The organism is Pseudomonas sp. CAN1 (assembly GCF_030462585.1).
GTDB lineage: Bacteria > Pseudomonadota > Gammaproteobacteria > Pseudomonadales > Pseudomonadaceae > Pseudomonas.
This window is the reverse complement of the sequence record NZ_JASMRU010000001.1, coordinates 113,471-562,174: the sequence shown is the minus strand read 5'-3', so window position 1 is coordinate 562,174 and position 448,704 is coordinate 113,471. Positions and strand designations below refer to the sequence as shown.

The 448,704-nt window shown below is 65.9% G+C and carries 424 protein-coding genes (2 of these 424 only partly in view); 188 read left to right on the top strand and 236 right to left on the bottom strand.

The window, feature by feature from the left end; all coding sequences use genetic code 11:
• Positions 1–1,915, bottom strand: the 5' portion of a protein-coding gene (locus tag QO207_RS02635) for an outer membrane assembly lipoprotein YfiO (protein ID WP_301479284.1). It extends 263 nt beyond the left edge of the window; the window shows 1,915 of its 2,178 coding nt (coding positions 1–1,915); its start codon is at positions 1,913–1,915; its stop codon lies off the left edge, out of view.
• Between the two features lie 376 nt (positions 1,916–2,291).
• Between QO207_RS02635 and nirK the strand changes: the two genes are divergently transcribed.
• The 6 genes from nirK (at position 2,292) to QO207_RS02605 (ending at position 6,745) form a co-directional block, all read left to right on the top strand.
• Positions 2,292–3,314, top strand: coding sequence for a copper-containing nitrite reductase (gene nirK / locus QO207_RS02630; protein WP_301479411.1), 1,023 nt, complete (start codon positions 2,292–2,294; stop codon positions 3,312–3,314).
• A 61-nt stretch (positions 3,315–3,375) separates the two neighbouring features.
• Positions 3,376–4,191, top strand: a complete 816-nt coding sequence (locus QO207_RS02625) for an SUMF1/EgtB/PvdO family nonheme iron enzyme (RefSeq protein ID WP_301479282.1) — start codon at positions 3,376–3,378, stop codon at positions 4,189–4,191.
• A gap of 65 nt (positions 4,192–4,256) precedes the next feature.
• On the top strand, positions 4,257–4,985 hold the full coding sequence (locus QO207_RS02620; protein ID WP_301479281.1) for a Crp/Fnr family transcriptional regulator: 729 nt from the start codon (positions 4,257–4,259) through the stop codon (positions 4,983–4,985).
• Between the two features lie 110 nt (positions 4,986–5,095).
• The gene (gene ytfE / locus QO207_RS02615; RefSeq protein WP_301479279.1) at positions 5,096–5,767 is read left to right on the top strand and encodes an iron-sulfur cluster repair protein YtfE; all 672 of its coding nucleotides are present in this window, start codon (positions 5,096–5,098) and stop codon (positions 5,765–5,767) included.
• Between the two features lie 108 nt (positions 5,768–5,875).
• Positions 5,876–6,559 (top strand): Crp/Fnr family transcriptional regulator, encoded by a 684-nt coding sequence (locus tag QO207_RS02610; RefSeq protein WP_301479277.1) that lies wholly within the window; start codon positions 5,876–5,878, stop codon positions 6,557–6,559.
• Positions 6,560–6,562: 3 nt separating this feature from the next.
• Entirely contained in the window at positions 6,563–6,745 is a 183-nt protein-coding gene (locus QO207_RS02605) for a protein DnrP (protein WP_301479275.1), read from the top strand.
• Positions 6,746–6,953: 208 nt separating this feature from the next.
• Here QO207_RS02605 and QO207_RS02600 read toward each other — a convergent pair whose 3' ends face one another.
• The 6 genes from QO207_RS02600 to QO207_RS02575 form a co-directional block, all read right to left on the bottom strand.
• Positions 6,954–8,801, bottom strand: a complete 1,848-nt coding sequence (locus QO207_RS02600) for a nitric oxide reductase activation protein NorD (RefSeq protein ID WP_301479272.1) — start codon at positions 8,799–8,801, stop codon at positions 6,954–6,956.
• Positions 8,802–9,061: 260 nt separating this feature from the next.
• Complete coding sequence (locus QO207_RS02595) at positions 9,062–10,486, bottom strand: cbb3-type cytochrome c oxidase subunit I (protein ID WP_301479271.1); 1,425 nt, start codon at positions 10,484–10,486, stop codon at positions 9,062–9,064.
• Between the two features lie 2 nt (positions 10,487–10,488).
• A complete protein-coding gene (locus QO207_RS02590; protein WP_169935397.1) occupies positions 10,489–10,929 on the bottom strand; it encodes a cytochrome c in 441 nt (146 codons plus the stop codon).
• Positions 10,930–11,042: 113 nt separating this feature from the next.
• A complete protein-coding gene (locus QO207_RS02585; RefSeq protein ID WP_301479269.1) occupies positions 11,043–11,291 on the bottom strand; it encodes a cytochrome C oxidase subunit IV family protein in 249 nt (82 codons plus the stop codon).
• A complete protein-coding gene (locus QO207_RS02580; RefSeq protein ID WP_301479267.1) occupies positions 11,288–11,881 on the bottom strand; it encodes a cytochrome c oxidase subunit 3 in 594 nt (197 codons plus the stop codon). The genes QO207_RS02585 and QO207_RS02580 overlap by 4 nt, the downstream gene beginning before the upstream one ends.
• A complete protein-coding gene (locus QO207_RS02575; RefSeq protein WP_301479265.1) occupies positions 11,865–12,662 on the bottom strand; it encodes a CbbQ/NirQ/NorQ/GpvN family protein in 798 nt (265 codons plus the stop codon). Before QO207_RS02575 ends, QO207_RS02580 begins: the two co-directional genes overlap by 17 nt.
• Before the next feature lie 199 nt (positions 12,663–12,861).
• Between QO207_RS02575 and QO207_RS02570 the strand changes: the two genes are divergently transcribed.
• Positions 12,862–13,170, top strand: a complete 309-nt coding sequence (locus QO207_RS02570; RefSeq protein WP_301479264.1) for a c-type cytochrome — start codon at positions 12,862–12,864, stop codon at positions 13,168–13,170.
• 24 nt (positions 13,171–13,194) lie between these two features.
• Here the strand turns inward: QO207_RS02570 and QO207_RS02565 are convergent, their stop codons facing one another.
• On the bottom strand, positions 13,195–16,038 hold the full coding sequence (locus QO207_RS02565; RefSeq protein WP_301479262.1) for an EAL domain-containing protein: 2,844 nt from the start codon (positions 16,036–16,038) through the stop codon (positions 13,195–13,197).
• A 176-nt stretch (positions 16,039–16,214) separates the two neighbouring features.
• On the opposite strand from QO207_RS02565, the gene uvrD reads away from it, so the two are divergent.
• Positions 16,215–18,395: a DNA helicase II gene (uvrD, locus tag QO207_RS02560; protein WP_301479261.1), complete on the top strand. Its 2,181-nt coding sequence runs from the start codon at positions 16,215–16,217 to the stop codon at positions 18,393–18,395.
• A gap of 115 nt (positions 18,396–18,510) precedes the next feature.
• Here uvrD and QO207_RS02555 read toward each other — a convergent pair whose 3' ends face one another.
• A complete protein-coding gene (locus QO207_RS02555) occupies positions 18,511–20,271 on the bottom strand; it encodes a cation:proton antiporter (RefSeq protein ID WP_301479259.1) in 1,761 nt (586 codons plus the stop codon).
• Between the two features lie 260 nt (positions 20,272–20,531).
• On the opposite strand from QO207_RS02555, the gene QO207_RS02550 reads away from it, so the two are divergent.
• From QO207_RS02550 to QO207_RS02540, 3 genes are all read left to right on the top strand, one after another.
• Complete coding sequence (locus QO207_RS02550) at positions 20,532–21,416, top strand: Tim44 domain-containing protein (protein ID WP_301479257.1); 885 nt, start codon at positions 20,532–20,534, stop codon at positions 21,414–21,416.
• Between the two features lie 191 nt (positions 21,417–21,607).
• Positions 21,608–22,009: an SMI1/KNR4 family protein gene (locus tag QO207_RS02545; protein ID WP_205338258.1), complete on the top strand. Its 402-nt coding sequence runs from the start codon at positions 21,608–21,610 to the stop codon at positions 22,007–22,009.
• A gap of 103 nt (positions 22,010–22,112) precedes the next feature.
• Entirely contained in the window at positions 22,113–22,325 is a 213-nt protein-coding gene (locus tag QO207_RS02540; protein WP_301479255.1) for a YgdI/YgdR family lipoprotein, read from the top strand.
• A 29-nt stretch (positions 22,326–22,354) separates the two neighbouring features.
• Here QO207_RS02540 and lepB read toward each other — a convergent pair whose 3' ends face one another.
• From lepB to QO207_RS02525, 3 genes are all read right to left on the bottom strand, one after another.
• Positions 22,355–22,918: a signal peptidase I gene (gene lepB / locus QO207_RS02535; RefSeq protein WP_301479254.1), complete on the bottom strand. Its 564-nt coding sequence runs from the start codon at positions 22,916–22,918 to the stop codon at positions 22,355–22,357.
• Positions 22,919–23,041: 123 nt separating this feature from the next.
• Positions 23,042–23,707, bottom strand: a complete 666-nt coding sequence (locus tag QO207_RS02530) for a GntR family transcriptional regulator (protein ID WP_301479252.1) — start codon at positions 23,705–23,707, stop codon at positions 23,042–23,044.
• Positions 23,708–23,780: 73 nt separating this feature from the next.
• Positions 23,781–24,569, bottom strand: coding sequence for an SDR family NAD(P)-dependent oxidoreductase (locus tag QO207_RS02525; RefSeq protein WP_301479250.1), 789 nt, complete (start codon positions 24,567–24,569; stop codon positions 23,781–23,783).
• Positions 24,570–24,696: 127 nt separating this feature from the next.
• Between QO207_RS02525 and QO207_RS02520 the strand changes: the two genes are divergently transcribed.
• The 6 genes from QO207_RS02520 (at position 24,697) to QO207_RS02495 (ending at position 31,874) form a co-directional block, all read left to right on the top strand.
• Positions 24,697–26,091, top strand: a complete 1,395-nt coding sequence (locus QO207_RS02520) for an aspartate aminotransferase family protein (protein ID WP_301479248.1) — start codon at positions 24,697–24,699, stop codon at positions 26,089–26,091.
• Positions 26,092–26,214: 123 nt separating this feature from the next.
• Entirely contained in the window at positions 26,215–27,582 is a 1,368-nt protein-coding gene (locus QO207_RS02515) for a glutamine synthetase family protein (RefSeq protein ID WP_301479246.1), read from the top strand.
• Positions 27,583–27,931: 349 nt separating this feature from the next.
• Positions 27,932–28,690, top strand: coding sequence for an SDR family NAD(P)-dependent oxidoreductase (locus QO207_RS02510; protein WP_301479244.1), 759 nt, complete (start codon positions 27,932–27,934; stop codon positions 28,688–28,690).
• Between the two features lie 202 nt (positions 28,691–28,892).
• Complete coding sequence (locus QO207_RS02505; protein WP_138213582.1) at positions 28,893–29,372, top strand: acyl-CoA thioesterase; 480 nt, start codon at positions 28,893–28,895, stop codon at positions 29,370–29,372.
• 209 nt (positions 29,373–29,581) lie between these two features.
• On the top strand, positions 29,582–31,285 hold the full coding sequence (gene ybaL, locus QO207_RS02500; protein ID WP_301479242.1) for a YbaL family putative K(+) efflux transporter: 1,704 nt from the start codon (positions 29,582–29,584) through the stop codon (positions 31,283–31,285).
• A 4-nt stretch (positions 31,286–31,289) separates the two neighbouring features.
• Positions 31,290–31,874 carry a YqaA family protein gene (locus QO207_RS02495; RefSeq protein ID WP_301479241.1) on the top strand — a complete coding sequence of 195 codons (585 nt, stop codon included), beginning with the start codon at positions 31,290–31,292 and terminating at the stop codon, positions 31,872–31,874.
• 406 nt (positions 31,875–32,280) lie between these two features.
• On the opposite strand, the gene pdxY is transcribed toward QO207_RS02495, so the two are convergent.
• On the bottom strand, positions 32,281–33,150 hold the full coding sequence (pdxY, locus tag QO207_RS02490) for a pyridoxal kinase PdxY (RefSeq protein ID WP_301479238.1): 870 nt from the start codon (positions 33,148–33,150) through the stop codon (positions 32,281–32,283).
• Positions 33,151–33,270: 120 nt separating this feature from the next.
• On the opposite strand from pdxY, the gene QO207_RS02485 reads away from it, so the two are divergent.
• Complete coding sequence (locus tag QO207_RS02485) at positions 33,271–33,762, top strand: DUF3301 domain-containing protein (RefSeq protein ID WP_301479236.1); 492 nt, start codon at positions 33,271–33,273, stop codon at positions 33,760–33,762.
• 6 nt (positions 33,763–33,768) lie between these two features.
• Here QO207_RS02485 and QO207_RS02480 read toward each other — a convergent pair whose 3' ends face one another.
• Positions 33,769–34,158: a hypothetical protein gene (locus QO207_RS02480; protein WP_301479235.1), complete on the bottom strand. Its 390-nt coding sequence runs from the start codon at positions 34,156–34,158 to the stop codon at positions 33,769–33,771.
• Positions 34,155–35,033 (bottom strand): alpha/beta fold hydrolase, encoded by an 879-nt coding sequence (locus QO207_RS02475; RefSeq protein WP_301479233.1) that lies wholly within the window; start codon positions 35,031–35,033, stop codon positions 34,155–34,157. Before QO207_RS02475 ends, QO207_RS02480 begins: the two co-directional genes overlap by 4 nt.
• Before the next feature lie 104 nt (positions 35,034–35,137).
• On the opposite strand from QO207_RS02475, the gene QO207_RS02470 reads away from it, so the two are divergent.
• Both QO207_RS02470 and QO207_RS02465 read left to right on the top strand, forming a co-directional pair.
• Positions 35,138–36,901 carry an ATP-binding protein gene (locus tag QO207_RS02470; RefSeq protein ID WP_301479231.1) on the top strand — a complete coding sequence of 588 codons (1,764 nt, stop codon included), beginning with the start codon at positions 35,138–35,140 and terminating at the stop codon, positions 36,899–36,901.
• Positions 36,898–38,232, top strand: a complete 1,335-nt coding sequence (locus tag QO207_RS02465; protein WP_301479227.1) for a sigma-54 dependent transcriptional regulator — start codon at positions 36,898–36,900, stop codon at positions 38,230–38,232. Before QO207_RS02470 ends, QO207_RS02465 begins: the two co-directional genes overlap by 4 nt.
• Here the strand turns inward: QO207_RS02465 and QO207_RS02460 are convergent.
• The 12 genes from QO207_RS02460 to QO207_RS02405 all read right to left on the bottom strand — a co-directional run bounded on the left by QO207_RS02460 (position 38,214) and on the right by QO207_RS02405 (position 52,345).
• Positions 38,214–39,218: a hypothetical protein gene (locus QO207_RS02460; protein ID WP_301479226.1), complete on the bottom strand. Its 1,005-nt coding sequence runs from the start codon at positions 39,216–39,218 to the stop codon at positions 38,214–38,216. The genes QO207_RS02465 and QO207_RS02460 overlap by 19 nt on opposite strands.
• 14 nt (positions 39,219–39,232) lie before the next feature.
• On the bottom strand, positions 39,233–40,228 hold the full coding sequence (locus QO207_RS02455) for a hypothetical protein (RefSeq protein ID WP_301479224.1): 996 nt from the start codon (positions 40,226–40,228) through the stop codon (positions 39,233–39,235).
• Positions 40,229–40,637: 409 nt separating this feature from the next.
• Positions 40,638–40,832 carry a hypothetical protein gene (locus tag QO207_RS02450; RefSeq protein WP_301479222.1) on the bottom strand — a complete coding sequence of 65 codons (195 nt, stop codon included), beginning with the start codon at positions 40,830–40,832 and terminating at the stop codon, positions 40,638–40,640.
• Between the two features lie 181 nt (positions 40,833–41,013).
• Positions 41,014–41,949, bottom strand: coding sequence for a LysR family transcriptional regulator (locus QO207_RS02445; RefSeq protein WP_301479220.1), 936 nt, complete (start codon positions 41,947–41,949; stop codon positions 41,014–41,016).
• Positions 41,950–42,361: 412 nt separating this feature from the next.
• Positions 42,362–43,066: an NAD(P)H-dependent oxidoreductase gene (locus QO207_RS02440; protein ID WP_301479218.1), complete on the bottom strand. Its 705-nt coding sequence runs from the start codon at positions 43,064–43,066 to the stop codon at positions 42,362–42,364.
• 74 nt (positions 43,067–43,140) lie between these two features.
• Positions 43,141–44,559 (bottom strand): aldehyde dehydrogenase family protein, encoded by a 1,419-nt coding sequence (locus tag QO207_RS02435; protein WP_301479216.1) that lies wholly within the window; start codon positions 44,557–44,559, stop codon positions 43,141–43,143.
• Positions 44,552–45,742 (bottom strand): pyridoxal phosphate-dependent aminotransferase, encoded by a 1,191-nt coding sequence (locus QO207_RS02430; RefSeq protein WP_301479215.1) that lies wholly within the window; start codon positions 45,740–45,742, stop codon positions 44,552–44,554. The genes QO207_RS02435 and QO207_RS02430 overlap by 8 nt, the downstream gene beginning before the upstream one ends.
• A gap of 55 nt (positions 45,743–45,797) precedes the next feature.
• Entirely contained in the window at positions 45,798–47,408 is a 1,611-nt protein-coding gene (locus tag QO207_RS02425; protein WP_301479213.1) for a 5-guanidino-2-oxopentanoate decarboxylase, read from the bottom strand.
• Between the two features lie 93 nt (positions 47,409–47,501).
• Positions 47,502–49,589 carry an acetate--CoA ligase family protein gene (locus QO207_RS02420; RefSeq protein ID WP_301479211.1) on the bottom strand — a complete coding sequence of 696 codons (2,088 nt, stop codon included), beginning with the start codon at positions 49,587–49,589 and terminating at the stop codon, positions 47,502–47,504.
• Positions 49,590–49,599: 10 nt separating this feature from the next.
• Complete coding sequence (locus tag QO207_RS02415) at positions 49,600–50,760, bottom strand: acyl-CoA dehydrogenase family protein (RefSeq protein WP_138213566.1); 1,161 nt, start codon at positions 50,758–50,760, stop codon at positions 49,600–49,602.
• Between the two features lie 17 nt (positions 50,761–50,777).
• Positions 50,778–51,566, bottom strand: a complete 789-nt coding sequence (locus QO207_RS02410) for an enoyl-CoA hydratase/isomerase family protein (RefSeq protein ID WP_301479210.1) — start codon at positions 51,564–51,566, stop codon at positions 50,778–50,780.
• Between the two features lie 239 nt (positions 51,567–51,805).
• Positions 51,806–52,345, bottom strand: coding sequence for a helix-turn-helix domain-containing protein (locus QO207_RS02405; RefSeq protein WP_301479208.1), 540 nt, complete (start codon positions 52,343–52,345; stop codon positions 51,806–51,808).
• A gap of 144 nt (positions 52,346–52,489) precedes the next feature.
• Between QO207_RS02405 and QO207_RS02400 the strand changes: the two genes are divergently transcribed.
• Positions 52,490–53,272, top strand: coding sequence for an aldolase (locus QO207_RS02400; protein WP_301479206.1), 783 nt, complete (start codon positions 52,490–52,492; stop codon positions 53,270–53,272).
• Between the two features lie 57 nt (positions 53,273–53,329).
• Positions 53,330–54,208: a dihydrodipicolinate synthase family protein gene (locus QO207_RS02395; RefSeq protein ID WP_301479204.1), complete on the top strand. Its 879-nt coding sequence runs from the start codon at positions 53,330–53,332 to the stop codon at positions 54,206–54,208.
• 46 nt (positions 54,209–54,254) lie between these two features.
• On the opposite strand, the gene QO207_RS02390 is transcribed toward QO207_RS02395, so the two are convergent.
• The 5 genes from QO207_RS02390 to QO207_RS02370 all read right to left on the bottom strand — a co-directional run bounded on the left by QO207_RS02390 (position 54,255) and on the right by QO207_RS02370 (position 60,619).
• The gene (locus QO207_RS02390; protein WP_301479202.1) at positions 54,255–55,679 is read right to left on the bottom strand and encodes an amino acid permease; all 1,425 of its coding nucleotides are present in this window, start codon (positions 55,677–55,679) and stop codon (positions 54,255–54,257) included.
• Positions 55,680–56,085: 406 nt separating this feature from the next.
• Complete coding sequence (locus QO207_RS02385) at positions 56,086–58,329, bottom strand: ATP-binding protein (protein ID WP_301479201.1); 2,244 nt, start codon at positions 58,327–58,329, stop codon at positions 56,086–56,088.
• Positions 58,326–59,111, bottom strand: coding sequence for an ABC transporter substrate-binding protein (locus QO207_RS02380; RefSeq protein WP_301479199.1), 786 nt, complete (start codon positions 59,109–59,111; stop codon positions 58,326–58,328). The genes QO207_RS02385 and QO207_RS02380 overlap by 4 nt, the downstream gene beginning before the upstream one ends.
• A 3-nt stretch (positions 59,112–59,114) precedes the next feature.
• Positions 59,115–59,861 carry a response regulator gene (locus tag QO207_RS02375; RefSeq protein ID WP_253442684.1) on the bottom strand — a complete coding sequence of 249 codons (747 nt, stop codon included), beginning with the start codon at positions 59,859–59,861 and terminating at the stop codon, positions 59,115–59,117.
• Between the two features lie 110 nt (positions 59,862–59,971).
• Positions 59,972–60,619: a TetR family transcriptional regulator C-terminal domain-containing protein gene (locus tag QO207_RS02370; protein WP_301479197.1), complete on the bottom strand. Its 648-nt coding sequence runs from the start codon at positions 60,617–60,619 to the stop codon at positions 59,972–59,974.
• A gap of 157 nt (positions 60,620–60,776) precedes the next feature.
• Between QO207_RS02370 and QO207_RS02365 the strand changes: the two genes are divergently transcribed.
• From QO207_RS02365 to QO207_RS02350, 4 genes are all read left to right on the top strand, one after another.
• Entirely contained in the window at positions 60,777–61,880 is a 1,104-nt protein-coding gene (locus QO207_RS02365) for a polyamine ABC transporter substrate-binding protein (protein ID WP_301479195.1), read from the top strand.
• 227 nt (positions 61,881–62,107) lie between these two features.
• Entirely contained in the window at positions 62,108–63,526 is a 1,419-nt protein-coding gene (locus QO207_RS02360; RefSeq protein ID WP_301479193.1) for an aminotransferase, read from the top strand.
• Positions 63,527–63,579: 53 nt separating this feature from the next.
• Positions 63,580–64,449 (top strand): helix-turn-helix transcriptional regulator, encoded by an 870-nt coding sequence (locus QO207_RS02355; RefSeq protein ID WP_301479191.1) that lies wholly within the window; start codon positions 63,580–63,582, stop codon positions 64,447–64,449.
• A 206-nt stretch (positions 64,450–64,655) separates the two neighbouring features.
• A complete protein-coding gene (locus QO207_RS02350; protein ID WP_301479189.1) occupies positions 64,656–65,666 on the top strand; it encodes an alpha/beta fold hydrolase in 1,011 nt (336 codons plus the stop codon).
• A gap of 448 nt (positions 65,667–66,114) precedes the next feature.
• Here the strand turns inward: QO207_RS02350 and choV are convergent, their stop codons facing one another.
• From choV to QO207_RS02330, 4 genes are all read right to left on the bottom strand, one after another.
• The gene (gene choV, locus QO207_RS02345; RefSeq protein ID WP_301479187.1) at positions 66,115–67,293 is read right to left on the bottom strand and encodes a choline ABC transporter ATP-binding protein; all 1,179 of its coding nucleotides are present in this window, start codon (positions 67,291–67,293) and stop codon (positions 66,115–66,117) included.
• 5 nt (positions 67,294–67,298) lie between these two features.
• Positions 67,299–68,138, bottom strand: a complete 840-nt coding sequence (choW, locus tag QO207_RS02340) for a choline ABC transporter permease subunit (RefSeq protein WP_301479185.1) — start codon at positions 68,136–68,138, stop codon at positions 67,299–67,301.
• A 54-nt stretch (positions 68,139–68,192) separates the two neighbouring features.
• Positions 68,193–69,134 (bottom strand): choline ABC transporter substrate-binding protein, encoded by a 942-nt coding sequence (locus tag QO207_RS02335; protein ID WP_301479182.1) that lies wholly within the window; start codon positions 69,132–69,134, stop codon positions 68,193–68,195.
• A 240-nt stretch (positions 69,135–69,374) separates the two neighbouring features.
• Positions 69,375–70,313, bottom strand: a complete 939-nt coding sequence (locus tag QO207_RS02330; RefSeq protein ID WP_301479180.1) for a choline ABC transporter substrate-binding protein — start codon at positions 70,311–70,313, stop codon at positions 69,375–69,377.
• Between the two features lie 334 nt (positions 70,314–70,647).
• Here QO207_RS02330 and QO207_RS02325 point away from each other — a divergent pair, with 334 nt between their 5' ends.
• From QO207_RS02325 to QO207_RS02310, 4 genes are all read left to right on the top strand, one after another.
• Positions 70,648–72,024: an L-serine ammonia-lyase gene (locus QO207_RS02325; RefSeq protein ID WP_301479178.1), complete on the top strand. Its 1,377-nt coding sequence runs from the start codon at positions 70,648–70,650 to the stop codon at positions 72,022–72,024.
• Between the two features lie 395 nt (positions 72,025–72,419).
• Positions 72,420–73,526: a GlxA family transcriptional regulator gene (locus tag QO207_RS02320; protein ID WP_301479176.1), complete on the top strand. Its 1,107-nt coding sequence runs from the start codon at positions 72,420–72,422 to the stop codon at positions 73,524–73,526.
• Between the two features lie 178 nt (positions 73,527–73,704).
• Positions 73,705–75,165 (top strand): hypothetical protein, encoded by a 1,461-nt coding sequence (locus QO207_RS02315; RefSeq protein ID WP_301479174.1) that lies wholly within the window; start codon positions 73,705–73,707, stop codon positions 75,163–75,165.
• Positions 75,166–75,365: 200 nt separating this feature from the next.
• Entirely contained in the window at positions 75,366–76,073 is a 708-nt protein-coding gene (locus QO207_RS02310; RefSeq protein ID WP_301479172.1) for a CatB-related O-acetyltransferase, read from the top strand.
• Here QO207_RS02310 and QO207_RS02305 read toward each other — a convergent pair.
• On the bottom strand, positions 76,000–76,404 hold the full coding sequence (locus QO207_RS02305) for a VOC family protein (RefSeq protein WP_301479170.1): 405 nt from the start codon (positions 76,402–76,404) through the stop codon (positions 76,000–76,002). The genes QO207_RS02310 and QO207_RS02305 overlap by 74 nt on opposite strands.
• 216 nt (positions 76,405–76,620) lie before the next feature.
• Between QO207_RS02305 and QO207_RS02300 the strand changes: the two genes are divergently transcribed.
• Positions 76,621–76,923 carry a type II toxin-antitoxin system RelE/ParE family toxin gene (locus QO207_RS02300; protein WP_301479168.1) on the top strand — a complete coding sequence of 101 codons (303 nt, stop codon included), beginning with the start codon at positions 76,621–76,623 and terminating at the stop codon, positions 76,921–76,923.
• Entirely contained in the window at positions 76,916–77,209 is a 294-nt protein-coding gene (locus tag QO207_RS02295; protein ID WP_301479166.1) for an addiction module antidote protein, read from the top strand. The genes QO207_RS02300 and QO207_RS02295 overlap by 8 nt, the downstream gene beginning before the upstream one ends.
• A gap of 47 nt (positions 77,210–77,256) precedes the next feature.
• On the opposite strand, the gene QO207_RS02290 is transcribed toward QO207_RS02295, so the two are convergent.
• From QO207_RS02290 to QO207_RS02265, 6 genes are all read right to left on the bottom strand, one after another.
• Positions 77,257–77,505: a hypothetical protein gene (locus QO207_RS02290; RefSeq protein WP_301479165.1), complete on the bottom strand. Its 249-nt coding sequence runs from the start codon at positions 77,503–77,505 to the stop codon at positions 77,257–77,259.
• A gap of 370 nt (positions 77,506–77,875) precedes the next feature.
• Positions 77,876–78,802 (bottom strand): alpha/beta hydrolase, encoded by a 927-nt coding sequence (locus QO207_RS02285; protein WP_301479163.1) that lies wholly within the window; start codon positions 78,800–78,802, stop codon positions 77,876–77,878.
• A 6-nt stretch (positions 78,803–78,808) separates the two neighbouring features.
• Complete coding sequence (locus tag QO207_RS02280) at positions 78,809–79,282, bottom strand: thioesterase family protein (RefSeq protein WP_301479162.1); 474 nt, start codon at positions 79,280–79,282, stop codon at positions 78,809–78,811.
• A gap of 82 nt (positions 79,283–79,364) precedes the next feature.
• Complete coding sequence (locus tag QO207_RS02275; RefSeq protein ID WP_301479160.1) at positions 79,365–80,330, bottom strand: L-carnitine dehydrogenase; 966 nt, start codon at positions 80,328–80,330, stop codon at positions 79,365–79,367.
• A gap of 189 nt (positions 80,331–80,519) precedes the next feature.
• Positions 80,520–81,404, bottom strand: coding sequence for a 3-keto-5-aminohexanoate cleavage protein (locus QO207_RS02270; RefSeq protein ID WP_301479158.1), 885 nt, complete (start codon positions 81,402–81,404; stop codon positions 80,520–80,522).
• 85 nt (positions 81,405–81,489) lie between these two features.
• Positions 81,490–82,428, bottom strand: coding sequence for a choline ABC transporter substrate-binding protein (locus QO207_RS02265; RefSeq protein WP_301479157.1), 939 nt, complete (start codon positions 82,426–82,428; stop codon positions 81,490–81,492).
• A gap of 220 nt (positions 82,429–82,648) precedes the next feature.
• Here QO207_RS02265 and QO207_RS02260 point away from each other — a divergent pair, with 220 nt between their 5' ends.
• Together QO207_RS02260 and QO207_RS02255 are read left to right on the top strand one after the other, a co-directional pair.
• A complete protein-coding gene (locus tag QO207_RS02260; protein ID WP_301479155.1) occupies positions 82,649–83,608 on the top strand; it encodes a GlxA family transcriptional regulator in 960 nt (319 codons plus the stop codon).
• A gap of 325 nt (positions 83,609–83,933) precedes the next feature.
• Positions 83,934–84,404, top strand: coding sequence for a nuclear transport factor 2 family protein (locus QO207_RS02255; protein WP_301479153.1), 471 nt, complete (start codon positions 83,934–83,936; stop codon positions 84,402–84,404).
• Positions 84,405–84,586: 182 nt separating this feature from the next.
• Here the strand turns inward: QO207_RS02255 and QO207_RS02250 are convergent, their stop codons facing one another.
• From QO207_RS02250 to QO207_RS02235, 4 genes are all read right to left on the bottom strand, one after another.
• A complete protein-coding gene (locus QO207_RS02250) occupies positions 84,587–86,215 on the bottom strand; it encodes a GMC family oxidoreductase (RefSeq protein ID WP_301479151.1) in 1,629 nt (542 codons plus the stop codon).
• 138 nt (positions 86,216–86,353) lie between these two features.
• Positions 86,354–87,187, bottom strand: coding sequence for an ABC transporter ATP-binding protein (locus QO207_RS02245; protein WP_301479149.1), 834 nt, complete (start codon positions 87,185–87,187; stop codon positions 86,354–86,356).
• On the bottom strand, positions 87,175–87,981 hold the full coding sequence (locus QO207_RS02240; protein ID WP_301479147.1) for an ABC transporter permease: 807 nt from the start codon (positions 87,979–87,981) through the stop codon (positions 87,175–87,177). Before QO207_RS02240 ends, QO207_RS02245 begins: the two co-directional genes overlap by 13 nt.
• 55 nt (positions 87,982–88,036) lie before the next feature.
• Positions 88,037–89,011: an ABC transporter substrate-binding protein gene (locus tag QO207_RS02235; RefSeq protein ID WP_301479146.1), complete on the bottom strand. Its 975-nt coding sequence runs from the start codon at positions 89,009–89,011 to the stop codon at positions 88,037–88,039.
• A 331-nt stretch (positions 89,012–89,342) separates the two neighbouring features.
• On the opposite strand from QO207_RS02235, the gene QO207_RS02230 reads away from it, so the two are divergent.
• From QO207_RS02230 to QO207_RS02210, 5 genes are all read left to right on the top strand, one after another.
• Positions 89,343–91,736: a carbohydrate-binding family V/XII gene (locus QO207_RS02230; RefSeq protein ID WP_301479144.1), complete on the top strand. Its 2,394-nt coding sequence runs from the start codon at positions 89,343–89,345 to the stop codon at positions 91,734–91,736.
• Between the two features lie 107 nt (positions 91,737–91,843).
• Positions 91,844–92,803 (top strand): AEC family transporter, encoded by a 960-nt coding sequence (locus QO207_RS02225; protein ID WP_301479410.1) that lies wholly within the window; start codon positions 91,844–91,846, stop codon positions 92,801–92,803.
• 122 nt (positions 92,804–92,925) lie between these two features.
• Positions 92,926–93,462, top strand: a complete 537-nt coding sequence (locus tag QO207_RS02220) for a hypothetical protein (RefSeq protein WP_301479143.1) — start codon at positions 92,926–92,928, stop codon at positions 93,460–93,462.
• Positions 93,463–93,876: 414 nt separating this feature from the next.
• A complete protein-coding gene (locus QO207_RS02215) occupies positions 93,877–95,181 on the top strand; it encodes a CitMHS family transporter (RefSeq protein ID WP_301479141.1) in 1,305 nt (434 codons plus the stop codon).
• A 17-nt stretch (positions 95,182–95,198) separates the two neighbouring features.
• Positions 95,199–95,957, top strand: coding sequence for a TerC family protein (locus QO207_RS02210; protein ID WP_301479140.1), 759 nt, complete (start codon positions 95,199–95,201; stop codon positions 95,955–95,957).
• A 67-nt stretch (positions 95,958–96,024) separates the two neighbouring features.
• On the opposite strand, the gene QO207_RS02205 is transcribed toward QO207_RS02210, so the two are convergent.
• Positions 96,025–96,498: an LEA type 2 family protein gene (locus tag QO207_RS02205; RefSeq protein WP_301479138.1), complete on the bottom strand. Its 474-nt coding sequence runs from the start codon at positions 96,496–96,498 to the stop codon at positions 96,025–96,027.
• A 17-nt stretch (positions 96,499–96,515) separates the two neighbouring features.
• A complete protein-coding gene (locus tag QO207_RS02200) occupies positions 96,516–97,823 on the bottom strand; it encodes a sorbosone dehydrogenase family protein (protein WP_301479136.1) in 1,308 nt (435 codons plus the stop codon).
• Positions 97,824–98,158: 335 nt separating this feature from the next.
• Here QO207_RS02200 and QO207_RS02195 point away from each other — a divergent pair, with 335 nt between their 5' ends.
• Positions 98,159–99,880 carry a Na/Pi cotransporter family protein gene (locus tag QO207_RS02195; protein ID WP_301479134.1) on the top strand — a complete coding sequence of 574 codons (1,722 nt, stop codon included), beginning with the start codon at positions 98,159–98,161 and terminating at the stop codon, positions 99,878–99,880.
• Between the two features lie 99 nt (positions 99,881–99,979).
• Entirely contained in the window at positions 99,980–101,014 is a 1,035-nt protein-coding gene (locus QO207_RS02190) for an AraC family transcriptional regulator (RefSeq protein ID WP_301479133.1), read from the top strand.
• A 75-nt stretch (positions 101,015–101,089) separates the two neighbouring features.
• On the opposite strand, the gene QO207_RS02185 is transcribed toward QO207_RS02190, so the two are convergent.
• Entirely contained in the window at positions 101,090–102,046 is a 957-nt protein-coding gene (locus QO207_RS02185) for an NAD-dependent epimerase/dehydratase family protein (protein WP_301479131.1), read from the bottom strand.
• Between the two features lie 208 nt (positions 102,047–102,254).
• Between QO207_RS02185 and QO207_RS02180 the strand changes: the two genes are divergently transcribed.
• Positions 102,255–103,628, top strand: a complete 1,374-nt coding sequence (locus QO207_RS02180) for a pitrilysin family protein (RefSeq protein WP_301479129.1) — start codon at positions 102,255–102,257, stop codon at positions 103,626–103,628.
• A 23-nt stretch (positions 103,629–103,651) separates the two neighbouring features.
• Here QO207_RS02180 and QO207_RS02175 read toward each other — a convergent pair whose 3' ends face one another.
• Together QO207_RS02175 and QO207_RS02170 are read right to left on the bottom strand one after the other, a co-directional pair.
• On the bottom strand, positions 103,652–104,203 hold the full coding sequence (locus tag QO207_RS02175) for a GNAT family N-acetyltransferase (RefSeq protein WP_301479128.1): 552 nt from the start codon (positions 104,201–104,203) through the stop codon (positions 103,652–103,654).
• A 127-nt stretch (positions 104,204–104,330) separates the two neighbouring features.
• Entirely contained in the window at positions 104,331–105,623 is a 1,293-nt protein-coding gene (locus QO207_RS02170; protein WP_301479126.1) for an MFS transporter, read from the bottom strand.
• A gap of 556 nt (positions 105,624–106,179) precedes the next feature.
• On the opposite strand from QO207_RS02170, the gene QO207_RS02165 reads away from it, so the two are divergent.
• A complete protein-coding gene (locus QO207_RS02165; RefSeq protein WP_301479124.1) occupies positions 106,180–106,719 on the top strand; it encodes a S1C family serine protease in 540 nt (179 codons plus the stop codon).
• Here QO207_RS02165 and QO207_RS02160 read toward each other — a convergent pair.
• Entirely contained in the window at positions 106,701–107,930 is a 1,230-nt protein-coding gene (locus tag QO207_RS02160; protein WP_301479122.1) for a nucleoside recognition domain-containing protein, read from the bottom strand. The two genes, QO207_RS02165 and QO207_RS02160, sit on opposite strands and share 19 nt — an antisense overlap.
• Before the next feature lie 108 nt (positions 107,931–108,038).
• Complete coding sequence (gene gltP / locus QO207_RS02155) at positions 108,039–109,388, bottom strand: glutamate/aspartate:proton symporter GltP (protein ID WP_301479120.1); 1,350 nt, start codon at positions 109,386–109,388, stop codon at positions 108,039–108,041.
• Positions 109,389–110,061: 673 nt separating this feature from the next.
• Between gltP and QO207_RS02150 the strand changes: the two genes are divergently transcribed.
• Complete coding sequence (locus QO207_RS02150; protein ID WP_301479119.1) at positions 110,062–110,721, top strand: DUF3313 domain-containing protein; 660 nt, start codon at positions 110,062–110,064, stop codon at positions 110,719–110,721.
• Between the two features lie 251 nt (positions 110,722–110,972).
• Here the strand turns inward: QO207_RS02150 and QO207_RS02145 are convergent, their stop codons facing one another.
• The 5 genes from QO207_RS02145 to QO207_RS02125 all read right to left on the bottom strand — a co-directional run bounded on the left by QO207_RS02145 (position 110,973) and on the right by QO207_RS02125 (position 113,751).
• Positions 110,973–111,443 (bottom strand): inhibitor of vertebrate lysozyme family protein, encoded by a 471-nt coding sequence (locus QO207_RS02145; protein WP_301479117.1) that lies wholly within the window; start codon positions 111,441–111,443, stop codon positions 110,973–110,975.
• A gap of 41 nt (positions 111,444–111,484) precedes the next feature.
• The gene (locus tag QO207_RS02140; RefSeq protein WP_017518828.1) at positions 111,485–111,646 is read right to left on the bottom strand and encodes a DUF1328 domain-containing protein; all 162 of its coding nucleotides are present in this window, start codon (positions 111,644–111,646) and stop codon (positions 111,485–111,487) included.
• A 147-nt stretch (positions 111,647–111,793) separates the two neighbouring features.
• On the bottom strand, positions 111,794–112,144 hold the full coding sequence (locus QO207_RS02135) for a hypothetical protein (RefSeq protein ID WP_301479114.1): 351 nt from the start codon (positions 112,142–112,144) through the stop codon (positions 111,794–111,796).
• A 279-nt stretch (positions 112,145–112,423) separates the two neighbouring features.
• Positions 112,424–112,858, bottom strand: a complete 435-nt coding sequence (locus QO207_RS02130; RefSeq protein ID WP_301479111.1) for a PA2169 family four-helix-bundle protein — start codon at positions 112,856–112,858, stop codon at positions 112,424–112,426.
• Positions 112,855–113,751, bottom strand: a complete 897-nt coding sequence (locus QO207_RS02125) for a BON domain-containing protein (protein WP_301479107.1) — start codon at positions 113,749–113,751, stop codon at positions 112,855–112,857. The genes QO207_RS02130 and QO207_RS02125 overlap by 4 nt, the downstream gene beginning before the upstream one ends.
• Before the next feature lie 227 nt (positions 113,752–113,978).
• Between QO207_RS02125 and algB the strand changes: the two genes are divergently transcribed.
• Together algB and QO207_RS02115 are read left to right on the top strand one after the other, a co-directional pair.
• Positions 113,979–115,325: a sigma-54-dependent response regulator transcription factor AlgB gene (algB, locus tag QO207_RS02120; protein WP_301479105.1), complete on the top strand. Its 1,347-nt coding sequence runs from the start codon at positions 113,979–113,981 to the stop codon at positions 115,323–115,325.
• Positions 115,322–117,115: an ATP-binding protein gene (locus QO207_RS02115; RefSeq protein ID WP_301479103.1), complete on the top strand. Its 1,794-nt coding sequence runs from the start codon at positions 115,322–115,324 to the stop codon at positions 117,113–117,115. Before algB ends, QO207_RS02115 begins: the two co-directional genes overlap by 4 nt.
• On the opposite strand, the gene QO207_RS02110 is transcribed toward QO207_RS02115, so the two are convergent.
• The 21 genes from QO207_RS02110 to rpmH form a co-directional block, all read right to left on the bottom strand.
• Positions 117,112–117,894, bottom strand: coding sequence for an N-acetylmuramoyl-L-alanine amidase (locus tag QO207_RS02110; protein ID WP_301479102.1), 783 nt, complete (start codon positions 117,892–117,894; stop codon positions 117,112–117,114). The two genes, QO207_RS02115 and QO207_RS02110, sit on opposite strands and share 4 nt — an antisense overlap.
• Before the next feature lie 19 nt (positions 117,895–117,913).
• Positions 117,914–118,501 (bottom strand): MarC family protein, encoded by a 588-nt coding sequence (locus tag QO207_RS02105; RefSeq protein ID WP_301479100.1) that lies wholly within the window; start codon positions 118,499–118,501, stop codon positions 117,914–117,916.
• A gap of 128 nt (positions 118,502–118,629) precedes the next feature.
• Entirely contained in the window at positions 118,630–119,997 is a 1,368-nt protein-coding gene (gene glmU / locus QO207_RS02100) for a bifunctional UDP-N-acetylglucosamine diphosphorylase/glucosamine-1-phosphate N-acetyltransferase GlmU (RefSeq protein WP_301479098.1), read from the bottom strand.
• A gap of 112 nt (positions 119,998–120,109) precedes the next feature.
• Positions 120,110–120,535: a F0F1 ATP synthase subunit epsilon gene (locus QO207_RS02095; RefSeq protein WP_045213789.1), complete on the bottom strand. Its 426-nt coding sequence runs from the start codon at positions 120,533–120,535 to the stop codon at positions 120,110–120,112.
• A 40-nt stretch (positions 120,536–120,575) separates the two neighbouring features.
• Positions 120,576–121,952, bottom strand: coding sequence for a F0F1 ATP synthase subunit beta (gene atpD, locus QO207_RS02090; RefSeq protein ID WP_045213787.1), 1,377 nt, complete (start codon positions 121,950–121,952; stop codon positions 120,576–120,578).
• Between the two features lie 30 nt (positions 121,953–121,982).
• On the bottom strand, positions 121,983–122,843 hold the full coding sequence (atpG, locus tag QO207_RS02085) for a F0F1 ATP synthase subunit gamma (RefSeq protein WP_301479097.1): 861 nt from the start codon (positions 122,841–122,843) through the stop codon (positions 121,983–121,985).
• A gap of 52 nt (positions 122,844–122,895) precedes the next feature.
• Positions 122,896–124,440, bottom strand: coding sequence for a F0F1 ATP synthase subunit alpha (atpA, locus tag QO207_RS02080; protein WP_184586046.1), 1,545 nt, complete (start codon positions 124,438–124,440; stop codon positions 122,896–122,898).
• Between the two features lie 18 nt (positions 124,441–124,458).
• Positions 124,459–124,995 carry a F0F1 ATP synthase subunit delta gene (locus tag QO207_RS02075; protein WP_017518841.1) on the bottom strand — a complete coding sequence of 179 codons (537 nt, stop codon included), beginning with the start codon at positions 124,993–124,995 and terminating at the stop codon, positions 124,459–124,461.
• A gap of 12 nt (positions 124,996–125,007) precedes the next feature.
• Complete coding sequence (locus QO207_RS02070) at positions 125,008–125,478, bottom strand: F0F1 ATP synthase subunit B (protein WP_253441636.1); 471 nt, start codon at positions 125,476–125,478, stop codon at positions 125,008–125,010.
• Between the two features lie 52 nt (positions 125,479–125,530).
• A complete protein-coding gene (atpE, locus tag QO207_RS02065) occupies positions 125,531–125,788 on the bottom strand; it encodes a F0F1 ATP synthase subunit C (RefSeq protein ID WP_043256731.1) in 258 nt (85 codons plus the stop codon).
• A gap of 109 nt (positions 125,789–125,897) precedes the next feature.
• Positions 125,898–126,767, bottom strand: a complete 870-nt coding sequence (gene atpB, locus QO207_RS02060; RefSeq protein ID WP_301479095.1) for a F0F1 ATP synthase subunit A — start codon at positions 126,765–126,767, stop codon at positions 125,898–125,900.
• A 16-nt stretch (positions 126,768–126,783) separates the two neighbouring features.
• A complete protein-coding gene (locus QO207_RS02055) occupies positions 126,784–127,191 on the bottom strand; it encodes a F0F1 ATP synthase subunit I (RefSeq protein ID WP_301479094.1) in 408 nt (135 codons plus the stop codon).
• A gap of 153 nt (positions 127,192–127,344) precedes the next feature.
• Complete coding sequence (locus QO207_RS02050; RefSeq protein WP_081518992.1) at positions 127,345–128,217, bottom strand: ParB/RepB/Spo0J family partition protein; 873 nt, start codon at positions 128,215–128,217, stop codon at positions 127,345–127,347.
• Between the two features lie 17 nt (positions 128,218–128,234).
• A complete protein-coding gene (locus tag QO207_RS02045) occupies positions 128,235–129,023 on the bottom strand; it encodes a ParA family protein (protein ID WP_301479092.1) in 789 nt (262 codons plus the stop codon).
• Positions 129,024–129,041: 18 nt separating this feature from the next.
• Entirely contained in the window at positions 129,042–129,692 is a 651-nt protein-coding gene (gene rsmG, locus QO207_RS02040) for a 16S rRNA (guanine(527)-N(7))-methyltransferase RsmG (protein WP_301479090.1), read from the bottom strand.
• Positions 129,692–131,584, bottom strand: coding sequence for a tRNA uridine-5-carboxymethylaminomethyl(34) synthesis enzyme MnmG (gene mnmG / locus QO207_RS02035; RefSeq protein WP_301479089.1), 1,893 nt, complete (start codon positions 131,582–131,584; stop codon positions 129,692–129,694). Before mnmG ends, rsmG begins: the two co-directional genes overlap by 1 nt.
• Before the next feature lie 548 nt (positions 131,585–132,132).
• A complete protein-coding gene (gene mnmE / locus QO207_RS02030; RefSeq protein WP_301479087.1) occupies positions 132,133–133,500 on the bottom strand; it encodes a tRNA uridine-5-carboxymethylaminomethyl(34) synthesis GTPase MnmE in 1,368 nt (455 codons plus the stop codon).
• A gap of 106 nt (positions 133,501–133,606) precedes the next feature.
• Positions 133,607–135,355: a membrane protein insertase YidC gene (gene yidC / locus QO207_RS02025; protein WP_301479085.1), complete on the bottom strand. Its 1,749-nt coding sequence runs from the start codon at positions 135,353–135,355 to the stop codon at positions 133,607–133,609.
• 2 nt (positions 135,356–135,357) lie between these two features.
• Complete coding sequence (gene yidD, locus QO207_RS02020; protein WP_015479779.1) at positions 135,358–135,606, bottom strand: membrane protein insertion efficiency factor YidD; 249 nt, start codon at positions 135,604–135,606, stop codon at positions 135,358–135,360.
• On the bottom strand, positions 135,599–136,006 hold the full coding sequence (rnpA, locus tag QO207_RS02015; RefSeq protein WP_081518987.1) for a ribonuclease P protein component: 408 nt from the start codon (positions 136,004–136,006) through the stop codon (positions 135,599–135,601). The genes yidD and rnpA overlap by 8 nt, the downstream gene beginning before the upstream one ends.
• 14 nt (positions 136,007–136,020) lie before the next feature.
• Entirely contained in the window at positions 136,021–136,155 is a 135-nt protein-coding gene (rpmH, locus tag QO207_RS02010) for a 50S ribosomal protein L34 (RefSeq protein ID WP_003100258.1), read from the bottom strand.
• 521 nt (positions 136,156–136,676) lie between these two features.
• Here rpmH and dnaA point away from each other — a divergent pair.
• Genes dnaA through gyrB form a run of 4 tightly spaced genes read left to right on the top strand, consistent with a single transcriptional unit; the run spans position 136,677 to position 142,866 of the window.
• Positions 136,677–138,197, top strand: a complete 1,521-nt coding sequence (gene dnaA, locus QO207_RS02005) for a chromosomal replication initiator protein DnaA (RefSeq protein WP_301479083.1) — start codon at positions 136,677–136,679, stop codon at positions 138,195–138,197.
• 29 nt (positions 138,198–138,226) lie between these two features.
• The gene (dnaN, locus tag QO207_RS02000; RefSeq protein ID WP_184586056.1) at positions 138,227–139,333 is read left to right on the top strand and encodes a DNA polymerase III subunit beta; all 1,107 of its coding nucleotides are present in this window, start codon (positions 138,227–138,229) and stop codon (positions 139,331–139,333) included.
• A 9-nt stretch (positions 139,334–139,342) separates the two neighbouring features.
• The gene (recF, locus tag QO207_RS01995; RefSeq protein ID WP_301479081.1) at positions 139,343–140,452 is read left to right on the top strand and encodes a DNA replication/repair protein RecF; all 1,110 of its coding nucleotides are present in this window, start codon (positions 139,343–139,345) and stop codon (positions 140,450–140,452) included.
• Positions 140,449–142,866, top strand: a complete 2,418-nt coding sequence (gyrB, locus tag QO207_RS01990) for a DNA topoisomerase (ATP-hydrolyzing) subunit B (protein WP_301479080.1) — start codon at positions 140,449–140,451, stop codon at positions 142,864–142,866. Before recF ends, gyrB begins: the two co-directional genes overlap by 4 nt.
• A 67-nt stretch (positions 142,867–142,933) precedes the next feature.
• Here the strand turns inward: gyrB and QO207_RS01985 are convergent, their stop codons facing one another.
• From QO207_RS01985 to glyQ, 4 genes are all read right to left on the bottom strand, one after another.
• Positions 142,934–143,707 carry a 1-acyl-sn-glycerol-3-phosphate acyltransferase gene (locus tag QO207_RS01985; protein ID WP_301479078.1) on the bottom strand — a complete coding sequence of 258 codons (774 nt, stop codon included), beginning with the start codon at positions 143,705–143,707 and terminating at the stop codon, positions 142,934–142,936.
• Between the two features lie 13 nt (positions 143,708–143,720).
• Positions 143,721–144,251: a D-glycero-beta-D-manno-heptose 1,7-bisphosphate 7-phosphatase gene (gmhB, locus tag QO207_RS01980; protein WP_301479076.1), complete on the bottom strand. Its 531-nt coding sequence runs from the start codon at positions 144,249–144,251 to the stop codon at positions 143,721–143,723.
• Between the two features lie 100 nt (positions 144,252–144,351).
• Positions 144,352–146,406, bottom strand: a complete 2,055-nt coding sequence (glyS, locus tag QO207_RS01975; protein WP_301479075.1) for a glycine--tRNA ligase subunit beta — start codon at positions 146,404–146,406, stop codon at positions 144,352–144,354.
• On the bottom strand, positions 146,406–147,353 hold the full coding sequence (glyQ, locus tag QO207_RS01970; RefSeq protein ID WP_015474809.1) for a glycine--tRNA ligase subunit alpha: 948 nt from the start codon (positions 147,351–147,353) through the stop codon (positions 146,406–146,408). The genes glyS and glyQ overlap by 1 nt, the downstream gene beginning before the upstream one ends.
• Before the next feature lie 193 nt (positions 147,354–147,546).
• On the opposite strand from glyQ, the gene QO207_RS01965 reads away from it, so the two are divergent.
• On the top strand, positions 147,547–148,101 hold the full coding sequence (locus QO207_RS01965) for a DNA-3-methyladenine glycosylase I (RefSeq protein WP_301479073.1): 555 nt from the start codon (positions 147,547–147,549) through the stop codon (positions 148,099–148,101).
• Here the strand turns inward: QO207_RS01965 and xrtQ are convergent.
• Positions 148,098–149,438, bottom strand: a complete 1,341-nt coding sequence (gene xrtQ / locus QO207_RS01960) for an exosortase Q (RefSeq protein ID WP_301479071.1) — start codon at positions 149,436–149,438, stop codon at positions 148,098–148,100. The genes QO207_RS01965 and xrtQ overlap by 4 nt on opposite strands.
• A complete protein-coding gene (locus QO207_RS01955; RefSeq protein ID WP_301479070.1) occupies positions 149,435–151,411 on the bottom strand; it encodes a VIT and VWA domain-containing protein in 1,977 nt (658 codons plus the stop codon). Before QO207_RS01955 ends, xrtQ begins: the two co-directional genes overlap by 4 nt.
• Positions 151,412–151,568: 157 nt before the next feature.
• On the opposite strand from QO207_RS01955, the gene QO207_RS01950 reads away from it, so the two are divergent.
• From QO207_RS01950 to QO207_RS01940, 3 genes are all read left to right on the top strand, one after another.
• The gene (locus tag QO207_RS01950; protein ID WP_301479068.1) at positions 151,569–152,456 is read left to right on the top strand and encodes a lysophospholipid acyltransferase; all 888 of its coding nucleotides are present in this window, start codon (positions 151,569–151,571) and stop codon (positions 152,454–152,456) included.
• Between the two features lie 192 nt (positions 152,457–152,648).
• Complete coding sequence (locus QO207_RS01945; RefSeq protein ID WP_301479067.1) at positions 152,649–153,962, top strand: Nramp family divalent metal transporter; 1,314 nt, start codon at positions 152,649–152,651, stop codon at positions 153,960–153,962.
• A 57-nt stretch (positions 153,963–154,019) separates the two neighbouring features.
• Positions 154,020–154,286: a PilZ domain-containing protein gene (locus tag QO207_RS01940; protein WP_301479066.1), complete on the top strand. Its 267-nt coding sequence runs from the start codon at positions 154,020–154,022 to the stop codon at positions 154,284–154,286.
• A 121-nt stretch (positions 154,287–154,407) separates the two neighbouring features.
• On the opposite strand, the gene ehuA is transcribed toward QO207_RS01940, so the two are convergent.
• The 4 genes from ehuA to ehuB form a co-directional block, all read right to left on the bottom strand.
• The gene (ehuA, locus tag QO207_RS01935; RefSeq protein WP_301479064.1) at positions 154,408–155,253 is read right to left on the bottom strand and encodes an ectoine/hydroxyectoine ABC transporter ATP-binding protein EhuA; all 846 of its coding nucleotides are present in this window, start codon (positions 155,251–155,253) and stop codon (positions 154,408–154,410) included.
• 23 nt (positions 155,254–155,276) lie between these two features.
• Positions 155,277–155,933: an ectoine/hydroxyectoine ABC transporter permease subunit EhuD gene (gene ehuD, locus QO207_RS01930; protein WP_301479062.1), complete on the bottom strand. Its 657-nt coding sequence runs from the start codon at positions 155,931–155,933 to the stop codon at positions 155,277–155,279.
• A complete protein-coding gene (gene ehuC, locus QO207_RS01925; protein ID WP_301479061.1) occupies positions 155,933–156,589 on the bottom strand; it encodes an ectoine/hydroxyectoine ABC transporter permease subunit EhuC in 657 nt (218 codons plus the stop codon). Before ehuC ends, ehuD begins: the two co-directional genes overlap by 1 nt.
• Positions 156,590–156,666: 77 nt before the next feature.
• Positions 156,667–157,521: an ectoine/hydroxyectoine ABC transporter substrate-binding protein EhuB gene (gene ehuB, locus QO207_RS01920; protein ID WP_301479059.1), complete on the bottom strand. Its 855-nt coding sequence runs from the start codon at positions 157,519–157,521 to the stop codon at positions 156,667–156,669.
• A gap of 401 nt (positions 157,522–157,922) precedes the next feature.
• Between ehuB and QO207_RS01915 the strand changes: the two genes are divergently transcribed.
• The 9 genes from QO207_RS01915 to QO207_RS01875 all read left to right on the top strand — a co-directional run bounded on the left by QO207_RS01915 (position 157,923) and on the right by QO207_RS01875 (position 168,368).
• Positions 157,923–159,317, top strand: coding sequence for a PLP-dependent aminotransferase family protein (locus QO207_RS01915; protein ID WP_301479058.1), 1,395 nt, complete (start codon positions 157,923–157,925; stop codon positions 159,315–159,317).
• A gap of 308 nt (positions 159,318–159,625) precedes the next feature.
• Complete coding sequence (gene eutB, locus QO207_RS01910) at positions 159,626–160,600, top strand: hydroxyectoine utilization dehydratase EutB (protein ID WP_301479057.1); 975 nt, start codon at positions 159,626–159,628, stop codon at positions 160,598–160,600.
• Positions 160,593–161,585, top strand: coding sequence for a cyclodeaminase (locus QO207_RS01905; protein ID WP_301479056.1), 993 nt, complete (start codon positions 160,593–160,595; stop codon positions 161,583–161,585). The genes eutB and QO207_RS01905 overlap by 8 nt, the downstream gene beginning before the upstream one ends.
• Before the next feature lie 210 nt (positions 161,586–161,795).
• A complete protein-coding gene (gene doeA, locus QO207_RS01900; protein WP_301479055.1) occupies positions 161,796–162,986 on the top strand; it encodes an ectoine hydrolase DoeA in 1,191 nt (396 codons plus the stop codon).
• Positions 162,987–162,990: 4 nt separating this feature from the next.
• Positions 162,991–164,007 carry a N(2)-acetyl-L-2,4-diaminobutanoate deacetylase DoeB gene (doeB, locus tag QO207_RS01895; protein ID WP_301479054.1) on the top strand — a complete coding sequence of 339 codons (1,017 nt, stop codon included), beginning with the start codon at positions 162,991–162,993 and terminating at the stop codon, positions 164,005–164,007.
• A gap of 18 nt (positions 164,008–164,025) precedes the next feature.
• Positions 164,026–164,514 (top strand): Lrp/AsnC family transcriptional regulator, encoded by a 489-nt coding sequence (locus QO207_RS01890; RefSeq protein WP_301479053.1) that lies wholly within the window; start codon positions 164,026–164,028, stop codon positions 164,512–164,514.
• 218 nt (positions 164,515–164,732) lie between these two features.
• Entirely contained in the window at positions 164,733–165,380 is a 648-nt protein-coding gene (locus QO207_RS01885; RefSeq protein WP_301479052.1) for a 7-cyano-7-deazaguanine/7-aminomethyl-7-deazaguanine transporter, read from the top strand.
• Between the two features lie 134 nt (positions 165,381–165,514).
• Positions 165,515–166,972: an NAD-dependent succinate-semialdehyde dehydrogenase gene (locus QO207_RS01880; RefSeq protein WP_301479051.1), complete on the top strand. Its 1,458-nt coding sequence runs from the start codon at positions 165,515–165,517 to the stop codon at positions 166,970–166,972.
• Positions 166,973–166,988: 16 nt separating this feature from the next.
• Positions 166,989–168,368: an aspartate aminotransferase family protein gene (locus QO207_RS01875; protein WP_301479050.1), complete on the top strand. Its 1,380-nt coding sequence runs from the start codon at positions 166,989–166,991 to the stop codon at positions 168,366–168,368.
• Positions 168,369–168,678: 310 nt separating this feature from the next.
• On the opposite strand, the gene QO207_RS01870 is transcribed toward QO207_RS01875, so the two are convergent.
• The 6 genes from QO207_RS01870 to def all read right to left on the bottom strand — a co-directional run bounded on the left by QO207_RS01870 (position 168,679) and on the right by def (position 174,874).
• A complete protein-coding gene (locus tag QO207_RS01870; RefSeq protein ID WP_301479049.1) occupies positions 168,679–168,996 on the bottom strand; it encodes a tetratricopeptide repeat protein in 318 nt (105 codons plus the stop codon).
• A 52-nt stretch (positions 168,997–169,048) separates the two neighbouring features.
• Positions 169,049–170,500 (bottom strand): TrkH family potassium uptake protein, encoded by a 1,452-nt coding sequence (locus tag QO207_RS01865; RefSeq protein WP_301479048.1) that lies wholly within the window; start codon positions 170,498–170,500, stop codon positions 169,049–169,051.
• A 128-nt stretch (positions 170,501–170,628) separates the two neighbouring features.
• Positions 170,629–172,002: a Trk system potassium transporter TrkA gene (gene trkA / locus QO207_RS01860; RefSeq protein WP_301479047.1), complete on the bottom strand. Its 1,374-nt coding sequence runs from the start codon at positions 172,000–172,002 to the stop codon at positions 170,629–170,631.
• A 45-nt stretch (positions 172,003–172,047) separates the two neighbouring features.
• Positions 172,048–173,358 (bottom strand): 16S rRNA (cytosine(967)-C(5))-methyltransferase RsmB, encoded by a 1,311-nt coding sequence (gene rsmB / locus QO207_RS01855; protein ID WP_301479046.1) that lies wholly within the window; start codon positions 173,356–173,358, stop codon positions 172,048–172,050.
• On the bottom strand, positions 173,355–174,314 hold the full coding sequence (gene fmt, locus QO207_RS01850) for a methionyl-tRNA formyltransferase (protein ID WP_301479045.1): 960 nt from the start codon (positions 174,312–174,314) through the stop codon (positions 173,355–173,357). The genes rsmB and fmt overlap by 4 nt, the downstream gene beginning before the upstream one ends.
• A 53-nt stretch (positions 174,315–174,367) precedes the next feature.
• Entirely contained in the window at positions 174,368–174,874 is a 507-nt protein-coding gene (def, locus tag QO207_RS01845; RefSeq protein ID WP_017518883.1) for a peptide deformylase, read from the bottom strand.
• 138 nt (positions 174,875–175,012) lie between these two features.
• On the opposite strand from def, the gene QO207_RS01840 reads away from it, so the two are divergent.
• From QO207_RS01840 to QO207_RS01830, 3 genes are all read left to right on the top strand, one after another.
• Entirely contained in the window at positions 175,013–176,038 is a 1,026-nt protein-coding gene (locus QO207_RS01840) for a LysM peptidoglycan-binding domain-containing protein (RefSeq protein ID WP_301479044.1), read from the top strand.
• A gap of 131 nt (positions 176,039–176,169) precedes the next feature.
• Positions 176,170–177,264 carry a DNA-processing protein DprA gene (gene dprA, locus QO207_RS01835; RefSeq protein WP_301479043.1) on the top strand — a complete coding sequence of 365 codons (1,095 nt, stop codon included), beginning with the start codon at positions 176,170–176,172 and terminating at the stop codon, positions 177,262–177,264.
• A gap of 42 nt (positions 177,265–177,306) precedes the next feature.
• Positions 177,307–177,864: an L-threonylcarbamoyladenylate synthase gene (locus QO207_RS01830; protein ID WP_301479042.1), complete on the top strand. Its 558-nt coding sequence runs from the start codon at positions 177,307–177,309 to the stop codon at positions 177,862–177,864.
• Between the two features lie 123 nt (positions 177,865–177,987).
• On the opposite strand, the gene QO207_RS01825 is transcribed toward QO207_RS01830, so the two are convergent.
• Complete coding sequence (locus QO207_RS01825) at positions 177,988–178,965, bottom strand: NADPH:quinone reductase (RefSeq protein WP_301479041.1); 978 nt, start codon at positions 178,963–178,965, stop codon at positions 177,988–177,990.
• Positions 178,966–179,147: 182 nt separating this feature from the next.
• Between QO207_RS01825 and hemF the strand changes: the two genes are divergently transcribed.
• Positions 179,148–180,062 carry an oxygen-dependent coproporphyrinogen oxidase gene (hemF, locus tag QO207_RS01820; protein ID WP_301479040.1) on the top strand — a complete coding sequence of 305 codons (915 nt, stop codon included), beginning with the start codon at positions 179,148–179,150 and terminating at the stop codon, positions 180,060–180,062.
• 164 nt (positions 180,063–180,226) lie between these two features.
• Positions 180,227–181,048, top strand: coding sequence for a shikimate dehydrogenase (gene aroE, locus QO207_RS01815; protein ID WP_301479039.1), 822 nt, complete (start codon positions 180,227–180,229; stop codon positions 181,046–181,048).
• A 227-nt stretch (positions 181,049–181,275) separates the two neighbouring features.
• Here the strand turns inward: aroE and QO207_RS01810 are convergent, their stop codons facing one another.
• The 3 genes from QO207_RS01810 to betC are packed head-to-tail and all read right to left on the bottom strand — an operon-like array spanning position 181,276 to position 185,314.
• On the bottom strand, positions 181,276–182,835 hold the full coding sequence (locus tag QO207_RS01810; protein ID WP_301479038.1) for a SulP family inorganic anion transporter: 1,560 nt from the start codon (positions 182,833–182,835) through the stop codon (positions 181,276–181,278).
• 7 nt (positions 182,836–182,842) lie between these two features.
• Positions 182,843–183,766, bottom strand: coding sequence for a choline ABC transporter substrate-binding protein (gene choX / locus QO207_RS01805; protein WP_301479037.1), 924 nt, complete (start codon positions 183,764–183,766; stop codon positions 182,843–182,845).
• A 30-nt stretch (positions 183,767–183,796) separates the two neighbouring features.
• The gene (betC, locus tag QO207_RS01800; protein ID WP_301479036.1) at positions 183,797–185,314 is read right to left on the bottom strand and encodes a choline-sulfatase; all 1,518 of its coding nucleotides are present in this window, start codon (positions 185,312–185,314) and stop codon (positions 183,797–183,799) included.
• Between the two features lie 141 nt (positions 185,315–185,455).
• On the opposite strand from betC, the gene QO207_RS01795 reads away from it, so the two are divergent.
• The 5 genes from QO207_RS01795 (at position 185,456) to QO207_RS01775 (ending at position 190,985) form a co-directional block, all read left to right on the top strand.
• Complete coding sequence (locus QO207_RS01795) at positions 185,456–186,352, top strand: LysR family transcriptional regulator (protein ID WP_301479035.1); 897 nt, start codon at positions 185,456–185,458, stop codon at positions 186,350–186,352.
• Positions 186,349–186,681, top strand: coding sequence for a DOPA 4,5-dioxygenase family protein (locus QO207_RS01790; RefSeq protein ID WP_301479034.1), 333 nt, complete (start codon positions 186,349–186,351; stop codon positions 186,679–186,681). Before QO207_RS01795 ends, QO207_RS01790 begins: the two co-directional genes overlap by 4 nt.
• Positions 186,682–186,784: 103 nt before the next feature.
• Positions 186,785–187,306: a sigma-70 family RNA polymerase sigma factor gene (locus tag QO207_RS01785; protein WP_301479033.1), complete on the top strand. Its 522-nt coding sequence runs from the start codon at positions 186,785–186,787 to the stop codon at positions 187,304–187,306.
• Positions 187,303–188,241: a FecR family protein gene (locus QO207_RS01780; protein WP_301479032.1), complete on the top strand. Its 939-nt coding sequence runs from the start codon at positions 187,303–187,305 to the stop codon at positions 188,239–188,241. Before QO207_RS01785 ends, QO207_RS01780 begins: the two co-directional genes overlap by 4 nt.
• Positions 188,242–188,600: 359 nt before the next feature.
• Complete coding sequence (locus QO207_RS01775) at positions 188,601–190,985, top strand: TonB-dependent receptor (RefSeq protein WP_301479031.1); 2,385 nt, start codon at positions 188,601–188,603, stop codon at positions 190,983–190,985.
• A 59-nt stretch (positions 190,986–191,044) separates the two neighbouring features.
• On the opposite strand, the gene QO207_RS01770 is transcribed toward QO207_RS01775, so the two are convergent.
• Positions 191,045–191,362, bottom strand: coding sequence for a putative quinol monooxygenase (locus tag QO207_RS01770; protein ID WP_301479030.1), 318 nt, complete (start codon positions 191,360–191,362; stop codon positions 191,045–191,047).
• A 322-nt stretch (positions 191,363–191,684) separates the two neighbouring features.
• Here QO207_RS01770 and QO207_RS01765 point away from each other — a divergent pair, with 322 nt between their 5' ends.
• Positions 191,685–192,626 (top strand): AraC family transcriptional regulator, encoded by a 942-nt coding sequence (locus tag QO207_RS01765; RefSeq protein ID WP_301479029.1) that lies wholly within the window; start codon positions 191,685–191,687, stop codon positions 192,624–192,626.
• A gap of 189 nt (positions 192,627–192,815) precedes the next feature.
• On the opposite strand, the gene QO207_RS01760 is transcribed toward QO207_RS01765, so the two are convergent.
• Positions 192,816–193,202 carry a VOC family protein gene (locus tag QO207_RS01760; protein WP_301479028.1) on the bottom strand — a complete coding sequence of 129 codons (387 nt, stop codon included), beginning with the start codon at positions 193,200–193,202 and terminating at the stop codon, positions 192,816–192,818.
• A 192-nt stretch (positions 193,203–193,394) separates the two neighbouring features.
• Between QO207_RS01760 and QO207_RS01755 the strand changes: the two genes are divergently transcribed.
• Positions 193,395–194,903 (top strand): YdgA family protein, encoded by a 1,509-nt coding sequence (locus tag QO207_RS01755; RefSeq protein ID WP_301479027.1) that lies wholly within the window; start codon positions 193,395–193,397, stop codon positions 194,901–194,903.
• Positions 194,904–195,335: 432 nt separating this feature from the next.
• Here QO207_RS01755 and trpA read toward each other — a convergent pair whose 3' ends face one another.
• Positions 195,336–196,142 carry a tryptophan synthase subunit alpha gene (trpA, locus tag QO207_RS01750; RefSeq protein WP_301479026.1) on the bottom strand — a complete coding sequence of 269 codons (807 nt, stop codon included), beginning with the start codon at positions 196,140–196,142 and terminating at the stop codon, positions 195,336–195,338.
• Entirely contained in the window at positions 196,139–197,347 is a 1,209-nt protein-coding gene (gene trpB, locus QO207_RS01745) for a tryptophan synthase subunit beta (protein WP_301479025.1), read from the bottom strand. The genes trpA and trpB overlap by 4 nt, the downstream gene beginning before the upstream one ends.
• A 157-nt stretch (positions 197,348–197,504) precedes the next feature.
• Here trpB and QO207_RS01740 point away from each other — a divergent pair, with 157 nt between their 5' ends.
• Positions 197,505–198,392 (top strand): LysR family transcriptional regulator, encoded by an 888-nt coding sequence (locus tag QO207_RS01740; RefSeq protein WP_301479024.1) that lies wholly within the window; start codon positions 197,505–197,507, stop codon positions 198,390–198,392.
• Position 198,393: 1 nt separating this feature from the next.
• Here QO207_RS01740 and QO207_RS01735 read toward each other — a convergent pair whose 3' ends face one another.
• From QO207_RS01735 to QO207_RS01725, 3 genes are all read right to left on the bottom strand, one after another.
• Positions 198,394–200,757: a TonB-dependent siderophore receptor gene (locus QO207_RS01735; protein WP_301479408.1), complete on the bottom strand. Its 2,364-nt coding sequence runs from the start codon at positions 200,755–200,757 to the stop codon at positions 198,394–198,396.
• A 136-nt stretch (positions 200,758–200,893) separates the two neighbouring features.
• On the bottom strand, positions 200,894–201,844 hold the full coding sequence (locus QO207_RS01730) for a FecR family protein (RefSeq protein ID WP_301479023.1): 951 nt from the start codon (positions 201,842–201,844) through the stop codon (positions 200,894–200,896).
• On the bottom strand, positions 201,841–202,356 hold the full coding sequence (locus QO207_RS01725; RefSeq protein WP_243778724.1) for a sigma-70 family RNA polymerase sigma factor: 516 nt from the start codon (positions 202,354–202,356) through the stop codon (positions 201,841–201,843). The genes QO207_RS01730 and QO207_RS01725 overlap by 4 nt, the downstream gene beginning before the upstream one ends.
• 158 nt (positions 202,357–202,514) lie before the next feature.
• On the opposite strand from QO207_RS01725, the gene QO207_RS01720 reads away from it, so the two are divergent.
• The 4 genes from QO207_RS01720 to QO207_RS01705 all read left to right on the top strand — a co-directional run bounded on the left by QO207_RS01720 (position 202,515) and on the right by QO207_RS01705 (position 204,069).
• Positions 202,515–202,730, top strand: a complete 216-nt coding sequence (locus QO207_RS01720) for a dodecin (RefSeq protein ID WP_301479022.1) — start codon at positions 202,515–202,517, stop codon at positions 202,728–202,730.
• A 133-nt stretch (positions 202,731–202,863) separates the two neighbouring features.
• On the top strand, positions 202,864–203,085 hold the full coding sequence (locus QO207_RS01715; protein ID WP_301479021.1) for a DUF1161 domain-containing protein: 222 nt from the start codon (positions 202,864–202,866) through the stop codon (positions 203,083–203,085).
• 233 nt (positions 203,086–203,318) lie between these two features.
• A complete protein-coding gene (locus tag QO207_RS01710) occupies positions 203,319–203,741 on the top strand; it encodes an OsmC family protein (RefSeq protein WP_301479020.1) in 423 nt (140 codons plus the stop codon).
• Positions 203,742–203,832: 91 nt separating this feature from the next.
• On the top strand, positions 203,833–204,069 hold the full coding sequence (locus QO207_RS01705; protein ID WP_301479406.1) for a DUF1161 domain-containing protein: 237 nt from the start codon (positions 203,833–203,835) through the stop codon (positions 204,067–204,069).
• Between the two features lie 281 nt (positions 204,070–204,350).
• On the opposite strand, the gene QO207_RS01700 is transcribed toward QO207_RS01705, so the two are convergent.
• A complete protein-coding gene (locus QO207_RS01700; protein WP_301479019.1) occupies positions 204,351–204,791 on the bottom strand; it encodes a hypothetical protein in 441 nt (146 codons plus the stop codon).
• A gap of 43 nt (positions 204,792–204,834) precedes the next feature.
• Positions 204,835–205,251: a hypothetical protein gene (locus QO207_RS01695; protein WP_301479018.1), complete on the bottom strand. Its 417-nt coding sequence runs from the start codon at positions 205,249–205,251 to the stop codon at positions 204,835–204,837.
• Positions 205,252–205,316: 65 nt separating this feature from the next.
• Here QO207_RS01695 and QO207_RS01690 point away from each other — a divergent pair, with 65 nt between their 5' ends.
• Positions 205,317–206,408: an aminopeptidase gene (locus QO207_RS01690; protein WP_301479017.1), complete on the top strand. Its 1,092-nt coding sequence runs from the start codon at positions 205,317–205,319 to the stop codon at positions 206,406–206,408.
• A 299-nt stretch (positions 206,409–206,707) separates the two neighbouring features.
• Here QO207_RS01690 and QO207_RS01685 read toward each other — a convergent pair whose 3' ends face one another.
• The 4 genes from QO207_RS01685 to QO207_RS01670 form a co-directional block, all read right to left on the bottom strand.
• On the bottom strand, positions 206,708–208,114 hold the full coding sequence (locus QO207_RS01685) for a DUF1254 domain-containing protein (RefSeq protein WP_301479016.1): 1,407 nt from the start codon (positions 208,112–208,114) through the stop codon (positions 206,708–206,710).
• Positions 208,115–208,117: 3 nt separating this feature from the next.
• A complete protein-coding gene (locus tag QO207_RS01680) occupies positions 208,118–209,461 on the bottom strand; it encodes a DUF1254 domain-containing protein (protein ID WP_301479015.1) in 1,344 nt (447 codons plus the stop codon).
• Positions 209,462–209,569: 108 nt separating this feature from the next.
• Positions 209,570–211,093, bottom strand: coding sequence for a 3-hydroxyacyl-CoA dehydrogenase (locus tag QO207_RS01675; protein WP_301479014.1), 1,524 nt, complete (start codon positions 211,091–211,093; stop codon positions 209,570–209,572).
• A 47-nt stretch (positions 211,094–211,140) separates the two neighbouring features.
• On the bottom strand, positions 211,141–212,772 hold the full coding sequence (locus QO207_RS01670) for an AMP-binding protein (protein WP_301479013.1): 1,632 nt from the start codon (positions 212,770–212,772) through the stop codon (positions 211,141–211,143).
• A gap of 211 nt (positions 212,773–212,983) precedes the next feature.
• On the opposite strand from QO207_RS01670, the gene QO207_RS01665 reads away from it, so the two are divergent.
• On the top strand, positions 212,984–213,769 hold the full coding sequence (locus QO207_RS01665) for an IclR family transcriptional regulator (protein WP_081518930.1): 786 nt from the start codon (positions 212,984–212,986) through the stop codon (positions 213,767–213,769).
• Between the two features lie 557 nt (positions 213,770–214,326).
• Here the strand turns inward: QO207_RS01665 and QO207_RS01660 are convergent.
• The 6 genes from QO207_RS01660 to QO207_RS01635 form a co-directional block, all read right to left on the bottom strand.
• Positions 214,327–215,457, bottom strand: a complete 1,131-nt coding sequence (locus tag QO207_RS01660) for an acyl-CoA dehydrogenase family protein (RefSeq protein ID WP_301479012.1) — start codon at positions 215,455–215,457, stop codon at positions 214,327–214,329.
• A 10-nt stretch (positions 215,458–215,467) separates the two neighbouring features.
• Positions 215,468–216,658 carry an acyl-CoA dehydrogenase family protein gene (locus QO207_RS01655; RefSeq protein ID WP_301479011.1) on the bottom strand — a complete coding sequence of 397 codons (1,191 nt, stop codon included), beginning with the start codon at positions 216,656–216,658 and terminating at the stop codon, positions 215,468–215,470.
• A gap of 9 nt (positions 216,659–216,667) precedes the next feature.
• On the bottom strand, positions 216,668–218,761 hold the full coding sequence (locus tag QO207_RS01650; protein WP_301479010.1) for a 3-hydroxyacyl-CoA dehydrogenase NAD-binding domain-containing protein: 2,094 nt from the start codon (positions 218,759–218,761) through the stop codon (positions 216,668–216,670).
• 472 nt (positions 218,762–219,233) lie between these two features.
• Positions 219,234–220,583: a DUF1329 domain-containing protein gene (locus QO207_RS01645; protein WP_301479009.1), complete on the bottom strand. Its 1,350-nt coding sequence runs from the start codon at positions 220,581–220,583 to the stop codon at positions 219,234–219,236.
• Between the two features lie 11 nt (positions 220,584–220,594).
• Positions 220,595–222,424 carry a DUF1302 domain-containing protein gene (locus QO207_RS01640; protein ID WP_301479008.1) on the bottom strand — a complete coding sequence of 610 codons (1,830 nt, stop codon included), beginning with the start codon at positions 222,422–222,424 and terminating at the stop codon, positions 220,595–220,597.
• 84 nt (positions 222,425–222,508) lie between these two features.
• Entirely contained in the window at positions 222,509–223,357 is an 849-nt protein-coding gene (locus QO207_RS01635; protein WP_301479007.1) for an AraC family transcriptional regulator, read from the bottom strand.
• Between the two features lie 96 nt (positions 223,358–223,453).
• Between QO207_RS01635 and QO207_RS01630 the strand changes: the two genes are divergently transcribed.
• The 3 genes from QO207_RS01630 to QO207_RS01620 all read left to right on the top strand — a co-directional run bounded on the left by QO207_RS01630 (position 223,454) and on the right by QO207_RS01620 (position 226,817).
• Positions 223,454–224,404 carry a LysR family transcriptional regulator gene (locus QO207_RS01630; protein ID WP_301479006.1) on the top strand — a complete coding sequence of 317 codons (951 nt, stop codon included), beginning with the start codon at positions 223,454–223,456 and terminating at the stop codon, positions 224,402–224,404.
• 368 nt (positions 224,405–224,772) lie between these two features.
• Positions 224,773–225,723, top strand: coding sequence for an alpha/beta fold hydrolase (locus tag QO207_RS01625; RefSeq protein ID WP_301479005.1), 951 nt, complete (start codon positions 224,773–224,775; stop codon positions 225,721–225,723).
• 65 nt (positions 225,724–225,788) lie between these two features.
• On the top strand, positions 225,789–226,817 hold the full coding sequence (locus tag QO207_RS01620; protein WP_301479004.1) for an AraC family transcriptional regulator: 1,029 nt from the start codon (positions 225,789–225,791) through the stop codon (positions 226,815–226,817).
• 1 nt (position 226,818) lies between these two features.
• Here QO207_RS01620 and QO207_RS01615 read toward each other — a convergent pair whose 3' ends face one another.
• Positions 226,819–227,274 (bottom strand): GNAT family N-acetyltransferase, encoded by a 456-nt coding sequence (locus QO207_RS01615; protein ID WP_301479003.1) that lies wholly within the window; start codon positions 227,272–227,274, stop codon positions 226,819–226,821.
• A gap of 43 nt (positions 227,275–227,317) precedes the next feature.
• Positions 227,318–228,235, bottom strand: a complete 918-nt coding sequence (locus QO207_RS01610; protein WP_301479002.1) for a LysR family transcriptional regulator — start codon at positions 228,233–228,235, stop codon at positions 227,318–227,320.
• A 97-nt stretch (positions 228,236–228,332) separates the two neighbouring features.
• On the opposite strand from QO207_RS01610, the gene QO207_RS01605 reads away from it, so the two are divergent.
• The gene (locus tag QO207_RS01605) at positions 228,333–228,620 is read left to right on the top strand and encodes a DUF2218 domain-containing protein (RefSeq protein ID WP_301479001.1); all 288 of its coding nucleotides are present in this window, start codon (positions 228,333–228,335) and stop codon (positions 228,618–228,620) included.
• A 242-nt stretch (positions 228,621–228,862) separates the two neighbouring features.
• Here the strand turns inward: QO207_RS01605 and QO207_RS01600 are convergent, their stop codons facing one another.
• Positions 228,863–229,144 (bottom strand): type II toxin-antitoxin system RelE/ParE family toxin, encoded by a 282-nt coding sequence (locus QO207_RS01600; protein WP_301479000.1) that lies wholly within the window; start codon positions 229,142–229,144, stop codon positions 228,863–228,865.
• Positions 229,141–229,368: a CopG family ribbon-helix-helix protein gene (locus QO207_RS01595; protein ID WP_259758375.1), complete on the bottom strand. Its 228-nt coding sequence runs from the start codon at positions 229,366–229,368 to the stop codon at positions 229,141–229,143. Before QO207_RS01595 ends, QO207_RS01600 begins: the two co-directional genes overlap by 4 nt.
• A 251-nt stretch (positions 229,369–229,619) precedes the next feature.
• Between QO207_RS01595 and QO207_RS01590 the strand changes: the two genes are divergently transcribed.
• From QO207_RS01590 to QO207_RS01580, 3 genes are all read left to right on the top strand, one after another.
• Complete coding sequence (locus QO207_RS01590; RefSeq protein WP_301478999.1) at positions 229,620–231,005, top strand: sodium:solute symporter; 1,386 nt, start codon at positions 229,620–229,622, stop codon at positions 231,003–231,005.
• Positions 231,006–231,030: 25 nt separating this feature from the next.
• Complete coding sequence (gene speB, locus QO207_RS01585; protein ID WP_301478998.1) at positions 231,031–231,987, top strand: agmatinase; 957 nt, start codon at positions 231,031–231,033, stop codon at positions 231,985–231,987.
• Positions 231,988–232,062: 75 nt separating this feature from the next.
• Positions 232,063–232,989, top strand: coding sequence for a LysR family transcriptional regulator (locus QO207_RS01580; protein ID WP_301478997.1), 927 nt, complete (start codon positions 232,063–232,065; stop codon positions 232,987–232,989).
• Between the two features lie 5 nt (positions 232,990–232,994).
• Here QO207_RS01580 and QO207_RS01575 read toward each other — a convergent pair whose 3' ends face one another.
• Positions 232,995–233,300, bottom strand: coding sequence for a hypothetical protein (locus QO207_RS01575; protein ID WP_301478996.1), 306 nt, complete (start codon positions 233,298–233,300; stop codon positions 232,995–232,997).
• Positions 233,301–233,329: 29 nt separating this feature from the next.
• On the opposite strand from QO207_RS01575, the gene QO207_RS01570 reads away from it, so the two are divergent.
• Positions 233,330–233,731, top strand: coding sequence for a GFA family protein (locus QO207_RS01570; protein ID WP_301478995.1), 402 nt, complete (start codon positions 233,330–233,332; stop codon positions 233,729–233,731).
• Between the two features lie 110 nt (positions 233,732–233,841).
• On the opposite strand, the gene QO207_RS01565 is transcribed toward QO207_RS01570, so the two are convergent.
• From QO207_RS01565 to QO207_RS01545, 5 genes are all read right to left on the bottom strand, one after another.
• Positions 233,842–235,788 (bottom strand): DUF4105 domain-containing protein, encoded by a 1,947-nt coding sequence (locus tag QO207_RS01565; RefSeq protein WP_301479404.1) that lies wholly within the window; start codon positions 235,786–235,788, stop codon positions 233,842–233,844.
• 8 nt (positions 235,789–235,796) lie between these two features.
• Positions 235,797–236,132 (bottom strand): DUF2388 domain-containing protein, encoded by a 336-nt coding sequence (locus tag QO207_RS01560; RefSeq protein ID WP_301478994.1) that lies wholly within the window; start codon positions 236,130–236,132, stop codon positions 235,797–235,799.
• Between the two features lie 38 nt (positions 236,133–236,170).
• Positions 236,171–236,464 carry a DUF2388 domain-containing protein gene (locus tag QO207_RS01555; protein WP_301478993.1) on the bottom strand — a complete coding sequence of 98 codons (294 nt, stop codon included), beginning with the start codon at positions 236,462–236,464 and terminating at the stop codon, positions 236,171–236,173.
• 119 nt (positions 236,465–236,583) lie between these two features.
• Positions 236,584–236,904: a DUF2388 domain-containing protein gene (locus QO207_RS01550; protein WP_301478992.1), complete on the bottom strand. Its 321-nt coding sequence runs from the start codon at positions 236,902–236,904 to the stop codon at positions 236,584–236,586.
• Positions 236,905–236,996: 92 nt separating this feature from the next.
• Positions 236,997–237,140 carry a DUF1127 domain-containing protein gene (locus QO207_RS01545; RefSeq protein ID WP_301479403.1) on the bottom strand — a complete coding sequence of 48 codons (144 nt, stop codon included), beginning with the start codon at positions 237,138–237,140 and terminating at the stop codon, positions 236,997–236,999.
• Positions 237,141–237,391: 251 nt separating this feature from the next.
• Here QO207_RS01545 and QO207_RS01540 point away from each other — a divergent pair, with 251 nt between their 5' ends.
• Genes QO207_RS01540 through QO207_RS01510 form a run of 7 tightly spaced genes read left to right on the top strand, consistent with a single transcriptional unit; the run spans position 237,392 to position 246,815 of the window.
• The gene (locus tag QO207_RS01540; protein WP_301478991.1) at positions 237,392–238,936 is read left to right on the top strand and encodes a glycosyltransferase; all 1,545 of its coding nucleotides are present in this window, start codon (positions 237,392–237,394) and stop codon (positions 238,934–238,936) included.
• Positions 238,933–240,471 (top strand): glycosyltransferase, encoded by a 1,539-nt coding sequence (locus tag QO207_RS01535; RefSeq protein WP_301478990.1) that lies wholly within the window; start codon positions 238,933–238,935, stop codon positions 240,469–240,471. Before QO207_RS01540 ends, QO207_RS01535 begins: the two co-directional genes overlap by 4 nt.
• Complete coding sequence (locus QO207_RS01530) at positions 240,468–241,355, top strand: class I SAM-dependent methyltransferase (RefSeq protein WP_301478989.1); 888 nt, start codon at positions 240,468–240,470, stop codon at positions 241,353–241,355. Before QO207_RS01535 ends, QO207_RS01530 begins: the two co-directional genes overlap by 4 nt.
• The gene (locus QO207_RS01525; RefSeq protein ID WP_301478988.1) at positions 241,355–242,521 is read left to right on the top strand and encodes an acyltransferase; all 1,167 of its coding nucleotides are present in this window, start codon (positions 241,355–241,357) and stop codon (positions 242,519–242,521) included. Before QO207_RS01530 ends, QO207_RS01525 begins: the two co-directional genes overlap by 1 nt.
• Entirely contained in the window at positions 242,521–243,339 is an 819-nt protein-coding gene (locus tag QO207_RS01520; RefSeq protein ID WP_301478987.1) for a bifunctional 2-polyprenyl-6-hydroxyphenol methylase/3-demethylubiquinol 3-O-methyltransferase UbiG, read from the top strand. The genes QO207_RS01525 and QO207_RS01520 overlap by 1 nt, the downstream gene beginning before the upstream one ends.
• Positions 243,340–243,366: 27 nt before the next feature.
• The gene (locus QO207_RS01515; RefSeq protein ID WP_301478986.1) at positions 243,367–244,806 is read left to right on the top strand and encodes a glycosyltransferase family 39 protein; all 1,440 of its coding nucleotides are present in this window, start codon (positions 243,367–243,369) and stop codon (positions 244,804–244,806) included.
• Between the two features lie 47 nt (positions 244,807–244,853).
• Positions 244,854–246,815 (top strand): hypothetical protein, encoded by a 1,962-nt coding sequence (locus QO207_RS01510; RefSeq protein ID WP_301478985.1) that lies wholly within the window; start codon positions 244,854–244,856, stop codon positions 246,813–246,815.
• Here QO207_RS01510 and QO207_RS01505 read toward each other — a convergent pair.
• The 5 genes from QO207_RS01505 to QO207_RS01485 are packed head-to-tail and all read right to left on the bottom strand — an operon-like array spanning position 246,812 to position 252,181.
• Entirely contained in the window at positions 246,812–247,858 is a 1,047-nt protein-coding gene (locus QO207_RS01505; protein ID WP_301478984.1) for an acyltransferase, read from the bottom strand. The genes QO207_RS01510 and QO207_RS01505 overlap by 4 nt on opposite strands.
• 34 nt (positions 247,859–247,892) lie before the next feature.
• Positions 247,893–249,737: a hypothetical protein gene (locus QO207_RS01500; protein ID WP_301478983.1), complete on the bottom strand. Its 1,845-nt coding sequence runs from the start codon at positions 249,735–249,737 to the stop codon at positions 247,893–247,895.
• Positions 249,734–250,471: an SDR family oxidoreductase gene (locus QO207_RS01495; protein WP_301478982.1), complete on the bottom strand. Its 738-nt coding sequence runs from the start codon at positions 250,469–250,471 to the stop codon at positions 249,734–249,736. Before QO207_RS01495 ends, QO207_RS01500 begins: the two co-directional genes overlap by 4 nt.
• A 7-nt stretch (positions 250,472–250,478) precedes the next feature.
• Positions 250,479–251,780: an FAD-binding oxidoreductase gene (locus QO207_RS01490; protein WP_301478981.1), complete on the bottom strand. Its 1,302-nt coding sequence runs from the start codon at positions 251,778–251,780 to the stop codon at positions 250,479–250,481.
• Entirely contained in the window at positions 251,780–252,181 is a 402-nt protein-coding gene (locus QO207_RS01485) for a GtrA family protein (RefSeq protein WP_301478980.1), read from the bottom strand. The genes QO207_RS01490 and QO207_RS01485 overlap by 1 nt, the downstream gene beginning before the upstream one ends.
• 288 nt (positions 252,182–252,469) lie before the next feature.
• On the opposite strand from QO207_RS01485, the gene QO207_RS01480 reads away from it, so the two are divergent.
• The 8 genes from QO207_RS01480 to QO207_RS01445 all read left to right on the top strand — a co-directional run bounded on the left by QO207_RS01480 (position 252,470) and on the right by QO207_RS01445 (position 261,731).
• Positions 252,470–253,375, top strand: coding sequence for a GDP-mannose 4,6-dehydratase (locus QO207_RS01480; RefSeq protein WP_301479401.1), 906 nt, complete (start codon positions 252,470–252,472; stop codon positions 253,373–253,375).
• A gap of 221 nt (positions 253,376–253,596) precedes the next feature.
• The gene (gmd, locus tag QO207_RS01475) at positions 253,597–254,568 is read left to right on the top strand and encodes a GDP-mannose 4,6-dehydratase (RefSeq protein ID WP_301478979.1); all 972 of its coding nucleotides are present in this window, start codon (positions 253,597–253,599) and stop codon (positions 254,566–254,568) included.
• Positions 254,569–254,571: 3 nt separating this feature from the next.
• Positions 254,572–256,008 carry a mannose-1-phosphate guanylyltransferase/mannose-6-phosphate isomerase gene (locus QO207_RS01470; RefSeq protein WP_301478978.1) on the top strand — a complete coding sequence of 479 codons (1,437 nt, stop codon included), beginning with the start codon at positions 254,572–254,574 and terminating at the stop codon, positions 256,006–256,008.
• Complete coding sequence (locus tag QO207_RS01465) at positions 256,009–256,806, top strand: ABC transporter permease (protein ID WP_301478977.1); 798 nt, start codon at positions 256,009–256,011, stop codon at positions 256,804–256,806.
• Positions 256,806–258,065 (top strand): ABC transporter ATP-binding protein, encoded by a 1,260-nt coding sequence (locus QO207_RS01460; protein ID WP_301478976.1) that lies wholly within the window; start codon positions 256,806–256,808, stop codon positions 258,063–258,065. Before QO207_RS01465 ends, QO207_RS01460 begins: the two co-directional genes overlap by 1 nt.
• Positions 258,062–259,438: a glycosyltransferase family 1 protein gene (locus QO207_RS01455; protein WP_301479399.1), complete on the top strand. Its 1,377-nt coding sequence runs from the start codon at positions 258,062–258,064 to the stop codon at positions 259,436–259,438. The genes QO207_RS01460 and QO207_RS01455 overlap by 4 nt, the downstream gene beginning before the upstream one ends.
• A 1-nt stretch (position 259,439) precedes the next feature.
• A complete protein-coding gene (locus tag QO207_RS01450) occupies positions 259,440–260,573 on the top strand; it encodes a glycosyltransferase family 1 protein (protein WP_301478975.1) in 1,134 nt (377 codons plus the stop codon).
• Positions 260,574–261,731 (top strand): glycosyltransferase family 4 protein, encoded by a 1,158-nt coding sequence (locus QO207_RS01445; RefSeq protein ID WP_301478974.1) that lies wholly within the window; start codon positions 260,574–260,576, stop codon positions 261,729–261,731.
• Positions 261,732–261,803: 72 nt separating this feature from the next.
• On the opposite strand, the gene QO207_RS01440 is transcribed toward QO207_RS01445, so the two are convergent.
• The 11 genes from QO207_RS01440 to QO207_RS01390 form a co-directional block, all read right to left on the bottom strand.
• The gene (locus tag QO207_RS01440; protein ID WP_015474893.1) at positions 261,804–262,010 is read right to left on the bottom strand and encodes a DUF1127 domain-containing protein; all 207 of its coding nucleotides are present in this window, start codon (positions 262,008–262,010) and stop codon (positions 261,804–261,806) included.
• Positions 262,011–262,015: 5 nt separating this feature from the next.
• Complete coding sequence (locus QO207_RS01435) at positions 262,016–262,336, bottom strand: hypothetical protein (protein ID WP_301478973.1); 321 nt, start codon at positions 262,334–262,336, stop codon at positions 262,016–262,018.
• Positions 262,337–262,368: 32 nt separating this feature from the next.
• On the bottom strand, positions 262,369–263,865 hold the full coding sequence (locus tag QO207_RS01430; RefSeq protein WP_301478972.1) for an acetyl-CoA hydrolase/transferase family protein: 1,497 nt from the start codon (positions 263,863–263,865) through the stop codon (positions 262,369–262,371).
• 186 nt (positions 263,866–264,051) lie between these two features.
• On the bottom strand, positions 264,052–265,488 hold the full coding sequence (locus QO207_RS01425; RefSeq protein ID WP_081518899.1) for an NAD(P)(+) transhydrogenase (Re/Si-specific) subunit beta: 1,437 nt from the start codon (positions 265,486–265,488) through the stop codon (positions 264,052–264,054).
• A gap of 1 nt (position 265,489) precedes the next feature.
• On the bottom strand, positions 265,490–265,804 hold the full coding sequence (locus QO207_RS01420) for an NAD(P) transhydrogenase subunit alpha (RefSeq protein ID WP_015474896.1): 315 nt from the start codon (positions 265,802–265,804) through the stop codon (positions 265,490–265,492).
• A gap of 62 nt (positions 265,805–265,866) precedes the next feature.
• A complete protein-coding gene (locus QO207_RS01415) occupies positions 265,867–266,985 on the bottom strand; it encodes a Re/Si-specific NAD(P)(+) transhydrogenase subunit alpha (RefSeq protein WP_301478971.1) in 1,119 nt (372 codons plus the stop codon).
• A 617-nt stretch (positions 266,986–267,602) separates the two neighbouring features.
• Positions 267,603–268,238: an SCO family protein gene (locus tag QO207_RS01410; RefSeq protein WP_301478970.1), complete on the bottom strand. Its 636-nt coding sequence runs from the start codon at positions 268,236–268,238 to the stop codon at positions 267,603–267,605.
• A 130-nt stretch (positions 268,239–268,368) separates the two neighbouring features.
• Complete coding sequence (cyoE, locus tag QO207_RS01405; RefSeq protein WP_301478969.1) at positions 268,369–269,271, bottom strand: heme o synthase; 903 nt, start codon at positions 269,269–269,271, stop codon at positions 268,369–268,371.
• Between the two features lie 101 nt (positions 269,272–269,372).
• Positions 269,373–270,446: a heme A synthase gene (locus tag QO207_RS01400; RefSeq protein WP_301478968.1), complete on the bottom strand. Its 1,074-nt coding sequence runs from the start codon at positions 270,444–270,446 to the stop codon at positions 269,373–269,375.
• A gap of 52 nt (positions 270,447–270,498) precedes the next feature.
• Entirely contained in the window at positions 270,499–271,062 is a 564-nt protein-coding gene (locus QO207_RS01395; protein ID WP_301478967.1) for a hypothetical protein, read from the bottom strand.
• Positions 271,040–271,738 (bottom strand): SURF1 family protein, encoded by a 699-nt coding sequence (locus tag QO207_RS01390; RefSeq protein ID WP_301479397.1) that lies wholly within the window; start codon positions 271,736–271,738, stop codon positions 271,040–271,042. Before QO207_RS01390 ends, QO207_RS01395 begins: the two co-directional genes overlap by 23 nt.
• A 125-nt stretch (positions 271,739–271,863) precedes the next feature.
• Between QO207_RS01390 and QO207_RS01385 the strand changes: the two genes are divergently transcribed.
• Positions 271,864–272,073, top strand: a complete 210-nt coding sequence (locus QO207_RS01385) for a twin transmembrane helix small protein (RefSeq protein WP_015474903.1) — start codon at positions 271,864–271,866, stop codon at positions 272,071–272,073.
• A 120-nt stretch (positions 272,074–272,193) separates the two neighbouring features.
• Here the strand turns inward: QO207_RS01385 and QO207_RS01380 are convergent, their stop codons facing one another.
• The 4 genes from QO207_RS01380 to coxB form a co-directional block, all read right to left on the bottom strand.
• Entirely contained in the window at positions 272,194–273,081 is an 888-nt protein-coding gene (locus QO207_RS01380) for a cytochrome c oxidase subunit 3 (protein ID WP_138213360.1), read from the bottom strand.
• A 22-nt stretch (positions 273,082–273,103) separates the two neighbouring features.
• Entirely contained in the window at positions 273,104–273,661 is a 558-nt protein-coding gene (locus tag QO207_RS01375; protein WP_301478966.1) for a cytochrome c oxidase assembly protein, read from the bottom strand.
• Between the two features lie 104 nt (positions 273,662–273,765).
• On the bottom strand, positions 273,766–275,361 hold the full coding sequence (ctaD, locus tag QO207_RS01370) for a cytochrome c oxidase subunit I (protein WP_301478965.1): 1,596 nt from the start codon (positions 275,359–275,361) through the stop codon (positions 273,766–273,768).
• A gap of 10 nt (positions 275,362–275,371) precedes the next feature.
• Positions 275,372–276,496 (bottom strand): cytochrome c oxidase subunit II, encoded by a 1,125-nt coding sequence (coxB, locus tag QO207_RS01365; RefSeq protein ID WP_138213357.1) that lies wholly within the window; start codon positions 276,494–276,496, stop codon positions 275,372–275,374.
• Positions 276,497–276,913: 417 nt separating this feature from the next.
• On the opposite strand from coxB, the gene QO207_RS01360 reads away from it, so the two are divergent.
• Positions 276,914–277,558, top strand: coding sequence for a hypothetical protein (locus QO207_RS01360; RefSeq protein WP_301478964.1), 645 nt, complete (start codon positions 276,914–276,916; stop codon positions 277,556–277,558).
• 3 nt (positions 277,559–277,561) lie between these two features.
• Here QO207_RS01360 and QO207_RS01355 read toward each other — a convergent pair whose 3' ends face one another.
• Both QO207_RS01355 and QO207_RS01350 read right to left on the bottom strand, forming a co-directional pair.
• The gene (locus QO207_RS01355) at positions 277,562–279,097 is read right to left on the bottom strand and encodes a SulP family inorganic anion transporter (protein WP_301478963.1); all 1,536 of its coding nucleotides are present in this window, start codon (positions 279,095–279,097) and stop codon (positions 277,562–277,564) included.
• Between the two features lie 227 nt (positions 279,098–279,324).
• On the bottom strand, positions 279,325–280,041 hold the full coding sequence (locus tag QO207_RS01350; protein WP_253441900.1) for a carbonic anhydrase: 717 nt from the start codon (positions 280,039–280,041) through the stop codon (positions 279,325–279,327).
• A gap of 402 nt (positions 280,042–280,443) precedes the next feature.
• On the opposite strand from QO207_RS01350, the gene QO207_RS01345 reads away from it, so the two are divergent.
• Entirely contained in the window at positions 280,444–281,451 is a 1,008-nt protein-coding gene (locus tag QO207_RS01345) for a hypothetical protein (protein WP_301478962.1), read from the top strand.
• Between the two features lies 1 nt (position 281,452).
• On the opposite strand, the gene QO207_RS01340 is transcribed toward QO207_RS01345, so the two are convergent.
• From QO207_RS01340 to prlC, 6 genes are all read right to left on the bottom strand, one after another.
• Entirely contained in the window at positions 281,453–282,511 is a 1,059-nt protein-coding gene (locus QO207_RS01340; protein WP_301478961.1) for a PA0069 family radical SAM protein, read from the bottom strand.
• A gap of 303 nt (positions 282,512–282,814) precedes the next feature.
• A complete protein-coding gene (locus QO207_RS01335) occupies positions 282,815–284,437 on the bottom strand; it encodes an inorganic phosphate transporter (protein WP_301478960.1) in 1,623 nt (540 codons plus the stop codon).
• 191 nt (positions 284,438–284,628) lie between these two features.
• Positions 284,629–284,913 (bottom strand): type II toxin-antitoxin system RelE/ParE family toxin, encoded by a 285-nt coding sequence (locus QO207_RS01330; RefSeq protein ID WP_301478959.1) that lies wholly within the window; start codon positions 284,911–284,913, stop codon positions 284,629–284,631.
• Positions 284,903–285,148 carry a type II toxin-antitoxin system Phd/YefM family antitoxin gene (locus tag QO207_RS01325; RefSeq protein ID WP_301478958.1) on the bottom strand — a complete coding sequence of 82 codons (246 nt, stop codon included), beginning with the start codon at positions 285,146–285,148 and terminating at the stop codon, positions 284,903–284,905. Before QO207_RS01325 ends, QO207_RS01330 begins: the two co-directional genes overlap by 11 nt.
• Before the next feature lie 119 nt (positions 285,149–285,267).
• The gene (locus QO207_RS01320) at positions 285,268–285,537 is read right to left on the bottom strand and encodes a YheV family putative zinc ribbon protein (RefSeq protein ID WP_088420490.1); all 270 of its coding nucleotides are present in this window, start codon (positions 285,535–285,537) and stop codon (positions 285,268–285,270) included.
• Positions 285,537–287,582 carry an oligopeptidase A gene (gene prlC, locus QO207_RS01315; RefSeq protein ID WP_301478957.1) on the bottom strand — a complete coding sequence of 682 codons (2,046 nt, stop codon included), beginning with the start codon at positions 287,580–287,582 and terminating at the stop codon, positions 285,537–285,539. The genes QO207_RS01320 and prlC overlap by 1 nt, the downstream gene beginning before the upstream one ends.
• 90 nt (positions 287,583–287,672) lie before the next feature.
• Between prlC and QO207_RS01310 the strand changes: the two genes are divergently transcribed.
• From QO207_RS01310 to QO207_RS01295, 4 genes are all read left to right on the top strand, one after another.
• Positions 287,673–288,215, top strand: a complete 543-nt coding sequence (locus QO207_RS01310; RefSeq protein ID WP_151188917.1) for a gamma carbonic anhydrase family protein — start codon at positions 287,673–287,675, stop codon at positions 288,213–288,215.
• A gap of 293 nt (positions 288,216–288,508) precedes the next feature.
• On the top strand, positions 288,509–289,669 hold the full coding sequence (locus tag QO207_RS01305) for a hypothetical protein (protein ID WP_301478956.1): 1,161 nt from the start codon (positions 288,509–288,511) through the stop codon (positions 289,667–289,669).
• A 70-nt stretch (positions 289,670–289,739) separates the two neighbouring features.
• Positions 289,740–290,213 carry a hypothetical protein gene (locus QO207_RS01300; protein ID WP_301478955.1) on the top strand — a complete coding sequence of 158 codons (474 nt, stop codon included), beginning with the start codon at positions 289,740–289,742 and terminating at the stop codon, positions 290,211–290,213.
• Between the two features lie 56 nt (positions 290,214–290,269).
• A complete protein-coding gene (locus QO207_RS01295; RefSeq protein WP_301478954.1) occupies positions 290,270–290,914 on the top strand; it encodes an HAD family hydrolase in 645 nt (214 codons plus the stop codon).
• A gap of 364 nt (positions 290,915–291,278) precedes the next feature.
• On the opposite strand, the gene argE is transcribed toward QO207_RS01295, so the two are convergent.
• The 6 genes from argE to QO207_RS01265 form a co-directional block, all read right to left on the bottom strand.
• Entirely contained in the window at positions 291,279–292,430 is a 1,152-nt protein-coding gene (argE, locus tag QO207_RS01290) for an acetylornithine deacetylase (protein WP_301478953.1), read from the bottom strand.
• A 103-nt stretch (positions 292,431–292,533) separates the two neighbouring features.
• Entirely contained in the window at positions 292,534–293,208 is a 675-nt protein-coding gene (locus tag QO207_RS01285; RefSeq protein WP_301478952.1) for a DUF1028 domain-containing protein, read from the bottom strand.
• Positions 293,209–293,400: 192 nt separating this feature from the next.
• On the bottom strand, positions 293,401–293,811 hold the full coding sequence (locus tag QO207_RS01280) for a RidA family protein (RefSeq protein ID WP_015474916.1): 411 nt from the start codon (positions 293,809–293,811) through the stop codon (positions 293,401–293,403).
• Between the two features lie 3 nt (positions 293,812–293,814).
• Complete coding sequence (locus tag QO207_RS01275; RefSeq protein ID WP_301478951.1) at positions 293,815–295,143, bottom strand: NAD(P)/FAD-dependent oxidoreductase; 1,329 nt, start codon at positions 295,141–295,143, stop codon at positions 293,815–293,817.
• 236 nt (positions 295,144–295,379) lie between these two features.
• Positions 295,380–296,069: an NYN domain-containing protein gene (locus QO207_RS01270; RefSeq protein ID WP_301478950.1), complete on the bottom strand. Its 690-nt coding sequence runs from the start codon at positions 296,067–296,069 to the stop codon at positions 295,380–295,382.
• Positions 296,070–296,231: 162 nt separating this feature from the next.
• Positions 296,232–297,152, bottom strand: coding sequence for a LysR family transcriptional regulator (locus tag QO207_RS01265; RefSeq protein ID WP_081518872.1), 921 nt, complete (start codon positions 297,150–297,152; stop codon positions 296,232–296,234).
• A gap of 137 nt (positions 297,153–297,289) precedes the next feature.
• Between QO207_RS01265 and QO207_RS01260 the strand changes: the two genes are divergently transcribed.
• From QO207_RS01260 to QO207_RS01250, 3 genes are all read left to right on the top strand, one after another.
• Positions 297,290–298,636: an aspartate aminotransferase family protein gene (locus tag QO207_RS01260; RefSeq protein ID WP_138213347.1), complete on the top strand. Its 1,347-nt coding sequence runs from the start codon at positions 297,290–297,292 to the stop codon at positions 298,634–298,636.
• A complete protein-coding gene (locus QO207_RS01255; RefSeq protein ID WP_301478949.1) occupies positions 298,637–298,948 on the top strand; it encodes a cupin domain-containing protein in 312 nt (103 codons plus the stop codon). It begins immediately after the preceding gene.
• Positions 298,949–299,124: 176 nt separating this feature from the next.
• Positions 299,125–300,621 carry a CoA-acylating methylmalonate-semialdehyde dehydrogenase gene (locus QO207_RS01250; RefSeq protein ID WP_081518870.1) on the top strand — a complete coding sequence of 499 codons (1,497 nt, stop codon included), beginning with the start codon at positions 299,125–299,127 and terminating at the stop codon, positions 300,619–300,621.
• Between the two features lie 127 nt (positions 300,622–300,748).
• Here QO207_RS01250 and QO207_RS01245 read toward each other — a convergent pair whose 3' ends face one another.
• The 5 genes from QO207_RS01245 to QO207_RS01225 form a co-directional block, all read right to left on the bottom strand.
• Positions 300,749–301,276 carry a transposase gene (locus QO207_RS01245; protein ID WP_301478948.1) on the bottom strand — a complete coding sequence of 176 codons (528 nt, stop codon included), beginning with the start codon at positions 301,274–301,276 and terminating at the stop codon, positions 300,749–300,751.
• Positions 301,277–301,799: 523 nt separating this feature from the next.
• Entirely contained in the window at positions 301,800–302,252 is a 453-nt protein-coding gene (locus tag QO207_RS01240; protein WP_301478947.1) for a BRO family protein, read from the bottom strand.
• 1,188 nt (positions 302,253–303,440) lie between these two features.
• Positions 303,441–303,866: a GNAT family N-acetyltransferase gene (locus QO207_RS01235; RefSeq protein ID WP_081518867.1), complete on the bottom strand. Its 426-nt coding sequence runs from the start codon at positions 303,864–303,866 to the stop codon at positions 303,441–303,443.
• Positions 303,867–304,018: 152 nt separating this feature from the next.
• Positions 304,019–304,333 (bottom strand): DUF2845 domain-containing protein, encoded by a 315-nt coding sequence (locus QO207_RS01230; protein ID WP_301478946.1) that lies wholly within the window; start codon positions 304,331–304,333, stop codon positions 304,019–304,021.
• A 74-nt stretch (positions 304,334–304,407) separates the two neighbouring features.
• Positions 304,408–305,214 carry an NYN domain-containing protein gene (locus QO207_RS01225; RefSeq protein WP_301478945.1) on the bottom strand — a complete coding sequence of 269 codons (807 nt, stop codon included), beginning with the start codon at positions 305,212–305,214 and terminating at the stop codon, positions 304,408–304,410.
• A gap of 203 nt (positions 305,215–305,417) precedes the next feature.
• On the opposite strand from QO207_RS01225, the gene QO207_RS01220 reads away from it, so the two are divergent.
• Positions 305,418–305,975: a hypothetical protein gene (locus QO207_RS01220; RefSeq protein WP_301478944.1), complete on the top strand. Its 558-nt coding sequence runs from the start codon at positions 305,418–305,420 to the stop codon at positions 305,973–305,975.
• Between the two features lie 59 nt (positions 305,976–306,034).
• Here QO207_RS01220 and siaD read toward each other — a convergent pair whose 3' ends face one another.
• The 18 genes from siaD to QO207_RS01130 form a co-directional block, all read right to left on the bottom strand.
• Positions 306,035–306,829, bottom strand: a complete 795-nt coding sequence (gene siaD, locus QO207_RS01215; protein WP_301478943.1) for a biofilm regulation diguanylate cyclase SiaD — start codon at positions 306,827–306,829, stop codon at positions 306,035–306,037.
• A gap of 5 nt (positions 306,830–306,834) precedes the next feature.
• Complete coding sequence (siaC, locus tag QO207_RS01210) at positions 306,835–307,215, bottom strand: biofilm regulation phosphoprotein SiaC (RefSeq protein WP_301478942.1); 381 nt, start codon at positions 307,213–307,215, stop codon at positions 306,835–306,837.
• 25 nt (positions 307,216–307,240) lie between these two features.
• Positions 307,241–307,783 (bottom strand): biofilm regulation protein kinase SiaB, encoded by a 543-nt coding sequence (siaB, locus tag QO207_RS01205; RefSeq protein WP_301478941.1) that lies wholly within the window; start codon positions 307,781–307,783, stop codon positions 307,241–307,243.
• A gap of 10 nt (positions 307,784–307,793) precedes the next feature.
• Positions 307,794–309,782, bottom strand: a complete 1,989-nt coding sequence (gene siaA, locus QO207_RS01200) for a biofilm regulation protein phosphatase SiaA (protein ID WP_301478940.1) — start codon at positions 309,780–309,782, stop codon at positions 307,794–307,796.
• A gap of 190 nt (positions 309,783–309,972) precedes the next feature.
• Positions 309,973–311,028 (bottom strand): chemotaxis response regulator protein-glutamate methylesterase, encoded by a 1,056-nt coding sequence (locus QO207_RS01195; RefSeq protein WP_301478939.1) that lies wholly within the window; start codon positions 311,026–311,028, stop codon positions 309,973–309,975.
• A 16-nt stretch (positions 311,029–311,044) separates the two neighbouring features.
• Positions 311,045–311,638 (bottom strand): chemoreceptor glutamine deamidase CheD, encoded by a 594-nt coding sequence (gene cheD, locus QO207_RS01190; protein WP_301478938.1) that lies wholly within the window; start codon positions 311,636–311,638, stop codon positions 311,045–311,047.
• The gene (locus QO207_RS01185; protein WP_301478937.1) at positions 311,638–312,480 is read right to left on the bottom strand and encodes a CheR family methyltransferase; all 843 of its coding nucleotides are present in this window, start codon (positions 312,478–312,480) and stop codon (positions 311,638–311,640) included. Before QO207_RS01185 ends, cheD begins: the two co-directional genes overlap by 1 nt.
• 368 nt (positions 312,481–312,848) lie before the next feature.
• The gene (locus QO207_RS01180; RefSeq protein WP_301478936.1) at positions 312,849–314,873 is read right to left on the bottom strand and encodes a methyl-accepting chemotaxis protein; all 2,025 of its coding nucleotides are present in this window, start codon (positions 314,871–314,873) and stop codon (positions 312,849–312,851) included.
• Positions 314,874–314,910: 37 nt separating this feature from the next.
• A complete protein-coding gene (locus QO207_RS01175) occupies positions 314,911–315,396 on the bottom strand; it encodes a chemotaxis protein CheW (RefSeq protein ID WP_301478935.1) in 486 nt (161 codons plus the stop codon).
• Positions 315,383–317,284, bottom strand: coding sequence for a chemotaxis protein CheA (locus QO207_RS01170; protein WP_301478934.1), 1,902 nt, complete (start codon positions 317,282–317,284; stop codon positions 315,383–315,385). Before QO207_RS01170 ends, QO207_RS01175 begins: the two co-directional genes overlap by 14 nt.
• A gap of 11 nt (positions 317,285–317,295) precedes the next feature.
• Positions 317,296–317,661, bottom strand: a complete 366-nt coding sequence (locus tag QO207_RS01165) for a response regulator (protein WP_301478933.1) — start codon at positions 317,659–317,661, stop codon at positions 317,296–317,298.
• A 170-nt stretch (positions 317,662–317,831) separates the two neighbouring features.
• Entirely contained in the window at positions 317,832–319,019 is a 1,188-nt protein-coding gene (locus tag QO207_RS01160; RefSeq protein WP_301478932.1) for a methyl-accepting chemotaxis protein, read from the bottom strand.
• Between the two features lie 605 nt (positions 319,020–319,624).
• Complete coding sequence (locus tag QO207_RS01155; protein ID WP_301478931.1) at positions 319,625–320,983, bottom strand: 8-oxoguanine deaminase; 1,359 nt, start codon at positions 320,981–320,983, stop codon at positions 319,625–319,627.
• 152 nt (positions 320,984–321,135) lie between these two features.
• Positions 321,136–321,819, bottom strand: a complete 684-nt coding sequence (locus QO207_RS01150) for an SDR family oxidoreductase (protein ID WP_301478930.1) — start codon at positions 321,817–321,819, stop codon at positions 321,136–321,138.
• A gap of 41 nt (positions 321,820–321,860) precedes the next feature.
• Complete coding sequence (fetB, locus tag QO207_RS01145) at positions 321,861–322,661, bottom strand: iron export ABC transporter permease subunit FetB (protein ID WP_301478929.1); 801 nt, start codon at positions 322,659–322,661, stop codon at positions 321,861–321,863.
• Positions 322,658–323,281, bottom strand: coding sequence for an ATP-binding cassette domain-containing protein (locus QO207_RS01140; protein WP_301478928.1), 624 nt, complete (start codon positions 323,279–323,281; stop codon positions 322,658–322,660). Before QO207_RS01140 ends, fetB begins: the two co-directional genes overlap by 4 nt.
• Before the next feature lie 159 nt (positions 323,282–323,440).
• Positions 323,441–324,748, bottom strand: a complete 1,308-nt coding sequence (locus QO207_RS01135) for an MFS transporter (RefSeq protein WP_301478927.1) — start codon at positions 324,746–324,748, stop codon at positions 323,441–323,443.
• A gap of 216 nt (positions 324,749–324,964) precedes the next feature.
• Positions 324,965–325,762 carry a helix-turn-helix transcriptional regulator gene (locus QO207_RS01130; RefSeq protein WP_301478926.1) on the bottom strand — a complete coding sequence of 266 codons (798 nt, stop codon included), beginning with the start codon at positions 325,760–325,762 and terminating at the stop codon, positions 324,965–324,967.
• A 507-nt stretch (positions 325,763–326,269) separates the two neighbouring features.
• On the opposite strand from QO207_RS01130, the gene QO207_RS01125 reads away from it, so the two are divergent.
• The 3 genes from QO207_RS01125 (at position 326,270) to QO207_RS01115 (ending at position 328,494) form a co-directional block, all read left to right on the top strand.
• On the top strand, positions 326,270–327,106 hold the full coding sequence (locus QO207_RS01125; RefSeq protein WP_301478925.1) for an outer membrane protein OmpK: 837 nt from the start codon (positions 326,270–326,272) through the stop codon (positions 327,104–327,106).
• 129 nt (positions 327,107–327,235) lie between these two features.
• Positions 327,236–327,907: a TetR/AcrR family transcriptional regulator gene (locus QO207_RS01120; RefSeq protein WP_301478924.1), complete on the top strand. Its 672-nt coding sequence runs from the start codon at positions 327,236–327,238 to the stop codon at positions 327,905–327,907.
• On the top strand, positions 327,904–328,494 hold the full coding sequence (locus QO207_RS01115) for a YigZ family protein (protein ID WP_301478923.1): 591 nt from the start codon (positions 327,904–327,906) through the stop codon (positions 328,492–328,494). The genes QO207_RS01120 and QO207_RS01115 overlap by 4 nt, the downstream gene beginning before the upstream one ends.
• A gap of 473 nt (positions 328,495–328,967) precedes the next feature.
• On the opposite strand, the gene QO207_RS01110 is transcribed toward QO207_RS01115, so the two are convergent.
• From QO207_RS01110 to xdhA, 4 genes are all read right to left on the bottom strand, one after another.
• Entirely contained in the window at positions 328,968–330,896 is a 1,929-nt protein-coding gene (locus QO207_RS01110; protein ID WP_301478922.1) for a methyl-accepting chemotaxis protein, read from the bottom strand.
• A gap of 106 nt (positions 330,897–331,002) precedes the next feature.
• A complete protein-coding gene (gene xdhC / locus QO207_RS01105) occupies positions 331,003–331,863 on the bottom strand; it encodes a xanthine dehydrogenase accessory protein XdhC (RefSeq protein WP_301478921.1) in 861 nt (286 codons plus the stop codon).
• Positions 331,860–334,199, bottom strand: coding sequence for a xanthine dehydrogenase molybdopterin binding subunit (gene xdhB, locus QO207_RS01100; RefSeq protein WP_301478920.1), 2,340 nt, complete (start codon positions 334,197–334,199; stop codon positions 331,860–331,862). Before xdhB ends, xdhC begins: the two co-directional genes overlap by 4 nt.
• Positions 334,192–335,616 carry a xanthine dehydrogenase small subunit gene (xdhA, locus tag QO207_RS01095; RefSeq protein WP_301478919.1) on the bottom strand — a complete coding sequence of 475 codons (1,425 nt, stop codon included), beginning with the start codon at positions 335,614–335,616 and terminating at the stop codon, positions 334,192–334,194. The genes xdhB and xdhA overlap by 8 nt, the downstream gene beginning before the upstream one ends.
• 220 nt (positions 335,617–335,836) lie before the next feature.
• Here xdhA and QO207_RS01090 point away from each other — a divergent pair, with 220 nt between their 5' ends.
• From QO207_RS01090 to ahpF, 5 genes are all read left to right on the top strand, one after another.
• The gene (locus QO207_RS01090) at positions 335,837–337,372 is read left to right on the top strand and encodes an ABC transporter ATP-binding protein (protein ID WP_301478918.1); all 1,536 of its coding nucleotides are present in this window, start codon (positions 335,837–335,839) and stop codon (positions 337,370–337,372) included.
• 9 nt (positions 337,373–337,381) lie between these two features.
• Positions 337,382–338,485, top strand: a complete 1,104-nt coding sequence (locus tag QO207_RS01085; protein WP_301478917.1) for an ABC transporter permease — start codon at positions 337,382–337,384, stop codon at positions 338,483–338,485.
• Between the two features lie 16 nt (positions 338,486–338,501).
• Positions 338,502–339,428 (top strand): ABC transporter permease, encoded by a 927-nt coding sequence (locus QO207_RS01080; RefSeq protein WP_301478916.1) that lies wholly within the window; start codon positions 338,502–338,504, stop codon positions 339,426–339,428.
• Positions 339,429–339,639: 211 nt separating this feature from the next.
• Positions 339,640–340,203, top strand: coding sequence for an alkyl hydroperoxide reductase subunit C (gene ahpC / locus QO207_RS01075; RefSeq protein ID WP_017517843.1), 564 nt, complete (start codon positions 339,640–339,642; stop codon positions 340,201–340,203).
• A gap of 195 nt (positions 340,204–340,398) precedes the next feature.
• The gene (ahpF, locus tag QO207_RS01070; RefSeq protein WP_301478915.1) at positions 340,399–341,964 is read left to right on the top strand and encodes an alkyl hydroperoxide reductase subunit F; all 1,566 of its coding nucleotides are present in this window, start codon (positions 340,399–340,401) and stop codon (positions 341,962–341,964) included.
• 162 nt (positions 341,965–342,126) lie between these two features.
• On the opposite strand, the gene cls is transcribed toward ahpF, so the two are convergent.
• The 15 genes from cls to zur all read right to left on the bottom strand — a co-directional run bounded on the left by cls (position 342,127) and on the right by zur (position 355,431).
• A complete protein-coding gene (cls, locus tag QO207_RS01065; protein WP_301478914.1) occupies positions 342,127–343,560 on the bottom strand; it encodes a cardiolipin synthase in 1,434 nt (477 codons plus the stop codon).
• Between the two features lie 42 nt (positions 343,561–343,602).
• Positions 343,603–345,000 carry an amidase gene (locus tag QO207_RS01060; RefSeq protein ID WP_301478913.1) on the bottom strand — a complete coding sequence of 466 codons (1,398 nt, stop codon included), beginning with the start codon at positions 344,998–345,000 and terminating at the stop codon, positions 343,603–343,605.
• Positions 345,001–345,096: 96 nt separating this feature from the next.
• Positions 345,097–345,678, bottom strand: coding sequence for an alpha/beta hydrolase (locus tag QO207_RS01055; protein ID WP_301478912.1), 582 nt, complete (start codon positions 345,676–345,678; stop codon positions 345,097–345,099).
• 118 nt (positions 345,679–345,796) lie between these two features.
• Entirely contained in the window at positions 345,797–346,450 is a 654-nt protein-coding gene (locus QO207_RS01050; protein ID WP_301478911.1) for a gamma-glutamylcyclotransferase, read from the bottom strand.
• A gap of 364 nt (positions 346,451–346,814) precedes the next feature.
• A complete protein-coding gene (locus QO207_RS01045) occupies positions 346,815–347,216 on the bottom strand; it encodes a biopolymer transporter ExbD (protein WP_024766994.1) in 402 nt (133 codons plus the stop codon).
• 1 nt (position 347,217) lies between these two features.
• Positions 347,218–347,934: a MotA/TolQ/ExbB proton channel family protein gene (locus tag QO207_RS01040; RefSeq protein ID WP_081518836.1), complete on the bottom strand. Its 717-nt coding sequence runs from the start codon at positions 347,932–347,934 to the stop codon at positions 347,218–347,220.
• Between the two features lie 49 nt (positions 347,935–347,983).
• Complete coding sequence (locus tag QO207_RS01035) at positions 347,984–348,799, bottom strand: energy transducer TonB (RefSeq protein ID WP_301478910.1); 816 nt, start codon at positions 348,797–348,799, stop codon at positions 347,984–347,986.
• A 290-nt stretch (positions 348,800–349,089) separates the two neighbouring features.
• Entirely contained in the window at positions 349,090–349,545 is a 456-nt protein-coding gene (locus QO207_RS01030) for a BRO family protein (protein WP_301478909.1), read from the bottom strand.
• A gap of 683 nt (positions 349,546–350,228) precedes the next feature.
• Complete coding sequence (locus tag QO207_RS01025; RefSeq protein ID WP_024766992.1) at positions 350,229–351,011, bottom strand: MetQ/NlpA family ABC transporter substrate-binding protein; 783 nt, start codon at positions 351,009–351,011, stop codon at positions 350,229–350,231.
• 41 nt (positions 351,012–351,052) lie between these two features.
• Positions 351,053–351,718, bottom strand: coding sequence for a methionine ABC transporter permease (locus tag QO207_RS01020; protein WP_024766991.1), 666 nt, complete (start codon positions 351,716–351,718; stop codon positions 351,053–351,055).
• A complete protein-coding gene (locus QO207_RS01015; protein ID WP_138213312.1) occupies positions 351,715–352,725 on the bottom strand; it encodes a methionine ABC transporter ATP-binding protein in 1,011 nt (336 codons plus the stop codon). The genes QO207_RS01020 and QO207_RS01015 overlap by 4 nt, the downstream gene beginning before the upstream one ends.
• A gap of 194 nt (positions 352,726–352,919) precedes the next feature.
• Positions 352,920–353,306, bottom strand: a complete 387-nt coding sequence (locus QO207_RS01010; protein ID WP_301478908.1) for a hypothetical protein — start codon at positions 353,304–353,306, stop codon at positions 352,920–352,922.
• Positions 353,307–353,343: 37 nt separating this feature from the next.
• Positions 353,344–354,132, bottom strand: coding sequence for a zinc ABC transporter permease subunit ZnuB (gene znuB / locus QO207_RS01005; protein WP_088415771.1), 789 nt, complete (start codon positions 354,130–354,132; stop codon positions 353,344–353,346).
• On the bottom strand, positions 354,125–354,925 hold the full coding sequence (gene znuC, locus QO207_RS01000) for a zinc ABC transporter ATP-binding protein ZnuC (RefSeq protein WP_301478907.1): 801 nt from the start codon (positions 354,923–354,925) through the stop codon (positions 354,125–354,127). The genes znuB and znuC overlap by 8 nt, the downstream gene beginning before the upstream one ends.
• Complete coding sequence (gene zur / locus QO207_RS00995; RefSeq protein WP_301478906.1) at positions 354,925–355,431, bottom strand: zinc uptake transcriptional repressor Zur; 507 nt, start codon at positions 355,429–355,431, stop codon at positions 354,925–354,927. The genes znuC and zur overlap by 1 nt, the downstream gene beginning before the upstream one ends.
• Positions 355,432–355,502: 71 nt before the next feature.
• Between zur and znuA the strand changes: the two genes are divergently transcribed.
• The 6 genes from znuA to QO207_RS00965 all read left to right on the top strand — a co-directional run bounded on the left by znuA (position 355,503) and on the right by QO207_RS00965 (position 361,938).
• Entirely contained in the window at positions 355,503–356,438 is a 936-nt protein-coding gene (znuA, locus tag QO207_RS00990) for a zinc ABC transporter substrate-binding protein ZnuA (RefSeq protein WP_301478905.1), read from the top strand.
• Positions 356,439–356,770: 332 nt separating this feature from the next.
• Positions 356,771–356,932, top strand: coding sequence for a hypothetical protein (locus QO207_RS00985; protein WP_301478904.1), 162 nt, complete (start codon positions 356,771–356,773; stop codon positions 356,930–356,932).
• A gap of 148 nt (positions 356,933–357,080) precedes the next feature.
• Entirely contained in the window at positions 357,081–359,228 is a 2,148-nt protein-coding gene (locus tag QO207_RS00980) for an adenosylcobalamin-dependent ribonucleoside-diphosphate reductase (protein ID WP_301478903.1), read from the top strand.
• A 17-nt stretch (positions 359,229–359,245) separates the two neighbouring features.
• Entirely contained in the window at positions 359,246–359,932 is a 687-nt protein-coding gene (locus tag QO207_RS00975; RefSeq protein WP_301478902.1) for an NrdJb, read from the top strand.
• 342 nt (positions 359,933–360,274) lie between these two features.
• A complete protein-coding gene (locus QO207_RS00970) occupies positions 360,275–361,597 on the top strand; it encodes a HipA domain-containing protein (protein WP_301478901.1) in 1,323 nt (440 codons plus the stop codon).
• Entirely contained in the window at positions 361,594–361,938 is a 345-nt protein-coding gene (locus tag QO207_RS00965; protein WP_301478900.1) for a helix-turn-helix transcriptional regulator, read from the top strand. The genes QO207_RS00970 and QO207_RS00965 overlap by 4 nt, the downstream gene beginning before the upstream one ends.
• Positions 361,939–361,973: 35 nt before the next feature.
• On the opposite strand, the gene QO207_RS00960 is transcribed toward QO207_RS00965, so the two are convergent.
• Positions 361,974–362,924: a homoserine kinase gene (locus QO207_RS00960; RefSeq protein WP_301478899.1), complete on the bottom strand. Its 951-nt coding sequence runs from the start codon at positions 362,922–362,924 to the stop codon at positions 361,974–361,976.
• 34 nt (positions 362,925–362,958) lie between these two features.
• Positions 362,959–363,246 carry a DUF2782 domain-containing protein gene (locus QO207_RS00955; RefSeq protein ID WP_301478898.1) on the bottom strand — a complete coding sequence of 96 codons (288 nt, stop codon included), beginning with the start codon at positions 363,244–363,246 and terminating at the stop codon, positions 362,959–362,961.
• Positions 363,247–363,320: 74 nt separating this feature from the next.
• Between QO207_RS00955 and polA the strand changes: the two genes are divergently transcribed.
• Positions 363,321–366,074 carry a DNA polymerase I gene (gene polA / locus QO207_RS00950; protein WP_301478897.1) on the top strand — a complete coding sequence of 918 codons (2,754 nt, stop codon included), beginning with the start codon at positions 363,321–363,323 and terminating at the stop codon, positions 366,072–366,074.
• Between the two features lie 277 nt (positions 366,075–366,351).
• Here polA and yihA read toward each other — a convergent pair whose 3' ends face one another.
• The gene (yihA, locus tag QO207_RS00945; RefSeq protein WP_301478896.1) at positions 366,352–367,014 is read right to left on the bottom strand and encodes a ribosome biogenesis GTP-binding protein YihA/YsxC; all 663 of its coding nucleotides are present in this window, start codon (positions 367,012–367,014) and stop codon (positions 366,352–366,354) included.
• 180 nt (positions 367,015–367,194) lie between these two features.
• Between yihA and QO207_RS00940 the strand changes: the two genes are divergently transcribed.
• The 8 genes from QO207_RS00940 to QO207_RS00905 all read left to right on the top strand — a co-directional run bounded on the left by QO207_RS00940 (position 367,195) and on the right by QO207_RS00905 (position 376,575).
• Positions 367,195–367,485 (top strand): cytochrome c5 family protein, encoded by a 291-nt coding sequence (locus QO207_RS00940; RefSeq protein ID WP_024766806.1) that lies wholly within the window; start codon positions 367,195–367,197, stop codon positions 367,483–367,485.
• A gap of 47 nt (positions 367,486–367,532) precedes the next feature.
• Positions 367,533–368,138: a cytochrome c gene (locus QO207_RS00935; RefSeq protein ID WP_301478895.1), complete on the top strand. Its 606-nt coding sequence runs from the start codon at positions 367,533–367,535 to the stop codon at positions 368,136–368,138.
• 175 nt (positions 368,139–368,313) lie between these two features.
• Positions 368,314–368,955: a thiol:disulfide interchange protein DsbA/DsbL gene (locus QO207_RS00930; protein ID WP_301478894.1), complete on the top strand. Its 642-nt coding sequence runs from the start codon at positions 368,314–368,316 to the stop codon at positions 368,953–368,955.
• Positions 368,956–368,967: 12 nt separating this feature from the next.
• A complete protein-coding gene (locus QO207_RS00925; protein WP_301478893.1) occupies positions 368,968–369,840 on the top strand; it encodes an endonuclease/exonuclease/phosphatase family protein in 873 nt (290 codons plus the stop codon).
• Positions 369,837–371,876: a GGDEF domain-containing protein gene (locus QO207_RS00920; RefSeq protein ID WP_301478892.1), complete on the top strand. Its 2,040-nt coding sequence runs from the start codon at positions 369,837–369,839 to the stop codon at positions 371,874–371,876. Before QO207_RS00925 ends, QO207_RS00920 begins: the two co-directional genes overlap by 4 nt.
• Positions 371,877–372,123: 247 nt before the next feature.
• On the top strand, positions 372,124–372,894 hold the full coding sequence (locus QO207_RS00915) for a DeoR/GlpR family DNA-binding transcription regulator (protein WP_301478891.1): 771 nt from the start codon (positions 372,124–372,126) through the stop codon (positions 372,892–372,894).
• Positions 372,895–372,909: 15 nt separating this feature from the next.
• A complete protein-coding gene (gene glmS / locus QO207_RS00910; protein ID WP_301478890.1) occupies positions 372,910–374,745 on the top strand; it encodes a glutamine--fructose-6-phosphate transaminase (isomerizing) in 1,836 nt (611 codons plus the stop codon).
• A 525-nt stretch (positions 374,746–375,270) separates the two neighbouring features.
• Positions 375,271–376,575 (top strand): MFS family transporter, encoded by a 1,305-nt coding sequence (locus QO207_RS00905; RefSeq protein ID WP_301478889.1) that lies wholly within the window; start codon positions 375,271–375,273, stop codon positions 376,573–376,575.
• 15 nt (positions 376,576–376,590) lie between these two features.
• On the opposite strand, the gene QO207_RS00900 is transcribed toward QO207_RS00905, so the two are convergent.
• The gene (locus QO207_RS00900; protein WP_301478888.1) at positions 376,591–378,063 is read right to left on the bottom strand and encodes an MDR family MFS transporter; all 1,473 of its coding nucleotides are present in this window, start codon (positions 378,061–378,063) and stop codon (positions 376,591–376,593) included.
• A gap of 353 nt (positions 378,064–378,416) precedes the next feature.
• Here QO207_RS00900 and cfaB point away from each other — a divergent pair, with 353 nt between their 5' ends.
• Complete coding sequence (gene cfaB / locus QO207_RS00895; protein ID WP_301478887.1) at positions 378,417–379,601, top strand: C17 cyclopropane fatty acid synthase CfaB; 1,185 nt, start codon at positions 378,417–378,419, stop codon at positions 379,599–379,601.
• Between the two features lie 131 nt (positions 379,602–379,732).
• Positions 379,733–380,209 (top strand): N-acetyltransferase, encoded by a 477-nt coding sequence (locus tag QO207_RS00890; protein WP_301478886.1) that lies wholly within the window; start codon positions 379,733–379,735, stop codon positions 380,207–380,209.
• 8 nt (positions 380,210–380,217) lie between these two features.
• Here the strand turns inward: QO207_RS00890 and folE2 are convergent, their stop codons facing one another.
• Both folE2 and QO207_RS00880 read right to left on the bottom strand, forming a co-directional pair.
• Positions 380,218–381,105, bottom strand: a complete 888-nt coding sequence (gene folE2, locus QO207_RS00885) for a GTP cyclohydrolase FolE2 (protein WP_301478885.1) — start codon at positions 381,103–381,105, stop codon at positions 380,218–380,220.
• Between the two features lie 69 nt (positions 381,106–381,174).
• Positions 381,175–381,585, bottom strand: a complete 411-nt coding sequence (locus QO207_RS00880) for a hypothetical protein (protein WP_301478884.1) — start codon at positions 381,583–381,585, stop codon at positions 381,175–381,177.
• 170 nt (positions 381,586–381,755) lie between these two features.
• Between QO207_RS00880 and dksA the strand changes: the two genes are divergently transcribed.
• The 3 genes from dksA to QO207_RS00865 are packed head-to-tail and all read left to right on the top strand — an operon-like array spanning position 381,756 to position 384,027.
• Positions 381,756–382,160, top strand: coding sequence for an RNA polymerase-binding protein DksA (gene dksA / locus QO207_RS00875; protein ID WP_301478883.1), 405 nt, complete (start codon positions 381,756–381,758; stop codon positions 382,158–382,160).
• Positions 382,161–382,192: 32 nt separating this feature from the next.
• A complete protein-coding gene (zigA, locus tag QO207_RS00870; RefSeq protein ID WP_301479395.1) occupies positions 382,193–383,395 on the top strand; it encodes a zinc metallochaperone GTPase ZigA in 1,203 nt (400 codons plus the stop codon).
• A complete protein-coding gene (locus QO207_RS00865; protein WP_301478882.1) occupies positions 383,395–384,027 on the top strand; it encodes a DUF1826 domain-containing protein in 633 nt (210 codons plus the stop codon). The genes zigA and QO207_RS00865 overlap by 1 nt, the downstream gene beginning before the upstream one ends.
• Before the next feature lie 149 nt (positions 384,028–384,176).
• Here the strand turns inward: QO207_RS00865 and QO207_RS00860 are convergent, their stop codons facing one another.
• Entirely contained in the window at positions 384,177–384,530 is a 354-nt protein-coding gene (locus QO207_RS00860; protein ID WP_301478881.1) for an NADH:ubiquinone oxidoreductase, read from the bottom strand.
• A gap of 76 nt (positions 384,531–384,606) precedes the next feature.
• On the opposite strand from QO207_RS00860, the gene QO207_RS00855 reads away from it, so the two are divergent.
• Complete coding sequence (locus QO207_RS00855; protein ID WP_301478880.1) at positions 384,607–385,569, top strand: GTP-binding protein; 963 nt, start codon at positions 384,607–384,609, stop codon at positions 385,567–385,569.
• Between the two features lie 85 nt (positions 385,570–385,654).
• Positions 385,655–386,680: an energy transducer TonB gene (locus QO207_RS00850; RefSeq protein ID WP_301478879.1), complete on the top strand. Its 1,026-nt coding sequence runs from the start codon at positions 385,655–385,657 to the stop codon at positions 386,678–386,680.
• Positions 386,681–386,825: 145 nt separating this feature from the next.
• Here QO207_RS00850 and QO207_RS00845 read toward each other — a convergent pair whose 3' ends face one another.
• Together QO207_RS00845 and QO207_RS00840 are read right to left on the bottom strand one after the other, a co-directional pair.
• On the bottom strand, positions 386,826–387,332 hold the full coding sequence (locus tag QO207_RS00845) for a nucleoside 2-deoxyribosyltransferase (RefSeq protein WP_301478878.1): 507 nt from the start codon (positions 387,330–387,332) through the stop codon (positions 386,826–386,828).
• Positions 387,333–387,334: 2 nt separating this feature from the next.
• Positions 387,335–388,417: a calcium:proton antiporter gene (locus QO207_RS00840; RefSeq protein WP_301478877.1), complete on the bottom strand. Its 1,083-nt coding sequence runs from the start codon at positions 388,415–388,417 to the stop codon at positions 387,335–387,337.
• 239 nt (positions 388,418–388,656) lie between these two features.
• Between QO207_RS00840 and QO207_RS00835 the strand changes: the two genes are divergently transcribed.
• Both QO207_RS00835 and QO207_RS00830 read left to right on the top strand, forming a co-directional pair.
• Positions 388,657–389,742, top strand: a complete 1,086-nt coding sequence (locus QO207_RS00835; RefSeq protein ID WP_301478876.1) for a BMP family ABC transporter substrate-binding protein — start codon at positions 388,657–388,659, stop codon at positions 389,740–389,742.
• A 100-nt stretch (positions 389,743–389,842) separates the two neighbouring features.
• Complete coding sequence (locus QO207_RS00830) at positions 389,843–390,805, top strand: 2-oxoglutarate and iron-dependent oxygenase domain-containing protein (RefSeq protein ID WP_301478875.1); 963 nt, start codon at positions 389,843–389,845, stop codon at positions 390,803–390,805.
• Between the two features lie 28 nt (positions 390,806–390,833).
• Here QO207_RS00830 and QO207_RS00825 read toward each other — a convergent pair whose 3' ends face one another.
• Complete coding sequence (locus QO207_RS00825; RefSeq protein ID WP_301478874.1) at positions 390,834–391,301, bottom strand: hypothetical protein; 468 nt, start codon at positions 391,299–391,301, stop codon at positions 390,834–390,836.
• 124 nt (positions 391,302–391,425) lie between these two features.
• Positions 391,426–391,929: a hypothetical protein gene (locus QO207_RS00820; protein ID WP_301478873.1), complete on the bottom strand. Its 504-nt coding sequence runs from the start codon at positions 391,927–391,929 to the stop codon at positions 391,426–391,428.
• A gap of 200 nt (positions 391,930–392,129) precedes the next feature.
• On the opposite strand from QO207_RS00820, the gene QO207_RS00815 reads away from it, so the two are divergent.
• Positions 392,130–393,080 carry an adenosine deaminase gene (locus QO207_RS00815; protein WP_301478872.1) on the top strand — a complete coding sequence of 317 codons (951 nt, stop codon included), beginning with the start codon at positions 392,130–392,132 and terminating at the stop codon, positions 393,078–393,080.
• Between the two features lie 138 nt (positions 393,081–393,218).
• Positions 393,219–393,899 carry an SDR family NAD(P)-dependent oxidoreductase gene (locus QO207_RS00810; RefSeq protein WP_301478871.1) on the top strand — a complete coding sequence of 227 codons (681 nt, stop codon included), beginning with the start codon at positions 393,219–393,221 and terminating at the stop codon, positions 393,897–393,899.
• A 345-nt stretch (positions 393,900–394,244) separates the two neighbouring features.
• Here QO207_RS00810 and QO207_RS00805 read toward each other — a convergent pair whose 3' ends face one another.
• Positions 394,245–395,126 (bottom strand): LysR substrate-binding domain-containing protein, encoded by an 882-nt coding sequence (locus QO207_RS00805; protein ID WP_301478870.1) that lies wholly within the window; start codon positions 395,124–395,126, stop codon positions 394,245–394,247.
• Between the two features lie 101 nt (positions 395,127–395,227).
• Between QO207_RS00805 and QO207_RS00800 the strand changes: the two genes are divergently transcribed.
• A complete protein-coding gene (locus tag QO207_RS00800) occupies positions 395,228–396,157 on the top strand; it encodes an AEC family transporter (RefSeq protein ID WP_301478869.1) in 930 nt (309 codons plus the stop codon).
• A 340-nt stretch (positions 396,158–396,497) separates the two neighbouring features.
• Here the strand turns inward: QO207_RS00800 and QO207_RS00795 are convergent, their stop codons facing one another.
• The 6 genes from QO207_RS00795 to QO207_RS00770 all read right to left on the bottom strand — a co-directional run bounded on the left by QO207_RS00795 (position 396,498) and on the right by QO207_RS00770 (position 403,776).
• Positions 396,498–398,027, bottom strand: coding sequence for an APC family permease (locus QO207_RS00795; protein ID WP_301478868.1), 1,530 nt, complete (start codon positions 398,025–398,027; stop codon positions 396,498–396,500).
• Positions 398,028–398,135: 108 nt separating this feature from the next.
• Positions 398,136–399,152: a DUF3445 domain-containing protein gene (locus tag QO207_RS00790; RefSeq protein WP_301478867.1), complete on the bottom strand. Its 1,017-nt coding sequence runs from the start codon at positions 399,150–399,152 to the stop codon at positions 398,136–398,138.
• Between the two features lie 14 nt (positions 399,153–399,166).
• Positions 399,167–400,135, bottom strand: coding sequence for a PDR/VanB family oxidoreductase (locus tag QO207_RS00785; protein WP_301478866.1), 969 nt, complete (start codon positions 400,133–400,135; stop codon positions 399,167–399,169).
• A complete protein-coding gene (locus QO207_RS00780; protein ID WP_301478865.1) occupies positions 400,132–400,731 on the bottom strand; it encodes a dimethylamine monooxygenase subunit DmmA family protein in 600 nt (199 codons plus the stop codon). Before QO207_RS00780 ends, QO207_RS00785 begins: the two co-directional genes overlap by 4 nt.
• Before the next feature lie 484 nt (positions 400,732–401,215).
• Positions 401,216–402,658: a sigma-54-dependent Fis family transcriptional regulator gene (locus tag QO207_RS00775; protein WP_301478864.1), complete on the bottom strand. Its 1,443-nt coding sequence runs from the start codon at positions 402,656–402,658 to the stop codon at positions 401,216–401,218.
• Complete coding sequence (locus tag QO207_RS00770; protein WP_301478863.1) at positions 402,655–403,776, bottom strand: PAS domain-containing protein; 1,122 nt, start codon at positions 403,774–403,776, stop codon at positions 402,655–402,657. The genes QO207_RS00775 and QO207_RS00770 overlap by 4 nt, the downstream gene beginning before the upstream one ends.
• A gap of 372 nt (positions 403,777–404,148) precedes the next feature.
• Between QO207_RS00770 and QO207_RS00765 the strand changes: the two genes are divergently transcribed.
• Complete coding sequence (locus tag QO207_RS00765; protein ID WP_301478862.1) at positions 404,149–404,511, top strand: PilZ domain-containing protein; 363 nt, start codon at positions 404,149–404,151, stop codon at positions 404,509–404,511.
• A 198-nt stretch (positions 404,512–404,709) separates the two neighbouring features.
• Here the strand turns inward: QO207_RS00765 and QO207_RS00760 are convergent, their stop codons facing one another.
• Genes QO207_RS00760 through QO207_RS00730 form a run of 7 tightly spaced genes read right to left on the bottom strand, consistent with a single transcriptional unit; the run spans position 404,710 to position 410,982 of the window.
• The gene (locus QO207_RS00760; RefSeq protein ID WP_301478861.1) at positions 404,710–406,806 is read right to left on the bottom strand and encodes a flagellar biosynthesis protein FlhA; all 2,097 of its coding nucleotides are present in this window, start codon (positions 406,804–406,806) and stop codon (positions 404,710–404,712) included.
• A gap of 2 nt (positions 406,807–406,808) precedes the next feature.
• Complete coding sequence (gene flhB, locus QO207_RS00755; RefSeq protein ID WP_301478860.1) at positions 406,809–407,942, bottom strand: flagellar biosynthesis protein FlhB; 1,134 nt, start codon at positions 407,940–407,942, stop codon at positions 406,809–406,811.
• Positions 407,935–408,735, bottom strand: coding sequence for a flagellar biosynthetic protein FliR (gene fliR / locus QO207_RS00750; protein ID WP_301478859.1), 801 nt, complete (start codon positions 408,733–408,735; stop codon positions 407,935–407,937). Before fliR ends, flhB begins: the two co-directional genes overlap by 8 nt.
• A gap of 4 nt (positions 408,736–408,739) precedes the next feature.
• The gene (locus tag QO207_RS00745; protein WP_045213351.1) at positions 408,740–409,012 is read right to left on the bottom strand and encodes a flagellar biosynthetic protein FliQ; all 273 of its coding nucleotides are present in this window, start codon (positions 409,010–409,012) and stop codon (positions 408,740–408,742) included.
• Between the two features lie 10 nt (positions 409,013–409,022).
• Positions 409,023–409,775, bottom strand: coding sequence for a flagellar type III secretion system pore protein FliP (gene fliP / locus QO207_RS00740; RefSeq protein ID WP_301478858.1), 753 nt, complete (start codon positions 409,773–409,775; stop codon positions 409,023–409,025).
• A complete protein-coding gene (locus QO207_RS00735) occupies positions 409,775–410,146 on the bottom strand; it encodes a FliM/FliN family flagellar motor switch protein (RefSeq protein ID WP_301478857.1) in 372 nt (123 codons plus the stop codon). Before QO207_RS00735 ends, fliP begins: the two co-directional genes overlap by 1 nt.
• On the bottom strand, positions 410,143–410,982 hold the full coding sequence (locus tag QO207_RS00730) for a flagellar motor switch protein FliM (protein ID WP_301478856.1): 840 nt from the start codon (positions 410,980–410,982) through the stop codon (positions 410,143–410,145). Before QO207_RS00730 ends, QO207_RS00735 begins: the two co-directional genes overlap by 4 nt.
• 452 nt (positions 410,983–411,434) lie before the next feature.
• Between QO207_RS00730 and QO207_RS00725 the strand changes: the two genes are divergently transcribed.
• From QO207_RS00725 to QO207_RS00645, 17 genes are all read left to right on the top strand, one after another.
• Positions 411,435–412,835, top strand: coding sequence for a sigma-54 dependent transcriptional regulator (locus QO207_RS00725; protein WP_301478855.1), 1,401 nt, complete (start codon positions 411,435–411,437; stop codon positions 412,833–412,835).
• 22 nt (positions 412,836–412,857) lie between these two features.
• The gene (locus QO207_RS00720; protein ID WP_301478854.1) at positions 412,858–413,193 is read left to right on the top strand and encodes a flagellar hook-basal body complex protein FliE; all 336 of its coding nucleotides are present in this window, start codon (positions 412,858–412,860) and stop codon (positions 413,191–413,193) included.
• 9 nt (positions 413,194–413,202) lie between these two features.
• Positions 413,203–414,891, top strand: a complete 1,689-nt coding sequence (gene fliF / locus QO207_RS00715; RefSeq protein ID WP_301478853.1) for a flagellar basal-body MS-ring/collar protein FliF — start codon at positions 413,203–413,205, stop codon at positions 414,889–414,891.
• The gene (locus QO207_RS00710) at positions 414,869–415,909 is read left to right on the top strand and encodes a FliG C-terminal domain-containing protein (RefSeq protein WP_301478852.1); all 1,041 of its coding nucleotides are present in this window, start codon (positions 414,869–414,871) and stop codon (positions 415,907–415,909) included. The genes fliF and QO207_RS00710 overlap by 23 nt, the downstream gene beginning before the upstream one ends.
• A 6-nt stretch (positions 415,910–415,915) precedes the next feature.
• Entirely contained in the window at positions 415,916–416,614 is a 699-nt protein-coding gene (fliH, locus tag QO207_RS00705; protein WP_301478851.1) for a flagellar assembly protein FliH, read from the top strand.
• A 1-nt stretch (position 416,615) separates the two neighbouring features.
• A complete protein-coding gene (fliI, locus tag QO207_RS00700; protein ID WP_301478850.1) occupies positions 416,616–417,947 on the top strand; it encodes a flagellar protein export ATPase FliI in 1,332 nt (443 codons plus the stop codon).
• The gene (locus tag QO207_RS00695) at positions 417,947–418,369 is read left to right on the top strand and encodes a flagellar FliJ family protein (protein ID WP_301478849.1); all 423 of its coding nucleotides are present in this window, start codon (positions 417,947–417,949) and stop codon (positions 418,367–418,369) included. The genes fliI and QO207_RS00695 overlap by 1 nt, the downstream gene beginning before the upstream one ends.
• 174 nt (positions 418,370–418,543) lie before the next feature.
• The gene (flgM, locus tag QO207_RS00690) at positions 418,544–418,828 is read left to right on the top strand and encodes a flagellar biosynthesis anti-sigma factor FlgM (protein ID WP_301478848.1); all 285 of its coding nucleotides are present in this window, start codon (positions 418,544–418,546) and stop codon (positions 418,826–418,828) included.
• Positions 418,825–419,265, top strand: coding sequence for a flagellar protein FlgN (gene flgN, locus QO207_RS00685; protein ID WP_301478847.1), 441 nt, complete (start codon positions 418,825–418,827; stop codon positions 419,263–419,265). The genes flgM and flgN overlap by 4 nt, the downstream gene beginning before the upstream one ends.
• A 343-nt stretch (positions 419,266–419,608) precedes the next feature.
• The gene (fliD, locus tag QO207_RS00680; protein WP_301478846.1) at positions 419,609–420,958 is read left to right on the top strand and encodes a flagellar filament capping protein FliD; all 1,350 of its coding nucleotides are present in this window, start codon (positions 419,609–419,611) and stop codon (positions 420,956–420,958) included.
• The gene (gene fliS / locus QO207_RS00675; protein ID WP_184586270.1) at positions 420,955–421,353 is read left to right on the top strand and encodes a flagellar export chaperone FliS; all 399 of its coding nucleotides are present in this window, start codon (positions 420,955–420,957) and stop codon (positions 421,351–421,353) included. The genes fliD and fliS overlap by 4 nt, the downstream gene beginning before the upstream one ends.
• Positions 421,337–421,654, top strand: coding sequence for a hypothetical protein (locus tag QO207_RS00670; protein WP_301478845.1), 318 nt, complete (start codon positions 421,337–421,339; stop codon positions 421,652–421,654). The genes fliS and QO207_RS00670 overlap by 17 nt, the downstream gene beginning before the upstream one ends.
• Positions 421,655–421,657: 3 nt before the next feature.
• The gene (locus QO207_RS00665) at positions 421,658–422,803 is read left to right on the top strand and encodes a flagellar hook-length control protein FliK (protein ID WP_301478844.1); all 1,146 of its coding nucleotides are present in this window, start codon (positions 421,658–421,660) and stop codon (positions 422,801–422,803) included.
• 44 nt (positions 422,804–422,847) lie between these two features.
• Positions 422,848–423,336 (top strand): flagellar basal body-associated FliL family protein, encoded by a 489-nt coding sequence (locus QO207_RS00660; RefSeq protein ID WP_301478843.1) that lies wholly within the window; start codon positions 422,848–422,850, stop codon positions 423,334–423,336.
• 6 nt (positions 423,337–423,342) lie between these two features.
• Positions 423,343–424,104 carry a FliA/WhiG family RNA polymerase sigma factor gene (locus QO207_RS00655; protein ID WP_301478842.1) on the top strand — a complete coding sequence of 254 codons (762 nt, stop codon included), beginning with the start codon at positions 423,343–423,345 and terminating at the stop codon, positions 424,102–424,104.
• A gap of 13 nt (positions 424,105–424,117) precedes the next feature.
• Positions 424,118–424,990, top strand: coding sequence for a flagellar motor stator protein MotA (gene motA, locus QO207_RS00650; RefSeq protein WP_138213252.1), 873 nt, complete (start codon positions 424,118–424,120; stop codon positions 424,988–424,990).
• Complete coding sequence (locus QO207_RS00645; RefSeq protein WP_301478841.1) at positions 424,987–425,991, top strand: OmpA family protein; 1,005 nt, start codon at positions 424,987–424,989, stop codon at positions 425,989–425,991. Before motA ends, QO207_RS00645 begins: the two co-directional genes overlap by 4 nt.
• Positions 425,992–425,996: 5 nt before the next feature.
• Here QO207_RS00645 and QO207_RS00640 read toward each other — a convergent pair whose 3' ends face one another.
• The 3 genes from QO207_RS00640 to lafA form a co-directional block, all read right to left on the bottom strand.
• Positions 425,997–426,485 carry a hypothetical protein gene (locus QO207_RS00640; RefSeq protein ID WP_301478840.1) on the bottom strand — a complete coding sequence of 163 codons (489 nt, stop codon included), beginning with the start codon at positions 426,483–426,485 and terminating at the stop codon, positions 425,997–425,999.
• Positions 426,473–427,309, bottom strand: coding sequence for a winged helix-turn-helix domain-containing protein (locus tag QO207_RS00635; protein WP_301478839.1), 837 nt, complete (start codon positions 427,307–427,309; stop codon positions 426,473–426,475). The genes QO207_RS00640 and QO207_RS00635 overlap by 13 nt, the downstream gene beginning before the upstream one ends.
• A 288-nt stretch (positions 427,310–427,597) precedes the next feature.
• Positions 427,598–428,479 carry a lateral flagellin LafA gene (gene lafA / locus QO207_RS00630; RefSeq protein ID WP_301478838.1) on the bottom strand — a complete coding sequence of 294 codons (882 nt, stop codon included), beginning with the start codon at positions 428,477–428,479 and terminating at the stop codon, positions 427,598–427,600.
• A 357-nt stretch (positions 428,480–428,836) separates the two neighbouring features.
• Here lafA and QO207_RS00625 point away from each other — a divergent pair, with 357 nt between their 5' ends.
• From QO207_RS00625 to QO207_RS00600, 6 genes are all read left to right on the top strand, one after another.
• Positions 428,837–429,457, top strand: coding sequence for a CDP-alcohol phosphatidyltransferase family protein (locus QO207_RS00625; protein WP_301478837.1), 621 nt, complete (start codon positions 428,837–428,839; stop codon positions 429,455–429,457).
• A 65-nt stretch (positions 429,458–429,522) separates the two neighbouring features.
• Positions 429,523–431,283: a bifunctional alpha/beta hydrolase/class I SAM-dependent methyltransferase gene (locus QO207_RS00620; RefSeq protein ID WP_301478836.1), complete on the top strand. Its 1,761-nt coding sequence runs from the start codon at positions 429,523–429,525 to the stop codon at positions 431,281–431,283.
• Entirely contained in the window at positions 431,280–432,629 is a 1,350-nt protein-coding gene (locus tag QO207_RS00615) for a phosphatase PAP2/dual specificity phosphatase family protein (RefSeq protein ID WP_301478835.1), read from the top strand. Before QO207_RS00620 ends, QO207_RS00615 begins: the two co-directional genes overlap by 4 nt.
• On the top strand, positions 432,619–433,065 hold the full coding sequence (locus tag QO207_RS00610) for a hypothetical protein (protein WP_301478834.1): 447 nt from the start codon (positions 432,619–432,621) through the stop codon (positions 433,063–433,065). The genes QO207_RS00615 and QO207_RS00610 overlap by 11 nt, the downstream gene beginning before the upstream one ends.
• A 13-nt stretch (positions 433,066–433,078) precedes the next feature.
• On the top strand, positions 433,079–433,708 hold the full coding sequence (locus QO207_RS00605; protein ID WP_301478833.1) for a 1-acyl-sn-glycerol-3-phosphate acyltransferase: 630 nt from the start codon (positions 433,079–433,081) through the stop codon (positions 433,706–433,708).
• Between the two features lie 7 nt (positions 433,709–433,715).
• Positions 433,716–434,645, top strand: coding sequence for a phosphatidate cytidylyltransferase (locus QO207_RS00600; RefSeq protein ID WP_301479393.1), 930 nt, complete (start codon positions 433,716–433,718; stop codon positions 434,643–434,645).
• A 182-nt stretch (positions 434,646–434,827) separates the two neighbouring features.
• Here QO207_RS00600 and flgA read toward each other — a convergent pair whose 3' ends face one another.
• Positions 434,828–435,391, bottom strand: a complete 564-nt coding sequence (flgA, locus tag QO207_RS00595; RefSeq protein WP_301478832.1) for a flagellar basal body P-ring formation chaperone FlgA — start codon at positions 435,389–435,391, stop codon at positions 434,828–434,830.
• A gap of 320 nt (positions 435,392–435,711) precedes the next feature.
• On the opposite strand from flgA, the gene flgB reads away from it, so the two are divergent.
• The 12 genes from flgB (at position 435,712) to QO207_RS00535 (ending at position 446,283) form a co-directional block, all read left to right on the top strand.
• Positions 435,712–436,077 carry a flagellar basal body rod protein FlgB gene (gene flgB / locus QO207_RS00590; protein WP_301478831.1) on the top strand — a complete coding sequence of 122 codons (366 nt, stop codon included), beginning with the start codon at positions 435,712–435,714 and terminating at the stop codon, positions 436,075–436,077.
• 4 nt (positions 436,078–436,081) lie between these two features.
• Positions 436,082–436,510, top strand: coding sequence for a flagellar basal body rod protein FlgC (flgC, locus tag QO207_RS00585; protein WP_301478830.1), 429 nt, complete (start codon positions 436,082–436,084; stop codon positions 436,508–436,510).
• Complete coding sequence (locus QO207_RS00580) at positions 436,510–437,178, top strand: flagellar hook capping FlgD N-terminal domain-containing protein (RefSeq protein ID WP_301478829.1); 669 nt, start codon at positions 436,510–436,512, stop codon at positions 437,176–437,178. The genes flgC and QO207_RS00580 overlap by 1 nt, the downstream gene beginning before the upstream one ends.
• 38 nt (positions 437,179–437,216) lie before the next feature.
• Positions 437,217–438,404: a flagellar hook protein FlgE gene (gene flgE, locus QO207_RS00575; protein WP_301478828.1), complete on the top strand. Its 1,188-nt coding sequence runs from the start codon at positions 437,217–437,219 to the stop codon at positions 438,402–438,404.
• 9 nt (positions 438,405–438,413) lie between these two features.
• Entirely contained in the window at positions 438,414–439,142 is a 729-nt protein-coding gene (locus QO207_RS00570) for a flagellar basal body rod protein FlgF (protein WP_301478827.1), read from the top strand.
• 27 nt (positions 439,143–439,169) lie between these two features.
• On the top strand, positions 439,170–439,955 hold the full coding sequence (flgG, locus tag QO207_RS00565) for a flagellar basal-body rod protein FlgG (RefSeq protein WP_259758564.1): 786 nt from the start codon (positions 439,170–439,172) through the stop codon (positions 439,953–439,955).
• Positions 439,956–439,957: 2 nt separating this feature from the next.
• Entirely contained in the window at positions 439,958–440,620 is a 663-nt protein-coding gene (gene flgH, locus QO207_RS00560; protein ID WP_301478826.1) for a flagellar basal body L-ring protein FlgH, read from the top strand.
• A 30-nt stretch (positions 440,621–440,650) separates the two neighbouring features.
• Positions 440,651–441,754 (top strand): flagellar basal body P-ring protein FlgI, encoded by a 1,104-nt coding sequence (locus QO207_RS00555; protein WP_301478825.1) that lies wholly within the window; start codon positions 440,651–440,653, stop codon positions 441,752–441,754.
• Positions 441,754–442,794, top strand: a complete 1,041-nt coding sequence (locus tag QO207_RS00550) for a lytic transglycosylase domain-containing protein (RefSeq protein ID WP_301478824.1) — start codon at positions 441,754–441,756, stop codon at positions 442,792–442,794. Before QO207_RS00555 ends, QO207_RS00550 begins: the two co-directional genes overlap by 1 nt.
• Positions 442,791–444,158, top strand: a complete 1,368-nt coding sequence (gene flgK, locus QO207_RS00545; protein WP_301478823.1) for a flagellar hook-associated protein FlgK — start codon at positions 442,791–442,793, stop codon at positions 444,156–444,158. The genes QO207_RS00550 and flgK overlap by 4 nt, the downstream gene beginning before the upstream one ends.
• A gap of 22 nt (positions 444,159–444,180) precedes the next feature.
• Complete coding sequence (flgL, locus tag QO207_RS00540) at positions 444,181–445,095, top strand: flagellar hook-associated protein FlgL (protein WP_301478822.1); 915 nt, start codon at positions 444,181–444,183, stop codon at positions 445,093–445,095.
• A 141-nt stretch (positions 445,096–445,236) separates the two neighbouring features.
• Positions 445,237–446,283, top strand: coding sequence for a hypothetical protein (locus QO207_RS00535; protein WP_301478821.1), 1,047 nt, complete (start codon positions 445,237–445,239; stop codon positions 446,281–446,283).
• Between the two features lie 260 nt (positions 446,284–446,543).
• Here QO207_RS00535 and mdtI read toward each other — a convergent pair whose 3' ends face one another.
• Together mdtI and QO207_RS00525 are read right to left on the bottom strand one after the other, a co-directional pair.
• Positions 446,544–446,873 (bottom strand): multidrug/spermidine efflux SMR transporter subunit MdtI, encoded by a 330-nt coding sequence (mdtI, locus tag QO207_RS00530; protein ID WP_301478820.1) that lies wholly within the window; start codon positions 446,871–446,873, stop codon positions 446,544–446,546.
• Positions 446,867–447,238 (bottom strand): SMR family transporter, encoded by a 372-nt coding sequence (locus QO207_RS00525; protein WP_301478819.1) that lies wholly within the window; start codon positions 447,236–447,238, stop codon positions 446,867–446,869. The genes mdtI and QO207_RS00525 overlap by 7 nt, the downstream gene beginning before the upstream one ends.
• 472 nt (positions 447,239–447,710) lie before the next feature.
• Here QO207_RS00525 and QO207_RS00520 point away from each other — a divergent pair, with 472 nt between their 5' ends.
• Positions 447,711–448,704, top strand: partial view of a SulP family inorganic anion transporter gene (locus QO207_RS00520; protein WP_301478818.1) — the 5' portion only. Its footprint extends 644 nt past the window's final position; 994 of the gene's 1,638 nt are visible here — the first part of the coding sequence; it begins with the start codon at positions 447,711–447,713; its stop codon lies off the right edge, out of view.

Sequence of the window (448,704 nt, the reverse complement as noted above, 5' to 3'; positions counted from 1 at the left end):
CGCGTTCGCTGGGCTGGGTGTCCAGCGGGAAGCCGTCGAGGTTGTTGCGCAGGATGAACTCGCCCAGGCAGTTCAGCGCCCTGGGCGGCTGCGGGCTCTGCTGCAGGTCGCGGGCGATGTCGACGATCGCCGGGCACTCGTAGCCGCTGTCGTTCTTGCCGCCCGGCCACTGGAACAGCGACAGCGGCAGGCTGCCGTAGAGGTAGCCGATGCTGGCGCCCAGCGGCTTGCCGCTGCCATCGGTGGGCAGCAGCGCGAGGTCATCGATATAGGCCTGGTACTGGCCGTGCAGCAGGTCCTTGTAGAGCAGCGCAAACAGCGCGGTGTCGCGTTCCTCCACCGAGATGCCGGTGGATTTCGCCTGCTGGCGCAGCAGGTCGGGGCCGGCGACGTGGCGCAGGAGGATTTCGCGGATGATCGGCGTGTGCACCGGCGAGCCTTCGGCGAACACCTTCACCAGGCGGTCGCTGCGCTCGTAGTTGAAGGCCAGCGCCAGCTCCAGTTGCTCGCGCTGCAGCGGCTGCTCGGCGAGCGGCAGCAGGCGCAGCCAGAGCTTCTCGGCAGCGATCCAGTCGTTGCCGGCTTCCAGGGCGAAGCCACGCAGGGTCTGCTGGCTGAAGGCGAGGTAGTCGAGTTTCGCCGGCAGCTCCTCGGGGAGGGCCTTGAGCGCCTCGTCGGGCTTCTCCTCGACGTACAGCTGGTAGGCCGCCAGCAGATAGTCGTGCAGGCCGGGGTACTTGGCGAAGAGATCCTTCTGCGCCGCCAGGCCGGCGGCGTCCAGCGCGCGCGGCTCGCTGGAATCGCGATGGCGCATCTGCATCAGGTCGAGCACCGCCAGCAGGCGCGCGTCGCTGACGTCGGCCGGGTGGGCGGTGACCAGCAGCTTGTTGTCGACTTCCTGCACTAGTTGGGCGAGATCGTCGGCATCCTCGCGGGCAAACAGCTGCGAATACTCGCCGGCCAGCCGCGATTCGTCGCTCATCAGCCAGTAGACCCGGCGCACCAGGCCCTGCGCCGAGGCGCTGTACTGGCCCTGTGGATAAGCCTTCAGGTAGTCGCCCAGGGCGGTTTCAGCCTGGGCGAGGATTTTCTTGTCGACCTTGCGCAGGTCCGGGTAGCCCATTTCGTCGAAGGCGTTCAGCTGCGCCTGGTTGAGCAAGGCGCGGGCGACCATGTAGCGCGAGGTTTCCTTCAGCCACGGCTGGTCGCTGTCCAGCAGCGCGCGGAAGGATTTCAGCGCCTCGCCGAAGCGCCCGCTGTAGAAGTCCGCCGCAGCTTTCAGGTAGCTGCGGTAGGCCTTGGCCGGAGCGCTCTGCAGGTCGCCGGGCAGCAGCACGCTGAGCTGGGTTTCGTCCCACTGGCAGGCGCCGAGCAGGGTCAGGCGCGCACGGGCGAGGCCCTGGCGGTCGCTGGCGGACAGGCTGTCGGCCAGCAGCAACTGGCTGAGAAAGTCCTGGGCGGTGGCCGCGTTGTTGCTGCGGCAGCGGCTGCCTTCGCCACTGGCGAAGCTGTCGGAAGAGGCCGGCAGGCTGTCCGCCGGCAGGCCGATGCGCGCCACCAGGTCGGCCAGCGGCGCGGTGCCAGCGGCGCTGGAGCTGTCGCTTGCGTCTCCCGGCGCCGAGCCTTCCAGCCAGCGCGCCAGCGGGAACGGCACCAGGCCATAGCCCAGTTGCTGTTCGTCGTCGGATAGGGCGCGGTTGGGGACGCTTGCCTGGCCGGCATCGGCCAGCAGCAGCTGCAGATTGACCCGGCTGTCATTGCCCGGACTCAGGAACGGCAGGCTGTTGCAGACGTCCAGCGAGTCGCGCTTGAGGTTCCAGCTGGGGTAGCAGGAATCGTCGCTGCTCGCGCGCGCTTCCTGCACGCCGAGGCAGCCAGTGATCAGGGCCAGCAGGGTGAGTCCGTGCAGACGCATGAAGGATCCTTGTCCGTTGGGCCCGAAAGGCGGGCACGAGGAATCAGCTCAGAGGGAAGAATCTTACATCGCCACGCCGGCACTTGCCCGCTTCCATGGGCACAAGACTGTAAACGCGACTTACCGCACAGCAGGCCCTGCGACACGTTGTCCAGCGCATCCCTTGTTTGTTGCGGCTCAAAGAAAATTCCTACCCGGAGCGTATTTCTGTGCTCAACGACAGTTCGTCGATCACGGAGATACACCCATGCACGATCAGGAAGAGATGTCCCTTTCCCGCCGCACGCTGCTGGCTGGCGCGGTGGTGCTAGGAGTCACCGGCAGCGTGCTCGGCAGCGGCCGGGCACTGGCCGACGCGGAGGCGGCGCCGAAGAACATGGGACCGGCGCCGGACCTGTCGAAATTCCAGCGGACCAAGGTCGAGCTGCTCACCCCGCCGCTGGTCCACGCCCACGAGCTGCGCGCCACCGGCAAGCCGAAGGTGGTCGAGTTCACCATGGTCATCGAGGAGAAGACCCTGGTGCTGGACGACGACGGCACCCAGGTGCATGCCATGACCTTCAACGGATCGGTGCCCGGCCCGCTGATGGTGGTGCACCAGGACGACTACCTGGAGCTCACGCTGGTCAACCCGGCCACCAACACCATGGCCCACAACATCGACTTCCACGCCTCCACCGGCGCCCTGGGCGGCGGCGCGCTGACCATCGTCAGCCCCGGCGAGCAGGTCAAGCTGCGCTTCCGTGCGACCCGCCCCGGCGTGTTCGTCTACCACTGCGCACCGGGCGGCGCGATGATCCCCTGGCACGTGGTGTCGGGCATGAACGGAGCGATCATGGTGCTGCCGCGTGACGGCCTGAAGGACCGCAACGGCCGCGCCCTGAAGTACGACAAGGTGGTCTACATCGGCGAGCAGGACTTCTACGTCCCGCGCGACAAGGACGGCAAGTTCAAGCGCTACAACTCGCCGATGGAAAGCTTCAACGACATGCAGGAAGTCATGAAGGGGCTGATCCCCAGCCACATCGTGTTCAACGGCAAGATGGGCGCCCTGACCGGCAAGAACGCGCTGAAATCCAAGGTCGGCGAGACCGTGCTGATCGTCCATTCCCAGGCCAACCGCGATACCCGCCCGCACCTGATCGGCGGCCACGGCGACCATGTCTGGGCCACCGGCAAGTTCAACAACCCGCCCGAGGAAGACCTGGAAACCTGGTTCATCCCCGGCGGCGCGGCCGGCGCGGCGCTCTACACCTTCCGCCAGCCGGGCCTGTACGCCTACCTCAACCACAACCTGATCGAGGGTGTGCTGCTGGGCGCCACCGCGCACTTCCAGGTCGAGGGGCAGTGGAACTCCGACCTGATGAGCCAGATCGAGCCGCCGACGCCGATCAAGTAAGGCCCGTGGCCGGCCCGCGCGGGCCGGCCCTTCCCTCCGGTGAGCCAAGGATGCTGCAACCATGCACAAGGCGACCCTGATCGGCGTACCCGCCGCGCTCCTGCTCGGCGCCGCCGTCCTGCTGCTCGATCCGCAACACGACCCCGAGCTCGCGCCGGAAACGGTGCAGCTGACCCAGCGCGCTTTCGCCTTCCGCCCCGCCGGCGACTACTGGCAGGACAAGCGCGCGATCGATGCGCCATCGGCGGTGGAAAACCTGCAACCGCGCTTCGAAGTGATGAAGTACCAGGTCAGCCAGGCCGAATACGCCCGCTGCGTGGCCGAGGGCGACTGCCTGTCGCTCGGCGAGCCCGGCACGCCCGCTGCCGACCTACCGCAGACCGGCGCCAGCCTGCTGGACGCACAGCTCTACGCCGACTGGCTGTCACGCCGCACCGGGCAGACCTGGCGCCTGCCCAGCGACCGCGAATGGGCGTTTTTCGCCGGCTCGCGCTGGGCCGACGACGCCCTGCGCATCGACGGTGACGACGGCAGCAACCCGGCCCGGCGCTGGCTGGCCCGCTACAGCTTCGAGGCGCAAACCCGCACGGTCGGCCCGGCGCAGCCGCAGGCGCGCGGCAGTCATGGCCTCAACGAATTCGGCATTGCCGACCTGGGCGGCAACGTCTGGGAATGGACGCAGAGCTGCCACCAGCGGATCAACCTCGACGCCAGCGGCGAGCCGCTCAGCCGCGTCGAGGCCTGTTCGATCCGCATCGCCGAGGGCAAGCACCGCGCGGCGATCAACGACTTCGTCCGTGATGCCCGCGGCGGCGGCTGTGCGGCCGGGCAACCGCCGGACAACCTGGGCTTCCGCCTGGTCAGGGAGATCCCTTGATTCCCCTCAAGTTTCGCCACGACGGTTAATGGTTATGCTGCGGCGAACCACCGGGGATCATTGCCGTGACCGCCCAGCTCTCCCTCAACCAAGCCTGGCTCGGCAGCCTGCCGCCATTCGCCGGCAGCAACCGTGACGAGCAGGCCGACATCCTCCGCCAGGCCAGCATCCTGCGCGTGCGCGGCGGTGGCGCCGTGTTCGAACAGGGCGCTCCGGCCTCCTGCTTCTACCTGCTGGTGCATGGCCGCCTGAAGGCGACCCAGCTGACCAGCGATGGCCAGCGCGTGCTGGTACGCGTGGTCAACCCCGGTGACCTGTTCGGCTTCGTCCGCGCCCTCGGCCGGCGCGACTACCCCGCCACCGCCACGGCAACCCAGGAAAGCCTGGTGCTGTCCTGGCCCACCACGCAATGGGAGCCGCTGCTGGCGCGCCATCCCGGCTTCGCCCTGAACACCGTGCAAGCCATCGGTGAGCGCCTGCAGGAAGCTCACGTGCGCTTCTGCGAGCTGGCCACCGAAGAGGTCGAGCGGCGCGTCGCCCATACCGTGCTGCGCCTGGTGCAGCAGTCCGGGCGACCGGAAGCCGACGGTATCCGTATCGATTTTCCAGTCACGCGCCAGGACATCGCCGAGATGACCGGCACCACCCTGCACACCGTCTCGCGCATCCTCAGTGCCTGGGAAGACCGCGGGCTGGTGGTCGGCGGCCGGCAGAAGCTGCTGGTGTGCAACCCGCAGCAACTGATGCGGGTGGCCGGCGGCGACGAGCGGGACGCGGCGGTCGAGCCCGCTTGACTGCAATCAAGGAGCCGGGCGCCCCTCCCTCCCTAGACTGACCGCCTCCTTATCAGGACTGACGGCCACCCTGACTGCGGCCGCCTTGCCCACTCCACCCGAGGCCCGCCATGACCAACACCCTCACCGAACGTACCCTGAGCGACCTGGCATTCAGCCTGCCGGGCAGCTCCGCGCTGTTCCACGACTACAAGCTCGACTTCTGCTGCGCCGGCCAGCGCAGCCTGGGCGAAGCCGCCAGCGAACAGGGCCTGGACGCCCAGCACATCGCCGAGGAACTGCAAGCGCTGCCGCCAGCCAATGACCAGACCGACTGGCGTCTGACCAGCAACGACCAGCTGATCGACCACATCCTCGAGCGCTACCACAAGGTTCACCGCGAGCAGCTGCCGGCGCTGATCCCGCTGGCCGAGCGCGTCGAGAAGACCCACGGCGCCCACCCGCAATGCCCGATCGGCCTGACCGCGCACCTGAAGACCATGCAGGAAGAGCTGGAATGGCACATGTGCAAGGAGGAGAGCGTGCTGTTCCCCTGGCTGCGCCAGGGCGTGCCGCTGACTCACGTGCAGGGCCCCATAGGCGTGATGCGCCATGAGCACGACGAACATTCGCAGTCCCTCGCCGTGCTGGCCGCCCTGACCGAAGACCTCACCGTGCCGGCGGACGGCTGCAACAGCTGGCGGCGGCTCTACAGCGGGCTGGAAGAGCTGCGCCGCGACCTGATGCAGCACATCCACCTGGAGAACAACCTGCTGTTCCTCGGCGCCAACCACCCGGCCTGAGCGCAGGTCCCGAAGCCAGGAGGGCGACCAGTGACAGCTTGTCTCACCACGCTGCCGGGCAGCGTCGCGCATACTGGCGGGATAGTCCCCGCCCAGGAGCGCTCCGCCATGCTCGCGCATCGCGTCCACCACCAGATTCTGTGCGGCCACCATCTGTTCAACGTGCTCAACGAAGAACAGCTGGAGCAGCTGCTTGCCACCAGCACGCTGCTCAACCTGGAGAAAGGCGACAAGCTGTTCCTCCAGGGCGAGCCGGCCCACGCCTTCTATTTCGTGATTTCCGGCGCGGTGAAGATCTACCGCCTGACCCCGGAGGGGCAGGAGAAGGTGCTGGAAGTCGTCGGCAGCCGGCAGACCTTCGCCGAAGCCATGATGCTGATGGACACCTCCGACTACGTGGCCTCGGCCCAGGCGCTGGAGCCCACCCAGGTCTACCGCTTCGCCAACCGCACCTACATGGAGCTGCTGCACAGCAACCCGCAGCTGCCCTTCTCCCTGCTCGCCACTCTCTGCGTGCGCCTGCATCGGCGGATCAACGAGATCGAGACACTGTCGCTGAAGAACTCCACCCACCGCGTGGTGCGCTACCTGCTCACCCAGCTCAACCGCCATGGCAGCGAGGACCAGCGCTTCGAGCTGCCGATGGCCAAGCAGCTGGTCGCCGGGCACCTGTCGATCCAGCCGGAAACCTTCTCCCGCGTGCTGCGCCGGCTGATCGACGAGAACATCATCGACCTCGACGGCCGCAGCGTGCAGGTGCTCGACGTGGCGCGCCTGGAACAATTCGAGTAGCCCATGCGCCAGTGCCTGTACTGCCAGCACGAGAGCCCCGAGGATGCGGCGGACTGCCCGCAGTGCGGGATGCCTCTGCCGCTGGATCAGGAACTGGCGAAGCAGCGCCGACTGCGGCGCTTCGCCTGGTACTGCGTGTGCCTCGCGGTGTTCTGCGGGGTGATGATGGTCTGGTTGCCGCGCTGATTCCGCACATCCCACCGATATCCCGTAGGGCGCATAACGCCCCAGGCGATATCCGCCACGGCAGATGAAGCGTTCCGCTTCATTCGCCCTACGTTCCTCACTCCCACTCAAATCCGCTTTTTTGCTTTTCGTAGGAGCGAGCTTGCTCGCGAACAGGCCCCGCTGCGGGGTTCGGTTCGCGAGCAAGCTCGCTCCTACAAAAGAGCTGCTACCCCTGGCGGCGGGTGAGCTGGCGATAGAGCTGCGGCAACTGCACCGGCAACTGCGCCGGATCGTTGATCAGCAGGTAACCCTGGCTGCCGAACAGATGCGGCAGGTAGTCCGCCGCCTCGCGGTCGATGGTGATGCAGAACGGCAGCAGCCCGGCGCGACGGGCTTCGAGTACGGCCTGGCGGGTGTCCTCGACGCCGTAGCGTCCCTCGTAAAGGTCCAGGTCATTGGGCTTGCCGTCGGTGAGGATCAGCAGCACGCGCTGGCGCTCCTTGCGCTCCAGCAGCAGCTGCGTGGCCCGGCGGATCGCCGCGCCCATGCGCGTGTAGTAGCCCGGCCGCAGCGCGCGGATACGCCCGCGCACCACATCGTTGTGGCGCTCATCGAAGGTCTTCAGCTGGGTCAGGCGCACCTGCTGGCGACGCAGCGAGGAGAAGCCGTACAACGCGAACCGATCGCCCACCGCCTGCAGCGCCTCGCCGAACAGCAGCAGGCTGTCGCTGATCAGGTCGATCACCCGGTGCTCGTTGTCGATGTGCGCGTCGGTGGACATCGACAGGTCCGCCAGCAGCAGGCACGCGAGGTCACGGCGGGTCTGCCGGCGTTCGAGGAACAACCCCGGCTCGCTGCACGCGCCGAGGCGCCGTTCGACGCTGAAATCCAGCCAGGCTTCCAGGTCCAGCTCCGCGCCCTGGGGTTGCCGGCGCAGCCACTGCGGTTGCTGGCGCAGGCTCTCGAACTGCCGGCGCAGGCGCCGTGCAATCGGCGCCAGGGCGTCGGGCAATGGTGCCGGCACGGCATCGCGGGGCAGCATCGGCTGCAGGCAGACGTGGTCGTCGAGCAGCTGCTGGCGGCGGTAATCCCATTCCGGCAGGCGAATGCCCTCGCCCAGCGGCACGTCGTCGTAGTCGGAAGCCGGCAGGTCGAGGTCGAGCTTCAGCCCGCCGCCCTTCTTCTGCCGCTGCCGCGACATGCTCAGATGGTCGAGGTCGTCGGCGACCTTCGCCGCATCGAGGTCCTCGCTGTCGTCGCCGGCGCGATCCAGTTCGATGTGCTCGGACCAGCTGAACAGGTTCTCCAGGCGGAACAGCAGCAGGCCGCCGCGGCCGGGGTCCTGCTCGACCCGCTCGGCACGCTTGCGTGCCAGGCCCTTGGCTTCGCTGTGGGCGGAACGGCCGTGCTCGTCGCCGTCGATCAGGTCGGTGTGCTGCGGCGCGGCCAGTCTTTGCGGCGGATACAGCCAGAGCGGCAGCGGCCAAGGCGCTTTCTCGCTGCGCGGCAGGCGCTCGACGCAGCCGGGATCGCGCAGCGCCCGTTGCAGCGCCAGCTCCAGCTCTGCCTCGGCGGGCGGCAGATCGTCGACATCGGGCCGCAGGCTGAGCAGCGCTTCCACCAGCCGGTGGTAGCGCGGGCGCAGCAATGGGTAGCGTTCCAGGACTGCGCAGGTCCACGCCTGGTTGTCCCGCGCCCAGTGGCGCATCGGCTGGCTCTGGGCAGCGAGCAGCGCCAGCCAGCGGTAGAGCTCGCGGTTCAGTTCGGCGTCGGGGTACACCGCCAGCTGCGCGGGCAGGCGCAGGGAATCGGCGTCGAACCAGGCCACCGGCAATTGCTGGCAGGTGCCGGCCACCTGCTGCAGCAGGCTGCGGCGCACCAGCAGTTCACGAGCGCTGGCCGCCTCCACGCCGACCCCGGCCTCGCCGCCAGTGCCGCGAAACAGCAGCAGCAGGCTGCGCCGCACTTCATCCAGGCTGACGGCTGCCTCCTCGAACTCCGGGCTGGCGCGGCGGGTGATGAAGCGGTGCCAGACGCGGCCGAAGCTTTCTTCGATTTCGAGGTGGATGGTCATGGCGCCTCCAAGGGAGAGAAGGTACAGGGAGGCACGGCACCAAGCGCCACGCCGAACCAGTCCCCTCTCCCTTCAGGGAGAGGGTCAGGGAGAGGGTGCTACCGGCCACTCCGGCGCTGGGTGCGGCCCTCTCCCCCCGCCCTCTCCCTGAAGGGAGAGGGAGCTAAAAGCGCTGCCGGTCATCTCGCACGCGCCCGGCAGGCCCCGTAAACGTCAAAAGGCCCGCCGCAAAGCGGACGGGCCCGGGTGGACGGTATCGATCAGCTCACCTGAGCCGCGCCGGAAGCCACGGCCACGCGGCCGCGCTGGCGGAAGCTCAGCAGGTAGCAGATCAGCCCGATGAAGAAGCCGACACCGGCGTACAGGCGCAGCCAGAAGAAGATCTTCAGCTGCTCGACCGTGGCCATGAATGGCATGGCGGCGCCATCGGCGGGCATGCGTTGCAGCCAGACCTGGACGATGCCGGCGGCGGTGAGCATCAGGGTGATCAGCAGCATGGAGATGGTCATCAGCCAGAAGCCCCAGATCTCCAGGCTCTGCGCACGGGCGTCAGGCGCTTCGCCGATGCCCCGCAGGCGCGGCATGGCGTAGCTGATCATGGTCATGACGATCATCGCGTAGGCGCCGTAGAAGGCCAGGTGACCGTGGGCCGCGGTGAGCTGCGAGCCGTGGGTGTAGTAGTTCACCGGAGCCAGGGTGTGCAGGAAGCCCCACACGCCGGCGCCGAGGAAGGCGGTCACGGTGGTGCCCAGGGCCCACAGCGCGGCGGCCTTGTTCGGGTGTTCGCGGCGACGACGGTTCACCATGTTGAAGGCGAACAGGACCATGGCGAAGAACGGCAGCGGCTCCAGCGCGGAGAAGATCGAGCCCAGCCACAGCCAGACCTGCGGTGCGCCGATCCAGAAGAAGTGGTGGCCGGTACCGATGATGCCGGTGATCAGGGCCATGGCGATGATCACGTAGAGCCATTTCTCCACCACTTCGCGGTCGACGCCGGTGATCTTGATCAGCACGAAGGCCAGCATCGCGCCCATGATCAGCTCCCACACGCCTTCCACCCACAGGTGCACGACCCACCACCAGTAGTACTTGTCGCGGGCGAGGTTTTCCGGGTTGTAGAAGGAGAACAGGAAGAACACCGCCAGGCCCACCAGGCCGGTCATCATCACCACGCTGACGGCGGTCTTGCGGCCTTTCAGCATGGTCATGCCGATGTTGAAGAGGAAGCCCAGCGCCACCACCACGATGCCCATCTTGGTGATCGTCGGCTGTTCGAGGAACTCCCGGCCCATGGTCGGCAGCAGCTCGTTGTGGGTCAGCTTGGCCAGGCCCGCATAAGGCACCAGCAGGTAGCCCAGGATGGTCAGCACGCCGGCGATGGCGAACACCCAGAACAGCACGATGGCCAATTTCGGGCTGTACAGCTCGCGGTCGGCCTCTTCGGGGATCAGGTAGTAGGCCGCGCCCATGAAGGCGAACAGCAGCCAGACGATCAGCAGGTTGGTGTGCACCATCCGCGCGACGTTGAAGGGGATCGCCGGGAACAGGAAGTCACCGACCACGTACTGCATGCCCATGATCAGCCCGAAGACGATCTGCCCGACGAAGAGCATCAGGGCGAATACGAAGTACGGCTTGGCCACCGACTGCGAGGCGAATTTCAGATAGGGATTGCCCGGGTTCATGCTCAACCCTCCTTGTTCGGCGGCCATTTGTTGGTGTCGATCTTCGATGTCCACAGCAGGAACGCCGCGAGGTCGGTGACCTCCTGGTCGCTCAGGTGGAACTGCGGCATCTGCCGGCGACCGGGCACGCCCAGCGGCTGCATCTTCATCCAGGCGGCGAGGAAGCTGCCGAAGGCCGCATCACCGCCACGGCGGATGGCGACGTTGCCCAGCTCCGGCGCGAAGTAGGCGCCTTCGCCGAGGATCGAGTGGCACCCCACGCAGTTGTTCTGCTCCCACACCAGCTTGCCGCGCACCACCGATTCGGTGAGCTCACTCTGGTTGGTGCGCTTGGGGAAGGTGGTTTCGGTGTGATAGGTCAGCGCGAGGAACACCAGGAAGAAGAAAACGCCTCCTCCCAGGTAGATGTTCCTCGCCATCCCTTTGGTAAATGTCTCTGACATGGGGCCCTCCTAGGTCACGGTCGGGGCCATTGTAGGAAGCCTCCTAGGACGTCTCGCTTGATGGCAATCAAGAAAGACCAATGCTTCCAGTCAGGTATTTTTCAGAAGGAAAATCAATGAGTTGCGTGAATGGCCAGGATCACGCAGGTGACCACCAGCGGCCAGCCGAGCAACAGCGCCTGCCACAGGCGCGGGCCGTGGCTCAGCTCCATGAAGCGCAGCGCGATGAGCCAGGCCTTGCCCAGGCCCAGCAGCAGGATCGCCGCCACCGGCAGCAGCAGGTCGGGCGCATGGTGGCCGAGCCAGACGGAGGCGACGGACATGGGCAACATCAGCAGCCAGGCGAGCAGCAGCGTCTTCATGAGCCGGGCGCCAGCACGTAGACCAGCGGGAACAGCACCACCCAGACCAGGTCGACCATGTGCCAGTAGAGCGCGCCGGACTCCAGCCCGCCCAGCTCGTCGCTGCGGTAGGCGCCGCGCAGGCAGCGCAGGGTCATCCAGCCGAGGATCACCAGCCCCAGCAACACGTGCAGGAAGTGGAAGCCGGTGATCAGCCAGAACAGGGTGAAGAAGGTGCTGTATTCCAGGTCCAGCCCGCGCGCGGCGAGGTGATGGTATTCGCCGGACTTGAGCACCACATGGGCCAAACCCAGCAGCACGGCAAGAGCCAGTAATGCAGCCGCGCGGCGCTGGCGGCCGTGGCGCACCTGCTCCACCGCCAGCGCCGCACAGAAGCCGGCGGTGAGCAGGGTCAGGGTCAACGCCAGGGCGGTGGACAGGTCCAGTTGCGCGCGCCCGGCGCGGAAGCCTTCGACATCCAGGTGCTGGGTCACGGCGAAGACGATGATGAGGATGGCGAAGACCGTCAGCTCGGCGAGGATGAACAACCACATCGCCAGGTCGCCCGGCAGTCGCCGGGCACTGAACGTCGCCTCAGGCGAAGTGGACATCGACCAGGTCCATCAGCGCGGTAACCGTGGCCGCGTCGTCCGACAGCGGCTCGGCGAGCCCGGCGCGGCAGGCATCGCGCGGCGCGACACCGGCCTGCAGCAGGCGCGCGGTGAGCACCAGCAGGCGCGTCGAGCAGACCTCTTCCAGCTCCTGCCGGCCCAGACGGCGCAGGGCCACGCCCAGTTGCGCCAGGCGCTGAGCCAGTTCGGGGGACACCCCAGCCTCGCGAGAGATGATGCCGGCTTCCACTTCCGGCGTCGGATAGTCGAAATGCAGGGCGACGAAGCGCTGGCGCGTACTGGGCTTCATGCCCTTCAGCAAGTTCTGATAGCCGGGGTTGTAGGACACCACCAGCATGAAGCCCGGCGGCGCCACCAGGGCTTCGCCGGTGCGCTCGATGAACAGTTCACGGCGGTCGTCCGCCAGCGGGTGCAGCACCACGACGGTGTCCTGCCGCGCCTCCACCACTTCGTCCAGGTAGCAGATGCCGCCTTCGCGCACCGCGCGGGTCAGCGGGCCGTCCTGCCACCAGGTGCCGTCGCTGCCGATCAGGTGGCGGCCGACCAGGTCCGCCGCCGACAGGTCGTCATGGCAGGCCACGGTGTACAGCGGCAGGTTCAGACGCTGCGCCATGTGCTGGACGAAACGGGTCTTGCCGCAACCGGTCGGGCCCTTGATCAGCACCGGCATGCCCTGGGCGGAGGCGTGGGTGAACAGCGCCACCTCGTTGCCGGTCGCCTGGTAGAAGAGCGGCTCGATGGGCTGGGCGGGGGCATTCATGGCGAGGAATTCTCTGTAGGAAGTTTCGGTAGGCAAGCTAATCAGCCAAGCCACCCGCCTCAAGCACGACGCGAGGAGTTCTTGATTGCCATCAAGCCAAGGCCATCAGGGCCGCTCCTAGAATCGCCACAGAAGCCGGGCGGGAAGCCGGCGCATACGAACGGCGCCTCGAAGCGCCAAGCCTGTGAGGAGAGCGGTGATGAACAAAGCCCTGGTTGCCCTGCTGCTGGGTGGCATGCTGGTCCAGACGACGGCGCTGGCCAGCAGCGGCGAAGAGCTGTTCAAGGCGAAGGCCTGCGTGGCCTGCCATGCGGTGGACAAGAAGCTGGTGGGCCCGGCGTTCCATGAGGTCGCCGCCAAGTACGGCGCCGACGGCACGGCGCACATCAGCCACAGCATCCTCACCGGCAGCAAGGACGTCTGGGGGCCGATCCCGATGCCGGCCAACCGCACCGTCAGCGAGGAGGAAGCCAAGACCCTCGCCGAGTGGATCGTCACCCTCAAGTAACGTCGTTCCGTGCGGCCGGCGCGCTCAGTGCCGGTCGCTTCTCTCCAGCAGCGCCAGGCACTTCTCCGCCGGTAGCGGCTGGCTGATCAGGTAGCCCTGAATCTCGTCGCAACCGTGGGCGCGCAGGAAGCGCAGCTGTTCGGCCTGCTCGACGCCCTCCGCCACCACCTTCAGTTCCAGGCTGTGCGCCATGGCGATGATCGCACGGGTGATGGCCGCGTCTTCGCCGCGTTCGGACAGGTCGCGGATGAAGGTCTGGTCGATCTTCACGTAGTCCACCGGGAAGCGCTTCAGGTAGCTGAGCGAGGAATAGCCGGTGCCGAAGTCGTCGATGGCCAGCTTCACGCCCATCTCGCGCAACTGGCGGAAGGTCGTGGAGACACTCTCGACGTTGTCCAGCAGCTGGCTTTCGGTCAGTTCCAGTTCCAGCAGGTGCGGCGGCAGGCCGGTGTCTTCCAGCACGGTACGCACCAGGTCGACCAGATTGCCGGTGCGCAGCTGGTGCACCGAGAGGTTCACCGAGACCCGCAATTCGCGCCCCTGCTTCTGCCACGCGCGGGCCTGCTGGCAGGCGCGGCGCAGGACGAACTCGCCGATGGCGCCGATCAGCCCGGTCTCCTCGGCGAGGCCGATGAAATCGCTGGGCGGCACCATGCCCATCTCCGGGTGATGCCAGCGCACCAGCGCTTCGGCGCTATCCAGGCGTTCGTTGGCGAGGTTCAGCTTGGGCTGGTAGTGCACGTCCAGCTGGCCTTCGTCGATGGCCTTGCGCAGTCGCGTTTCCAGCTGCAGGCGCTCCAGGGTGCAGGCCTGCAGGTTGTCGGTGAAGAACTGGAAGGTGTTGCCGCCCAGGTGCTTGGCGTGCTGCATGGCCATGTTCGCCTGGCTCATCAGCGCGGAGATTTCCCAGGCGTTTTCCGGCAGCAGGCTGATGCCCACCGAGGCGCTGACCACCAGTTCGTGGCCGCCCACGGTCATCGGCGTGCGCAGCTTGGCCAGCAGCCGGCTGGACAGCCGCGCCAGCGCGGCGAGGCTGGCGTAGGAATCGATCAGCACGGCGAACTCGTCGCCGGACAGCCGGGCGATGGTGTCGGCTTCGGGCACGGTCTGGGTCATGCGCCGCGACATCTGCCGCAGCAGCTGGTCGGCGACTTCGTGGCCGAGGCTGTCGTTGAGCAGCTTGAAGCGATCCAGGTCGATCAGCAGCAGCGCCGCCGTGCGGCCTTCCTGGCGCGCGCGCTGGCTGGCCTCGTGCAGGCGTTCCTTGAACAGCGTGCGGTTGGCCAGGCCGGTGAGTTCGTCGTAGTGCGACAGGTAGCGCAGGCGCTCCTCGGCATCGCGGCGGGCGGTGAGGTCGGCGAAGAAGCCGACCACATGGGCGACCTGCCCACGGCTGTCACGCACCACGTTGAGCTGCAGCCACTGCGGGTACAGCTCGCCGTTCTTGCGCGTCTCGATCAGCTCGCCCTGCCAGGTGCCCTGGCGCTCCAGCTCGGCACGGATCGACTGGTAGCGCCGCAGGCTTTCCGCCGAGCCCATCAGGCGCGCCACGTTGTGCCCGAGCAGCTCGTCGCGGCGGTAGCCGGTCAGTGAAGTGAAGGCCTCGTTGATGGCGATCAGGCGGTAATCCGGGTCAAGGATGATGATGCCTTCGCTGGCGGCCTCGAACACCGTGGCGGCCAGGCGCTGTTCCTCTTCGCGCAGCTTGCGGGTGGAGATATCGGCGCGGGTACCGACCATCCGCGTGACCTGCCCCTCGCCATCGCGCTCCATGACCCGGCCGCGGTCCTCGACCCAGACCCAGTGGCCATCGGCGTGGCGCACGCGGTATTCGATGCGGTAGCCGTCGGTACGGCCCTTCAGGTGTTCGACCAGCGCGCGGCGCAGCAGCGGCAGATCGTCGGGATGCAGGCGCGGGCGCAGGTCGTTGCGCACACTCTTCACCGCGTCCTGGGTGATCCCGAAGATTTCTTCCAGGTGCGAGTGGTGCACCTCGTCGGTCAACAGGTTCCAGTCCCACAGGCCCAGTTCACTGGCTTCCAGCGCCAGGGCCAGGCGCGCTTCGGTGTGGCTGAGCTGCGCGCTGCCCGCCTCCACCCGCTCCTGCAGCGCATCGCGGGCTCGGCAGAGTTCGCGTTCGGCGCGGCGGCGCTGCTCGACTTCATGCTCCAGGTCCTGGTTCAGCGCCTCGGTCTGCGCCTTGGCGCGCTCCAGGTGCGCCACCAGCGCCTGGGCCTGGAAGCGTCGCAGCAGGCCGGAATGCACCAGCCGGTGAATCTGCCAGGCGACCACCAGCAGCGCAGCCAGCAGGATTACCCCGAGCACACCCCAGCCTTGCTGCAGCGGATTCTCGCTGATCAATAAATAGGCAATGGACGGGAACAGGCAGGGCAAGGAGAAGGTAAGAAACGCCGGCAGGCTGACCGCGTAGGCAACGCTGGCCGACAGGATGGCCGCGGCGATCAGGCCGAAGACCAGGGATTGCTGGAGAAAGGCGTCCGGTGGCACCAGGGCGATGGCGGCAAAGGCCAGGGTCAGCCCCGAAGCGCCGGCGCCGAACAGGAAGGTGCGCTGCCAGTGCGGGCTGGCCTGGCGCTCGGTGGAAGCCGCGTTGAAGGCGGATACCTGGATCAGCCGCAGCACGGCCAGCAGCACCAGCCATACCAGCCAGCCGGCCAGCAGCCCCGGCTGCACGTAATCCCACAGCAGCCCGGCGCAGGCCAGGCCGTTGAGCAGCATGAGCAGGGTCGGCACCCGCGAGCCCTGATAGAGGAGGCGGGTGCGTTCGACGGCAATTTCGTGAGCGTACTGCTGGCGGATCTCGGCATGGCTCACCGGGATCGCCGAAGGCTCTACATAAGCGGTCATAGGCGTTTTTCTTGTAGGTTTCAGGCCTAGGCGTCGGCGGAGCATACCCGAGGAGGTAGCCCCACCCAAGCAGGATGATGGCAATTGGCTGCGTGCCCGCCCAACTTTCGTCGGGAAGACGCCGGACAGCGGGCGGGTTTGCCGGGGAAAACCGCCCGTCGGTAGAATGCCGTCCCATGAACGATGACCTCTCCTACCTGCTCAACTCCCTCAATGACCCGCAGCGCCAGGCCGTAGCCGCGCCGCTGGGGCGCCAGCGCGTACTCGCCGGTGCCGGGTCCGGCAAGACTCGCGTGCTGGTGCACCGCATCGCCTGGCTGATCCAGGTCGAGCGCGCTTCGCCGCACAGCATCCTGGCCGTGACCTTCACCAACAAGGCCGCCGCCGAGATGCGCGCGCGGATCGAGCAGCTGCTGGGGATCAACCCGGCCGGCATGTGGGTCGGCACCTTCCATGGCCTGGCGCACCGCCTGCTGCGCGCGCACTGGCAGGAAGCCGGGCTGCCGGAGAACTTCCAGATCCTCGACAGCGACGACCAGCTGCGCCTGGTCAAGCGCGTGGTGCGCGAGCTGGGCCTCGACGAGCAGCGCTGGCCGCCGCGCCAGGCGCAATGGTTCATCAACGGCCAGAAGGACGAGGGCAACCGCCCGCAGAACATCCAGGCCGGCGGCGACCTGTATCTGGCGACCATGGTCAGCGTCTACCAGGCCTACGAAGAGGCCTGCGCCCGTGCCGGCGTGGTCGACTTCGCCGAGCTGCTGCTGCGCTCGCTGGACCTCTGGCGCGACCGCCCGAGCCTGCTGGAGCACTACCAGCGGCGCTTCCGCCACATCCTGGTGGACGAGTTCCAGGACACCAACGCCGTGCAGTACGCCTGGCTGCGCTTCCTCGGCAAGGGCGGCGAGAGCCTGATGGTGGTGGGCGACGACGACCAGTCGATCTACGGCTGGCGCGGCGCGAAGATCGAGAACATCCAGCAGTTCGGCGATGACTTCGCCGGCACCGAGGACATCCGCCTGGAGCAGAACTACCGCTCCACCGGCACCATCCTCAAGGCCGCCAACGCGCTGATCGCCAACAACAGCGGGCGCCTGGGCAAGGAACTGTGGACCGACGGCGTCGACGGCGACCCGATCACCCTGTACTCGGGCTTCAACGAGCACGACGAGGCGCGCTACATCGTCGAGACCATCGAGGACGCCCTGCGCAAGGACGGCCTCAAGCGCAGCGAAATCGCCATCCTCTACCGCTCCAACGCCCAGTCCCGGGTGCTGGAAGAGGCGCTGCTGCGCGAGAAGATTCCCTACCGCATCTACGGCGGCCAGCGCTTCTTCGAGCGCGCCGAGATCAAGAACGCCCTGGCCTACCTGCGCCTGATCCGCCTGCGCGACGACGACGCTGCGCTGGAGCGGGTGATCAACGTGCCGCCGCGCGGCATCGGCGAGAAGACCGTCGAGGCGATCCGCAACGCCGCCCGCCACAACGGCACCTCGATGTGGCGCGCGATCAACGACGTGATCGCCGCCAAGGCCGTGGCCGGCCGCGCCGCCAGCGCGCTGAACGGGTTCCTGGAAACCGTCGACCTGCTGGCGGTGAAGGTCGAGGGCATGCCGCTGCACCAGATGACCCAGATCGTCATCGAGCAGTCCGGCCTGATCACCTACCACAAGGAAGAGAAGGGCGAGAAAGGCCAGGCCCGGGTGGAAAACCTGGAAGAACTGGTCAGCGCCGCCCGCGCTTTCGAGACTTCGGACGACGAGGACACACCGCCGCTGGTGGCCTTCCTCGACCACACCGCGCTGGAGTCCGGCGACACCCAGGCCGACGCCTTCGAGGACAGCGTGCAGCTGATGACGCTGCACAGCGCCAAGGGCCTGGAATTCCCGCTGGTGTTCGTCGCCGGTGTGGAAGAAGGCCTGTTCCCGCACAAGATGAGCCTGGAAGATCCCGGCCGTCTGGAGGAAGAACGCCGCCTGGCCTACGTGGGCATCACCCGCGCCATGCACCGCCTGGTCATGACCTACGCGGAAACCCGCCGGCTGTACGGCAGCGAGACCTACAACAAGGTCTCGCGCTTCGTCCGCGAAATCCCGCCGAGCCTGATCCAGGAAGTGCGCCTGTCCAACTCGGTGAGCCGGCCGCTGTCGGGCAACCAGCGCAGCGGCAACCTGTTCAGCGGCGCCAGCGTACCGGACACCCCGTTCAGCCTCGGCCAGTCCGTGCGCCACCCGCTGTTCGGCGACGGCGTGATCCTCAACTTCGAAGGCTCCGGCGCCCAGGCACGGGTGCAGGTGAACTTCGACAGCGAGGGCAGCAAGTGGCTGATGATGGGGTACGCGAAGCTGGAGGCGATCTGACCGCCCGGCACCGCCGCACGGATATGCGCAGGAGCGGACTCCGTCCGCGATAGCTCACAGCGAGCTCGGAACATCGCGGACGAAGTCCGCTCCTACGCCCGGCTCAGCAACGGGCTCAGTGATGCCCGCCGCCGTTCTGCTCCAGCGTCTCGATCAGCGCCACCTGCATCCGCGAGTGCACGCGGATGAACCAGCGCCAGAACACCGCGATCACCAGCGCGGCGATCAGCGCCACCACCACCAGCAGCTCGCCCGGCGGCAGGATGCTCGAACTGAGCGCCGCCAGCAGCAGCATCATGCCGCCCAGCGACAGCAGCGGGATCATCTCGGAAATCACCCGGCGCACACGGGCGGTGTGGCGTCCGGCGCTTTCCGCCTTCACGCCCATCTCCGCCAGCAGCATCGCCAGCGCCTTGAGCTTGCGGTAGGCGGCGATCAGGAACGGCAACGACAGCAGCAATGCGGCGCCCCAGATCAGCGCCTTGTGTAGTGCGTCGTGCTCGACGAATTGCGCCAGCCACTGCGACAGACGGTCGGCGAAGAACGCCAGGCTGAAGAAGATGCCGATCACCAGGGTCAGGTTGACCCCGACCTGCAGCAGGATGCGGCGGATCATCCCGGCGAGGATCGCCTTGTCGCCGCGCGGCTTGATGCTGCGCAACCACTCACCGTAAAGGCTGAACACCCGCACCATGGGCGACGGCAGGCTACGGCCGAGGTACAGCGCCAACGGGTCGGCCGAGCGGATCAGATAGGGCGTCAGCAGTGTGGTGATGGCCGACACGCCGACCACCACCGGGTAGAGGAAGTCGCTGGTGACGCCGAGGCTCATGCCCAGCGCGGCGATGATGAAGGAGAACTCGCCAATCTGCGAAAGGCCCATGCCCACGCGCATCGAGGTGCGCCCGTCGTTGCCGGCGATGAAAGCGCCGGCGCCGCAGGAGATCAACTTGCCCGCCACCACCACCAGGGTGATCACCAGGATCGGCGCGGCGTAGTCCACCAGCACCTTGGGATCGATGGTCAGGCCGATGGCGACGAAGAAGATCGCGCTGAACATGTCGCGCACCGGCTCCATCAGGCGCTCGATCTGGATCAGCTGGCGCGACTCGGCCATGATCGCGCCGATCAGGAAGGCGCCCAGGATCATGCTGTATTCCAGCTTCACCACCAGCAGGCAGAAGCCGAAGCACAGCCCCAGCACCGTCACCAGCAGCATCTCGTTGCTTTCGAATTTCGCCACGTAGGCCAGCAGGCGCGGCACCAGCAGGATGCCGACGACCAGCGCGACGACCATGAACAGGCTGAGCTTACCGACCGTCGAGAACACCTGATCAGCCTCCACCGAGCCACTCACGGCGATGCCGGAGAACAGCGCGATGATGCCGATGCCAAGGATGTCCTCGATGATCAGCACGCCGAAGATCAGCTGGGCGAAGCGCTCGTTCTTCATCTTCAGGTCGCCCAGGACCTTGATGATGATGGTGGTGGAGGACATCGCCAGGATCGCGCCGAGGAACAGCGAATCCATGGTGCTCCAGTCGAACAGCCGGCCGATCTCGAAGCCGGCCCAGATCATCAGGGTGATTTCCAGGAAGGCGGCGATGAACGCCGTGGCGCCGACCTGGAACAGCTTGCGCAGGGAGAACTCCAGCCCCAGGCAGAACATCAGGAAGATCACCCCCAGCTCGGCGAGGGTCTTGATCGTTTCCTCGTCGTGCACCAGGGCGAAGGGCGGGGTGTGCGGACCGATGATCACCCCGGCGATGATGTAGCCCAGCACCACCGGCTGCTTGAACTGATGACAGAGGATGGTGACGAAGCCGGCGATCAGCATGATCACCGCGAGGTCCTGGATGAAGTCGATGGCATGCATGGTCGGCGGTCCTCGCGGCGAGCTGGTCAGGGGGATCGCGCGGCTGACGGCCTCGCTCAGCGAAGCCTACCATCCGAGTCCTCCGACAGGCGGTTCTGAAAGAATCAGTAACAGACTGATTTGGAAAGGGATTCATCTGCCCCCATATCAGACGCCCGGCCCGTGACAGGGCAACAGCACGAAACAAAATCCGACTGGCCCTCTAGGGCATCGGTCGGCAACATGACGTGCGTCGTATACCAACCAAGAGAATGACAACCATGAAGCGCTTTCTCAGCCTTGCCATGGCCTTCTGTGTCGCCGTGACGCTCAGCCTCGACGTCAACGCCGCCAAGCGTTTCGGTGGTGGCAAGAGCATGGGCTCGGCGCCAAGCCACCAGACCCGCCAGGCGACACCCAACGCCGCCCCGAATTCCCCGACTGCCGCCGGCCCGGCCGCAACCGGTGCCGCCGCAGGCGCTGCCGGCGCCGCTGCCAAGAGCGGTGCTTCGCGCTGGCTCGGCCCGCTGGCCGGCCTCGCCGCCGGTGGCCTGCTCGCCTCCATGTTCATGGGCGACGGCTTCCAGGGCATGCAGTTCCTCGACATCCTGATCATCGCGCTGATTGCATTCATCGCCTTCCGCTTCATCGCTTCCCGTCGCCGCCAGCAGCAGGGCAACCAGCCCGCCATGGCCGGTGGACATGCGCCGATGCAGCGTGAAATGCCGGCCGCCACGCCGTCGATCTTCGGTGGTGCTTCCCGTCCGGTGATGGACAGCCGCCCGGTGATCAACGCGCCGAGCTGGTTCGACGAGACCCGTTTCGTCGCCGCTGCCCGCGAGCACTTCATGTCCCTGCAGCAGCACTGGGACTCCAACGAGATGGACAAGATCGCCGAGTTCGTCACCCCGCAGATGCTGCAGTTCCTCAAGCAGGAGCGCGCTGACCTGGGCGACGGCTACCAGTCCACCTACATCGACAACCTCGATGTGCAGCTCGAAGGCGTGGACGACCAGGCCGAGAAGACCATCGCCACCCTGACCTTCAGCGGCGTGTCGAAATCCTCGCGTTTCGACCAGGGCGAGCCCTTCAGCGAAAGCTGGCGCATGGAGCGCCCGCAGGGCGAGAACCAGCCCTGGCTGGTGGCTGGCATCCGCCAGAACTGATCCTGCGCGTGTTGAAAAAGCCCGGCGATTGCCGGGCTTTTTCGTTTCCGTCGTCCCTACCGGCAAGGCAGCGCAGTGTTCCCCGCGGGCCCGCCGCTCGTCCGGACGGCGCTCGCGCAGTGGTCTTGCGCGGATGGCCGGCTACTACTGTATAAAGCGCGCCAACCGTCGAATGTAGAGAGGCCCCGCCTGTGGAAGATGTGATCGAGAAGTTGCGTGAAGCGAACGAGCCGGTGCCGGTACCGCTGGAACTGCCGGACGAAGAACTGCTGGTGGAAATCGAAGAAGCCCTGCTGATCGGCATTCCGTCGGAATTCCGCGAGTTCCTCCTGCTGGTCAGCGACGTGGTCTATGGCCGCCTGGAACCGGTGACGGCGACCGATCCGCAATCCCATACCTACCTGCCGGAAGTCGCCGCCGTGGCCTGGGCCAGTGGCCTGCCGCGCGAGCTGATCCCGCTCTGCGCCGATGGTGACGACTACTACGCGGTGGCCGAGGACGGCGAGGTGATCCTCTGGGCCGATGGTGAACTCACCGAGGAAACCTGGGACTCGGTGTGGACCTGGGCACGCGACGTATGGCTCGATACTTGAAGGGGGGTGTCGGAATTTCCTGAAACTTCCATGGTCACACAGGCAACCCAGCGTACCTCCAGCCCTTGCTGCCCGGGCGGGTACGATGCCCCGTGGAGAAACTATGAAGTTGAAAGCCTTGATCACCTGCCTGTTGCTGCTCGGCCTCGCCGGATGCGCCGACAAGGCCGTGGTGACGCTGCAGGATGGCAGCGAAGTCCTGGTGAAGGATCACTCCGACTACGACAAATACAATGACTACTACGAATTCGAGCAGCTCAACGGCGAGACGATCCTGATCAAGAAGGACAATGTCCGCTTCATCAAGACGCCGTGAAAGAGCGCCAGCCGTGCCGCGCCTGAACGCTAGTGCAAGGGGCCGATGCGCCCCGTGTCGTTCGCATACCAGACGTACGCAGCGCGGCCGATCAGGTTCGCCCGCGGCACGTAGCCGAAGTAGCGACTGTCGAGGGAGTTGTCGCGGTTGTCACCGAGCATGAAGTACTGCCCCTCGGGGACGACCTGTTCCTGAACCCGGAGTGAGTCCTCGCGCCGGTTCTGTCGTGCATCCAGGTAAGGCTGGGTGATCTCCCGGTCATTCACGAACAGCTTCCCAGCGGAAATCCTCAAGCGATCTCCGGGGCGTCCGGCTATGCGCTTGATATAGATCTGCGCCGGGTCGCTCGGCGGGCGGAACACCACGACCTCGCCGTCGGCTGGCTCGCTGAAGGCATAGCTGGCAGCGCTGACCAGGATGTAGTCGCCCGGCTGCAGGCCCGGTGTCATCGACGACGAGCGGATGGAAAAGGTCGAGCCGCCGAGCAGGCGCAGGCGTGGGTCCTGGCTCGGCACGCCGAGGGGGTTGAGGATGTACAGGCCGACCAGCAGGCAGGCCAGCACGGCCATGGTCCGCCAGAAAGGGGATTTCACGCAGGTGATCTCGAAGCTGGGAAATGGCCGGAGAATTTCGCTCTGCCATCTCCTATTTGCCAGCAGACGCATCCGATAGGCAGATACGCCATTTCCGAAGCCGCCGACCGACTCGTACCAGAGTCAACGCGCGCCCAGGCGTGCTCCGCTTTCCAGCTCCAGCAGGTTGAGCAGGTACTGCCCGCAGTAGCCCAGGTCTTGTTCGATGGCTTTGCGCGCGCCCGCGCCGTCGCCCCGTTCCAGCGCCTGCAGAGCGTCTTCGTGGAAGTCGTTGAGACGCAGCGACAGGTCGGCCTCGGTGAACAACCGGTTGAAGAACGGCCCGACCTGCAGCCACAGCGCCTCGATCATGCGCAGCAGCGTGGGGTTGCCGCAGGCGCGGTAGAGCGTCAGGTGGAACAGACTGTTGGCTTCCAGGTAGCCATGGACGTCACGACCGTTCAGCGCACTTTCCATGCGCTCGGTGCAATCGCGCAGCAGCGCCAGGTCGGCGGGCTTGAGGTGCCGGGCCGCATCCTCCACCGCCAGTCCCTCCAGGGATTGCCGCACCTGCAGGATCTGCAGGTAGCGCTCGCGGGTCATCACCGGCACCCGCAGCGAGCGCTGCGGCTCGCCTTCCAGCGCACCCTCGGCTACCAGCCGTTGCAGGGCGGCGCGGACCGGCATCGGGCTGGTACCCCATTCATCGGCCAGGTCGCGGATCTTGAGCCGCTCGCCGGGCTGGAAGCGCCCGCTCAGCAGGGCCTGGCGCAGGTTCTGGTACAGCTGTTCCTGAAGGTTGTCGGCCATCGCGATTACTCCCGGCCGGCCGGCGGCGCCGGCAGTTGGGCGAAGGTCAGGCTGCAGTCGTGTTTCATCTTGCTTATCCCTTGTTCTCGATCAGACAGTTGCCGCCATCCACCACCAGCACTTCGCCGGTGATGTAGCTGGCTTCGGGCGAGGCCAGGAAGGCGATGGCGGCCGCCACCTCCTCTGGTCGCCCGGAGCGGCCGAGCGGCGTGCGCCGTCCGGCGTGGAGTTCTTCTTCGCTGCTGGAGCCGGTGGCGATCCAGCCCGGCGCCACGCTGTTCACCGTCACCCCGCGACGCGCCACTTCCAGTGCCAGCCCCATGCTCATGCCGAGCATCCCGGCCTTGGCCGCGCTGTAAGCGGATTCGCCCGGATTGCTGGCGCGCACGCCGGTGGTGGAGCTGACATTGACGATGCGCCCGTAGCCGCGCTCCAGCATCCCCGGCAACAGCGCGCGGGTGAGCAGGAAGGCACTGGTCAGGTTGCGCGCCAGCGACAGGTTCCAGGTCGTCAGGTCCATCGCGGCCAGTTCGGCGAAAGGCTCGGCGCTGCCCTGCATGGCCATGCCGGCGTTGTTCACCAGCACGTCTACCCTTCCCCATTGCGCCTGCGCCCATTCGGCCAGGGCGCGGACGTCGTCCTCGCAGGTCAGGTCGGCGGTCAGCGCACGGGCTTCGAAGCCTTCGGCACGCAGCTCCTCGGCCCGCTGCAGGATGCGCTCGCTGCTGGCGGTGAGCAGCAGTTTCACGCCATTGCGCGCCAGCCGGCGGGCGCTGGCGAAGCCGATACCGGACTCGCTGCCGGCACCGCTGACGAGGGCGACCTGGCCGGCCCAGTCGGACTCACTGGTGACATCGCTCATGGGTATCTTCCCAATCTGTGATCACAGAATTCGTTACAGGGCAGATTATCAGGCAGTCGATCCGCTGTATTGACATTTTTGTGATCACAAATGGAAGATGTGCGAAATAACAAACGAGGTGTGCAACATGACCGCCAGCGGAATCGCCCAACAGGCCGTGGATCTCTTCACCGCCCGCGAGCGCCAGCGCTTCCTGGAACAGAATCCCAAGTCCGTCGCCCTTGCCGAGCGCGCGCACAAGTCGCTGTACGCCGGCGTGCCGATGCACTGGATGGCCGACTGGTCCACGCCCTGCCCGCTGTTCGTCGAACGCGCCCAGGGCGCCCGCTTCCACGACGTTGATGGCCATGACTACGTGGACTTCTGCCTGGGCGACACCGGCAGCATGTTCGGCCACTCGCCGGCGCCGATTGCCCGCGCCCTCGCCGAACAGGGCGCCCGCGGCCTGACCACCATGCTTCCCGGTGAAGACGCCGTAGTCTGCGGCGAACTGCTCGCCGCGCGCTTCGGCCTGCCCTACTGGCAGGTGACCGCCACCGCCACCGACTCCAACCGCTACGTGCTGCGCTGGGCCCGTGCGGTGACCAAACGCAAGACCCTGCTGGTGTTCGACGGCTGCTACCACGGCACCGTAGACGACGTGATGGTGCGCTACCGCGACGGCGAGACCGTGCACCGCTCCGGCCTGGTCGGCCAGGCCTATGACCTGACCCAGCACAGCCGCTCGATTCCGTTCAACGACGTCGAAGCACTGGAAGCCGCGCTGGCCCAGGGCGACGTCTGCGCCCTGCTGTGCGAGCCGGCGATGACCAACATCGGCATGGTCCTGCCCGATCCGGACTTCATGCAGAAGTGCCGCGAGCTGACGCGTAAGTACGGCTCGCTGCTGATCATCGACGAAACCCACACCATCTCCACCAATATCGGTGGCTGCACCAAGCTGTGGAATCTCGACCCGGACTTCTTCGTGGTCGGCAAGCCGATCGCCGGCGGCGTGCCCTGCGGCATCTTCGGTTGCAGCGCGGAGATGGCCGAACGCATGGCCGCCTCGCGGCAGAGCGCCCAGGAAGACAGCCATGGCCACGGCCACAGCGGCATGGGCACCACGCTCTCGGCCAACGCCCTGGCCATGCACTGCATGCGCGCCAACCTGGAGCAGGTGATGACCCAGGCGGCCTACGACCATATGCTGCCGCTGGCCAAGCGACTTGCCGATGGCTTCCGCCGCCTGATCGCCAAGCACGACCTGCAGTGGTCGGTGACCGAGCTGGGCGCGCGCAGCGAGTTCCAGTTCTGCCCGGTATCCCCGCGCACCGGCGCCGAGGCCGAGGCGGCGTTCCACGACGAGCTGCAGATGGCCCTGCACCTGTACCTGATCAACCGCGGCATCCTGATCACGCCGTTCCACAACATGACCCTGTGCTGCCCGGACACCACCGCCGAAGACGTGGATCGCCTGATCGAGACCCTCGATGCCGGCATCACCGAGCTGCTGGCGATTCCCGGCGCTCGCACGGCCTGATCTCCAGGAATACGTAGGAGCGGACTCCGTCCGCGATGCTTTTCGCCGCCTGACGGCGGATCGCGGACAAAGTCCGCTCCTACGCAAAGACAATTCCGGCGCACCGCGCCACCGAGGACCACCATGCAATTCGCCGATCGACAGGAAGCCGAAGCCTTCCTCGCCGCCCACCCGGACGTGCGCAGCATCGAACTGTTCATCATCGATTCCAACGGCATCCCGCGCGGCAAGCTGCTGCACCGCGACGAGCTGCTGGCGATCTACGACAACGGCCGCCCGCTGCCCAGCTCGATCCTCGCGCTGACCGTGCAGGGCGAGGACGTCGAAGGCACCGGGCTGGTCTGGGAAGTGGCCGACGCCGACTGCTGGACCTACCCCCTGCCCGGCAGCCTTACCCTGCAACCCTGGCGCACCAGCCCCACCGGCCAGCTGCAGGTGAGCATGCACCCGACCCAGGGCCTGCCCGCCACCCCGGCCGACCCACGCCAGGCGCTGTCGCGCGTGGTCGACCGGCTGAAGGCCGACGGCCTGCACCCGGTGATGGCGGTGGAGCTGGAGTTCTACCTGCTGGACAAGCAGCGCGACGCCCACGGTCGCCCGCAGCCGGCCATGCAGATGAACGGCATCCGCCCGGAAGCGCCACAGGTCTATGGCGTCTATGAGCTGGAGCAGTTGCAGCCGTTCCTCGACGACCTCTATGCCGCCTGCGAAGTCCAGGGCCTGCCGGTGCGCACGGCGATCTCCGAGTATGCGCCGGGCCAGGTCGAGCTGACCCTGGAGCACCGCTTCGACGTGATGCAGGCCATCGACGAAGGCGTGCGCTACAAGCGCCTAGTGAAAGGCGTGGCGAACAAGCACGGGCTGCAGGCCTGCTTCATGGCCAAGCCGTTCGGCGACCGAGCCGGCTCCGGCATGCACCTGCACGTCAGCCTCGCCGACGAGCAGGGCAACAACCTCTACGCCAGCGAAGACATCCATGGCACGCCGCTGCTGCGCCACTCCGTCGGCGGCATGATGGCGCGCCTGCTGGACTCCCTGGCGATCTTCTGCCCCAACGCCAACTCCTTCCGCCGCTTCCAGGCCAACAGCTATGCGCCGCTGGCCAAGAGCTGGGGCGTGAACAACCGCACCGTGTCGTTCCGTGTGCCCGGCGGCCCGGCCAAGAGCCGGCACATCGAGCACCGCATCTGCGGCGCCGACGCCAACCCATATCTCGCGGCGGCGGCGATCCTTGCGGCTATCCACGAAGGCATCCGCGAACAGATCGACCCCGGCGCGCCCATCGTCGGCAACGGCTACGAACAGGCCACCGAGTTCCTCCCCACCGACTGGCTCACCGCGCTGCGCGCGCTGGAAGCATCCACCTGGGCCCGCGAGGCGCTGGGCGAGGAATTCCTCAAGGTGTTCCTGGCGATCAAGTGGGAGGAGTTCCGCCAGTTCATGGGCGAGGTCGGCGAGCAGGATTGGCGCTGGTATCTGCACCACGCGTGATTGGTAGCTCGGTGCCAGGGCTTCCCCCTCACCCAAGCCCTCTCCCTCAGGGAGAGGGGGCCGTCCGTGCCGGCTGATTGCGCAGTTTCATCCCGCACCATTCAGTTCCCTCTCCTTCCGGGAGAGGGTTAGGGTGAGGGGCCTTTGCTCTTTCCGTAGGCTCGATCAGTTCAACTCACCCGCTGACACACGACAGCCTTACGAAAAATTTACCCTGTCAGACTGAAGAATCTGGTCTTTTCTTGGTCTGTAATTGCACGGGGCGCATACGCGCCCCGTGTTCAAAGCGGCGCCGCCGGTACTGCCTGCCGGCCGCCGTCCTCTCTCAGGCAGGGAGAACCCGTAGACAATGAGCACTCCTGTCGTACTGATCACCGGCGCCGCCGGTGGCCTCGGAAAAGCCATCGCCAAACGTTTCGCCCAAAGCCACTGGCGCATCGCCGCCACCGACGTGGACAAGGCCGGCCTGCACGCGCTCAACGCCCAGGTTCCGCTGGACGCCACCGCCGTCGGCGACCTGCGTCGCGCCGACAACTGCCACAGCCTGGTCTCCGATATCCTCGCCCGCACCGGCCGCCTCGACGCCCTGGTGAACGCCGCCGGCGTCTGGCGCGAAGGCCCGGTGGAAGACTTCAACGAAGACGACTTCGACCTGGTGATGGGGGTGAACCTCAAGGCCGCCTTCTACATGTGCCAGGCGGCGACGCCGTACCTGAAGGAGAACCGCGGCTGCATCGTCAACATCTCCAGCGACTCCGGCCGCCAGGCCTATCGCGGCTCCGCGGCCTACTGCGCGAGCAAGGCGGCGCTGACCATGATGACCCGCACCCTGGCGCTGGAACTGGCCGAGTCCGGCGTACGCGCCAACGCCATCTCCCCCGCCGATATCGCCACGCCGATGCTCGACTACCAGGCCGAGCGCTACGGCCAGGGCAATCCGGCGGCCTACAAACTCGGACTGCTGAAAGACTATCCTCAGGGCAAGGTGGCCCGCTTCATCCGTCCCGAGGAAGTCGCCGAGCTGGTCTGGTACCTGTGCAAGCCGGAATCCGAAGCCATCACCGGCGCGGACCTGGCCATCGACTTCGGCCTCTCCGCCGGGCGCTGAGCCGGCAACTACACGAACGGGCGGCCAGGGGTCGCCCGTTTTCGTTTCTGGCGTTGATCGAACGACGGAAAGGCCATTGGTAAATGGCCCACTGGTGCCGGGCGCCAATCGGCGGTATAGAAAAAACTGTGTCGCCCGCCGCGCTTTGGTTGTCCAGAGTTAGGCCCTTTCCTTTTCCCAAGATGATTCCGAAGAGAATTCCATGGAACCTGGCAACCACCAGCTCAGCATGACCGTCCTGATGACCCCCGACATGGCCAACTTCTCCGGCAATGTCCACGGTGGCACCCTGCTCAAGTACCTCGACGAAGTCGCCTACGCCTGCGCCAGCCGCTACGCCGGCTACTACGTGGTGACCCTGTCGGTGGACCAGGTGATCTTCCGCCAGCCGATCCACGTCGGCGAACTGGTCACCTTCCTCGCCTCGGTGAACTACACCGGCCGCACCTCCATGGAGATCGGCGTGAAAGTGGTCACCGAGAACATCCGCGAGAAATCCGTGCGCCACACCAACAGCTGCTTCTTCACCATGGTGGCGCTGGACGACGACCGCAAGACGATCGAGGTTCCGCAACTGGTGCCGCAGACCAAGGACGAGAAACGCCGCTTCGCCCAGGCGCAACAACGTCGGCAGATTCGCCAGGAGCTGGAACAGCGCTACAAAGAGCTTCGCGACGAATAAGCGACGTTCACGACATTTCCTGAAAAGAAATCCTGCGTGTCGTGGAAATTTCCTAATGCGTCAACAGGTTACCCTTGCGTGAAAGCAAGGTAGGAATTGATTACTACGCCTAAACTTTTCATACGCGGGTTTGCCCCCGTGACCCACCGTCGAGCGACCCGGTGCTGATGCGCAGTCCGGTCGCTCCCTGAGTGCCCGGAGCCCAGACCATGCATCACACCCCACTACTGACCACCCTAGCCGTAGGCTTCGTACTGGCCTTCGTCCTCGGCGCCCTGGCCAACCGCCTGCGTATCTCGCCGCTGGTGGGCTACCTGCTCGCTGGCGTGCTCGCCGGCCCCTTCACTCCCGGTTATGTCGCCGACCAGGCGCTGTCCACGGAGATCGCCGAGCTCGGCGTGATCCTGCTGATGTTCGGCGTCGGCCTGCACTTCTCGCTGAAAGACCTGCTGTCAGTCAAAGCCATCGCTATCCCCGGCGCGGTGGTGCAGATCGGCGTTGCCACCCTGCTCGGCCTGGGCCTGGCCTGGATGATGGGCTGGAACTTCGGCGGCGGGCTGGTCTTCGGCCTCGCCCTGTCGGTGGCCAGTACTGTGGTACTGCTGCGCGCGCTGGAGCAGCGCCAGCTGATCGACACCAAGCGCGGGCGCATCGCCATCGGCTGGCTGATCGTCGAGGACCTCGCCATGGTCCTCACCCTGGTTCTGCTGCCAGCGCTGGCCGGCTCGCTGGGCGGCACCTCCGACGGTGGCGACGGCGGCCTGCTGATGCCGATCCTGCTGACCCTGGGCAAGGTCGCCGCGTTCGTCGCGGTGATGATCCTCGGCGGCCGCCGCTTCGTGCCCTGGGTACTGGAGCGCGTGGCCAAGACCGGCTCGCGCGAACTGTTCACCCTGGCCGTGCTGGCCATCGCCCTGGGCATCGCCTACGGCTCGGCGGTGATCTTCGGCGTGTCCTTCGCCCTCGGCGCGTTCTTCGCCGGGATGATCCTCAACGAGTCCGAGCTCAGCCACGAGGCCGCCGAGAATTCGCTGCCGCTGCGCGACGCCTTCGCCGTGCTGTTCTTCGTCTCAGTCGGCATGCTGTTCAACCCGGCGATCCTGATCCACGAGCCGCTGCCGGTGCTGGCGACCTTCCTGGTCATCGTCTTCGGCAAGTCGGTGGCGGCCTACGTCATCGTGCGCATGTTCGGCCACCCCAACAGCACCGCGCTGACCATCGCCGCGAGCCTGGCGCAGATCGGCGAGTTCTCCTTCATCCTGGTCGGCCTGGGCGTGACCCTGAACCTGCTGCCCGAAGCCGGCCGCGACCTGGTGCTGGCCGGCGCGATCCTGTCGATCCTGGTCAACCCGCTGCTGTTCATCGCCATCGACCGCCTGCAGGCGCGCCAGGAGCAGAAGGCCGAGAGCGACCCTGGCGTGGTCCAGGTGGAAGCCCAGGACCTGCCGCCGCCGGTGCTGGAGGAGAACCACGCGATCCTCATCGGCCACGGCCGCGTCGGCGCGCTGGTCAGCGAGCGCCTGCGCCAGGACAAGGTCCCGGTGGTGGTGATCGAGGACAAGCGCGAGAAAGCCGCCGAACTGCGTGAGCACGGTCTCTGCGTGGTGGTCGGCAACGCCGCCAACCCCGAGGTTCTGGCCCAGGCCAACATCACCTCGGCGCGCTGGCTGCTGATCGCCATCCCCAACGGCTTCGAGGCCGGCACTATTGCCAGCCACGCGCGGGCGATCAACCCGAGCCTGGACATCATCGCCCGCGCCCACTTCGACGCCGAGGTGGACTACCTGGAGCAGAACGGCGCCAGCCTGGTGATCATGGGCGAGCGCGAGATCGCCCGCGGCATGGTCGAGCGGGTCGAACGCGAGGGCGCCGCCCCGGCGGCCAGCGACGACCACCTGCCACAGTCGGCCTGACGCCATGCTGCGCCGGCTGTATGACTGGACCATGCGCCTGGCGGGCCATCCGCGGGCAGAGCTGGCGCTGGGCGGGGTGACCTTCGCCGAGAGTTCGTTCTTCCCCATCCCGCCGGACGCATTGCTGGTGCCCATGGTCCTGGCCAACCGCGCCAAGGCCTGGCGCTACGCGGCGATCTGCATCATCAGTTCGGTACTCGGCGGCATCGCCGGCTACTTCATCGGCCTGCTGCTGTTCGAGACGGTGGGGCAGGCGATCCTCGGCTTCTACGGCCTGCAGGAAAACTTCGCCGAAGTCGCCGAGCGCTACAACGAGCTCGGCTGGCTGATGGTACTGCTGGGCGGCGGCTTCACCCCGCTGCCGTACAAGCTGATCACCCTCACCAGCGGGGTGACCCAGCTGGACCTCTGGCTGTTCATCGGCCTGAGCATCGTGGCGCGCACCCTGCGCTTCGCCGCCACCTGCGCCCTGCTGTTCTGGGCCGGCCCGGCTCTGCGCGAAGCCATCGAGAAACGCCTCGGGCTGGCGTTCGGCGTGCTCACCGCGATGGTGGTGGGCGGGTTGCTGCTAGGCAAGTACATGCTTTAGGCGGCAGGCGGCAGGCGGCAGGCGGCAGGCGGCAGGCGGCAGGCGGCAGGCGGCAGGCGGCAGGCGGCAGGCGGCAGGCGGGATTGTGTGTAGGAGCGAGGGGGACGCCATCGTTATTGCTCGCGAACCGCCCAGCGCCAGAGCTGCCGGTTAATCTGTTCGCGAGCAAGCTCGCTCCTACAGGTCGGGCCTCGGCGCAAGCGCTTGCCCTCTCCCCAGCCCTCTCCCTGAAGGGAGAGGGAGCCGTCCGGCGTCCAGCAGCGCCACAGAGTCAACCGGCGAGCTTCTGGCTGTCCTGCAGCTCAGGACAGTCCCCTCTCCCTTCAGGGAGAGGGTTAGGGAGAGGGAGATCCCCGGTACCAGGTAACAGACAAAGACCGTCGTTCCGGCAAGGGAGGTCGGTGAATCACCCCAGTTTCACCGCCTCGAACTTCACCCGCGGATGGGCGATGCGGTCCTGGGCGCGCACCAGCTCCAGCTCGTAGCTGCCGCAGGCCTGGGTTTCCAGCAGCACTTCGTGGACGGCGGCGGCGCAGAATTCGAAGGCACTGCGCAGGTCATCGCCCAGCAACAGGCGGGCGAGGAACAGCCCGGAGGTGAGGTCGCCCACGCCCACCGGCTGACGCGGGAAGGCCAGCAGCGGGCGGCGCAGGTGCCAGGTTTCGTCGAGGGTCACCAGCAGCATCTCGAAGGCGTCCGCCGGCTTGCCCGGGTAGTTCAGGTGCTTCACCAGGATCGCCTTCGGGCCACGCACCAGCAGGCCACGGGCCATCGCCGCGCAGTCTTCCAGGGAGGTCGGCTGGCGGTCGCAGAAGCTGTCCAGTTCCAGCTGGTTCGGGCACAGGTAGTCGGCCACGGCGGCGGCTTCGTGGAGGAGGAACTCGCTGACTTCCGGAGCGACGATGCAGCCCTTCTCCGGGTGGCCCATCACCGGGTCGCACAGGTACACGGCGCGCGGGTTGACCTCGCGGATGCGGCGCACCACTTCGAGGATCGAGCGGCCCTGCGCCGCACTGCCCAGGTAGCCCGAGAGCACCGCGTCGCAGTTGCCCAGCTCGCCGATGGCGGCGATGCCGTCCACCAGCGCGGGAATCTGCTCCGGCGGCAGCACCTGGCCCGTCCAGTGGCCATACTGGGTATGGTTGGAGAACTGCACGGTGTTCAGCGGCCAGACGTTCACCCCGACGCGTCGCATGGGGAACTCGGCAGCGCTGTTGCCGGCGTGGCCGAAGACGACGTGGGACTGGATGGCGAGAACGTGGGGAGTGCGCGGCATAACGGTGTCCTGTTGCAGAATGGGCCAGTATGGGGCGCAATTCACACGCTGTGAACATCCGCCACTCGCCGCCCGGCAGTGGAGTGAGTAAGCTGGTGCGCCGATTCCGAGGAAGCCGAAGTGGACCTGGGCAATCTATTCATTTTCATGCTGGTCATTGCCGGCGCCGCCTGGTGGTGGCGTGCCCATGGCATCCGCGAACGCGCGCTGGCCCTGGCCAAGCAGCACTGCGCGCGAGAGGGCGTGGAGCTGCTGGATGACGCCATGGCCCTGCAGCGTTTCCGCTTCCAGCGCGACGGCCGCGGCAACCTGCGCCTGGCCCGCGAGTACGCCTTCGAGTTCACCGCCACCGGGCAGGAACGCTACGCCGGCAGCATCGCAATGTTCGGCCAGCACCTGGGCCGCGTCGAGCTGGCGCCGTTCCGCATGGAGCCCGAGCAGCGCGCACCGGTTTCCCCGGTCGCCACCTTCCATCCCGCCGCCGCCCCGGTGGACGAGGAAATCATCGACGCAGTGTTCGACGACACTCCGCCGCCACCACGCCCCCGTGGCGAAGTGGTGCGCCTGGACGAATGGCGCCGCGCGCACCAGGGCAAGAAGGTCGGCGACTGAGCGGCTTCAGCTCGTTTCGTCTTCAGTCAGCTCACGCAATTCGACGACTCGCACCAGCACCTGCTGGAGCGGCTCGTTCATCAGCGCACCCACCGTCCTGCTCAACAGTCGGCAACGCCAGCGATAGAGGAAGGATGCGCGGCGCTGCTGATTGCGCCGGCATTTCTCGAACAGCCAGTCGGGATCGAAGCCGGTCCACTCACCCGCGGTCGCCAGGGCGTTGGGGTAGACCACCGGGACCACTTCCAGGCGATAGATGGCTTCCAGCTCGTCCAGGGGAAAATCGCTGACCGCCAGGGTGCGAGCGATGTAGTTGATGTCCGTCTCGCTCGGCTCGGTATCCAGCCACAGCTCGGACAACGCCAGCCAGACGGACTCGCGGGCCGGGTCGTTCATTCGTGGCCCAGCAGGAAGCGCGACACGCGCTCGGCGCTGTCTTCGGGGAATTCCTGCATGAAGCAATGGCCACCGTCGACGCACTGGCCGCTTACCACCGTGTTCGCGGCACACCAGCGCGCCACCGACTTGGGCACGAAGGGGTAGGTGCGTTCGCCGAACAGCACCTGGGTCGGCGTCACCACCTTGTTCAGCGACGGCCACAGGCGCTTGGGGAAGGAGCTGAAGATCTCCGCCTCGCGGCTGGGCCGGCATTTCAGCTCGACGCCCACCTCGGTGCGTCTCATCGCGTTCTCCACGTAGGCCCAGAGCGCCGCGTCGGTCCAGCCCTTGAAGATGCCGCGGCCGTGCAGGCCGGCGTAGGCCGCCTCGCGGTCCGGCCACTGGCTGCGCCGCGCGCGCGCCTTCTGCACCATGGTGCGGCGCTTGTGCAGACCGAGCACTTCGGAGAGCGCCATCACGCCGATCATCGCGGGGGTGAACAGCACCGGGTCGAGCAGCACGGCGCGGCAGAACAGCTCGGGATGGCGACCGAGAATCAGGCTGGTGAGCACGCCACCGAAGCTGTGCCCGGCAGCATAGTGCGCCACGTCGCCGAACTGCTGACTGCCGGCCTGGAAGGCTTCCACCGCCATCTCGGCATTGCGGTTCCAGCCGTGGAAGCGCCCGCCATGATCACTGTCGCCGTGACCCTGCACGTCGCACAGCCAGAGGTCGAAATCCTGGGCCAGGACTTTCAGCATCGGCTCGTACGCGCGGCCGCAGAAACCGTTGCCATGCAGGAAGTGCAGCAACGGTTTGCCGCTGGGCTCGCTGCGCCAGCCGCGCAGGGTGAAACCGGCGGACCCTTCGTGGGTCCAGGACGACAACTGCATCGAAGCTCTCCATCGGGATGCCGGCAGTGTAGCGAGGCGGCAGGCCGCCGGACCAGCGCGCGGTCGTGCTATTGTCGCCGACCGTTGGTCGAACCCCGTCGAACATGTCGCCTACCCGCCCCCTTCGCCTGCTGCTGATCTGCCTGCTCCTGCTGGCCGGGCTGGTGCTGTCGGTGTTCTGGGCCGGCGAGAAGGCGCGACAGCGGGCACTGCTCGCCGAGGCCGAAGCCGCCCACGAGCAGCTGGGCCTCTACGCCAGTTCCCTGCACACCCTGATCGAGCGCTTCCGCAGCATTCCCGCCGTCCTCGCGCTGGACCCGGAACTGCGCGCCGCCATGCGCGGCCCGGTGACCGGCGAGCTGCAGCACCGGCTCAACCTCAAGCTGCAGCAGATCAACGGCGCGGCGCGCTCCTCGACCCTGGAGCTGCTGGACCACAGCGGCCTCGCCGTGGCCGCCAGCAACTGGAACCTGCCGGTCAGCTACGTCGGCCACAACTACGGCTTCCGCCCCTATTTCCGCCAGACCATCGCCCAGGGCGCCGGGCGCTTCTACGCGGTCGGCGTGACCAGCGGGATTCCCGGCTACTTCCTGTCCAACGCCCTGCGCGACGACGATGGCACCTTCCTCGGCGCCATCGTGGTCAAGCTGGAGTTCCCCGACCTGGAACGGCAGTGGAGCCAGACCCCGGACGTGGTGCTGGTGAGCGACAGCAAGGGCGTGGTGTTCCTCGCCAACCACCCACGCTGGCGCTACCGCGAGCTGATGCCGCTGGATGCCGTGGCCCGCGCCGAAATGGCCGACACCCGCCAGTACCACCGGCAGCCGCTCAGCGCGCTGCCGCACCGGACGCTGGAAACCCTCGGCGAGCATGCGCGCATGGTCCGCGTCGACGGCCAGGACATCAGCGGCGACTACCTCTGGCAATCGGTCGGCCTGCCGGAAGACGAGTGGACCCTGCACCTGCTGCGCAATCCCCACGGCGTGCAGTCCGACGTCACCAGCGCACGCCTCGCTGCTGCCGGCGTCTGGCTGGCACTGGTCTTCCTCGTGCTCTGGCTGCAGCAGCGCCGACGTCTGGCTCTGCTGCGCCAGCGCAACCAGGAGGAGCTGGAGCGCCTGGTCGAGCAGCGCACCGCCGCCCTGCGCACCGCCCAGGACGGCCTGGTGCAGGCCGCCAAGCTGGCCGCGCTGGGGCAGATGTCTGCCGCGCTGGCCCATGAGATCAACCAGCCGCTCACCGCCCAGCGCATGCAGCTGGCCAGCGTGCGCCTGCTGCTCGACGCCGGCCGCCAGGACGACGCCCGCGCCGCGCTGGTGCGCGTGGATGAACTGCTCGAACGCATGGCCGCGCTCACCGGCCACCTGAAGACCTTCGCCCGCAAGACCCCCGGCGGCCTGCGCGAACGCATCGAACTGGGCCACGTGATCGAACAGGCGCTGCAACTGCTGGCCGTGCGCACCCGCGCCGAAGGCGTCGCGATCCGCCAGGACCTCGACCTGCCGGCCTGGGTGCTGGGCGATGCGATCCGCCTGGAACAGGTGCTGGTCAACCTGGTCCGCAACGCCCTCGACGCCGTGGCGAGCAGCGACCAGCCGCAGATCAGCCTGACCCTGCGCCTCGACGGCGAGCACTGGTGCCTGGAAGTCGCCGACAACGGCGCCGGCATCGACGAAGCCCACCTGGCCAGCGTCTTCGACCCCTTCTTCACCACCAAGCCGGTGGGCGAAGGACTGGGCCTGGGGCTGGCGGTATCCTATGGCATCGTCCACGAACTCGGCGGGCGCCTCGGCGCTGCCAACCAGCCCGGCGGCGGTGCGCTGTTCCGCCTGAGCCTGCCGGCCGCCCGCGAAGAAGGAAGACCATGAGCGAGACCATCCTCTTCGTCGACGACGAAGCCGCCATCCGCGACGCCGTGCAGCAGTGGCTGCAACTCTCCGGCTTCGAGGTGCGCCTGTGCAGCAGCGCCGACGAGTGCCTGAAGAGTGTGTCCCGCGAGCTGCCCGGCGTGGTCATCAGCGATGTGCGCATGCCCGGCACCGATGGCCTGGCCCTGCTCGAACGCCTGCAGCAGATCGACCGCGACCTGCCGGTGATCATGGTCACCGGCCACGGCGACGTGCCCATGGCGGTGCAGGCGATGCGCCAGGGCGCTTACGACTTCATCGAGAAACCCTTCACTCCCGAACGCCTGCTCGACAGCCTGCGCCGCGCCCTGGAAAAGCGCCGGCTGGTGCAGGAGAACCGCCAGCTGCGCGAACAGGCGGCGCTCAAGGACCAGATCGAATCGCGCCTGCTCGGCGTCTCGCGCCCGATGGAAACCCTGCGTCGGCAGATCATGGCGCTGGCTGGCACCCCGGTGAACGTGCTGATCCGTGGCGACACCGGCAGCGGCAAGGAGCTGGTCGCACGCTGCCTGCACGACTTCGGCCCGCGCGCCGGCAAGCCCTTCGTCGCGCTGAACTGCGCGGCAATTCCCGAGCAGCTGTTCGAGACCGAACTGTTCGGCCACGAAAGCGGCGCCTTCACCGGCGCCCAGGGCAAGCGCATCGGCAAGCTGGAGCATTCCAACGGCGGCAGCCTGTTCCTCGACGAGATCGAGAGCATGCCGCTGGCCCAGCAGGTGAAGCTGCTGCGGGTGCTGCAGGAACAGCAGCTGGAACGCCTGGGCTCGAACCAGAGCATCAAGGTGGACCTGCGGGTGATTGCCGCGACCAAGCCCGACCTGCTGGAAGAAGCCCGCGCCGGGCGTTTCCGCGAGGACCTGGTGTACCGCCTGAACGTCGCCGAGCTGCGCCTGCCGCCGCTGCGCGAACGCCGCGAGGACATCCCGCTGCTGTTCGAGCACTACGCGCTGCTGGCCAGCGAAAAATTCGGTCGCGAGGCCGCGCCGCTCTCCGCCAGTGAGCTGGCGCGCCTGCTCGCCCACGACTGGCCGGGCAACGTGCGCGAGCTGGCCAACGCTGCCGAGCGCCACGTGCTTGGCCTCGACCGTGCCGAGTTACCGGAAGAGCCGGCCGGCAACGGCCTGTTCGAACGCATGGAAGCCTACGAGGCGCAGTGCATCCGCCAGGCGCTGGGCCAGTGCAAGGGCGACATCAAGGCAGTCATGGAACTGCTCGGCCTGCCGCGCCGCACCCTCAACGAGAAGATGCAGCGCCACGGACTGAGCCGCGGGGATTACCTGGGCGAGGACTGAGCCCGGCGCTTGCGCCCCGGCAGCCAGCGCGCGCCAGTGAACGTCCAGCTGGCCAGCAGAAGCAACGCCACAAGGATCGCCAGCAGGGGCAACACAGGCAGGCCGCTGGCCGCCTGCAGACGCCCGAGCGGCTCCTGCAGCAGCACGTAGCCCACCAGCTCCACCAACACCACGCTGAAGCTCCAACCCAGGCTGATGGTCAATGCGGCCAGCACGACACGCCCGGCGGCATAGCGTGGAACCTGTGGTGGCAACTGCCGCAGCACACCGACCAGCACCAGCGCGAAGGGCACCGCCCAGGCCGCAATCTCCAGGGCCAGGCCCCAGGCACCGACCTTGCTGGCAAGAAACAGCCGCGCCAGCCCCGAGAGCAGCTTGCCGGTGATCGCGGCAAAGCCCAGCGCCACGCCAAAGGCGACGTGCAGGCGAGCAATCGGCAGCAACGCTTTTGACGGCTGCCGCACACAGCGTGAGCGAGTCAGCAGCAACACCAGCCACAGCGGAAGCAGGCATATCCCAGCCTGCACCGCGGCGCTGGTGAGGAACGCCAGGGGCGAAACCAGCCCCATCAGATTGGCGACATCCGCCAGCCACAACGCGAATTCCCGCCCCGAGTCCCGCAGCAAGCCGGCCAGCCATTCGACGGCAGCACCCGACAACAGCAGGAACACCACGACGATCAGCGCGAAGGGGCGGAATTCCCGTATGGCATGACGTTCGCGCTGGGCCTGCATGAACAGCACCGCCACTGCGCTACTGATCAACAGCGAAGTCAGCCAGGGGCCAAGCAGGCCCGGCACGGCCCGCAGTACTTGCCCCACAGGAACACCGGCAAAACCCTGCAGCAGGGAACTCGCCAGCAGCGCGCTGATGCCCGCCACGAACAGGGCCAGCGCCAGCAGATAGGGCTGGCGCAGCGCCGGCGTGTCACTGCCGGAGTCTTCTGCCAACCCGGCGCGCGGGACGATGTAGGGGTTCTGCTGCAAGGTCGGTCAGCTCGTCAGGCGCGGCTCAACTGCTCGGTGAAGAACCAGCCGGTGACCCAGCGCGCCAGCGGCCAGAGCAGCGCCAGCAGCAGGACCGCCGGCGGCAGCAGGTACAGCGGCAGGCTGTCCGAGTAGCGCGAGCTGTAGGCGGCGAAGGCCACCAGCACCGACACCAGCACGATCGCCACCGCCCACACCAGGATCAGCGCCAGGGCCGCGCCCAGCACCCGCCCCGCGCCGAAGCGCGAGACCTGCGCCGGCAGGCGCGTCTGCACGGCGGCCATGACGACGGCAAATGGCACCACGCAGCCGGTCAGCAGGAACACCGATTGCCAGCCATCGCCGCCGCTGTACAGGTAGAGCGCGCTGTAGCTCAGCGCGGCCAGCACCTTGTAGACCAGCGCGGTGAAGCACAGCGCCACGCCCAGCGCCACCTGCCAGGACGGCAGCGCCACGGGCTGCCCCGGCGCCAGCAGCTCCGAGCGCGAGCGCGCCAGGTGCAGTACCAGCCAGAGCGGCAGCAGGCAGCCCAGGCCGAGGTTGATCAGCGAAGTCAGCTGGCCGTAGAGGACCATCCACAAGGTCCGGCCTTCCTGGGTGAATATCCATTGATAGAGTGACACGCTGAAATAGGACACCAGCGTGCTGACCACCACCGTGGCGATCACGTAGAAGATGCCGAAGCCCACCAGCAGCAGGGTCTGCGGCTGGAAGCGGGCGATAGCGTGGCGTTCACGCTGGTAGTGCGCCAGCAACAGGACCGCAGCGGCATAGAACATCAGCCCGCCCACCCAGTTGACCAGCATGGTCGGCAGGTACTGCACCAGGCGATTGCGGTAGCCGCCCAGGTCGGCGATCCACTGCACGGCGTTGCTGCCGAAGAACACCAGCGCCGCCGCCACCAGCATGGCGATGACGAACAGAAAGGGCTGGTTGCCGGCCGGCGTCACGTTCGCCGTGGGGGCAGTCAGCGGGGCATGGGGGGTGGCAAAGGGATTGTCGGTGGTCATCGGTGGCGTCCTTGTCGAATCCGCGCGGGGCGCGGAGCGCTCCCAGACTATCAGCCCGCACGCCCGCGGCCACGCCGTCAGTCCGCAGATTTTCACCGGCATAAAAAAAGGCCGCTGATAGCAGCGGCCTTGAGACGGACGTCGATCTGGAGCAATCAAGAATCGGCGTCGGGAAGCTTGCCGGCGGTGAGGCCGGTAACGGCGAGGCTGGAGAGCCGCGCTGTTGGGTCAAGTATATTGACCGAATAGACAGGAATACAGATCACTGGCAGCGAAAGACTGTTACAGCATCTGTAACAGTCACCTGGCCGGTGCGGAAACGCGGGCAAAAAAACGCCGCATGTCTTATGCGGCGCAAGGTGTTGAGAAGCCCGGCTCACGCACCGGGCTTCCCGGGGGAAGCGGCCGATCAGGAATCGGCGTTGCTGCCAGCGGCGGCCTTGGCGGTCTGCTCGGCGGACTGGGCCTGCTGCTGGGCAATCACGGCTTCGTTGGCCTTGACCATCTTGTCGGTCATCAGGCGCGATTCTTCGGCGAAGCTCAGCTGGGTGAAGGACAGCGAGCAAACGGACAGCAGGGCAGCAACATAAAGCGAACGGGGCATGATGGTGATCCTTTCTGAACTCCCGATTGGTCGGGTCTGGAGAAAGGTTACGGCGCAACAGTGGGTAGAAAAATAGCTAGCTAACCAACAAAGCATTGCCTAAAAAGCAACAATCCGCGCCGATCGTCCGGGAACGCCGATATAGAGCGGCTGCGGCATTGCGCCACGCTAGCTCTTTGCCTTATGCCCAGTTGACGGGATCGTTGAGCGCTGCTTCGTCTTCTTCGAATACCCGTGGCAGCTCCGCCTTGAGGAATTCCACCCAGGTGCGGATCTTCGCGTCGAGAAAGCGCCGCGACGGGTACAGCGCATAGATCTGCCGCACGTGCAGGCTGTGCCGGGGCAGCACGCGCACCAGCGAACGCCGGCGCAGGGCGGGGGCCGCGACGTAGCTGGGCAACAGGCAGATACCCATGCCGGCAGCAGCGGCGCCGGTCAGCGCTTCGGCGACGTTGACCATGAAGGTGTCGCGCGGGCGGATCACGCTTTCCTCGTTGCCCTCCTCGAAGGCCCAGCCCTCGGGGAAGGTCGGGTCCTGCAGGCGCAGGCAAGTGTGCTGGTGCAGATCGGCGACGCTGGTCGGGGTGCCGCGCCGCTTGAGGTATTCGGGGCTGGCACAGAGCACGCTGTAGATGGTGCCCAGGGTCTGGGCGACGAACTCGGAATCCGGCAGTTCGCGGTCGCGGGTGATCACCACGTCCTGGCCTTCCTCGAGGATGTCCGGCTGGCGCTGGGCCAGGGTCAGCTCGATGTAGACCTCGGGGAAGGACTCGCAGTAGCGCGAGATCAGCGGGATCAGGTGCTGCTGGCCAAGGCCGGTGAGCGAGTGCACGCGCAGGCGGCCACGGGGATTGAGGTGCGCGCCGCTGGCTTCGGCCTGGGCTTCGTCGACATCGGCGAGGATTTCCCGGCAGCGCAGCAGGTAGCGCTCACCGGTTTCGGTCAGCGCCAGGCGTCTTGTAGTGCGGTGCAGCAGGCGCGCTTCGAGCTGCGATTCGAGGTCGGAGACCACCCGCGAGACCTGGGCTGTGGATAACCCCAGGGCATTGGCGGCGGCGGTGAAACTGCCGGCATCCACCACCCGGACGAATGCCCGCATCGCGTGAAGTACGTCCATCCTTCCCCCTGCCTGTTGATCTTGTCGTAGGCGCCTGTAGGAGACGACAACCATTGTTGTCCGCGCCGCAAAACTGAATCGCAGTATAGGGTCGTTTTTTAGCGATTGTTACCACGTATAGTGCCGGACAAGTCGCTGCAGCAACGTTGGGCATACCAGGCTCATCGTACGGTCGCCGATACACCAATCGACGGCCCTCTCCCCCGCGCATATCCGCTGCAGCGACTGACTCTTTCTCCAGGGGCGGTCATCTTCGGGTGACCGCCCTTTTTCGTTTCTGGCCGCAGCACCGGAGTCGAGCCGGATGGTGTAGGAGCGAGGGGGACGCCATCGTTATTGCTCGCGAACCCACTTCACTCCGGAGTCGCCGGGGAATTTGTTCGCGAGCAAGCTCGCTCCTACGAAGAGCAGCTCAGCGCGGCAGCGGGTAGAGGCGCTCGTCGAACTGCTCCAGGCGCACGAACTCCAGCGGCTGGTCGCCCTCCAGGTTCTGCAGGCGGTCCTGGTACTGGCGCAGGAAGTCCTGGCGCGCCTCGTTGCTGATGTAGGGCACGTGCCAGGCGACGAAGGGCGGCAGCACGCTCATGCCGGTGTAGGCCAGGGTGCCGCGCAGGATCGGCCGCAGCATGTCTTCCAGCGGGCCGTGGATGGCGTCGTCGCCGAACATGTGGTCGCGGCCGCCGAGGGTCACGGTCACCAGCGCCTTCTTGCCGGCCAGGCCGCCCTGGTCGTAGAAGCGCTTGCCGCCGTAGCAGACGCCCGAGACCAGCACGCGGTCGAACCAGCCCTTGAGGATGGCCGGCGCGGAGAACCAGTAGATCGGGAAGTTGAAGATCACCAGGTCCGCCCAGAGCAGCTTGTCCAGCTCGGCCTGGATGTCGGCAGCGATGGTCTTGGCCTTGGCACCTTCGCGCTGTTCCAGGGCGTAGACCAGGTATTCGGGGTTGGCGCGGGCGCCGAAGTCGGCGGCGCTGGCCACCGGGTTCCAGTTCATCGCGTAGAGGTCGGAGACCTGCACTTCGTGGCCCTGGCCGCGCAGGGTTTCCTCGGCGAGCTGGTACAGCGCGGTGCTGAAGGATTGTGGTTCGTTGTGGGCGTGGACGATCAGTACGTTCATGTGGATTCCTGGAAACTCAGTGAGAGGCTGCCCTCACCCCAACCCTCTCCCGGAGGGAGAGGGAGCTGAAAACATCAGAGCTGAATGGCCTTGAGTTCAACGAACTCGTGCAGACCCTGCTCGCCCCATTCGCGGCCGTTGCCGGATTGCTTGTAGCCACCGAACGGCGCCCGGTAGTTGAAGGCACCGCCGTTGACGAAGCATTGGCCGGCGCGCATCTGCCGGGCGAGGCGCAGGCCATCCTCGCGGTCGCCCGCCCACACGGCGCTGGACAGGCCGAATGGCGAATCGTTGGCGATGGCGATGGCCTCGGCCTCATCGGCGTAGGGAATCAGGCACAGCACCGGGCCGAAGATTTCCTCGCGGGCGATGCGCATCTGGTTGTTCACCCCGGCGAAGATCGTCGGCTGTACGTAGTGACCGCGCTCCAGATGAGCCGGACGCTCGGCGCCGCCGCAGACCAGCTGCGCGCCCTCTTCCTGGCCGACGCGCAGGTAGTCGAGCACGGTGCGGCGCTGGCCGCCCGAGCACATCGGGCCGAGGAAGCTGTCCGCGTCCAGCGGGTCGCCCATCTTCAGCGCGAGGGCCTCAGTGCGGGCGATCTCCACGGCTTCGGCGTAGCGATGGGCCGGTAGCAGCATGCGGGTCAGTGCGGTGCAGGTCTGCCCGGAGTTGATCATCACGTCCTGCACGCCGTGGCGCACGGCAGCGGCCAGGTCGGCATCGGCGGTGATCAGGAACGGCGACTTGCCGCCCAGCTCCAGGCACACACGCTTGACCGTCGGCGCGGCCGCTTCGGAGACCTTGACGCCCGCGCCGGTGGAGCCGGTGAAGGACACCATGTCCACGTCGGGATGCCGCGCCAGGGCTTCGCCGACCTTGGAGCCGGGGCCGCTGACCAGGTTGAACACGCCGGCCGGCAGGCCGATGGCGTGAACCATGTCGGCCAGCAGGAAAGCGTGCAGCGGGGTGTCCTGGCTCGGCTTGACCACCACGGTGCAGCCGGCGGCGAGCGCCGGAGCGAGCTTGCCGATCAACTGGTGCAGCGGGTAGTTCCAGGGGTTGATGAAGGCGCAGACACCTACCGCCTCTTTCACCACCAGCGAGTTGCCGACCTCGCGCACATCGTCCATGTGCGCGGCCATGGCGGCGTAGCTTTCCAGGCCCTCGATCGGCCCGTCCACCTGCACCATGCGGCACCACTGCACGGGCATGCCCAGCTCGGCGGTGATCAGCGCGGCCATCTCGTCGGCGCGGCTCTTCAGTTGTTCGGCGAGGGCGCGGATATAGCCGGCGCGCACGCGGGACGGGGCCTGCGACCACGCTGGGAAGGCCCGGCGCGCGGCGTCCACCGCGCGGTTCACGTCGCCTTCGCCACCCAGCGGCACACGGCCGACCGTTTCTTCGGTGGCCGGATTCTGCACCTCGGCCATGCCCTGCCCTTGCGGCGCCACCCAGGCGCCGTCGATGTAGAGCTGCGTACGGTCATGCATAGCGTTTTTCCTTGAGCAGTTCGGCGGCGCACAGGGCGATGCGGCGGCAGGCTTCGCGCAGCGGCTCAGCGCCCAGCACCAGGCCCAGGCGGATGTGCCCGGCGGCGCTGGGGCCGAAGGCTTCGCCGGCCAGCACGGAGACGCCGTGGCGGTCCAGCAGCAGGTCGGAGAAGTCCTGGGCGGAGAGCCCGGTGGCGCGGATATCGACCATCACGAACATGCCGCCGTCCGGCCGCAGGGCGCGCACGCCGGGGCAATCGGCGAGGCAGTCGAGCACCAGGTCGCGGCGCTGGCGGTAGGCCTCGCGCATGGCTTCCAGCTCCGGCAGCCTGGCTTCCAGTGCGGTGCAGGCGGCGTCCTGGATGAAGTCCGGCGAGCCGTAGAGCATGCACAAAGCGAGGTTTTCCAGGTGTGCGCAGAGTTCTTGCGGGCCGACCACCCAGCCCACGCGCCAGCCGGTCATGGCATGGGATTTCGACAGGCTGTTGAGGGTCGCGGTGCGCTCGGCCATGCCCGGCAGGCTGGCCGGGCTGATGTGCTCGCCGTCAAACAACAGCTCGCTGTAGACCTCGTCGGAAATCATCCACAGGTCGTGAGTTATGCACAGCTCGGCCAGCGCTTCCCAGGTGGCGCGCGGCAGGCTGGCACCAGACGGGTTGTGCGGGCTGTTGATCGCCAGTGCGCGGGTGCGCGGGGTGATCAGAGCGGCGACGTCCTCGGCCTGCACACGGAAGCCGTGCTCGGAGCGCACCGACACCGGAATGACCTTGGCGCCGCAGGCGCCGAACACCGCTTCGTAGGTGACGTACATCGGCTCGGCGACGATCACCTCGTCACCCGGATTGAGCACGCACTGCGCCACGGCATACAGCGCGCACTGGGCGCCGGCCAGCACGACCACGTCGTCGCTGGTGACGGCCTGGCCGCTGCGCTGGGTATGACGGCGGGCGATGGCTTCGCGCAGCGAGCGCTTGCCGCGCACGTCGGCGTAATGGGTGTTGCCGGCCAGCAAGCTGTCGATGGCCGACTGCACGATGGGCACCGGGGTATCGAAGTCCGGATCGCCCACCGACAGCAGCAGGATGTCGTCGCCCTGCTCCATGCGCGCCAGGGCGCGGTAGTGGATGTCCCAGGCGGCGGCGCCGTCGCCGGCGATGCGTTGGGTGAAGTTCGAGTAGCGCATGGTGATCTTCCTTCCAGGCGCCGGAGCCCGTGGGCTCCGGCGGGTGCAACGGGTCCTACTGGGCGCAGGCGTGTTTCAGCTCGATCAGGGTGACGCCCGGATGGGCGAAACCGGCGCGCAGGTCGCGCTCCAGTTCGTCCAGGCTCTGCGGCTGGCGCATCTCGCAGCCGTAGGCGCGGCCGAGCAGGGTGAAGTCCGGGTTGCGCGGCAGGACGCCGATGGGCTCGATGTCCAGGCCGATCATGTCGTCGCGGATCTGCCCCAGCGCGTCGTTGTTCCACAGCAGCACCACCAGCGGGCTGTCCAGCTCCTCGCTGGCGGTGGCCAGTTCCTGCGCGGTGTAGAGGAAGCCGCCGTCGCCGACCAGCACCAGGCCAGGGCGCTCCGGCGCGCCGAACTTGGCGCCGATGCCGGCAGGCACGCCGTAGCCGAGGGTGCCGTAGCCGGTGGGGTGCAGCCAGCCGCGCGGCGCCTTGCTCGGGTACAGGTAGTTGGCGGTGTAGGCCAGCTGGGTCATGTCGCTGGCGATGAAGGCGTTGTCCGGCAGGACCTTGGCGATGCGCTCCAGGATCGCCTTGTGGATAAGTTGCAGCGGCGCATGGCCGCCGTCGATCTGTGCACGCAGCTCGGCGATGCGCGACTGTGCTTTTGCGGCATCGCGGCTCCCGCTGGGCAGCGCGGCGAGCAGCGCCTCGGCGGTGGCCTTCGAGTCACCCAGCAGTGCGACGGCGCTCGGGTAGAAGTCGTTGAACTTGCGCGAGTCGACGTCGACGCGGATCACCTCGCCGCTGACCGGCAGGCGGTCGCGCCAGTAGTCGGTGTCGGCCATCTCGGTGCCGATGGCCAGGACCACGTCGGCCTCGGCGATCATGTCCCAACCGGCCTGGGTGCACAGGGTGGCGCCTGCGGCCAGCGGCGCTTCCGGCGCCAGCAGGCCCTTGCCGGCGACGCTGGTGAACAGCGGCGCGGCCAGGCGCTCGCTGAGCGCAGCCAGGGCATCGGCGGCATGCAGCGCGCCGCCGCCGGCGATGATCATCGGGCGCTTGGCGGCCTGGAGTTTATCCACAGCCTGCTTGAGCGCTTCGCTGCTGGGCTGGCCACGGCCGGCGCGGCGCACGACTTCGTGGGTCCAGTCGCGGGCGACCGGATTGGCCAGCACGTCCAGCGGCACGGAGATGTGCACCGGGCGCGGACGTTCGCTGTCGAACACGGCGTAGGCGCGGGCGATCAGCTCGGGCAGGTCTTCGGCGCTCAACGCGACAGCGGAGAACGCGGTGATCGGCGCGGTCATGGCGCGCTGGTCCTGGGTCTCGTGCAGGCAGCCCCAGCCCTTGCCCAGGCTGGCGGTGTGGTTGACGCTGGAGATCACCAGCATCGGGATCGAGTCGGCGTAGGCCTGGCCGATGGCGGTAGCGGCGTTGGTCACCCCCGGCCCGGTGATGATGAAGGCCACGCCGGGCTTGCCGCTGACGCGCGCATAGCCGTCGGCCATGAAGCCGGCGCCCTGTTCGTGGCGGGTCAGCACGTGGCGGATGCCGCTGCCGGGCAGGCCACGGTACAGCTCCAGGGTGTGCACACCGGGAATGCCGAACACGGTGTCGACGCCGTAGTTGGCCAGCAGGCGTACCAGGGCCTGGCCGCCGGTGAGTTTCTTGTCGTTCTGCATGTTCACTCCTCGAAGCGTTCTTCGTAGAAACGCGCTTGCCCGCGAACGGTCCTCGATGGATTCGTTCGCGGGCGGCCCGCGCCTACAGGCAGGTCATTCAGCGGTGCGGATCAGCGCATCCACTGCCACGGCGCCCTCGGCGTCCGCCAGCAGCGGGTTCACGTCCAGTTCCAGCAGGTTGTCCACGTGCTCGCAGGCGTAGTCGGCGACGGCGCGGATGGCTTCAACCAGTGCCTCCAGGTTCACCGCCGGGCGTCCGCGGAAGCCAGTGAGCAGCGGCGCGCTGCGCAGACTCAGCAGGGCGTCGCGGATCGCCGCGTCAGTGGTCGGCAGCAGCAGGCTGCGGCTGTCCTTGAGCAGCTCGACGAGAATGCCACCGGCGCCCAGCACCAGCGCCAGGCCGAAGCCGTTCTCGCGCTTGATGCCGACGATCAGCTCGGCCAGCGGCGGATTGGCCATGCGCTCCAGCAACACCTGGTCGAAGGGCACGCCGGGGGCGTGGCGGGCGATGTTCTCGCGCATGTCGAACAGCGCAGCTTCCAGCGCCGCCTCGTTGCGCAGGTTGAGCGCCACGCCGCCAGCTTCGGTCTTGTGCGGCAGCTGCGCGCTGACCACTTTCAGTGCCAGCGGGAAGCCGACATCGGTCGCCGCTTCGCGGGCCTGGGTCGGCGTGCTCAGGGCGGCGCGCGGCAGGGGCAGGCCGAAGGGTTTCAGCGCCTGCTTGGACTGCCACTCATCCAGCAGCCGGCCTTCACTGTCCAGCGCCTGCGGGCAGAGCGGCACCAGCGCGGCTTCGCCACGGGCCAGCAGTGCATCACGGCGCTGGCGGTAGTGGGCGATGCGACCCCAGGCGGCAAGGCCATCTTCCACGCCTTGCAGTGCGGCGACGCCATGGGAATGCAGCAGTTCGCGGGCATGCTTGGGCAGCAGTTCCGGCAAGGCGGAGGCGATGAAGCCGACCTTGTCGTGGCGCTTCAGCGCGGCGCAATAAAGCTCCAGCAGCAGGTCGCACTGCGGGCGCTCGCCGGTTTCTTCGCCGGGGTAGTCCAGCACCAGCAGCGCGGCATCGGCCGGGGTCTGCAAGGCGCTGTCGAGCATGCGGTCAAGCGCCGGGCCGTCGCCCCAGATGGCGGTAGTGAAGTCCAGCGGGTTGGCGATGTTGGCGTAGTCCGGCAGCACCTGGGCCAGTTCGGCGCGCTGCGCGTCGACCAGCTTGGGCAGGCTCAGGCCGTTGCGCTCGGCGTAGTCGGCGATCAGCCCGGCGTCGCCACCGGAGCAGGCCAGCGCGGCCAGGCTGGGGCCGGCCGGCAGGTTGCCGCAGGCGGCGGCCTTCAAGGTTTCGATGAAGCTCACCGGGCCGCTGACGCGAATCACCCCGAGGCGATCGAACAGCGCGTCGTACAGCGCGTCGGAGCCGGCCAGCGAGCTGGTGTGGCTGAGCGCGAGCTCGGCGCCGATCTCGGAAACGCCGGTCTTCAGGGCGATCACCGGGATGCCTTTCTGCAGCGCCTTGAAGGCGGCGCGGGCGAAGCCGGGGACGTTCTTCAGGCCTTCCAGGTGCAGGCCGATGGCGGTCACGCGCGGCTCGTCGAGCAGCACGTCCATCAGTTCGGCCACGCCCAGCTGCGCCTGGTTGCCCACCGAGGCCATGTAGGCGATGGGCAGCGAGCGGTCGCTCATGGACAGGTTGTAGGCGAAGTTGCCGCTCTGGGTCAGCACCGCCACGCCCTTCTCCACCAGGTGCCCGCCGTGGGCCACCGGCCACAGCGCGGAGCCGTGCAGGTAGTCGAGCAGGCCGTAGCAGTTGGGGCCGAGCAGGGCCATGTCGCCGGCACTGGCGAGCAGTCGGCGCTGCAGGGCTTCGCCCTCGGCGCCGGTCTCGGCGAAGCCGGAGGCGTAGCAGATGGCGCCGCCGGCATCCTTGGCGGCCAGCTCGGCCACGGCCTGCACGGTCAGGTCGCGGTTGGTGGCGACGAACACCGCATCCGGCCCTTCGGGCAGTTCGGCGATGCTGCGTACGCAGGGCACGCCTTCGAGTTCGTCGTATTGCGGGTTGACCAGCCACATCGGGCCGGCGAAGCCACCTTCGGCGCAACGCTTGAGCGCGCGCGCCATGCTGCGGCCGCCGATGAAGGCCAGGTGCCGGGGCGCCAGCAGGCGCTGGAGGTTTTCGCGTTTCATCGCACGGGCCTCAGCGCAGCAGCGGACGCAGCAGTTCGCGGGAAATGATGTGGCGCTGGATTTCCGAGGTGCCTTCCCAGATGCGCTCGATGCGCGCGTTGCGCCAGATGCGCTCCACCGGGCCTTCGTCCATCAGGCCCATGCCGCCGAAGATCTGCACGGTCTCGTCGGCGACCTTGCCCAGCACTTCGCTGGCGAACAGCTTGGCCATGCCGGCCTCGCCGTCGGTCATGCTGCCGCGGTCCATCTTCCAGGCGGTGTGCAGGGTCATCAGTTCGGCGGCGCGAATCTGCGTGGCCATGTCGGCGAGCTTGAAGGAGATGCCCTGGTAGCTGCCGATGGCGGCGCCGAACTGCTTGCGGTCGGCCGACCATTGCAGCGCCAGGTCCAGCGCGCGCTGGGCCTGGCCGACGCAGTTGGCGGCGACCATCACGCGGCCGGCGGTAAGCCAGGCATTGGCCACTTCCCAGCCCTTGTCGACTTCGCCGAGTACCTTGGAGGCCGGCACGCGGCAGTCATCGAAGAAGATTTCGTAGGTGTGGTAGCCCTTGTTGCTCACGCATTTCGGGCCACGGCGCACGGTCATGCCAGCAGTGCCCTTGTCCACCAGGAAGGCGGTCACGGCGTTGCGCTTCTTGCCGTTGCGCTCGAAGGTGTCGGTCACCGCGAAGACGATGGCGAAGTCGGCGTGGCCGGCGTGGCTGATGAAGTGCTTGGAGCCGTTGATCACGAAGTCCTCGCCATCACGCACGGCGCGGGTCTTGATCGAGTTGGCGTCGGAGCCGGCGCCCGGTTCGGTGAGGGCGAAGCAGTCGATCTTCTCGCCCTGCACCACCGGCAGCAGGTAGTCCTGGATCTGCTCGCCCTTGCAGGCCATGAGGATCTTCGAGGGCCGCGCGACGAACACGTGCAGCGCCCAGGAGACCTTGGACAGCTCGCGCTCGACCAGCGCCTGGGACAGGTAGTCGAGGCCACCGCCGCCGACTTCCTCGGGCATGTTGAAGGCATAGAAGCCGGCCGCCAGGGCCTTGCCGCGAATCTTCGCGGCCAGCTCGGGGGACACCGCGTCGGCACGGTCCACTTCTTCCTCGTAGGGCAGCAGCTCTTTCTCGACGAAAGCCTTGACCGCCTCGACGAGCATTTCCTGTTCCTGGGTCAGTTGGAAATCCATCACATCACCTGCAGCCGTCAGCGGCCTTTGAATTGGGGGGAGCGTTTTTCGGCCACGGCGCGCAGCGCCTCGGCGGCATCTTCACTGCGGCCGCAGAGCAGCCCGGCGGCCTGTTCGGCTTCCAGTTGCTGGGCCAGGGTGCGGGCGGCGCCATCGCGCATCAGGCGTTTGGTCTGGGCGAAGGCGAAGGTCGGGCCGGCGGCCAGACGTGCGGCGAATTCGCCGACCTGGGCTTGCAGCTGATCATCAGCGACGACTTCGCCAACCAGGCCGGCATTCAGCGCGCGCTCGGCATTCCACAACTCGTCGAGGAACAGCAGGCGCTTGGCCGCTTCGCTGCCGATCAGGCGCGGCAGGTGCCAGCTGGCGCCGGCGTCCGGGCAGTAGGCCATGCCGGTGTAGCCGGCCTTGAAGCGCGCGGAGGCGCCGGCGATGCGGAAGTCGCAGCACAGGGTCAGGTCCATCCCGGCGCCGACGGCGGTGCCGTTGACGGCGGCGATGGTCGGCTTGTCCAGGCCGTGCAGGCGGCGCATCAGGGCGTGGGCAGTTTCGGTCCAGCCGTAGGTTTCCAGTTCGCCGCGGGCTTCGGCCTCGGCCCATTCGGCGAGGTCGGCGCCAGCACAGAAGCTGCGGCCTTCGCCGCTGAGCACGATGACGCGCACGGCTTCGTCGACTTCGTAGGCGTCGAGCAGGGCCAGCAGGTTCTTGAGCGTGGGGACGTCGAGCGCGTTGCGCTGCTCGGGGCGGTTCAGGGTGATCCAGGCGATACCGTCCTGGACCCGGCTGAGCGGGGATGGCTGAGTCATGCTGCCCTCGTTCTTGTAGTCGATTGTGCTGAGGCGTTATGAAGCGTTGCGCCAATACTAAACAAGTGTTCAGTAAGACGGCAATCCACCCGAAAGGGGGGCTTGTAACGCCCTGCTGATCGACGGGAAGGCCGCGCGGCGCGGGGGCTGAGGGGTTTTGCGGGGAAGTCGCGGCGGGATTGTTACAACTTCGAACAATCCCGCAGGGCGGCGCGACGCGGGAGCGCCGCGCGCGAAGGTCAGTCCTGGCTGTGTACCACGACCAGCAACTCGGCCTGTTCGTCGCCGAGCGAGCGCAGGCGATGCGGCTTCTGCGCGTTGAAGTGGAGTGCGTCGCCGGTCTCCAGGGTCAGGCGCTCGGACATGAAGTCCACCTCGACCCGGCCGCGGTGGACGAAGATGAACTCCTCGCCCTGGTGTTCCTTGAAGGTCGAATGACCGAAGTCGGCCGGCGGATAGACGATGAACGGCAGCAGCGCGCGATCGCCGATCTGCCGCGCCAGCGAGGCGTAGGCGGGGCCTTCGTCGTCACGTGCCAGTGACTGCCGTTCGCCGCTGCGCACCAGGCTGTAGCCCTCGGCGGAAGCGCTCTCCTCGGCGAACAGCTCCTCGACCTGGACGTTCAGCGCCTTGGCCAGCTTGAGCGCAGTGGCAATCGACGGCGTGCTCAGGCCGCGCTCGACCTTGGACAGGTAGCTCTTGGTCAGGCCGGTCTTCTCGGCCAGCGTCTCCAGGGTGATCCCCAGTTTTTTTCTCAGCAATTTCAATCGCATGGACATGCAGAACGCCCCTTGGCGTCAAAGCAGGAAACTTTTCCCTTGCCAATGACACATTGTGTCATTTAGTTTGATTTGTGTCATTGCAACGCACCCGAAATGATCGCGAGCCCCACTCGCGTCCATCCCGAACCGAGGAAACATCCCATGGCGACCACCATGAATCTCCCCAAGGACCAGCTGATCCAGCAGGCCGAACGACAGATGCAGACCAGCCTGTCGGATAATACGTGGACTGCCCGGCAAAAACTGGCCCTGACCTGCCGCATTCTATTCGACGGCGGCCACGACTCCGGCCTGGCCGGACAGATCACCTGCCGCGCCGAACAGCCCGGCAGCTACTACACCCAGCGCCTGGGCCTGGGCTTCGACGAGATTTCCTCGAGCAACCTGCTGCTGGTCGACGAAGACCTCAAGGTGCTCCAGGGCCAGGGCATGGCCAACCCGGCGAACCGCTTCCACAGCTGGGTCTACCGCGCCCGCCCGGACGTCAACTGCATCATCCACACCCACCCGCTGCACGCCGCCGCGCTGTCGATGCTGGAAGTGCCGCTGGCGGTGTCGCACATGGACCTCTGCCCGCTGTTCGACGACTGCGCCTTCCTCAAGGACTGGCCTGGCGTGCCGGTTGGCAACGAGGAAGGCGAAATCATCTCCGCCGCCCTGGGCGACAAGCGCGCCATCCTGCTCTCCCACCATGGTTTGCTGGTGACCGGTTCGAGCATCGAGGAAGCCTGCGTGGTGGCCCTGCTCTTCGAGCGCGCCGCGAAGATGCAACTGCTGGCCATGGCCGCCGGCGAGATCAAGCCGATTCCGCCCGCACTGGGCCAGGAAGCGCACGACTGGATCTCCACGCCCAAGCGCCACGGCGCCGCCTTCAGCTACTACGCCCGCCGCAGCCTGCGCGAGCACGGCGAATGCCTGGGCTGACCGCCCCTCGCCACCCATAACGACAACATCAAAAACCCCAGTGCCCCAGGTGCAACCATGTCCTCATCCATCCTCAACGGCATCATCGGCTACACCATCACTCCCTTCGGCGCCGACGGCGAGCTCGACCTGCCCGCCCTCGGTCGCTCCATCGAACGCCTGCTCGACGGCGGCGTGCACGCCATCGCCCCGCTCGGCAGCACCGGCGAAGGCGCCTACCTGAACGACGCCGAGTGGGACGCCGTGGCGGAGTTCAGCCTGAACACCATCGCCGGCCGCGTGCCGACCATCGTCAGCGTCTCCGACCTGACCACCGCGCGCACCGTGCGCCGCGCCCGCCTGGCCGAACGCCTGGGCGCCAGCGCGGTGATGGTGCTGCCGGTGTCCTACTGGAAGCTCAACGAAGCAGAAATCCTCGCGCACTACCGCGCGGTGGGCGACGCCATCGGCGTGCCGATCATGCTCTACAACAACCCCGGCACCAGCGGCACCGACGTGCCGGTGGAGCAGATCCTGCGCATCGTCGATGCGGTGGAGAACGTCACCATGGTCAAGGAGAGCACCGGCGACATCCAGCGCATGCACCGCCTGCGCCTGCTCTCCGACGTGGCCTTCTACAACGGCTGCAACCCCCTGGCGCTGGAGGCCCTGACGGCCGGGGCGAGCGGCTGGTGCACGGCGGCGCCGAACCTCATTCCGCAACGCAACCGCGAGCTGTACGAAGCGGTGCAGGAAGGTCGTATGGAGGATGCGCGGGCGTCGTTCTATCGCCAGCTGCCGGTGCTCGACTACATCACCCGCCGGGGCCTGCCGACCACCATCAAGGCAGGCCTGCGCATGACCGGCCTGGAAGTGGGCGAGCCGCGCCTGCCGCTGCGCGAACTGGACGACGAAGGCCAGCGCTACCTGCACGGGCTGCTGTCGGCGCTGCAGTGAAACCGCAGTCCCCGCCCGCCTCAACGCGGGTGGGGACTTCGCGTATTCAGCTGACGCTCAGTGCAGCCTCGCTGACCACCTGCGGGCGCTTGCGCTTGAGCAGGTAGTACGCCAGGTAGCAGGCCGCCATGAAGCCGAAGCCCCAGTACAGCGACGGGCGCTGGGTCGGGTCCATGGCGAGGAACACGAACAGCGAGCAGCAGATCGCGATGCACGCCAGCGGGATCAGCGGGAACAGCGGCGCGGCGTATTTCAGGTCGGCCACGGTGCCGCCCTTGGCCATGTGCTCGCGGCGGAAGCGGTACTGGGCGTAGGCGATGACGATCCAGGTGACGGTGCCGGCCATCCCGCTCACCGCCATCAGCACCATGAACAGGGTGTCGGCGGCGACCACGCTGGTGAGCAGCGACAACAGCGCGAACGCCAGGCTGATCAGCAGCGCATAGAGCGGCACGCCGCGGGCGCTGAGCTTGGACAGCTTGCGCGGCGCCATGCCGGTCTTGGACATGGCCCAGAGGATGCGCGTGGAGGCGTACAGGCCGGAGTTGCCCACCGAGAGGATCGCGGTGAGGATCACGAAGTTCATGAGGTCGGCGGCGTAGGGGATGCCGACCATGTCGAACACCTGCACGAAGGGGCTTTCCATCAGCCCGGCCTGCTTCCACGGCACGATGCAAGAGAGCACGGCAATCGCCAGCACATAGAAGATCAGCACGCGGAACACCACGTTGCGCACGGCGCGCGGGATGCTCTTTTCCGGCTGGTCGGTCTCGCCGGCGGCGACACCCATGATCTCGCAGCCCTGGAAGGCGTAGACCACCGTCATCATCACCGCGAACACCGCGGACAGACCGTTGGGGAACAGGCCGTCGCCGACCAGGTTGGACAGCCCCGGTGCCGCGGCGCCGTCGTTCAGCGGGACGGCGCCGAAGATCACCAGCAGGCCGACCACGATGAAGCCGAGGATGGCCGCTACCTTGATCCCGGAGAACCAGTACTCGGCTTCGCCGAAGGCGCGGGTGGCCAGGGCGTTGAGGGAGAACAGCACGACCACGAAGAAGCCCGACCAGAGCCAGATCGGCACCTCGGGGAACCAGCGGGTCATCAGCATGCCGGCGGCGGTGAATTCCAGGCCGACGGTGGAGGCCCAGCTCATCCAGTAGACCCAGCCGATCATGAACCCGGTGGCCGGGCCGATGAAGCGCGTGGCGTGGGCCTGGAAGGAGCCGGAGACGGGCATCTGCACCGACAGCTCGCCCAGGCAGACCATCACCAGGTACATCAGCAGGCCCGCCACCAGGTAGGCGAGGATCGCGCCCATGGGGCCGCCGGAACTGATGGTGACGCCCGAGCCCATGAACAGGCCGGTGCCGATGACACCGCCGAGGGACAGCATGAAGATGTGGCGGCTCTTCAGCGCGCGGGTGAGCTGGATCTTCTCGCCGCTACTGGCGTGATGGGACTCAGACATGGCGCACCTCCGGGAAACGGCGGGCGCGACGGAGCGGAACTCTACGTTGGATCATTATTGTTATCTCCAATCAATCAGAGGCCGTGGCTCGGGGCACGGATGCCACCGGATTATTGGAAGGCGATGTAAGGCGGGGTTGTTTGCCAGGATCGAAGTTGTAGAAAGATGTAAGGATTTTGTGCAAGCGGCGTGGGGCGGGGATTTCAGGCAGTTGCTCTTCGTAGGAGCGAGCTTGCTCGCGAACAGATTTCCCGGCGACTCCAACGCTGGGCTGGTTCGCGAGCAAGCTCGCTCCTACAGCCCTGGTAAGTCCGGAGCTGGCGTGAGGGCAGTTCCGTAGGGCGCATAACGCGCCAGCGTTATCCGCCGCAGCAGATGGCGGATAACCTGTTCCAGGTTATGCGCCCTAAGGCTGGGCGCGCCTCAGGAGTTCAGAGGCGACTGCCCTTTCCTGCTCCAGCTTTTCCGCCCAATCAGTGAACGACGCCCCAGCCAGCGCCGCCGCTTCCAGCTCGCCCAGGCAATCTCCCAGACCACGCAAGCCCATGGAACGGCAACTGCCCGCCAGTCGGTGCGCGAGGCTGGCCGCTTCCACGGCATCGTCCTGGCGCAACGCATCCAGCAGCAGCGGCCATTGCTCGTCCAGCAGCTTCCACAGGCTGGCGAGCAGTTCGTTCAGCTTGTGCTCGCCGAGCAGGCGACGGTGGGTCTCCAGTACCTGCACATCCAGCGGGCCGCTCGGTGCAGCCGCCGGCAGCATCGCCCAGGCCACGCCGGATAGCGCGCGGCGCAGGTCATCCACGCGTAGCGGCTTGCCCAGCACGCCCTGCATGCCGGCCTCGAAATAGCGGCGCACCATGCCCGGTTGTACGCTGGCGGTGAAGGCGTGGATTGGCGTGGTCGCGTTGAGCCCGCCAGTCTGTGCGCGGATCGTCCGGCACAGGTCGAGGCCGGTCATCCCCGGCAGGTGCATGTCCAGCAGGATCAGGTCGAAGCGCCGCGCGGCGGTGAGCGCCAGCGCGGGCTCCGCGTCGTCTGCAAGCTGCACGCGGTGGCCGTCGCGCTCCAGCAAGGCCTGGGCGACCTCGCGGTTGAGAGCGACGTCTTCCACCACCAGCACGTCCAGCGCTGGCGCCTGTTCAACGGCGACGTTCGCACGCGGTACCACGCCCGGCGCCAGCACGATCTCGAACCAGAAAGTGCTGCCCTCGCCCTCCAGGCTCTCCACACCGATCTCGCCGCCCATGGCCTCGACCAGCCGCTTGCTGATCGCCAGCCCCAACCCGGTACCGCCGTAGCGTCGCGCCACCTCGTCGCTGGCCTGGGTGAAGCGCTGGAAGATCTTCTCCTGCTGCTCGGCGGAGATACCGATACCGTCGTCGGTGACGCTGAAGCGCAGGCGCTGCCCCGCTTCGCCGCCTTCAAGCACGGCCACCTCCAGCAGCACCTCGCCCTCTTCGGTGAACTTCACCGCGTTGGCCAGCAGGTTGCTCAATACCTGGCGCAGGAACTGCTCAGCGCCCCGGCAAGCGTCCTGTACCTGGGGTTCGACGCGCAGGCGCAGGCAGGTGCCGTTGTCCTCGGCGCGCGGCTCCAGCAGGGTCACCACGTCGTCGAGCAGGCGGCGCAGGGAGAAGTTCACCAGCTCCGGCTGGCTGACGCCGTCTTCCAGCTTGGCGAAATGCAGCACCTCGTTGAGGATCGCCAGCAGCCCTTCGCCGGCTGTGGATAACGCCTGTAGGCGACGGCGGTCCTGTTCGTCCAGCGGCGCGGCACGCAGCAGCTCGGCCATGCCGAGGATACCGTTGAGCGGCGTGCGGATTTCATGGCTCATGGTGGCGAGGAAGCGGCTCTTGGCACGGTTGGCGGCCTCGGCTTCCTCCTTGGCGCGGCGCAGGCTGGCGGTGCGCCGCTCGACCTGGCGTTGCAATTCGTCGCGCTTGCTCTGCAAAGCCTCGCGGTCGGCCTCGGCGCGCTTCAGCTCGGTGCGCATGGCCCGGCGCAGGCCGTCAAGGGCGTCGGCCACGGTGTCGATTTCGTCGTCTTCACCTGAGCGTTTCTTGGCCAGCGCCAGTTCGCTGCGCAGGTCGCCACCGGTCAGGCCACGGACGAAGTCGGCCATGCTGCGCAGGTGCCGCGTCACCAGGCTGTGGAACAGCCAGCTCAGCGCCACCGCCAGGCCGCAGAGGAACACGCCCATCCACAGCAGGCTGGTCAGCCCGCCATGCAGCAGGCGCAGGTAGACGGCGCCCAGGTCGATGCTGACATCCAGTTCGCCCAGGTCGCGGCGCTCGCCATCCGGCGGCTGGAAGGCCAGGGCGTAGCGCTCGATGCGGAACGGCCCGCGCTTTTCATCGGCGTCCTGTACCAGGTTGAAGTCGGCGCTGCGCAGGCGCACCTGGGCGATGTCGGGGAAGTCGGCCAGGCCGTGCAGCTGCACGTTGAGCTGCTCCTGGTTGAGGTCCCAGAGGCTGCGCTCGAAACTGGCGAGATAACCGACGCGGATCAGCTCCAGCCGCGTGTCGATGTCGCGCATCTCGCGGCGGTATTCGAAGTACAACTGCACTGCGCTGGCCAGCACGGTGAAGCACAGGCTGAACAGCAGCACCCGCAGCAGCAGGCGCCGGGCCAGACCGCCGGGCAGCCTCAACGCGGTACCCCGTCGCCGGCAAGCATGGCGCGGTAGTCGTGCTCGCTCTGCTGCAACCAGCGGTCGACGCTGCCGTCGTCCACGCGCTTCTTCAGCAGTGCGTCAATCTCATCCATCCGCGCGGCCAGCGGCGAATGGCGGGAGACGGCGATGCGCAGGTAATCGACGGTGAGCGGTCGGGGCAGCGCGGCGATGTCCTGGCCGCCAGCCAGTTGCTCGACGAACAGCGTACCGGTGCGCCGCTCGTGGGCGATGAAGTCGATGCGCTGGCGGATCAGCTTGCCGAAGTTCTGCCGGCTATCGGAGACCCATTCGACGTTGCCATGCTCGGCGACGAAGCGGTCGAACTGCGGACCGTAGCTCTCACCGAACAGCAGCCCGCCACGGTAATTGGCGAGGTCGTCGAGCTGGTCGAAGCGCACCGGCTTGCGGCGGTTGTAGAAGATCGCCACCTCCTCGCGCAGCACCGGCACGCGGGAGAACAGCAAACCGTCGTCGCGCTGCGGGGTCTGGTAGGCGAGCACCACGTCGACCCGGCCTTCGGCGGCGTCCAGCAGGCAGCGTTTCCAGTTGCCCAGCACCACGGTCTGCACTTCGTAGCCCAGCTCACCGAGCACGTTGCGCACGGTCTGCGGCGCCAGCCCGCGTACTTCGTGGCCGTCGCTCCAGGAGATGGGCGGGTAGACGGGGTAGTCGCAGTAGCGGATGGGTTGGGCGGCGCTGGCGTTGCCAAACGCCACCAGCAACGTCAGAGCCAGGCTCAGCAGGGACAGCCAGCGCATGACTCAGGCGTCGGCAGGCGTGGCGGTGAACAGGTAGCCGGCGCCGTGGATGGTGATGATCAGCTCGGGCTCGGCTGGGTCGTCGCGCAGCTTGCGGCGCAGGCGGCCGACCAGCACGTCGATGGAGCGGTCGTTGGGCAGCCACTCGCGGTTGCGGATCTGGTCCATCAGCTGGTCGCGGCTCAGGGTGTGGCCGGTGTTGCGCAGGAACACGCAGAGCAGCTGGAACTCGCCGTGGGTCAGCGGGGTTTCGCTGCCGTCGCGGTCCATCAGGCGGCGGCGGTCCGGGTCCAGGGTCCAGTGGGCGAAGCGCTTGTGGTTCTGCCGGCTGGCGGGCGCCGCAATGGCGGCGGGCTGGCGTGCGTGGCGCACGCGGCGGATCAGGTTCTTCGCGCGGGACACCAGCTCGCGGGGGTTGAGCGGCTTGATCACGTAGTCGTCGGCGCCGCATTCCAGGCCGACGATGCGGTCGATGTCGTCGTTGCGCCCGGTGATCAGGATGATGCCGACCTCCGAGCGCACGCGCAGCTCGCGGGTCAGAGTCAGGCCGTCCTTGCCGGGCAGGCGGATGTCGAGCATCACCAGGTCGATGGGCTGCTCGGCCTGTTCGGCTTCGGCCAGCGTTGTCTCGGCCTGTTCGGCGGTGCCGGCGCAAAGCACGTCATAGCCCTCCTCGCCGAGGTAGGCCTGGAGGAGCTCGCGAATCACCGGATCGTCGTCGACGATCAGTACACGGGAAGTCATCGCAATACCCTGCTGAAGCCGCCGCTCGTGACGGGGCCATTCTTGTTATGCGTGGAGGTAGAGCTGTAGGAACTGTCCTGCAGATGGCGGCAGGTTACCGATCGTTGAACAATCGATCAACAGGCTCCCGACGCCCGACAGAAGCGCTGCCGGCCGCCATGCTGGAGGCCGTCTACCCAGGCCTCGCAGATCTGCACGCCCTGTTCCGGGGTGAAGGTATTGGGATTCAGACCAGACTCCAGCCACAGGCCATCGAGCAGGGCGCTGAGGGCAATCGCCGCCAGTTCCGCATCGAAGTCAGCCCAGTCCTGCTCCTTCGCCAGCTCGTTCAGCGCCTGCGTCAGCAAGGAGCGGTACTCGCCGTAGGAATGGTCGTGGGCCTTGTTGATTTCCTCAGCCGTCTTCACCGCGCCCCAGAACGCCAGCCAGGCGTCCAGCAGCTGCGGGTCGAGCAACTCGGCGCAGAAGGATGCGCGGAAGAATGCCGACAGCCGCGCGCGGGCATCCGGCGCCGCCTCGGCGATGGCCTCGCGCAGCAGTTGCATGACCCGGCCGGTAACGGTCAGGTAAGCCTCGGCCACCAGTTCGTCCTTGCCCGAATAGTGGTGGTTGATCAGCCCCACCGAAACCCCGGCCTCGGCGCAGATCTTGCGTATGGAAGCTCCCTGGAAGCCATGGCGTTTCAGGCACGCGAGGGTGGCCTCGATCAGCAGCGCCTTGCGCTGCTCCGGCTCCAGTCGGGTAAAGCGGACTTCCTCGTTCATGCCTGGCTCCTAAGGTTTCAGGTGGCCAATCTGAACGATTGTTCGATTAGGCGCCAGTACCTACCCGTTCGGGGAATGGCCGGGGAACCGGCCCTGGTCGAGAGTGGCTTCATCCGCGAGATCTCCAATCCATAACAAAATCAAAGGTGGGACTGACATGCAGAAAACGCTCGCAGCAGTACTCAGCGCGGCGCTGGCGACCTTGCCGGCACTGGGTCACGGGGAGGAAGCCGAAGGCGCGAAGACGCTGCGGCTGTACAACTGGACCGACTACATCGGCGAACACACCATCGCCGATTTCGAGAAGGAAACCGGAATCAAGGTGGTCTACGACACCTTCGATTCCTACGAAACCGTGCAGGGCAAACTGCTGCCCGGCCGCTCGGGCTACGACCTGGTGGTGCTCAACGCCGCCCTGGTGCCGCCGCTGCTCAAGGCCGGCGTCTTCCAGCCGCTGGACAAGTCCAAGCTGCCCAGCTGGAACAACCTCGACGCGGACGTGCTCAAGCACCTGGACCACTACGATCCGGGCGTGAAGTACTCGGCGCCCTATACCTGGGGCAGCAACGGCATCACCTACAACATCGACAAGATCAAGCAGCGCATGCCCGACGCGCCCATCGGCTCGCTGGCGATGCTGTTCGATCCGAAGATCGTGTCGAAATTCGCCGATTGCGGGGTGACCATCATCGATTCCCCCACCGACGTGATCCCGCTGGCCCTGGCCTACCTCAAGCGCGATCCCAACAGCGCGCTGCCCGAGGACCTCAAGGCCGCCCAGGACCTGCTGCAATCGATCCGCCCGTACATCCGCAAGTTCGACTCCACCAGCTACCTGAACGGCCTGGCCAACGGCGACCAGTGCATGGCTATGACCTGGTCCGGCGACTACGCCACCGCCCAGGCCCGCGCCGACGAAGCCGGCGCCAAGGTCAAGCTGGGCTACTTCGTGCCCAAGGAAGGCTCGCTGATCTGGTTCGACGACTTCTACATCCCGGCCGACGCACCGCACGTGGCGAATGCCCACAAGTTCATCGAGTACATGCTGCAGCCGAAAGTGGCCGCCGGCGTCGCCGACTACATCCGCTACGCCTCCAGCAACGCCGCCGCCACCCCGCTGCTGGCCGCCGAAGTGCGCAACGACCCGGCAATCTACCCCGACGCCGAGACCCGCGCCCGGCTGTTCACCCAGAAAGTGCAGAACCCCAAGGCCACCCGCCTGATCACCCGTACCTGGAATGCGGTGAAGACCGGGACCTGATGACGCAAGACCCAGCTGCCCCCTCTCCCCAGCCCTCTCCCTGAAGGGAGAGGGGGCAGCCCGCAACAGGGTTCATGGAAGTCATCTTCCTGATGCTCCCCTGGCAGCGGGCCCGCAATGACCGTCGTAGTCGCCGAGTACTGCGAACGGTCCCCTCTCCCTTCAGGGAGAGGGTTAGGGAGAGGGCAAGGACTCGCAAGACGAACCGATATTTCGAGGTAAAGCAGATGACCACCCCAACCCCAGCCTTCTTCGCCCAGTTCAACGACGAGCAGCTGGTCGCCGCCGACAAAGCCCACTACATGCACGGCTACCACGTGTTCGACGATCACCGGGTCAACGGTGCGCTGAACATCGCCGCCGGCGAGGGCGCCTACATCTACGACACCAAGGGCAATCGCTACCTGGACGCCGTGGGCGGGATGTGGTGTACGAACATCGGTCTGGGCCGCGCGGAAATGGCCGATGCCATCGCCGAACAGGTACGCAAGCTGGCCTACTCCAACCCCTTCTGCGACATGGCCAACGTCACCGCCATCCAGCTCTGCGAAAAGCTCGCCGAACTGGCACCGGGCGACCTGGACCACGTGTTCCTCACCACCGGCGGCTCCACCGCCGTGGACACCGCCTACCGCCTGATCCAGTACTACCAGAACTGCCGCGGCAAGCATGAGAAGAAGCACATCATCAGCCGCGTCAACGCCTACCACGGCTCGACCTTCCTCACCATGTCGCTGGGCGGCAAGGTCGCCGACCATCCGGCCGAGTTCGATTTCCTCAAGGACGTCATCCACCACATCTCCTGCCCCAACCCCTACCGCGCGCCGGAAGGGATGACCGAGGGCGATTTCCTCGAATTCCTGGTCAAGGAGTTCGAAGACAAGATTCTCGAACTGGGCGAGGACAAGGTCGCCGCCTTCTTCGCCGAGCCGATCATGGGCTCGGGCGGCGTGATCATCCCGCCCAAGGGCTACCACCAGCGCATGTGGCAGGTCTGCCAGAAGTACGACGTGCTCTACGTCGCCGACGAGGTGGTGACCTCCTTCGGCCGCCTCGGCGCCTTCTTCGCCTCCGAGGACGTGTTCGGCATGCAGCCGGACATCATCACCACCGCCAAGGGCCTGACCTCCGGCTACCTGCCGCTGGGCGCATGCATCTTCTCCGACCGTATCTGGAAGGTGATCGGCGAAGCCGACAAGGGCCGCTGCTTCGCCCACGGCTTCACCTACAGCGGGCACCCGGTGAGCTGCGTCTCGGCGCTGAAGAACATCGAGATCATCGAGCGTGAGAACCTTCTTGAGCACGTGAAGGACGTCGGCGGCTACCTGGAGCAGCGCCTGCAGGAACTGGCCGAGCTGCCGCTGGTGGGCAGCGTGCGTTGCCAGAAGCTGATGGCCTGCGTCGAGTTCGTCGCCGACAAGCGCAGCAAGGTGCTCTTCCCCGAGGAACTGAACATCGGCGAGAAGATCCACCTGCGCGCCCAGGCCAAGGGCCTGCTAGTGCGGCCGATCGTGCACCTGAACGTGATGTCGCCGCCGCTGACCATCACCCGCGAGCAGGTCGACGAGATCGTCGACACCCTGCGCGAGTCGATCCTCGAGGCCGCCGAGGACCTCAAGCGCAGCGGTGATTACGCGGGGCACTGATGATCGATCCGAGGATTTTGCCTACACCCCGGCAGCCCTTTAGACTGCCGGACATGAGCGAATCCCAGGCGCTGAGCGAAACCTCCGACGCACCCGCCCTGCATGCCTGGCATGCGGGGCTGGCGCGCGCCCTGGCCAGCGTCGGCGAAGTCGTCTTCGTCGAACGCCTGGCCGACGCCCTCGGCTGCCTGGTGCCGGTGGAGTCGGTGATGCTCGGCCTGGAGCAGCGCGGCCAGCCGCCGCAACCGCTGTACCAGCGCGGCGTCCACCCGGAGCATCACGAGGCCCTGGTCGACCGCTACTACGCCCGCGGCTACCTGCTCGACCCCTTCTGCCTGGCCATGGAAGACGGCCTCACCGAAGGTTTCTACCCGCTGGCCGACATCGCCCCGGACGATTTCTTCGCCAGCGAGTACTACAAGACCTACTACCTCAAGTTCGGCTGCACCGAGGACTGCCACTTCATCATCGACCTGGGCGAGACGCGCAAGGTCTCGTTGTGCCTGTACCAGGGCGAGAGTGGCGCACGCTTCAGCGAAACTCAGCTGGACCTGCTGGCCACAGCCCTGCCGCTGGTGCGCGAGCTGTTTCGCCAGTTCGAGCGCAATGGCGGGCTGGACCTGCTGCTGGCCGGGCGTGGCGTGAAAGTCAGCGCACCGGACGCCCAGGCGCCGCTGAACCGGCACATCCGCGCGGCCTTCATGAACTTCGGCGCCGACCTGCTCACCGAGCGCGAACGGGAAATCGCCCACCTGCTGCTGCGCGGCCACTCGGTGAAATCCAGCGCGCGGGTGCTGGATATCTCGCCGGAAACCGTGCGCATGCACCGCAAGCACCTCTACACCAAGCTGGCGATCAACTCCCAGGCCGAGCTGTTCTCGCTGTTCATCGACTGGCTCACCGGCGGCGTTGCAGCTGCCTGACCTTGGCGGCAAGCGTATGCCAACCCTGTAGGAGCGAGCTTGCTCGCGAACCCGGCCGGCACGGTATGAAGCATTCGCGAGCAAGCTCGCTCCCACGAAAAGCTGCTGTCGCCTCACCGGTGATTGCGGCGCATGCGCAGAAAATCTGCCACCCTATGGCCTTTCCCGCTGTCTGACCCGTGCCCCACCACCAGGAGAGCTCCCCGATGCCCCGCCGCTGGCTACCCGCCTTGCTGTTGGCCGCCGCCCTGCCGCTGCACGCCGCCGAATCCAAGCCCACCTACGGTCCGGAACTGGAGCGTTTCAACTACGCCTTCCCGGTCGGCCACTACAGCTTCGCGTCCCAGGGCCACCACATGCACATGGCCTACCTCGACGTGAAGCCCAAGAAGCAGCCCAACGGCCGCACCGTGGTGCTGCTGCACGGCAAGAACTTCTGCGCCGGCACCTGGGAAACCACCATCACCGCGCTGACCGAAGCCGGTTACCGCGTGGTCGCACCGGACCAGATCGGCTTCTGCAAGTCGACCAAGCCCGAACGCTACCAGTACAGCTTCCAGCAGCTGGCGACCAACACCCACGCCCTGCTCGAACACCTGAAGATCGGCAAGATCACCCTGCTGGGTCACTCCACCGGCGGCATGCTCGCCACCCGCTACGCGCTGATGTACCCGCAGCAGGTCGAGCAGCTGGCCATGGTCAACCCCATCGGCCTGGAAGACTGGAAGGCCCTGGGCGTGCCCTACCGCACCCCGGACCAGTGGTACGAGCGCGAGCTGAAGACCAGCGCCGAGAGCATCCGCCAGTACGAGCAGGCGACCTACTACGCCGGCCAGTGGAAGCCCGAGTACGACAAGTGGGTGAACATGCTCGCCGGCCTGTTCAACGGCGCCGGCCACGAGCGCGTGGCGTGGAACTCGGCACTGCTCTACGACATGATCTTCACCCAGCCGGTGGTCTACGAATTCGGCCAGCTGAAGATGCCGACCCTGCTGCTGATCGGCACCAAGGACAACACCGCGATTGGCAAGGACCTCGCCCCGGATGCGCTCAAGCCCAAGCTGGGCAACTACGCCGAACTGGGCAAGGCCACCGCCAAGGCCATCCCCAACGCGACCCTGGTGGAGTTCGACGACATGGGCCACGCCCCGCAGATCCAGGACCCGAAGCGCTTCCACGAGGCGCTGCTCAAAGGTTTGGCGGAGCTCAAGCGCTGATCTGTGCCGGCGGTTGGCGATCGCGGACGGAGTCCGCTCCTACGTTTCCTTGCAGCATCGGCGCTGGGGCTTACCCTCACCCCAGCCCTCTCCCAGGGGGAGAGGGAGCCGTTCGGAGTGGCGGGTTGTGACGAACGCCCCGGCGAGCTCAAAGCTTTCCAAGCGCAGAGGACGGTCCCCTCTCCCTCTGGGAGAGGGCCAGCCGCGGCGCCGGGCCAATCCTGTAGGAGCGAGCTTGCTCGCGAACCGCCCAGCGCCTGAGCTGCCGGGAAATGGGCTCGCGAGCAAGGATTGGGCGTCCCCCTCGGTCCTACGAAGAGCAGCCTTGGCTTAGATCTGCAGGATCGGATCGCACCCATGGACCGCCAGCATGTGATCAGCGCCGCCAGCCCCAACAAAAACGCCGGCTCCCTTCCCAGGGAGCCGGCGTTTTTGTTCAGGCGGGCAATCAGCCCAGGTTCTTGCCCAGCAGCGCGTGGTACAGCTCGCTGTCGCCGAGCACGCCGACGACTCGGCTCTGCTCCTGCAGCACCAGCTTGTGGCCGGTCTGGTAGCGGATCTGCAGCGCGTCGCGCATGCGGATGTTGACGTCCACCAGGGTCGGCTCGTGCTTGAGCTTCTCCACCGGGTCGCCTGGGCGCCATTGTTGCAGGTCGATGATGTTGCTGCCCTGGCGCGCGGTCTTGATCTGGTTGGTCTCGGTCAGGCCGAGCCAGCAGTCGCGGCCCTGGTCGAAGCACACCTCGTCGGCCTGGCGGCGGCACTGGTCCAGGCCACGCATCAGGCTGGAGCCGCACAGCACGTTGAGCGGGTTGGTGTGGGCGACGAAGGTGCGCACGTAGTCGTCCGCCGGGCTGAGCACGATTTCCTCGGGCTTGCCGTGCTGGATGATGCGGCCGTCCTTCATGATCGCGATGCGGGTACCGATCTTCAGCGCCTCGTCGAGATCGTGGCTGACGAAGACGATGGTCTTGTGCAACTGGCGCTGCAGCACCAGCAGCTCATCCTGCAGCTGCTGGCGGATCAACGGGTCCAGTGCGGAGAAGGGTTCGTCCATCAGCAGGATGTCGCCATCCATTGCCAGCGCGCGGGCCAGGCCGACGCGCTGCTGCATGCCGCCGGAGAGCGAATCCGGGCGCTTGTCGCGCCATTGCGACAGGCCGACCAGTTCGAGCTTCTCGTCGATCACCTTCTTCCGCTCGTTGGCCGGGCGGCCCTGCATCTCCAGGCCGAAGCCGATGTTCTCGGCCACGGTCAGCCAGGGCATCAGCGCGAACTTCTGGAACACCATGGCGATACGCTTGGTGCGCATGGTCTTGAGCGCCGCCGGCGAGCAGTTGGCGATGTCCACCTGCTGGCCTTCGTGCTCGATCAGCAGCTTGCCGCGGCTGACCCGGTTGAGGCCATTGATGCAGCGCAGCAGGCTGGACTTGCCCGAACCCGACAGGCCCATCATCACGCAGATCTCGCCGCGCTCGACATCCAGGCAGGCATCCTCGACACCCAGCACCTGGCCGGTGCGCTTGAGGATTTCCTCGCGGCCCAGGCCCTGATCCAGCAGCTTGAGCGCTTCCTTGGTGTGGGTGCCGAAAATCACATCCACGTGTTCGAATCGAATCGCCGACATAGTGCTTACCTCCCCCGCAGCGAACGTTGCTTGCACACCCGGTCGAGCAGGATGGCGAGCAGGACGATGGCCAGACCGGCCTCGAAGCCGAGGGAAATGTCCGCGGTGTTGAGCGCGTTGACCACCGGCTTGCCGAGGCCATCAGCACCCACCAGCGCGGCGATAACCACCATCGACAGCGACAACATGATGCATTGGGTGATCCCCGCGCCGATGCTCGGCATGGCGTGCGGCAGCTCGATGCGCGTCAGCAGTTGCCAGCGCGAGCAGCCGAAGGCCTTGCCGGCGTCCATCAGTTCCGCCGGCACGTCCTGGATACCCAGGCAGGTCAGGCGGATGGGCGCGGCGATGGCGAAGATCACCGTGGAGATCAGACCCGGAACCACACCCAGGCCGAACAGGGTCAGGGTGGGGATCAGGTAGACGAAGGTGGGTACCGTCTGCATCAGGTCCAGCAGCGGCCTCAGCCCGGTGTAGAACCAGGGCTTGTGCGCCGCCAGGATGCCCAGCGGCACCCCGACGGCGATACACACCACCGTGGCGAAGATCACCTGCGCCAGGGTCTCCATGGTTTCCTGCCAGTACCCCAGGTTGAGGATCAGCAGCAGCGAGGCCAGGGCGAAAACGGCAAGGCCCCAGCTGCGCTGGATGTAGAACACCAGGAAGACCAGCAGCGCGATCAGCGCCAGCGGGTGGAACCAGAGCAGACTGTTGGTGACGCCGTGGATGAGGAACTCGAGGGTGTCGGAAATCTTGTCGAACACCGACGCGCCATGTTGCGTGAGCCAGTCGACGAAGGCGGCGATATGCTCGCCCAGCGGTAACTTGTGGTCAGTCAGAAACATAATGCGGGCCCATCAGAAGCTTGAGGAATCGGCCAACGGCAATACTTTCGGCACTTACTTAGCGAATGCCACCTTGGCTGCCGCCAAGGCCGGTTTGCCGTCACGGGTGGTCACGCCGGCAAGCCAGGCGTCGAGCAGTTCCGGATGGTCCTTCAACCAGGCTTTTGCCGCGTCCTCGGGCTTCTTGCCTCCGTTGAGCACGGCGTCCATGAGTTTGTTTTCCATGTCCAGGGTGAAGGTCAGGTTGGTCAGCAGCTTGCCGACGTTGGAGCATTCCTGGACGTAGCCCTTGCGCACGTTGGTGTAGATGGTCGCGCCGCCATAGTTGGGGCCGAACACGTCATCGCCGCCTTCGAGGTACTTCATCTTGAAGCGGGTGTTCATCGGATGCGGTTCCCAACCCAGGAACACGATCCACTGGTTGCGGCGGTCGGCGCGCCCGACCTGCGAGAGCATGCCGGCCTCGCTGGACTCCACCAGCTTGAACTTGCCCAGGTCGAACTGGTTCTTGTCGAGCATGCCCTGGACCAGGCGGTTGCCGTCGTTGCCCGGCTCGATGCCGTAGATCTTGCTGTCGAGCTTGTCGGCGTACTTGGCGATGTCGGCGAAGGACTTCAGGCCGCCGTCATAAGCGGCCTGGGTCACGGCCAGGGTGTACTTGGCGCCCTCGAGGTTGGCTTTCACCGTCTCTACCGAGCCGTTGTCGGCGTAGGGCTTGATGTCGTTGGCCATGCTCGGCATCCAGTTGCCGAGGAAGACGTCGAGGTCCTTGTTCGCCAGCGACTTGTAGGTCACCGGCACGGAGAGCATGGTCACCTTGGTCTTGTAGCCAAGGGATTCGAGCACCTGTCGGGTAGTAGCGGTGGTCACGGTGATGTCGGTCCAGCCGACGTCGGAAAAGCGCACCGTGCCGCACGAGTCAGGTTCAGCGGCCTGAACCGCCAGCGGTGCGCAAACGGACACAGCAGCCAGCAGCAAAGACTTGCAACCTTTCATGAGCGTACTCCTCTGCGGGGTGGGGCGCCGGCGCTACCCCGGGGGGGTGCGGCGGTCTGAATTATGGTTGGGGCCTTTCGGGACAGGCCCTTTTGTTGTCATTTCGTAAACGATCATGGAACAGGAAAATTTCGTCGCCTACCGGGTGGGTCGTATCCAGTGCAGGCGAAGTCGTATTCAGCACCAGGCATGTCGCATCCAGTCAGGAGGCCCTGTGGGAGCGACTTCCAGAGGCCAGGATCACTCCTTGGCGCTGGTTTTCTGTCCCGCTTGCGACGGCGCGGAAGCCAGCGGCATGACGCCCTGCAACCAGCCGTCCTGTACCTGCGGATTGGCCTTGAGCCAACTCTTGGCGGCCTGGCGCGGATTGCGTCGCTCGTTGAGCACCGCATCCATCAACTGGTTCTCCATCGCCAGGTCGAATTTCAGGTTGTTCAGCAGCCGCGCCACGTTGGGGCACTCCTGAAGATAGCCTGCTCTGACGTTGGTGAAGACCGTTGCGCCGCCATAATGCGGACCGAAGTAGGAATCCCCTCCGTCCAGATAGTTCATTTGGATTCGGGTGTTCATCGGGTGCGGTTCCCAGCCCAGGAACACGATGGGTTGCTTCAAGGCCCCGGCTCGCTTGACGTAGGCGAGCATGTCGGCCTCGCTGGATTCCACCAGTTTGAAGTCGCCCAGGCCGAAGGCTTTCTCCCTGATCATCTTCTGGATCAGCTGGTTGCCATCGTTGCCCGGCTCGATGCCGTAGATGCGCCCACCCAGCTGCTCCTTGAATTTTGCGATATCGGCAAAAGTCTTCAGGCCCGCCTCGTAGGCGTAGCGCGGCACCGCCAGGGTGTACTTGGCGCCTTCCAGGTTGGCGCCGACGGTTTCCACCGTGCCCTTGTCGGCGTAGGGCTTGATGTCGCCGGCCATGCTCGGCATCCAGTTGCCGAGGAACACGTCGATCTTCTTCTCCGACATCGCCTTGTAGGTGTCCGGCACCGACAGCCGCACTACCTGCGTGCGATAGCCCTGGTGGCTGAGCACCAGGCGGGTCACCGCGGTGGTCACGGTGATGTCGGTCCAGCCGACATCGGCGAAGCGCACCACGGCGCAGGATTCGGGTTCGGCGGCGCGCACAGCGCCCGGTAGTACCACGGATAACGCCAACAGCGACGACACAAGACTCTTCATGAGACCAGCCTCTGACTGCGGAGAATGGGGGTGGATACGGGCGAACGCGGCCGTTCGTCGGTGGCGGATCATGGAACAGCGCGACGCCGCGCGCCTATCGACCGGTCGTGGTTCGCGGCGCTCGCGTCGTAAAGAGGCAAGCTTTCGTCGGCCCCGGAACAGGCGGCTTCGCGCCCTGCCCCGGCGGGGTGCGCCAGCGGCGTTATTGGATACGGCCGCGTCGCCGATGGACGCAGTCGGCGCCGGACTTGGGTCGATGATGGCCGGGCATCGCGGGCACAGGGACGTGCCCATCCCCCTCTCTCATGGACGTGCAGCTCGCCCGGAGTCCGGCATGGCAATCAGTGTGTTCGACCTGTTCAAGATCGGTATCGGCCCTTCCAGTTCGCACACGGTCGGCCCCATGCGTGCCGCCGCGCTGTTCGTCGGCGCCCTGCGCGAACGGCAGATGCTCGAACGCACCAGCCGCGTGGAAGTACGCCTGTACGGCTCGCTGTCCGCCACCGGCGTCGGCCACGGTACTGACCGCGCGGTGATCATGGGCCTGATGGGCGAATGGCCGGACCGCATCGACCCGAGCCAGATCGAACCGCGCATGGCGCAGTTGCGCAGCTCCGGCGAACTGCTGCTGGCCGGCAGCCGGGCGATCGCCTTCGACTGGGTCCGCGACATGCGCCTGCTCGAAGAGAACCTGCCCTACCACCCCAACGCCATGCGCCTGACCGCCATCGAAGGCGACCACGTGCTGCACAGCGACACCTACTATTCCATCGGTGGCGGCTTCGTGGTCGACGAGGAACAGGCCGCCTCCGGCAGCCTCGACACCGACAACACCGTGCTGCCCTACGACTTCGCCAGCGCCGCCGAACTGCTCATGCTCTGCCGCCGCCACAACCTGCGCGTGTCCGAGCTGATGATGGCCAACGAACGCATGTGGCGCAGCGAAACCGACATCCGCGAAGGCCTCAAGAGCATCTGGCAGGCCATGCGCGACTGCGTGGAGAACGGCCTGCGCCACGAAGGCATCCTCCCTGGCGGCCTCAACGTGCAGCGCCGCGCCGCGCGCCTGCACCGCAACCTGCAGGAGATCGGCAAGCCCAACGTCATCGGCTCGACGCTGTCGGCGATGGAATGGGTCAACCTCTTCGCCCTCGCGGTGAACGAGGAAAACGCCGCCGGCGGGCGCATGGTCACCGCGCCCACCAACGGCGCAGCCGGGATCATCCCGGCGGTGCTGCACTACTACATGCGCTTCAACCCCGACGCCAGCGACGACGACGTCACCAACTACTTCCTGGCCGCTGCCGCCGTCGGCATCCTGTGCAAGAAGAACGCCTCCATCTCCGGCGCCGAAGTCGGCTGCCAGGGCGAAGTCGGCTCGGCCTGCGCCATGGCAGCGGCGGGGCTGGCCGAAGTGCTTGGCGCCTCCCCCGAGCAGGTGGAGAACGCCGCCGAGATCGGCCTGGAGCACAACCTGGGCCTCACCTGCGACCCGGTCGGTGGCCTCGTCCAGGTGCCCTGCATCGAGCGCAACGCCATCGCCGCGGTGAAGGCCATCAATGCCGCGCAGATGGCCCTGCGCGGCGACGGCCAGCACTTCATCAGCCTCGACCAGGTGATCCGCACCATGCGCAACACCGGTGCCGACATGCACGACAAGTACAAGGAAACCTCGCGCGGCGGGCTGGCCGTCAGCATCATCGAGTGCTGACCCGCAATCGACCACGTCAGGCCCTGTGCGCCCCCCGATGGCGCAGGCAGAACGGCCGTCCCGACGTGACCCGCGGCGTTACCGTTCCGGGCACCCCAGCACCGGTCGCGTGACCGGTGAGTGCTACCAAAAACCCCAGGCCACGAACCATGCGCATTTGCGACCTTTCGAGGGTCGCATTCCGGGCCTGCAAAAACGGCATCTCCATGCCGTTTTCTTTCTTGATTGAACGACCATTCAACCTAGGCACGGCTCTTGCCTTGCTCTTTGCCCAAGAAACACAGCGAGTACAGAGGAACAGCCCGGGGCCAGCCCCGAGGCGGATTTCCCGAACAGAACAACAAGCATAAGAAACGCCTCCCGTGAGGCGACTGTGACTAGCGTGAGGTGATCGAATGAATGCGTTCAACCCCGGAGCTGCGCCGCAAAACCGTGCTCCGCAGTCCATCGGCTTCCTGCTGCTGGACAACTTCACCCTGATCTCCCTGGCCTCGGCGGTGGAACCGCTGCGCATGGCCAACCAGCTCTCCGGACGCGAACTCTACCGCTGGCACACCCTGAGCCTCGACGGCCGCCAGGTCTGGGCCAGCGACGGCCTGCAGATCACCCCCGACGCGGCCTGCGACAGCGCCCCACAGATGGACACGCTGATCGTGGTCGGCGGCGTCGGCATCCAGCGCAGCGTCACCCGCGAACACACCACCTTCCTCCAGGCCCAGGCGCGCCTGGGCCGCAAGCTCGGCGCCGTGTGCACCGGCAGCTGGGCCCTGGCCCGCGCCGGTCTGCTCGACGGCTACGACTGCTCGGTGCACTGGGAATGCCTGGCCGCCATGCAGGAAGCCTTCCCCCGCGTCGCCATGAGCACCCGCCTGTTCTCCATCGACCGCAACCGCTTCACCTCCTCCGGCGGCACCGCGCCGATGGACATGATGCTGCACCTGATCGGCCGCGAGCACGGCCGCGAGCTGTCGGCGGCGATCTCCGAGATGTTCATCTACGAACGCATCCGCAACGAACAGGATCATCAGCGCGTGCCGCTCAAGCACATGCTCGGCACCAACCAGCCCAAGCTGCAGGAAATCGTCGCGCTGATGGAAGCCAACCTCGAGGAGCCCATCGACCTCGACGAACTGGCGGTCTACGTCAACGTCTCGCGCCGCCAGCTCGAGCGCCTGTTCCAGAAGTACTTGCACTGCTCGCCGTCGCGCTACTACCTGAAGCTGCGCCTGATCCGCGCGCGACAGCTGCTCAAGCAGACCTCGATGTCGATCATCGAAGTCGCCTCGGTGTGCGGCTTCGTCTCCACCCCGCACTTCTCCAAGTGCTACCGCGAATACTTCGGCATCCCGCCGCGCGACGAGCGCCAGGGCCAGCCCATCGGCCAGCCGGTCATGGTCATGCCGATCCCGCAGGACCTCGCCCTCATGCCCAATTCCTCGGCCATCTCCGCGCTCAGCCAGGCTCAGGGCGAATCCACCTTCGCCAGCGTGCGGGTGCTCTGAGGCTCAGCGCCCAGAAGTGGATATCCGCAGAATGAAAAGGGAGGCCTGTCGGCCTCCCTTTTCATTTCCGTGATACCTGCCCACCCGCATTCAGATACGTCTGAATCGCAAACGACCTTGAATCACGCAGTCTCCGATGTGTTCGCCAGCATCAGCACGCATCGGAGCTACGGGAGACATGGACACCGCCCTGCAATACGTGGCGCAAAGAACCCGCGAGCTCTACAGCGCAGCAGTAGAACTGCAGCATCTGCAGCTGAGCGGCATCCAGCGGCTGCGCCAGCTCGAACGCCTGCGGCCGCAGGTCTTCGATGTCAGCCACCAACTCGCCGAGCTGTTCGGGGAAGGGCCTGGCCAGCTTGAGCGAGCACGTGCCGCCAAGGCGCAAAGGCTAATCCTTGCCCTGCACCGGCGGCTGATCCTCGGCTACTGGCGCCTCCTGCGCGGTCATGACACCCGCGGCACGACCGCCGCCCTGCTGATGCAACGCCTGGTGCGCAGCGCCCAGCAGATCCATTTCAGTTGCCTGCTCAACCGCCACGAAGCCCCGGCCGGCCTGTGGAGCCTGCTGCACCGCACCCACCAGCACGCCTGCCGCCTGCAGGTGCAACATCTGGAGGTGGATGACGGTGAAGCCTACGAAGCGCGCAACCAGACCGTCGCCCATGGCTATCTGCATGCCTTGCTGCTGGCCGGCTCGCAACCGCTGGACATCCCACCGGACTGCCTGCCGGCGCTGATCGAATCGGCGCAGGTCTTCACCGCCCTGGTGCGCATCGGTCCGGCGCAGCCGGAAAGCCGCCGGCTGCTCGCCCTCGGCCAGGACCGGCCTTTCCGCGCGCCCCGCGCGGGCACCGGTGGCGGCTATACCCTGGAACTGGACGAGTTGCTGAATACCCTCGCCCGCTTCACCCGCAGCGGCAGCGACGCCAGCGGCTTCGACCTGAATGCCCACCTGCTGGCGTGCTGGAGCAACACCGCTCAGCAGACCTGGGAGGTGTGTTGCGGCCTGCCGGCGCTGCTTGCCCAGCTTGGCGCCAACGACGAGTCGGGGCTCGACGCCAGGCACTTCCAGCGCCAGCCGCAGCTGGACGTCTGGGCGCAACACAGCGCCGTGCGCGGCGGACTCGACGAGTTGGTCCCCCATCACAACGACATCGAATTCGCCTCGGTTATCGACTCGAGCGCAGAGCCCACGATCTATCCACTCAACCAGGTCATTCCCGGCAGTCGAAGCTTCAGCGGCATCTGGGCAGCCAGCCCGCCACCCGGCAGCGGCGACTGGCTCGGCGTGCGCAAGGCGCCAAACACCCATTGGAGCCTGGCGCGCACCATTGGCGTCGAAACCCTGGCAAGCGGAGCGGCACGACTGCACGGCACCTGCCTGTCGGCTCGGCCGCACCTGTGCCGCCTGACCCTGCGCGGCAAGACCCGGCAAAGCACCGCGCATCACGCCCTCCTGCTCGGCGACGGCAAGGAGCAATGCGTGCTCTGCCCGACGCTGCCCCTGGAAGCCGGGCGCAAGGTCAGCGTGGATCAGCCCGGCGGTACTTTTCTCGCCTTGCTCGGGGAACAGGTCGGGGGCGCCTTCCCGATCAGCCGGCTGGCGGTGGCGCCTGGAGTGCTGCTGACGCAATGAGCTGGCGGACTTCACTTGCACGTAAACCAGCCCGTGTGCCGCGTACATGTAAGACAAAATGTATCACCACGTAGGGCATTTCCCTCAGTAGCAGTACAATGGCGTACTGCCATTCCGCCTGACCAGCGCCCTCGCCGCTGACACCCCGGCCCGGATGGCTCTCATCCTCCGCAGTCGCCCCGTGGCGGGAGTTTCACAGCATGGCCATCCTCGATTTCTGGCGTCGGCGCGCCGCGCGCAAAAGCCTGCGCCGGCTGCCGAAGCTCCTGCGCAACTCCGCCCGCCTGCAGCGCAAGTATCCGCAGTACCAGTTCGGCGTCGGCACCTACGGCAACCTGAGCGTTTCCGACTGGGGTGAAGGCACCACACTGCGCGTCGGCTCCTACTGCTCGATTGCCGAGGGCGTTCAGGTTTTCCTAGGCGGGCACCACCGCATCGACTGGCTGAGTTGCTTCCCGTTTCCCGAGTTCATCGATGAGGTCGCCGATATCCACGACTTCGGCGGCAGCAATGGCGACGTCAGCATCGGCAGCGATGTCTGGTTGTGCAGCGGCGCGGTCATTCTCTCCGGCGTCAGCATCGGCCATGGCGCAGTGGTCGCCGCTGGCGCCGTGGTCACCAAGGACGTCGAGCCATATTCGGTCGTTGCCGGCAATCCGGCCCGGCACATCCGCTGGCGTTTCGATGAGTCCACCCGCGCGCTGCTGCTGGACTCGCAGTGGTGGACCTGGCCGGAGGCGGAGGTGCGCTCCGTGGCAAGGCTGCTGTGCTCCTCGGACGTCAGCGCCTTCGAGGCCCACCTGAAGGCCCGCAACGCGAGCGCCCGCGCCAAGGTCACCGGACCTGCGGCAGACTCAACTGCCACGACACCCCGAATCGATCGCTTACCCAGCCAAAGCGCTTGCTGAACCCATAGTCGTCCAGCGGCATGTAGATGCGTCCGCCTTCGGCCAGTACGTCAAAAATGCGCTCCAGCACATCCGCCGACTCGAACTCGACGAAGATCGAGCTGGACGGCGTGAAGTCGAAGTCATGCTTCACCGGGCTGTCCGAACAGAGGAACGCCTGCCCGCAGACCTCGAATCGCGCCACCTTGATCGTCCCCTCCGGCCCCGGCTCGCCGGCGCCATAGCGCTCCACGTGCAGCACACGGGAATTAGGGAAAGTAGCGAGATACAGGTCCAGCGCCGCCTGCGCGACACCGCCCTGGAACATGAGGAAGGGAGTGGCTGTGGTCATGGCGGATCTCCTGCGAGGGGAAGGAATCGGTCCAAGCCTACTGTAGGCCGCTTCAGAAACAGCAGGCGACCCAACTCGGACAGATGCATCAAGGTTACTTTCCCACTCTCATCGCGTCCGCCGCTCCACAAGTTTGGCCAAGGCCAGGTACGCAGCTTCACCAGCGCTCAGACAGGCAGGGCTTGTCCCGCCTGTATTTTATAGACTACAGTCGATATGAAGAAAATCGAGTCTTCCAAGTTTCACTCCTGGTTGCAGAACCTGAAGGACAATACGGGAAGAGCTCGCATCGTCGCTCGTATCAACCGCCTGATGGAGGGCCTGCCTGGCGACATCTCGCCGGGCGGCCAGGGTGTCAGCGAGCTACGTATACACTACGGACCAGGCTACCGCGTGTACTTCCATCAGCAGGGCGACACGCTGCTGATACTCCTCTGTGGAGGCGACAAGGGCAGCCAGAGTCGTGATATCGAAGCTGCCCAGAAAATGCTGGCGGCGTGGAGAGCGCAACATGACTGACACCTTCACCGAATTCGATCCTGCCCACTACCTCACCAACCCCGAGGCCATTGCCGAATTCATGAGCGACGCGCTGGAAACCGGCGATGCCGCGTACATCGCCAAAGCGATGGGCGTCGTAGCACGCGCCAAAGGCATGAGCGAACTGGCACGGGAAACTGGGCTGTCTCGCGAGCAGCTTTACCGTTCGTTCAGCGAGCACGGTAACCCGACGCTCAAGACACTACTGGCCGTCATGAATGCCCTTGGCATTGAAATGACAGTGCGCCCCCAGCCTACGCACTAGAGAGCAGAAAGAGGCCGCATAGCGGCCCCGTCAGACAATCGAATCAGTCAGACCTTCGGCACCAAGGCCGGCAGCAACTGCTTGGAGATCGCCTCGCGCACGGCGGGCAGCAGGGTCGCGTTGCCGGCGAGCATTTCCTCCACCAGACGACGCAGCGCCAGCGAGCGTTCCGGGGTCAGGCCGCGCACGGCGTATTCGCAGGCCTGCTCGGCGGTGACCGACGGCGGTACGGCGAAGCCCAGCGCCTGAAGGCGCTCGCGGAAATCGTCCTGGTCGATCAGGTCGGCGTGCATCATCGCGGTTCTCCTGCGAAAGCGGCATGGGTCTGCATCGATTCTGGTAAGCCCGACGGGGCGCGGCAAGCACCTCGCCGACGGAATGTCCGCGGCTGACAAGCGCAGGTCGTTTTCGGCTAACCGAGGCGGCGGCGCGACGCGCAGACTGGCTTCCATACCCTGCGGTCGGCACCGGCGCCAGCCGCGGGGGCTCGCACACTGAGAGCCTGATCCGGCTCGATTTGTCCCCTGCCGCGCGTCGGGCGCCGCAGGGGATTTTTTTGCCCGTGAGAAAGGGCTCTTTGTAAGACGGAGGGGAGCGCCTAGCCCTTGCTCGCGAACATGCCATCAGGAGACTTCGGAGCTGGGTGGTTCGCGAGCAAGCTCGCTCCTACAGGGTCCTGCGGAGCGAGGCGATCAGCGCATTGCGCAGGTCCACCACTTCGGGGACGTCGCGGCCGCGCAAGCAGCCATGAACCAGGCCGGGACCGGGGAAGTAGTCCACCGGTACGCCCGCGCCACGCAGGCGGTCGCGGTACAAGCCGCCGTCATCGCACAGCGGATCGAACTCGGCGACGCCGATGAAGGCCGGCGGCAGCCCGTCGAAGTCCTCGGCGAGCAATGGCAGCGCCAGCGGGTCGCGCCGATCACCGGGGCTCGGAAGGTAGGCGGCTAGGTATTCGCCCACTGCCGCGCTGGTCATCAGCGGCGCATCGGCGCAGCGGGTGTGCGACGGCGAGTCGGTGTCGCCCAGCGCGGGATAGATCAGCGCCTGGGCCTTGGGCAGCGGTTCGCCGGAGGCCCGCAGCGCCAAGCACAATGCTGCCGCCAGGTTGCCACCGCCGCTGTCGCCAGCAACCGCGATGCGCTGTTTATCCACAGGCTCGCCGAGGCCGTCCTTTTGCAACCAACGCCAGACATTCAGGCAGTCGTTGAGGGCGGCGGGATAGGGATGTTCAGGCGCCAGCCGGTAGCTGAGCGCGACCACCAGCGCGCCCAGCTCGACGGCCAGGGGAATGCAGATCATGTCATGGGTGCGCGCGTTACCGAGCACCCAGCCGCCGCCGTGGATGTAGAACACGGTCGGCCAGCCCGCGGCAGGCGGCGCACCTTCGGGGTGGTACAGGCGCAGCTCGACCAGTCCTTCTGGATGCAGGTCGCGAACCAGCAGGCCCGGCGGAACGGGTGGTGCAAAGGCAGCCGCCATGCGCTCGTAGTTCTCCCGCTGGGCGTCGAGGGTCGGGCCTTCCAGCGGGTGGGCCTCCGTCTCGGCGACGAAGGCCTGCATGGCAGCGGACAACTGATAGCGGCGGATCATACCTGCTCAGCCCGGCAGGCCGATGACGCAGCCTACATAATCCGGGCGCGGCAACGGACGATGGGCTTCGGCCAGCGCCAGCACGCGCTCCAGCACCGCGCCTTCGAAGGACGCCGAGCGCGCACCGCCTTCTAGGTTCACGTGCAACAGCATCTGCTCGCTGGCGGCCAGGGCGAGGTCCTCGCCGGCGCGATGCAGGCTGTGGAAAACCTGCAGGCGCTTGCGGTCGTGGGCGATCAGCTGGGTGCGCACTTCAACCTTCTCGCCTTCCTTCACCTCGTGCAGGTAGTTGAGGTGCACTTCGAGGGTGAACAGCGAGTTGTTAGTGGCGGCGCGGTGTTCGGCGTCGAGGCCCAGATGGTCCATCAGCGCGTCGGTGGCGTAGCTGAACAGCAGCAGGTAGAAGGCATCGCGCAGGTGGCCGTTGTAGTCGGTCCACTCGGCGAGGATGGGGGTTTCCCAGGTTTTCAGGGCGTGCATGGCAGGACTTCCGTGAGGCCCTCACCCCAGCCCTCTCCCAGAGGGAGAGGGGGCGGTTCGGAGCGGGTGATGAACCGTGAGGTTAGTCGGCAAACGCGAAGCCGTGTTTCGACTTGGTGTCCCTGATGGCGCCGAGCACCGCCAGCAGGCAGTCGTCGCGGTAGCGCTCCAGCTCAGCGATGCTGCGGCTGCCCTGCTGCTCGGCGGTGCCTTCCACGACGCGGTCGATCAGGGTGTCGGTCAGTTCCGGGGCGGGCAGGTAGGTCCAGGGCAGCTGCAGCGCCGGGCCGAACTGGGCCATGAAGTGGCGCATCCCGGCATTGCCGCCGGCCAGGGTGTAGGTGAGGAAGGTGCCCATGAAGGACCAGCGCAGGCCGGCGCCGAAACGGATGGCATCGTCGATCTCGCCGGTGCTGGCAACGCCGTCGTTGACCAGGTGCAGCGCCTCGCGCCAGAGCGCTTCGAGCAGGCGGTCGGCGATGAAGCCGGGGACTTCCTTGCGCACGTGCAGGGGGCGCATGCCGAGAGACTCGTAGACCTGGATGGCGGCTTGCACGGCTTCCGGCGCGGTCTTTGCGCCGCCCACCACCTCCACCAGCGGCAGCAGGTAGACCGGGTTGAACGGGTGGCCGACCACGCAGCGCTCGGGGTGAGTGGCGTCGGCATAGAACTCGCTGGGCAGCAGGCCCGAAGTGCTGGAGCCGATCAGGGCGTTGGGCTTGGCGGCGGCGCTGATCTTGGCGTGCAGCTCGCATTTCAGGTCGAGGCGTTCGGGGGCGCTTTCCTGGATGAAGTCGGCATCGCGTACGCACTCTTCGATGGTGGCGACGAAGCGCAGGCGCTCCTGCGAGGCGCCTGGGGCGAGGCCGGCCTTTTCCAGCGCCGGCCAGGCGTTGGCGATGCGCGCGCGCAGCGCGGCTTCGGCGCCGGGAGCAGGGTCCCAGGCGACGACGTCGAGGCCGTGGGCCAGGGCGCGGGCGACCCAGCCGCTGCCGATGACGCCGCTGCCGAGGGCGGCGAAGGCCTTGATTTGGGTGATGAAGGACATGGCGACTCCAGCGGATAGGGGCGTTTGGTCAGGAGCGGGCCGGTGGGCAAAGTGCCCATTGGAAGCTTTCGCGGACAAGGTCCGCTCCTACGAAGATCGGTACGTAGGGCGCATAACGCGCAGCGTTATCCGCCGATGTTGTTCGGCGGCGGATAACCCGTTCCGGGTTATTCGCCCTACGGTTCGGGATCAGCGGGCCTTGAGGTTCATCTTCTTGCGCCCCTCGGCCGGGCTCAGGGCGCGGCCGCCGAGACGCTCGATGATCTCGATGGCGCGCTCGACCAGTTGGCCGTTGCTGGMGTGTACGCCGCGGTCCAGCCAGATGTTGTCTTCCAGGCCGACCCGCACATTGCCGCCCAGCAGCATGGCCTGGGCGACCATCGGCATCTGCGAGCGGCCGATGCCGAAGCCGGCCCAGGTCAGGCCGTCGGGAATGTTGTCGGCCATGGCCTTCATGGTGGTGGTGTCGGCCGGGGCGCCCCACGGGATGCCGAGGCAGATCTGGATCAGCGGGTCCTCCAGCAGGCCTTCCTTGAGCATCTGCTTGGCGAACCAGAGGTGGCCGGTGTCGAAGATTTCCAGCTCGGCCTTCACCCCCAGCTCGGTGATGCGCTTGGCGCCGGCGCGCAGCTGGGCCGGGGTGGAAACGTAGATGAAGTCGCCGTCGCCGAAGTTCAGGGTGCCGCAGTCCAGGGTGCAGATTTCCGGCAGCAGCTCCTCGACGTGCTTGAGGCGCTCCAGCGGGCCGACCAGGTCGGTGCCGGCACCGAACTCCAGCGGCTGTTCACCCTGGCCGATCTGCAGGTCGCCGCCCATGCCGGCGGTGAGGTTGATGATGACGTCGGTGTCGCTCTCGCGGATGCGCTCGACCACTTCGCGGTAGAGGTTCACGTCGCGGCTGGGCTTGCCGGTCTGCGGGTCGCGGACGTGGCAGTGGGCGACGGTGGCGCCGGCCTTGGCGGCCTCGATGGCGGCGGCGGCGATTTCCTTCGGGGTGACGGGAATGGCCGGGTGCTTGCCGACGGTGTCGCCGGCGCCGGTCACCGCGCAGGTGACAATGACTTCGTAATTCACGGTGGCTGTCCTTCCTGAGGTCGAACGATCCCGCTGCGCGCCGGGCGGCGCGCAGGGAGTCGCGTTGGATTGGCTTGTCTGAGAGCTACTTGAGCGAGGCCTGGACCGCGGCGAGGCCGTCCTTGCCGTCGAAGGTGGTCACGCCGTCGAGCCAGGCCTTGAGCGGCTCGGGGTTCTGTTTCAGCCAGGCCTTGGCGGCATCCACCGGCTGGCTGCGGTCGAGGATCGGCACCATCACCTGGCTGACTTGCTGGCTGCTGAACTTGAGGTTGTGCAGCAGCTTGGCAACGTTGCCGCACTGCGCCTGGTAGCCGGCGGCGGTCATGATCGAGACGGTGGCGGAACCTTCGTTCGGGCCGAACACGTCGTCGCTGCCGGTGAGGTATTTCATGTCGATCTGCAGGTTCATCGGGTGCGGCTTCCAGCCGAAGAACACTACCCACTGCTTGCGCTTGATGGCGCGCTTGACCGCGGTGAGCATGCCGGCCTCGCTGGATTCGACGATCTGGAAGCCCTTCAGACCGAATTTGTCGTCGGCGATCATCTTCGCGGTGATGCGGTTGGAACCGCTGCCGGGCTCGATCAGGTAGATCTTGTTGCTCAGCTTGTCCTTGAACTTGGCGATGTCGGCGAAGGTCTTCAGACCGCCGTCGTAGACGTAACTGGGCACGGCGTAGGTGGACTGTGCGTCGGGCAGGGTCGGCGGGGTGATCACGTCGATCTGCTGCTTGTCCAGGTAGGGCTTGGCCACCGGCTGCATGGTCGGTTGCCAGTAGCCGAGGAAGACGTCGAGCTGCTTGTCGGCCATGCCGGCAAGGATGATCTGCTGCGAGGCGCTGGTCTGCTTGACCTTGTAGCCCAGGCCGTCGAGCACGGCTTCGGCCACCGCGCTGCTGGCGACCACGTCGGTCCAGTTCACCGTGCCCATGCGCACGTTCTGGCACTGGGCGGGCTCGGCGGCCCAGCTGGTGCCGGCGGCGAGCATGAGCGCGGCACAGCCGAGCGCTTGGATCGATAGCTTCATGACTTCTCCCTCAAGGCCTTTGCGGCATTGGTTATCGTTTTTGTACGTCATGGCCCTCACGGGGGCTGAGGAACAAATTACCCAGGCGGCGGCCCAGCGAATCGCACTGCGGCGACCGGCTCTTGCACAGCAGCGACCTCCCCCATTGCCAGGCAGGACTAATTGCACTATGCCAACACAACGCCAGCGCACCGCTCGCCCCGATCGCACGGTAAACGCCATGTCCCAAGACTTCTGGTTCCTGCTGTTGCCCGGTTTCTCGGTGATGGGCTTCGTCTCGGCGGTGGAGCCGCTGCGGGTGGCCAACCGCTTTCGCGGCGAGCTGTATCGCTGGCACCTGATGAGTCTGGACGGCGGGCCGGTATTGGCCAGCAATGGCATGTCAATGAACGCCGACAGCGGCCTGGAGGCGCTGCGCGAAGGCGACACCCTGCTGGTGGTGGCAGGCTTCGAACCGCTGCGCGCCTGCACCCCGGCGCTGCTGCAGTGGCTCAAGCGCCTTGACCGCGAGGGCGTGACCCTGGGCGGCATCGATACCGGCAGCTTCGTGCTGGCCGAGGCCGGGCTGCTGCAGCGCCAGCGCTGCACGGTGCACTGGGAGGCGCTGGAGGCCTTCCGGGAAACTTATCCACAGGTGCAGGCGACCCAGGAGCTGTTCGAGATCGACGGCCCGCGCATCACCTCTGCCGGCGGTACCGCGTCCATCGACCTGATGCTCGACCTGATCGCCCAGGACCACGGGCCGGAACTGGCGGTGCAGGTGTCGGAGCAGTTCGTGGTCGGGCGCATCCGCCCGCGACAGGACCACCAGCGCCTGCAGGTCGCCAGCCGCTATGGGGTGAGCAACCGCAAACTGGTGCAGGTGATCGGCGAGATGGAGCGCCACACCGAACCACCGCTGACCACCCTGGAACTGGCCGAGCGCATCCAGGTGACCCGGCGCCAGTTGGAGCGCCTGTTCCGCCTGCACCTGAACGACACGCCGTCGAACTTCTACCTCGGCCTGCGCCTGGACAAGGCGCGCCAGCTGCTGCGCCAGACCGACATGAGCGTGCTGGAGATCGGCGTGGCCTGCGGCTTCGAGACGCCCTCGTACCTGTCGCGCAGCTACCGGGCGAAGTTCGGGGTGTGCCCGAGCCAGGATCGGGTGGGGCTGCGCAAGGTGGCGGCCAAGGCCTGAAACCCGTAGGGCGCAGAACGCCTACGGCGTCATCCGCCGCCATGGCGGATAACCCGTTCCGGATTATGCGCCCTACGTCTCTGCAGGGGGCTCCACTGGCCGGCCGATCTTGTAGGAGCGAGCTTGCTCGCGAACCGCCCAGCCTGGGAATTACCGGCGAGACCTGTTCGCGAGCAAGGGCTAGGCGCCCCCCTCGGTCCTACAGAAAGCAAAAGCGCCGCACTGCGATTGGCAATATCTGTGGGATCGCCGTCATTTACCCCATCCGGGGTCGGGCGGAGTATGGATACCAGGCACCCAACTCTCACTGCCTCTGGAGACCACCATGAGTGAAGCCCGTCCCCCTCTGCCGCCCTTCACCCGCGAAACCGCCATCGAGAAAGTCCGCCTCGCCGAGGATGGCTGGAACAGCCGCGATCCCCATCGCGTATCGCTGGCCTACACGTCGGACAGCCGCTGGCGCAACCGCGCGACCTTCGTCCAGGGCCGCGAACAGATCGTCCAGTTTCTCACCGCCAAGTGGGTGCGCGAGCAGCAGTACCGGCTGATCAAGGAACTCTGGGCCTTCACCGACAACCGCATCGCCGTGCGCTTCGCCTACGAGTGGCACGACGATTCGGGCAACTGGTTCCGCTCCTACGGCAACGAGAACTGGGCGTTCGACGAGAATGGCCTGATGTTCGAGCGCCACGCCAGCATCAACGACCTGCCGATCAGCGAGGACGAGAGGCTGTTCCGCTGGCCGCAGGGGCGCCGGCCGGATGATCATCCGTCGTTGAGCGAGCTGGGGCTGTAGGAGTTACCCACAGGCCCCGATTGGCTGTCGTAGGAGCGGACTCCGTCCGCGATAGATTACCGGCAGCTCGGAGCTGGCCTGTTGCCCTTCGCGGACAAAGTCCGCTCCTACGCACCGGGAGATCGCGGAGCCAGTCGTAGGGCGCATAACGCGCCAGCGTTATCCGCCCTACGATTTGCCGATCAGGCCGGGACTGCCTGGGCTGGAGTGGCCGACGTCGCGCGGCTCTCTTCCAGAATCATCGCCGCCGCACGCTCGCCAAGCATGATGCACGGCGCGTTGGTGTTGCCGCTGATGAGCGTCGGCATGATCGACGCGTCCACCACGCGCAGGCCCTTCAGGCCGTGCACACGCAGGCGCAGGTCGACCACCGCCAGCGGGTCTTCGCCCATCTTGCAGGTGCCCACCGGGTGGAACACGGTGGCGGCGTATTCGCGCAGGTGCTCCAGCAGTTGCTCATCGGTCTGCACTTGCGGGCCGGGGAGCATCTCGGCGCCACGGATGCTGTCGAATTCCGGCTGGGCGAGGATCTTGCGCGCCAGCTTCACGCCTTCCACCAGCACGCGGCCGTCTTCCTCGTTGGCGAGGAAGTTGTAGTCGATCTCGATGTCGCCACCGGGCTTCACCCGCAGCTCGCCGATGCTCTTGGGCCGCAACACGCAGGTATGCACGGCGTAGCCATGGCCCCATTCGAACAGGCGGCCGCGGTGGCTGCGGTAGCCAGGGACGAAGTGGAACTGCACGTCGGCCAGAGTCTGTTCGAGAGGCGTGCGGGCGAAGCCGCCGGCCTCGACATAGTTGGTGGTCAGCCAGCCCTTCTTCGCCAGCAGGTACTTGAACGGCGAGAGCAGGATCTGCGGCAGAGAGCCGAGGGAGAAGCCCAGGCTCAGCGGGCTCGGCGAGCGCACGGTGACCAGGCCGTCGAGGTGGTCCTGGAGGTTCTTGCCCACGCCTGGCAGGTCGTGTTGCACCGGGATGCCGGCGGCTTTCAGTTCGGCCGCCGGGCCGATGCCGGAGGCCAGGAGGATCTGTGGCGAACCGAGGGAGCCAGCCGAGAGGATCACCTCGCGACGCGCCAGCAGACGTTCGCCGCTGCGCAGTTCGATGCCGGTGACGCGCTCGCCTTCGAGCAGCAGGCGCCCCACCTGGCGGTCGGTCAGCACGCTGAGATTGGGGCGCTGCAGCGGTGCGACGAAGGCACGGTAGCTGCTCAGGCGCTTGGCGTCCTTCTGGGTCAGGTTGTAGATGCCGACGCCTTCGAACTCGCGGCCGTTGAAATCATCGTTGCGGCGCAGGCCGATGCGCTCGCCGGCCTTGATGAACAGGCTGGACAGCGGGTTGGGGTCGCGCGGTTTGTCCACCACCAGTTCGCCCAGGGTGCCGTGCAGCGCCGGGTCCTGGCCGAGCAGGTTGCGCTCGGATTTCTTGAAGAACGGCAGCACGTCCTTCCAGCCCCAGCCGGGGCAGCCTTCGGCTTCCCAGCGGTCGTAGTCGGAGGCGTGGCCGCGGATGTAGATCATGCTGTTCATCGAGCTGGAACCACCCAGCGCCTTGCCGCGCGGGCAGTGCAGCGAGCGGTTGTTCAGGCGCTTCTGCGGCGCGGAGAAGAAGTTCCAGCTGAACACCTTGCTCTTGTACAGGGTGATGGTGCCGGCCGGAGTCTGCACGCGCGGGCTGGCGTCGCTGCCGCCGGCTTCCAGCAGGCAGACGCGTACCGACGGGTCTGCGCTCAGGCGGTTGGCCAGCACGCAACCGGCCGAGCCGGCGCCGACGATGAGGTAGTCGTAGGTGGAATCTTGGGTGAAGGACATGGGGGCTCCGAGTGAGTCTTGCGTGAATCGCAGAACCCCTCACCCCAACCCTCTCCCGAGGGAAGAGGGGGCCGAACGGTGCTGCAGCGGATCACCGCAGCGGCCGGCGCCCTGCAGGAGGCACCAGCCGGCGGCAGGTCAGTGCGCTTCTTCCAGGTCGTCGTGCAGCAGCCCGAGGATCTCGCGCTTCATCTCGATGAACTGGCGATCCATGACCATGTCCAGCGAGCGCGGACGCTCGATGGGCACGTCGAGGATCTGCTTGATACGGCCGGGGCGGGCGCCCATGACGTAGACGCGGTCGCCCAGCAGGATGGCCTCGTCGATGTCGTGGGTGACGAACACCACGGTCTTCTTGCTGTGGTCCCACACGCGCAGCAGCAGTTGCTGCATCTGCATGCGGGTCTGGCTGTCGAGCGCGCCGAAGGGCTCGTCCATCAGCAGGATCTGCGGGTCGTTGGCCAGCGCGCGGGCGATCGCCACGCGCTGCATCATTCCGCCGGAGAGCTGCTTGGGGTAGTTGTTCTCGAAGCGGCGCAGGCCGACTTCGTCGAGGTAGTGGTCGACGATCTCGCGGCGCTCGGCCGCCGGCATGCCACGGCGCTTGAGGCCGAACTCGACGTTCTGGCGCACCGTCAGCCAGGGGAACAGGGTGTAGCTCTGGAACACCATGCCGCGGTCGGCGCCGGGGCCGTCGACCAGTTGGCCGCCGACGTAGATATCGCCCTCGGTGGGCTCGGCCAGGCCAGCGGTGAGATAGAGCAGGCTCGACTTGCCGCAGCCCGACGGCCCGACGATCACCGCGAACTGCTGGTCCGGCACCTCGAAGGACACGTTCTCCAGCGCGCTGAAGGTGCCGCCGTCCGGCGTGCGATAGCGCAGGCTGACGTTCTCCACCCGCAGGCGGGCCGGGTTGGCAGGTTGCTGGCCGGTCACGGCGGGTTCTTCCTGCTTGATCGCTACTGCGCCCATGACGCCACCTTCAGTCGAATGAATCGGAAGAGTTGGTCGGTGATCAGGCCCAGCAGGCCGATGATGGCGATGGCCAGGAAGATCACGTCGACCTGGAAGCCGCGCATGGCCTTGAGGCTGATGTAGCCCAGGCCGCTGGAGGCGGCGACCAGTTCGGCGACCACCAGGTAGGTCCAGGCCCAGCCCATGGTCACGCGCAGGGTGTCGAGCACGCCGGGCAGCGAGGCCGGGCCGAGCACATGGAGGACCACGTCGCGGCGGTTGCAGCCCAGGGTGTAGGAGGCGTTCACCAGGTCCTTGGCAACGCCGCGGGAGACGTCGGCGATCATCACCAGTTGCTGGAAGAACACGCCGAAGATGATCACGGTGACGCGCTGTTCCAGGCCGATGCCGATCCACAGGATGAACAGCGGCACGAAGGAGGTCACCGGCAGGTAGCGAATGAAGTTCACCAGCGGTTCGAGGAAGGCCTGGACGATGCGGAAGCTGCCCATCAGCAGCCCCAGCGGCACCGCCACCAGCGAGGAGATGATGAAGCCGATCATCACCACCTTGACGCTGGCCATCACGTGGGTGGCGAGGGTTCCATCATTGGCCAGGCGCACGCCGGCCGCGAGTACCGCGTCCGGGGTCGGTAGGAACATCGCCGGCACCACGCCGCCGTAGGAAAGCCCGGCCCACAGGCCGAACACGAGGAGCCAGCACAGGGTGCCGGCGGACCAGACCAGCTTCAACGGCAGGTCGACCTTGGGCGTCAGGCAGCGGCTGAGCCAGGATTGCGAACGACGAGGCATCGCGGATTCCTCCAGGCGAGCGGCGCCAGGCCGCCCGCGGGGACAAGAGAGACGGTTACTCGGAGACGAAGCGCGGGTCGACCAGGTCGTCGTAGCTGACTTCCAGGCGCTTGCCCTGCAGGCCGCTCCAGGTCTCGTTGGCGAGACGGATCAGACCCTTGATGTCGCCGGGCTTGCCGGGGGTGCCAATCAGTTGCTCGCTCATCGCCTTGTCGTAGAAGCGCACGCCCTTGGCGGCGTCGGCCAGGGCCTTGGGATCGGCAAGGTAGCCACCGACGCCCTTGGCCATGATGGCGTAGGCCTCGTCCGGGTGTTCCTGGGTGTATTGCACGGCCTTGTACAGGCCTTTCACCAGGGCCTTCACATCCTCGGGCTGCTTCTCGATGACGTCGCAGTTGAGGGCGACCACGTCGACGATCACGCCGGGGGTGGTGGAGCTGTCCACCAGTACCTTGCCCTGCTGCTTCTCGCGCACCAGCGACAGATGCGGCTCCCAGGTCACGGCGGCGGGCACACGGCCGGCGATGAAGGCGCTGGCGGCGTCATCGGCAGTCATGTTCTGCACCTTGATGTCGCTCATGTTCATGCCGGCGTGCTTGAGCAGGTAGGCCAGCCAGAACTGCGAGACGGAGCCTTCGTTGACCGCCACTTCCTGGCCCTTGAGCTGGGCCAGCGAGGTGACGTCCTTGCCCACCAGCACGCCGTCGCCACCATGGCTGTCGTCCAGCGCGGCCACGGCCTTGAAGCAGAACTTGGGTCGGTACTTGAGGATTTCGTCGATGGTGGAGGCGGAGCCGGACAGCTGGCCGGAAGCCTGGGCCGCCATGTACATCGAGGCTTCCTCGATGGTGGTCAGCTGCAGGTCCAGGCCCTGCTCCTTGAAGTAGCCCAGGTCGCGGGCGAGGTACAGGGTGCCGTAGCCGACCCAGGTGGTATGGCCGATGGACAGGGTACCGGCCTGCGCGCTGGAAACGGCGGCGAGAGCCAGGGTGGAACACGCGATGGAACGCACGAGCAAGGACTTGATCATGAAGCACTCCCACAGCCGTTTGGCTTTTTTGTTGGTTTACTGCGGCAGTGGCCAGGAGGCCGGTAACACCGGGACATGGGCGGCCCAGCTCGGCATCGGACTCGTGGGTCCTAGCATCTGAAGGCTTGGGTCTTGCGACATGTCTGACAGACCGATGTTGGCCGAAGCAGGAGGCTCGGAAAATTATTAAATATGTCGTTGCGCCATAAGAAAAAGCTGCCTTGCGCACGAAATTGCACCAGTCTGGCGCAGAGGGTGGGCTGAACGAGGGCACGGGCGGTTCCGTGCTGCACTATCGTTGATCGATGCTCTCCTCAAGGAAGTTTTCAGCATGGTCATACGCCCCGTCTTGTCGGTCCTGGCACTCGCCATCGGGCTGTCGCTACACCCCGCATTCGCCGCTACCCCCGCCAACAGTCAGGCCGCTCCGGCACCTGCCGCCACTGAGCTGAAATGGCCGCGGGACTTTGCCCTGGGCGAGCAGCACGTGCAGATATTCCAGCCGCAGATCGAGGGCTGGGACGGCACCCGCATGAGCGGCCGCGCGGCCATCGCGGTGGGCGCCGCCGATGCCGCGCCGACCTACGGCGTGGCGCTGTTCTCCGCCGCCGCCGCTATCGACAAGGCCGAAGGCCTGGTGCAGCTCACCGACCTGCGCATCGACAAGGTGGAAGTGCCCACCGACCCGGACAGCGCCAGCAAGGTCCAGGCGGCCCTGGTGGCGCGCCTGCCCAAGGACGGCATGACCGCCTCCCTGGACGAGCTGCAGGCCAGCTATGCGGTGAACCAGCAGCTGGACCAGCTGCGCCATGTCGAAGTGAAGAACGACGCGCCGCAGATCATCTTCGCCAGCACGCCGACCGTGCTGGTGATGATCGACGGCCAACCGAACTGGCAGGCGCTGCCCAGCAGCGACTTCCAGCGCGTGCTCAACAGCCGCGTGCTGATCCTGCGCGATGCCCAGGGCAACAACTATCTCAACGCCACCGGCAACTGGTACACGGCCCAGGCGCTGGACGGCAGCTGGCTGGTGCTGAGCCAGCCACCCAAGGCGCTGGTCAGCGCACAGCAGGTGGCGGAGAAGGCCGGTCCGGTTGACGCCCTGCTGCCCAGCAACGGCAAGCAGCCGGGCAAGGCCCCGGCCGTGCTGGTGGCGACCCAGCCCACCGAGCTGATCGTCAGCGATGGCACCGCGCAGATGGCACCGGTGGACGGTGTCAGCCTGCTGACCATGCAGAACGCCGACCATGCGGTGTTCGTCGACCCGACCCACAACACCTGGTACGTGCTGCTTTCCGGCCGCTGGTTCAGCGGTTCCGGCGAAAAGGGCCCGTGGAAGTACGTCGACGGCAGCGACCTGCCCGCCGACTTCGCGAAGATCTCGCCCAAGGACCCGAAGGCCAACGTACTGGTCTCGGTGCCCGGCACGCCGCAGGCGAAAGAAGCGGCGATTGCGGCGAGCATCCCGCAGACGGCTTCGGTCTCGCGCAGCAAGGCGACGCTGGCGGTGAAGTACGATGGCGCGCCGAACTTCCAGCCGATCACCGGCACCAGCCTGCAGTACGCGGTCAATACACCGACACCGGTCATCGAAGTGGCGCCCAACCAGTTCTACGCAGTGAGCAACGGCGTATGGTTCACCGCCCCCGCCCCAACCGGTGCCTGGCAGGTGGCAACCGAAGTGCCCACGGCCATCTACGGCATTCCACCGAGTTCGCCGGTGTACTACGTCACCTACGTGCACATCTATTCGGTGACCCCGGAGACAGTGGTGGTGGGGTACACCCCCGGTTACCTGGGCGTGGTAGTGAACAGCAGCGGTACGGTGGTCTACGGCACCGGCTACACCTATCCGGCCTACGTCAGCCAGACCGTCTACTACGGCTACCCGCCGACCTATGGCTACGGTGCCGGCTTCGCCGTCGGCGCACTGACCGGCTTCGCCTTCGGCTATGCCGCCGGCGCCTGGTGGGGCTCGCCGCAACCCTATTGGGGACCGTACTGGGGACCCTACCCGCGCGGCGGCTGGAGCTACAGCAACATCAACCAGGCCAACTTCTACGGGCGCTGGGGTCAGGGCACCGTCACCCATGCCTACGGCTACGACGCCTGGAGCGGCAACCGCTGGCAGGGCAGTTCGGCGGTCGGCTACAACCCGCGCACCGGCACGCGCTACCAGGGCGCGCAGGGCGCGGTGTTCAACCCCTATACCGGCGAGGGCGCGGCCGGCCGACGCGGCGCGTTTGCCAATGCGTCCACCGGCATATCCGGCGCTGGCCGCAGTGGCGTCGCCTATGACGCCGACAGCGGCGACTTCAAGGCAGGTCAACAAGGCATCAAGCACAACGCCCAGACCGGCCGCACCACCATCGCCGAACGCGGTGTCTCCGGCGATGTGGACGACGGTCGCGGCAGCTACAACAAGCAGAACCAGGGCATCAGCTACAACAAGCGCACCGGCAACGCCGTGGCCTGGAAGAACGGTGACGTCTACGCCGGGCACGACGGCAACGTCTACCAGCGCACCGACAACGGCTGGCAGCAGCACACCAGCAATGGCTGGCAACCGGTGCAGCAGAACCAGACCAACGTGCGCAGCCAGCTGGACCAGCAGTACCAGTCGCGGCAGATCGGCCAGCAGCGCTTCAACCAGACCCAGCGCCAGTGGGGCGGTGGCGGGCGCATGGGCGGTGGCCATTTCGGCGGCGGCGGATTCCGTCGCTGATCCGCTGAACTGCCCCTGTGGACAAGGTTTTCCACAACACCAACTGTTGTGGAAAACCTTTCCCCACAAGACGCCAGATTTATCCACACGCCTTGCTCTCCCCTGCCCTGCCTCGGCAAGATGCCCGCTCCCACCATCATCGCGGGGTTGCCGTGACCGCTCTGTTCCAGGCCCTTTGGCCGCTGTTCGCACTGATCGTCGGTGGCTTCGTGCTGCGCCGCAAAGGTTTCCCCGGCGACGCCTTCTGGCCGGCGGCGGAACGGCTCAACTACTTCATCCTGTTCCCCGCGCTGCTCGCCAGCAGCCTCGCCAGCGCGCCGCTGAACGACCCCGGCCTCGCCCGCCAGGCCTTGGCGGTGGTGCTAGGGCTGGGCATCGCCTGGATTGCCCTGCTGATCGCCAAGCGCCTACGCGGCTGGAACGCCGCGCGCTTCGGCGCCATCGCCCAGGGCGTGCTGCGCTTCAACACTTACCTGGGCCTCGCCGCCGTCGGCAGCCTCTACGGCAAGCCGGGGCTGACCCTCGCCGCGCTGATGCTGGCGCTGATGGTGCCGACAGTGAACGTGATGTCGGTGTGGGCGCTGACCGCCGAACGCGGGATCAGCCTGCGTTCGCTGCTCCTGCCCATCGTGAAGAACCCGCTGATCCTCGCCTGCGTGGCTGGCGCTCTGCTCAACGTGACGGGTATCGGCCTGCCTGGCGGCACGGATCGCCTGTTCAACCTGCTGGCGGTGGCCAGTCTGCCGCTGGGCCTGCTCTGCGTGGGCGCGGCGCTGCAACCGCAGGAACTGCGCGCGGAGGTTTCGGCGCTGGGCTGGAACTGCGCGATCCGTCTGCTGGTCATGCCGCTGCTGGCCTTCGCCATCACCCGCCTGCTCGCCCTGCCGTCCCTGGAGAGCGCGCTGCTGGTGCTGTTCTTCGCCTTGCCTACAGCGCCGACCGCCTATGTGCTGACTCGCCAACTGGGCGGCGAAAGCGGGTTGATGGCCGGGATCATCACGCTGCAGACGTTGCTGGCGGGGGCCAGCCTGCTGCTGGTGATGGGGCTGATCCAGTCACTCGGCTGATCCGCTGGCGCATCAGAACTCCACCTATCGCCAATACCGTGATCCACAATGGCTACAGGCGATCCTGGCGTGGTCGGGCAGCCGAGCTGATCCCGGCTTCTCTCTCGTGACGAGGCAACTCCGTGCGCAACTGGCTGACTCTGCTGGCTCTGGTCGCTCCGCTGTGCTGGGCGGCGGACGTGGCGAAGGACTTCACCTTCGCCGGCACCGACTATTTCCATCGCTGGTCGCGGGAGGATCAGCACGAGTTCACGCCGCAAGGCCAGACAGACCTGGCGAAATGGCAGGACATGCTCACCCTGCACCGCTACACGGCAGCGAAGGACGCCGAGCAGATGGCCGCCGTGGCCAACGCGGTGCTGGATAACTACAAGCAGCAGGGCGCAATGATCCTCAAGGTGGACGCCAGCCCCGCGCGGGGCAACCAGCCGGCGGTGTACTTCATCGCCGCCGTGTTCCCGCAGCCGAGCTTCATCGAAGCGGTGTTCACCCGCCTCAAGCTGGAGAACGGTGCCGGCACGGGGGTGATCTACTCCCACAGGCTCTACGGCAAGGGGGTCGGCGAAAGCATGAGCGCCTGGCTCAAGGCCAACGCCGTGGCGAGGGAGAACGAGCTGATGGATTGGCAGCCGCCGGCCAGGGCATTCCAGCGGCGCTGAGACTTGTGGATATCGCGCGTGTGTCTGCACTCGAAAAATCGATGGGTATCGCTGCGCTCCACGCCATCTTACGCAGGGCCTCTCCTGACAGTCCGCAGTAGGTTATCCACATGGCGCAACGGAGCCGCAGGACTTACTCACAAGTCACTGTCGGAGGTTCGCGAGCAAGCTCGCTCCTACAGAAAGCGTCCGTCGATCAATGGAAATTTCGCCGAAAGCCTGCTGAAAGCTTGACCCCCTAGCATCGCCGCCTCGGTCCTCCCGGCCGGACCTGCGTTCGCGCAGCGTACAAAAACAACAATCGGTGATCGCCCATGCCCCGCTTCCTGTCCCTATCCGCCCCGACTCCGTCCGCACTGCCAGCGCTTATCCACAGCTGCTGCTGAATCCCCGCGACGATACGGAGTTATCCCCATGCTGACTTTCCTCGCCTTCGCCATGGTGGCGACCTTCATGTTCCTGATCATGACCAAGCGGCTGTCGGCGCTGATCGCGCTGATCCTGGTGCCGATCGCCTTCGCCCTGCTCGGCGGCTTCGCCAAAGGCCTGGGGCCGATGATGCTGGACGGCATCCGCACCCTGGCGCCGACCGGGGTGATGCTGATGTTCGCCATCCTCTACTTCGCCATCATGATCGACTCCGGGCTGTTCGACCCGGCGGTGCGGCGCATCCTCCGGCTGGTCAAGGGCGACCCGCTGAAGGTGTCGATGGGCACTGCCGCGCTGGCGATGATCGTCTCGCTGGATGGCGACGGCTCGACCACCTACATGATCTGTGTGGCCGCCGTGCTGCCGCTGTACAGCCGGCTGGGCATGAGCCCGCTGCTGATGGCCTGCCTGATCATGCTTTCCAGCGGCGTGCTGAACATGACGCCCTGGGGCGGCCCCACCGCCCGCGCAGCCAGCGCGCTGCACGTCGACCCGGCGGACATCTTCGTGCCGATGATCCCGGCCATGCTCGCCGGCATCGCGGCGATCTTCGGCCTGGCCTGGGTTTACGGCAAACGCGAGCGGGCGCGCCTGGGCGAACTGCACCTGCCGACTGACCAGGAGTCGATGGCCGAGGTCAGCGTCTCGCAGTTCCCCGAAGCGCGCCGGCCGAAGCTGCTGTGGTTCAACGCGGTGCTCACGGTGGTCCTGATGGGCACCCTGATCGCCGGCCTGCTGCCGATGCCGGTACTCTTCATGATCGCCTTCGGTATCGCGATGATCGTGAACTATCCCTGCATCCTGGAGCAGAAGAAGCGCATTGGCGCCCATGCCGAGAATGTCCTCGCGGTGGTTTCGCTGATCTTCGCCGCCGGGGTCTTCACCGGGATTCTTTCCGGAACAGGGATGGTCGAAGCCATGTCCAAGAGCCTGCTGGCGGTGATTCCGCCAGCGCTGGGGCCGTACCTGGCGACCATTACGGCGCTGGTGAGCATGCCGTTCACCTTTTTCATGTCCAACGATGCTTTCTACTACGGCGTGCTCCCGGTACTCTCCCAGGCCGCCGCGCAGTACGGCATCACCCCGGTGGAAATGGCCCGTGCCTCCATCGTCGGCCAGCCGGTACACCTGCTCAGCCCGCTGGTGCCATCCACCTACCTGCTGGTGGGCCTGGCCAAGGTGGACTTTGGCGACCACCAGCGCTTCACCCTCAAGTGGGCCGTGCTGGTGTGCCTGGCGATCCTCGCCGCGGCCCTGCTGCTGGGCCTGTTTCCCCTCTTCAACGACTGACTTCGAGTACCGCTCAAATGGAATGGCTGACCAGCCCTGAAATCTGGATTGCGTTCTTCACCCTGACTGCCCTGGAGATCGTCCTGGGCATCGACAACATCATCATGATTTCCATCCTGGTCGGCCGCATGCCCAAGCACATGCAGCCGCGCACGCGCTTCTTCGGGCTGGCGCTGGCGATGGTCACGCGCATCCTCCTGCTGCTCTCGATCACCTGGGTGATGCGCCTCACCGCCGACCTGTTCCACGTGTTCGGCCAGGGCATTTCCGGGCGCGACCTGATCCTGTTCTTCGGCGGCCTGTTCCTCCTGTGGAAAAGCAGCAGCGAAATCTTCCACGGCCTGGAAGGCGAGGACGAAGCCGAGGGTGAACCGAAAAGCGTGATGGGCGGCTTCATCGGCACCATCATCCAGATCGCCATCATCGACATCGTGTTCTCGCTGGACTCGGTGATCACCGCCGTGGGCATGGTTTCCAACGTGCCGGTGATGGTCGCGGCGATCGTCGTCGCGGTGCTGGTGATGATGCTGGCGGCCGGCGCCATCAGCGACTTCATCGACAAGCACCCGTCGCTGAAGATGCTCGCGCTGTCGTTCCTCATCGTGGTCGGCACCGTGCTGATCGCCGAAGCCTTCGAAGTCCACGTGCCCAAGGGCTATGTCTACTTCGCCATGGCCTTCTCGCTGGCGGTGGAAGCGCTGAACATCCGCATGCGCACCGCGCGCGGCAGGAAGGAAGACCCGGTGAAGCTGCGCAAGGATATTCCGGGCCAATAGCCTATCCACAGGCGGGCAAAAGAAAACCGGGCTATCCACAGCCCGGTTTATCCACAGCAGCTCGGTATCAGGGGCGTGCGACCGGTTCCGGCCAGTTCAGCACGCCCTTGTCGTTGAAGCGCACCGTGCCGAACAGCCCGCCGGCCAGCTTGCCGTTGATTTCGTAGGGCATGCCCTTGCGCGGCGGCCCGCCGGACAGGCCCCAGGCCTGGCGCAGGGCGGAGAAGGCCGAGATGCTTACCGGTACGCTGATCACTTTTTCGCCAAAGCGCGACACCTGCCCACTGGCGTCGCTCACCCCGCTGGCCAGCGGCTGACCATTCACCGACAGGTCCAGGGCGATGCCGTTGTAGTCGATGGCCTCGTCGTTGGGGTTCTGCACCCGCAGCTTGACCATGAACCGCGCCTCCATGCCCTGGCCGGTGGCCGGCTCCAGGCCGACCAGATCGATACGCAACGGGTCGCGCGTGCCGAACAGGCTGCTGCAGGCACCCAGCGCCAGCAGCAGGGTCATCAGGGCGATACGCCGGGCAATGGCCATGCTTGCTCCTCTTCGCTTCACTTCACGGTGGCCGGACGCAGCCGCCACACGGTGTTACCCACATCGTCGGCCACCAGCACGGCGCCGAACTTATCCACAGCGACGCCGACCGGCCGGCCCTGCGCCTCGTCCTTGTCGTTGACGAAGCCATCCAGCACCGTCACTGGCGGGCCGTTGGGCTGGCCGCTGCCGAAGGGAATGAACAGTACCTGGTAGCCGCTGCGCGGCTTGCGGTTCCACGAACCGTGCTGGCCGATGAACACGCCGCCACGATAGCGCTCCGGCAGCAGGCTGCCGTGATAGAAGGCAAGACCCAGGGAAGCGGTATGCGCACCGAGGGCGTAATCCGGCACCAGGGCCTTGGCCACCATGTCCGGGCGCGGCGGCTCGACGCGTTTATCCACATGCTGGCCGTAGTAGCTCCAGGGCCAGCCGTAGAAGCCATCTTCCTTCACCGAAGTCATGTAGTCGGGCACCAGGTCGTTGCCCAGTTCGTCACGCTCGTTCACGGCTGTCCACAGGGCGCCGCTGTTCGGCTCCCAGTCCAGGCCATTGGGGTTGCGCAGACCGGAGGCGAACACGCGGACGTTGCGGTTGGACAGGTCGATCTGCAGGATCGCCGCGCGGTCCTTCTCGGCGTCCAGGCCGTTCTCGCCGACGTTGCTGTTGGAGCCCACGGTGGCGTAGAGGTAGCGCCCGTCGGGGCTGGCGAGGATGTTCTTGGTCCAGTGATGGTTGATCGGCCCGCCCGGCAGGTCGACGACCTTTTCCTCCTTGGCGCTGATCGTCGTATCACCGGTCTTGTAGGGGAAACGCACTACGGCGTCGGCGTTGGCGACGTACAGCCAGTTATCCACAAGCGCCATGCCGAAAGGCGAGAACAGGCCCTGCAGCAGCACGCTGCGCTGCTCCGGCACGCCATCGCCGTCGGCATCGCGCAGCAGGGTGATGCGGTTGGCGCTGGGCACCTGGGCGCCCGCCTTCTCCATCACCTTGCCGGCGACCCAGTCCTTCAGCCCGCCGGATTCCTCCTTGGGCGGGCCCGAGCTTTCCGCCACCAGCACATCGCCATTGGGCAGCACATACAGCCAGCGCGGGTGTTCCAGCTTGTCGGCGAAACGCTGCACCTCCAGCCCCTCGGCGGCGCGCGGCATCTGCCCGGCGGACCAGCCGGTGGCGGTCGCGATGTTGACGGTGGGCAGCAGGCTGCTCTGCGGCTCGGGCAATTGCGGCTGCGGGCCGGTGCCAGCGGTGAACGGCAGGGCGGACTTTTCGCCACAACCAACCAGGGCCAGCAGGGCCAGGACGGGGAACGACCAACGCATGCGACTTCTCCTCGGCGTGAGTCTGGTGAGCACTCAAAGGACGGATTCTAGACATCGATGCTGGCCGCGCCGTGCGAAAAAGTCGACGCAAAGCCTCTCGCGCGGGCTTTCGATCGGCTTTACTCACAGACAGGACTCCCGGCAAATCAGAGATTTGGCGAACCCTCAGGGAAGAACGAGGGTCTACCATGACAGTCTTGTGACAATCGCCTGAAAGCTGCCGTGTCCTTCTCGGCCCTCCGCGCTGTCTGTACGGAGCCGCGGGCGAGGTCGTTACAGGGTCCGTCGACGGACAAACCGCCCACGGGCCCGATTTGCGTGCAAGGGGGCCCGACATGCTGAAACTGCTCGATCTGCTCTCTGCCGTTGCCCTGTTGGTGTGGGGCACACATATCGTCCGCACCGGCATCCTCAGGGTCTACGGCAGCAACCTGCGAAAAATCCTCAGCCGCAGCGTACAGAAGCGCCCGCTGGCCTTCGCCGCCGGCATCGGCGTCACCGCGCTGGTGCAGAGCAGCAACGCCACGGCGCTGCTGGCAACCTCCTTCGTCGCCACCGGGTTGATGGCCCTGGCGCCGGCGCTGGCGATCATGCTCGGCGCCGACGTTGGCACGGCGCTGATGGCGCGGGTGCTGACCTTCGACCTGTCGTGGCTGTCGCCGCTGCTGATCTTCTTCGGCGTGATCTTCTTCCTAGGCCGGCAGAAGTCGCGCCTGGGCCAGCTGGGCCGGGTGTTCATCGGCCTTGGGCTGATCATCCTGGCGCTGCAATTGATCGTTGCGGCGGCGGAGCCGATGACCCAGGCCAAGGGCGTCAAGGTGCTGTTCTCCAGCCTCACCGGCGACGTGATGCTGGACGCCCTGACCGGCGCGCTGTTCGCCATGATTTCCTATTCCAGCCTGGCCGCCGTCCTGCTCACCGCGACCCTGGCGGCATCCAAGGTGATTTCGCTGAAGGTCGCGCTGTGCCTGGTGGTCGGTGCCAACCTGGGCAGCGGCATCCTGGCGATGATCAGCGCCTCCTCGCAGAACGCCGCCGGGCGCCGCGTGGCATTGGGCAGCCTGCTGTTCAAGGTCGCCGGCTGCGCCCTGGTGCTGCCGCTGGTAGGGCCGCTGGCGGAGTGGATCGACCACTGGCAGTTCAGTACCTCGGAACTGGTGATCGCCTTCCACGTGCTCTACAACGCCACCCGCTGCCTCGCCTGCCTGCCGCTGACCGGGCAGATGGCAGCCTTCTGCACGCGGATCATGCCCGACCGCCATTCCCCGGAAGACATCGTGCGCCCGCGCCACCTCGACCCGGGGGCACTGGATACGCCGAGCCTGGCGCTGGTCAACGCGGTGCGCGAGACCCTGCGTATGGGCGATATCGTCGAGCACATGCTGAACAACCTGATGCAGGTCATCCAGACCGGCGATCCCCTGCTGGGCAAGGAGATCCGCAAGCAGGACGACGACGTCGATGCGCTCTACACCGCGATCAAGCTGTACCTGGCACGCATGCCTCGCGAGGACCTGAGCGAGGCCGACAGCCGTCGCTGGGCAGAGATCATCGAGCTGGCGATCAACCTGGAACAGGCAGGCGACATCATCGAGCACATGCTCGGCGCCGTGCAGGACAAGAAGACCTCGCGCAGCCGCTCCTTCTCCGACAATGGCCTGGAAGAAATCACCGTGCTGCATGGCCAGTTGGTGGCCAACCTGCGCCTGTCGCTCTCGGTGTTCCTCAATGGCGACCAGGAAGGCGCCAAGCGCCTGCGCCGCGCCAAGCAGCGCTTCCGCCTGCAGGAGCGGCGCTTCGCCCATTCCCACGTCGACCGCCTGCACCAGCAGGTGGTGCAGAGCATCGAGACCAGTTCGCTGCACCTGGACTTGATCAGCGACATGAAGCGGCTCAACTCGCTGTTCTGCGCCATCGCCTATGCTGTGCTGGACAACCCGGACGCCAGCGCTACGGCAGCCGATGAGCCTGTGGAGGACGAAGACTTCGTCGAACGCGAAGTCGAGGCGGTGCAGCAGCATCGGCCGCCGCCCCCCGGTTCCAGCGCGACGGGTTGATGGTCGTGGAGGCCCTTGCGAGCACTTCGTCGGAGTGCTCGCAGGCCCCTACAAAGTCCTGATATCACCGCGCCCAGGGTTCGGGCAGAATCCGCCGCCATGGAAGCATGCACTCAATCCCAACGCCCTCCCTCGGTCAGCGCCAGCCTGACCCAGGCCATCCTGCTGGCGGCCGTTCGCCTGGGCCTGTCCCGCGATGAACTGCTCGCTGCCAGCGGCATTCTGGAAACCCAGCTCAGCGATCCCGATGCGCGCGTCGACTTCGGTTGCCAGGAGCTGATCTGGCAGACCATCCAGTCGACGCTGTCAGCCGACGAGCCCGGCATCGCCCTGGGGCGCGCCTTGTCACCGGCATCGTTCAGCGCCCTGGGCTACCTGCTGCAGACCAGCACCACGCTGGGCGACGCGCTGGAATCGGCGCTGCGCTACCAGCGCCTGGTCGGCGAAGGCGGCCAGGTCGCCATCGAGGCTCAGGCCGAGATCGTCTGGGTGACCTACTGCCCACTCAACCCGGAACGCCCGGCTACCCGCGCCCGCGCCCTGGCCCTGCTGGGGTTCTGGGCGCGCCAGCTGAAGGCGCTGCTCAGTGGCCTGCAACTGGCCGGCTGCCGCTTCATGCACAGCCAGCCGGAGAGACTCGCCGACTACGAGACCGCCTTCGGCTGCCCGTTGCAGTTCGATGCCGCCAATTACGCGCTGGGATTGCCCAGGGAGCTGATCGACGCGCCCCTGCCCCAGGCCAACCCGCCCTTGCGCGACCTGTTGCGCCAGCACGCCGAAGGCCTGCTGGCGCGTCTGCCCAGCGCCAGCATCAGCGGCCGGGTGGTGGCGCTGCTTGGCGAACAGCTGTCCCGCGGCGAACCGGGCCGAGCCGCCCTGGCCAGCGAGCTGGGCCTGAGCGAACGCACCCTGCAACGCCGGCTGGCGGAGGAAGGCAGCAGTTATCAACAGCTGCTGGCCGATACCCGTCGGCAACTGGCGGAACGTTATCTGGGCGACGGCAACCTGCCGGCCACGGACATCGCCGCCCTGCTCGGCTACTCCGAACCCAGCGTGTTCTTCCGCGCCTTCCGTCACTGGACCGGGCTGACGCCGGGAGAATTCCGCCAGCGCAAACGACAAGCGGAGCAGTGATCAGAGACTGCTGGAAAGTCGCTCAGCAAAGGCTTTTCAACAGACTTATCTACAACTTGCCCACAGCTTTTCCGCTCAGCTTTGCGGCCCCCGCGCCTCCAGGTACGCCAGGAATGCCTCGCGGCTGGAGTAGCGCGGCTGGTAGCCGAACTCTTCCTTCAGCCGACGGTTATCCAGCACCGGCCGATAGCGCAGGTAGTCCACTTGCTCCGGTCCGAAGCGCGACAGCCCGAGTGGCTTGAGCAGCCCCAACCCCGCGCGCATCAGGCTTGCCGGCATTGGCCGGTAGGGTTTACCGAGCAGGCCGGCGATTTCCCGCAGCGATAGCGCGCCATCGCCGGCCAGGTTGTAGATGCCTTCGCTGCCACGTTCCAGCCCCTGGCGGATCACATTCACCACGTCCTGATCCCAGATGAACACGAAGCGGCTGCGATGCCCGAGCACCCCCATGAGGCTGGGGCGGGCGAAGAGTTCTGCCAGCGGGTTATGCACACGCCGGCCGAGGATGGTGCCGGGGCGCAGGATCAGTTGCTTGAGCTGTGGATAACGTTGCCGGGTACTGGCCAGCAGCTGCTCGATCTCCTGCCGGTGGTGGGCATGCAGCAGATCGGGGTTGCTGCGCAGCGGCTGGTTCTCGTCGATCCACTCGGCATTGTCGCGGTGAAAGCCGTAAGCCGTGCCCGAGCTGGTGACTATCAGTTGCTGGACGCCGTTTTCCTGGGCCGCCTCGATCAGCGTGCGGGTGCCACCGACTTCGATGGCGTGGCGCTTGTCGGCGGACATGCCGGGTGGCGGATTGACGATGGCTGCCAGGTGCACGATGGCATCCGGGCGATAGTTCTCCACGCAGGAGCGCGTCTGCGCACTTATCCCCAGGTCCAGCAGCACCGGCTCGATGTTCGGTCGCAGGCCCTGCGGGTTGAGGCGCCGGGTGTCGGCGGCAATCAGCGTCCAGTCCAGGTGCTGGATGGCCAGTTCGTTGAGCAGGCTCTGCCCGAGAAATCCAGCGGCGCCGGTGATCAGGACACGCATGTAGCCTCCAGATCGTTCCGCACAGAACGAACGACGGGTCCGGTAATCGAGGTGGGTAATCTGAGCGTAGTGCCGTGTCCTGAACCCCGACAGTGACCGAGCAGGCCAGTGGCCATGACCAAAGATGCCACCCGACAAAGGTTGAACGCGGTAGGTTCGTGCCGGTCAATCCGCTATCCTCACGGCTTTGCGTTCAGGCACACCGCTCATGCGTTGGTTGTTCGTCCCCCTGCTATCTCTCCTGCTCAGTGCCTGGTCCCACGCCGACCAGCGCCAGACGGTCGAGGCCTATCAGTTGGAGAACGGCATGGGCGTGCTGTTCAAGCCCACCCGCGAGAAAGGCCACGTATCGATCCGCCTGATCGTCGGCGTCGGCTTCAGCGATTTCGCCTGCCGCGAGCGCCAGTTGCCGCACCTCATGGAACACCTGTTCTTCAGCGGCCTGGACGGTGGCGATGAGGCGGACCTGGAAGCGCGCATGCAGGCCCTGGGCGGCCAGTGGAACGCCTATACCAGCGAGGGCGACACCGCCTTCGTGGTCGAATCCCCCGCCAGTACCCAGCGCCAGGTGCTCGACCTGCTGCTGGAAATCATCACCCGCACCCAGCTCGACACTCGCAAGATCGAATCCACCAAGCAGGTGCTGGTGCGCGAGGACGGCGGCCATTACTCACACCTGCAGCGCTGGCTAGATCACCAGAACGTCAGCCGCGCCGGCCAGGAGCAGCTGGCCGTCGAACTGGGGCTGGCCTGCGCCGAGCGCCCGCCTGTGGATAACCTCACCCAGGCCCAGCTGGAACAGCTGCGCAAGGACTGGTACGTGCCGAGCAACATGACCCTGATCATCGTCGGCGACCTCGACCCGCGCCTGCCGGTGTACCTGGGGCGTACCTATGGCGCGCTGGTCGACCACGACACGCCGGAGCGCCGCGACCTGCCGCAGATGAAGGGCCCGGCCGAGCGCCAGCGCAACCTCACCAGCGGCCTGTTCGGCGAAAGTGCCGTGCTGCACTGGATATTCCCCGAGCCGGAAGACGCTGACGGCGCCGCCCTCGACCTGCTCCAGGCCTACCTGAACGACGCGCTGTATACCGAGCTGCGGGTGCGCCGCGAACTCTCCTACGGGCCCTGGAGCGAACGCACCGCGTGGGCCAACCAGGGCTTCATGAGCCTCAACGCGGACGTCGAGCGTGAGGACCTGGGGATTACCCGGAAAGCCATGGGCGAGCTGGTGGAGAAGATCCGCCACGACGGCCTCGACCCGCAGCGCTTCGCCCGCATCCAGCGGGTGGCGCGGGCACAGCTGGCCTGGAGCACGCCGGGCAACTCGACGCTGGCGGACTACTACTGGGGAGCGTTGGCGGACTTCGACGACGGCAAGTTCCCCGACGAGGACAAGCGCCTGGCCAAGGTCAGCCTGAAGCAGGCCAACGAGGTGGCGCAGCAGGTATTCAAGGATGAAGGCTACCTGCGCATCGAGAAGCCGCTGCTGGACGACGACATGGTCTATCCGCTGGCAGCGCTGGGCGCGCTGCTGCTGGCGGCGTTGCTCGGGCTGGCGCTATGGCGCCGGCGGGGCTGAAACCCCGCCGGAGCGGCTGAGCCTCAGAGGGCGAGGCGGCGGATGACCTGGCAGGAATCGTCCGGGTCGACCTGGGCGCGGAAGCCCAGTTCACGGGCCATGTCGCGCATGTCGCGGTCCATGGACGAGTCGATCGAGTACATCTGGTGGAAACCGTTGCGCTTGGCCACGTCGATCAGGTGGCGCATCAGCGCGACGTCCAGGCCCAGCTGCTTGAACTCGTCGGCGATGGTCACCGCGCATTCGCACTGCTGGTTATCCACAGCCGCGTAACGGCTGATGCCGACTTCGCGCAATTCGCCGTCCACGTGGGTCAGGGCAATGAAGGCCATGGTGCTCTGGTAGTCCACGTCCATCAGCCGATCGAGCAGACGGTCGTCGATCTTCACTTCGCCGTGGAAGCGGAACTTGCGGGTCATGGGGGACAGGCGTTCGAGGAACAGCCGCTCGCGCTCACGATCTTCCGTGCGCAACGGGCGGATCAGCACATGGCTGCCGTCGTCGAGGGTTTCTATCCAGTGATCGGCGCCAACAGCCCCGAGGGCTGCGAGCTCGGCTGTGGTGGGGGTAATCATGACGCGTTCTCCGCTGGCGAAGAGGGATTGGGATGACCCTATCCTTCTCCCGCCGATGCCGGGCAGGCCTGACCTGGGTCAATGCCGCCCGGAACCCTGCTGGGGCAGAACGTCGCAGCCTGTCGCTTCAGGCGCCGCTGGCGAGCAACGCACCTTCACGCACACGTGCGCCCTTGCGGAACAGCACCAGGGTGGCGAGCAGACCGAGTACTGCGGCGCCGCTGAGCCAGATACCGGGAGCTGCCTTGTTGTCGAGCACATGGATCAGCCAGGTGCAGACCGCCGGGGTGAAGCCGCCGAAGGTCGCGGTGGCGAGGCTGTAGGCCAGGGAGAAGCCGGTGGTGCGCACATCCGCCGGCATCACCTCGGTCAGCGCCACAACCATCGCGCCGTTGTAGCTGCCATAGAGGAAGGACAGCCACAGCTCCACTTCCAGCAGGCGCGTGAAGCTCGGCTCGGCGACCAGCCAGGACAGCATCGGATAGGCCGTCGCCAGCGCCAGCACGGTAGACGCCAGCAGCAGCGGTTTGCGGCCGATGCAGTCGGACAGCGCGCCCATCACCGGCAGCCAGATGAAGTTGGAAAGGCCTACACACATGGTCACCAGCAGGCTCTCGAAGTCCGACAGGTGCAGTTCGTTCCTGCCGAAGGTCGGGGTGTAGGCGGTGATCAGGTAGAAGGACACGGTGGTCATCACCACCATGGCGGTACCGGCCAGCACCAGGCCGAAGTTCTGGCCGATGGAGCGCAGCACCTGGCTCAGGTTCGGCCGATGCTTGCGCTGCTGGAATTCGGGGGTCTCTTCCAGCGAGCGGCGGATGATGAACAGCGCCGGGACGATCAGGCAGCCGACGAAGAACGGTACGCGCCAGCCCCACTCGCCCATGTCCTGCGGGCTCAGCCAGTGGTTGAGGATCACCCCGAGCAGGCCGGCGAAGACCACCGCGACCTGCTGGCTGGCGGACTGCCAGCTGACGAAGAAGCCGCGCTTGCCGGGGGTGGCGATCTCGGCCAGGTAGACCGACACACCGCCCAGCTCGACACCGGCAGAGAAGCCCTGTAGCAGGCGGCCCAGCAGCACCAGCAGGGGCGCCGCGACGCCCAGGGTGGCGTAGCCGGGCACGAAGGCGATCAGCAGGGTGCCCATGGCCATCAGGCCGAGGGTGATGATCAGACCCTGACGACGGCCATGACGGTCGATATAGGCGCCCAGGAAGATGGCCCCCAGCGGGCGCATCAGGAAGCCGGCGCCGAAGGTGGCCAGGGACAGCATCAGGGAGGCGAAGGGGTCGTCTCCGGGGAAGAAGGTCTTGGCAATGGCAGTGGCGTAGAAGCCATACACCATGAAGTCGTACATCTCGAGGAAGTTGCCACTCACCACGCGGAAGACGGCTTTGGCTTTGGAATTGTTCGAGGCCATAAGAACATCACTCAGGGCTGATACACGGGAGATTTCCGCCGGGGGAAATCGACGGTCGCTCTGCGTGGCAGGCAGGCCTCGGCCAGGCGACTTATTTGTAACCCTATGTGTAAAGACGGTCGCTCGACAATCGAAAAATGCCCGAAAGGCGCTATTCAGATGGGTTTGAAAGCTTGGCGAAAGCTTCGCTACCGCTCGTCAGAAATGGCAATAGCTCAAACCACTTCTCACTCTTCATCAAATAAACAATTAACTCACAATAATTATTGATTAACTTAAAACAAAAAATCCTACAGATATATATGTAGGAAACTTTCGCCTATTGAGATATTTCGCAAGGAATTATCTCAAGCAATAATCTTATTTTTATATAAGAAATCTCCTCAATTAATAGTTAGCTTTTCCCACACAAAAGGGAGAACTAACTATGCGAATCCAATGGGGAATGCTGTGCCTGCTTGCCCTGGCCGGCTGCAACGGCTGGGTATCTCCAGAAACCAATGCAAATCTGACAAACCGATACTTCAGTGTCTTCTCCGGGCCACCGCTGCCGGGAATGATCGTTGCTTCGGCGGTTCAGTGGAATGCCGACTACGCCGTGACGGCCGCCCATACACCGTTCCTGCTCAATCGCGCCTATCGCTGCAGTACCGGCTGCGACCTGCTGTTCATCGCCCACCCGGCGAAGGGGCCGCTGCCGCAGTGGCGGGAATTCCGCTCCGGCGAATCGGTGACCGCCCTGGGCAGCAGCACCCTGCTGATTCCGATGAGCGCCCAAGGCCGGGTGTGGCCAGTGCCCTTCGTCAACGCCGGCAGTGGTAGCAACGAACGCTACGCCGTGCATGACGCGGCCATCGCCAAGGGCATGTCCGGCGGCCCGCTGCTGGCCGGAGACGGCAGCGTGCTGGGGATCAATATCGGCTACCTGCCCGGCTGGAGCCCGCCGAACAACCGACCGGAACTGGCCGGAATGTCACGCCTGAGCGTGTTCGTGCCCTACAGCGTGATCCAGCGTGAATGGCTGCTGTTCCAGGCCCAGGCGGCGCACAAGGCTGCCCAGGCCCACGGCGGCAATCTTCAGGCGAAGAACCAGTAGCAGACGCCGATGGACGCCAGCACCCCGGAAAGGTCAGCCAGCAACGCGCAGCCCACGGCGTGGCGGGCGCGCTGGATGCCAACGGCGCCGAAGTACACCGCCAGCACATAGAAGGTGGTCTCGGTGCTGCCCTGCACGGTGGCGGCTACCAGCGCCGGGAAGCTGTCCACGCCGTGGGACTGCATGGTCTCCAGCAGCATCGCCCGCGCCGCGCTGCCGGAGAACGGCTTGACCAGCGCGGTGGGCAGCGCGTCGACGAACCGGGTGTCCCAGCCGGCGCCCTCGACCAGCCAGCGAATGCCGTCCAGTGCCATTTCCAGCGCACCGGAGGCGCGCAGTACGCCGACCGCGCAGAGCATCGCCACCAGATAAGGAAGCAGACTCTTGGCGACGTCGAAGCCTTCCTTCGCCCCTTCGACGAAGGTTTCGTAGACCGGCACCTTCTTCAGCCAGCCGACGACGAGGAACAGCATGATGATGCCGAACAGCGTCAGGTTGCCGAGCAGCGAGGACAGTTGCGCCAGCGCCGTGGCGGACAGCCCCGCCAGCAGCGCCATGAAGGCGCCCAGCGCCAGCGCGCCGGGAATCAGGTAGGCCAGCACCACCGGGTCCCACAGGCGCAGGCGCTGCATCACCGCGACACTGAGCAGGCCCACCAGCGTGGAAGCGCTGGTGGCCAGCAGGATCGGCAGGAACACCAGGGTCGGGTCCACCGCGCCCTGCTGGGCGCGGTACATGAAGATGGTCACCGGCAGCAGGGTCAGCGACGAGGCGTTGAGCACCAGGAAGAGAATCTGCGCGTTGCTTGCCGTGGTGCTGCTGGGATTGAGCTCCTGCAGCGCCTTCATGGCCTTCAGGCCGATGGGCGTGGCGGCATTGTCCAGGCCCAGGCCGTTGGCGGCGAAGTTCAGGGTGATCAGGCCGATGGCCGGGTGGCCGGCCGGCACTTCCGGCATCAGCCGGCGGAACAGCGGGCCGAGCAGCACCGCGAGTTTCTCCACCAGGCCGGCTTTCTCGGCGATGCGCAGGAAGCCCAGCCACAGGGTCAGGGTACCGAACAGCAGCACCATGACTTCCACCGACAGCTTGGCCATGGCGAACAGGCTCTCGACCATGGCGGCGAACACGGTGGCTTCGCCACCCAGCAGCCAGCGGGAAAGCGCGGTGACCGCCGCGACGATGAAAAAGCCCAGCCACAGGCCGTTGAGCATGAAGTGTCCCCCTTGGAATGGCCCGGATGATAGCGGCACGAGCCCCTCCGGCGCCAGAAACGACAAGGCCCCGGACAGTGCCGGGGCCTTGTGGATAACCCTTGCTGGTCAGCGGGCGGCGGCGCTTTCCTTGCCGTCCGCGTTTTTCCCTTCGAGGAACGCCTCGACGCTGCCGTTGCGCATGGCTTCCCAGTAGCGGGCGCCCTTCTGCGCGTCGTACACGCCTTCCCACTTGGAGATCACCAGCACTGCCAGGGCATTGCCGATCACGTTCAGCGCGGTGCGCGCCATGTCCATGATGCGGTCGACGCCGGCGATGAAGGCCAGGCCTTCCAGGGGAATGCCCACGCTACCCAGGGTCGCCAGCAGCACCACGAAGGAAACGCCCGGCACGCCGGCGATGCCCTTGGAGGTGACCATCAGGGTCATCACCAGCATCAGCTGCTGGCCGATGGACAGGTCGATGCCATAGAGCTGGGCGATGAAGATTGCCGCGATGCTCTGGTACAGGGTCGAGCCATCAAGGTTGAACGAGTAGCCGGTGGGCACCACGAAGCTGGCAACAGCCTTCGGCGCGCCGTAGGCCTCCATCTTCTCGATGATGCGCGGCAGCACGGTCTCGGAACTGGCAGTGGAATAGGCCAGCACCAGCTCATCCTTGAAGATGCGCATCAGCTTGAGGATGGAGAAGCCGAACAGGCGTGCGGCCAGGCCCAGCACCATGAAGGCGAAGAAGGCGATGGCGAAGTACACCAGCACGACCAGCTTGGCCAGCGGCAGCAGCGAGGCGAAGCCGAAGTTGGCGACCGTCACCGCGATCAGCGCGAACACGCCGATGGGGGCGTAGCGCATGATCATGTGGGTGACGCGGAACATGGCCTCAGCCACGCCCTGGAACATCTTCACCAGCGGCTCGCGGGTCTGCGCCGGCAGCGACGACAGCCCGAGGCCGAACATCACCGAGAAGAAGATGATCGGCAACATCTCGCCGCGGGCCATGGCCGCGAAGATGTTCGACGGGATCAGGTTGAGGATGGTCTCGATGAACGCGTGGTGGTGTTCGACTTCCTTGGCGGTCTGCGCGTACTGGGAGATATCCACAGTGCCCAGGGTGCTCATGTCGATGCCGGCGCCGGGCTGGAAGACATTTGCCAGCAGCAGGCCGACCACGATGGCGACGGTGGTGATGATTTCGAAATAGATGATGGTCTTCAGACCGATGCGGCCGAGCTTCTTCGCATCCCCCATGCCGGCGATGCCGACGATGAGCGAGGAGATGACGATCGGGACCACGATCATCTTGATCAGGCGGATGAAGATGTCACCCGCTGGCTGGAGGATGTTGCTGATCCACCAGGCCTTTTCCGCGCTGAAGTGATTGAGCGCGGCGCCCAGTGCAATTCCGAGTACCAGGCCGATGAGGATCTGCCAGGCGAGGCTGAGCTTGGCTTTGCCCATAGTGAGTCACCCTTGATTCTTGTGGAAGTCGGGGTTCCGCCCACCTTCGGGGTGCCGAGGGCGGGCGAAAAAAGGGGCGCATGATTGGGGCCCACCCTTTCTTCGTCTAATGCCGGAGACGCCTACCCTATGCACAATCGGCATAGCAAAAGGCATCTGAAACCTTGGTTCCAGGTCCGAAGACCCTTGATTTTCTGCATGACACAGGTTCCTCAACGCCTGTCACGCAGCGCTCTGCAAAGCCGTCTAGGCTTGCTGCAATTCGGCCATCAATGGCCCGGTTTGATCGGACAAGCTGGCGGCAACCTCTGGGTCGCGGCTTCTTGTTACCGGATGTACGGTCGCCCGCTGAGGGGGGATCGTTGGGGATGGCCGGGGGCGAGCGAAGAGCCCTTCGGCGGCAAGGCTGGCAGAGACGCTGGCGCTGTGGATAAACCGCCGGGTTCTGCTCTTCATTGTTGCGGTACTGCTGGGGATAAATCAGCCGACGACAATCGGCGGGCCATTGTAAGGCGTTTCCCCGACACTCCGAATTGACTGAAAGCAATGAACTTCGAGCGGCTTCGAGCGAGCGTGCGATTACCCTGCCGCCGCCGCTGCGACAGCCGGGTAAACGAGTTGTGCCCTGTGGTGAATGCTCAATGCGGTGACACTGACTGGAAAAGGACGCTCTATGACGCGACGCTACGTAGTACCCACCCTGATCTTTGCCGGCGCCCTGGCGCTGGCCGGCTGCTCCAGCCAGAAACCGGACGCCTCGCAGTACTCCGGCTTCCTCGGCGACTACTCGCAACTCAAGCCCGCCACATCGCCCAGCGGCCAGCCGGTGCTGCGCTGGGTCGACCCGAACCTGAAGCTGGCCAACTACAGCTCGGTACTGGTCGAGCGGCCGGTGTATTACCCGCCGCCCAAACCCAACGAGAACATCGACCAGAAGACCCTCAACGAGATCCCCGATTACCTCAAGCAGCAGGTCGAGCTGCAGCTGGGCAATCGCTACCGCATCGTCCAGCAGGCTGACCGCGACACCCTGGTGCTGCGCACCGCGATCACCGGGGTGAACATCTCCACCGAGGGTCTGAAGGCCTACGAGGTGATTCCGGTAGCGCTGGTGGTGGCGGCCACGACCACGGCAATCGGCACCCGCGATCAGGACACCGAGGTCTACGTGGAATTCGAGGCGCTGGATGGTGCGACCAGCAAACCGGTCGCCAAGGTGGTGCGCAAGGGCGCGGGCAAGACGCTGGAGAACACCAGCACCCACCTGACCCTCAACGACCTGAAGCCGGTGCTCGATGGCTGGGCGCGTGACGCGGCCAACTTCAAGCCCTGATCGCCAGCCTTGTTAGCGGCACCCGCCTGACGGCAGTGCGCTGACAGCGGCTGGAGAAGATGAGCGCTCCGGAGCCGGCGCGGAATCCCGCGCCGGTTCCGCAGGCTTTTGCCTGACCCGGCCCGCTGCTGCGGAGGTACCCCTTGTACCCCTGGGTCATTCAGGACATGCCGCATCCCGAACATCCCGGCCCCCTGGTCCTGCGTACGCCTTGGCGGCTACGCGAATCTCTGAATCTGAAACTGACTGGCTCAATACCAGTTCGGATCGCTCTTGAGCTGGTCATCGAGGATCCGCTTCACCGAATCGTCCGGATCGCCCAGCCAGCGGAAGCTGGCGTGCTTGCTGGGTGACTTGTCCGCCGGCAGGTTCTCGGGAACCTGCACGTACAGCGCGTAGGCCTTGTCCTTGTCCCAGGTAAAGGCCACGTACAGCCGATGGGCACTGCAGTTGTGCGGCTCGCACAACTCGCCTACCAGATACTTGTCGCCCTGCTCGTCGACCGCCTGCATCGGCGTCGCGGTGCCGCTGAGGTTCATGACCCAATCCGGCAGGCGGCTTTCATCCTTGACCACCGATTGCCAGGTATCGCGGTACTGCGCGTCGCTGGCGATCAGCTCGTTGAGGCGGTACTGCGCGTCCTTGTCCGCCTCGGCGGCCAGGGCCTGAGCCCCGGCGCCGATGAGCAGGAATGACAGCAGCAGGTTGCGGGTGAAACTCATCGTTGCGCTCCTTGTTCAACGTCAGCCTGTTCGATGGGCGTTCACCCTCGGCGACGTCCCATGAAGAACGACACGATGAACAGCACCAGGAAGATCACGAACAGGATCTTGGCAATACTGGTGGCCGCGCCGGCGATGCCGCCGAAGCCCAGTACGGCGGCAATGATGGCGATGATCAGGAATGTCAGTGCCCAGCTAAGCATGGGAAATCTCCTCTTCTCGTTGTCTGTACGGCGCCAGCTCCTGGCGCCTTTTCCGAGGGCTCGCAAGGCTACCTTCGGAAGGCTTGTCCGCCCGGGCGCTACCGGGCACTGCGGACCTATCGGGCGGGCCGGCGGCCCGCCGGCGATTCAGAACACCCAGCCGCCCTGAGTCCGCGCCATCGGCTGGACCTCTACCTGGGCCTGGGTCTGAGTCTGTGCCTGCGGAGCCGGCAGCACGCGGGCCTGGCTCTGGGCGGGCTGTGGATAACGCGAAGCTTCGCGGTACAGGCCCGGCGCGCTGGCGGCGCTCGGCACATAAGCCTGTACGGCAGTGGAAACCTGGGCAGCCTGGGAAACCTGCATCTGCAGCAGGACCTGGTTGATCAGCAACAGCAGCAGGGCGCCGGCGAAGAAGACCCGGCTCCATACATCGATACGCACGACTCGCACCTGGGTGTTCCCCTGGGTGTTGATACCGCTGTTCATTGCGCTGTCCATTTCTGCTCTCCTGCCCGTCGCCGGTGTCTCTGTCGAACCTTGGGTCCTGCTTCCATCGAGGACCTGGCCCGTGCCGTCGCGGGTGGTTTGTTGACTGGCTTTGCCTAAGAGATTGCAGGGCCCATGCCAGACTTTGTATTTCTATTTTCTCCTTATAAATCAATCAGTTGAATATAGTACCAAGGTCCCTGTTCGCCGCATCCTGCACGATGGGCCGGGAGAGGTCGTGCGTTTTGCAATCCCGGCGAAAGGCGCGTCCCTGCGCCCCTGTGAACCACGTCACTTCAGCGAATGCTTCAGCTCGCTCATCTGGTCATGACAGGCGCGCACCTTGGGCAGTTCTGCGCGCAGCAGTGCCTGGGTCTCGGGCGTGCCCTTTTCCATGGCGTCCTCGAAGGCATGGAGGATGCGGTCCTCGGTCTCCTCCAGCTGCGCCACATAGGTGGCGCCTTCGTCGTGGGCCATGCTGGCGCGGGTATCGGCATACACCTGGCGCAGCTTGCCGAGCAGCGTGCCGCCCGTGGCGGGGTCGTCATGGTTGGCGGCCACCTTGCCGGCCAGGGCGTTGATCACGTCGGTCTTGGCCTGGGCCATGGACTGGAACAGCTGCTGCAGACGTGGGTCCTTCACTTCATGAATGGCGTGCTGGTAGAAACGCTCGCCGTCGCGGGTGATCTCGATGAGTTCGTTGAGCTGGCTGGTCGTACGATTCATGACAGGATCTCCTGTTGCGAAGGGTGGAAGAGCTCGGCGGCCTGTCCGGCCACCTTCAACGCAGCGGCGTCCACCTCACGCACACCACGGGTCTTGCGCGCCGCGTCGATCAGTTGCTGGCGCTCATCCGCCGTCGGCACCTGACCACTGAGCGTGACCACTCCATCGCGGGTGGAAACGCCAATGGACAGGCCCTGCAGCGCGTGTTCGGCAAGAATGCCGGCCTTGATCTGGCTGGTGATCCAGGCATCGCTGACCGCGGCCTGGGCGTCGCCCACGGACTTCTCCAGCTTCTGCGTCGAAGCCGCATCAGGGTCGACTTTCAGGCGGTTATCCACAGAGGCGACGCCCTCGGTCTGCGCCGCCAGGTGCGCGGCGTCCTGGCTGATTTCCTCGCTGGCCGCAGTGCCTTCGAGGGTGACGGCGCCAGAACGGCTGGTGACCTTGATATCCAGGCCGGCACCGCGTTTTTCCAGCAGCAGCTTGGATTTCACCTTCGCCGCCAGGGTGGCGTCGTCCCACTGCTGCACCACGCCCTCACTCTGCGTCTTGGGTGCCTCGCCGTTCTGCGCGGATGCCAGGGATGCGTCCACCGCCAACTGGTTGTCCACGGCGTTGATGCCTTCGACGCTGCCGGCAATCTGCCCGGCCAGGGCCTTCTGCTCGTCGCTGGCGACAGCGCCGGTCAGCTGTGCGCGGCCGCTTTCCACGTCGACCTTGATCGCGTAGGGCTTGAGTTCGCGGTTGAGGTTGATGGCCGTCCAGATCGAACCTTCCTGGCGGGCTTCGGCCAGTTGCGCCGACAGGCCGGCGTCGGCAGCGTGGCTGGCCAGCGGCTGCAGGGCGAGCAGCGCGGAACCCAGCGCCAGGGCAAGGATCTTCGGGTTAGGCATGGCAGTCTCCGTTCAACGATGTTCCTTTCTTGGAACCGCAAGCGGCGTGCCAGTGCCCTTCAAGAAACAAATCCTTATATTTCAGGTAGTTGAACGGCCAGATGAGCCACGGACTGTGCACCCTGCCCGAAGCGTCAGAAAGATTCTTGCAACTTGCACGAATAATCCTGGACTAAGGAAAATCCTTACTTCACAACAACGATATTCAACAACGAGGAATCCCCTGAATGGACGCAACGCCTGAACAGCAGGGCCGCATCCTTCTGGTCGACGACGAGTCCGCCATCCTGCGCTCCTTCCGCTATTGCCTGGAGGACGAGGGCTACAGCGTGGCGACCGCCAACAGCGCGCAGCAGGCCGAGAACCTCTTGCAGCGCCAGGTATTCGACCTGTGCTTCCTCGACCTGCGCCTGGGCGAAGACAATGGCCTCGACGTGCTGGCGCAGATGCGCGTGCAGGCACCGTGGATGCGGGTGGTGATAGTCACCGCACACTCGGCCGTGGACACCGCCGTGGACGCCATGCAGGCCGGGGCGGCCGACTATCTGGTGAAGCCCTGCAGCCCCGACCAGCTGCGCCTGGCCGCTGCCAAGCAGCTGGAGGTGCGCCAGCTGACCGCGCGCATCGAGGCGCTGGAAGGCGAGATGCGCAAGCAGGGCGACGTGCTCGAATCCCACAGCCCGGCCATGGCCGCCGTGCTGGAAACCGCCCGCCAGGTGGCCGCCACCGACGCCAACATCCTCATCCTCGGCGAATCCGGCTCGGGCAAGGGCGAGCTGGCGCGGGCTATCCACAGTTGGAGCAAGCGGGCGAAGAAGTCCTGCGTGACCATCAACTGTCCTTCGCTGTCTGCCGAACTGATGGAAAGCGAGCTATTCGGCCATAGCCGCGGGGCCTTCACCGGCGCCACCGAAAATACCCTCGGGCGGATCAGCCAGGCTGACGGCGGCACGCTGTTCCTCGACGAGATCGGCGATTTTCCCCTCATATTGCAACCCAAGTTGCTGCGGTTCATCCAGGACAAGGAATACGAGCGCATCGGTGACCCGGTCACCCGCAACGCTGACGTGCGTATCCTCGCAGCCACCAACCGCGACCTCGCCGGCATGGTCGCCCAGGGCACCTTCCGCGAAGACCTGCTGTATCGCCTGAATGTCATCGTGCTCAATCTGCCGCCGCTGCGCGAACGCGCCGAGGACATCATCGGCCTGGCCGAGCGTTTCCTCGCCCGCTTCGTCAAGGACTACGGCCGCCCGGCCCGCGGCTTCACCGAAGAAGCCCGCGCGCTGCTGCGCCGCTACAACTGGCCGGGCAACGTCCGCGAACTGCGCAACGTAATCGAACGCGCAAGCATCATCTGCAATAACGACCTTATCTGTATCGAACAACTGGCCATCGGCGAGCAGACCACCAATACCGCACCGCGCATCGGCGAAGCCATGAGCCTGGAGGAGCTGGAGAAAGCCCACATCGCCGCCGTGATGGCCTCCAGCACCACGCTCGACCAGGCGGCCAAGACCCTGGGGATCGACGCTTCCACCCTCTATCGCAAGCGCAAGCAGTACAGCCTGTGAATCTGCCAATTCCGATGACGCTGCGCACGAGGCTGTTCCTCAGCATCTCGGCGCTGATCACGGTAGCCCTGCTGGGTCTGCTGCTCGGCCTGTTCAGCATGATGCTGAGTGGCCGCGAGCAGGCCCGGCTGATCCAGCACAATTTCCAGACCATCGAGGTCAGCCAGCGCCTGCGCCAGGCACTGGGCGACGAACTGGTCCAGGCCCTCAGCGCCCGGCCCAGCCCGGAGCTGCTGCAGCTGGCGCGCACACACTTCGCCCAGGCCCTGGACCGCGGCAACGAGCTGGCGCGCAACGTCGAAGAGCGCCAAGTCATGGTGGAGATCGCCAACGCCCACAAGCTCTTCGTCGACGCCATCGACAGCCCCGGCCCCGGCCGCCCGGAACTGCTGGCAGACAGCGACCTCAGCCGCAGCCTCGACGTGCTGCGCAACCGGTTGTTGGCGCTGCATCAGCAGGCGATGGAGAACATCGGCATCGAGGAGCAGAGCGCCCGCAGCCGCACATTGTTGGTCAGTGGCCTGCTCGGCCTGATCGGCATCGCCATCCTGGTGGTCGGTTTCATCACCGCGCACAGCATCGCGCGGCGCTTCGGCGCTCCCATCGAGACGCTGGCCAAGGCGGCGGACAAGATCGGCCAGGGCGATTTCGACGTCACCCTTCCGGTTTCCGGCGTCGCCGAGATGAGTTCCCTGAGCCGTCGCTTCGGCCTGATGGCAGAGGCGCTACGGCTGTACCGGGCAAGCAACACCGAAGCCCTCGGTTCCGGCCGTAAACGCCTGCTGGCGGTGCTCGACAGCATCGACGACGGCCTGGTGATCCTCGACCGCCACGGGCGCATCGAGCACGCCAATCCGGTCGCCACGCGCCAGCTGTTTTCCCAGAGCGATCCCCAGGGGCAGGAGCTGGGCACGCTGCTCCACAACCCCGCGCTGACCCAGGCGACGCAACGCGTCCTGAGCGGCAATCTGCTGGAAGAAACCCCGCAGGACCTGGTGGTCGAAGTGGGCGGCGAGAGCCGCCTGCTGACCTGGGGCATGTCGCCGGTCAGCCACGACGACGGGCGCAACATCGGCGCTGTGATGGTGGTGCGCGATGTCACCGAGCAGCGCGCCTTCGAGCGCGTGCGTAATGATTTCGTCCTGCGCGCGTCCCATGAGTTGCGCACGCCGATGACTGGCATGCACATGGCCTTTGGTCTGCTGGCAGAGCGCCTGAAGTTCGCCGAGGACTCCCGCGAGCGCGACCTGGTGCGCACCGTGGATGAGGAGATGCACCGCCTGGTGCGGCTGATAAACGACCTGCTGAACTTCTCCCGCTACCAGAGCGGCACGCAGAAGCTGGAACTGCAGCTGTGCGACATACCCGAACTGCTCGGCCAGGCCAGCCAGCGCTTCACCGGGCAGGCCCGGGAGAAAGGCGTGGAGCTGGACCTGGAGATCGCCGACGGCCTGCCGCACATCAACATCGACCGCCTGCAGATCGAGCGCGTGCTGGACAACCTGATCGGCAACGCGCTGCGCCACACGCCCGAGGGCGGGACCATCCGCTTGCAGGCGCGCTGCCAGGAAGAGCGGGTAGCCATCGCTGTGGAGGACAGCGGCGACGGCATTCCGCTCAGCCAGCAGGGGCGCATCTTCGAACCCTTCGTGCAGGTGGGGCGCAAGAAAGGCGGTGTCGGGCTCGGGCTGGCGCTGTGCCGGGAGATCGTCCAGCTGCACGGCGGGCGCATCGCCCTGCGTTCGCAGCAGGGCAAGGGCTCGCGCTTCTACCTGCTGCTGCCGGTTTAAGAGGTCGGGACCGCCAGCAGCAGCGCCGCGGTTTCCAGGTCCGGCTCGCCGTCGAAGCGGTCCGGGCGGAAACGCATCTGGAAGGCCGCGATCACATTGCGGGTTTCCTCATCCATCAACCCATTGAGCGGCACCGCATAGCCATGGCGCGCCAGCTGCTGCTGGAACCAGCCCGGCGCGGGCAGCTGGCCGTTCAGCTCGGCCAGGCGGCGCGCCAGCTCGCCCGGCTTGGGCCAGGGAATCAGGCCGGCATCGGCGAGCTTCTTCCAGGGGAACAGCGGGCCCGGATCGACCTTGCGCTGCGGGGCGATGTCGCTGTGGCCGAGGATGTGCTCCGGGGTGATGCCCTGGCGCTGGGTGATGTCCTTTAGCAAGGCGATCAGTGCATCGATCTGCGCGTCCGGATAGGGATACCAGATCTTGCCGCTGGGGGTATCGCGGTAGCCGGGGTTCACCAGTTCGATGCCGATCGACGTGGAGTTCAGCCAGGTGCGCCCCTGCCATTCGCTGGCGCCGGCGTGCCAGGCGCGGCGGTTCTCGTCCACCAGCTGGTAGATGGTCGCCGGGTTGTCGCCGATCAGGTAGTGCGCGCTCACCTCGCCGTGGGTCAGCAGCGCCAGCGAGCGCTGCAGGTTGGCGGAGGTGTAGTGGACGATCACATACTGGATGCGGCTGTCCTGGTTCTTCGACACGTGCTCGCGGTCGATCTGCAGGCCCTTGTCGGCGCAGCCGGCGAGCAGTGTGGTGAGGAGCGCGAAGGTCAGGACACGCAGGGTCATGGCGGTTCTCAAGAGAGCGTCAGGCAGCGATGTGCAGGAAGCTGCGCACGTTCTGCAGGAGCATGTTCACGCTGAGCATGATCAGCAGCATGCCGGCCAGGCGTTCCACCGCCATCAGCCCGCGCGGGCCGAGGAAGCGCTGGAGGAAGGCCGCCTGCAGCAGGATGAAGGCAGTCGCACCCCAGGCCAGGATCACCGCGAGGTACAACTCCCACAACGGACCAGTGTAGGTGCTGCGCAGGGTAATCAGCATCGCCAGTGCGGAAGGCCCCGCTACGGCAGGCGTGGCCAGCGGCACGAACAGCGGCTCATTGTCCGGCATGTCGCCCAGCACGCCCTGGGGTGTGGGGAAGATCAGGCGCATGGCGACCACGAAGAGGATGATGCCGCCGGCGATACCGGTTGCCTCCTTGGTCAGGCCCAACCCGGTGAGGATGTGCTCGCCGAGGGTGAGGAACAGCAGCAGCAGGCCGAGGGCGAACAGCAGTTCGCGCAGCGCCACTTTCAGACGGCGTTCGGCGGGGACCGACTTGAGGGCGGCGAGGAACACCGCGATGTTGCCGAACGGGTCGGTGATCAGAAAGATCAGGATGGCGACGCCAAGCATGACCGGGAAACTCCAGCGGTGGCCGGCCGCTGCGCGGCGCGCAACGACCTGTGAACATGGCCTGTGAATAAGCAGAAAGCAGATCGCCCTGTGGATAAACACTTACCCATAGGGCGATCCGTTATATATCAGGACTTCTTGATCTTTTCCGGGCGCTTCCAGCCTTCGATCACCCGTTGCTTGGCACGGCCGACGCCAAGGGTGCCCGCAGGCACCTCGGCGGTGATGGTGGAACCCGCGCCAGTCGTGGCGCCGGAACCGATATCCACAGGCGCGACCAGGGAGTTGTTGGAGCCGATGAAGACGTCCTCGCCGATGCTGGTGCGCCACTTGTTGGCACCATCGTAGTTGCAGGTGATGGTGCCAGCGCCGATGTTGCTGCGTGCACCGACTTCGCTGTCACCCAGGTAGGTCAGGTGGCCGACCTTCACGCCGTCCTGCAGGTGGGCGTTCTTCAGCTCGACGAAGTTACCCACATGCACCTTGCGCTCGAGCACGCTGCCCGGACGCAGGCGAGCGAATGGACCTACGTCACTGTCGGGGCCGACGTGGGCGCCTTCCAGGTGCGAGTTGGCCTTGATGATGGCGCCGCGGCGCAGGGTGCTGTCCTTGATGTAGCAGTTCGGGCCGATCTGCACGTCGTCCTCGATTTCCACCTGGCCTTCGAGGATCACGTTGATGTCGATGCTGACATCGCGGCCGACGCTGACTTCACCGCGCACGTCGAAGCGCGCCGGGTCGATCAGGGTCACGCCCTGGGCCATCAGGCGGCGGCCGACGCGGAGCTGGAAGAAGCGCTCCAGCTCGGAGAGCTGCTGGCGGTCGTTGGCGCCCTGGGTCTCCATCGCCACCTGCGGCTGAGCAGTGGCCACGCGCAGGCCGTCGGACACCGCCATGGCGATGACGTCGGTGAGGTAGTACTCGCCCTGGGCGTTGGAATTGGACAGGCGCGACAGCCAGCCGAGCAGGCGCTCGCGCGGCGCGGCGAGGATGCCGGTGTTGCCTTCGCGGATGGTGCGCTGCTCGGCAGAAGCATCCTTCTGCTCAACGATGGCCTGCACCTCACCGGCGGCGTCACGGATGATGCGGCCATAGCCGGTCGGGTCGTCCAGCTCGACGGTGAGCAGCGCCAGCTGCTGCGGCGTGGCCTGGGCCATCAGGCGCTCCAGGGTCGGCTGCTCGATCAGCGGTACGTCGCCGTAGAGGATCAGCACATTCTCGGCGCTGAGGAACGGAGCAGCCTGCGCCACCGCATGGCCGGTACCCAGTTGCTGTTCCTGGATCACGAAATTCAGGTCATCCGCCTGCAGGCGCTCGCGCACCAGGTCGGCACCGTGGCCAATCACCACGTGGATGCGCGACGGGCCGAGACCGCGGGCGGTGTCGATCACATGGGCGAGCATCGGTTTGCCGGCAACCGGATGCAGGACTTTCGGCAGGGCCGAGCGCATGCGGGTGCCCTGGCCAGCGGCGAGGATGACGATTTCGAGAGACATGGGTGAGGGACCGTCCTGGTGAGCGGGGAAACCCCGGATGTAGAAAAAGAAAAAGGGTAGCCAAGGCTACCCTTTTCCCATTTGTCGCTGAAGTCCCTGGGGACTCCGCGGCTTAGCCGCCGTACTTCTTGCGAACCTGCTGGACCGTGCGCAGTTGCGCTGCGGCTTCGGCCAGGCGGGCTGCGGCGGAGCTGTAGTCGAACTCTGCACCTTTACCTTGCAGAGCCTTCTCAGCTTCCTTCAGTGCGGTCTGGGCAGCCGCTTCGTCGAGGTCACCTGCGCGAATCACGGTGTCGGCGAGAACCTTGACCATGCTCGGCTGTACTTCGAGGAAGCCACCGGAGATGTAGTACACCTCCTGTTCGCCACCCTGCTTCACCAGGCGGATCGGACCCGGCTTGAGCTCGGTGATCAGCGGCGCGTGGCCCGGAGCGATACCCAGATCGCCCAGGGAGCCGTGCGCTACGACCAGCTCGACCAGACCGGAGAAGATCTCCGCTTCGGCGCTGACGATGTCGCAGTGGACAGTAATAGCCATACCCTTGCCTCACGTAAGCGCCCGTTGCCGGGCGCACGGATTACAGCTTCTTCGCTTTCTCGATGGCTTCTTCGATGCCGCCGACCATGTAGAACGCCTGCTCGGGCAGGTGGTCGTAGTCGCCGTTGAGGATGCCTTTGAAGCCAGCGATGGTGTCCTTCAGGGAGACGTATTTGCCCGGCGAGCCGGTGAATACTTCAGCCACGAAGAACGGCTGGGACAGGAAGCGCTGGATCTTACGAGCACGGGCCACCAGCAGCTTGTCGGACTCGGACAGTTCGTCCATGCCCAGAATCGCGATGATGTCCTTCAGCTCCTTGTAGCGCTGCAGAACGTACTGCACGCCACGAGCGGTGTCGTAGTGATCCTGGCCGATGACCAGCGGGTCCAGCTGACGGGAAGTCGAGTCCAGCGGATCAACTGCCGGGTAGATACCCAGCGAGGCGATGTCGCGGGACAGTACGACGGTGGCGTCCAGGTGGGCGAAGGTGGTCGCCGGGCTCGGGTCGGTCAGGTCGTCCGCGGGAACGTAGACGGCCTGGATCGAGGTGATCGAGCCTTTCTTGGTGGAGGTGATGCGCTCCTGCAGAACGCCCATCTCTTCGGCCAGGGTCGGCTGGTAACCTACTGCGGAAGGCATACGGCCCAGCAGTGCGGATACTTCGGTACCGGCGAGGGTGTAACGGTAGATGTTGTCGATGAACAGCAGTACGTCACGGCCTTCGTCACGGAACTTCTCGGCCATGGTCAGGCCGGTCAGTGCAACGCGCAGACGGTTGCCCGGCGGCTCGTTCATCTGGCCGTAAACCAGGGCTACCTTGTCCAGTACGCCGGAATCCTTCATCTCGTGGTAGAAGTCGTTACCCTCACGAGTACGCTCACCCACACCAGCGAACACAGAGTAACCGCTGTGCTCCATGGCGATGTTACGGATCAGTTCCATCATGTTTACGGTCTTGCCTACACCGGCACCACCGAACAGACCGACTTTACCGCCCTTGGCGAACGGGCAGACCAGGTCGATAACCTTGATGCCGGTTTCGAGCAGGTCGTTGCCGCCAGCCTGGTCAGCGTAGGACGGAGCGTCGCGGTGAATACCCCAGCGCTCTTCTTCGCCGATGGGACCGGCTTCGTCGATCGGGTTGCCCAGCACGTCCATGATACGGCCCAGGGTCTTGGTGCCGACCGGGACGGAGATGGCTGCGCCGGTGCTTTCCACGTTCAGGCCACGCTTGAGGCCTTCGGTGGAACCCATCGCAATGGAACGAACCACGCCGTCGCCCAGCTGCTGCTGAACTTCCAGGGTGGTTTCGACGCCCTGAACCTTCAGGGCCTCGTAGATGCTCGGCACGGCATCGCGCGGGAATTCCACGTCGATCACGGCGCCGATGATTTGAACAATACGTCCGCTACTCATGTCTGGTTCCTCTGAATTTTGAACCTGTTCTTACACCGCGGCAGCGCCGCCGACGATTTCCGAGATTTCCTGGGTGATCGCCGCCTGACGTGCCTTGTTGTAGATCAGTTGCAGACCACTGATCAGATCACCGGCGTTGTCGGTAGCGTTCTTCATTGCAATCATCCGGGCCGCCTGTTCACAGGCGTTGTTCTCAACCACGGCCTGGTACACCTGGGATTCCACGTAGCGCACCAGCAGGCCATCGAGGAGGGCCTTGGCGTCGGGTTCGTAGAGGTAGTCCCAGTGGTGCTTCAGCTCGGCATTGTCCTCGGCCACCAGCGGAATCAGCTGTTCCACGGTCGGCTTCTGGGTCATGGTGTTGACGAACTTGTTGGAAACCACGTACAGGCGATCGATACGACCATCCAGGTAGGCATCCAGCATGACCTTGACGCTGCCGATCAGATCATTGATCGACGGCTCTTCGCCCAGGTGGCTGATAGCCGCAACCACGTTGCCGCCATAGCTCTTGAAGAAGGATGCACCCTTGGAGCCGATCACGCAGAGGTCGATTTCTGCGTTGCGATCGCGCTGCCCGCTCATGTCCTTGACCAGAGCCTTGAACAGGTTGATGTTCAGGCCGCCAGCCAGACCACGGTCGGAGCTCACCACGATGTAGCCGACGCGCTTGACTTCACGCTCGACCATGAACGGGTGACGGTATTCCGGATTGGCGTTGGCCAGATGGCCGATCACCTGGCGAATGCGCTCCGCGTAGGGACGGCCGGCCGCCATGCGCATTTGTGCCTTGCGCATCTTGCTCACCGCCACCTTTTCCATGGCATTGGTGATTTTTTGCGTGCTTTTGATGCTCGCAATCTTGCTGCGAATCTCTTTTGCGCCTGCCATTTCACACCTATCGGGTTAGCAGGCGGGGGCCGTCAACGACCCCCGCTGCGGCTTACCAGGTTTGGGTGGCCTTGAACTTCTCGATGCCGGCCTTGATGCCTGCGTCGATTTCGTCGTTGAAGTCACCCTTCTCGTTGATCTTCGCCAGCAGAGCGGCGTTCTCACGTTGGAAGTAGGCGATCAGCGCTTGTTCGAAGGCGCCCACCTTGGCGATCTCGACGTCCTGCAGGAAGCCACGCTCGGCGGCATACAGGGACAGCGACATCTCGGCGATGGACATCGGCGCGTATTGCTTCTGCTTCATCAGCTCGGTAACGCGCTGACCATGTTCCAGCTGCTTGCGGGTCGCGTCGTCCAGGTCCGAGGCGAACTGGGCGAAGGCCGCCAGTTCACGGTACTGGGCCAGCGCGGTACGGATACCGCCGGACAGCTTCTTGATGATCTTGGTCTGGGCCGCGCCACCAACACGGGATACCGAGATACCGGCGTTGACGGCCGGACGGATACCCGAGTTGAACATGGCCGATTCCAGGAAGATCTGACCGTCGGTGATCGAGATCACGTTGGTCGGAACGAAGGCGGAAACGTCGCCAGCCTGGGTTTCGATGATCGGCAGGGCGGTCAGGGAACCGGTCTTGCCTTTCACTTCGCCGTTGGTGAACTTCTCTACGTACTCTTCGGAAACGCGGGAAGCGCGCTCCAGCAGACGGCTGTGGAGATAGAACACGTCGCCCGGATAAGCTTCGCGGCCCGGCGGACGGCGCAGCAGCAGGGAGATCTGGCGATAGGCTACGGCCTGCTTGGACAGGTCGTCGTACACGATCAGGGCGTCTTCACCGCGGTCGCGGAAGTATTCGCCCATGGTGCAGCCGGAGTACGGAGCCAGGTATTGCAGAGCAGCGGATTCGGAAGCGCTGGCAACCACCACGATGGTGTTGGCCAGGGCGCCGTTTTCTTCCAGCTTGCGAACAACGTTGGCGATGGTCGATTGCTTCTGACCAATGGCGACGTAGACGCAACGGATGCCGCTGTTCTTCTGGTTGATGATGGCGTCGATGGCCAGAGCGGTTTTACCGATCTGACGGTCACCGATGACCAGCTCGCGCTGACCACGGCCAACCGGGATCATGGCGTCGACCGACTTGTAACCGGTCTGTACCGGCTGGTCTACCGACTTACGCCAGATCACGCCCGGTGCCACTTTCTCGACGGCGTCGGTCAGCTTGGCATCGATCGGGCCTTTGCCATCGATCGGGTTACCCAGGGCGTCGACAACGCGACCCAGCAGTTCCGGACCAACCGGTACTTCCAGGATGCGGCCGGTGCACTTGGCATTCATGCCTTCTTTGAGGTCCTGGTATTCACCCAGTACCACAGCACCAACGGAGTCTTGCTCCAGGTTCAGCGCCATACCGTAGACGCCGCCCGGGAATTCGATCATCTCGCCGTACATGACGTCGGCCAGACCGAAGATGCGCACGATGCCATCGGAAACACTGACGATGGTGCCTTCGTTGCGCGCTTGCGAGGCGACGTCGAGTTTCTCGATGCGCCCCTTGATGATTTCACTAATTTCGGAAGGATTGAGTTGCTGCATGCCGCTGCCCCTTCAAACTCAAGATTTCAACGCTTCGGCCAGTTTCGCGATTTTGCCGCGCACCGAGCCATCGATTACCAAGTCGCCGGCGCGAATGACCACGCCGCCGATCAAGCTCGCGTCTTCCGACGCATGAAGTCGCACTTCGCGACTGAGCCGGGCGCTGAGGGCCTTGGCGAGTTTGTCCTGCTGTTCCTGGTCCAGGGCGAAGGCACTGGTGACCTCGACCTCGACCAGTTTTTCCTGCTCGGCCTTGAGTTGCTCGAACATCACGAAGATGGTCGGCAGCAGGTCGAGCCGCTTGTTTTCAGCCACAGTCCGGACGAAGTTCTGGGCCGGAGCATTGAGCTTGTCGCCACACACGTCGATCAGCGCGTCAGCCTTGGCTGCCGCGGTCAGCTGGGGCTCCTTGAGCAGCTGGCGCACGGTGTCGTCCCGCGACACTGCAGCCAGCACACCCAGAGCAGCGGACCAGTCGGCCAGTTGCTGATGAGCCTGGGCGTACTCGAAAGCCGCCTTCGCGTATGGACGAGCCAATGTGGTCAGTTCTGCCATATCGCCCTCTGCTTAGATCTCGGCGGCCAGTTGATCAACCAGCTGCTTTTGCGCGTTGGCATCGATCGAAGCACCCAGGATCTTCTCGGCGCCGGAGACAGCCAGGGCACCCACTTGGGCACGCAGGGCGTCTTTGACGCTGTTGAGTTCCTGTTCGATCTGGGCCTTGGCCTGAGCGATCATGCGATCACCTTCGGCACGGGCCTGATCACGGGCTTCGTCAACGATCTGGTTAGCGCTCTTCTTCGCCTGCTCGATGATTTCGGCTGCCTGAGCCTTGGCTTCGCGCAGTTGCTGACCCGCTTTCTCGTGAGCCAGTTCCAGGTCACGAGCCGCGCGGTTGGCAGCGTCCAGGCCGTCGGCGATCTTCTTCTGACGCTCTTGCAGAGCCGCAATGACCGGAGGCCATACGAACTTCATGCAGAACAGGACGAAGATGGCGAACGCGATGGCCTGGCCGATCAGAGTTGCATTAATGTTCACGCCAATACCTCGCTCGTTCGTTGTTCAGTCACAGATTTCCGCTGTTCGGAAATTAGTGGGCAACCTGAGCAATGAACGGGTTAGCGAAGGTGAAGAACAGAGCGATACCAACGCCGATCATGGTTACGGCGTCGAGCAGACCGGCAACGATGAACATTTTGACCTGCAGCATCGGAACCATTTCCGGCTGACGCGCAGCGCCTTCCAGGAACTTGCCGCCCAGCAGGCCGAAGCCGATGGCGGTACCCAGAGCGCCCAGACCGATCAGCAGAGCAACGGCGATAGCAGTGAGTCCAACTACAGTTTCCATTTTTCCTCCCGACTTTTTTGTCGTGTTGGTTAAAGGTGAAGCAAGTTAAGGTGGTGAAGCTCTTCTTTCACCCCCTCCCGTGAGGGAAGGGGCGTACAGAATCTTTGGATCAGTGACTGTCTTCGTGCGCCATCGACAGGTAGACGATGGTCAGCATCATGAAGATGAAGGCCTGCAGGGTGATGATCAGGATGTGGAACACGGCCCACGCCCAGTTCAGCACAACGCCCATGCCGCCCAGCCAGAGGATGCCGGAACCGAACATCACGGCGATCAGGATGAAGATCAGCTCGCCGGCGTACATGTTGCCGAACAGACGCAGTGCCAGGGATACCGGCTTGGCGATCAGGGTCACGAACTCCAGCAGGAAGTTCACCGGAATCAGGATGATCTGAACCACGATGTTCTTGCTGTTGAACGGGTGCAGGGTCAGTTCGCCGAGGAAGCCGCCGATGCCCTTGACCTTGATGCTGTAGAAGATGATCAGCGCGAACACCGCGATCGACATGCCGAAGGTGGCGTTCGGATCGGTGGTGGCCACGGCGCGGAAGAACAGGTGCTCGTTGCCGGTGACTGCCTGAGCCGCCAGCGGCAGGAAGTCCACGGGCACCAGGTCGATCAGGTTCATCAGGAAGATCCAGACGAACACGGTCAGCGCCAGCGGTGCGATGAGCGGGTTACGGCCGTGGAAGGTGTCCTTCACGCTGCCGTCGACGAACTCCACGAGAACTTCAACGAAGTTCTGCAGGCCGCCGGGTTGACCGCTGGTGGCCTTCTTGGCTGCCATGCGGAAGATAAGGATGAACACCAGGCCGAGGAATACGGACCAGCCCAGGGTATCAACGTGGAATGCCCAGAAGCCCATTTCCTTGGCTTGTTCGGCGGAGTGGGCGAACCCCCAGGAACCATCCGGCAGACGACCCAGGGTCAGGTTCTGCAAGTGGTGCTGGATGTAACCCGAAGCGCTTTCTGCTGCCATGTTTGCCTCAATCGCTCTAAGGTCTTGTAAATGTGTTTCGCATCAGCAGGGGTGCAAACCAGCTGACCGCGAGGGTCAGCAGGTAGAGGCCGAACAGCGCCAGGGGCGCCAGCGGCTTCACACCTGCAAACGCCAGTGCGAAGAGCACTGCCGTCAATATCAGTTTTCCCGCCTCACCGGCATAAAAGGACCGGACTATCAGCTGGGCAGAACGCGCGCCGCTATAACGGAACGCCTTGCGAGCAAAGTACAGATTCGGCAACCACGCAATCAGGCCTCCGAGCAATCCGGAATAACCTGCGACCGATCCCCGGGCAAACCACAGGGTTGCTGCACCGATAAGCAGCACCACCAGCTGGACGAGCAACAGGCGAAACGCCGGTTGGTGATGGAAGGGCAAACGATCGGGCTTGCGGGGTTCCATCTTCAGCTCACAGTCCTCTGGCGTCGGCTTCACAAATCAACAACTTGGCATACTTTGTGCCGACAAAATTGCGCGCAGAGTATAGGGGGCTGCAGGGCCCCCGTTCAACCGTCAGGTAGTGATTTCCGACGACCCCCTACATAGCCTTTCGTATCAGCGTATGTGGGCCAGCACACCCTGGAGCTCATCGAGGGAGTTGTAGCGGATCACCAGTTGACCCTTGCCCTTCTGTCCGTGGCGAATCTGCACCGGAGCGCCCAGGCGCTCGGCCAGGCGCTGTTCCAGGCGGCTGATGTCCGGATCGGTCCTGACCGCTTTGACAGGTTCCTCCGGCGCGTTCAGCCACTGGCGTACCAGTGCTTCGGTCTGACGCACAGTGAAGCCGCGTGCGACAACATGTCGCGCACCTTCGACCTGCCGATTCTCCGGCAGTCCGAGCAGGGCGCGGGCATGGCCCATTTCCAGGTCACCGTGGGACAGCAGGGTCTTGATCTCTTCCGGCAGGGCGATCAGGCGCAGCAGGTTGGCCACGGTCACGCGGGATTTGCCCACGGCGTCGGCGACCTGTTGCTGGGTCAGCTGGAATTCCTGCTGCAGGCGCTGCAGCGCGGCGGCTTCCTCGATGGGGTTGAGGTCCTCGCGCTGGATGTTCTCGATCAGCGCCATGGCAATGGCGGCTTCGTCCGGCACTTCGCGGACCATGGCCGGGATCTTGTCCAGGCCGGCCTGCTGGCTGGCGCGCCAGCGGCGTTCACCGGCGATGATCTCGTAGCGGCCCTTGTCGATCGGGCGCACCACGATCGGCTGCATCACGCCCTGCACCTTGATCGACTGGGCGAGTTCTTCCAGGGCCTGCGGGTCCATGTCGCGACGAGGCTGGTACTTGCCGCGCTGGATCAGGTCCAGCGGCAGGTGTTGCAGCTCCTTGCTGTCCACCTGAACGGCTTCTTCCTGCAGCGTAGCGGCGCTGGAGCCACTGAGCAGGGCGTCCAGCCCGCGTCCGAGACCTCGTTTCTTGGCGGCCATGCGGGTTCCTTAATCTCTTAGGCGGGGGCGGTGGTGCGGGCGGCGCGCTGACGGCGCACCAGCTCGCCGGCCAGCGCCAGGTAGGCGAGGGCACCGCGGGATTGCTTGTCGTAGACCAGCGCCGGCATGCCGAAGCTGGGTGCCTCGGCCAGTCGCACGTTGCGCGGGATCACGGTGGTGTAGAGCTTGTCGGCGAAGTGTTCCTGCAGTTGCGCGCTGACGTCGTTGGTCAGGCTGATGCGCGGGTCGTACATGGTGCGTAGCAGGCCTTCGATCTTCAGCGCCGGGTTCAGCCGCTCGGCGATGCGCTGGATGCTGTTCATCAGGTCGGTCAGGCCTTCCAGCGCGTAGTACTCGCACTGCATCGGGATGATCACGCCGTCCGCGGCGGACAGGGCGTTGACCGTCAGCATCGACAGCGACGGCGGGCAGTCGATGAGAATGAAGTCGTAGTTCTCGCGGATCGGCGCCAGCGCATGGCGCAGGCGGTGTTCCTTCATGTCCATTTCCAGCAGCACCACTTCCGCCGCGGTGAGGTCGCGGTTGGCGGGCAGCAGCTGGTAGCCGCCGTGCTCGGAGAACTGCATGGCCTGGGCCAGATCGCATTCGCCGGTGAGCACGTCGTAGATGGAATGGTCCAGGGACAACTTATCCACACCGCTGCCGGTGGTGGCGTTGCCCTGTGGATCAAGGTCGATCAGCAGCACGCGGCGCTTGGTGGCAACCAGCGATGCCGCGAGGTTGATACAGGTCGTGGTCTTGCCGACGCCGCCCTTCTGGTTGGCGATCGCGAATACCTTAGCCATGGTTTTCCCCACTCCCCGTCATGCAGTGCGGCGCAGTATCAGCAGATGGCGCTGGCCTTGGCAACCCGGCACCGCCAGAGCGCGTTCGGCTTCGACCCGGAAATCTTCCGGGAGTGCCGCGAGCTCGTCGCTGGGGTGTACGCCTTTCATGGCCAGCCAGTTGGTCTGGGTGTCGCCGAGGTGGCGTGTCCAGTTGGTGAAGTCTTCGAGGCTGCTGAAAGCCCGCGAGACGATGCCGTTGAACGGCTGCTCGGGCTGGAAGGCTTCGACCCGGCTGTGGATAACCTGCAGGTTGTCCAGCTTGAGCTCCAGCTTCACCTGGGTCAGGAAGCGGGTCTTCTTGCCGTTGCTGTCCAGCAGGGTCAGCGACTTGCCGGGGTACAGGATAGCCAGCGGGATGCCGGGCATGCCGCCGCCGCTGCCGACGTCCATCCAGCGCTCGCCGCCGGCAGCTTCGAACTGCGGGACGATGCTCAGGCTGTCGAGCAGATGGCGGGAGACCATTTCATCCACATCGCGCACGGCGGTGAGGTTGTAGGCCTTGTTCCACTTGGCCAGCAGGGCCAGGTAGTCCAGCAGGCGCTGCTGGGCAGCAGCGTCGATATCCAGGCCGAGCGTCTGGATGCCACGCGCGAGTTCTTCGGCGTGGCGTGCAGTGACCAGGGACATCAGGCGCTCTGCTCCAGCTGACGACCGGAAGAGCGTTTTTTCAGATGGATCAGCAGCAGGGAGATGGCCGCCGGCGTCACGCCCGGGATGCGGCCGGCCTGACCGAGGGTCTCCGGTCGGGCGTTACCCAGCTTCAGCTGGATCTCCTTGGACAGCCCGGAGATGGACGGGTAGTCGATATCCACAGGCAGGCGGGTGTCCTCGCTGGCCCGCAGGCGAGCGATCTCTTCCTGCTGGCGATCGATGTAGCCGGCGTACTTGGTACGGATTTCCACCTGTTCGGCGACCTGCGGATCTTCCGCACCGGCACCGGTCACTTCGGCCAGGCTGACGTAGTCGATTTCCGGACGGGCCAGCAGGTTCAGCAGGTTGTACTCGTGAGCCAGCGGCGTGCCGAAGCGCTCGGCGATGGCATCGCCCTGCGGCGTGTTCGGGCGAACCCAGGTGCTCTTCAGGCGCTGCTCTTCACGCTCGATGCCTTCGCGCTTGGCTTCAAACACTGCCCAGCGCTCGTCGTCGATCAGACCCAGCTCGCGACCTTTCTCGGTCAGGCGCAGGTCGGCGTTGTCCTCGCGCAGGATCAGCCGGTATTCGGCGCGCGAAGTGAACATGCGGTACGGCTCCTGGGTGCCGAGGGTGATCAGGTCGTCGACCAGTACACCGATGTACGCCTCGTCGCGACGTGGGCACCAGCTTTCGCGGCCCTGCGAGCGCAGTGCGGCGTTGGCGCCGGCGAGCAGGCCCTGGGCGCCGGCTTCTTCGTAACCGGTGGTGCCGTTGATCTGGCCGGCGAAGAACAGGCCGCCGATGACCTTGGTCTCCAGGCTGTACTTCAGGTCGCGCGGATCGAAGTAGTCGTACTCGATGGCGTAGCCGGGGCGAACGATGTGTGCGTTCTCCATGCCGCGGATCGAGCGGACGATCTCCAGTTGCACGTCGAAAGGCAGCGAAGTGGAGATGCCGTTCGGGTACAGCTCATGGGTGGTCAGACCTTCGGGTTCGAGGAAGACCTGATGGCTGTCCTTGTCGGCGAAGCGATGGATCTTGTCTTCGATCGACGGGCAATAGCGCGGGCCGACCCCTTCGATCACGCCGGAGTACATCGGCGAGCGATCTAGGTTGGACGCGATGATCTCGTGGGTCCGCGCGTTGGTGTGGGTAATCCAGCAGCTGACCTGGCGCGGATGCATTTCCCTGGAGCCCAGGAAGGACATCACCGGAATCGGCGTGTCGCCCGGCTGCTCGGTCATCACGCTGAAATCGACACTGCGGCCATCGATGCGCGGTGGCGTGCCGGTCTTCAGGCGACCGACGCGCAGCGGCAGTTCGCGCAGGCGGCGCGCCAGGGCGATCGAGGGCGGATCACCGGCACGGCCACCGGAGTAGTTCTCCAGGCCGATGTGGATAAGTCCACCGAGGAAAGTACCGGCGGTAAGGACGACGTTGTCCGCATGGAATTTCAGACCCATCTGGGTCACCACACCGCGCACCTGATCCTGTTCGACGATCAGGTCATCACAGGCCTGCTGGAATATCCACAGGTTCGGCTGGTTCTCCAGGATTTCGCGCACGGCCGCCTTGTAGAGAACGCGGTCAGCCTGGGCGCGAGTGGCGCGCACTGCCGGGCCCTTGCGGCTGTTCAACACGCGGAACTGGATGCCGCCTTTATCGGTGGCCAGTGCCATGGCACCGCCCAGCGCATCGATTTCCTTGACCAGATGGCTTTTGCCGATCCCACCGATGGCGGGGTTGCAGCTCATCTGGCCAAGGGTTTCCACATTGTGGGTGAGCAGCAGCGTCTTCACGCCCATGCGTGCAGCCGCTAGTGCGGCCTCTGTGCCGGCATGGCCGCCGCCGATCACGATCACGTCAAAACGGGAAGGGAAATCCACCACGCACCTCGTGCCTGTTGATCAAGGAGAAAGAAGAGAGCCGGACAGTATAGGGGTTAAGGGCTTTCGATTGAAGGCACCTGAACAAAAAATAGCCAATGGGTACTGTCCGCCCTATAGAAAATGAAAAGAGAGGAATCTTCTTAAGTCTTTTTAGAGCTTGTGTTTATGTATGGTGAAGCCGTTTTCTGTGGATAAGCCTTCGTAGGCCAGATGGTGCAAGGTTTTCAGCGCCTAACAACCCTGTGTCGATGCTGTACGGTGACAGGGGATGTCCCGTTATCAGCCTGTGGATGAAGTTGCCTGTTATCAACAGGGGGATTTATCCACTGACTGGTGCAGGGTTTGTTCACCTAGCTGTACGCGACTTTTCCACAGGGTTCACGAAGGCCTATTAATTCCTCTATTCATGCCTTGTAAGCCAGTAAATACGCGGCCTGAGCTGAATTAGTGGCTGTGGATAGTTAATCAGGAGGAGAAATCGCGGGCGGCACGAGACGCGATGACGGGATGATCCCGTCACCGGTGGGGAAAAGCTCGGTTGTGGATCACTTGCCGATGCAGAAGCTGGAGAAGATGCGCCCCAGCAGATCGTCCGGCGTAAAGGCCCCGGTAATCTCGCCCAGGGCCTGCTGGGCCTGGCGCAGGTCTTCGGCCAGCAATTCGCCTGCGCCGCTCAGGGTGAGTTGTGCGCGGCCGTGCTCGAGGCTGTCGTCAGCCAGGCGCAAGGCCTCCAGGTGGCGCCGGCGGGCACTGAAGCTGCTCTCGGCGGTCTGTTCGAAGCCCATGCAGGCCTTCAGGTGCTCGCGCAGCAGTTCCAGGCCATTGCCCGAGCGGGCGGAGAGCGTAATGGTGACGTGGCCGTCAGCGCTTTCTTCCAGGCCGATATTCTCTGTGGATAAATCTGCCTTGTTGCGGATCAGGGTGACGTGCGCCGGGTCTGGACGGCTGTCGAGGAACTCCGGCCACAGCGCAAAGGGATCGCTGGCTTCCGGTGCTGTGGAGTCGACCACCAGCAACACGCGGTCCGCTTCGTTGATTGCCTTCAGCGCGCGTTCCACGCCGATCTTTTCCACATGATCATCGGTGCTGCGCAGGCCGGCGGTGTCGATGATGTGCAGCGGCATGCCGTCGATGTGGATATGTTCGCGCAGGACATCGCGGGTGGTTCCGGCGATGTCGGTGACGATGGCCGCCTCGCGCCCCGCCAGGGCGTTCAGCAGGCTCGATTTGCCGGCGTTGGGGCGTCCGGCTATCACCACCGTCATACCGTCGCGCAGCAGGGCGCCCTGGCCCGCTTCGCGCAGCACCGCGGCCAGTTCGGCGCGCACCGCGTCCAGCTGCGAGAGGACGTGGCCATCGGCAAGGAAGTCGATTTCCTCTTCCGGGAAGTCGATGGCGGCTTCGACATACATGCGCAGGCCGATCAGTTGGTCGGTGAGGTTATGCACACGCTTGGAAAACTCGCCCTGCAGCGAACGCACGGCATTGCGCGCGGCCTGTGCCGAGCTGGCCTCGATCAGGTCGGCAATGGCCTCGGCCTGGGCCAGGTCGAGCTTGTCGTTGAGAAAGGCGCGTTCGCTGAACTCACCCGGGCGGGCCTGGCGTGCACCCAGTTCCAGGCAGCGCTGCAGCAACATGTCCATCACTACCGGGCCGCCGTGGCCCTGCAGTTCCAGTACGTCTTCGCCGGTGAAGGAGTTCGGCCCGGGGAAGAACAGCAGCAGGCCTTCGTCGATGACGTCGCCATCATCGGCGTGGAACGGCCCGTAGTGCGCGTAGCGCGGCTGTGGCTCGCGGCCGCTGAGGGTGATGGCCATGGCGCGCGCACGCGGGCCGGAGACGCGGACGATGCCCACCCCACCACGGCCCTGGGCGGTGGCGACGGCGGCGATGGTTTCACGGGCTGCATTCATGGCGGCGGTCTCGCGGTTGTGTGGCGGGCTTGCGGAAAAGCAGAGTTATCCACATAGCAAAACGCCCCACGAGGGGGCGTCTTGTCAATCGGAGGTGCTGTCGCTATCAGGCAGAAGCCTTCTTCGACGCCGCTTCGATCCGGCGGGTAATGTACCACTGCTGTGCGATGGACAGGCAGTTGTTCACAACCCAGTACAGCACCAGGCCGGCCGGGAACCACAGGAAGAAGAAGGTGAAGATGATCGGCATCAGCTTCATCACCTTGGCCTGCATGGGGTCCGGCGGAGTCGGGTTGAGCATCTGCTGAACCAGCATGGTGGCGCCCATGATGATCGGCAGGATGAAGAACGGATCCTTCACCGACAGGTCGACGATCCAGCCCAGCCACGGGGCCTGGCGCATCTCGACGCTTTCCAGGAGTACCCAGTACAGGGAGAGGAAGACCGGCATCTGCACCAGGATCGGCAGGCAGCCGCCCAGCGGATTGATCTTCTCCTTCTTGTACAGCTCCATCATCGCCTGGGACATCTTCTGGCGATCATCGCCATGCTGTTCCTTCAGAGCAGCCAGTTTCGGCGACACGGCGCGCATGCGGGCCATGGAGCGGTAGCTGGCGGCGGACAGCGGGAAGAAGGCCAGTTTGATGACGATGGTCAGGAAGATGATCGACCAGCCCCAGTTACCCACCAGGTTGTGGATATGTTGCAGCAGCCAGAAGATCGGCTGGGCGATGAACCACAGCGGGCCGTAGTCGACGGTCAGCTCCAGGCCCTTGGACAGCTCGCCCAGGTACTTCTGCAGCTTGGGACCGGCATACAGGGTCATGCTGGTTTCGCCCTTGGCGCCCGGCGCGACGGTGATGTTCGGACCGGTGAAGCCGACGATGTAGTTGCCCTGGGCGTCCTTGCGGGTCAGCACGTTGTGGGTGTCGCCGCTGGCGGGAACCCAGGCAGTGACGAAGTAGTGCTGCAGCCAGGCTACCCAGCCGCCCTGGACGGTTTCCTTGAACTGCTCCTTGTCCATGTCCTTCATGGACACTTTCACGTAGGGCTTTTCAGGAGTCCAGACCGCGGCGCCGAGGTAGGTCGACACGCCGGTAGCGGTGGTGGAGGACGGGTCGACGCTGGCATCGCGCTTGAGCTGGGCGAACAGCGAGGCGGTCCAGGGTTTGTCGCTCTGGTTGTCGATCAGGTAGCTGACGCCGACCTGATAGGCATTGGGGTTGATGCACTCGAGCTTCTTCTGCGCGCGTTCCTTGTCGGTGCAGTCGCCTTTCAGGCCGCGGTGCAGGGTGAAGCGCTTGATGTAGTTGACGCCATCCTGTGCATAAGTCAGGTCGACGGTCATCTGGTCCTGGCCGTCAGCCAGCTCGTAGCTCGGCTTGGCGCTGGCGTACAGCGGGCGACCGCTGGCAGCGGCGTCCGGGCCGTTGGCGCCGGTCAGGCCGCTCTGGGCCAGGTAGGTACGCTGCTGGTCACGCTCGAACAGCGGGAACGGCACGTCCGGGCGATCCTGGCGCAGCGGGTACTGGGTCAGGCCCAGTTTCACCACGTCGCCGCCGCGCGGGTCGATGTACAGGTCGAGGACGTCGGTCTTCACGCGGATCAGCTGGTCGCTGACCGCCGCCGGCTTCTGCTCGGTGGGCAGGGTCGCCTGGGCATTCTGGGCGGTCGGTACGTCGCCGTTGTTCGCGCTGCCGGCAGGCACGGAAGTATCCGGCAGGCCTTCGTTCTGGTTGAAGGTCGCGGTCTGCGCTGGCAGTTCGGGCTGGCCATAGTCCTTGTTCCACTGGAGGACCAGTGCGTAGGACACGATTGCCAGGGCGACGAATAGGATTGAACGTTTGATGTCCATGGTTACTCGGCCGTCGAGGAAGGGGCGGGCTTGGAAGGATCTGGCGGGACCGGGTCGTAGCCACCGGGATGCCAGGGGTGGCAGCGGCCTAGGCGACGAGCGGCCAGCCAGCCACCACGCAGGAAGCCATGGGTTTCAATGGCCTCCTGCGCGTAGCAGGAACAGCTGGGGTAGAAACGACAGTGCCTGCCCATCATGGGACTGATGGCGTAGCGGTAAAACTGGATCAGTAACAGCGCCAGTCTACGCATGGGAACTGTCGGCCACTCCCGGAGATTCTGTCGAAGGTTCCGGGCTGGGCCGATTGCGCAACAAGCGCTTCCAGAGTTTGCCGAACTGCTGGTGCAGTTCTTCATTCTCCAGATCGCCGAGGCCCTTGCGCGCGATCACCACGATGTCCAGGCCGGCCAGCTTCTGCTGGTGGTGGCGGAAGGATTCACGGAGAAGGCGTTTGAGGCGGTTGCGTTCGACGGCGAGCTTGACGTTCTTCTTGCCGATCACCAGACCCAGACGGGGATGATCGAGACCGTTTTCGCGCGCCAGCAGCAGGATGTGCTTGCCGGGGACCTTGGAGGTGGGGGAGTCGAAGACTGCTGTGAATTGCCGGGCTGTCAGTAGACGTTTATCCCGGCTGAAATCTCGACTCACCACCTGCGTCAGACAAATCAGACGGTCAGACGCTTACGGCCCTTGGCGCGACGACGCGACAGAACCTGACGACCGTTCTTGGTGGCCATGCGAGCGCGGAAGCCGTGCACGCGAGCGCGCTTGAGGGTGCTGGGTTGGAAAGTACGTTTCATGATTCGGTACCTGGGTTTGACGACATGAGGTCGCAGTGACCCCGTTTAAAGAGACCGGCGATTCTAGTGAAATCGGCGGTGCAGGTCAATTTCCAACCAGAGGCGGATACAAAATGAATAGAAAGGGAGGAAATCTCTTTCTTAAAAGATTGAAGCTGTGATTGTGATTAGGCGCGGCCACCTCTGTGGATAACCTGCTGCAGGCGGCGCCATTGTTTCGTCTCACGTAATGATAACCCTGTCGGGAAAGCGTGGGTGGCCTGTGCGGTGCCGGTTGGAAAGCTGGGTATGAATCGCCGGATTTTCCACAGGCGTTATTTCCACAGGTTCATCCGCAGAGTAGTCCCCTGCCCCATCCAGCTGTTATCCACAAGGCTCACGGCGCTATTCGCCGACCACCGGTAAAATCATTAACACCTTGATTTTGCTTGTATCCCGGCGCGCTTAACTGTGGATAAGTTGGTCTGGCGGGGATACAATAGCCGTCTGTTTCGCTTTGCGACTTCTTTTGGGGGATATCCGTGTCCGTGGAACTTTGGCAGCAGTGCGTGGAGCTTCTGCGCGACGAGCTGCCGTCCCAGCAATTCAACACCTGGATTCGACCTCTGCAGGTCGAGGCCGAGGGTGAGGAGCTGCGCGTCTACGCACCCAACCGCTTCGTACTCGACTGGGTCAACGAGAAATACATGGGCCGCATGCTCGAGCTGCTCAGCGAGCGCGGCAACGGCCAGCTTCCGGCTATCTCGCTGCTGATTGGCAGCCGCCGCAGCCGCACGCCGCGCCCTGCCCTCGTGCCGACGCCCCAGGTCTATGTCCAGCCGGCTCCCGCCGCGGTTGCTGCGCCTGTCGCGGCTCCGGTCGTACAGCCTGTGCCCGAGCCGCAGCCGATCCAGGCCGCGCCCGTGCAGACTATTACCGACCTCGATGAATCCAGCCCGGGTATCGATCCGCTGGCCGCGGCCATGCCGGCAGCTGCCGTGCGCACCGAGCGCAACGTGCAGGTAGAAGGTGCGCTCAAGCACACCAGCTACCTCAACCGCACCTTCACCTTCGAGAACTTCGTCGAAGGCAAATCCAACCAGCTGGCCCGCGCGGCTGCCTGGCAGGTGGCGGACAACCTCAAGCACGGCTACAACCCGCTGTTCCTTTATGGTGGCGTCGGCCTGGGTAAAACCCACCTGATGCACGCTGTGGGTAACCATCTGTTGAAGAAGAACCCGAATGCCAAGGTCGTGTACCTGCACTCGGAGCGCTTCGTCGCGGACATGGTGAAAGCTCTGCAGCTGAACGCCATCAATGAATTCAAGCGCTTCTACCGCTCGGTGGACGCGCTGCTGATCGACGATATCCAGTTCTTCGCCCGCAAGGAGCGTTCCCAGGAAGAGTTCTTCCACACCTTCAACGCCCTTCTCGAAGGCGGCCAGCAGGTCATCCTGACCAGTGACCGCTATCCGAAGGAAATCGAAGGCCTGGAAGAACGCCTGAAATCGCGCTTCGGCTGGGGCCTGACGGTGGCCGTGGAGCCGCCGGAGCTGGAAACCCGCGTGGCGATCCTGATGAAGAAGGCCGAGCAGGCCAAGGTCGAGCTGCCGCACGACGCGGCGTTCTTCATCGCCCAGCGCATTCGCTCCAACGTGCGTGAGCTGGAAGGTGCGCTCAAGCGCGTAATCGCCCACTCCCACTTCATGGGCCGGCCGATCACCATCGAGCTGATCCGCGAGTCGCTGAAGGACCTGCTGGCCCTGCAGGACAAGCTGGTCAGCATCGACAACATCCAGCGCACCGTCGCCGAGTACTACAAGATCAAGATCGCCGACCTGCTGTCCAAGCGCCGCTCGCGCTCGGTGGCACGTCCGCGTCAGGTCGCCATGGCACTCTCCAAGGAGCTGACCAACCACAGCCTGCCGGAGATCGGTGTGGCCTTCGGCGGTCGGGATCACACCACGGTGCTGCACGCCTGTCGTAAGATCGCTCAACTCAAGGAATCCGACGCGGATATCCGCGAGGACTACAAGAACCTGCTGCGTACTCTGACCACCTGACGCAGCCTCACGAGGCAAGGGACTAGACCATGCATTTCACTATTCAACGCGAAGCTCTGTTGAAACCCCTGCAACTGGTCGCTGGCGTTGTCGAGCGCCGCCAGACGCTGCCGGTTCTTTCCAACGTCCTGCTTGTCGTCGAAGGCCAGCAGCTGTCGCTGACCGGTACCGACCTGGAAGTCGAGCTGGTTGGCCGTGTTGCCCTGGAAGATGCTGCCGAACCGGGCGAAATCACCGTGCCGGCGCGCAAGCTGATGGACATCTGCAAGAGCCTGCCCAGCGATGCCGTGATCGATATCCGCGTCGACGAGCAGAAGCTCCTGGTGAAGGCTGGCCGCAGCCGCTTCACCCTCTCCACCCTGCCGGCCAATGACTTCCCCACCGTGGAAGAAGGCCCGGGTTCGCTGACCTTCAGCCTGGTGCAGAGCAAGCTGCGTCGCCTGATCGACCGCACCAGCTTCGCCATGGCCCAGCAGGATGTGCGCTACTACCTGAATGGCATGCTGCTGGAAGTGGGCGGTGGCACCCTGCGCGCTGTCGCTACCGACGGCCACCGCCTGGCCATGTGCTCGCTGAGCAACGGCGTGCCGGAGGCCCAGGATCGCCACCAGGTGATCGTGCCGCGCAAGGGCATTCTCGAACTGGCTCGTCTGCTCACCGAGCAGGACGGCGAAGTATCCATCGTTCTCGGCCAGCACCACATACGTGCCACCACCGGCGAGTTCACCTTCACCTCCAAGCTGGTCGACGGCAAGTTCCCCGACTACGAGCGAGTGCTGCCCAAGGGCGGCGACAAGCTGGTCATCGGTGATCGCCAGGTGCTGCGCGAAGCCTTCAGCCGCACCGCGATCCTGTCGAACGAGAAGTACCGCGGTATCCGTCTGCAGCTCTCCAACGGCCTGCTGAAAATCCAAGCGAACAACCCGGAGCAGGAAGAAGCGGAAGAGGAAGTACAAGTCGACTACAACGGCGGCAACCTGGAAATCGGCTTCAACGTCAGCTACCTGCTGGACGTCCTGGGTGTCATGGGTACCGAGCAGGTGCGCATGATCCTCTCCGACTCCAACAGCAGTGCGCTGGTGCAGGAAGCGGACAACGACGATTCCGCCTACGTCGTCATGCCGATGCGCCTCTGACGCGTATCGATGTCCCTTACCCGCCTTTCGGTCACCGCGGTGCGTAACCTGCACCCGGTGACCTTCTCCCCCTCCCCCCGCATCAACATCCTCTACGGCGAAAACGGCAGCGGCAAGACCAGCGTGCTGGAAGCCATCTACTTGCTCGGTCTCGCCCGCTCCTTCCGCAGCATTCGTCTGCAACCTGTCATCCAGTACGAAGAACCGGCTTGCACGGTTTTTGGACAGGTTCGCCTGGGCAATGGCTTCGATAGCAGCCTGGGTGTTTCGCGGGATCGCCAGGGCGAGTTCCAGATTCGCATCGATGGGCAGAATGCGCGCAGCGCCGCGCAACTCGCCGAGACCCTGCCGCTGCAGCTGATCAACCCGGACAGTTTCCGCCTGCTGGAAGGCGCGCCGAAGATTCGCCGGCAGTTCCTCGACTGGGGAGTGTTCCACGTGGAACAACGCTTCATGGTCGCTTGGCAAAGACTGCAGAAGGCCCTGCAGCAGCGGAACTCGTGGCTCCGACATGGTAAACTGGACGGTGCTTCGCAAGCCGCGTGGGATCGCGAGTTATGCGTCGCGAGCGATGAAATCGACGCGTACCGGCGGTCCTACATCCAGGCTCTCAAGCCCCAGTTCGAGCGTACCCTGGCCGAGCTCATCCAGCTCGATGACCTGACGCTCAGCTACTACCGGGGTTGGGACAAGGAACGCGAGCTGAGCGAGGTGCTGTCTTCCAGCCTGCTGCGCGATCAGCAGATGGGGCACACCCAGGCAGGACCGCAAAGGGCGGATCTGAGAATTCGCCTGGGGGGACACAATGCCGCGGAGATACTGTCTCGCGGTCAACAGAAACTGGTGGTCTGCGCGTTGCGGATCGCCCAGGGGCACTTGATCAACCAGGCGAAGCGCGGGCAATGCGTCTACCTGGTGGATGACCTCCCCTCCGAACTGGATGAGAAGCATCGGTTGTCTTTGTGCCGGCTTCTCGAAGATCTGGGTTGCCAGGTATTCATCACCTGCGTCGATCCGCACTTATTGAAAGACGGCTGGCAGACGGAAACGCCGGTGTCGATGTTCCACGTGGAACATGGGCGCGTCTCTCAGGACACTACCATCGGGAGTGAAGAATGAGCGAGAACACCTACGACTCTTCCAGTATCAAGGTACTGAAGGGGCTGGATGCCGTACGTAAGCGTCCGGGCATGTACATCGGTGATACCGACGACGGCACTGGCCTGCACCACATGGTCTTCGAGGTCGTGGACAACTCGATCGACGAAGCGCTGGCGGGCTACTGCAGCGAGATCAGCATCACCATTCACACCGATGAATCCATCACCGTGCGCGACAACGGTCGCGGCATTCCGGTGGATATCCACAAGGAAGAAGGGGTCTCCGCGGCCGAGGTCATCATGACCGTCCTTCACGCCGGCGGTAAGTTCGACGACAACAGCTACAAGGTCTCCGGCGGTCTGCACGGCGTGGGTGTGTCGGTGGTGAACGCCCTCTCCCACGAGCTGCGCCTGACCATCCGCCGCGAAGGCAAGGTCTGGGAACAGGTCTATCACCACGGTGTCCCACAGTTCCCGCTGCGCCCGGTCGGCGATACCGATGGCTCGGGAACCGAGGTGCACTTCAAACCGTCCCCGGAAACCTTCCACAACATCCACTTCAGCTGGGACATCCTGGCCAAGCGGATTCGCGAGCTGTCCTTCCTGAACTCCGGCGTCGGCATCGTCCTGCGCGACGAGCGCGCCGGCAAGGAAGAGCTGTTCAAGTATGAGGGTGGCCTGCGCGCCTTCGTCGAGTACCTGAACACCAACAAGACCGCGGTGAACCAGGTCTTCCACTTCAACTGCCAGCGCGAAGAAGACGGCGTCGGCGTCGAAGTTGCCCTGCAGTGGAACGACAGCTTCAACGAGAACATCCTCTGCTTCACCAACAACATTCCCCAGCGTGACGGTGGTACCCACCTGGCGGGCTTCCGCTCCGCCCTCACCCGCCACCTGAACAACTATATCGAGCAGGAAGGCCTGGCGAAGAAGTTCAAGATCGCCACCACCGGCGACGACGCCCGTGAAGGTCTGACCGCGATCATTTCGGTGAAGGTGCCGGATCCGAAGTTCAGCTCGCAGACCAAGGACAAGCTGGTTTCCTCGGAGGTGAAGACCGCCGTGGAACAGGAGATGGGCAAGTACTTCGCCGACTTCCTGCTGGAGAACCCGAACGAAGCCAAGGCCGTGGTCGGCAAGATGATCGACGCCGCCCGCGCCCGTGAGGCTGCGCGCAAGGCCCGTGAAATGACCCGCCGCAAGGGCGCACTGGATATCGCCGGCCTGCCGGGCAAGCTCGCCGATTGCCAGGAGAAGGATCCCGCCCTCTCCGAACTGTACATCGTGGAAGGTGACTCCGCGGGCGGTTCTGCGAAGCAGGGCCGTAACCGCAAGACCCAGGCGATCCTGCCGCTCAAGGGCAAGATCCTCAACGTCGAGAAGGCTCGCTTCGACAAGATGCTGTCCTCCCAGGAGGTCGGCACGCTGATCACCGCGCTGGGCTGCGGTATCGGTCGCGAGGAGTACAACATCGACAAGCTGCGTTACCACAACATCATCATCATGACCGATGCTGACGTCGACGGTTCGCACATCCGCACCCTGCTGCTGACCTTCTTCTTCCGTCAGCTACCGGAGCTGGTTGAGCGCGGCTACATCTACATCGCCCAGCCGCCGCTGTACAAGGTGAAGCGCGGCAAGCAGGAGCAGTACATCAAGGACGACGTGGCCATGGATGAGTACATGACCCAGTCGGCCCTCGAAGAGGCCAGTGTGCACGTCAACGAAAGCGCCCCGGGCCTGTCCGGCGAAGCGCTGGAGAATCTGGTCAACGAGTACCGTGGCGTCATGCGCACCCTCAAGCGCCTGTCCCGTCTGTACCCGCAGGATCTGACCGAGCACTTCATCTACCTGCCGCGCATCGAGGTTGCCCAGCTGGGTGACCAGACCGCCATGCAAGGCTGGCTGGACCAGTACCAGGAGCGCCTGAAGGGTGCCGAGAAGTCCGGCCTGGTCTACAAGGTCAGCCTGCGTGAAGACCGCGAGCGTCACCTGTGGCTGCCGGAAGTCGAGATGGTTGCCCATGGTCTGTCGAGCTACATCACCTTCAACCGCGACTTCTTCGCCAGCAACGATTACCGCGCGGTGACCGAGCTGGGCAGCAAGCTGAACGGCCTGCTGGAAGATGGCGCCTTTGTGCAGAAGGGTGAGCGCAAGAAGCCGGTCAGCACCTTCAAGGAAGCCCTCGACTGGCTGCTGGTCGAAGGCACCAAGCGCCACAGCATCCAGCGATACAAAGGTCTGGGTGAGATGAACCCGGATCAGCTGTGGGAAACCACCATGGACCCGAACGTGCGCCGCATGCTGAAGGTAACCATCGAGGATGCCATCGCTGCCGACCAGCTGTTCAATACCCTGATGGGCGATGCCGTGGAGCCGCGCCGCGACTTCATCGAAAGCAACGCCCTGGCGGTGTCGAACCTGGACGTCTGATCCAGGAAAGCTACAGGCAAAAAGAAAGGGCCCTTCGGGGCCCTTTTCTTTTGTTCCTGAGATCGCCTCAGGAAGCTTCGGCGACCGCCTGCGGGGTTGCGTCCGCCGGCAGCTCACCCATGTCGCGCAGGGTCTGGATGACCCAGTTCTCGGCACGCTGGTTGAGCTCGGTGATGGCGCGTGCGCCCTCCCCTTCGGCGTACATCGCCGGACCGATCACCACCTGGATGGTACCGGGGTACTTTGCCCAGCCGTTCTTCGGCCAGCAGTGCCCGGCGTTGTGGGCGATCGGCAGTACCGGCAGGTTGGCGTTGACCGCCAGGGCGGCACCGCCGCGGGAGAACTTGCCGATCTGGCCGGTGGGAACGCGGGTGCCTTCCGGGAAGATCAGCACCCACGCGCCTTTCTTCAGGCACTCGTCGCCCTGCTTGGCGATCTGCTTGAGGGCCACCTTGGGCTGCTCGCGGTTGATGGCGATGGGTTTGAGCAGCGCCATGGCCCAGCCGAAGAAGGGCACGAACAGCAGCTCGCGCTTGAGTACCAGCGCCAGCGGCTCGAAGTAGCCGGTGAGGAAGAAGGTCTCCCAGGTGCTCTGGTGTTTGGCGAGGATCACGCAGGGCTGGTCGGGGATGTTCTCCACGCCCTTGAGCTCGTAGCGTACGCCGACCATCCAGGAAGCCAGCCAGACGGCGAACTTGCACCAGGCCTGGGCGATGAAACGGTAGCGCGCGCGGTACGGCAGGAAGGGCGCGATGAGCAGGCTGAGGGTGCCCCAGACGAAGGCGCTGGACGACAGCAGCAGGTAGAAGAGAACGGTTCTGATGGCCTGCACTATCGACATGGGGGATGGGTCCTCAGGAAAGAAGTTGGTCGGCTACTGCCGCCAGATCGTCGAATACCAGCGTGCCTTCGGGCAACGGCTTGGTCAGGGTTCGCTCGCCCTTGCCGGTCATTACCAACACGGGCTGACAATCGACGGCCAACGCGGCGTCCAGGTCACCCCGGCTGTCGCCAACGAACCAGGTACCGCGCAGATCCGCGCCGTAGTGCCGGGCTATCTGCAGCAGCATACCGGGTTTCGGCTTGCGGCAGTCGCAGCCCTCGTCGGGACCATGGGGACAGTACACGACCACCCCGAGTTCACCGCCCTGCTCCGCCACTAGCTCGCGCAGGCGCTGGTGCATGCTCTCCAGAGTGGCGAGGTCGTAGTAGCCGCGGGCGATGCCCGACTGGTTGGTGGCCACGGCCACGGTCCAGCCGGCTTTGCTCAGGCGGGCGATGGCGGTGATCGCGCTGGGGATCGGAATCCACTCGCCGAGGGATTTGATGTAGGCGTCGGAGTCCTGGTTGATGACACCGTCGCGGTCGAGGATCAGTAGCTTCATGGTTGATTCGACAAGTCAGACGCTTTGGAAAAGGCGGAAATGAAAAAGCCGGGAGTCCGTCACGGCGAACCGTTGCGAACTCCCGGCTTTCAGGCGCGCATCAACCCAGCAGGGAGATGTCGGCGACGCCGAGGAACAACCCGCGCAGCTTGGCCAGCAGCGCGTAGCGGTTGGCCTTCACGGCGTTGTCGTCCGCGTTGACCAGCACTTCCTCGAAGAAGGCATCGACCGGCGCGCGCAGGGCCGCCAGGCGGGCCAGGGCAGCGCGATAGTCGCGAGCCGCGGCCAACGGGGCCACTTCGCTCTCGGCAGCCGCCACGGCGCTGCCAAGGGCCTTCTCGGCGGCTTCGGTGAACAGACTGGCGTTGACGGTGGCAGGCACCTCGCCTTCGGCCTTGGCCAGGATGTTCGACACGCGCTTGTTGGCAGCGGCCAGGGCCTCGGCTTCGGGCAGTTGGCGGAAGGCCTGGACGGCCTGCACGCGCTGGTCGAAGTCCAGCGGCGCGGTCGGCTTGAGCGCGCGCACGGCCTGGTACACGGCGACGTTGACGCCTTCGTCCTCGTAACGGGCGCGCAGACGGTCGAAGACGAAGTCCTGCACCTGCTCGGACAGGCCTTCAGCCTTCACCTTGTCGCCGTACTGGGCCACGGCCACGCCGATGGTGTCGACCAGGTCGAGGTCCAGCTGCTTCTCGATGAGGATGCGCAGCACGCCGAGGGCGGCACGGCGCAGGGCATACGGGTCCTTGCTGCCGGTGGGCAGCATGCCGATGCCGAAGATGCCGACCAGGGTGTCGAGCTTGTCGGCCACGGCCACTGCGGCACCGGTCAGGGTGCTTGGCAGTTCAGCGCCAGCGCCACGCGGCATGTATTGCTCGTTCAGCGCCAGGGCGACGTCCTTGGCCTCGCCACCGGCAGTGGCGTAGTAGTAACCGGCGATGCCCTGCATCTCCGGGAACTCGCCGACCATCTCGGTGGCCAGGTCGCACTTGGAGAGGATGCCGGCGCGGGCCGCGTTGGTCGAATCACCGCCGATGCGTGCGGCGATGTAGGCGGCCAGCTTGGAAACGCGCTCGGCTTTCTCGTAAACGGTGCCGAGCTGGGCCTGGAATACCACGTTCTTCAGACGGGCGTTGAAGGCTTCCAGCGGCTGCTTCTGGTCCTGCTTGAAGAAGAACTCGGCGTCGGTCAGGCGCGGGCGCACGACCTTCTCGTTGCCGGAGACGATGTTCTCCGGCGCCTTGCTCTCGACGTTGGCCACGGTGATGAAGCGCGGCAGCAGCTTGCCGTTGGCGTCCAGCAGGCAGAAGTACTTCTGGTTGTCCTGCATGGTGGTGATCAGGGCTTCCTGCGGCACGGCGAGGAAGCGCTCCTCGAAGGAGCACACCAGCGGCACCGGCCACTCGACCAGCGCGGTCACTTCGTCCAGCAGGTCAGCCGGGACAATGGCGCTGCCCTTCTGCTCGGCGGCCAGTTCGGCAACGCGCTTGGAGATGATCTCGCGGCGCTCGGCGAAGTCGGCCAGCACGTAGGCGCTGCGCAGGTCTTCCAGGTAGTTGGCCGGAGCGGAGATGCGCACGTTGGCCGGGTGGTGGAAGCGGTGGCCACGGGATTCGCGACCGGCCTTCTTGGTCAGGATCTCGCAGTCTATGACGTCGTCGCCGAACAGCATCACCAGCCACTGGGTCGGGCGCACGAACTCTTCACGACGGGCCGCCCAGCGCATGCGCTTGGGAATCGGCAGGTCGTTCAGCGAGGCTTCGACGATGCCCGGCAGCAGGCCCGCGGCCGGCTGGCCGGCGATAGTCTGGCTGAACTTGAGCTTCGGGCCGCTCTTGTCGATCTGCTCCAGGTCCACGCCGCACTTCTTGGCGAAGCCCAGGGCGGCCTGGGTCGGGTTGCCGCTGGCGTCGAAGGCAGCCTGCAGCGGCGGGCCGTCGAGGTTCACGGTGCGGTCGGGCTGCTGCACGGCGAGCTGGTCGATCTGCACGGCCAGGCGGCGCGGCGCGGCGTAGCAGCGCGCGGCGGCGTAGGTCAGGCCGGCGGCCTTGAGGCCCTTCTCGATGCCGGCCAGGAAGGCTTCACCGAGGCTTTTCAGCGCCTTGGGTGGCAGCTCTTCGGTGCCCAGTTCGACGAGGAAATCCTTCGCGCTCATTATTCGGCCTCCTTCAGCTTGGCCAGTACTTCGTCACGCAGTTCGGGGGTGGCCATCGGGAAGCCGAGGCGGGCGCGGGCCTGCAGGTAGCTCTGCGCCACGGCGCGGGCCAGGGTACGCACGCGCAGGATGTAGCGCTGACGCTCGGTCACCGAGATGGCGCGGCGGGCGTCCAGCAGGTTGAAGGTGTGCGAGGCCTTGAGGACCATCTCGTAGGTCGGCAGCGGTAGCTGCAGCTCGATCAGGCGGTTGGCTTCGCTTTCGTAGAAGTCGAACAGCTCGAACAGCTTCTCGACGTTGGCGTGTTCGAAGTTGTAGGTCGACTGCTCCACCTCGTTCTGATGGAACACGTCGCCGTAGGTGACCTTGCCGAACGGGCCGTCGGCCCAGACCAGGTCGTACACCGAGTCGACGCCCTGGATGTACATGGCCAGGCGCTCCAGGCCGTAGGTGATCTCACCGGTGACCGGGTAGCACTCGATGCCGCCGACCTGCTGGAAGTAGGTGAACTGGGTGACTTCCATGCCGTTCAGCCAGATTTCCCAGCCCAGGCCCCAGGCGCCGAGGGTCGGCGATTCCCAGTTGTCCTCGACGAAGCGGATGTCGTGGACCAGCGGGTCGATGCCGATGGCCTGCAGCGAGCCCAGGTACAGTTCCTGGAAGTTTTCCGGGTTGGGCTTCAGGACCACCTGGAACTGGTAGTAGTGCTGCAGGCGGTTGGGGTTCTCGCCGTAGCGGCCGTCGGTGGGACGGCGGCTCGGTTGCACGTACGCCGCGTTCCAGGTTTCCGGGCCCACGGCGCGGAGGAAGGTGGCGGTGTGGAAGGTGCCTGCGCCTACTTCCATGTCGTAGGGCTGCAGCACCACACAGCCCTGATCGGCCCAGTATTTTTGCAGGGCGAGGATCAGGTCCTGGAAGGTGGGCACGGCGGGCGTAGTCTGGCTCACGAATTTCACCTGTGCTGGATATGCGACTAAAACCCGGCAGTATACCCCAAGACGCTTGCAGCTTGGGCTTCACAGCGCTTTTTGCGCGACCGTTCGTGCGCCCATCAAGGTGCAAAAAAGCGGCTCGATGACTGTATTTTTGTACAGCCTTTTGTCTATAGTCAGAACCTTCCCGTTTCCAAGGACGACTGCCATGCCCCGCTGCTTCTGGTGCAACGACGACCCGCTGTACATCGCCTACCACGATGCCGAGTGGGGCGTGCCCCAGCGCGACGCCCGCGCACTGTTCGAGATGATCATCCTCGAAGGCGCCCAGGCCGGCCTGTCGTGGATCACCGTGCTGAAGAAGCGTGAGCGCTATCGCGAGGTGCTGTTCGGCTTCGACCCCGAGCGCCTGGCACGCATGACCGACGAGGAAATCGAGGAGCGCATGCAGGACCCGGGCATCATCCGCAACTTCGCCAAGCTCAAGGCCGCGCGGCAGAACGCCCAGGCCTGGCTGAAGCTGGAGGACCCGGTGAGCTTCCTCTGGTCCTTCGTCGGCGGCCAGCCCAAGGTCAACCACTTCAGCGGCCGCGGCGACGTGCCGGCGGTGACGCCCGAAGCCGAAGCGATGAGCAAGGCCCTGCGCAAGGCCGGTTTCAACTTCGTCGGCCCGACCATCTGCTACGCCTTCATGCAGGCCACCGGCATGGTCATGGACCACACCGTCGACTGCGACCGCTACGCCCAGCTGACCCGCGCCTAAGGCAGCGGGCTGGCAATGGTGACCGCCCGCCAGGGTCCGGCGGAGCGGCCGGAGAGCGCCGACCAGTACCAGGCCGAGGTATCGGAGAAGGATTGGCCGGCAGCGTCCTCGATGTAGTCGCAGACCTGCATTCGAATACCCTCGCGGGTTACCACGAAGCAGCGTTGCAGGCCCTCCGCTCCGGTGCGCTGCCGCAACTGCGTCTGCTCGATGCGATAGCCCAGCGCACGGAAGCAATCCTCCGCTGGATGCAGCTTGCGTGTCGGCCGCAGCACCTGGCGCAGCACGATGCTGCGCTGGCCATCGGTGAAGCGGCCGAGCTGGCCGGGGAAGTCCTCGGCGAAGCGCTGCTCGACCGGCGAAAGCGCCAGTGGGCGCAACGTGCGACCTTCGAATTGCACCGGCCATTCATGGGCGACCCGCGTTGCTGTCGGCACCGCGGTAGCCGGCGCCAGCCAGGGCCAGAGCATCGCCAACAGCAGGGCGCCCAGCAGGCTGCCGGTGAAGCGCCTGGAAGCTTCAGGACGCGCTGCTTCGACCGCTGCCGAAAGCGCAAAGGTACGGCGCCCGATCACCCGGAAAATCATCCCGCAGACTGCCGCAAACACCAGTAGCCCGACCGCTTCATGGGCCCAGCCGGGAAACGCGCTCGCGCCACTTTCGCCCCACACCAGCAGCGTGTTGCGCAGGATATTGCCGCCCAACACCAATAGCCCAACCAGCGGCAGGCGGCGCAGCAGCAAACGATCCGGCAGCCGCTGCCAGGCCGCCAGCGCACAGGCGGTGAAGTAGCCGACCCAGGCCATCTGGATACCCGAGCAGGGCGCATCGACCATCACCCACTGGCCATCCACCAGCAGCGCACTGCCCTGCCGCTCCACCGTCCAACTGCCGAGGCGCAACAGCCAGGCGCTGACCTCGGCGGTGATCACGCGCAGCGGATAACCAACGAAGAACTGCAGCGAAGACAGTAGTGGCAGCGACAGCACGCCCAGCCCCAGCCAGGCCAGCCACGGCTGGCCAGGAGCGCGCAGGCTGAGGATCACCAGCAGCAGCGCCAGCACCGAGATCAGTCCGCGCAGCAGCGGCGGCAGGAGCGGCTGGGAAAGTGCCGTGACGACCAGCAGCAGCGCTGCGCTACCCAGCCAAGGCAAGCGCGGTTGCGCGCGCAGGCTGGAGCGGTCACGCCAGAGCAGCAGCCCTAGCGCCGCCAGCGCGATGATCCCCAGCGGATCATCCGAGCCATCGCCGAGGCGCCGCGCCGCCCACAGCCAGCTGGGCCAGGCTGCCAGGGCGGCGAACAGCAGCCAGCTCCAGCCGGGCAGGCGGCGGATCATGCGGCCTTCCTCCGCCACCAGCAGGCGCCCAGCGCGGCCAGCAGCAACATGGCCCAGACACCCGGCTCCGGCGTTCCCGGCACCGTGCTGCCGACGGCGCTGTTGCTCACGCCCTGGGGCAGCGGCAGCGGTTGATCCACCGTCTTGCTCGCCTGCGGGTCGGGGTTGCGCACCTGCTGGTCGACGGCGATGAACGAGGTATAGGGCGTGAGCAACTGGTACTTCAGGCCGAGGTCGAGAATCTGCGAGCTGAACTCGAAGCCGCCATCGAGGGCTTCCTGGTCCATCAGTTCGGCGAGGCGCTTGCGCGCCCACAGGTGAGCGAGTGCTTCGCCGTTGTCGGTCAGGTTGCCGGCGCTGATCGGCAGGCGCGCCTGGAACGGACCCTCAGCGGCATGGGCGTCGATGCGCAACTCGCCGCGCGGCTCGCCCTTCCACTTGCCGAACAGCACCAGCGGGCGATTGGCGAACAGGTCGGGCAGTTGAAGCGGTTCCACGTCGTACACGTCCAGGCCTTCGAAGCTTGCGTGGATGCCCTTGAGCAGCGGGCTGTCGATCATCTTGCGGAAACGTTCCGCCTGCTCGCCGGCGGACTGGGCGTCGGTGACCACGAACGGCTCGCCCTGCCCTGCCCGCGCCAGGCCTTCGATCAGGCTGCGATTCACCGAGGTGCCCATACCGAAGGCGAACAGGTTGGCGCGCCCCAGGTTCTCGCGTACCAGCTGATACGCGCTGCTTTCCACGGCCACGAAGCCATCGGTGATGACCACGAAGCTGCGCGAGCGCTCCGGGTCGCCGGGCATTGCCAGGGCTTCGCGCAGGGCCGGCATCAGCTCGGTACCGCCGGCGCCCTCTTCGCCGTTGAGCAGGGCGGTGGCGCGCCGGATGTTTTCCGGCGTAGCAGCGACGGAGGCTGCTGCCAGCTTGCGACTGTCGCCGGAGAACAGCAGCAGGTTGAAGGTATCGCTGGGGCGCAGTCGGCCGATCAGGTCGCGCAGCAGGGTCTTGGTGGTATCCAGCGGGAAGCCGTTCATGGAGCCGGAAACGTCGACCACGAAGACATAGTCGCGCGGCACGATCTGCTTGTTCCGCGGCGCGCGGGGCGGGGCGACCATGGCGAGGAAGAAGTTCTCCTGCTCGCCGCGCGACAGCAGCAGGCCGCTCTGCACGGTATCGCCGCCGAGCTGGTAGTCGAGGATGAAGTCGTGGTCGTTGGCACTGGATTCGTCCGCGGCAAGGCGGACCAGCGCGCGCTGGCCGTCACGCTCGACCTCAATGCGGTGGCTTGGCGAAGCCACCTCGGCGAGCGGCACCGGCGCCAACAGCTCTACCTGCATCGACAAGGTGGTCGGAGTGCGCTGCCCCTGCTGGAAGTACGGTGTGGATATCCACGGCTGCTTGCCGCCGCCACTCGGGCCGGGCCTGTTGTAGCGCGGCCCGACCACGGTCGGGAAGACGAACTGGAAGCGCCCGTCGGTGGGCACCAGCAGCTCGCTGTAGCGCAGCTCCACCTGCACCACGTCGCCGGGGAGGATGTTGGCGACGTTCATCTGGAACACGTTCTCGCGCTCCTGCTCCAGCAGCGCGGCGGTCTTGCCGTCCTGCTTGGCCTGCTGGTACTCGGCCTTGGCCTTCTGCTTCTCGCGGATCTGCGCCTGGATCACCCGCTCGCCCAGGTGCACGGTCATGCCGTGGACGGCGGCGCGGGTCGAGGCGGGGAACACGTAGCGCGCCTCCAGCGGCGTCTTGCCCTGGTTGCGGTACTCCTGGGTCACCGTCACCTCGGCGATGTTGCCCAGCACGCGGGCGTCGACGCGGGTCGCCTTGAGCGGCAGCGCGTCGACGGCCGGGTCGGCGTTGTCGACGAAGAAGTAAGGACTGGAGCTGCTGTCGTCAGCCGCCAGCGCCGCCAGACTGGCGCTCATCGTCAGCAACAGGCAGCACAGCCGTGCAAGGAAGGTTGGGGTACGCATCGCGGGCCTCCGGGCCAGTGGATCGAATGGCCGCAGGTTGCGCGCGCGCCGTGGGCGCAATGTGCTCGCTGGGTGGAGATTGTGTGGAGCCGCGATGGCGCCCGATTTGCCGGCGCGAGCGGCTACAATGGCCGCCATCTGCTTGAAGGAGTTTTCCGTGGAGAAATTCAAGGGCGCACTGGTGGTAGGCTTCCTGCGGTTGTTCGCCATGCTGCCGTGGCGCGCGGTGGGCGCATTGGGCGCCGGTATCGGCTGGCTGATGTGGAAGCTGCCCAACCGGTCCCGCGAGATCGTGCGGATCAACCTGTCGCACTGCTTCCCCGAGCTGTCCGAGGCCGAGCTGGAAAAACTCGTCGGCCAGAGCCTGATGGACATCGGCCGCACCCTGACCGAGAGCGCCTGCGCCTGGATGTGGTCGCCGCAGAAGTCGCTGCAGTACATCCGCGAAGTGGAAGGCATGGAAGTGCTGGAAGAGGCCCTGGCCTCCGGCGACGGCCTGGTCGGCATCACCAGCCACCTGGGCAATTGGGAAGTGCTCAACCACTTCTACTGCTCCTACGCCAAGCCGATCATTTTCTACCGCCCGCCGAAGCTCAAGGCGGTGGACGACCTGCTGAAGAAGCAGCGCGTGCAGCTGGGCAACCGCGTCGCGCCCTCCACTCCCGAAGGCATCAAGAGCGTGATCAGGGAAGTGAAGAACGGCGGCTGCGTCGGCATCCCCTGTGACCCGGAACCGGACCTCGGCTCGGGCCTGTTCGTGCCCTACCTGGGCACCACCGCGCTGACCAGCAAGTTCGTGCCGTCGCTGCTAGCGCGCGGCAAGGCCCGTGGGGTGTTCTTCCACGCCGTGCGCCTGCCCGATGGCAGCGGCTACAAGGTGATCCTCGAAGCCGCCCCGGCGGACATGTACGACAAGGACATGGAAGTGTCGGTGGCCGCGCTCAGCCGCGAGCTGGCCAAGTACGTGCGCGCCTATCCGAGCCAGTACATGTGGACCATGAAGCGCTTCAAGAAGCGCCCCGAAGGCGAGGCCAGGTGGTACTGAATCTTTCCCTGACGATGTAGCCGGTCTGAAGCGGTTCGCGAGCAAGCTCGCTCCTACGAAGAGCACGCCGGCATGGATCTGTAGGAGCGAGCTTGCTCGCGAACCGGCTCAGGCACCGCCGTTGCCAGGAGCTCGCGAAACAGGTTTCCTTTCACACGTCTGCCTTGCCCGCCCATAAGCCAGGAACAACCCATGCTCGGCCTGCCGACCACCGCCACCGCGCCGTTCTGTCCCTCGGAAGTCAAAGGCAGCATCCAGGTCGCGGCCGGCGCGCCGTTGTGGAAGCGCATCCTGCAGTTCGCCGGCCCCGGCCTGCTGGTCTCCATCGGCTACATGGACCCGGGCAACTGGGCCACCGCCATCGAGGCCGGCTCCGGCTTCGGCTACCAGCTGCTGTTCGTGGTGCTGCTCTCCAGCCTCGCCGGCATGGTCCTGCAGTGTTTGGCGATGCGCCTGGGCATCGTCACCGGCCAGGACCTGGCGCAGCTTTCGCGCAGCCGCTACAGCCTCGGCGCGGCGCGCCTGCAGTGGCTGCTGGCGGAGCTTTCCATCGTTGCCACGGACCTCGCCGAAGTGCTCGGCTGCGCTCTGGCCTTCCACCTGCTGCTGGGCGTCGACCTGGTCACCGGGGTGATCCTCACCGCTTTCGACACGCTCATCGTGCTCGGCCTCAAGGGCCAGCGCTTCCGCCACCTGGAAGCGATCATGCTCGGCCTGATCGTCACCATCAGCGGCTGCTACCTGGTCGAGCTGATCCTCATCAAGCCCTACTGGCCCGATGTCGCCGCCGGCTTCCTGCCGAGCTGGGACGCCGTCACCCAGCGCGAACCGCTGTACCTGGCGATCGGCATCCTCGGCGCCACGGTGATGCCGCACAACCTCTACCTGCACTCCTCCATCGTGCAGACGCGGCAGGTCAGCGGCACCAACGGCAAGGCCGCGGCGATCCGCCTGACGCGCATCGACACGGTGGTTTCGCTGAGCCTCGCGCTGATGGTCAACGCGGCGATCCTGATCCTCGCCGCCGCAGCCTTCCATGAGACGGGCCACACCGGCGTCACCGAAATCCAGGACGCCTACCGCCTGCTCGAACCGCTGGTGGGCACCGGTCTGGCGGCGATCCTCTTCGGCGTCGCCCTGCTCGCCTCCGGGCAGAGTTCCACCTTCACCGGCACCATCGCCGGGCAGGTGATCATGGATGGCTTCCTGCAGATGAAGATTCCCTGCTGGCAGCGCCGCCTGATCACCCGCGCCCTGGCCTTGATCCCGGCGCTGATCGGCGTGCTGATGCTGGGTGACAAGGCCGTGGGCAAGCTGCTGGTGTTCAGCCAGGTGGTGCTCAGCCTGCAGTTGCCGTTCGCGCTCTGGCCGCTGATCCGCTTCACCAGCGACCGCGCGCTGATGGGTGAATTCGCCAACTCGCTGCTCACCCGCGTGCTGGCCTGGGGCTTGTTCTGCGTCATCAGCGCAGCCAATCTCTGGCTGCTCGTGCAACTGCTGGCTTGACCTGACCCACAGGTTTCAGGCCCATTAGTGCGCTGACATTCAGGACGGATGCCATCCATGGCCAACCAAAGGCAGTACCCGCGTACCCCGATGAAGTGCCGGATCAAGATCAGCCATCCCAGCTTCGGTGATGTGTTCGGCCATACCCGTGATCTGTCCGATGGCGGCGTCTACGTCCGTCATGAAGTGCTCGCCGCGCTGCCGGCCGGCACGCGGGTGACCGGCCAGGTGCAGGACATGCCCTTCGATGCGCCGATCCTGGAGATGGAAGTGATGCGCACCGACGCCGAGGGCGCGGGCTTCCGTTTCGTCGGCAACGCCTGACCCCCGCTGCGAACTGCTTTCTGTAGGAGCGAGCTTGCTCGCGAACCCAAGCCCCGCAGCGGAGTTTGTTCGCGAGCAAGGGCTAGGCGCCCCCCTCGGTCCTACGAAGAGCAAAATCCGATCAATTCGCCTCGTTCACCGCACTCAGGAAGGCCCGCGTCCGCTCATGCTGCGGATGGCCGAAGAACTGCTGCGGGCTGCCCTGCTCGAGGATGCTGCCCTGGTGGAAGAAGCACACGCGGTCAGCGAATTCGCGGGCGAAGCCCATCTGGTGGGTGACCATGAGCATGGTCAGGTTGTGCTCGCTGCCCAGCTTGCGCACCACGTTGAGCACCTCGCCGCACAGCTCCGGGTCCAGCGCCGAAGTCACCTCGTCGAACAGCATCACCTTGGGCCGCATCGCCAGCGCGCGGGCAATCGCCACACGTTGCTGCTGGCCGCCGGAGAGCTGGGACGGATAGTGATCGAGCTTGTTGCCCAGGCCGACCATCTCCAGCAGCTCCACCGCCCGCTCGCGGGCTTCATCGCGGCGCATGCCGAGCACCTGCACCGGCGCCTCCATCACGTTGCGCAGCGCGCTCATGTGCGGGAACAGGTTGAAGCACTGGAAGACCATGCCGATCTTGCTGCGCACCTTGCGCACGTGGCTTTCCGGCGCGCGCACCAGGTTGTCGTTGCGCTTGAGGTGGGTCAGCGGTTCGCCGTCGACTTCGATCAGCCCGCTGTCGATGGTTTCCAGGGTCATCAGCGCGCGCAGCAGGGTGGATTTGCCCGAGCCGCTGGGGCCGATGATGGCGACCTTCTCGTGGGCCTTCACCTCCAGGTTGAGGTCCTTGAGAACGCTGAAGCTGCCGTAGCTCTTGCACACATTGCGGAAGCTGACCATTGGCTGGGCCGTCTCGGCGCGCGCGGCCGGGGCATCCTGGCTGGCCACGCGGGGTGCAGACTGTAGGGAGTGAACGGACATCGGAGTACCTCCAGAAGAGTCGGTCATGGCAGCGCCGTGCGTTTTTCCACCTGGCGCACGACGCTGGCCAGGCCGATGGAGATGAGCAGGAAGAACACCCCGACCAGGGTGATCGGCTCCAGGTAGCGGAAGCTGTCGGAGCCGATGTTCTTCGCCTGCTGCATGATTTCCACCACGGTGATCGCGGAGAGCACCGGGGTGTCCTTGAACATGGCGATCAGGTAGTTGCCCAGCGCCGGCAGCACCGGGCGGATCGCCTGGGGCAGGATCACCTCGCGGTAGGCCTTGAACGGCGAGAAGTTCAGCGCGGTGACCGCCTCCCACTGCCCGCGCGGTACCGCTTCGAGGCCGGCGCGGTACACCTCGGCGGTGTAGCAGGCGTAGTGCAGGGCGATGCCGATCGTGCCGGCCACCAGGGCGGTCATGCTCAGCCCGTAGGTCGGCAGTACGTAGAACAGGAAGTACACCTGGATCAGCAGCGGCGTGCTGCGGATGAACTCGATCAACCAGGCCGCCGGCCATGACAGCCAGATGTGCCGGCTGCGCCGGGCGATGGCGAACAGCAGGCCGAACACCACCGCCAGGGCGAAGCCCACCAGGGTGATGGCGATGGTCCGCAACGAGGCGTGCAGCAATTGCGGGAGGATCTGCCAGGCGAAGTCCCAGTCGAAGAATTTCATCACAGGCCTCCGCGGATTCGGCCGTGCCCCAGCCAGCTTTCGAGGCGGCGCATGAGGAAGACGATGACCTGGGCCATGACGAAGTACAGCACCAGGGTGAGCAGGAAGATCTTCATGGTCTCGAAGGTGGCCTGGTCCAGCTGGCGTGCGCGGAAGGTCAGGTCCGAGAGGGTGATCAGCGACACCAGCGAGGTGTTCTTCAGCAGCTCGATCAGCAGGTTGGTGCCCGGTGGGATCGCGCAGAGCAGCGCCTGCGGTAGGATGATCCGGCGAAAGCGCGTGAACGGTGACATGTTCAGCGCCAGCGAGGCTTCGTACTGCCCCTTGGGCACCGAGCCGATGGCGCCGCGCATCACTTCCGCGCCGTAGGCGCCGATGTGCAGGCCCAGGCCGATGATCGCCACGCTGTAGGCGCTCATCTCCAGGTTGAACGGCGGCAGCGGCAGCACGAAGTACAGCCAGAACAGCTGCACCAGCAGCGAGGTGCCGCGAAACAGCTCGATGTAGGCGATGGACACCCAACGCACTGCCGGCCACGGCGACAGCCGGCCGAGGGCAGCGATGATGGCGGCGGCGACCGCCAGCAGGGAGCCGAAGACGGTCACCTGGACGGTGATCCAGGCGCCCTCCAGCAGCAGAGGAAGCAATTCACCCATGGTACGTATCCCGTTGCGACAGGTTCGACCAAACGGCCGGGCAGGCGCGCCCTATGCCAGCGACGCGCCCCGCCCGGTCACTGTTTGCAGAGCTCGGCGGCGGTCTTGTCGGTGACGTTGGACTTGTCGAAGCCGAACGGCTTGACCGTCGCCAAGTGCTCGGCGCCGCCCAGCCATTGCTTGAGCTGGGCGTTCACGGCATCGCGCAGGTCTTTGTCGTCCGGGCGGAAGGCCAGGGCGCCGTAGCCGATGTGCGACGGATCGTCCTTGAAGTCTGCGATGGCTTCCACCGAGTCGCCGCCTTTCGCCGCCAGGCCCTTCATGGTCAGCGCGGTGCCGACGCTGGCGTCGGCGCGGCCGGCGCGTACGGCCTGCAACTGTGCAGTGGTGTCGGGCACCTGGACGATCTGCTCTTCCGCCACACCCTCGGCGCGGGCGTAACCCAGCTCGGCGGTGCCGGACATGATCGCCAGCTTCACGTCCGGGTTGTTCTTCACGTCGGCGTAGCTGTGCAGGTTCTTCGGGTTGCCCTTCTTCACCAGCAGCGAATCGGGAATCTGGTAGTGCGGGTCGGTGAAGATCACCTGCTGGCAGCGTGGCGGGGTGATGTACATGCCGGCGGCGATGACGTCGAAGCGCCCGGCGCGCAGGCCGGGGATCAGCGCGCCCCATTCGGTCAGCACCGGCTCGATCTTCTTCACACCCATTTTCGTGAAGATCTGCGTGGCGATTTCCGGGGATTCACCGGTGACCTTGCCGGAGGTCTCGGTGTAGGCGAACGGCGCTTCGTTGGCGTAGCCGATGCGCACGGTGCCAGTGCTCTTGATGCGTTCCAGGGTGGTTTCGGCGTAGCTGCCGGCGCTGGCGACAGCGCAGGCCAGCAGGGTGCAGGCAAGACTCAGGCGGCGCAGGAAAACAGGGGCGGTACTCATCTTCGGATCTCCTGATCTTCTCTTGCCGAACGCGGTTGGCGTGCGGCGATGGATGGCAGGTAGCAATGTCGTACGACTGTTGTTCTTGTAGGTCGGGCCCCGGGTGGGGCCTTCCGAAGTTCTTGCGCCGCTGTCGAGGGCGACAAGCTCGACGCCAGACTAAGCCGCGGCGCCTTGCGGCTGTTCCTGATCGACAACCCCGCGGCGGGAAAAAGCCACCGTCGCGACGAACGCATCCGCAGGTTTTTTCTGCGCGGGCCGGACAATGCGGCTCGATGTGCTGCCCGGTGTCCTGCGCCCGAGCATACAAAAGGGGTCGAAGCGGCGACATTGCACTAGGACAATTGCCGCCGGTGTGCCGGTCCGTCACTCTGGACCCCTGACCAGACGGAGCGCTGAAGATGGAAGCCTGGCGTCGCGCCCTGGCCGACCTGCGGGTCGGCGAATCCAAGTACAAGACCCTGGTGCAGGCCATTGCCGGCGATATCGAGCAGGGCCGCCTGAGCGACGGCCAGCGCCTGCCGCCGCAGCGCCACGTCGCCGACGGCCTGGGCATCAGCGTGCAGACCGTGACCAACGCCTACAAGGAACTGGAGCGCCAGGGCCTGGTGCGTTGCGAGGTCGGCCGTGGCAGCTTCGTCACCCGGCGGATGACCGAGGGCATGGCCCACTACATGGTCGATCACCCCGAGCGCGCGCTGGTGGACTTCTCCATCGCCAGCATCGTCCACACCCGCGAGCATGACCGCCTGTGGCAGGACAGCTGCCGCGAGCTGGCGCAGGAAACCGACCAGCCGTGGATGCGCGCCTGCCGTCCGGTGGCCGGCTTCGACGCGCACCGCGACGCCGGGGTGAAATGGCTGGCGCAACTGGGCCTGCAGCGCGAACGCGACGACGTGCTGATCACCAATGGCGCGGCCCACGGCATCTTCCTCGCCCTCGCCTCCCTCGCCGGGCCGGACGACGTGGTGCTCTGCGAGCAGCTCACCGACCACGGCGTGATCGGCAACTCCCAGGTACTCGGCTTCACCCTCAAGGGCGTGGAGATCGACAAGCAAGGCATCGACCCGGAGCACTTCGAAGACCTCTGCGCCAACGAGCGCATCACCGCGCTGGTGTGCACGCCCAACCTGAACAACCCGACCTCCTGCCTGATGCCCGACACGCGCCGCCGCGAGATCGCCGCCATCGCCCAGCGCTATGGCGTCTACGTGATTGAGGACGACGTCTACGGCCCGCTGCTCGGCGAACGCGGCTTGCCGCCGCTCAGCCACTACCTGCCGGATTTGTCGTTCTACTGCACCAGCTTCACCAAGAGCGTGCTCACCGGCCTGCGCATCGGCTACCTGGCCATGCCGCGGCGGCTGGCGCTGCGCACCGAGAGCATCCTGCGGGTGAACAGCTGGATGGGCACACCGTTGCTGGCGGAAGTGGCGGCGCGCTGGATTCACAACGGTAACGCCCAGGCATTGATTGGCCTGCAGCGTCGCGTGCTGGAGAAGCGCCAGGGGCTGGTGCGCGAATACCTCGGCGACTACCTGCGCGGTTGCGATCCGCATTCGCTGAGCGCCTGGATCGGCATCCCCGAACACTGGGAACTGGATAGCCTGGTGCGCGAGCTGCGCCATCGGCACATCGCCGTGACGCCGCCCGATCCGTTCATGGTCCGCGGCACCCCGCGGCCGCGCGCGGTGCGCCTGTGCATGGGCGCCGAATGCAGCGACGAGCGCATGGCCAGCGCCCTGGAAGACATGCGCGAACTGTTCGGTCAGTACCCGAAGATCCACGACTTCTGAAGCCGAAATCTCCCTGTAGGAGCGAGGGGGACGCCATCGTTATTGCTCGCGAATGGATTTCCCGGCGACATCGGGATTGGGCGGGTTCGCGAGCAAGCTCGCTCCTACACATATCCGCCCTACGGTCTGTACTCAGCTTCACCGTAGGAGCGGACTCCGTCCGCGATAGGTCCGCATCGCGCCTGATGCCATCGCGGACGGAGTCCGCTCCTACGAGAGACCCTCCGAGAACGATATCGTCCTAGTACATTCATCGCGACAATTTCCCGCCCCTACACTCGGCCCCACTGCATTCCCCGGAGGCCGAGATGGAGCCGATTCCCCTCGTCGAGCTGTACCGTGCACGCCAGCGCATCCAGGGCCTGGTGCGGCAGACGCCGCTGGAACATTCGCCCAGCCTGTCGCGCCTGCTCGGTGCGCCGGTGTACCTCAAGCTCGAATCGCAGCAGATCACCGGCAGCTTCAAGCTGCGCGGCGCGAGCAACGCCATTGCCCAGCTCGACGACGAGCAGAAGACCAGGGGCGTGGTCGCCGCCTCCACCGGCAACCACGGCCGGGCGCTGGCCCACGCCGCGCGGATGCTCGGCGTGCACGCCACCATCTGCCTGTCGAATCTGGTGCCGGCGAACAAGGTCCAGGCGATTCGCGAGCTGGGCGCCGAGGTGCGCATTGTCGGCCACAGCCAGGACGACGCCCAGGCGGAAGCCGAACGGATTGCCCGCGAGCAGGGCGCGGCATTGCTGCCACCCTTCGACCATCCGCAGATCATCGCTGGCCAGGGCACCCTCGGCCTGGAAATCCTCGAACAGCTACCGGACGTGCGCCAGGTGCTGGTGCCGCTCTCCGGCGGAGGCCTGTTCGGCGGCGTGGCGCTGGCGCTCAAGCACGTCGACCCGACTATCCGCGTGCACGGCATCAGCATGCGCCGTGGCGCCGCCATGGCTGCCAGCCTCGCTGCCGGCCACCCGGTGGAAGTGGAAGAACTGCCGACCCTGGCCGATTCCCTCGGCGGCGGCATCGGCCTGGACAACCACTACACCTTCGCCCTGGCCCGCGACTACTGCGACCAGTTGCACCTGCTCGACGAACCCTCCATCGCCGCCGGCATCCGCCACGCCTACCGCGAGGAGCGGCAGGTGGTGGAAGGCGCCGCCGCAGTCGGCATCGCCGCCCTGCTGGACGGCCTGATCGCCCCGCTCGGCCCGGTGGTGGTGATCGTCAGCGGCCGCAACATCGCCATCGAACAACACCAGCAGATCCTCGAGGAAACCGCCCATGGCTGACGTCACCCTGCTCAGCGAAGCCGACCTGCGCGCCTGCGTGGCCATAGACCGGGAGAGCCTCGACGCCGTCGAACAGGCCTTCCGCCTGCTCGCCACCGCGTCGGTGGCGATGCCGCCGATCCTTCGCCTGGACGTGCCCGAGCACAACGGCGAAGTCGACGTGAAGACCGCCTACCTGCCCGGCCTGCCACGCTTCGCCATCAAGGTCAGCCCCGGCTTCTTCGACAACCCCAAGCTCGGCCTGCCCAGCCTCAACGGCATGATGATGCTGCTCTCCTCGCGCACCGGCCTGCTCGATGCGCTGCTGCTGGACAACGGCTACCTCACCGCCGTGCGCACCGCCTGCGCCGGTGCGGTGGCGGCCAAGTGGCTGGCCCGCGAGGATTCGCGCCAGGTCGCGCTGATCGGCGCCGGCGAACAGGCGCGTTTGCAGCTCAAGGCGCTGTGCCTAGTGCGGCCCATCGAAGCTGTCAGCGTCTGGGCGCGGGACCTCGACAAGGCGCGGCACTGCGCGCAGGAGCTCAGCACCAGCCTGGGCATTCCGGTCAGCGCCTGCGCCAGCATCGGCGAAGCGCTGGAAGGCGCCGACATCGCCATCACCAGCACGCCCAGCCGCGAGCCGCTGATCCAGAAGGAGCACCTGCGCCCCGGCCTGCACATCACCGCCATGGGCTCGGACGCCGAGCACAAGAACGAGATCGCCGCCGACGCCCTGGCGGCAGTGGACTGCTACGTCGCTGACCGCCTCAGCCAGACCCGGGTGCTGGGCGAACTGCACCACGCGGTGCAGGCCGGCAGCGTCAGCCCGGATGCCGACTTCGCCGAGCTGGGCCAGGTCATCGCCGGGCAGCGCGAAGGCCGCCGCCGCGCCGAAGACATCACCCTCTGCGACCTCACCGGCACCGGCGCGCAGGACACGGCCATCGCCGGCCTGGCCTTCCAGCGGGCGCAGCGGATGGGCAAGGGATTCCGTTTCAGTAGCTGAAAAATTTCGTCCCGCTTCGCGGGAAGAGCGCCCTCACCCTAACCCTCTCCCGCAAGCGGGAGAGGGGACCAATCGGTGCAGGCTGAAGCCGCAGCGTCAGCCGGCTCGGACTGCCCCCTCTCCCTCCGGGAGAGGGCTGGGGTGAGGGGATTGCACAGGCACGGGCTGTCCGGAAGAGGCCCGTAACAGGTTCCCCAAGAGGATTTCCGCATGTCCGAAATCGTCGTCAACCTCCCCTTTAGCCGGGAGGAATACGCCCAGCGGATCGCCAAGGTCCGCGCCAGCATGCAGCAGCGCGGTATCGAACTGCTGCTGGTCACCGACCCGTCGAACATGGCCTGGCTCACCGGCTACGACGGCTGGTCCTTCTACGTGCACCAGTGCGTGCTGCTGGCGCTGGACGGCGAGCCGGTCTGGTTCGGTCGTGGCCAGGACGCCAACGGCGCGCGGCGCACGGTGTTCATGCAGGCCGACAATATCGTCGGCTACCCCGACCACTACGTGCAGTCCACCGAGCGCCATCCGATGGACTACCTCTCCCGCGAGGTCATCGCCGCGCGCGGCTGGGCCGGCAAGAGCATCGGTGTGGAGATGGACAACTACTACTTCAGCGCCGCCGCCTTCCGCTCGCTGCAGGCCAACCTGCCGAGCGCGAAATTCGTCGACGCCACGGCCCTGGTGAACTGGCAGCGCGCGGTGAAATCGCCGCGGGAGATCGAGTACATGCGTGTCGCCGCGCGCATCGTCGAGAAGATGCACGCGCACATCGTCGAACGCATCGAACCGGGCATGCACAAGAACGAGCTGGTGGCCGAGATCTACAGCACCGGCATCCTCGGCGCCGATGGCCACGGCGGCGACTACCCGGCCATTGTCCCGCTGCTGCCCACCGGTGCCGACGCCAGCGCACCGCACCTGACCTGGGACGACACACCGTTCGAGCGCGGCGCCGGCACCTTCTTCGAGATCGCCGGGTGCTACAAGCGCTACCACTGCCCGCTGTCGCGCACGGTGTTCCTCGGCAAGCCACCCCAGCATTTCCTCGACGCGGAAAAGGCGGTGGTCGAAGGCATCGCTGCCGGCCTGGATGCGGCCAAGCCGGGCAATACCACGGGGGATATCGCCCGCGCCTTCTTCGGCGTGCTGGAGAAGTTCGGCATCCACAAGGACAGCCGCTGCGGCTACCCCATCGGTATCAGCTACCCGCCGGACTGGGGCGAGCGCACCATGAGCCTGCGCCCGAGCGACAACAGCGTGCTCGAACCGGGCATGACCTTCCACTTCATGCCCGGCCTGTGGATGGACGACTGGGGCCTGGAGATCACCGAAAGCATCCTCATCACCGAGCGCGGCGTGGAGACCTTCTGCGACTACCCGCGCCAGCTGTTCGTGAAGGAGTGAGGCGATGACCCATGCACTCGACAAGCCGCTGCGCGAGAACCCCATCGCCGCCAGCGTCGACTTCCAGCGCGACGGCGTGCAGCACGGCCACCTCAAGCTGCCCTACTCGCGGGACGATTCGGCCTGGGGCGCGGTGATGATCCCGATCTGCGTGGTGAAGAACGGCGAAGGCCCCACCGCGCTGCTTACCGGCGGCAACCATGGCGACGAATACGAAGGCCCGGTGGCGCTAAGCCGCCTGGCCCAGGAGCTGCGCGCCGAGGACGTGCGCGGCCGGGTGATCATCGTGCCGTTCATGAACACCCCGGCGTTCCTCGCCGGCAAGCGCACCTCGCCGATCGACGCCGGCAACCTCAACCGCAGCTTCCCCGGCCGTCCGGACGGCACGGTGACGCAGAAGATCGCCGACTACTTCCAGCGCACCCTGCTGCCGCTGGCGGACGTGGTGCTGGATATCCATTCCGGCGGCCGCACCCTCGACTTCCTGCCCTTCGCCGCCTGCCATGTGCTGCCGGACAAGGCCCAGCAGCAAGCCAGCGAGGCGCTGATGCGCGCCTTCGCCGCGCCCTTCGCCATGCGCATGCTGGAGCTGGACGCGGTGGGCATGTACGACACGGCGGCCGAGGAGCAGGGCAAGATTTTCGTCACCACCGAACTGGGTGGCGGTGGCAGCAGCAGCGCGCGCACCGTGGCCATCGCCCGGCGTGGCGTGCGCAATGTGCTGGTGCAGGCCGGCATCCTGCGCGGCGAAGTGGAGCCTGCGCCGTCGGTGATGCTCGACATGCCTGACGGTGACTGCTTCGTCGCCAGCGAACACGGTGGCTTGCTGGAGATGTGCCGTGACCTGGGCGACAAGGTCGAACGCGGCGAAGTGCTGGCGCGGGTGCACGATGTGTTGCGCACCGGCGCGGCGCCGGTGGAGTACCGCGCCAGGCGCAGCGGCATCCTCGCCGCGCGGCACTTCCCCGGCCTGGTGCAGAGTGGCGACACCCTCGCGGTGGTTGCCGAGGTGCTCGACTGAGCCGCGCGGGAGGCACGCATGATCAAGCTCGACCGTTATGACCTGAAGATCCTGCGCATCCTCGCCGGCGACGGGCGCATCACCAAGTCGAGCCTGGCCGAGGCGATCAACCTCTCGGTCAGCCCCGCCTGGGAGCGCGTTCGCAAGCTGGAGGAGGCCGGGCTGATCAAGGGCTACCGCGCGCAGATCGACTGGCCGGCATTGTTCAAACAGCAGCAGGTGCTGGTGGAAATCACCCTGGCGCGGCACACCGCGCAGGACATGAAGCGCTTCGAGCAACGCCTGCAACAGGCGCCGGAGGTGGGCTTCTGCTACGCCACCGGCGGCGGGGTGGACTACATAGCGATGATCCAGGCGCGCGACATCGACCATTACCAGCGTTTCATCGACCAGCTGCTGCTGGAGGACGTCGGCATCGAGCGCTACTTCACCTACATCGTCACCAAGGTGATCAAGACGCTGGATGCGGCAATCCCCGCCGAGGCGCTGGAGGTGGGCTCTTCGTAGGAGCGAGCTTGCTCGCGAACGGATTTTCCGTTGGCGTCGGCGCTGGGCGGTTCGCGAGCAAGCTCGCTCCTACAGTTACCTCGGGCCTCGCACCTGTGGTTGAACAAAATTTGCGCAACAAATCCTGACTTCCAGGTCCGGATCGTATACAATGCGCGCCGCTCGGCATGGTGCCGGGCATGGGTTCCCTCACCCCATCGACGAAAAAGGCCCAAAGCATGTCGGCATCCCTTCCGGCGGCAAGGCGCGGCGCACTCGCCGGCCTGGTCGCGTTCCACATCCTGATCATCATCGCCAGCAACTACCTGGTGCAGCTGCCAATGACCCTGTTTGGCTGGCACACCACCTGGGGCGCGTTCAGCTTCCCGTTCATCTTCCTGGCCACCGACCTCACCGTCCGCCTGCTCGGCAAGCGCCCGGCGCGGCTGGTCATCGCGCGGGTGATGATCCCGGCGCTGCTGGCTTCCTACCTGATCTCGGTGGTGTTCCAGGAAGGCGCCTTCCACGGCTTCGCCGCCCTGGGCGAATTCAACACCTTCGTCGCGCGGATTTCCCTGGCCAGCTTCCTCGCCTACGTGTTCGGCCAGATTCTCGACATCCAGGTCTTCGACCGCCTGCGCCGCATGCGCCAGTGGTGGATCGCCCCGGTGGTCTCGACCCTGTTCGGCAACCTGCTGGACACCTTCACCTTCTTCTCCATCGCCTTCTGGCACAGCGACAACGCCTTCATGGCCGAGCACTGGGTGGAGATTGCCTGGGTCGACTACGGCGTCAAGCTGGCGGTCATGCTGATGCTCTTCGTACCGCTCTACGGCATGTTGCTCAGCGCCATCACCCGCAATCTGCGTCGTGCCGCCACGGCCTGACGCCACCCGAAAAAGCCCAACAGCGGCGGCAGAACTGCGAAAAGATTTGCCGTCGCCATCCCCCGCTTAGGAAAAAACCGCGCGCCTCCGGCCCCTAGCATGGTCTCCATGCCAACCGTCCGGGAGCCGCCGCCATGTCCTTCGCCCATCCCCTGCTGTTCAAGTCGCTCTGCTATGTGAACGGCCACTGGCTGCACAGCGCCAGCGGCACCAGCATCGCCGTCGACAACCCCGCCACCCGCGAAGCCATCGGCCATGTGCCGCTGCTCGACCGCGAGCAGATAGTCGCCGCAGTGGATGCCGCTGCCGCCGCCTTCCCTGCCTGGCGTGCACGCACGTTGGACGAGCGCGGCGCGCTGCTGCGGCGCTGGGCCGAGCTGATTCGCCAGCACCGCGAAGACCTCGCGCAGATCCTCAGCCTGGAACAGGGCAAGCCGCTGGCCGAAGCCCTTGGCGAGATCGACTACGCCGCCAGCTTCATTCCCTGGTTCGCCGAGGAAGCGCGGCGGCTGAACGGGCGCAACATCCCCAGCCACATCCCCAACGCACACTTGGGCACGGTGGTCGAGCCGGTGGGCGTCGCCGCCCTGCTGACGCCGTGGAACTTCCCCGCGGCGATGATCACCCGCAAGGCCGCCGCCGCCCTGGCCGCTGGTTGCAGCGTGGTGGTCAAGCCGGCCCACGAGACGCCCTACTCCGCCTTCGCCCTGGCGCAACTGGCGGAAGAAGCCGGCTTCCCCGCCGGGGTGTTCAACGTGGTGCTCGGCGAGCCGCAGATGGCCATGGAAACCCTGGTCGGCGACAGCCGCGTGCGTGCGGTCAGCTTCACCGGCTCGACCCGGGTGGGGAAACTCGTGCTGCAGGCCGCCGCCCAGGACGTGAAGAAAGTCGCCCTGGAACTGGGCGGCAACGCGCCGTTCATCGTGCTGCCCGATGCCGATCTGGAGCAGGCGGTGCAGTTCGCCATCGATGCCAAGTTCCAGACCTCCGGGCAGGACTGTTGCGCGGCCAACCGCATCCTGGTCGCCCGCGAACTCTACGAACCCTTCCTGCAGCGCTTCGCCCGCGCCGTGCGCGAGCTGCACGTCGGCCCGGCCAGCGACCCGCGCAGCCAGATCGGCCCGCTGATGCACCAGGGCGCCTTCGACGTCACCTGCGAGCGCGTGCAGGACGCCATCGCCCAGGGCGCGCGCCTGCTCGCTGGCGGCGAACCCCATGCGCTGGGCGGCTGGTTCCATCAGCCCACCGTGCTGGCCGATGTCACGCCGCAGATGCGCATCTGGCGCGAGGAAAACTTCGCGCCCATCGCCGGCGTCAGCGCGTACGACGACCTGGACGAAGCCGTCCGGCAGGCCAACGACACCGAGTACGGCCTGGCCGCCTACCTTTGTGGGCAACGCCTGGATCACATCTGGCCGCTGATGCGGCGCCTGGAATTCGCCATGGTGGCGGTCAACGGCGCCAGGTTCACCGGCCATCCCATTCCCTTCGGCGGCATGAAGGCCTCGGGCCTGGGCCGCGAAGGCGGCAGCGAGGGCTTCGAGCCCTTCGTCGAAACCAAGTACTTCGCCCTGCACCACGGCGCCATCTGACCGGGAGACCCTCGCCATGACCGACTACGCCCAACTGTTCGAAGACGACCGCGCGCACTTCATGCACCCCTCGACCCACGCCCACGATCACGCCAGCGGCGCGCTGCCGGGACGGATCATCACCGGCGCCTCCGGCGTGCGCATCCGCGACCACCAGGGCCGCGAGCTGCTCGATGCCTTCGCCGGCCTGTACTGCGTGAACATCGGCTACGGCCGCACCGAAGTGGCCGACGCCATCCATGCCCAGGCCACGCAGCTGGCCTATTACCACACCTACGTGGGTCACTCTTCGGAGGCGATCATCGAGTTGTCCGCGCGGATCATCCGCGACTGGGCGCCGGCCGGCATGAAGAAGGTCTACTACGGCCTCTCCGGCTCCGACGCCAACGAAACCCAGGTCAAGCTGGTGCGCTACTACAACAACGTGCTGGGCCGGCCTCAGAAGAAAAAGATCCTCTCGCGCCAGCGCGGCTACCACGGCTCGGGCATCGTCACCGGCAGCCTCACCGGTCTGGCGAGCTTCCACCAGCACTTCGACCTGCCGGTGGAAGGGGTGAAGCACACGCTCTGCCCGCACTTCTACAAGGCCCCGGCCGGCATGGACGAAGCCAGCTTCGTGCGCCACTGCGCCCAGGAACTGGAAAACCTGATCCTCGCCGAAGGCCCGGACACCGTGGCGGCCTTCATCGGCGAGCCGGTGATGGGCACCGGTGGCATCATCGTCCCGCCCAAGGGCTACTGGGAGGCGATCCAGGCGGTGCTGGCGAAATACGACGTGCTGCTGATCGCCGACGAGGTGGTCTGCGCCTTCGGCCGCGTCGGCGACAAGATGGGCAGCCAGCGCTACGGCATGCGCCCGGACCTGATCACCACCGCCAAGGGCCTGACCAGCGCTTATGCACCGCTGTCGGCGGTAATAGTTGGCGAGAAGGTGTGGGACGTGATCGACAGCGCATCGACCCGCGAGGGCGCCATGGGCCACGGCTGGACCTACTCCGGTCACCCGATCTGCGCGGCAGCGGCGCTGGCCAACCTGGACATCCTCGAACGGGAAAACATTACCGCCAATGCGGCGGACGTCGGCGGCTACCTCAACCAGCAACTGCGCCAGACCTTCGAAGGCCACCCGTTGGTGGGCGAGGTGCGCGGCGACGGCATGCTGGCGGCGCTGGAATTCATGGCCGACCGCGAGGCGCGCACGCCTTTTGATGCGGCGCTGAAGGTCGGCCCGAAGGTTTCGGCGGCCTGCCTGGAACGCGGCATGATCGCCCGCGCCATGCCCCACGGCGACATCCTTGGCTTCGCCCCGCCGCTGGTGCTGACCCGCGCCGAGGCGGACGAGATCATTGGTATCGCCAAGGCGGCGGTGGATGCGGTGGCGGCTGAGGTCTTGTAAGGACTGTCGTAGGAGCGGATTCATCCGCGATGTGTCACCGGCCTGCTCGGAGCGGCCGGGAGTCGATCGCGGACGGAGTCCGCTCCTACGCACCTTGCCGCTTCGGTAGCGGCGATGAAAAAAGCGCGCTTACGTGCCCTTGGTCTGGTAGTGCTGTAGCGGCTCTTCGTAGGACCGAGGGGGGCGCCTAGCCCTTGCTCGCGAACCGCATAACACCGTGCCTGCCCGGTTCGCGAGCAAGCTCGCTCCTACAGGTAATGCTACCGGGCAGCTCGGAGCGGCCGGGAGTCGATCGCGGATGAATCCGCTCCTACACGCCCTTGGCTTTATCCAGCTTGCGCAGGAACACCGTCATTTCCTTCTCCGCCTGCTTGTCGCCATGGGCTTGTGCGGCGGTCAGGCCATCGGTCCAGGCCGCGCGCGCAGCATCGAGGTCGCCCTGGGCCTGCAGCGCCTTGCCCAGCAGCTTCCAGGCGGCGGAATACTTCGGGTCCTGCTCCACGCAGCGGCGCAGGTGCTCGGCGGCCTTCACGGCGTCGCCTGCATCCAGGTAACCCTTGCCGAGGCCGAAGCGCAGCAGCGAGTTGTCCACGCCCTTGGCGAGCATCTTTTCCAGCGATTCGATCATGGCGGTCTCCGTCAGCAGGCCGCCATTGTGCCCCATTAGCGCTGCCCCAGGCTCAAGTGCGCCAGAACGCGGGCGTCAGCAGGATCAGCAGGGAGAACACCTCCAGCCGCCCGAGCACCATCGCCAGGCTCAGCACCAGCTTGGCGCTGCCGGGCAGGTTGCCGTAGTGCGCCGCCGCATCGCCCAGCGCCGGGCCCAGGTTGTTCAGGCAGGAAGCGAGGGTGGAGAAGGCGGTGAGCTGGTCCACGCCCAGGGCCAGCAGCACCAGCATCAGGGTGACGAAGGTCACCAGGTAGATCGAGAAGAACGCCCACACCGACTCAACCACCCGGTCCGGCACCGTGCGCCGCCCCAGCTTCACCAGGAACACGCCGTTGGGATGCAGCAGGCGGAGGAACTCGCGCATGCCCTGGCGGTACACCAGCAGCATGCGCATCACCTTCATGCCGCCACCGGTGGAGCCGGCGCAGGCGCCGATGAAGGTGCTGTAGAGCAGCAGGTAGGGCAGCAGGGTCGGCCAGCCGCTGAAGTCGGCGAGGCCGAAGCCGGTGGTGGTGGCTACCGAGACGACCATGAACGCGGCATAGCGGATCGACTGCAGCGGCGTCTCGTAGTGATGGTGAGCGACCAGCGTCGCCGCGGTGATCAGGAACAGCGCCAGCAGGATGCCCAGGTAGGCCCGGCACTCCGGGTCCTTCAGGTAGTGACGGAGGTGGCGCTGGCGCCAGGCCATGAAGTGCAGGCTGAAGTTGATCCCGGAAATCACCAGGAAGGCGATGCAGATCAGCTCGATCAGCGGGCTGTCGAAGAAGCCGATGCTGGCGTCGTGGGTGGAGAAGCCGCCGATGGCGATGGTCGAGAAACTGTGGCCGACGGCATCGAACAGGTTCATCCCCGCGGCCCAGTAAGCCAGCGCGCAGGCCAGGGTCAGGCCGCAGTAGATCAGCCAGAGGGTCTTGGCGGTGTCGGCGATGCGCGGCGAAAGCTTCTGGTCCTTGAGCGGGCCGGGCATTTCCGCGCGGTACAGCTGCATGCCGCCGATGCCCAGCATGGGCATCACCGCCACCGCCAGCACGACGATGCCCATGCCGCCCAGCCACTGCAGCTGCTGGCGGTAATAGAGGATCGCGTGGGGTAGCGCGTCCAGCCCGGTGAGCACGGTGGAGCCGGTGGTGGAGAGGCCGGAGAAGGACTCGAACAGCGAGTCGATCACGCCCATGTGCGGCGCGCTCGACAGCGCGAACGGCAGCGCGCCGAAGGAACCCAGGACGATCCAGAACAGCGCGGTGACCAGGTAGCCGTCGCGGATGCGCAGGTCGCCCTTGTGCTGGCGGAACGGCCACCAGATCGCCGAGCCGGTCAGCAGGGTCACCAGGAACGACAGGGCGAACGGCCGCCAGGTGGACTCGTCGTAGCAGAGGTCGATCAGCAGCGGCGGCAGGTGGGTGGTGCTGAACAGCATCAGCAGCACGCCGAGGATGCGGGCAATGGAGGCGTAGCGCATGGCCGTGGTCAGACAGACAGGAACAGGCCGCGCAGGGTGCCAAGGCAGACTCTGAGGCGCAGTAGGATGTGTCTGAAAGGTACGGCGGAAAGTCCTGCCGGGGCCGCTTCAGCAGCGGCCCCGGAGGCTCAGAAGAAGGTCAGGCCGGCCTGGAACAGTCGCTCGACGTCGCGGATGCGCTTCTTGTCGACTACGAAGAGGATCACGTGGTCGCCGGACTCGATCTGCGTATCGCTGTGGGCGATCAGCACATCGTCGTTGCGGATCACTGCGCCGATGGTGGTGCCCGGCGGCAGCTGGACTTCGTTGATCTTGCGGCCGATCACCTTGCTCGACTTGGCGTCGCCGTGAGCGACCACCTCGATGGCCTCGGCGGCGCCGCGGCGCAGGGAGTGCACGCTCTCGATATCGCCGCGGCGCACGTGGGTCAGCAGGGTGCCGATGGTGGCCAGCTGCGGGCTGATGGCGATGTCGATCTCGCCGCCCTGCACCAGGTCGACGTAGGCCGGGTTGTTGATCAGCGTCATCACCTTGCGCGCGCCCAGGCGCTTGGCCAGCAGCGAGGACATGATGTTGGCCTCGTCGTCGTTGGTCAGCGCGAGGAACAGATCGGTCTCGCCGATGTTCTCTTCCAGCAGCAGGTCGCGGTCCGACGCGCTGCCCTGCAGCACGATACTGCTGTCGAGGGCGTCCGAGAGGTGCCGGCAGCGCGCCGGGTTCATCTCGATGATCTTCACCTGGTAGCGGTTCTCGATGGCCTCGGCCAGGCGCTCGCCGATGTTGCCGCCGCCGGCGATGATGATCCGCTTATAGCTGTCCTCCAGCCGGCGCATCTCGCCCATCACCGCGCGGATGTGGGCCTTGGCGGCGATGAAGAACACTTCGTCGTCGGCCTCGATCACCGTGTCGCCCTGGGGAATGATCGGCCGGTTGCGCCGGTAGATCGCCGCCACGCGGGTGTCCGCGTTGGGCATGTGCTCGCGCAGCTGCCGCAATTCCTGGCCCACCAGCGGGCCGCCGTAGTAGGCGCGGATGCCCACCAGCTGGGCCTTGCCCTCGGCGAAGTCGATCACCTGCAGGGAGCCGGGGTATTCCACCAGGCGCTTGATGTAGTTGGTCACCACCTGCTCGGGGCTGATCAGCACGTCCACCGGGATGGCTTCCGGGTCGAACAGGCCGGCGCGGGTCAGGTAGGCCGCCTCGCGCACGCGGGCGATCCGCGTGGGGGTGTTGAACAGGGTGTAGGCGACCTGGCAGGCCACCATGTTCACCTCGTCGCTGTTGGTCACCGCCACCAGCATGTCGGCGTCGTCGGCGCCGGCTTGGCGCAGCACCGTGGGGAACGAGGCCTTGCCGTGGACGGTACGGATGTCCAGGCGGTCGTTGAGGTCGCGCAGGCGTTCGCCGTCGGTGTCGACGACGGTGATGTCATTGGCTTCGCTGGCGAGGTGCTCGGCCAGAGTGCCGCCGACCTGGCCGGCACCGAGGATGATGATCTTCATGGAGCGTCGTGCTTTCCGTTTCGATCCGTTGGGAGTCGGCGCCTGTTACTTGGCCGAAATCTTGATCAGCTTGGCATAGTAGAAGCCGTCATGCCCGCCGTCCTGCGGCAGCAACTGGCGGCCGTGGGGCTGCTTGATGCCCCAGGGGCCGGGCAGGTCCAGCTCGCGGGCGCCTGGGGTGCGGGCAAGGAATGCAGCGATCTGCTCGCTGTTCTCCTGGGGCATTACCGAACAGGTCGCGTAGACCATCACGCCGCCGACTTCTAGGGTCGCCCACAGCGCGTCGAGCAGTTCGCCCTGCAGCTGCGCCAACGCCTCGATGTCCTCGGCGGTGCGGGTCAGCTTGATGTCTGGATGACGGCGGATCACCCCGGTGGCGGAGCACGGCGCGTCCAGCAGGATGCGCTGGAAAGCCTGGCCATCCCACCATTTGCCGGTGTCGCGGGCATCGGCGGCGAACAACTCGGCCGAGAGCTGCAGGCGGGCGAGGTTTTCGCGTACGCGCACCAGGCGGCTCTCTTCCAGGTCCACGGCAACCACGCCGGCCAGCGCCGGCTCGGCTTCCATCAGGTGGCAGGTCTTGCCGCCGGGAGCGCAGCAGGCGTCCAGCACGCGCTGGTTCGGCGCCAGCTCCAGCAGGTCGGCGGCCAACTGCGCGGCTTCGTCCTGCACGCTGACGCGGCCTTCGGCGAAGCCCGGCAGCTCACGCACGTCGCACGGCTGCACAAGATTGATGCCGTCGCGGCTGAACTCGCAGGCGCTCGCTTCGAAGCCGACGCGGTTCAGTTCTTCCAGGTAGGTATCGCGACTGCCGTGGCGGCGGTTTACCCGCAGGGTCATCGGCGGATGCGCGTTGTTGGCGGCGCAGATGGCTTCGTACTGCTCCGGCCAATAGTTCTTCAGCGCCTTCTGTAACCAGCGCGGATGCGCCAGGCGTGCGGCCGGGTCCTTGTCGACCTCGGCCAGCAGCGCTTCACTCTCGCGCTGGGCGCGGCGCAGCACGGCGTTGAGCAGGCCCTTGGCCCAGGGTTTCTTCAGCTTGTCCGCGCAGCCGACGGTCTCGCCGATGGCCGCATGCGGCGGAATGCGGGTGTAGAGCAGCTGGTACAGGCCGACCAGCAGCAGGGCCTCGACGTCACGGTCGCCGGCCTTGAACGGCTTCTGCAGCAGGCGCGCGGCGAGGGTGGACAGGCGCGGCTGCCAGCGGGCGCTGCCGAATGCCAGTTCCTGCACCAGCCCGCGGTCGCGCGGCTCGACGTTTTCCAGCTGGGTCGGCAGCGAGCTGCCCAGCGAGGCGCGGCCAGCGAGCACGGCGGCCAGCGCGCGGGCGGCCGCGAGACGAGGATTCGTGCTCATAGGCCCAGCCCTTGTTGTCCAAGCACCTGGCCGGCAGCGAACTGCTCGCGGCGGCTGTTGAACAGGTCGGCGAAGGCCAGCGGCTTGCCGCCGGGCAGTTGCAGGCGGGTCAGCAGCAGCGCGCCTTCACCGCAGGCGACCAGCAGGCCGTCGCGGTTGGCGTCAAGAATCTTGCCGGGCTCGCCCTTGCCTTGCGCCGGTTTGGCGCCGAGCACCTTCAGCGCAGCGTCGCCAAGGGTGGTGTGGCAGACCGGCCAGGGCGTGAAGGCGCGGATGCGGCGCTCCAGCTCGTCGGCCGGGCGCGACCAGTCGATGCGCGCCTCTTCCTTGTTCAGCTTGTGTGCGTAGGTGGCCAGCGCGTCGTCCTGCACTTCGCCTTTGAGCGTGCCGGCAGCGAGCCCGGCTATGGCCTCGACCACGGCCTGCGGGCCGAGCTCGGCCAGGCGGTCGTGCAGGCTGCCGCCGGTGTCGTCGGCGGAAATCGGCGTGGCGACCTTGAGTAGCATCGGCCCGGTGTCCAGGCCCGCTTCCATCTGCATCACGGTCACGCCGCTCTCGGCGTCGCCGGCTTCCACCGCGCGCTGGATCGGCGCCGCACCGCGCCAGCGCGGCAGCAGCGAGGCGTGGCTGTTGATGCAGCCCAGGCGCGGGATATCCAGCACCACCTGCGGCAGGATCAGCCCGTAGGCCACCACCACCATCAGGTCCGGCTTGAGCGCGGCCAGCTCGGCTTGGGCGTCGGGGTTGCGCAGGGTCGGCGGCTGCAGCACCGGCAGGCCGTGCTCCACGGCGAGCTGCTTGACCGGGCTGGACATCAGCTTCTGGCCACGGCCGGCCGGGCGGTCCGGCTGGGTGTAGACGGCGACGATCTCGTGGGGAGTATCGAGCAGGGCCTTGAGGTGTTCCGCGGCGAATTCCGGGGTGCCGGCGAAGACGATGCGCAGTGCTTGGCTCATATCAGGCTCGCAAAAAAAGAAAGGCTTGCCGGGGCAAGCCTTTGGGGATGGGGTCACGCCTGTTGCCGGTGCTGCTTTTCCAGCTTCTTGCGGATGCGGTCACGCTTGAGGTTGGACAGGTAGTCGACGAACAGCTTGCCGTTGAGGTGGTCGCACTCGTGCTGGATGCACACCGCGAGCAGGCCCTCGGCCACTTCCTCGAAGGGGTTGCCGTCGCGGTCCTGGGCCTTGATCCGCACCTTCTGCGGACGGTCTACGTTCTCGTAGAAGCCGGGCACCGACAGGCAGCCTTCCTGGTACTGGTCCATTTCCTCGGTGAGGTATTCGAACTCCGGGTTGATGTAGACCCGCGGCTCGGACTTGTCCTCGGACAGGTCCATCACCACCACGCGCTTGTGCACGTTGATCTGGGTGGCCGCCAGACCGATGCCCGGGGCCTCGTACATGGTCTCGAACATGTCGTCGATCAACGTGCGCAGGGCGTCATCGAAGACCGTGACCGGCTTGGCGATGGTCCGCAGGCGCGGATCGGGGAATTCGAGAATGTTCAGAATGGCCATATACGTTTGTGATGCACTTGTGGAATAAAGTCAAAATCGGCTGCTAATATGCTGAGCAGCATCGAAAAACGGCTGGAAAGCGCGGTAGGGGCGGCTTCCAGGCGGTTCATGTGTACACATAATAAAGGGATTCACCGCATGAGGAAAACACTACTCGCCCTGCTGCTGCTCGCCGCGGGCGGGATGGCGCAGGCTGCCGTGCAGCTCAAGGACGGCCATCCGGATCGCTATACCGTAGTGAAGGGCGACACCCTCTGGGACATCTCCGGCAAGTTCCTCAGCAAGCCGTGGAAGTGGCCGGAAATCTGGCAGGTGAATCCGCAGATCCAGAACCCGCACCTGATCTATCCGGGTGACGTGCTGAGTCTGGTGTACATCGACGGCCAGCCTCGCCTGATGCTCAACCGCGGCGAGTCGCGCGGGACCATCAAGCTGTCGCCGCGGGTGCGCAGCACCCCGATCGCCGAGGCGATCCCGACCATCCCGCTGGACAAGATCAACGCCTTCCTGCTGTCCAACCGCATCGTCGACAACGAGGCCGTCTTCACCGACGCGCCCTACGTGGTCGCCGGCGCCCAGGAGAGCGTGATCAGCGGCGCCGGCGATCGTGCCTACGCCCGCGGCAAGTCGCTGACCGAAGAGAACAGCTACGGCATCTTCCGCCAGGCCAAGGTGTACACCGACCCGGATACCGACGAGGTCCTGGGCATCGACGCCATGGATGTGGGCGGCGCCAACGTCACCGCCAAGGAAGACGACGTCGCCACCCTGATGCTGACCCGCACCACCCAGGAAGTCCGTCCGGGCGACCGCCTGTTCCCCACCGAGGAACGCGCGATCACCTCGACCTTCATGCCCAGCGAGCCGAAGTCCGAGATCAAGGGCACCATCATCGACGTGCCGCGCGGCGTGACGCAGATCGGCAAGTACGACGTGGTCACCCTGGACAAGGGCTCCCGTGACGGCCTCGCCGAAGGCAACGTGCTGGCGATCTACAAGCTTGGCGAAACCGTGCGCGACCGGGTGAACGGCGACATGGTGAAGATCCCCGACGAGCGCTCCGGCCTGGTGATGGTGTTCCGCACCTACAACCGCCTGAGCTACGGGCTGGTGTTGAATGCCACCCGCTCGCTGGAAGTGAACGACCGCGTGCAGAATCCCTGATTCCCGCCCGGTTGCGCAAAACCCCGCTTCGGCGGGGTTTTTTGTGGGCGCGATTCGGATCGGTCCGACAGCTTGCCTGATTGCGGCAGCGGCATAGTCCGGCAGACCTCCTGCCGCCACGGACCGCCGCCATGACCCCGGACCTCTCCCCCGCCGAATGCGAAGCCCGCCTGCGCCTGCATGCCCTGCCCGAGCTGGGGCCGCGCCGTTTCCGCCGCCTGCTGGAGGCTTTCGGTTCGGCTTCCGCCGCCCTCAGCGCGCCGGCTGCGACCTGGCGCTCGCTCGGCCTGCCAGCCGCCTGCGCCGAGCCGCGTCGCGATGCCGCCATCCGGGAACAGGCCGCCGAGGTGCTGCGCTGGCTGGAAGTGCCGAACCATCATCTGGTCATGTGGGACGCGCCCGACTACCCCGCACTGCTCGGTGAACTGGACGATGCCCCGCCGCTGCTCTTCGTCGCCGGCGAGCCGGCTCTGCTGGAGCGCCCGCAGCTGGCCATGGTCGGCTGCCGCAAGGCGAGCAAACCGGGGCTGGATACCGCGCGGGCCTTCGCCCGCAGCCTGGCCGGCGGTGGCTTCGTGATCACCAGCGGGCTGGCGCTGGGCATCGATGGCGCGGCGCACGAGGGTGCGCTGGAGGCGGGCGGAGGAACGGTCGCGGTGCTGGGCACCGGCCTGGAGCAGCTGTATCCGCGCCGGCACATCGGCCTGGCGCAGCGCATCGTCGAGCAGGGTGGCGCGGTGATATCCGAACTGCCGCTGAACTGCGCACCGCAGGCTTCAAACTTCCCCAGGCGTAACCGCATCATCAGTGGCCTGTCCCTGGGTACCCTGGTGGTCGAGGCCAGCCCGTCCAGCGGCTCGCTGATCACGGCGCGGCTGGCTGCCGAGCAGGGCCGCGAGGTCTATGCGATTCCCGGATCCATCCACCATCCCGGTGCGCGCGGCTGCCACGAGCTGATCCGTCAGGGCGCGACGCTGGTGGAGACGGTGGAGCACATCCTCGAAGGCCTGCGCGGTTGGACGCAAAGTGCGCCGGCCGTGCAGACCACGCCGACGCTACCGGCACATCCCCTGGTGGAGCTGCTGCGCGCAGCCCCGCAGAGCAGCGAACAACTGGCGTTGCGCAGCGGCCTGGAGCTGCCGCAGGTGCTGGTGGAACTCACCGAGCTGGAGCTGGATGGACGGGTAGCCTGCGAGGCCGGCGTCTGGGTGCATCGCGCCCCCTGAGCACGTAAACTGCCGCGCATCGCAGATCCGAGGAAAGTCCCGATGTTCAGCAACTGGCGTACCCAGCGCATGGCCCAGGTCGTGCGCGATGGCGGTGTGATCGCTTATCCGACCGAAGCCGTCTGGGGCCTGGGCTGCGATCCGTGGAGCGCCGATGCGGTGTATCGCCTGCTGGCAATCAAGGCGCGCCCGGTGGAAAAGGGCCTGATCGTCATCGCTGCGGACATCGGCCAGCTCGACTTCCTCCTCGAAGACCTGCCCGAAGCCTGGCGCGACAAGCTAGCCGCCAGCTGGCCGGGGCCGAACACCTGGCTGGTGCCGCACCAGGGTCGCCTGCCCGAGTGGGTGACCGGCGTGCATGACACCGTGGCCGTGCGCGTCACCGACCACCCACTGGTGCGCGAGCTGTGCCAGTTCACCGGCCCGCTGATCTCCACCTCCGCCAACCCCGCCGGCCGCCCGGCCGCGCGCACCCGCTTGCGCATCGAGCAATATTTCCATGGCGAGCTGGACGGCGTGCTCGGCGGCTCCCTGGGTGGGCGCCGCAATCCGAGCCTTATACGCGACCTGCGAACCGGCGAGACCGTTCGCCCGTCCTGACCCTGTAGGAGCGGACTCCGTCCGCGATGTCCAACCAGCCAGCTCGGAGTTGCCGGAAATCGATCGCGGACAGAGTCCGCTCCTACAATGGGGCACCGGTGCTCGCGAACGTTGTCCAGCCGATCAGGGCAACAGAATGGTCGACCCGGTGGTGCGCCGCGCCGCCAGTTCGGTCTGCGCCTTGGCCGCGTCGGCCAGGGCGAAGCGCTGGTTGATCTCCACCTTCACCTTGCCGCTGGTGATCATGCCGAACAGGTCGTCGGCCATGGCCTGCAGGCGTTCCGGCGTGCTGGCGTAGCCGAACAGCGTCGGCCGGGTGACGTAGAGCGAGCCCTTCTGCGACAGGATGCCCAGGTTCACCCCGTCCACCGGGCCGGAGGCGTTGCCGAAGCTGACCACCAGGCCGCGCTGGGCGGTGCAGTCCAGCGAGGTCAGCCAGGTGTCCTTGCCGACCGAGTCGTAGACCACCGGGCACTTCTTGCCATCGGTCAGCGCCAGCACGCGCTCGACCACGTTCTCGTGGCTGTAGTCGATGGTTTCCCAGGCGCCGTGGGCTTTCGCCAGCTCCGCCTTGGCCGCCGAACTCACGGTGCCGATCAGGTGCGCGCCGATGGCCTTCGCCCACTGGCAGGCGATCAGCCCGACACCGCCGGCCGCCGCGTGCCAGAGGATGGTCTGGCCCGGCTGCACGTTGTACGTCTGGCGCAGCAGGTACTGCACGGTGAGGCCCTTGAGCATGACCGCGGCGGCCTGCTCGAAGGTGATCGCATCCGGCAGCTTCACCACGCTGGCCGCCGGCAGCACGTGCTGCTCGCTGTAGGCGCCCAACGGGCCGGTGGCGTAGCCGACGCGGTCGCCAACCTTCACGTTGGTCACCGCACTGCCCACCGCCTCCACCTCGCCGGCGCCCTCGGTGCCGACGCCGGAAGGCAGGCTCGGCGCCGGGTACAGGCCGCTGCGGTAGTAGGTGTCGATGAAGTTCAGGCCGATGGCGCGGTTGCGTACCCGCACCTCGTTCGGGCCGGGCTCGGCCGGGGTGTAGTCGACGATTTCGAGGACTTCCGGGCCGCCGGTCTTGGCGAATTGAACACGCTTGGCCATGTCGCTCTCCTGATGGCGCGAGGCTCTGCCTCGCCGGGGAAAAGACTTTCATCCAAGCCGCCCGCATGACGGGCGTCAAGACCAGCTTTGCCGGCGGCGATGGTATGCTTGCCCCCGTTTTGCCACCCAAACTTCGCTCCGGCCCGCGCCACGCGTGGCTTTCCCGCTCCAAGGTGATTCTCGTGACCGACCGCATCGAGGCCGTGAAGGCCTACCTGCTCGACCTGCAAGACCGCATCTGCGCCGCACTCGAAGCCGAGGACGGCAGCGCCCGTTTCGTCGAGGATTCCTGGCAGCGGCCGGCGGGCGGTGGCGGTCGGACGCGGGTGATCGGCGATGGCGCGCTGATCGAGAAGGGTGGCGTGAACTTCTCCCACGTGTTCGGCGCCGGCCTGCCGCCGAGTGCCAGCGCGCACCGCCCGGAACTGGCCGGGCGCGGCTTCCAGGCGCTGGGCGTGTCGCTGGTGATCCACCCGACCAACCCGCACGTGCCGACCTCCCATGCCAACGTGCGCTTCTTCATCGCCGAGAAGGAAGGCGAGGAGGCGGTCTGGTGGTTCGGCGGCGGCTTCGACCTGACGCCCTACTACGCCCATGAAGAAGACTGCGTGCTCTGGCACCAGGTCGCCCGCGACGCCTGCGCGCCCTTCGGCGCGGACGTCTACCCGCGCTACAAGGAATGGTGCGACCGCTACTTCCACATCAAGCACCGCAACGAACCGCGCGGTGTCGGCGGCCTGTTCTTCGACGACCTGAACCAGTGGGACTTCGACACCAGCTTCGCCTTCCTGCGCGCCATCGGCGATGCCTACATCGACGCCTACCTGCCCATCGTGCGCAAGCGCAAGGACACCCCCTACACCGAGCAGCAGCGCGAGTTCCAGGCCTTCCGCCGCGGCCGCTACGTCGAATTCAACCTGGTCTACGACCGCGGCACCCTGTTCGGCCTGCAGTCGGGCGGGCGCACCGAGTCGATCCTCATGTCGCTGCCGCCGCAGGTGCGCTGGGGCTACGACTGGAAGCCGGAGCCGGGCAGCGCGGAAGCGCGCCTGACCGAGTACTTCCTCACCGATCGGGACTGGCTGGCGCAGGTCTGACCTTCCGCACCTCGGGCGGTTCGCGAGCAAGCTCGCTCCTACGAAAAGCACGCGAGCAGGACCGCTCTTCGTAGGAGCGAGCTTGCTCGCGAACACCGTGTGGCACCGCAGTGTAAAAAGCGGCACTCTCTCGACCTTTCGATTTCATGCCCCAGGACTTCTCCATGGACCGCTACTGCGTCTTCGGCAACCCCATCGGCCACAGCAAGTCGCCGCAGATTCACCGTCTGTTCGCCGAGCAGACCGGCCAGGCGCTGAGCTATGACGCACGCTTGGCGCCGCTGGACGACTTCGCCGGGAGCGCCCGCGAGTTCTTCGCGCAGGGCCTGGGCGGCAATGTCACCGTGCCGTTCAAGGAAGACGCCTACCGCCTGGCCACCGAGCTGAGCGAGCGCGCGCGCCGGGCGGGTGCGGTGAATACCCTGAAGAAGCTCGACGGCGGTGGACTGCTGGGCGACAACACCGACGGCGCCGGGCTGACCCGCGACCTCACGGTGAACCATGGCGTCGTCCTGCGCGGTGCGCGCATCCTGGTGCTGGGCGCTGGTGGCGCGGTGCGCGGCATCCTCGAACCCTTCCTCAGCCAGCAACCGGCGAGCATCGTCATCGCCAACCGCACGGCGTCGAAGGCCGAGCAGCTGGCGCAGGAGTTCAAGGATCTGGGCGCGGTGAGCGGCGGCGGTTTCGACCTGCGCGCCGCGCCGTTCGACCTGATCGTCAACGGCACTTCGGCCTCCCTGGCCGGCGAACTGCCGCCCATCGACCCGGCGCTGATCCAGCCGGGGCACACGGTCTGCTACGACATGATGTACGGCAAGGACGTCACTGCCTTCAATCGCTGGGCCGCCGAACACGGGGCGGCGCGCTGCATCGACGGGCTGGGCATGCTGGTCGAGCAGGCGGCGGAAGCCTTCCTGCTTTGGCGCGGCGTGCGCCCGGATTCGGCGCCGGTGCTGGAGGAGTTGCGCCGTCAGCTCAAGGGCTGATTTCGCGCAGGCTCTTGTAGGAGCGAGCTTGCTCGCGAACCGCTTGGCACCGAAGTGGCCGGGAAATCTGTTCGCGAGCAAGCTCGCTCCTACAGGGTAGAGGGCTCACCGTAGGAGCGGACCTTGTCCGCGAAACCCCGAACGGTGTGCGCTGAACGATCCGGTGAATACCTGATGCCTTTCGCGGACAAGGTCCGCTCCTACGATGGTATTTACCAGCGAGCCGATCACTCCTCGACCAACAACACCCCGCCCTTCCCCATCTGCTTCTCCAGCTCCGCGCGCACCCGTGGCCGGGCGTTGCGCAGCACCAGGCTGCGGCCTTCGCTGGCGAGGCGGCGGGCTTCCTGCTGGAGCATCTGCGCGCCAGCGAAATCGATGAAGTTCACGTGGTGGGCGTCCAGCACCAGGCGTTCGCCGCGGCTGTGCTGCATCAGCTTCTGCAGGTAGTCGCAGGCGCCGAAGAAGATCGAGCCTTCGATGCGCAGTACTTCCTCGTCCTCTTTTTCCCACTGCTGAACGCGCGGCTGCGAAGTGCGCTTGAGGTAGAAGAACAGCGAGGCCAGCACGCCGGCGTAGATCGCGTTCTGCAGCGGCAGCAGCAGGGTGGCGGCGAGGGTCAGCAGCATCACCAGGGATTCTGCGCGGCTGCCCTTCCACAGCGCACGCAGGGCCGGGCGGTCGACCAGGTTCCAGCAGATCAGCAGGATGCCGGCAGCCATGGCCGGCAGCGGGATATGGGTGATCAGCCCGGCACCGGCCACTGCCAGCAGCGCGACCCACATTGCCGAGAAAACCCCGGCCAGCGGCGTACGCGCGCCGGCATCCTGGTTCAGTCCGGAGCGGGTGAAGGAGCCGGCGGACAGTGTGCCCGACAGCCATGGCCCGATCAGGTTGGACAGCCCCTGGGCGCGCACTTCCTGGTTGGCGTCCAGCGCCTGGTGTGATCGAGCGGCCAGGGCGCGGGCAATCGACAGGCTGGTGACCAGCCCGAGCATGCCGCAGGCGACGGCGGCGGGGAGCAACTGGGCGATGGCGGTCAGGTCGAACGACAGCGCGCTGAACGGCGGCAACGCGCTGCGGAAGGCAGCCACCTTGGCGACCTCGGCGAAGGTCGTCGGCATCGCCCAGACCAGCGCGCTGGCGCCGAACAGGCCAACCAGCAACGCCGGCCCGCGCCGCCACAGGCGCTTCACGATCAGGCTCAGCACCAGGCTGAACAGGCCCACCAGCAATGACGGCCAGTGGAATTGCGGCAGCTTCCACCAGAGCGCGGCGGCGCTGGTCAGCGCCGTGCCCTGCCCCTCTGCGGCGATGCCGAGCAGGTAGGGCAACTGGCCGATCACGATCACCAGCGCGGCGCCGCAGGTGAAGCCGAGCAGTACCGAATGCGAGACGAAGTTCACCAGCACGCCGAAGCGCAGCATGCCCAGCAGCCACTGGAACAGCCCGGCGAGGAAGGTCAGCAGCAGCGCGTACTGGATGAACTGCGCGCTGCCCGGCGGCGCCAGCGGGGCGATGGCGGTGAACAGCACCACCGAGATCGCCGCCGTCGGCCCGCCGACCATGTGCTTCGACGAGCCCCACAGGCAGGCGATCAGCACCGGCAGCATTGCCGCGTAGAGCCCGTACTCCGCTGGCAGTCCGGCGATCAGTGCGTAGGCCATGGACTGCGGCAGGGCGAGCACCGCGCCGGAAAGACCCACGCCCAGGTCACGGCGCAGGTCGCGCCCGCTGACCTGGGGCAGCCAGGCGAGGAACGGCAACAGGCGAATCAAGCGCTCCATCGACGGCCTACAGCTTGGCCTTCACGGCGGCCAGCGCGTCGCCGCCGTCGCGGGTCTTCACGCCTTGCAGCCAGGTGTCCAGGCTCTGCGGGTTGGCCTTGATCCAGGCCTTCACCGCGTCGGGGTTCTTCACGTTCTTCTCCAGTACCTCGGCCATGATGGCGTTCTCCATCTGCAGGTCGAAGGACAGGTTGGCCAGCAGCTTGCCGCTGTTCGGGCACTGCTCGGCGTAGCCGTTGCGGGTCACGGTGAACACGCTGCCGGTGCTGCCGAAGTACTTCTCGCCGCCGGTGAGGTACTTCATGTCGTACTTCACGTTCATCGGGTGCGGCGTCCACCCCAGGAACACTACCCAGCGCTCGCGCTTCACCGCGCGGCCGACCTCGGCGAGCATCGCCTGCTCGCTGGATTCCACCAGCTTCCAGCTGCCCAGGCCGAACTCGTTGCCGCTGATCATCTTCTGGATCGACTGGTTGGCCGGCGCGCCGGAGCCGATGCCGTAGACCTTCTTGCTGAACTGGTCGGCGTGCTGGTTCAGGTCATCGAAGKTCTTCACCCCGGCGTTCCACACGTAGGTCGGCACGGCCAGGGTGAACTCGGTGCCCTGCAGGTTCTTCGCCAGCTGGGTGACCTGCTTGCTGGCGATGAACTGGTCGTAGAAGCCCTGCTGCGCGGGCATCCAGTTGCCGAGGAAGGCATCCACCTGGCCGTCGCGCAGACCGCCGTAGGTGATGGGCACCGACAGGGTGTCGATCTTCACCTTGTAGCCGAGGCCGTCGAGGAGGAAGGCGGCGATGCCGTTGGTGACGGCGATGTCGGTCCAGCCCGGATCGGCCAGTTTCACCGTACTGCAGGCTTCATCTTCGGCCCAGGCCAGCGGGCCGCCCAGCGTCAGTGCGCCGGCCAGTAACAACGTAGATACCTTCTTCATGCTCCCTTCCCCTTCGGCTTGTTGTGGTTGTTATTTCGGTTGCGGATAGCGGGCGCGGCGCTCCAGATCGTCGAGGTCGATGTGGTTGCGCATGTACTGCTGGCTGGCGTCGACCATGGGCTGGTGATCCCAGCTTTTCAGCGTGCCATGGGTCAGCGCTTCGGCCACCAGCCGGCGGCGACGCTGGCTGGCCAGCACCTGTCTGGTTATAGACGGGACGTCCCAGCGCGCGCGGGCTTCACCCAGCAGATCGCGTACCAGGTTGGCGTGGGCCGGCGATTCCATGAGGTTCTGCAGCTCGCGCGGGTCGTTGGCGACGTCGAACAGCAGGCACGGGTCCTGCTCGGAATAGATGAACTTGAAGTCGCCGCGGCGGATCATCATCAGCGGGCTGACGGTGCCTTCGGCGGTGTATTCACCGATCACTTCGTCATGCCCGCCAGTGCCTTGCAGGTGCGGCAGCAGCGAGCGGCCGTCGAGGTCGACGCCGGGTTCGACCTGCCCGCCGGCCAGCTCGACGAGGGTTGGCAGCAGGTCGACGGTGGACACCGACTGGCTGACCCGATGCGCGGCGAAACGCTTGGGTGCGTGCACCAGCAGCGGCACGCGGGCGGCCATCTCGAACCAGTGCATCTTGTACCAGAGGCCGCGCTCGCCAAGCATGTCGCCGTGGTCGCCGGAGAACACGATCAGGGTGTCATCGGAAAGGCCGCAATCCTCCAGGGTGCGCAGCAGCGCGCCGATCTGCGCGTCGACATAGCTGCACGCGCCGAAGTAGGCGCGGCGGGCGGCGCGCACCTTCTCCTCGGGCATCTCCTGGCCCCACAGGTCGATCACCTTGAGCAGGCGCTGGGAGTGCGGGTCCTGCTCGGCCTGGGCGATCTGCACCGAGGGCAGCGGGATGTCCTCGTCGCGGTACAGGTCCCAGTACTCGCGCGGGATGGTGTAGGGGTCGTGCGGGTGGGTCATGGACACGGTGAGGCAGAACGGCTGCTCGGGGTGCTCGCGCACGTGGTCGTAGAGGTACTGGCGCGCCTTGAACACCACCTCCTCGTCGAAGTCGAGCTGGTTGGTGCGCACGCACGGGCCGGCCTGCAGCACCGAGGACATGTTGTGGTACCAGCTCGGGCGCACGTCCGGCTCGTCCCAGTTCACCGCCCAGCCGTAGTCGGCGGGGTAGATGTCGCTGGTCAGGCGCTCCTCGTAGCCGTGCAGCTGGTCCGGGCCGCAGAAGTGCATCTTGCCCGACAGCGCGGTGCGGTAGCCCAGGCGGCGCAGGTAGTGCGCGTAGGTGGGCACGTCGGCGGCAAAGTCGGCGGCGTTGTCCCAGGCGCCGATCTTCGTCGGCAGCTGGCCGCTCACCAGGGTGAAGCGCGAGGGGGCGCAGAGCGGGCTGTTGCAGTAGGCCGAGTCGAACACCACGCCCTCGCCGGCGAGGCGCGAGAGGTTGGGCAGCTTGATCGGCGAGTTTTCGTTGTGGAAGGGCAGGAGCGGCGCGGCCATCTGGTCGGCCATGATGAAGAGGATGTTCGGGCGCTGGCGCTTCATGGCGTTGGGCTTATCCTGTAGGCGCTGTTATGGGATGCTGTGGCGAAATGACGCTGGAATGAGTCTGTTTCCTGCTGGATAGGGGGTAAAGCGCATGGCGCAACATGCTTCGGATAACACTGGCTTATGTGACGGGCAGCCATGAGCGTGCCGCTGGAACTGCTGCGCGTGTTCGAATCCGCTGCGCGCCTGCTCAGCTTCACCGCCGCTGCCGGCGAGCTGGGCACCACCCAGCCGGCGGTCAGCCAGCAGATCAAGCGCCTGGAGAAACTCCTCGCGGTGCGCCTGTTCGACCGCATCCACCGCGGTATCGCCCTCACCGAGAGTGGACAGGTGCTGCAGCAGCACGTTCAGGCAGGGTTGGAGAGCATCGACGCCGGCATCGCCGCGGTCACCGCGCAACATCCCCATGAAGTGCTGCAGGTCGCCACCGATTTCGCCTTTGCCGCGTACTGGCTGATGCCGCGCCTGCCGCGCTTCCGCCAGGCGCACCCGGAGCTGGACGTCGGCCTGATCAGCAGCGACCGCAGCCCGATTGCTCTGCGCAGCGACATCGACGTGGCCATCGCTTTCGGCGACGGGCGCTTCAAGCACGGCGAGGCGTTGCGCCTGTTCAGTGAGGAAGTCTTCCCGGTATGCAGCCCGCGCCTGCTCGAAGGCCGCGAGCTGCCGCTGTCGCCCCAGGCGCTCACCGAGCTGCCGCTGCTGCACCTCAAACCCGAGGCATCCAGCCGCTGGTTCGACTGGGGCGGCGTGTACCGCGCGCTGGGCATCGACGATGCACCGGCGCCGGCCGGGCTGCGTTTCGACAACTACACCCTGCTGGTGCAGGCGGCCATCGCCGGGCAGGGCGTGGCCATCGGCTGGCGGCATCTGGTCGACGAACTGCTGGAGCAGGGGTTACTGTGCCGGCCCCTCGCCGGGTCGCTGCAATCGCGCTTCGGCTATTACGCCGTGCTGCCCGAGCGCAAACGGCGGATGCGCCTGGTGCAGCGATTCGTCGACTGGTTGCAGGCGGAACTGGAGCAGGACCGATGAGCGAGATTCAGGACTTCCACGCCCACGTCTATTTCGACGCCGGCAGCATCGAGCGCGCCCGCGCGCTGTGCGAGGAGGCGGCGCGGCGCTTCGGCGCGAAGATGGGCCGCGTCCACGAGCGGCCGGTCGGCCCGCACCCGGACTGGAGCTGCCAGCTGGCCTTCGACAACGCCACCTTCGCCACCCTGGTGCCGTGGCTGGCGCTTAACCGTGACGGCCTGGTGGTGTTCGTCCACCCCAACACCGGCAACGACCTGCGCGATCACCGCGACTACGCCATGTGGATGGGCGAAGTGCGGCCGCTGGACCTCTCGCAGTTCACGAGCTGACACTTTTTTGCATTCGATAATAATTCTCGATTCGGTGTATGCTGCCCACCCTTCGCATCGGTCTGACAGACGTTGGCCGGTTTTCCAGGGTATTTCGGCCATCATGCGGCGCTTCGCTTCTTCCTCCCTGCTGCAGAGCTTCCAGGCGCACTACGCGGACCTGATGCGCTTCCTCGCCCGCAGGCTGGGGGACAACCAGCGCGCCGCCGACGTCGCCCAGGACACCTGGCTGCGCCTGGCCGACCACCCCGCCGAAGCCGAAGTGCAGGACCCGCGCGCCTACCTGTTCCGCGTCGCCGGCAACATCGCCATCGACAACCTGCGCCGCGAGGGCCGGCTGGCCGAGCTGCATGTCGATGAAGCTGCCGCCAACGACCTGAGCGACCCCGCGTCCGGGCTGGAGCACCGCCTGCTCGCCCATGAGGCGCTGGAACACCTGGACGCCGCCCTCGACCAGCTGCCGACGAACGCCCGCGAGGCGCTGCTGATGAACCGCCTCGATGGCCTCACCCACGCGCAGATCGCCCAGCGCCTGGGGGTGTCCGAGAGCATGGTGGGCAAGTACATCGTCCAGGCCATGCGCCATTGCCGCGACTGGGCGCAGCGCCAGGAGGGCACACCATGAGTCGCGTCGAGCTGTCCCTCGCCGACGAGGCCATCGAGCGCCTGGTGCAACTGCATTCGGGCAGCGTCGACGCCGCCGAGCGCATGGATTTCCTGCGCTGGCGCGGGCAGAGCGCGGAGCACGAACGCGCCGCCCGCGAGGCCGAAGCCCTGTGGGGAGCCTTGCCGGAAACCCGCAGCGCCCAGCGCTATCGCCAGCGTGCGCGGCGTCCTCGTCGCCTGCTGGCGTTGGCCGCCGCTGCGTGCGTTGCGGCCGTTGCGCTGACTATCGCGCTGCCCGAGCCGCTGGCCGGGCTGTATGCCGATTACGCCACCCGCACCGGCGAGCGACGCATGCTGGAGCTGGCCGATGGCAGCCGGGTCTGGCTGAACAGTGACAGCGCGCTGTCGGTGGACTTCAGCCCGCAGCAGCGGCGCCTGCGCCTGCATGGCGGCGAGGCGCTGTTCGAGGTGGCCAAGGACCCGGCACGGCCCTTCATCGTCGAAGCCAGGGGCGGCGAAGTGCGCGCCGTGGGCACGCGCTTCGACGTCGACAGCCGTGGGCCGCAGGTGCGCGTGGACGTGACCGAGGGCGTGGTCCAGGTGAACAGCGCCGGCAGTGCGCCGGTGCGATTGTCCGCTGGCGAGCGCCTGAGCTACCGCGACAGCACCGCGCCCGAGCCGGCACAGCCGCTGGACCTGTCCAGCGCCAGCGCCTGGCAGCGCGGCAAGCTGATCTTCAACCAGCGCCCGCTGGGCGAAGTGCTYGACGAACTGGAGCGCTACGTCCCCGGCCGCATCGTGCTGACCGACAGTGCGCTGCGCCAGCACAAGGTCAGCGGTGTGTTCGACCTGCAGGACCCCGGCGCCCTGCTCAAGACCCTGGAGCGGTTGCAGCCGGTGACCGTTACCCATCTGCCCTGGCTGGTGCTGATCCGTCCCTCCCCGAAAGCTTGACGCGTTTTTCGTAGGACCGAGGGGGGCGCCTAGCCCTTGCTCGCGAACCGCCCAGCCGCGGAGCCGCCGGGAAATCTGTTCGCGAGCAAGCTCGCTCCTACAAGGGGCACCCTGCCCAGAGCCGGGCGGGACCGTAGGGCGAATAACGCCCCCGGCGTTATCCGCCGCTCACCCCGTATCGGCGCATGAAGCGGCACGCTTCATGCGCCCTACGAAAGCCTTTGCCGTCCTCTCACACAAGAAAATGAAAATTTTTTGCATTGGCCACTGCAAGGTTTGCCTGGCCGTTTCGTCGTAGGCAGGAACGCGAAAAATTCTCAATACGCGACCCTGCCCACACAAGAACGGATTTCTCCCGCATGCCTTACCGTCCTTCCCCGCTGCACCGCGCGCTGTTGCTGGCTTCCCTGCTCGCTGCCGGTGCTCCCCTGGCCCACGCGGCCGGCTCTGCCGCCGTCGAGCTGCACATCGCCCCGCGCAGCCTGGACAGCGCGCTGACCCAGTTCGCCGACCAGGCCGGGCTGCACCTGCTGTTCAACTCCGAGGATATCCAGGGCCTGCAGAGCGAAGGGCTGGACGGCACCTACAGCACCGAGGAAGCGCTCAACCAGCTGCTTTCCGGCAGCGGCGTAAGCTGGCGCTTCACCGACGAGCGCACCGTGCTGCTCAAGCGCGAGAAGGACGACTCCGCCGCCCTGAGCCTGGCGCCGATGCAGATCAGCGTGGCAGCGCGCACGCCCACCGACATCAGCTCGATCCCCGGCACCGTCTGGGTGGTCGACCAGACCCAGCTGCGCGAGCAGCTGGATACCGGCGTCAGCCTCAAGGAAGCCGTCGGCAAGCTGGTCCCCGGCCTCGACCTGGCGCCGGAAGGCCGCACCAACTACGGCCAGAACATGCGCGGGCGCAACGTGCTGGTGATGATCGACGGCGTCAGCCAGAACAGCTCGCGCGGCCTGTCGCGCCAGTTCGACAGCATCTCGCCGTTCAACGTCGAGCGCATCGAAGTGCTCTCCGGCGCCAGCGCCATCTACGGCGGCGGCGCCACCGGCGGCATCATCAACATCATCACCAAGAAGGGCGCCGCCGGCGATGCGCGCTTCGAGACGCAGCTGGGCGCCAGCAGCGGCTTCAACAACAGCGACGACCTATCGACCCGCGCCGCGCAATCCATCAGCGGCGGCACCGACCGGCTGGCGGGCCGCCTGGGTGTCTCGGCGGAGAAGAACGAAGCCTTCTACGACGGCGCCGGCAACCAGATCTTCATCGACAACACCCAGACCGACCTGCAGTACAACCGCACCGTCGACGTGATGGGCAACCTCACCGCGCAGTTCACCGACGAGCAGAGCCTCGACCTGCTGGCGCAGTACTACGACTCGGGCAACGACGGCAGCACCGGCATCTACTTTCCGCACCTGAACTACCAGGGGCCGTCGGACCTGGAAGACGCCGAGATCCGCAGTGGCCTGGATACCGACCTCGAACCACGCTCGCGGCGCGTGCTGCTCAACGCCAACTACCACCACAGCAACCTGCTGGAGCAGGACTTCTACCTGCAGGCGTACTACCGCAAGGAAGACGACAACTTCTATCCCTTCCCCTACTACAACACCGGCAAGCCCACCGGCTCCAAGGGTGTGTACTTCGCCGGCTCGCAGCAGAACTTCGAGGTCAGCGGCCTCAAGGGCCTGTTCAGCAAGCAGTGGGATGCGCTGAAGTTCACCTACGGCGTGGACCTCGACCACGAGCGCTTCAACGCCGAGCAGAAGGTCTTCGACCAGCGCCTGTCCTCCGAAAGCGGCGGCCTCGACCTGGAAACCGCCAGCAGCGCGCCGCGCTACCCCAGCTACATCGTCGACGGGCTGTCGTTCTACGGTCAGCTGGACTGGAAGGCCACCGACAACCTGACCATTTCCGGCGGCGCGCGCCACCAGAAGATGGATGTCGAAGTGGACGACTTCAAAGGCGTGCCCGGCGGCAGCAACGACTACCAGGTCAACCTGTTCAACCTCGGCGCGATCTACGACTTCAAGAACGGCCACCAGCTGTGGACCAACTACAGCGAGGGCTTCGACCTGCCCGACCCGGCCAAGTACTACGGCAAGGCCGGCCTGTCGGTGGACGACAACCCGCTGGCCGGCATCAAGAGCCGCCAGGTCGAGACTGGCTGGCGCTACAGCGACATGCAGTGGCAGGCGCAGGCGGCGGTGTATTACATCTGGTCGGACAAGATCATCACCACCGACGCCGCGACCTTGACCATCGACGTGCAGGACCAGAAGAGCCGCGACTTCGGCTTCGAGGGCGCGGTCACCCGCTACTTCGAGAACGGCTGGCAGGGCGGCACCACGCTGCACCTGGTGCGTTCACAGGAAGAGGATGCCGATGGCGACTGGATCAAGCGTGATGCGCGCTATGCGTCGCTGTCCAAGTCCACGGCCTTCGTCGGCTGGGGTGATGGCGAACGCAGTGCCCGCCTGCAGGCCCAGCACGCCTTCAACCTGAAGGACGACGCGGACCACGAGATCGACGGCTACACCACCTTCGACCTGATGGGCGAGCAGAAGACCGGTTTCGGCACCTTCAGCGCCGGTATCCAGAACCTGCTGGACAAGCAGTACAGCACCGTCTGGGGTCAGCGTGCCGCGCTGTTCTATGCGCCGACCTACGGGCCGGCCTATCTGTACGACTACCAGGGCCGCGGGCGGACCTTCACCCTGGGCTGGAGCCTGGAATACTGAGGGGCTGAAAACTCTGGGCCGGAAAGCTCTCTGCCTGAAAGTTCTCTATCCAAAAAAACTCAGGCCACCTTTCCGGTGGCCTGATCGAGGGTTTCCACTATGCCGCCGCTGAGGCTTCGACAGTGGCATAGAAGCACTTCGCCGAGCAGCTGTGACGAGGGCGTGGCGAAGTAGTCGAGCAGCGCCTCCTCGTCCTTCCAGCTGCCCTGCAGCAGCCACGGCTGGCCGTTCTCGCGGGCCACCAGTTGGCAGTGCAGGCATCCCGGCGCGCGGCGTGCGCCGTCGACCAGGTTGTCGATCAGGGCGCCGAGCTCCGCCTCGTGCCCGAGCCGGGGGTGGATGTGCAATTCGTGTTCGATGGGTGTTTGCCAGTGCATGTCCTGTCCTCCGCATTACAGGAAGAAGCCCGAGGTGGCTCCTCGGACGACTGACAGGAAGCTTACGGCGCGGCCAGGGCCGGGCGTTATCCGGATGCTGTCGCCTTCTTGCCTGATCCTGCGGAGCCTTCGCGGAAGTCTGAAACCGCGTGTTTCCCGCCCGTTTCCGCCTCTCGCACCGTCACGGTGCGCGACCCGAACACGGGGTGGCTTGTCCATTCCTGCCGATTGCTTGCCTGATCCTCCAGCGGCTGCCTTACTGTCACACGCGCGCATACGCCGTGGGCGTAAGCTTCGTGCGCCGCCACTGGAGGTCCTGTGCATGTCCCAGTCCGTTCCCGCCTTTGATCCCATTGCCGCCGGCCGCCAGGAGCTGGCCGACATCATCCAGCGCCACTGCCAGGGTGAAGGTCTCTTCGAAACCGCCATCGATTCGCTGCTGGTCGCCCGTGGCGACTGCCCCAACGAAGGCCGCATGCCGACGCTCTACCGCCCGGCCCTGTGCGTGATTGCCCAGGGCTGCAAAGAAGTGCGCCTGGGCAGCGAGGTCTATCGCTACGACGAACTCAACCTGCTGGTCGTGTCGGTGACGCTGCCGGTCTCCGGGCAGGTGATCGAGGCCTCGCCGGAGAGGCCCTACCTGTCCATCCGCCTGGATATCGACCCCGGCGAGCTGACCCGGCTGATCGCCGAGGCCGGTCTTGCGGGCAGCGCGCCGCGCCCGGCCAGCCGCGGCATCTATCTGCAGCGTGTGGATTGCACCGTGCTCGACGCCCTGCTGCGCCTGATGCGCCTGCTGGACACCCCGCGCGACATCGAGATGCTGGCGCCGCTGTTCGTCCGCGAAATCCTCTACCGACTGCTGCGCGGCCCGCAGGGCCACCTGCTGCATGATCTGGCGATGACCGACAGTCAGACCCACCGCGTCACCCGCGCCATCGAATGGCTCAACCGCAACTACGACAAGTCCCTGCGCATCGAGGACCTGGCCCGCGAGGTCAACCTCAGCGTGTCCACCCTGCACCACCGCTTCAAGGAAGTGACCGCGCTCAGCCCGCTGCAGTACCAGAAGCAGCTGCGCCTGCAGGAAGCGCGGCGGCTGATGCTTTCCGAAGGGCTGGAAGTGGCGGTGGCCGGGCATCGCGTCGGCTACGAAAGTCCGTCGCAGTTCAGCCGCGAATACAGCCGCCTGTTCGGTGCGCCGCCGCTGCGCGATCTGGCCAGCCTGCGCGGGGCTTTGGGCAGCGAGGCGGTGCCGGCCTGAGGTTGTTCCGCTCTTGTAGGAGCGGAGCTTCTCCGCGAATGGCCAGCGGCGGTGCCCACGGAAGGATTCGCGGACAAGGTCCGCTCCTACGGGGCATTGGCCCGGCATCGGCGCTGTGCGTTTCCCCTCACCCCAGCCCTCTCCCCCTGGGGGAGGGTGAGGGCATGCCCTGGCACCCAAAGGCAGGCATCAGCGCTCGTAAAGCTCCAGCGGCAGGTCGTCCGGGTCGGCGAAGAAGGTGAAGCGCTTGCCGGTCAGTTCGTCGTCGCGGATCGGCTCGCAGGCTACGCCGTGGCTCTGCAGGTGGGCCACGGCGCTGTCCAGGTCGTCCACGGCGAAGGCCAGGTGGCGCAAGCCCTGGGCCTCGGGGTAGGACGGCCGGGTCGGGGCGCCGGGGAAGGAGAACAGCTCCAGGCGCGCATCGCCCAGCTCCAGGTCGAGCTTCCAGGAGTCGCGCGCGGTGCGGTAGGTCTCGGCGATCACCCTGAGGCCGAGGATATCCACGTAGAAGTGCTTGGAGCGCGGGTAGTCCGAGCAGATCAGGGCGACGTGGTGGAGGCTGTGCAGCAGGGCCATGGCGCATTACTTCATCTGGAGGGTGTTCGTCCTATCCTGCCAGCCGAGACGCGCGGGTCAATGCTGGCGCTGTGAAGCCGTTCGCCCGCCGCGCTGGAGCGATGGCATTGCGCCTGATAGCATCCCGCCGCCAACTCTCAATCCACGGTCGACAGGATGTCCCCCGTACGGCCGTCTACGAAAGGACTCAGCATGAAGAAGACCGCACTGGCCATCGCCATTCCCGTTGCCATCGTCGGCGCCGCCGTTGCCGGCGCCTGGTACACCGGCAGCCGCGTCGAGCAGGAAGTGAACAACGGCATCACCCAGGCCAACGAACTGCTGCAGCAGGAAGCCCCCGGCCTGGGCGCACACCTGACCCTGGTGGACATCCAGCGTGGCGTGTTCGCCAGTACCGCGCGCTACAACCTGACCTTCACCAGCAAGGAAGGCGAGGCGCCGCAGACCCTGGTCTTCACCGACCGCCTGGAGCATGGCCCCTTCCCCGCCTCGCGTCTGGCCGCCGGCCAGCTGGCGCCGGTCATGGCGCAGAGCCATTTCGCCCTGGAGCAGAACGAGCTCACCGCCCCGCTGTTCACCGCCGCCGGTGGCAAGGCGCCGCTGTTCGGCGAGCTGACCCTGCATTACGACCAGAAGCAGGAAGGCGTGATCGAAACCGCCGCCCTGGACTTCAGCAAGGACAAGGACAAGCTGCGCCTGTCGCCGGCCAAGGTGAATTTCACCGTGTCTGCCGACAAGAAGGACATGACCGCCGTCGGCAACCTGGCCGAGATCGACCTCGACTTCACCGACGAGAACAGCGGCCAGCCGGCGCGCGTCGAATTGCGTGACCTGGGCATGCAGGGCGACAAGAAGGAAAACGCCAACGGCTTCGCCCTCGGCCCGAGCTCCGCCACCATCAAGAGCCTGCACGTGAAGTCGCCGGGTGCACCGGAAGTCGAAGTGCGCGACGCCGTGGTCGAGGAAGTCCTCAAGCAGGGCGGCAAGGGCCTGGACCAGAGCGTCTCCTACCGCATCGGCAAGGTCGTGGTGCAGGGCCAGGAAATCGGCGGCGTGAAGCTCGACCTGAGCCTGCGCAACCTCGACGAAGGCGTGCTGAAGACCTTCAAGGAAACCTACAGCAAGATGGCGCTGGACAGCCTGGAAACCACCGAGCTGACCCCGCAACAGGAAGAAGAAATGAAGAAGCTCGGCCTGGCCCTGCTCGGCGGCTCGCCGGTGCTGTCGCTGGACGAGCTGTCGCTGCAGACCGCCCACGGCTTGGCCAAGGCTTCGTTCTCGGTCGACCTGCGCCAGCCTGACGCTGCCGCTGCTACCCCGGACGAGATGGCCCGCAGCATCCTCGCCGCACTCAAGGCCGACCTGAAGGTGGACAAGGCAGTGATCGGCGACATCGTCGCCCTGCAGGGTTCGCTGGGTGGCGAAGACGCCGGCAGCGTCGACCCGGTGGCGCTCAAGCAGCAGTCCGACGCCATGACCGACCTGTTCAGCGGCATGGCCCTGAACTCGCAGTGGGCCGTGCTGGACGGTAACGCGCTGTCCAGCTCGCTGGCCTACGCCAACGACCAGGTGAAGTTCAACGGCAAGGACATGAGCGTGCCGGAATTCATGGCCTTCGCCATGGGCTCCGCGCAAGGCCTGGGCCTGGGCGGCCCGGCTGCTGGTGCCGAAGAAGAGCCGCAGGAAGAAGGCGTGGAATAAGCTTCGCCTGCAACGAAAAAGCCCGGCATGCGCCGGGCTTTTTTGTGGGTGCTGGCTATGTGGGCGCGCCTGAGTTTTGCTTGCGTGCATTGGGCGCCGGCTGCTTTGGCGCTGGGCGGGTTCGCGAGCAAGCTCGCTCCTACAGAAGAGCTCGACAGCATGCCGCGACAGGCCCTCAGTGCACAAAAAAGAAAAAAGCCCGGCGCGCCGGGCTTTCTTGTGTTCTCTGTAGGAGCGAGCTTGCTCGCGAACGGCCCAGCTCCGTAGCTCTGTGTAGAAGCAGCCATGCCTGCGATCACGCGCGTGGTGCGCTCTTACACTGGAGCCAAACGTAGGATGGGTGGAGCGGAGCGATACCCATGCTGTGTTCGCGCGGAATCGATGGGTATCGCTGCGCTCCACGCCATCCTACGTAGAGCCTGATGGCAATCCTCAGCGGGCGTTACGCACACCTTCGGCCAACTGGCGGCACAGGCCGAGCACGCTCTGCACGGCGTCGGCGGAGCTGGTGGCTTCGGCGATCTTGTCGATCAGCGCCGAGCCCACCACCACGCCATCGGCCAGGCGGGCGATGTTTGCCGCGTGCTCCGGGGTACGGATGCCGAAGCCGATGGACACCGGCAGGTCGGTGTGGCGACGCAGGCGTGCCACGGCTTCCTCGACGTGGTCCAGGGTCGCCGCGCCGGCGCCGGTCACGCCGGCTACCGAAACGTAGTAGACGAAGCCCGAACTGCCTTCGAGCACGGTCGGCAGGCGCTTGTCGTCGGTGGTCGGGGTGGTCAGGCGGATGAAGTCGATGCCCGCGGCCTGGGCCGGGTGGCAGAGGTCTTCGTTGTGCTCCGGCGGCAGGTCCACGACGATCAGGCCGTCGACGCCGGCTTCCTTCGCGTCGGCGATGAACTTGTCCACGCCGTAGTAGTGGATTGGGTTGAAGTAGCCCATCAGAACCAGCGGCGTGGTGCTGTTGTCCTGGCGGAATTCGCGGACCATCTTCAGCGTCTTGGCCAGGTTCTGGCCGTTGCCCAGGGCGCGGATGTTGGCCAGCTGGATCGCCGGGCCGTCGGCCATCGGGTCGGTGAACGGCATGCCCAGTTCGATCACGTCGGCGCCGGCTCCGGGCAGGCCCTTGAGGATGTCCAGCGAGGTCGAGTAGCCCGGGTCGCCAGCGGTGATGAAGGTCACCAGGGCGGCGCGGTTCTGCTGTTTGAGTTCGGCGAAACGGGTCTGCAGGCGGCTCATGCTTGCGGCTCCTGTTGCATGTGGTGCATGACGGTCTGCATGTCCTTGTCGCCACGACCGGACAGGTTCACCACCATGATGTGGTCCTTGGGCAGGTTCGGCGCGCGCTTGAAGACTTCGGCCAGCGCGTGGGAGGACTCCAGCGCGGGGATGATGCCTTCCAGGCGGCAGCACTGGTGGAAGGCTTCCAGCGCCTCGTGGTCGGTGATCGAGGTGTACTCGACGCGACCGATGTCATGCAGCCACGCGTGTTCCGGGCCGATGCCGGGGTAGTCCAGGCCAGCGGAGATGGAGTGCGCGTCGATGATCTGGCCGTCCTCGTCCTGCAGCAGGAAGGTGCGGTTGCCGTGCAGTACGCCGGGTACGCCGCCGTTCAGGCTGGCCGCGTGCTTGCCGGTCTCGATGCCGTGGCCGGCGGCTTCGACGCCGACGATCTGCACGCCCTGGTCATCGAGGAACGGGTGGAACAGGCCCATGGCGTTGGAGCCGCCGCCGATGCAGGCGACCAGCGAATCGGGCAGGCGCCCTTCCTTCTCGGCCAGCTGCTCGCGGGTTTCCTTGCCGATCACCGCCTGGAAGTCGCGGACCATTGCCGGGTACGGGTGCGGGCCGGCCACGGTGCCGATCAGGTAGAAGGTGCTGTCGACGTTGGTCACCCAGTCGCGCAGGGCTTCGTTCATCGCGTCCTTCAGGGTGCCGGTGCCGGCGGTGACCGGGATCACTTCGGCGCCCAGCAGCTTCATGCGGAACACGTTGGCCTGCTGGCGATCGATGTCGGTGGTGCCCATGTAGATCACACACTGCAGGCCGAAGCGCGCGGCCACGGTGGCGGTGGCCACGCCGTGCATGCCGGCGCCGGTCTCGGCGATGATGCGCTGCTTGCCCATGCGCCGGGCCAGGAGGATCTGGCCGATGCAGTTGTTGATCTTGTGCGCGCCGGTGTGGTTCAGCTCTTCGCGCTTGAGGTAGATCTTCGCGCCGCCGCAGTGCTCGGTCAGGCGCTCGGCGAAGTACAGCGGGCTCGGGCGGCCGACGTAGTCGCGCTGGAAGTAGGCGAGTTCCTTCTGGAACTCCGGATCGTCCTTGGCCTTCTCGTACTCGCGGGCCAGGTCGTGGATCAGCGGCATCAGGGTCTCGGCGACGTACTGGCCGCCGAAGCTGCCGAACAGGCCCTTGGCGTCTGGACCGGTGCGCAGTGTGGACATGGGAAGGCTCCTTTATCTGTCGAAAGGTAGGTGCCGGCTGGGGGCGATCGCGGACAGAGTCCGCTCCTACAAATGGCATCAGGATACGGCTGTGTGATGACGGGGAAAAGCGATAAGATCGCCATGACCTGTCAGAAAAACTCACGGATTATTCGCCATGAGCCGAGACCTGCCGCCGCTCAATGCCCTGCGCGCCTTCGAAGCCGCTGCCCGTCTGCGTGGTGTTAGCGCGGCGGCTGATGAGCTGAGTGTCACCCACGGGGCGATCAGCCGGCAGGTTCGTCTGCTGGAGGAAGAGCTGGGCGTGACCCTGTTCGTCAAGGAAGGGCGCGGCGTAAAACTCACCGATGCCGGCGTTCGTCTGAGCGAGGTGGCCAGCGATTCCTTCGAGCGCCTGCGCAGCGTCTGCACCGAGCTGCGCCGCCAGGCGGGCGGCGACGCGCCGTTCGTCCTCGGCTGCCCCGGCAGCTTGCTTGCCCGCTGGTTCATCCCGCGCCTGGATCGCCTGAACCGCGACCTGCCGGACCTGCGCCTGCAGCTCTCCGCCAGCGACGGCGACCTCGACCCGCGACGTGGCGGCCTCGATGCCACCCTCTGCTTCGCTGCGCCGCCGTGGCCGGCGGACATGCGCGTGCTGGAGCTGGCGGTGGAAAGCATCGGCCCGGTGCTCAGCCCGCGTTCCGCACGTTTCGAGCAATTGCGTGCGGCGCCGGCCGAGGCGCTGCTGGGGGAGTCGCTGCTGCACACCGTATCGCGCCCGCAGGCTTGGCCGGAATGGGCCGCGCGCCACGGTCTCGACCCGGCGCGGCTGAAGCTGGGCCAGGGCTTCGAGCACCTCTACTACCTGCTGGAAGCCGCCGTGGCCGGCCTTGGCGTGGCCATCGCGCCGCAGCAGCTGGTGGCCGATGATCTTGCCGCCGGCCGCCTCGCCGCGCCCTGGGGCTTCGTCGAGACCACCGCGCGGCTGGCGCTGTGGGTCCCCGAGCGCCGCGCCGACCCGCGCGCCGAGCGCCTGGCGCAGTGGTTGCGCCAGGAGCTGGGCTGATTCACAGCTCTGGCGTGTATTTGACGCTGAACATCAGGTTGCGCGGATCGCCGAAGTTGTTCGCGCCATCGGCGGCGGCGAAGCCGGGCAGGTAGTAGCGCTTGTCGAACAGGTTGTTGGCGTTCACCGCCAGGTCGATTTCCCGGCTCAGGCGATAGCCCAGGCGTGCGCTCCAGACGGTGAAGCCGGGCACGTCGAACTCGCGGTCGAAGCTCACGGTATGGCTCTGGGTGACGAAGCCCAGGCCGGTGCTGACGCGGTTCAGCTCGCCCGGCAGCTGGTAGTCGGCCCACATGCGCAGCATGTGCTTGGGCGTCCACTGGCTGAACACGCGGCCCTTGTTCTCCGGGTCGTCGAGGAACCTGGTGGTGTTGTAGGTGTAGCCGGCGAACAGTTGCAGGTCGCGCACCACTTCGCCGCTGACCTCGGCTTCGATGCCCTGGCTGCGCACCTTGCCCGAGGCGTTCGAGCAGTACCAGCCGTCGCAGGCGTAGCCGGAGGCCTCGTCGATCACCGCGCGGTTCTTCTGGTCGTAGCGGAACACCGCCAGCGAGGTGTTGACCCGGCCATCGAGCAGCTCGCCCTTCAGGCCCACTTCGTAGTTGCTGCCGATCACCGGTTCGAGCATTTTCTGCTGCGCATCGCGGGCGCTCTGCGGCTCGAACACGTCGGTGTAGCTGGCGTAGGCCGACCATTCGGGCGTCAGCTCGTAGATCAGGCCGAAGTAGGGGGTGACCTCGCCGGTCTCGGTCATGCTGTCCTTGTAGTCATCGTCCGGCAGCTTGTAGGCGTAGTCGTACCAGCTGACCCGCCCACCGAGGACTGCCGTCAGCGGCTCGGCCAGCTTCACCCGCCAGCTGCTGTACAGGCCCTTCTGGCGCACGTCGTAGGCGGCGTTGGTGGAGTTGCCGCCAGGCGAGGCGAGGATGTCTTCCAGGGTCGGTTTCGGGCGGTGGTGATCGATGTCGAAGATGTTGCCGCCGGGGACGAAGCGCCGCGCATAGAAGTCGTCCGAGGTGTACTTGGAGTAGTTGCCGCCCAGGACCAGTTCCTGCTCCAGGGAGAACGCCTCGAAGTGGCCGTTGAGGTACATGTCCAGGCCGATCTTGGTGGACTCGAAGTTGGTCAGCCAGTCGGCGAAGTTCAGCCCGCTGCCATCGGGCTGCACTTCCCCGTGCATGCGCTGGTGGGTCGAGTCGTTGTGCTCGCGCATGCGCACGGCGGCGGCCTTGAAGCTCCAGTTGTCGTCGAAGCGATGGGTCAGGTCGGCGTAGACGGTGGTCTGCTCGATGTCGTTGCGATTCCAGGTGGCGCCGGAATAGGTCGAGCGCGAGAAACCGATGTCGCTGCCGTCGGGGTAGCGCGGCAGGCCGCGGACCATCGGCCGGGAGTTGAGGTCGGTGTTGCTGAAGCCGATGCCGACGGTGGTGTCCGGGCTCAGGTCGAAGTCCAGCGCGCCATACAGCGAGGTGGTCTTGCTCCACACGTAGTCGGTGAAGGAGTGAGTGTCGTTCTGGTCGGCGACCATCCGCCCGCGGATCGTCCCGGCCTCGTTCAGCGGGCCGCCGACATCGGCCTGCAGCCCGTAGTGGTCCCACGAACCGGCCTTGCCGGTGAAGGTGGCGACCGGCGTGTGCTGGCCGCGCTTGCGCACCAGGTTGATGGCGCCGCCGGGGCTGCCGGCGCCTTGCAGCAGGCCGGAGGCGCCGCGGAGGATTTCCACGCGGTCGAAGAACACCAGGTCCTGGTCCGCCCAGTTGCCCAGCACGTAGAAGTTGCGCGGGATCGGCACGCCGTCGTACTGCCAGTCGTCGATCTGGAAGCCGCGCGAGGAGATCACCATGCCCGGGCCGATGCCGGTGGCGCCGACCAGGCCGGTGCTGTGGTTCACCGCATCGCGCAGGTCGGTGATGTTCTGGTCGTCGAGCTGCTTGCGGGTGATCACGCTGACCGACTGGGGAATGTCCTTGAGCTTCTGTTCGCCCTTGCCGATGGTGGTGGCGCGCGCGGCGTAGGAGCCGCTGCCCTCGCTGGTGGCATCCAGGCCCTGGGCGGTGACGGTGGTGCTGTCCAGTTCCACGGCGCCGTCGAGCGGCGCGGCTTCGACGCTGTAGGCGCCGCTGGCGGTGACCTTCAGGCGCAGGTTGCTGCCGGCCAGGGCCTGTTCCAGCGCCTGCTCGACGCTCAAGTCGCCCTGCACGGCGGGCGCGCGCTGGTCGCGCACCAGCGCCGGGTCCAGCGAGATCACCTCGCCGCTCTGCCGGGCGATGGCGTTCAGCGTGGTGGCGAGGCTCGCGGCGGGCAGTTCGAAATGCAGCAGCGCGGGTTCGGCGGCGAACAACGAGGGAGCGTTGGCCACCAGCACGAAGGCGGTGGCGAAGGCGCGGGGCCAGGGTGAGGACACAGCAATCTCCTGAGAATTATTCGTATTCAGGAGCTAGGTGCGATGAAGTGGAAAATCCGGACAGGCGCTGCCGAAATATTTTTCTCACGTAGAAACATCAAGGCTCTCGCAGGCTGATCAGGGTCAGCCAGGGACCGAAGCGGCGCACCTGCAGCGGCAGGGTTTCGCCCAGCGCGGCCAGCGCGCGGTGAGGCTCGTCCAGCGGGAAGACACCCTGCACTCGGAGATTGCGGGCGCGTGGCTCGACGCGGACGTAGCCCGGCAGGTAGGGACGCAGCGACTCGATCACCGCTTCCAGCGGCTCGTCGGTAACGCTCAGCCGGCCGTTCAGCCAGTCGGCGCGGGCGGACTGCTCGCGCAGCGGGTGGATGCCGTCCGCGGACAGCAGCGCCGCCTCCCCTTCGCCCAGCTCGCGCGACTCGCCGTGCCCGGCCAGGCTGGCGCGGACGCTGTGCTCCAGCACCACCACGCGCGTGGCGTACTGCTCCTGGCTGACCAGGAAGCGCGTGCCCAGCGCGCGGACCTCGCCTTGGGCGCTGCGCACGATCAACGGGCGTTGCGGGTCCGGCGCCACCTGGATCACCAGCTCGCCATGGCGCAGCAGGATCAGGCGCTGGCGCGGGTCGAAGGCCAGGTCCACCGAGCTGCCGGCATTCAGGCTCAGGCGGCTGCCGTCTTCGAGGGTGAAGTTGCGCCGCTCGCCGGTGCCGGTGCGCAGGTCGGCGAGCAGGTCGCGCACCGGCGTGCTGCTGGCGGTCAGCCACAGGCCGCCGCCGAGCAGGCCGAGGCCGGCCAGGCCGCGCAGCAGCTGGCGCCTCGAGCCGTGCTGGTGCATTAGCAAATCGGCCGCGCCGGGCATGCGCCGCAGGTTGTCATAGGGCGCCCCGAGGCCGCGCTGCAGGCGCGCCCAGGCATCGGCGTGGGCCGGGTCGCTGTTCAGCCAGGCCTGCAGCTGGCGTTGCAGCCGCGCATCGGCATGGCCCGAGCGCAGCCGCACCATCCAGTCGATGGCCTGTTCTGCGGCCGTATCCAGCTGCACTTCGCTCATGGCACCAGCTCGTTGAGGTAGATCTGCCGCAGCGCCTGCTTCATGTAGCGGCCCACGGTGCGTTCGCTGACGCCCAGGCGTCGGCCGATCTCGGCATAGCCCAGACCGTCGAGCTGGCTGAACAGGAAGGCGCGGCGCACCACCTGCGGCAGGCCGTCGAGGGTGCGGTCCACCAGCAGCAGGGCTTCCAGCAGGAGGGCGCGATCTTCCGGCGAGGGCTCCAGGGCTTCGGGCTGGAGAGCCAGGTAATCCAGGTAGGCACGTTCCAGGCGCCGCCGCCGGTGACGGTCGTAGATCAGCCGGCGGGCGATGGTGGAGAGGTAGGCGCGCGGCTGCTCGATGGTCTGCGGATCGACCCTGGCGCTGAGGATCTGGCAGAACGTCTCGGCGGCCGTGTCTTCGCTGTCGGCGCGGTTATCCAGGTAGCGCTGCACGTGCTGCAGCAGCCAGCGGTGGTGGTCGCTGAAGAAGAACCCCAGCTTGCTGGAGAGTGAACCGGCCACGCGGACCATCCCTGGAAGATTAAATAAGAATGCTTCGCATTATACATTTTCGAAAAAAGACGGCAATTCGCCGCTACCGGCAATTTGCTGCACTTCTGCCCATCGACTAGGGTCCAACAGGGACACTCAACTCGCCGCACGCCGTGGAGCGTGCCTGGGAGCAAGCGATGTCGAATCACCACACCTACAAGAAGATCGAGCTGGTCGGCTCCTCGCGCACCAGCATCGAGGATGCGATCAACAACGCCCTGGCCGAAGCGGCCAAGAGCATCGACTTCATGGAGTGGTTCGAGGTGATGGACACCCGCGGGCATATCGAGAACGGCGCGGTCGGGCATTACCAGGTGTCCATCAAGGTCGGCTTCCGCATCGCCAATAGCTAGATCGCGAAACACTCGACCTTTTTTGTCACGCGCATCGACCATGCTGGTCGAGCGCGTGGATGTGCGTACCGGGGTAGCCCGGTTTTCCGGCCCGTGCGGGCCTTTTCCTGTGAAAGACGAGGGAGCGTTACCGATGAAGAAGTTCCTGATCGCTGTGGGGGTCTTCGCCCTGGCCGGCCAAGTGATGGCTGCCGGCAAGCCGTGCGAAGAACTGAAGTCGGAGATCGAGGCGAAGATCAAGGCCAAGGGCGCCACTTCGTTCAGCCTGGAAGTCGTCGACAAGGGCAACGCCGGCGGCAAGCAGGTTGTCGGCTCCTGCGAGGGCGGCACCAAGGAAATCGTCTACTCCAAGTAAGTCCCTGGGTGTGAATCGAGGCCGGGCTCCGCGAGGGGCCCGGCCTTTTTCATGGGCTTGCCTTATGTAGGAGCGAGCTTGCTCGCGAACCTGCAAGGCACCGCGCCAACCCATTCGCGTGCAATAACAATGGCGTCCCCCTCGCTCCGACCAAGCGCCCCTTAGAAAAGCTGAACCCCTGCCCTCGCGCCGCCCTCGAAAGTCCTGACTGCAACCCACGCGGAGGACGCGACATGAAGAAATCGGCATCGGCCCACTGGCAGGGCGGCCTGAAGGACGGCAAGGGCACGATCTCCACCGAGAGCGGCGCGCTCAAGGCGCAACCCTATGGCTTCAACACCCGCTTCGAGGGCGCGCCGGGCACCAACCCGGAAGAACTGATCGGCGCGGCCCACGCCGGCTGCTTCTCCATGGCCCTGTCGATGATGCTCGGCGAGGCCGGCCTGACCGCCGAGAGCATCGACACCCAGGCCGAAGTCAGCCTGGAGAAGCTCACCGATGGCTTCACCATTACCGCCGTGCACCTGACGCTGAAGGCGAAGGTGCCGGGTACCGACGCACAGACCTTCCAGGCCATCGCCGACAAGGCCAAGGCCGGCTGCCCGGTGTCGCGGGTGCTCAACGCGCGCATCACCCTGGACGCCAGCCTCGAATGAGTCAACTGGGCACTCTGTCCGCCGGTGGCGGTCCACCGTTAGGATAGGGTGCCCCGCGTTGGGGCCTTGACGAGGGAATGTGATGACGACGATGAAGTGGGCCGTGGCGACGGGCGTGGCGGTACTGCTGGCGAGCGGCGCGAGCTGGGCGGCGGTGAAGCCGTGCGCGGAGCTCAAGGCCGAGATCGAGACCAAGATCCAGGCCGCCGGGGTGACTTCCTACACCCTGGAGATCGTGGACAAGGCCGAGGTGAAGGACCCAAACATGGTGGTCGGCACCTGCGACAACGGCCAGCGGCGGATCATCTACCAGAAGAACGACAGCTGAGATCGGGGCCCGCCCCGCGAGATCGGCGGATAACGCCTGAGGCGTTATGCGCCCTACGCTGATGGTCGGTTAGAACACCCTGCCCGAGGGCGCCGCTGCCGACGGCGTAGGAGCGGACCTTGTCCGCGAAATCCGTCGCGGCGGAATGCGCGCTGGCCTGGGGATGCCTCGGGATGGCGCCTGCTCCGAGGGGTGTTTGTCTTGTGGCACCGACGCGGCGTCGGGACATCGCGGACAAGGTCCGCTCCTACAGGGTGCGGCCTGGCACGTAGGGCATCAGGTCAGAACGGCCCACACCGCACCGGCCCCTGGAAATCCGTCTTCGCCACCAGCTTGCCCTCGCTGTCGGTCAGCAAGGCCAGGGCGCTGCGCAGCTGCGGGCGCAGCTCCAGGCGGTAGCGCTGGCCGGCCGCGAAGTCGTCGTAGGTCACCTTGACCCGACAGGTCAGCTCGGCAGGGTCGTTCATCTGGCCCATGCCGCCGCCGCTGGCGATCTCGTACTGGAAGCGCACCACCAGTTCGTGGCGGCCCGGCGTCACCTGGTAGAAGCGGCCGTCGTTCACTGACTGGCCGTCCAGGCGCTCGGCCATCAGCGTGCGGCCTGCTGCGGTGTAGAGATCGATCCAGGCCATCTGCGGGTCGTGGGCGGGCAGCGGGCTGGCGCAACCGCCCAGCAGGGCGAGGCTCAGGGGGAGAAGGCCGAGCAGGTGGCGCGGGCGCATGGGGGATCACCGAAGCATGGGGTCAGCCCACAGCATACCCCGCTCAGGCTTTCGCGCAGCCCCGTTCGCGGCCGCGGGCGATCTCGCCGCCCTGGGCGTCGTAGAGCTTGGCCCAGGGGCGGAAGCCGATGCTGCCGGTCTCCAGACGGTAGCGCTGGCCGGCGCTGAACTCCTTGTACTGCACGGTCATCTCGCAGTCGCGCCAGAGCGATTCGGCGACCGGGCCGATGTCCACCGGTTCGACCTGGAACTGGAAGCGCACGCGCAGCTCATGGGAGCCGGGGTCGACCTCGAAGTAGCGGGTGCTCGACCACTCCTTGCTGTCCACTTCCATGGCGGCCAGGTCGCTCTGGCTGTTGGTGTTCAGGTCCACCCAGGCACGGTTCGGGTCGGGCTGGGGCATCAGCAGCGAACAGCCGCTCAGGGTGAGCAGGCCGGCAGGAATGAGGAGGGCGCGCATCGGGTTGGCTCCTAGGTCGAGGGGGGCGGCAGCGGGCGGGCCAGGCCCTGTGCTATGTTCCGCGCATGCCCTTCCGCCTTCTTATCCCGACACTCGACCGCCGCCTGTGCCGCTGGGTTCCCTGCCTGGCGATCTGGGCGCTGAGCGGTTGTTCCACGGTGAGCTACTACTCGCAGTTGGCGAACGGCCAGTTGCGCCTGCTCGCCGCCCGCGAGCCGGTGGCCGAAGTGGTCGCCGACAGCAGCCGCGACCCCGCGCTGCGCCAGCGCCTGGAGCAGTCCCAGGAAGCCCGCGCCTTCGCCAGCGCCAAGCTGGGCCTGCCGGACAACCAGAGCTATCGCCTGTATGCCGACATCCACCGGCCCAATGTGGTGTGGAACGTCTTCGCCACGCCGGAGTTGTCGTTGCAGCCGCTGACCCACTGCTTCCCCATTGCCGGCTGCGTTGCCTATCGCGGCTACTACGGCGCCGAGGGTGCGCAGGCCGAGGCCAAGCGCTTGAAGGCGGAAGGCTGGGACGTGTACATCGGTGGCGTGGAGGCCTACTCCACCCTCGGCTGGTTCAACGATCCGATCCTCAGCAGCATGCTGCGCTGGGGCGACCAGCGCCTGGCCGAGACCATCTTCCACGAGCTGGCGCACCAGAAGTTCTACCTGCCGGGTGACACCGCCTTCAACGAGTCCTACGCGTCCTTCGTCGAAACCGAGGGCGGCCGCCGCTGGCGTGCGGTGCGCCATCTGCCGGATGAGTCGCCACTGCTGGCCGAGCAGCGCAAGCGCTTCACCCAACTGGTGCTGGATACCCGCGAGCGCCTGCAGGCGCTCTACACCAGCCCGCGCAGTGACGCGGAAAAGCGCGCTGGCAAGCAGGCCGAGTTCGAACGGCTGCGCCGCGACTACGCGCAGATGCGCGATGCCGACTGGGGCGGCAAGGCGCCCTTCGACACCTGGGTCAACGGCCCGATGAACAACGCCAAGTTGCTGCCCTTCGGCCTTTACGACCAGTGGGTGCCGGCATTCGCCGCGCTGTTCGCCCAGGTCGGCGGTAACTGGCCGGCGTTCTATGCACGGGTGGAAAAGCTTGGGGCGATGCCGCCGGCTGAGCGCACGGCGGCGCTGGAAAAGCTGAAAGCGGGCGGCTTCGTCGACTTCCGTTGAGTGCTGCGTGGGGTTGGTTCGCGAGCAAGCTCGCTCCTACAGATCAGTGCCGGACCGCTTTTCGTAGGAGCGAGCTTGCTCGCGAACCGGTCTCAGGCTTCGGCGCTGGGCTTATTCCCTCACCCCAGCCCTCTCCCAGAGGGAGAGGGGGCCGTTCGGCATTCTGTGGATACTTCAGCTTTAGCCGACGAGCTTCACTATTCCCGCCAGCTGAGACAGTCCCCTCTCCCTACGGGAGAGGGTTAGGGTGAGGGCAAACCCTTGTGCAGGACTCCCTGTCGCGGTCGCGTGCCAACCCGTCAGACCCGCTCCACCCCTGGCATCTGCCACGTCCCGCCCACTACGCTCTGCTCCGGCCCATAGACGCGCAGGATGACGTTGAACGGTCCCTGGCGGGTCGACGGCAGCCAGTTGGCTTCGTGCTCCTTGCCCGGTAAGTCGGCCTGGATGTACAGCGTCACGCCGCCATCGGCGTCGCGTACCAGCGGGTCGCGGCTACTCAGGCAGTAGCGCTGCAGCGGGTTGTCCACCAGCTGGCGGTCGGGCAGGTCGTAGAGGGTGATCGACCAGAACTCCTTCGCCGGCGGCAACTGGCCGGGTGCGAAGCGCAGCCGGTAGTGCTGGCCGCCTTGCAGCGGCTGTTGCGTGCTGTCCTTGCCGCTGCCGAAGTAGATCGCCTCCTCCACGCTGTTGCCGTAGATGCCGCTGGCCGCCGCCACAGCGCGGCTCAGGTAGTCGTTGTGCATCGCCGCGCGGCTGCCGAACAGGCCGGCAGAAGAACGCAGCGTGGCGCCCTTGGCTTTCAACTCGGCGACACCCTGCTGGATGCCGGCGGCCAGGGCCTGGCGCTGGGCCGGGCTGAGTGCCGCCGGGTTGAACGGCAGCCCCGCGCCGATGCCGGCACGGGCGAAGCGCTGGCGCAGTTCGACTTCGCTCGGGTCCACCGGGCAGAACGCGAGTATCTGGTTCAGGTGCGGAATGAAGCCCGCGCCCAGGTCACGCGGCAGCTCCCAGGGCAGCCACTGCACCGCGGGCGCGGCCGCTGGAGCGGTGCTGCCGGCAAACTCATGCAACGGCCGCAGGCGGTACTGCTGCTGCAGTTCGCGCACCGCCGGCAGGTCGTCCGCGCTGCGCAGGCCGGTGCGGCCGAGGATCATGGCGATCTGTGTCTCGCTGCGCAGCACCTGACGGATGCCGGCCGGCTTCTCGCCCTGCCAGTTCGGCCCGGCGATCAGGTAGTCGCCCGCCTCGCGGCCGGTGCTGAGCACGCCGACATAGCCGAAGTTGAAGGTGTACTGGTCCACCAGTTGGTGCACGTAGTAGCGGTCCTCGGCCACGGCCGGCACGCTGAGCACCCAGGGCTCGGCGCGCAGGTCGAGCCAGGCCCAGGAGTAGGGCGTGTCGTTGTTGGGCGTCACCACGTCGTGGTTCTTCGGGGTGAACAGTTCGCTGTAGTGGCGGAACACACCGAAGCCGCCGACGTACTCGGGGGACGCCGGGTTCAGCGCCTGCTTTTGCATCGTCTGGTAGTGCATCAGCATCGGGTAGGCGTAGATCCACGCCTGGCGGACGATGTCCTGGAACACGGTCGGGTCGCTCTCCAGTTCGACGGGGGCGGCCAGCAGCCAGTTGGGCACGCAGCCCAGGCCGAAGCCGAGCGCACCGCTGGCGCCGAGGAAACGGCGGCGGGTCAGGATCGGGTTCATGGCTTACTCCTGGCTGGTGACGGGCTGCACGGCCGGCGGCTGGTAGTCGCCCTTGAGCGCTTTTTCCTGCGGCAGGTACATGCGCAGGATCAGGTTGAACGGCCCCTGCGGCGCCGGCAGCCAGTTGTCGGTGGTGGCCGGTTGGGCGTGCTGGATGCTCAGGGTCAGGCCGCCGTCGGCGTCCTTTTTCAGGTTGCTGGCGCTGTTGATGGCATAGCGGTTGATCGGGTTCGCCGAGAGCATCTGTGTCTTGCCGTCGTACAGGGTGACCGACCAGAAGGCGTCCACCGGCGGCAGCTGGCCAGGGGCGAAGTGCAGGCGGTAGGAGCGATTGCCGTCGAGAGGCTCGCCCTTGGCGTCGACCCGGGTGAGCGGATACATCGCTTCGGCCGGGTCGTTGGCGTAGAGGAATTTCCAGGCCACTGCCGAGCGGGTCAGGTCGTCGTTGCCGTAGTGGCCGATGTTGGTCGGCGAGTTCTGCCAGCCATTCACCGGTGCGGCGAAGCGTTCGGTCGCGGCGCGGATCTTCTCGCGGCCGTCCTCGGCGCCCTGCTCCACCGCCCTGGCGATGTCCGCCGGCAGCCGTGTGGCGTCGAAGGGTTTACCCGTGCCAACGCCGATCTGCGCGAATTGCTGCAGGTGCTGCTGCTCCTCGGGGCTCCAGGCGTGCCAGGCAGACAAGCCGTTGAAGTCGACGAAAGCGTTCTGCGCCGGGCCGTCCTTGGTTGGCTGGTACGCGGGAACGTCCATCTTGTGCGGCAGCAGGGTCGGCTTGGTGCTGCGCAGCTTGTAGCCGTCCATCACTGCCTTGGCGGCGTCGAGATCGGCCTCGCCGTCCACCGCCGTGCGGCCCAGGAGGAAGACGATGCGGCTGGGCGAGCGGATCACCTTGCCGTGGAAGTCCTCCGGGGGCTTGCCGTCCCAGTCCGGGCCGGCGATCAGGAAGCTGCCCGCCGCGCGCCCGGTGGCGCGGGTGCCGATGTAGTCGAGGTTGTTGGTGCGCATGTCGATCAGCTGGAAGCTGTAGTAGCGCTGCGGCACCGCAGGCACGTCGAGGACCACCGGGTGCTCGCGCAGGTCGAGCAGGGCGTAGGAGTACAGCGTGTCGTTGTTCGGCGAGACCACGGTGCGGTCTTCCGGGCCGAGCAGGGTGGTCTTGTTGTACAGGTAGTTCACCGGCAGCTTGGCGGCGATGGCCTGCAGGGTCTTGCCGTGCTCGGCGGTGGCGAAGCTGAACAGGTAGGCCTGTTCGGCCAGGTCGCGGGCCTGCTGCGCGGTGGGCGCGGCGGCCCAGGCGTGGCCGGCGAGCAGGGGGAGCAGGGCGAGGGCGGGCAGCCTGTGGCGCATGACGTTTTCCTCATTGTTCTTGTTGGCATGTCACCGGCCAGATTGCGCCAGTGCGCCGCGCTGGCGGTTAGCGCCAGCGGACAGAAAACGATCATCGCCGCCGGCGTTTCACTCCGCGCGGTCGGGGCTGTGCAGCGGCAGGTCCAGCTGCACCCGGCGCCGCAGCCACGGGCTGGGCCGGTAACGTGCTTCGCCGTAGCAGGCCTGCAGGCCCTGGAGGATGGTGAGGATGCGCGCCGCGCCGTAGTGCTCGCCGAACGCCAGCGGGCCCAGCGGATAACCCAGCGCCAGTTGTACCGCGCGGTCCAGCGTTACCGGTGTGGCGATGCCGCGCTGGGCGATCTCGCCGCCCAGATTGACGATGCCGGCGACCACCCGCTGGCTGATGAAACCGGGCGAATCGTTGATCACCTCCACCGGCACGCCGTCGCTGCCCAGCGCCTGGCGCGCCTGGGCTTCGAGCTGCGGGTCGAGCGCCGGCTGGCGCATCAGCACGCGGCGGCGGTCCAGTTCAGTGAAGGTCTCCAGCGCCAGGCTGCGTTCCGGCGGCAGGCCGAGGGCGTCGATGCGCGTGCTGGCGTCCACGCCCAGCGGGGTGACCAGGCAGATGGCGCGCGACGACGGCGCTTCGCCGGTCTCCAGCACCACGCCGCCCAACGTGAGGATTGCCGCCACGCGGTGGCGCAGCTCCGGGTCCTGGCTGTCGAGCCAGTACGGACGATTGAGCAGCACGGTTTCGTACTGTTCTTCCGGCTCGCGCACGGCCTGGCCGTCGCGATAGCGGTAGAAGCCTTCGCCACTCTTGCGCCCCAGCAAGCCGCCGGCGACGCGTTGTGCAGCCAGCGGCGAAGGGGTGTAGCGCGGGTCCTGGTAGAACTGCTGGTAGAGCGATTCCATCACCGCGTGGGAGACGTCCAGGCCGGTCAGGTCGAGCAGCTCGAAGGGCCCCATGCGGAAGCCCACGCCGTCGCGCAGGATGCGGTCGATCTGCGCCGGGCTGGCGATGCCTTCGCCGAGGATGCGCAGGGCTTCGGTGCTGAAGGCGCGGCCGGCATGGTTGACGATGAAGCCGGGGCTGTCCGGCGATACCGCCGGGTAGTGCCCGGCCTGCTCCGCCAGCCGGCTCAGGCGGCGCACCACCGACTCGCTGGTGCGCTGGCCGCGCACCACCTCGACGATGCGCATCAGCGTCACCGGGTTGAAGAAGTGAAAGCCGGCGACCCGCTCCGGGTGCTGGCAGCGTGCGGCGATGCGGGTGACCGACAGCGACGAAGTATTGCTCGCCAGCACGGCGTCCGGCGCCACGCGTTTTTCCAGCTCGGCGAGCAGCGCCTGCTTGGCGCCGAGGTCCTCGATGATGGCTTCGATCAGCAGGTCGCAGTCGGCCAGTTCGTCGAGGCTGTGGGTCGGCAGCAGGCGCTGCATCGTCGCACCCAGCTCGTCGGCGGCGAGCTTGCCCTTGGCTACCGCGCGCTCCAGCAACTCGCGGTTGAAGGCCAGGGCCTGCTCCACGGTCTGTGGGTTGCTGTCGTACAGCCGCACCGGCCAGCCTGCGCTGGCGAACAGTTGGGCGATGCCGCGGCCCATGGCCCCGGCGCCGATCACGCCGATACGGTGGAAGGACTCGGTCATGCTGCGGGTCTCGTCGTGCGCACCTGCATCAACCATAGACGTTGTGCTCACAGGGTGGACCTTTTGGCCAGTTCCAGGTCGCGCAGCTGCCGACGCAACAGCTTGCCGACGCTGGTCTTGGGCAGCTCGTCGAGCACCTCGACGAAGCTCGGCACCTTGTAGCCGGTGAGGTGCTCGCGGCAGTGGGCGATGATCTGCGCCGGCGCCAGGGTGTCGTCCTTGAGGCTGACGAACAGCTTCACCGATTCGCCCTTGCGCTCGTCCGGCACGCCGATGGCCACGCACTCGCGCACGCCGGGGTGGCGCATCACTGCGTCTTCCACCTCGTTGGGGAACACGTTGAAGCCGGAGACCAGGATCATGTCCTTCTTGCGGTCGACGATCTTCAGCATGCCGTTGGCGTCCAGCTCAGCGATGTCGCCGGTCTTCAGCCAGCCATCGGCGGTCAGCACCTGGGCGCTTTCCTCCGGGCGCTGCCAGTAGCCCTGCATCACCTGCGGGCCGCGCAGCCACAGCTCGCCCGGCTGGTCGGGACCGGTGTCGTTGCCCGCCTCGTCCACGGTGCGCAGCTCGGTATCCACCAGCGCCTGGCCGACGTATCCCTCGCGGTAGGGGCTCAGCAGCGTGCCGGTGGAGACCACCGGCGAGGCTTCGGTGAGGCCGAAACCTTCGCGCACCGGTGCGCCGGTCAACGCTTCCCAGCGCCGGCCGACTTCGCGGTTCAGCGGCGCGCCGCCGGAGGTCACCCACTTCAGGTGGCTGAAGTCGATGCCGGGGAAATCCGCGTGGTTCATCAGGCCGACGAACAGGGTGTTGATCCCGCTCATCAGGGTGAAGGGGTAGCGGCGCATGGCGCCGAGGATTTCGTCGAGGTTGCGGCCGTCGCGGATGAACACCGTGTGCAGGCCCATGCCCACCGAGGACAGCAGGTTCGTCGAGAACGCCATGATGTGGTACAGCGGCAACGGCGCGATGCGCACGTCGGTGGCCGGCTCCAGCAGGCCGGGGCGCAGGAACAGCTCCAGGGTCTGCACGACGTTGGCGATCAGGCTGCGGTGGCTGAGCATCGCGCCCTTGGAGACACCGGTGGTGCCGCCGGTGTACTGCAGCAGGGCGAGGCGATCCAGGCCCGCCTCGGCCTCAACTGGCGGCGCTTCGGCACCCAGGCGCAGGGCCTGCTGGAAGCGCGTGCAGTCGGCCTCGTCGCTGTCGAACTGCGGGCGCTCGATATCGTCGCTGGAGGTCAGCAGCACCTGGCGGATGTCGCTGTGCGCCTGCACGCCGCGCAGCAGCGGCAACAGACGATCGAGCAGCAGCACGGCGCTGGCGCCGGAGTCGGCCAGCTGGTGGCGCAGCTCGCTGGCGGTGTATTGCGGGTTGGTGTTCACCAGCACCACGCCGGCCTTCAGCGCACCGAAGGTGGCGATCGGGTACTGCAGGGAGTTGGGCAGCATCAGCGCCAGGCGGTCGCCGGGTTGCAGGCCGGCGTGGTGGCGCAGGTAGCGGGCGAAGGCATCGGTCTGGCGCTCCAGCTCGGCGAAGCTCAGGTGGCTGTCGCCGCAGGAGAACGCCTGGCGCTCGGGGAACTGGCGACAGGCATCGCGCAGCAGGTCGTGGAGGTTCTGGTAGGCGTGACGGGTGATCTCGCGGGCCACGTGACCGGTCGGTTGAGCGGACATCGACTTCTCCGTTGCTTTTTCCGAGCCTGGATCGGCTCTGGCTTCGAATTGTTGTTCTGCACAGCGAAACAGTGTGTCGAAATCGATGGTATGCGATAGGCTAGCTCCGTGCAACGAGCACACGCGGACCGCTGGGTGGCGTTGGGGCGATCTGCTATCGTTCGCCCGCGCCGCCCGTGGCGCCGCCACACAGTTCCCCCGCCGAGGCCCCATGAGCGACGAAGTCGAAGACAGCAGCAACCCCAAGGACCGCAAGTACGTCGAGGCACTCGCCCGCGGACTGGACGTGCTGCGCGCTTTCACCCACGGCTCGGTGGTGCTCGGCAACCAGGAAATCTCGCGGATCACCGGCCTGCCCAAGGCGACGGTGTCGCGCATGACCTACACCCTCACCCAGCTCGGCTACCTCTGCTACTCGCAGCAGCACGAGAAGTACCAGCTGGACTCCGGCGTGCTGGCGCTGGGTTACGCCTACGTTTCCAACCTGCGCGTACGCCAGCTGGCCAAGCCGTACATGGACGCCTTCGCCCGTCGCACCAACACCACGGTCGGCCTGACCTGCCGCGATTGGCTGTCGATGATCTACGTGGAAAACTGCCGCCCGCCGGAAGCCACTTCGCTGCGCATGGACGCCGGTGTGCGCCTGCCGCTGGCGACCACTGCTGCCGGCCGCGCGTACCTTGCTGCGACTCCGGAGCAGGAGCGCGAGCATCTGTTGTCGGCCCTGCAGGAGCGCCATGAGGGCGATTGGTCGGTCATGCGTGCTTCGCTGGAGGCGTCCTTCGAGGAGTTCCGCCAGCATGGTTTCTGCCTGTCCCTCGGCGACTGGGACCGCAACGTGCGTGCGGCCGGCGTGCCGCTGCGCCTGGCCGACGGCGGGCTGATGGCGCTGACCTGCGGGGCGCCGTCGTTCCAGCTCAGCGAGGAGACGCTGCGTGGGTCGCTGGCGCATGAGCTGGAGATTCTGGCGCGGGATATCGAGAGTCTTGGGGCCTGATCGTCCGCAAGCTTTTGTAGGAGCGGAGCTTCTCCGCGACATCCATCGCGGCTGACTCGGTGCTCTACTGAACGACGGCGTCATGCGCTCACGTAGGAGCGGACTCCGTCCGCGATGTGTCAGCCTCACGCCTTGTTTCCCGCGTCGCTTCGGCGTGCGCGCGAGCATTTTGTTTCGCCCCCTCGGGCGACCCACTTTGAAAATACGGATGGCCGCCCCACCCAAAGTAGGCAAAGGTCTTGCCCCTCCATCCGGTTTTTCGCCTAGGCGAAAAATACCCTCGTTGAATCGAAGTTTCAGGGGCACGAACTAGGCGTCCCCCCACGAAGGGCCATCCCTGGCCCATCGTGGCTCTCGCGACATCCATGCCGCTCAACCCCTGAAACTCCAATTCAACGAGGCCTCCTGAAAGGGGCCGTCCGGAGTGCGCGGATGTTTCCCTGGAAACCGCTTTGGGCTTTGTAGGAGCGAGCTTGCTCGCGAACCGCCCAGCACCGAAGTCGCCGGGGAATCCGTTCGCGAGCAAGCTCGCTCCTACAAAGAGACGGCGGTGCGCCTTAGGCGACTTCCATCAACCCCGCATAAACCTTCAGGTGATGATCGTCGTCCCCCAGCTGGTGGCTGAGCATCACCAGGCGCTTGGCGTGGTGCGCGAGGACGTATTCCCAGGTCATGCCGATGCCGCCGTGCAGCTGGATCGCCTGCTCGGCCACGAAACGCGCTGCGCGGGTGACGATGAACTTGGCCGCCGCCAGGGTGCGGCTGCGCTCGGCGCTGTCGGGCTGGTCGGCGACGCAGGCGGCGAGGATCGCCATGCTGGTGGCCTGTTCCAGCTCGCTGCGCATGTCCACCATGCGGTGCTGCAGGACCTGGAACTTGCCGATCGGCATGCCGAACTGCTTGCGCGTCTTCAGGTAGTCCAGGGTCAGCGCGCAGGCTTCCTGCAGGCTGCCGAGGGCTTCGGCGCACTGCGCGGCGATGGCGCGGCCCTGTTGATAACGCAACGCCGGCAGTGCCTCGCCAGGCGTGCCGAGGGCTTCGCCGCTGGCGCCGTCGAGGAACAGCTCGCAGGCGCGCTGGCCGTCCACCGTCGGGTACTCGCGGCGGCTGACGCCGGCCTGCTGCGGATCGACGAGGAACAGGCCGATGCCGGCCTCGTCCCGCGCGTTGCCGGACACCCGCGCCGAGACCAGGATCGCCGTGGCGCTCTGCCCGCCGATCACCACTGCCTTGCGCCCGCTCAGCTTCCAGCCGTTGCCGACCTGCTCCGCGCGAGTCTGCACGTCGTGCAGCTGGTAGTGGCTCTGCGGCTCTTCCAGCGCGACCGCCAGTTGCGCTTCGCCGCTGGCGATGCGTGGCAGCCAATGGTCTTTCTGCGCGTCGCTGCCCTGCTGGGCGATCAGTCCGCCGCCGTGCACCACCGATTGCAGGTAGGGCTCCAGGCACAGGCCGCGGCCCAGCTCGGTGAGCACCAGCATGCTTTCCACGCCGCCGCCGAAGCCGCCGTGGCTTTCCGGCAGCGACACCGAGGTCAGCCCCAGCTCGCCGAGCTGGCGCCAGAACTCGGCGCTGTAGCCCAGCTCGCTCTTGCTGAAACCCTCGCGCTTGTCGAACGGGTAAGCGTCACGGACCAGGCGGGCCGCGGTGTCCTGCAGCATCTGCTGCTCTTCGCTCAGTTTGAAGTCCATGGTCCTGGCCTCACAGCTCGAGAATCATCTTGGAGACGATGTTCTTCTGGATTTCGTTGGAGCCGCCGAAGATCGACAGCTTGCGCAGGTTGAAGTACTGGCTGGCCGGCGCGGCCGAGTAGTCTGCGTGCAGCGCCTCGCTGCCCAGCTCGAATTCGTCTTCGATGAAGGGCAGCGCATAGGGGCCGAGCACCTTGCGCAGCAGGTGGCTGATCGCCTGGCGGATCTCCGTGCCCTTCACCTTCAGGATCGAGCTTTCCGCGCCCGGCACGCCGCCTTCGCGGGCGGCGGCGAGGATGCGCAGGGTGCTCATCTCGATGGCCATCAGCTGCATCTCCACCTCCGCCACCTGGGCGCGGAACAGCGGGTCTTCGAGCATCGGTTTGCCGTCGCACAGCTCACGGCTGGCGACCTGCTTCAGGTGGGCGAGCACTGCCTTGGACGCGCCGATACCGGCGAGGCCGGTGCGCTCGTAGGTCAGCAGGTACTTGGCGCAGGTCCAGCCTTCGTTCTCGCGGCCGACCAGGTTCTGCACCGGCACGCGCACGTTGTCGAAGAACACTTCGTTGACCTCGTGCTCACCGTCCAGGGTGATGATCGGGCGCACGGTGATGCCGGGGCTCTGCATGTCGATCAGCAGGAAGCTGATGCCGCGCTGCTGCTGGGCCTCGGGGTCAGTGCGCACCAGGCAGAAGATCCAGTCGGCGTGCTGGCCGAGGGTGGTCCAGGTTTTCTGGCCGTTCACCACATATTCGTCGCCGTCGCGCACCGCGCGGGTTTTCAGCGAAGCGAGGTCGGAGCCGGCGCCCGGCTCGGAGTAGCCCTGGCACCACCAGTCGGTGCCGTCGAGGATGCGCGGCAGGTAGTGCGCCTGCTGTTCCGGCGTGCCGAACTTGATGAGCACCGGGGCGACCATGTTGACGCCGAAGGGGATGGTGCGCGGCGCGCCGAAGGCGGCGCATTCCTCTTCGAAGATGTGCTTCTGCACGGCGTTCCAGCCGGTGCCGCCGAACGCCTCCGGCCAGTGCGTGGCGTACCAGCCCTGCTCGGCGAGCACGCGCTGCCAGCGCTGGTGGTCGCCCTTGTTCAGGTGTTTGCCCAGGCGCACCTTGCTGGCGATGTCCTTGGGCAGCTTGGTTTCCAGGAAGTGGCGGACGTCATCGCGGAACGCCAGTTCGTCGGGAGTGAAGTGGATGTCCATGGCGGGTCCTCAGAGATCGGCGAAGCGGCGGCCTTCGGCCACCAGACGTTCGAGCAACGGAGCGGGCTGCCACCAGGCGCCGAGGCGCTGGTGGAACTCGCGGATTCGTTCGAGCACTTGCCCAAGGCCGACGCTGTCGGCGTGGAACAGCGGGCCGCCGCGCCAGGCAGGGAAGCCGTAGCCGTTGAGGAAGATCACATCGACGTCGCTGGCGCGCTGGGCGATGCCTTCGTCGAGGATGTTGGCGGCCTCGTTGATCAGCGCGTAGATGCAGCGCTCGACTATCTCTTCATCGCTGACCGGCGTGCGGGTGATACCGCGCTCGGCGGCGGCCTGTTCCAGCATGGCCGGCAGCGCCGGGTTGTCCTGGGCGGCGCGGCCACCTTCGGCGTACTGGTAGAAGCCGGTGCCGGTCTTCTGCCCGAGCATGCCGGCGGCGATCAGGTGGTCGAGCACCGTGGGCAGCGTCTGGCCGGGCTGGAGGTGCGGCCGTTGGCGCGAGCGGATTGCATGGCTGATGTCGAGGCCGGACAGGTCGCGTACCGCCAGCGGCCCCATGGCCATGCCGAAGCCGCGCAGCGCGCGGTCGACCTGCGCGGGTGTGGCGCCCTCCTCCAGGAGGAATTCGGCCTGGCGGCCGTACGGGAAGATCATGCGGTTGCCGACGAAACCGTCGCATACGCCGACCACCACCGAGACCTTCTTCAGGCGCTTGCCCAGCTGCATGGAAGTGGCGAGCACGGTGTCCGAGGTGGCCTTGCCCCGTACCACTTCGAGCAGGCGCATGACGTTGGCCGGGCTGAAGAAGTGCAGGCCGACGAGGTCCTGCGGACGCCGGGTAAAGGCGGCGATTTCGTCGAGGTCCAGCGAGGAGGTGTTGCTGGCGAGGATCGCGCCGGGCTTGCAGTGGGCGTCCAGTTGTTCGAAGACCTGGCGCTTTACCTCCAGGCTTTCGAACACGGCTTCGACCACCACGTCGGCGTCGCCCAGCGCGGCGTAGTCGAGCACGCCACTGATCAGGCCCATGCGCCGTTCCATCTCTTCGGCGCCCAGGCTGCCGCGCGCCACGCTGGCGGCGTAGAGGCTGCGGGCGCGGTCGAGGCCGCGTTGCAGGGCCCCTTCATTCACTTCCAGCAGCTGCACCGGGATGCCGGCGTTGGCGAAGCACAGCAGGATGCCGACGCCCATGGTGCCACCGCCGATGACGGCAGCGCGGCGGATGTCCCGCGGTTGCACGTCGGCGGCCAGCCCGTCGACCTTGGCGGCTTCGCGCTCGGCGAAGAAGGCGTGGATCAGCGCGGCGCGCTGCGGCGATTCCATGCATTGCAAGAACAGCTCGCGTTCGCGCGCCAGGCCTTCGCGCAGCGGCAATTGCGTTGCGGCTTCCACCGCGTCGATGCAGCGTTGCGGGGAGAACTGGCCGGGCAGGCGCTTCTGCACTTCGCCGCGCTTGTGGGCGATCAGCTCGGCGAGGCCGCTTTCCTGCACGCGCTCGTTGCGCTCGCCGGTGCGTCGCGGGCCCTTGCCGTCCGCCAGCAGGCGCTGGGCGAAGGCGAGGCCGGCTTCGATCAGGTCACCGTCGAACAGTTCGTCGACGACGTTGAATTCCAGGGCCTGCGGCGCGCGGATCGGCGCGCCGGAGACGATCATGTCGAGGGCCTTTTCCACCCCAGCCAGGCGCGGCAGGCGCTGGGTGCCGCCGGCGCCGGGGAGCAGGCCGAGCTTCACTTCCGGCAGGCCGACCTGGGCATCGCGGCGGGCGATGCGGTAGTGGCAGGCCAGGGCGACTTCCAGGCCGCCACCCAGGGCGGTGCCGTGGATCACGGCGACGCTGGGCTTGCTGGCGCCCTCGAGGATGTCGACTACCTCGGGCAGCGACGGCGCCTGCGGCGGCTTGCCGAACTCGCGGATATCGGCGCCGGCCATGAAGGTGCGCCCGGCGCAGACCAGCACCACGGCGCGCACTTGCGCATCGGCCTCGGCCTGCTGGAAGGCGGCGAGCAGCCCGGCACGGACGGCGTGTCCGAGGGCGTTCACCGGTGGGTTGTCGACCGTCACCAGGGCAATCTCGCCCCGGCGTTCGAGCTGTACCGCTTCAGACATGCTGGACTCCGTTTGGCTTTTGTTATCGCTGGAGTTTTTAACGGAATATTGTTCCGCTGTGCAGAATACGATGTTGTTTTTTTATTGTCGAGGGGATCGAAAGGGTAGCTCTTTGTAGGAGCGAGCTTGCTCGCGAAAGGGCTCGCTGGAGGCAACAGGGTTGGGCGGTTCGCGAGCAAGCTCGCTCCTACAGGGGCTTCTGTGCTCGGGCTTGCCCTCACCCCAGCCCTCTCCCAGGGGGAGAGGGAGCCGCTTGGCGTTCAGCGGAGGTTTCGGGTTCCGCCGGCGAGCACCAAACGTTCAGCGCGCTCCGAACAGTCCCCTCTCCCTCTGGGAGAGGGTTAGGGTGAGGGATTGCTCTCGCGCCGGCCTCCCCATCAGCACCCCGGCAAAAACAAGAACGCCGCCTCCGGTCTCCGGAGGCGGCGCAAGAGCCCCGGCTGCGCCCAGCCGGGGCAAAGGAGCAAAGGCCCTACTTGGCCCAGCGGCGCAGGTCGGACGGTGTGTAGTCGCTCATCTTCGCGTGCTGGCCGGTCTTCATGGCGCTGTTCTCCTCGTTCATCAGGCCGTTGACGAAGTAGCGCCCGCTGATCAGGTCGTAGGCCGCGGCCAGGGCCTCGAAGGTGAACTGCTTGTCGTAGTACGGCATGGCGTGGGACTGGTAGTTGCGCCACAGCTCGCCACGGCTGTCGTAGAGCTCGCCGAGGAGGATGTTCCAGCTGTCCTCGTCGAGGTAGTAGCGGCGCTTGCTGTAGACGTGGCGCGCACCCGGCTTGAGGGTCGCCTCGACGACCCAGACGCGGTGCTTCTCGAAGCGTGCGAGGTCCGGGTTGATATGGCCGGTCTTGAGGATGTCGGCGTATTTCACCGAGCGGTCGTACAGGCGGAAGCTGTTGTAGGGCACGAACAGTTCCTGCTTGCCCAGCAGCTTCCAGTCGTAGCGGTCCGGTGCGCCGTTGAAGCCGTCGAGGCTGTCGGCGGTGACCATGCCGTCGCTGTAGCGCGCGCTGTTGTCGTAGGCGATCAACGGGGCGCGGCGCACCCGGCGCTGGCCGGGGATGTACTGCCAGGCGGCGCGCGGTTCGGCGAGCTGGTCCATCGGCTCGTGGGTCAGCACCGCCTCGCCGGACAGCCGCGCCGGCTCCAGCACGCGGGTCTTGAACAGGTACAGCAGGTTGGCGCCCGGCGGCAGGTCATCGACGGTCTCGGCGTAGTTCATGTCGGTCTGCGAGCGGACCAGGCTGTAGACGCCGTTCTCCTTCACGTTGGCCGAGCTGAAGGTGCGCTCGATGCTGCCGCCGCGGTAGCGGGTGATGTGGTTCCAGATTGCCTCGACGCCTTCTCTGGGCAGCGGGAAAGGCACGCCGCGCTGGTAGTTCAGCACGCCGTTGCCGCCGTCGGCGAGCTTGGCATTGGCGGCGTTGTCGCGGGTCGCGGAGTTGATCTCGTCGGGCAGCCGCGCGCTGCGGTGGCTGGGGTAGACGTTGATCTTGTAGGTGTTCGGATAGCGCTTGAGCATCGCCTGCTCGCCGGGGCTGAGCCACTGGCTGTACTGCCCGGCGTTGGCCGGGGTGATGGTGAACAGTGGCTGCTCGGCGGCGTAGGGATTGGCGTAGCCGCCCTTGGCGTCGACCTGCCCGGCGTCGGGTTTCAGGCCGCCATCCCAGGCGGGAATGCTGCCGTCGGCATTGGCCGCCTTTTCGGCGCCGACCGGGGTCAGGTTGGTGCCGAGGTCGGCCGGAGTGTTGGCGGATGCGGAGGCATGGGCGCAGAACGCCAGGCCCATGGCCAGCGCCAGGGCGGAGAGTTTCGAAAGCTGCATGGGGCGGTTCCTCAGAAGTCGACCTTGGCGCTGACGCTGTAGAAGTCGCGGTCGTCGAGCGTGCTGTACTTGTTGGAGCCGAAGAAGCTGTTGTAGCCAAACTCCAGGCTGTAATCGTTGAGGTAGTTGAAGGCCAGCGACAGGCCGGCGGCCATCTGCCCTTCCTGGAACGGGCCGCCCGGATCGTAGGAATAGCCCTCGACGTCGTGGCGGAAGTTCAGGCTCGGCAGCATGTTCACCCCCGGCAACACGTCGCTGTACTCCAGGCCGGCGCGCAGGCGGTAGCCCCAGGACCAGGGCGTGGTGAAACCGTCATCGGTGCAGTAGCGGTTGGTCACGCCACTGGCCGCGGTGTTGCACTGGCTGCCATTGAGCGGCGCGCTGCGGCCGAAGGCGGAGTTGCGCCCCAGGCGCTCGTCGCCGACATCGCCGACATGCACCACACCGGCCTCGCCGAGCAGGGTCAGGCGCGTGGCGCCGAGCACGTTGTCGATGATCTGGGTGGCCGAGGCGGTCATCTGCCAGACCGGCTTGCGCACCCAGCCATCCAGGGACTGGCCGGTGGTGGAGGCGTTGGCCGGCACGTCGGTGATCGACGAGCTGCCGGAAGGGCCGGTGATCATCGCCACGTTCATGTCCGGGCCGTTGAGCGCCACCGGCATGTTCGGCCGGTAGCTCAGTTCCGCCGCCAGCGAGGTGCCCCAGCCGGGCAGCGCGCCGTTGATGCTCAGGCCGTAGAGGTGGATGTTCTCCGGGAAGGCGGCAGCGTAGACCGGGCCCTGCACGCGGCCGAGGGGGAAGGTGCCGGGCTTGCTGGCATCCCGCGCGGTGAGTTCCAGATACGGCAGGCGCGCGTGGTAGTTGGCGTAGTAGAAGGCCGCCTCGGCATCGTTCAGCGAGCTGATCAGGGTGCGCAGGGCGACGCCCCACTGGCCCTGGTCGGACGGGTCCTGGTCGTCGCCGTGGGAGGCGTAAAGGCCGCCGGCCTGCATCTGCGCGTCGGTCTGCACCTGGCTCAGGTACAGCGGCCCGCAACCGGGCTGGATGGCGTCGCTGGTGGCGAAGAAGGTGCCGCAGCCATCGAGCACGCTGGGCCGCCAGTTGTACTGGTAGAAGCCTTCCAGGTTGACCTTGTCGCTCAGCCCGAGGTTGAACGAGAGCATCTCCACCGGCAGCTGGCCTTCCTTGATGTCCACGCCGGGCTTGTTGAAGGCGCTGTAGTCCAGCGGGTTGATCACGTTGATGCCGTTCTGGATCAGGATCGACTCGCCCCAGGACAGCACCTGCTTGCCGAGCTTGAGGTTGAGCGGGTGCTCGGCGACGTCGATGTCCTTCCACACATAGGCATCCAGGGTGTCGAAGCCGTGGTAGCGCGAGAGGGTCGGCCAGCCACTGTCGTCGAAGTCCTTGAAGCGGCCGTCGCCGGTCTCGTAGGCGTGGTCGTACCAGTACTTGAAGCGGATGAAGGCGCCCTGCCCGTCGCCCTCCAGGCTGAAGTCGGTGAGGCCCTTGAACATCTGCGAGATGGGGTCGCCCTTCCTGAAGTTCAGGCGGTTGTCGTCGGCGCTTACGCTGGTGCCGTCGGCGTTGCTGATGTGCTGGGCCTGGACGGCGTTGGCGTGGGTCATCAGGTGACGATCCGGGTCCTGTGCCGACCAGCTGGCGCCCAGGCTCAGGGTGGTCTTGGTGGACAGGTTCCAGTCGTCGTTCAGCTCGAAGGTCCTGGCGTGCGCGGGAAACGCGGCGCCGACCGCGAGGGCAAGCAGTAGCGGTCTGGCGATGCAGTGCTGGCGCCGCCCCATGGACGCAATGGGGGCGGGGGCCGGATGGATTCTTGTCATTATGGGCTCCGGATGGGTTTTACCGCGGGGCCACCTTGCGCGGGGCGAGCGCGGCGACCACAAGCCGGGAGCGACAAAAACCGATCATGCCCCGCCGGGCTGGCCGAGGCGGAATTGCTTGGGGGTGACGCCGAAGCGCTTGCGGAAGGCGCGGATGAAGTTGCCGCTCTGCCGGTAGCCGATGCGTTCGGCGATGCGCTCGATGGGCTGGTCCGAGGAGCGCAACCAGATGCGCGCCAGGCTCAGGCCGTCGCCCTCCCCGGCTTCCCGCGCGCCGCTCCACTGGCGGCGCAGGCTCTGGTAGAGAAACTCGTTGGCGCCCGCCAGGGGCGTCGCCAGCAGGGTTGACGGCAGGCAGAGGAATGGCGCGGGCGCCCGCTGCCAGGGCACGCCCCATTCGCTCAGCGTCTCGCCGCAGCGCTGGCGCGGGCCGATGCCCACAGCGAGAAACACTTCATGTGGCGACTGGCCGATGCGCCGGGCGATGTTGCGCACCAGCGTCAGCACCGCCGCGTCGAAGCCGAAGTGGTGCAGCTGCGGGTTGATCGGGATGAGCCGCAGTCGGCTGCTGTCGCCCTCATCCTCCAGGCGCACTTCCACGCAGTTGGTCACCCTCGGTACGAACTCGCAGAAGGCGGCGAGGCTTGCCCCCAGGGTCGGCGCCGAATCCAGCAGGATGTTCAGCCCCTGCAGGCAATGGGTCGCCATGCCGTTGACCAGCTCGCAGCCGAACTGCGGATTGCCGCTGGCGCGCTCGCATTCGTTCCACAGCCGTTCCACCTGCTGCGCGGGAATGCGCCCGCGCGGGTCCGCCAGCTGCGCCTCGGCGATCCCCGCGCGCAGGCGCAACTCGGCGGCGCTCAGGCCGAGGCGCGCGGCGTGCAGCAGGATGGTGCTGGCGAAGGCACTGGAAGCGAACAGCAGGGGCGACATGGCGGCGGACCGGTTCGGTGGACGGTTTACTAGATCAGCTCGCTCTGCTATCCATCAAATTCATTCGACTCAACACTTTGATGCGCAGGATGCATGATGGAACTCCGACAGCTCCGCCACCTGGCCGCCCTCGCCGACTTCCAGAATTTCCAGCGCGCGGCCGATGCCATCGGCCTCAGCCAGTCGGCGCTGAGCCGCAGCATCCAGACCCTGGAGCGCGACCTGGACTGCGAACTGGTGGATCGCCAGAGCCGCGAATTCCGCCTCACCGGCCAGGGCCAACTGGTGCTGCAGCATGCCCGCCGCCTGCTCGCCGGGACGCGCTCGCTGCGCAACGAACTGGAGCAGTACAACGGCCTGAATGCCGGCGAACTGCGCTTCGGCTGCGGCCCCTACCCGGCGCAGCTGCTGGTGCCCGAGGCGATGGCGGACTTCATCCGCGCGCACCCGGCCATCGACGTCGGCTTCCTGATGGGCGACTGGGAACAGATGGCGCAGTTGCTCAAGGAAGACCAGGTGGAGTTCTTCGTCGGCGACGCCCGGGATTTCGCCGGTAACCCGGATTACCAGGTGCGCTGGATGGAGTTCCGCCCGGGGCGCTTCTTCTGCCGCGCGGGCCACCCGCTGGCGGCGCGCCAGTCGCTGAAGCTGGCCGACCTGCTCGACTACCCGCGGGTGGGTACGCGCATCCCGCCGCCCTTGCGCAAGGTGCTCGCCGAGGTCATCGGCGAGCGCGATTTCCACATGAACGTGGAGTGCGCGCAGTTCGCCGCGATCCTGCACATCGTCGCGCGCTCCGACGCGGTCGGCCTGGCGGCGCAGGAAGCGCTGCATGCGCCGGTGCAGCGCGGCGAAGTGGCGCTGCTGAGCATCGGCGACATCCCCCAGGACCGCCCCGAGCTGCGCCTGCACTACGGCATCGTCAGCCGCGCCGGCTACGGCCTGTCACCGGCGGCGCAGGCGATGGTCGAGGCCATCTTCGCCGCCGACGAACGCCTGCCACGCGAGCTGCCCGCTGCGGCTCCCAAGCCTGTGCAGGGCGCGTAACGCGCCAACGTTACCCGCCGCCGGCCCTCGTTGATTCAAGGTTCGCGAGCAAGCTCGCTCCTACAGGGGCGTTCTGCCGCTGTGCTCTGCGTAGGAGCGAGCTTGCTCGCGAACGGCAAGGCACCGCGATCAGCCGGCGGATAACCCGTGCCGGGTTATGCGCCCTACGGTTGGCGTGGGCGTAGGAGCGGACTCCGTCCGCGATAGGTCCGCATCGCGCCGGAAGCCGATCGCGGACAGAGTCCGCTCCTACGCTCCCTGGAACACGTACCGCCGAACGGGATCGGCCGGCATTCGCCCGGTGAATGACTTTCGGCCTGCGCGCCCGGCTTGGCATAGTGGCAGACATCATTCGCGGAGGGCGGGCCATGAACGAGTTCGAACACCAGCTGCTGGCGGTCAACGGCATCCAGCTCAGCGTCTACAGCTGTGGCCCGGCCGATGGCAAGCCGGTGTGGATGCTGCATGGCTTCCCTGAATGCTGGCATTCCTGGCAGCACCAGATGCGCGCCCTCGCCGCCGCCGGCTACCGCGTGTTCGCCGCGGAGATGCGCGGCTACGGCCAGAGCAGCGCGCCCGCCGAGGTGGAGGCCTACGACGTGCTGACCCTCTGCGCGGACATCCAGGGCGCCATGGACGCCCTCGGCCACCAGCGCGTGGCCATGGTCGGTCATGACTGGGGCGCGCCGGTGGCCTGGCACCTGGCGCTGCTGGAGCCGCAGCGCGTGGAGGTGCTGATGACGCTCTCGGTGCCCTTCGCCGGTCGCGCACGCCGCCCACCGGTGGAGATCATGCGCGAGGTGTTCGCCGACAAGTTCTTCTACATGCTCTATTTCCAGCAGCCCGGCCACGCCGAGGCCGAGCTGGATGCCGACGTCGCCATGACCCTGCGCCACTTCCTCGGCGACAACGTGCGCCTGGCCCCGGAGAAATCCCCCGACAGTCGCCTGTTCGACGACCTCGCGGCGCCGCCGGAGCTGCCGGACTGGTGCAGCGCCGAAGACTTCCAGCACTACGTGCGGACCTTCGAGGGGCGCGGCTTCCACGGCGCGCTGAACTGGTATCGCAACTTCGAGCGCAGCTGGCAGCGTACCGAGCCGCTGGCCGGGCGCAAGGTCGAGCAGCCGACGCTGTTCCTGATCGGCGACCGCGACCCGGTCGGGCGCTTCGAGGCCTACACCGTGCAGCGCATGCCCGAACACGTGCCGAACCTGGAGCAACACGTGCTGGAGAATTGCGGCCACTGGATCCAGAGCCAACAGCCGCAGCGGGTCAACGCCCTGCTGCTGGACTTCCTCGGCCGCCACTACCCGGCCTGACCCGGCTTGTGGGCTCGCCGGGCAATGCGTAAGGTCGCTCGGCCAGCCCTGCCGAGCCGCGCGCCATGAGCCCACGCCCCGTCGCTCCGTCCAACGCCTTCTATGCGCCGACCCTGTTGCCGGCCATGGAAGAGCTGTTGTCGCGCGGTATCGCCGGCACCGAGCTGGAAGCCTGCTTCCGCCGCACACTGCTGGAGCTGCGTACGCCGCTGGTGCGGGTGCCGCTGTTCCTCTCCCGGCGCTTCTGGGACCTGGCCGAACAGGCCAGCGGCGATGCGACCATCGGCCTGCTGGCGGGCCGGCGCTTTGCCTCGACCCTGACCAACGGGCTGACCTACCTGTTCGACGTGGCGCCAACCCTGGAAAGCGCCTGCGCCTACTTCTGCGAATACTTCCCCTACTTCAACGGCTCGCTGCGCGCCGAGCTGCGCGTGGAGGGCGATGCGGTTGCGCTGGCGCTGCCGGAACAGGGCGCACTGCTCTCGGGTCGACAGAGCCGCGAGTACACCGTGGTGGGCATCTGCAGTCTGCTGCGGCGCAAGCTGCTGGCCAGCGGGATCGGCACGGACCCCTTGCTTGGTATCGACCTGCCCGGAAGTGCGCCGGTTGATTCGCAAGTCTACGAACAGGCGCTGCGCGTACCGCTGCGCTGGGGTGCCGGGGAGATCGTGCTGCACCTGGCGCCTGAGCTGTTCCGCCGCCCACTGGCGCCGGCCAACGCGGAGCTGGAAGGCATCCTGGTCACCCTGCTGGACCAGGCTCGCAGCCAGACGCAGAGCACCCTGCTGGACGAAGCCGCCGATTACATCGCCCGCGAGCTGCCTCAGGGCGCAAGCTTCCAGTCCTTCTGCGAGGCGCGCCACCTCACCGAACGCACGGCGGCGCGGCGGCTGCTCAGCCACGGCTGGCGCTACAGCGAACTGCTGGATGAACAGCGCCGCTACCGGGCGCTGGACCTGCTGGGGGAGTCGGCGTTGTCGCTGGCGCAGATCACCGACCAGCTGGGCTACGGCGACCTGCAGAGCTTCTCCCGCGCCTTCGGCCGCTGGTACGGCAGCAGCCCTGGCGCCTGGCGCGAGAGCCAGCCGCGCTGACTCAGGCGTCGCGGCGCATGCCGATGTGCGGGATGTCGTCTTCCAGGTAGACCTCGGTCACCGGCGTGAAGCCGTAGCGGCCGTAGTAACCCTGCAGGTGCGCCTGGGCCGAGAGATACACCGGCAGGCCCGGCCAGCGCTGGGCGATGGCTTGCAGCGCCTGCTCCATCAACTGATGGCCCAGACCGGTACCGCGGCCCTGCGGGGCGATCACCACGCGGCCGATGACCACGTCGCCGTCGTGGTGCTGCGGGTCGAGCAGGCGCAGGTAGCCGAGCAGCCTGCCCTCCTCCGCCACCGTCAGGTGACAGGTATCGCCGAGCAGGTCGAGGCCATCGACTTCCTGGTAGGGGCATTTCTGCTCCACCACGAAGACTTCGGTGCGCAGCTGCAGGATGGCGTAGAGCTCTTCCTTGGTCAGGTCGCGGTGGTGCTTGCAGGTCCAGTTCAGGGCCATGTCGTGTTCACTCCGATCATCAAGATGGCCATGGTAGCGCGCCTCAGACCGGCGCGTGGAAGCGCAGGGTGGTCGAGCCACCCAGATGCCGGCGCAGCGCCTCAATGGCGACCTTGACCTTGGCTGGTTGGGCATCGCGGCGCGGAGTCACGGCGTAGATGCCGAATGGCGGTAGCGACCACTCCGGCAGCAGGCGTACCAGCCTGCCCTCCTCCAGCGCCTCGCGCACTTCCGGCTCCGGCTGGCAGGACACACCGAGCCCGTCGAGGGTGAACTGGCGCAGGGCGATCATGCTGTTGGCCGCGACCCGCGCCTCCAGGCGCAGCTTGCAGCTCTCCCCGCCCGGCCCGCTGAAGCTCAGGTAGCCCTGATGCGCCACGGTGTTCAGCGCCAGCCAGTCGACGCCCTGCAACTGCTGCGGATGGTCGATGGCAGCCAGGCGCCGCAGGTAGGCCGGCGCGGCGCAGATGATGTTGTTCCACTCGGCCAGGTGGCGTGCCACCAGGCTGGAGTCGGTGAGGCTGCCGACGCGGATGGCGAGGTCGATGCGCTGCTCGATCAGATCGATCTGCTCGTCGTGGAAGAACAGCTGCAAACGCAGCTGGCGGTGGTTCTCCAGCAGCGGGCGCAACGCCTCGGTGATCAGCTTGCCGGAGAAGCCCACGGGCGCCGCCAGGCGCAGTTCGCCCACCGGCGCCTCGCGCCATTCGCCCAGGCGCTGCTCGGCTTCCTCGGCGATGGCCAGCATCTGCGCGCAGCTGCGGTAGAACGCCTCGCCGGCCTCGGTCAGCGTCAGCTTGCGGGTGGTGCGGTGCAGCAGCGTGACCTGGGCGTGGGCTTCGAGTTTGCGGATCTGCTGGCTCACCGCCGAAGGGGTCATGCCCAGAGCCTCGGCCGCGGCGGCCATGGAGCCGCGGGCGACCACGGTGGCGAACACCGCCATGCCGCGAAGATTGTCCATTGTGAAGCTCCGCTAAAGAGTGAAAGGCAAAATAGCGGGTTTTTCCCTTGATTGCCGGCGCCTAGGATGTCATCTCCCAAAATGGAGAAGAGAAAAGATGCCTGCGAGCCATGCCACCGTCCCTACCCCCGAAGCCGCGCGCTACCTCAAGCGCCTGTGCAACCACTTCGCCCACAAGCTGCCGGTCGAGCTGACCGAAGAGCGCGGCGTGCTGACCTTCGACTTCGGCACCTGCCGCCTGCTGGCGACCGCCGAAGCGCTGCAACTGGAAGCCGAATCCGCCGATGCGGAAGGCCTTGAGCGCCTGCAGAACGTGGTGGTCAGCCACCTCGACCGTTTTGCCTGGAAAGAAGGCCAGCTGCCGGTGAACTGGCAAGCTGCCTGAAATCGCCGACGAAATAGGCGCAAGAACGAAAAAACCCGGCCAAGGCCGGGTTTTTTGTTGCCTGAAAAAAGGCAGGCGTCGCCGAGAAAATATGACTGATTAGCAGCGGGCAGTCATAAATAACCCGAAGAAATTCAGTTGAAGCCTAAATGACCAAAGGAAATAAGTCTGATCTTTTGATCGCTTTTTGATCAATCGTCAAAGTCAATACTTTGAAACATCTTGTAACCGTGTGGCCACTTTTACCCCGAGTTATCCACACGGTCGATGCGCAAAATCTGTACAGAACGCCCCTTTACCCGGAAAGCGGCCTGGTAGGGCCAGCGCTCCACCGGCAATTCGCGCACCCCGGGCACCTCGCTGGGCACGCCGCTACTGCTTTGCTCCAGGTTCACCAGCGGGCTGACCTGCTCGACGATGTCCTGGATAGCTCGCAGCGCCTTCTCCGGGCCGATCAGCACGACGTAGTGGTCGTAGATGGCGTCCAGGTCGGCGGCGGCCTTGTGTGTCCACTGCAGGCTCATGCCAGGCCCCACTTGGCTTCGATCACGGCGTGCTCCAGCAGGTGGCCGGCATCGGCGTCCGCCACCCCTTCATCGATGGCCGCCACGTGCCAGCTCTGGCGCTCCAGGTACTGCGCCAGGGCCTGCCGCAGGTGATACGGGCGGTCCCGGTGGGTGGCGCGGGCCAGTTGGTCCAGCGCCGCCACAAGGGCGTCATCGGCGCGGAACGAGACAACGGTGGTCACTTTTTGCACAGCTCCGTTTACGCTGTATACAGTGTTTACAACGATAACATACGTATACGAATCAAGCACTTGGGGAGGCAGAAGTTTTTCCTGAGGAGGGCGGCAGAGCCCGGCTGGCGCGGGCTGCAAGGCTACTTTCGCGGCGGCGAAAGTTGGCTTCCGGCTTCGGGAATTTGCCGGCAGGGCAAGGGCCATCAGGCTGGCGGGGCGAAGGCCTGAATCCCACACAACAACAACAGGAGCCCCCCGCCATGCTGCTCGATTACCTGATCATGCTGGTCTACGCCCTGGGCATGCTTGCCCTGGGCTGGTACGGAATGCGCAAGGCGCGCAACCAGAACGACTTCCTCGTGGCCGGACGCCGCCTCGGTCCCGGCCTTTACCTGGGCACCATGGCTGCCGTGGTGCTCGGTGGCGCATCCACCATCGGCACGGTGAAGCTGGGCTACCTCTACGGGCTGTCCGGCCTGTGGCTGGTGTTCATGCTCGGCCTGGGGATCATCGTCCTCAGCCTGGTGTTCTCGCGGCAGATCGCCCGGCTGAAGGTCTACACCGTCACGCAGATACTCGAGCAGCGCTACCAGGCCTCCTCGCGGCTGATCGGCGGCATCGTGATGGTCGCCTACGACCTGATGGTGGCAGTCACCGCGACCATCGCCATCGGCTCGGTGACCGAAGTGGTCTTCGAGATTCCGCGCATCCCGGCGATCCTCTGCGGCGGCGGCATCGTCATCGTCTATTCGGTGATCGGCGGCATGTGGTCGCTGACCCTCACCGACATCATCCAGTTCGTGATCAAGACCCTTGGCATCTTCGCCGTGCTGCTGCCGATGTCGATCCACGAGGCGGGCGGCCTGTCGCGCATGCAGGAAGTGCTGCCGGCTGGCTTCTTCGACCTCGGCCATATCGGCCTGGACACCATCCTCACCTACTTCCTGCTGTACTTCTTCGGCGCGCTGATCGGCCAGGACATCTGGCAACGCGTGTTCACCGCGCGCAGCGAGAAGGTGGTGCGCTATGCCGGCCTCGGGGCGGGTGTCTACTGCATGCTCTATGGCCTGGCCTGCGCGCTGATCGGCGCCGCTGCCCATGTGCTGCTGCCCAACCTGGCGGTGCCGGAAAACGCCTATGCGGAAATTACCCGGCAGGTGCTCCAGCCCGGCCTGCGCGGCCTGGTGGTGGCAGCGGCGCTGTCGGCCATCATGTCCACCGCGTCCGGTTGCCTGCTGGCGGCGGCCACGGTGTTCCAGGAAGACATCTACGCGCGCTTCCTGCGCCCCGGTGCGCCCAACGGCCTGCGCGAAAGCCGCCTGTTCACCCTGCTGATGGGCGTGGTGATGCTGGCCCTGGCGTGCCTGGTGAACGACGTCATCGGTGCCCTGAGCATCGCCTACAACCTGCTGGTCGGCGGCCTGCTGGTGCCGATCCTCGGCGCCCTGCTGTGGCGCCGCGCTTCCGCCCGCGGGGCGATGGCCAGCATCGTGGTCGGCTGCCTGGTGGTGGTCGCCTTCATGGCCATCGACGGCGTGCTCGCCAATACCCCCATCGCCTACGGCCTGCTCGCCAGCCTGGTCACCTTCGTGGTGGTCAGCCTCGCCGGCGCGCCTGCCGCCAGCCTGCAGGCGCAGGTCGACTGAACCCTCTCAAGACAGGAGACGCCCCATGCCCCATGATTTCCCGCAACCCCTGGACGCCGCGCAGATCCCGCGTTTCGCCGGCATCCCCAGCTTCATGCGCCTGCCGATCTTCGAGGACCCGGCGCAACTGGACATCGCCCTGCTCGGCGTGCCCTGGGACGGCGGCACCACCAACCGCGCCGGCGCCCGCCACGGCCCGCGCGAGGTGCGCAATCAGTCGAGCCTGATGCGCAAGGTGCACCATGTCAGCCACATTGCACCCTACGATCTGCTGCGCATCGGCGATATTGGCGACGCCCCGGTAAACCCCATCGACCTGCTCGACTCGCTCAAGCAGATCGAAGGCTTCTACCGACGCATCCACGCCGCCGGCACGGTGCCGCTGTCGGTGGGCGGCGATCACCTGGTCACCCTGCCGATCTTCCGTGCGCTGGCCGCCGAGCGGCCCATCGGCATGGTGCATTTCGATGCGCATTCCGACACCAACGACCGCTACTTCGGTGACAACCCCTATACGCACGGCACGCCGTTCCGCCGCGCCATCGAGGAGGGCCTGCTGGACCCGAAGCGCACCGTGCAGATTGGCATCCGTGGGTCGATCTATGACGCCGACGACGAAGCCTTCGCTCTTGAGCAGGGCATCCGCGTGATCCACATGGAGGAGTTCGCCGACCTGGGCGTGGAGGCCACGCTGGCCGAGGTTCGCCGGGTGGTCGGGCAGGGGCCGACCTACGTCACCTTCGACGTCGACGTGCTCGACCCGGCTTACGCGCCCGGCACCGGCACGCCGGAGATCGGCGGCATGACCACGCTGGAGGCGCAGCACATGGTCCGTGGCCTGCAGGGGCTGAACCTGATCGGCGCCGACGTCGTGGAAGTTTCGCCGCCGTTCGACCAGGGCGGGGCGACCGCGCTGGTCGGTGCGACCATGATGTTCGAGCTGCTCTGCGTGCTGGCCGACTCCATCGCCTCGCGCCGCTGACCGCTCCGGGGGTTCACGGGGCGGCGTGCTCGGCGCTATAACGAAAGGCCCGAGCCCGCCGCCACGAGAACTCCCATGCTGGGCAATCTTTCCGATATCGATCTGCGCCTGCTGCGCACCTTCTGCACCATCGTCGAGGCCGGCGGCTTCACCGCCGCCCAGGTGCGCCTGAACACCAGCCTGTCACGGCTGAGCGTGCTGGTGCGCGACCTCGAACTGCGCCTGGGCTATTCGCTGTGCCGGCGCGGCGCCAGTGGCTTCCAGCTCACCGAAGAAGGCCAGCAGTTGTATGAGGCGGCGCTGGAGCTGTTCGTCGATATCGAACGCTTCCGCGAGCAGGCCAACGGCCTGGGCGGTCGGGACCGCGAGGTGCTGCACCTGGGCTGTGTCGACGGTGTGCTTGGCCAGCAGTGCTGGCCGATGCCGCTGGCGATCCGGCTGTTCCGCGAGCGCTATCCGCGGGTGCGTCTGAACCTGCATACCCAGCGCCCGGACGAGCTGGAAAACGCCGTGCTGGAGGAGCGTCTGCAACTGGCCATCGGCGCCTTCCACCATCGGTTGTCGGGGCTTTGCTACCAGTTGCTGTTTCGCGAGGAGCAGAACCTCTATTGCTCGCGCGAGCACCCTTTCTTCAGCTGGGCTGATGATGAGCCTTCGCTGGAAGCGATCTGCGCCGCCGAGTACGTCGGCCGCGGCTACATGGCCGAGAGTCGCCGGCCCCATGGCCTGGTGTTCAGCCGCGCGACCAACGCCTACAGCATGGAGGCCATCGCCAACCTGCTGTTCAGCGGCGCTTTCATCGGTTACCTGCCCACGCACTACGCTGCCAAGTGGGTCGCCGATGGGCACCTGCGTGCGATCCGCCCAGCCCAGTTGGCCTTCGTTTCGGAGTTCCACTGCGTGACCCGTCAGGGCGCGGAGCCGGGTGAAGTACTCGGAGCCTTCCTCGATGCGCTGGCACGTGCCCAGAGCGAGCTGGGCAGCGGCGAGCCGGCGGACTGAGCCCGCTACACCGGCTGGGCGAGCAGCCAGGCGTAGAGCTCCTGCAGCAGGGCGTCGCCGGCAGCGGAGTCAGCCATCAGGTAGTAGCCGGACCAATTATCCCAGCCACTCTTGAGCTGGACGCCGCCCAGGCGGAAATGCGGGCCGATGCTGGCGTCGACCGCACTGCCCATGTGATCGTGGTCGACACCTGACGCGCCCAGCGTGCGCAGCCGCTCCAGTACCGCCGGCCACAGGTTGCCGGGGTCGTCCTCCATGTCCAGCGACAGGTGGCCCTGAGCGGTGCGGGAGAGCAGCGGGGCGGTGGGCATGGATTCAGCCAGTTCTGACGGGAGGAAAGATGGACAGAGTACACCGGGGTGGCTGCCACTGCGGCCAGCTGCGCTACGAGTGCGACGCCGAACTGAAGGACGTCGCCCACTGCCATTGCTCGATCTGCCGGCGCACTACCGGTGGCATCGTCACCACCTGGGTGACGGTGCCCATCGGCAGCTTCCGCTGGACCCTCGGCAAGCCTGCCGAATACCGCTCCTCGGCTACCTGCCGGCGCTACTTCTGCGGCAACTGCGGGGCGCAGCTGGCGCTGTTCACCGACCATGCGCCGGACACCCTGGACCTGACCACGGCGACCCTTGATGAGGTGGCCACGGTGGTGCCCGACCGGCACATCTGGGTGAAGAGCCGCCTGCCGTGGATTCACCTGGACGAGCAGCTGGAAGAGGAGTGGGAGGAGAAGCTCTAGCGGCCGCGGCTTCTTGTAGGAGCGGATTCATCCGCGATGGCTTCCGGGGCGTTGCGAGCCTATCGCGGACGGAGTCCGCTCCTACGAAACCGGGCAATCCAGTGCTGGCGTCAGGGCAGCTCCAACCCGCCCGACGCCTTGTGCAGCTCGCGCAGGTGCGCGCCGATCTGCTTGGTGTTGGCTTCCAGCGCGGTCAGCTCGTCGCGGCGCTCGGGAGTGAGCAGCGCGCGTACCTCGCGGTCGAGGTTGTCGCTGAGCTGGCGCAGGCGTTGCTGGCGCTGCTGGGTCTGCTTTTCCAGGGTGGCCGTTTCCGGTGCCTGGGGCAGGCCGTAACCGCCGTCGAGCAGCTCCGCCGGGCGACTGAGGAAGCCGCTGTCATCGAGGATCTGCTGCAGTGTCTTGCCGGCTGCTGCGAGGTCCGGTTTGCTCTGCATGGCGTCCGGGTTGCTCAGGTACAGGCGCTTGAGTTCGTCCTGGGCGAGCAGCAACTGGCGGCGCAGCGAGGCCTGTTCGAGTAGCAACAGGGCGGCGCTGGCACGCAGGTCGGCCTTGTCGAACCATTGGCGGCGCTCGACGGCGGGCAGGGCGAGCCAGTCCTCCACCTTGTCCTGCGGGACATTCATGCGCTGCTTCAGCACATCGAACATCGCCTGGTAGCGGTCGCGGAAGGAGTCGAAGCGATAGCCCAGACGCAGCGCTTCCTTGGGGTTGTCCAGCACGCTGGCGTCGGCGATGCCCTTGTTCTCCAGCAGGCCGAGCACGCCGTAAGGGGTGATACTGTCCATGGTCTGCAGGCTCTGGCGCTGGATGCCGCTGCGCAGCAGCTTGAGCGTCTCCACCGCGCAGTTGTTGGACAGGAAGTAGTAGTTGCCGTCGTAGCTCCAGTGGCTCTGCGCCGAGCGCTCGACCAGACTGGCGACTTCGTCGCGGCTGAGCCTGAGCGGAATCGAGGCCAGGCTGCGCAGTTCGATCTTGGTGTACTCCTCGATCACCTGGGACAGCGGCAGCACGAACAGGCGCGACGGGTAGGCGCCGGTCAGGCCGTCCCAGCTGGACAGCTGCAGGTCGCCGACGAAGGCGCGGTAGGACAGCACCAGATGCTGGTCCAGGTCCAGCCGGCAGTCCGGGCCGCGTGGGCGTCCCGGTGCACAGACCACCAGGCGCAGCATGGTATGGCCCCAGCGGCTGGCGATCTCGGTGTTGGCCTCGGCGATCAGGTAATCGACCTCGTAGACCCGTTCCGGATCGAGGTAGCCCAGCGGCTGGCGGCCGAAATCGCGGCCGGCGTTGAGGTAGGCGTACTGCGTCGAGCATTCGTCGTGCGGACGTTCGCCGAAGCGCTCGGCGTAATAGCGGTACAGCGCCGGGCGGCGGCAGGCGAAGCTGCGGTCGAGGAGGAAGTACTCCATGTTCACCGCGACGTACTCGCGCGGGTTGGTCAGCTCGTAGCGGTCCGGGCTGCGTAGCAGGAAGCGGTTGTGCTGCTCGCGTTCGCCATGCTTGCCGGCGTACTGGGGCCAGCCGGCCAGGTCGAGCAGGCGCGGGTCGTCGGAGAGAGTGAAACGGCGGCCGGTCTCGCCCCGACACTCATCCGGCGCGCCAACCCGGCCGAGGCTCTTGTCGCGCATCGTACAGCGGCGGATCACCCGGCCTTCGTCGGTTTCCCAGAGGCGCGCGCGGTCGTAGAGGTGGGTCAGCTCGTGGAGCAGGGTGGCCAGCAGTTCCCGGCGCAGGGTGCCATGGGTGCGGCCGGTCTGCTCGGTGGCGGCGCTGCCGTCGGTGAGCGCGCCGAGATAACGGGTATTCAGGGCAATGGCGCCGGGGCGCAGGGTGCGGCCCATGCCATTGCTGGGCAGGTCGTCGCGCCATTGCACGTCGACGCTGCGGTCCAGGCGCTGGACGAAGCGGGGCGGCAGGGTCTGCAGGGCTTCGTCGAGCAGCTGCTGACTGGCCTGGCGCTGCGCGGCGTTCAGGCCATCGGTGTCGAGCTCCAGGCGGAGCGCGGCTTGGCTGCTGGCGGCGACGGTCAGTGCCAGGGCCGCCAGCCAGCGGCCAATCCGGAGGGTCACAGTGCGAGGATGGCTTCAGCCAGGTCCTGGTCGGAGGCGGCTCGCGCCTGCGGCACCTGCTCGCGCAGCACCTTGAACGCGGCTTCCAGCTGGGCGCCACGGATCGCGCCGTCGCTGCCGACGTAGCTGGCGGCGTCGTCGCGGGCCTCGCGGACGATCTTCATGTCACGCACGGAGGTGGTGGTGTCCGAGGTGAAGTCGATGCTGCGGGCGAAGGCGTTGGTGGTGATGTTGAACACACGGACCACCGAGTGGGCCTGGGCGGTGGACGCGCAGGCGGCGAGCAGCAGGCCGAGGATCAGGGGGCTCTTGGAAAGCGAGCTGAGGCGCATGGATGTCTCCGAAAGGGCAGCGGGAGCTGCTCACAACTTTATTTGGCAAGAATTGCTTCGGCCAGTTCCCGATCGTTCACCGCCAGCGCCGGGTATTTCTGCCGCAGCCAGTGCAGCGCAGCTTCCAGGCGCGCGCCTCGTATCGCTCCATCCGTGGCGACGAACTGCGCCGCGTCATCACGGGCTCCGCGCAGCAGTTTGTTGTCAAACGGCGCGCTGGTGACCTGGCTGGTGATGTAGCTGGTACCCACCGGGAACTGAGTCGTCTGGTCGAACGCCTGGGCAGGCAGGGAACAGGTCAGCAGTGGTAGCAGGAACAGCAGGGTACGCATGGGCTTGGACGATCGGGAGAGCACGGCCGCCAAGGCTAACGGAATGCGCCGTGGAGAGCCAGCGCAGAGCGCCGGGCAGGACGCCCGGCGCGGGGATTCAGCGCGGAGGCTGCAAACGATCAGATGGTCAGGATGGCCTGGGCCAGCTGCTGGTCGTCGGCTGCCAGGGTCGGCAGCTTGCTGCGGATGTGCGCGAGGGCCGCTTCCAGGTGCGCGCCACGGATCTGGCCCTGGCTGGCAACGAAGGAGGCCGCGTCATCGCGGGCTTCGAGGACGATCTTGTCGTCCTTGAAGGAGTCGCTGATCTTCGAGGTGCCGTCCGAGGTGGCGCCGGTGGCGCGCACCGACAGGTCGGTGGTGTAGACGAAACTGGTGGCGAACGCGCCGGTGGTGCAGCCGATCAGGGCTGCGGCAGCGATCAGGCGAAGGCTGTTCTTCATGGAAGTGGCTCCGGATAAGACCATGCAAGGTGGCCGGGGCGGCCACTCTACCTGGGGTCAGACTAGCCAAGACTGCTCGGCGTCACCAGCATTCAGCGCCAGAATGGTTTCGAGATTTCTCTCACACGATCGCTGGGACTGATGCCCAGGTCAGCCAGCTGGAGGCTGGTCAGCTCGGCCAGTTGGCGGCGGGTGCGGGCATTCTGGCGCCACTGGCAAAGTGCCTTCCAGGCCATGCCGGTGATGCCGGGCAGCAGATGAGTGGACGAGGTGGCGAGGGTGCGTTCCATGGCAGCGTCCTCCGGCTCCGTGGGAGCGAGTGGTATGGGAGGACATGATTCCGCGTCTGGCGGGTGACTCTCCAGTCACAGGCGGGATGGATTGTTCCGTGTCAGTTCCCCGAATATCGCAACTGTACGGCCCCGTTATCGCCTCAGCTGTACTCATTGTATCCGGGTGCTTGCCAGCGCCTCGAAGAACTGGTGCTATGCACCTCTTCCATGAAAAAGCGAACCGGCCAGGCCGCGCGCGCCATAACAAAAAACAACGCAGGAACGGGGCCTGCGTCCGCATGATGGATCTGCTTATTCTCATTGGCTCGAAGATCAGCCAGGACACCATCCACAGTTCGCTTGGCAAGCCGGAGTACAGCTACTACTTCCTGATGAAGGAGTTCGTGCCTGCCTTGCAGCGACTGGGAAGCGTTGTCGAGGTAAAGAGCCTCGATGAAGTCGACACGCTCTTCGATCAGCACAGTGCCCAGGGCCGTCAGGTCGTCTTCCTCAGCTTCAGCCCGCCGCAGCAGACGCCCGCGGGACTGCGCTGCCCGACTCTCCCGGTGTTCGCCTGGGAGTTCGACAATATTCCCACCGAGGCCTGGGGCGATGAGCCGCGCAATGACTGGCGCCAGGTTTTCGCCAGCTCAGGTGCCGCACTGACGCTCAGTTGCGAAGCGGCGGATGCGGTGAAGGCTGTGATGGGCGGGGACTATCCGATCATTGCCCTGCCAGCGCCCGTCTGGGATCGATTTCAGGGTGAGGAGATGGCCGGCGCCGGTCGGCTGACCCTCTCGCCAAGGATGCTGAGCTTCACCGGACACGTCATCGACAGCCCGCACCTGGGCTTGTCTGCCGATTGCCTCGTACCGTCACCAGAGCCAGCGATGCCATCGGAGGCTGTCGCCGAGCCGGTGGTCGCTGCTCCAGCGGCCGCGTCGGTCCGCTGGTTGACCACCAAGGCGTTGTTCAAGGGATGGTGGGCCGAGGCGGTGGCGCCGTTCCTGCCCGCCGCGCAAAAGGCAGCGCAAAGCAGTCAGCCGGTGCCGCCGCCCGTGGTGGCGGAATTGCGGCAGGTGGAGCTACGCGGTGTGGTGTACACGACGGTGCTCAATCCTGGCGACCATCGCAAGAACTGGATCGACATGATCAGCGCCTTCTGCTGGGCATTCCGTGATGTTGCCGACGCGACGCTGGTGGTGAAAATGACTCACCACGATCTGGAAAGCTACCGCGTGATGCTGATGACGCTGCTCTCGCGGCTGGCGCCGTTCCAGTGCCGGATCGTGGTGATTCACGGTTTCCTCCAGGATGAGGAGTACCGCGACCTGGTCCGCCACTCGACCTATTACGTGAACACTTCGGTCTGTGAGGGTCTTTGCCTGCCCCTGATGGAGTTCCTCAGCTGCGGCAAACCCGCGATCGGGCCTCGCCATACCGCGATGCTCGACTACCTCGATGAAGAGGTAGCCTTCATCGTCGGCAGCGCACCGCAACCGGCCAGTTGGCCGCATGATTCGCGTGCGCTGCTGCGCACCAGTCTGCACCGTCTGAACTGGGAGTCGCTGGTCAGCGCCTATCACGCAAGCTACGCAACTGCCAAACGCCCCGCAGACTATCAACGAATGTCCGAAGCCGCCGAACGCAGAATGAGTCGGTACTGCTCGGTCGAAGAGGTAAGCAGCCGTCTTGGAGCATTTTTCGAGAGCCGCCTGACGCCTATTGCAGGTGAAGTGAAGAGGAGCCTGGCGCTATGAGGTTCCTGGTCTATTCGGATGTCAACGCATCGAACATCGCCACCAGTCTCGGTCGACCGGAATACAGCTACTACTTCGTGCTCAAGGAGTTCATGCCGGTCCTGCAGCAATTGGGCGAGGTCATCGTGGTACACGACCCGCTACGCGAGGTCGACCCGCTGTTCCATCAGGCCCTGGCTGACGGTGAACGCTGTGTCTTTCTCTCCTTTTCACCGCCGCACAAGACGGTTCGGGGTCTGATCTGCCCGACGATCCCGATCTTTGCCTGGGAGTTCGACACCATTCCCGATGAGACCTGGCACGGACAGCCGGAGCAGGACTGGCGAAGGGTTCTCGAAGGTCTGGGACGTGCCGTGGTCCATTCCAATCAGACGGTGCGCGCCATCCACCGGGCGGTACGCGATGACTTCCCGGTGATGTCCATTCCTGCGCCGGTATGGGATCGTCTGGAGGGCCTTCGGCAGATGCTTGCCGAACCGCGGCCGGTCGATGCCGAGCACCGAATTCGCGTACCCAAGGGGGTGGTGGTGGATACCCGCACCCTGGATCTTGGGCCGTATCGTCCGGGCCCCAATGCCCTGGAGGAGTTCGTCGCCGCTGGCCAGCCCAAACCGGTGGTCGGTCCGGCTGAGCCGACAGAAGAGGTGCGTCGACCCGGTGCCCGTCAGGTGGCGCATATCACTACTCGCTATCTACTCGAGTGGTATCGCCTGGTCTGGCGGGACCTGTTGCCGGCGCCTGTGAGTCGGGCACTGGCGGCCATCAAGCGGCGGATCCGCCCCAGCGTTCCATCGGTGCCCGCTCCTGCGGAGGAGCCGGCAGCGTCTGCGCCCATCGTTGCGGCAGACACTGGCTGGTGGGTCCCTGGCAACCATGAGCTGGTGCTTGACGGGGTAGTCTTCACCTCGATTCTCAATCCCTATGATGGGCGCAAGAACTGGACCGATATCCTCACGGCCTTCTGCACGGCCTTCCGTGAGGTGCCCGATGCGACCCTGCTGTTCAAGCTGACACACCAGGAATACCGTTCGGCGGTCGAAGCCATGTTGACCACCCTGGCGCGTCTGCCGGAGTTCCGCTGCCGTATCGTCCTGGTTCATGGTTTCCTCGAGCAGAGCGATTTCAACGCTTTCATCCAGGCCAGCGATTTTGTGGTCAATGCCTCCCATGGCGAAGGCCAGTGCCTGCCACTGATGGAGATGCTGTCCTGCGGAATTCCTGCGCTGGCGCCACGCAATTCCGCGATGCTGGACTACATGGATAATGAGGTCGGCTTCCTGGTGAACAGCTGGGAAGACGGTACGGCCTGGCCGCACGATCCGCGACTGGCTTACCGCACCTGTCGTCATCAGCTGGACTGGGCGTCGCTGCGTGATGCCTACCTGGCCGCCTACCAGTGCTACCGAGAGTCACCGCAGGAATATCGTCGGCTTTCTGCCAATGCCATCGAGCGCATGCGTGGACATTGTTCCCTGGCGGTCGCCAGGCAACGCCTGTGCAGCCTGTTGCAGCTCGAAACGGAGGCCTGCGCATGACGCGTGCCTCGGCATGGCGCAAGCTGCGCGAGCGCTTCAGCGAAAAGCCAGCATCCGCGCCTGTGGCACAGATCACCTTTGATAGCGATACCCAGCGTACCGGCCTGATCGATGCGGTGAAGGGCGGCTGGTTTCGCAATGACAGCCATGAGTTGTTCAAGGGCTTTCCCATCGCTGCGGAGGATGTGGTGCTGGACCTCGGCTGCGGCGCGGGTGGCGCTACGCTGTTCTGCGCACGCCAGGGAGCGTCGGTGATATTTACCGACTCCGAGGCGGCCAAGGTCGAAGGTGTCGCGGATAAGGTCGCGCAAACCACGGCAAGGGAGGCGCGCGGCATTGTGTCCGATAGCCTGCCGCTACCGTTGCCCGACGCAACCGCCAGTCGCATCGTTGCATTGGAGGTGCTGGAGCATGTCGAGCAACCCGAAGCCATCCTTGCCGAGCTGAACCGCGTAGGAAAGCCGGGGGCACTGTATTTCCTCTCGGTTCCTGCCCAGCAGAGCGAAGAGCTGCAGCGCGAGCTCGCGCCAGCCGGACACTTCTGTGCTCCCAACCATATCAACGTGTTCAGTGCAGAGGCGTTCGCTGCCGCGGTCCAGGGTGCGGGCCTGGAGATAGTCTCCCGGCATTCCTACGGATTCTTCTGGACGCTGTGGATGATGATCTACTGGACGACCGGCAAGGCTGATGGCCAGACCTTCGAGGGGGCAACCCACGACCTGCTGGCGCCGCCTTTTTCTCCGCTTTTGGAGGAGTGGTCGCGACTCTGGCTCAAGACCATTTCCCTGCCAGGCGGTGAGCTGCTGCGCGACAAGCTCGACGCGGCATTACCCAAGACCCAGATAATCCTGGCTCGCAAGCCGGGCGTGCCAGGAGCGGAATGATGTCCAGGGGGCGTATCGACGACATCGAGATTCTGCGTGGCTTCGCCGTATTGTCCGTGGTGCTGCACCATGCCCATGGCAACCTGTTCACCTGGTCGACGCCGGCGCTGGAGCGGCTGGCCGTGTATTTTGGCGGCGGCTTCGGGGTCGACTTGTTCCTGGTGATTTCCGGTTTCGTCATTGCCCGTGACCTGGTGCCGAGGCTGCAAGGCTGTACCAGCTCGCAGCAGGCCTGCCGGACCACCCTGGCATTCTGGATTCGCCGTGCCTGGCGTCTTCTGCCGTCAGCCTGGGTCTGGCTGGCCGTCGTCCTGGTGGCGGCTGTGGCGTTCAATCAGTCCGGCGCTTTTGGTACCTTGCGCGCCAATGTCGAGGCTACCGTGGCCGGTGTTCTGCAGGTCGCGAACCTGCGCTTCGCCGAAACTTTCGGCAGCCGTGAATATGGCGCCAGCTTCGTCTACTGGACGCTATCGCTGGAGGAGCAGTTCTACCTGCTGCTGCCTTTCGTAATCCTGCTTAGCCGGCGCTATCTGCCGCACGTGCTGGTTGCGCTGGTTGTCTATCAGCTGTTGTCCGAGCGCACGCTGTTGTCGGTGGTATTTCGTAGCGACTCTCTGGCGCTGGGTGTGCTGCTTGCATTGTGGAGCCGGCATTTCTCCTATGCCCTGGCGCGTCCAGTGTTCCTCATGCGCGGTTGGCTTGTGGGCACGGCCGTGCTGTGTGTCGCCCTACTGTTCCTCGGGATCATAGATTCCAATGTGCTGAAAGTGGTTTCGTACCGCTTCAGCCTGTTGGCGCTGCTTTCGGCGCTGCTGGTGTGGATGGCGACCTACGATGGAAATATCTTCCTTCCTCCGGGGCCGTTGCGCCGCTTGATGCTCTGGGTTGGCGCGCGCTCCTACGCGATCTATCTGATCCACGTGCCCGCCTTCATGGCGACGCGGGAAATCTGGACCCGAGTGTCGCCCGGCGCAGTATTCGACACGCAGTATTTTTATCCCTTCCTGCTGACGGCGGGGGCGCTGATAGTCGTGCTGGCTGAAGTGAACTTCCGATTTATCGAGACACCCCTGCGCCTGCGCGGAGCAGCCATTGCCCGGGACTATGCCGGCGGTGATGTTACTGCCGAGCCCGGACGGACGACCGCCGACATGAAGGTCCAATGATGTTGAAGCACCTGCGAAACCTATTCGCCGAGCAACCTGCGCCAACGGCGAACAACACTCCCTCCGAGGCTCCGGCGAGCGACTTCGCCCTGGTCGATGCCTGCCTGAGCGGCTGGTTCGACGTGGAGGGTGGCCAACTGCTGGAGGGCTTCCCGATCCGCGCCGAAGACCGCGTACTGGATATCGGTTGCGGTGACGGTCAGTTCAGTCACTTCTGCGCGAAGATGGGCGCCGAGCTGATCTTCGGCGATATCGACGCCGACCGGGTGGCGCGTGTGGCGGAGATGCTCAAGGGCATGCCTGCAAGGGGATTGCACCCACTGGTCACCGATGCCAACCCGCTGCCGCTGCCCGACGCGCATCTGGACAAGGTCATCGCGATGGAAGTGCTGGAGCACGTCGATGTGCCCGCCGATTTCATGCGTGAACTGGTTCGCGTCGGCAAGCCTGGTGCGCAGTACCTGCTCAGCGTCCCCGATGCACGCAGCGAGGGCGTGCAGCAGCTCCTGGCACCGGCTGCGCATTTCCAGAAGCCCAACCACATCAATATCTTCAGCCGTGATGATTTCGAGCGACTGGTGACGGATGCCGGCCTGATCGTCGAGCGGCGCACCTACTACGGCTTCTACTGGGCCGTCTGGTGGGCGTTTTTCTGGGTCTGTCGCAAGGACCTGTCCAACCCCGACCATCCGCTGCTGAACAATTGGGCCAGGACCTGGGCGAGCCTGATGGCGATTCCCGACGGCGCACGCGTCAAGCATGCGCTGGATGAGGTCATGCCCAAGAGCCAGGCGATCATCGCGCGCAAACCATACTGATAAGGAAGCGGTATGCAAAGGAATAGGGTGCTGGGTGCCGTCCTAGATCGCGTGGCGGGGCGCACGGGCATGCTTCTGGCTGCGTTCGTACTGCTGGCTGTGACGTTGACCATTCGGTTAGGCATGGGGTTCGAGTTTCCCGTGCCGTGGAACGACGAGACGGCCTTCACTGCCCAAGCCTTCGAGTTCAGCAGGGCCGGCAGTTTCTACGTCTACGGGCTGAATACCGAGCGAGTCGTGATGTGGATGCCGCCGGGGTACATGCTGCTGCTGGCGGCGGTGTACAAGGTGTTCGGCTACAGCTTCGAAATTTCCCGGTGGGTGTCCTGCCTACTGTTCCTCGGCGCCTTCGGACTCGCGCTGGGTATCCTTCGACAGCTGCGCTTTCAGGGCTGGCTGCAGGTCGTTGGGCTGGCCCTGACATTGCTGGCATTCCTCTCGCCTTATTCGCTGGTGATTTCCAACATCGCGCGTATGGATGTGCTGTACGCGCTGATGTTCCTCGCTTCGCTCTGGGCAATGTTGCGTTCGCATTATGCTCTTGGACTATCGCTGGTGCTGCTGAGTGCGGTAGTGCATTTCAACGCGGTTTATATGGTGCTCCCCTATGCGGTGCTGATCGGCTGGAAGATAGTTCGCCGAGAAACGCTTCTTATCGGTCCATACGAATTGCTTGCGTTGTGCGTGTCGGTGCTAGTGCTGGCCGGATATTGCGTGTTCGTCCTCAAGCACATCGGCGGGTTTCTGGAGGACATGAAGTTCCAGTTTGCTTACAAACTGGAGTCACCGGTGATGGACGGCCCTAATGGCTGGCTGAAGATATCGCTCATCCTGCTCTTGGCACTGTTGCAAATTCTGGTGCGGCGCAGCCTCTGTGCAGATGCCATCCTGTCGCTCTATGCGGCCAGCTTCATGGCTTTGGCGCTCAATGGCCACAACATGTGGTACAGCTTTGCCTTTGTTTTCTCCATTTGGTTGCTAGGACTGAGTTTGTTGCTCGATATACGCTCATTGCAAGCGCACCAATTTGCCCGATGTCTGGTGGGTGTGCTGGCAATCCTGCTGCTGTACCCCTTTGCTACGTACGGTTGGGAAAAGTCCTTTACGTTGGGGCCAATGTGGCCGCGTGCGGAGTTACTCAGGAAATCCTTTATCGCCGAGGCGGAAGTACAGAAAGTTCGTGGCTTCATTGCCAGCTTGAAACCAGGGCAAACCGTCTCATTTGGCTACACCGGCATGGAGCAGTTCTTCTATTCGGAGTTCGCGGCTTCAGGAGCAAATTGGAGTATCCCGATGAACAGCGTGACGCTGATGACGCCTGCCCGCAAAAGCGACTTCCGTATCGTCTGCGACAGCTCCTTGTATCCGAAGTATGTGTTCATTTTTGATTGGGACGTGAAGGCGCGGGTTGGCGCAGATAGTGGATGTCAGGTGATTTCCCTTCACCGAGATGAGGTGGCGCAATGATTAGCCGCTCATCCGGTAGTGAATCTGACATGCGGCTGGGATCACACATGCGTTCAGAGGAAAGCACTCGAGCGTTGAATTTTTGGCTTTATCTGGCCGTGTTTATCGCCATCTGCGGGGCGATACTACACGGTCATTTTGGCTACTCGACACCTGCCAGTGGAAACGCTCTTGGGTCCGATGACGCGTTCATCAGTTATCGCTATGCGGCCAACCTATCTTCCGGACTAGGGTTAATCTTCACTCCCGGTGAGTCAGTCGAGGGATACTCGAATCTGCTCTACACATTGCTAATGGTGCCTGGCGTGTGGTTAGGTGCCGACTCGCTCTATTTCTTTAGTCTGGTAGTAAACGCTTTGTTGTTGGGTGGTTGCTGCATTGTCTTCCACAACTTGATCAAAGATTACCTTGGCGAGAGATGGGCTGCAGTTGGTGTAATGTTACTTGCCTTAAGTCCTGTGCTTTGGGCAAACGCAGCCACAGGACTGGAGAGCGTTCTGGTCCTGTTCCTCGTGTTGTTGGTGTGGTCCGCAGTTGACCGCTTAGAGCCTGATTTACGGGTGCTCCTTGCGCTTGCTCTGGCGTGCTCGCTTTGCCGCGTCGATGGTTTCACGATTCCTTTGTTGGCTGCGGTGGCGCTCGCTTTGAGCGGGAAGCGGAAGGTAGCGTTGCAACTCACATTATTCGTGGTTCTGGTGATGGGGCTCTATACATTCTGGCGTCTCTATTACTATAACGACTATATAGCAAATACTTTTCACGCCAAGATCACAGGGGGCTTTGAAGATCGCCTGAAGTTCGGCTTCAGAATGCTATGGATGTGGGGGCGCTTCAACGGACTGTTAGCGTTCATGGTGATGACGGCATTGTTAGCGTTGATGCGTCGAGATCTGGTTCATCGTCACCCATTTCCATTTGTCCTGCTGAGTGCGACGGTAGGCTATTTCATCTACATCGGCGGTGATATCTATTTCGAGCGCTTCCTGTTGTCGGTCATTCCGGTTGGCCTGTTTGCCGTGCTCCACCTTGCTGCCGGAGTACGCCAGACCCCATTGAAATTTGCATTGCCGTTATTTGCGTTGTTGGCTGGATCTCTGGTTCTGCACGAAGATGCACGCTTCTCCTACAGGGAGAAGACGTATGATATGTGGTACGCCCTTGGTCGCTTCCTCAAGCAGGCTAACCCATCGTACCTACTGGCAATTGATGCTGCGGGGAAAGTCCCGTTCTATTCCGGCCTGCCATCGCTTGACCTGTTGGGATTGAATGATCGTCATATCGGTCGGCGCACAATGCCTGCGAACATTAAGTTCTTCACCGCTCACTCCAAATTCGATCCCGACTACGTGCTATCAAGGAATCCAGAGCTGATAGCCTCCTGGGTGCTTCCAAGTCTTGATCTGGCATGGGGCATGACTCAAGAGCGCTATGGTGCACGCTACGAACTGAAGTATCTAGTCAGCGCAAGTCTGGAAAGTCGCGGGAAAGATATTCTCGATGTTCAAGGTATGCGAGATGAGCAGATTCGTTCCTTGGTTGATCAGTACTACAACTATGGCGTACTTGCTCGTAAGGACATTATTTCGTCTCTCCCGCGGGCAGACATGCCAGAACCTCCTCCTACCCTAGCTCAGGATGGGCTGCTGGACCCGGATTCTGCTACCGGCTTTGCTGGATGGTTCGGCCGCGAAGGTGATATTCGCTGGAGCAACGGCAAGCGTGCGGCAACGTTGTTCCGCATTTCTCCCAAGACGCTTTCCGAAGGAAGGTTGGAGATACGCTTCGGAGCGCTGGGTAGTCAGAGAGTCGCCCTACGATTGAATGGCCACTCATTGGGCGAGTTTCAATTACAGGGCTGGGATGAGCGGCTGGTGATCCCTATCGACCCACGCTGGCTGCTCGTGGAGGCAGATAATGAGCTTGAGTGGGATCTTCCGGACGCCAGGACGCCAGGCACTGGTGATCCAAGGACTCTAGCTATCGCTCTGAGGGAGTTACGCTTGCGCTAGGCTTCCGCAAGCCTCTTGGCGCTGTCGAATCCGCGACTAGCCAGTCGATAGCGGTCTACGCCGCGTTGCAGCGCTGATAAAAGCCACGAAATAATCAGGCAAGTCAGAATGACTGCAGGAATAGCCAGCCCGGATTGGCCTTGCAGCCCCAGCATCTTTTCGCAGAGGAAGAATGCCAGAAAGTGGCTGATGAAGATCGGGTAGGCCAGCCGTCCTAGCTGTTCATCCAGCCGTTTGATCCAGAGATCCTGTGGTTGCAGTGTGATTGCTGCATAGACCAGCGGGAGGGCAAGCACTGCGCCCAAAAGGACCTCCAGGGCATGCGGATTGGCGAGGAGGCCGAAGGCAGGGGCTACGATCAGTAGCATCGCCACATACAAGACCCATACGGTTTGTACGATTCGACGATAGAAGAGCTCATGTGCCTTGGAAAAGGCATAGCCGAAAAGAAAGAACGTCAGCACGCCGAAGATGAAGCGATAGCCGAAATTGTCGCTGTTGAACGGACCGCTGCCGAAGAACAGTGCAGCGACCTGGATGGACAGAGTCAGGCAGAGCAGAGCCAGGAAGCCGCGCCTGGGCAGCAGGAAGATCAGCGGCAGCAGCAGGTAGAAGTGGAACTCGCTCGATAGCGACCAGGCCGGTGGAATGATCGGGTGGGGCAGCATCGGCCCGATGACCAGTGGCGCGAATACGTAGTTGGCCGGCAACAGGGCGAGATTGAGCAGCACCTTGCCAAGGCTTGCCTGCTGGTTCAGGAACAGTACGTGCTCGGCGGGGCCGAGCGCAGCGATGGCAGCAAAACTGGCGATTACGACGACGGCGTATTGCGGAAACAGTTTCAGTACCCGATCGAGGTAGAAAGTCCGGGCGGGATGCTCCGAATGTTCGCTGAAGCGCCGGTAGCTCCGTTGCATCAGGTAGCCACTGGTGAAATAGAAAACGATCACGGCGACGATGCCGGGATTGAAGCTGAAGCCGGCGCCGGTCGTGTGCGAGAGCAGGACCAGGATGGCCAGGACGAATCGTGTTATGCCAAGCATGTTCTTCGCTCTTCTTCTGGTGTGCCTGGTCTGACTAGAGACGCGTGATGGTGATGGCGTAGACCTTCAGCTCTCCGGCGCCGGACAGGAAGGTACGGATTTCCATCTGCTGCTGGCGATCGCTGACAAACTGCCGCGAAAGCTGCGTGCGTTGATTATCGCTGCCAGGTAGATCGCCTTTTTCCAGGGTGCCCTTGGCCTTGTCGAATACGACGTCCCAGGCACCGGCCGAAGTGTTGGCCGGGAGGCTGGAAGCGTAATCGATATCGAAGCGATAGCGCCCCGCGGGGAGTGTCACGAAGGGGCCGAACGTGGCCGCTCCGGCGGTCTTGGTTGCAACCGCGCAATCAGCCCCGGTTTGTGTCCAGGGTGCCTTGGCCAGGGTGCATCCGGTGAATTCGGATTTGTCGCCGCTGGCGCTGAAGGGCGGTCTGGTAATGGCGTAATCCCCCGCGCTGGCGAGACATTGGTCGCCGCAGTCGGTAGTCCGGGTCAGGTAGTCCGTTACCGGGATTCCTGCAGCGCAAGTGGCGCTCGGGGTGAACAGGAAGCGCATTTCCGGACGTGCCACGCAGGCCTGTGCCCCATGATCCTTCAGGTACACCAGCAGTGCTGTTACATGAGGCCAGGCGTTTTCTGGCTGGGTCGGGTAGTCCAGTACGATCTGTCCCTGCTGCTTGGCGAGCAGATAGTTACCCAGCTGGCGAATGTCACCACGTTGCGCCAGCGTTGGTACCTGCTGATGGGACAACCACGGCAGGACGCTGGCAGCAATCACCAACGCTAGGCCTACGCGCAGCGTAGCGTTGGAAGTCGCCTGCAGGGTGAAACACGTCAGCAGGCTGATCAGTGCCAGCGGAACGCCCAGGTAATACAAGGCGATGAACGGATACAGCGGTTTGGGTGCGGTCAGATGGTAAAGGATGAAGATCGCGCTCAGGAGCAGGGCCAGCAAGCTGGCCTGGCTGAGGACCCTGCGCTGCGAAGAGTCGCTACGCGCCAGGGCGACCAGGCCGGCAAGCAGCGCTGGCACGAGGCCAGAGCTGAGAATGATCCAGAATGACTTGGTGAAATCCAGCACCTCATGCCAGGAGGCTTTCTCGACGCCTCTGAGACTGCGCTGTGCCTTGATGATCCGCATCACGTTGCCGTTCGCCGGATACTGGATCAGCGTGTCGATCAGCAGGGGCAGGAAGAACAGCACGCCAATGCCCAGCGCCACCCAGATCCAGCGCCAGTGTACCGGGTCGCGCCAGCCATTCTGGCGCAGTTGCAGGATGCTGATCAGCAACAGCACTGGCAGCGTAAAGACCGGTAACGTCACATAGCCGTGGATGAGGACGCAGGCCAGCGTCATTGCCAGCGGCAGATAGCGCAGCCCTTTGTTCATTGCCAGCAGACTGGCGAGATAGAAGGTGGCGAACGGTAGTATCAGCCGATAAGGCATCCAGCTACTGACCAGGTTTTCACCGACCAGTGCCGCCATCGGCAGCACCGCTGCGACCACCGTCAATGAAAGGCGCCTGTCGAACAGGCGCGCCAGGCACCAGGCCGACAGGAGCAGAAAGAGGAAATTGACGGTGACGCTGGACAGTATCCAGGCATTGCCACGGGGCAGGTTTACCAGTCCGCCCAACTGCTCGAATGCCGCGTTCGCGTACAGGAAGATCGGGCCCGGATGGTTGAAGCCAAAGCGTGAATAATGACCGGTCAGCAGATAGCCGGTGTCATGCAGCTGGTTGACCAACAGCATGTCGGCGGCCAGGTCGCCGTCGGGTTGGAAGCTCTGTTGCAGCAGAGGGGATGCAAGCTTGGTCAATACCAGGGCAGTAACCAGGATCAGCAGCAGGCAGGCCGCTCGACCGGCCAGGCTCCTCACAGCGACAGTCGCTTGAAGATGAATTCAGGAACGCTGCGGATGATCGCCATGATCAGGCACCAGAACCCTGGCGTGTAGAGCACGTCCTTGCTCTTGCCGATGGCTTTTTCGATGTCGCCGGCGACCTTCTCCGGGGTTGCCCAGAGCGGGCCCTTGGGGAAGGCGGCGGTCATCGGCGTATCGACGAAGCCGGGCTTGATGGTGAGTACCTGTACGCCCGACTTGTACAAGCGATTGCGCAGGCCCTGGAGGAAGATGCTCAGCGCGCCCTTGGCGGTGCCATAGATGTAATTGGACTGGCGGCCACGGTCGCCGGCGACCGAGCTGATCACGGCGATGCTGCCGTGGCCCTGGCGTTCGAAATGGTTGGCCAGCGGAGTCAGCAGGCTGATTACGCTCAGGGCGTTGGTGTTGAGTTCGCTCAGGGTCAGCGCTACGTCCTGTTCGCAGGCTTTCTGGTCGCCCAGGGTGCCGTGGGCAATGAGGACCAGGTCGAGCCCGCCCAGCTGTTCGATGACGTTGGCGATCACGCCTGGGTGACGGGTGAAGTCATTGGCGTCGAAGATCTCGCTGTGGACGCTGCTGGCGCCGCGCACCTTGAGGTCTTCGCTCAGGCTCGTCAGGCGCTCCTGATTGCGCGCCAGCAGGAACAGCTCGGCGCCGCGGGAGGCGAAGCGGCGTGCAGTCGCTTCGGCGATGGCGGAGGTCGCGCCGATGACGAGGATCTTTTTCATTGTTGTCCTATTCCAGTCCTAGACGTTGAGCTTGCAGGGAAACGAACTTGCCGAGCGCGCCGTAGCGCTCGCGCAGCGTCTGGAATTCCTCCCAGCGCGGGTAGCTTTGGCGGAAGGTGTCCGCGCTCATGCGCGCGTCCTTGGCCAGGTAGAGGCGACCGCCGTGGTCCAGGACCTGGCGGTCCAGTTCGTCGAGCAGCGGCAGCAAGTCGCTCTGCATCTTGAAGTCCAGCGCCAGCGTGTAGCCCTCCAGCGGGAACGACAGCGGCGAATTGTTGCGTGGGCCGAAGGCCTTGAGCACGGCGAGGAACGAGCCACGACCGGAGGCCGCGATCCGCTGCAGGATGCCGCCCAGGCCGTCGATGCCCGCTTCGCGCGGCAGGACGAACTGGTACTGGACGAAGCCCTGGCGCCCATACAGGCGATTCCACTGGCCGATGCCGTCGAGCGGATAGAAGAAGCTCCGGTAGTCGACCCGCTGTTCGCTGCGCCGGCGGCGCACACGGTGGAAGTACAGGCTGTTGAAAGCCTGGATCGAATAGTGGTTGAGCAGTGCCGAGGGCGCGTCTATTGGAATGCTCAGGGGTAGCCCGGTGCTTACGTGACGATCCTGGTCGCGGGCGTGCTCCCCGACCATGAGCAGCGAGCGGCCCAGGGCGGCGCCGGAGGCGACGCAATCGATCCAGGCGACCGAATAGGTGCTGCGGTGGTGCTCTTCGAACAGCTCCAGCGCCTGCTGGAGGTTCTGCGCCTTGTAGGTCACCTGCTCGATATGGGCGCTGCTGACGCGACGCAGGCGCAGAGTCGCTTCCAGGATGACACCGGTGAGCCCCATGCCGCCGCAGGTGGCGAAGAACAACTCCGGGTGCTCGCTGCGTGAGCAGTGACGGATCTGGCCGTCGCCGCAGGCCAGGGTCAAGGAGTCGACGAATTCGCTGAAGCAGCCGTCCAGGTGGTGATTCTTGCCATGCACGTCGCTGGCGATGGCGCCGCCGACGCTGACGAAGCGCGTGCCCGGCGTCACCGCGAGGAACCAGCCGCGCGGCAGGAACACGTCGACGATTTCCGCCAGGGTGACGCCGGCGTCGCAACGCAGTACGCCAGTCTGTTCATCGAAGGCGCGCAGGCGATCGAGCTGGCGCGTACCGAGCAGGGTGCCGCCAAGGGCGGCATCGCCATAGCTGCGGCCCATGCCGCGTGCCAGCAACTGGGGGATCTCGGCAATCATCTGGCGAGCAGGTGTCTCGCCCAGGGGCGACTGCAGGTCGCAGTCACTGCGCGGGTAGCGTCCCCAACCGGACAGCTCCATCAGGCGGCTCCCTGGCGAAAGACGAAGCGGCGGTCCAGCTCGTATTTGGTCACGTAGCCGATGGCCAGGCCGATCACGCCGCCCAGGTAGCGCATCTCCTTGGTGGCGAACAGGTGCTCGAAGCCAAACTCGAAGCCCCAGAAGATGACCGTGGTCACCACACCCATCAGCGCATAGAGAATGAACGTCTGTCCGTCGTGGGCGGCGTTACGGGCGGTGAAGCGGAAGATGTAGCGCTTGTCGAGGATGTACTTGACCACCAGGCCGACACCGGTGCCGATGAGGATGGACAGGGCAATGTGATACGGGCCGGAATAGATGCGGACCGTCATGTCCTGGGAGAATATGTTGGCAACCGTTGCGATTGCCGCCAATAGCGTGTAGATCAGGGCGAGTTTCATCGATACGTCTACAAAGAGCCATCCGGGGCGAGCAGCGCGAATGCTACCGTAGGAGCCGACTTGCCTCCAGAGCGTTGCGCAGGGCGCTAACCCTGATACGGTGTGGCCGACCGGTCAAGCCGGCGCAATGGCCAAGACGTCGCATTCGGCGCATGAACGGACGCCCCAGGTGGGTGGTCGGTATGCCCTCGGGTGATCATCGATATCCGCCATGTTTGGCTGTCGGGGCATGACCGACCGGTCAGCCTTTGCGGTTTTTTCTTCCAGAACAATCAGAGAGACTGGCCTTTGGACAGAAGACTCCTCGTAACAGGACTTTCCGGTTTTGTCGGAACGCAGTTGCAGGCCTTACAACCCTCCGGGTGGAACCTCATGGAGGTTCCACGGGTGGACTTAGGCAAGCCCGGTGCGCTGGACGAATACCTGCTCGACGGGCCGCCCGATGCGGTGATTCACCTGGCCGGGCAGACTTTCGTGCCGCAGTCGTTCAAGGATCCCGCGGGGACCCTGCAGGTCAATCTGCTGGGCACACTGAACCTGCTGGAGTCCCTGAAGCGTTGTGGATTCTCCGGAGCATTCCTGTTCGTCAGTTCAGGGGATGTATACGGTCAGGTGGCGGAGGAACAATTGCCGATCACCGAGGCATTCCTGCCCAGGCCGCGCAATCCCTATGGGGTCAGCAAGGTCGCGGCAGAGCTGCTGTGCCAGCAGTGGAGCTTCGCAGAGCCTTGGCGCATGATGGTGGCACGCCCGTTCAACCACATCGGGGTGGGCCAGAAGGCTGACTTTGTGATTCCGGCGGTGGCGCGTCAGATTGCTCGGATTCGCCAGGGTTTGCAGGATGCCTTCATCGAGGTGGGCGACATCGATGTCACCCGGGACTTCCTCGATGTGCGCGATGTGCTGACGGCGTATTTCGGTCTGTTGGACCGAGGGGCGACAGGTGAGACGTACAACGTCTGCTCCGGACGCGAGTACCGCGTGCGGGACCTGATCGGACAGATGGCAACGCTGGCTGGCGTCGAGCTGGAAATCCGTCAGGATCCCCAGCGAATGCGCCGGGCAGAGCAACGCAGGGTCTGCGGCAGCCATGCCAAGCTGCACGCGCAGACGGGCTGGAAACCAGCCATCGCCATGGAGCAGACGCTCCAGGCGGTGCTGGATGACTGGGACGCACGCGTACTGCGCGAGTGACCGGTAGTGGGGGCGGGGTAAACCGTCGGTAAGCAAGTGGGGAGCTGGCAGGCCTGGATTGCCAGTTTGCCGTCGGAGCGCCGCAAAGCGGAGCGAGGCAGATTCTCCTTGGAAGTCGCAGTACCGGAGAAGGGGTTGGCTCAGGGCCGATCGGGCTCCGGAATAACTACAACAAGCCTGGTTGGCGTCAGCACAATCGGGCCATCACGGATGCTAGAAGAATGACAAAAAGTGCTCTGGTCACCGGCGTAACCGGTCAGGACGGCGCCTACCTTGCGAAACTGCTGCTGGAGAAGGGTTACAAGGTCCATGGCCTGGTGGCGCGGCGCAGCTCCGATACCCGCTGGCGCCTGCGCGAGCTGGGCATCGAGTCCGAACTGGTCTATCTCGAAGGCGACCTGGCCGATGCCTGTTCGGTTCAGCGCGCAGTCATCAAGTCGCAGCCCGACGAGCTCTACAACCTGGGTGCGCAGAGCTTCGTCGGCAGCTCCTGGGACCAGCCGGTCACCACGGGCATCGTCGATGGTCTGGGCGTGACCCATCTGCTGGAAGGTATCCGTCAGTTCAGCCCGCACACGCGCTTCTACCAGGCATCCACCAGCGAGATGTTCGGCCTCATCCAGGCCGAGCGGCAGGACGAGAACACCCCGTTCTACCCGCGCAGCCCCTACGGTGTAGCCAAGCTCTATGGCCACTGGATCACCGTCAACTACCGCGAGAGCTTCAAGCTCCATGCGTCCAGCGGCATCCTCTTCAATCACGAATCGCCGCTGCGTGGTATCGAGTTCGTCACCCGCAAGGTCACCGACGCGGTGGCGCGGATCAAGCTTGGCAAGCAGAGCGAGCTGCGCCTGGGCAACATCGACGCCAAGCGCGACTGGGGCTTTGCCGGCGACTACGTCGAAGCCATGTGGCTGATGCTGCAACAGGACAAGCCCGATGATTACGTGGTGGCCACTGGCGTCACCACCACCGTCCGCGAAATGTGCCGTATCGCCTTCGAATATGTAGGTCTGAAGTACCAGGATCATGTGGTCATCGACCCGGCATTCTTCCGCCCTGCGGAAGTGGACGTGCTGCTGGGCAACCCTGGAAAGGCCGAGCGAGTACTGGGCTGGAGCCCGAAAACCAGCCTTGAGACCCTTATCCACATGATGGTTGACGCCGACCTGCGTCGCGTTGACAAGGAGTGATCCATGCTCGTCCCCGTCATTCTTTCCGGCGGCGCCGGGACACGGCTGTGGCCGGTTTCCCGTGAAGGTCAGCCCAAGCCGTTCATGGCCATGCCCGACGGCCAATCGCTGCTTAACAAGACCTACCGCCGCGCCGCCAGCCTGCTGGGGACCGAAGGCAATATCGTCACGGTGACCAACCGTGACTACTACTTCCAGAGCAAGGATCATTTCCAGGCCGCCAAGCTGCGTCAGAGCGGCCATTTCATTCTTGAGCCGACCGGCCGCAATACCGCTCCGGCTATCGCCGTTGCTGCCCTGGCACTGCGTGCGCTGCATGGCGACGACGTGACCATGGTGGTGATGCCGGCAGACCACCTGATCCGCGATATCGATACCTTCGGTCGTTGCGTGGAGCATGCCGTCGAGCTGGCGGAAGCCGGGCAACTGGTGACATTCGGTGTAGTGCCCAACGCCCCGGAAACCGGTTTCGGCTATATCGAGATGGGCGACGCGCTGGACGACAAGGGCGGCAGCCGGGTGAAGCGCTTCGTCGAGAAGCCGGACCTGGATACTGCCAAGGGCTTCCTGCAGGCAGGCACCTTCCTGTGGAACTCGGGGATGTTCTGCTTCACCGTCGGCACCTTCATCAGCGAGCTGGAGAAGCACGCGCCGGAGATGCTCGCGCAGGCCATCGATTGCCAGATGGCGAGCCAGCCGGCGGAGTTCGGCAACCTGGTGCAGCAGGAGTTGCCGCTGGAGCACTTCTGCGCACTGGAGGACATCTCGATCGACTACGCGCTGATGGAGCGCTCCGACCGCGTCGCGGTCATCCCCGCCGCCTTCGACTGGAGCGACATCGGCTCCTGGACCGCCATGAGCGCCCTGGTGGACGCCGATGCCGACAACAACCGCGCCGCCGGCAACGCGATCTTCGTCGACAGCCGCGACAATTATGTACAGAGCGAGGGGCGCCTGATTGCCACCGTCGGCGTCGAAGGCCTGATCGTGATCGAAACCGCGGACGCCATCCTGGTGGCGGACTCGGCGCGGGCCCAGGACGTACGCAAGGTGGTCAAGCAGCTCAAGGACACCGATAACGAGGCCTATCGCCTGCATCGGACCGTGAGCCGTCCCTGGGGCACCTACACCGTCCTGGAGGAGGGGCCGCGCTTCAAGATCAAGCGCATCGTGGTCAAGGCGGGCGCGGCGCTGTCGTTGCAGATGCACCACCACCGCAGTGAGCACTGGGTCGTGGTGCAAGGCATGGCCAAGGTCACCAACGGCGAGTCGGTGCGACTGGTCAACAGCAACGAATCGACCTACATCCCTGCTGGCCATCGTCATCGCCTGGAAAATCCCGGTGTGATCGATCTGGTCATGATCGAGGTGCAGAGCGGCGAATACCTGGGTGAGGACGATATCGTCCGCTTCGAGGATATCTACGGAAGGGCCCGCTGAATGTTGTTAGCTGTATCGCGCTCCGTCTGGTCCTACCGCGGCTTTATCGTCGGAAGCGTGAAGCGCGAGTTCCAGGCGCGCTATCGCAGTTCGATGCTTGGCGCCTTGTGGACAGTGCTCAACCCGCTGGCGATGATCCTGGTCTACACCGTGATCTTCTCGCAGGTCATGCGTGCGCGCCTTCCCGGTGTGGACGATGGTCTCGCCTACAGCGTTTTCCTCTGCGCCGGCCTGCTGACCTGGGGGCTCTTCGGTGAGATCGTCGCACGCAGCCTGACGATGTTCCTGGACAACGCCAATCTGCTGAAGAAGCTCAACTTCCCACGCATCTGCCTGCCGCTGATCGTCCTTCTCAACGCCAGTGCGAACTTCGCGATCATCCTGGCGCTGTTCTTCGGATTTCTGCTTATCACCGGGCGCCTGCCGGGCGTGGCGTTGCTGGCGCTTCCCGTGCTGCTGGCGATCCAGCTGATATTTGCGGCTGGGCTCGGGATGGTTCTGGGTATCCTCAACGTCTTCTTCCGCGATGTCGGGCAATTCTTCGGCATCGCCCTGCAGTTCTGGTTCTGGCTGACGCCTATCGTCTATCCGCTGTCGATACTGCCGCCGGGCATTCGCGCGATCGTCGAACTCAACCCGATGACTGCACTCATGCACGCTTACCAGGAGGTATTCCTGCGTGGCGCGTGGCCTGAGTGGAACAGCCTGATACCGGTGGCGGTGCTGGGGGTTCTGCTGTGCGCTTGCGGCATCGCGCTGTTCCGCGCGCGATCTGGCGAAATGGTGGATGAGCTCTGATGGGTAGAATCAGCGTCAAGGGCCTGGGCAAGGCCTACAAGCAATATCCCACGCGAGCCTCGCGACTGTTGGAGTGGCTGTGGCCATCCAGGCCGCGGCACAGCGTTCACTGGATCCTGCAGGACATCGACTTCGAGGTGCAGGCAGGTGAGGCCATCGGCCTCGTGGGTGTGAATGGCGCCGGTAAGAGCACACTGCTCAAGATGATCGCCGGCACCACCCAGCCCACTGCCGGGAAGATCCAGGTCGAAGGGCGTGTTGCTGCATTGCTGGAGCTGGGCATGGGGTTCCACCCCGAGTTCACCGGTCGGCAGAACGTCATCATGGCCGGCCAACTGCTGGGTCTGAGCGTGGAAGAGATCCAGGGGCTGATGCCGGAAATCGAGCGTTTCGCCGAGATCGGCGAGGCAATCGACCAGCCTGTTCGCACGTATTCCAGCGGCATGCAGATGCGCCTGGCGTTCAGCGTGGCTACTGCGCGTCGACCTGACGTTTTGATAGTCGATGAAGCCCTGTCGGTCGGCGACGCCTACTTCCAGCACAAGAGCTTCGAGCGCATCCGTGGCTTTCGCCGGTCCGGTACCACTCTGCTGATCGTTTCCCATGATCGGAGCGCGATTCAGTCCATCTGCGATCGTGCCCTGCTGCTCAACGGCGGCAAGCTCGTCAAGCAGGGCGATACCGAGTCGGTCATGGACTATTACAACGCCCTGCTGGCCGAGCGTGAGCGCAACACGGTGCGTCAGGAAATGCTCGCCGATGGCAAGGTTCGGACTATCTCCGGCAGCGGTGAGGCGGCAATTCTCGATGTGCGGCTGCTGGACGAGCAAGGCAAGGCGCAGGATGTCGTGGAAGTCGGCGAGCAGGTGCAGATCGAGGTCGATGTCGAAGTGCGCGAGCCGGTCGAGCGGCTGGTGCTGGGCTTCATGATCAAGGATCGCTTTGGTCAGCCGATGTATGGCATCAATACCCATCGCTCGGAGCAGGCCCTGGATGGCTTGCAGGCCGGCGAGCGGATTACTTACCGCTTCGCTTTCCCGATGCGTCTGGGCAAGGGCAATTACTCGGTGGCCTTCTGCCTGTCGCGTCTGGATTCACATCTGGATCGCAACTACGAGTGGCGTGACTACGGGTTGGTTTTCCAGGTGATGAACCTGCGCCGGGAGGACTTCGTCGGTTGCACCTGGCTGGATGCAAGCATCGATATCAGCCGCTCCCTTCCAGAAGTCCCCGCTCGAAATGCCCGGAGTGTTTCCTGATGCGCCTGCTCGTCGAATGCACCTACGTCTTCGAACATCCTCACGTGAACTCCGGTATCCAGCGCGTGGTGCGCAACGTGATCCGGCATCTGGAAGACGCCGAGGGTGGGGTCGAGTGCATTCCTGTGGCGTTCATCAAGGGGCGCATGCACCGGGTGCTGCACCTGGCGCCGCTGTCGACCGAGGAGCTGCCCTGGCACAGCCGTATGAAGATCGCGCTGGAGCAGTGGCGCAACGATTACTGGGTGCGTCATGCGAGCCTGGAACGGCGCTGGCCCATGAGCCGCCACCACAATGCCCGGCGCGCACTGTATGTCGCCTGCAAGGTGGCCAGCCTGGCCATTACCCTGCCGCTGCGCTTCGCCATGTTCGCCTCGCGCAATCACATCGTGCCTGAGCGCCTGGAACCGCTGGAGATCCAGCCCGGCGACCAGCTCCTGCTGCTCGACTCCTCCTGGCACGCCGACTTCTTCCCGGTGGCCGAGAAGCTCAAGGCGGACGGCGTCGGGATGATCTCGGTGATCTACGACCTGATCCCCTGCACCCATCCCCAATTCTGCGACGCCGGCCTGGTGAAGGTGTTCGACCGCTGGTTCGACTGGATCGTCGAAATGGCGGACGGTTTCATCTGTATTTCCACCACCATCCGCGATCAGGTGCGTGCCGAAATTGTTCGCCGTCGGGGCGAAGAGGTTGCCCAGGGCTTGTGGTTCGAGCACTTCTACCTCGGCTCGGAGCTGGACCTGGTGCACGAAGCTTCGCAACTGGATGGCAAGCTGGTGCAGATGTTCGAGGATGGCGCACCGGTCTACCTGATGGTCAGCACCATCGAGCCGCGCAAGAACCACGCCTATCTGCTCGATGCCTTCGAGCGCCTGTGGGCTGCCGGTTCGCCCGCGCGCCTGTGCATCATCGGCCGCTACGGCTGGAAGTGCGAAGAGCTGATGGCGCGCATCCGCAGCCACGCAGAGCTGAACAAGCGCCTGTTCATGTTCAACAAGCTCAATGACCGCGGCCTGGAGTACGCCTACGCCAAGGCCCGTTCGCTGGTCTTCCCGTCCTATGTCGAAGGATTCGGCCTGCCGCTGGTGGAGGCCATGCAGCGTGGCTTGCCGGTCATGGCCAGTGACATTCCGGTGTTCCGGGAAGTGGGCAGCGATTTCGTGGCGTACTTCGATCTTGAGCGCCCGGAGACCCTGGCGTCGCTGGTGCAGGAGTTCGAAAGCAGCAACCGATTCCCAGCGACCAGAGCGGCGGGCGACTGGAGCTGGCTGACCTGGCGTGATGCCAGTCGGCAACTGGTCAGTCGTGTGCTGGGCGCCCTGTCGCGGCGTAAACAGATGCAGCCTCAGCCTGAAGTGGAAGTGGGTTAGCGTGCACGTTGCGCTGAATGCTCGCATTCTCCAGGCACCCAGGGCAGGCATCGGCCAATACGTGTCCTCCCTGGCCCTGGCGCTGCAGGAACAGGCAGAGATCAGCCTGCAACTTTTCCTCGGGCGTCATTGGACGCTCGACCTGCCACCCACCTCGATGCCTGGATACTCCCGTCGCACCTCGATTGCCAAGCGGGTGCCGGGTGCCTACCGCATTCGCCGATGGCTGGAGCAGGGCAGCTTCGATCGTGGGCTGCGGAATCGATCCATCGACCTTTACCACGAACCGAGCCTATGGCCGCTCGAGTTCGACGGGCCCATGGTCATGACCCTGCATGACCTGACCCATGTGCATTACCCCCATACGCAACCCGCTGATCGCCTGGCCGAGATCGAGCGTCATGTCGGCAGGGGCGTCGAGCGGGCGCAATGCGTGCTGACGGATTCCGAATTCGTTGCGGCAGAAGTACGTCGTCATTTCGCACTGCCTGATGAGCGCGTACTGGTTGCACCACTGGGATATGCACCACGCTTTCGCCCTCGCAAGGATCCAGAGCTGGCAACGACGCTGGCACCGTTTGGATTATCCGCCGGGCGATATCTGATCTGTGTCGGCACACTGGAGCCGCGCAAGAACCTTCTGCTGGCGCTCAGAGCTCATGCGTTGCTGCCGTCGGCATTACGCACGCGCCTGCCATTGGTAATAGTCGGAATGCCAGGCTGGCGCTGCGAAGGTCTCGATGACACGCTGGACGCAGCCGTTAGCGCTGGCTCGGTGAAGGTGCTGGGCTACCAGAGCGACGAAGTGCTGGCAGAGTTGCTGGCCGGAGCGAAGGCCCTGCTCTTCCCCTCGCTCTACGAGGGCTTTGGCCTGCCGGTGCTGGAAGCGATGGCCAGTGGTGTGCCGGTATTACTGACGCGGACCTCCTCGCTACCGGAAGTGGCGGGAGAGGCGGGCATCTATGTCGACGCCCTTGATGCGCAAGAGATGTGCTCTGCCATCCAGGAGTTGGTGGAGGATCCGTCGCTTTCGCAGCGGTGCCGAGTGCTGGGTCTGGAGAGGGCCCGGGAGTTCAGCTGGCAGCGTTGCGCCCGGATAACCAGCGAAGCCTACCGAAAGGCTGTGGGGGGCTGAATGCGCGTATTGCACTTCTTCAAGACTTATCTGCCGGACTCGGTGGGTGGCATCGAGCAGGTGATCAACCAGCTCTGCCGCACCGGACGGCACCACGGTATCGAGCATCAGGTGCTTACCCTGAGCGCGGATCCGGAACCGGCGATGGTGATGGTCGACGGGCACCAGGTCCATCGAGCGCGCCTGGACATACAACTGGCCTCCACCGGATTCTCGTACAGCGTGCTGGCGCAGTTCCGCAAGCTCGCGGCCGACGCCGACATCATCAACTTCCACTTCCCCTGGCCGTTCATGGATGTGGTGCACCTGCTCTCGGGTATCGATAAGCCCACCGTGGTGACCTACCACTCGGATATCGTCCGTCAGCGCTTCCTCTTGAAGCTGTACCAGCCGCTGATGCACCGCTTCCTTGGCAGCGCTGACCGCATTGTCGTCGCATCCCCCAACTACCTGGGCTCCAGCGAAGTGCTGCGTCGCTATCAGCACAAGGCCGAAGTCATTCCCTACGGCCTGGACAAGCAGGCCTATCCGAAACCCGCGCCTGAGCGCGTCGAGCACTGGCGTCGCGAAGTAGGGGAACAGTTCTTCCTGTTCGTCGGTGTGATGCGCTACTACAAGGGCTTGCACATCCTGCTGGATGCCGTGCAGGGCACCGGGTACCCCGTGGTGATCGTTGGCGCCGGACCGCTGGAGCAGGAACTGAAGGCCCAGGCCGCCGCGCTCGGCGTCGAATCGCACGTGCGCTTCGTTGGGCGGGTCAGCGAAGAGGACAAGGTTGCCTTGCTGCAACTGTCACGGGCGATTGTCTTCCCGTCGCACCTGCGCTCCGAGGCATTCGGTATTTCCCTGCTGGAAGGCGCAATGTACGGCAAGCCGATGATCTCCAGCGAGATCGGCACCGGTACCAGTTTCATCAATGCCAACGGGCTGACCGGCCTGGTGGTGCCACCGAGCGATCCCCTGGCGTTCCGTCAGGCGATGCAGTGGTGTTGGGACAATCCCGAGGCAGCGGCAGAAATGGGCCGGCAGGCGGAAGCTCGTTATCAGGAGCTGTTCACGGCTGAGGCGATGGGGCGCGTCTGGGCAGATCTGTATCGCAATCTGCTGGACGAGAAGGCGGAGCGGGAAGGGCTGTTGCCCGAGGGTCGCTCTGGCTGAGCGACCGGGGCAACGAACTTACCAGTACAGTTACGGCGAGCCTGGAATAAGTGGCTCAGTTGTACTGTTGAATCAGCGCCAGAACGGCTTGTTCAGTTCGGCGTAACGCTGGGCTTCGCTGATACCGGCGTCGGCCAGCAGGCGGGAGTCCAGGCGGGCCAGCTGACGGCGGCTTTCCATGCGGCGCTGCCACAGGCGAACGGTGCCGACGAGGCCACGATGGGCGCTGGAGGTGCTACGGGTGGTGCTGAGGGCTGCGGAACCGAGGGTACGTTCCATGGTGGTCATCCTTCTCGCTTGTGGCGAGTAGTCAAGTTGCTGAATGGATTGAGCATATGATCTGACTTTTCAGTCAGAGATGACAGGTACAGTTCAACTGTATTGTGGCTGGTCAGCCGATTGTAATTTTGAACTGTAATGGTCTTTTTCGGGGCGAACTGTACCGTTGCGCTCCATTCTGGTGCGCAATTGGTGGGCGTATGAGGCTTTTTGCAGGTGCCGGCCAGGGTGGCGGCGGGGGAAGCTGAACAGTTGGTGCGGGATAAAAATCTGTTCAGGAGTGTTTTTACGTGGTTTTTTTCCGGCTGTAAACCCTTGCGGGCCATTCATTGCTGAATGACCCGCAAAGCGTCTGGAATCAGCTCGCCGCCAGCATGTGGCCGCGTTCTTCCAGATTGATATGCCACTCCAGGGCCTCGCGCAGTATGTGCGGGGTATGCCCGCCGCGCTCGCAGGCGGCATCGAAGTAACTGTTCAGGGCGTCGCGGTAGGACGGGTGCACACAGTTGTCGATGATCGCCCGGGCGCGCTCGCGCGGCGCCAGGCCACGCAGGTCGGCCAGGCCGACTTCGGTGACGAGGATGTCCACGTCGTGCTCGGTGTGGTCGACGTGGCTGACCATCGGCACCACGCTGGAGATGTTGCCGCCCTTGGCGATGGACTTGGTGACGAAGATGGCCAGGTGCGCGTTGCGGGCGAAGTCACCCGAGCCGCCGATGCCATTCATCATCCTGGTGCCGCCCACGTGGGTGGAGTTCACGTTGCCGTAGATGTCGAATTCCAGCGCGGTGTTGATACCGATTATCCCTAAGCGACGGACCACTTCGGGGTGGTTGGAGATCTCCTGCGGGCGCAGTACCAGCTTGTCCTTGTAGCGCTCCAGGTTGCCGAACACATCGGAGTTGCGGCGTGCCGACAGGGTAATGGAGCTGCCCGAGGCGAAGCGCAGCTTGCCGGCGTCGATCAGGTCGAAGGTCGAGTCCTGCAGCACTTCGGAGTACATGGTCAGGTTCTCGAAGGGCGACTCGATCAGGCCGCACATCACCGCGTTGGCGATGCTGCCGATGCCGGCCTGCAGCGGGCCGAGGCTGTTGCTCATGCGGCCGGCGTCCACTTCACGCTTGAAGAAGTCGATCAGGTGGTTGGCGATGCCCTGGGTCTCGTCGTCCGGCGGCAGCACGGTGGACGGCGAGTCCGCCTGGTCGTTGACGACGATGGCGACGATCTTTTCCGCCGGGATCGGGATGGCGGTGCTGCCGATGCGGTCGTCGACCTTGGTCAGCGGGATCGGCGTGCGGGTCGGACGGTAGGTCGGGATGTAGATGTCGTGCAGGCCTTCCAGGTTGGAGTGGTGCGCGACGTTGATCTCGACGATCACCTGCTTGGCGAAGATCGCGAAGCTGGCCGAGTTGCCCACCGAGGTAGTCGGCACGATGTGGCCTTCCTCGGTGATGGCGACGGCTTCGATGACGGCGATGTCCGGCAGCTTGAGCTGGTGGTTGCGCAGTTGCTCGACGGTCTCGGAGAGGTGCTGGTCGATGAACATCACCTCGCCGGCGTTGATCGCCTTGCGCAGGGTGCTGTCGACCTGGAAGGGCATGCGTCGGGCCAGCACGCCGGCTTCGGTGAGCTGCTTGTCGAGGTCGTTGCCCAGGCTGGCGCCGGTCATCAGGCTGATGCGCAGCGGCTCCTGCTTGGCGCGCTCGGCGAGGGCCTTGGGTACGGCTTTGGCTTCGCCGGCGCGGGTGAAACCGCTCATGCCGACGGTCATGCCGTCCTTGATAAGGGCCGCGGCCTGGTCGGCAGTCATCACCTTGTCCAACAGGGAGGACATACGCACGCGATCACGGAACATGGGAAAACCTCGGGCAGTAGGAAGTGCAAGGCGGCCAGTCTAGGGACTCGGCGATTTTTGGCTCTTATACCAAGGTCGAAAAATCGCCCGGCCGGGGCCTTCTTACTACCAATGTCCAGCACTTTTCCCATTGCCGGAAAGCAAGACACCGGCGCGAGGCCGGTGTCTTGTGGATCGACGGTCGTCTTATTCGACGGCCTTGACCATGTCTTCGATGACTTTCTTGGCGTCGCCGAAGACCATCATGGTCTTGTCCAGGTAGAACAGTTCGTTGTCCAGGCCGGCGTAGCCGCTGGCCATCGAGCGCTTGTTGACGATCACGGTCTTGGCTTTGTAAGCCTCGAGGATCGGCATGCCGGCGATCGGCGACTTCGGATCGTTCTTCGCGGCCGGGTTCACCACGTCGTTGGCGCCCAGTACCAGCACCACGTCGGTCTGGCCGAACTCGGAGTTGATGTCTTCCATCTCGAACACCTGCTCGTAAGGCACTTCGGCCTCGGCCAGCAGGACGTTCATGTGGCCCGGCATGCGGCCGGCAACCGGGTGGATGGCGAACTTCACGTTGACTCCGCGATGGGTCAGCTTCTCGGCCAGTTCCATCAGCGCGTGCTGGGCACGGGCCACCGCCAGGCCGTAGCCGGGAACGATGATCACGCTGTCGGCGTTGGTCAGCAGGAAGGAAGCGTCGTCGGCCGAACCGGATTTCACCGGGCGGGCCTCTTTCGCACCAGCCGGGCCGCCAGCGTCCGCTTCGGCGCCGAAGCCACCGAGGATGACGTTGAAGAACGAGCGGTTCATCGCCTTGCACATGATGTAGGAGAGGATCGCGCCCGAGGAGCCCACCAGCGAGCCGGCGATGATCAGCATCGAGTTGTTCAGCGAGAAGCCGATACCTGCCGCGGCCCAGCCGGAGTAGGAGTTCAGCATCGACACGACTACTGGCATGTCCGCGCCGCCGATCGGGATGATGATCAGCACGCCGAGGATGAAGGCCAGGGCCAGCATCACCACGAAGGCGGTCAGGTTACCGGTGAACATGAACAGCAGGCCCAGGCCCAGGGTGGTCAGGCCCAGCACCAGGTTGAGCATGTGCTGGCCAGTGAACTGCACCGGGGCGCCCTGGAACAGGCGGAACTTGTACTTGCCCGACAGCTTGCCGAAGGCGATCACCGAACCGGAGAAGGTGATAGCGCCGATGGCTGCGCCGAGGAACAGCTCCAGGCGGTTACCGGTCGGAATGGTATCGCCCAGGTTCTGCACGATGCCCAGCGATTGCGGCTCGACCACGGCGGCGATGGCGATGAACACGGCGGCCAGGCCGATCATGCTGTGCATGAAGGCGACCAGTTCCGGCATCTTGGTCATCTCGACGCGCTTGGCCATGATCGAGCCGGCGGTGCCGCCGACCAGCAGGCCGATGATCACGTAGACGATGCCGGTGGTGGCGATCTCGCTGCTGATCTTGAACACCAGGGCCACGGTGGTCAGCGCGGCGATGGCCATGCCGATCATGCCGAACAGGTTGCCGCGGCGCGACGTGGTCGGGTGCGACAGGCCTTTCAGCGCCTGGATGAAGCAGACCGAGGCGATGAGGTAGAGGAGGGTGACGAGGTTCATGCTCATGTCAGTGCTTCTCCGCCTTCGGCGCTTTCTTCTTGAACATTTCCAGCATGCGGCGGGTGACCAGGAAGCCACCGAACACATTCACTGCAGCCAGGGCCACGGCCAGGGTGCCCATGGCCTTGCCCAGCGGGGTGACGGTCAGGGCGGCGGCCAGCATGGCGCCGACGATCACGATGGCCGAGATGGCGTTGGTCACTGCCATCAGCGGGGTGTGCAGGGCAGGGGTGACGTTCCAGACCACGTGGTAGCCGACGTAGATCGCCAGCACGAAGATGATCAGGTTGTAGATGCCGTGGGAGATCAGCATGTCTTCCATAGTTTCTCACCGGTCTTCAGGGCCGGACGCGGGGTCCGGCGCGTTCTTATATAAGAAGGGCTTCAGCCGTTCTTGCGCACGATCTGGCCATCACGGCACATCAGGCACGCGGCGACGATGTCGTCTTCCATGTTCACCGTGAAGCCTTCGGCGGTCAGGGTGAGCTTGAGGAAGTCGAGCAGGTTGCGTGCGTAGAGTGCGGAAGCATCCGCCGGCACCAGCGCGGCCAGGTTGCTCAGGCCGACGATGGTTACGCCGTGCTTGACCACGACCTGGTCGGCCTCGGTCAGCGGGCAGTTGCCGCCCTGGGATGCCGCGAGGTCGATGACCACCGAGCCCGGCTTCATTTCGGCGACGGTCGCCTCATGCAGCAGGGTCGGCGCCTTGCGGCCCGGAATCAGTGCGGTGGTGATGACGATGTCCGACTGCTTGGCGCGCTCGTGCACGGCCTTCGCCTGGCGCTCCATCCACGAGGCCGGCATCGGGCGGGCGTAACCGCCAACGCCTTCGGCGCACTCGCGCTCTTCGTCGGTCTCGTAGGGCACGTCGACGAACTTGGCGCCGAGGGACTCGATCTGCTCTTTCACCGCCGGGCGTACGTCCGATGCCTCGATCACCGCACCCAGGCGCTTGGCCGTGGCGATGGCCTGCAGGCCGGCAACGCCAGCGCCGAGGATCAGCACGCGGGCGGCCTTAACGGTCCCGGCGGCGGTCATCAGCATCGGCATGAAGCGCGGATAGTGGTGGGCAGCGAGCAACACAGCCTTGTAGCCGGCGATGTTGGCCTGGGAGGAGAGCACGTCCAGGCTCTGCGCGCGGGAAGTACGCGGCGCGGCCTCGAGGGCGAAAGCGGTGACGCCGCGTTCGGCCATGCGGGCGATGTTCTCGTTGTTGAACGGGTTGAGCATGCCGATCAGTACGGTGCCCGGCTTCATCTGCGCCAACTCGCTATCGCTGGGTGCGATGACTTTCAGCACAAGCTCCGAACCGTAGGCATCGGCAGCGCTGCCGATTTTCGCGCCAACGGCTTCATAGGCGGCATCCGGCTGGCTGGCGCTGACGCCCGCACCGCTCTGAATGACGACCTGATGGCCCTGCCCGATCAGTTTCTTGACCGTCTCCGGCGTTGCTGCGACCCGCGTCTCACCGGCTTGGGTCTCGAGGGGTACACCGATCTGCACTCGCAAATCTCCTGCGTGATCCTGGGATTGTCCGGGCTACTACGTCGGCGACCCGGGTTATCGAACTGGCAACGGTCTAATTCTTGTTGTGTGACCGGGCTGTGACCCGGTGGCCGCGGCATTGTGCAATCGAACCTGGAGGGCATCAAGAAGTTCTGGAGTGGTACGAAGCGATAACTACAAGTCACGTTTGGACCCGCAGTTTTCCGGTCGCCACCGAGGCCGCGTGGGCCCTGGCGTTTAGCCTAATTGCCTATTGTGACCGGACGGAAATGTCATCCTCGCCGTGAATGACCACCCATCAGAGGCTCCCCATGCCCACCGAAAGGCCCGGTAATCCTGCAACAGGCTCAGGCATAGGTGTTAATTAATGTTTCTAATATGGAGTATGAGTCATTCCTGATGCCTGATTTTCTGTAGCAGATTTTTTACATTGACTACGGGGTCAGGAAAAGCGACAGGACGCCTCAGGGCCGCGTGTTACAACGCGCCAGAGCCTTGCAATGAGGTTTAGCAGAAAGTCGGGATTTGTCCGCTGGCGTGACGAATGGCGCAGAAAAAACAACGGCCACCTCTATCGGGTGGCCGCTGGGGGTGAGACAGGGTGTCGCGGGGGATCAGTTGTTCGCGCCGACCACGCCGGGCAACTGGGCGACCAGCTTGTCGTTGTGCAGCGGGGCGCGGATGAAGCCGTGCTGGGTGTTGTCCGGGCCGATGATGACCAGGTTGCCGCTGTGGTCGACGGTGTAGTTGGGCTTGCTGGTGTCCGCCGGGATGTAGGGGATGCTCATGGCGTTGGCCAGCTTCTGCACATTCTCTTCCGAGCCGGTGATGCCCTTGAAGCCGGCATTGAAGAAGCCGAGGTATTCCTTGATGCGCGGCGCGGTATCGCGGTGCGGGTCGACGCTGACGAACACCACCTGCAGGTTCTTCGCCACTTCCGGCGGCAGCTTGGTCTGCAGCTCGCGCAGTTGCGCCAGGGTGGTGGGGCAGACGTCCGGGCAGAAGGTGTAGCCGAAGAACAGCAGGGACCACTTGTCCTTCAGGCTGGCGGTCTGGAACGGCTGGCCGTCCTGGTCGGTGAAGGTGAGGTCGGGGACGCTGCGGGTCTGCGGCAGGATCACGATGCCGGCGTCGAGCAGCACGGTCGGATCGAGCTGGTGGCGCTGGTTGAGCACCTTCTGGACGGTGAGGCCGAGGATCAGGGCGACGATGGCGACGAGGATGAAGACGGTCTTGTTGACTCGGGACATGGGGTTCTCGTGGGTCGGGACGTCTGGGCTTGAGGCTGCTGTTCGCACCGTGCCCATGACCGGCAGGGGAGCGGTGATGTTCGCGAGCAAGCTCGCTCCTACAGGGGGGAGCGAGCCGGTTGGCAAACACTCAGTAGTTCAGGTGCAGTGGCAGATAGTGGTCCACCAGCAGCGCGATGAACAGCAGGAACAGGTAGGCGATAGAGTACTTGAAGGTCTTGATCGCCGCATGGGGTCGGCTGCCGCAGTAGAGCGCCCAGGCCCAGTCGAGGAAGCGCGCGCCCAGCGCCAGCGCGGCGAACAGGTAGACCAGCCCGGCCATGTGGATGGCGAAGGGCATCAGCGTCACGGCGAACAGCACCAGGGTGTAAAGCAGGATGTGCAGCTTGGTGTAGTGCTCGCCATGGGTCACCGGCAGCATCGGGATGTCGGCCTTGGCGTATTCGTCCTTGMGGTGCAGGCACAGCGCCCAGAAGTGCGGCGGTGTCCAGGCAAAGATGATCAGCACCAGCAGCAGCGGTTCGGCGGAAATCTGCCCGGTCACTGCGACCCAGCCCAGCAGCGGCGGGGCGGCGCCGGCAAGACCGCCGATGACGATGTTCTGCGGCGTGGCGCGCTTGAGGAAGCCGGTGTAGAGCGCCGCGTAGCCCAGCAGCGAAGCCAGAGTCAGCCAGGCCGTCAGCTCATTGGTGAACACCAGCAGCACCGCCATCCCGGCTACCGACAGCAGCATGGCGAAGCCCAGCGCGATGGGCGGCGAGACGCGCCCTTCGGCCAGCGGGCGCTTGTGGGTACGCGCCATGATCGAGTCGATGCGCCGGTCCACCACGTGGTTCACCGCCGCCGCGCCGCCGGCGCACAGGCCGATGCCGAGGTTGCCGAAGACCAGCACCTGCCAGGGCACGCCGGCCTTGGTGGCGAGCAGCATGCCGATCAGCGAGGTGATCAGCATGAGCAGGACCACCTTGGGCTTGGTCAGTTCGAGCAGGTCGCGCCAGCTGGCTTGGCTGGAAGTGCTGATGACGCTGGCCATGGGCATTTCTCCTGACTTCTTTTAGGGGGACCGGCGCGCCGCGGCGCCGGCCATCGTGATCAACTGTTCAATCTCGAGCCTGCAATCTCATCCCTGCGAGCTCATCCCTGGGATGGATAGGCCACCGGGCGCTCCAGGGCGTCCAGGGTGATCGGGCTGCTGGCGGGCAGCTCGACGCGTTTCGCCGCGGGTGCGCGCACCCGGTAGTTCACCAGCACCAGCATCAGCAGCAGGAACGCGCCGCCGCCGTTGTGCGCCACCGCCACCGGCAGCGGCAGGTGCAGCAGCACGTTGCTGATGCCCAGGCCGATCTGGAAGGACAGCCCCAGCAGCATCAGCGCGGTAATGCCGATCAGGCCGTGGCGCTGGAGATTCCAGGCCAGCAGCAGGATCACCGCGGTGACGCACAGCGCGCCCATGCGGTGGGTCATGTGGATGGCCGTGCGGGCGTCGCTGTCGAGCTGGCCGCCCAGGTAATTCGGACCGATGTGCTGGGTGAGGTGGAAGCCGTTGGCGAAGTCCATGTTCGGCCACCACTCGCCGTGGCACATCGGCAGGTCGATGCAGGCCACCGCCGCGTAGTTGCTGCTGACCCAGCCGCCGAGGGCGATCTGCCCGATCACCATGAGCAGGGCCAGGGCCGCCAGCGCGCGCAGCTTCGACGGCAGTTGCAGCGGGGCGAAGGCGCCGGACAGGCGCAGGCTGAGCAGGAACAGCAGCGACAGTGTGGTGAAGCCGCCGAGAAGGTGCGCGGTGACCACTTGCGGCCAGAGCTTGAGGGTGACCGTCCACATGCCGAACGCCGCCTGGGCAATCACCACCGCGAGCAGCACCAGCGGCAGGCGCGTCGGCTGGCCGTCACGGCCGCGACGCACCAGTGCGTGCACCGCCAGCCCGAGGATCAGCAGGCCGAGGCTGCCGGCGAAGTAGCGGTGGATCATCTCGTTCCAGCCCTTCTGCGCCTCCACCGGCGAGTCGGGGAAATGCATCTCGGCGTGGGCCAGTTGCGCCTCGTTCAGTGGCACGTGGACGAAGCCGTAGCAGCCGGGCCAGTCCGGGCAGCCGAGGCCGGCATGGGTCAGCCGGGTGTAGGCGCCCAGCAGGATGACCACGAAGGCCAGCGCCGTGGCCAGCACGGCGAGGTAGAAGGCGGGTTTGCGTCTTGCCTGGATCATGCGTCGCTCCCGATCTTGTTGTTGTCGTGGGGCTGGCGATGGCGCAACCGACTCAACCGATGTTCGACAGCTTCAGCAGCAGCTGCAGGTCTTTCAGGATCAGCTTGCCGTTGGCCTTGGCGTCGTAGCGCAGTACCAGGTTGCCGTGGGGGTCGACGATCCACAGTTGCGGCTGCGCGCCGGTGTGCTGGTTGGGTGTCAGGCCCAGGCGCTGCAGGCGCGGGTAGTCCTTGTCGAGCAGGCCGGTGAACTCGGCCGGCAGCGGCTTGGCGAAGGCCAGCGCATGGTCGGCGCGGCTGGCTTCGCGGCCCAGGCCGATGTTGATCTGGCGCGCCAGGTAGACCAGTTGCTGGCAGTCGCTGCTGCAGATTTCCGGCGCGGTGACCAGCAGTTGCCACTGGTCGCTGGCCTTGTCGTCCTGCACGCCGAGGTCGGCCGGGGTCTGCCCGGTGGCGATCAGGTCGCCATGGTAGCTGCGGCCTTCCGGCACCCAGAACTGCAGCTTGTACATGGCGGTGGCGAGCAGCATCGGCCCCAGCACAAAGCCAAGGATCAGCAGCAGTTGCACGCGGCCGCGGCGGCGGGCGGTAGAGTCAGGCAGGGTCATGGCGGTCATGGTCAAGGGTCTCCCGTGCGCGACGGATGCCGAGGTAGAGGTAGAGAGCGGAGAGTGCGATGGCCAGGGCGAACCACTGCACGGCATAGCCGACGTGGCGCTCCGGGGGCATGGCGACGATCGGCCAGTCGGTGTCGAATGCGGCGTCGCCCGGCTCCAGGCGGATTTCCAGCGAGCTGCCTTCGCGGCCGAGCTGGTCCCACAGGAATGGGGCATCCACTTGGGTGAGCAGGCGTGGCCAACTGGCAAGCGGGGCGCTCTGGTCGGCGGCTGGCGGGACGTAGGTCCAGGCGTCCAGCAACAGGTCGTGGCTGGGGGTGTCGACCTTCGGCGGTACGCGGCGGTCGGGCCAGGGCACCCAGCCGCGGTTGACCAGCAGCCACTGGTGGCCGATGCGGTCGAAGAAGGGTTGCAGCACCTCGACGCCGGCCTGGCCGTTGCGGGTGCGGTTGTCGAGCAGGGCGGTGTGTTCGGCGTCGAGCTGGCCTTGCAGGCGCACACGAACGTAGCTGCGCGGCGGCTGGCGTTCGAGCTCGGCGATGCTGATCGGATCCTGCTGGCGTTGCACTTCGGCGGCGGCGAGGAGGGTGCGTTTTTCGGCGGCGCGCGACAGTTGCCAGAAGCCCAGGCCGATCAGCACAGGCAGCAGTGCGAGGACCACCAGGGTCGGCGCGATACCGGGCCGGAAGGCGCACGTGGCGCGACCTTGCCGCTCTGGATCAGAACCGTGCTCAGATGCGTGCTGGCTATACTGCAAGACATCCCCCTCAACCCCAGTCCCCTGCGGACAGGAGGCCGGTAGTGCTCAAAGCTGCGATCGTTCTGTTGTTGCTGGCGACCGTCGTCAGTCTGTTCAGTGGCCTGTTCTTTCTGGTCAAGGACGAGGGCCATGGTTCGCGGGTGGTCAACGCGCTGACCGTGCGTGTCACCCTCACCGCCCTGACCGTCGCTCTCATTGCCTGGGGCTTCTTCAGCGGCCAACTCGGCAGCTCTGCCCCCTGGCATTTCTAGTTCCGTACTGCTCTTCGTAGGAGCGAGGGGGACGCCTAGTTCTTGCTCGCGAATCTTTATCCCTGACGCAATGGCTTCAGGCGGTTCGCGAGCAAGCTCGCTCCTACAGGGTGTGCGCCCTCAAAGCACGTAAACGAAGATGAACAACCCGATCCACACCACGTCGACGAAGTGCCAGTACCAGCTGGCTGCCTCGAAGCCGAAGTGTTTGTCGGCGTCGAAGTGCCCGCGGATGATGCGGATCAGCATGATGCTCAGCATGATCGCGCCGATGGTCACGTGGGCGCCGTGGAAGCCGGTGAGCATGAAGAAGGTCGCGCCGTAGATGCCCGAGCCCAGGGTCAGGCCCAGCTCGCTATAGGCCTCGTGGTACTCGTAGGCCTGCAGCACGATGAAGCAGGCACCCAGCGCGACGGTCGCCGCCAGCCACATCTTCAGCGGGCCGCGATGGTTCTTCTTCAGTGCGTGGTGGGCGAAGGTCACGGTGAAGCTGGAGGTGACCAGCAGCAGGGTGTTGATCAGCGGCAGCTTCCACGGATCGATCACTTCCTTGGGCGGCGGGAACAGTTTGTTGTCCGGGTTGTTCAGCTGTGGCCAGCCGGTTTCGAACTGCGGCCAGAGCATGTGCGAGATACCGTGGTGACCTTCGCCGCCCAGCCACGGGTTGACGAAGTGGCGCACGTAGAACAGCGCGCCGAAGAAGGCGGCGAAGAACATCACTTCGGAGAAGATGAACCAGCTCATGCCCCAGCGGAACGAGCGGTCCATCTGCGGGCTGTAGAGCCCGCCGCGGCTTTCCTTGATGACGTTGCCGAACCAGCCGAACAGCATGTACGCCAGGATCAGCCCGCCGGCGAAGAAGATCCACGGGCCGTGGGAGTGCTCCTTGCCGGCGCTCATGTCGTTCATCCAGGTGCCGACGCCAAACATCGTCACCAGCATGCCGATGGTGGCGATGATCGGCCACTTGCTCTGCGCGGGGACGTAATAGGGATCGTGGGTTGCCATCTCTCTTGTTCTCCTTTGCCCTTCAGCGCTCGTTACTGGCCACGGGTGGCTTGCGGGCAGTGATGTCGAACAGCGTGTAAGCAAGCGTCAGGTGACGCACATCCTTGGGCAGGTCGCGGTCGACGATGAAGCGCACCGGCATTTCGATGCGCTCGCCCGGCTGCAGGACCTGCTGGGTGAAGCAGAAGCATTCGGTCTTGTGGAAGTAGGTGGCCGCCACCGACGGCGCGATGCTCGGGATCGCCTGGGCAGTCATCGGCTTGTCGGTGGGGTTGTAGGCGACGAACAGCATCTGGTTCACCGCGCCGGGATGCACCACCAGCTGCTCGGCCTCGGGGTGGAATTCCCAGACCATGTCGATGTTGTTGTTGGCGACGAACTGGATCTTCACCTCGCGCGACTGATCGACCACCTGGCTGTCGCCCTGATAGGCGCTGCCGGAGGTCTTGCCGTTGATGCCCAGTGCCTTGCACATCACGTCGTACAGCGGCACCAGGGCAAAGCCGAAGGCGAACATGGCGACCACGGCTATGACCAGCCGGGTCACCAGCTTGCGCGTTTCGATGTTGCCGTCGCTCATGGTTCGAATCCTCCCTTGTAGGAGCGAGCTTGCTCGCGAACTGCCTGACGCCGGAGCCTCGGGAAAAAGCGTTCGCGAGCAAGCTCGCTCCTACAGGTAAGCCCTTACTTCACCTCGGGCGGGGTGCTGAAGGTGTGGTACGGCGCCGGCGAGGGAATCGTCCACTCCAGGCCTTCCGCGCCATCCCACGGCTTGGCCGGGGCCGGCGGGCCGCCGCGGATGCACTTGATGACGATGAACAGGAACAGCAGCTGGGTGGTGCCGAACATGAAGGCGCCAATGGACGAGATCATGTTGAAGTCGGCGAACTGCAGGTTGTAGTCCGGAATCCGCCGCGGCATGCCGGCAAGCCCGACGAAGTGCATCGGGAAGAACGCCATGTTCATGCCGATGAAACTCATCCAGAAGTGCAGCTTGCCCAGGGTCTCGTCGTACATGTGGCCGGTCCACTTCGGCAGCCAGTAGTAGGCCGAGGCGAAGATGCCGAAGATCGCGCCGGGCACCAGCACGTAGTGGAAGTGCGCCACCACGAAGTAGGTGTCCTGGTACTGGAAGTCCGCCGGGGCGATGGCCAGCATCAGCCCGGAGAAGCCGCCGATGGTGAACAGGATGACGAAGGCCACGGCGAACAGCATCGGCGTCTCGAAGGTCAGCGAGCCTTGCCACATGGTCGACGCCCAGTTGAACACCTTCACCCCGGTGGGCACGGCGATCAGCATGGTCGCGTACATGAAGAACAGCTCACCCACCAGCGGGATGCCCACCACGAACATGTGGTGCGCCCACACGACGAAGGACAGGAAGGCGATCGAGGCGGTGGCGTAGACCATCGAGGTGTAGCCGAACAGCGGCTTGCGGCTGAAGGCCGGGATGATCGAGCTGACGGCGCCGAACGCCGGCAGGATCATGATGTACACCTCGGGGTGGCCGAAGAACCAGAACACGTGCTGGAACAGCACCGGGTCGCCGCCGCCGGCCGCGCTGAAGAAGCTGGTGCCGAAGTGGATGTCCATCAGCATCATCGTCACGCAACCCGCCAGCACCGGCATCACCGCGATCAGCAGGAAGGCGGTGATCAGCCAGGTCCAGACGAACAGCGGCATCTTCATCAGCGTCATGCCCGGGGCGCGCAGGTTGAGGATGGTGGCGATCACGTTGATCGCGCCCATGATCGAACTCATGCCCATCAGGTGGATGGCGAAGATGAAGAAGGTCACGCTGTGCGGCGCGAAGGTGGTGGAGAGCGGCGCATAGAAGGTCCAGCCGAAGTTCGGGCCGCCGCCGGGCATGAACAGGGTGCTCACCAGCAGGCCGAAGGCCGCCGGCAGCAGCCAGAAGCTGAAGTTGTTCATGCGTGGCAGGGCCATGTCCGGCGCGCCGATCATCAGCGGCACCATCCAGTTGGCCAGGCCGACGAAGGCCGGCATCACCGCACCGAAGACCATCACCAGGCCGTGCATGGTGGTCATCTGGTTGAAGAACGCCGGCTCGACGATCTGCAGGCCCGGCTGGAACAGTTCGGCGCGGATCACCATGGCGAAGGAGCCGCCCAGCAGGAAGGCGCAGAAGCTGAACCACAGGTACAGCGTGCCGATGTCCTTGTGGTTGGTGGTCAATACCCAGCGCATCAGGCCCTTGGCGGGGCCGTGGTGGTGGTCGCCGGCGTGAGAATGGTCGGGGTGATCGATCACTGTACTCATCGCGGCCTCCTTATTGTTGTTTCTGCTTGTAGGCGACCACTTCTTGCGGGGTCACCATGTCGCCGTCGTTGTTGCCCCAGGCATTGCGCTCGTAAGTGATCACCGCGGCGATGTCGACTTCCGAGAGTTGCTTGCCGAAGGCCGCCATGGCCGTGCCCTGGACGCCGTTGAACACGGTCTCCAGGTGGTGCTCCTTGGGCCCGGTGACGATCTTCGAACCCTTGAGCGCCGGGAACATCGGCGGCATGCCCTGGCCTTCAGGCTGGTGACAGGCGGCGCAGATGGTGTGGTAGACCTTGTCGCCGCGGGCGACCAGCTCTTCCTTCGTCCATTCCTTGCTGGTCAGCTCCTTGAGCTTGACCGCCTCCTCCTTGCGCTCGGCCAGCCACTTGTCGAAGTCAGGCTTGGACTTCACGTCCACCACGATGGGCATGAAGCCGTGGTCCTTGCCGCACAGCTCGGCGCACTGGCCGCGGTAGACGCCGGGCTGGTCGACCTTGGTCCAGGCTTCGTTGACGAAGCCGGGAATGGCGTCGCGCTTGACCGCGAAGGCCGGTACCCACCAGGAGTGGATCACGTCGCTGGAGGTGACCAGGAAACGCACCTTGACCCCGGCCGGCAGCACCAGCGGGTTGTCCACCTCGAGCAGGTAGTGCTCGTCCTTGTCGGCCTTGTTGTGGATCTGGTCCTGGGGCGTGGCGAGGTTGGAGAAGAACTCCACGTCCTGGCCCAGGTACTTGTACTGCCACTTCCACTGGTAGCCGGTGACCTGCACGTCCAGCTCGGGCTCCGAGGTGTCGTACATGTGGATCAGCGTCTTGGTGGCCGGGACGGCCATCACCACCAGGATCAGGAAGGGAATGACGGTCCAGAGGATTTCCACCGTGGTGCTCTCGTGGAAATGCGCGGGCTGCTGCCCGGTGGACCGGCGGTGGACGATCATCGACCAGAACATCGCGCCAAAGACGACGATGCCGATGACCACGCAGATCCAGAAGATCGTCATGTGAAGATCGAAAACGTTACGGCTGACTTCTGTCGCACCGGGGGTCATGTTGACCGTCCAGGCGGCGTTTGCCTGACTGAAAGCCAAGAGCAAAAGGAAGCCCATCCAGACTCGTGGATGTCGCAGCATTCGGGTTCCCCTTATCGTTGTTTTTATCCCGCCGGCATAGCGCCCTGGCTGCGATCCCCATTCCAGAGGGATCGAGCCTGAACAAGCCAACGGCCAAGGGAGTGACCGCCAAGACAACTTACTTTGACGTCGTACCTCGGCAGCACGCAGGGCAGGCCGGGTCCATCAGGTTTTCGGTGTGTCGAAGCGGAGTATAGCCACGGGTTGCGACATAACAACGCAGAGTAAAAACTGTGTTTGAAAGACCGAACTGCGATCTCAAAGCCACGGACGGCGCGGCTTTGGAGTACCATGCTGGCCGTCTGATATGCCGTGTCGGCATAAACAGTTCATGAATATGACAATCGCGTCTTAGCTACGGCCGGGGTGCGGCTAAGGTCTTTCTTCACTTTCCAAACCCGTTGTCTTGGAGCTGTCATGAACACCGCTGCACTGCGTGAGCTGATCCGTAATGCCCATCTGCTCGAGTCCCGCCACGGCCACCTTGCCCGCCTGATCCAGAGCCAACTGCAAAGCCTGCACAAGAGCATCGCCCTGACGGGAGAGGACCCCAGCGGCACGCTGACGCGCTTCGTCCACGCCTATATCGAACAGGTGCCCGACTTCCTCGACGCCGCCCACGCGGTGGCCCGCGCTGCCGGCATCGAGGACCGCATCAAGCCGGTGCTCAAGCTCGCCGAACAGTTCTTCCTCACCCCGCCGGTGCTGCTCGACGGCCACGACGGACTCGACGCGCTGCTGGACGAGGCCTACCTCGCCCATCGCCTGGTGGAAGAGGTGAACGACCGCTACATCGCCCACTTCAACCAGCCGCTGATCCCGCTGGACACCACGGTGGCCAACCTGGTGGCGCACCAGCTGATCGGCGAACCCTTCGCCAACCAGCTGGATGAAGCGGTGCACCACGCGGTCAACGGCATGCTCGACGACAGCACCTTTAGTTCCGAGTCCGCCGTCAGCTACCGCGCCAGCCTCAACGACCCGCAGGTGGTCATGGCTTGGCAGCAGTGGCCGTGCCTGTCGCGGCAGTTCGGGGTGGAGCTGGAGCTGGGCCGCGACTGACCCTCAGCTCGCGCCCTGCAGCGCGCGCACCCGCCCCTCCAGCCGCCGGCGCAGGCCATTGCCCTCGATGGACAGGCGGCAGTCGCTGGCTGCGGCGGTGCGGCCCCAGTCTTCGAGCAACTCCATGCACGCATGGTCGATGTAGCTCAGGTGCTGCAGCGGGACGCGCAGGTGCGTGCCGGGCTTCACCGATTGCAGCGCCTGGGCCAGCGCCGGCACTTTGAGGAAGGTCGCCGCTCCAACCAGCCGCAACTCGGCACCTTTGCCCTTGTCGTCGTAGCGCAGGTTGATCTTCAGCCGTGCAGCCTTGAACACCAGCTTCAATACCGTCAGCGCAAAGCCCAGCAGCACACCGGTCAGCAGGTCGGTGGCGACGATGGCCAGTGCGGTCGCCGCGTGCACGAATACCGGCATGCGTCCGTAGCGGCCCAGCGAACGCAGCGCCTTCAGGTCCACCAGCTTGATCCCGGTGTAGACCAGCACGCCGGCCAGGCTGGCAATGGGGATCTGCCGCAGCAGCCCACCCAGCAGCATGACGAACGCCAGCAGCCACAACCCGTGGAAGATTGCCGAGGCGCGGCTGCGCGCGCCGGCCTGCACGTTGGCCGAGCTGCGCACGATCACCCCGGTCATCGGCAGCGCGCCGAGCAGCCCGCAGAGCATGTTGCCCACGCCCTGGGCGCTCAGCTCGCGGTCCATGTCCGAGCGCGGGCCGCTGTGCATGCGGTCCACGGCGGCGGCCGAGAGCAAAGTTTCCGCGCTGGCGATGAAGGCCACTACCACGGCGGCCAGCAACAGCGTCGGGTCGAGCAGCGCGGCGAGGTCGCTCGGGCGGACCCAGTCGATGGCGTCGCCGAGGTTCTCCGGCACGCTTACCCGCAGCACATCGAGCTGCAGCATGATGCTCGCCAGCGTCGCGAGGCTCACGCCGATCAGCGCTCCGGGCAGCATGCGCAGCCGGCCGGGCTTGAAGCGATCCCACAACGCCATGCAGGCCATGGTGGCCAGGCCGAGTAGCGCCGCATCGAAACCGCTGGTCTCCGACAGCAGCGCCGCCGGGAAGGCCAGCAGGTTATCCAGGCCGGACGCCTGCGGCTTGAGGTCCAGCATCACGTGGACCTGCGACAGCACGATAAGAATGCCGATGCCCGCGAGCATGCCGTAGACCACGGCGGGCGAGGTGACGCGGAACCAGCAGCCCAGGCGCAGCCTGCCCGCGAGTAATTGCAGCGTGCCGGCCAGCAGCAGGATCGGCCCGAGCATGGCCATACCGTGGGTGCGCACCAGTTCGAAAACCAGCACCGCGAGGCCCGCCGCCGGGCCACTAACCTGCAACGGCGAGCCGGCAAGAAAGCCGACCACCAGGCCACCAACGATGCCGGTCAGCAGGCCCTTGGCCGGCGGCATGCCCGAGGCGATGGCGATACCCATGCACAGCGGCAGGGCGACGAGAAAGACTACGACTGACGCGAGCAGATCGCGTGGCAGCACCTGGCGCAGCTGGGAAAATCCGCATGGAACAGAGTGGGAGGCCGACATGGCGCTGTTCTCCTTCAAGGCATTTTTCGGGCGCGCGAAAGCCCACGACGCCGGTCTCGACCGCATCGACACGCGCAATTAAGAGGGATGGCGAACGCGGTGGGGGCGTGCGCCTCAGGCAGGGATCGAGTCAGGAGTGGGGCGCGGCGTTTGTTCTGGCGGGCCGCCGCGCCCCGGACTTACTGTGGTTGAGAGCTACCGCGGTGAAGAGCTACCGCAGTTGAGAACTACTGGGGCGAGTAGCGCGGACGCGGAGTGGCGCTGGGCGTTGGGCCTTCGCCGTCGAGGGGGCGGAAACGACCTTCCTGGGCGTCATAGGCCTTGATGGCGCTGGTCTCGATGTCATACACCCAGCCATGGATGAACAGCTGGCCGGAAGCCAGGCGCGCGGCCACGGAAGGGTGAGTCTTCAGGTGATCCAGCTGGGCCACGACGTTCTCTTCGGTGAGAATCCCCAGGTGTTCCTGGGTGGCGCAGCCGCAGGTCTGAGCGACCACGGTGCGGGCGACTTCAGCGTGGCGTAGCCACACCTTCACCGTCGGCATGCTTTCCAGGCTCTGCGGATTCAGCACCGCTTTCATCGCGCCGCAGTCGGAGTGGCCGCAGACGATGATGTGCTGCACGCCCAGGGCCATCACCGCGAACTCGATGGCGGTGGAGACGCCGCCGTTCATCTGGCCGTACGGCGGCACCACGTTGCCGACGTTGCGGGTGACGAACAGGTCGCCCGGCGAGCTCTGGGTGATCAGTTCGGGGACGATGCGCGAGTCGGCACAGGTAATGAACATGGCGCGCGGGTTCTGCGCGTGGGCCAGCTTCTTGAACAGTTCTTCCTGCTGCGGGAAGACCTCATGACGGAACTGGCGGAAGCCCTCGACGATATGGCGCAGTGCCTCGTCAGCTGTTTCGTGGGCGTGATCCTCACCGTGCGTTTTGTCGTTCATGTATCAGCCTCGAAGAATGACGAAGAATTTTCCCACGTCAGCCGACGCTCTCCCTGGGGAGAAAAGGCACAGCCGTGGGAAAAAATCTGGCGTGACCGGCAAGTCACTTTGTGCTCAAACCCTAGGCGAAGAAGATTAAACCAAAATTAAAAAACCGCTCTGGAATGAGCTTTTGCATGATGTTTCGCCGACATTTCAAGATGATATCGGCCAGCTATCATGGCGATGAAATGTCACAGTGCCAGTGTGATGGAGGCGATGTTCTGCCTAAAGGCAATATGACATTATCCGCCGGTATTTCTGTCAGACCCGGACCACCGGGCCAGGCGCTTGGTCAGGATGACGAGCGTGGCGCACGACGCCGGACCCTTCCCCAGTCCCCCCGAGAACAAGGATGTGACCATGCAAGACATCTACAGGATGGCCGGCAACGCGGCCGCGAGCGCGGTACAAACGGTCAGCGGCGGCGAGCTCCTGATGCCGATGTTCCACTGCCTGGAGCCCGATGGCCGACTCAAGATGGTGGTGCTGATGGCGGAAACTGGTGAGGAGGCTATGCAGGCTGGCCAGCGCATGTACCAGGAGAACACCCAGCAGGCGATCGGCGCGGTGTGGATTGTCGACGGCTTCGTGACCCACAAGGAGGTCGGCAAGGTCGATGCGCTGATCCTGAACGTTGTTTCCTACGCCGAGCCGCGCCGTGAGATGCAACTGGCCGTTCCCTATCGCCATGCCCACAGCCAGGAGGGCTTCGCCGTGTTCAAGCCCAAGTTGCTGGGCGTGACCGGCATCGCCCAGGATGAGCTGCAAGCGCTGATCGACGCCTTCTACGAAGGCCGCGACGGCAACGCCGAAGGCCGGGCGATCTGGAAGGAGCACCAGCAGGACCAGATCACCGGCATGACCGGTTTCGCCGGCTTCTCCGGCGAGGACTGGAAGCACCTGCGCGAGGCGCCCATCGCGATCTTCTGCATGGTCGCCAGCGCCGATGGCGAGATCGACTCCAAGGAGGCCGCCGCCTTCGGCAAGCTGTTCAAGGAATCCGGCAAATACCCCAGCGTGCTGATGCAGCGCGTGATGACCGAGCTCAGCCCGGATACGCCCAACGGCCGCGCGGTGCTGATGGAGTTCCTGCAGCGTTTCACCGACCCCGGGTTCAACCGCCTGCAGTACCTGGTCGACGTCAACCGGCTGCTGGGGCAGCAGGTCAGCGAAGCTGACGCGGCGGCCTTCAAGACCGACCTGCTGGCGCTGGGCAAGGCCGTGGCCGAGTCCTCCGGCGGCTTCTTCGGCTTTGGCAGCAAGGTCAGCAAGGAGGAGAAGAACGTGCTGGTGGTCATCGAGAGGCTGCTCACCTCGCCGCTGCAGCTCGCCCAGATGATGGCGGACCTGGTGGCTCCCGACCGCTGATTCAGAACAGGCTCATCTGGCTGCGCGGAGGGGCGAACGCCGTGCAGTCCAGGCCGAAGCTACCGCGCCGGTTCAGGCCCAGGCGGCGCATGGCGACCTCGAAGCGCTTGGCCAGCAGGTCGGCGAACGGGCCTTCACCGCGGAAGCGATGACCGAAACGGCTGTCGTAGATTTCTCCGCCACGCAGCTGACGGATCAGGCTCATCACATGGTTGGCGCGTTGCGTGTAATGCGCCGCCAGCCATTCCTCGAACAGCGGCCCGACCTCGCGTGGCAGGCGCAGCATCATGTAGCTGGCGCTCTGCGCACCGGCTTCGTGGGCGGCTTCGAGCAGTGCTTCCAGCTCGCGGTCGTTGATCATCGGGATCATTGGCGAGCACAGCACGCCGACCGGAATACCGTGCTCGCGCAGCACGCGGATTGCCCGCAGGCGCGCGGAGGGCGCGGCGGCGCGGGGTTCGAGGATGCGCTTGAGCTCGTCGTCCAGGGTGGTCAGGCTGATCATCACCCCCACCAGTTTGTGCTGCGCCAGCTCGGCGAGCAGGTCGAGGTCACGGAGAATCAGCGAGCCCTTGGTAACAATGGTCACCGGGTGGCGGAAGCGCAGCAGCACTTCGAGAATCTGCCGGGTCAGGCGCTGCTGGCGCTCGATGGGCTGGTACGGGTCGGTATTGGCGCCCAGGTTGATCGGCGCGCAGACATAGCCCTTGCGGCTCAGCTCCTCTTCCAGCACCTCGGCGGCGTTGGTCTTGGCGATCAGCTTCGTTTCGAAATCGAGCCCCGGCGACAGGTCCCAGTAGGCGTGGCTCGGCCGGGCGTAGCAGTAGATGCAGCCGTGTTCGCAGCCGCGGTAGGGATTGATCGAGCGGTCGAAGGGCAGGTCCGGCGACTGGTTGCGCGAGATCACCGACTTCGCCCGCTCTGTGCGGATTTCCGTCACCTGGGGCTTGGGCACTTCGTCGTACCAGTCGTTATCCACAGGCACCGAAGTGGTCGGCGCGAAGCGGTTATGCGGATTGCTGGCGGTGCCCCGGCCGCGGGGTGGAAGGGAAGTACTCATATGGGAAAGCTCTGAAGAAATACTGTATATGAATACAGTAATCCACTGAGTTTTCCACAGCCAGCAATAACTGCTCGGCGGTTGTGTTGCCGGGTGCGGCGCGTTTTGTACGACTGAGGGGGACGACCAGTCCTTGCTCGTGGGCGGAATTCCAGGTGCGCACCGGAGCTAGCCGGTTCGCGAGCAAGCTCGCTCCTACAGTCCGCAGCTGCCGGGTGTGTAGGGCGCATAACGCGCCAGCGTTATCCGCCGCCAAGTTGCGGCGGATAACCTGTTCCAGGTTATGCGCCCTACTGTTACCCGTCAGAGCAAGCGGGTGAACAGCCAGTACAGCCCCGCCGCCAGGCCGATGGCGGCCGGTAGCGTCAGTACCCAGGCCAGCAGCATGTTGCGGATGGTCGGCCATTGCAGCCCGCTGCCGCTGGCGGCCATGGTGCCGGCCACGCCGGAAGAGAGCACCTGGGTGGTCGACACCGGCAGGCCGAAGCCGTCCGCCGCGCCGATGGTGAGCATGGCTACCAGCTGCGCCGAGGCGCCCTGTGCATAAGTCAGCGGGGTCTTGCCGATGCCTTCGCCTACCGTGGTGACGATGCGCCGCCAGCCCACCAGCGTGCCCAGGCCCAGCGCCAGGGCCACCGCGACCTTCACCCACAACGGGATGAAACGGATGGTCTGCTCGCCGGAGTCGCGCAGTGCCTGCAGGCTGCTCCAGGTCTCCAGCTCGAAGTGCTGGTCGCTGCGGTCCAGCAGGCGGATGGTTTCCAGGCTCAGGTAGAGGTCGCTGCGCAGGTCCTTCACTTCCTCGGCGGGCACCTGGTCGATCTGCCCGTAGCGCTCCAGGCGCGCGCCAATGTCGCCGATCACACTGCCGAGCGAGGGCAGCAGCTCCGACTTCACCACTTCATCCTCCTGGTAGCTCAGCAACGCTTGGCGCGGGTCTGCCGCCGGGCTGCCGCCGCTGCGTTGCAGCTGCTCCTGGCTGGCCTGGGTAAGGGCGAGCAACTGGCGGGTCTGCTCCGGGGAGTGGGCGCGATCCACCGCGAACGCCAATGGAACAGTAGCGATCAGGATCAGCATGATCAGCCCGATGCCTTTCTGCCCGTCATTGGAGCCATGGGCGAAGGACACGCCGGTGCAGGTCAGGATGAGGATCGCGCGAATCCATCGGGGCGGCGGCGTGCGGCCTTCCGGCGCGTGGAACAGCGCGCGGTTGCGGATGGTCGAACTGGCCACGCGCAGCAGCACAAAGGCACCGAAGAAGCCCACCACCGGCGAGAGGAATAGCGCATAACCTACCGTCAGTAGCTGCGACCAGGCGTTGCCGGCCAGGCCGATATGTCCGGCCATGGCACCGTGGGCCAGGCCGATGCCGACGATGGAGCCGATCAGCGTGTGCGACGAAGACACCGGCAGCCCTAGCCACCAGGTGCCGAGGTTCCACAGGATCGAGGCGATCAGCAGGGCGAAGATCATCGCCAGCCCGGCGCTGCTGTCCACCTTGAGCAGCAGGTCCAGCGGCAGCAGCGAGACGATGGCGAAGGCCACTGCGCCGCTGGAGAAAAGCACGCCGAGGAAATTCCACAGCCCCGACCAGGCCACCGCGAAGCGCGGCGGCAGGGCGTTGGTATAGATCACCGTGGCCACCGCGTTGGCGGTGTCGTGGAAGCCGTTGATGAACTCGAAGCCCAGGGCGATCAGCAGCGCGACCACCAGCACCAGCATCGACCAGCCGGGCTCCAGCTGCGTGCCGCTGGCGTGGATGTCATGCCCCAGCGCGGCGAAGGTGAACAGCAGAGCGCTGGCCAGCAGCAGGAAGAAGGTCAGGCGTCCCTTGAATCCGTGGGTTTCTCGCAGCACCGGGCTGATCGGGAACTGCGTCAGGCGCGAGGCGCGCATCACCTCCAGCATGCCAAAGCGGTCAAGCACGGGGGCGCTTCCTTCGGGTCGGTGGTGGCATCTGGCGGATTCCTTGCGGCAATGCCCTACAGACTAGCCGGCTGTGGAGACATGGGCTGGCTGGGCGAGCGGGGCGAAGGGGCATGCTAAGTCAGCGGGCAGGAGCCTTCCTTGATATCGATTCCGGGATACGCACTTGATGCTCCAATGTCCTCGAAATCTCAGCGACGCTCCTGCGCTGCGCTATACACCTCGCCGCGTTCGCGCTTGCCGATGGCAACGACTGCAACCACCACACGATCATCTTCGACACGGTAGACCAGCCGGTAGCCGGCCGAGCGCAGCTTGATCTTGTAGTGGTCCGCCAACCCATGCAGGGCGTCGGCCTGTACACGAGGGTTTTCCAGGCGTTCTGCGAGCTTGCGCTTGAATTGCTGACGCACCGTATGACCCAGCTTGTGCCATTCCTTCAGCGCTGCCGGGAGGAACTCAAGCTCATAGGTCATCGAGCGTTACCGGGATGCCTTTTTCTCCCAGCCGCGAGCGGGCGATTTCCGCCAGTTCCAGGTCTTCCAGACGCTCCAGGATCGACTCGAACAGCTCCGCCGGGACCATGTAGCCCATCACCTTGTTGTGATTGAGCACTGCTACCGGCTCACCGCCGGATTCGGCCAGTACGGCAGAGGGATTCTTCTTGAGCTCCGAGACACTGACGGCGGTACTGGCAAGCAGGTTCTGCATGAAATAGCTCCAAATAATGTCCAGAATTCTGGTCATTATAGAGGCTGCCGACAAGAGCGGATCAGCGCAAAAAGAAATGCCCCGGCAATTCGGGGCATTCTCTGAGCGTTACGCGGGCGCTATTCCTGCGGCTTCTTCAGCTTCGGATTGGGGAAGAACTGTACCCCCTGCACCTTCGGGTCCTTGGGCTTTTCCAGCGCGCTGGTGTTGACGCGGGTGGACAGCTCCTTGGGCACCGACTGACCCTGGGCGTTGAGCGTGTCGGAGTAGCCGCAGGCCACGCATTCGCGGTGCGGCACGCCGTCGACGTCCCACATGACGATCTTGTCCTGCTCGCTGCAGGCCGGGCAGACCGCCCCGGCGATGAAGCGCTTCTTCACCTCGCTCATCACGCCGCCTCCTCGGAGAGGCCCGAGTGGCGCAGCAGGGCGTCGATGGACGGCTCGCGGCCACGGAACGCCACGAACAGCGCCATCGGCTCCTGGGAACCGCCCTTGGCCAGGATCGCATCGCGGAAGGCCGCGCCGGTCGCCGGGTTGAGCACGCCTTCTTCCTCGAAGCGGGAGAACGCGTCGGCGGAGAGCACTTCGGCCCACTTGTAGCTGTAGTAACCGGCCGCGTAGCCGCCGGCGAAGATGTGCGCGAAGCTGTTGGCGAAGCGGTTGTACGCCGGCGGGCGCATCACCGCGACTTCAGCGCGGATCGCCTCGATCACGTCGAGCACGCTGCGGCCGTCGCCGTGGGTGGCGTGCAGTTCGAAGTCGAACAGCGAGAACTCCAGTTGGCGGACCATCATCAGGCCGGACTGGAAGTTCTTCGCGGCGAGCATTTTCTCCAGCAGGTCCTGGGGCAGCGGCGCGCCGTGTTCATAATGGCCGGAGATCAGCGCCAGGCCTTCGGGCTCCCAGCACCAGTTCTCCATGAACTGGCTCGGCAGCTCCACTGCGTCCCAGGCCACGCCATTGATGCCCGAGGCACCGGCGTGTTCGACGCGGGTCAGCAGGTGGTGCAGGCCGTGGCCGAATTCGTGGAACAGGGTGGTGACTTCATCGTGGGTCAGCAGCGCCGGCTTGCCGCCGACTGCCGGGGTGAAGTTGCACACCAGGTAGGCCACCGGCGATTGCAGCTCGCCTTGAGCGGTGCGGCGACGGTCGCGGGCGCCGTCCATCCAGGCACCGCCGCGCTTGTTGGCGCGAGCGTAGAGGTCGAAGTAGAAGCGGCCGACGTGCTGGCCGTTTTCCTCGATCTCGAACAGGCGCACGTCCGGGTGCCAGCGTTCGAAGTCGTTCAGCTCGCGAATCTGGATGCCGTAGAGCTTCTGCACGATGGCGAACAGGCCGGAGAGCACCTTGTCCACCGGGAAGTAGGCGCGCAGGGCTTCCTGGGAAACGCTGTAGCGCGCTTCGCGCAGCTTCTCGCCGAAGTAGCTGGCGTCCCAGCTGGAGAGATTCGGGCAACCCTGCTCGGCGGCGTAGGCCTTGAGCTGCTCCAGGTCTTGGGCGGCGAAGGGCTTGCTGCGCACGGCCAGATCGCGGAGGAAGTGCAGGACTTGCTCGGGGGTCTCGGCCATCTTGGTGGCCAGGGACAGCTCGGCGAAGTTGTTGAAGCCCAATAGTTGGGCTTCCTCTTGGCGCAGGTCGAGGATTTCCTGCATGACCGGGCCGTTGTCGTTCTGCCCGGCATTCGGGCCCTGGTCAGAGGCGCGGGTGCAGTAGGCGGCGTAGACCTCTTCGCGCAGGGCGCGGTCTTCGGCGTAGGTCATCACCGCGTAGTAGCTGGGGAATTCCAGGCTGATCAACCAGCCGTCCAGCTCCTTGGCCTGGGCGGCCTGGTGCATCTGCGCCTTGGCCGAGTCGGTCAGGCCGGCCAGCGCGGCTTCGTCGGTGACATGCTTGGTCCAGGCCTGGGTGGCATCCAGCAGCTGGTTGGAGAAGCGGCTGCCCAGCTCGGACTGGCGGGTTTGGTTATCTGCGTAACGTTGCTGCTGTTCGGCCGGCAGGTCGATACCCGACAGACGGAAGTCGCGCAGGGCGTGTTCGAGAATGGTCTTCTGGGCGACGTCGAAGTCTTTCGACTCGGCACCGGCGGCCAGCGACTCGTAGGCCTTGAACAGCTCGCGGTTCTGGCCTAGCTCGGTTCTATAAGCTGACAGCATTGGCAAACAGCCTTCGTAGGCTTCGCGCAGCTCGGCGCTGTTGCACACCGCGTTGAGGTGGCTGACCGGGCTCCAGGCCTTGCTCAGGCGGTCATGCAGTTCGTCCATGCTCAGCACCAGGCCGGCCCAGGTCGGGGTGCCGTTCTGCTGGGCGAGGATGCGCGCGATGGCGGCGCGGTTGTCGGCGAGGATCTGCTCGATGGCCGGCTTCACGTGCTCGGGGCGAATGGAGGAGAAGGGCGGCAGGTCGTAGCTCTGCAGAAGGGGATTCGCGCTCACGGTGGCACCTTGGCTGAAGAAACACCCGGCCATCTTAAATACAATCGGCGTCAACCGCAGCTTGAGGCTGATATTAGGAGAGCAGCTATCGTGACGATTCGAACCTATCAGGGCAAAACGCCATCCCTCGGCGAGCGCGTGTTCGTCGACGCCAGCGCCGTGGTCATCGGCGACGTGGAGATCGGCGCGGACAGCTCGGTGTGGCCGCTGGTCACCATCCGCGGCGACATGCACCGCATCCGCATCGGCGCGCGCACCAGCGTGCAGGACGGCAGCGTGCTGCATATCACCCATGCCGGTCCGTTCAACCCGGACGGCTTCCCGCTGACCATCGGCGACGAAGTGACCATCGGCCACAAGGTGCTGCTGCATGGCTGCACCATTGGCAGCCGCATCCTGGTGGGCATGGGCTCCATCGTCATGGACGGCGCAGTGATCGAGGACGAGGTGATCCTCGGTGCCGGCAGCCTGGTGCCGCCGGGCAAGACGCTGGAGAGCGGCTTCCTCTATGTCGGCAGCCCGGTGAAGAAGGCGCGGCCGCTGACCGACAAGGAGCGGGCGTTTTTCAGCTATACCGCCGGGAACTACGTGAAGTTGAAGGATCAGCATATTGCCGAGGGGTATGCTGGCTGATCGGATTCGCTATGCCGGGGGCGGTTCGCGAGCAAGCTCGCTCCTACGAAGAGCAGGCGTATTCCTGTAGGAGCGAGCTTGCTCGCGAACCATCGCCCACCCGCCGACGCCGCCGATGGCGGATAACGCCCGAGGCGTTATGCGCCCTACATCGTGGCCGTCCCGCCGGACGGCCCGCCGTGGTAAACCCTGCGCCCTATACTGAGCCGAGGTGACCGGACGCCAGCGCGTGCCCGGCCGGGTTCAGCAGCGGGCGGCCAGCCATCACGGCGCCGCCAAGCCGGCGAGCGGCCATGAACAGTCTGTGCTCCCCCAGCACCACCGTTTCGCCCTGGCGGCGCAGTGGTGCCATTGCCCTGCTCCTGTTGGCGCTGAGTGGTTGCGCCCATCACCCCGCCCAGCCCGCCGCCCCCATCACCGAAGCCACCTGGCACCAGGTCGATGCCGATATCGGCGCCGCTTCGCTGGCCGCCACCTCCCAGGCCCGCGCCTACGCCGAACAGGCCATGCAGCAGTGGATGGACCTGGTCTACCAGCGCACCGACGAGAAATTCATCCCCTGGTTCTCCAGCTACTGGACCCAGGAATGGCTGAGCATGAAGGTCGCCTGGTACAAGATGGGCTCCCACGGCGACCTCGATCCCACCGTCGACAAACTGGCCGTCTACCTGCAGGAGCAGTACCGCAAGCAGGTACTGATACCGGTGGCCAAACAGGTCGACCCCGACGCGGTGATGGAGAAGGCCACCCGGCATTACATCGAGCTGCTGACCGTGGCGGTGAAGGAGATTCCCCAGCGCCGTGGCATCCCGCAGAAGGCCTTCGACGAGCACCTGATGGGTATCCCGGCGATTTCCCTCGGCCCGCCCTCCAGCCGCGACGCTTCGCTGTACCAGGTGGTGTACGCCAAGGACATCGGCAAGTTGCCGGCCTTCGCCGCGTTGATGCAGGAAATCCGCACGGCGGCGGGCAAGGCGGGTGCCGGTACCAAGGTCAGCGGTGTCTCGCCGGTGGCCCAGCGCACCAGCGCCAAGCTGGTCTACGAACTGCGCAACCGCAGCATTGCCGGCGTGGTGGCGGGCGCGGCCGGCAAGGTCGCCGGCTCGGTCATCTCGGTGGCTTTCACCCTGTTCAGCATGGCCGGCAACGACCACGACCGCCCCGAAGTGGAAACCCAACTGCGCAAGGAGATCAACGCCGCCTTCGATGAGCAGTGGCTGGCGCTCATGCGTGACCCGGACGGCGGGGTGATGTCCGGCGTCGATCACCTCGGCGCCCGCGTGCAGCAGAGCCTGACCGGCCGGCTGGCGCAGCCGGAGGATGAGCCGGACGAGCAGTCCGCAGCCCAGACCTATGGCGCTGGCGAGGCCGAGCCGATGAGCGTCAGCGGCGGCTTCCGTGTGCTCAAGCAGGGGCAGGGCGCGGCGCCTCCCGTTGGCAATGGCGCCGAATGATGGAAATGTCGCTGGCCCGCCTTGCATACTGAAGCGCCTTCAAAGGCCCCTGGATGACCGAGGCAATCGAATGACACCACCCTACTGCGCGGTTTGTGGCAAGGATTTCCGTGGTGAGTACTTTCATACAGGGAACGGTGGTGAGTTGATTCGATTTGCCGACTATCTGCCCTTGCTTGAAGGCTCTGTGGGAATGCCGGCTGGAGCTGCCTGGTTCTGTCGCTCACATGTCGACGCTGCACGGAGCCTCTGCGCCCTGATCCAGAAGGACGCGCTCGACTCGCTGCGCCAGCTCTTCGGCCAATTCTCCCCGCCGATTCCTGGCCCCATGCGCGACCCTGAACTGTGGGTCATCGTTGCAGGCGCCAATTTGGGGGCAGTTGCAAGATTGGTGCGCTCGACTTCTGGCTGGACACCGGCCCAGGCGCACGAGCGGATCAAGGCTGGGCCCTTTCTGCTGATCTCGGGTTGGCCATCCGAGCTTGCCCGCTGGGAGGCTCTACTCCGAGAGGCGGGGGCAACTACCGAGATTCGCTATCCCTGAAAGTCACGATGCAAGTTATCCTTCCCGCCCGACTTTCGCGGCCGGACGCTGATCCCATGCATTACCAGAACATCCTCTTCGACCTCGACGGCACCCTCACCGACCCGCGCGAGGGCATCACCCGTTCGATCCAGTACGCCCTCGCCCAGTTGGGCATCGACGAGCCCGACCTGCGTGAGCTCGAACACTTCATCGGCCCGCCGTTGCTGCAGTGCTTCATGAGCACCTACGACTTCGACGAGGCGCGCGCCTGGGAAGCGGTGAACCACTACCGTGTGCGCTTCAAGGACACCGGGCTGTACGAGAACAAGGTGTTCGACGGTGTTGCCGAGCTGCTGCAACTGCTCGGCGGCCAGGGCCGCACGCTGTACATCTGCACTAGCAAGCCGACGGTGTTTGCCGCCGAGATCGCCCGCCACTTCGACTTCGCCCGGCACTTCAAGGTGATCTACGGCAGCGAGCTGGATGGCACGCGCACCAACAAGGTCGAGCTGATCGAGCACCTGCTGGGCATCGAGCAGCTGGACCTGAAGCAGACCTTGATGATCGGCGACCGCAAGCACGATCTGATCGGCGCGCACCGCAATGGCTTGTCCGCCGCGGGCGTCGGCTACGGCTTCGGCAGCCGCGAAGAGCTGATGGCGGAAAGCCCGGCGCATTACTTTGCGAGCATGGACGAGCTGCGCGCAGCGTTTGCCTGACGTTTCTCGACTGGGGCTGGTTCGCGAGCAAGCTCGCTCCTACAGGTTTGCCGCGGCGGCTCTTCGTAGGAGCGAGCTTGCTCGCGAACCTGATTTGAAATCCTGTGCCTGGGCGTGCCCTCACCCCAGCCCTCTTCCAGAGGGAGAGGGAGCCGATTGTGCCGGCTGATGCCGTTGTTTCACCTTGCTCCGAACGGTCCCCTCTCCCGCTTGAGGAGCAGGGCGCTCAGCCAGGGTCAGGGTGAGGGGCACTTGATCTTGTAGGAGCGGATTCATCCGCGATCCGGCCGTTAGGCCGGTGCCAGTCGGGCAGCAATCGCGGACGGAGTCCGTTCCTACGGAGCCGGATAGACCGCGCGGTGAATCAGCCGCGCAACCACTCCGCCAGTCGCCCCATCATGTCATCGCATTTGGCCAACTGCTCCAGGCTGACGAACTCGTCCGGCTTGTGGCCCTGGTCCATGCTGCCCGGGCCGCAGACCACGGTGGGGATGCCGGCCTGGTGGAACAGCCCGCCCTCGGTGCCGTAGGCGACGGTGGTGAAATCGTTCGAGCCGCTCAATAGCGCGATCAGCTCGGCCGCCTGGGCCTGCTGGTCGGTGACCAGCGCCGGGTAGGCGGAAATCTCGCTGAAGCGGATGTCCGTCTCGGCCTTCACCGCACGCATCTTCGGCAGCAACTCGGCCTCGGCGAAGGCGCGCAGGTCATCGGCGACCTGTTGCGGGTCGTCGCTGGGCAGCGCGCGCACTTCGAAATCGAACTGGCATTCGGCGGGCACGATATTCAGCGCGCGACCGCCGCTGATCACGCCGGTCTGCACGGTGGAGTAGGGCGGGTCGAAGCGCGGGTCGTGGCGCTCGGGCGCGGCCAGTCGGGTGCCGATCTCGCCGAGCCGGCCGATCAGCTTCGCCGCGTACTCGATGGCGTTCACGCCCTGCGGTGCGTAGGCCGAGTGGCACGGCGCGCCGTGTACCTGGCAGCGCATGGCGAGCTTGCCCTTGTGGCCGAGCACCGGCTTGAGCTCGGTGGGCTCGCCGATGATGCACAGCATCGGCTTGTGTTCGCGGTGCTCCAGCGCGGCGAGCAGCGAGCGCACGCCGAGGCAGCCGACTTCCTCGTCGTAGGAGAAGGCCAGGTGCACTGGCAGGCGCAGGGGCTGGGCGAGGAACGCCGGCACTGCTGCCAGCACGCAGGCGATATAGCCCTTCATGTCCGCGGTGCCGCGCCCGTAGAGGCGGCCGTCGCGTTCGGTCAGCTCGAACGGCGGGACCGTCCACGGCTGGCCATCGGTTGGCACCACGTCGGTGTGGCCGGACAGGCACACGCCACCGCGGTCCTGCGGGCCGAGCGTGGCGTAGAGGTTGGCCTTGCCGCCCTCGGCATCGTGGAACAGCTCGCAGGCGATACCGAAGCCTGCGAGGTAGTCGCGGATGTAGTGGATCAGCGCCAGGTTGGAGTTGCGGCTGACGGTGTCGAAGGCGATCAGGTCGGCGAGGATTTCACGGCTGGAAGGCATGGTCGGGTCCTGCTTCAAAGCTCTCGGGTAGGAGCGGATTCATCCGCGATCCCGGCGTGGCCGGACACCATCGCGGACGGAGTCCGCTCCTACGGGTAAGACGTTACTCGTCGCCCGGCACACCGTAGCTCGGTGCCTTGGTCGGGTCGAGGGCGCGTACCAGGTAGTCCTCCAGTTGCGGCTTGTAGGCCACCCAGAGTTTCTCCAGCTCATCGATGGGCGCTTCGTCGGCCCAGTCCACGCGCAGGTCGACGATCGGCCAGACCAGGTCGCCGACGACTTTCATGGCGGCCGAATGCACCGGGCCGGCTTCGCCACCGGCGGCCATCGCCGCCTGCATCGCCGCCAGCAGGCGCTCGGCCAGGCAGCCGTTGGCGCTTTCGAAGGCCTGGGTCATGGCTACGATCACCGCGGGGGACGACAGCAGGTTGCCCGCCGCCACGCAGTTTTCCCCGGCCACGGCGTTGTATACGCCCAGCGCTTCGCTGCCGGTGAACAGCGCGACCTTGCCGTGCTGGTCGATCACCGTCACCTGGCGGTACTGGCTGTAGCCGTTGCTGGAGAGCGCCTTGTCCAGCGCCGCACCCGGCTCCAGGCCGGCTTCGAGCTGGTCGAGGATCTGCGGGCCGAGGGCCGGCAGGGTGATGTTCTGCGTGGCCACCGCACCGACGCCGGCGCGTACCCAGGGGCAGCGGGCGCCCACGGCGATGCTCGAGGAGCTGATGGCGATACCCAGTTGTCCGGTTTCGGCGCAGCGGCCGACGATGGAGAAGGTCATGGTGGCTCCTTGCTTGTTCTGGTAGCTAAAACGACAAAGGGCGATGCGGAAAATCCGCATCGCCTGCACGCTTGAAAGCGTTACGAGCGACGGCCAGGCAAGGCGGGGTGGGTCGAGAAAAGCGCAGTTTGCTGTAGCAAATGAGCATTTTCTCGACCGGCCCCAACGCAGCATGGCCTAGCGCCGTAGCTTTCAGTCCGGAATGACCGCGATGACGTCGATTTCCATCAACCACTGCGGCTGGCCGAGGGCGGAAACCACCAGGCCGGTGGAGATCGGGAACACGCCCTTCAGCCACTTGCCGACTTCCTGGTACACCGGCTCGCGGTAGCGCGGGTCGATCAGGTAGGTGGTGGTCTTGACGATGTGCGACAGGTCGCTACCGGCTTCTTCCAGCAGTTGCTTGACGTTCTTCATCGCCTGCTCGGCCTGGGCGCGCGGATCGCCCAGCCCTACCAGGTTGCCCTCGAAGTCAGTCCCGACCTGGCCGCGTACGTACACGGTGTTGCCGGCACGCACGGCCTGGCAGAGGTCATTGTCCAGGGTCTGGTTCGGGTAGGTGTCCTTGGTGTTGAACATGCGGATGCGAGTGTGGGTAGGCATCTCTTACTCCCAGGATGCGGCTTTCGGAACGGAGCCTTCGCGCTGCGAGGCATCCTGATATTCGACATAACGGCGTTGGGTGGCGATGTGGCCGGCCACATGCTTGGCGTCGTGCCACACGCCCCAGATGAACGACGAGCCACGGCGCGACAGCCACGGCAGGCCGACGAAGTACACGCCCGGCTCGCGGGAAACGCCGCGCTGGTGCTTGGGCTTGCCCTTGTCGTCGAAGGCGTCCACCTGCAGCCAGTTGAAGTCCACGGCGTAGCCGGTGGCCCAGATGATCGAGGTGATGCCGGCTGCGGCGAGGTCCAGCTGCTGGAGCGGGTTGCGGATGCACTCGGCGTCCGGGTAGACCTTGCGGGCTTCCGGTTCCAGCGGCAGGTCCAGGCCGTTGCGCTCGATATAGGCATCGGCGGCGTCCAGCAGGCCGAGGTAGTTGTCGTCGCCGGCTTTCAGGTTGGCCACCAGGTCGTCCCGGAAGGTCACCTTGCCGTCAGCGAAGGATTGGGTCAGGCCGGTCAGGGTGATGCCCTCGTTGGCCAGGCGGCGGAAATCGATGGTCTCGCCACCACGGGCACCGCTCACGGCGATGGTCACGTGCTCGCGGCCCGGCTGCACTTCCTCGGCGTCCCACAGGCCGAGCACGCCCAGCCACCAGACGAAGTCGCGGTTGCGGTAGGAGCGCGGCGGACGGTCATGGGCGCCCACGGAGAGGAACACCTTCTTGCCGGCGCGGTTCAGCTCGTCGGCGATCTGCACGCCGGAGGAGCCGGCGCCGATTACCAGCACGGCGCCTGCGGGCAGCTGCTGCGGGTTGAAGTACTTGGCCGAGTGGATCTGCTGGATGCTCTCGTCCTTCGGCGCGATGGCCGGGATCACCGGGCGCTGGAACGGACCGGTGGCGGAGACGATGCGCAGGGCCTGCAGGGTGCCCTCGGAGGTTTCCACGCTGAAGCCTGGGCGGCCTTCGTTGCGGGTGACCTTCTTCACTTCCACGCCGGTGCGGATCGGCGCGTTGAATTGCTTGGCGTAGGCGACGAAGTATTCGGCGACCTGCTCCTTGGCCGGGAAGTCATCCGGGCCGACCGGGAATTCCAGGTTCGGGAAGCGGTCATGCCAGGCCGGGCCGTTGGCGACCAGCGAGTCCCAGCGACCGGTGCGCCAGGCTTCGGCGATGCGGCTCTTTTCCAGCACGATGTGCGGCACGCCCTGCTGGGTCAGGTGCTCGCTCATGGCCACGCCGGCTTGGCCGGCGCCAACGACCAGCGTGTCGATTTCCAGGTTATCAAGCGACTTCTTGCCGAAGGCGCCTGGATTCAGGTCGGTCATGGCTTGCTTCCTCAGACTCTGATCACGTTTGTTCTTGTTGCGGCTTGCGATGAGGTGTTGGCCGCATTCTGTTCAGAGGCTGTGAATAGCGAAATTATGTTTTTTGTAGTCGCAGGCTAGGGAAAAGCTGCACCCACGCAAACCCCGCGGCCCGCGGGCTGCAGGGGAGGGGGTATAGGATTTTTGGTGGCTGGGGCGACAAATTGGATAGGCAAAAAATGCCTTTCGATGGTGTGCTACCAGTATTCGGGCTTGCAGGCAGGCTTCTTGCGGGTTGGAACCCGAAGCGGGAACTGGTGCGTGCGCAGTTCTTCGACGGTGATCAGGCGGCGGGTCCAATGGGCGTATTCCAGCAAGGAGCCGGGTGGTTCGCGCCTGATGCCCTCGCGATGGGGCAATATCACGCCGATATGCAGCATCGGGAAGTCTTCGCGAAGTGCCCTTAGCGCTGGCGCCATGTCGGTATCCGCCGAGACCAGCACGATCTGCTCAATGCGCTCTTCCGCGGGGGCACTGGCCTGCTTGTTGGCGAGGCGATACATGCTGATGGCGAGATGGACGTCAGTCTCCTTTTCCTCCAACTGCCAGATGTCGACCTGATCTGACCTGGAGGCTGGCGTTCGCTTGTCGACGAAACGGGGCGCCCGACCGGGTTCCAGACGGTGTCTCCCGAAGTGGACCTCTACGTCTCGTGCCTTGAGCGCTCTTATGTAGGTGTCCTGAGCCTGCTTGGAGAGTACCCCGCGTGAAGCCAGGTCCGGTTTCACGCCGGCGGTGTAGTAACTGATGGACGCAACGCAGGAATCCGGTTGCTGCACCTGCAGTACGTGCTGAAGCAGGGCAGGAAGGTCCAGCCATTTGAATGGCGTTCCGGCCAGCAGGCCGTAGAAGAGGTTGTATCCGTCGACGAAGAAGGCGGTGCGCAAAACTTTCCAATCCCCAGAAACGAAAAAACCGGCCAGTTGGCCGGTTTCTTCACCCCAACGGCCAGCGAACTGAATCGCTGCGTACGGGGTTGAGTCGTAAAGGAGATGCTAGGGAAGCACGGGTGGGGCTGTCAATCGGACTGAGTCGACACAAGCGCCCGATCAGCGGCTTTCCGCCACCGCCTCGATGAACCGCTCCAGCACCAGGTTCGGCCGGCGGCCCTTGCGGGTCACCACGGTCAGCGGGATGTCGTAGTGGAAGCGCTCCGGGCGCAGCGGGCGCAGGCGGCCCTGGGCGACCCAGTCGGCTGCGTAGTGGTCGGGCAGGTAGCCGATGTAGCTGCCTGTGAGGATCAGGAAGGCCATGCCCTCGCGGTCCGAGGCATTGGCGCTGCCGCGCAGTTCCTGGTGGCGCTCCTGGGCTTCGGCGGGGATGCGGTAGCTGGGCTCCACCGCGTCGCAGGCGTGGATTTCCTCCACCGTGATACTCGCGTCGTCGCGCTCGAACAGCGGGTGCTCCTGGCTGCAGAACAGCAGCGAGCGCTCCTCATAAAGAGCGGAATACTCCAGCCCCGACAGCGGGCTGATCAGCGGCACCACGCCCACATGCAACCGTCCGTCGAGAACTCCCAGCTCGATCTCGTTGGGCGTGGTCATGCCGATGTTGATCCGCACGCCCGGTCCGCTGGCTTTCAGTGCGCGCAGGGCGTGGGTGATGCGCATCTGCGGCAGGGTCACCAGGTTGTTGATGATGCCGATGTTCAGCTCGCCGCGCAGGTGCTGGTGCAGCTCGTTGACCTCGGCGCGGAAGCCCTCCAGCGCCGCCAGCAGGGACTGGGTCGCGCGGTACACCTCGCGGCCCTCGTCGGTCAGCGCGAAGCCCGCCCGGCCGCGCTGGCACAGGCGCATGCCCAGGCGCTTTTCCAGGTCGCCCATGTGCAGGCTGATGGCCGAGCGGCTGATGCCCAGCGTGCTTTCTGCGGCCGAGAAGCTGCCGCACTCGACTATGGTTTTGAAGATGCGCAGCAGACGGATCTCGAAGTCGCTGACCTGGCCCAGGGAAGGCGCCCGTTGTTTCGCCATTTTAGTTTTACCAATCCGAAACTGAACGTAAGAAGAATAAGCTTTAACTCACGTTAAGTCAGGCCCAATCTACGAGCATCGCGCCAGGCCCGACGCGGCCTGCGCGCCCAACAAGACTGTCTTCGAGGACATGCTCCATGAACCAGCAAGTGAACGTCACTCCGTCGGTGGCCAGCGAACTGAACCTGAAGGCCCACTGGATGCCCTTCAGCGCCAACCGCAACTTCCATAAAGACCCGCGCATCATCGTCGCCGCCGAAGGCAGCTGGCTGGTGGACGACCAGGGTCGCAAGATCTACGACAGCCTGTCGGGCCTGTGGACCTGCGGCGCCGGTCACTCGCGCAAGGAAATCGCCGACGCGGTCGCCAAGCAGCTGACCACCCTCGACTACTCCCCGGCCTTCCAATATGGCCACCCGCTGTCCTTCAAGCTGGCCGAGAAGATCACCCAGCTGACCCCGGCAGGCCTCGACCACGTGTTCTTCACCGGTTCCGGCTCCGAGTGCGCCGACACCTCGATCAAGATGGCCCGCGCCTACTGGCGCCTGAAAGGCCAGGCGCAGAAGACCAAGCTGATCGGCCGCGCCCGTGGCTACCACGGCGTGAACGTCGCCGGCACCGCGCTGGGCGGCATCGGTGGCAACCGCAAGATGTTCGGCCAGCTGATGGACGTCGACCACCTGCCGCACACCCTGCAGCCGGGCATGGCCTTCACCAAGGGCATGGCCGAGACCGGCGGTGTCGAGCTGGCCAACGAACTGCTGAAGCTGATCGAACTGCATGACGCTTCGAACATCGCTGCCGTCATCGTCGAGCCGATGTCCGGTTCCGCTGGCGTGCTGGTACCGCCGAAGGGTTACCTGCAGCGCCTGCGCGAAATCTGCGATCAGCACAACATCCTGCTGATCTTCGACGAAGTGATCACCGCCTTCGGCCGTATGGGCAAGGCCACCGGCGCCGAGTACTTCGGCGTGAAGCCGGACATCATGAACGTCGCCAAGCAGGTCACCAACGGCGCCATCCCCATGGGCGCGGTGATCGCCAGCAGCGAAATCTACGACACCTTCATGGGCCAGAACCTGCCGGAATACGCCGTCGAGTTCGGCCATGGCTACACCTACTCCGCGCACCCGGTCGCCTGCGCCGCGGGTATCGCCGCGCTGGACCTGCTGGAAAAAGAGAACCTGATCCAGCAGTCGCTGGAACTGGCTCCCTACTTCGAGAAGGCCCTGCACGGCCTGAAGGGCGCGAAGAACGTCATCGACATCCGCAACTGCGGCCTGGCCGGCGCCATCCAGATCGGCGCCCGTGACGGCGACGCCATCGTGCGTCCGTTCGAAGCCAGCATGAAGCTGTGGAAAGAAGGCTTCTACGTACGCTTCGGCGGCGACACCCTGCAGTTCGGCCCGACCTTCAACGCCAAGCCCGAGGACCTGGACCGCCTGTTCAGCGCCGTGGGCGATGCCCTCAACGGGGTCGCGTAAGTGAGCGAGCGTCCGAAGGCCGTCCCGACGGTACAGATCGACAACGACAAGGTCCTGGTCACCGAGTGGCGGTTCGCCCCCGGTGCCGAGACCGGCTGGCACCGCCACGGCATGGAATACGTCGTGGTTCCGGTGACCAACGGCGAACTGCTGCTGGAAACCCCCGATGGCGAGCGCCGCGCGCCGCTGGTCCTGGGGGCGAGCTACACCCGTCAGATCGGTACCGAGCACAACGTGATCAACGCCAGCGACCACGAAGTGGCGTTCATCGAGATCGAGCTCAAGAGCGACGACCACCCGCACAGCCACTGAGTGCGCGGGCACGCGAGAAGGCGTAGCCGGGAAACTCCTTTTAAAGTGCAGTTCCCGGCGAGCCACGCGGCTTTGCCCACACTCCGAACAAGCCCCCTCTCCCTTCAGGGAGAGGGTTGGGGAGAGGGGCTCTTGAAGCCCTTCACCCGAACCACTCAAGCGAGAAGAGACAGCCCATGACCACCGTCAAGCACCTGATCGGCGGCGAGATGATCGCCGACACCGGCCGCACCGCCGACGTCTTCAACCCGTCCACCGGCGAAGCCATCCGCAAGGTCCCGCTGGCCAGCCGCGAAACCGTGCAGCAGGCCATCGACGCCGCCAAGGCCGCCTTCCCGGCCTGGCGCAACACCCCGCCGGCCAAGCGCGCCCAGGTGCTGTTCCGCTTCAAGCAACTGCTCGAAGCCAACGAGCAGCGCATCGTCCAGCTGATCAGCGAAGAACACGGCAAGACCATCGAAGACGCCGCCGGTGAACTCAAGCGCGGCATCGAGAACGTCGAGTACGCCAGCGCCGCCCCGGAAATCCTCAAAGGCGAATACAGCCGCAACGTCGGCCCGAACATCGACGCCTGGAGCGACTTCCAGCCGATCGGCGTAGTCGCCGGCATCACCCCGTTCAACTTCCCGGCCATGGTGCCCCTGTGGATGTACCCGCTGGCCATCGCCTGCGGCAACACCTTCATCCTCAAGCCGTCCGAGCGTGACCCGAGCTCCACCCTGCTGATCGCCGAACTCTTCGAAGAAGCCGGCCTGCCCAAGGGCGTGCTGAACGTGGTGCACGGCGACAAGACCGCCGTGGACGCGCTGATCGAAGCCCCGGAAGTTAAAGCCCTGAGCTTCGTCGGCTCGACCCCGATCGCCGAGTACATCTATTCCGAAGGCACCAAGCGCGGCAAGCGCGTACAAGCCCTGGGCGGCGCCAAGAACCACGCCGTGCTGATGCCCGACTGCGACCTGGACAACGCCGTCAGCGCCCTGATGGGTGCGGCCTACGGCTCCTGCGGCGAGCGCTGCATGGCCATCTCCGTAGCCGTTTGCGTGGGCGACCAGATCGGCGACGCGCTGGTCGAGAAGATCGTTCCGCAGATCAAGGCCCTGAAAATCGGCGCCGGCACCAACTGCGGCCTGGACATGGGCCCGCTGGTCACTGGCGCGGCACAGGCCAAGGTCACCGGCTACATCGACACCGGCGTAGAACAAGGCGCCCAGCTGCTGGTCGACGGCCGCAACTTCAAGGTGGCCGGTCACGAGAACGGCTTCTTCATCGGCGGCACCCTGTTCGACAAAGTGACCCCGGACATGACCATCTACCAGGAAGAAATCTTCGGCCCGGTGCTCTGCATCGTGCGCGTGAACAGCCTGGAAGAAGCCATGCAGCTGATCAACGACCACGAATACGGCAACGGCACCTGCATCTTCACCCGCGACGGTGAAGCGGCCCGCCTGTTCTGCGACGAGATCGAAGTCGGCATGGTCGGCGTCAACGTACCGCTGCCGGTACCGGTGGCCTACCACAGCTTCGGCGGCTGGAAGCGTTCGCTGTTCGGCGACCTGCACGCCTACGGCCCGGATGGCGTGCGCTTCTACACCAAGCGCAAGGCCATCACCCAGCGCTGGCCGCAGCGCAAGTCGCACGAAGCGGCGCAGTTCGCCTTCCCCAGCAATGGCTGATGGTGAATAAGCGGTAGGAAAAAGGCCGGTCAGTTGACCGGCCTTTTTTATTGCGGACGAAATTGCCAATTGCTCCGCTCTTACCGGGAGCGTATTCGTAGGATGGCGTGAAGCGCAGCGATACCCATCATTCCCCCGCCTCGATTCCCTCCACTGCCTCCTCGCTCCAATCCTTCACCAGCAGCCCATCACGCACGTAGCGATGAAACGACGACCACTTCCAATCGACCACGCGGGGAACATGGCCGTGCTTGCACGGATTGAAGTGGATGTAGTCCACGTGCCGCATGAAATCGAGATCGTCGTGAATTCGGTGCTCCCAGTAGCGCCGTTGCCAGATGCCGCGCTCGCCCCTTGTCTGGCGGCTACCGGAGACGACCTCCGTCCTGGGAAGCGCCCGTGAGAATTCCGTCTTGATCAGCCGCCAGCGCAGCGCGTAATTCGCGTCGCCCACTGGCAGGGTGCAGATGGCGTGCAGGTGGTCGGGCAGGATGACGATGGCGTCGATTTGCCAGGGGTGGCGTTGTTGCGTGTAGCGAAAGGCGGCGCGGAGCAGGTCGATGTGTTCTACCAGCAGGCGGGCGCGGCGATCGGCCAGGGCAAGGGTGAAGAACCAGGTGGCGCCATCGGTTTTGTCGCGGCGGTATGAGGTCATGGCACGCCCTCTGGCTAATTGATGGGTATCGCTGCGCTCCACGCCATCCTACGTTCGAGGTCGCTTGTGGCGCTGCGGGAGCCGGCTGGGCTTCGTTGATGGGTATCGCTGCGCTCCACACCATCCTACGTTCGGGGTTACTTGTGGCGCTGTGGGTGCTGGTTTGGCTTTGTTGATGGGTATCGCTGCGCTCCACTCCATCCTACGTTCGGGGTTACTTGTGGCGCTGCGGGGGCTGGCTGGGCTTTGTTGATGGGTATCGCTGCGCTCCACGCCATCCTACGTTCGAGGTTGCTTGTGGCGCTGCGGGAGCCGGCTGGGCTTTGTTGATGGGTATCGCTGCGCTCCACGCCATCCTACGTTCGGGGTTACTTGTGGCTCTGTGGGTGCTGGTTTGGCTTTGTTGATGGGTATCGCTGCGCTCCACGCCATCCTACGTTCGAGGTCGCTTGTGACGCTGCGGGAGCCGGCTGAAACCTTTGTAGGATGGCGTGGAGCGCAGCGATACCCATGCTGCTGCGGATCAGGAGTGATCGAGCATCCGGGGGACTTCTTCCCAGCGCATCCACAGGTCGCCTTGCCAGTTCAGCAGCATCAGGCGGCGGGCGTCCCAGGTGAGGAGGACGCGGCGGGGTGTTTCGGAATCTGGGGTGTGCTGGTCGCGCAGGGTGGGGATGACGTCGTGGCAGAGCCAGCGGTCCAGTGCTTCGAGTTCGGGGTGGCCGAAGCGGACGAAGGCCTTGTAGATGGCGGCCTCGCTGAGCAGGACGGTGTCTTCCGTGGTGCCGGTGCGGTAGGTCAGCGGGAGGGTCTGGACTTCGTGGGGGAAGAAGCGGTGGTGGAAGCTGTCGGGGTACTGGACGGAGAGCAGGCGGGCGATGTCGCGGGAGGCGAACCAGGCCTGGTTGTCGAGCATGAGGCCGCGCAGGAAGCGTTTTTTGCGGGTGAAGAAGGTTGGGGTGTAGGTGTTTTGCATTGATGAAGCTCCACTAAAAGTTTAGAGCTGCCATCGACGTCGCCAAACGAAGGGAGGCAGACCGCGCGGGGTTGGCGAACCGGTTAGTGGTGCCCGGCAGACTCGGAAGTCTCCCCGCGCGATCCGCCATTGAGCGTTGCAGAAAATTCTGCACGTGCGGGGACCTGCAAGAACATTCGCTGTTCTCGCAAGCGCCTTCAAGCGCTTTCGCGCCACTAATTCCGGGTCGCCAAACCCATGTCACTGATGTGACTGGGCGAGAATAGGAATGCCAGGGGTGTCCAACAAGCAGCGGTTTCCGGCTTGCGTGTAGGAGCGAGCTTGTGACCCACAGGGATGTGGGAAATGCCGAAATCCGTAGGGAACGTATTCGGCCTCGCGAACCGCCTAGCGCTGGCGTTCCCGTTTGCGTAGGAGCGGACTCTGTCCGCGATGCTTCCAGGTTGGGTGTTCTGCGCCGCTTCGGCGTGCGCGTGGGCTTCTTGTTTCGCCCCCTCGGGCGACCTCCTTTGGCAAACGCCCCAAAGGAGGCAAAGGTCTTGCCCCGGACATCCGGTTTTTCGCTTAGGCGAAAAATACCCTCGTTGAAGCGCAGTTTCAGGGGCACGCCGCGAAGGGCCATCCCTGGCCCATCGCGGCTCTCGCGACATCCATGTCGCTCAACCCCTGAAACTCCACTTCAACGAGGCCTCCTGAACGGGGCAGTTTGGAGTGCGCTGGTATTTTTCTGGAAGTCTTTTAGAGCCAGAGCCAGAGCCAGAGCCAGAGCCAGAGCCAGAGCCGGTTCGTCGGAGCGGCGGCGCTCTTCGTAGGAGTGAGCTTGCTCGCGAACCGCACGGCACCGCTGCCAATCTGTAGGAGCGGACCTTGTCCGCGAAATCCATAACGGAGAACTCCATTGCCGCAGACGTAGGGCGCATAACCCGGAACGGTTTATGCGCCAGAACGGCGGATAACGCCGGGGGCGTTATTCGCCCTACGGGAGCTGTTCGTGCCGGCTGACACAGTGGCTTCGCTACGCACCGAACGGTCCCCTCTCCCTCTGAGCGGGGCGCGCAGCCAGGGTTAGTGTGAGGGGCGGCCGAGCGCCGGAGTTTGCGCGGCGCAGGTTGTCGGTGACACGCCGGCAGGGCCGGCGTTGGGCGGGTTCGCGAGCAAGCTCGCTCCTACAGGGGAAAGGCGCGGCGCTCAGCCCAGGTGTTTCTTCAGGTAGATGCGCTGATGCCCCGGCGGGCAGTCTTCCAGCACACCCATGCGTTCGAAGCCCTGTTTCTCGTAGAAGCCGGGGGCCTGGAAGCTGTAGGTGTAGAGGAACAGGCCGACGCAGCCGCGGCGGCGGGCTTCGTCTTCGGCCAGGGCGATGAGCTGGCTGCCCAGGCCGCTGCCGCGCTGGTCATCCTGCAGCCAGAGGTAGTCGATGTAGAGCCAGCCCATGCCGGATTGGCCGAACATGCCGCCGACCACTTCGCCGTCGTCGCTGCGGGCATAGAGTTCGAAGTCGTCGTAGGTGTTGCTGCGGCCCATCTGGCCCAGGTTATAGGCGAGCAGGCCCTTGACCACGACGTCGCGGGCTTGCGGGTCGATGCCGAGGGTGAAGTCGAATTGGCTGTGCATGGTGCCCTCCGGATTGGCGAAGGCGATCAGTCTAGGGAGATGCCGCGGCGATGGGTAGGCGCCTTTGGTAGCGGCGGGTACGGCGGTGCATGAATGCGCCCGAATCCCCGTTGATGCGGCGCATAACCCTTGGCGGGTTATGCGCCCTGCGATCAGATTTCCTCTTTGCGCGAAGTCCGGATCAGCTCCAGCGTGGTGTCGCGGAAGCGCAGGTAGCGATAGGCGCCATTGGCGGGGCCGTACATCCAGGTTTCCAGTTGCGGGCTGCCGGGGATGATTTTGCCGTCCTGCCCGCGCCGGGGCGGAGTCGGCGGGACGATGGCGCGCTTGTCCGGTTGCCCGCACTTGGCGAGCACCTCGTCCATCGGGTCGCCTTCGTTGATCAGGCCGGTTCCGCAGCGCAGGGTGCCGGCGTGGGCCGCGCCGGCGGTGAGGGTCAGGAGCAGGGCAATCAGCCAGGGGCGCATGGGACGGTTCCGTTGCGGGTTCGTCGGCCAGTCTAACGCCGCGCAACCGCATGCTTCATTGAGCTGATGCAGGCTCAGCGCGACGGGCCGACGTTGCGTACGTAGAGATCCTTGCCGCCTGAGCTGCCGATGCCCCGCGCCTGCAGTTCGAAGCGCTTGGGGTGGCCCTTGATCAGGTCGCTGAGCTTCTTGAAGCCATACAGGCGCGGGTCGAACGCCGGCTGCAGCTTGCCGATGTTCTGCCCGAGGGCGCCCAGCTGCACCCAGTCATCGTCGTCGCCGTCGATGTCGTCGAGCACCTTGGCGATGAAGTCCAGCGGGACCTTCTGCGACTTGGGTTTGCTGGCCGGTCTGGGGGCTTCGGTGGTGCTCGGGGCGGCGGCCTTGTCGGTGGCTGGCGCGGGTTCGGCAACCGGTTCGGCGGCGGCACGGAGAATCTCGGTGTAGATGAACTTGTCGCAGGCGGAGACGAAGGGCTTGGGCGTCTTCTCTTCGCCGAAGCCATAGACGGTCAGCCCTTCCTCGCGCAGGCGTGCCGCCAGGCGGGTGAAGTCGCTGTCGCTGGAGACCAGGCAGAAGCCGTCGAAGCGGCGGGTGTAGAGCAGGTCCATGGCGTCGATGATCAGCGCGCTGTCGGTGGCGTTCTTGCCGCTGGTGTAGGCGAACTGCTGCATGGGCTGGATGGAGTGGTCGAGCAGCACCTGCTTCCACTTGCCCAGGTTGGGTTTGGTCCAGTCGCCGTAGATGCGCTTGACGCTGGCGACGCCGTACTTGGCGATCTCCTCGAACAGGCCTTCGACAATGGCGGCGGGGGCGTTGTCGGCGTCGATCAGCACGGCGAGGTGCTTCTGCTGGCGGGGCGCGGGGGTCTTGGTGGCCATGCTGCATCCTTTGCTTGGGTTACGACGACCTTAGTGCCCGTGGCCGGCCGCGACAACCCGCAGTGCCAATGAGCTCCCGATAGAATCATTGCGCCATCACTGGCGCAGGCATATCCTCCGCCACCGTTCAGGGAGGAACGCGGCGCCATCACTCATTCGATCGCGAACTGCCTGGGCGCCCATCCGCCATCGAAGGAATGACCATGCTTCGCTTTCTCTGCGTTTCCCTTTTCGCCATCCTGCTGACCGGCTGCGCCTCTTCGGCAAAGGTCGAGAACATGCAGGTCAACGACCAGCAGGCGCACACCCCGAAATACGACGCCGCGCTGCGCGACAACCTCCAGGTCGCCGACGTCGAGGGCGGCAAGAAGACCAATCCGCTGTGGACTTCGCAGATCGACGGCGCCGATTTCCGCTCCGCGCTGGAGCAGTCCCTGGGCAAGGCCGGCCTGCTCGGCCAGGGCGACAAGGCTGCCTACTCGCTGCGGACCAAGCTGGTCAGCCTGGATCAGCCGGTCTTCGGCTTCAATTTCACCGTGACTTCGACCGTCGAGTACAGCCTGGTGGAAAGCGCCAGCGGCCGCGTGGTCTGGCAGGAAACCGTGAAGGAGCCCTTCACTGCCGGCGTGGGTGACGCGTTCTACGGCGTCACCCGCCTGCGCCTGGCCAACGAAGGTTCGGCGCGCGCCAACATCGGCACCCTGCTGCAGCGCCTGGGTGACCTGAAGCTGGGTGCCGGCCAGGTTTCGCTGCAGAACTGATCGCGCTCGCGGCGAAAGAAAAAGCCCGGCGATGCCGGGCTTTTTTCATGCCGCTCTGATCAGGCAACAGCAGCGGCGAACTCGCATTTGTCGCGCCCGCTGCGCTTGGCGTCGAGCAGGGCGGCGTCGGCGCGGCTGAGGGTCTGGGAGTAGCTTTCGCCCGGATGGTGCTCGGCGACGCCGAAGCTGGCGGTGACCGACAGGGCGTTGGTGCCCACGCGCACGGCCAGGCAGCGGATGTCGTTGCGTACCCGTTCGATGATGGCAGCGGCATCGCTCAGGTGGGTGTCGGGGAGGATCAGCAGGAATTCCTCGCCGCCCCAGCGTCCGCAGAGGTCGTACTGGCGCAGGGCGGATTCCATGGCGCGGCCGATTTCCACCAGCACGCGGTCGCCCACTTCGTGGCCCCAGGTGTCGTTGACCTGCTTGAAGCGGTCGACGTCGAGCATGGCCAGCACATAGGGCTCGCCGTGGCGCTGGGCGCGCTCGCTTTCCTCGCGAAGGCGCTCCATCAGCAGGCGGCGGTTGGCGATGCCGGTGAGGGTGTCGTGGGTCGAGGCTTCCTTCAGCGCGACGTTGAGGTCACGCATCATGTCCTGGTAGCGGTCGGAGATGCGCGCGACCTTTTCCAGCTGGCGCAGCTGCTTGTGATAGCGCTCGGACAGCGTGCTGTTCTGCTGCCGGGCCATGGACTGGAAGCCGTCGGAAATCCGCGCGATGCGTTCCAGGCGCGCGAGCTGGTCGAGGGATTGCTGGTGCTTCTGGTACAGGGCCTCGCGCAGGGGGTGGCCTTCGTACTGGGGGTCGGCCAGCAGGTCTTCGATCAGCAGGTCCAGCTCGCGCTCGCTAGTCATGGCTCTTACTCGTCGTAGGCTTGGATGACGAACGGGAAGGTACAGTCCTCGCGGAATTCCTCGGCCAGCTCGGCAACGCGCTCGTTGCGTCGGTCATAGTGCCACGCCACGCTGGTGGTGCGGCCCTGGCCGTGGGCTTCTTCGAGCAGGTCGAAGATGTCCATCATGGCCTTGATCGAGCTGGTGTTGAGGTACAGCAGGCGCAGGTCGAGTTCCAGCGGGCGCTGTTCCTGGGTGAGGAAGCGTTCGACCCACTCGATCACCTGGCCGAACAGCTCGTAGGAGTTCTCCGGGTAGGAGTCGCCCTGCATCGCGAGGATGCCGGCCTGCCAGTCGCCGTGGATCTGTGGGGTGGATTGGGTGCCGTTGACGTGGAGATCGCTCATGTCGGGTCTTCCTGAATTTCGTAGTTCAGATCACGGCGCGCAGGCTGAAGAAGGCGCGGCCGTCGGGTTGTTCGGTGAGGGAGGTCTTGAGCGGCGCGCTGGACTTGCGGGCAATGTCCAGCAGGCCCAGGCCTGCTCCGCTGGAGGCTTCGGCGTCGCGCGGGCGGCGCAGCTGCTCCTTGTAGGCGACCTTGAGCTGGGCCTTGTCGAGCCCGGCGATGGCGTCGATGCTGCGCACCAGGCCCTGGCCGTCGGCCAGCTCCACCAGGTTGCCGGCGGAGACCACGTAGTGGCCTTCGTCATCGCGGGCAATTGCCACGGTGGCCGAGGCTTCCTGGTCGTTGTAGCCGCGCTGGGTGGCGTAGTGGCGGATGTTCTGGGTCATCTCGATGTAGACGGCGAACACGTCCATCGCTTCGCTGGGGTGCGCCTGCTCGGCCTGCATGTAGTTGCGCAGCGCGTGACCGATTTCCTCGATCAGGCTGCGTGAGATGGGGCCGTTGAAGCAGAGCAGTATGCGTTGCCGGGTGTAGCTCTCACGCATGGCCAGCAGATCTAGCGATTCCATGGATTAACCCCTAGTCGAAGCGGAAAGAGAGAATGGTGATGTCGTCGCGCTGCGGCTGCTCGCCCTGGTATTGGGCGAGGGTAGCGGCGAACACGTCGGCCTGCTCGGCCAGCGGCCGGCGCGCGTGGTTGCGCAGCAGGTCGGCGAAGCGGCTGTTGCCGAAGCCGAAGCCGTGCTCGCCGCCGGCCTGGTCGAGGAAGCCGTCGGTGCACAGGTAGTAGGTCCAACCGGTTTCCATCGGGATTTCCACATCCTGATAGTCGCCCTGGCGCTTGTCGCCGATCGCGCGGCGCGCGCCCTTGTATTCGCGCACTTCGTTGCCGTCGCTGGCGAACAGGGAAATCTTCGCCCCGGAGAAATGCAGCAGGTTGCGCTGGTGGTCGACGCGCACCAGGCCGGCGTCCATGTTGGTGGCCAGCGAGTGGGTGAATTCTTCCTGGCTGAGCATGCCGCGCATCACGTGGTCGGTCTCGCGCAGGATGGCGGCCGGGTCGTGGCTCTTCACACTGTCGATGGCGTGGTCGATGGCGGCCAGTGCGAGCATGGTCATCAGCGCGCCGGGCACGCCGTGGCCGGCGCAGTCGACCACGCCGATCAGGCTGTCGACCGGGCCTTCGCGGTAGATGTAGAAGTCGCCGCCGACCACGTCGCGCGGTTTCCACAGGACGAAGTGGTGCTGGCCGAGGGAGGCCTGCAGCTGGCGGTCGGGGAGGATGGCGCGCTGGATCAGGCTGGCGTAGTCGATGGAGTCGCCGATCTTCTTCTGCGCCGCGGCCATCTCGCGGTTGGCCGCTTCCAGCGCCTGGGTGCGCTGCTGGACCTTGTCTTCGAGCTCCTCGGTGTGCCGGCGGACCTGGTCGGCCATGCTGGCGAAGGCGCTGGACAGCTCGCCGATCTCATCCGGACGGGTGCGCGGCAGCGGGCTGTCGTACTGCCCGGCGGCAATCGCCTTGGCCGACTGCTTGAGGCCGCGCAGCGGGCGCAGCACCAGCAGGTCGACGGTGTAGGCGAAGCCGATCAGCAGGATCGCCAGCAGCCCGGCGAGGGTGCCCACCAGCGGCCAGATCCAGCGGCTGTCGAGCACCTGGGCGGCGTGCAGGTCGATGGCGCTGAGCACGTGCCAGCGCAGCTGCGGGATGTAGGCGGTGGCGATCAGCTGTTCCTTGCCGTCGATGGTGCCCCACATGGTTTCCACTTCACCGGGGTTGGCCTCGGCCTGGCGCAGGGTCTGGCGCAGGGCGGTGCGTTCCTGGTCGTTGGCCAGCAGGTCGTACACGTGGTGCTTGGCCTGGCCGCTGGAACCGGAGGCGTAGGCGATCAGGCGGGTATCCGGGTGCGCCTGGATGGCGCCGTCCGGGTCGACGATCATCGGTGTCACCCCGGCTTCGCGGCGCGAGATGAACTGGTCGAGGAATTCGGTGAGGTCGAGGCCGCCGCCGGCCAGGCCGACTTTCTCGTTGCCGGCGCGCACCACCATGTTGAACCAGACCTTGGTGACCTTCAGCTTGGCGTCGTAGTTGACGTTGATGTTGTAGGTCTCATCGCGGGCCAGGGTATCGAAGTACCAGCGGTCCTGCGGGTCGGTGTCGCTCAGGGTGTAGCGCGGGGAGTTCGACAGCGGTGAGCTGGAGTCGTTGAAGTAGTAGTGGCGCGAGGCGTCCACCACGACGAAGTAGGAGTAGTTGTGCTGGTCCGCACGGAAGCCTTCGGCCTCGCGGAAGAACAGCGAGCGCCGCGCCGGGTCGTTCTCGGCCAGCAGCCAGTCCTGGGTGACCACAGACTCGGCCAGCCGGCGCGACAGCGCCAGTTCGCGGATCACCGGAGCGATGATCTTCTGCTGGTTGAGTAGCGTGAAGTTTCTCGCGAAGGCGAGGCCGAAATGCGTGCGGATGTCCTCCATGGCCTTCCAGCCCAGCATTACCGCCGGAACCAGAGCCAGAAGACAGGCGATGAGCAGTGCCACCACCGATTTGCCGCGCAACCCCCATCTTGCCGCCATGGCTCTCTTGTTTCCCCGTGCCGCCCGCCGTGTGCCGGTCTTTTGGCGAAAGCTCAATTGTGCATTTTGTATACGGGCACAATCAAACCAAATTGATATCGTATCGCCATAATATTGGCGCCGGTCAATTGGCCTGAGTCTAGACCCTCTGTGAAAAGTCGCTCGCAGACCTCGGATGATTCCCGCAGAACTAGACCCTGTTCCCACTTCCACTCTGGCGCGCCTGCTGTAGGAGCGAACCTGCTATGCGCTCCAGCGGCAGGACCTCCTTGGCTGCGCCCAGCTCCACGGCCTCGCGGGGCATGCCGTAGACCACGCAGGTGGCCTCGTCCTGGGCGACCGTGTGGCCGCCGGCCTGACGGATCGCCTGCAATCCCCGGGCCCCATCCTTGCCCATGCCGGTGAGCAGGGCGGCGATGAGGTTGCGTCCGGCGCAGCGGGCGAGGGAGTTGAACATCACGTCCACCGCTGGGCGGTGGCCATTCACCGGCGCCTCGTGCTGCAGCCGCACGATGTAGTTGGCGCCGCTGCGCTGGACTTCCATGTGGAAATCGCCGGGGGCGACCAGCACGTGGCCGGGGAGGATGCGGTCGCCGTCGCGGGCTTCGCGAACTGACAGGCGCGTCTGTCGGTCCAGTCGCTCGGCGTAGGATTTGGTGAAGCCCGGCGGCATGTGCAGGGTCACCACCGTGCCGGGGCAATCCGGCGGCAGGCCGAGCAGGACTTCCTTGATCGCCTCGGTGCCGCCGGTGGAGGCGCCGATGGCGAAGATCTTTTCGGTGCTCAGCAGCGGCGCGCTGCTCGTTGCCGGTGCGCTGGCCGAGGATGCCGGGCGCGCTCGCGGCAGGCGCGCGCGGGCGGCGGCCTTGAGTTTGGCGCAGATTTCCTCGGCGTAGGCCTGCATGCCCTCGGCAATGCCCAGGCGCGGCTTGGCGATGAAGTCGATGGCGCCCAGCTCCAGGGCGCGCAGGGTGGCCTCGGAGCCTTTCTCGGTGAGCGAGGAGATCATCAGCACCGGCGTCGGCCGGCCCTTCATCAGCTTGTCGAGGAAGGTCAGGCCGTCCATGCGCGGCATCTCGACGTCGAGGGTGATGACGTCGGGCGAATGCTGCTTGATCAGGTCGCGGGCGACGAAGGCGTCGGGGGCGGCGCCCACCAGTTGCAGTTCCGGGTCTTGCTGGATGATGTCCTTGAGCAGGCTGCGTATCAGCGCCGAGTCGTCGACTATCAGTACCTTGACGGGCATCGGGCGGTCCTCCGCTTCAAAACAGGTCGATGCTGCCGCCGCGTTCGCGGCGGGACAGTTGCTGGCGGTACTGCTGCTCGCGCTGCAGCACCGTGTCGTTGGCCAGGGTGCGCAGCTTGCGCACCAGCACCCGGCCGCTGTCGGGGAAGAAGTAGACCTTGCGCGGGTGGATATCGAGCAGGTCCTGGGCGGCCAGGGGAATGTTCTCGTTGTCCAGGTACGCCAGGACGAACTCGGCATTGCGCTCGCCGACGTCGGCGCTGAGGTTCTTCAGCACCGAGCCGCCGCCGAACACCTTGGCCTCGAAGTGCCGGCGCTGGCCGCCGCGGCGCATCAGGCCGTTGATCAGCAGGTCCATGGCGTGCACGCCGTAGCGCCCGGAGTTGGACATCAGGCCCTGCACGCCGGTGTCGCCGGGCAGCATGAAGTGGTTCATGCCGCCCAGTCCGCAGCTGCGGTCGCGCAGGCACACCGAGACGCAGGAGCCGAGCACGGTGACCAGCATCACCGGTTCGGCGGTGACGTAGCACTCGCCGGGCAGCAGCTTCACTGCCTCCATGCCGAAGCGCGGGTCGTAGTAGCGATTGGGTTGGTCCAGGGCTGCGCCCATCAGTGGCTCCCCACCGCCTGGTAGGTGGTGCGGCCGACCGAGCGCACCAGGTGGCTGGCGTGGACGAAGTTCTCCGAGTGCCCGGCGAAGAACAGCCCGCCAGGGCGCAGCAGGCGCACCATGCGTTCGAGCAGGCGGGTCTGGGTCGGCTTGTCGAAATAGATCATCACGTTGCGGCAGAAGATCGCGTCGAGCCCGCCGGCGATGCCCCAGTCCTTGTCCAGCAGGTTGATCTGCCGGTAGTCGATCATCTGCCGCAGTTCGCGCACCACCCGCGCCTTGCCGGCGTTGCCGCCGGTGCCACGGAGGAAGAAGCGCTTCTTCTGCGCCGGGCTCAGCGCCTCGATGCGATCCAGCGGGTAGATGCCCTGGCGTGCCTGGCCGAGCACGCCGGTGTCGATGTCCGAGGCGATCAGCTCGATGGGCGGGGCGAAGCTGCCCAGTGCGTCCACCAGGGTCATGGCCATGGAGTAGGGCTCCTCGCCGGTGCTCGACGCGGTGGACCAGAAGCGCAGCGGGCGGTGGTCGCGAAGCTGCTCGGTGGCGAAGCGGCCGAGGTGGTCGAAGTGGTGCTTCTCGCGGAAGAACGCGGTGAGGTTGGTGGTCAGCGCGTTGACGAACTGCTGCCACTCCTCCTCGTGGTTCTCCAGGTAGGCGAAGTACTCGGCGAAGCTGCCCAGCCGCAGGCTGCGCAGGCGCCGCGACAGGCGGCTGTAGACCAGCTGCTGCTTGTTCTCCGAGAGGCTGATGCCGGCGTGCTGGTAGAGGCGCTCGCGCACCTGCTGGAAGTCCCGGCGGGTGTAGTGGAATTCGTGCTCGGGGGCGGGCAGGTTGATCGACATCGGGTTGTCTCGGTGTTGAGCAGGTTGCGTAGGGCGCATGACCCGGCACGAGTTGTCCGCCGTGATGGCGGATAACGCTTGCGGCGTTATGCGCCCTACTTCATTGGGTGGTTCGAGAAGGTCCGGTGCTGGGCGTTACCCTCTCCCTAACCCTCTCCCTGAAGGGAGAGGGGACTGGTTCGGTGCAGGTGGATGCCATGCTGTCAGCCGGCACGGATAGCTCCCTCTCCCTTCAGGGAGAGGGCGGGGGGAGAGGGGCCTCAGGTAAAGAGTTGCCGCTGAATGCCCATCTCCGACCATCCCTGGTCCGCCCGCGGTAGCCGACCCTCCCATTGCTCCGGCCGCCGCCATCCTTGAGCCCCGCCCGATCAGAACTCTTCCCAGTCATCCTCCTTGCCCTTGGCGCGCACTGCCTTGGCCACGCCGCGGGCGGCGCGGGAGGTGTGCGCGGCCGGCTCGGCGCGGGCCGGGCGGGCGGAGGCCAGCGGCACCACGGTGGCCGCGATGGCTTCCAGGCGGAACACCGCGACCTGCTGGTTGAGCATGCCGGCCTGCTCCTGCAGGGCCTCGGCCGAGGCGGCGGCTTCTTCCACCAGCGCGGCGTTCTGCTGGGTCATCTCGTCCATCTGCGACACGGCGCCGTTCACTTCCTCGATGCCGCTGCTCTGCTCGGCGGACGCGGCGGCGATCTCGGCCATGATGTCGGTGACGCGCTTGATGGCTACCACGATATCGCTCATGGTCTGGCCGGCCTGGGCGACCAGGGTGTTGCCGCTCTCGACCTTGTCCACCGAGTCGTTGATCAGTGTCTTGATCTCCTTGGCAGCGGCGGCGGAACGCTGCGCCAGGGTGCGCACTTCCCCGGCCACCACGGCGAAACCACGGCCCTGCTCGCCGGCGCGGGCGGCTTCCACCGCGGCGTTGAGCGCGAGGATGTTGGTCTGGAAGGCGATGCCGTCGATCACGCCGATGATGTCGGCGATCTTGCGCGCCGAGTCGTTGATCGCCGACATGGTGCCGACCACCTTCTGCACCACGCTGCCGCCCTGGGTGGCGACTTCCGAGGCGTTCACCGCCAGCGAGTTGGCCTGGCGGGCGTTCTCGGCGTTGAGTTTCACGGTGCTGGTCAGCTCTTCCATGCTCGACGCGGTTTCTTCCAGGCTGGAGGCCTGCTGCTCGGTGCGGGTGGACAGTTCGGCGTTGCCGCTGGCGATCTCGCTGGCGGCAGTGTGGATGGTGTCGGCCGCTTCGCGAATCTGCCCGAGCATGCGCGACAGGCTTTGCGCGGTCTCGTTGGCGTAATCCTTGAGTTCGCCGAAGGTGCCCTGGTAGTCGGCGTCGATGCGCTGGGTCAGGTCGCCCTGGGCGAGGGCGCCGAGCACGCGGGTAACGTCGCGCAGGCCCTTGTCGGCGGTGTCTACCAGGTTGTTCAGGCCGGTGGCGATCTTCAGGAAGAAGCCTTCCTTGTTCGACGCCTCGATGCGCTTGGTGAAGTCGCCGGCGACGGCGGCGTCCACCAGTTGCGAGACTTCCTGCTCGGCGCGGTATTCCTCGGTGCGGTCGGTCCACTGCACGGCCGAACCCAGGCGCTCGCCGGCATCGTTGAACACCGGCACCACGTCCAGCGCGAAGCGCCGGCCGCCGAGGTTCAGCTCGGCCTTATGCCGCGCGGTCAGGTGCGCCAGCATGTTGCGCTGGTGCGCCGGGTTCTTGTGGAAGATGTCGATGTTGGTGCCCATCAGGCGGCTGGCGTTGAAGTTCGGCAGCTGCTTGCGGATGTCGGCCTCGGCGTTGCCGAGCATCTCGGTCACCGTGCGGTTCATGTAGATGATGTCGAGATCGTTGTTGGCGATCATCACGTTGGCCGAGACGTTATCCAGCGCGCTCTTGATCCGCGCGTTGTACTCGGCGGCATCGGCGTTGGCCTTGAGGCTGTTGCGCACGCCGTCGATGGCCTCGGTGATGATGGCCTTCTTGCCCGGCAGGCGGTCCATTTCCACCGAGTAGTCGCCCTTGCCGTAGGCGGTGACGGTGGCGACCACCTTCATCTTCACCGCGATATGCGCGGCGACCAGGTCGTTGATGCCCTTGGCGATGCGCGCCGGGCGGCCGGCGAACTTGTCCACCGGGATCACCTCGTCGATCCAGCCCAGCTCGTGCTGGCGGGTCATTTCCACCAGGCCGGCTTCCAGGGCTTCCACCTGGGCCTGCTCGGCGCGCTGCTCGCGCAGGTTGCGCTGGATGCTGCGCAGCCCGTCATACAGGCGCTCGTAGCCGGCGGCCGGGGCTTCGCCGATGGCGACGTCGAGGTTGCCGTCCACCAGGCTGTGGAGAATGGCGGTGATGCGGTCGGCGCGTTGTTGCGCCAAGGCGTGTGCGTTGAACAGACCCATTTGTCTTGATCCTCTGCTCTGTCAGGGTTTGCCCGGCTCAGGCCGCGGCGTCGTCGACCAGCGCCATTTCGCGGCTGGTCATGAGTTTTTCGATATCCACCAGGATCAGCATCCGCTCGCCGGCGGTGGCCAGGCCCAGCAGGTACTCGGTGTCGAAGCTGGCGGCGAATTCCGGGCGCGGCTTGATCTCCTCGCCGGCCAGGGCGATCACGTCGGAGACCGAATCCACCACCGCGCCGACGATGCGCCGGCCGACGTTGAGGATGATCACCACGGTGAACTGGTCGTAGCTGATGTCGGCCAGGTTGAACTTGATGCGCAGGTCGACGATGGGAACGATGGCGCCGCGCAGGTTGATCACGCCCTTGATGAAGGCGGGGGCGTTGGCGATGGCGGTGACCTGGTCGTAGCCACGGATTTCCTGCACGCGGAGGATGTCGATGGCGTATTCCTCGCGGCCCAGGGTGAAGGTCAGGTATTCCTGCGCCGGGCTAGTCGCGGTGGCGGCTTCAGCTGCGCTCATGGTTCATTTCTCCTTGTGCCGCCAGGCGTGGCAGGGCATCGACATCGAGAATCAGGGCGACGCTGCCGTCGCCCATGATGGTGGCGCCGGCGATCCCGTCGATCCGGCGGAAGTTCTGTTCCAGGCTCTTGATCACTACCTGCTGCTGGCCGACCAGCTCGTCCACCTGCAGGGCGAAGCTCCTGCCCTCGGATTCGAGGATCACCACGATCCCCTGCTCCGGCGGCTGCGGCTGGGCGCCGATGCGCAGCAGCTGGTTGAGGGAGAACAGCGGCAGGTATTCGCCGCGCACGCGGATCACCGTCGACTCCTCGCCGGCGAGGCCGCGCACGTCGTCGGCGCGGGCCTGCAGCGACTCGACGATGTAGGTCAGCGGCACCACGTAGTTGACCTTCTCCACGGCGACAATCAGGCCGTCGAGGATGGCCAGGGTCAGCGGCAGGCGGATGCTCATGCGGGTGCCCATGCCGGGCGCCGAATCGATGTCGATGCGCCCGCCCATGGCCTGGATGTTGCGCCGCACCACGTCCATCCCGACGCCACGGCCGGAGAGTTCGGTGACTGCTTCGGCGGTGGAGAAGCCGGGCATGAAGATCAGTTGCCAGACCTCTGCGTCGGTCATCCCATCGTGTACCGGCAGGCCCTTTTCGCGGGCCTTGGCGAGGATGCGCTCGCGGGACAGGCCGCGGCCGTCATCGGAGATTTCCACCACCACGCTGCCGCCCTGGTGGCTGGCGGCGAGCTTCACCGAACCCTGCGCCGGCTTGCCGGCGGCCAGGCGTTCGGCGGGCGTCTCGATGCCGTGGTCGATGCTGTTGCGGACGATGTGGGTGAGCGGGTCGCTGAGCTTCTCGATGACGCTCTTGTCCAGTTCGGTGTGCTCGCCGTGGAGGATCAGCTCGACCTGCTTGCCCAGGCGCGCGGAGGTGTCGTGCACCAGGCGCGGGAAGCGGCTGAAGATGAAGCTGATCGGCAGCATGCGGATCGACATCACCGATTCCTGCAGGTCGCGGGTGTTGTGTTCCAGTTGCGCCAGGGCCTGCTGCAGGCGCTCGAAATGCGTGGGGTCGAGATCCTCGCTGAGCTGGCTGAGCATGGCCTGGGTGATCACCAGCTCACCGACCAGGTTGATCAGGCTGTCGATCTTCTCGACGCTGACGCGGATCGAACTGGATTCACTGTCGGTGCGGGCGGCCGGCTTGGCGGCGCTGGGCGCGGCCTTGGCCTGCTCGCTCGGGGTTGCGACGGCCGCGGCCGTGGGCGCGCCGGGGGCCTTGTCGAAGATGCCGTAGGGCTCGACCGGCTTGGCGTCCGGCGCACCGGGGGCGTCGTCGAAGAAACCGAAATCGTCGTCGCTGCTGGCGCTGGTTTCGCTGGCGCCGGGAGTGCCGGGCGCATCGTCGAAGAAGCCGAAGGCGTCATCATCGCTGGCGCTGGTTTCGGCGGCTGCGGGGGCGTTGTCGAACAGGCCGAAACCATCATCGGCAGCGGGTGCGACGGGCTCGGCCAGCCAGGCGCGCAGGCGCTCGACGGTGGTGGCCACCGGCACGTCCGGATCGGGTACCTGGCTGCGGTGGGCGTCGAGCAGGCGCTGCAGCACGTCGCGGGCTTCGAGGAATACGCTGATCATGTCCACGTGCAGGGCGGTCTGCCCGCAGCGGATGCGGTCGAGCAGGGTTTCCAGCTCGTGGGTCACGGCGGTCAGGTCGTCGAAACCGAACATGCCGCTGGAGCCCTTGATCGAGTGGGCGGCGCGGAAGATGCCATTGAGCGCCTCGGCGTCCGGCTGGTCGAGGTCGAGCCCGATCAGCAGGAGTTCGAGGGTCGCCAGGTGTTCGTCGGTTTCCTCGAAGAACACCTGGAGGAACTGCTCCATTCCAGTGGCCATCGGCGATACCCCTAGGGCAGGACCTTGCGGGTCACTTCGAGCAGCTTCGGCGGGTCGAACGGCTTGACCAGCCAGCCGGTGGCGCCGGCGCTCTTGCCCTGCTGCTTCATGGCGTCGCTGGATTCGGTGGTCAGCATGAGGATCGGCGTGCTGCGGTAGCCGGCCATGTCGCGCAGGCTGCGGATCAGCGACAGGCCGTCCATGTTCGGCATGTTCTGGTCGGTGAAGACCAGGCTGTAGGCCTTGCGCTGGGCTTTGCCCAGGCCGTCCTTGCCGTCCACGGCCTCGTCCACCTCGTAGCCGGCGGACTTGAGCGTGAAGCTCAGCATCTGCCGGATCGAGGCCGAGTCATCGACGATCAGAATCTGCTTACCCATTGCGTTGGTTCTCCTGGTGGCAATGCGTGTTTACCCGCCGGGCGGCGCGTCGGCGCGCCTTCCCGGCGCGCGGAAAGAGTGGCTCTCAGCCGATCAGGGCGAGGTTGGCCAGGTATTCGTAAAGGGACTGCAGCATGGCAATGCCTCCTGTGGGCGGGACGGGAACGGCTTCAGAACAGTTCCACTTCGCCGGCGCTGAGCGTGGTCTGCGCCACCGGGTTGCTCAGCGGGCGGCCGAGCTCGGCGACTTCACCGCGCAGGCGCTCGCCCCATTCGCCCGGTTCGCGGCCATCGAGGGCACCCAGGCCCACAGCCAGGGCGCCGAGGCGCGCGCCGTGCTTGCTGATCTGCCCGAGCAGCTGGCTGCTCATGTCCTGGAACTGCAGGGCAGTGACCGCCGCGTTGACCCCATCGCCCACTTCCAGGGAGATGCGGTCCAGCTCCTGCACCACCTTCACGGTGTGCTGGTTCATGGCGTCGAGGTCGTCGAGCATGCGCTGGATCTTCTGCCGCGATTCCAGGGCGAAGGACATGTCCTTGTCGGCCAGCTGGCTGATGGCGCCTTCGGCGTCCTTGATCTCGTGGTAGACCACGTCGACGTGTTCACGGATGGCCTGGGAGAAGTGCGTGGAGCGGGTGGACAGCGCGCGCACCTCGTCAGCCACCACGGCAAAGCCCCGCCCGCTCTCGCCGGCACGGGCGGCCTCGATGGCGGCGTTGAGGGCCAGCAGGTTGGTCTGCTTGGCGATGGCGTCCATGTCCTGGGTGGATTGCAGGATGTCGGCGATCTTGTGCGTCACGCGGTCCATGCGCTGCACCAGCTGCTGCGAGGTGCGGCTGGTCTCCAGGGTCGCTTCGACGAACAGGCCGAGGGTTTCCTGGGTGGCGTTGATGAAGCGCTGGAAGTCGATGTCGTTGTCCTGGTGGCCGCGGCCGTCGTAGCGCTCGATCAGCGAGTGGGACAGGCCGCGCTGGCTGTCGATGCGCTCGGCGAGGGCGTGGAAGCTGTCGGTCAGCTGGCGGATGGCCTGATGCAGCAGGGCGTCGACCTGGTGGGTGTGGCCGTTGAGCGCGGCCAGGTGGCCTTCCACGGCTTGCTGCAACGGGCGCCACTGGGGCAGGTCGTCGCTGCGCAGGACGGTTGCCTGCGGGTCGATGGTCGCATTGGCGGCACCGCACAGCAGGCGGCTCAGTACCAGGCTGGAAACCCAGCCTACCGGCAGCATCCACCAGAACGGCACACCAACGGCGCACAGGCCGGCCACGACGACCCATGGCAGGGACTGGATAACGAGGCGCTGCGGCCAGCCTTGGCCAATGCCTTGACCCGCGGACGGGTTCAATTGTGAATCGCGCATGTAATGCACTCCATTGCCGGGCGCCGGTGACCGGGCCGAACGGCTGCTGACTACTTCTTGAGCAGGAATTCGGCGCTGCGATTTAAAACTAGAGTGCCAATCGATGATGTCAAACTGGCGGCATATTCCCGTCGCAGGGGATAGACCCTTGATCTAGAGGGGTTTTCGCTGAATGACCGTTCATCGTTGCCGTTCGGAGGGCGACGGGCGGTAGTGCGCAGGCCTTGTCTGGCGCGGGTTCTAGCGATTTCTCGATGGCAGAACGTGCCTGTTGGAATGGCATCTGGAGCCATTGCGGCGAGGGGCGAAACGGGGGCGGGAATGGGGGCTGGGTGTAGGAGCGGGCCATGCGCGCGATCGCGGGCATGGCCCGCTCCTACAGGGTGACTGCCGATGTCTGCGGATGGGTAGGAGCGGACTCCGTCCGCGATAGGTCCGCATCGCGCCGGAATCCATCGCGGACGGGCTCCGCTCCTGCGCCAGTCCTGGCATTGGGGCGCGATTGTAGGATGGGTGGAGCTTGCGATACCCATGCTGTCCGCGCACCGGATTGATGGGTATCGCTTCGCTCCACGCCATCCTGCGAAGAGCAGGCCTCAGGTCGTTTACAGCGTGCCGAGCAGCTTGCGTGCCGCCTGGGTGTGGTCGGCGATCAGGCGCTTGAGGTCGAGGCCCTCGACTTCGCCGTCGATGACCCGCCAGGTGCCGCCGATCATGATCCGGTCGGCCTTGTCGGCGCCGCACAGCAGCAGCGCGGAGAGCGGGTCATGGCTGCCGGAGAAACGCAGCTCGTCGAGCTTGAACAGCGCCAGGTCGGCCTGCTTGCCCACGGCCAGTTCGCCGATGTCGCTGCGGCCGATCAGCTTTGCCGAGCCACGGGTGGCCCAGCCCAGCGCGCGTTCCGGAGTGATCTGCTCGGCGCCGTAGCGTAGACGCTGGATGTACAGGGCCTGGCGGGCTTCGAGGATCATGTTGGAGGCATCGTTGGAGGCCGAGCCGTCCACGCCGATGCCCACCGGCGCGCCGGCCGCTTCCAGCGCCACGGTCGGGCAGATGCCCGAGGCCAGGCGCATGTTCGAGCTGGGGCAGTGGCAGACGCCGGTGCCGGCTTCGCCCAGGCGGCGGATTTCCTCGTCGTTGAAGTGGATGCCGTGGGCCAGCCAGGTGCGCGGGCCGAGCCAGCCGACGCTGTCCAGGTAATCCACGGTGCGTTGGCCGAAGCGCTGCAGGCAGAAGTCTTCCTCGTCGAGGGTTTCCGCGAGGTGGGTGTGCAGGCGCACGTCCTCGCGCTCGGCCAGCTCGGCGCTGGCGCGCATGATTTCCGGGGTGACCGAGAACGGCGAGCAGGGCGCCAGGGCGATCTGCACCTGGGCGCCTTCGCCGCGCTGGTGGTATTCGCGGATCAGCCGCTGGCTGTCGTCGAGGATGGCCTCGGCGCTCTGCACGGTCTGCTGCGGCGGCAGGCCGCCGTCGGCTTCGCCCAGGCTCATGGAGCCGCGGGTGAGCATGGCGCGCATGCCCAGTTCCTGGACCACGCCGGCCTGCACGTCGATGGCCTGCTCCAGGCCATCGGGGAACAGGTAGTGGTGGTCGGCGGCGGTGGTGCAGCCCGACAGCAGCAGTTCGGCCAGCGCCACCTTGGTGGCCACGCCGAGCTGCTCGGGGGTCAGACGCGCCCACACCGGGTAGAGGGTCTTCAGCCAGGGGAACAGCGGCTGGTTCACCACCGGCGCCCAGGCGCGGGTGAGGGTCTGGTAGAAGTGGTGGTGGGTGTTGATCAGGCCGGGCGTCAGCACGTGCTGGCTGGCGTCGAAGGTCTGTTGGCAGGGAGTCGAGGGCTGCTGGCCGGCGGCGACCAGTTCGACGATGCGGCCGTCCTGGACGACGATGCCGCCACGGGCGTCGAGGTCGTTGGCGGTGAAGATGGCCAGCGGGTTGCGCAGCCAGAGACGCGGGGATGACATGGGTGAGTTCTCCAAACGGACGGAGCCGTTCGTGTCGAGCCGGCTCCATGGGGTCATGGGAAGCCAGCTCAGTGTTCACCCTGTCTGCTGATCCAGGTCCGTTGACCCGGGAGTCAGACGTGGGCGCATGGTAACGCCCATGGCGCGAGCCGTCACCAGTCGATCGTCGTCCCCTGGTAATCCAGGTAGAACTGGCCACCCCGGCCGGCGTGGCCTTCGACCTGATCAACCAGGCCCCGGGCGCTGGTTTCCACGTCCAGCGGCGCGGATTCGCCGCCCATGTCGGTGCGTACCCAGCCCGGATGCAGGTTGAGCACGGTGAGGCCGGTTTCGCCCAGTTCGGCGACGAAGCTGCGGGTCAGCGAGTTGAGCGCCGCCTTGCTCGCGCGGTACAGCGCCATGCCGCCGGATTGGTTGCCGGCAACGCTGCCCAGCTCCGAGGTCATGAAGGCCAGCACGCCCTTTTCGGGATTCAGACGCGGCAGCAGGCGCTCGGCCAGGCGCAGCGGGGCGATGGCGTTGACCATGAACAGCTGGCCGACATCGGCAAGGCTGGCGTCGATGGCCGACTGGTGCGGCGGGCCGTAGACACCTGCGTTGATGTAGACGAGGTCGAAGTGCGAGCCGGCCAGGGCCTCGGCGAGGCGGTCCTGGGACGGTGCATCATCGAGCAGCAGGGATTCCACGCGCACCGGCAGCGCGGCCAGCTCACCGGCGTTGGCGGCGTCGCGCACGGTGGCGGTGACGTCCCAGCCACGGTCCAGCAGTTCGCGCACCAGGCCCAGGCCGAGGCCGCGCGAGGCGCCGATGATCAGGGCGGATTTGGCAGTGCTCATGGCGTTCTCCGATACCGTTGCAAAGCCCTCAGCATACCCGCTCAATCTTCCGTGCGCAGGCGGTCCAGGCGTAGCCGGTCGCGCTCGTCGGTGAGCCGCCAGGCGGACAGCCAGACCGCGCCGAGGGCGGTGGCGAAGCCGGCGGCAGTGAGCAGGAACATCAGCAGTATCTGGTAGCGCGCGGCGTCCAGCGGGTCCATGCCGGCGAGTATCTGCCCGGTCATGATGCCGGGCAGGGTGATGATGCCGGCAGCGGCCATCTGGTTCAGCGTCGGGATCAGCCCGGTATACAGCGCCCGGCGCAATACGCCGCCCAGCGCGGTGTAACGGTCGGCGCCCAGTGCCAGGCGCGCCTCGATGGCAGCGCGCTCGCGGGTGACGCTGGCGAAGACCTGGTTCAGCGCCAGGCTCGCGGCGTTCATCGCAGTGCCGAGGATGATGCCCACCAGCGGGATGGCGTGGCGTGGGTCGTACCAGGGTTGCGGGCGCAGGCTGCCGGACAGGGCGAACAGCGCGATGCCGAGGGTGGCGACGCTCAGCGTGCCGCCGCCGATGCCCAGGTGCCAGAAGCCGGCCAGGCGGCGCCGCTGCCGCGAGCCGACCTCGAAGGTGGCAGCCGTGAGCATGCCGGCCACCACCAGGGCGGTCAGCCAGGGCGAGGACAGGGCGAACACCTGGCGCAGGAACAGTCCCACCAGCACCAGCTGCACCACCAGGCGCACGGCGGAGATCAACAGCGTACGCTGCAGACCCAGGCGCAGCGCCCAGGATAGTGCGGCGGCCGCGACGATCAGCAGCGCGGCGAGGGCCAGTTCCGGCAGGCTCAGCTGGAGCGGCGTCATGGGGCGACCTCGTGCAGGCCCTGGTGGTCGAGTTGCAGCCGGATATCCCCCAGGCGCTGTGCCTGTTCTGCGTCGTGGCTGACCACCAGCAGACCGGTGCCCTCTGCCTGCAGGCGCTTTAGCAGCTGTTCGACACCTTCGCGGCTGGCCGGGTCGAGCGCCGCCGTCGGCTCGTCCAGCAGCAGGAAGCGCGGCTTCTGCACGACGGCGCGCAGCAGTGCCAGGCGCTGCCGTTCGCCGCTGGAAAGCTGCAGGACCTGGGCCTGCAGCAGCGCTGCATCGAGATTCACCTGCGGCAGCAAGGGGCGCACGGCATCGAGGTCGGTGAAGTGCGCGGCGACGCTGTCTTCCCACCAGCCGGATTCCGCCGCGACGTAGGTGACCAGGCGCCGCCAGGTACTGGCCGGCAGGCTTTCGCGGCTGACCCCGGCAAGGCTGACCCGGCCCTGGTTCGGGTCGAGGTCGGCGAGCATGCGCAGCAGCAGGCTCTTGCCGATGCCCGACGGCCCGCTGAGCACCGTGCAATGGCCGGGCGCGAGGTCAAGATCGAAGGGACCGCTGAGCGCGCCGCGCAACTCGCGGGCCTGCAACGGGCCGAGGGGAATCTGCGGAGGGTTCATGGGCTTGATCTGCCGGGAGAGTCGCCGGCGAGAATATCAAGGGCGGGTGTCGCGGCAACGTGAAATGCCGGTTCCCGGAACGACAAGGCCCGGCATGAGCCGGGCCTTGTGGATAAAAAGCCCCGGGAGTGTGCGCCGGGGCCTGGGCAAGGAGCCCAATCAGTCGGTGGTGATCTTCGAATGCTTCTGGGTGTCCTTCATGGTCACGTAGACCAGCAGCGAGCAGGCGATGCACGCGGTGACGTACCAGTAGAAGCCGCTCTCCATGCCGATGCTCTTGAACCACAGCGCCACGTACTCGGCGGTGCCGCCGAAGATCGACACGGTCAGCGCGTACGGCAGGCCAACACCCAGGGCGCGGATCTCGGTGGGGAACAGTTCAGCCTTCACCACGGCGTTGATCGAGGTGTAGCCGCTGACGATGATCAGCGCGGCCATGATCAGGAAGAACGCGCCCCACCAGGTGTCGATGGTGTGCAGGGTGCTGAGGATCGGGTAGGTGAAGACCGTGCCCAGCACGCCGAAGGCGATCAGGATCGGGCGCCGGCCGATCTTGTCCGACAGCGCGCCGACCAGGGGTTGCAGCAGCATGAACAGGAACAGGGTGGCCGCCGAGATCATGGTGGAGTCGTTCTTGCTCATCCCCACCGTGTTCACCAGGTACTTCTGCATGTAGGTGGTGTAGGTGTAGAAGGCCAGGGTGCCGCCCATGGTCAGGCCGACCACGGTCAGCACTTCCTTGGGATGACGCATCAGCGCGCGCATCAGGCTTTCCTTGGGCTCTTCTGTCTTCTTGGTGAAGGACTCGGTCTCTTCCATGTTGCGACGCAGGTACATGGCGACGACCGCGCACAGCGCGCCGATGAGGAACGGCACACGCCAGCCCCAGCTTTCCAGCTGCTCGACGGTCAGGGTCTGCTGCAGCACGATCAGCACCGCCAGGGCGATGAGCTGGCCGGAGATCAGGGTGACGTACTGGAAGCTGGAGAAGAAGCCGCGCTGCTCCTTGTTGGCCATCTCGCTCAGGTAGGTGGCCGAGGTGCCGTATTCGCCGCCGACCGACAGGCCCTGCAGCAAGCGCGCGAGCACCAGCAGGATCGGGGCGCCGACGCCGATGGTTTCATAGCTGGGGGTCAGGGCGATGATCAGCGAGCCGAAGCACATCAGCAGGACCGAGGCCAGCAGCGCCGCCTTGCGGCCCTTGCGGTCGGCATAGATACCCATCAGCCAGCCGCCGACCGGGCGCATCAGGAAGCCCACGGCGAAGATCGCGGCGGTGTTCAGCAACTGGGCGGTCATGTCGCCCTGAGGGAAGAACGCCTTGGCGAAGTACAGCGAGAAGGCGGCGTAGACGTACCAGTCGTACCACTCGACCAGGTTGCCGACCGAGCCACTGAAGATCGACTTGATGCGCTGGGAAGTCGTGCGGGGTGCGGCAGAAGCGGAGACGGCGCTTGCGCTATCCATGGGTATTCCTCTTGTCGTTGTTGTCGTCAGGTGCGCGGACTGCGGAACGGCACACCGGCGCGCCGCGAGGGCGGCGCAGTGTCGAGGCGATAGCAGGCAGCGTGCCAAGGCGCGAAGGCCACGCGGCACTAGGCTTTGAAGGTTTCAGAGAGATGTGAGGGCAGGCGAAGCGGCGCCGATTGACGTGGGTGTTGAGCGGAAATCCGCCGACGCGGTCTACCTTTGGCGGAACAGATCCCCCGGCGTAAAGCCGAACAACCCCTTGAACGACGCGATGTACGCCGAGGTGGAGTCGTACCCGCAGTCCAGCGCCGCCGCCGTCACACTGTCGCCGGCCTCCAGCGAACCGAGCGAGGCGAGCAGCCGCTGGCGCTGGCGCCACAGGCGAAAGGTCATTCCGGTCTCGCGCTGGAACAGCCGCGACAGGGTCTTCTCCGAGGTACCGATGCGCTGCGCCCAGTCGCCCAGGGTGTGGCTGTCGGTGGGCTGGTCGATCAGCGCCTGGCACAGCTGCAGCAGCCGGGCCTCCTGCGGCATCGGCAGGGAGAAGGCCACTTCCGGCAGATCGCGCAGCTGGTCCAGCAGCACCTCCACCAGCCGCGATTCGGCGCTGTCGCCCTGGGGATAATCCACCGGCAGCTCGCAGAAGCTCTTGATCAGCTCGCGCGCCAGCGGCGTCACTTCCAGCACCCGGCAGCGGTCCGGCGCCCAGCGGCAGGCGTCATCGCGAATGTACAGGCTGCGCATCTCCGCCTGGGTCGAGGTCACCACTTCGTGATCGAGGAAGGCCGGAATCCAGATCGCCCGCTGCGGCGGCGCGAAGAAGCTGCCCTCGGCCGTATGCACGCCGAGCACGCCGGTGATGGCGAAGGACAGTTGCACCCAGGCGTGGTGGTGCCTGCTGGTCCAGGAGCCTGCGCGCAGCCGCTCGGCGCGCGCGTACACCGGCCGTGGCAGGCGGTCGAGCACCGGGATCAGGCGTTGCAGTTCGGGGGCTTGTCCTTTCATCGGCATATCTTCGCGCAATGTCGCCGGCTGGCAAAGCTCGCAGGCCGAGCCCAAGGCAGTTCGAGGGCAACCGCCCGGCGGCCCGAGGCACTCTGGCAGGTGCCGCGGGCGCCCTTGTCTGGCATTATCCGCGCCCGGAAAACGCAGGGCGTTTCCCACGAGGTGCTGTGTAGATTTCCCACAAGGAAGTTGTATACACAAATTGTATTGATTCGATTCAACACAGATTTGTCATGTATCCAATCTTCCGGCGGGTGATCGCCATTTCTGTGCTTTCAGCGGCACGGTTGCCCCAATATCAGGCGAAGTTGTCCTGTGGGTCAGGAAATAGCCCGCCCCGTCCCCCCTGCGTATGACCTGCCAAAGGACGAGTCCTGCGGGATTCGACATAAAAGTGGAACATCTGGTCAGGATTGGCGCCAATCTTGCTTTTCCTCGCCAGGCCCTGACCGACCGGACAGGTTCCACAAACAATTAAAAACGCAACACGACTGCACTGATTAGGAGCAACGCATGACTCGCACTCTCGCATCCCTGCTGCTCGCCGGCGGGCTGCTCGCAGCCGGGCAGGCCATGGCTGGCGGTGAAGACCTGACCCCGGCGCCGGCTTCCAACGACGGCCCGCTGATCTGGCACAACGAAAGCCTGACCTACCTGTGGGGCAAGAACTTCAAGGTCGACCCGCCGATCCAGCAGACCTTCACCTTCGAGAGCGCGAGCGCCTGGACCTGGGGCGACCTCTGGTTCTTCGTCGACCAGATCAACTACAACGGTAAGGAAAGCGCCACCAACGGCAAGAACACCTACTACGGTGAGTTCAGCCCGCGCCTGTCGTTCGGCAAGATCACCGGCACCGACCTGTCCTTCGGCCCGGTCAAGGACGTGCTGCTGGCCACCACCTACGAGTTCGGCGAAGGCGACGTCGAGTCCTACCTGGTCGGCCCGGGCTTCGACCTGGCGCTGCCGGGCTTCGATTACTTCCAGCTGAACTTCTACTACCGCAAGCCCGACGGCAACCGCGTGCCGTCCGGCGCCTGGCAGATCACCCCGGCCTGGGCCATCACCTTCCCGGTGGGCAACTCCGACATCCTGTTCGATGGCTTCATGGACTGGGTCGTGAACAACAAGGACGCCAGCTCCGGCCGTCGCAACCAGTCGGACTACCACGCCAACCTGCACTTCAACCCGCAGCTCAAGTACGACCTGGGCAAGTCCCTGGGCTACGAGGCCAAGCACCTGTACGTGGGTATCGAGTACGACTACTGGTCCGACAAGTACGGCATCAAGGATTCGCAGTACTTCACCACCGACCAGAACACCGTCAGCGCGCTGGTCAAGTACCACTTCTGATGCTGACAGGGCCCCGCCGCTGCGGCGGGGCCTGCGTTTTCCCCGCAGAAAGTCACGGACGGCCCTTGCTGCCGCCTCCCATGCTGGGTTATCCATGCAACGCCCCCGCTCAATGCACGGATACGCCGCATGACCCTCCAGGTACCCGCCCATACCGCCGCCCAAGGTGAAAAGCCCGCCGGCCGCATTCGCCAGAAGAACGAGGAAGCCATCCTCGCCGCCGCCGAGGAGGAGTTCGCCCGCCACGGCTTCAAGGGCACCAGCATGAACACCATCGCCCAGCGCGTCGGCCTGCCCAAGGCCAACCTGCACTACTACTTCAGCAACAAGCTGGGGCTGTACGTGGCGGTGCTGAGCAACATCCTCGAATTGTGGGACAGCACCTTCAACCACCTCACCGTGGACGATGATCCGGCTGTTGCGCTGGCGACCTACATTCGCGCCAAGATGGAGTTCTCCCGTCGCTACCCGCAGGCCTCGCGGGTGTTCGCCATGGAGATCATCAGCGGCGGCGAGTGCCTTTCCGAGCACTTCAGCCAGGATTACCGCACCTGGTTCGCCGGCCGCGCCGCCGTGTTCCAGGGCTGGGTGGATGCCGGCAAGATGGACCCGGTCGATCCGGTCAACCTGATCTTCCTGATCTGGAGCAGCACCCAGCACTACGCCGACTTCGCTACCCAGATCGGCTTCGTCACCGGCCGCAAGCGCATGTCCAAGCAGGACTTCAGCGACGCCAGCGAAAACCTCATCCGCATCATCCTCAAGGGTTGCGGGCTGACGCCGCCGCCAGCCACCGAATGAGTTTCACCCTCGCCGCTGCCGCCCGTTACGAGGAAGACATCCGCAAGAGCCGCTTCCACTGCGCCGCCGCGCCGATTGCCAGCGAGGCCGAGGCCATGGCCTTCCTCGCCGCGCACCGCGACGCCAGCGCCGGGCACAACTGCTGGGCATGGAAACTGGGCAACCAGTACCGCTTCAGCGACGACGGCGAGCCCGGCGGCACTGCCGGCCGGCCCATGCTGGTGGCCATCGAAGGGCAGGACATGGACCGCGTGGTGGTCGTGGTCAGCCGCTGGTTCGGCGGCATCAAGCTCGGCACCGGCGGCCTGGCCCGAGCCTATGGTGGTTGTGCGGCGAAATGCCTGCAGGACGCCGAGCGCATCGAGTTGGTGCCCAGCAGCCGGCTGGCCTTCGACTGCAGTTTCGCCGAGCACGCGTTGTTCAAGGCGCGGGTGCTGGCACTGGGCGCCAGTGTCGAGGACGAAGCCTTCGGCGCCGAGGGTGTGCACCTGAGCTTGAACCTGCCGACTGCCCAGGTCGCCGCGCTGCAGAAGCTGCTCAGCGACCTCAGTCGCGGTCGCATCCAGGCGCAGTTGCTGGACGCCTGATTCTTCTCCCCAAACACCGTGGAACCGCCTGTGGATAACCTGTGGCAGGACTGCTCTTGCCCACGCCCTTCGCAGCCTGCAGTACGTCGATCATTTTTCGATCAATTGCCCTTCGGTCTGTTGATCAGAATGTGAACAGGCTGTGGAGAAGTTGTGGATTAAATTCGCAGGGAATACCGCCCGGAACCACTGCTGACCATTCGGTGAATTATTCATTGGAGTGATGCAGGGCTTGCGGCGCGTGGGCTCGGGGTTTTCGCGAAGTGAGCGGACGGAGCCTGGCAGGCTGGGGGCAACTCTCTGGACAATCTGTGGGCAACTTGTGGGCAAGCTGACTGGCACACGTCACAACTTGTGCGCTGATCGGCCGTCAGCTGCCGCCAGCTATGGCGAGCAGCCTGCCGCTGCGTCTGGAAAATCTGTGGGTAACTCTGGGGAAAAGGCGCCGGCGCAAGGGCCGGCGCCAGAGCGGCTCAAAGACGGAACTGCGCCATCTGCCGCGCCAGGTCATCGGCCAGGTTGCGCAGCTCGCGGCATTGCTCGCGGCCGTGCTGTACCTCGCGGGTGGTGGCATGGGCCAGATCGGCGATGCCCTGCACGTTGCGGTTGATCTCCTCGGTCACCGCAGACTGTTCCTCGGTGGCCGTGGCGACCTGGTGGTTGATGTCGCTGATGCGCTCCACCTGATCGGCGATGGCGCCCAGTGAGACACCGGCCTGCTCGCTGGCGGCCAGGCTCTGCCCGGTGGTCTGCTGGCTGGCCTGCATCGAGCGCACCGCGGCCTCTGCACCGCCCTTCAGGCGCTGGATGATGGTGAGAATCTCGTCGGTCGAGCCCTGGGTGCGGCTGGCAAGCGTGCGCACCTCATCGGCCACCACGGCGAAGCCGCGGCCCAGCTCACCCGCGCGCGCCGCCTCGATGGCGGCGTTGAGGGCGAGCAGGTTGGTCTGCTCGGAGACGCCACGGATCACCGCCAGCACCTGGTCGATGCTCGCTACCTGTCCGGCCAACTCGCCCACGGCACCGGCCGCTTCGCCGATCTCCCCGGACATGCGCTGGCCGACCTGCAGCGAGCCGCCGACTACCCGCCGTGCTTCGCCGGCTTCCTCGCGCGCCTGCTGCGAGGCGCTGGCGGCCTGCTCGGCGTTGCGGGCAATTTCCTGCACCGTGCTGCCCATTTCGTTCACCGCCGTGGCGACCATGTCGGTCATCTCCTGCTGGCGGCCGGCGCGGTCGGCGGTGTTGTCCACCACCTGCGCCACTTCGCCGACGGTACGCAGCAGTTGCTGGCTGGTGCCCAGTACGGCGCCGATCAACGCGCGCTGGCCTTCGAGGAATCGGTTGAAGCCGCGGGCGAGGTCGCCCAGTTCGTCGGCGCGGCTGTCGTCCAGGCGGCGGGTGAGATCACCACCGCCACCGCCGATCTCCAGCAGCGCGCTGGTGACTTGGCGGATCGGCCGGGCCAGACTGCGCGCCATCAGCACCACCAGCGCCAGGCAGAGCAGGGCGACCACGCCCCCGGCGAGGCCGGAGAAGGCCAGCGCCTCGCGGGCGTCGGCGTAGATTTCCGCTTCCGGCACTTCGCTCACCAGGGTCCAGCCCAGGTCGTGCAGCGGCAGGCTGGCGGCCAGGTAATCCTCGCCGTCGCGCTCGAAGCGGGCGCTGTGGAAGCCCTGCTGGCCGAGCAGCGCGCTGGCGGCGCTGGCGCCGATCAGGTCGCCCAGGCTGCGCCCCTTGGGTAGTGAGGCGTCGGGGTGGATCTGCACCTGGCCGTCATTCTTCACCAGGTACACGCGTCCGGATTGGCCAAAGCGGAAATCGCGGATCAGCGTCGACAGCTCGCGCATCTCCAGGCCCAGCCCGGCGATGCCGAGCAGCTTGCCGTCACGCTCCACGCGCTGGTCGATGAACAGCGCCAGCTCGCCGGTGCTGCCATCGGTGTCGATGTTCCACATGCGCGGCTTGCCGCTGTCGATGAACTGGAAGTACCAGCTGTCCTTCGGCTCGCTGCGGCTCAGCGTGCGCTCCTTGCCCTTGTCGCTGTAGTAGGCGCCGCTGGCGTTGGAGGTGATCAGTGCCGAGAAGGCCTTCTGCGAGGCGCGGATGCCGCCCAGGTAGCGAGTGAATTCGGCCAGTTTCTCCGGGTTTTCGCCGGCGGCCAGCCAGTCCTGCACCAGGGTGTTGTCGGCGATGCCGGCCGCGGCGGTGATGGGGCCGGTGAGGCGTTTTTCGAAGTCGTTGGCAATCGCCTGGATGCTTGCCGGCAACGCCTGTTCGAGCAGGTAGCGCTCACTGAGGCGATTGACCAGCACGGCGTAGAGGCCGAGGACGATGAGCAGGCTGATCAGCAGGGCGGCGCCCATGCTGAGGATGAGCTGGGTCTGGATACTTCGCAGGCGCATTTTCTTGTTTTCCTCCGAACGCACAACGAACGCCCGCCGGGCGGCGGGCGAAGAGACGGGGTTGAAAGGGTATCGGCGGGACGCGGTAAAACTGTTGTCCCGCTGGTCAGGTTTTTGCGCTTTCCGGCTCGTCGCTGCAAGCGCCTTCGCTACAAAGCGCCGCCCACTCGACGCCTTCGCGCGTCTGGCGCGGCGGCGCGTCCTGCTGATAGCGGGCGATGACCTGGGCGGCGACCGAGATGGCCACTTCCAGCGGGCGCTTGCCCGGCACCTCGGCGAGACCGATGGGACAGTGCATCTGCTCGATCACCTCCTGTGGATAACCACGCTGTTCCAGCCTCATCTGGAAGCGCCGGGCCTTGGTGCGCGAGCCGATCATGCCGAGGAAGCCGGCATCGCCGCGCTTGAGCACCGCCTCGGCGATGGCGTAGTCCAGCGGATGGTTGTGGGTCATGACCAGGAAGTAGCTGCCCGGAGGCGCTTCGTGCACGGCGTCTTCCGGCTCCTCCAGCAGGCGCATGCGCACGCCTTCGGGAACGGACTGGGGAAATTCCGCGGCACGGCTGTCCACCCACTCCAGGCGCAGCGGCAAGCCCGCCAGCAGCGGCGCCAGGGCGCGGCCGACGTGGCCGGCGCCGAACAGCACCACTTGCGGCCCGCGTGCGGCGAAGCACTCGAACAGCAAGCTGGCGCGCCCGCCGCAGCATTGGCCCAGCCGCGCGCCGAGGGGGAAGTGCTCCAGTGCCTGGCTGTCCTTGCCGGCCAGCAGCAACTGGCGGGCGTGCTCGATGGCGGCGAACTCCAGATGACCGCCGCCGATGGTGTCGAAGGTCTCCTCGGTGGTGACCAGCATCTTGCAGCCGGACTCGCGCGGCGTGGAGCCCTGCACGCCGATCACGGTGATCAGCACATAGCTCTCGGCGCTGTCGCGCAGGCGGGCGATGGCTTCCATCCAGTTACGGGTCATGCTCTGTTCTCCTGGCGCATCGCCTCACAAGCCCAGAGTACCCGCTCCGGCGTCGCCGGCGTATCCAGGTCGGGGCTCAGGCGGTAATCGGCGAGGCTGGCGATGGCGTCGCGCAGCGCCGACCACACCGAGATTGCCAGCATGAACGGCGGCTCGCCCACGGCCTTGGACAGGTACACGCTGTCCTCCTCGTTGGGGCGGTCGAACAGCGCCACGCGGAAGTCCTCCGGCGCGTCGCTCACCGCCGGGATCTTGTAGGTCGCCGGGCCCACGGTGAGCAGCTTGCCGGCGTCGTCCCAGCGCAGCTCCTCGGTGGTCAGCCAGCCCATGCCCTGGACGAAGCCGCCCTCGATCTGGCCGATGTCGATGGCCGGGTTCACGCTGCGCCCGACGTCGTGGAGGATGTCCACCCGCTGCACGCGGTATTCGCCGGTCAGCGTGTCCACCTCCACCTCGGACACCGCTGCGCCATAGGCGAAGTAGAAGAACGGGTGGCCCTGGCCCTTCTCGCGGTCGTAGAAGATTTTCGGCGTGCGGTAGAAGCCGGTGGCGGAGAGCTGGACGCGGGCGAAGTAGGCGGCCTGGATGACTTCGGTGAAGCCCAGGTGCTGCGCTCCGACCGTCACGCCACCGTGTTCGAAGCGTATCTCCTGCGGCTTCACCCCATCGCGTTCGGCGAGGAAGTCGACCAGCCGTTTCTTCAGCGTGCGCGCGGCATCGCGGGCGGCCATGCCGTTCAGGTCGGTGCCGCTGGAGGCCGCGGTGGGCGAGGTGTTGGGCACCTTGTCGGTACGAGTCGCGGTGATCACCACGCGCTCCAGCGGCACCTGGAGTTCCTCGGCGACGATCTGCGCGACCTTGATGTTCAGGCCCTGGCCCATCTCGGTGCCGCCGTGGTTCAGCTGGATGCTGCCGTCGGTGTAGAGGTGGACCAGCGCACCGGCCTGGTTGAGGTGCTGGGCAGTGAAGGAAATGCCGAACTTCACCGGCGTCAGTGCCAGGCCCTTCTTCAGCACCGGGCTGCGCGCATTGAAGTCGCGAATGGCCAAGCGGCGTGCGGTGTAGTCGCTGCTCTGCTCCAGCCGCGCGATCAGCTCGCCCAGCAGGTTGTGCTCGACCTTCTGGTGGTAGGGCGTCAGTTCTCGCCCCATTCCGCCGTAGAGGTTGAGCTTGCGCACCTCCAGCGGGTCCTTGCCGACCGCTCGGGCGATATCGTCCATGGCGCGCTCGATGATCATCATTCCCTGTGGCCCGCCGAAGCCGCGGAAGGCCGTGTGCGAGACGATGTTGGTGAAACTGCGGTAGCCGGAGATCGCCACGTCGGGGATGAAGTAGGCGTTGTCGGCATGGAACATCGCGCGGTCGACGATGGCGTCGGAGAGGTCCGGCGAATGGCCGCAATCGCCGACCACTTCGAGCTGCGCGGCGAGCAGCCGGCCGTCGTCGTCGAAGCCGATGCGGTAGCGGTTGTGGAAGGGGTGGCGCTTGCCGGTCAGGCGCATGTCGTCGGCGCGCGGCAGGCGCAGCTTCACCGCGCGGCCGGTCTTGTGCGCGAGCAATGCGGCGAGGCAGGCGAAGGGTGCGGCCTGGGTTTCCTTGCCGCCGAAGCCGCCGCCCATGCGCCGCACTTCCACGGTGACCATCGCCAGCGGGATCGCCAGCACCTCGGCGACCAGCTTCTGCACTTCGCTCGGGTGCTGGCTGGAGGTATGCACCAGCATGCTGCCGTCATCACCGGGCAGAGCCAGCGAGGCCTGGCCTTCGAGGTAGAAATGCTCCTGGCCGCCGATGAACTGGGCCGCTTCCAGCACTTGCGGAGCGCGCCCCAGAGCTGCCTGCACATCGCCCCGACGCATGTGGTGCGGTGGGCGCACGAAGCGCTCCTCGGCCTTGGCTCGCAGCGGGTCGATCAGCGGGTCTTCCTTCGCGTATTCCACTTTCGCCAGGCGCACCGCGCGGCGCGCCTGGAGCAGGCTTTGCGCGGCAACGGCGAACAGCGCCTGGCCGTGATACTTAACCCGCTCGCCCGCCAGCAGCGGGTCGCCGGGGAACACCGGGCCGATGTCTGTGTGGCCGGGCACGTCGTCCAATGTCAGAACCGCCACAACGCCAGGGGCGCTGCGCACGGCGTCGAGGTCGAGGGAGAGCACCGCGCCGCAGGCGATTTCAGTCAGGCCGACGGCGGCGTGCAGCAGGTCGCGCGGTTCCTTCAGGTCGTCCACGTAGCGCGCGGCACCGCTCACGTGCAGCGCAGCGCTGTCGTGCTCGCGGGGCTTGCCCGCGCTGTGGATGGCGACCGCGACGCCATTGCTAGCCAGCGGTGGCAGGCTACGCATGACGCACCTCCGCAGGGCTTGGGGTCCATTCCAGTAGTGCGCGCTGCAACAGGTTCTGCGCCACCTTCAGGCGATAGCCGGCGCTGGCGCGCAGGTCGTCGATGGGCTGGAAATCCGCCGGGATAGCCGCTTGTGCGGCGGCCACGGCTGCGGCGTCGAAAGGCCGGCCGCGCAGGGCTGCTTCGGTCTTTGCGCCGCGCAGTGGCGTGGCGGCCATGCCGCCGCAGGCGAGGCGCGCGGCGGTGACGATGCCGGCCTCGTCGAAGTCCAGGCGCAGGGCCAGGCACACGGCGGAGATGTCGTCGTCGCGGCGCTTGGAGACCTTGTCGACGCGGAAGCGCTGGTGCCTGCGCAGACGCGGGATCAGCACCGCTTCGATGTACTCGCCGGGCTGCAGAACTGTCTTGCGGTAACCGGTGAAGAAGCCGTCGATGGCGACCTCGCGCGTCGCTCCCGCCTTGCGCAGGCGCAGGCGAGCATCCAGCGCCAGCAGCACCGGCGGCATGTCGCCGATGGGCGAGGCGTTGGCGATGTTGCCGCCCAGTGAGCCGCGTTGGCGGATCTGTAGCGAGCCCAGGCGTTCCAGCAGGGCGACGACACCGGGGAATTCCTCCAGCGCCTCCAGGCAATCGGCATAGGGCCGCGCGGCGCCGATCAGCACGTGGTCGTCGTGGACCTCCAGGCGCTGCAGCTCGCTCATCCGGTCGAGGTGGATCAGTGCCGGGAAGGCCTTGAGGTTCTGCGTGGCTTCCAGCGCCAGGTCGGTGCCGCCGGCGATCAGCCGTGCCTGCGGATGGTGCTGCAGCAGCTCGTCGAGTTCGCCGAGCGAGGTGGGCAGCCAGGCCTGCGCTTCACCCTCGTGCAGGCTCCCGGTTGTGGATATCTCCTGCAGGCGGGCGAGGGTCAGCGCCGTGTCCTGCTGGAAGGCGTCGAGGCACGGTTGGCCGGCGATCTGCATGGCGGCATCGAGGATCGGCCGGTAGCCGGTGCAACGGCACAGGTTGCCGGACAGCGCGGTCAGCGCCGTCTCGCGGTCGTGCGGCTGCGCTGAGTGCTGCCAGGCGAACAGCGACATGACGATGCCCGGCGTACAGAAGCCGCACTGCGAGCCGTGGCAGTCCACCATCGCCTGCTGCACTGGGTGCAGCGCGTCGGGGGTGCCGAGGTGTTCCACTGTCAGCACCTGGCGGCCATGGACCGCGCCGAGCAGCGTGATGCAGGCATTCACCGCGCGATAGCGCAGCGTGTCGCCCTCGGCTTCGGCGAGCACCACGGTGCAGGCGCCGCAATCGCCGGAGGCGCAGCCCTCCTTGGTGCCGGTACGCCCCAGATGGGTGCGCAGGTAGTCGAGCAGGCTCGTTTCCGGTGCCAGGCCGTCGGCCCGGACGCGTTCTTCGCCGAGCAGGAATTCGATCATGGGGAGTCCTCGTCGTCAGGCGAGGCGGGCCGGTGCGCAAGGCTCTCGGGCGCCTCGTCAAAGCTGTCCGCATGGTCAGGTAAAGCAGAAATCCTGCCAGCAGCGAGCGGCCGGACCTCCAGGCAAGCATAGGCCCGGGCGATTTTTTGACCAGCTGGCCAGGAACTTGCTACGCCCCGGCACAGCTGCCTTTCCCAGCGCGACCCGACCGAGCCCGAGCATGCCCCACACTCCCGTACCGTCCCCCGTGCCCCGCCTGGAGCTGCGCGCCATCAGCAAGCGCTATCCGGGCTGCCTCGCCAACGACCGCGTCGATCTGCGCATCGAGCCGGGTGAAATCCACGCGCTGCTCGGTGAGAACGGCGCGGGCAAGAGCACCCTGATGAAGATCATCTACGGCGTGGTTCGCCCCGACGGCGGTGAGTTGCTGTGGGACGGCAAGCCGGTGAGCGTGAAGGACCCGGCGCAGGCCCGCGGCCTGGGCATCGGCATGGTGTTCCAGCACTTCTCGCTGTTCGAGACGCTGAGCGTGGCGGAAAATATCGCCCTGGCGCTGGGCGCCGCAGCCGGTACGCCGCAGCAGCTGGCGCCGCGCATCCGCGAGGTCTCGCAGCGCTACGGCATGCCGCTGGAGCCGCAGCGCCTGGTGCACAGCCTGTCCATCGGCGAGCGGCAGCGGGTGGAAATCGTGCGTTGCCTGATGCAGGACATCCGCCTGCTGATCCTCGACGAACCGACCTCGGTGCTCACCCCGCAGGAGGCCGACGACCTCTTCGCCGTGCTGCGCCGGCTGGCGGCCGAGGGCTGCAGCATCCTCTTCATCAGCCACAAGCTCGGCGAAGTCCGCGCGCTCTGCCAGCACGCCACGGTGCTGCGTGGCGGCCGGGTGTCAGGTGCCTGCGTGCCGGCGCAGTGCAGCGACCTGGAGCTGGCGCGGCTGATGGTCGGTGATGCCGAGGGGCTGGCGGCGCAGTATCCGAAGGTTCGCGGCGGTGCGGATTTTCTTCAGGTCAGCGGCTTGCACTGGCGCAATCAGGACCCCTTCGGCGTGTCCTTCGACGGCCTCGACCTGGCGGTGCGCAGCGGCGAGATCGTCGGTATCGCCGGGGTTGCAGGCAACGGTCAGGATGAGTTGCTGGCGCTGCTCAGCGGCGAGGTGCGGCTGCGCGAGAAAGCCCAGATTCGCCTTGCTGGCGAGGCCATCGCCCACCTGCCGCCGGATGCCCGTCGTGCGCGCGGCCAGGCTTTCGTCCCGGCGGAGCGCCTGGGCCATGGTGCGGTGCCGGAGATGAGCCTGGCGGACAACGCGCTGCTTACCGGCTTCCAGCAGGGACTGGTGCGCCACGGGCTGATCGAGCGGCGCAAGGTGCTCGGTTTCGCCGAGGCGATCATCCAGCGCTTCGGAGTGAAGACGCCGGACGCGCAGACCGCCGCGCGCAGCCTGTCCGGCGGCAACCTGCAGAAATTCATCCTCGGCCGCGAAATTCTCCAGCAGCCGCGCCTGCTGATCGCCGCGCACCCGACCTGGGGCGTGGACGTCGGTGCGGCCTCGGTGATCCACCGCGCGCTGATTGCCCTGCGCGATGCCGGCGCGGCGATCCTGGTGATCTCCGAAGACCTCGACGAGCTGTTCCAGATCAGCGACCGCCTCGGCGCGCTGTGCAGCGGGCGCCTGTCGCCGCTGGTGGACTGCGCCGCCACCGATCCCCTCGCTGTCGGCCGCTGGATGGCCGGGCAGTTCGACACCGCCGCCTGAGGAACCGACATGCTGCTTTCCCTCGAACCGCGTGGCCAGCAATCGCGCGCCATGCTGCTGCTTTCGCCGTTGCTGGCCGGCGTGCTGACGCTGGTGTGCGGCGCGGCGCTGTTCGCCTTCCTTGGCCACGATCCGCTGGCGACCCTGCACACCGTGCTGATCGAACCGGTAAAGGACTGGTACGGCGTCGGTGAGCTGCTGGTCAAGGCCATGCCCATCCTGCTTTGCGCGCTGGGCCTGGCGCTGGCCTACCAGGCGCGCATCTGGAACATCGGCGCGGAAGGCCAGTTGCTGATCGGCGCCCTGGCCGGCAGCGCCATGGCGCTGCAGGTGCTGGACTGGGAGAGCCGCTGGGCGCTGGTCTGGGTGCTGCTCGCCGGGGTGCTCGCCGGCGCCGCCTGGGCGGGCCTGGCGGCGTGGCTGCGGACGCGCTTCAACGCCAACGAGATCCTCACCACCATCATGCTCAACTACATCGCGCTGAACCTGTTGCTGTACTGCGTGCATGGCCCGCTGAAGGACCCGCAAGGCTTCAACTTCCCGCAGTCGGCGATGTTCGGCCAGGCCAGCCTGCTGCCGGTGCTGTTCGAGGACAGCCGGGTGCATATCGGCGCGCTGTTCGGCCTGTTCGCCCTGGCGCTGGTCTGGGTGCTGGTGCAGCGCAGCTTCCTCGGCTTCCAGATCCGCGTGCTCGGGCTGGATCGTCGCGCCGTCGGCTTCGTCGGCTTCCGCGAGAAGCGCCTGGTGTGGCTGGCGCTGCTGCTGTCTGGCGCGCTGGCGGGGTTGGCCGGCGTCTGCGAAGTAGCCGGGCCGATCGGCCAACTGGTGCCCCAGGTCTCGCCCGGCTATGGCTACGCGGCGATCACCGTGGCCTTCCTCGGCCGCCTGAATCCCCTCGGCATCCTCTGCGCCAGCCTGCTGATGGCGCTGCTCTACCTGGGCGGCGAGACGGCGCAGATGAGCATGAACCTGCCGCTGGCGCTGACCGGCCTGTTCCAGGGGATGATGCTGTTCTTCCTGCTCGCCTGCGACGTGCTGATCCTCTACCGGCTGCGCCTGAATCGCGGTTTCCGGCTGCGTGCGGCGGCCTTCAAGCAAAGTGCCGTGGTCTGACGGCGGGAGGATGACGATGGATATCGATCTGCTGGGCAACGTGCTGTTCGCCATGGTCCGCACCGGTACGCCGCTGCTGCTGGTGGCCCTGGGCGAGCTGGTGTGCGAGAAGTCCGGGGTGCTCAACCTCGGCCAGGAAGGGATGATGCTGTTCGGCGCGGTGATCGGCTTCATGGTCGCCTTCAGCACCGGCAGCCTGTGGCTGGGCGTGCTGTTCGCGATCCTCGCCGGCATGCTCCTGGCGCTGCTGTTCGCCGGTGTGGCGCTGAGGTTGAACGCCAACCAGGTGGCCTGCGGGCTGGCGTTGACCATCTTCGGCGTGGGCCTGTCGTCCTTCGTCGGCGCGGCCTGGGTCGGCAAGCCGCTGCAGGGCTTCGCGCCGCTGACGATCCCGGTGCTTGCCGAGCTGCCGCTGATCGGCCGCATGCTGTTCGCCCAGGATCTGCTGGTCTACCTGTCCTTCGCCCTGTTCGCACTGGTGGCCTGGGTGCTGCTCAGGAGCCGCGCCGGGCTGGTGATCCAGGCGGTCGGCGAGAACCCCGACGCGGCCAGCGCCATGGGCCTGCCGGTGCTGCGGGTGCGCACCCTGGCGGTGGTCTTCGGCGGCGGCATGGCGGGGCTGGCGGGCGGCTACCTGTCGCTGGCCTACACCCCGATGTGGGCGGAGAACATGACCGCCGGGCGCGGCTGGATCGCCCTGGCGCTGGTGGTCTTCGCCAGCTGGCGGGTGTTCCGCGTGCTCCTCGGCGCCTGGCTGTTCGGCGTCGCCAGCATCCTCCACCTGGTGGCCCAGGGCGTGGGCGTGGCGATCCCGGCGAACCTGCTGGCGATGCTGCCGTATGTCGCGACCATCGTTGTGCTGGTGCTGCTTTCGCGCGATGGTGTGCGGACCCGGCTGTTCGCGCCGGTTTCGCTGGGGCAGCCCTGGAAGGCCGGACATTGAGCCTCGGGGCCGGCGCCCCCCTGTAGGATGCGGGTGCGCCGCCTGATAGGAAACTTCTTCCTTTTATAGTTCTCTCAATAGAGAGACTCAATTTCTATGATGCCCTAAATCAATGGGCATTCATTGTCATCAGGCGATAATCTTGCCCCTGTCGAATTTCAACCGATCGACCACTCGATTAAACGACAAACTCTCATTGAGGAATTGCCTAATGTCCCTGATCAACACCCCCGTTCAACCGTTCAAGGTCAACGCTTTCCATAACGGCAAGTTCATCGAAGTCACCGAAGAATCCCTCAAGGGCAAGTGGTCCGTTCTGATCTTCATGCCGGCAGCCTTCACCTTCAACTGCCCGACCGAGATCGAAGACGCCGCCAACAACTACGCCGAGTTCCAGAAGGCCGGTACCGAGGTCTACATCGTGACCACCGATACCCACTTCTCCCACAAGGTGTGGCACGAAACTTCCCCGGCCGTTGGCAAAGCCCAGTTCCCGCTGATCGGCGACCCGACCCACCAGCTGACCAACGCCTTCGGCGTACACATCCCGGAAGAAGGCCTGGCCCTGCGCGGCACCTTCGTGATCAACCCGGAAGGCATCATCAAGACCGTCGAAATCCACTCCAACGAGATCGCTCGTGACGTCGGCGAAACCCTGCGCAAGCTGAAAGCTGCCCAGTACACCGCCGCTCACCCGGGCGAAGTCTGCCCGGCCAAGTGGAAAGAAGGCGAGAAGACCCTGGCTCCGTCCCTGGACCTGGTCGGCAAGATCTAAGACGGCCCCGGGAAGCGGTTGCGCGGCGGCTCCCGCCGCGCAACCACCGGGCGCCCGCCCACAGCGCTTCCCGACCGTTTGCTATACCCCGAGGATGCCTACCGGCATCCTCCCTACCAAAGCCAAAAGCGTGCGTAGGGTGGGCTGAAAAGCTCGCCGGGGAACCCCTTTGCTCAAATTTCGAGGATCTGGATCATGTTGGACGCCACTCTTAAAACCCAGTTGAAGGCCTACCTGGAAAAGGTCCAGCAGCCGTTCGAGATCGTCGCGTCCCTCGATGACAGCGACAAATCCCGCGAGATGAGCGAGCTGCTGCACGAAATCGTCGGCCTGACCGACAAGATCACCCTGCGTGAAGATGGCAGCGACGAGCGCAAGCCGTCCTTCGCGCTGAACCGCCCCGGGGCGAACATCGGCCTGGCTTTCGCCGGCATCCCCATGGGCCACGAATTCACCTCCCTGGTGCTGGCACTGCTGCAGGTCGGTGGCCACCCATCCAAGCTCGAAGCCGAAGTGATCGAGCAGATCAAGGGCATCCAGGGTTCGTTCGAGTTCGAAACCTACTTCTCGCTGTCCTGCCAGAACTGCCCGGACGTGGTCCAGGCGCTGAACCTGATGGCCGTGCTCAATCCGAACATCCGCCACGTCGCCATCGACGGCGCGCTGTTCCAGGAAGAAGTCGAGCGCCGCCAGGTGATGGCTGTACCGAGCATCTACCTCAACGGTGAAGTGTTCGGCCAGGGCCGCATGGGCGTGGAAGAAATCCTCGCCAAGATCGACACCGGCGCCGCTGCCCGCGAAGCCGAGAAGCTGTCGGCCAAGGAAGAGTTCGACGTACTGGTCGTCGGCGGTGGCCCGGCTGGCGCCGCGGCAGCCATCTACGCCGCTCGTAAAGGCATCCGTACCGGCGTGGCAGCCGAGCGCTTCGGCGGCCAGGTGCTGGACACCATGGCCATCGAGAACTTCATCTCGGTGACCGAGACCGAAGGCCCGAAACTGGCTCGCCAGCTGGAAGAACACGTCAAGCACTATGACGTCGACATCATGAACCTGCAGCGCGCCAGCGCGCTGATCCCGGCGAAGACCGTCGGTGGCCTGCACGAAGTGCAGTTCGAGGGCGGCGGCAGCCTCAAGGCCAAGTCGCTGATCCTCGCCACTGGCGCCCGCTGGCGCGAAATGGGCGTGCCGGGCGAGAAGGAATACAAGGCCAAGGGCGTGTGCTTCTGCCCGCACTGCGACGGCCCGCTGTTCAAGGGCAAGCGCGTGGCGGTGATTGGCGGCGGTAACTCCGGCGTCGAAGCGGCCATCGACCTGGCCGGCATCGTGGCCCACGTGACCCTGCTGGAGTTCGACAGCAAGCTGCGCGCCGACGCCGTGCTGCAACGCAAGCTGTTCAGCCTGCCGAACGTCGACGTCATCACCAGCGCCCTGACCAGCGAAGTGAAAGGCGATGGCCAGAAGGTCACCGGCCTGGTCTACAAGGACCGCAACTCGGAAGAGTTCAAGTCCATCGACCTGGAAGGCATCTTCGTGCAGATCGGCCTGCTGCCCAACAGCGACTGGCTCAAGGGCACCATCGAGCTGACCTCGCGTGGCGAGATCATCGTCGACGCTCGCGGCGAAACCTCGCTGCCGGGCATCTTCGCCGCCGGTGACGTGACCACCGTACCGTACAAGCAGATCGTGATCGCGGTCGGCGAAGGCGCCAAGGCGTCGCTCTCCGCCTTCGACCACCTGATCCGCTCCTCCGCGCCAGCCTGATGACCTCGCGCTAGAAAAAGAAACGCCCGGTTCACGTGAGTGAACCGGGCGATTTCTTTTGTGGGCTAAAAGCGTTCGCGAGCAAGCTCGCTCCTACAGGTTCATGGCGAGTTCGCTCCTCGTAGGAGCGAGCTTGCTCGCGAACACCACCGCACCCACGCTTCAGAGAATCGGCGACACCAGCCGCGCCACGCGCATCCCCAGCTGCTGCAACCGGTGCACGCGCTTGCGGTCGTCCAGGGTCATCTCCACCGACTGGGCGAAATCCTCTTCCAGCATGTTCTCCACGTCACGGGCGAAGCCTTCGTCGACGGTGATCACCATGATCTCGAAATTCAGGCGGAACGAGCGGTTGTCCAGGTTGGCGCTGCCCACCGCGGCGCTGTCGTGGTCGATCAGCACCACCTTCTGGTGCAGGAACCCCGGCTGGTAGCGGAACACCCGCACGCCAGCGCGCACGGCCTCCAGCGCGTAGAGGCTGGAGGCGGCGTAGACCGTCTTGTGGTCCGGCCGCGCCGGCAACAGGATGCGCACGTCCACGCCGCGCAGCACCGCCAGGCGCAGGGCGGCGGCGACGGCTTCGTCCGGGACGAAATACGGGGTGGTGATCCACACCCGCTCCACCGCCGCGTTGATCGATTCGACGAAGAACAGCGAGCAGGTTTCCTGGGTATCCGCCGGGCCGCTGGGCACCACCTGGCAGAGCATCCCGGCGTCGTCGTAGCCATCGGGCAGGATCAGCGTCGGCAGCGCGTGGGTGGCCCAGAACCAGTCCTCGGCGAAGCACTCCTGCAGGCAGGCCACGGCCGGCCCGCGCAGTTCGATATGGGTGTCGCGCCAGGGCGCCAGCGGCGGCTTCTCACCCAGGTATTCGACGCCGACGTTGTGTCCGCCGACGAAGCCGCGCACGCCGTCGACCACCACGATCTTGCGGTGGTTGCGGAAGTTCACCTGGAAGCGGTTGATCATCCCGCTGCCGGTGCTGAAAGCGTGTACCTGCACGCCGCCCTGGCGCAGGCGCTCGACGTAGCGGCGCGAGAGGGCATGGCTGCCGATGCCGTCATACAGCACGAACACGTCCACGCCGTTGGCCGCGCGCTCCAGCAGCAGCTGCGCCAGGCGCTGGCCGAGGGCGTCGTCGCGGATGATGAAGAACTGTACGAGGATGACCTTCTGCGCGCTGGAGATGGCCTCGAACATCGCGTCGAACGAGGCCTTGCCGTTCACCAGCAGGCGCACGCTGTTGTTCGCCAGGGTCGGCATGCGCGCCAGCCCGACCATCGCCTTGAGCGCCTTGTAGGCGTGGTACTGGCGCGCGGCGAGGGCTTCTTCCACCCAGGGGCGCCAGTCCAGTTCGGCGGCGGCTACGTGCATCTCCTCGTTGGCCTGCCGGCGTGCGCCGATGTAGGCGTCGAAGCGGCTGCGGCCGAACACCAGATAGGGCACCAGGGTCAGCAGCGGCATGAACACCAGCGAGGTCGCCCAGGCAATGGCGCCTTGCGCTGTGCGCACGCTGAGCACGGCGTGGACCGCGGCGATGATCCCCAGCAGCTGGATGACCACCAGAAAGTGGGCGATGTAGGCGGAGAAATGCATGGTCGCGCGATCGGTTCCTTGTGGTCGGCGGTGTCGTTGAGCCTAGTTGACTCCCGGCGGCTGCGGCCAGCGGCTAATGGGGCCGCGCCAGTGTTCATAGGCTTTCGCGAGGCGCAGCACGTCGATGTCGGCAAAGCGCGGGCCGACGATCTGCAGGCCGATGGGCATGCCGGCCGCGGTGAAGCCGCAGTTGATTGAGAGTGCCGGTTGCTCGGACATGTTCCATGGCACGGTGAAGCCAATGTGCTCGAAGGGCAGCGCCGGGTCGTTGGTGGGCGAGGCCCATTCGGCCGGGAAGGCTGAAACCTGGTTGGTCGGCGAGAGCAGGAAGTCTACTTCGTGGAATTGCTCGGCGGCCCGTCGACGCATGTCGAAAGTGCGGTTGTAGCCGCGCACCGCGTCGGTCCCGCTGACGCCGGCGCCGCCTTCGGCCCACTGGTAGATGTATGGCAGCACCTTGGCCTGGCGCTCGGCCGGCAGGTTCTCCAGCTCGGCCCACAGGCGCGCGCGCCAGAACTTGTCGAGGCCGTCGAGCAGCTCGCGATCGAGGATCGGCTGCACTTCGACGATCTCCGCGCCGGCATTGGCGAAGCGCCGGGCTGCGGCCTCGACGGCGGCGCGGACTTCCGGCTCGGGCTGCAGGCCGCAACCCGGATCAAGCTGCAGGCCGATGCGCAGGCCCTGCACGTCCAGTTCCTCGATGTGCCAGTCCAGGTCCGCCGGCGGCAGCGCCGTGGCGTCGCGCCAGTCGGGGCGGGTGAGGTGCTTCATCATCAGCGCCGCATCGTCCAGGGTGCGCGTCATCGGCCCGGCGCAGCGCCCGGTGTAGTAAGGGTCGATGGGAATCCGCCCCAGGCTCGGCTTGAAGCCGACCAGCCCGCACCAGCCCGCCGGCAGGCGCACCGAGCCGCCGATGTCGGTGCCGATGTGCAGCGGCCCGTACCCGGCGGCGGCGGCCGAGGCAGCGCCAGCGCTGGAGCCGCCGGGGTTCATGCGCAGGTCCCAGGGGTTGCGCGCCAGTTCGTGGAAGCTGGAGAGCCCGGAGGAAAGCATGCCGAAGTCCGGCACCGTGGTCTTGCCCAGCAGGATCGCGCCGGCCTCGAACATCCGCGCCGCCGGCGGTGCGTCGGCGCTGGCCGGTTGCAGCAGGGTGGCGGCGCTGCCCTGGGGAATCGGGTCGCCGCGGGTGGCGATCAGCTCCTTGATGGTCACCGGCACGCCGTCCAGTTCGCCGCAGGGTGCGCAACGAATCCAGCGCGCCTCGGAGCGCCGCGCCTGTTCCATCGCCCGTTGCGGATCGAAGGCGAAGAGCGCGCAGAGCTGCGGCTCCCAGCGGTCGATGTGGGCGATCAGGTGGTCGAGGTACTCGACGGGGGAGAGCTGGTGGGAGCGGTACAGCGCCAGCAGTTCGACGGCGGACAGATCGTGCAACGGTGGCATGGCGGTCTCCGGCGTGGGGCTATGCCAAACCCTAGCCGAATCCGCGCCGCGAGGGGATAGGCGCGGTCGTCACACCGCGCACCGTCTCTCGACGGATCAGGCGCGCTGGCGCGATTGCTGGTCGATCAGGTACTGCAGGCGATACAGATGACGGTAGCCCGATTCCCAGGCGCCGTGGCCGGATTTCACGTTGATGTGCCCGGCGGAAGGCAGGATCAGCGTCTCGGCGCCCCAGGCACGGCCGAGTATCAGCGCGCGCTGCGGGCTGCAGGCGGCGTCGTTGTCCGAGCCCACCAGCACGGCGGGGAAGGGCAGGTTCTGTGCGGCAATAGGGGCGAAGTTGCGCAGCGCTTCATGGCAGGTCTCGCGCTCCACATCGGCCGGCGCGACCAGCAGGGCGCCGGCGACCTGAGCGAGGGCGCGGCGGTCGGCGCGAGCCGCCCAGGAGGCAACGGTGACGCAACCCAGGCTGTGGGCGATCAGCACCACGCGGCCGGGTTCGCGGCGGATTTCACGATCCAGCTCGGCGACCCAGTCGTCGTGCTGCGGGGTGATCCAGTCCTGCTGCTGCACCCGCGCAGCGTTCGGCAGGGCGCGCTGCCAGTGGCTCTGCCAGTGGGCGTCGTCGGAACCGTGCCAGCCCGGCACGATCAGGTAGCGGATGCGTTCGTTGCGCATGGGGCGGCCCTCTCGAATCGTCATGAGAAGGCATTTTAGGGAGGGTTTTAATATTCGTTAAGGAATAAGAAATTCTTTGCTTATGCAGTATTTCTATCTAACGAATGGCAATAAGGCGTCAGTCCTGCGCCCGGCGCAGCGGGCAGCAGCGCGCCAGGATGCCTTCCAGGTTGAGGTCGGGCATGGCGTAGTCGCGCAGCGCCTTGGCGGTCTGTTCGACGTAGTCGCGGGTGGTGCCGAAGTGGCCCTGGGCGCTGTCGAGCACGTGCTGGACGATGTTGTCGGGCAGGGAGCCGGCGTAGCTGGGCAGGTGGCGTTCGAGGACGAAGCCCAGGGCGCGCACGCGGCTGCCGTCGTCGAGGCGGCAGTTCAGCCATTCCGGGCGGTAGGAGGCGTAGGGCATCTCCCGCTCCCAGAGCGCGTAGAGGTTAGCGTCGAGGTTGTCGTCGGGCAGGCGGAAGGCGAAGCCGGCGCAGGAGCCGCCTCGGTCCAGGCCGAGCACCAGGCCCGGCGCTTCCGGGGTGCCGCGGTGGGTGAGCGACCACAGGTAGAGGCCGCGGTGGTAGCCGTGCACCCGCGCGCGGCGGGCCTCGGCCACCGGGAACTCCGGGCGCCAGATCAGCGAGCCGTAGGCGAACAGCCACACCGGCCCGGCGCCGTGTTCGCTCATGGTGATGTCGAGCGAGGCGCGCAGCTGCGCAGGTGTGAAACGTTCCGGCGCCCCCAATGTCGGCGGATAGAACGGGCCTTCCGAAGCGGGAGACGATGTCATGCGGTACCCCTCAGGTCTCCATCTGTTATCAACTTAGTGGAAGACTGGCGGCCACGGAAGGGCCTGAAAGGCATAGGTTTATTGCCAGGGCGGGGATGACGACGAACGGCGCATGAACACCTGTGTGCCAACTGGGCGTAGGAGCGGACTTCGTCCGCGATCGATTGCCGGCGGCTCGGGGCTGGCCGGTTGCACATCGCAGACAGAGCCCGCTCCTACGCGATCAACCGTCATCGGCGCGAAACGCGCGAATAAAAAAAGGCCGCTCACCCCTGCCTGAGTATTGGGAGAGCGGCCTTGAAGCTCGGTACGTTGTGGAGGTCCCTTTCTACACCCGCTCTGTTTCAGGTGTCTTACAGGTTCCTCAGCGCGCGGTGATCACCGCCAGCTTGGTAATACCCGCCTTCTCGATAGAGGCCATGGCCTTCGCCACCTGGCCGTAGTTCACAGTCTCGTCGGCCTGCAGCTGCACACGGACTTCGGCGTCCTTGGCCTTGGCCGCCGCCAGGTTGCTCTGCAGCAGATCCGGCTGGATCTCGTCCTTGTTGATGAACCACTTGCCGGCGCCATCGATGCTGACCACCAGCGGGTCCTTCTGCTCCGGCGGGGCGACCGCTTCGGTCTTGGGCAGGTTGATCGGAATGGCGTTGGTCAGCAGCGGCGCGGTGACGATGAACACCACCAGCAGCACCAGCATCACGTCCACCAGCGGGGTCACGTTGATCTCGGAGAGAACCTCGTCGCTGTCCTGGGTCGAGAAGGCCATGTCAGCTCGCCTCCTTCACGCTGGCGCCGGCAGCCGGTTTGCGTGCGGCGGTGGGCAGGGTGACGACGCGGAAGGCGCTCTTCTGCGCGAGGCTGTAGAAGTCGTGGGCGAAGTCGTCGAGGTCGGCTGCGGTGAGCTTCAGGCGACGGAGGAAGTAGTTGTAGACCAGCACCGCCGGCACGGCGACGGCGATCCCCACGCCGGTGGCGATCAGCGCGCTGCCGATGGGGCCGGCGACGGTTTCCAGGCTCGCCGAGCCGGCCGCGCTGATGCCCTTGAGCGCTTCCATGATGCCCCACACGGTGCCGAACAGGCCGATGAAGGGCGAGGTGGAACCGATCGAGGCGAGCACCGCCAGGCCCGATTCCAGGGAGCGGCGCTCGCGCTGGATCTGCTGGCGCAGGGCGCGTTCGAGGCGGTCCTGGTGGTTGATCGACTGGGCCAGGTCCGGCTGGCCGTTGTCCTGGACCTGGATGGCGGCGAACCCGGCCTGGGCCACGCGGGCACCGGCACCGGGCTTGCCGGCGGCCTGGTCACCGGCCGATTCGAGGCTGGTGGCGCTCCAGAACTGCTTCTGGAAGCGCTTGTCCTGGGACTTCTGGCGGGTGAACTGGACGCCTTTCACCAGGGCCAGCGCCCAGGTGACGACGGAGAAGCCGACCAGCAGCCAGATGACTGCGCCTTCGACGGATTCCAGGGGGTTCAGGGGCAGACTCATGGGTTTTCTCCTTCCGCGATTCTCGTGCGGCTGATCTGGGCAAGTTGAATCAATGCAATTTGAAATCGATGGGCACGCTGACCCAGCCTTCCTGGGCCACGTCGCCACGCTTGGCGGGGACGAAGCTCCAGCGTTTCACCGCGCGCACCGCGGCATCGTCCAGGGCGTCGCGGCCGCTGCTCTTCTGCACCTGGATTTCGCTCGGGCTGCCGCTGGCGAGGACGTGCACGCGCAGCAGCACGGTGCCTTCCCAGCCACGGCGCTGGGCCAGGGGCGGGTATTCCGGCGCCGGGTTTTTCAAGTAACCGGCGCTGGCCGAGGGCGGCGTCAGCGGAGCTGGAGCCGGTGCCGGCGGTGCAGGCGGAGCCGGTTGCGGCGGCGGGGTTTCAGCCTTGGGCGGTGCGGGTTGCTCGACCGGCTTGGGCACGGGTTTGGGCTTGGCCACCGGCTTCGGCTTGGGCTTGGGGATCGGCTTGGGCGGCGGCGGTTTCACCGCGTTCTCGTCCACCACCGGGGGCGGCGGCTCCTGCACCACAGGCTCGGGAATAGGCTCGGGTGGCGGCGGCTCGACCACCGGCGGCGTCGGCGCGGTGAATTCGATGGTCATCGGCGGCACCTGTGGCGGCACCTCCGGCAGTTGTGGGGTGGGCTGCTGGCTCAGCCAGTAGACCACCGCGCCATGCAGCGTCAGGGCGAACAGACCGAGCAGCACGGCTTCGCGGCGGCTCAGCGCACGGGCTTTCGCCGGCACGTGGCGGCCCAGTTCCAGCGCGTGGCGCAGCGGGCGGCCGAGATCGACCAGGTCGCCGCCGGGCACGTGGCGCAGGAAGGCATCCGGCGCGAGGGCATGCTGGGGTTGAGCCATGAACGATCTCCTTGCAGGTCTGCGCGGCTCTAAGTCGCGCTTGGAACGGACCTGCATGATTGGCGGAGCGTCTTAGCTCTTGAAGTGATTGTTTCTGTTATTTAAATAACTTTTGGTGCTATGTGGTTTTGGCGGAACGCTGCAGGCCACGCCGTGCGGGGCTTTGCGCGGAGTGGTGAAAAGCCGATGCCTTTGCGGCATGGAAAATATGCGGGGAAAGCTGGCGAAAAAATCGCCAGAACGCCCGTGATAGAGCGAACCCAGGCAGCTGCCTGGGTTCACAGTGGCGGTCAGAGGCTCGCGGCTACCAGTCGGGGCATGTCTTCCCAGGGCATCCAGAGATCGCCCTGCCAGCTCAGCAGCGTCAGCCGGTGGGAATGCCAGGTCATCAGCACCCGCCGGGGCTGCGTGCTGTCCTCGCCGTCCTGGTCGCGCAGCACCGGGATAACTTCCCTGGTCAGCCAGAGGTCGAGGGTCTGCACTTCGGGATGACCGAAGCGCACCAGCGCCTTGTACAGCGCCGCTTCGCTGAGCATCTCGATCACTTCCTCCTTGCCGCTGGCGTACTGCAGCCGGACGCTGCGTACCTCGTGGAGGTGGAAGCGGTGGTGGAAGGACTGCGGGTAATGCACCACCAGCAGGCGCGCCAGGTCGTAGGCGGAAAACCACGGCTGCTGATCGATCAGCACTGCGCGCAGGGTGCGGTGGTGGCGTTTGAAAAAGGTGGGGGTGTAGAGGTCGTGCATAAGTGGAACTCCTATCAGTCAGAGGAGCCGCACCCATGTCGCCAAACATAGGGGAGGCGGGTCGCGCGGGGTTGGCGAACCGGTGATAGGAACCCGGCAGACCCAGAGGTCTCCCCGCGCGATCCGCCATAAGCGTTGCAGATATTTCTGCAGGGTGCGCGGGGGCCTACAAAAACATTCGCTGTTTTCGTAAGCACCTGGAGGCGCTATCGCGCCTATCTTTCGGGTCGCCAAACCCGGGTCACGGATGTGACCGGGCGAGGATAGGAATGGCTCATACGCCCAACAAGCCAGCCATTTCCGGCGTGCCTGTAGGAGCGAGCTTGTGATGTGGGAGTGCCGCTATCCTCGGGAACGGATTCGGGCTCGCGACCCCGGTCAGCTCCGAAGTGTCCGGTGAATATCAGAAGCAAGCGTGCTCCGACGAGGTTCTTCTTCACTCGGTTCGGCCCTCTCCCTAACCCTCTCCCTGAAGGGAGAGGGGACTAGTTCGGTGCAGGTTGAAAGCCATGCGTCAGCCGGCACAGACGGCTCCCTCTCCCTTCAGGGAGAGGGCGGGGGAGAGGGAATCCCAGTTGCGAGTTTGCAGAAATAGGGAGTTGCTCTAACAAAAAAACGGAAAACCAGAAACGAAAAAGCCCGGTCATTCGACCGGGCTTTTTCAGGCGTCAGCTTCGCGGCAATCAGAAGGCCGGAACGACAGCGCCCTTGTACTTCTCGAGGATGAACTGCTTCACCTCGGGGCTGTGCAGGGCGGCGGCCAGTTTCTGCATGGCGGCGCTGTCCTTGTTGTCCGGGCGGGCAACCAGGATGTTCACGTAGGGCGAGTCGGCGCCTTCGATGGCCAGCGCGTCCTTGGTGGGGTTCAGCTTGGCTTCCAGGGCGTAGTTGGTGTTGATCAGGGCGAGGTCGACCTGGGTCAGCACGCGCGGCAGGGTGGCCGCTTCCAGCTCACGCACCTTGATGTTCTTCGGGTTCTCGACGATGTCTTTCGGGGTGGCGGTGATGGACTTGTTGTCCTTGAGCTTGATCACGCCGGCCTTGTCCAGCAGCAGCAGCGCGCGGCCGCCGTTGGTGGCGTCGTTGGGGATCACCACGGTGGCGCCCGAGGGCAGCTCTTCGAGCTTCTTGAACTTGGTGGAGTAGGCGCCCAGCGGCTCGATGTGCACGCCGGTGACGGCGATCAGGCTGGTGCCCTTGGTCTTGTTGAACTCATCCAGGTACGGCTGGTGCTGGAAGAAGTTGGCGTCCAGGCGCTTCTCGGCGACCTGGGTGTTGGGCTGCACGTAGTCGGTGAATTCCTTCACCTTCAGCTCAACCCCTTCCTTGGCCAGGATGGGTTTGACGAAGTTGAGGATCTCGGCGTGCGGCACCGGGGTAGCGGCGACGGTCAGGCTGTCGGCGGCCTGGGCCAGCGGGGCGGCGATGACTGCGGCGGCAGCGAACGCGGCGAACAGTTTCTTCATGGTTGGCTCCTATGTCGGCCCGCATCCGGCGGGCCTTGTGGTTATTTGCGCGAGTAGTGGACCACCAGCTTGTCGCCGACGGTCTGCAGGATCTGGACGAGGACCACCAGCATCACCACGGTGAGCAGCATCACGTCGTCCTGGAAGCGTTGGTAGCCGTAGCGGATCGCCAGGTCGCCGAGACCACCGGCGCCGACCACGCCGGCCATCGCGGTGTAGGACACCAGGGTGATGGCGGTGACGGTGATGGCGGCGATGATGCCCGGGCGGGCTTCGGGCAGCAGGGCGTTCCAGATGATCTGGCGGGTGCTGGCGCCCATGGCCTGGGTGGCTTCGATGATGCCCTTGTCCACCTCGCGCAGGGCGGTTTCCACCAGGCGCGCGAAGAACGGCGTGGCACCTACTACCAGCGGCGGGATGGCCCCGGCGACGCCCAGCGAGGTGCCGACCAGGATCACCGTGAGCGGGATCAGCACGATCAGCAGGATGATGAACGGCAGCGAGCGCAGCACGTTGACGATGAACGCCAGCACGCCGTAGATGCCGCGGTTGGCGAACATCTGCTTGGGCCCGGTGAGGAACAGCAGCACGCCCAGCGGCAGGCCGAGGATGACGGTGAACAGCAGCGAGCCGCCGAGCATCCAGAAGGTGTCGAGGCTGGCCTGGAGGATTTCCGACCAGTCGATGTTTACAAAGAAGTCGCTCATGCGCGCAGCACCTCCACATGGACTTCGGCAGCGTTGAGCTGCGCCAGGGCGGCCTCGATGTCACCGCCCACCAGGGACAGGGTGAGCTGGCCGTAGGGCTGGTCCTTGATGCGGTCGATGCGCCCGGCAAGGATGCTGTAGTCGACGCCGGTCTGGCGCGCGACAGTACCCAGCAGCGGCGCGTAGGTCGCCTCGCCGCGGAAGGTCAGGCGCAGGATGCGCCCCGGCACGTGGGCGAAGTCGTCGTGCTGCTCGTCCTCGTCGACGCGCTCGGCCTCGAAGACGAAGCGGCGGGTGGTTTCGTGCTGCGGATGGAGGAACACGTCGGCGACCTCGCCCTGTTCGACGATGCGCCCGGCATCCATCACCGCGACCTGGTCGCAGACGCGACGGATCACGTCCATCTCGTGGGTGATCAGGACGATGGTCAGCTTCAGCTCGCGGTTGATCTCCGCCAGCAGCTGCAGGACCTGGCCGGTGGTCTGCGGGTCGAGGGCGCTGGTGGCCTCGTCGCAGAGCAGGATGGTCGGCCGGCAGGCGAGTGCGCGGGCGATGCCGACGCGCTGTTTCTGGCCGCCGGAGAGCTGCGCCGGGTACTTGCGCGCGTGTTCCTTGAGGCCGACGCGGTCGAGCAGTTCGTCCACCCGTGCGGTGATTTCGGCGGCGCTGAAGGTGCCGGCGAGTTTCATCGGCATGGCGATGTTGTCGGCGACAGTCTTGGAGGCCAGCAGGTTGAAGTGCTGGAAGATCATCCCGACGCGCTGGCGGAAGCGGCGCAGGCCGTCGGCATCCAGGGCGGTGATGTCTTCGCCGTCGATGACGATGCGCCCGCCGCTGGGTTCTTCCAGGCGGTTGATCAGGCGCAGCAGGGTGCTTTTGCCGGCGCCGGAATGGCCGATCAGGCCAAAGACCTGGCCGCCCTCGATGGACAGGCGGGTCGGCTGCAGGGCCGGGATATCGCGTCCGGCGACGCGATAGGTCTTGTGGACGTCGTGGAATTCGATCACGTAGCGAACCTTGTGGGTACGGGGAGGCGCCGCTCGCTGCCTGGGCCGTCGGATCAACAGGCGTAGGAAACGAGCGTAGGCGGTCAGCCAAAACCGCGCATTTTAACCTGCTTTTTTATGGCTGATTAATCTTTGTTCAGCTAAGCACGGAACAAAAGGAAATAACGGGCGCCGCGAACGGGCGCCCGTGGGGCTCAGGGCGTGCAGTTCGGCTGGTCGGCCGGAGCCGGCGCAGCGGCGGGCTTCTGCAGGCCGCTGACGTCGGCGGCAACGCCGGGCGCGCGGGGCATCAGCGAACGGGCGCGGGTCAGGGCGGTGGTGGCGCCATTGACGTCGCCCTTGGCCAGGGACTCGCGGCTGCGCTCGAGGTAAGCGTCGGCCAGGCGCTTGCGGCGCTCGGCGAGCTGGGTGGCGTCTTCCTGTTCGGAACCCAGCGCGAGCTGCGCGGATTCCAGACGGCCGGCGGCCAGTTCGGTCTCGAAGCCACTGCTGCTGGGCGGATTGCTCGCGGTGCTCTGGCAGGCCGCGAGGGCCAGCGCCATGGCCATCAGCGCGAACAGGCGGATGACGAAGGACTTCATGCGTCAGGGTCTCTTTTGATCAAAAAATCGCCAAATTCTACACCGTCCGGCGCGGCAGGACAAAACTCAGCAGGAACAGGGCCGCCGCGCTGACCACGATGGAGGGGCCGGCGGGGGTGTCCTTGAACCAGGACAGCGAGAGCCCGGCGCACACCGCCACCAGGCCGATCAGACTCGCGCCGAAGGCCATCTGTTCCGGGCTGCGTGCATGCCGCTGGGCGGCTGCCGCGGGGATGATCAGCAGGGAAGTGATCAGCAGCACGCCGACGATCTTCATGGCCACGGCGATGACGATGGCGATCAGCAGCATCAGCGCCAGGCGGATGGCGGTAACCGGCAGGCCTTCGACCCGTGCCAGTTCCTCGTGCACAGTGATCGCCAGCAGCGGTCGCCACAGCCAGCAGATCAGCCCGAGCACCAGGGCGCTGCCGGCGATGATCCACATCAGGTCGGTCTGGCTGACGGCGAGCAGGTCGCCGAACAGGTAGGCCATCAGGTCGACGCGCACTTCCTTCATGAAGCTCAGGGTCACCAGGCCCAGCGACAGCGTGCTGTGGGCGAGGATGCCGAGCAGGGTGTCGGCGGCCAGCGGCTGGCGCTGCTGCAGGGTGACCAGCAGCACGGCGAGCAGCACGCAGCCGACGGTTACCGCCAGCGTCGGGCTGACGTCGAGCAGGAAGCCCAAGGCCACGCCGAGCAGGGCGGCGTGGGACAGGGTGTCGCCGAAATAGGCCATGCGTCGCCAGACGACGAACGAACCCAGGGGCCCGGCGACCACCGCCAGGGCGAGCCCGGCGAGGAGGGCGTTGAGCAGGAAATCAGCCATGGTTGCAGTCGGGGCCGTGCTGGTGGACCGGAGTGAAGCGGGTACCGGCCGGGAAGGCGGGTTTCACCACCTCGCCGTGCAGGTCGTGGGAATGGTCGTGGTGGTGGTGATAGACCGCCAGGCTGCGGGCGTCCTGGCCGAACAGCTCGACGAAGGCCGGGTCGCCGCTGACCTGTTCCGGGTGCCCGGAGCAGCAGACGTGGCGGTTCAGGCAGACCACCTTGTCGGTGGCGCTCATCACCAGGTGCAGGTCGTGGGAGACCATCAGCACGCCGCAACCGAGGCGGTCGCGCAGGCGGCCGATCAGGCGGTACAGCTCGGCCTGCCCGGCGACGTCGACGCCCTGCACGGGTTCGTCGAGCACCAGCAGCTCCGGCTTGCGCAGCAGGGCGCGGGCCAGCAGCACGCGCTGCAGCTCACCGCCGGAGACGCTCTGCAGCGGCTTGTCGATGACGTGGGCGGCACCGACTTCCTTCAGCGCGTCGAGCGCGTGGGAGCGCTGCACGCCGGGGACCAGACGCAGGAAGCGCAGCACGGTCAGCGGCAAGGTCGGATCGACGTGGAGCTTCTGCGGCATGTAGCCGATGGACAGCTTCGGCTGGCGCCAGACGCTGCCGGTATCGGGCTTGAGCAGGCCGAGCACGCTGCGCACCAGGGTCGTCTTGCCGGCGCCGTTGGGGCCGATCAGGGTGACGATCTCGCCGGGGGCGATGGTCAGGTCGACGTTCTGCAGTACCGCCTGGCCGCCATAACTGACGCCGACGCCTTGCAGGCGGATCAGGGCGTCGCTCATCACGCCTCCCGCTGGCCGGGGGCGCAGGCGCCGCAGAGGCCGACGATCTCGACGGTCTGGCTCTCCACCGCGAAGCCGACGCCCTTGGCGCCGTGGATGATGGCCTCGCTGATGGCCGGCTGCTCCAGCTCGATGGCGGTGTGGCAGGCGCGGCAGATCAGGAACTGGCCTTCATGGGCGTGTTCGGGGTGGGCGCAGCCGATGAAGGCGTTGAGCGAGGCGATGCGGTGTACCAGGCCGTTTTCCAGGAGGAAATCCAGGGCGCGGTAGACCGTCGGCGGCGCCGCCTTGCGGCCGTCTTCTTCGCTCAGCACGGCGAGGATGTCGTAGGCGCCCAGCGGCTTGTGGCTCGCCCAGACCAGCTCCAGCACGCGCCGGCGCAACTCGGTCAGGCGCACACCCTGGCGCGCGCACAGCGTGTCGGCGTCGGCCAGGGCGCTGGCCACGCAGTTGGCGTGGTCGTGCGGACGGCAGGCGAGAGGAGTCTTGGGGGCGATCTTGTACATGCGGCGGCGACGCTCGGGTTCAGAGACGTTATTATATTACTCTGTCATGTCCCCCCTGTGTGAGTGCCGCCGTGTCCTTCCGTCCCGTCGCCCTGCTGACCGCTGCCTGCGCGCTGCTGCTCAGCCTTCCCGTACGTGCCGAGGTCAGCGTGCTGACCAGCATCAAGCCGCTGCAGCTGATCGCCGCTGCCATCCAGGACGGTGAAGGCACGCCGGACGTGCTGCTGCCGCCGGGCGCCTCGCCGCACAGCTACTCGCTGCGCCCGTCGGACATCCGCCGGGTGCGCGACGCACAACTGTTCTACTGGGTCGGCCAGGACCTGGAGAACTTCCTGCCCAAGGTGCTGGAAAGCCGCAAGGGCCCGAGCATCGCCGTGCAGGACCAGGCCGGCATGCATCTGCGCAAGTTCGCCGATTTCAGCGAATCCAATCATCCGGACCATGACGATCATGACGACCTCGGTCACGACCATGACCACCGTCCGGGCATGATCGACGCGCATCTCTGGCTGTTGCCGGCCAATGCCCAGGTGATCGCCGCGCGCATGGCCGAGGACCTGGCCATCGCCGACCCGGCCAACGCCAGTCGCTACCAGGCCAACCTGAAGGCCTTCGACGAGCGCATGGAAACCCTCGACGCCCGCCTGAAGCAGCGTATCGACCCGCTCAAGGGCAAGCCGTTCTTCGTCTTCCACGAGGCCTTCGACTACTTCGAAGAGGCCTACGGCCTGCGCCATGCCGGGGTCTTCGCCGTCTCCGCCGACGTGCAGCCGGGTGCCCGTCATGTGGCCGTCATGCGTGCGCAACTGCAGAAGGCCGGCCCGTCCTGCATCTTCAGCGAACCGCCGATCCGCCCGCGCCTCGCCGATACCCTGAGCCAGGGCCTGCCGGTGCGCCTGGCCGAGCTGGATGACCTGGGCGTGGGCGTGAAGGTGGATGCCCAGGGCTACGAGAGCCTGCTGGGCAACCTGGCGGACGAGTTTGCGGGGTGCCTGGAGAAGCTCTGATTCAGGCGACTGCCCGGAAATCCCAAATCGTAGGGCGAATAACGCCCCGGGCGTTATCCGCCGTTGGGCCTCGGATGGCGGATAGAGCGTTCCGCTTTATGCGCCCTACTGCTGAGTTGGGCTTTTCGGGGAATTCCTCTGCCTGGGGTTTCCCCTCTCCCCAGCCCTCTCCCTGAAGGGAGAGGGAGCCGTTCGGCATGCTATGAGATATCCGGATTAGCCGGAAAGCACGGAACTGACTGCTTGCGCAGGACAGTCCCCTCTCCCTTCAGGGAGAGGGTTAGGGAGAGGGTGCATCCGCCTGCACAGAACTCCCCTTGTAGGAGCGGGCCATGCCCGCGATCGCGCGCATGGCGCGCTCCGACAATTCATCCCCGGAATCGGCCGAGGCGCAACGCCATATCCGCGCCCGTTCGTCGCACCACCCCTGCCTGAAATTTCCCGCAATTTCCTCCCCTGTTTCCCCGCCAATCGTCGGCTTTCCGCATCTTTGACGGCGTTCGCCGTTCAATTGTCTATGGTGTCTAGCTGGGGTTCGATGACACAAGATATTGATGATCGTCAGGAAACTATGTCTACATATGGGGTCTACTCGCGCTCCATTTGCGCCTGCCACCCAACCGACAGGAGGTTATTTCCCGGATGGCCAAGACCGATGCGCGCCAACGCGGCGCCGACCAAGGAGTTCTCGCCCTGCAGCCTGCCTCGCAGGACATCTGGGACAGCAAGTACCGCCTGAAACACAAGAGCGGCAAACCCATCGACGGCAGCGTCGACGAGACCTGGCAGCGCGTCGCCCGCGCCCTGGCCGATGTCGAGGCCAACAAGGCACTGCGCGAGCACTGGTACGAGCGCTTCCTCTGGGCCCTGCGCAACGGCGCCATCCCGGCCGGGCGGATCATTTCCAACGCCGGTGCCCAGGGGCACAAGCCGGCTACCTCGACCATCAACTGCACGGTCTCGGGGATCATCCGCGACTCCATGGACGACATCCTGGAGAAGGTCCACGAGGCCGGGCTGACGCTCAAGGCCGGCTGCGGCATCGGCTACGAGTTCAGCACCCTGCGCCCCCGCGGCGCCTACGTCTCCGGCGCCGGCGCGCACACCAGCGGGCCGCTGTCGTTCATGGATATCTACGACAAGATGTGCTTCACCGTCAGCTCCGCCGGTGGGCGGCGCGGCGCGCAGATGGGCACCTTCGACGTCAGCCACCCGGACGTGCGCGAGTTCATCCGCGCCAAGCGTGAAGACGGCCGCCTGCGCCAGTTCAACCTCAGCCTGCTGATCACCGACGGCTTTATGAACGCTGTGGAGGACGACGAGGACTGGCCGCTGGTGTTCCCGATCCACCAGAAGGAGCGCGACGAAGTCGACCTGAAGAACGCCGAGGAAGTGGTCTGGCGCGACTGGCCGCTGCACGACGACTACCTGGTGGGCGACGACGGCCGCGTGGCCTGCAAGGTCTACGGGCGGGTCAAGGCGCGGCACCTGTGGGACATGATCATGGTGTCCACCTACGACTACGCCGAACCCGGTTTCATCCTCATCGACCGGGTCAACGAGATGAACAACAACTGGTGGTGCGAGGCGATCCGCGCCACCAACCCCTGCGGTGAGCAGCCGCTGCCGCCCTATGGCTCCTGCCTGCTGGGTTCGGTGAACCTGACCACCTTCGTGGTCGACGCCTTCGGCGACAACGCGCGCTTCGACTGGGAGCGCTACCGCGAAGTGGTCCGGGTGTTCACCCGCATGCTCGACAACGTCGTGGAGATCAACGGCCTGCCGCTGGAACAGCAGCGCGCGGAAATCCTCGGCAAGCGCCGCCACGGCATGGGCTTCCTCGGCCTGGGCTCGGCGCTGACCMTGCTCAAGCTGCGCTACGGCAGCCCGGAAGCCTGCGTGTTCACCGAGGAAGTGGCGCGCGAGATGGCACTGGTGGGCTGGGAAGTGGCGCTGGAGCTGTCCCGCGAGAAAGGTCCGGCACCGGCCCTGGTGAAGGAGTACGAAGTCACCGCCGAGATGCTGCGCAAGCGCCCGGAAATGAAGGCCGATGGTCTCAAGGTCGGCGACAAGGTGGCCGGCCGCGTGCTGCACGCCAAGTATTCGCGCTACATGCAGCGCGTCGCCGAGCATGCGCCGCAGCTGATCGAGGAACTGGCCGAGCACGGTGCGCGCTTCACCCACCACAGCTCTATCGCGCCCACCGGCACCATCAGCCTGAGCCTGGCCAACAATGCCTCCAACGGCATCGAGCCGAGCTTCGCCCACCACTATTCGCGCAACCTGATCCGCCCTGGACGCAAGACCAAGGAAAAGATCTCGGTGTTCAGCTACGAGCTGCTGGCCTACCGCGACCAGGTGGACAACCACGCCGTGCCCGGCGCCGAGGAGGAGAAGCACCGCCTGCCGGACTACTTCATCACCGCCGACGACATCACCCCGCAGCAGCACGTGGACATCCAGGCCGCTGCGCAGAAGTGGATCGACTCGTCGATCTCCAAGACCGCCAACGTCCCCACCGACTACCCGTTCGAGGACTTCAAGGACATCTACCGCTATGCGTGGCGCCAGGGCCTGAAGGGTTGCACCACCTTCCGCTTCAACCCGGCGGCCTTCCAGGGCGTGCTGGTGAAGGAGTCTGACCTGGAGAAGACGCTGTACCGCTTCGAGCTGGAAGACGGCAGCGTGGTGGAACTCAAGGGCAACGAGGAAGTGGAGTACGACGGCGAGATCCATACCGCCGCCAACCTCTTCGATGCCCTGAAAGAAGGCTATTACGGCAAGTACTGATACCCCTGGAGAAAGCTATGAGCGTCAAGATCAATCAGAAGATCAAAGGTTTCCAGGTGGTGGACGTGGCCGCGGAAAAGGCCCGCCTGGAAGCCGCCGCGGAAGCTGCCGTGGTGAAGATGGATGAAACCCTGCAGCGGCCGGAGCTGCTGGTCGGCGCGACCTACAAGATCAAGTCGCCGCTGTTCGAGCATGCGCTGTACGTGACCATCAACGACGTGGTGCTCAACCCGGACACCCCGTACGAGCAGCGCCGGCCCTTCGAGATCTTCATCAATTCGAAGAACATGGACCACTTCCAGTGGATCGTCGCGCTCACCCGGATCATGTCCGCGGTGTTCCGCAAGGGCGGCGACTGCACCTTCCTGGTGGAAGAGATGAAGGCGGTGTTCGATCCGCGTGGCGGCTACCTGAAGCGTGGCGGCATCTATATGCCGTCGATCGTCGCCGAAATCGGCGCGGTGATCGAACGCCACATGGTCGCCATCGGCCTGATGGAAGGCCCGCAACTCGACGAGGAACAGCGCCTCTACCTCGCCGAGAAACGCGCCGCCTACGAAGCCGCCCAGGGCACCAACAAGGCCGAACCCGGCGAAGGCTTCCCCGCCGGCGCCCAGCTGTGCGGCAAGTGCAACACCATGGCGGTGGTGCAGATGGACGGCTGCGCGACCTGCCTGAACTGCGGGCATTCGAAATGTGGGTGAGCCGGAATCTTTGCGACGCATGCGTCGCCCGGCGAACGACCGGCCATGGATGGCCAGGCCGGGGCTGACCTTGAGCAGAGGAGTCGCGGCAGGGATGCCGGCTCCTTGTTAGATATTCACTCCCGCATACGAGACCCAGCGCGCAGCGAGATTGGAGTGCAGGATTGAAGAGGGCAGTGCCATTTGCACCAAAGTGCAATCACTGCCTGCCTTCTCCTCATTAATTTGCACTTAAATGCAAATTAATGACCTGCTGTTTCAAGGTTTTTGCACTATATTGCAACTATAGCTCCAAGCGACTAGGCTCAATTGCATCAAAGTGCAAATCCGGTCGCTTTGCCCATGCCGCAAACACTCACCCTCCAGTGCTACGTGAACGGCTCCTGGCAGGATGCTTTCACCCTGACCTTCCAGGACCCGCTGAATCCCGGCGAAACCCGCTGCACCTCGGGCTATCTGACCGACTATGTGGTCAACCACATCGATGATCTGGATTCCCCTTACGAGCAGTCGGTCAGCATCTGCCAGCGCCTGGGCTTGAATGTCGGTTACAGCCGCGGCTACCCCGCCTTCATCCATGACGTGATGCCTGCCGGTGCGGCCTTCCGCTCGCTGAAGAAGCGCTTTGCCGCAGGCAAGCCGGATGACGTCAGTCTGGAGCTTTACCTTCTGCAGCGCTGCACGCCGTCGCCGGTCGGCCACCTGCGGATCAAGGAGTCGCTCGCCTATCTGCAGGACGGAAAGGTGGTGGGCTTCGACCGGCGCGAAGTCGTGCAGCGCAACAGCGACTTCCTCGAATATGCCTACGAGCAGGGCGCGGCCATAGGAGGTGCGACCGGTGCCGGCGGCGAGGCGCCCAAGCTGCTGCTGGTGGAGGCTGACGATGGACGGATGTACGCCGATGCCATCCTCCCGGATGCGCGGGTGCGCCAGCACTGGTTCGTGAAGTTCGCCAGAAACAGGGCCGCCCAGCGCGACAAGGACATCCTCCGCAGCGAGTTCCACTTCTACCAGGCGGTCAGCGCGCTGGGGATGAATACGATCTCGACGCAGGGCATGGCCCTCGAAGATGACGGCGAGCACAACCCCAGCCTGTGGATGCCCCGCTTTGACCGGCAAATCACGGGGCAGGGCATCGAGCGGCACGCCGTCGAATCGATCTATTCGATCTGCGGCAATACCGAGCCCGGCTCGTTCATGCGCCACGAGGATGTCCTGCACAGGCTGCTTGCGCTCTGGCGTGAGGCAGGGCAGGCCGAGGAACTCTTCGACCTGCGCGTCGAATATGTCACCCGCGATCTGCTGAATCGGGTGCTCGGCAACTCCGACAACCACGGTCGCAACATGGCGATCCTGCGTGATGGCGGGCAGCTTCGCCTGGCGCCCATCTACGACCTGGCGCCGATGGTGCTCGATCCCGAGGGCGTTACCCGGGTGACCAAATGGGCGCATGAGGAGCGCGGTGCCCCCGATTGGCGGGCTGCCTGTCATACCCATGCGGACCGCGCCACGGGTGATGAAGTCTTCGATGCGCTGCGCCTTGCTGCCGAGCGGTTCCGAGCTCTGCCGGACCTGCTGGCTGGTCTGCCGGACGAGGTTCACCGCTCGAAGAGCCTGCCGCTCAACGACCTCGACGCGCGATTGAAAGAGTGGGGCCTGCTATGAAGAACCTGACGTTGGAGGAGCGTGACCAGTTGATTCGCTCCATCGGTGCGGCGGTGGCCGATGGCAGCCTCGATCTGGGTGGCGCGGTGAAGCGGCTGCGCCTGGAGGTTACCGGGCTGAAGCAGGCGACCTTTGCGCGTATGTGCAAGATCTCCATGCGTGCGCTCAACCACCTTGAACACGGCGATGGCAACCCGACGCTGGCGACCCTGGAGGCTGTCTTCAAGCCATTCGGCCTGCGGATCGGCCTGGTGAGGATCGAACCCATCGACCTGCGCAGCGTCGTGACCAAGACCGAGCTGGATGACTTCGGTTTCGATTACCCCGACGCCAGGACTTGAGCTCTGGCGGGTTGATGCGACGCCGAGGCGCGTCCTTACAACGCAAACGGCAAATGAATCCCCACCGTCTGCCGCTGCGCCAGCCGGCGCTCGAACTCGCTCGGGTCGTGGATCAGCACGTCCTGCCCGGCAAACGCTTCGGCGGCGATCAGTCGTGACAGCCAGAAGCGCACGCAAGCCACCCTCAGCATCTGCGGCCAGAGCTCGGCTTCCAGCGCGGTGAACGGCCGCTTGGCCGCATAGGCCGCCAGCAGGGCGCGGGCGCGCGGGGCGTCGAGGGCGCCGTCGTCGGTCGAGCACCAGTCGTTCACGGTGATTGCCAGGTCATAGAGCATCCAGCCGGAGCTGGCGTTGTAGAAGTCGATCACTCCCGCCAGGTGCGGGCCGTCGAACAGCACGTTGTCGCGGAACAGGTCGGCGTGCAGGTTGGCGCGTGGCAGTGCCGGCTGATCCGCGAGCAGGCGGGAGATCTCTTTCAGTGCGTTGCCCAGCAGAGGCGCGGCGCCGCCCGAGAGGTGCGACTGCATCTTCTCGCCCTCCTGCAGCATCCAGCCCAGGCCACGGTCGCTGGGGCGCTCGATGATCCGCTCGCGGGTCGCCAGGTGCAGGCGTGCCAGCAGGTTGCCGACTTCCTGGCAGTGATGGTTGTTCGGCGAGCGCTCATGACGGCCGGCCAGACGCGGTTGCAGCAGCGCCGGCTTGCCTTCGAGCTGGCGCAGCGCCTCGCCGTCCCTGGTGCGCAGGGCGTAGGGCACCGGCAGGTCGGCTTCGTGCAGCACGTCGAGCAGTTCGATGAAGAACGGCATCTCCTGCACCGGGCCGCGCTCGACCAGGGTCAGGACGAATTCGCCCCGCTCCAGGCTGACGAAGAAGTTGCTGTTCTCCGAGCCTTCGGCGATACCGCGAAAATCCCGCAGGCGGCCGAGGCCGTAGGGGGCGAGGAAGTCTTCCAGGACCGGACGTTCCAGAGGTGTGAATACCGACATGCTCAATCCTCTGGAGCGTCGTGGCGGGGAGGGTTTACCAGCTGAAGATCTGCCACTGCGGAATCAGCTTGTCGGGCTGGTCCGAGCGGATGAAGTTGCCGTCGCTGCCGTCCTGGCGCACCAGGAAGTACGGCTTGCCGTGCTTGGGCACGACCTTGATGGCGTAGAGGAAGCCGTTCACGCGGTATTCCTGGATGGTCTTGTCGCCTTCCTGGCGGATGGTCACATCCGGTTCCGGCGTCGGGGCATCGTCCGCCGCCAACACGGTGGTCGCACCAAAGCCCAGCAGAGCGGCGAGCAACAGGCGGTTCAACGTACGCATGATAACCTTGTCCCTTTGTCGAATTGGCTACGGACATTTTAGCCCGAGCCCTTCTGAAAAGGTTGATTCCCCTCATGAGCCAAGCACCCCTCGTCCTCGTGGACGGCTCGTCCTACCTGTATCGCGCCTTCCATGCCCTGCCGCCGCTGATGACCTCCTCCGGCATGCCCACGGGAGCGGTGAAGGGCGTGCTGAATATGCTCAAGAGCCTGCGCAAGCAGTACCCGGACAGCCCCTTCGCAGTGGTCTTCGATGCCAAGGGCGGGACCTTCCGCGACGAGATGTTCGCCGAGTACAAGGCCAACCGCCCCTCGATGCCGGACGACCTGCGGGTGCAGGTGGAACCGCTGCACGCCACGGTGCGCGCCCTCGGCCTGCCACTGCTGTGCGTGGAAGGCGTGGAAGCGGACGACGTGATCGGCACCCTGGCCCGACAGAGCGCGGCCGGGGGCCGGGCGGTGGTGATCTCCACCGGCGACAAGGACATGGCACAGCTGGTCGACGGGCACATTACGCTGGTCAACACGATGACCGGTAGCGTGCTCGACGTGGATGGCGTGAAAGAGAAATTCGGCGTCGGTCCTGAACTCATCATCGATTACCTGGCGCTGATGGGCGACAAGGTCGACAACATTCCCGGCGTGCCCGGTGTCGGCGAGAAGACCGCCCTCGGCCTGCTCACCGGCGTCGGTGGCGGCCTGGATGTGCTCTACGCCAGCCTGAACAAGGTGCCCGAGCTGCCGATCCGCGGCGCCAAGGGCCTGCCGGCCAAGCTCGAAGAGCACAAGGACATGGCCTACCTGTCCTACCAGCTCGCCACCATCAAGTGCGACGTCGAACTGAACGTCGAGATCGACGCCCTGCACCCCGGCGAGCCGGACCGCGAGGCGCTGACCGAGCTGTATCGCACCCTGGAATTCAAGACCGGGCTGGATGACCTGCAGCGCCAGGCGGCCAAGAACGGCAGCCCGCAGCTGGCGCTGGAAGAGGCCCCGCCTGCCGCCGAGGCTGAGAAGCTCTACGACATCGTCCTGGAACAAGCGCAGTTCGACGCCTGGCTGAAGAAGCTGGAAGCTGCCGACCTGATTGCCTTCGACACCGAGACCACCAGTCTCGATCCGCAGCAGGCCCAGGTAGTGGGCGTGTCCTTCGCAGTAAAAGAAGGCGAAGCCGCCTATGTGCCGCTGGCCCACAGTTATATGGGCGTGCCCGCGCAGCTGGACCTCGATGCCGTGCTCAAGGCCCTCAAGCCGCTGCTGGAGGACCCGAAGAAGCGCAAGGTCGGCCAGCACGCCAAGTACGACATGAACGTCCTGGCCAACGCCTCGACGCCCATCGCCGTGCAGGGCATCGCCTACGACACCATGCTCGAATCCTACGTGCTGGACTCCACAGCGACCCGCCACGACATGGACAGCCTGGCGCTCAAGTACCTGGGCCACAGCACCATCCGTTTCGAGGACATTGCCGGCAAGGGCGCCAAGCAGCTGACCTTCGACCAGATCGCCCTGGAACAAGCCGGCCCTTACGCCGCCGAAGACGCCGACGTGACTCTGCGTCTGCACCAGACCCTGTGGCAGAAGCTGGAGGCGATCCCGTCGCTGGCCAAGGTCCTCACCGAAATCGAGATGCCGCTGGTGCCGGTGCTGGCGCGCATCGAGCGCAACGGCGCGCTGGTCGATGCCAATCTGCTGGGCAAGCAGAGCGTCGAGCTGGGCGAGAAAATGGTCGAGCTGCAGCGCCAGGCCTATGACCTGGCGGGCGAGGAGTTCAACCTCGGCTCGCCCAAACAGCTGGGCGCCATCCTTTATGAAAAGCTCGGCCTGCCGGTGCTGTCGAAGACCGCCACCGGCCAGCCGTCCACCGCCGAGGCCGTCCTCGCCGAGCTGGCCGAGCAGGATTACGAGCTGCCGAAGGTGATCATGCAGTACCGCTCCATGAGCAAGCTCAAGAGCACCTACACCGACAAGCTGCCGGAGCAGATCAACCCGCGAACCGGGCGCATCCACACCAGCTACCACCAGGCGGTGGCGGCGACCGGCCGGCTGTCCTCCAGCGACCCGAACCTGCAGAACATCCCGATCCGCACTGCCGAGGGCCGGCGCATCCGCCAGGCCTTCGTCGCACCCAAGGGCTACCAGCTGCTGGCGGCGGACTACTCGCAGATCGAACTGCGCATCATGGCCCACCTGGCCAAGGACGAAGGTCTGCTGGATGCCTTCCGCCACGACCGCGACGTGCACCGTGCCACCGCCGCCGAGGTGTTCGGCGTGCCGCTGGATGACGTGACGTCCGATCAGCGCCGCAGCGCCAAGGCGATCAACTTCGGCCTGATCTACGGCATGAGCGCCTTCGGCCTGGCCAAGCAGATCGGCGTCGAGCGCAAGGAGGCCCAGGCCTACATCGACCGCTACTTCACCCGCTATCCGGGCGTGCTGGCGTACATGGAGCGCACCCGCACCCAGGCCGCCGAGCAGGGCTTCGTCGAGACCCTGTTCGGGCGTCGCCTGTACCTGCCGGAGATCGCTTCGAAGAACGGCGCCATGCGCAAGGCCGCCGAGCGCACGGCGATCAACGCACCGATGCAGGGCACCGCCGCGGACATTATGAAGCGCGCCATGGTGGCTGTGGATAACTGGCTGCAGGAGAGCGGCATCGACGCCCGCGTCATCCTCCAGGTACACGACGAACTGGTGCTGGAAGTGCGCGAGGACCTGGTCGATCAGGTCAGCGAGGCCATTCGGCCACTGATGAGCGGGGCGGCGCAGCTGGACGTACCGCTGGTCGTCGAAGCCGGGGTGGGCGCCAACTGGGACGAGGCCCACTGATCGACTTGACGAACGGTCACAAGGCCCGCCAGCCGGGCCTTCTGGCACGATTGTTCAGGCACTTTCGGGGCCGCCTGAAAAAATCTTTTGTGACCCGCTGAACTTCACCTCGGGAGCCGAGTCAGAACTCGTGAATGGCTGGTGAAGCCCTTCGATGCTCCTTTGCAGTGTTTAGTGTTGGCAGATTACTGGACCCCGCCCTAGCGGTCCGGACTTAAACCCCGAACTTCCCCCTCCCCATACGAAGCTCGGGGTTTTTTTTGCCTGCGATTTGGCCTCAGGCCTCCTCGCCGGCCTCATCTTCTTCCTCGTCCAGCAGACCCAGCCAGCCGGCCAGGACCAGTTGCGCCTCTTCCACGCCCTGGCGCTTGGGCGCCGAGAACAGCTGCAGGGTGGCGACATCGCCCCAGCCGTCGAGGATTTCCTTGCGGGTCTTGAGCAGCGCATTCTTCGCCGCGCCGTAGGCCAGCTTGTCGGCCTTGGTCAGCAGCACGTGGATCGGCAGCTGGCTGGCCTGCGCCCAGTCGAGCATCAGGCGGTCGAAATCGGTCAGCGGATGGCGGATATCCATCATCAGCACTACGCCGGCTAGCGCATTGCGGCTACTCAGATAAGCTTCCAGGTGCTGCTGCCAGTGCAGCTTCAGCGGAATCGGCACCTTGGCGTAGCCGTAGCCGGGCAGGTCGACCAGGCGGCGTTCGTCATCCAGGCGGAAGAAGTTCAGCAACTGGGTGCGACCGGGGGTCTTGGAAGTCCGCGCCAGGTTCGCGTGGGTCAGCGCATTCAGCGCGCTGGACTTGCCCGCGTTGGAGCGGCCGGCGAAGGCGACTTCCAGGCCGGAGTCTTCCGGGCACTGGTTCACCTTGGCGGCGGAAATGAGGAAAGTGGCCTGTTGGCAGAGGCCGAGAATCGGGTTTTTCGTAGCGTTATTCGAGGACATGGGTAACTTCGCGGCGGGTGCGACGCGGTGTCGCGGGGGGCGGTTTCGTTTCCGTTTGGGCATCTGAAGTATATAATGCCGCGGATTTTGTGTGCGCTTTATCCCCCAGGGTCGAGCCACACGGGAACGTTGGAGTCCGCGCAAATAAGAACGCGGATGTTCCCTGCGATGAGGATAATCATGAAGAAACTGCTGTTCGCAGCCATCGTTGCCGCGCTGGCATCCAGCGCCCTGGCGGCCCAGGATCCGGAAGCCGTTTTCAACAGAGCCTGTGGCGCCTGCCACAATGGTCAGTTGCCAATGGCGCCGAAGAAGGGCGACGCCACCGCTTGGAAGCCACGCCTGGACAAGGGCATGGACACGCTGGTGCAACATGTGACCAACGGTTTCAACGCGATGCCGCCTCGCGGCCTGTGCACCGACTGCAGCGCCGAGGATTACCAGACAATTATCCAGTGGATGTCGAAGTAACTTCTCAGGCCTTACTCTTTCACCCTTAGCCGTTATTGGATTAGCTGATGAACAAATTGATCGTGAGTCTGCTGTTGACCCTGGGTCTTGTCGGTGTGGCGAACGCCGCGGGCGATGCCAAGGCCGGTCAGGCGAAAGCTGCTGTCTGTGGTGCCTGCCATGGCGCCGATGGCAACAGCATGGCGCCCAACTTCCCGAAACTGGCCGGGCAGGGTGAGCGTTACCTGCTCAAGCAGATGCACGACATCAAGGACGGCAAGCGTACCGTGCTGGAAATGACCGGCCTGCTGACCAACCTCAGCGACGAAGACCTGGCCGACATCGCCGCCTACTTCTCCAGCCAGAACGGCAGCATCGGCGCCGCCGATCCCAAGCTGGTCGCCCAGGGCGAAGCCCTGTTCCGCGGCGGCAAGCTCACCGAAGGCATGCCGGCCTGCACCGGTTGCCACAACCCCAGCGGTCTGGGCAACGCCGAAGCCGGCTTCCCGCACCTGGGTGGCCAGCACGCGGCCTACACCGCCAAGCAGCTGACCGCTTTCCGTGAAGGCGAGCGCACCAACGACGGCGACGCGATGATCATGCGCAGCATCGCCGCCAAGCTGTCCAACAAGGACATCGCTGCGATCTCCAGCTACATCGAAGGCCTGCACTAAGCAATCTCGCGTGCAGCACGGACCGCAAGCCGGTTCGAAAAAAAGGGTGGCCTCGGCCACCCTTTTTTGCATCCGGCACCACTACAATGCTGGAACCGTGTCTGGCCCCTCCGGTCAAACCGCTTCATCCCGCCGCGCCGCAGCGTGGCGGTTCCGCTCAGCCAAGGAGTGAACCATGCGTAACCTGATTTTCACCGCCGCGCTTGCCTTCGCCGGCCTGTTCGCCGTCAACGCGAACGCAGCCGATTTCGAAGCGGGCAAGAACTACACCGAGCTGAGCCAGGCCGTCCCGGTCTCGCAGCCCGGCAAGATCGAGGTGGTGGAGCTGTTCTGGTACGGTTGCCCGCACTGCTATGCCTTCGAACCGACCATCAACCCGTGGGTCGAGAAGCTGCCGGCCGACGTGCACTTCGTGCGTATCCCGGCCATGTTCGGCGGCCTGTGGAACATCCACGGTCAACTGTTCCTGACCCTGGAATCCATGGGTGTGGAGAAGAAGGTCCACCACGCGATCTTCGAGAAGCTGCACAACAACCCGAAGGGCCTGACCACTCCGGAAGAAATGGCTGACTTCGTCGCCGAACAGGGCGTCGACAAGGACAAGTTCCTCAGCACCTACAACTCCTTCGCCATCAAGGGCCAGGCCGAAAAGGCCAAGAAACTGGCGATGGCCTACCAGATCAGCGGCGTGCCGACCATGGTGGTCAATGGCAAGTACCGCTTCGACATCGGTTCGGCCGGCGGCCCGGACGAGGCGCTGCAGCTGGCCGACCAGCTGATCGCCAAGGAACGCGCCGACGCCAAGGCCGCCCAGTAAGGGCCGACGACGATGCTGCGCCGGCGCACTCGTGATCGTGTCGCAGGAGCCTGCTCTCCGCGGGTGAATGCGGCTCACGGCACGGCTGCCGGCCTGCCCGATGACGGCCGGCTGCGCCTGCTCAGCTTCAACATCCAGGTGGGCATCAGTACCGAAAGGTACCGTCACTACCTGACCCGTGGCTGGCAGCACCTGCTGCCGGCCGCCGGGCGCGCCAGCAACCTGCAGCGCATCGGCGAGTTGCTCCACGACTACGACGTGGTCGCCCTGCAGGAAGCCGACGGCGGCAGCATCCGCTCCGGCAATATCAACCAGGTCGAACACCTGGCCCAGCTCGGTGCCTTCCCCTACTGGTACCAGCAGCTCAACCGCAACCTCGGGCGTCTCGCCCAGCACAGCAACGGCCTGCTCAGCCGCCTGCAGCCCACCGCCCTGGAAGACCACCCGCTGCCCGGCCCGCCCGGACGCGGCGCGATCCTCATGCGCTTCGGCGAAGGCAAGGACGCGCTGGCGGTGGTGATGATGCACCTGGCCCTCGGCGCGCGGACCCGCACCCGCCAGCTCGCCTATATCCGCGAGCTGCTGCAGGACTACCGCCACCACGTGCTGATGGGCGACATGAACACCCATGCCACCGACCTGCTGGAAAGCTCGCCGCTGCGCGACCTCCAGCTCATCGCCCCGCAGGTCGAGGCCACCTTCCCCAGCTGGCGCCCGCAGCGCTGCCTGGACCACATCCTGCTCAGTTCCGAGCTGGCGCTGGAACGCGTCAGTGTCCTCCCGCACCCGATTTCCGACCACCTGCCGGTGGCCGTGGAAATCCGCCTGCCGGATGCCCTGCGTTCGTCCTCGTCGCTCGTCTTGCGCGGCGAGGCCCCTGAATGAGTCGCGACGACGACCAACGCTGGAAACAGAAATACCTCGACGGCCTCGAACAGCAGGAGAAGCTCGAACGCCGCTGGGATGCCCGCGTCGACCTGTTGCGCCGCGGCCTGGTGCGCAGCAGTCTGGCGGCCGAGGGCAGCGACAAGGCGGTGGACGCCTGCATGGCCGAGCTGCGCGAAGTGCTGCGCCGCGACGACATGGACGCCGGCCTGTCGCGCCTGATCCCGCAGCTGGAAAAGGCCGTGCTCGACTCAGAGCAGCGCCGCCAGCAGCGCGTCGAACAGAACATCGCCGCACTCAGCCAGCTGTCCCAGCAACTGCTGTCCCTGGACATGCCGGGTGACGTGCGCAAGCCGCTCAAGCGCCTGGCCAAGGACATCCCCAGCCGCGCCAGCACCTCCCGCGAACTACCCGTCCTGCTCAGCGAGCTGAGCCGCCTGCAGCGCCAGGTGATCGAGCATTTCGGCGAAGGGGCGACGGAGGCTCGGCCGGGTTTCCTCCAGCGCCTGTTTGGCGGCCGCGAGGGCGCGGCAGACACCACCGAAGTGACCGCAGAACCTGCCGAAGCGGTCGTGCAAGACACTGCTCCTGCTCAGGCGCCAGTGCTGGAGACGCCCGCCCGCGCGGAAGTCGAAACTGCTGCACCTGCACCTGCACCTGCTGCCGCTCCAGTGCTCGCCGAGGCCTATGTGGCTGAGAGCGCCGCTGAACCCTTAGCCGAGGTGCCCGCGGCCGTTGCCAAGCCTGTGGCAGAGGAAAGCGCAGCATCGCCCTCCATCGCCGCCCTGCAGCCCGTGGTGCTGGCCGATCCAGTTATCGAGCCGGTCATCCAGCCGGTTGCCGTCAGCGAAGTGGTCGAGGCCGAGCGGAGCAGCCAATCCGACGCCCGTCTGCTCGACAGCCTGCCGGTACCGCCGGGCCTGTTCGGCACCGCCGAGGAAGCCAGCCAGGCCACCGATCCCTATTCCCTGCCGCCGCGCCCTGAGCCGGGCTACAGCGCCGTGGCGCCGCACATCGAGGCCAGCCTGCTGCGCCTGCTGGACGAGATGCACCTGCCCGCAGCCCAGCAGATTCAGGCCGAGGCATTGCGCTCGCGTATCCACGGCAGCCTCAACTGGTACGAACTGGTGCCGGTGCTGGATGACCTGGGCATGCTCGTGCTGTCGCTCAACGACAGTGGCCAGCGCGAATTCGAAGGCTACCTGCACCAGCTCAACGACCGCCTGGGTGCGTTCCTCGACGGCTTGCAGGCGGTACAGGACAACCACTCCGGTTCCAGCTCCAGCGCCCGCGACCTGGACGACACCCTGCGCGAGCAGGTCAGCGGCCTGAAGGACAGCGTGCTGGAGGCCACCGACCTGGAAGGCCTCAAGCGCAACGTGGAATCGCGCCTGCAAGGGCTGGTCGGCACCATGGACCGCTTCCGCGAGGAGCGTGAAACCCGTGAGCGTGAAGTCGGCGAGCGCATCCAGTCGCTGGTGACCCGCGTCTCCAGCATGGAAGAGGAGGCGCGCACCTTCCAGGCGAACATCGAGGACCAGCGCCAGAAGGCCATGACCGATGCCCTGACCGGCCTGCCCAACCGTGCGGCCCTGACCGAGCGCCTGGAGCTGGAGGTCTCGCGCTGGCAGCGCTACGGCGGCGACCTGCTGCTGGCGGTACTGGATGTCGACCACTTCAAGCGGATCAACGACGACTTCGGCCACCTCGCCGGTGACAAGGTGCTGAAGATCATCGCCAACGAACTGGCCAAGCGCCTGCGCAAGACCGATTTCATCGCCCGCTACGGCGGCGAGGAGTTCGTCGTGCTGCTGCCGGCGACGCCGCTGGAAGGTGGCCAGCAACTGCTGGAAGTGCTGCGCGGGGCCATCGAGGCCTGCCCGTTCCACTTCAAGGGCGAGCGCCTGAGCATCACCTGCTCGGCCGGGTTGACCGCCTTCCGCAACGAAGAGAACAGCGACGTCGTCTTCGAGCGCGCGGACCAGGCGCTGTACCGCGCCAAGCGCAGCGGGCGCAATCGCATCGAAGTCGACTGACCCGACTCCCGTGGCGGACCTCGCGGTCTGCCTCGGCCAATCGCGGACAAAGTCCGCTCCTACGCAATGTACCGCCCTCGTGGGAGCGGACTTCGTCCGCGATGACCACCAACTACCGCAAACGTGAACCGGGCAGCTCCCTCGCTTCTACAAAAACTGCTTCCGTTCATTCCGGAAAATCTTGACGAACGAAAGAAGTTGGGTTTTGATTCGCACACTTATCTTTCGAATCGAAACTTAATCGTTCATGTCGAAACGCAACACCCCCCAACGCCGCCATGACATCCTGGCGCTGCTTGCCGAACAGGGCGAGGTCAGCGTGGACGATCTGGCGCGCCGCTTCGCCACCTCCGAGGTGACCATCCGCAAGGACCTGGCCGCCCTGGAAGGCAACGGCCTGCTGCTGCGCCGCTACGGTGGCGCGGTGCCGATGCCCCATGAGCTGATCGCCGAGCCGAGCCAACCGCTGTCGCGCTACAAGCAGGCCATCGGCCGTGCCGCCGCCGGCTGTATCCGCGAGCACGCGCGGATCATCATCGACAGCGGCAGCACCACTGCCGCGCTGATCCCGGAGCTGGGCCGCAAGCCCGGCCTGGTGGTGATGACCAACTCGCTGAGCGTGGCCAACGCCCTGCGCGAACTGGAGCGCGAACCGGTGCTGCTGATGACCGGCGGCACCTGGGACCCGCATTCGGAGTCGTTCCAGGGGCAGGTGGCCGAGCAGGTGCTGCGCTCCTACGATTTCGACCAGCTGTTCATCGGCGCCACCGGGCTGGACCTGGAGCGCGGCACCACCACCTTCAACGAACTGCTGGGCCTGAGCCGGGTCATGGCCGAGGTCGCCCGCGAGGTGATCGTCATGGCCGAGTCCGACAAGCTGGGCCGGCGCATTCCCAACCTGGAGCTGCCGTGGAGCAGCGTCCAGACCCTGATTACCGACGAACGCCTGAGCGACGAGGCGTTCGAACTGATCCAGGCACGCGGCGTGAAAGTTATCCGCGCCCGCTGCGAAGACTGACAGGAGAGACAAGCCATGTGTGGAATCGTAGGCGCCATCGCCGAGCGCAATATCACCCCGATCCTCGTCGAAGGCCTCAAGCGCCTCGAATACCGCGGCTATGACAGCGCCGGTGTGGCGGTTATCGACAACGGCGGCGTGCTGGAGCGCCGTCGTCGCGCCGGCAAGGTGTCGAGCCTGGAGCAGGCCATCGAGGAACTGCCTCTGCTCGGTCGCCTGGGCATCGCCCACACCCGCTGGGCCACCCACGGCGCGCCCACCGAGGCCAATGCCCACCCGCACTTCTCCAACGGCGAAGTGGCGGTGGTGCACAACGGCATCATCGAGAACTTCGAGCCCCTGCGCGAAATGCTCAAGGCGCGCGGCTACGTGTTCACCTCGCAGACCGACACCGAGGTCATCGCCCATCTGCTGCACCTGCGTCTGGGCGAGCTGGGCGACCTGACCGTTGCGCTCAAGGCGGTGGTCAAGGAGCTGCACGGCGCCTATGGCCTGGCGGTGATCAGCAGCAAGCAGCCCGACCGCATCCTCGCCGCCCGTAGCGGCAGCCCACTGGTCGTGGGCCTGGGCCATGGCGAGAACTTCCTCGCTTCCGACCAACTGGCGCTGCGCCAGGTCACCGACCGCTTCATCTACCTGGAAGAAGGCGATATCGCCGAAATCCGCCGCGATGGCCTGCAGCTGTGGGACGTCGACGGCAATTCGGTGCAGCGCGAGGAAGTGCGCTACCACGAAGGCGCCGAGGCAGCCGACAAGGGCGGCTACCGCCACTTCATGCTCAAGGAGATCCATGAGCAGCCGGCCGTGGTGCAGCGCACCCTGGAAGGCCGCCTGGGCACCCAGCAGGTGCTGGTGGACAACTTCGGCCCGCAGGCCCGCGAGCTGCTGGCCAAGGTGCGCACCGTGCAGATCGTCGCCTGCGGTACCAGCTACCACGCCGGCATGGTCGCCCGTTACTGGCTGGAAAGCCTGACCGGCATCCCCTGCCAGGTCGAGGTCGCCAGCGAGTTCCGCTACCGCAAGGTGGCGGTGCACCCGGATTCCCTGTTCGTCACCATCTCCCAGTCCGGCGAAACCGCCGACACCCTGGCCGCGCTGCGCTACGCCAAGGAGCTGGGCTTCCTGTCGAGTCTGGCGATCTGCAACGTCGCCACCAGCTCGCTGGTGCGCGAGTCGGACATGACCCTGTTGACCAATGCCGGCCCGGAAATCGGCGTGGCCTCGACCAAGGCCTTCACCACCCAGCTGGTCGCCCTGCTGCTGTTGACCCTGGGCATCGGCCAGGTGCAGAACCGCCTGAACGAAGGCGTCGAAGCCGAGCTGGTGAGCGAGCTGCGCCGCCTGCCGACCCACCTGGAAGAAGCCCTGGCGATGGACAAGGTGGTGGAGAAGGTCAGCGAGCTGTTCGCCGAGAAGCACCACACCCTGTTCCTCGGCCGTGGCGCACAGTACCCGGTGGCGATGGAAGGCGCACTGAAGCTCAAGGAGATCTCCTACATCCACGCCGAGGCCTACCCGGCCGGCGAGCTCAAGCACGGCCCGCTGGCGCTGGTCGACGCTGACATGCCGGTAGTTACCGTGGCGCCGAACAACGAACTGCTGGAGAAGCTCAAGTCCAACCTGCAGGAAGTCCGTGCCCGTGGCGGTGAACTGGTGGTGTTCGCCGAAGGCGGCAGCGGTATCTCCAATGGCGAGGGCACCCATGTGGTGGGCATGCCGGCGATCCACGACTGTCTGGCGCCGATCCTCTACACCGTGCCGCTGCAGTTGCTGTCCTACTACGTCGCCGTGCTCAAGGGCACCGACGTCGACCAGCCGCGCAACCTGGCCAAGTCCGTAACGGTGGAATAAGCCGGTCACCGTGGAATAAGCGCGCAGGCGTGACGAGAAAGGTCCCTTCGGGGGCCTTTTTTCGTTTCCGGGCAGCGGAAAGTTCGAGCGAGGGGCGGGGAATGCTCAACATTCCCCCGGTGCCTGCACGTCCGGGGGTGTGGACGGGGCACCGAGGCCAGGCGGCAGAGGCCGCTACACGAGGGGAATGGAAATCGACCTTGTCTTGTGGACAAGGTCGGGCTCCGGCCCTGCGAGGGGTACCTGACAAGTCTCCCGCAGGGTGGGGAGCGGGGCCAACGATAGAAGCTGGCTAGTGGCCGGTCAATCGGAAACGACAAACGTGCGTTCACAAGTGTCCGATATTCGAACCGAAAGGGCCGGTCTACCCCACGGATTTCGTTAGCCGGCTATCGGACATGTCTATACTGTTTCTGATTGTGTCCGTGAAAAATTCCGTCGCCGGAATCACGCGCGAGCACGGGACGGTAGAAGGAATTCCGTCCAACGAGACGGGAAGCCGTAACAACCGACAAGAGAATCCCCATGAACGCACCTGCCGCACCGCAGTATTCCGCCCATGAGCGCCGCTCGCGCATCCTGGCCATCGTCGGCGCCTCCTCGGGCAACCTGGTGGAGTGGTTCGACTTCTACGTCTACGCCTTCACCGCCCTGTATTTCGCCCATTCGTTCTTCCCTTCGGACGACCCGACCGTACAGCTGCTGAACACTGCCGGAGTGTTCGCCGCCGGCTTCCTGATGCGCCCCATCGGCGGCTGGATGTTCGGCCGCATCGCCGACAAGAAGGGCCGCAAGACGGCGATGATGATCTCCGTGCTGATGATGTGCGGCGGCTCCCTGGCTATCGCGGTGATGCCGACCTACGCCAGCATCGGCGTGGCCGCGCCGGCGCTGCTGCTGGTGGCGCGGCTGTTCCAGGGGCTCTCGGTGGGTGGCGAGTACGGCACCAGCGCGACCTACATGAGCGAAGTGGCGCTCAAGGGCCAGCGCGGTTTCTTCGCCTCCTTCCAGTACGTGACCCTGATCGGCGGCCAGTTGCTGGCGGTGCTGGTGGTGGTGATCCTGCAGCAGCTGCTGACCACCGAGGAGCTCAAGGACTGGGGCTGGCGGATTCCCTTCGTGGTGGGCGCCATCACCGCGGTGATCGCCTTCTACCTGCGCCGTTCGCTGCACGAGACGGCCAAGGAGTCGAACCTCAACCGCAAGGAGTCGGGCACCCTCTCCGAGCTGTTCACCCACCACAAGCGCGCCTTCTTCACCGTGCTTGGCTTCACCGCCGGCGGCTCGCTGATCTTCTACACCTTCACCACCTACATGCAGAAATACCTGGTCAACACCGCCGGGATGGACGCCAAGGTGGCCAGCGGCGTGATGACCTTCGCGCTGTTCTGCTACATGTGCATGCAGCCGCTGTTCGGCGCGCTGTCCGACCGCATCGGGCGCAAGACCTCGATGCTCTGGTTCGGTGCCCTCGGCCTGATCTTCACCTGGCCGATCCTCTCCGCGCTGAAGGCGGTGAGCAGCCCGTACCTGGCCTTCGTGCTGATCATCGCGGCCATGGCCATCGTCAGCCTGTACACCTCGATCAGCGGCCTGATCAAGGCGGAGATGTTCCCGCCGCAGATCCGTGCCCTGGGCGTGGGCCTGTCCTATGCGGTGGGTAACGCGATCTTCGGCGGCTCGGCGGAATACGCCGCCCTGGGCCTGAAGAGCATCGGCATGGAAGAGGTGTTCTACGTCTACGTCTCGGTCATGTGCGGCGTGGCACTTCTGGTCTGCCTGCTGCTGCCAGACCTGCGCAAGGTCAGCTACCTCAACGACGAGGACTGACCCTGCGCGACTTCGCTAGTCGTTGCCGCGGCCGCGCAGCGCGTGGTCGGGCAGCGCCAGTGCGATCAGCAGGGCCAGGGCGCCGAAGCCTGCGTTGATCAGGAACAGGTGGCCGAATACCCCATCCAGCGTGAGCCGCTGCGCCTCGTGGCCGGCTCCGCTGAGGCTGGCCAGCAGCGCGCTGGCCGACAGCCCGTGACCCGCTTCCCCCGCCAGCGGCTGCAGCATCGCCAGCAGCAGCGCGGACATCAGCGCGATCCCCACCGCCCCGCCCAATGAGCGGAACAGGGTGATGTTGCTAGTAGCAACACCCAGGTGCTTGGTCTCCACCGCGCTCTGCGCCGCCACCAGGCTGGTGGGGAACTGCGTGCCGGCGGCGATGCCGGTGAGCAGCATGCAGATACCCGAGACCAAGTACGAACTTGGCGGCGTCAGCGCCAGCCCGGCAATCGCCAGCGGCATCAGCAGGCCGCCGCCGACGATCTGCGGCTTGTAGCGGCCGATGATCGCGGTGAGACGGCCGCAGCAGTACGCGCCGATCGGCACGCCCATGGCCAGCGGCAGCAGGTGTAGCGCCGCGCTGTCCGCGCCCGCGCCGGTCACCGACTGGAAGCGCAGCGGCACCAGCACCGACAACGAAATGACCTGGAAGCTGGCGAAGAAGCTGATCAGCCAGCTCAGGGTGGCTGCGCGAATACCGAACAGATGCATCGGCACCAGTGGCTCCGGCGCGCGGCGTTCCTGCAGCACGAACAGCGCGATCAGCACCAGCGCGGCAATGAACAGCGCGAGCATCTGCGGGTCGTTCCAGCGCGCGCCCTGGCCGACCTCGGTGATCGCCAGCAGCAGGCTGCCCAGGCCGGCGATCATCAGCATGGTGCCGAGGTAGTCGATCACCGGCTTGCGCCCCGGAACCGGCAGGCCGCGCAGGGTCTGGCGCGACACCGCGAGGGCGACCAGGCCCACCGGCAGGTTGATCAGGAACACCCAGCGCCACGACAGGTACTCGGTGAGCACCCCGCCCAGCACCGGGCCGGCGATGCTCGCCACCGCGTACATGCTGCTGAAGTAGCCCTGGTAGCGGCCGCGTTCGCGCGGCGGGACGATGTCGCCGATGATCGCCTGGCTCACCGACATCATCCCGCCGGCGCCGATACCCTGCAGCACGCGGGCGAGCACCAGTTGCTCCATGCTCTGCGCGGCGCCGCAAAGCAGCGAGGCGACGGTGAACAGGCCGATGGCGAAGAGCATCAGCACGCGGCGCCCGTAGAGGTCGCCGAGCTTGCCGTAGATCGGCATGGAGATGGTCATCGCCACCATGTAGCCGGAGATGACCCAGGCCAGCAGGTCGAAGTCGCCGAAGCCGGCGGAGATCGCTGGCAGGGACACGGCGACGATGGTCTGGTCGAGCGCACCGAGGAAGATCGCCAGCATCAGCCCCACCAGCACGGTGCGGACCGCCGGACGCGGCTCGGACAAGGTATTCAAGGAAGGCCCCCTTCACTGCAGAGGTGCACCGGCCGGGATGGGCACGGGCGAGCCCAGTGTAGTGCAAGGCAGCGGCGAACTGTCACACCGCGGCGATAGTTACCGCTCAGGAAAGGCTCTATCTCAAGGCTGGCAAAGATACCCAGCGAAGCGGCTGCTACGCTTTACGGGCGAGCTGTCTTGCCGAGCTGTTCTTTTTGGAACGCAACCCGCCGGGGCGTACTCCACTGCAATGGAATCGTCAGGCTTACCGCAGTGGTCGGCGCCCGATAGTTTTTCGCGGGCCAGGCCATAGGCGAAGACTATGGGCGTGCTGGTCTATAGTTCCTCAGCCCTGTGACCAGGAGGTTTGCATGAACGCCAATCTGCCCTCTGAGTTGCTGTCCCTGCAGTTGCCCTTGCGCATCCGCATCGGCGACGCCCAGGCCTTCGACCTGGGCCCCGACCCGCAGGTAACTCTCGTCGTGCGCGATCCGACGCTGCTGACCGAGATCACCCATCCCAGCCTCGACATCCTCGGCCGCGCCTACGTCGAGAACCGCATGGATATCGAGGGGCCGATCGGCGAAGTGATCGCCATGGCCGACGCCCTGAGCACCGCGCTGGGCGACGACGATGGCGACGCCGACTACGTGCGCGAAAGCCACGACAAGGCCACCGACGCCGAAGCCATCCATTACCACTACGACCTCTCCAACGCGTTCTACCAGCTCTGGCTCGATCCGCAGATGGTCTACTCCTGCGCCTACTACGAGACCGGCAACGAAACTCTGGCCGCCGCACAACTGGCCAAGCTGCGCCACCTGTGCCGCAAGCTGCGGCTGAAACCAGGCGAGAAGCTGCTCGATGTCGGCTGCGGCTGGGGCGGGCTGGCGCGCCTGGCCGCGCGGGAGTTCGGCGCCCAGGTACACGGCATCACCCTCAGCGAGGAACAGCTCAAGCTGGGCCGCGAACGGGTCAAGGCCGAGGGCCTGGAAGACCAGGTCACGCTGGAACTGCTGGATTACCGGGACCTGCCGCGCGATGGCCGCTACGACAAGGTGGTCAGCGTCGGCATGTTCGAGCACGTTGGCCACGCCAACCTCGGCCTGTACTTCCAGCAGCTGTATGACGCGGTGCGTCCCGGCGGGCTGGTGATGAACCACGGCATCACTTCCAGCAACACCGACGGCAGCCCGGTCGGGCGTGGCGCCGGGGACTTCATCGACCGCTACGTATTCCCCCACGGCGAGCTGCCGCACCTTTCCCTCGCGGTGGCGCGGATGAGCGAGGCCGGGCTGGAGGTGGTCGACGTCGAGGGCCTGCGCCTGCACTATGCGCGCACCCTGGACTTCTGGAGCGCCAACCTCGAAGCGAAGCTGGCCGAAGCGGCCAAGCTGGTGCCCGACCAGGCGCTGCGCATCTGGCGCCTGTACCTCGCCGGCTGCGCCTACGGCTTCAAGAAGGGCTGGATCAACCTGCACCAGATTCTGGCCAGCAAACCCCACCCTGACGGTGGCCATGAAGTGCCCTGGAGCCGCCGCGACATCTACTCCTGAGCCTTTCCCGCGTACTGCATCGGGCCCGCCTTGGCGGGCCCGATGCGTTCAAGGCGCGGCGTTAAAAGCTTGCATCGACGGGCGCGGGAGGCTAAACCCCCTTTCCCCACTGACTCTTTGGTAGATGAATCATGGTGAATTTCTTCCCCGATCTGTCCCTCGTCGAACTCTCGCCCGAGCAGGCGCCCTGGTCGCTGCTGCTCAAGGCCGACCCTAGCCGCGAGCAGATCGAAAGCTACCTGGCCGGCTCGCGGCTGCTAGCGCTCAACGAAGCCGACTCGGTGCGCGGCGTGCTCACCCTGACCCCGCGCGAACCCGGCGTTGCCGAGATCACCTGCGTTGCGGTGGAGGACGAATGGCAGGAGCGCGGCCTGGGCCGGCGCCTGCTGCTGGCGGCCATCGAGCAGGCGCGCGAGACCGGCCTGCAACGCCTGACCATCGCCACCGGCAACTCCAGCCTGGCCCAGCTCGGCCTATACCAACGCGTGGGCTTCCGCATCGTCGGCATCGAAGTCGATCACTTCGTCCGCCACTACCCCGAGCCGATCTTCGAGAACGGCATCCAGTGCCGCGACCAGATTCGCCTGGCGCTCGATCTCAGCGCCTGACCGAACCCCTAGCCGCGCACCCAGCGGCTCACCGCCACCGCGTCGTGGGCGTGTAGGCTTTCGGCATGCACCACGCGGACCTCGAAGCCGGCCAGCTCCTGGCGCTCGCGCAGGGCGCGGTGCAGCCGGCGTGCGGCATCCTCGCAGAACATCAGGTTCTGCCCGTTGGCCAGGGCGAAGGCCTGTTCATCAGCGCGCTTCACGGCGGTCTGCACCGCCGTACCGAGGGCGGCTTCGGCCTGGTCGATCAGCTCGTCGAAGGCGAACGCGTCCGTGGCCGGGTCGAGCTGCAGCCGCAGCTGTGCCTCGCTGCGCTGGCTGTGCGGTGTAGCGACTATGCCCTGCGGGCTGCCAAGCCAGGCGCGGACCTCGCTGGCCTTCAGCGGGCGCCCGGCGAAGTCGCTGTCGAAGCGCTCCTGGATCAGCTGGCGCGCCAGTGCGGCGGAGCAGGGGCAAGTGGACGAGTAGGCCAGTGTCAGGCGCAGCTCCAGTTGCAGCACGTCGCCCTCCAGCTGCGCGTGGACTTCGCAGGGGTAGCGCTTCCAGCCGCTCAGCGGGCTGACCAGCGCCGGGCGTCTGAGCATCAGCTCGAAGCGCAGTGCCAGGCTGGCGCGCTGGGAGAGCTGTGCGTGGCTCTTGAGGAACTGGCCCAGCAGCCCGCGCAGCAGGGCCGGTGAAAGCTCGTCCTCGGCCAGCGCCTCCAGCTCCAGGAACAGCCGCGACATGTGGATGCCGCGCGCGTCGGCTTCATCGAGGCTGACGCCGGCGTCGGCGAAGGCGGCAACCCGTTCGCCGGCTATACGCAGCGGCACGGCGATGCCGTGCATGCCGACCCAGTCGAGCGGGATGGGCAGGCGGGTGGATTGGCAGGCGATATCGGGCAGCAGGGCAGTCATGGGCGGGTCACGGTCGGCAATTGTTATAATATAACGTATTTGCTTCGCGACGATCCCGCAATGGGCTCGTCAGCGTTCCTGCTGCTTGCAGCCACTGACGCGCCCGCAACTCAGCCGTGCGCTGTCGCCCGACGAGTTGCTGAAGCGGCTGATGTTGGTCCAGCCGATGCCGCGGCTGGTGCCGATCCAGATCTGCCCGTCGCTGGCCACTCCGCTGAAGAACGTCAGGCTGCCGTAGCGCGTGCCAGTCTGTGCCCAGCGCCGCCCGCTGCTGGCGTCGTAGCCGCGCAGGTAGGTGTCATGGCCCTGGGTGACGATGCTGTAGAGGCTGCCGGAATCCTCCATGCAGGCCAGCACATTGGCCGACCAGGCGCAGCGCGCCGGCTGCTCGCCGGGGAAGGGGATCGGCAGCTGGCCGGAGGCATGGGCACCGACGGCGGACAGGCTGGCGAGCAGGGTGAGCAAAGCGCGGCGTGGCATCTGGGGTCTCGGAAGGGGTGGAGCGGAGTACCGGTATCGCACGGCGACAGCGGCCTTGTCGATTCGCAGGGGCGACTACCGGTGCTCGGTTGCTGATTGCAGGCTTCTGATTGCGAAGCAGTGCATTGTTATAATATAACATAAAAGATCACTCCCTTCCGGAGACGGTCATGACCGAACAGGAACTGCTCGCCCAGCCCGGCGAGGCCTACATGAACGAGGCGCAACAGGGCTATTTCCGCGAACTGCTGCTGGGCCAGCGCGACGAGCTGCAGGTGCGCATCTCCGAAGAGTTCCAGGCGCTGCAGGACCCTGAGCGGGCCAGCGACGAGGCCGACGTGGCCAGCCGCGAGGAGGCGCGCCAGTGGCAGCTGCGCCTGCTGGAGCGCGAGAAGAAGCTGCTCGACAAGATCGACCAGGCGCTGGAGCGCCTGGCCCGGGGCGAATACGGCTGGTGCGAGGAAACCGGCGAACCGATCGGCTTGCGCCGCCTGCTGCTGCGCCCCACCGCCTCGCTGTGCATCGAGGCCAAGGAGCGCCAGGAACGGCGCGAACTGCACGTCCGCGAAGCCTGAATACCCTGGAGATGATCCCCTTGAACAGCATCGTGAACACCCCGCTCCCCGTTACCGTCCTGTCCGGCTTCCTTGGCGCCGGCAAGAGCACGCTGCTCAACCACGTGCTGAAGAACCGCGAGAACCTCAAGGTCGCGGTCATCGTCAACGACATGAGCGAAATCAACATCGACGGCCGCGAAGTGCAGCGCGACGTCAGCCTCAACCGCGGCCAGGAACGCCTAGTGGAAATGAGCAACGGCTGCATCTGCTGCACCCTGCGCGAGGACCTGCTGGAAGAGGTCAGCCGCCTCGCCGGCGAGGGCCGCTTCGACTACCTGCTGATCGAATCCACCGGCATCTCCGAGCCGCTGCCAGTGGCCGAGACCTTCACCTTCCGCGACGAACAGGGCCGCAGCCTGTCCGACCTGGCGCGGCTGGACACCCTGGTCACGGTGGTCGACGGGCTGAACTTCCTCGCCGACTACCAGGGCCAGGACAGCCTCGCCGAGCGCGGCGAAACCCTCGGCGAGGACGACGAGCGCTCGCTCTGCGACCTGCTGGTGGAGCAGGTGGAGTTCGCCGACGTGATCCTGGTGAGCAAGATCGACCTGATCGGCAGCGCCGAGCGCGACGAGCTGCTGGCGATCCTGCGCCGGCTCAACCCCGATGCCAACATCCAGCCGATGGTGATGGGCCAGGTGCCGCTCAAGACCATCCTCGACACCGGCCGCTTCGACTTCCAGCGCGCCGAGCGTGCGCCGGGCTGGCTCAAGGAGCTGCGCGGCGAGCACCTGCCGGAGACCGAGGCCTACGGCATCTCCTCGGACGTCTACCGTGCGCGCCGGCCCTTCCACCCGCAGCGCTTCCACGAGTTCCTCGCCCAGCCCTGGAGCAACGGTCGGCTGCTGCGCTCCAAGGGCTTCTTCTGGCTAGCCAGCCGCTACCGCGAGGCGGGCAGCTGGTCCCAGGCCGGCGGCCTGATGCGCCATGGCCTGGCCGGTCGCTGGTGGCGCTTCGTGCCGCGCGAGCACTGGCCGCAGGACACCACCGAGCTGCAGGGTGTGCTGCGCCACTGGCGCGAGGAGAGCGGCGACTGCCGCCAGGAACTGGTGTTCATCGGCCAGAACCTGGACTTCCCGCAGCTGTTCGCCGAGCTGGACGACTGCCTGCTGGACGACGACGAGATGGCCGCCGGCAGCACTGCCTGGAAGTTGCTGGACGATCCGTTCGAGCCCTGGGAGAGCCAGGCCTGATGCTCGCCCTGGAAACGCCGACCTGGCCGCGCCAGGTGCTGGGCGAAGACCCGCAGGTGCTCGCCGACGTGCTCAAGGAGGACGTCAACCTGGCCGTCTGGCAGCGCACCTTGTACCCGGAAGTTGCCACCTTCGCCGGCTGGCTGAGTGGCCAGCCGGTGGATATCCGGCAGAGCCTGGACGTGCACGACGAGCGCGTGGACCTGGGCGGTGTGCTGCGTGAATACGCGCTGCTCGATGGCTGCTCGCTGCTGCGCGCCGACCTGCAATGGCTGGCCGAAGCCTTCGCCTGCCTGACCGGTGCGAAGGTCATAGGCCTGCGCCTGCGCAGTCTGGAGCGCGCCATGTGCCCGCGCTTCCATGTCGACCATGTAGCGCTGCGGCTGGTCACCACCTATGCCGGGCCGGCCAGCGAATGGCTGGAGGAATGGGCGATGGCCCGCTCGCGCCTGGGCGATGCGACGGCGGAGCCGAACAGCCGCGCGGAAATCCGTCGGATGAGAGTGGGGGACGTCGGCTTGTTCAAGGGCGAGAAATGGGCCGGCAACCAGGGCGGTGGCGTCGTCCACCGCTCGCCCGCGCCGCCGCCCGGCGAGCGCCGGTTGCTGCTGACGCTGGACTGGCTGGGCTGATCAGCCCGGCTGGCGCGCGGGCAAAAAAATGGGTCGCTCGCGGGGAGCGACCCGATTCACCAAGATCATGCCCGGCGTGGGGTGCCGAGAGGGTGTGAGGTACCCGACGTCAGTAAGCCCGAGGCTTGTGACAGGGCGATGACCGTACCTCAGGGTTTGCGCCACTGGCCGTTGCTCTGCTGCTCGCAGTACGGCTGGAGGATGCGCGCGTCGCTGGCCACGCCGTAGTAGTGGATGTCCTGGCGGTAGGGCACGCCCTGGGTCTGGGCGTTCTCGCAGACACCGAAGGCGCCGCTTGGGCAGCTCTCGGCGTAGGTCACCTCGACCTTCTGGTCCTTCAATTGCGGCTGGCAGAAGCCCTCGCGGAAAAGTTTTTCCGGGATGGTGCGATTCTGCTGGCAGATCTTCACGTCGACATCCTTGCCCTGGCTGTGCACCACGCAGGCCTCGCCATGGGCGAACAGGGGCAGGCAGGCGAGGGCGAAGGGGAGGAACTGGCGCATGGTCGGTCCGCTGGCGTTTGACGAAGCCGCGACTCTAGCGCTTTTCCCCGCGAGCGTCAGGCGGCACCATGGGCGAATGTTGAAGCAGATCCCGACTCATCTCATCGCCGGCCCCCTCGGGGCGGGCAAGACCAGCCTCCTGCAGGCGCTGCTGGAGCAACGCCCGGCGGGCGAGCGCTGGGCCGTGCTGGTCAACGAATTCGGCCAGGTCGGCTTGGACGCCGCGCTGCTGGCGCGCGACGAGGACGGCATCGCCCTGGGCGAGGTCGCCGGCGGCTGCCTGTGCTGTGTGAACGGTGCGCCGTTCCAGGTCGGCCTCGCGCGCCTGCTGCGCAAGGCCAGGCCGCAACGACTGTTCATCGAGCCCTCCGGCCTCGGCCATCCGGCGCAGCTGCTGGCGCAGTTGCGCGCCGCCCCCTGGGAGGGTGTGCTGGCGGTGCAGCCGATGCTGATGGTGCTGGATGCCGCCGCGCTGGCCGCCGGGCAACCGTTGCCCGAGGCACAGCAGCTGGCGCTCGGCGATGCGGCGCTGCTGCTGATGAACAAGTCCGAAGGCCTCGACGAAGCTGTCCGCGCTGCTTTGGCGGCGCGCCTGCCGGCGGTGCCGCTGCGCTGGACGACTCATGGCCGACTGGCGCTGGCGGACCTGCCGACCAGCGCCGCCGCCGAGGCGAGCGCTGATTTGCCGCAGGCTGCATCGGCCGGCGAGCCGGCGATGCTGTTGCGCCGCGAGCTGCCCCTGCGCCAGGTGCGTATCGAGGACGGCCGGCAGGCGATTGGCTGGCGCTTCCACCGCGACTGGCGCTTCTCCATTGAAGGGCTGGACGCCTGGCTGACGGGGCTTCCCGGCCTGCTGCGGGCCAAGGCGGTGGTGCATGGCGAGGTCGGCTGGCAGGCGTGCAATCGGACCGCCGCTGCCGAGCCCTGGACGCCCAGCGCGTGGCGCAAGGACAGTCGCATCGAGCTGATCCTGTCAACCGAAGTTGACCCACAGGCCTTGCAGGACGGGCTTTTGCGCTACGCCATCGCACCTGACTGACAGACGAGGTTGCCCTCGCGCGACTAGTGAATGATAATAATTATCAGAAGATGTTGCTTCGTGAACTCTCCCCGCAGGCTTTCTCATGTCGTTACCCCAACCGCGCGAAGCGGCGGACGCCAGTCCAGCCGTAGACGCTGAGGAACAGCTGTTCACTTCCGCCACGGCGGATGACGGCGCCCATTTGCCCAGCGTGAACGCCCAGCGCGTGAATGAAGCCACCCTGCGACTGGTCAGTTGCGCTGGCCCGCGCCGCGACGAGGAAGTGGTTCCCGAAGAAGTGCTGATTCCCTACGCCGCGCCGGTCGAAGGCGTGGAAGAGAGCGACCAGCCGCCGCCACCCGGTGGCTGGTGGAAATCCTCCGGTCTGGCGATTGCCATGCACGTGGCCATCGTTGCCGCGCTGGTCTGGGTGATGCCGACTCCCGCCGAGCTGAACCTGGGCGCGGGCGAACTGCCCAAGGCCATGCAGGTCAGCGTCGTCACCCTGCCGCCCAAGCCTGAGCCGGTACAGCAGCCGCCCGCTGCCGCGCCGACCCCGCCGCCGCCGGAACCCGAGCCGCCGAAACCCATCGAGCCGCCCAAGCCGGTGGAAAAGCCCAAGCCCAAACCCAAGCCGCCCGAGAAGGCCGTACCCAAGGTTTCGCCCAAGCCCAAGCCGAAACCCAAGCCCGAGCCTGACCCCGAGCCGGCCGAGGAAGCGCCTGCGCCGCCGACCCCGGCTGCACCGCCGCCGCCTGCCGCGCCGACCGTGGGCCAGTTCACCCAGGGCGCCCAGGCTGCGCCGAGCGGTTCGCAAGGCCCGGCCGGCCTGCCCACCGGCAGCCTCAACGACAGCGATATCAAGCCGCTGCGCATGGACCCGCCGGTCTACCCACGCATGGCGCTGACCCGTGGTATCGAAGGCCGGGTGAAGGTGCTGTTCACCATCACCAGCGATGGCCGCATCGCCGACATCCAGGTGCTGGAGTCCACGCCGCCGCGGATGTTCGACAACGCCGTACGCGACGCCATGGACAAGTGGCGCTTCGAGCCCCGCGTCAGCGGCGGGCGGATCGTCGCGCGGCAGGCGACCAAGGTGTTCTTCTTCAAGCTCGAAGGGCGTCGCTGACGGTCTGCCGAGCCAAACGAAAAACGCGCCCAGGGGCGCGTTTTTTATTGTCTGTAATCTGCTGTGGCGTGATTTTGCGTAGGAGCGGACTTTGTCCGCGATAGGTCCGCATCGCGCCGGATGCCATCGCGGACGGAGTCCGCTCCTACGCCAGGTTCAACTCCCTGCGCAGCAACTCCAGCGCCTCCCGCGGCCCACCCACTGCGATCTTCGCTGGCACGCCGAGCATCAGGTTCAGCGGCAGGCCGAAGGCCTCGACCTGGTTGCCGTCGCGGTCGCGGCCCGGCTCCTGGCCCTGCCATTCGCACGGCAGGCGCTCGATGCAGTTGCCGCCCTCGTCGAGGTAGCCGAACAGCGGCTTGCCCAGCGCGGCGGCGAAGCCCAGTTCGAAGGCCGTGCCGCTGTCCGGCTCGGTGCCGCGGAAGGGGTTGAGGTTGGCCAGCACCGCGTCGGCCTGGCGGATCAGTTCCAGGTTCGCCTGGTAGATCCAGCGCGCCTGCTCGGCCGGCTCGACTATGCCGTCCGGCACCGAATGGTCCAGCGGGTAAAGCCCCTGCACTCCGAACTCGGTGCACAGGGCCTTGAGCCGCTCGCCCTGTTCGAAGGCGTCGGGGCGGAACACGTCGGGGCCGGCGAGGTACAGCTTGAGCATGGTCAGAGTCCCATGAACGACAGCATCAGGAAGGTGGCGAACAGCACGAAGTGGGTCATGCCCTCGATGGCGTTGGTCTTGCCGTCATGCAGGTTGTAGCCGGCGACCATCAGGGTGATGAACATCATGCCGGTCTGCAGCGGGGTCATCGCCATCTGGATCGGCTGGCCCTTGAACAGCGCCAGCGCCTCGATCACCGGCACGGTGAGGATCACCGTGGACAGCGAGGCGCCCAGGGCGATGTTGACCACCGGCTGCATGCGGTTGGCCATGGCCGCGCGCAGGGCGGTGAGGATTTCCGGGCTGGCGGAGATCGCCGCCACCAGCAGCGCCGGCACGATGGGCGGCACGCCGCTGCCTTCCAGGCCGACGTCCAGGGCCTTGGACATCACCTCAGCCAGGGCGCCGATCAGCACCACGCCGACCACCAGCATGCCCATGGACTGCTTGCTGTTGCCGGGGGCTTCATGGCCTTCGGCGTGCTCGCCATGGGTGGCGTAGTTGTAGCTGAAGAAGTAGCTGTGCTGGCCGGTCTGCATGCGCAGGAACAGCGCGTAGAGCATGACCATGCAGCCGATGGTGAAGAACGAGTAGAGCTTCCACTGTTCGGCCGGGATCAGCTCCGGCACCACCATGGAGATGCCCACGGCGGTGAGGATCATGGTCACGTAGGTCTTGCCCGAGTCGTCGTTGTACGACTGCTCGCCGTGCTTGAGGCCGCCCAGCAGCGCGGCCAGGCCGAGGATGCCGTTCATGTCGAGCATCACCGCGGCGTAGATGGTGTCGCGGGCCAGGGTCGGCGAGTGGTTGTGGTTCATCATGATCGCCAGGATCACCACTTCCACCAGCACCGCCGCCAGGGTCAGGATCATCGTGCCGTAGGGCTCGCCGACCTTCTCCGCGAGGATCTCGGCATGGTGCGCCACGCGCAGCGAGACACCGATGATCACCGCCAGCAGCGCACTGGCGGTGATCCCCGCGAGCAGCTTGCCGCCGCCCAGCAGGCTGTGCTCCAGCGGGTACACCGCCACCGCCACCAGCAGGGCGATGAGGAGGAATTTTTCGTCTTTGAGCGCGCGTAGCATCGAGGGCTGTCCATTTCCGAAGAGAAGCGAGGGCGCCATCTTAGGCAATGCACCACAGGCGCACCAGCGCCGCCCGGCCGCGCACCATAGGGAGTCACGCTCGCACCGCGAATGCACTGCGAAGGCCCTGGCAGGGGTGACTTGTCCACCTGGTCAGGTAATTGCATTGGCGCTCCCTGCCGGAGCGCCGCGCTCCGTCCAAGACACTGCATACACGGACTGCATCGACGGGAGCGTCAATGAACAACAAGACCCTGAACACCCTGCTGCGTGGCCTGGTCCTGGCCATGGGCCTTGGCGCCAGCCTGGGCGCCAGCGCTGCCGACCCGCTGAAGGTCGGCTTCGTCTACGTCGGCCCGGTGGGCGACCACGGCTGGACCTACCAGCACGAGCTGGGCCGCCGCGAGCTGGTGGAGCACTTCGGCGACAAGGTGAAGACCAGCTTCGTCGAGAACGTCGCCGAGGGCGCCGATGCCGAGCGAGTGATCCGCAACATGGCCAAGGACGGTTACGACCTGGTCTTCACCACCTCCTTCGGCTTCATGAACCCCACCGCCAAGGTGGCGAAGCAGTTCCCCAAGGTCACCTTCGAGCACGCCACCGGCTACAAGCAGGACAAGAACCTGGGCACCTACCTGTCGCGCTCCTATGAGGGCCGTTATGTCGGTGGCTACCTGGCGGCGAAGATGACCAGGTCGCACAAGATCGGCTACATCGCCTCCTTCCCGATCCCCGAGGTGATCCGCGACATCAATTCCATCCAGCTGGCGCTGAACAAGTACGACCCGCAGGCCGAGCTGAAGGTGATGTGGGTGAATACCTGGTTCGACCCGGGCAAGGAGGCCGACGCGGCCAACGCGCTGATCGACCAGGGCGTGGACGTGCTGTTCCAGCACACCGACAGCCCTGCGCCGATCCAGGCCGCCGAGCGTCGCGGCGTCTATGCCGTGGGCTACGCCTCGGACATGCAGCACTTCGGGCCGAAGACCGTGCTGACCTCCATCGTCAACGACTGGGGCCCGCACTACATCAAGTCGACCCAGGCAGTCATGGACGGCACCTGGAAACCGCAGGACTTCTGGGGCGGTCTGGCCGAGGAAACCGTCGTGCTGCCGCTCAACCAGGACGTGCTGCCGGCCGACGTGCAGGCCGAGGCGAGCCGGATCATCGCCGACATCCGCAGCGGCGTCTTCCACCCCTTCACCGGCCCGATCAAGGACCAGAGCGGCAAGGAACGCTTCGCCGCCGGGGTGAAGGCCAGCAACGCCGACCTGGCTTCGATGGACTACTACGTCGAAGGCCTCAAGGCCGACCTGCCCAAGTAACCGCCCGGCCATGAACCTGTAGGAGCGAGCTTGCTCGCGAACCGATATTTCGCCAGCAGCCCTGCTCCTGCCAACAGCAGGCTTTGCACGAGAACGAACCATGGACCGCCTTCCCGTCATCGATATCGCCCCGCTCTACGGCCGCGACGAATCCGCCTGGCCCGACGTGGCCCGGCAGATCGACAGCGCCTGCCGCGAGTGGGGTTTCTTCTACATCAAGGGTCACCCGCTGCCGGCCGAGCGCTTCGCCGCATTGCTGGCCGCAGCGAAGGCTTTCTTCGCCCAACCGGCCGCCGAGAAGCTGCAGATCGATATCACCCGGAGCCGCAACCATCGCGGCTACGGCGCCATCGCCACGGAACAGCTCGACCCCGAGTTGCCCAGCGACTTCAAGGAAACCTTCGATATGGCCCTGAACCTGCCGCCCGAGCACCCCGATGTGCTGGCCGGCAAATCGTTCTACGGGCCCAATCGCCACCCCGACCTGCCGGGCTGGGAGGCGCTGCTGGAAGCGCACTACGCCGACATGCAGGAACTGGCCAGCACCGTGCTGCGCGCGCTGGCCATCGCCCTGGGGATCGACCGCGAGTTCTTCGACCGGCGCTTCGTCCAGCCGGTCAGCGTGTTCCGCATGATCCACTATCCGCCGGCCGCGGCCCGGCAGAGCAGCGACCAGCCCGGCGCCGGCGCGCACACCGACTACGGCTGCGTGACCCTGCTGTACCAGGACGATGCCGGCGGCCTGCAGGTGCAGAATCGCCAGGGCGACTGGATCGACGCGCCGCCGCTGGACGGCACCTTCGTGGTCAATATCGGCGACATGATGGCGCGCTGGAGCAACGACCGTTACCGCTCCACCCCGCACCGGGTGATCAGCCCCGAGGGCGTGGATCGCTACTCCATGCCGTTCTTCGCCGAGCCGCACATGGACACCGCCATCGAGTGCCTGCCCGGCTGCTTCGATGCGGACAATCCGCCGAAGTACCCGCCGACCACCTGCGGCGACTGGCTGACTTCACGCTTTGCCGCGACCTACGCCTATCGCCGGGAGGATGTGGCTTGAAGGTTTGAACGCAGCGTGTCTGGGCTGCTCAGTTGGGCAGTCCGCTACGTTCGAGGAACTGCCGCTGCACGGCGAGAATCCGGTCAGGCTCGGCCTTCAGGGCCAGGTAGCTGCGGTTCAGGTCTTCCGCCAGGGATTCCTTCTGCGCCTTGTCGGTCGTCTGGCTGTAGCGCTTGAGCTGCTGGTAATAGGCGATCTGCTGTTCGTAGTAGTGCGACAGGCTGCCGGCGAACTTGCCGGCATCCACGCTGTGCTGGAGTTGCTGGACCTGGTTGAGGTTCCTTTCCAGGTCGGCGATGCGGCTGTCGGGGCTGTCGCCGTGGGAGCCGGCGCCGGCATCGAACTCGCCGCGGATCAGCCGTTCCATGTCGGTGTCGATCAGCTGCGCGCTATGCAGGAACGAAGGCGCGACCGCCGCGTTGTACTCCAGGTCGGCGGGCTTGCCGCAGGCTGCCAGGAGCAGCGGCAGCAACAGGATTGCCAGTGACTTCTTCATGGGGTGCCCCGGGGGACTGGATGAGGAGGGCGATTCTAGAGAGGGGGGCTGGGGCGGACATTCATGGATGTCTGTCTTTGCTGTCGGAAATATCTTCACCAGACCTTCGGGCGCCGCAGCGTCGCTAGCCGCCGGTGGCGGCGGGTGCCGGTTCGCTGGGGAGGCCGGATTTCTCCATGAACTTCTTCTGGCTGTTGAACAGGCGGTCCGGTGCCGCACTGAGCAGCACGTAGGACGCCTGCAGCTCCTCGGCAAGGCCGTCGCGCTTGGCCTTGTCGGTGGCGCGCAGATAGCGCCGCAGGTTCTGGTAGTAGCCCACCTGAAGCTCATAGTAGCCGCTCAGATTGCGCGAAAAACGCTCGGCGTTGTCGCTGTGGCGGAGTTTCTCGACCTGGTCCAGGGCCAGTTCGAGGTCGTCGATCTGCCGGCGCAATTGTTCCAGGCGCAGGTCGCGGGTGGACGGCGAGGTGATGTCGAACCCGCCATCGAGGAAGAGACGATGGTCGCGGTCGAATTGCTGCATGTTCTGCGCAAGCGCCTGGCTGACGCGCTCGTTGTAGACGAAGTCCAGAGAGTCCTCGCAGGCGGCGAGAGCCAGGGGCAGCAGGATGGCCAGCACCTTCTTCATGAGCGAGTCCGTTGGCAGTTGGGAAGCGGACGATTGTAGGAAGACTGCTGGGCGGAAGATTTCGCGGAATTCTGTCTTTTCCGTCAGAATTGCCTTTTGGCGCTGCGTGCATGCTCTTGATGGCCGCGCCGCTCCGGACTGATTGCCTGGCGAGCCCGTGTACCCCTGGCGGAGCTGCCACCCGATAACGAGATCTCACCATGTACGATTGGCTCAACGCCTTGCCCAAGGCCGAACTGCACCTGCACCTGGAGGGTTCGCTGGAGCCCGAGCTGCTCTTCGCCCTGGCCGAGCGCAACAAGGTCGCCCTGGCCTGGGGCGACGTCGAGAGCCTGCGCAAGGCCTATGCGTTCAACAACCTGCAGGAATTCCTCGACCTCTACTACGCCGGTGCTGACGTGCTGCGCACCGAGCAGGACTTCTACGACCTGACCTGGGCCTACCTGCAGAAATGCAAGGCGCAGAACGTCATCCACGTCGAGCCGTTCTTCGACCCGCAGACCCACACCGACCGTGGCGTGCCCTTCGAGGTAGTGCTTCGCGGCATCCAGGGCGCGCTGAAAGATGGCGAGAAGCAACTGGGCATCAGCCACGGCCTGATCCTCAGCTTCCTGCGCCACCTGTCCGAGGAAGAGGCGTTCAAGACCCTCGACCAGGCCATGCCGTTCCGCGACGCCTTCGTCGCCGTCGGCCTCGACAGCTCCGAAGTCGGCCACCCGCCGAGCAAGTTCCAGCGCGTGTTCGACCGCGCCCGCAGCGAAGGCTTCCTCACCGTCGCCCACGCCGGCGAGGAAGGCCCGCCGGAGTACATCTGGGAAGCCCTGGACCTGCTCAAGATCGAGCGCATCGACCATGGCGTGCGCGCCATCGAGGACGAGCGGCTGATGCAGCGCATCATCGACGAGCAGATCCCGCTGACTGTCTGCCCGCTGTCCAACACCAAGCTCTGCGTGTTCGACCACATGCGTGAGCACAACATCCTCGACATGCTCGAACGCGGCGTGAAGGTGACGGTGAACTCGGACGACCCGGCCTATTTCGGCGGCTACGTCACCGAGAACTTCCAAGCCCTGCACGAGCACCTGGGGATGACCCAGGAGCAGGCCCAGCGGCTGGCGCAGAACAGCCTGGATGCGCGGTTGGTGAAGTAAGGCTGATGTGAACCCTCTCCCTGCGGGAGAGGGTTTCGTCGACGTCCCGATCCGTCCCCCCATCTGGCGCCCGCGACCTTTCGCGCAACCCCTGCTACCCCTATAAGGACGCCTCTCCCACCGTCACGAGGTAGCAGCATGAACAGGATCGTCGCCATCACCGGCGGCTTCGGCCATCTGGGCAGCGTGGTCGGCCAGGCATTCGCCGAGGCCGGCTGGCAGGTCGCGTTGCTCGACCGCGCGGTCGGCCCGCGTTATCCACAGGCCGGCGCGTTGTCCGTCGGCGGCGTCGACCTCACGGACTCGACCGCCGCACGCGCCGCGCTGGAGCAGGTCAGCGAGCATTTCGGCGGGCTGGATGCGCTGATCAACGTGGCCGGCGGCTTTCACTGGGAAACCCTCGGCGATGGCGACATCGACACCTGGGACCTGATGTACCGCATCAACCTGCGCACTGCCGTGGTCTCCAGCCAGGCCGCGCTGGCGCACCTGAAGGCCCGTGGGCATGGGCGCATCCTCAACATCGCCGCCGCTGCCGCCACCCGAGCGGCACTGGGCATGGGCGCCTATGCGGCGTCCAAGGCCGGCGTCATGCGCCTGACCGAGGCGCTGGCGGAGGAGCTGAAGGACGCGCGCATCACCGTCAATGCGCTGATGCCGAGCATCATCGATACCCCGCAGAACCGTGCGGACATGCCTAACGCGGAGTTCGACCGCTGGGTGAAGCCGGAGCAACTGGCGGCGACGCTGTTGTTCCTCGCCTCGGACGCCGCAGCGGCTATTACCGGGGCGTGCATTCCGGTGACTGGGCGGGTCTGATTACTCGGCTTTCGTAGGGCGCATAACCCGGCACGGGTTATCCGCCGCGATGGCGGATAACGCCGTAGGCGTTATGCGCCTTACGTACCTGGCTTCGGTCGCGTTGATGATCACCGGCGCGTGCATTCCGGTGACCGGCCGCGTGTGATTGTGCGGCTTTGGTAGGGCGAATAACCCGGTACGGGTTATCCGCCGCGATGGCGGAAAACGCCGTAGGCGTTATGCGCCCTACGTATTGAGCAACGGGGCTCTTCGTAGGAGCGAGCTTGCTCGCGAACGGCCCACGTGCTGGAGCCGCCGGGAAATCTGTTCGCGAGCAAGCTCGCTCCTACAGGTGGCTTCTGCTCAGGCTTCTACGGCCCCCACACTGCGCAGGAACGCCGCCAGGCACGGGTTGTCGTTGTGCGGGCTCCAGGCGGCGCCGTATTCCACCTGCGGTGACTGGCCGATGGCGCGGAAGGCCACGCCGGGCAGCTGCATGCGCCGCATCGAGTCCGGTACCAGTGACACCCCCAGCCCCTCGGCCACCAGGTTGACGATGGTCTGCTGCAGGTGCGTCTCCATGCGCACCGCCGGGGCGAAGCCGTGCTGGCGGCAGCACTCCATCACCGATTCGTGCAGTGCTGGCGCCGTGGCTGGCGGGAAGGTGATGAAGGGTTCGCCGGCCAGTTTCGTCACGTCCAGTTCCGCGCCCTGCGCCAGGAAGTGATCGGCCGGCAGCACCGCGCACAGCGGCTCGCGCTGCAGTGTGCGGTAGAGCCGCTGGCCCGGCTCGCGCTCGGGGAAGGTCAGGGCGACATCCACCTCGCCGCTGTCCAGAGCGGGGCCGAGGTCGCGCGGCAGCATCTCGTTGAGCACCAGCTTCACCTCCGGGTGACCGTCGGCGAAGGTCTTCAGCAGGCGCGGCAGCAGCGTCCAGGCGGCAAGCATGGTGAAGCCGATGCGCAGCTCGCCGCGCTCCCCACGAGCAGTGGCGCGCGCCGAGCGCACGGCGAGGTCGAGGCCGGCGAGCAGTGCGCGGGCCTGCTGCTGGAAGTCGCGGCCGGCGGCAGTCAGCTCCACCGAGCGTGAATGCCGCGCAAACAAAGGCGTGCCCAGCTCCTCCTCCAGCGCGGCGATCTGCCGGCTCAGCGGCGGCTGGGTGATGTGCAGCGCCTCGGCGGCGCGGCCGAAGTGCAAGTACTCGGCGAGGGCGAGGAAATAGCGCAGCTGGCGGAAGTCGATCATCGATACGGATCAGGTATGGATTGGCGTCTTAGTAAGCATTGGACGGTATCGATTGGCAACCCTATGCTCGCCTGCCGCTCCCGCACTCCAGGTTCCCTGCCATGCACACCGTGTTCGCCGTCGTCCTGCCGATCTTCGCGCTGATCCTGGTCGGATGGCTGTGCCGGCGCACCAATCGCCTCGGCCCGCAGGCAGCCTCGGAGGTCAACAAGCTGGTGGTCTGGCTGTGCTTGCCGGCGCTGCTGTTCAAGGTGACGGCCACCGCGACCTGGGCGGAAATCTGGCAACCGGGTTTCCTCGCTGCCTTCACTGGCGGCTGCCTGCTGGTGTTCTTCGCCACCCTGGTCTGGCGTCTGGCTCAGGGTCGTTCCTTGCCGGCGGCGAGCATCGACGGTCTCAGCGCGTCCTACGCCAATACCGGCTACATGGGCATTCCGCTGTGCCTGCTGGTGTTCGGCCAGGACGGCCTGGAGCCGGCGCTGATCGCCTCCCTGCTGGTGGTCTGCGTGCTGTTCGCCATCTGCGTGGTGTGCATCGAGGTCGGCCTGCAGGAGGAGAAGTACATCGGCCGCGCCGTCTGGGTGGTGATCAAGGCGCTGGGCAAGAACCCGCTGGTGGTATCGCCGATCATCGGCGGCCTGTGGGCGGTGACCGGCATCGGCCTGCCGGCGCCATTGCTGCATTTCCTCGACATGCTTTCTGCTGCGACCACGCCGTGCGCGCTGGTCTCGCTGGGCCTGTTCCTGGCGCAGAAGCAGGAGGGCGAACAGGTCGGCGCCTGGCCGCTGGTGGCGATCAAGCTGATCGGCCAGCCGCTGCTCACCGGCTTCCTCGCCTACCAGGTGTTCGACCTGCCACCGCTGTGGGCGGACTCGGCGCTGCTGCTCAGCGCGCTGCCCACCGGTACCGGGCCGTTCATGCTCGCCGAGTACTACCAGCGTGAGGCGGCGGTGGTGTCGCGGAGCATCCTGGTGTCGACGTTGGGGTCGCTGGTCACGCTCTCCCTGTGCCTGCTGTGGATCGCCCGATAGCAGACGTTGCGTAGGAGCGGACTCTGTCCGCGATCGGTCCGCAGCGCGCCGGAAGCCATCGCGGACGGAGTCCGCTCCTACGTTTTCAGCGGCATCGGCGTAACCCTGTAGGAGCGAGCTTGCTCGCGAACCGCCCAGCGCCGGAGCCGCCGGAAAATCTGTTCGCGAGCAAGAACTAGGCGTCCCCCTCGCTCCTACAAAAACCGGGCATAAAAAAACGGACCGGCCATCACGGGGATGGCAGGTCCGTTGCGCAAACGCAGGGGAGCGTCACCGGGAAAAGGTGACGCGCCAGACGCAGCCCCTCAGGCGTATGGCCCGAATTGCGTCAACGTTGCGATCAAGCCGGTTCGGTCAGCGCGCCCGTAGCGCGCGCGGATAGTTGGCGGCCGGAGATCCGGTGGGCGTCGCCCGCCGGTGCCGTGCCCTTGTCGTAGGGCTTGGCCAGCAGCATGTAGAGCAGCCCCGCGCCCAGCACCACGGCGGTGGTGAGGATCATCGAGTAGTTCATGTACCAGGGCGCGTCCGGGGTACGCGGCCAGACCATGTTGGCGATGGCGCCCAGGCCGTAGATCAGCGCACCGATGTTCACCAGCGTGCCCCACGGGCCGAGGCTGAACTGGCCGCCAGGCACCCAGCCGCGGGCGCGGGCGATCAGTGCGGCGATGACGATCAGCTGGAAGGCCACGTAGATACCGATGGCGGCGAAGCCGACGATGGTCGCGGTGGCGTCGGCCATGAACAGGCCCAGGCAGACGATGGCCGCCGGGACCACGCCGCTGACGATCAGCGCTGCCGAAGGCACGTGGTTGGACGACAGGCGCTGCAGCACGCGGCTGCCGACGATCATCTCGTCACGGGCGTAGGCGAACAGCAGGCGGCTGGCGGCGGCCTGCAGGCTGAGCACGCAGGAGATGAACGACACCAGCACCACCGCCATCACCAGGCGCGAGCCGAGCGGGCCGAAGGCGTTGGCGAGGATGGTGGCGACCGGGTCGGTGTCCTGGCCGCTGAGCACCTTCTGCATGTCCGGCACGGAGAGGATCAGTGCCAGGCAGGCGAACATCGCGGCGGCGCCGCCGATGTAGATGGTCATGCGCATCGCCTTGGGAATCCGCGTGCCGGGGTTCGGGGTTTCCTCGGCAACGTCACCGCAGGCCTCGAAGCCGTAGTACTGGAACAGCCCGGCCAGCGAGGCGGCGAGGAACGCCGGCAGGTAGGATCCGTTGACGTTCAGGCCGTAGGTGTTGAACAGCACGCTGAAGCTCTGGTGGCGCTCGAAGATCAGCAGGTAACCGCCCACCAGGATGGCGCCGATCAGCTCGCAGAGGAAACCGAACATGGCCACCCGCGCCAGCAGCTTGGTACCCACCAGGTTGAGGCCGGTGGAGACCAGGATCAGCACCAGCGCGATGTAGATGCTGACGTCGGCGTTCGGCTCGAAGCCGAGCAGGGCAGCGAGATAAGGGCCGGCGCCGACGGAGACGCCGGCAATGGTCGTGCACAGCGCCCAGGCATACACCCAGCCCACCATCCACGCCCAGCGCTTGCCTACCAGGCGTCGCGCCCAGGGATAGACGCCGCCGGAAATGGGGAACTGCGAGACGATCTCGCCGAAGATCAGGCACACCAGCAGCTGGCCCAGGCCGATCAGCAGGTACGACCAGAACATCGGCGGCCCGCCGGCGGCCAGGCACAGGCCGAAAAGGGTGTAGACGCCGACCACCGGCGACAGGTAGGTGAAGCCCAGGGAGAAGTTCTCCCACAGGCTCATGCTGCGTTCGAAGTTGGAGCTGTAGCCGAGGGCAGCGAGCTGCTCGGCATCGGAATCGGTAACGCCAGCGGCACGCTTGGCAGGGGACCCACTCATCGTTGTTTCCTCTCGGGGGGTTGATGGGCAGAAGGCAATCGACCGGCGGGCCTCACGACGCCCGCCGGTTCCCTTTTCGGGTTTGTAGTTGTGTGTACTGCTGTGGAGTTACTGGCCGTCGTCGAACTGCGAGAGCCACTGCACCGCCTGCTGGTGGTAGCGGGTGAAGCCCTTGTAGTCGACGAGCTGCTGGTCGAGGCTCTTGAGCACGCGGTGCATGCGCTTGGCCCACGCCGGGTTGGTGGCGATGTCTTGCAGGCTCAGCAGGTAGGTGCGGATCGGGAACACGATGGCGTTGCTGCGCGGCAGACGGTGCAGCGGTTGCAGCTCGATGCGCAGGTAGACCTTCTGCCCTGCGTTCTCGGCGGTGACCGTGGTGCGGTCCGGCGCCCACTCGGGCAGGGACTCGGCGGACACGTCCAGGCGCGGGTTGACCGTCAGCGACCAGTTCAGACGACGCACCGGGTGGCCGTTGCGCAGGCGCAGGAGGAACTTCAGCGCGCGGTCGAGCATGCCGGTTTCCTTCACCAGCGGCACCGGGCCGTGGAACTCGTGCCAGGCCATGCCCAGGTTGAAGCGCAGCGAGTAGTCGGCGCGCTGGGTGGCGATGCCCGCGCCCCAGTACAGGGTGCCGTCGCGTTCTTCCTGCAGGACCCAGTCGCCCTGGGCCTGGCGGGTGACGTATTCCATCGGCTCATAGGGCAGGGTCGACGGATCACCGAAGGTGAAGGTGTCGTCGATGTTCAGCAGCTTGTTGGTCCAGTGCCAGCGGGTGCCGTCCTTCTCCAGGGAGAAGTACTCCGGGTAGTCCTTGGCGTAGGCCTCCATGATCAGTTCGAGCAGGTCCCACTGCGCCTCCATCATGTGCGGCGCGGAGACGTAGTGCATGCCCGGGTCCTTCTCCAGGGTGATCGCACGGTCGCGGCACTCGCTGATGTAGTGCTCGTCGATGTCGAACACCGCGCGGAAGGCGTCGGTGCCCACCGAGACGTGCGGCTCCAGGTTCATCGAGTACATGTACTCGTCGTCCGGGAAGGGCCAGGGCGCGCGGTCGATGCAGGCCTGGCTGTTGGCGTAGGTGTAGTCGTCGCGGTAGGTTTCGTCGGGGCGGAATTGGATGGTCATGGTCGTTCTCCGGCTCAGCAGTCGATGACCAGCCGCGAGCACTTGGCACGCGACACACAGGGCATGATTTTCTTGTTGGCGGCCTTGTCCTCGTCGGACAGCCAGTCGTCGGTGTGGAGGATTTCTCCGTCCAGCTCCAGGACGTGGGTCTCGCACATGCCGCAGGCGCCGCCGCGGCACAGGTACGGGATTTCGTGGCCGGCGGCCTCGGCGGCCTCCAGCAGGCTCTGGTCGGGCGACACGTCGATGGTCGCGCCGCTGCGCGCCAGGGTGACCTGGAACGCCTCGCCGACGCTGCCCTGTTCGAGGAAGCGCTCGTAGTGGATGTGGCTGTCGGTCCAGCCGTGGGCATGGGCGGCATCGATGGTTGCCTGGATCATGCCCTCGGGGCCGCAGACATAGACGTCGCTGCCCAGCGGTCGGTCGGCCAGCACTTCGGCAATGTTCAGGCGCTCGCCACGCTCGTCGCGGTACAGGCGCACGGCGTCGCCGTATTCCTGCAGCAGTTCCTCACCCAGGCGCGCATGGGCGTCGCCGCGCACCGCCAGGTGGACTTCGAAGGGCGTGCCGCGCAGGCGCAGTTCGGCCAGCTGCGAGCACACCGGGGTGATGCCCACGCCGCCGGCGATGAGCAGGTGCAGGCGCGCGTGCTTGCTCAGTGGGAACAGGTTCACCGGGCGGAGGATTTCCAGCTCGTCGCCTTCGCGCACCACGTCATGCATGTGCTTCGAGCCGCCACGGCCGTCTTCCACGCGGCGCACGGCGATCTGGTAGGCGCTGGAGTCGTAGGGCGAACTCATCAGCGAGTAGGCGTTGCGGTAGGTGCCGCTGGCGTGGGGCATCAGCACCACGACGTTGCTGCCGCCGGAGAACGGCGTCAGGTGTGCGCCGTCGGTGGAGGCCAGGGTGAAGCGCTTGATCTCCGGGGTCACCTGCTCGATGCGGGTGACGCGAACATTCAGGGTTCCGTTGGACTGGCTCATGTGTCGAGCTCCTCGGCATCGGGCAGTTCGCCGGGGACTTCGGCGTCGGCCTTCACGGCCTGGAAGGCGGCGAGGCGGCGGGAGTAGTGGTCGCGGACCACCAGGGTGCGGGCGCAGTGCGGGCAATCGAAGACGCGCTGGGTGACGTTTTCGGTGTAGCCGTCGCAATGCACGCACCAGACGCGACGGACGAAGGAGCCGGCGTGCTCGCGCAGCACTTCGTCCTTGTTCAGGTTGATCGCGTCGGCGGCCTGCATGGCGGTGCCGATGAAGCTCTCGGAGCCGGCCAGGTACAGGCGGGTCCCCATGCGCGACTGGCCCAGCAGCGCGTGCAGGTCATCGACCAGCGCGCGGTTGCTCGGGTAGATCGAAAGCTCGACGTCGGTGATGTCGCGCAGCGCAGCCAGGTGATCCTGGCCGGAGAAGGATTCGGTGGCGTACAGCACGCGGATGGGCGCAGTACGCGGCATCTCGGCGAGCAGACGGAGCATGGAAGCGCCGCCGCTGCCCTGGCCGGCGATGATGTGGTGGTGACCACCTGCGAGCGGGCGCAACTGGTCGTAGACCGGCCGGCTCTTGATACCTGTGATGAGCATTATTCTTGTGCCTCCAGAACTGCCGGCACTCTGTTGTCAGAAAGCCAGCGCGATTCGAGGACCCGTGCACGGCCACGGGTCGGAGGTACACAGAGCACAGGCTGTGCCAAATAGTTAAGTTGTTGAAATTAAAGGGGAAATAAAAAATATGGAAACGCAGGTGTAAGCAGAAATGACAACGCCTGTAGGCAGGCTTGCAGCGGTGGATTGTCGCAGGGGCGTTTCTGCCGGGCGCGGCAAAGCCGCGTGACAGGGTGGTCCCGTGGATGCGTGTCGCGAGGCTTTTCGTAGGAGCGAGCTTGCTCGCGAACCGCCTCCGCAGTGGGGCTCGTTCGCGAGCAAGCTCGCTCCTACAGATACGGGAAATTCCGGCGTGGACAGGCGGAACGTAGGGCGCATAACCCGGAACGGGTTATCCGCCACCACGGCGGATAACGCCTTGGGGCGTTATCCGCCCTACGTCAGGTGAATCTTGCGGGAGCGCTCAATCGTCCCGCTGCAACTTGCGGATCAGCGTGCCGACATCGATGCCCAGGTGGATCGCCGCCTTGCGCTTGCTGCCGCACAGGCGCACCGCGCGCAGGATCACCTGGCGTTCGTAACGCTGCACCTGGGCCTTGAGCGGCTGGTCGTCGATGGCCGCGGCCGGCTCGGCAACGACGGCGGCGACGGGGCTGCCGGCTGGCGGTGCGCCGAGCAGTTCCGGCGGCAGGTGCAGCTCTTCCGCCACGTCGTCGGCGAGCACCGCGAGGCGCTCGAAGATGTTCACCAGCTCGCGGATGTTGCCGGGGTAGTCGTAGCCCAGCAGGCGTTCGCGGCAACCCGAGGCCAACCGCAGCGGCGGCTGGCGGTCGCGGTTGATGCGTGCCAGGAGGATGTCCATCAGTACCGGCAGGTCGTCGCGGTGGGCGCGCAGCGGCGGGATTTCCACCGGCAGCACGGCCAGCCGGTAGTAGAGGTCGGCGCGGAATTCGCCGGCCGCCACCTGGGCGCGCAAATCCTTGTTGGTGGCGGCGATCACCTGCACCTGGACCTGTTTCGACAACGGCGAACCCACCGGCTGGATGGTGCCGTCTTCGAGGAACTTGAGCAGCTTGGCCTGCACCTGCAGCGGGATCTCGCCGATCTCGTCGAGGAACAGCGTGCCGCCCGAAGCGCTTTCGATGTAGCCGCGCTTGCCTGACTGCAACGCGCCGGTGAAGGCGCCACGCTCGTAGCCGAACATCTCCGACTCGAACAGGGTTTCCGGGATGCTCGCGCAGTTCACGTCGATGAAGGGCCGGTCGCCCCAGCCGGCGGCGCGGTGGATGTGCCGGGCGATGGCGGTCTTGCCCACGCCGGGCTCGCCGAGCAGCAGCAGGCGCGCGCGGCGGCGGAACGCGCGCACGCCCATGTCGGCGATGGAGGAGAGCAGTGGTGACATGTGCAGCGCGTTGTCCTGCGGGTCACCCAGGCCTTGCAGGTCGGTGGTCGAGGCGCGCCCGGAAGGGCTGCGCAGGCTGCCCGCCGTGCCCGGCTCGTACTCGCGCTGGATCAGCAGGCTGTAGGGCTTCTCATAGGCCGTGGTCGGCACCGCCTGGGCGCGGGTGAGGAACACCCGGCCATCACGCGAGCGGGTCAGCGCGCTCTTGCCGCCACGCCGCAGGGCCTGCTGGAAGTCGTCGAACTGCAATGCCGAGCGCTGGAAGAAATCCACGTCGGTCAGGCCCAGCACGTCCACGCGGGTAACGCGGTTGACCCGCTCTGCCGCAAGGTTGATGAAGCGCACCCGCGAGTCGCCATCGCAGACGATCAGCGCCTCGCTGAAGCTGTCGAGCAGGGCGTGCAGCGCCGGCGTCTCCAGCAGCGCGGAGAGCATCTCCGCCGACGCGCTGACCGACGAGCGCATGCCCATGCGCAGCGGCGCGAAGAAGCCTTCTTCGCTCATGGATGCAGCTCCGTGGCTTTGTTCGCCTGGCGCAGCACGAAGACGCGCCAGGCCACCTGCTCACGGATGAGGATGCGCGAGCAGTGGCTGCTGAAGGATTGGTAATTGCCGAACTGGTCCGGCAGATCGAGCACCTGCCAGGTGCGCTCGGGCAGCGGCATGCGGTTCAGCGTCGAGGCCAGGCCAGCGGCGCGGGTGATGCCGAAGGTCTGCTCGAAGGCCGCGTTGCGCCATTGCGGCTGGGCCTGCTCGTCGATCACCAGCACGGCGTCGGGCACCGCGTCGAAGACCCGGCGCAGCGCTTCGATGCGCTGCTCGGCGTCGTGCTGCATGCGCAGCTCCTGGCTGACGTCGCGCAGGCTGCCCCACATGCGCAGCATGCGTCCGTTGTGGATGCTGGCGCGTACGTCGTTCTCCACGTAGGCCGGCGAGCCGTCGTGGCGGCGGTCCACCGACAGCGCGCCGTCGACGTGGAATTCCGCCTCGATCAGGCGCCGCACGAACTCTTCGTTGGCCGGGCTGCGCGGCCAGTACAGGCGCACCGGCTGCTCGCTGAAATCGACGTCGGCGGGCATCTCGTAGATGTTGGCCATGGCGCGGTTGCACATGCGCCAGTAGGAGCGGTTTTCGAACACCTGGCGGACGATCTCGTCGGGCGTCTCGCGCACGTCCACCGACTCGGCGAACTCGATGCACCAGTAGGCCACCCGCGCGCTGAAGAGCATCTGGCTCATCACCTCGTTGGCGCTTTGCAGCTCGCCCAGACGGCGGCTGATCGGCCCCAGCGGCATCTTCACCAGGTGCAGGCGCGCCGGCTCGCCGTCGCGCCATTGCAGTACGCCGCTGGCGAGCACCGGCAGCAGGCCGCCGTTGTGGCGGATCAGGGTCAGCTCCAGATCCTGCACGCGCTCATCCGCCGGCGGGCTGGCGAACAGCTGCATCAGTGCGTTCAGCGAGTCGGCGGTGTAGATCAGCTCGGCGCCCTGGCCATCCAGCGAGCCGGGCGGGTAGCCGAGCTGGTCGGTCTGCTCGGCGGAGACCTCGATGAAGCGTCCCTGGGACGTCAGGCTGTCGGACAGCAGCAGGCCCCTGTCCAGCAGCAGTTTCAGTGGGTCCATTTTTCCCTCCACGGCAGATCTCCAAGGCAGATTCCCAGCACGGCGTTGCGCGCATCTGGCGGCAGGCGGTGGCATTGGCAAAGACCAAGGCATGTTGCATGCCAGCCTGGAACGCCCGTGCGCCGTGGGGTGGCGTAAAGGGGGGGTGTGCAAAAACGCAGCACTGCGGGCAATCGCGCAGCGCAGGATGCAGGGTATCCGCTGCAGGGCTGCAGCAGCGCGCCGGCCGATGGAAGGTGCGGCGGATTTACCGGGAGATACTGGCCCTTTGATAGCTTTTGAGACCGTTTGAGGCGCTGGCGCTGCTAGGATGCGCGCGCGCTTCGCTCCCCGAGGCGCCCGTCCCAGAGCCCGTCCCTACAAGAGGCCGCCATGCGCAAGCACCGTCGATTGACCTTCCGCCACATCGGCCGGATCAACGTCACCAACCGCCTGAGTGGCGATGCCATGGGGGAGGTGCTCGACGTGTCGATGGGCGGCCTGCGCCTGGTGACCGAAGAGCCGCTGGCGCCGGGCAGCTGCTACGACATGCGCCTGGAGATTCCGGTGCGCGAGGACCACACCCGCTCGGTGGACATCACCGCGATCTGCCAGTGGTCGAAGAAGGACACCAAGAACGCCCGCTTCGAGCAGGGCTTCAAGCTGGACCGGCCGAGCGCGGCGTTTACCGAGCTGGTGACGTCGATGTCGGTGAGCTTCAACCGCAGTCTGTTGGGGAGGGCGCGGTTGTCGTGATGGGGTAGTCCAGTGCTCGGGCTGGCCCTCACCCTAACCCTCTCCCAGGGGGAGAGGGGACTGTCCTGAGCGGGCTGACATTCATGCGCTCGCCGGCTGACTCCGAAACAAACGAAGAGCGCCGAACGGCCCCCTCTCCCTCTGGGAGAGGGCTGGGGTGAGGGAAGCCCCCGTGCCGGACTTTCACCTGAAGGACGGCTACCCCAACGTCCCCAATATCTGCACCCCCACCCGCTCCGGAATCTCGTTCTGCGACAGCACGTGCAGCCCCGGGCTGAACACCCGTGCGTAACGCGCCAGCAGCGGCCGCAGTTGCGGCATCACGGTGAGGATCGGCGGGTGGCCTTCCTTGCGCAGCTTCTCCTTCACCACCGGCATGCTGTGCTGCAGCTGGTTGAGCAGGCTGGGTTCCACCGGGATGTTGTCCAGGCTCACCGGGCCGGCCTGCTGGGCGATGCTCAGGGCACCGAGCAGGGTGTTCTCCAGGGCGTTCTCCAGGACGAACACGGTCAGCTCCGGGCGGTCGCCGGCAATCGACGAAACAATGCTGCGGCGCAGCGCGTAGCGCACGTCGGAGGCCAGCAGCACCGGGTCCTTGGTGGTCTCGCTGCCTTCGAGCAGGGCGCTGGCGATGGTGACGATGTCCTTCAGCGCAACTTCCTCCTGCAGCAACTGGCGGAACACCCGGTGCTGCTGCGAGTAGGTCAGCTGCGCCTTCAGTGACTCGGCCAGCTTGGGCGCCTGCAGGGTCAGGCGCTGCATCAGGTGCTCGACGTCGTCGTGCTTGAAGATGTCCGGCAGGTGCTCGCGCACCACCTTGTTCAGATGCGTGGCGACCACGCTGGCGCAGTCGATCACCTGGTAGCCCAGGTTCAGCGCGCGGGACTTGTCCGCCGGCAGGATCCACACCACCTGCATGCGGTACGCCGGGTCGACGCCGAGAATGCCGTCGATCTCGCCGTAGAGTTCCGGCGAGGGAATCGCCATCAGCCGGTCGGCGTGGATTTCCGCGCCGTCGATGCGCTCGCCGTTGATGTGGATGGCGTACTGCGAGGCCTTCAGGCGCAGGCTGTCGCGAATCTGCACTTCCGGCAGGAGGAAGCCCAGGCTCTCCGAGAGCGTTTGGCGCACCCCGCGAATCCGTTGCGGCAGCGGCGCGCCGCTGGCTTCGTTGACCAGGCTGACCAGCTTGTAGCCCAGCGAGATCGACAGGCGCTCCACCAGCGGGATGTCTTCCCAGCCCAGTTGCTGCGCGCGCTCCTGGTCCATCGCCTGGGTCAGCGCCTGGGTCTGCTCCAGCGTCTGCGCCTCGATGGGCGGGCCGGCCAGCGACAGGCGCCAGGCAATGAAAGCCACCAGCGCGGCGAAGGCGAAGAAGGCGATGTGCGGCATGCCCGGCACCAGGCCGAGTACCACGAGGATGCCGGTGACGGTGTAGAGCAGCGACGGCGAGGCCAGCATCTGCTTGCGCACCAGGCTGGTGATCTCCGCCGACTCGTTGACCCGCGTGACGATGATCGCCGCCGCGGTGGACAGCAGCAGCGCCGGAATCTGCGCCACCAGGCCGTCGCCGATGGTCAGCAGGGCGTAGCGCTGGAAGGCCTGGGCCGCCGGCAGGTCGTAGACGAACACGCCGATGGCCAGGCCGCCGAACAGGTTGATCAGCAGGATCAGGATGCCGGCGATGGCGTCGCCACGGACGAACTTCGAGGCACCGTCCATCGCGCCGTAGAAATCGGCTTCCTTGGCCACTTCCGAGCGGCGGCGCTTGGCCTCGTTCTGGTCGATCAGGCCGGCGTTGAGGTCGGCGTCGATGGCCATCTGCTTGCCGGGCAGGGCGTCCAGGGTGAAGCGCGCGGTCACCTCGGAGATGCGCTCGCCACCTTTGGTGATGACCATGAAGTTGATGATCATCAGGATCACGAAGACGATCAGGCCGACGATGAAGTTGCCGCCGATCACCACGTGGCCGAAGGCTTCGATCACCTTGCCCGCCGCGCCCGTGCCGGTATGGCCGTCGAGCAGCACCACGCGGGTGGAAGCGACGTTGAGTGTCAGGCGCAGCAGCGTGGTGACCAGGATCACCGTGGGCAGCAGGGAAAAGTCCAGCGGACTCTTCGACGACACGCTGACCAGCAGCACCAGGATCGCCACCACGATGTTGAAGGTGAACAGGGCGTCCAGCACCAGCGGCGGCAGCGGCAGGATGATCATCGAGAGGATCGACAGGATGATCAGCGGGATGCCGATGCGGCCGCTCTGGAAGGTCGGCAATAGTGACTGCAGTAGGCGCATGGTCAGACTCTGTTCAGCAGTTCTTCGGGAATGGGGACGTTGCGTATCAGCTCCGGCCGTTCACGGCGCCCGGAGCGCCAGGCCTTGAGCTGGAGGATGTAGGTGAGGACGTGGGCCACGGCCTTGTACAGCTGCGCGGGAATCTGCTGGTTCACCTGGGTGGTGGCGTAGATGGCGCGGGCCAGTGGCGGCAGCTCGATCACCTCCAGCTCGTGAGCCCTGGCCAGCTTGCGGATGTACAGCGCGGTCTCGTCCAGGCCCTTGGCGACCACGTAGGGCGCCTGGGCCTTCTTCGGGTCGTAGCGCAGCGCCACGGCAAAATGCACCGGGTTCACTATCACCACGTCGGCGGTCTTGATGCTCTTGCTGATCTGCCGGTGCACCAGCTGGCGCTGCATCTGGCGGATGCGCGCCTTCACTTCCGGGCGGCCTTCCTGATTCTTGTGCTCTTCCTTGCGCTCCTGCTTGGTCATGCGCAGCTTCTTCTTGAAGAAGAAGTACTGGATCGGGATGTCGATGACCGAGAACAGGATGAACACCACCAGCAGCGCCAGGGTGATGTCGTAGAAGGTGCCGAAGGCGGCGGCGATGGCGCTGTGCACGTTGCTGCGCTGCAGTGCCAGCAGGCCGGGCAGGGCGCCGTGCAGTTGGTAGAGGGCGACGAGGATCAGCACGGCGATCTTCAGCAGTGACTTGGCCAGCTCGGTCCAGTTCTGCAGCGAGAAGATGCGTCCGAGCCCGGTGATGGGGTTGAGCTTGGACAGCCTGGGCATGAAGTTCTTGCTGGAGAAGATCCAGCCGCCGGGGATCATCGAGAACAGCACCACCAGCAGCGGCGTGACCAGCAGCGGCAGCAGGGTGGTGATGAACAGCACCAGATGGTGGCCGAGCACCAGCGGCAGGTCGTCCAGGCCGATCTCGCTGTGCCTGAGGTCGATGAAGGACAGCGCGAAGCCCTGGCGGATGCCATCGTAGAAATGCTCCACGCAGAACTTCAGGGCGATGAGCGTGGCCAGCAGCGAGAGGGTGGTGGAGAGGTCCTTGGAGCGGCTGACCTGGCCATCCTCGCGGCTCTTTTTCAGTTTCTGCTGGGAGGCCTCTTCGGTTTTTTCCTGGGCGCTGTGCTGTTCAGCCATGGTGCCCCTCGCGGAAGATCACGCCGATGGCGTCGAGCAGCTGGCGGGTGAGCTTCAGGTAGTTCTCGGGGATGTCCGGCAGGGTCAACCAGATGCACGCAAGACCCGCGATGATCGCCATGGGAAAGCCCAGGGAGAACAGGTTCAGCGCTGGGGAGATGCGGTTGAGCAGGCCGAAGCAGAACTGCACCAGGGTCATGCAGAACACCACCGGCAGGGTGATCAGCACGGCGGCGGAGAGCACCCAGGCGAGGCTGCCGACCACCGATTCCAGCCCCAGGTAATGCAGGCCGCTGCCCACCGGCCAGTAGACGAAGCTCTGGTAGAGGATGCTCACCACCAGCAGGTGGCCGTCGAGGGAGAGGAACAGGAACACCAGCAGGATGAAGTACAGCTGGTAGAAGATCGAGGACGACGACACGCCGTTCATGGGGTCGTTGTACACCGCCATGCTCAGGCCCAGCTGGCTGGAAATCACCTCGCCGACCAGAGTGAACACGGTGAACACCAGCATCAGCGCAAGGCCCAGCATCAGGCCGAAGGCGATCTGCTCCAGCGCCACCAGCAGGCCCTGCGCGGACAGCGGATCGATGGCCGGCGGGCGCGGCAGCGCGGCGCCCAGGGCGACGGTCAGGGCCAGGCCGAGGAGGATGCGCAGGCGCATGGGGATCGCCTTGTGGCTGAAGATCGGCGCCAGAGCGAACACCGCCATGATCCGGCAGAAGGGCCACCACCAGGCCTGCAGCGTTTGCAGGGTGTCGAAGGCCTGCAGGATGGATGCGCCTTGCTGCATGGCATCAGCCGACCAGGCGGCCCGCCTGGTGGAACGATTCGATGAACAGCTCCGAGAGTGTGCGCAGTATCCAGTGGCCGGCGAACACCAGCATGCCGAGGGTGATCAGCAGGCGCGGCAGGAAGCTGAGCATCTGCTCGTTGATCTGCGTGGCCGCCTGGAAAATGCTCACCAGCAGGCCGCCGATCAGGCTCGGCACGATCAGCACGCAGACGATCAGCGCGGTGATGTGCACGGCGTTGGAGACGATGTCGACGGCGCTTTCCGGAGTGAGCATCGCAGGGTTCCTAGAAAGGCTGCACGCTGCTGGTCAGCGTGCCCATCATCAGGGCCCAGCCGTCCACCAGCACGAAGATCATCAGCTTGAACGGCAGCGAGATCATCATCGGCGAGAGCATCATCATGCCCATCGCCATCAGCACGCTGGCCACCACCAGATCGATCACCAGGAACGGGATGAAGATCATGAAGCCCAGCTGGAACGCGGTCTTCAGCTCGCTGAGCACGAACGACGGCAGCAGCAGGGAGAAGTCCAGGTCGTCGAGGTTCTCCGGCACTGTCTCGCCGGCCAGGCTGACCATGGTTTCCAGCGAGGTGCGGTTGGTCTGCGCGAGCATGAAGTGGCTGAGGGTCTGCTTGGCGCGGCCCAGGCCGTCTTCCAGGCTGATCTGGTCGGCCTCGAAGGGCTGGTAGGCGTTGCTGTAGATGTCCTGCCAGACCGGGCGCATGACCAGCAGGGTCATCACCAGGGCGATGCCCACCAGCACGTTGTTCGGCGGGCTCTGCTGCAGGCCGATGGCCTGGCGGAGGATCGCCAGCACGATGATGAAGCGGGTGAAGCAGGTCATCAGCATGAGCATCGCCGGGAGGAAGCCCAGCAGGGTCATGACGATGAGAATCTGCAGCTTGACGCTGAAGGCCTGGCCGTCCGCCGTGTCGTGCAGGTTGAACAGCGTGACCTCGCCGCCGGCCGCCTGCGCGTAGAGCGGACAAAGCGCGGCGATGAGCAGGCCAAGCGTGGCCAGGCAGCGCGGCAGCATCACGCAGTCAAGGCGTCGAGGCTGGCGCCGCACAGTTCGAGCACGCGCAGGCCGTAGTTGCCGTTCATCACGACCACCTCGGCCTTGGCGAACAGCGCACCGTTGACCTTCACGTCGAGCGGCTCGCCGGCGAGCTTGTCGAGGATGATCACGCTGTTGGCGTCGACGTCCATCAGCTCCTTCAGCGAGATTTCCACCGAGGCGACTTCCAGGGTGACGTTCACCGGAATCTTGCCGAAGAAGGCCAGGTCCTGCTGCGGCAGCGGTGCGCGCACGGGTTCGGCGGGGAGGTCGGTGACGTCCTGGGTGAGGCCCAGGTCGCCGTCGTTGATCAGCGACTCGAACTCGGAGTCGGAGAGAGAACCGGTCATGGGTTTTTCACGCTTTCCAGGGAGGAGAGGAAGAGGGTGCCGTCGTCTTCGAAGATGGCGCCGCGGAACAGCTTCTGCTGGTTGACCCGTACGTCGACGCGCTCCAGCGGGCGGATCGTCAGCACGTCGCCCGGCTCCAGGGCCAGCACCTGCGACAGCGGCAGGCGCGCGGCGGCGACCACGCAGTCCAGGCGCAGCGGCAGGTGCTTGATGTGCTCGATCGGGTTGCCGGTCAGGCGCGGCGGTGGCGGGCCGGCGAGGCGGCGGGTCAGCTCGTCCGCCAGCGGGTTGTCCAGGTAGAGGTAGAGCGAGGAGCGCTCGCCGGTCAGGTGGCTGACATAGCTGAATTCGGCAACGTACTCCCACTGCACCTCTTCATAGGTGGGGTCGATCTGCTGCAGACGGCCGACCGATTCGCCCATCAGCAGGGCGCGGCCGAACAGGTCGATCACGTCCAGGCCGAGGCGATCGAGCATGCGCTGCTCGGAGCTGCTGATCGGCGGCGTGTCGCGCTGGGCGACCACGGTACCGCCGTAATAGCACTCGATGACTTCGGTGAGCAGGGCGCGGTCCATGGCGAAACCGAACTTGCCCAGGGGCGAATCGAATAAGCATTCGAGTTCACGGGGAAGTTCCTCGTGAATACTCAGGTTATCCAGTTCGAGATTGATTCGATAATGCCGCAGGAAATAATCGCTGATGATCCGCGGATACTTTCCGGAGATCTCTTTGATGTACTGCGGAATCTTGTGATAATGCCGGCCGAGTTTCTGCGGTTTCAGTCGAATCAGACTGTCGGCGGGCACGCCATGGTGGACTTTTGATTTGCCAGTCATGCTCAGCGTCGTACTTCCAGGTTCGATCTGCCATCTGCCCAAGGACACGGGAAGTGTCGTGACCGCCGGGTTCGGCTGATCCTTGCTCGCGGCATGCTCTGTCTTTCAGGAAGCCTGTGACTGCTGCGTCACAGGCTGCTGACGTGGCGCAATGATAGCGATCTGAGCTCGCCCGATTAAATCAATAGATATCAAATGCTGTTTTTGACGGAACTTTTTGTCTATTGATCTTAATTAATCGGCGGGGAGCTATGGCGTAGTGTTGGCACTTGTTAGTGTGGGCGGGTTAGTTACAAGTTGCAGGGACTTCGAGTGTGGCGAAGTTGCTGTGATGCCACCCGTGAGATAGCCATTTGGTAATTAAGTTCCGCAGTCGCCGAACAGATTTTCGGTCGATGCTGGCGTTGAACGAATACCGCGGCTGCGAACGCACTAGCGAATGGAAAGTTTCGGTGAACAGTTTAAGCCAGTCGATCGATCAATTATGTGAAACGCTGCTCGAAGAGCGGCCGGCGCAGAAAAAAGTTGCGATCATCGGGCCGTCCTCGGACGCCGCTCACGCCGTCCTCTTGCAGACGCTGCTGGCCGAAGGCTGCCGCGTCGAACGCTTCTCCGGCTTCGCCGAACTGGCCCGTGCGCGCAGCGACGCCGGCCTGCTGTTCATCCTCGCCGGCGCCTTCCCCGCCCCTGACCTTTATGCACAGGTCGGCGCGCTGCTCAGCGACGGCCGCGAGCGCGACGTGGTGCCCATCGTCGGTTACGAAGAGCAGGACAAGGCCGCCACCCTGCTCGACCTCGGCTGCGTCGACTACCTGCTGTCGCCCTTCGGCGCCGGTCAGCTGGCCGCGCTGCTGCGCCGCCAGGAAGCCTCCAGCGCCGCCCAGGAGCTGTTCGTCTCGCGTTCCCAGGCCGGCCGGCGCCTGCTGGCCATGGCGCAACGCGTGGCACAGACCCGCGCGCCGATCCTGGTCACCGGCGAGACCGGCACCGGCAAGGAACTGCTGGCCCGCTACATCCACGGCATCGCCAGCCCGGACGCGCCCTTCATTGCGGTGAACTGCGCGGCGATTCCCGAGGCGATGCTCGAATCCATCCTCTTCGGCCACGAACGCGGCGCCTTCACCGGCGCGGTGACCGCCCAGCCGGGCAAGTTCGAACTGGCCAACGGCGGCACCCTGCTGCTGGACGAAATCGGCGAGCTGCCGCTGGCGCTGCAGGCCAAGCTGCTGCGCGTGCTGCAGGAACAGCGCGTGGAGCGCCTGGGCGGCCGCCGCGAAATTGAACTGGACGTGCGCATCATCGCCGCCACCAACCGCGACCTGCAGGCCGAAGTCAGCGCCGGGCGCTTCCGCGCCGACCTGATGTTCCGCCTCGACGTGCTGCCGCTGCACATCTCGCCGCTGCGCGAGCGCAAGGAAGACGTGTTGCCGCTGGCGCGCCGCTTCATCCGCCAGTACGCCCCGCAGGACGCCGAGCACGACCTGCTCACCGAAGCCGCCAGCCGCGCGCTGCTGCAGCACGACTGGCCGGGCAACGTGCGCGAACTGGAGAACACCCTGCAACGCGCCCTGGTGCTGCGCAACGGCTTGTTCATCCAGCCCCGCGACCTCGGCCTGGCTACCCCGGCTGCACCTGCCGGTACCGTTGCCGCGGTGATCCCGCTGGCGGCCGAAGGCGGCCGCGCCGCCCTGCGCGCCAGCGGCAAACTCGCCGAGTACCAGCACGTCATCGACACCATCCGCCGTTTCGGCGGGCACAAGACCAAGGCCGCCGAAAGCCTGGGCATGACTACCCGCGCGCTGCGCTACCGGCTCAACGCGATGCGTGAGCAGGGCGTGCAGGTGCAGTTCTGATTCGTTTCCCCAGGAGACTTCCATGAGTTCGATCATGCAGGTGCAGCAGGACATGCTGGACCGGATGAACCGTTACGCCGACCTCGCCAGCGGCCCGGCCGTGCGGCCCGCCGCGCAGCTTGCCGATCAGGCGCCAGCGCAGGGCATCGGCGCCAGCTTCGAGCAGACGCTGCGCTCGGTGGACGCCGAACAGCACAAGTCCAGCGCCGCCATGGCCGCGGTGGACAGCGGCCAGAGCGAAGACTTGGTCGGTGCCATGCTCCAGAGCCAGAAGGCCAGCGTGTCGTTCTCCGCGCTGCTGCAGGTGCGCAACAAGCTCACCGGCGCCTTCGACGAAATCATCCGCATGCCGCTGTAAGGACTGACAGTGCTGCAGAATCTCAAGGGGCGCCTGCCGCTCGACAAACTCAAGCTCGACCCGCGCCTGGGGCTGCTCGGCATCGCCCTGGGCGCCGCCCTGCTGGCGGCGGCCGTGGTCTTCTACCTGTGGCGCGACCAGGGGGCCTACCGCCCGCTGTATGGCGCCGGCGAAGCCTATCCGGCCGCCGACGTGATGCAGGTGCTGGACGCCGAAGCCTTCGACTATCGCCTGCACCCGCAGAGCGGCCAGGTGCTGGTGCGCGAGGAAGACCTGGCGCGCGCCCGCATGCTGCTGGCGGCCAAGGGCGTGAAGGTATCCATGCCGGCCGGCTATGAGCTGTTCGACAAGGACGAGCCGCTGGGCACCAGCCACTTCCTCCAGGACGTGCGTCTGAAGCGCAGCCTGGAAGGCGAGCTGGCCCGCACCATCATGGGCCTGAAAGGCATCGAGCAGGCGCGGGTGCACGTTGCCCGCGAGGACAGCAACTCCTTCGTGGTCGGCCGGCGTGACCCGGCCAAGGCCTCGGTGCTGCTGCAACTGGCGCCCGGCCAGCGGCTGAGCCCGGAGCAGGTCGGCGCCATCGTCAACCTGGTGGCCGGCAGCGTGCCGCAGCTCAAGCCCGAAGACGTCAGCGTGGTGGACCAGAACGGCGTGCTGCTATCGCGCGGCATCAGCGGCGCCGGTGGTCCTTCGCAGAACTGGCAGGCGGTGGACGAGTACCAGCGCAAGGCCGTGGGCAACGTCGAGGAAGTGCTGGCGCCGGTGCTCGGCCTGGGCAACTACCGCATCAGCGTGTCCGCCGATATCGACTTCAGCCAGAAGGAAGAGACCCAGCAGGCCTACGGCGAAGCGCCGCGCCTGCGCAGCGAATCCCTGCGCAACGAGAGCACGCTGGACCAGCTCGCCCTCGGCGTGCCCGGCTCGCTGAGCAACCGTCCGCCGGAGCCGCCGCAACAGCACGGCCAGAACAATGCTCAGGGCAACAATCCGCCCGGCAACGGCAAGGTCGCCAGTACCGACAACAAGGCCGCGACCTCGACCCGCCAGGAAACCACCCGGCAGAACGATTTCGACCAGCGCGTCACCCACATCAAGTACCCGGCCTTCGCCCTGCGCCAGCAGAGCGTCGCCGTGGTGATCAACGCCGCCACCGCGCCCGAGGGCGGCTGGACCGACAAGGCCCGCGCCGACCTGGAGGCCATGGTGAAGAGCGCCGTGGGCTTCAACGCCCAGCGCGGCGACCTGATCACCGTCAGCGTGTTTCCCTTCGCCGCCACCGCGGTGGAAGAGCCCACCGCCAGCTGGTGGGAGAGCAGCGCCCTGCAATCGCTGGTGCGCTACACCGTGCTCGGCCTGATCGCGCTGCTGTTCCTGCTGTTCGGCGTACGCCCGGCCGTGCGCAGCCTGACCCAGCGTGCGCAGCCGACGGCCACCGCAGCATTGCCCGAAGGCAGCAGCGAGTACCCGCTGGCGCTGGATGCCGAGCGGCGCCTGTCGCTGGGCAGTGAAAGCGTCGGCGGGCTCAACGTGCTCGGCGAGCTGAACCCGCTCTCGGAAATCCGCCTGCCGGCGCCGGGCTCGGGCCTGGAGCACCAGATCGAGCATCTGCAGATGCTGGCGAAGAACGACCCGGAACGGGTCTCGGAAGTGATCAAGCACTGGATTGGCCGCAATGACCGACACGAGCCTGCCTGAAGAAACGAAAAAGCGCGGCCCGCAGATGCGCGCCGTGAGCTCCCTGGAACAGGCGGCGATCCTCATGCTGAGCATGGGTGACGAAGCCTCCTCCGGCATCCTGCGCAACTTCAGCCGCGAGGAGATCGTCAGCATCAGCCAGGCGATGGCGCGGCTGTCCAACGTCAAGCAGAACACCGTGTCCGACGTGATCGGCCGGTTCTTCGACGACTACAAGCTGCAGTCCAGCATCAAGGGCGCGTCGCGCTCCTACCTCGCCGGCATGCTCGGCAAGGCGCTGGGCAGCGACATCACGCGCAACCTGCTGGACAGCATCTACGGCGAGGAAATCCGCGCCAAGATGGCGCGCATGGAGTGGATCGATCCCAAGCAGTTCGCCGCGCTGATCGCCAAGGAACACGCGCAGATGCAGGCGGTGTTCCTCGCCTTCCTGCCGCCGGGCATGGCCACCGACGTGCTCGAAGCCATGCCGGCGGAGCGCCAGGACGAGCTGCTGTTCCGCATCGCCAACCTCAGCGAGGTGAACAGCGACGTCATCGCCGAGCTGGAACAACTGATCGACCGCAGCCTGCGCGTGCTCTCCACCCAGGGTTCGCAGGTGCGCGGGGTCAAGCAGGCGGCGGACATCATGAACCGCTTCAAGGGCGACCGTAATCAGATGTTCGAGCTGCTGCGCGCCCACAACGACGACCTGGTCGGCAAGATCGAAGACGAGATGTACGACTTCTTCATCCTCTCCCGGCAGAACCAGGAAGTGCTGCAGACCCTGCTGGAAGTCATCCCACTGGACGAGTGGGTGGTCGCCCTCAAGGGCGCCGAGCCCGAGCTGGTGCGCGCCATCCAGGGCGCCATGCCGAAGCGCCAGGCGCAGCAGATGGAGTCGATCAACCGCCGCCAGGGCCCGGTGCCGCTGAGCCGCGTGGAGCAGGTGCGCAAGGACATCATGGGCGTGGTGCGCGAGCTGGCCGCCGAGGGCGACCTGCAAGTGCAGCTGTTCCGTGAGCAGACAGTGGAGTAACCGCCCATGGCGATCAAAGTCATCAAGGCCGACAGCCGCGCCTGGCGTCCGTACCGCTTCCCGCCGCGCTGCGCCACCGCCAGCGCCGACAATCACGGCTGGGACAGCGACCCGGCAGCGCGCCAGCGCGCCATCTCCGAAGGCTTCCAGGAAGGCCTGGAAAAGGGCTACCAGGACGGCATGGCCGAGGGCCGTGAAGCCGGCCTGCGCGAAGGCTTCGAAGCCGGTCGCCAGGATGGCCTGCGCAAGGGCCGCGAGGAAGGCCGCGCCGCCGGTCGCCAGGTGTTCGATGAGGCCAGCGCGCCTCTGCAGGCCGCCGTCGAGGCCTTTGGCGAGTACCACCAGGCCTTCCAGCGCAGCCGCCAGAAGGAACTGCTGGAGCTGGTACAGAAGGTTGCGAAACAGGTCATCCGCGTCGAGCTGACGCTCAACCCGACGCAGCTGCTGACCCTGGCCGAGGAAGCCCTGGCTGCCATGCCGGGCGAGCAGGGCGACGTGCAGATCCTGCTCAACCCGGAGGAATGCGCGCGCATCCGCGAGCTGAACCCCGAACGGGCCGCCAAATGGCGACTGGTGCCGGACGAGCGCCTGGCGCTGGGCGAATGCCGCGTGGTCACCGCCCAGGCGGAAGCCGACATCGGCTGCCAGCAGCGCCTGGACAGCTGCATGGAAGCCCTGAGCGCGCACCTGCAGGACGAGGACTGAGATGGCCCTGGGCGACGGCTTCAAGCTCGAAGAAGCGCTGCGCTCGCTGGACTCGGTCCAGCTGGCGCGGGTCAGCGGTCGCCTGGTGCGGGTCTCCGGCCTGCTGCTGGAAAGCCTCGGCTGCCGGCGCATGACCGGCCAGCGCTGCTACGTGGAAGTCGCCGACGGCGAGCGCCTGGAGGCGCAGGTCGTGGGCTTCAACCGTGACATCACCTACCTCATGCCCTTCAAGAAACCCGTCGGCCTGACCTCCGGCTCGCGGGTCTTCCCGGCACCGGACGAAGCTGTGCTGCATATCGATCATTCCTGGCTGGGGCGCGTGGTCAACGGCCTCGGCGAACCCCTCGACGGCCTCGGCAGGCTTGCCGGCCGCCACCCGCTGCCCACCGAACTGCCACAGGTGAACCCGCTGCGCCGGCGCCCGGTGTCCGAACCGCTGGACGTCGGCGTGCGCGCCATCAACGGCCTGCTGACCCTGGGCAAGGGCCAGCGCGTCGGCCTGTTCGCCGGCAGCGGCGTGGGCAAGAGCGTGCTGCTGGGGATGATCACCCGGCAGACCAAGGCCGACGTGGTAGTGGTCGGGCTGATCGGCGAACGCGGCCGCGAGGTGCAGGAATTCATCCTGCATTCCCTCGGCCCGGAAGGCTTGCAGAAGGCCGTGGTGGTGGTGGCGCCGGCCAACGAGTCGCCGCTGATGCGCCTGAAGGCCACCGAGCTTTGCCACAGCATCGCCGCCTACTTCCGCGACCAGGGCAAGGACGTGCTGCTGCTGGTAGATTCGCTGACCCGCTACGCCATGGCCCAGCGCGAGATCGCCCTGGCCCTGGGCGAGCCGCCGGCCACCAAGGGCTACCCGCCGTCGGTGTTCGGCATGCTCCCGGAACTGGTGGAAAGCGCCGGCAACGGCGAGGGTGAGAGCGGCAGCCTGAGCGCCATCTACACGGTGCTTGCGGAGGGCGACGATCACCAGGACCCGATCGTCGACTGTGCCCGTGCCATCCTCGACGGGCACATCGTGCTGTCGCGCCGGCTGGCGGACGTCGGGCACTACCCGGCCATCGACATCGGCGCCTCGGTCAGCCGCTGCATGAGCCAGGTGGCGGACCCGCAGCACCTCTCCGCGGCGCGTCAGTTCAAGGAATTCAGCGGCACCTATGAGCGCATCAAGGAGTTGATCCCGCTGGGCGGCTACACGCCGGGCATGGACGTGAAGACCGACCGCGCGGTGCAGCTGGCGCCGATGCTGGAGCGCTACCTGCGCCAGGAGACCGCCGACAGCGCCGAGCTGGGCAACAGCGTCGCGACCCTGCAAAGCATCGTCGGGGGCCGCTGATGAAGGCGCAGATCGATATGCTCGGGCGCCTGGCGGATGTGCGCGGCGGCAAGGTCCGCGAACTGCTCGGCCGGGTGAACTACCAGCAGAATCTCTGTCAGCGTTACCGCAACAACATCACCGGGCTGGATCGCCTGTGCGGCTTCAGCGTCGCCACCAGCACGCCGCTGCAGCGGCACAACCAGCAGCAGTACAAGGCGACCCTGCACAAGATGCTGCAGTTGCAGCGCCGCGAGCTGGAGGTCGCCGAGCAGGCGCTGGCGCGCATCCAGGGCGAGCTGCTGGCGGCCATGCGCAGCGAGAAGGTGCTGGCCCAGGTGATCGAGGCCAAGCTTGGCCAGTGGCAGCTGCAACTTGCCCAGCAGGAGCAGAAAATCCAGGATGGCCTCGCCGCGCAGTCGTGGTGGCGGGCACGGGCGTGAAGGCAATGGCGGATAACTCGTTCCGAGTTATGCGCCCTACGGGGAAACTCGATCCGTAGGGCGAATAACCGCTTGCGGTTATCCGCCGTCTGTTCCGTGAAAATCGGCATTTAAGTTTTCCTTCGAGGCGGTCGCCCTCTGAGGGAAAGCCCCAAGAATATTCGGATACCGACCATGGAAATCACCCGGCAACTGACCAGCGTCGCGCTGGCCACCAGCGAGTCCGCCAAGGCCGCGCGCAGCGAGCGTGTCGCACCTGTGGCAGAGGCCAGCGCCAGCGCGCCGGTCAACGATTCGCTGCGCCTGGACGAGATGCAGGAGACCCTGCGCGCCATGCCCGACGTGGACCAGGACCGCGTCGCGGAAATCCGTCGCGCGCTGATGAATGGCGAGCTGCAGAACGACACCAGCGTTCTCGCCAGCAGCATCCTCTCCTACCACCGCGGCAGCGACGCATGACCCAGCGCGCGCGGCTGCTGCAGGTGATCGAGCAGGACGTCCAGCAGGACGGCCGCGATTGCCTGGTGCTGCGCGACCGCCTGCAGGAGCTGTATCGCCACCTGCTGGCGCGGGACAGCGCGCAGATCGAGGCGCTGAACCCGGACATCCAGGCCCTGCTCGATGCCGTCGCCGGCCGCGCCCAGCGCCGCAGCCGGGTGCTGCGTGCCTTCCACCTGCCGATGGACGCCGAGGGTATGCGCACGCTGCTGTCCAATTACCCGCCGCCGCGCCGCGAGGAGCTGCAGCAGGAATGGCTGCAACTGGGCCAGCTCACCGCCCAGTGCAAGCGCCTCAACGAGCGCAACGGCAAGCTGCTGGCGATGCACCACGACATCCTCAGCCAGCTGATGGGCGACCCGCGCGAACAGCCGGTGTATTCGCGGCAGCCTTACTGAAGCGTCCCCAGGAACGTAGGAGCGGACTCCGTCCGCGATGGTGTCCGGCGCGATGCGGGCCTATCGCGGACGGAGTCCGCTCCTACGCAAGTTCATGCACCGTGCCTGCTTTGGGCTCTCGCGAAAACACCCACCAGAACCGCTTAACGAATCCCTCCCCACGGTCGCCCTTTCCCTCCATCAGGGCGCTCGCGCATCAGGCGGAAATGCCGCTTCCCGCTGCGCGCCGAACGACACCGGGCGGAAGCCCGACTTCTCCCTGTCAGGCCGGCAAGGCCCCGTACGGCGGGCTTTCCAGCATTGGCACCGTAATTGCTCTTCCGACCCAAAGAGGTGGATTCAGATGGCGACCATAGATTCCGATTACGTCAAGAGCATGGCCCAGCAGCTGGCCACGTACGAAGTGCAGAACGGCCTGAGCAAGGCCGACCGCAACAAGTCTTCGTACCAGTCGCAGCTGACCGCCGTGACCTCCCTGGAGTCGGCGCTCAAGACCTTCTCCAGCGCGGTGAAGAGCCTGCAGGGCGTGACCGGCAGCAACACCAGCATGCTGGTGAACAGCGCCACCACCAGCAAGGACGGCTACCTGACCGCCAAGGTCGACAAGAACGCCGTGCCCGGCAGCTACGACTTCTTCGTCGAGCAGCTCGCCACCAGCCACCAGCTGTCCTTCTCCGGCCTGCAGGCCGGCGATGTCGACACCCAGGGCACGCTGACCATCGGCCAGAACGGCAAATCCTTCGACATCGACCTGAGCCAGATCGACACCGACGGCGACGGCAGCAACTCGCTGGACGAGCTGGCCGCGGCGATCAACAAGGCCACCGACAACACCGGCGTGAAGGCCACCCTGGTGCGCAGCAACGGCCAGGTGTCGCTGGTGCTGGGCGCGGAGAAGTCCGGCGCGGCGAATGCCATCAGCCTGTCGCTGAGCGGCACCGACAGTGCCAACAGCGCCTTCGAGAACGCCATCGGCAACCCGCAGGAGCTGTCCAAGGCACAGGATGCCCGCGTCCGCCTGGGCGGCGAGAGCGGCATGCTGCTGACCAACGCCAGCAACACCTTCGACAACATCATCGACGGCGTCAGCGCCACCTTCACCCAGGCGCAGAAGTCCGGCGAACAGCCGATCCGCCTGACCGTGGCGCAGGACCAGAGCGAGACCAAGAAGAAGGTGCAGACCTTCATCGACGCCTTCAACGCCCTGGCCAGCACCATCGACAGCCTGACCGCCGCCGGCGACCAGAGCGGCAACGCCCGTGGCGCCCTGGCCGGTGACTCCAGCGTGCGCGCCATCGAGAACGCGCTGAACCAGATGGTTCGCACCAGTTTCGGCGGCGCCAACCTGATCACCCTGGGCATCAGCGCCGACCGCAGCGGCAAGCTGACCCTCGACGCCAGCCGCTTCGAGAAGGCCATCACCAGCGATCCCGAGGCCCTCGACAAGCTGTTCATGGGCAAGGGCAATTTGCTCGACAGCCTGGACAAGGGCGTCGCCGTCTACACCAACAGCGTCAACGGCGTCATGAAGAACCGCAAGGACGCCCTGAACAACAGCCTGCGCCGCGTCGACGATGACTACGACAACCTGCAGAAGCAGTACGACACCTACTACGCGCGCTACCTCAAGCAATACACCTCGATGATGCAGACCATGCAGTCGATGGACCAGACCAGCGGGATGTTCGGATGAGCGCCTACGGCATGAACGAAAGCTACGACAGCTACCGGATGATCGACCTGGAATCCAAGGCCGCGTCGTCCTCGCCCTATGAACTGGTGCTGGTGCTGTTCGACGGCCTGCTCGACGAGCTGGCCCGCGCCCGCGGCCACATCGAGCACAAGCGCTACCAGCAGAAGGGCCGCTCCCTGGAGAAGTGCCTGAACATCCTCAACGGCCTGAACGGCGCCCTCGACTACGAGAACGGCGGCGAGACCGTGCAGGGCCTGGCGCGCCTGTACGACTACTGCATCTATCGCCTGTCCGACGTCAGCGTATCGCTGGAGGTCGCCGGTATCGACGAAGTGGTGCGCCTGCTCGGCATCCTGCGTGAAGGCTGGGAGGGCGTGAGTGCCGCCCGTGGATGATCGCCAGCGCCTGCTGCAGCTGTACGAACGGCTGGGTGGGGCGCTGCAGCGCAAGGACTGGAAAGCCATGGGGCAGGTCGACCTGGCGATCCGCGCGCAACTGGTGGCGATGTCCTCGCACACCGAGCTGGCGGCCGACGTGCTGCTGGCCAGGAAGCACCTCAAGCGCCTGCACGAGCAGGCGTCGCAGGCCTGCGCCGAGGAGTGCGAGCGCCTGCGCCGCCTGCTGCTCTCGCACCTGGAATACGCCGAGGGCCGCTCGGCGTACATGCAGGTGGATACCTACCAGGAGGGTCGATAGACCGTGATCCAGCTACCGACCCAGTCCCTGCCCGGCAGCGACCGCAGTGCCTCTGCGGTGGCCGAGGCACGCCCGCAGCAGCCCGCCCGCGACGATGCTCCGGTAGCTGGCTTCCGCACGCGGGACGAGCAGCCCGGCGCCGCTGAACGTCGGGTCACGGTGCAATCCTTCCTGGCCCAGTTCGACACCGCGCAGGTCGAGGAGCCGCAGTCGCAACCTGGCGCCGTACTGCCGGTGCTGCCCGAGGCGCTACCCGCTGAAACCCGCGACAACGATGCGCAGGATCCGGCCGAGGAACTCTCGCCCTCCGGCGCGGAAAGCTGGCTGGCTGGGATGCTCAGCCAGGCCGGCCTGGTGGTGCAGGCGCGGGACAATCCGCCCGCGCAGACTCGCGCCCAGGTAGTCGGTTTCGCAACCCAGGCGGTGGACACCTCCGCGCAGCCAGCGGCCGCCGCCGTGAAGCCGGAAGACATGCTGCTGCCGCCCGCCGAGCTTGCCGAAGAGCCCGCCAAAGCGACATCACCAGCGCCCCGCGAGGCCGCCCAGAGCCAGGCGCAGACCCTGCTCCAGCAACACCTGGCCGCCGCCGTGCAGGCGCCGGATTCCAGCGTGCCGACGCTGCCGACCGTTGCGCTCGATGCGCGCCTGCCGGCCACCGATGGCAACGCACAAAATGCCGCCGCGACGCCGGCCGCACCGTTGTTCGACAAGCCGCTGCACCTCAAGGGCAACAACGAGGCGCACTGGGGCGAGCAGATGCTCGGCGCACTGCGCGACAACGTCGAGTTGCAGCTGGGCCAGCGCGTGCAGAACGCGACGATCCGCCTCGATCCGCCGGAGCTCGGCGCCCTGGAAATCCTCGTGCGCCACGAGGCCGGCCAGCTCAACGTGCAGATTTCCGCCAGCAACGGCGACGTCGTGCGCCTGCTGCAGAACACCAGCGAACGCCTGCGCCAGGAGCTGGTCGGGCAGAACTTCCTGCAGGTCAATGTGCAGGTCTCGGCGGATTCGCAGTCCGGCCAGCCAGGCCAGCAGCACCGCCAGCGCTTCACCGACGAGCCGGCCGTGGTCGCCGCCAACCCGCGTGATGCGCAGGCGAGCGAGCGCTCCGCGCCGCGTGGCGACAGCGACGTACTGATTACCGTGTAGGCCGCCAGCGGCCCCTACTTCCACAGGATTTTTCGAGAAACCCCATGTCCACGCCGCGTCTCGTTCTACTGATGCTCATCGTGAATATCGCCGTCGTGCTGGGTGGCGTGTTCGTCAACTACAAGATGATCAAGTCCGCCAGCCTCGCCCCGGCCGCCGCTGCTGCCGACAAGGACGGCAACAAGGAAGACGCCAGGGAGGAGGAAGAGCAGGAGAGCGCCGAATACCTCTTCGTGCCGGTGGAGAAGATCATCGTCAGCTCCCGTGGCGAAGACCGCGAGCACTACTTCGTGATCGACCTGGTGCTGCAGGCCAAGGCCGAGCAGGAGCGCAAGAAGCTGGAGAGCGTCGCGCCGATGGTGCGTAGCTCTGTGGTCGCCAACCTGACCCCGGAGAAGTTCGAAGTGCTGCGCGCAATGCCCATCGGCGACGTGCAGACGCGCCTGGAAAAGGCGGTGATCGACGACTTCGCCGCGCGCAAGGTGGTGGTGCCCTTCGAGCACGTACTGCTCAGCAAGATGATCGTCCAGTAAGCCGTCATGCACGCCCTTCGCGATCCTGCCCTCAGCTACGCCAGCGGCGCCGCTGGCTATGCCAGCGCCGAAGGCGGCCACGCGCGCCTGTCGCCGACGGCCGAGCAGCGCTGGATGATGCAGTACCTGCCGCTGGTGCGGCGCATCGTCAGCCAGCTGTCGCTGCAGGCCAACCAGGTGCTGGACCGCGAGGACATGGAGCAGATCGGCCTGATGGGACTGCTCGAAGGGCTGCGCCGCTATGGCGAGCCGGACGAGCAGTTCGGCCGCTTCGCCGCGCTGCGCATTCGCGGCGCCATCCTCGACGAACTGCGCCGGCAGGACTGGCGCCCGCGCCAGGTGCGCCAGCAGGCGCACAAGGTCCGCGATGCGATCCGCTCCCTGGCCCGCCAGCTCGGCCGGGTGCCCAGCGACGAGGAAGTGCTTGCCGCCACTGGTCTCGACGAAGCCGGCTACCAGGATTACCTGCGCGCCGAATCCTCCGAGGCCATCGAGAGCTTCGACGTGCTGCTGCAGAACGGCCATGACGGCGTGCAGGGCAGCGGCGATGCGCTGGAAGAGCGGGTGCTCAAGGAGCGCCTGCTGGCCCAGGCGCTGGAGCGTCTCAATGAGCGCGAGCGGCTGATCCTCAACCTGTATTACCAGCACGAGCTGAACCTCAAGGAAATCGCCCTGGTGCTGGAGCTGACCGATGCGCGCATCTGCCAGCTGATGAAGCAGGCGATCGGCAAGTGCAGCCGTTTCCTCAACGACCCCGACACTCTCTGAAGAACCCACAACCATGCAGAAAATCATCGGCGCCCTGATCATCATCGCCGCCGTGCTCGGCGGCTACGCCATGGCCCACGGCGACATGCGCGCACTCTGGCAACCGGCGGAGATGCTCATCATCCTCGGCGCGGGCCTGGGCACCCTGGTCGTTGCCAACCCGCGCGAAGTGCTGCTGGAGATGTGCTCGCAGATCAAGGGCGTGTTCGTCTTCAAGCGCCGTGGCGAAGAGTTCCAGCGCCAGCTGCTGATGCTCCTCTACGAACTGCTGGAGATGGTCGACGTCGGCGGCCTCAAGGTGCTCGACGCGCACATCGAGGAGCCGGAGCAGAGCGACCTGTTCGCCCGCTACCCGCTGATCCTCCAGGAAAAGAACCTGATGGCGTTCATCGCCGACAACTTCCGCCTGATGGCCATGGGCAAGATCAGCGCCCACGAACTGGAAGGCTTCCTCGAACAGGAGCTGGACGCCATGGAGCACGCCCTGCTGCAGCCGTCCAAGTCGCTGCACAAGGTCGGCGAGGCGATGCCCGGTTTCGGCATCCTCGCGGCGATCCTCGGCATCATCATCACCATGGGCAACATCGGCGGCTCGGTGGCGGAGATCGGCGCCCACGTGGCCGCCGCGCTGGTGGGCACCTTCTTCGGCATCTTCGTCTGCTACTGCCTGATGGACCCGCTGTCCAACGCCATGTCGCAGCGGGTGAAGACCGAGCTGTCGGCGCTGGAATGCGTGCGCACCACGCTGGTCGCCCATGTCGCCGGCAAGCCTACGCTGCTGGCGGTGGACGCCGGGCGCAAGCTGATCGAGCAGGACGTGAAGCCGGCCTTCAAGCAGCTGGAGACCTGGGTCACCCGCTATGAGGAAGAGCGGGACGCAGCATGAAGAAACGTGCCGACAAGCACAGCGAAGTCATCATCAAGCGCCGCAGCAAGAAGGGCCACGATGATGAACACGGCGGTGCCTGGAAAGTTGCTTTCGCCGACTTCACCCTGGCGATGATGGCGCTGTTCATGGTGCTGTGGATCGTCCACCCGCAGACCGAGCCGCAGCCGGTGGCGGTGGGCGACCAGGATGCCAACCCGGTGGTGGATGGCGGTGCCGGCGTGTTCGATGGCGCCAGCCGCACGCCCGTCGAGCTGGACGGCATGCCGCAGCCGCTCAAGACCCCGGAGAAGCCCGCGCCGCAGCTGGCGCTGGATGCCGGCAAGCAGGGCAAGGCCGGCGAGCAGGCGCAGGACTCTGGCGCGCAGCAGGACGGCGCCGGTCGCCAGTACGACAGCAGCGAGGACCTGCGCGAGCTGGCCGAGCTGATCCGCCAGGTGTCCGGGCAGGTCGACGCGCTGGCCAACATCGAGGTGACCGTGGTGCCGCAGGGGCTGCGCATCCTGATCAAGGACGACCAGCAGCGCTTCATGTTCGCCCGCGGCCAGGCCACCCTCGACCCGCATTTCCAGACCCTGCTCGGCGCGCTGTCCGGTGTGCTGGCCAAGGTGCAGAACAAGCTGATCCTCAGTGGCCACACCGACGCCGTGCAGTACCGCCGCGCGGATGGCTACAACAACTGGAACCTCTCCGGCGACCGCGCCCTGCGTGCGCGCAACGTGATGGTCGACAGTGGCCTGCCGGCGGCGCACGTGCTGCAGGTGGCGGCCCAGGCCGACGTCATGCCGCTGCGCCCAGAGGACCCGGAGAATGGCGCCAACCGGCGCATCGAGATCCTGCTGCTGACCCAGCGTGCGGAGAGCCTGTACCGGGAAATCTTCGGCGAGAGTTATGCACAGGTGCACTACTCGGAATCCGGTGCGCGGCTGGTGACGCCCAGGGTCGAACCGGCGCCGAGCTCAGCGGAAGCGGCGCTGGCCGCTCCGGCGGCAACGCCTTGAGGGAATCAGCGGCCGGGTTGCAGGCGCGGACAGAACACCTGGCGGGTTTCCACGCCATACAGGCAGCCGCCCAGGCGTTCGAGGGTGATGCGCGCGCCGCGCTGGCGGCCGTAGAGCAGGTTGAAGATCAGCTCGCTGTCCAGGCCGCTGTCGGCCTGCAGGTTGCTGATGCTGTTCTCCTCGACCAGCAGCTGGTAGCGCCCGCCGAGATCGCTGCCGACGTTGCCGGAGACTTCGAGGATGTTGGCGTCCTGCTGGATCATCGAGTAGAAGCGCCCCTCGTGGACCATGGTGGTCTGGGCGATGTCCAGCACCCGGCCGTTGCCCAGCACCACCTGCCCGGACGAAGCGTAGCGGCCATCGATGGGCGAGCTGCTCTTGCCGTGCTTCCACAGCATGCCCAGGGCCAGCGCCAGGCAGATGACGCCCAGCAGCGAGATCAGCAGGCAGCGGCGCGCCACGCCCAGCTGGCCGCGCAGGTTCAGTTCAGGCACTTGCGCAGCTGCTCCTGGGATATCCGGGCGATCTGGCTCTCGTGGATCAGCAGCCAGTTGGAGTTGCCTTCGGGCTGCACGCAGACCAGTTCGTAGAAGCCCGAGGTCATGTGCAGCAGCAGCGAGATCGGCCGGGTGGCCAGTTCCGCCAGTTGCCGGGCCAGGGGGTGGGTGCTGCGCATCAGCTGCTGCAGTTCCTGCGCATCTTCCTCGACGTAGGTGATCTGCAGGGTGCCGAGGTTTTCCTGCGCGGTGAGGACCGGGCTGCGCAGCTGGGTGTAGTAGAAGGACCCGCAGAGCACCAGCAGGCCGAACAGGCAGAGGCTGGCGGCGACGAATTTAAGGCGCCGGGGATTCGGCACTGTCGCCAGTGTGGGGGGCATCGCCAGTGGGATGACTTCGGGGGTGGCGTCGACCACTTCGTCGTCGGGTTCGTCCTGCGCGGTCACCAGGTATTGCGGGTTGAACATGTAGCCGCGGCGCGGCAGGGTCTGGATGATCTGCCGCTGTTTCTCGTCGGCCAGCACCTGGCGCAGGGTGTAGATCTGCTGGTTGAGGCTGCCCTGGCCGACCACCCGGTCGGACCACGCATGGGTGAGCAGTTCGTCCCGTGCGACCACGTCCCCCGGGCTCTGCAGCAGGCGTTCGAGGACCCGGCTGCCGGAAAAGCCCAGGTCGATACGCTCCACCTGGCCGTCACGGTCGAGATCGAGTTGGTAGAGCGCGGGGTAGAACTGCGCGATGCAATCGGAACGGCCGGTGCGGAGGGTCAGGCAGGCGATGGAAGGCCGACTGTCCGCAGGCGTTGAAGTGAATGTGCTCATCTTGCCCTTGCGAGCCGCTCCCTTGACGGTCGCGGGGAAACTCCATTTGTCCATGGAGGCAGAGGCATTATTTTGACGTCAGAAAAATGTTGGTGCAAGTTCTGAATTTTGCACACCCGTGCTTGCAATCTTCACGCAAAGTCTGAAAGCGCTGGGCTAGAGCCGTGCCTGCGCGGCGGGATGTCGCATGACCGTCTGTCAGCGTACCCGCAGACAGCATAACGCCCCGCCGAGGCGGGGCGCTGCTGCCGTGGCGGCGCGAGGCGAGGGCCCCGCGCGGACCGGGCCTTAGCCCAGCAGGCCCATGATCATGCTGGGCATCTGGCCGGCTTGCTTGAGCATGGAGATGCCCGACTGCATGAGCATGGAGTTCTTGCTCATGTTGGCGCTCTCGACGGCGAAGTCGGCGTCCATGATGCGGCCCTTGGACAGGTCGGTGTTGTCCTTCATGTTGGCCAGGTTGTTGGAGGTGTGCTGCAGGCGGTTGATGTTCGCACCGAACTGCGCGCGCAGGGCGCCGATGGCGTCCAGGGCGTCGTTGGCCAGGTCGATGGAGTCGTTGGCGCCGGAGATGGTTTCCAGTTCGGTGCCGTCAGCCGAGGTGGCGGCGAACTGCTTGGTCAGGGCGCCGAAGGCGTCGGTCACGGCTTTCAGTTCAGTGCTGACGTCGACGGTCAGGGTCTCGGCCTTGTCCGAACCGATCTGGAAGGTCACGCCGCCGGTGGTGCCGAACTTGCCGCTGGCGCCGTCGACGCCGAACAGCGCATCGCCGCCGAACTTGGTGTTGGCGATGATGTTCTTCAGTTCCTTGCCCAGCTCGTTGAATTCGGCGGACAGTGCCTTGCCGTCATCGGTGGTGTTGGTGCCGTTGGCGGCCTGGGTGGACAGGTCCTTCATGCGCTGGGTGATGTCGGTCAGTTCGCTGAAGGAGCCGTCGGCGGTCTGCATCAGGGAGATGGCGTCGCTGGTGTTGCGCATGGCCACGTCCATGCCGCGGGACTGGGCGTTCAGGCGGGTGGCGATCTGCAGGCCGGCGGCGTCGTCGGCGGCGGAGTTGATCCGCAGGCCGGTGCCCAGGCGCTGCTGGTTGGTGGCCAGCAGGTTGTTGGTCTTGCCCAGGTTGCTCTGGGTGATCAGGGAGGAGTAGTTGGTTTGAATCGACAAGGCCATGGTGGACTTCCTGTATGAGCTGAATGAAGCCGGCGTTGTGCCTGCTGAAGGGGTAAGGCGACAGCTCGCGAGGAAGGATTAAGGGTGTAGGAAAAATAATTGGCGTGGGGATTCCGGCGCCGCCATGCGCGGCATGTGGCGCTTGAAGCAAGTCATGTCCTACAGCGCAGAGTGGCGGAGCAGAGCCTTCAGCCATGGGCGGTGGGCAAATAGCTGGCGAATGTGTGTCTCGGACCGTCAGATCGCTCATCTATGGTGATGAGACATGTCTTACAGTCCAGGACCAGCGCAGCCGCTAAGCTCGTCGGGTCCATACAGGCTGTGGGCAGTTCGTACCGAACGCTGAGAAGGAACTCCATGATCTCCGTCTACCAACTCAAGTCCCGCTTCCAGAACCTGCTGCGTCCCCTCGTCACCCGCCTGTATGACCGCGGCGTCACTGCCAACCAGGTGACGCTGGCGGCCTGCGGCATATCCCTGCTGGTGGCCCTGGCCGTCGCGCTGCTGGCCAGCCATGCCTGGGTCTTCCTGCTGATCCCGCTGTGGATGTTCCTGCGCATGGCGCTCAACGCCATGGACGGCATGCTCGCCCGCGAATTCGGCCAGCAGTCGAAGCTGGGCGCCTACCTCAACGAACTCACCGACGTGATCGCCGACAGCGCGCTGTACCTGCCGTTTGCCCTGCTGCCGGGGGTAACTCCGGCGCTGCTGGTGCTGGTGGTGCTGCTGGCGGTGATAAGCGAATACAGCGGCGTGCTCGGGGTGATGATCGGCGCCTCGCGGCGCTACGACGGCCCGATGGGCAAGAGCGACCGCGCCCTGTGCTTCGGCGTGTTCGGCGCCGGTGTGGCCAGCGGGCTGTTGCCCCTTGCCTGGCTGAACCCGCTGCTGGTGCTGGTGGCGCTGCTGCTGGTGCTGACTATCGTCAACCGGGTGCGCCGCGGCCTGGCGGAACAGCAGCAAGAACAAGCCGGCTGATCGCCGGTCGAACCCATTCGGGCGGGGACGGGAGAGTCCCCGGTAGCCTTCGAACAGAGGAAGTTATGCGCGAATCCACGACTCACCATTTCGTCACCCACGACGGCGTCGAGCTGTTCTACCGCCACTGGCCGGCCACCGCTGCCAGCGACGAACCGCGCCGCGCGGTGTTGCTGTTCCATCGCGGCCACGAGCACTCCGGGCGCATCGGCCACCTGGCCGACGAGCTGGATCTGCCCGGCTTCGACGTGTTCGCCTGGGACGCCCGTGGCCACGGCCAGTCGCCCGGCGCGCGTGGCGACAGCCCGAGCTTCGGCACCAGCGTGCGCGATGTGCAGACCTTCGTTGAGCACATCGCTGCCAACTACGGCATCGCCATCAGCGACATGGCGGTGGTGGCGCAGAGCGTCGGCGCGGTGGTCGCCTCCACCTGGGTGCACGACTACGCGCCGCCGATCCGCAGCCTGGTGCTCGCCTCGCCGGCGTTCAAGGTCAAGCTCTACGTGCCCTTCGCCCGGCCGGGCCTGAAGCTGGCGCGCTGGTGGCGCGGCAACTTCTTCGTCAACAGCTACGTGAAGGCGAAATTCCTCAGCCACGATCCCGAGCGCATCGCCTCCTACGACAGCGACCCGCTGATCGCCAAGGCCATCTCGGTGAACGTGCTGCTGGGCCTGTACGAGGCGGCCGACCGCGTGGTGGCTGATGCCCAGGCGATCCAGGTGCCAACCCAGCTGCTGATCTCCGGCTCCGACTTCGTGGTGCACCGCAAGCCGCAGCAGCGCTTCTTCGACAACCTCGGCACGGCGCGCAAGGAACTGCACGTGCTGCCCGGCTTCTTCCACGACACTCTCGGCGAGCTGCGCCGCGAGCAGGCGACCAGCCGTGCCCGGCGCTTCATCCTCGAATGCTTCGCGCGCGAGCCCGAACTTGCCGACCTGCGCGACGCCGACCGCTTCGGCTACACCTGCGCCGAGGCCGAAGCGCTGGCCACGCCATTGCCCAGGGGGTCGATCCGCGACCTTTACTGGCGCGCCACCCGCGCCAACATGCGTCTTGGCCGGCTGATGTCCGACGGTATCAACCTGGGCTTCCAGACCGGCTTCGATTCGGGCAGCACCCTGGACTACGTCTACCGCAACCAGCCCAAGGGCGCCGGCCCGGTCGGCCGGATGATCGACCGCACCTACCTCGAATCCGCCGGCTGGCGCGGCATCCGCCAGCGCAAGGTACACATCGAGGAGCTGCTGCGCCTGGCCATGGCCAGCCTGCGCGAGCAGGGCCGCGAGGTGCGCATCCTCGACATCGCCGCCGGCCACGGGCGCTACATCCTCGAAGCGCTGCAGGGCGTCGAGCCGCTGCCCGAAAGCGTGCTGCTGCGCGACTACAGCGAGCTGAACGTGCGCGAAGGCTCGGCACTGATCGAGCGCCTTGGCCTTCAGGAGCGCGCGCGCTTCGTCCAGGGCGACGCCTTCGATGGCGCCGACCTCGCCGCGGTCGAGCCGAAGCCGACGCTGGGCGTGGTCTCCGGTCTCTATGAACTGTTCGCCGACAACGCCATGGTCAGTGCTTCACTGGCGGGTCTGGGAGAGGCAGTGGAGGAGGGCGGCTACCTGATCTACACCGGCCAGCCCTGGCACCCGCAGCTGGAGCTGATCGCCCGCGCGCTGACCAGCCACCGCGCCGGCCAGGCCTGGGTGATGCGCCGCCGCACGCAGCTGGAGATGGACCAGCTGGTCGAAGCCGCCGGCTTCCGCAAGCTGGCCCAGCGCATCGACGAGGACGGTATCTTCACCGTCTCCCTGGCGCGCCGGGTGAGCCGGCCATGACCGGACTGCCAGCGCGCGAGCCAGGGCTGCTGCGGCGCGCGGTGCTCTGGCTGCTGTTCCTCGGGCCGTTCTTCTTCCTCAGCTACGGCTTCGCCAACTGGGTGACCGGGCAGCGCGAGTCGGTGGGCGTGCTGGTGTTCGACTGGGAGCGGGGCATGCCGCTGTGGCCCTGGACGATCATTCCCTACTGGTCCATCGACCTGCTCTACGGCTTGTCCTTCCTGCTCCCGCGCACCCGCCGCGGGCTGGATTGCCACGCCCTGCGCCTGCTCAGCGCGCAGGTGATCGCGGTGAGCTGCTTCCTGCTCTTCCCGCTGCGCTTCAGCTTCGAACGGCCGCCGCTGGAGGGCTTCTTCGGTCTGCTGTTCGACCTGTTGATGGGCTTCGACAAACCCTTCAACCAGGCGCCGTCGTTGCACATCGCGTTGCTGGTGATCCTCTGGGTCGCCTACGGGCGCTACGCCCAGGGCTTCACCCGCTGGCTGCTGCACGGCTGGTTCGCGCTGATCGGGCTGTCGGTGCTGACCACCTGGCAGCACCACTTCATCGACGTGCCGACAGGCGCGCTGGTGGGCTTCCTCTGTGTGTGGATGTGGCCGCGGGAAGTCACTTCGCCGCTGCGTGCCTGGAAACTCAGCGACGACCCGCAGCGCCGCCGCCTCGCCGCTTTCTACGGGGCGGGCGCACTGTTGTGCGGCCTGCTGGCGCTGGCGGCGGGCGGTCTCTGCCTGTTGCTGCTGTGGCCGGCGGTGGCGCTGGCACTGGTCGCCGCCTGCTACCTGGGGATCGGCCCGGTGGGCTTCCAGAAGCGTCTCGATGGCCGTCATTCGGTGGCGGTTTCCTGGCTGCTGGCGCCCTACTGGCTGGGTGCCTGGCTCAACGCGCGCTGGTGGACGCGCCAGCATCCGCAGCCGGACGAAGTGCTGCCGGGCGTCTGGCTGGGGCGCCTGCCGGACTGGTACAAGCCGCGCCATCTGCCGAGCCTGGCGATCCTCGACCTGTGCGCCGAACTGCCCTGCACCGCGCTGGCACGGCGTTATGAGTGCCTGCCGCTGCTCGACCTGGTGGCGCCCGGCGCCGAACAGTGCCGACGCGGCGCCGAGCTGATCGACCAGCTGCACAGCGACGGTCCGCTGCTGGTCTGCTGCGCCCTCGGCTACTCGCGCAGCGCCACGCTGCTGGCGGCCTGGCTGCTGCTGTCCGGTCGCGCGGCCAGCGTCGAGGCGGCGGTCGCGCTGATCCGCCAGGCGCGCCCGCAGATCGTCCTGGGCACCGAGCAACTGAACGTGCTGGCGCAACTGGCCGGCCAACCGCAACTGCCCAAGGAGCTGCACCATGCCGGCTGATCCTGGCCTTATCCTGGTCGCCAGCCTGCTGCGTCGCGGCAGCAGCCTGAACGGCCTGTCTTCCGCGCTGACCGTGCTGGCCCTGGCGCTCGGCTTCTACGGCGTGCTGATGGCCAGCGCCACCCTGGCGTTCAGCCTGGGCATGGCGTTGCTGGTGCTGCTGGGCCTGGCACAGAAGTTCTACGCCATGCGCGTGGCGCTGGACGCCGACCTGTTCCAGGCCATGGCCAACGCCGGCGATGCATTGGCGGAGAAGACCCGCCAGCTGGACGACGCCCTGGCCACCTATGCTGGTGTGCCCGCCGACAAGGCCGGGCGCCCCTGGAGCGAACGCAGCCGTGGCGCGCTCGCACTGCTGCGTCGGCAGGCGCTGCTGTGCGCGGCGCAATGGCTCATCGCGCTGCTTATCCTGATCACCCTGACTTTCCAATCCTGAGGAACCTGCACGGATGCTGGAACGACTCTTCGCCTACGCCATCATCGCCGGTGCCCGCGCGGTGACCGGCCTGCGCAGCCTGTGGATCGGCACCACGCCGATCCCGACGCAGCGCATCTACTACGCCAACCACAGCAGCCATGGCGACTTCGTGCTGCTCTGGGCCTCGCTGCCCCCCGAGCTGCGCGCCCGCACGCGCCCGGTTGCCGGCATGGACTACTGGGGCAAGGGCGGCTTGCGCGGCTTCATCATCAACCGGGTGTTCCACGGCGTGCTGATCGACCGCACGCGCGGCACCGAGGGCGGCAATCCGCTGGAGCCGGTGGAGCGCGCGCTGGCCGAGGGTGATTCGCTGATCATCTTCCCCGAAGGCACCCGCAACCTCGACGAGGAGGTACGCCTGCTGCCGTTCAAGAGCGGCATCTACCACCTGGCCAAGGCCCATCCGCAGGTGGAACTGGTGCCGGTGTGGCTGGACAACCTCAACCGCGTGATGCCCAAGGGCCGTGCGCTGCCGTTGCCGCTGCTGTGCACCCTGAGCTTCGGTGCGCCGCTGGCAGTGCAGGAGGACGAGGCCAAGGATGCCTTCCTCGAACGCGCCCGCGAGGCGTTGCTCGAACTCGCCGCCGCGGAGGGCCGTTGAGATGGACCTGAATCAGACCTGGCTGCTGTTCGCCGGTATCGGCGCGATCCTCGCCCTCGCTTCGCTGGTCGGCGCCGTGCTGCGCTGGAGAGCACCGCCCGGACCGCACGCGGTAATCGACAACCTCAACGCGCGGATCAACGCCTGGTGGGCGATGGTCGCGGTGATCGGCTTCGCATTCGCCCTCGGCAACTGGGCGGTACTGCTGCTGTTCTACGGCGTGTCGTTCTATGCCCTGCGCGAGTTCCTCACGCTGATGCCGACCCGGCGCAGCGACTACCCGGCCCTGGTAGCGGCGTTCTACTTCGTGCTGCCGATGCAGTACCTGCTGATCGGCATCCAGTGGTACGGGATGTTCTCCATCTTCATCCCGGTCTACACCTTCCTCCTGCTGCCGATCCTCGCCTCGCTGGGCGGCGACTCCAAGCACTTCCTCGAACGCGCTTCCAAGGTGCAGTGGGGGCTGATGCTGGCGGTGTTCTGCATCTCCTACGTGCCGGCGCTGCTGACCCTGAACATCGCCGGCTACGAGGGCCGCAACCTGCTGCTGATCGCCTTCCTGGTGATCGTCGTGCAGCTCTCGGACGTGCTGCAGTACGTCTGCGGCAAACTGTTCGGCAAGCGCAAGATCGCTCCCAACCTGTCGCCGTCCAAGACCGTGGAAGGCTTCATCGGCGGCGTCGCGCTGGCCACGTTGATCGGCGGTTCGCTGTGGTGGATCACCCCGTTCAGCTTCTGGCAGGCGCTGCTCTGCGCGCTGATGATCAACATCCTCGGCTTCTTCGGCGGGCTGGTGATGTCGGCGATCAAGCGCGACCGCGGGGTGAAGGACTGGGGCCACATGATCGAAGGCCACGGCGGCATGCTCGACCGCCTGGACTCGGTGTGCTTCGCCGCGCCGGTGTTCTTCCACTGTGTGCGTTACTGGTGGACCTGAGGCGCCGGGGCGTGGCTCGGCGCGGCGGATAACGCTGGCGCGTTATTCGCCCTGCGGGTTGGAACCCGCGACCAAATTCACCCTGTAGGAGCGGACTCCGTCCGCGATGGTATCCGGCGCGAAGCGGGGCCGATCGCGGACGGAGTCCGCTCCTACGCAATGATCCGCATCGGCATGGGCAGTCAGAAGATGCTGCTCACCTCGGCTGACGCGGTCACCTTCGCCTCGATGATCTTCTGGCTGCGCAGGTTCTTCACGCGGATCACCTCGTCCTGCTTGCCGTTGGCCAGTGCCTCGCCGACGGCGCTGGCCTGGATGCCGTCCTGGCTGGCGACGATCTTCACCTGCTGGCCGCGGCGCACCAGCATGGCGCCGTCGAGCAGCGCCGGGGTCAGCGGCTGGTCGGCGCGGATGCGCCGGCGGGCGGTCTTGCCGGTCACTTCGGCGATGTCGGTGAAGTAACTCCGCGAACCCTTGCCGATCTCCACCGGCGAGAGCTTGAGCTGCGCCGCGTCCAGCGTCTGGCCGCGCTCGATGGTGCCGCTGGCGACCACGCTGGGCAGGTACACCCTGGGCTGGCTGACGAAGCTCACCGGCCAGCCGGATTGCCCCGCGCAGGAGGCCTCGAAGCGGCGCCGCGCGTTGACCGCCGACGGCGCTTCGAGCAGGCGTAGCTGCGGCGCATTCGGGCACGCGGGAAGCTTGCCCAGGCTGCCGGGCAGGTTGTTGTCCAGGGTGAAACTCATGCCTTTCCAGCCGGCCTTGCGTGCGGCTTCCTTCAGCTCTGCGGCGACCTGCCGCTGCGCCGCGGCATCGAGTTGCGCGCGCGCATCCTGGGCTTGTGCGAGGACGGGCAGCAGCAGGAGGAAGCAGGCGGAAAGGGCCTTTCCGCATCCCGTCGCAGCGCGCGTCGAAAGCGGAAAAGCCGCGTTGCGAACGTTGTTCTGTTCTGCGAGTAAATCCTTGTAAATCAACGACATGAAGCGAAATTCCGGGGTGGGCATGCTTTGTGCTCTGTCGCTGCGAACGGCAAACAATGGCTGAACGACGGGAGCGGGTGGCGCGGATGAGTATACGGTTTGACGAGACCCTGGGTATCCATGAGAGAGCCCTCTCGCTGCACATGCAGCGCAGCGAAATCCTCGCCTCCAACCTGGCCAACGAAGACACCCCCGGCTTCAAGGCGCGGGATATCGACTTCGCCGCCGAGATGCAGCGCCAGGACAGCTCCAGCGTGCTGCTGGCCAGCACCAGTGCTGCTCGCCCGGACCTGAAGTACCGCATCCCCAACCAGCCTTCCCAGGACGGCAACAGCGTGGAGCTGGCCACCGAGCAGGCGGAGTTCTCGCGCAACGCGATGGACTTCCAGACCAGCCTGACCTTCCTGACCATGAAATTCCGCGGCCTCAAGCAGGCCATCGAAGGACGCTGACGCCATGGCATTCGATTCCATCTACCGCATCGCCGGCTCGTCGATGAACGCGCAGACCGTGCGCCTGAACACCGTGGCCAGCAACCTGGCCAACGCCGATTCCGCCGCCAACAGCCCGGACGCCGTGTACCAGGCGCGCAAGCCGATGTTCGCCGCCGTCTACGAGAACGACCAGCTCACCCGCGGCGCCGGCATGGGCGGCGCCCACGTGCAGGTGCTCGACGTGGTGACTTCCGGTCGCGCGCCACAACGCCGCTACGAGCCCGGCAGCCCGCTGGCCGACACCACCGGCTACGTCTACTACCCCGACGTCAACGAGATCGAAGAGATGACCGACATGATGTCCGCCACCCGCAGCTTCGAGACCGGCGTGGAAGTGCTCAACCGCGTGAAGAGCATGCAGTCCAGCCTGCTGAAACTGGGAGACGCCTGATGAGCACGGTCAACAACGACACCAGCACCACTACCAGCGGCACCTCGTCGGATACGCCCAAGCAGGCGGTGAATCTCGGCGAGATGACCGACATGGAGAACAGCTTCATCACCCTGCTGGTCGCCCAGGTGCAATACCAGGACCCGACCAAGCCGGTGGACAGCACCGAGTTCATCAACCAGTACTCGGCCATGGCGCAGGTCAAGAGCATGCAGAACATGACCACCCTGCAGCAGAACAACCTGGTGCTGATGGACAACCTGCAGACCCTCACCGCCGCCGGCCTGGTCGGGCAGGAAGTGAAGGTCAGCGCCGACAGCCTGCAGCTGGACGGCGACAAGGTCAGCGGGCAGGTCACCCTGGAGCATGCCTCGGCCACTACCGTGTTGCAGCTCACCGACGCCAATGGCGTGCGTACCGACATCGCCCTCGGCCCGCAGGAAGCCGGTGCCGTGCCCTTCACCGTGGACCCGCAAGCGCTCGGCCTGAAGCCCGGCAAGTACAGCCTGGCGGTCAAGACCGAAAGCGGCGAGACGCCGGGCATCGAGGTTTCCGGGCTGGTGCACAACGTCCGCGTCAGCGCCGACGGCCCGGTGCTGGAAGTCGAGGGTGCAGGTTCGGTGCCCTTCTACAAGATCGTCGAATTCAGTCAGGGACAGGCCGCCTGAGCGCCTGTTTCCCCCCTCTCCCAGGATGAGCTAACGCCATGAGCTTCAACATCGCCCTGAGCGGCCTGAACGCCGTCACCCAGCAGCTGGACACCATCAGCAACAACATCGCCAACTCCGGCACCGTCGGCTTCAAGTCCTCGCGCACCGAGTTCGGCAGCGTATACGCCGACAGCAAGGGCATGGGCGTGGAAGTCGCCGGCACCACCCAGAGCATCAGCCAGGGCGGTTCGCTGGTGTCCACCAACCGTGCGCTGGACCTGGCTATCTCCGGCGGCGGTTTCTTCGTGGTCAAGAGCGGCAACGGTGACACCCAGTACACTCGCGCCGGCGTGTTCAGCCAGGACAACGCCAACTACCTGATCAACGCCACCGGCCAGCGCCTGCAGGGCTACCCGACCGACGCCGCCGGCAACCTGCTGGTGGGCACCGTTTCCGACCTGCAGGTGAAGACCGCCAACCTGCCGGCCAAGGCCACCGACAAGCTGGAGTTCGTCGCCAACCTCGACTCCAACGAGAAGGTGCCGAGCGTCTCGCCGTTCGACCCGCAGAAGGTGGAGACCTACAACTCCACCTACACCAGCAAGATCTACGACTCCCAGGGCAAGGAACACACCCTGACCCAGTACTTCGTGCTGACCGGCACCAACACCTGGGACGCGCACTACGCGGTGGACGGCAATGCCGTCGGCGCTACCCAGGCGCTGACCTTCGCCCCGGACGGCTCGCTGTCCTCGCCGATCGCCTCGGTGCCGGTGGGCTTCAACCTGCCGGGCGTCGATCCGATGAACATCTCCCTGGACTACACCGGTACCAGCCAGTACGGCTCGGACTTCGTCGTCACCACCAACCGCACCACCGGCTACGCCGCCGGCGAGCAGACGGGCATCGCGGTTGAGAACGACGGCAAGGTCTACGTCAACTACAGCAACGGCCAGCGCATGCTGCAGGGCCAGGTGGCCCTGGCCAATTTCGTCAACAGCGGCGGCCTGCAGAACCAGAGCGGCACCGCCTGGACCGAGACCTCCGCCTCCGGCGCCGCGCTGATCGGCGTGCCCGGCATCGGCCAGTTCGGCTCGCTCTCGGCGGGCAACCTGGAAGGCTCCAACGTCGATATCACCCAGCAACTGGTGGGCCTTATGGAAGGCCAGCGCAACTACCAGGCGAACACCAAGGTGATGACCACCGACAAGGAACTCACCCAGGTGCTGTTCTCGGCCATCTAAGGAAGCCCCATGGATCGTCTCGGCTATACCGCGATGACGGCGGCCAGTCGCAGCATGTCCGCCCTGGACATCCGCGCGAACAACCTGGCCAACGTCAACACCCCCGGCTTTCGCGCCGACCTGGAACACGCCACTGCCGTCGACCTGAGCGGCGCCGGCTATGACAGCCGCCACCTCGCGCGCATCGAGAGCAGCGGCGTGGACATGAGCGCCGGCACCCTGATGGCCACCGGCCGCGACCTCGATGTCGCGATCCAGGGCAATGGGCTGCTCGCCGTGCAGAGCGGCAACGGCGAGGCGTACACGCGCCAGGGCAACCTGGAGATCGACGCCGACCGCCAGCTGATGATCAACGGCCGCGCCGTGCTCGGCGAGGGCGGCCCGATCACCCTGCCCGAATACGACGCCATCGCCATCGGCAGTGACGGCACCGTCTCGGTGATGCCGCGCGGCGATTTCATGATGACCGACGTCGACCGACTGAAGCTGGTGGACGCGCCGGCCGCGTCGCTGACCAAGAACGCCCAGGGCCTGCTGGTGAGCAAGGACGGCCAGAACGTCGCTGCCAGCGAGGACGTGCGCCTGGTCTCCGGGCACCTGGAGCAGAGCAACGTCTCGGCCATCGACCAGCTGGTGGGGACCATGAGCCTGAACCGGCGCTTCGAGACCCAGGTGAAGATGATGAAGGCCGCCTCGGACCTTGCCGAGGCCGGCGACCGCATGATCCGTGGCGGCTAACGCGCGGCGCGCAGACAGGAGCACAACATGAGTTCGGCACTTTGGGTCAGCAAGACCGGCCTGGCAGCCCAGGACACCGCGATGTCCACCGTGGCCAACAACCTGGCCAACGTGAACACCGTCGGCTTCAAGAGCGACCGCGCGGTGTTCGAGGACCTGTTCTACCAGGTGCAACTGCAACCCGGCGCCCAGGCTGACCAGGTCAACACCGTGCCCTCGGGTATCCAGCTGGGCAGCGGCGTGCGCGTCGTCGGCACGCAGAAGGTGTTCACCGAAGGCAGCATGCAGACCACCGGCCAGCCCATGGACCTGGCCATCGTCGGCAGCGGCTTCTTCCAGGTCGAGGCGCCCAACGGCGACACCTACTACACCGAGAACGGCCAGCTGCAGCTGAACAACGAAGGCATCGTGGTCAACGCCCAGGGCCTGCCGCTGACGCCGAACATCGAAGTGCCGGCCGGCGCCAGCCGCTTCACCGTCGGCAGCGACGGCATTGTCACCGCCGTGCTGCCGGGCGAGACCCTGCCCACCGAGCTGGGCCAGATCACCCTGGTCAACTTCACCAACCCGGCGGGCCTGGAAGCCATCGGCGGCAACCTCTACAAGGAAACCGCCGCCAGCGGCGAGCCGCAGGAAGGCACGCCGGGCGAGGAAGGCCTGGGCACCCTCAAGCAGGGCGTGCTGGAAGGCTCCAACGTGCAGGTGGTGGAAGCGATGGTGAACATGATCGCCATCCAGCGCGCCTACGAAGCCAACGCCAAGGTGCTCGACGCCGCGTCGGGCATGCAGCAGTTCCTCAACCAAACGGTCTGACGATGACGCGCCTTGCCCTGCTGCTCGCCCTGGCGCTGCTCGCTGGCTGCCAGAGTTTCGACGAGATGCTGCCGGACGAGGACTCCTCGGCCTACCAGCCCCCTGAACTGGACTACAGCCAGCCGCCGCCCAGCAGTGGCGGCCTGTTCCGTTCCGGCTACGGCGGCTCGCTGCTGCGCGACAAGCGCGCCATCGGCGTCGGCGACATCGTCACCGTGGTGCTCAGCGAGTCCACCCAGTCGAGCAAGAGCGCAGGCACCAGCTTCGGCAAGCAGTCCAGCCTCGACGTGCCAGTGCCGACCATCCTGACCAAGGAATACGGCGGCCTGGAGACCTCCGCCACGGCCAACCGCGACTTCACCGGCTCGGCGAAGAGCTCGCAGCAGAACACCCTCTCCGGCTCCATTGCGGTGACCGTGCACAAGGTACTGCCCGGCGGCGTGCTGCTGGTGAAGGGCGAGAAATCCCTGCGCCTGAACCAGGGCGACGAGTTCATCCGCCTTACCGGCCTTGTGCGCATCGACGACATCAACCGCTCCAACCAGGTGTCCTCGCAGAACGTCGCCAACGCCAAGATTTCCTACGCCGGGCGCGGCGTGCTCAACGACAGCAACTCGGCCGGCTGGCTGACGCGCTTCTTCACCCATCCGCTGTTCCCGATGTAAGCAGGCGCGCCGTCCATGTGTAGAACGCTCATGCGTAGAAATCTTTCCCGCCTGCTGGCATTGCTCTGCCTGTCCTGGCAGGCCGAGGCGCTGGCCATTCCGCTGCTGGACCTGGTCGACATCGAAGGCGTGCGCGAGAACCAGCTGATCGGCTACGGCCTGGTCGTCGGCCTCGACGGCACCGGTGACAAGAACCAGGTGAAGTTCACCAACCAGTCGGTGGCCAACATGCTCAAGCAGTTCGGCGTGAACCTGCCGCCGAACGTCGACCCGAAGCTGAAGAATGTCGCCGCGGTCAGCGTCACCGCCAGCGTGCCGCCGTCGTACAGCGCGGGGCAGACCATCGACGTCACCGTCTCCTCGCTGGGCGACGCCAAGAGCCTGCGCGGCGGCCTGCTGCTGATGACGCCGCTGCAGGGCGTGGACGGCGAAGTCTATGCGCTGGCCCAGGGCAACCTTGTCGTCGGCGGCCTGCATGCGCAGGGGCAGAGCGGTTCCAGCGTGTCGATCAACAGCGCCAACAGCGGCCTGATCCCCAATGGCGCGACCATCGAGCGGATGATCCCCAGCGATTTCGCCCAGCGCCCGGACGTGATGCTCAACGTGCGCAAGCCGAGCTTCCAGACTTCCACCCAGGTGATGAACGCGGTCAACGAACGCTTCGGCTCCGGCACCGCCACCGCGCTGGACGGCACCAAGGTGTCGGTGCGCGCGCCGGTCAGCCTGGCCCAGCGCACCAGTTTCATGGCCATGCTCGAAGGCATGGAAGTGCAGGAAGGCCGCACCCGGCCCAAGGTGGTGTTCAACAGCCGCACCGGCACCGTGGTGGTCGGCCAGGGCGTGCGCGTGAAGGCCGCCGCCGTCGCCCATGGCACGCTCACCGTGACCATCAGCGAGAACCCCCAGGTCAGCCAGCCGGGACCCTTCTCCAACGGCACCACGGCGGTCACCCCGCAGTCGGACGTCTCGGTCAGCCAGGACAAGAAGCCGATGTTCAAGTGGCCCGAGGGCACCAGCCTGGAGAGCATCATCAACACGGTGAACAGCCTGGGCGCGACGCCGGATGACGTGATGAGCATCCTCCAGGCGCTGGAGCAGGCCGGTGCGCTGAACGCCGAGCTGGTGGTGATCTGATGAGCATCACCTCGCTCAACCGTCCCATCGTGCCGAGCGGCCAGCCCGGCGAGTCGCCCGAGCAGGTGCGCCGCGAGCAGTTGCAGGCGGCCTCCGAGCAGTTCGAGGCGATGTTCCTGCAACAGATCCTCAAGCAGATGCGCAAGGCCGGCGACGTGCTCTCCGCAGGCAGCCCGCTGCGCAGCCGCGACCTCGACACCATGCGCGACTTCTACGATGAGGCGCTGGCCGAGCACCTCGCCTCACGCAAGCAGACCGGCATCGCCGACCTGCTGGTGCGCCAGCTCTCCGCTGAACCGACCGACACCTCTGAACCGGTGGCGCTCGCCGACAGCGGCGAGGCGCTGCGCCGGCACTCGGTCTCCAGCCGCAACCCGCTGGTGGACACCTGGCAGCGTGGCGTGGATCGCCTCGCCCACGCCTGGCAGCAGGGCACGGCGGGCTTCCGCACCCTGGTGGACAGCGTGATCGGCCAGGAATCCGGCGGCAACGCGTCTGCCGTCTCGCCCAAGGGCGCGCGCGGCCTGATGCAGCTGATGCCCGACACCGCCCGCGAAGTCGCCGGCGAGCTGGGCCTGCCCTACGACGAGCAGCGCCTGACCAGCGACCCGGCCTACAACAAGGCCCTGGGCAGCGCCTACCTGGGCAAGCTGCTCGATCGCTACGACGGCCAGCATGTGCTCGCCCTGGCCGCGTACAACGCCGGCCCCGGCAAGGTGGACGAGTGGCTGAAGAACAACGGCGACCCACGCAGCGGGCAGATCGGCATGGCCGACTGGGTGCGTAGCATTCCCTTTGATGAGACCCGCGACTACACCCTCGGCGTGTTGCGCCGTGTGCGCGAGGCCCAGGCGCCGGCGCAGCTTCCCGGCAGCGGCCTGTCGCCGGCAAGCGGTCTGAAGCACGCCCCGCAGGAAGGATTTAAGCGCCACGCGGATTCCGTCGCCTATCAGGGACAACAGCCCGAATTTGTTTCCCGACCGGCCTCGGCGGCGTTTGCCCAGCCGATCCGCCTTGAGTCGAAGGAGAATGTCTCTTGAGTATGTTGAGCCAGATCGGCTACAGCGGCCTGCGCGCGGCGCAGATCGCCCTGGCCACCTCCGGCCAGAACGTCGCCAATGCCAACACCCCCGGTTTCAGCCGGCTGAACCCGGTGCTCGCCTCGCTGGCCGGCGAGGGTGGTCTGAACGTCGGTGGCGGCGTGACGGTGACCAGCATCCGCCGCATGGCCAACGACTTCCAGAACCAGCAGCTGTGGCGTGCCACCACTGAGCAGAGCTACTACGACAGCGGCCAGCAGTACCTCTCCGCGCTGGAAGGCCTGATGGGCGGCGACGGTTCGAGCATCAGCGTCGGACTGGACAACTTCTTCGCCGCGCTCAGCGAGGCCACCGCCACGCCCGGCTCGGTCGCCCTGCGCCAGCAGATCGTCAACGAGACGAAGAACCTCGCGCAGCGCTTCAACGGCCTGTCCGGCAACATCGACAGCCAGCTGCGCGCCCTGCAGGAACAGCGCGGCTCCATGGTCGGCGAGATCAACGGCCTGACGTCCAACCTCGCCGCGCTGAACAAGCAGATCGTCGAAGTCGGCTCCTCCGGCGGCGACACCACCGCGCTGCGCGACCACCGCGAAAGCCTGGTGCAGGACCTCTCCAAGTACGCCTCGATCCGCGTCAACGAAGTGGCCGACGGTTCGCTCACCGTCTCCCTCGCCAACGGCCAGCCGCTGGTGGCCGGCAACTCCGCCGGGCAACTGGCGATCAGCCGCTCCGCCAGCGGCGAGCAGGCCATCGCCCTGACCTTCGCCGGCACCAGCTTTCCGCTGGGCCAGGACGGCATGGGCGGTTCCCTCGGCGCGCTGTACGACACCGAGTACGACACCCTGCGGCCGAACCAGACCGCCCTGCACGAGATGGCCGGGCAGTTCGCGCAGATGGTCAACGACACCCTGGCCAATGGCTTCGACCTCGACGGCAACCCCGGCCAGGCGCTGCTCACCTACAACGCCGGCAGCACCACGGCGATGCTCAGCGTGAACGACCTGAAACCCGAGGAGCTGGCGCTGTCGGACACCGCGGGCGAGTCCGGCAACAACGTGAACCTGCTGGCGCTGCTCGATCTCAAGGGCCAGTCGATCACCCTCGACGGCAGCCAGGTGACCCTCAACGACGCCTTCGCCGGCCTCCTCGGCAAGGTCGCCAGCGCCAGCCGGCAGAACCAGGCCGACCAGAAGACCGCCACCACCGTGGCCACCCAGGCCCAGGCGCAGCGCGACAGCGTCAGCGCGGTGAGCCTGGATGAAGAGGCGGTCAACCTGATCACCTACCAGCAGGCCTACCAGGCCAACATGAAAGTCATCAGCACCGCCAAGGAGCTGTTCGACTCGATGCTCGCGGCCTTCTAGGGCCCTGGCTAAGGAAAGCACCATGCGCATTACCAACGCACAGATCACCGCGCTGATGGGCGGCTCGATGAACAGCAACTCGGCGGCCCTGGGCAAACTGATGCAGCAGATGTCCAGCGGCCAGCGCATCCTCCAGCCCTCCGACGACCCCATCGCCAGCGTGCGCATGCTGCGTATCCAGCGAGAAGAGGCGAGCCTGGCGCAGTACCGCACCAACATCGGCAACGTCTCGGGCAACCTGTCGACCCAGGAAACCAACCTGCAGGCGACCTCCGACGCGATGCTCAACACCCGCGATCTGCTGCTCTGGGCGGCCAACGGTTCCAACACCGGTGCCGACCTCGGCGCCATGGCCGGCGAGCTGGAGAACATCGAGAAGACCATCGTCAGCTTCGTCAACGTGCGCGACGAGGAAGGCCGCTACCTGTTCTCCGGTACCCTCAGCGATACCGCCGCGGTGACCTACGAACCGCTCACCGACAGCTACGTCGCCACCGGCAACGACAAGTCGCGCCAGGCCGCCGTGGCCAACGGCGTGCAGGTGGAAGAGAACGTCACCGCGCTGGGCGTGTTCGGCAGCAACATGGACTTCCTCAACCAGCTGCATGCCACGGTGAAGATGCTCAAGGACCCGGCGCTGGACGTCACCGATCCGGCAGTGCACGCGCAGATCGCCGCGACCATCGACAGCCTCGACAGCGCCCACGACGGCGTACTCGGCGCCATCACCGAGCTGGGCGGCCGGCAGAACACCCTGACCATGCTCAATTCGAGCAACGAGGAGGTGTCGCTGGTGAACCAGAAGATCAACGGCGAGCTGTCGCAGCTGGACTACGCCGGCGCGAGCATCGACCTGAACACCTACCAGCTGGCGCTGCAGGCGACGCAGAAGACCTACCTGAAGCTCAACGACCTGTCGCTGTTCAGCCGCCTGTAAGTTTCTTCGCAGGGGAGCCGGGCCGCGCCGCAAGGAGGTCTGGACGCCAATCGGCGGCGCCGCGCCCGGTTCCCCTGCTTTTTATCCCGCTTGCGCCCGGCCTTCAGTGCCGGGCGCGGGCACATCGGTGCAGAGGTCACCATGAAGGTCATCAAGCAACTGCCGGCCGCCGCTGTCTTCGATCCCAGCGCCCGCCGCGACGTCATCCTGCCCGCCGCCGGCGAGCGGCAGAACGCCCTGCGCAAGGGCGAGGACAAGGGTGAGAACGCCGCGCAGATGGCGCGCGGCGCGCAGAAGAGCGGCAGCTTCAACCTGCAGCTGAACCAGCAGTTGTCCTCCATGCAGTCGGCCGACAGCTACCTGGGCGACCTGCAGGACCGCCTCGGCGGCCTCAAGCTCAACCTCAGCCGCGAGCTCAGCGCGCCGCAGTCCCAGGACCGCGAGGGCGTGCGCCAGGCCACCCGGCAGGTCAACGAACTGCTGGAGCAGCGCGCCCAGCGCTCGGACGGCAGCCTCGACGCCAACTTCCGCCTGCGCCTCAACGAGCCGGTGCGCAGCCGCTTCAGCCTCGAAGGCCTGGAGTCGGTGGAAGCGATCCAGCGCTCGGGCAAGGAAACCCTGCTGTTCAGCGCCGGCCGCCAGCTCGCCGAACCGGCGGCAGTGGTGCTGGACGACGGCATGAGCACCGAGCAGGTGCTGCGCCGCTTCAACGCCACCCTCGGCCAGGCCGGCATCCGCGCCGAATTCGATAGCGACGGTGCGCTGAAGTTCTCCGCCCCCGAGGCCGACTGGCAGCAGCTCAAGGGCCAGTTGGCGGTGCAGGGCGAGGGCAAGCTGTTCGCCAAGGGCAAGAACACCCGGCTGAAAAGCCATGAAGAAGGGCTGCTGGCGTTCCCCACCGAGATCAGCACCGATGCCTTCCGCGAACAGCGGCAGTTGCTCGATTCGGTGGTGTCGGCGCTGGACCGCATCGGCGGCCTGCGTGACCAGCTGCGTCATCGCCAGGACGATATCCGTGACTTCCTCGATCGCCACGCCAGCGAGGACGAGCGCGAGTGGGCGCACAGCTTCGCCGCCTCCATGCTCGACCGCATGGGGCGCAGCGCCACGCACTACAGCGCGGCGGCGCAGACGGTGGTGGCCCAGGCCAATTTCAGCCGCTTCGCGGTGGTCAGCCTGCTGGCCTGAAGCGTCCGCGAGCTTTCGTAGGGCGCATAACGCGCCAGCGTTATCCGCCGTCTGGGTGGCGGCGGATAACCTGTTCCAGGTTATGCGCCCTACGGGTTAGCACGGAGCGTGGGCTGTTCGCGAGCAAGCTCGCTCCTACAGGTTTGCCGCAGTGTGCTCTTCGTAGGAGCGAGCTTGCTCGCGAACCGCACGGCACCCAATTCCCAGGCATAAAAAAAGCGGAGCCCAGCTCCGCCTTTGTCGTTCTTGCATCGAGCCAATCAAGCCAGCTTCAGCAAGCTCATGCCCAGCACCAGCATCGCCAGGCCGACCCAGCCGCGCCAGACCAGGCGTTGACCGAACAAGGCCCAGCCCATGGCGACGGTGGCGAGGATGCCGAAGCCGCCCCAGATGGCGTAGGCCACCGACAGTTCGATGCCGCGCACCGCCTGCGCCAGCGCGGTGAACGCACCGAGTACGCAGAGGATCGAGGCCGCGCCGATCAGGCGCTTGCGGAAGCCGTCGGAGTACTTCAGCAGCAGGTTGGCGATCACTTCCAGGACGATGGCCAGGCCCAGCCAGGCCATCGGAATCAGGTCATGGTTCAGCATGTCACGGCCTCCCCATTCAGGGCACGGCTGTCTTCGCGCGGGCCGCTACGGGTACCGGATTTCACCAGCAGGATGCCGGCGATCATCACCGCCAGGCCCAGGGCCTTGTCCAGGCTCAGGTGCTCGCCAAGGAAGAAGGCGCTGACCAGGGTGATCAGCACGATGCCGATGCCTTCCCACAGGGCGTAGGCCACGCCGACCGGCACGCGCTTGATGGCCAGCGAGAGGAAGTAGTACGACAGGCCGATCATCACGTACATCAGCAGCAGCCCGGCAATCGGGAACAGCGTGTGGGTGAATTTCATCGAGGTGGTGCCAACGACTTCGAAGCCGATGGCGGCTAACAGATAGATCCAGGAACGCATGGTAAAGCCCTCCCACGGGCAGCCGCGCGCAGTCTCGCTAAGAGCATCCTTGCGGCGGTTTCGGTTCGGGTTCGGTGGTGCCGACTCGGGCGGGAATTACCAGTGGGTGTTCACCGCGCTGGGCGCCACCAGAAGGTGGTTGCCGAAGGGAGGAGCTAGAGGTCGCCGGTCCAGTGACGCTCGCGCGAAACCAGGCGGGAAGTGGGGAGAGGTAGAGCCTTGATGTTCAACATAATGAACATATTGTGCCCATTTTTCGCTTCACTGGCAAATCAACCCGGTTGATTTGCGTCATGAATGCCCATGAAATGGCGCCTGCGAACCCTGCTGGACGCTGCGCGTCATCAGGGTTGTGCAATATTCTGTTCACTCTGTTTTGCCTGCGACAGCTCGCCACAGGCATGACCTGCGCCAGGTTGCGTAGCGGCCGCTCCTGCTAGCATCCTTGCTCGAAATCCTGTCGGAGACTGTGATGATCGCCCTGCGAGAAGCCTGGAAGGCCGGACTCTTCGGTCGCGAGCACTGGACGCGCAACCTGGTGGCCGGGGTCATAGTCGGGGTGGTCGCGCTGCCACTGGCGATGGCTTTTGCCATCGCCAGCGGGGTCAAGCCCGAGCAGGGCATCTACACGGCGATCTTCGCCGGCGCGCTGGTTTCGCTGCTGGGCGGCAGCCGCGTGCAGATCGCCGGGCCAACCGGCGCGTTCATCGTCATCCTCGCCGGCATCACCGCCAAGTACGGCGTCGACGGCCTGCAGATCGCCACGCTGATGGCCGGCGCGATCCTCGTGCTGCTGGGTTTCAGCCGCCTGGGCAGCATCATCCGCTTCATCCCCGCGCCGGTGATAGTCGGCTTCACCGCCGGCATCGGGGTGATCATCTGGGTCGGCCAGTGGAAGGACTTCTTCGGCCTGCCGGCGGTGACCGGCGAACACTTCCACCAGAAGCTCTGGCACCTGATCGAGGCGCTGCCGCAACTGCACCTGGCGACGACCGTACTGGCGCTGCTGAGCCTGGCGCTGGTGCTGTTCACCCCGCGCATCGCTGCGCTGCGTCGGGTGCCCGGCCCGCTGGTGGCGATGGTGGTGGTGACGGCCATCCAGTCGCTGTTCCATTTCGACGACGTGGCCACCATCGGCACCGCCTTCGGCGGTATTCCCCAGGGCCTGCCCAGCTTCAGCCTGCCGGAAGTGACCCTGCCGCGGGTACTCGAACTGATCGGCCCGGCCTTCGCTATCGCCATGCTCGGTGCCATCGAGTCGCTGCTCTCGGCGGTGGTCGCCGACGGCATGGCCGGCACCCGCCACGACTCCAACCAGGAGCTGATCGGCCAGGGCATCGCCAACCTGGTCACCCCGCTGTTCGGCGGCATCGCCGCCACCGGCGCCATCGCGCGCACCGCGACCAACATCCGCAACGGCGGCAACAGCCCGCTGGCCGGCGTCACCCATGCCGCGACCCTGGTGC

Bases quoted from the DNA above. Each gene is read 5' to 3' on its own strand.
- nirK (WP_301479411.1), top strand. From the start codon at position 2,292: ATGGGACCGGCGCCGGACCTGTCGAAATTCCAGCGGACCAAGGTCGAG.
- QO207_RS02625 (WP_301479282.1), top strand. From the start codon at position 3,376: ATGCACAAGGCGACCCTGATCGGCGTACCCGCCGCGCTCCTGCTCGGC.
- ytfE (WP_301479279.1), top strand. From the start codon at position 5,096: ATGACCAACACCCTCACCGAACGTACCCTGAGCGACCTGGCATTCAGC.
- QO207_RS02610 (WP_301479277.1), top strand. From the start codon at position 5,876: ATGCTCGCGCATCGCGTCCACCACCAGATTCTGTGCGGCCACCATCTG.
- QO207_RS02605 (WP_301479275.1), top strand. From the start codon at position 6,563: ATGCGCCAGTGCCTGTACTGCCAGCACGAGAGCCCCGAGGATGCGGCG.
- QO207_RS02600 (WP_301479272.1), bottom strand. From the start codon at position 8,801: ATGACCATCCACCTCGAAATCGAAGAAAGCTTCGGCCGCGTCTGGCAC.
- QO207_RS02595 (WP_301479271.1), bottom strand. From the start codon at position 10,486: ATGAACCCGGGCAATCCCTATCTGAAATTCGCCTCGCAGTCGGTGGCC.
- QO207_RS02590 (WP_169935397.1), bottom strand. From the start codon at position 10,929: ATGTCAGAGACATTTACCAAAGGGATGGCGAGGAACATCTACCTGGGA.
- QO207_RS02585 (WP_301479269.1), bottom strand. From the start codon at position 11,291: ATGAAGACGCTGCTGCTCGCCTGGCTGCTGATGTTGCCCATGTCCGTC.
- QO207_RS02580 (WP_301479267.1), bottom strand. From the start codon at position 11,881: ATGTCCACTTCGCCTGAGGCGACGTTCAGTGCCCGGCGACTGCCGGGC.
- QO207_RS02575 (WP_301479265.1), bottom strand. From the start codon at position 12,662: ATGAATGCCCCCGCCCAGCCCATCGAGCCGCTCTTCTACCAGGCGACC.
- QO207_RS02570 (WP_301479264.1), top strand. From the start codon at position 12,862: ATGAACAAAGCCCTGGTTGCCCTGCTGCTGGGTGGCATGCTGGTCCAG.
- QO207_RS02565 (WP_301479262.1), bottom strand. From the start codon at position 16,038: ATGACCGCTTATGTAGAGCCTTCGGCGATCCCGGTGAGCCATGCCGAG.
- uvrD (WP_301479261.1), top strand. From the start codon at position 16,215: ATGAACGATGACCTCTCCTACCTGCTCAACTCCCTCAATGACCCGCAG.
- QO207_RS02555 (WP_301479259.1), bottom strand. From the start codon at position 20,271: ATGCATGCCATCGACTTCATCCAGGACCTCGCGGTGATCATGCTGATC.
- QO207_RS02550 (WP_301479257.1), top strand. From the start codon at position 20,532: ATGAAGCGCTTTCTCAGCCTTGCCATGGCCTTCTGTGTCGCCGTGACG.
- QO207_RS02540 (WP_301479255.1), top strand. From the start codon at position 22,113: ATGAAGTTGAAAGCCTTGATCACCTGCCTGTTGCTGCTCGGCCTCGCC.
- QO207_RS02530 (WP_301479252.1), bottom strand. From the start codon at position 23,707: ATGGCCGACAACCTTCAGGAACAGCTGTACCAGAACCTGCGCCAGGCC.
- QO207_RS02525 (WP_301479250.1), bottom strand. From the start codon at position 24,569: ATGAGCGATGTCACCAGTGAGTCCGACTGGGCCGGCCAGGTCGCCCTC.
- QO207_RS02520 (WP_301479248.1), top strand. From the start codon at position 24,697: ATGACCGCCAGCGGAATCGCCCAACAGGCCGTGGATCTCTTCACCGCC.
- QO207_RS02515 (WP_301479246.1), top strand. From the start codon at position 26,215: ATGCAATTCGCCGATCGACAGGAAGCCGAAGCCTTCCTCGCCGCCCAC.
- QO207_RS02510 (WP_301479244.1), top strand. From the start codon at position 27,932: ATGAGCACTCCTGTCGTACTGATCACCGGCGCCGCCGGTGGCCTCGGA.
- QO207_RS02505 (WP_138213582.1), top strand. From the start codon at position 28,893: ATGGAACCTGGCAACCACCAGCTCAGCATGACCGTCCTGATGACCCCC.
- ybaL (WP_301479242.1), top strand. From the start codon at position 29,582: ATGCATCACACCCCACTACTGACCACCCTAGCCGTAGGCTTCGTACTG.
- QO207_RS02495 (WP_301479241.1), top strand. From the start codon at position 31,290: ATGCTGCGCCGGCTGTATGACTGGACCATGCGCCTGGCGGGCCATCCG.
- pdxY (WP_301479238.1), bottom strand. From the start codon at position 33,150: ATGCCGCGCACTCCCCACGTTCTCGCCATCCAGTCCCACGTCGTCTTC.
- QO207_RS02480 (WP_301479235.1), bottom strand. From the start codon at position 34,158: ATGAACGACCCGGCCCGCGAGTCCGTCTGGCTGGCGTTGTCCGAGCTG.
- QO207_RS02475 (WP_301479233.1), bottom strand. From the start codon at position 35,033: ATGCAGTTGTCGTCCTGGACCCACGAAGGGTCCGCCGGTTTCACCCTG.
- QO207_RS02470 (WP_301479231.1), top strand. From the start codon at position 35,138: ATGTCGCCTACCCGCCCCCTTCGCCTGCTGCTGATCTGCCTGCTCCTG.
- QO207_RS02465 (WP_301479227.1), top strand. From the start codon at position 36,898: ATGAGCGAGACCATCCTCTTCGTCGACGACGAAGCCGCCATCCGCGAC.
- QO207_RS02455 (WP_301479224.1), bottom strand. From the start codon at position 40,228: ATGACCACCGACAATCCCTTTGCCACCCCCCATGCCCCGCTGACTGCC.
- QO207_RS02450 (WP_301479222.1), bottom strand. From the start codon at position 40,832: ATGCCCCGTTCGCTTTATGTTGCTGCCCTGCTGTCCGTTTGCTCGCTG.
- QO207_RS02445 (WP_301479220.1), bottom strand. From the start codon at position 41,949: ATGGACGTACTTCACGCGATGCGGGCATTCGTCCGGGTGGTGGATGCC.
- QO207_RS02440 (WP_301479218.1), bottom strand. From the start codon at position 43,066: ATGAACGTACTGATCGTCCACGCCCACAACGAACCACAATCCTTCAGC.
- QO207_RS02435 (WP_301479216.1), bottom strand. From the start codon at position 44,559: ATGCATGACCGTACGCAGCTCTACATCGACGGCGCCTGGGTGGCGCCG.
- QO207_RS02430 (WP_301479215.1), bottom strand. From the start codon at position 45,742: ATGCGCTACTCGAACTTCACCCAACGCATCGCCGGCGACGGCGCCGCC.
- QO207_RS02425 (WP_301479213.1), bottom strand. From the start codon at position 47,408: ATGCAGAACGACAAGAAACTCACCGGCGGCCAGGCCCTGGTACGCCTG.
- QO207_RS02420 (WP_301479211.1), bottom strand. From the start codon at position 49,589: ATGAAACGCGAAAACCTCCAGCGCCTGCTGGCGCCCCGGCACCTGGCC.
- QO207_RS02415 (WP_138213566.1), bottom strand. From the start codon at position 50,760: ATGGATTTCCAACTGACCCAGGAACAGGAAATGCTCGTCGAGGCGGTC.
- QO207_RS02410 (WP_301479210.1), bottom strand. From the start codon at position 51,566: ATGACTCAGCCATCCCCGCTCAGCCGGGTCCAGGACGGTATCGCCTGG.
- QO207_RS02405 (WP_301479208.1), bottom strand. From the start codon at position 52,345: ATGTCCATGCGATTGAAATTGCTGAGAAAAAAACTGGGGATCACCCTG.
- QO207_RS02400 (WP_301479206.1), top strand. From the start codon at position 52,490: ATGGCGACCACCATGAATCTCCCCAAGGACCAGCTGATCCAGCAGGCC.
- QO207_RS02395 (WP_301479204.1), top strand. From the start codon at position 53,330: ATGTCCTCATCCATCCTCAACGGCATCATCGGCTACACCATCACTCCC.
- QO207_RS02390 (WP_301479202.1), bottom strand. From the start codon at position 55,679: ATGTCTGAGTCCCATCACGCCAGTAGCGGCGAGAAGATCCAGCTCACC.
- QO207_RS02380 (WP_301479199.1), bottom strand. From the start codon at position 59,111: ATGCGCTGGCTGTCCCTGCTGAGCCTGGCTCTGACGTTGCTGGTGGCG.
- QO207_RS02370 (WP_301479197.1), bottom strand. From the start codon at position 60,619: ATGAACGAGGAAGTCCGCTTTACCCGACTGGAGCCGGAGCAGCGCAAG.
- QO207_RS02365 (WP_301479195.1), top strand. From the start codon at position 60,777: ATGCAGAAAACGCTCGCAGCAGTACTCAGCGCGGCGCTGGCGACCTTG.
- QO207_RS02360 (WP_301479193.1), top strand. From the start codon at position 62,108: ATGACCACCCCAACCCCAGCCTTCTTCGCCCAGTTCAACGACGAGCAG.
- QO207_RS02355 (WP_301479191.1), top strand. From the start codon at position 63,580: ATGAGCGAATCCCAGGCGCTGAGCGAAACCTCCGACGCACCCGCCCTG.
- QO207_RS02350 (WP_301479189.1), top strand. From the start codon at position 64,656: ATGCCCCGCCGCTGGCTACCCGCCTTGCTGTTGGCCGCCGCCCTGCCG.
- choV (WP_301479187.1), bottom strand. From the start codon at position 67,293: ATGTCGGCGATTCGATTCGAACACGTGGATGTGATTTTCGGCACCCAC.
- choW (WP_301479185.1), bottom strand. From the start codon at position 68,138: ATGTTTCTGACTGACCACAAGTTACCGCTGGGCGAGCATATCGCCGCC.
- QO207_RS02335 (WP_301479182.1), bottom strand. From the start codon at position 69,134: ATGAAAGGTTGCAAGTCTTTGCTGCTGGCTGCTGTGTCCGTTTGCGCA.
- QO207_RS02330 (WP_301479180.1), bottom strand. From the start codon at position 70,313: ATGAAGAGTCTTGTGTCGTCGCTGTTGGCGTTATCCGTGGTACTACCG.
- QO207_RS02325 (WP_301479178.1), top strand. From the start codon at position 70,648: ATGGCAATCAGTGTGTTCGACCTGTTCAAGATCGGTATCGGCCCTTCC.
- QO207_RS02320 (WP_301479176.1), top strand. From the start codon at position 72,420: ATGAATGCGTTCAACCCCGGAGCTGCGCCGCAAAACCGTGCTCCGCAG.
- QO207_RS02315 (WP_301479174.1), top strand. From the start codon at position 73,705: ATGGACACCGCCCTGCAATACGTGGCGCAAAGAACCCGCGAGCTCTAC.
- QO207_RS02310 (WP_301479172.1), top strand. From the start codon at position 75,366: ATGGCCATCCTCGATTTCTGGCGTCGGCGCGCCGCGCGCAAAAGCCTG.
- QO207_RS02305 (WP_301479170.1), bottom strand. From the start codon at position 76,404: ATGACCACAGCCACTCCCTTCCTCATGTTCCAGGGCGGTGTCGCGCAG.
- QO207_RS02300 (WP_301479168.1), top strand. From the start codon at position 76,621: ATGAAGAAAATCGAGTCTTCCAAGTTTCACTCCTGGTTGCAGAACCTG.
- QO207_RS02295 (WP_301479166.1), top strand. From the start codon at position 76,916: ATGACTGACACCTTCACCGAATTCGATCCTGCCCACTACCTCACCAAC.
- QO207_RS02290 (WP_301479165.1), bottom strand. From the start codon at position 77,505: ATGATGCACGCCGACCTGATCGACCAGGACGATTTCCGCGAGCGCCTT.
- QO207_RS02285 (WP_301479163.1), bottom strand. From the start codon at position 78,802: ATGATCCGCCGCTATCAGTTGTCCGCTGCCATGCAGGCCTTCGTCGCC.
- QO207_RS02280 (WP_301479162.1), bottom strand. From the start codon at position 79,282: ATGCACGCCCTGAAAACCTGGGAAACCCCCATCCTCGCCGAGTGGACC.
- QO207_RS02275 (WP_301479160.1), bottom strand. From the start codon at position 80,330: ATGTCCTTCATCACCCAAATCAAGGCCTTCGCCGCCCTCGGCAGCGGC.
- QO207_RS02265 (WP_301479157.1), bottom strand. From the start codon at position 82,428: ATGAAGCTATCGATCCAAGCGCTCGGCTGTGCCGCGCTCATGCTCGCC.
- QO207_RS02260 (WP_301479155.1), top strand. From the start codon at position 82,649: ATGTCCCAAGACTTCTGGTTCCTGCTGTTGCCCGGTTTCTCGGTGATG.
- QO207_RS02255 (WP_301479153.1), top strand. From the start codon at position 83,934: ATGAGTGAAGCCCGTCCCCCTCTGCCGCCCTTCACCCGCGAAACCGCC.
- QO207_RS02250 (WP_301479151.1), bottom strand. From the start codon at position 86,215: ATGTCCTTCACCCAAGATTCCACCTACGACTACCTCATCGTCGGCGCC.
- QO207_RS02245 (WP_301479149.1), bottom strand. From the start codon at position 87,187: ATGGGCGCAGTAGCGATCAAGCAGGAAGAACCCGCCGTGACCGGCCAG.
- QO207_RS02240 (WP_301479147.1), bottom strand. From the start codon at position 87,981: ATGCCTCGTCGTTCGCAATCCTGGCTCAGCCGCTGCCTGACGCCCAAG.
- QO207_RS02235 (WP_301479146.1), bottom strand. From the start codon at position 89,011: ATGATCAAGTCCTTGCTCGTGCGTTCCATCGCGTGTTCCACCCTGGCT.
- QO207_RS02230 (WP_301479144.1), top strand. From the start codon at position 89,343: ATGGTCATACGCCCCGTCTTGTCGGTCCTGGCACTCGCCATCGGGCTG.
- QO207_RS02215 (WP_301479141.1), top strand. From the start codon at position 93,877: ATGCTGACTTTCCTCGCCTTCGCCATGGTGGCGACCTTCATGTTCCTG.
- QO207_RS02210 (WP_301479140.1), top strand. From the start codon at position 95,199: ATGGAATGGCTGACCAGCCCTGAAATCTGGATTGCGTTCTTCACCCTG.
- QO207_RS02205 (WP_301479138.1), bottom strand. From the start codon at position 96,498: ATGGCCATTGCCCGGCGTATCGCCCTGATGACCCTGCTGCTGGCGCTG.
- QO207_RS02200 (WP_301479136.1), bottom strand. From the start codon at position 97,823: ATGCGTTGGTCGTTCCCCGTCCTGGCCCTGCTGGCCCTGGTTGGTTGT.
- QO207_RS02195 (WP_301479134.1), top strand. From the start codon at position 98,159: ATGCTGAAACTGCTCGATCTGCTCTCTGCCGTTGCCCTGTTGGTGTGG.
- QO207_RS02190 (WP_301479133.1), top strand. From the start codon at position 99,980: ATGGAAGCATGCACTCAATCCCAACGCCCTCCCTCGGTCAGCGCCAGC.
- QO207_RS02185 (WP_301479131.1), bottom strand. From the start codon at position 102,046: ATGCGTGTCCTGATCACCGGCGCCGCTGGATTTCTCGGGCAGAGCCTG.
- QO207_RS02180 (WP_301479129.1), top strand. From the start codon at position 102,255: ATGCGTTGGTTGTTCGTCCCCCTGCTATCTCTCCTGCTCAGTGCCTGG.
- QO207_RS02175 (WP_301479128.1), bottom strand. From the start codon at position 104,203: ATGATTACCCCCACCACAGCCGAGCTCGCAGCCCTCGGGGCTGTTGGC.
- QO207_RS02170 (WP_301479126.1), bottom strand. From the start codon at position 105,623: ATGGCCTCGAACAATTCCAAAGCCAAAGCCGTCTTCCGCGTGGTGAGT.
- QO207_RS02165 (WP_301479124.1), top strand. From the start codon at position 106,180: ATGATCGTTGCTTCGGCGGTTCAGTGGAATGCCGACTACGCCGTGACG.
- QO207_RS02160 (WP_301479122.1), bottom strand. From the start codon at position 107,930: ATGCTCAACGGCCTGTGGCTGGGCTTTTTCATCGTCGCGGCGGTCACC.
- gltP (WP_301479120.1), bottom strand. From the start codon at position 109,388: ATGGGCAAAGCCAAGCTCAGCCTCGCCTGGCAGATCCTCATCGGCCTG.
- QO207_RS02150 (WP_301479119.1), top strand. From the start codon at position 110,062: ATGACGCGACGCTACGTAGTACCCACCCTGATCTTTGCCGGCGCCCTG.
- QO207_RS02145 (WP_301479117.1), bottom strand. From the start codon at position 111,443: ATGAGTTTCACCCGCAACCTGCTGCTGTCATTCCTGCTCATCGGCGCC.
- QO207_RS02140 (WP_017518828.1), bottom strand. From the start codon at position 111,646: ATGCTTAGCTGGGCACTGACATTCCTGATCATCGCCATCATTGCCGCC.
- QO207_RS02135 (WP_301479114.1), bottom strand. From the start codon at position 112,144: ATGGACAGCGCAATGAACAGCGGTATCAACACCCAGGGGAACACCCAG.
- QO207_RS02130 (WP_301479111.1), bottom strand. From the start codon at position 112,858: ATGAATCGTACGACCAGCCAGCTCAACGAACTCATCGAGATCACCCGC.
- QO207_RS02125 (WP_301479107.1), bottom strand. From the start codon at position 113,751: ATGCCTAACCCGAAGATCCTTGCCCTGGCGCTGGGTTCCGCGCTGCTC.
- algB (WP_301479105.1), top strand. From the start codon at position 113,979: ATGGACGCAACGCCTGAACAGCAGGGCCGCATCCTTCTGGTCGACGAC.
- QO207_RS02110 (WP_301479102.1), bottom strand. From the start codon at position 117,894: ATGACCCTGCGTGTCCTGACCTTCGCGCTCCTCACCACACTGCTCGCC.
- QO207_RS02105 (WP_301479100.1), bottom strand. From the start codon at position 118,501: ATGCTTGGCGTCGCCATCCTGATCTTTCTGATCACCGACCCGTTCGGC.
- glmU (WP_301479098.1), bottom strand. From the start codon at position 119,997: ATGTCTCTCGAAATCGTCATCCTCGCCGCTGGCCAGGGCACCCGCATG.
- QO207_RS02095 (WP_045213789.1), bottom strand. From the start codon at position 120,535: ATGGCTATTACTGTCCACTGCGACATCGTCAGCGCCGAAGCGGAGATC.
- atpD (WP_045213787.1), bottom strand. From the start codon at position 121,952: ATGAGTAGCGGACGTATTGTTCAAATCATCGGCGCCGTGATCGACGTG.
- atpG (WP_301479097.1), bottom strand. From the start codon at position 122,843: ATGGCAGGCGCAAAAGAGATTCGCAGCAAGATTGCGAGCATCAAAAGC.
- atpA (WP_184586046.1), bottom strand. From the start codon at position 124,440: ATGCAGCAACTCAATCCTTCCGAAATTAGTGAAATCATCAAGGGGCGC.
- QO207_RS02075 (WP_017518841.1), bottom strand. From the start codon at position 124,995: ATGGCAGAACTGACCACATTGGCTCGTCCATACGCGAAGGCGGCTTTC.
- atpE (WP_043256731.1), bottom strand. From the start codon at position 125,788: ATGGAAACTGTAGTTGGACTCACTGCTATCGCCGTTGCTCTGCTGATC.
- atpB (WP_301479095.1), bottom strand. From the start codon at position 126,767: ATGGCAGCAGAAAGCGCTTCGGGTTACATCCAGCACCACTTGCAGAAC.
- QO207_RS02055 (WP_301479094.1), bottom strand. From the start codon at position 127,191: ATGGAACCCCGCAAGCCCGATCGTTTGCCCTTCCATCACCAACCGGCG.
- QO207_RS02050 (WP_081518992.1), bottom strand. From the start codon at position 128,217: ATGGCCGCCAAGAAACGAGGTCTCGGACGCGGGCTGGACGCCCTGCTC.
- QO207_RS02045 (WP_301479092.1), bottom strand. From the start codon at position 129,023: ATGGCTAAGGTATTCGCGATCGCCAACCAGAAGGGCGGCGTCGGCAAG.
- rsmG (WP_301479090.1), bottom strand. From the start codon at position 129,692: ATGTCCCTGGTCACTGCACGCCACGCCGAAGAACTCGCGCGTGGCATC.
- mnmE (WP_301479087.1), bottom strand. From the start codon at position 133,500: ATGAATGCAGCCCGTGAAACCATCGCCGCCGTCGCCACCGCCCAGGGC.
- yidC (WP_301479085.1), bottom strand. From the start codon at position 135,355: ATGGACATCAAACGTTCAATCCTATTCGTCGCCCTGGCAATCGTGTCC.
- yidD (WP_015479779.1), bottom strand. From the start codon at position 135,606: ATGCGTAGACTGGCGCTGTTACTGATCCAGTTTTACCGCTACGCCATC.
- rpmH (WP_003100258.1), bottom strand. From the start codon at position 136,155: ATGAAACGTACTTTCCAACCCAGCACCCTCAAGCGCGCTCGCGTGCAC.
- dnaN (WP_184586056.1), top strand. From the start codon at position 138,227: ATGCATTTCACTATTCAACGCGAAGCTCTGTTGAAACCCCTGCAACTG.
- recF (WP_301479081.1), top strand. From the start codon at position 139,343: ATGTCCCTTACCCGCCTTTCGGTCACCGCGGTGCGTAACCTGCACCCG.
- gyrB (WP_301479080.1), top strand. From the start codon at position 140,449: ATGAGCGAGAACACCTACGACTCTTCCAGTATCAAGGTACTGAAGGGG.
- QO207_RS01985 (WP_301479078.1), bottom strand. From the start codon at position 143,707: ATGTCGATAGTGCAGGCCATCAGAACCGTTCTCTTCTACCTGCTGCTG.
- gmhB (WP_301479076.1), bottom strand. From the start codon at position 144,251: ATGAAGCTACTGATCCTCGACCGCGACGGTGTCATCAACCAGGACTCC.
- glyS (WP_301479075.1), bottom strand. From the start codon at position 146,406: ATGAGCGCGAAGGATTTCCTCGTCGAACTGGGCACCGAAGAGCTGCCA.
- QO207_RS01965 (WP_301479073.1), top strand. From the start codon at position 147,547: ATGCCCCGCTGCTTCTGGTGCAACGACGACCCGCTGTACATCGCCTAC.
- xrtQ (WP_301479071.1), bottom strand. From the start codon at position 149,438: ATGATCCGCCGCCTGCCCGGCTGGAGCTGGCTGCTGTTCGCCGCCCTG.
- QO207_RS01955 (WP_301479070.1), bottom strand. From the start codon at position 151,411: ATGCGTACCCCAACCTTCCTTGCACGGCTGTGCTGCCTGTTGCTGACG.
- QO207_RS01945 (WP_301479067.1), top strand. From the start codon at position 152,649: ATGCTCGGCCTGCCGACCACCGCCACCGCGCCGTTCTGTCCCTCGGAA.
- QO207_RS01940 (WP_301479066.1), top strand. From the start codon at position 154,020: ATGGCCAACCAAAGGCAGTACCCGCGTACCCCGATGAAGTGCCGGATC.
- ehuA (WP_301479064.1), bottom strand. From the start codon at position 155,253: ATGTCCGTTCACTCCCTACAGTCTGCACCCCGCGTGGCCAGCCAGGAT.
- ehuD (WP_301479062.1), bottom strand. From the start codon at position 155,933: ATGAAATTCTTCGACTGGGACTTCGCCTGGCAGATCCTCCCGCAATTG.
- ehuC (WP_301479061.1), bottom strand. From the start codon at position 156,589: ATGGGTGAATTGCTTCCTCTGCTGCTGGAGGGCGCCTGGATCACCGTC.
- ehuB (WP_301479059.1), bottom strand. From the start codon at position 157,521: ATGAGTACCGCCCCTGTTTTCCTGCGCCGCCTGAGTCTTGCCTGCACC.
- QO207_RS01915 (WP_301479058.1), top strand. From the start codon at position 157,923: ATGGAAGCCTGGCGTCGCGCCCTGGCCGACCTGCGGGTCGGCGAATCC.
- eutB (WP_301479057.1), top strand. From the start codon at position 159,626: ATGGAGCCGATTCCCCTCGTCGAGCTGTACCGTGCACGCCAGCGCATC.
- QO207_RS01905 (WP_301479056.1), top strand. From the start codon at position 160,593: ATGGCTGACGTCACCCTGCTCAGCGAAGCCGACCTGCGCGCCTGCGTG.
- doeA (WP_301479055.1), top strand. From the start codon at position 161,796: ATGTCCGAAATCGTCGTCAACCTCCCCTTTAGCCGGGAGGAATACGCC.
- doeB (WP_301479054.1), top strand. From the start codon at position 162,991: ATGACCCATGCACTCGACAAGCCGCTGCGCGAGAACCCCATCGCCGCC.
- QO207_RS01890 (WP_301479053.1), top strand. From the start codon at position 164,026: ATGATCAAGCTCGACCGTTATGACCTGAAGATCCTGCGCATCCTCGCC.
- QO207_RS01885 (WP_301479052.1), top strand. From the start codon at position 164,733: ATGTCGGCATCCCTTCCGGCGGCAAGGCGCGGCGCACTCGCCGGCCTG.
- QO207_RS01880 (WP_301479051.1), top strand. From the start codon at position 165,515: ATGTCCTTCGCCCATCCCCTGCTGTTCAAGTCGCTCTGCTATGTGAAC.
- QO207_RS01875 (WP_301479050.1), top strand. From the start codon at position 166,989: ATGACCGACTACGCCCAACTGTTCGAAGACGACCGCGCGCACTTCATG.
- QO207_RS01870 (WP_301479049.1), bottom strand. From the start codon at position 168,996: ATGATCGAATCGCTGGAAAAGATGCTCGCCAAGGGCGTGGACAACTCG.
- QO207_RS01865 (WP_301479048.1), bottom strand. From the start codon at position 170,500: ATGCGCTACGCCTCCATTGCCCGCATCCTCGGCGTGCTGCTGATGCTG.
- trkA (WP_301479047.1), bottom strand. From the start codon at position 172,002: ATGAAGATCATCATCCTCGGTGCCGGCCAGGTCGGCGGCACTCTGGCC.
- rsmB (WP_301479046.1), bottom strand. From the start codon at position 173,358: ATGAGCACGAATCCTCGTCTCGCGGCCGCCCGCGCGCTGGCCGCCGTG.
- fmt (WP_301479045.1), bottom strand. From the start codon at position 174,314: ATGAGCCAAGCACTGCGCATCGTCTTCGCCGGCACCCCGGAATTCGCC.
- def (WP_017518883.1), bottom strand. From the start codon at position 174,874: ATGGCCATTCTGAACATTCTCGAATTCCCCGATCCGCGCCTGCGGACC.
- QO207_RS01840 (WP_301479044.1), top strand. From the start codon at position 175,013: ATGAGGAAAACACTACTCGCCCTGCTGCTGCTCGCCGCGGGCGGGATG.
- dprA (WP_301479043.1), top strand. From the start codon at position 176,170: ATGACCCCGGACCTCTCCCCCGCCGAATGCGAAGCCCGCCTGCGCCTG.
- QO207_RS01830 (WP_301479042.1), top strand. From the start codon at position 177,307: ATGTTCAGCAACTGGCGTACCCAGCGCATGGCCCAGGTCGTGCGCGAT.
- QO207_RS01825 (WP_301479041.1), bottom strand. From the start codon at position 178,965: ATGGCCAAGCGTGTTCAATTCGCCAAGACCGGCGGCCCGGAAGTCCTC.
- aroE (WP_301479039.1), top strand. From the start codon at position 180,227: ATGGACCGCTACTGCGTCTTCGGCAACCCCATCGGCCACAGCAAGTCG.
- QO207_RS01810 (WP_301479038.1), bottom strand. From the start codon at position 182,835: ATGGAGCGCTTGATTCGCCTGTTGCCGTTCCTCGCCTGGCTGCCCCAG.
- betC (WP_301479036.1), bottom strand. From the start codon at position 185,314: ATGAAGCGCCAGCGCCCGAACATCCTCTTCATCATGGCCGACCAGATG.
- QO207_RS01795 (WP_301479035.1), top strand. From the start codon at position 185,456: ATGAGCGTGCCGCTGGAACTGCTGCGCGTGTTCGAATCCGCTGCGCGC.
- QO207_RS01790 (WP_301479034.1), top strand. From the start codon at position 186,349: ATGAGCGAGATTCAGGACTTCCACGCCCACGTCTATTTCGACGCCGGC.
- QO207_RS01785 (WP_301479033.1), top strand. From the start codon at position 186,785: ATGCGGCGCTTCGCTTCTTCCTCCCTGCTGCAGAGCTTCCAGGCGCAC.
- QO207_RS01775 (WP_301479031.1), top strand. From the start codon at position 188,601: ATGCCTTACCGTCCTTCCCCGCTGCACCGCGCGCTGTTGCTGGCTTCC.
- QO207_RS01770 (WP_301479030.1), bottom strand. From the start codon at position 191,362: ATGCACTGGCAAACACCCATCGAACACGAATTGCACATCCACCCCCGG.
- QO207_RS01765 (WP_301479029.1), top strand. From the start codon at position 191,685: ATGTCCCAGTCCGTTCCCGCCTTTGATCCCATTGCCGCCGGCCGCCAG.
- QO207_RS01760 (WP_301479028.1), bottom strand. From the start codon at position 193,202: ATGGCCCTGCTGCACAGCCTCCACCACGTCGCCCTGATCTGCTCGGAC.
- QO207_RS01755 (WP_301479027.1), top strand. From the start codon at position 193,395: ATGAAGAAGACCGCACTGGCCATCGCCATTCCCGTTGCCATCGTCGGC.
- trpA (WP_301479026.1), bottom strand. From the start codon at position 196,142: ATGAGCCGCCTGCAGACCCGTTTCGCCGAACTCAAACAGCAGAACCGC.
- trpB (WP_301479025.1), bottom strand. From the start codon at position 197,347: ATGTCCACACTGCGCACCGGTCCAGACGCCAAGGGCCTGTTCGGCAGC.
- QO207_RS01740 (WP_301479024.1), top strand. From the start codon at position 197,505: ATGAGCCGAGACCTGCCGCCGCTCAATGCCCTGCGCGCCTTCGAAGCC.
- QO207_RS01730 (WP_301479023.1), bottom strand. From the start codon at position 201,844: ATGAGCGAAGTGCAGCTGGATACGGCCGCAGAACAGGCCATCGACTGG.
- QO207_RS01725 (WP_243778724.1), bottom strand. From the start codon at position 202,356: ATGGTCCGCGTGGCCGGTTCACTCTCCAGCAAGCTGGGGTTCTTCTTC.
- QO207_RS01720 (WP_301479022.1), top strand. From the start codon at position 202,515: ATGTCGAATCACCACACCTACAAGAAGATCGAGCTGGTCGGCTCCTCG.
- QO207_RS01715 (WP_301479021.1), top strand. From the start codon at position 202,864: ATGAAGAAGTTCCTGATCGCTGTGGGGGTCTTCGCCCTGGCCGGCCAA.
- QO207_RS01710 (WP_301479020.1), top strand. From the start codon at position 203,319: ATGAAGAAATCGGCATCGGCCCACTGGCAGGGCGGCCTGAAGGACGGC.
- QO207_RS01705 (WP_301479406.1), top strand. From the start codon at position 203,833: ATGAAGTGGGCCGTGGCGACGGGCGTGGCGGTACTGCTGGCGAGCGGC.
- QO207_RS01700 (WP_301479019.1), bottom strand. From the start codon at position 204,791: ATGCGCCCGCGCCACCTGCTCGGCCTTCTCCCCCTGAGCCTCGCCCTG.
- QO207_RS01695 (WP_301479018.1), bottom strand. From the start codon at position 205,251: ATGCGCGCCCTCCTCATTCCTGCCGGCCTGCTCACCCTGAGCGGCTGT.
- QO207_RS01690 (WP_301479017.1), top strand. From the start codon at position 205,317: ATGCCCTTCCGCCTTCTTATCCCGACACTCGACCGCCGCCTGTGCCGC.
- QO207_RS01685 (WP_301479016.1), bottom strand. From the start codon at position 208,114: ATGAACCCGATCCTGACCCGCCGCCGTTTCCTCGGCGCCAGCGGTGCG.
- QO207_RS01680 (WP_301479015.1), bottom strand. From the start codon at position 209,461: ATGCGCCACAGGCTGCCCGCCCTCGCCCTGCTCCCCCTGCTCGCCGGC.
- QO207_RS01675 (WP_301479014.1), bottom strand. From the start codon at position 211,093: ATGACCGAGTCCTTCCACCGTATCGGCGTGATCGGCGCCGGGGCCATG.
- QO207_RS01670 (WP_301479013.1), bottom strand. From the start codon at position 212,772: ATGTCCGCTCAACCGACCGGTCACGTGGCCCGCGAGATCACCCGTCAC.
- QO207_RS01665 (WP_081518930.1), top strand. From the start codon at position 212,984: ATGAGCGACGAAGTCGAAGACAGCAGCAACCCCAAGGACCGCAAGTAC.
- QO207_RS01660 (WP_301479012.1), bottom strand. From the start codon at position 215,457: ATGGACTTCAAACTGAGCGAAGAGCAGCAGATGCTGCAGGACACCGCG.
- QO207_RS01655 (WP_301479011.1), bottom strand. From the start codon at position 216,658: ATGGACATCCACTTCACTCCCGACGAACTGGCGTTCCGCGATGACGTC.
- QO207_RS01650 (WP_301479010.1), bottom strand. From the start codon at position 218,761: ATGTCTGAAGCGGTACAGCTCGAACGCCGGGGCGAGATTGCCCTGGTG.
- QO207_RS01645 (WP_301479009.1), bottom strand. From the start codon at position 220,583: ATGCAGCTTTCGAAACTCTCCGCCCTGGCGCTGGCCATGGGCCTGGCG.
- QO207_RS01640 (WP_301479008.1), bottom strand. From the start codon at position 222,424: ATGACAAGAATCCATCCGGCCCCCGCCCCCATTGCGTCCATGGGGCGG.
- QO207_RS01635 (WP_301479007.1), bottom strand. From the start codon at position 223,357: ATGTCGCCCCTGCTGTTCGCTTCCAGTGCCTTCGCCAGCACCATCCTG.
- QO207_RS01630 (WP_301479006.1), top strand. From the start codon at position 223,454: ATGGAACTCCGACAGCTCCGCCACCTGGCCGCCCTCGCCGACTTCCAG.
- QO207_RS01625 (WP_301479005.1), top strand. From the start codon at position 224,773: ATGAACGAGTTCGAACACCAGCTGCTGGCGGTCAACGGCATCCAGCTC.
- QO207_RS01620 (WP_301479004.1), top strand. From the start codon at position 225,789: ATGAGCCCACGCCCCGTCGCTCCGTCCAACGCCTTCTATGCGCCGACC.
- QO207_RS01615 (WP_301479003.1), bottom strand. From the start codon at position 227,274: ATGGCCCTGAACTGGACCTGCAAGCACCACCGCGACCTGACCAAGGAA.
- QO207_RS01610 (WP_301479002.1), bottom strand. From the start codon at position 228,235: ATGGACAATCTTCGCGGCATGGCGGTGTTCGCCACCGTGGTCGCCCGC.
- QO207_RS01605 (WP_301479001.1), top strand. From the start codon at position 228,333: ATGCCTGCGAGCCATGCCACCGTCCCTACCCCCGAAGCCGCGCGCTAC.
- QO207_RS01600 (WP_301479000.1), bottom strand. From the start codon at position 229,144: ATGAGCCTGCAGTGGACACACAAGGCCGCCGCCGACCTGGACGCCATC.
- QO207_RS01590 (WP_301478999.1), top strand. From the start codon at position 229,620: ATGCTGCTCGATTACCTGATCATGCTGGTCTACGCCCTGGGCATGCTT.
- speB (WP_301478998.1), top strand. From the start codon at position 231,031: ATGCCCCATGATTTCCCGCAACCCCTGGACGCCGCGCAGATCCCGCGT.
- QO207_RS01580 (WP_301478997.1), top strand. From the start codon at position 232,063: ATGCTGGGCAATCTTTCCGATATCGATCTGCGCCTGCTGCGCACCTTC.
- QO207_RS01575 (WP_301478996.1), bottom strand. From the start codon at position 233,300: ATGCCCACCGCCCCGCTGCTCTCCCGCACCGCTCAGGGCCACCTGTCG.
- QO207_RS01570 (WP_301478995.1), top strand. From the start codon at position 233,330: ATGGACAGAGTACACCGGGGTGGCTGCCACTGCGGCCAGCTGCGCTAC.
- QO207_RS01560 (WP_301478994.1), bottom strand. From the start codon at position 236,132: ATGCGCCTCAGCTCGCTTTCCAAGAGCCCCCTGATCCTCGGCCTGCTG.
- QO207_RS01555 (WP_301478993.1), bottom strand. From the start codon at position 236,464: ATGCGTACCCTGCTGTTCCTGCTACCACTGCTGACCTGTTCCCTGCCT.
- QO207_RS01550 (WP_301478992.1), bottom strand. From the start codon at position 236,904: ATGAAGAACAGCCTTCGCCTGATCGCTGCCGCAGCCCTGATCGGCTGC.
- QO207_RS01545 (WP_301479403.1), bottom strand. From the start codon at position 237,140: ATGGCCTGGAAGGCACTTTGCCAGTGGCGCCAGAATGCCCGCACCCGC.
- QO207_RS01540 (WP_301478991.1), top strand. From the start codon at position 237,392: ATGCACCTCTTCCATGAAAAAGCGAACCGGCCAGGCCGCGCGCGCCAT.
- QO207_RS01535 (WP_301478990.1), top strand. From the start codon at position 238,933: ATGAGGTTCCTGGTCTATTCGGATGTCAACGCATCGAACATCGCCACC.
- QO207_RS01530 (WP_301478989.1), top strand. From the start codon at position 240,468: ATGACGCGTGCCTCGGCATGGCGCAAGCTGCGCGAGCGCTTCAGCGAA.
- QO207_RS01525 (WP_301478988.1), top strand. From the start codon at position 241,355: ATGTCCAGGGGGCGTATCGACGACATCGAGATTCTGCGTGGCTTCGCC.
- QO207_RS01520 (WP_301478987.1), top strand. From the start codon at position 242,521: ATGTTGAAGCACCTGCGAAACCTATTCGCCGAGCAACCTGCGCCAACG.
- QO207_RS01510 (WP_301478985.1), top strand. From the start codon at position 244,854: ATGCGTTCAGAGGAAAGCACTCGAGCGTTGAATTTTTGGCTTTATCTG.
- QO207_RS01505 (WP_301478984.1), bottom strand. From the start codon at position 247,858: ATGCTTGGCATAACACGATTCGTCCTGGCCATCCTGGTCCTGCTCTCG.
- QO207_RS01495 (WP_301478982.1), bottom strand. From the start codon at position 250,471: ATGAAAAAGATCCTCGTCATCGGCGCGACCTCCGCCATCGCCGAAGCG.
- QO207_RS01490 (WP_301478981.1), bottom strand. From the start codon at position 251,780: ATGGAGCTGTCCGGTTGGGGACGCTACCCGCGCAGTGACTGCGACCTG.
- QO207_RS01485 (WP_301478980.1), bottom strand. From the start codon at position 252,181: ATGAAACTCGCCCTGATCTACACGCTATTGGCGGCAATCGCAACGGTT.
- gmd (WP_301478979.1), top strand. From the start codon at position 253,597: ATGACAAAAAGTGCTCTGGTCACCGGCGTAACCGGTCAGGACGGCGCC.
- QO207_RS01470 (WP_301478978.1), top strand. From the start codon at position 254,572: ATGCTCGTCCCCGTCATTCTTTCCGGCGGCGCCGGGACACGGCTGTGG.
- QO207_RS01465 (WP_301478977.1), top strand. From the start codon at position 256,009: ATGTTGTTAGCTGTATCGCGCTCCGTCTGGTCCTACCGCGGCTTTATC.
- QO207_RS01460 (WP_301478976.1), top strand. From the start codon at position 256,806: ATGGGTAGAATCAGCGTCAAGGGCCTGGGCAAGGCCTACAAGCAATAT.
- QO207_RS01445 (WP_301478974.1), top strand. From the start codon at position 260,574: ATGCGCGTATTGCACTTCTTCAAGACTTATCTGCCGGACTCGGTGGGT.
- QO207_RS01440 (WP_015474893.1), bottom strand. From the start codon at position 262,010: ATGGAACGTACCCTCGGTTCCGCAGCCCTCAGCACCACCCGTAGCACC.
- QO207_RS01435 (WP_301478973.1), bottom strand. From the start codon at position 262,336: ATGGCCCGCAAGGGTTTACAGCCGGAAAAAAACCACGTAAAAACACTC.
- QO207_RS01430 (WP_301478972.1), bottom strand. From the start codon at position 263,865: ATGTTCCGTGATCGCGTGCGTATGTCCTCCCTGTTGGACAAGGTGATG.
- QO207_RS01425 (WP_081518899.1), bottom strand. From the start codon at position 265,488: ATGAGCATGAACCTCGTCACCCTCCTCTACCTCATCGCCTCGGTCTGC.
- QO207_RS01420 (WP_015474896.1), bottom strand. From the start codon at position 265,804: ATGGAAGACATGCTGATCTCCCACGGCATCTACAACCTGATCATCTTC.
- QO207_RS01410 (WP_301478970.1), bottom strand. From the start codon at position 268,238: ATGTCCCGAGTCAACAAGACCGTCTTCATCCTCGTCGCCATCGTCGCC.
- QO207_RS01400 (WP_301478968.1), bottom strand. From the start codon at position 270,446: ATGATCCAGGCAAGACGCAAACCCGCCTTCTACCTCGCCGTGCTGGCC.
- QO207_RS01395 (WP_301478967.1), bottom strand. From the start codon at position 271,062: ATGACCGCCATGACCCTGCCTGACTCTACCGCCCGCCGCCGCGGCCGC.
- QO207_RS01380 (WP_138213360.1), bottom strand. From the start codon at position 273,081: ATGGCAACCCACGATCCCTATTACGTCCCCGCGCAGAGCAAGTGGCCG.
- QO207_RS01375 (WP_301478966.1), bottom strand. From the start codon at position 273,661: ATGAGCGACGGCAACATCGAAACGCGCAAGCTGGTGACCCGGCTGGTC.
- ctaD (WP_301478965.1), bottom strand. From the start codon at position 275,361: ATGAGTACAGTGATCGATCACCCCGACCATTCTCACGCCGGCGACCAC.
- coxB (WP_138213357.1), bottom strand. From the start codon at position 276,496: ATGCTGCGACATCCACGAGTCTGGATGGGCTTCCTTTTGCTCTTGGCT.
- QO207_RS01360 (WP_301478964.1), top strand. From the start codon at position 276,914: ATGAACACCGCTGCACTGCGTGAGCTGATCCGTAATGCCCATCTGCTC.
- QO207_RS01355 (WP_301478963.1), bottom strand. From the start codon at position 279,097: ATGTCGGCCTCCCACTCTGTTCCATGCGGATTTTCCCAGCTGCGCCAG.
- QO207_RS01350 (WP_253441900.1), bottom strand. From the start codon at position 280,041: ATGAACGACAAAACGCACGGTGAGGATCACGCCCACGAAACAGCTGAC.
- QO207_RS01345 (WP_301478962.1), top strand. From the start codon at position 280,444: ATGCAAGACATCTACAGGATGGCCGGCAACGCGGCCGCGAGCGCGGTA.
- QO207_RS01340 (WP_301478961.1), bottom strand. From the start codon at position 282,511: ATGAGTACTTCCCTTCCACCCCGCGGCCGGGGCACCGCCAGCAATCCG.
- QO207_RS01330 (WP_301478959.1), bottom strand. From the start codon at position 284,913: ATGACCTATGAGCTTGAGTTCCTCCCGGCAGCGCTGAAGGAATGGCAC.
- QO207_RS01325 (WP_301478958.1), bottom strand. From the start codon at position 285,148: ATGCAGAACCTGCTTGCCAGTACCGCCGTCAGTGTCTCGGAGCTCAAG.
- QO207_RS01320 (WP_088420490.1), bottom strand. From the start codon at position 285,537: ATGAGCGAGGTGAAGAAGCGCTTCATCGCCGGGGCGGTCTGCCCGGCC.
- QO207_RS01305 (WP_301478956.1), top strand. From the start codon at position 288,509: ATGAACAGTCTGTGCTCCCCCAGCACCACCGTTTCGCCCTGGCGGCGC.
- QO207_RS01300 (WP_301478955.1), top strand. From the start codon at position 289,740: ATGACACCACCCTACTGCGCGGTTTGTGGCAAGGATTTCCGTGGTGAG.
- QO207_RS01295 (WP_301478954.1), top strand. From the start codon at position 290,270: ATGCATTACCAGAACATCCTCTTCGACCTCGACGGCACCCTCACCGAC.
- argE (WP_301478953.1), bottom strand. From the start codon at position 292,430: ATGCCTTCCAGCCGTGAAATCCTCGCCGACCTGATCGCCTTCGACACC.
- QO207_RS01285 (WP_301478952.1), bottom strand. From the start codon at position 293,208: ATGACCTTCTCCATCGTCGGCCGCTGCGCCGAAACCGGACAACTGGGT.
- QO207_RS01280 (WP_015474916.1), bottom strand. From the start codon at position 293,811: ATGCCTACCCACACTCGCATCCGCATGTTCAACACCAAGGACACCTAC.
- QO207_RS01275 (WP_301478951.1), bottom strand. From the start codon at position 295,143: ATGACCGACCTGAATCCAGGCGCCTTCGGCAAGAAGTCGCTTGATAAC.
- QO207_RS01265 (WP_081518872.1), bottom strand. From the start codon at position 297,152: ATGGCGAAACAACGGGCGCCTTCCCTGGGCCAGGTCAGCGACTTCGAG.
- QO207_RS01260 (WP_138213347.1), top strand. From the start codon at position 297,290: ATGAACCAGCAAGTGAACGTCACTCCGTCGGTGGCCAGCGAACTGAAC.
- QO207_RS01250 (WP_081518870.1), top strand. From the start codon at position 299,125: ATGACCACCGTCAAGCACCTGATCGGCGGCGAGATGATCGCCGACACC.
- QO207_RS01245 (WP_301478948.1), bottom strand. From the start codon at position 301,276: ATGACCTCATACCGCCGCGACAAAACCGATGGCGCCACCTGGTTCTTC.
- QO207_RS01240 (WP_301478947.1), bottom strand. From the start codon at position 302,252: ATGCAAAACACCTACACCCCAACCTTCTTCACCCGCAAAAAACGCTTC.
- QO207_RS01235 (WP_081518867.1), bottom strand. From the start codon at position 303,866: ATGCACAGCCAATTCGACTTCACCCTCGGCATCGACCCGCAAGCCCGC.
- QO207_RS01230 (WP_301478946.1), bottom strand. From the start codon at position 304,333: ATGCGCCCCTGGCTGATTGCCCTGCTCCTGACCCTCACCGCCGGCGCG.
- QO207_RS01225 (WP_301478945.1), bottom strand. From the start codon at position 305,214: ATGGCCACCAAGACCCCCGCGCCCCGCCAGCAGAAGCACCTCGCCGTG.
- QO207_RS01220 (WP_301478944.1), top strand. From the start codon at position 305,418: ATGCTTCGCTTTCTCTGCGTTTCCCTTTTCGCCATCCTGCTGACCGGC.
- siaD (WP_301478943.1), bottom strand. From the start codon at position 306,829: ATGACTAGCGAGCGCGAGCTGGACCTGCTGATCGAAGACCTGCTGGCC.
- siaC (WP_301478942.1), bottom strand. From the start codon at position 307,215: ATGAGCGATCTCCACGTCAACGGCACCCAATCCACCCCACAGATCCAC.
- siaB (WP_301478941.1), bottom strand. From the start codon at position 307,783: ATGGAATCGCTAGATCTGCTGGCCATGCGTGAGAGCTACACCCGGCAA.
- siaA (WP_301478940.1), bottom strand. From the start codon at position 309,782: ATGGCGGCAAGATGGGGGTTGCGCGGCAAATCGGTGGTGGCACTGCTC.
- QO207_RS01195 (WP_301478939.1), bottom strand. From the start codon at position 311,028: ATGCCCGTCAAGGTACTGATAGTCGACGACTCGGCGCTGATACGCAGC.
- cheD (WP_301478938.1), bottom strand. From the start codon at position 311,638: ATGGGCGCAGCCCTGGACCAACCCAATCGCTACTACGACCCGCGCTTC.
- QO207_RS01185 (WP_301478937.1), bottom strand. From the start codon at position 312,480: ATGTCGATCAACCTGCCCGCCCCCGAGCACGAATTCCACTACACCCGC.
- QO207_RS01180 (WP_301478936.1), bottom strand. From the start codon at position 314,873: ATGGGTCTGTTCAACGCACACGCCTTGGCGCAACAACGCGCCGACCGC.
- QO207_RS01175 (WP_301478935.1), bottom strand. From the start codon at position 315,396: ATGAGCGCAGCTGAAGCCGCCACCGCGACTAGCCCGGCGCAGGAATAC.
- QO207_RS01170 (WP_301478934.1), bottom strand. From the start codon at position 317,284: ATGGCCACTGGAATGGAGCAGTTCCTCCAGGTGTTCTTCGAGGAAACC.
- QO207_RS01165 (WP_301478933.1), bottom strand. From the start codon at position 317,661: ATGGGTAAGCAGATTCTGATCGTCGATGACTCGGCCTCGATCCGGCAG.
- QO207_RS01160 (WP_301478932.1), bottom strand. From the start codon at position 319,019: ATGCGCGATTCACAATTGAACCCGTCCGCGGGTCAAGGCATTGGCCAA.
- QO207_RS01155 (WP_301478931.1), bottom strand. From the start codon at position 320,983: ATGTCATCCCCGCGTCTCTGGCTGCGCAACCCGCTGGCCATCTTCACC.
- QO207_RS01150 (WP_301478930.1), bottom strand. From the start codon at position 321,819: ATGAGCACTGCCAAATCCGCCCTGATCATCGGCGCCTCGCGCGGCCTC.
- fetB (WP_301478929.1), bottom strand. From the start codon at position 322,661: ATGACGCCGCTCCAGCTGAGCCTGCCGGAACTGGCCCTCGCCGCGCTG.
- QO207_RS01140 (WP_301478928.1), bottom strand. From the start codon at position 323,281: ATGAACCCTCCGCAGATTCCCCTCGGCCCGTTGCAGGCCCGCGAGTTG.
- QO207_RS01135 (WP_301478927.1), bottom strand. From the start codon at position 324,748: ATGGATAGCGCAAGCGCCGTCTCCGCTTCTGCCGCACCCCGCACGACT.
- QO207_RS01130 (WP_301478926.1), bottom strand. From the start codon at position 325,762: ATGCCGATGAAAGGACAAGCCCCCGAACTGCAACGCCTGATCCCGGTG.
- QO207_RS01125 (WP_301478925.1), top strand. From the start codon at position 326,270: ATGACTCGCACTCTCGCATCCCTGCTGCTCGCCGGCGGGCTGCTCGCA.
- QO207_RS01120 (WP_301478924.1), top strand. From the start codon at position 327,236: ATGACCCTCCAGGTACCCGCCCATACCGCCGCCCAAGGTGAAAAGCCC.
- QO207_RS01115 (WP_301478923.1), top strand. From the start codon at position 327,904: ATGAGTTTCACCCTCGCCGCTGCCGCCCGTTACGAGGAAGACATCCGC.
- QO207_RS01110 (WP_301478922.1), bottom strand. From the start codon at position 330,896: ATGCGCCTGCGAAGTATCCAGACCCAGCTCATCCTCAGCATGGGCGCC.
- xdhC (WP_301478921.1), bottom strand. From the start codon at position 331,863: ATGACCCGTAACTGGATGGAAGCCATCGCCCGCCTGCGCGACAGCGCC.
- xdhB (WP_301478920.1), bottom strand. From the start codon at position 334,199: ATGCGTAGCCTGCCACCGCTGGCTAGCAATGGCGTCGCGGTCGCCATC.
- xdhA (WP_301478919.1), bottom strand. From the start codon at position 335,616: ATGATCGAATTCCTGCTCGGCGAAGAACGCGTCCGGGCCGACGGCCTG.
- QO207_RS01090 (WP_301478918.1), top strand. From the start codon at position 335,837: ATGCCCCACACTCCCGTACCGTCCCCCGTGCCCCGCCTGGAGCTGCGC.
- QO207_RS01085 (WP_301478917.1), top strand. From the start codon at position 337,382: ATGCTGCTTTCCCTCGAACCGCGTGGCCAGCAATCGCGCGCCATGCTG.
- QO207_RS01080 (WP_301478916.1), top strand. From the start codon at position 338,502: ATGGATATCGATCTGCTGGGCAACGTGCTGTTCGCCATGGTCCGCACC.
- ahpC (WP_017517843.1), top strand. From the start codon at position 339,640: ATGTCCCTGATCAACACCCCCGTTCAACCGTTCAAGGTCAACGCTTTC.
- ahpF (WP_301478915.1), top strand. From the start codon at position 340,399: ATGTTGGACGCCACTCTTAAAACCCAGTTGAAGGCCTACCTGGAAAAG.
- cls (WP_301478914.1), bottom strand. From the start codon at position 343,560: ATGCATTTCTCCGCCTACATCGCCCACTTTCTGGTGGTCATCCAGCTG.
- QO207_RS01060 (WP_301478913.1), bottom strand. From the start codon at position 345,000: ATGCCACCGTTGCACGATCTGTCCGCCGTCGAACTGCTGGCGCTGTAC.
- QO207_RS01055 (WP_301478912.1), bottom strand. From the start codon at position 345,678: ATGCGCAACGAACGCATCCGCTACCTGATCGTGCCGGGCTGGCACGGT.
- QO207_RS01050 (WP_301478911.1), bottom strand. From the start codon at position 346,450: ATGACATCGTCTCCCGCTTCGGAAGGCCCGTTCTATCCGCCGACATTG.
- QO207_RS01045 (WP_024766994.1), bottom strand. From the start codon at position 347,216: ATGGCCTTCTCGACCCAGGACAGCGACGAGGTTCTCTCCGAGATCAAC.
- QO207_RS01040 (WP_081518836.1), bottom strand. From the start codon at position 347,934: ATGAGTCTGCCCCTGAACCCCCTGGAATCCGTCGAAGGCGCAGTCATC.
- QO207_RS01035 (WP_301478910.1), bottom strand. From the start codon at position 348,799: ATGGCTCAACCCCAGCATGCCCTCGCGCCGGATGCCTTCCTGCGCCAC.
- QO207_RS01030 (WP_301478909.1), bottom strand. From the start codon at position 349,545: ATGCACGACCTCTACACCCCCACCTTTTTCAAACGCCACCACCGCACC.
- QO207_RS01025 (WP_024766992.1), bottom strand. From the start codon at position 351,011: ATGAAGAAACTGTTCGCCGCGTTCGCTGCCGCCGCAGTCATCGCCGCC.
- QO207_RS01020 (WP_024766991.1), bottom strand. From the start codon at position 351,718: ATGAGCGACTTCTTTGTAAACATCGACTGGTCGGAAATCCTCCAGGCC.
- QO207_RS01010 (WP_301478908.1), bottom strand. From the start codon at position 353,306: ATGAAGTCCTTCGTCATCCGCCTGTTCGCGCTGATGGCCATGGCGCTG.
- znuB (WP_088415771.1), bottom strand. From the start codon at position 354,132: ATGGCTGATTTCCTGCTCAACGCCCTCCTCGCCGGGCTCGCCCTGGCG.
- znuC (WP_301478907.1), bottom strand. From the start codon at position 354,925: ATGAGCGACGCCCTGATCCGCCTGCAAGGCGTCGGCGTCAGTTATGGC.
- zur (WP_301478906.1), bottom strand. From the start codon at position 355,431: ATGTACAAGATCGCCCCCAAGACTCCTCTCGCCTGCCGTCCGCACGAC.
- QO207_RS00985 (WP_301478904.1), top strand. From the start codon at position 356,771: ATGCCCGCGATCGCGCGCATGGCGCGCTCCGACAATTCATCCCCGGAA.
- QO207_RS00975 (WP_301478902.1), top strand. From the start codon at position 359,246: ATGAGCGTCAAGATCAATCAGAAGATCAAAGGTTTCCAGGTGGTGGAC.
- QO207_RS00970 (WP_301478901.1), top strand. From the start codon at position 360,275: ATGCCGCAAACACTCACCCTCCAGTGCTACGTGAACGGCTCCTGGCAG.
- QO207_RS00965 (WP_301478900.1), top strand. From the start codon at position 361,594: ATGAAGAACCTGACGTTGGAGGAGCGTGACCAGTTGATTCGCTCCATC.
- QO207_RS00960 (WP_301478899.1), bottom strand. From the start codon at position 362,924: ATGTCGGTATTCACACCTCTGGAACGTCCGGTCCTGGAAGACTTCCTC.
- QO207_RS00955 (WP_301478898.1), bottom strand. From the start codon at position 363,246: ATGCGTACGTTGAACCGCCTGTTGCTCGCCGCTCTGCTGGGCTTTGGT.
- polA (WP_301478897.1), top strand. From the start codon at position 363,321: ATGAGCCAAGCACCCCTCGTCCTCGTGGACGGCTCGTCCTACCTGTAT.
- yihA (WP_301478896.1), bottom strand. From the start codon at position 367,014: ATGTCCTCGAATAACGCTACGAAAAACCCGATTCTCGGCCTCTGCCAA.
- QO207_RS00940 (WP_024766806.1), top strand. From the start codon at position 367,195: ATGAAGAAACTGCTGTTCGCAGCCATCGTTGCCGCGCTGGCATCCAGC.
- QO207_RS00935 (WP_301478895.1), top strand. From the start codon at position 367,533: ATGAACAAATTGATCGTGAGTCTGCTGTTGACCCTGGGTCTTGTCGGT.
- QO207_RS00930 (WP_301478894.1), top strand. From the start codon at position 368,314: ATGCGTAACCTGATTTTCACCGCCGCGCTTGCCTTCGCCGGCCTGTTC.
- QO207_RS00925 (WP_301478893.1), top strand. From the start codon at position 368,968: ATGCTGCGCCGGCGCACTCGTGATCGTGTCGCAGGAGCCTGCTCTCCG.
- QO207_RS00920 (WP_301478892.1), top strand. From the start codon at position 369,837: ATGAGTCGCGACGACGACCAACGCTGGAAACAGAAATACCTCGACGGC.
- QO207_RS00915 (WP_301478891.1), top strand. From the start codon at position 372,124: ATGTCGAAACGCAACACCCCCCAACGCCGCCATGACATCCTGGCGCTG.
- glmS (WP_301478890.1), top strand. From the start codon at position 372,910: ATGTGTGGAATCGTAGGCGCCATCGCCGAGCGCAATATCACCCCGATC.
- QO207_RS00905 (WP_301478889.1), top strand. From the start codon at position 375,271: ATGAACGCACCTGCCGCACCGCAGTATTCCGCCCATGAGCGCCGCTCG.
- cfaB (WP_301478887.1), top strand. From the start codon at position 378,417: ATGAACGCCAATCTGCCCTCTGAGTTGCTGTCCCTGCAGTTGCCCTTG.
- QO207_RS00890 (WP_301478886.1), top strand. From the start codon at position 379,733: ATGGTGAATTTCTTCCCCGATCTGTCCCTCGTCGAACTCTCGCCCGAG.
- folE2 (WP_301478885.1), bottom strand. From the start codon at position 381,105: ATGACTGCCCTGCTGCCCGATATCGCCTGCCAATCCACCCGCCTGCCC.
- QO207_RS00880 (WP_301478884.1), bottom strand. From the start codon at position 381,585: ATGCCACGCCGCGCTTTGCTCACCCTGCTCGCCAGCCTGTCCGCCGTC.
- dksA (WP_301478883.1), top strand. From the start codon at position 381,756: ATGACCGAACAGGAACTGCTCGCCCAGCCCGGCGAGGCCTACATGAAC.
- QO207_RS00865 (WP_301478882.1), top strand. From the start codon at position 383,395: ATGCTCGCCCTGGAAACGCCGACCTGGCCGCGCCAGGTGCTGGGCGAA.
- QO207_RS00860 (WP_301478881.1), bottom strand. From the start codon at position 384,530: ATGCGCCAGTTCCTCCCCTTCGCCCTCGCCTGCCTGCCCCTGTTCGCC.
- QO207_RS00855 (WP_301478880.1), top strand. From the start codon at position 384,607: ATGTTGAAGCAGATCCCGACTCATCTCATCGCCGGCCCCCTCGGGGCG.
- QO207_RS00850 (WP_301478879.1), top strand. From the start codon at position 385,655: ATGTCGTTACCCCAACCGCGCGAAGCGGCGGACGCCAGTCCAGCCGTA.
- QO207_RS00845 (WP_301478878.1), bottom strand. From the start codon at position 387,332: ATGCTCAAGCTGTACCTCGCCGGCCCCGACGTGTTCCGCCCCGACGCC.
- QO207_RS00840 (WP_301478877.1), bottom strand. From the start codon at position 388,417: ATGCTACGCGCGCTCAAAGACGAAAAATTCCTCCTCATCGCCCTGCTG.
- QO207_RS00835 (WP_301478876.1), top strand. From the start codon at position 388,657: ATGAACAACAAGACCCTGAACACCCTGCTGCGTGGCCTGGTCCTGGCC.
- QO207_RS00830 (WP_301478875.1), top strand. From the start codon at position 389,843: ATGGACCGCCTTCCCGTCATCGATATCGCCCCGCTCTACGGCCGCGAC.
- QO207_RS00825 (WP_301478874.1), bottom strand. From the start codon at position 391,301: ATGAAGAAGTCACTGGCAATCCTGTTGCTGCCGCTGCTCCTGGCAGCC.
- QO207_RS00820 (WP_301478873.1), bottom strand. From the start codon at position 391,929: ATGAAGAAGGTGCTGGCCATCCTGCTGCCCCTGGCTCTCGCCGCCTGC.
- QO207_RS00815 (WP_301478872.1), top strand. From the start codon at position 392,130: ATGTACGATTGGCTCAACGCCTTGCCCAAGGCCGAACTGCACCTGCAC.
- QO207_RS00810 (WP_301478871.1), top strand. From the start codon at position 393,219: ATGAACAGGATCGTCGCCATCACCGGCGGCTTCGGCCATCTGGGCAGC.
- QO207_RS00805 (WP_301478870.1), bottom strand. From the start codon at position 395,126: ATGATCGACTTCCGCCAGCTGCGCTATTTCCTCGCCCTCGCCGAGTAC.
- QO207_RS00800 (WP_301478869.1), top strand. From the start codon at position 395,228: ATGCACACCGTGTTCGCCGTCGTCCTGCCGATCTTCGCGCTGATCCTG.
- QO207_RS00795 (WP_301478868.1), bottom strand. From the start codon at position 398,027: ATGAGTGGGTCCCCTGCCAAGCGTGCCGCTGGCGTTACCGATTCCGAT.
- QO207_RS00790 (WP_301478867.1), bottom strand. From the start codon at position 399,152: ATGACCATCCAATTCCGCCCCGACGAAACCTACCGCGACGACTACACC.
- QO207_RS00785 (WP_301478866.1), bottom strand. From the start codon at position 400,135: ATGAGCCAGTCCAACGGAACCCTGAATGTTCGCGTCACCCGCATCGAG.
- QO207_RS00780 (WP_301478865.1), bottom strand. From the start codon at position 400,731: ATGCTCATCACAGGTATCAAGAGCCGGCCGGTCTACGACCAGTTGCGC.
- QO207_RS00775 (WP_301478864.1), bottom strand. From the start codon at position 402,658: ATGAGCGAAGAAGGCTTCTTCGCGCCGCTGCGCATGGGCATGCGCTCG.
- QO207_RS00770 (WP_301478863.1), bottom strand. From the start codon at position 403,776: ATGGACCCACTGAAACTGCTGCTGGACAGGGGCCTGCTGCTGTCCGAC.
- QO207_RS00765 (WP_301478862.1), top strand. From the start codon at position 404,149: ATGCGCAAGCACCGTCGATTGACCTTCCGCCACATCGGCCGGATCAAC.
- QO207_RS00760 (WP_301478861.1), bottom strand. From the start codon at position 406,806: ATGCGCCTACTGCAGTCACTATTGCCGACCTTCCAGAGCGGCCGCATC.
- flhB (WP_301478860.1), bottom strand. From the start codon at position 407,942: ATGGCTGAACAGCACAGCGCCCAGGAAAAAACCGAAGAGGCCTCCCAG.
- fliR (WP_301478859.1), bottom strand. From the start codon at position 408,735: ATGCAGCAAGGCGCATCCATCCTGCAGGCCTTCGACACCCTGCAAACG.
- QO207_RS00745 (WP_045213351.1), bottom strand. From the start codon at position 409,012: ATGCTCACTCCGGAAAGCGCCGTCGACATCGTCTCCAACGCCGTGCAC.
- fliP (WP_301478858.1), bottom strand. From the start codon at position 409,775: ATGCTGCCGCGCTGCCTGGCCACGCTTGGCCTGCTCATCGCCGCGCTT.
- QO207_RS00735 (WP_301478857.1), bottom strand. From the start codon at position 410,146: ATGACCGGTTCTCTCTCCGACTCCGAGTTCGAGTCGCTGATCAACGAC.
- QO207_RS00730 (WP_301478856.1), bottom strand. From the start codon at position 410,982: ATGACTGGCAAATCAAAAGTCCACCATGGCGTGCCCGCCGACAGTCTG.
- QO207_RS00720 (WP_301478854.1), top strand. From the start codon at position 412,858: ATGAGTTCGATCATGCAGGTGCAGCAGGACATGCTGGACCGGATGAAC.
- QO207_RS00710 (WP_301478852.1), top strand. From the start codon at position 414,869: ATGACCGACACGAGCCTGCCTGAAGAAACGAAAAAGCGCGGCCCGCAG.
- fliH (WP_301478851.1), top strand. From the start codon at position 415,916: ATGGCGATCAAAGTCATCAAGGCCGACAGCCGCGCCTGGCGTCCGTAC.
- fliI (WP_301478850.1), top strand. From the start codon at position 416,616: ATGGCCCTGGGCGACGGCTTCAAGCTCGAAGAAGCGCTGCGCTCGCTG.
- QO207_RS00695 (WP_301478849.1), top strand. From the start codon at position 417,947: ATGAAGGCGCAGATCGATATGCTCGGGCGCCTGGCGGATGTGCGCGGC.
- flgM (WP_301478848.1), top strand. From the start codon at position 418,544: ATGGAAATCACCCGGCAACTGACCAGCGTCGCGCTGGCCACCAGCGAG.
- flgN (WP_301478847.1), top strand. From the start codon at position 418,825: ATGACCCAGCGCGCGCGGCTGCTGCAGGTGATCGAGCAGGACGTCCAG.
- fliD (WP_301478846.1), top strand. From the start codon at position 419,609: ATGGCGACCATAGATTCCGATTACGTCAAGAGCATGGCCCAGCAGCTG.
- fliS (WP_184586270.1), top strand. From the start codon at position 420,955: ATGAGCGCCTACGGCATGAACGAAAGCTACGACAGCTACCGGATGATC.
- QO207_RS00660 (WP_301478843.1), top strand. From the start codon at position 422,848: ATGTCCACGCCGCGTCTCGTTCTACTGATGCTCATCGTGAATATCGCC.
- QO207_RS00655 (WP_301478842.1), top strand. From the start codon at position 423,343: ATGCACGCCCTTCGCGATCCTGCCCTCAGCTACGCCAGCGGCGCCGCT.
- motA (WP_138213252.1), top strand. From the start codon at position 424,118: ATGCAGAAAATCATCGGCGCCCTGATCATCATCGCCGCCGTGCTCGGC.
- QO207_RS00645 (WP_301478841.1), top strand. From the start codon at position 424,987: ATGAAGAAACGTGCCGACAAGCACAGCGAAGTCATCATCAAGCGCCGC.
- QO207_RS00635 (WP_301478839.1), bottom strand. From the start codon at position 427,309: ATGAGCACATTCACTTCAACGCCTGCGGACAGTCGGCCTTCCATCGCC.
- lafA (WP_301478838.1), bottom strand. From the start codon at position 428,479: ATGGCCTTGTCGATTCAAACCAACTACTCCTCCCTGATCACCCAGAGC.
- QO207_RS00625 (WP_301478837.1), top strand. From the start codon at position 428,837: ATGATCTCCGTCTACCAACTCAAGTCCCGCTTCCAGAACCTGCTGCGT.
- QO207_RS00620 (WP_301478836.1), top strand. From the start codon at position 429,523: ATGCGCGAATCCACGACTCACCATTTCGTCACCCACGACGGCGTCGAG.
- QO207_RS00615 (WP_301478835.1), top strand. From the start codon at position 431,280: ATGACCGGACTGCCAGCGCGCGAGCCAGGGCTGCTGCGGCGCGCGGTG.
- QO207_RS00610 (WP_301478834.1), top strand. From the start codon at position 432,619: ATGCCGGCTGATCCTGGCCTTATCCTGGTCGCCAGCCTGCTGCGTCGC.
- QO207_RS00605 (WP_301478833.1), top strand. From the start codon at position 433,079: ATGCTGGAACGACTCTTCGCCTACGCCATCATCGCCGGTGCCCGCGCG.
- flgA (WP_301478832.1), bottom strand. From the start codon at position 435,391: ATGAGTTTCACCCTGGACAACAACCTGCCCGGCAGCCTGGGCAAGCTT.
- flgB (WP_301478831.1), top strand. From the start codon at position 435,712: ATGAGTATACGGTTTGACGAGACCCTGGGTATCCATGAGAGAGCCCTC.
- flgC (WP_301478830.1), top strand. From the start codon at position 436,082: ATGGCATTCGATTCCATCTACCGCATCGCCGGCTCGTCGATGAACGCG.
- QO207_RS00580 (WP_301478829.1), top strand. From the start codon at position 436,510: ATGAGCACGGTCAACAACGACACCAGCACCACTACCAGCGGCACCTCG.
- flgE (WP_301478828.1), top strand. From the start codon at position 437,217: ATGAGCTTCAACATCGCCCTGAGCGGCCTGAACGCCGTCACCCAGCAG.
- QO207_RS00570 (WP_301478827.1), top strand. From the start codon at position 438,414: ATGGATCGTCTCGGCTATACCGCGATGACGGCGGCCAGTCGCAGCATG.
- flgG (WP_259758564.1), top strand. From the start codon at position 439,170: ATGAGTTCGGCACTTTGGGTCAGCAAGACCGGCCTGGCAGCCCAGGAC.
- flgH (WP_301478826.1), top strand. From the start codon at position 439,958: ATGACGCGCCTTGCCCTGCTGCTCGCCCTGGCGCTGCTCGCTGGCTGC.
- QO207_RS00555 (WP_301478825.1), top strand. From the start codon at position 440,651: ATGCGTAGAAATCTTTCCCGCCTGCTGGCATTGCTCTGCCTGTCCTGG.
- QO207_RS00550 (WP_301478824.1), top strand. From the start codon at position 441,754: ATGAGCATCACCTCGCTCAACCGTCCCATCGTGCCGAGCGGCCAGCCC.
- flgL (WP_301478822.1), top strand. From the start codon at position 444,181: ATGCGCATTACCAACGCACAGATCACCGCGCTGATGGGCGGCTCGATG.
- QO207_RS00535 (WP_301478821.1), top strand. From the start codon at position 445,237: ATGAAGGTCATCAAGCAACTGCCGGCCGCCGCTGTCTTCGATCCCAGC.
- mdtI (WP_301478820.1), bottom strand. From the start codon at position 446,873: ATGCTGAACCATGACCTGATTCCGATGGCCTGGCTGGGCCTGGCCATC.
- QO207_RS00525 (WP_301478819.1), bottom strand. From the start codon at position 447,238: ATGCGTTCCTGGATCTATCTGTTAGCCGCCATCGGCTTCGAAGTCGTT.